Origin of the sequence: Chromobacterium sp. CV08 (assembly GCF_051129845.1) — a bacterium.
Lineage (GTDB): Bacteria > Pseudomonadota > Gammaproteobacteria > Burkholderiales > Chromobacteriaceae > Chromobacterium.
On the sequence record NZ_CP150453.1, the window covers coordinates 57672 to 505216 of the forward strand.

A 447545-nucleotide genomic window follows, 5' to 3' on the forward strand; every position below is an offset into this window, starting at 1 on the left:
TGCAGCCGCACCGAGCCGGGCCGCCGGCTGCCGTGGCGCCAGGCGTTGGCCAGCAGATTGCCGAGCACCTGGGCCAGGTGGCCGCGGTCGAACAGCAGCTTGCAGCCGTCCGGCAACTCGCAGCGGATGGCGCCGGCCGCCTCCGGTTGCGCCATCGTGAAATGCTCCAGCAACTGGGCCAGGAACGGCGCCAGCTCGATGGACTCTCGCTTGACGCGGTCGCGCCGGCCCAGCGTCAGCACGTCCTCGACCAGGCCGTTGATGCGGCGGCTGTTGTCCCGCATGATGCGCAGCAGCCGCTGCCGCGCCGGATCGGCCTCGTCCTCGGCAAGCAGATCGCCGGCGTGGCTGATCGCGGCCAGCGGATTGCGGATCTCGTGGGCGATGTTGGCCGTCAGCCGGCCCAGCGCCGCCAGCTTGATACGTTTGGCCTCCTCGGCCATGTCGGCCATGTCGCGCATGAACAGCACCACGCCGCGCAACTCGCCGTCCGGCACCGGCACCGGCACCAGCCGTCCCACCAGCTGGCGGCCGCGCACGCTGTGCTCGACGAAGGTGGACAGCGCCGGATAGCCGTTTTCGCGCCAGCGCTGCACCAGCGGCAGCAACTCCGGCAGCAGCTGGCCGCGCTGCAGGCGGCTGAAGTAACGCTCGGCCTGCAGATTGAACTGGCGCAGGTGACCGCCCTCGTCCAGCACGACGACCGCGTCGCGCTGGCTTTGCAGGATCAGCTCGTTCAGATGGTTGAGGTTGGCGATTTCGCCGCCGCGGCGCGCGGCCAGCGCCTCGGACGCGCGCGCCATCCGTCCAAGCTGCCAGGTGGCGATGGCGGTCATGAAACAGGCCATCGCCAGCAGCGCGCTGTAGAACAGATCGGACGAGCGGGCGGCGCCCATCTGGTATTCGACGCCGGCGTAGCCGAACAGCGTCAACGTGGCGATGGCGGCGTAGAACAGCGCGTAGCGGCCCGAGGACAGCAGGCCCGCGGTGGCGAGATAGGGCAGCAGCAGCAGGCCGAAGCCGCCGTGCAGACCATCGTTCATCGCCATCAGCAGCACCATCATCGCGATGTCGGCGGCGATGGCCAGCGTCAGTTGCAGCGTGTGCCCGAGGCGGCCGTCGCGCAGCAGGAACCAGCCGGCCACCAGCGCCAGATAGGCGGCGGACCACAGATAGAAGCGCGGTCCGCCGGCGATCAGCGATTGGCCGTCGCTGCCGGACAGCAGCGACATCAGGAACAGGACCAGCAGCAAGAGGGCGCGGAAGCCGTTGACGAACAACAGCGCGGCGCGGGGCGAAAGGGCTTGCGGCTGGCCTGTCGGTCTCATCACATCGGCAACTCGCTGATGGCGCCGACCAGCCATTTCTTCGGCATCAGCTTGCCCTTCTTGCCGCGCTTGCCGACGAACTCCTCCAGCGGCAGCTTCTCGTCGGCCGTCTTGCCGCGCACCGAGGTGGTGGACAGCAGCGCCCGGGCACCGGCCACCAGACCGATGGCGGTCATGCTCGCGCCGTCGTCCAGCGCCATCAGCATCAGGCCGCGGCCCTTGGCCAGCTCGCGCAGTTCGTTCGCCGGGAAGGCCAGCAGACGGCCGCTGTCGCTGGCGGCCACCAGTTGCAGGCCGTCCAGGCCGGCGCCCTGCGGCGCCGGCACCGGCGCCAGCACCGTCTCGCCGGCGTCCAGCGTGATGAAGGCCTTGCCGGCCTTGACCCGGCCGGCCATGTCGCCGATCTTGGCGATGAAGCCGTAGCCGCCGCTGCCGGCGACGACGAAGCGGTCCTCGTCGCGGCCTGAGATCAGCTGGGCCGGCTTGGCGCCGTCCTGCAGATCGACCAGGCTGGCCACCGGCACGCCGTCGCCGCGGCCGGTCGGCACCGTCGCCGGATCGATGGTGTAGGCGCGTCCGTTGTGGTCGAGCACGATGGCCGACCACACGGTGCGCGTCTCCACCGTCGCCGCCAGCGCGTCGCCGTCCTTGAAGCTCAGCGTCTCCAGCTCGACATTGTGGCCGACGCGGGCGCGGATCCAGCCCTTCTGCGACAGGATCAGCGTCACCGGCTCGTCGGCGGTGGTCTGGGTCAGCACCGCGCGCTCGGCGGCCTTGATCTCGGTGCGGCGCTTGTCGCCGTACTTGGCGGCGTCGGCCTGGATCTCGTCGCGGATAAGCCTGGTCAACGCGTCCGGCGTGTCCAGGATGTGGCGCAGGCCCTCGCGCTCCTCGCGCAGATCGGAAAGCTCCTTCTCCAGCTTGAAGCCTTCCAGCCGCGCCAGCTGGCGCAGGCGGATTTCCAGGATGTCCTCGGCCTGGATCTCGGTCAGGCCGAAGGCCTTGATCAGGTCCGGCTTCGGCTCGTCCGACTCGCGGATCACGCGTATCACTTCATCGATGTGGATGAAGGCTATCATCCGGCCTTCGAGGATGTGGATGCGCTTGTCGACCTGGGCCAGGCGGTGCGCCAGCCGGCGGGTGACGGTGGTGCGGCGGAAGTCTATCCACTCGGCGAGGATGGGCTTCAGACCCTTCTGCCCCGGCCGGCCGTCCAGGCCTATCATCACCAGGTTCAGCGAGGCGTTGCCTTCCAGGCTGGTCTGCGCCAGCAGCGTGTTCATGAACTCGTCCGGATCCTGGCGGCTGGACTTGGGCTCGAACACCAGCCGCACCGGACTTTCGCTGTCGGACTCGTCGCGGACGCGGTCCAGCAGGTCCAGCATCAGCTTCTTCAGGTTCTGCTGGTCCTGCGACAGCTGCTTCTTGCCGGCCTTCAGCTTCGGATTGGTGGCCTCCTCGATCTCGGCCAGCACCTTCTGCGCCGACGAACCGGGCGGCAGCTCGGTGACGATGGCGCGCCACTGTCCGCGGGCCAGCTTCTCCACTTCCCATTTGGCGCGCACGCGCACGCTGCCCCTGCCGGTCTCGTAGGCGGCGCGGATGTCGGCGGCCGGCGTGATGATCTGGCCGCCGCCGGGGAAGTCCGGGCCGGGGATGTATCGCATCAGGCCGTCGGTATCGAGCGAGGGGTCGTCCAGCAGCGCCACGCAGGCCGCGGCGACCTCGGTCAGATTGTGCGGCGGGATCTCGGTGGCCAGGCCGACGGCGATGCCGGAAGCGCCGTTCAGCAAGACCATGGGCAGCCGCGCCGGCAGCAGCGACGGCTCCTCGAAGGCGCCGTCGTAATTGGGCACGAAGTCCACCGTGCCCATGTCGATCTCGGACAGCAGCAATTCGGCGATGGGCGTCAGCCGCGCCTCGGTGTAGCGCATCGCCGCCGCGCCGTCGCCGTCGCGCGAGCCGAAATTGCCCTGGCCGTCTATCAGCGGGTAGCGCAGCGTGAAGTCCTGCGCCATCCGCACCAGCGCCTCGTAGGCCGAGCTGTCGCCGTGCGGGTGGTATTTGCCGAGGATTTCGCCGACCACGCGCGCCGACTTCACCGGCTTGGCGCCGTGGACCAGGCCCATGTCGCGCATCGCGTACAGGATGCGGCGCTGAACCGGCTTCTGGCCGTCGGCCACTTCCGGCAGCGCGCGGCCCTTGACCACGCTCATCGCGTATTCCAGGTAGGCCCGTTCGGCGTAGAGGTCGAGCGGAATCCAGTCGCCGGCGGCGGCTTCAGGCGCGGCCGGCGGCGGTGGCGTCAGGTCGCCGGCAGGGCCCGGCGGGGCGAAGAGATCGGGATCGTTCATGTTTTGCTTGCTGTCTTGATCTGGATTGGGGCGCGCGGCAGCAGCCGATGGTATAGCATCTCAGACGACCGCGACCGGAATGGAGGAATTCTACTATGGCAAACAGGATAGCGTGGCACTGCCACGGTTTCGACGGCTTCGCGCCGCATGCGCTGTATCAGGTATTGCAACTGCGCGACCGCGTTTTCGTCGTCGAGCAGCAGTCGATCTACGGCGATGTCGACGGCGTGGACACCCATTGCCTGCATCTGTCCGGCCGCGACGACGCCGGCCGGCTGCTGGCCTACGCGCGGCTGATCGCGCCCGGCGAGAAATATCCGGACGCCGCCGCCGTCGGCCGGGTGGTGGTGGCGCCCGAGGCGCGCGGCCAGGGCCTGGGCAAGGCGCTGATGGCGCAGGCGGTGGCGCAGTGCCGGGCCCATTTCCCGGACGCGGCCATCATGCTGTCGGCCCAGGTCGACGCCAGCACGCTGTATGCGTCCTTCGGCTTCGAGCCGGTGTCGGAGCCGTACGACGACGGCGGGATATTGCATGTGGACATGAGGCGGAAATGAACGGGAAAATAAAAAGCCGCCCAGATGGGCGGCTTTGTCTCACAAGTCTAGGCTAACTCACTTGAAGGTATAACGTGCGCTGACAAAATACGAACGACCATACAAATCCTGTGTGCTACCAACAAAGTCGTTCAACGAAACCGAGAACGGCACGGACTTGCCGAATACATTATTGACACCGGCATTCACCACAAGGTTCTTAAGCGGGCGGGCAGTAATGGCAAGGTCCCACATCGTATATGATGGAATACGCGGCGACGCATCCTGGTCCGAACTATCCAACACATCGCGTGTGCCAGCATAGCTACGAGTCGTCAACATCACATCGTAACGATCATAGCTGTAAGTCGTGGAGAACACATTGCGCCATTTAGGCTGATAAACATTGTCCAACTGATTGAGTGCAGCGCCATTTTGAGTGTACGACTTGCGAAAGCTCATAATGTTGTTCAAATCATCACGGAAACGCAGCTTGCCGTATCCACCCAAAGATAGTTCGTATTGCAACCCCACATCATAGCCAGTGGTGATCGTGCTGCCGAGATTGACATAAGGCACATCAATCAGATTGACAGCGCCATCGCCGGGCTGCAGCCCAGGATATTTGGCCAAATCTCCCGGCAGCGCCGGATCACGATAAACCTTGCCCGGACCTCCGCTGCCTTCATTGGCCATGATAAAGCTGGTCGGAATCGTATCGATGGTGTCCCTCGAACGAACCGAATAGAAGTCCACACTAGCAGAGAGTTCTTTAGTCGGTTGCAGCACAAAGCCAAACGATAGATTCGTCGCTTTCTCAGGCTTCAAGTTTGAACCGCCAGTAATATTCACGCGTGCGGATGTCACCTTACAGTAGCTGCCACCCATAATACGGCAGCGCTTCACATCGATCAGACTATTATCGTAGGCTTGAGTGGATGCATATTCTTCCGGCAGGGTCGGCGCTTTGAACGAGGTCGTGGCGCTGCCGCGCAACAACAGCTGATCCCATGGCTTGTAAGAGAACGCCACCTTGGGATTTACCGTATTGCCGAAATCACTGTAATGGTCGCCACGCAGTGCCAGCTGGACTTCCAGATTCTTACGCAGCGGCAAGCTGAATTCGCCGTATAGCGAATATACATTTCGGCTACCCTTAGCCATGGTAGCACCGGTATTTATGATGTTGTTCGCAACGGTCTGGGGATCGGGCTGATCATTGATCGATTCATGCGAATACTGCGCCCCCCAAGCGAAGCCAGCCTTGCCGCCAGGCAAATCGAACATCTCCCCGTTGCCCATCTTGAAATCCAGGCCCTGCAGCTTGGAAGTGGCCTTGCGATGGGTTGTTGTCAGCAAAGGCAACACATTCGACAACGGATTGTTCATAACGAATGGATCATAGCCCGTGCCCAGTGCTCGATTGCCATTTTGCAACGCATTGACGGTAGCGTCCTTCAACAACTGATTGGTACGATCCGTCTTCACACTGCTTTCGCTGGCGCTAAGCGCACTCTCCACATCCCAGCCGCGCCACATGCCACGCCAACCGAACACGCCCCTGTAGCTGTCACCAGTGGTCGTATCCTGAACCCGACCATTTTCATACACCGCGCGGTACACCTGGACAGGATTGACACCGCCACCGATGACATTCACCGCAGGGTCAGATGACTTGCCAGGATACATGCCAGCGCTAGGGTTCAAACGTCCCGTCGCACTATCGAAGGATGGATAATCCTGATGATAGATAGTCTCATTATGGTTAAGTCCCAACTCGACAAACAGCTCGGAGTCAGCGGAAAGCTTTTTCGTCAGAACTGTCGAAATACCGAACCGCGACGTGCGTGGCTCAATCTCCTGATACTGAGCCGGGTCGTACAAGCAACGAGTCAGTCCCGAAACATTCAGGCCAATGCGACCAGGAGGACACCCAGGAATAGCCTGGGAATCAGCAGCCTTGATATCGCGCACCGACCCAGGGTACAAGGTCGACAGGTAACCGAGTGTACCGCCAAAACGGCGATAATCAGCCGTCTGGGTCAGATCATGATCTCGCTTGAAGCTCGCCTCACGATGGAACAAATCGGCAGTAACCAATAGGTTGTAACCATCCTTGTCCAGATCGCCGATACCTGTTGTGACATTGCCCGATACCGACTGCCCATCACCACCTTGATTGCCAGCATTACGAACACTGACGTCGGTACCCTGGTAATTCTTCCGGGTGATGAAGTTCACCACACCGGCAACGGCATCCGAACCATAGATCGCGGACGCGCCGTCCCGCAGAATTTCAACTCGCTCGATAGCTTGCAGTGGCAAACTGTTCAGATCGACGAAAGTGCTTGAGGCACCATTGGCAAAACCGTAATTCGCGATGCGACGGCCATTCAACAGGACCAGCGTATATTTCTCGCCCATGCCTCGCAAAGAAGCTGAAGCCGCGCCCTTTGCGAAAGAAGTTTGGCTGGAGCCGGTCATCACGCCAGTAATCGACGGGACTTTCTCCAACAGCTCGACAACCGTATTGGCCCCGCTCTTTTCAATATCGGCCCGCTTGATGGTCTCAACCGCTGTGGGGCCTTCCTTGTTGATTCGCTTGATGTTGGAACCGGTGATGGTCACCCGTTCCAGCTGATTGTCATTTCCATCGGCGGCGTGCGCGCAGCCGCTCCCCAGCAGGCCGATGGCGGCGATCGCCTGGGCCAGGACAGTGATTCTCATCTTGTTTCCCTTCGTTCATCACGATGCTCGCGCTGCATGGGCGCAAGTCTGCTCCGGCGTCGTCATCTTTCTGAAACGCGCGCCAGGGTAATGAAGTTGGCATTAAACGATGCCCGAGGCAACTATATTGCCGGCGCTGTCCGGAGAAGGGTTTGCCGAACCGTTGAAGACAATTTGTTAACGTTTTGATTAAGATTATGTTTTTTTGTTAACCCGCGCGGCGACGATATTTTGTTCGTGTATCAACGACACAACAGCCGCGCGGCTGCGAGGCCGACCGGCCGGGCTCCGCCAAGGCGGACCCGATGCCCGGCGGGACGCCGCCGATGACTTAGGCTAGAATGTCCTGTTTTCGTCTGCGGCGTTTCCGCCCATGCATCTGCTTGCCTTCGGACTCAACCACCACACGGCTCCGCTGTCGATACGGGAAAAGCTGGCCTTTCCGGCCGAAACCCTGCCGCGCGCGCTGGACAGCCTGGTGGCGTCGCAGGCCGCGCGGGAAGCGGCCATCGTTTCCACCTGCAACCGCACCGAGATCTATTGCAGCAGCCCGGACCCGCGCGCCGCGCTGGACTGGCTGTGCCAGTTCCACGGCCTGAGCCAGGCGGAGATCGAGCCCTATCTGTACCGGCTGGAGGCGGCCAATGCCGCGCGCCACGCGTTCCGGGTGGCCTCGGGGCTGGATTCGATGGTGCTGGGCGAGACGCAGATACTGGGCCAGTTGAAGGACGCGGTGCGCAGCGCCGAACACGCCGGCACCCTGGGCACGCTGCTGAACGGCCTGTTCCAGCGCACCTTCGCCGTCGCCAAGGAGGTGCGTTCCAGCACCGCGGTCGGCGCCAGCTCGGTGTCGATGTCGGCGGCGGCGGTCAAGCTGGCCGAGCAGATCTTCCCGTCCATCGCCGAGCTGAACGTGCTCTTCGTCGGCGCCGGCGAGATGATAGAACTGGTGGCGACGCACTTCGCGGCGCGCAACCCGTCCTGTATCACCGTCGCCAACCGCACGCTGGAGCGCGGCCAGCGGCTGGCCGAGCAGTTCGGCGGCAACGCGGTGACGCTGGCCGAGCTGCCGGAGTCGCTGTCGCGCTACGACGTGGTGGTCACCTCCACCGCCAGCCAGCTGCCCATCATAGGCAAGGGCATGGTGGAGCGGGCGATCAAGGCGCGCCGCCACCGGCCGATGTTCATGCTGGACCTCGCCGTGCCGCGCGACGTCGAGCTGGAGGTCGGCAAGCTGGACGACGTGTTCCTGTACAGCGTCGACGACATCGCCGGCATCGTCGAGGTCGGCAAGGAGGCGCGGCAGAACGCCGCCGCCGAGGCCGAGATCATCATCCAGGCGCGCGTCGCCGAGTTCAGCGACTGGCTGAAGAAGCGCGAGACGGTGCCGCTGATCCGCGCCTTGCGCGACGAGGCCGACCGCGCCCGCCGCCACGCGCTGGAAGGCGCGCTGAAACAACTGGCGCGCGGCGACGCGCCGGAAAAAGTGCTGGAGGCGCTGTCCGTCCAGCTGACCAATAAACTGATGCACCCGCCGACCCAGGCCCTGTCCTCGGGCAGCGGCGCGGAGCATGACGCGCAGGTGCAGGCCATCGCGCGGCTTTACCGTTTACATCCGGAGTCGTAATGAAAGCGTCTATCGCAGCCAGGTTGTCGCAGCTGGCTGACCGTCTGGAAGAGGTGACCCACCTGCTGGCCAGCGAAACGGCCACCCAGGACATGGAGGCCTTCAGAAAACTCACCCGCGAGCACGCCGAGCTGACGCCGGTGGTGGAGACCTTCGCCGCCTATCGACGCTGCGAAGGCGACATCGCGGCCGCCGAGGAGATGCTGGCCGATCCGGAAATGAAGGAATTCGCCCAGGCCGAGATCGCCGACGGCAAGGACAGGCTGATCGCGCTGGACCTGGAGCTGCAGAAGCTGCTGCTGCCGAAGGACCCGAACGACGACAAGAACATCTTCCTGGAAATCCGCGCCGGCACCGGCGGCGACGAGGCGGCGCTGTTCGCGGCCGACCTGCTGCGGATGTACACCCGCTACGCCGAACGCAATCGCTGGCAGGTGGAGATCGTCTCCGCCAGCGAGTCCGACCTCGGCGGCTACAAGGAAGTGATCGTCCGCCTGGTCGGCCAGGGGGCGTACTCGCGCTTGAAATTCGAGTCCGGCGGCCACCGCGTGCAGCGTGTGCCTGCCACCGAGACCCAGGGCCGCATCCACACCAGCGCCTGCACGGTGGCGGTGATGGCCGAGGCCGACGAGATCGCCGAAGTGGTGCTGAACCCGGCCGATCTGCGCATCGACACGTTCAGGGCCAGCGGCGCCGGCGGCCAGCACATCAACAAGACCGACTCGGCGGTGCGCATCACCCACCTGCCGACGGGGATTGTGGCGGAGTGCCAGGACGGCCGCTCGCAGCACGCCAACAAGGCCAGCGCGATGCAGGTGCTGGCTGCGCGGATCTACGACATCCAGCTGCGCGAGAAGAACCAGAAGGAGGCGGCCGAGCGCAAGAGCCTGATCGGTTCCGGCGACCGCTCCGAGCGCATCCGCACCTACAACTACCCGCAGGGCCGGATCACCGACCACCGCATCAATCTGACGCTGTACAAGCTGGATTACGTGATGGACGGCGACCTGGTCGAGCTGACCGACGCGCTGATCGCCGAGCAGCAGGCGGAACTGCTGGCGGCGCTCGGCGACTGAGCCGATTGCCGCGCGCCATCGTCGGCGTTAGAATCGTCGCCAGAAAAACCCGGACCGCCGACGCGGTCCGTGTCCTCCCGGCCCGCCCGGCCGGGCAGGCGTTTTTCTCCGAAACTTGGGGCCGCGCTCGCGTGGCCTTTTCTTTTGCCCGGCTACAGCGTGGCCAGATAGGCCAGCAAGGCCTTGACGTCGTCGGCGCTCATCGTTTTCAGGATTTCCTGCATCTCCATCGCCGAATCCGGCTGCGGCGCGTCCGAGACCCGCATGCGCCGGGCCAGGTAGGCCGCATGCTGGCCGGCCAGTCCGGGCGCGGCGGAGCCGCCCTCGCCGCGGTCGCCATGACAGGAGAAGCAGGGCGGCGTACCCGCCGCCAGATTGCCCTCGGCGTACAACTTGCGCCCGGCGGCCAGCAAAGCCGGATCGCCGCCCGCCGCCGGCTTTTGCCGCGCGGGCCGCTGCGCGGCGAAATACGCGGCCAGCGCCTTGACTTCATCGTCTTTGGCCAATGCGGCCAAGGCCGCCGCGTGGGCGCCGCCGTCGGCGCGCTGCCCCAGGCGGAAGGCCTGCAGTTGCTGGACGATGTAGCCGGCCTGCTGCCCGGCCAGCTTCGGCGCCGGCCCGGGTCCGTTGCCGTCCGCGCCGTGGCAGCTGGCGCACCACTGCCGCGCCTGTTGCGCCGGTTCGGCCCGCGCCGGCGCGCCCGCCAGCATCCCCGATCCCAACAGCGCGATGCCTATCCAGAACTTCATGGCCGCCTCCATTCGAATGACATGAAGAGGAATATAGATCGCCGCGCCCCGTGTTGCCCATGCCTTTGCGGCGGCATTCACCTCGCGCTGACGCGATAGACCCACATCCCGGCCAGCATCGCCGCCAGGAACAGCAAGCCGGATGGCAAGCCGCTGCCCGCCAGCACCAGCGCCGGTCCCGGACAAACGCCGGCCAGCCCCCAGCCGGCGCCGAAGACCAGGCTGCCCAGCAAGAGGCGGCGGTCCACGCTACGCGCGGCCGGCAACTGCATCGCCTCGCCCAGCAGCGCGCGCTCACGCCGTCTCGCCACGGCGAAGGCCGGCAGCGCCACGGCGATGGCGCCCGCCATCACCAGCGCCAGCGACGGATCCCAACGGCCGGCCAGGTCCAGGAAACCCAGCACCTTGGCCGGATTGGCCATGCCGGCCGCGATCAGGCCGATGCCGAAGATCAGTCCAGCCAGAAAAGCGCTGACAAGCTTCATCTTGTCCTCCTATCCGACCCAGTGCCGCGCCAGCAGGACGACGGCGAAACCGGCGGCCATGAAGCTCAGCGTCGCCGCCAGCGAACGCGGCGACAACCGCGCCAGCCCGCACACGCCATGGCCGCTGGTGCAGCCCGAGCTCAGGCGGCTGCCGTAGCCGACCAAGAGCCCGGCGGCGATCAGCAGCCCCCAGCCGCCGTCCAGCCGGATATCGGGCGGCGCGGCGAACAGCCGGTACAACCAAGGCGACAACACCAGACCGGCGACGAAGGCCAGCCGCCAGCCCTTGTCGCCGCCCGGCGCGAGCAGATGGCCGACGATGCCGCTGATGCCGGCCACGCGGCCGTTGAACAGGACCAGCCAGGCGGCGGCCAGGCCGATCAGCGCGCCGCCGGCCAGCGCGCTCCACGGCGTGAAATGGCTCCAATCGATGATCATCAGGCGTCCTCCCCGGGACAGAAGCGTTGGTACAAGGTGGCCAGCACCGCCAGCGCGTTGGCGTCCGCCACCGAGTAATAGATGCGCTTGCCGTCACGGCGGGTGGCCACCAGGCCCTCGCCGCGCAGTACGCCCAGTTGCTGCGACAGCGTCGGCTGACGGATGCCCACCTCGTCCTCCAGTTCCCCTACCGACCGTTCCCCCTGGCTCAGCCGGCACAGCAGCAGCAGGCGATCTTCATTGGCCAGCGCGCGCAGCAGGCCGCAGGCCTGGCCGGCGGCGGCGCGCATCTGGGCGAAATCGGGGGCGGTTGGATTCATGGCGGACTCTCTTGCGGAACGGCTTGACTTCAATATATCAATTGATATTATATAAATCAATAAACTATTTGGCGGATCGCCGCCCCACCTCGAGATAGGAAGTCCGAGCATGAGCAACGAAGTCAACTACCCGGAACTGACCCACGCCATCTCCAAGCACTTGGCCACGCTGCGCGCCGACGTGCCGGATGTGATGCAGGGCTTCAACGACATGGCCCGCGCCGCCACCCGCGACGGCGCGCTGGACAAGAAGACCAAGGAACTGATCGCGCTGGCGCTGGGCGTGGCCGCGCGCTGCGACGGTTGCCTGGGCTTCCACGCGCAGGCCCTGGTCAAGCTGGGCGCCAGCAAGACGGAAGTGGAGGAAGCGCTGGCGATGGCCGTCTACATGGGCGGCGGCCCGTCGCTGATGTATTCCGCCCACGCTTTGGCCGCCTTCGAGCAGTTCGGCGCCAAGACCGCCTAGTCTCGCATCGTCCGCTGTGGGACAATTCTTCATGGCCGGGCGCAAGTCCGGCTATGCTTTTTGAACCACCGCCCGGATTTCACCCACCATGTCTGCCAGTTCCCTGCGCGTGCTGTCGCTCATCCCGCCGATGACGCAGCTGAACACGCCCTATCCGTCCACCGCCTATCTGACCGGCTTCCTGCGCTCGCGCGGCGTAGCGGCCTTCCAGGAGGATCTGGCGCTGGCGCTGGTGCTGCGGCTGTTCTCCAAAGCCGGCCTGGCCACGCTGCGCGAACACGTGCAAGGCATCCCGATGCGCCAGCGCTCCGACTGCATGATGCAGTTCGACATCTCCTACGATCGCTACGCCGCGACGGTGGACGCGGTGATCGGCTTTCTGCAGGGCCGCGACGCCACGCTGTCCTACCGCATCGCCGGCCGCAACTACCTGCCGGAGGGTCCGCGCTTCGCCTCGCTGGACGTCTACGTCGACCCGGACGATCCGGACGGCGGCGACCCGCTGGCCTGGGCCTTCGGCGCGCTGGGCACCCAGGACCGCGCCCGCCACCTGGCCACGCTGTATCTGAACGACATCGCCGACGTGCTGCGCGAGGCGGTGGACCCGCGCTTCGAATTCGTCCGCTACGCCGAATCGCTGGCCTTGTCTCAGCCGAGCTTCGAACCGCTGGCGCGCGCGCTGGCGGCGGCGCCGAACTGGGTCGACGACACGCTGGACGCGCTGACGCGCGAGGCGATGGAGAAGCATCGGCCGCAGCTGGTGCTGATCTCGGTACCGTTCCCCGGCGCCGTGTACGCGGCCTTCCGCATCGCCCAGACCATCAAGCGCCACTGGCCCGAGGTCAGGACCTGTCTCGGCGGCGGCTACGCCAACACCGAGCTGCGCGAGCTGGCCGAGCCGCGGGTGTTCGACTACTTCGACTACGTGACGCTGGACGACGGCGAGCGGCCGCTGCTGGCGCTGATGGAGCATATCGAGGGCAAACGCGGCGTGAGCCGGCTGGTGCGCACCTTCCTGCGCCAGGACGGCGCGGTGCGCTATGTGAACATGCAGGAGGCCGACGTGCCGTTCTCCGAGGTCGGCACGCCGACCTGGGACGGCCTGCCGATAGACCGCTACCTGTCGCTGCTGGACATGCTGAACCCGATGCACCGGCTGTGGAGCGACGGCCGCTGGAACAAGCTGACCATCGCCCACGGCTGCTATTGGAAGAAATGCAGCTTCTGCGACGTGACGCTGGACTACATCTCGCGCTACGAGACGGCGTCGGCCGAGTTGCTGGTCGACCGCATCGAGGCCATCATCGCCGAGACCGGCCAGACCGGTTTCCACTTCGTCGACGAGGCCGCGCCGCCGAAGATGCTGAAGGCGCTGGCCGAGGAGCTGCTGCGACGCAAGGTGTCGATCTCCTGGTGGGGCAATATCCGCTTCGAGAAGTCGTTCACGCCGGAGCTGGCCCAGCTCCTGGCCGAATCGGGCTGCATCGCCATCTCCGGCGGCCTGGAGGTCGCGTCGGACCGGCTCTTGAAGCTGATGAAGAAGGGCGTGTCGGTGGAACAGGTTGCGCGCGTCACCCACGGCTTCGCCGAGGCCGGCATCCTGGTGCACGCCTATCTGATGTACGGCTTCCCGACGCAGACGGTGCAGGACACGGTGGACGCGCTGGAATACGTGCGACAGCTGTTCGACAACGGCTGCATCCAGTCCGGCTTCTTCCACCGCTTCGCCTGCACCGTGCACTCGCCGGTCGGCCAGAACCCGGAGGAGTACGGCGTCAAGCTGGTGCCGTTGCCGAAAGGCGATTTCGCCAAGAACGACGTCGGCTTCATCGACCCCACCGGCACCGACCACGAGCTGATGGGCAAGGCGCTGAACAAGGCCTTGTACAACTTCATGCACGGCATAGGCCTGGACGGCGACGTGCGCGGCTGGTTCGACGCCCGCGTGCCGAGGCCCAAGGTGCCGCATCACTTCATCGAGCGCGCGCTGTACCCGTAGCCGCCGCTCCCCAAGCGCCGCCGGCCGTGCCAGAATGGCGGATTGAGATTCCGCCGCGAGCAATGCCATGGCCCTGAAATACCACGTGATCCCGGTCACCCCGTTCGCCCAGAACTGCAGCGTGCTGTGGTGCGACGCCAGCGGCAAGGCCGCCGTCGTCGACGCCGGCGGCGACATCGAACGCATTGAGGCCTGGGTCGCCGGCCAGGGCCTGACGGTGGAGAAGCTGCTGCTGACCCACGGCCACATCGACCACGCCGGCGGCGCCGCGAAGCTGGCCGACAAACTGGGCGTGGAAATAGAAGGCCCCGAGCGCAGCGAGAGCTTCTGGCTGGACCAGTTGCCCACCCAGGGCCAGATGTTCGGCTTCCCGCGCAGCGAGCCGCTGACGCCGCAGCGCTGGCTGGAGGAGGGCGACGCCGTCACCGTCGGCGACGAGACGCTGGGCGTGATCCACTGTCCCGGCCATACGCCGGGCCACGTGGTCTTCCACAGTCCGGCGGCCAAGCTGCTGGTGGCCGGCGACGTGCTGTTCCAGGGCTCGATAGGCCGCACCGACTTCCCGATGGGCAACCATCAGCAGCTGATAGACGCGATCCAGCAGAAACTGTTCATCCTGCCCGACGACACCGTGGTCATCCCCGGCCACGGCCCGTTGACCACCATAGGCGCGGAAAAGCGCGGCAATCCCTACGTCGCTGATCCGCGCTACCGCTGATGCCGCCCGAATTCGCCCGCCGCGTGCTGGCGCTGCTGGCCGAAGTGCCGCCGGGCCGCGTCACCACCTACGGCACGCTGGCCGAGCTGGCGGGCTATCCGCGCCACTCCCGCCATGTCGGCCGCTTGCTCGGCAATCTGCCCGACGGCGTGAGCGCGCCGTGGTACCGGGTGCTCGGCGCCGGCGGCCGGCTGTCGCGTCCGGGCAGCCACCACGCCGACTGGCAGCGGCTGCAGCTGGAGGAGGAGGGCGTGGAATTCAATGCCAGCGGCAAGGTGGACCTGAGGATTTTCGGCTGGCCCGATCAGATGGTTTGACCTGAAACAAACCGGAAATCGGCGCGTACTCAGATACTTATCTTCACGTAGAGAAATTTCCATGTGGCATTTGAGCAACAAAATGTAATTTATTCGTCATTTCGCTACAAGAAAGCAAATAATCTTTGCAAAAAAGCGACAGAAGCATGACAAATTGTTTGCACAAGGCCATTTCTACGTCTAATCTGCGCGCGCTCGCCGACGCCTTGTCGGACGGTTACTACATGAAAATAGTCTGGTGAAACAATGAAAACTCGCAAGTCGCTGCTGGCCCTTTCCCTGTTGGCCGCTTCCGCACTGGCTCACGCCGGCGGTGAATACTCTTTCGCAAACGTTAGCGCCAACTGGCTGGACTGGTCGGACCGCACCACCGAACAAAGCGGCAAGCGCGATTTCGGCTACCTGGAAGCCGAAGGCGGCCTGGGCGCCAAGTGGGGCGAAGTGTACGGCTTCTTCGATCTGGAAAATCCGGGCAAGGGCAACAACGGCACCGGCACCAAGGATCGCCGCTACACCACCAAGGTGATCGGCCGCTACAACCTGGCCGAAGTCGGCGGCGTGCCGGTACAACTGTACGCCCACATCTACGACACCCGCGGCAACGAGTTCTTCACCCAGAACCGCGTACTGGGTCTGGGCACCGACCTGAGCTTCGGCGCGCTGAACATCAAGCCGTTCTTCGGCGTGCATAACGAACTGGATTCGTTTGGTGTGGGCTCCGGCTACAACGGTTTCATGACCGGCTACGTGCTGCTGTATCCGTTCCAGGCTTTCGGCCAGAACCTGATGATCTCGCAATGGCACGAGACCGAATTCAACCGCCAGGACAAGTTCACCGGCGCGTACAAGAGCGGCGACCGCCCGCGCGTAGGCCAGAACGGCGCCGTCGCGCTGTGGTGGACCCCGACCAAGGCGATCACCACCGGTATCCAGTATCGCTACGCCGACCAGAAACTGGGCAGCACTGCGTACCAGAACGCCGTGATCTACTCGATCAAGTACAACATCAAGTAATTGATGGATTGTTCGCCCGCTTGCCGGGCGAATCGGCGGTCTCGACCGCCCTTGCACACCCCCGCCTCCGCGGGGGTTTTGTTTTTCCGGCCTCAGCCGCCGCGGCTCTCCACCCGGTCGCGTCCGCCGGCCTTCGCGCGGTACAGCATCTCGTCGGCCTGCTGCACCAGGCTGATGGCGTCGCCGGCGGTCGCCAGCGAGCTGATGCCGACGCTGAAGGTCTGGCGGAAGGCGCGGCTCTCGGCGCGCTGCTCGATCTGGCCGAAGTCCCGCCGCAGACTGTCCATCATCTGCCGCGCCTTGTCCTGCGGCGTGCCCGAGAGCACGATGGCGAACTCCTCGCCGCCGTAGCGGCCGACCAGGTCGGTGCGGCGCAGCCTCTCCTTCAGGAAACGGGCCAGATTGAGCAGCACCTGATCGCCGGCCTGATGGCCGTAGGTGTCGTTGATGGCCTTGAAATAATCGAGGTCCAGCATCGCCAGCGACAGCGGCTTGGCCTCGCGCTGCGCGCGCAGCACGGCGTTTTCCAGCTGGCCGTGCAGATGGGAATGGTTGAGCAGGCCGGTCAGGCTGTCGTTGGCGATATAGGAGCGCAGCTTGCGATAGCGGCGCGCGCGGTTGATCACCGTCACCACCAGCTCCTCCGGCGCCACCGGCTTGGTCAGGAAGCCGTCTATGCCCAGCGTCAGCGCATCCAGCTGCACCGCCTGCCGCTTCTCCACCGACAGGAAGACGATGGGGATGCCGTCCAGCAGCCGTTGCTGGCGTATCACCTTGGCCAGCTCGATCCCATTGCACTGCGGCATGTACATGTCCATCAGGATCAGGTCCGGACTCAGCCGCTCGATCAGCTCCGGCACCCGCTCCGGACGGGTCTCGCTGCAGGCCTCGACGCCGTGCTCCGACAGCACCCGGGTGTACAGCCCGGCCAGCGAGGCCATGTCCTCGACGATCAGCACCCTGAGCGGATCGCGCCGCTCGCCGATGTCGCCGAAGCTCAGCAGGTCGACCAGCCGATTGACCTGCAACGGCCAGTCGAGAAAGCCGCTGGCCCCGAGACGCACCGCCTCCAGCCTGGCCGGGAAGTCGCGCCGCGGCGAAGTCAGCACCAGCGGGCAGCTGCTGCTGATCGCCGGGGCCAGCTGCACGACGGGATCGCCGTCGGCGAACTCGGTGAAGGCCACCACGGCAGCCGGCGTCGCCGTCTGCAGCGCGCGGGCCAGCTTGGCCGCCTGCGACAGCATCGTCGCCTCGAAGCCGAAACAGGCCAGCTGCCGCTGCAGGGAACCGGTGTCCAGGTCCGGCGGCAGCCACATATACAATCTGGCGTTGCCGTCGGCCGAGACCGGCAACGCGTCCAGGCCGGCGGCGCCGGTCTGTTTCTCCATCAGGCCCAGCTGGCTGACGATGCCGAGATGGTGGCGCAGCAGGCCGTAGCGCTGCTGCTCCGACGGCGGCGCCTGCGGCTGTTGCAGCCATTGCTGCAACAGTCCCGCCAGCGTCCTGGCCTCGGCGGCGATGTCGCCGAGACCGGCGTCCAGCACCGACGTCTCCAGGCGCAGCACCAGCGACAGCAGGTGGGCGGCCAGCGGCTGTTCCCAGCGCGACACCAGCATATAGCCGATGCGGTCGATTTCCCGCGCCAGATGGACGCGCTGGCCCGGCTGGATGGGCACGGTCTGTTTCATCGCGTGGCGTTTCCGTTTCGCGGCCGCGCTCCCCGCCGGACGCTGCAAGTTTATGGCGCCGACGGCCGGGGCTAACTGCTATAATCCGCCCTTAAATTCAACGGCCTGGCATGTTTTGATGAACGTTTTTTACGAAGAGAGCGGTAGTTTCAAGGTCGGCAGCATCGTCTCGCGCAGCGACGCCAGCCTGCAGGTGGATACCCAGCACGGCAAGCGCGCCAAGCTCAAGAGCGCCAACGTCCTTCTGGAGTTTAGCTCCCCGCTGGCCGATTTTCTGCCGGCGGTGGAGCGTCTGTCGGCGGACATCGATCTCGACTTCCTGTGGGAGTGCTGTCCGGAAGACGAGTTCGCCTACCAGGAGCTGGCGGCCGACTACTTCGGCCACGAGCCGTCCGCCGCCGAGGCCGCCGCGTTGATCAACCGGCTGCACGGCGCGCCGATGTACTTCTACAAAAAGGGCAAGGGCCGCTACAAGAAGGCGCCGCAAGAGGCCTTGCAGGCCGCGCTGGCCGGCGTCGAGCGCAAGAAGCGCGAGCAGGAGCAGATAGACGGCTGGGTCGGCGAGCTGAAGGCCGGCACACTGCCGGAGGCGATCCGCAGCCAGCTGATGCCGCTGTTGTGGCGGCCGGACAAGAACACGCTGGAATACAAGGCTTTCGACCAGGCCTCGCGCGAGCTGAACCTGCCGCCGCTGCGGCTGGCGGCCAAGGTCGGCGGCATCCCGTCGGTGCCGGACTACCTGATGGCCGGCTTCCTGATGGAGTACTTCCCCAAGGGCGCCGGCTTCGGCAAGTACGCGCCGCCGGCCGAGATGCCGGAGCTGCCGGTGGCCGCGGCGCGCGCCTTCTCGATCGACGACGCCAACACCACCGAAATCGACGACGCGCTGTCGGTCGAGGACCTGCCCAACGGCAACAAGCGCGTCGGCATCCACATCGCCGCGCCGACGCTGGGCGTGCCGGCCGGTTCCGACATCGAGAAGATGGTGCTGTCGCGTCTGTCCACCGCCTACTTCCCCGGCGACAAGATCACCATGCTGCCGGACGACGTGGTGCAGGCGTTCACGCTGCAGCAGGGCCGCGACTGCCCGGCCTTCTCGCTGTACGTCGAGGTGACGCCGGCGTTCGAGCCGGTGGCCTTCGAAAACCGCATCGAGCGGGTGCACATCGCCGCCAACCTGCGCCACGCCGAGCTGGAGCAGGTGTTCAACGAGGAAACGCTGGCCAACGATCCGGGCGTGGACTACCCGTTCAAACGCGAGCTGGTGTGGCTGTGGCAATTCGCCGAGGCGCTGGAGAAGCGCCGCGGCAAGCACGACCCGAGCCGTCCGGTGCAGCACGACTACAATATCGACGTCGTCGACGGCGTGGTGTCCATCACCATACGCAAGCGCGGCGCGCCGATGGACAAGCTGGTGTCCGAGCTGATGATACTGGCCAACAGCGAATGGGGCCGGATGCTGGCCGAGGCCGACATCCCGGCGATGTACCGCGCGCAAAGCATGGGCAAGGTGCGGATGACCACCCGCCCCGAGCCGCACATCGGCCTCGGCGTCGCCCAGTACGCCTGGAGCACCTCGCCGCTGCGCCGCGCCAGCGACTTCATCAACCAGCGCCAGCTGGAGGCGATGATACGCGGCGAGAAGCCGCCGTTCGCCCAGGGCGACGCGATGCTGTTCGCCATCCTGCGCGACTTCGACGCCACCTACGGCGCCTATCTGTCCTTCCAGGACAAGATGGAGCACTACTGGTGCCTCAGCTATCTGCTGCAGCAGAACATCACCGAGCCGACCGCCACCGTGATCAAGGAGGATCTGGTGCGCATCGACGGCCTGCCGCTGAGGCTGCGCATCCCCGGCCTGCCGGAACTGGCGCGCGGCGACCGCGTGCAGCTGTCTGTGGTCAAGGTGGATCTGCTGACGCAGGAGATCGAGCTGCGCTACACCGGCCGGCTCGACCATGTCGACGCAGAGGCCGACGACGGCGAGAACTGAGCGTCGCCGCCGTCCAGGCAAGCCGCCGCGCCTCCGGGCCCGGCGGCTTTTTCACGCCCGCTCCCGGCGATGCGCGCTCGCCGGACATCACAGTCTTGGCCGGGTGTCCGATTGAAATCGCGATGACATTGGATTAACGTCGCGGGTGCCATGCCGCATGCCATTCACCGATTCCGACGATAACAAGATTGATCCGCGACGCCGCCGCGCCGCGCGCACAGGAGGAAACATGCAGGATTTCGCCCGTCACCCGGACACGCCCGAACGCCTCGACGAGCTGCCAACCGCCTCGCTTGGCCAGATGCTGGCCCAGACCGTCGCCCGCTATCCCGACCATATCGCCTGCCACAGCATGGGCCGCGACCTCGGCTACCGCGAGCTGGACCGGCAAAGCGCCAGGCTGGCCGACTATCTGACCCGCGGCCTGGGCCTGCAGCCCGGCGAGCGGGTGGCGCTGATGATGCCGAACCTGCTGCAGTATCCGGTGGCGCTGTACGCGGTGCTGCGCGCCGGCCTGGTCCTGGTCAACGTCAACCCGCTGTACACCGCGCGCGAGCTGCGCCACCAGCTGGCGGACTCCCAGGCCCGCGCCATCGTCGTGCTGGCCAACTTCGCCCACGTGGTGGAGGCGGCCGCCGCCGGCACCGATCTGCGGCATGTGATCGTCACCGAGGTCGGCGACCTGCTGCCGGCGCCGAAGCGCTGGCTGGTCAACGCCGCGGTGCGCTACCTGAAGAAGGGGGTGCCGCCTTACCGCCTGCCCGGCGCGGTCTCCTTCCGCCGCGCGCTGGCCGGCGGCGACGAGCGCCGCTGGCGCGACGCCGACACGCCGCCGGACGCGCTGGCCATTCTGCAGTACACCGGCGGCACCACCGGCCTGGCCAAGGGCGCGATGCTCAGCCATCGCAATCTGCTGGCCAATGTCGAGCAGGCGCGGCTGGTGCTGGGCGAGGCGCTGCCGGAGGGCAAGGCGGTGGTGGCGACGCCGCTGCCGCTGTATCACGTGTTCGCGCTGACCATCAACTGCCTGCTGGTGACGCGCCTCGGCGGCTGCAGCCTGCTGATCGCCAATCCGCGCGATCTGGACGGCCTGGTGGCCGAGCTGGCGCGCCATCCGGTCAACGCCTTCACCGGCGTCAACACGCTGTTCAACGCGCTGACGCATCACCCCGGCTTCGCCAAGCTGGATTTCGGCCGCTGGCGGGTGGCGATAGGCGGCGGCGCCGCGGTGCAGGCCTCGGTGGCCGAGGCCTGGCAGCGCGTCACCGGCCTGCCGCTGCTCGAGGGCTACGGCATGACCGAGGCCTCGCCGCTGGTGACGGTCAACTCGCTGGCCCTCGGCCGCTACACCGGCACCGTCGGCCTGCCGGTGCCCGGCACCGAGGTCGAGCTGCGCGACGACGCCGGCCGGCGAGTGGCCGACGGCGAGCCCGGCGAGGTCTGCGTGCGCGGCCCCCAGATCATGGCCGGCTATTGGCAGCGGCCCGAGGAAAGCGCCCAGGTCTTCCACGCCGACGGTTTCTTCGCCACCGGCGACATCGGCGTGCGCACCGAGGACGGCATGCTCAAGCTGGTGGACCGCAAGAAGGACATGGTGCTGGTGTCCGGCTTCAACGTCTATCCGAACGAGGTGGAAGAGGTCGTCGCGCAGCATCCCGGCGTGCGCGAGGCCGCCTGCGTCGGCGTGCCGGACGAGCGCACCGGCGAGGCGGTGAAGATCGTGGTGGTGCGCAAGGACCCCGCGCTGACGGCCGACGCGCTGCAGCGCCACTGCCGCGACCGCCTGGCGGCCTACAAGGTGCCCCGCCACGTCGAGTTCCGCGACGAGCTGCCCAAGTCCAACGTCGGCAAGATCCTGCGCCGCGAGCTGCGCAGCGGCGAGCCTGCCTAGGCCTAGAACATATCGTCGGTCAGCGTGCTGGCGCGCTGCAGCTCGTCCACCGCATCCTTCACCGTGTCGCGGCTCAGGCGCAGCCGCTCCAGCACCCGGGCCGGCAGACTGGCCAGCATCTCGTCGGCCGTCATGCCGTTGCCGAAGCCGGCGACGACGAAGGTGGCCAGCCCGATCAGCAGCGCGTAGGACGAGGCGTCCTCGTTCAGCAGATCGTGCTGGTTCAGGATGGCCTCCTGGATGTCGTCGGGGAAGTTCCAGCGCCGCGCCAGCTCGGCGCCGAGCTCGGTCAGGTCCATGCCCAGCAGCATGCGCTCGGTGCTGATGCGCTCGGCGCCGCCGGCGACGATGCGGTCTATCTGCTGGGCCTGTTCCGGCACCGCGACATAGAGCACCAGCTCGCCGATATTGGCCAAGAGGCCGCAGGTATAGCCCAGCTGCGCGTCCAGCCCGGACAGCTTGGCCAGCAGCTTGGACGTGTTGGCCATCTCGAAGCAGCGCTGCCAGAACGCCTTCATGTCGAAACCGCTGATGCCCAGCGTCGCGCCGGTGACGCCGGAGGCGATCACCAGCACCCTCAGATTGTCGAAGCCCAGCAGCACCACCGCGTCGTCCAGCGAGCCGACCTTGCGGCTGCCGCCGAAGCGCGCGCTGTTGGCCAGCCTCAGCACCCGCGCCGTCAACACCTGGTCGTGCCCCACCTTGTCGGTGATTTCATCGATGTTCACGTCCGAGCGGTGGAAGCTCGCCACCAGTTCCTGCACCACCTTGGGCACCATCGGCAATTTGCCGGACGCCTTGTCGAAGATTTCCGCCACTTGCATCTGCCTGTCCCCCCATGGACGGTTGCGCAGGTTTGAGCTTAGGCAATGACGGCGGGAATGCGAAGTGGGAAAACAGCCGGGTCCGGCCGGCCCGCTCTGCGCTTTCTTTTTGCGCGGCGCCGCCGCAGCAACTATTTTTCAGGCATGCGCACCGCGCCGGGCCGACCGGGCCGGCGTTCCGCCGTTTCCGGGAGAAACCCCATGTTGTCGCAACTATCCGTCAAGCAGAAGCTGTTGGCCGGCTACGGCCTGTTGATCCTGATCCTCGCCGCCATCGTCGTCACCGCGGTGCTGAAGCTGAACACCATCCAGGCCAAGGAACAGGAGATCACCGAGAACCGCTATCCGAAGGCCGAGCTATGCAACAAGATCGTGCTGCTCACCTTCGACGTGGCGCGCAAGGTGCGCGACGCCATCATGGCCCACAGTCCGCAGGAGATCGAAGCCACGATAGGCAAGATCGAGACGCTGCGCGCGCAGAACACCAGCTATCTGCAGCAGCTGGACAAGGGCCTGGTCTCGCCCAAGGGCCGCGCGATCTTCGAACAGGCGATGCAGGCGCGCGACGTGCTGTCCGCCCAGTACGCGCCGTTGTACGCGCTGGTCCGCGCCGACAAGGACGCCGAGTCGCAGGCCTTCCTGAAACAGCGTTTCGTGCCGGCCAACGAGGCCTTCATGCTGAAGCTGCAGGAGCTGGCCGCCTATCAGAACGAGCGGGTGCAGCAGGCGGTCGGCGACAGCAAGGCCGCCTACAGCCAGGCTGTCGCCATCATGCTGATCGCCGCCGCCGCCGCGCTGGCCCTGTCGGTGGCGGTGGCGCTGTTCATCGCCAACCTGGTGACCACGCCGCTGAAAAAATCGGTGGAGTTGGTGCGCAATATCCAGCAGGGCGACCTGTCCGGTATCGACGAGCCGCTGCCTGTCTCGCGCGACGAGGCAGTCGAGATCGCCCGCAACATCCAGCACATGCGCCAGGGCCTGCGCGAGGTGGTGTCCAGCATCCAGGACAACGCCAACCAGGTATCGGACTCCGCCCACGAGCTGGCCAGCATGGCACAGCAGGTGGCCACCGGCGCGCAGCGGCAGTCCGAAGCCACCGCCGAGGCCGCCGCCACCATCGAAGAGCTGACGGTCAGCATCAACCACGTCGCCGACAATTCCGATCAGGCTTCGCGCCAGGCGCACGACGCCGGCGAGCTGGCCGGGCGCGGCGGCCACGCGGTGCAGGCCTCGGTCGGCAAGATCCAGTCGGTCAGCAGCGCGGTGGCCGCCACGTCGGAGGAGATGCGCAGCCTGACCGGCGAGGTGCAACGGATCGGCAATATCGTCACGGTGATCCGCGACGTGGCCGACCAGACCAATCTCTTGGCCTTGAACGCGGCGATCGAGGCGGCGCGCGCCGGCGAGATGGGCCGCGGCTTCGCCGTCGTCGCCGACGAGGTCAGGAAGCTGGCCGAGCGCACCACCAGCTCGGCGCAGGAAATCACCCAGATGATAGGCGCGATCCAGCAGGGCGTCGAAAAGGTGGTCGGCAGCATGGAGCAGAGCCTGGCCAGCGTCGACGCCGTTTCCGGCAGCGCGCGCGAGGCCAGCAACTCGATGGAGGAGATCGAAGGCAGCACCCGCTCCATCGTCGGCACCATAGGCAATATCACCAGCGCGCTGGGCGAGCAGCGCACCGCCAGCCTCAGCCTGGCGCAGAGCATGGAGCAGGTGTCGCAGATGGCGGAATCCAACAGCGCCACGGTGGAGGAGCTGGCCACCACGTCCAGCCAGTTGAACGCGCTGTCGCACAATCTGCAGGGCGTCACCGCGCGCTTCAGGCTGTAGCGTCCGGCCGCCCTGGCCCGGCGGCCATGGCGGCCTGCCATCGCGTCATGGCACGATGGCGGTTTCACCGACAGGAAACCGCCATGATGAAAACCCCGCTTCTTCTCGCCGGCGCGCTGCTGGCCGCGCTGGCCCTGCCGTCCGCCGCGAAAACCGTCCGTTTCTCCGGCTACGACTGGGAGGTCAGGAACCAGGGCAGCAGCGGTCCCGGCCCCAATGTCTGGGACGAGAACAATGTCTGGCTGGACGCCCAGGGCCGGCTGCATCTGAAGATCGCCCGCCGCGGCGGCCAGTGGACGTCGGCCGAACTCTATCTGCCGCAGCGCCTGGGCTTCGGCCGCTACCAGTTCAAGCTGGTCGGCCGCCCGGACCGCTTCGACCCGAATGTGGTGCTGGGCCTGTTCAACTATCCGACGCCGGACGTCGGCCCGGACGGCAGCAACGAGATCGACATCGAGTTCTCGCGCTGGGGCAGCGTGTCCAATCCGATGGGCAACTACACCGTCTACCCGGCCCGGCCCGGCCCGGCGCCGACCTCGTACAGCTTCGACTTCGCGCTGAACGGCGACTACAGCACCCACCGCTTCGACTGGGACGCGACGGCGGTCGAATACCAGTCGCTGCACGGCTTCCAGGACGGCGACCGCTACCCGATCGCCCATTGGCGCTTCGCGCCGACCGACGCGGCTCAGCGCGTGCCGCAACAGCCGCTGCCGGTCCATCTGAACCTGTGGCTGTTCCAGGGCAGGCCGCCCGTCGACGGCAAGGAGGTGGAAGTGGTGATACAGGAATTCAAGTTCGTCCCCGCCGCGCGCTGACGGCGCGGGCGGGGTCCGGGATCAATAGGCGAAGCGCTCGCGCAGATCCATCAGGTTCAGCTCGTCCAGTATGGCCAGCTGGCGCTCGCGGGCGCTGTTCTTGCCCTTGCCGGTCTTCTTGGCGATGATCAGTTCGTTCTTCATCGAGTGCTCCCAGCCGACCAGCTCGGTGACGGTCAGCTGGTAGCCGCGCGCCTCCAGTTGCAGGCAGCGCAGCACATTGGTCAGCTGGCTGCCGAACTCGCGGGTGTGTATCGGGTGGCGCCACAGCTCGGACAACGGCGTCTTGCCGAAGGTCTCGTTCTTCTTCTGCCGCAGCACCGAGGCCACCTCGGCCTGGCAGCACGGCACCAGCACGATGTACTGGGCGTCCTTGGCCAGCGCGAAGCGGATCGCGTCGTCGGTCGCGGTGTTGCAGGCGTGCAGCGCGGTGATGACGTCCACCTGGGCCGGCAGCTCGGTCGAGGTGATCGACTGCTCCACCGTCAGGTTCAGGAAGCCCATGCGTTCGAAGCCGAGACGGTCGGCCAGGTCGCGCGACTTGTCCACCAGCTCCTGCCGCGTCTCCACGCCGTAGACGTGGCCGGCTGCCTTGTCCTTCAGGAACAGGTCGTACAGGATGAAACCGAGGTAGGACTTGCCGGCGCCGTGGTCGGCCAGCGTCATCGCGCCCTTCTTCTCCAGCACGTCGGCCATCAACGGTTCGATGAACTGATACAGGTGGTAGACCTGCTTCAGCTTGCGGCGGGTATCCTGGTTGATCTTGCCGTCGCGGGTCAGGATGTGCAGCTCTTTGAGCAGTTCCAGCGATTGCTGCGGTTTGATTTCGGGAATCAGGCTCATGGCGGCCTCCTGCAATTTCAATGCCGCGATTGTAGCAGAGCGGTCCTCCCGCGCCCGAGCCGCAGCCTGCCCGCAATCTTCATGATCTTGAAACCTCGGGCCAGCTACCCGGCGGCAGGCTTGAAGGGACCGGGGCACATCGCATACGTGGCGTTCCCCGCCCCTCACGAGCCCAATGCCAAACCTATTCGTAAGATCGTAAGCAGGCTATCAGGGCTTCTTCACCACTTCCTGCTCGACCACCATGTCCAGTATCCAGCGGATGGACGAGGCGTCGGCCGGCGGATTGTCGACCTTCACTTCCTTGATCCGCAGCCGGTAGGCGACGCCGGGCTCGGGCTGGAAGCCCTCGATCTCGCCGTAGTGCAGTTCCCAGGGCTTGGCCTTGTCCGCGCGCACCTGCAGGCATTGCATCGGCGCGACGCCGACGCAGGCCTTGCGATCCGGCGCGACATAGATCAGCTTGAGCTCGCCCTGCGGCTGGCGCTCGAAGTTCAGCGCGTCCTTGCCGTCGGCGAGCCGCAGCCGGTCGCCGTCCAGGCTGACGTCCATGCCGGCCTCCAGCTGACGGATCAGGCGCGCGTCGCGCTGCATCGCTTCCGGCGGACACATCATCAGCGTCGACGCCAGCCGTTCGGCGCGCAGCTTGCCGTCCTCTATCGCGACCGGCCCGAACATGCCGTTGCAGCCGGCCTTGGCGAACAAGCGGCCCTGGTCCACGCGCAGCAGGATGGCCTGCTCGCCTGCGCCGGCCTGCTTCCATTCGCCTTGCAGCTCGGCCAAGGTCGGCGCCGGAGCGGGACGGAGCGGGGCGGAAGGGGCGGCGCAAGCAGCCAGCAGGGGGGCGCCGAGCGCCAGCAGGGTCAAACGGAAGGACATTGCGGATTCCTGAATAAATAAGCTATGACGCGGCGGCGGCGCACAGGTTCCTTCAATCGGCAGATGGCAAAACGCCCGCCGATGGCGGGCGTCTCCGGGCGAGCGACCGGCCTCAGTGCGCCGCGCTCTTCAACAGATCCTCCACCACCTTCTTGGCATCGCCGAACACCATCATGGTTTTATCCATGTAAAACAACTCATTGTCCAGCCCGGCATAGCCGGCGCTCATCGAGCGCTTGACCACCACCACATTGCGCGCCTTGTGCGCCTCCAGTATCGGCATGCCGTAGATCGGGCTCTGCTTGTCCTTCTGCGCCGCCGGATTGACCACGTCGTTGGCGCCTATCACCAGCACCACGTCGGTGGTGGAGAAGTCGGCGTTGATCTCCTCCATCTCCAGCACCTGCTCGTACGGCACCTCGGCCTCGGCCAGCAGCACGTTCATATGGCCCGGCATCCGCCCGGCCACCGGGTGGATCGCGTAACGGACCTTGACGCCCTGCTCGTGCAGCAGTTCGGCGAACTCCTGCAGCGCATGCTGGGCGCGCGACACCGCCAGGCCGTAGCCGGGCACGATCACCACCTGGTCGGCGTTGCCCATCAGGAAGGCGGCGTCCTCGGCGCTGCCGCTCTTGTAGGACTTCGCCGGCCCGGCGTCCGCCCCGCCGCCGGTCGCCGCCTCGGCGCCGAAGCCGCCGAGCAGCACGCTGACGATGGAACGGTTCATCGCCTTGCACATGATGTAGGACAGGATGGCCCCGGACGAACCGACGCAGGCGCCGGCGATGATCAGCACCGGATTGTCCAGCGTGAAGCCGATGCCGGCCGCCGCCCAGCCGGAGTAGCTGTTCAGCATCGACACCACCACCGGCATGTCGGCGCCGCCTATCGGGATGATCAGCGTCACCCCCAGCACCAGCGCCACCGCGACCATCGCCAGGAAGGCGGCCTGGCTGTCCGTCAGGAAATAGGCGGCGCCGAAGCCGGCCATCGCCAGCGCCAGCAGCAGATTCAGCGGATGCTGGCCGGCGAAGTGGATCGCCTTGGCGCCGAAGCGGCCGGACAGCTTGCCGTAGGCGATCACCGAGGCGGTGAAGGTGATGGCGCCGATGAAGGCGCCGATGAACAGCTCTACCTTCTGCGCCGGCGTGTGCTCGACGCCCGCGTGGAAGATGGCGGCCACCGCGATCAGCACCGCAGACAGACCCACCAGCGAGTGCATCGCCGCCACCAGTTCGGGCATGCCGGTCATTTCCACCGTGCGCGCCTTCCAGGCGCCGACGACGGCGCCGGCCGCGACGGCGCCGGCGATCAGCGCCAGCACCGGCTTGTCGACGACGATCAGCGTGGTCAGCACCGCGACCGTCATGCCGACGATGCCGTACAGATTGCCGCGCCGCGCCGAGGCCGGGCTGGACAGGCCCTTCAGTGCCAGGATGAACAGCACCGCGGCGAGCAGGTAAAGAACAGCCGAAACGTTCTGCATCGTCATCCCCTGTTTTTCTTCTTGAACATGTCCAGCATCCGCTGGGTGACCAGGAAACCGCCGAAGATATTGATGCTGGCGAGGAAGACGGCGATGGCGCCCAGCACCGAGGTGACGGTGATCTGTTGGCCTCCGACGTCCACCACCTGCAACATCGCGCCGACGACGATGATGCCGGAGATGGCGTTGGTGACCGCCATCAGCGGCGTATGCAGCGCCGGCGTGACGTTCCACACCACGTGGTAGCCGACGAAGACCGCCAGCACGAAGATGGTCAGGCTGGTGATGAAGGGATCAGCCATGATGCGGCTCCTTGTCGTGGTTGGCGGCGGCGGGGCTGGCGGCGGCGCCGAAGCGCTGCTGGCCCTCGTGGGTGACCAGCGTGGCGGCCAGCAGCTCGTCGGCCAGATCCAGCGTCAGGCCCTCCGGCCCCAGCAGCAGGCCGAGGAAGGTGAAAAGATTGCGCGCGTACAGGCTGGACGCGTCGGCCGCCAGCATGGCCGGCAGATTGAGCAGGCCCACCAGGTGCACGCCGTTGTCGGACAGCCAGGCCTCGCCGGCGCGGGTCAGCTCGCAGTTGCCGCCGGCTTCGGCCGCCAGGTCGACGATGACCGAGCCTGGCCGCATCGCCGCCACCGCGGCGGCGTCCAGCAGCCGCGGCGCCGGTTTGCCGGGAATCAAGGCGGTGGTGATCACGATGTCGGCGGCGGCGGCGCGGCGGGCCAGCAGCTCGTTCTGCCTCGCCAGGAACTCGGCCGTCATCTCGCGGGCGTAGACGCCGGCGCTGGCCGCCTTCTCCTCGTCCGTCATCGGCACCTCGACGAACTTGGCGCCCAGCGACTCCACCTGCTCGCGGGTGGCCGGACGCACGTCGTAGGCCTCGACCACCGCGCCCAGCCGCTTGGCGGTGGCGATGGCCTGCAGGCCGGCGACGCCGACGCCCAGCACCAGGACCCGGGCCGCCTTCACCGTGCCGGCGGCCGTCATCAGCATAGGCATGAAGCGCGGATAGAACTGGCCGGCCAGCAGCACCGCCTTGTAGCCGGCGATATTGTTCTGGCTGGACAGCGCATCCATGCTCTGCGCGCGGGTGGTGCGCGGCAGCAGCTCCAGCGCGAAGGCCGACACGCCCTGCGCCGCCAACAGCGGCAGCAACGGATTGTGATGCGGCGACAGCATGCCGATCAATACGGCGCCCGGTCGCAGCGCCTCGATGTCGGCGGCCTCCGGCGTCCGCACGCACAAGACCACGTCGGCGCCGGCCAGCAAGGCCTGGCGGGACTCGACGATGGTCGCGCCGGCGGCGGCGTAGGCCGCGTCGGGAATGGCGGCGGCCAGGCCGGCGCCGCGCTCGACGCCGACGGCGTGACCGGCGCCGACCAGCTTGCCCACGGTGTCGGGCGTGGCCGCCACGCGGCGTTCGCCGGCCAGCCGTTCGGCTGGTATGACTATCTGCATCGCTGCGATCTCCTGCAAATGAAGGGGGAAATCGGGGTCCGTAACGTTCGCGCCAAGCCTTCGAACGGTCGTTTGAAAACTATTAAAAGCATGTGGCCATCCATTATGCAAGGCATATATTGACTACCGTATATCGTCGGACAGGCCGGCCTCAACTGGGACTTGGTACACACCGGCAGCCCGACATTGCAGCAGAAATTAATGCCAAAAGCATGACGATGATCCCCCCCGCCGATAGGAATCGAATGTTATCGGCCGCGCCCGGCTGCGTGTAAAGCCGGGACCGGGCCGGCGTCGCCGCGGCTTGCGCCAGGTCAACGGCGGCATGGCGGATGCCGCGCCGGCCGCCGCTTGCTATGATCGCAGCATCGTCCCCGCAGGTACCGCCATGCCCCGCACCTCCCCGACGCCGCTGCCGGACTTCCGCAATCTCGGCGTGATGCTGCGCATCCTGCTGCTGCCGCTGGCGCTGCTGTTCGCCGCCGGCACCCAGGCGCTGGCCGGCCCCGAACCGCTGTGGCGCTGGCTGCAATCGGCGCTGGCGCTGTTGCCCGGCAGCCTGCTGACGCTGGCGCTGCTGGCGCTGGCCGGCCCGTGGCTGGCGCGGCGGCGGCGCGGCGACGTCTGGGTCGTGCTGATCGCCGGCGCCAGCTTCGCGCTGTGCCAGTGGCGGCTGCTGGCCGAACCGATCTGGCCGGCGCCGCTGCTGGCGATGCCGGCTGCGGCGGCGCTGCTGCATTACCTGTCGTTGCGCCAGCGCGCGCTGTCCCCGGCGATGGCCGAGGCCAGGCTGGCGGCGCTGCAGGCGCGGATACGGCCGCATTTCCTGTTCAACAGCCTGAACGCCGCCATCGCGCTGATCCGCTCGCGCCCGGGACAGGCCGAGGATGTGCTGGTCAATCTGGCCGAGCTGTTCCGCGCCCAGATGACGGCGCCCGACCGCGCCTCGACGCTGGCGCGGGAAATCGAGCTGGCCAGGATGTATCTGGCGATCGAAGCCGAGCGCCTGGGCCCGCGGCTGCGGACAGTCTGGCGGATAGAAGCGCCGCTGGACGCGGCGCTGCCCCCGCTGGTGCTGCAGCCGCTGGTGGAAAACGCGGTCTACCACGGCGCCGAGCAGCTGGCCGGCGAGGTCGAGATCGTCGTCTCCGCCCGGCTGCAGAACGGCCAGCTGGAGCTGACGCTGGACAATCCGGCCCCGGAGACGCCGGCGCCCAGCGCCGGCAACCGGATGGCCTTGTCCAATCTGCGCGAGCGGCTGGCGCTGTTCTTCGACGCCGAGGCCTCGCTGTCCAGCGAGCTGCGCGACGGCCGCTACCGCACCCGCATCCGCCTGCCGTACCGTCGCACCGATAGACCGGCAGACGACAGGCTAAACTAGGGTGGTTTGCATTCGAATAAAAGGCGGAGGCGGGGAGACATGGAGAAAAACCGGCTGGAGGCGTTCAGCGACGGCGTGATCGCCATCATCATCACCATCATGGTGCTGGAGCTGAAAGTGCCGCACGGCACCGACTGGCAGTCGCTGGCGCCGTTGCTGCCGATCTTTCTCAGCTACCTGCTCAGCTTCATCTACGTCGGCATCTACTGGAACAACCACCACCACTTCTACCACGCCACCCGCCGCGTCGACGGCCGGGTACTATGGTCCAATCTGCACCTGCTGTTCTGGATGTCGCTGATTCCCTTCGTCACCGGCTGGATGGGCGAGAACCACTACGCGCCGCTGCCGGTCGCGATGTACGGCGCGGTGCTGCTGATGTGCGCGATCGCCTGGTGGATCATGCAGCAGTCGCTGCTGTGCCTGCCCGGCAACCGCACGCGGCTGTCCGAGGCGCTGGGCGGCGACATCAAGGGCAAGATCTCGCCGCTGTGCTATCTGCTGGCGATCTGCCTCGCCTGGTACCAGACCTGGCTGTCCGGCTTGCTGTATCTGGCGGTGGCGCTGATGTGGCTGGCGCCGGACCGCCGCATCGAGAAGATGCTGTACCAGGACGAGGACCAACGCTGAGCCAGCATGGCGACATGGCCCCGAATCGATTAAAATCAACGGATCAGCAACCATGGAGGGTACGATGTACCAGTCCGAATTCACCCAATTCATCAACGGCTTCCTGGACAAGAACCCGGAAGTGGACAGCGAGCGCCGCGAACTGCGCCTGACGCTGTGGGACCGCAAACTGGACCTGGACGAGCAGCGCCGCTGGAAGGAATCCAGCGTGCCGCAAAAGGCCTACGTCTACCAGCCGGAATAAGGCTCCGCCGGTCCGCACCCGACGCCCCTCGCGGGCGTTTCGTCATTTTGGAAGCCCGAGTATGACCCGCCACACCGTCGCGCTCAGCAGCGCCCTCTCCGACTACCTGTTCGACATCGCCGTCGCCGAGCACCCGGCGCAGCGCGAATTGCGCGAATTCACCGCCGGCCACCGGCTGGCCAAGATGCAGATCTCGCCGGACCAGGGCCAGTTCATGGGCTGGCTGGCGCGGCTGATCAGCGCGCGCCGCTATCTGGAAATCGGCGTGTTCACCGGCTACAGCGCGCTGACCGTGGCGCTGGCGATGCCGGACGACGGCGAGGTGGTCGCCTGCGACGTCAGCGAGGCCTTCACCGCCATCGCCCGCGAATACTGGGCCAAGGCCGGCGTCGCCGACCGCATAGACTTGAGGCTGCAGCCGGCGCTGAACACCTTGCGCGAACTGCTGGACGAGGGCCGGGCCGGCGGCTTCGACCTGGCCTTCATCGACGCCGACAAACCCGGCTACCGCGACTACTACGAAGCCTGCCTCGAGCTGGTGCGGCCCGGCGGCGTCATCGCCATCGACAATATCTTCCTGTCCGGCCGCGTGGTCGAACCGAAGCCGGAGGACCCACCCGGCGTGCACCTGGTGCACGCGTTCAACGCCAGCCTGAAGACCGACGCGCGCGTCCACATGTGCGTGCTGCCGATAGGCGACGGCCTGACGCTGTGCACGCGCCGCTAGTCGGCGCGCACGAACTTTCGCGATGCTCGGACGGTCTGTAACGTTTTGGCCACAGCGCCGCGCCCCGCGCCGGTGCTATGATGGCCGTTTGTCGACCGAGCCTACCCCGTCACCGTCATGCTGAACCGCCGCCCCCGCCGCCAGATCAACCAGATGAACGTCGTGCCCTATATCGACGTGATGCTGGTGCTGCTGGTGATCTTCATGGTCACCGCCCCGATGTTCACGCCCGGCGTGATCGACGTGCCCAGCGTCTCCGAGGCGCCGGCCATCGACGTCCGTCCGCTGGAGGTGACCGTGGACGCCGCCGGCAAGATCGAGCTGGTCGACGGCGAGCAGAAGAGCCGCGTCGACTCGTTGGACGACCTCGCCAGCCAGCTGCAGGCGGCGATCGGCGCCGGCCAGCGTCCGGTGGCCATCTCCGCCGACGCCAATCTCAAATACGCCGACGTGGTGAAGATCGCCGACCGGCTGCACCAGGCCGGGATCAAGCGCGTCGCGCTGACCGTCAAGCAAATCAGCAAGCAATGAGTTCGCAACCGTCCTCTTCGCCGCGCCCCTGGACCTTCATCGCATCGGCGCTGTTCCACGCCGCCGTGATCGGCCTGTTGCTGTGGGGCGGCCTGCAGACCACGCCGCCGCCGAGTCCGGCGCCGCTGGCGCTGGAGCTGTGGACCACCGCGCCGCCTCCTCCTCCGGCGGTGACCGCGCCGGTCGCGCCGGCGCCGGCGCCCGAACCGGCCCCGGAGCCGAAACCGGTGGTCGAGACGCCGCCGGCCGACGTCAATCTGGGCAAGAAGGACGCGCCCAAGCCCAGGCAGGAGAAACCGGAACCCAAGCCGGCGGCCGAGCCGGAGCCGAAAAAGCCCAGGCACGAGCCCAAGCCGGCCGAGGCGGAGAAAAAACCGCACGAAAAGGCCAAGCCGGCGGCCAAGGCGCCGGAAAAGAAAGAAGCCAAGACCCAGACGCCGCCGCCGGCCAAACCCGGCCACAAGACGGCCAAGGCCTATAACAACGAAGCCGACGACCTGCTGTCCAGCCTGGACAGCACGCGCAGCAGCGGCAAGCCGAACGCGCGAAGCGACCAGGCGGGCAGCAAGCACGGCGTCGCCGGCGGGGCCGTCAACGGTTCGGGCGTCAACGCCGGCTGGATAGACCTGGTCAAGGCCAAGGTGACGCCGCTGGTGCAGGTGCCGCCGGGCATCGCCGGCAATCCGGCCGCGGTGCTTCGGGTGACCTTGTTGCCGACGCTGGAGGTGAAAACGGTGCAATTGGTGAAAAGCAGCGGCGTGCCGGCCTATGATGATGCCGTGCAGCGCGCGGTGTGGGAGGCCAAGACCTTCCCCAGGCTGCCGGCCGGCGCCAATTTCAACGACGGCTACCGCTCGTTTACCCTGACGTTCCGCCCGCATTGAGCGGACCGTGATCCAAACCGAGGAAACCATGCCGAGCTTGCGAGCCCTGTTACGCGGGATGGCGATGATGGCGCTGCTGATTGCCAGCGTCGCCCGCGCCGAACTGAACATCGAAATCATAGGCGGCGGCGCCAGCCGCCACGCCATCTCCGTGCTGCCGTTCAAGGACGAAGGCCCGACGCAGGGCAATCTGACGCCGGTGATACGCAACGACCTGGCCTTGTCCGGCGCCTTCCGCCTGGTGGACCCGTCCGCCGTCGCCAATGTGCCGTTCGAGCCGGCCGACATCCGTTATCCGCTGTGGCAGGCCGCGGGCGCCCAGTCCGTCGCCATCGGCAAGGTGGAAAGCGCCGGCGGCGGCCAGATCAAGATCAGCTTCCGGCTGATGGACGTGTCGCAGCGCAGGCAGCTGACCGGCGGCGAGTTCACCGTGACGCCGGACCGCAGCCGCCAGGTCGCGCACGCGATCGCCGACATGATCTACGAGGCCATCACCGGCCAGAAGGGCTTCTTCAACACCCGTCTAGCCTATGTGCTGAAGTCCGGCCGCAACAGCTACGCGCTGCAGATTTCCGACGTCGACGGTCAGCGCAGCCAGACCATATTGCGTTCGACCGAGCCCATCATCTCGCCGAGCTGGAGCCCGGACGGCCGCTACATCGCCTATGTGTCCTTCGCCAGCCAGAAGCCGGTGGTGTGGGTGCAGGACCTGGCCACCGGCCAGCGCCGCGCGGTGGCCAACTTCAAGGGCAGCAACTCGGCCCCGGCCTGGAGCCCCGACGGCAGCAAACTCGCCGTGGTGCTGACCACCAGCGGCAATTCGCAGATCTACGTCATCAACGCCGCCGGCGGTTCGGCGCGGAGGCTGATGTACAACGGCGCCATCGACACCGAGCCGACCTTCAGCCCGGACGGCTCCATGGTGTACTTCGTGTCCGACCGCAGCGGCGCGCCGCAGATCTACCGGGTGCCGGTCGGCGGCGGCGACGCGCAGCGCGTGACCTGGGAGGGAAATTACAATGTTTCGCCCAAATTGGCGCCCGACGGCAAGACCCTGGTCTATATTCGCCGTTCCGCCGGCAATTTCCGTGTGATGTCGCAGGATCTGGCAACTAATGACACCCGTCTATTGTCTGATGGTAGTTACAGCGAACGCCCCAGCTTCGCGCCGAACGGCCGCATGGTGTTGTACTCCAGCGACGCCGGCGGCAAGAGCGTGTTGTACGCCGCCACAGCCGACGGCAGCAGCAAGGTGAAGCTGGCCGTGCTCAACGGCGATGTTCAGGACCCGGCATGGGGTCCGTTTAATAATCCTTGATCGGGAGCCAACAATGAACTTGAAGCAAATCGCACTCGGTGGCGCCATCGCCACCCTGCTCGCCGCCTGCGCCAGCACCAAGCCGGCCGAAACCCCGGCCGCGCCGGTCACCCCGGCCCCGCAAAGCCAGGCGCCGGTCACCGCGCCGAGCACCGAGGGCAATGTGGCGATGGATCCGCTGAACGATCCGAACAGCCCGCTGGCCAAGCGCAGCGTCTACTTCGCCTTCGACTCCTCCGCCGTCGACGGCGAAGGCAAGACCGTCGTCGCCAACCACGCCGATTACCTGAAGGGCCACGACAAGAAGGTGATCATCCAGGGCAACACCGACGCCCGCGGCAGCCGCGAATACAACCTGGCGCTGGGCCAGCGCCGCGCCGAAAGCGTCAAGCACGCGATGGAAGTGCTGGGCGTCAAGGACAGCCAGCTCGAAGCGGTCAGCTTCGGCAAGGAAAAGCCGAAGGCCACCGGCAACACCGACGCCGACTACGCCGAAAACCGCCGCGCCGACATCGTCTACCAGGGCCAGTAAGCGCCTGAGGCGGGCGGCCGCCGCGCCGCCCGCCATGCCTTTTCGCAGCCGGACATCGGCCCGAGGCTGCCGTCCGGCGGCCAAAGCGCTATGATGTCCGGCTGTCGCCACTCACCGGAAACACCATGAAACGGATCGCCATCAGTAGCGCCCTCCTGCTGATCCTGACCGGCTGCGCCAGCTCCAGCGACCTGGAGGAAACCCGCCGCCAGCTGGCCCAGGTGAATCAGCAGGCCACCACCCGCATCGCCGCGGTGGAAACCAAGCTGTCCAACGACAAGCTGCTGGAGATGGTCAACCAGGTCGATACGCTGAAGGCCGAAGTCGCCAAGCTGCGCGGCGACGTCGAAGTGCTGAACTACAATCTGCAGACCACGCAGAAACGCCAGAACGACCTGTACAACGACCTGGACGGCCGCCTCGCCCATCTGGAGGGCGGACCGGGCAAGCAGGACGCCTCGCAACCGGCCGCCGCCCAGCAGGCCGCCGCCGGCGACAGCCAGGCCGCGCCCGACTACGACAAGGCGCTGAATCTGTTGCGCGCGCGCGACTTCCCGCATGCGATCAATGCGCTGGCGCTGTTCATCCAGCAGAACCCGCAGGCGCCGCAGGCCGCCGAGGCCAGCTACTGGCTGGGCGTCGCCCATACCGCGCTGCGCCAGTACGACGCCGCGATCGACATCCACCGCCGCTTCGTCGAGCAGTACCCGAACAATCATTTCGCGCCGGACGCCTTGCGCAATATCGGCAACTGCCAGCGCGACCTCGGCCAGCAGGACCAGGCGAAGAACACCTTCCGCCGCCTGATCAAGCTGTACCCGAAGACCGACGCGGCGCAGAAGGCCAAGCAGGCGCTGGCCAGGATGTGAGCGGCGCCGCCGCGCGGACGAAAAAAACGCTCCCGGAGGAGCGTTTTTTCTTGGCCGGCGCCGGGCTCAGCCGCGGGACAGCTGGCTGGCCTCGCGGGCGAGCCGGGTGATGCGGTCCCAGTCGCGGGCGGCGATCGCGTCGTCCGGCGTCAGCCAGCTGCCGCCGACGGCCAGCACGTTCGGCAACGCCAGGTATTCCGGCGCCTTCTTGATGTCTATGCCGCCGGTCGGGCAGAAGCGCAGGTCGGGGAAGGGGCTGGCCAGCGACTTCAACAGCTTGACGCCGCCGACCGCCTCGGCCGGGAACAGCTTCAGCGTGTTGAAGCCCTCGTCCTGAGCCCACATCGCCTCCGACGGCGTCGCGATGCCGGGGATCAGCGTCAGGCTGGACGCGCGCGCGGCCGAGGCCAGCTCGCCGGAGAAGCCCGGGCTGATGCCGAACTGGGCGCCGGCGTCGACCGCCGCCTCCAGCTGGGCGCGGTTGCGCAGCGTGCCGGCGCCGACGATGGCCTCCGGCACCTCGTCGCGCATCCGGCGCATCGCCGCCAGCGCGGCCTTGGTGCGCAGCGTCACTTCCAGCACCTTGACGCCGCCGGCGACCAGCGCGCGGGCCAGGTCCACCGCCACCGCGGCGTCGTTGACGATGATCACCGGAACCACCGGGCCCTGGCGCAATACAGTCAAAGCATCCATTTCCATCTCCTGTTGGCGGACGGCGCTTGCCGCGCCGCCTTGCTGAATCCCCAAAGCGCTCAGTTCCAGGCCGGGTGGCGGAAGCTCATCGCGCCGGCCTCGGCCTCGTCCGCGCCGTGGCGGAACACCGCGAACAGCTCGCGGCCCATGCCGTATTCGTTGTGCGACAGATCGGCCTGCACTTGCTCGCGCGCCGCCCATTCGGCGGCGTCGACCAGCGCCTTCAGCTCGCCGGTCTCGGCGTCGACGCGTATCAGATCGCCGTCACGGATCTTGCCGATGGCGCCGCCGGACAGCGCTTCCGGCGACACGTGGATCGCCGCCGGCACCTTGCCGGACGCGCCGGACATGCGGCCGTCGGTGACCAGGGCCACCTTGAAGCCGCGTTCCTGCAGGATGGTCAGCGCCGGGGTCAGCTTGTGCAGCTCCGGCATGCCGTTGGCGCGCGGGCCCTGGAAGCGGATCACCGCGACGAAGTCCTTTTCCAGCTCGCCGCGCTTGAACGCCGCCAGCATGTCGTTCTGGTCGTGGAACACCACGGCCGGCGCTTCCACCACGCGGTGCTCCGGCTTCACCGCCGACACCTTGATCACCGCGCGGCCGATGTTGCCGGCCATCAGTTTCAGGCCGCCATCGGCCGAGAACGGATTGGACGCCGGACGCAGCACGCTGTCGTCGCCGCTGACGGCCGGCGCGTCGCGCCATTTCAGCTCGCCGCCGTCCAGCCACGGCTCTCGGGTGTAATGCGACAGGCCGCGGCCCACCACGGTGCCGACATCGTCGTGCAAGAGGCCGGCCGACAGCAGTTCGCGGATCACGAAGCCCATGCCGCCGGCGGCGTGGAAGTGGTTGACGTCGGCCTTGCCGTTCGGATAGGCGCGCACCAGCAGCGGGATCACGGCGGACAGCTGGTCGAAATCGTCCCAGTTGACGTCTATGCCGGCCGCGCGGGCGATGGCGACGATGTGCATCGTGTGGTTGGTCGAGCCGCCGGTGGCCAGCAGGCCGACGATGGCGTTTACGATGGATTTCTCGTCAATCATCTCGCCGACCGGCGTGAACTCGGCGCCCTGGGCGGCGATCTTCGCGCCCTGGACCGCCGCGGCGCGGGTCAGCGCCTCGCGCAGCGGGGTGTTCGGATTGACGAAGGCGGCGCCCGGCAGGTGCAGGCCCATGATCTCCATCAGCATCTGATTGGAGTTGGCGGTGCCGTAGAAGGTACAGGTGCCGGGACCGTGGTAGGACTGGCATTCCGATTCCAGCAGCGCGTCGCGGCCGACCTTGCCCTCTGCGTACAGCTGACGCACCTTGGCCTTGTCGTCGTTGGCGATGCCGGTGGTCATCGGGCCGGCCGGCACGAATACCGCCGGCAGGTGGCCGAAGCTCAGCGCGCCTATCATCAGGCCCGGCACGATCTTGTCGCACACGCCCAGATACAGCGCGGCGTCGAACATCTGGTGGCTCAGCGCGACGGCGGTGCTCATCGCGATCACGTCGCGGGAGAACAGCGACAGCTCCATGCCCGGCTGGCCCTGGGTCACGCCGTCGCACATCGCCGGCACGCCGCCGGCGAACTGGGCGGTGGCGCCGGCGGACAGCGCCGCCTCCTTCAGCCAGGCCGGGAAGGCCGCCAGCGGCTGGTGCGCCGACAGCATGTCGTTGTAAGAGGACACGATGGCCAGATTCGGCCGGTGCTCCTGCTTCAGATGGATCTTCACCGTGTCCGGCATCGCCGCGAAGGCGTGGGCCAGATTGGTGCACGACAACTGGGCCCGTTCCACCCGGCCCTGCTGGGCGGCGGCGCGCACGCGCGCCAGGTAGGCGTCGCGCCGCGCGCGGCTGCGCGCGACGATGCGGTCGGTAACGGCGGACAGGGTGGGATGCAAGGCCATGATGACGTTCCGTGTTGAATTGATGTCGATAGTAGTTTTACTACACTCAAAATGCAAGGCGCGCTACGCGCCCCCGCTGACGCCCCGCGGCGGCCATCGCCCCTCGTTTCCTCGTTTTCTGGAGGAAAACCGGTAATTTTGCGTCAGAACAAAAGGTGTTGCAAAAGCGGCCACGATCTTGTTACCAGCATAGACAGTACAGCCTTGAGTGGTAATATAACTACATCTAATACCTTCAAGATGGAAGATCAGGATGGAGACCCGTTCTACCGCTACCCCGGCCTTCGACATGGTGCTGTTCGGCGGCGCCGGCGATCTGGTGATGCGCAAGCTGCTGCCCTCGCTGTACCAGGCGCACGCGGCAGGCCTGCTCAACGAGCAGGGCCGCATCCTGGCGCTGGGCCGCAAGGACCTGAGCCGCGACGACTACCTGGCCTTCGTCGAGAAGAATTCCCGCATCCACATCAAGTCGCACTTCGACGCCGCCGCCTGGGACAGCTTCTGCGCCCGCATCGACTATCTGCGCGTCGACGCCTCCCAGGCCGCCGACTACCCGGCGCTGGCGGAAAAGATCGGCGCCGACGGCGACAAGGTGGTGGTCTGTTATCTGGCCACCGCGCCCAATCTGTTCGCCGGCATCTGCGACAATCTGGCCGCGGTCGGACTGAACCGCGCCAATGTTCGGGTGGTGCTGGAGAAGCCGCTGGGCACCGACCTGGCCTCGTCCAACGAGATCAACGACGACGTCGCCCGCTTCTTCAAGGAAGAGCAGTTGTACCGGATCGACCACTACCTGGGCAAGGAGTCGGTGCAGAACCTGATGGCCATCCGCTTCGCCAACGCGCTGTTCGAGCCGCTGTGGCGCCGCGAATGGATACACGATGTGCAGATCACCATTTCCGAAGAGCTGGGCGTCGGCAGCCGCGGCGACTTCTACGACGGCACCGGCGCGCTCAGGGACATGGTGCAGAACCACCTGCTGCAGCTGCTCTGCATCGTCGCGATGGAACCGCCGGCCAATATGGAGGCCGACGCGGTCCGCGACGAGAAGCTGAAGGTGCTGAAGGCGCTGCGCCCGTTCACCGAGCAGGACGTCGCCGCCAAGACCGTGCGCGGCCAGTACAAGGCCGGCGCCATCGGCGGCCAGCCGGTCGTCGGCTACCAGCAGGAGAACGGCATCCCGGCGGGCAGCCCGACCGAGACCTTCGTCGCGATCAAGGCCGAGATCGACAACTGGCGCTGGGCCGGCGTGCCCTTCTTCCTGCGCACCGGCAAGCGGATGCAGGAGAGGCTGGCCGAGATCGTCATCAACTTCCGCGACGTGCCGCACCAGTTGTTCTCCGGCCCGCTGGGCGGCAGCCACCACGCCAACCGGCTGGTGATCCGCCTGCAGCCGGAGGAAAGCATCCGCCTGTACTTCCTGGCCAAGGAACCGGGCGACACGATGCGCCTGCAGCCGACCTACCTCGACCTCGACTTCTACAAGGCCTTCAAGGTGCGCCGCGCCGACGCCTACGAGCGCCTGCTCCTGGACGTGATCCGCGGCAAGCTGGCGCTGTTCATGCGTCGCGACGAGCTGATCGAGGCCTGGCGCTGGGTCGAGCCCATCATGGACACCTGGGCCGCCAGCGGCAACATCCCGCCCAAGCAATACACCGCCGGCAGCTGGGGCCCGGCCGCGTCCAGCGCGCTGCTGTCGCGCGACGGCATCAGCTGGCACGAGGAGTGCTGAACGCCTGATTGGCGCGTCGCCCAGCGGTGCGTCGCCCCTTCGGGGTGACGCACCCTACCAGATACAATGACCGGATATCGGCGCGCCGCGCCCAACACGACCGAGGTAAGCGAATGAACTGGTTGGAATTTCCCGACGCGACGCAACAAACCGACGCCTTGGCCAATAGCGTGGCGTCGCGGCTGGCGGCCGCGATCGAAAGCCGCGGCAGGGCGGTGCTGGCAGTGTCCGGCGGCAAATCGCCGATCCCGCTGTTCAAACTATTGTCCGAGATGGCGATAGACTGGGCGCGCGTCACCGTCACCCTGGTCGACGAGCGCTTCGTGCCGCCCGGGCACGCCGACAGCAACGCCGGCCTGGTGCGCGAACATCTGCTGAAGAACCGCGCCGCGCCGGCGCGCTTTGTGCCGCTGGTGCGCGCCGGCGCCGACATCGACGCCGAGGTGACGGCCGCCAACCGCGAATTCGCCGCGCCCGACGTCGCCATCCTCGGCATGGGCGAGGACGGCCACACCGCCTCGCTGTTTCCCGGCGCGCCGGAACTGGCCGCCGGCCTCGATCCGGCCAATCCGACGCCGATCCTGGCGGTGACGCCGCAGACCGCGCCGCACCGCCGCGTGACGCTGAGCTACGCCGCGCTGCTGCAGGCCGGCAGCCTGATCCTGGCCATCCAGGGCGCCGGCAAACGCGCGGTGCTGGAAGCGGCCTCGTCCGGCCCCGACGACGCGCGGCCGATCAGCCACCTGCTGGCCCAGGACAAGGTGCCGCTCGATGTCTACTGGTCTGCCTGAAGCCTGGCCGCGTCTGCTGGCCGATGTCGGCGCCAGCAACGCCCGCTTCGCGCTGGAAACGGCGCCCGGCGTCATCGAGGACATCGTGGCGCTGCCGACCGCCGGCTATCCGACGCTGGAGGACGCGCTGCGCGCCTACCTGGACCAGGTCGGCGCGCGCCGCATCGCCCACGCCGCGATAGGCATCGCCAACCCGCTGAACGGCGACGCGGTGACGATGACCAATTGCCACTGGTCGTTCTCGATCGAGACCCTGCGCCGCACGCTGGGCCTGTCCACGCTGCTGCTGCTGAACGACTTCGCCGCGCTGGCGCTGGCCCTGCCTCGGCTGCCGCGCCATGAGCTCGTCCGGATCGGCGGCGGCGAGCCGCGCCCGGACGCGCCGCTGGCGCTGATCGGCCCCGGTTCCGGACTGGGCGTCGCCACGCTGCTGCCCGAGGCCGGCGGCTGGCGCGCCCTGCCCGGCGAGGGCGGCCACGCCTCGTTCGCGCCGCAGAACGAACGCGAGGCCGGCATCCTGCGCCACGCCGCCGCCCGCTTCGGCCACGTCTCCTGCGAACGGCTGCTGTCCGGCCCCGGCCTGGCGCTGATCCACGAGGCCCTCTGCGCGCTGGACGGGGCGGCGGAATCCGCTCTCTCCCCGGCCGAGGTCAGCGCGCGCGGCCTGCCCGGACGCGACGCGCGCTGTCGCGAGGCGCTGGAAATCTTCTGCGCCGCGCTCGGTTCCGCGGCCGCGAATCTGGCCTTGACCGTCGGCGCCCGTGGCGGGGTATACATAGGTGGTGGTATTGTGCCGCGTCTAAGCGGTTTTTTTGAACAATCCCCATTCCGCCGCCGCTTCGAGGACAAGGGACGGATGTCGGCCTATCTGGCCGCCATCCCGGTTTATCTGATCACCAGCGCCCACCCGGCCCTGCCGGGCGTGGCCGCCCATCTGGCGGCCCATCTGGCGGCCGGCAGCGACGATGCCCCGGTGGACGCCTCCACCAGCCCTCCGCGCGGCGGCACAGCAGGAGACATGCATGCTTGATCGCATCCGTGGCCAACTGGAGACGCTGTCTTCGGCCGAGCGCAAGGTGGCCGAGCTGGTGCTGGAACAGCCGTATACCGTGATCCAGGCCGCGGTCGCCGACATCGCCAGGAACGCCGGCGTCAGCCAGCCCACCGTGATCCGCTTCTGCCGCACCGTCGGCTGCTCCGGCCTGCCCGATTTCAAGCTGAAGCTGGCCGGCAGCCTGGTGACCGGCGTGCCCTACGTCCACTCCAGCGTGCGCCCGGAAGACCCGACCTCGGAAATCGTCGCCAAGGTGTTCGACAACACCGTGTCGGCGCTGTTGAAGTGCCGCAACGACGTCAATCCGCAGGCGATAGAGGCCGCGGTGCGGCTGCTGACCGACGCCAACCGCATCGAGTTCTACGGCCTCGGCAACTCCGGCATCATCGCCGCCGACGCCCAGCACAAGTTCTTCCGCTTCGGCATTCCCACCGTCGCCTACTCCGACACCCACATCCAGATGATGGCGGCGTCGGTGCTGGGTCCGGACGACGTGCTGGTGGCGATCTCCAGCTCCGGCCGCACGCTCGAATTGCTGGAAGCGGTCGACGTGGCGCTGGCCGCCGGCGCCAAGGTGATCGCGCTGACCACCAGCGGCTCGCCGCTGGCGCGGCGCGCCACCGTCGCGCTGATCGCCGACACGCTGGAAGACAATGAAACCTACAGCCCGATGATCTCGCGCATCGTGCACCTGGTGCAGATCGACATCCTGGCGGTCAGCGTGGCGCTGCGCCGCGGGCCGGGCCTGATCCGCCAGCTGGAAAAAACCAAGCACAGCCTGAAGAATCGCAGACTGGACAACAAGCAAGCAGAATAGGACGAGACATCATGAGTGAACTGACCGAACTGCCGGCCTGGCAGTCCCTGTGGGACCATTTCGCCGAGGCCAAGCACCTGCACATGCGCGAGCTGTTCGCCGCCGATCCGGAACGGGCCGAACGCTATTCGCTGGAAGTGGGCGGCCTGTTCCTCGACTATTCCAAGAACCGCATCACCGACGCCACCTTGCTGGGCCTGATGCAGCTGGCGCGCGAAGCCGGCCTGCCGTCGCGCATCAAGGCGATGTTCAAGGGCGAGAAGATCAACCGCACCGAGGACCGCGCCGTGCTGCACGTGGCGCTCAGGAACCGCACCAACTCGCCGATACGCGTCGACGGCGAAGACGTGATGCCCAAGGTCAACTCGGTGCTGGAGCGGATGGGCCGCTTCTCGCACGCGGTGCGTTCCGGCGAATGGCTGGGCTACACCAACCAGCCGATCACCGACATCGTCAACATCGGCATCGGCGGCTCCGACCTCGGCCCCCTGATGGTCTGTTCCGCGCTGAAACCGTTCGGCCATCCGCGGCTGAACATGCACTTCGTCTCCAATGTCGACGGCGCCCAGTTGAAGGAAACGCTGAAGAAGGTGCACCCTGAGACCACGCTGTTCGTCGTCGAGTCCAAGACCTTCACGACGCAGGAGACGCTGACCAACGCGCTGACCGCGCGCGAATGGTTCCTGGCGCGCGCCCGCGACGAGAAGGCGGTGGCCAAGCACTTCGTCGCCGTCTCCACCAATCAGAAGGCGGTGGCCGACTTCGGCATCGACCCGGCGAACATGTTCGAGTTCTGGAACTGGGTCGGCGGCCGCTACAGCCTGTGGTCGGCGATCGGCCTGCCCATCATGCTCTACCTGGGCGAGGAGAACTTCACCGAGCTGCTCAACGGCGCCCACATCATGGACCAGCACTTCATGAACGCGCCGTTCGAGCAGAACATGCCGGTGCTGCTGGCGATGATAGGCATCTGGTACATCAACTACTACGGCGGCGGCAGCCACGTGATCGCGCCGTACGACCAGTATCTGCACCGGCTGCCGGCCTTCATCCAGCAGCTGGACATGGAGTCCAACGGCAAGCAGGTGACGCTGTCCGGCCAGCCGGTCGACTTCGAGACCGCGCCCATCATCTGGGGCGAGACCGGCATCAACGGCCAGCACGCCTTCTTCCAGCTCTTGCACCAGGGCACCCACATCTCGCCTATCGACCTGATCGCCTCGCTGGAGAACCGCTCCAGCCTGCCGGGCCACCACGAGATCCTGCTGGCCAACGTGTTCGCCCAGGCCGAGGCCTTCATGCGCGGCAAGACCGCCGACGAGGTGCGCGCCGAGCTGACCGAGCAGGGCCTGAACGGCGAGCAGATGGAAGCGCTGGTGCCGCACAAGGTCTTCGGCGGCAACCGGCCGACCAACACGCTGCTGATGAGCCGGCTGGACCCGCGCAACCTCGGCTCGCTGATCGCGCTGTACGAGCACAAGATCTTCGTCCAGGGCGTGATCTGGCACATCAACAGCTTCGACCAGTGGGGCGTGGAGCTGGGCAAGCAGCTGGCCAAGACCATACACGCCGAGCTGACCGGCAAGCTCTCCCGCGCCGAGCACGACAGCTCGACCCGCCGTCTGATCCAGCTCTATCGCAAGGTCAACGGCTGAACGCTCTCTCGCATCGACACGCCCCCGCCGTCCCGCGGGGGCTTTTTATTTGTCGGACAGTCGGGATAACCCTGATTGTCGGACAGAAGACATCCTGCTGAAATGGCGCCTGCAAGTCTGACAATAATAATGGACTGAAGAAGATCGATCGGGATGTGTAAGTTCTGCAGCACCGTGCTGGCCGGCTTTCTGCTGGCCGCCAGCCTGGCCGGCCATGCCGCCGGCCGGGTTTTCCGCATAGACGGCGACGCCGCCGCCCCCCTGACCCTCAGCGGCACCGTCGTGGGACCGATTGCCGCCGGCAGCAAGGCCGAGGGCACCTTTTCCCAAATCTATCACCTGAAACTTCGCCGGCCGATATGGTTGGACGATGGTGCCGTCTGCGGCGCGCGGCGGATTTCCAGCCTGGCCTTGAGCCAGGACGACATGGCCAGACTAAAAGGCCGAGCCGTCACCATTCAGGCCCGCGTGTTCTGTCAGGAAACGCGCATGGTCGACTATCGCCTGGCTGACATCAAGATGCTCTAGCCAACACCATCAATAGCAGCTGTTGCCGCGGTACTGGTAGTTGAAGACCCGACCGCCCTGCAAAGCGAATGTGGTCTCACACAGATAGCTGCTGCTATACACGCCGTTAGCAGAGTCGGTACGCACTTCGGATGAGGCTCGGGTATAGGTCAGATACTTGGTCTTGCCATTAATGTAGCTTTTGTCCGGCACGCCCCAGTCCTTGGAATTGAGCAGCTCATCCTCGGTCCGCCCCAGCCACAGATTGTCCATTTTGAATACATACATCCACTGATAGCCCCAGTCTTCCCGAGTGTAGAGGTAGCTGTCGATGCTGCGAGGTTCCTGGCGCGGCGCCGAACAGTTAGGATTGGCTGCGGACAGCTTGGGATAGGTGGCAACCTGGAAATCGCTGTCGATCACCCCCGACCGCGAGCGCCATAGAGTGACGCATTGCCCCACTTTGTAATTGGGATTGGCCGATACCACCGGAGTGCGAACACCGCGGTTGTCGATAAGCCAGTACATTGTCAGCGGGCCAAAATCCATCTTACGCGCGGTGCGGAACGGGCGCTTTGACTCCACCTTGGCGGCATACGGCCTCGAATCCGGCATATTGGGCCACACCTGGATGCGCGGCGCCGCGCAACCGACCAGCATCGCAGCGATTACAGACGCCACACACACGCTCTTCAACACTGTCATTGAAATTCGCCAAAAGGGCGAATTTTATCATTCGGACATTCGTCCACAATAATGACCGTCCGATATTAAACCCGAAATCGCCCGGCCAGCGTCCGGGCCGCCGCGCCGACATCGTCGGCGTCGAACACCCCTCCGACCACCGCGACGGCATCGGCGCCGGCCGCGATCACCTGTCCCGCGTTGTCCGCCGTGATGCCGCCGATCGCCACCGCGTTCGCGCCCAGCGCCGCCGCCTCGGCGAACAGCGACAACGGCGCGGCCACGGCGTCCGGCTTGGTCCGCGACGGAAACACCGCGCCGAAGGCGACGTAGCTGGCGCCGGCCGCCAGCGCCGCGCGCGCCAGCGCGATGCTGTCGTAGCAGGACGCGCCGACGATGGCGTCCGCGCCCAGACGGCCGCGCGCGGCGGCAATGCCGCCGTCGTCGCGCCCCAGGTGCACGCCGTCGGCGCCGATCCGCGCCGCCAGCCCGACATCGTCGTTGACGATGAACAGCGCGCCGGACAGCCGGCACAAGCGGCGCAGCTCGACCGCCTGGCGCAGCCGGCGTTCGGCATCCCCGCTCTTGTCGCGATATTGCAAGGCGCGCGCGCCGCCTTCCAGCGCCGCCGCAGCCAGCGAGAACAGCCGCGCGTCGTCGACGCCGTCCGGCGTCACCGCGTACAGGCCTTCAAGCCTGGGCGGCATCGCCGTCCTCCTCGTCGTCGCCGCGCGCCCAGAACATCCGGTCCGGCAGGAACTGCCCCATGCCGGGACGGAAGCCGTTGATCAGCGTCTGATAGGTGTATTCCTGCGCCTCCCGCACCGCCTCCGGCAGCAACAGGCCGGTGGCCAGCATGCCGGCGATCGCCGAGGCCAGCGTGCAGCCGGAGCCGTGGTAGCTGCCGGGCAGCCGCTCCCAGTGGTCGGCCCGCACCACGCCGTCCTGGCCGTAAAGGCTGTTGACCACTTCCTTGGTGTTCTCGTGGGTGCCGGTGATCAGCAGATACGGGGAACCCAGCGCCAGGATGCGCTCGGCGCACTGGTCCAGCGTCAGTTCCTCGTCCTCGTCGGCGTCGTTGCTGGCCAGCCGTCGCGCCTCCAGGCTGTTCGGCGTCAGTATCGACACCTGCGGGATCAGCATGTCGCGCATCGCCGCGATCAGATCGTCGTCGGCCAGCTCGTGGCCGCCGCCGCTGGCCAGCACCGGATCGAGCACCACCGGGATGTCCGGATAATCGGCGATCAGTTGCGCGACCACGGCGACGTTCTCCACGCTGCCGAGCATGCCGATCTTGAACGCCGCCACCGGCATGTCCTCCATCAGGAAGCGCGCCTGGTCGTTGACCCAGTCCGCGTCCAGCACCATCAGGTCGTTGACGCCGACGGTATCCTGCACCGTGATCGCGGTGATCACCGACAGCGGATGGCAGCCCAGGCTGGCCAGCGTCAGGATATCGGCCTGGATGCCGGCGCCGCCCGAGGGGTCGGAACCGGCCAGGGTCAGTACCACGGGAGGGGATTCGGGAGTGGTCAAGGGCGAACCTCTTTTGTTTTATTGCGGTGGCACGATTTAGAATACCCATTTTATCCGATCACGAGGGCGAAGCGATGCGTACTTGGATGTGTCTGATCTGCGGTTTCATCTACGACGAGGAAGCCGGCCGTCCCGAGGATGGCATCCCGCCCGGCACCCGCTGGGAAGACCTGCCGCCCAACTGGACCTGCCCGGACTGCGACGCGCGCAAGGACGATTTCCAGATGGTGGAGATTTGAACGCCCCGGCCAAGGCCTGTAGACGCTGGCTGGGCGGCGCGCTGCTGGCCGCCGGCCTGGTCGCCTGCGCCCAGGTCGCCACCACCTCCGGCGGCGCGGTCGGCGTCAGCCGCGGCCAGCGCATGCTGCTGTCCAGCCAGGAAGTGGAGCAGATGTCGGCCAAGTCGTACGCGGGCCAGCTGCAGCAGGCGCGCGCCGCCGGCCGGCTGAACACCAGCGCGGCGCAGACGGCGCGGGTGCGCCGCATCTCGCAGCGGCTGATCGCGCAGACCCCGGCCTTCCGGCCCGACGCCCGCGACTGGCGCTGGGAGGTGAACGTGCTGTCCACCGACGACATGAACGCCTACGCGATGGCCGGCGGCAAGATCATGGTCTACACCGGCCTGATGAACCGGCTCAAGCTGACCGACGCCGAACTGGCGGCGGTGATAGGCCACGAGATTTCGCACGCGCTGCGCGAACATACCCGCGAGAACCTGAGCCAGGAATACGCGCAGCAACTGGGCCTGTCGCTGGTCGGCGCGCTCGCCGGCCTCAGCGCCGACCAGGTGAAGCTGGCCGGCATGGTGACCGACGTCACGCTGAGCAAGCCGCACAGCCGCGCGATGGAGTCCGAGGCCGATGTGATGGGGCTGGAGTTGATGGCGAGGGCCGGCTACGACCCGAACGCCGCGGTCAACGTCTGGCAGAAGATGCAGGCGGCCGGCGACGGCGGCGGCATGGAGTTCCTGTCCACCCACCCGTCCGGCCCGACCCGCATCCGCGACCTGCAGGCCCATATCCCGCAAGTGTGGCCGCTGTACCAAGCGGCGCCGAAGAAGGGCTGAGCGATGGATCCGGCCCTGTTTGACGCGCTGCTGGACCATGCCCGCTCGTTGCCGGGCGCCGAGTTCGACGTCAAATGGGGCGGAACGCAGGTGCTCTCCATCGGCGGCAAGATGTTCCTCGCGCGCGGGCCGCATGGCCTGAGCTACAAGGTGCCGGACGACGACTTCCTGGCGCTATCCGGCCTGCCCGGCGTGCGGCCGGCCCCGTACCTGGCGCGGGCACGCTGGATACAGGTGCAGTCGACGGCGGCGCTGAGCGCCGACGACATCCGCCGCGGCATCGAGCGCTCGCGCGAGCTGGTGTTGCAAAAACTGCCTCAAGCGCAACGGCGGGCCTGGTCCTGAGCCGGCCCCGATGCGCATCATGGAAAACCGATGACCTACCTCTATCTGAAAGCCTTCCACATTTTCTTCGTGGTGTCCTGGTTCGCCGGTCTGTTCTACCTGCCGCGGCTGTTCGTCAACCTGGCGATGGCGGCCGAGACGGCTGAGTACGATCGCCTGCTGCTGATGTCCAACAAGCTGCTGCGCTTCATGACGCCGCTGGCCGTGCTGACGCTGGCCACCGGCCTCGGACTGTGGCTGGGCATCGGCATCGGCGGCGGCTGGCTGCACGCCAAGCTGACGCTGGTGGCGCTGCTGTTCGGCTACCACGGCTACTGCGCCCGGCTGTACGCCGACTTCGCCGCCCGCCGCAACCGCAAGTCCCACCGCTGGTTCCGCGTGTTCAACGAGCTGCCGGTGCTGGTGCTGCTGGCGGTGCTGATCCTGGTGGTGGTCAAGCCGTTCTGAAGCATCCCAACCCTGAATTCGCCTGAGGACTTGTCGATGGCAATGGAAATCGAACGCCGCTTCGTGGTGAGCGGCGACGGCTGGCGCGGCCTGGCGCCAGCGGTGCAGTACCGGCAAGGCTATCTGTCGGTCGAGAAGGAGCGCACCGTGCGGGTGCGGGTGGTCGGCGAGCAGGCCTGGCTGACGCTGAAGAGCCATATCAGCAATGTCAGCCGCCACGAATTCGAGTACGCCATTCCGCTGGCCGACGCCCAGACCATCATGGACGCGATGTGCCCGATGGTGGTGGACAAGCTGCGCCACCGCATCGAGTATCAGGGCTTTGTCTGGGAAGTGGACGAGTTTTTCGGCGACAACGCCGGACTGGTGCTGGCCGAGATCGAACTGCCGGCGGAAGACACGCAGTTCGCCAAGCCGCAATGGATAGGCGCCGAGGTGACGGAGGACGGGCGCTACACCAACGCCTATCTGTCGAAGAAGCCATACCGCAGCTGGTAGGCGAGGACGCATGCGCTTCCGCAACCCGCGTCGCGGGCTGCGGAACCGGATGCCGGATTACTCCGTCGGCAGATAGCCTGCGGTGTGGCCGGGGCCGGAGATCAGACCGCCGGACACTTCTTCCACTTCGCTCTGCTCCAGGCGAACCATGGCGGCGATTTCCACGCTGTTTTGCAGCTGGGTTTCGAAATCGGCGGCCGGCAGGGTTTCGTTCTTTTTCATATTGCTTCCTTTCGAGGTTGGTTAGATGGAACGGCGGCTCGCGGCCGCTCTTCTTGTGATCATGCGGCCGGCGCGACGCCGGGCGGCAAGCGCGCCTCGGCGATCTCCTGCGGCGCCAGCAGATCCTTGGTGATGATGCGGGCGCAGCGTCTACAGGCATCTGCGCCGTGCTGGGCCCACCACACGCATTCGGGGCGGATGGCGCAGTAGGCCAGCTCCTCGCTGATGGTCTCCACCTTGTCGACGATGCGGTTCACCAATGTGCATTCGGCGCTGTCATTGTCGTGGTGGGCGCACTTGCTGCCGGCGCAGCGCCCGGCGGTGCGCAGCACTTCGCCCGGCGCGATGCCGTTCAGCTTGTCCAGGTCCACCCGTTCCACCGGCAACGCCTGCTTCAGATAGATGATGCGGCGCGAGCTGACGCTGCCGCCCAGCATGCCGAACACCACTTCGCCGTTTGCCCCGAACTCCGCGCTGGGGCAGAGGCCCTTGTCGTTCTTCATACGCTTGGTCCACTTGAATGATGATGGAAGCCACTGCGCGCGCCGGACCGTGATAGGCAAAGCGGCAACATCGCCGCAACTACCGCCTGGGCGCACCCACCTATGGATGTTCAGTGAAAATACCTAGTAAAAGCGCTTTTTTCGCCGAAGTTACGTTATGCATTTGTAATTTATAGTACATGACAATCGAATTGTGGAATGGCTTTGCCAGGCCTGTCTCGACAAAAACAATATGCTGTCGATCAAACTGTCATACGCTCGACGCTTATGCCGGCAAGTCAGAAAAAATGACAATTAAATATCGCCGGAGCCGGCATTCCGGCAATCGCTCGCGCCGGCAGCCCGCTGCTGTGGATAAGATCGGCAATGATCGATGGCTGTGGATAAGCCCCTCCGCCCGGCGGCGAACGCCGGCGACGCACCCAGCCGGCGGCGGCGCCATCATGTAAAATATGGCCGGCCCAGTGGACCCGACTCCCCACCGCGCCTCACCCATATTTCGCGGCGCAGGCCGCCAGACAAGGAAAAACGCATGTCTCGCAATCTGGAACTGTTCGAACGTGGCAAACAAGTGATCCCCGGCGGCGTCAACTCGCCGGTGCGCGCCTTCGGCCAGGTAGGCGGCACGCCGCGCTTCGTCGCCCGCGCCGAAGGCGCCCATTTCTGGGACGCCGACGGCAAACAGTATCTGGACTACGTCGGTTCCTGGGGGCCGGCCATCGTCGGCCACGCCCACCCGGACGTGGTGAAGGCGGTGCAGGACGCCGCCGTCGGCGGCCTGTCCTTCGGCGCGCCGACCGAGGGCGAGGTGGTGATCGCCGAGGAAATCTGCAAACTGCTGCCGTCGGTCGAACGGGTCAGGCTGGTCTCTTCCGGCACCGAGGCGACGATGACCGCGATCCGACTGGCGCGCGGCTTCACCGGCCGCGATCTGATCGTCAAGTTCGAAGGCTGCTACCACGGCCATTCCGACAGCCTGCTGGTCAAGGCCGGCTCCGGCCTGCTGACCTTCGGCAATCCTTCGTCCGGCGGCGTGCCGGCCGATTTCACCAAGCACACGCTGGTGCTGCGCTACAACGATGTCGAGCAGCTTGCCGCGACCTTCGCCGAGATAGGCGACAAGATCGCCTGCGTGATCCTGGAGCCGATCGCCGGCAATATGAACCTGATCCAGCCGTCGGCCGAATTCGTCAAGACGCTGCGCGGCCTGACCGAAAAACACGGCGCGGTGCTGATCTACGACGAGGTGATGACCGGCTTCCGCGTGGCCAAGGAATGCGCGCAGGGCCTGCACGGCGTCAAACCGGACCTGACCACGCTGGGCAAGGTGGTCGGCGGGGGCATGCCGCTGGCGGCCTTCGGCGGCCGCGCCGACATCATGGGCCGGATCGCCCCGCTGGGCACCGTCTACCAGGCCGGCACGCTGTCCGGCAACCCCTTGTCCGTCGCCGCCGGCCTCGCCACGCTGAAGCTGATCCAGCAGGCCGGCTTCTACGAGACGCTGGGACGCCGCACCGCACGGCTGGCCCAGGGCCTGGCCGAACAGGCGAAGCAAGCCGGCATCGCGCTGTCCACCGACAGCGTCGGCGGCATGTTCGGCTTCTACTTCAGCGCCCAGGCGCCGAAATCCTACGCCGAGGCCACCGGCTGCGACATCGAGCGCTTCAAGCGCTTCTTCCACGCGATGCTGGACGAAGGCATCTACTTCGCGCCGTCGGCCTACGAGGCGGGCTTCGTCTCCGCCGCGCACAGCGACGAGATGATTGAGCGGACCATAGAGGCCGCCGGCCGCGCCTTCGCCCGCATCTGACCGTTCGCGCCGCCAACGACCAAGGGAGCCCAGGCTCCCTTTTTTCATTGGCTTTGACGCCCAAGTTGGTAAAATTGCCGCCGCAGTCAAAACAAGCATTCAGGCCGGAACGGCCAGCAGGACATTGTTGTAGTCAGGGGGGATGTGGATGGAACGGAAGACCAGGCTGCGCCTGGCCGCCGGTCTCGGCGCGCTGGCGATCGCGGCCGTGGCCGCCGGCTTGCTGTGGCACGACAGCCGCCAAATCAGGGTGGAGAGACTGGCGCTGGACGAGGCGCCCGGCAGCAAGCTGGCGGCCGGCATCATGAATCGCGCCTATGGCCGCCTGCAGCATGACGAAGCCCGGAACTGCTGGCACTACCTGCGCGAAAACGGCAGCGACTACTGCCTGAGCCCGCTGTCGCTGGACCGGGTGGACGCCGGAGACGAACACCGGCTCTACCTGTTCGCCAGCGGCAGCAAGGACGGCGCCGGCGAACGCGACCTGGCTGGCCTGATCGGCGCCTTCGTCGTCGATGCCGACTCCAGGGCGGTGATCGCCGCGAACAAGGCGCTGGACTTCGTCAACGACCGGGCCGCCGGGCCGCGGCAGGCGCAACTGCTGCAACTGTCCGGCGACGGCTATATGGGCTGGTATGCAGCCGGCCGCGCCGCCGCCGCCGGCGCCGATTTCCCGCACTTCTACGCGCCCAGGGACGACAAGGTGATCGAGATCGGCGGCGACGTGTTCGGCCGCGACGCCGCCATCCCCGTCGGCGTGAAGTTCGAATACCAGATCGACGACAGCCGCAAGCAGGCCAGGGTCTATCCGCTGACGCTGACGGTCAGGGACGGCCGGGACAGACAGCTGGCCAGCCTGGACTTCAAGTTCGATCGCCAGCGGTGGCGGTATGTCTGCGCCGACGACGACTGCCGCATGCGCGGCGGCGTTCCGCTGCGCGCCAGCGGCGAGGCGCAGGCCCTGGCGCCGGCCGACGCCAGCGAGGCGCTGTTCGGCCAGGGAAGCAAGTTGTCGGAGACCGACCTCAACGATGTGCTGAACCAACTGGGCGTGCGCTACGTGGCCAAGGACGGCGCGGCCGGCTTCATCGACCAGAACGGTTGCGACGAGCCGTACCAGCTGGACGGCAGCTTCGAGCGGGACGGCGCCCAGGAACAGCTGTGGGTGCGCGGCGGCAATACCTGCACCTCGGGCATCGTCGGCAGCTCGGCCTGGGTCTTCGTCCGCGACGCCGGCGGCCGGCTGCGCGCCAATCTGGGCCTGCCGGCCGCCGACATCCGCCGCGACGTCGGCGTCTCGGCCGGCGTGCACGATCTGCGCGTCGGCTCGGCCGGCTTCTGCGACGGCATCTGGCGCTGGAACGGCAAGGCCTTCGTCCATCTGAAAAACATCGCCACCCGGCCCGGCGGCTGCGGCGGTCCCGTCGGCGCCTAGCGCCTGTCCAAGCCTGTAACGGCAGCCCGGGCTGCCGTTTTTCATCGCGCTTTGCAGCGCGCGCCGAATCCGGCAACATCGGCCCCGACTCCCAATTTCCCGCCAGCCGATGACCGAAGCCCAACCTTCCTCCCGCCTGATCTGGCGCTTGCGCCTGGCCGAATCCGGCGTCCAGCTGCAACCGCTGCTGCAAAGCGCCGGCCCCGACGGCTGGAGCCGCGGCCGCGCCTGCTCGCTGGCCGCCCTGTTGCAGGAGCAGGCCGACGCGGTGCGTCCGCACGACCTGCCGGTGCTGAAACCGCTGCTGGCGCTGTGGCAGGCGCATGACGGCGACGCCGGCCTGATCGACGCCGCCCCGCTGCTGCCGGCCTTGATAGACCATCCGCTGCTGTTCGACGCCGACGCGCCGGCGCGGCGCATCCGTGTCGAGTCCGGGCAGGCGGCGCTGCAGATGGAGCGGGTCGGCGCGGAGCTTAGGCTGAAGCTGCTGCCGGACGGCCTGGCCGACTGCGGCGGCATGCTGTGGCAAAGGCCGCAGCCGGAACGGCTGCTGGTCTACCAGCTGGGCGACGAGTTGAAGGCGCTGGCCGACCTGGTCGGCCACGGTCTGACCGTGCCGTGGCAGGCGCGGCAGCGGGTGCTGGACGCGATACGCGACGTCGCGCCCGGCCTGCCGCTGCTGGACGCCAGCCCCGCTTTCGATCCGGCGCTGCCGAGCGAGGCCGCCGACCCTGCCTTGTACGCCCTGTTGACCCGGCAAGCGGAAGGCCTGCGGCTGCAGCTGAAGGTCAAGCCGCATCCGGCCGCCGCCTGGAGCGCGCCGGGCCGCGGCGCGGCCGGACTGGTGCTGGACATTGACGGCGAGTACCGCCAATTCGTCCGCGACCTGGCCGATGAGGCCGCCCGGCTGCGCGCGCTGCGCGAGGCCTGCCCGGCGATAGGGCGCGGCCAGCGCGACGGCGACGGCTGGCTGTTCGCCGACCAGCACGCGGCGCTGTCGCTGCTGTCGCAACTGCAGGCGGCCGGCGACGAGCGTGTCGCCTGTCTGTGGCCGCACGGCGACAAGATCCGCCTGGCCGCCGCCGACGGCATGCCGCAGCTGAAACTGAAAGTGAAGCGGCGCGGCGGCTGGCTGCAGGCCGACGGCGAGCTGGAGCTGGACGACGGCCGCATCCTGACCTTGCGCCATCTGCTGGCGGCGCTGGCCAACCAGAAGGGCAAGTATCTGCAGCTGTCCGACGGCGACTGGCTGGCCTTGTCCGGCAGCCTGGGTCAGCGGCTCGGCGAACTGGCGCGGATGGTCGACCACGCCGGGCCGGACGGACTGGCGATCAGCCCGCTGGCCGGCCCCAGATTGCAGGCATGGGGCGAGGAGGCCGGACAATTCGACGGCGACGACGGCTGGAAACGGCAAGCGGCGCGCTGGCGCGAGGCGTCGGCGTTCGAGCCGCGGGTGCCGCCGACACTGAACGCCACGCTGCGGCCTTACCAGCTGCAGGGCTTCGCCTGGATGGCCAGGCTGGCGCACTGGGGCGCCGGCGCCTGCCTGGCCGACGACATGGGCCTGGGCAAGACGGTGCAGACGCTGTCGCTGCTGCTGACCCGCGCCCATCTGGGCCCGCAACTGGCGGTGGCGCCGACCTCGGTGGCGCTGAACTGGCTGGCGGAGGCCGCCCGCTTCGCGCCCAGCTTGCGTCTGCGCGCCTACCATCAACAGCGGCGGCTGGACGATGTCGGGCCGGGCGATCTGGTGATCGTCAGCTACGGCCTGTTGCAGCGCGAGGCCGAGGCCTTCTGCGATGTGCATTGGGCGTCGGTGGTGCTGGACGAGGCGCAGGCGATCAAGAACCCGCAGAGCCAGCGCGCCCAGGTGGCGCAGAGCCTGCGCGCCGATTTCCGCCTGGCCGCCAGCGGCACGCCGGTCGAGAACCACCTGGGCGAGTTGTGGAGCCTGTTCCGCTTCATCGCGCCGGGTCTTCTGGGCAATCTGGCCCAGTTCGAGCAGCGCTACGCCCAGCCTATCGCCGACGGCGACGAGACCGCCCGCGCGCAGTTGAAGGCGTTGATCCAGCCGTATCTGCTCCGGCGGACCAAGCGCGAAGTGCTGACCGAACTGCCGCCGAAGACCGAGACCACGCGGCTGATCGAGCTGTCCGAGCAGGAACGCCACGTCTACGAGGCGATGCGGCAGGAGGCCCTGTCCCGCGTGGCCGAGGCCGCCCCGGCCGCCGGCGGCCAGACCATGCAGGCGCTGGCCGAGCTGACCCGGCTGCGCCGATTCTGCTGCCACCCCAGGCTCACCCAGCCGGACAGCGCGCTGCCGGCCAGCAAGCTGACGGCCTTCGCCGAAATCTGCGAGGAATTGCTGGACAACGGCCACAAGGCGCTGGTGTTCAGCCAGTTCGTCGACCACTTGGCCTTGGTGGCCGAACACCTTCGCGCGCGCGGCGTCCGCTTCCATTATCTGGACGGCTCCACGCCGACCAGGCAGCGCAAGGCCAGCATGGACGCCTTCCAGGCCGGCGACGGCGATCTGTTCCTGATCAGCCTGAAGGCCGGCGGCACCGGACTCAACCTGACCGCAGCCGACTACGTGATCCATCTCGATCCGTGGTGGAATCCGGCGGTGGAGGACCAGGCGTCCGACCGCGCCTACCGGATGGGCCAGCAGCGGCCGGTGACGGTGTACCGGCTGGTGGCGGCCGGCACGATAGAGGAAAAGATCGTCGAGCTGCACCGCGACAAGCGGGCGCTGGCCGACAGCCTGCTCGCCGGCGGCGACGCCAGCGCCGGGCTGGACGGCGCGGCGCTGCTGGCGCTGCTGCGGGGCGATGCCCGGTAAACTGGCGCCCGAGCCGCTACTGCGCCCGACACGGCACCGCCAGCACGCCGGCCGGGTGTCGGTGCACGCGCTGTTGCGGCTGCTGCAGGCAGACGATGGCAAAAATACCGCCCGGACGTCGACTTCCGGGGAAAAGCCCGAAACGGATCAAAAGGTTGTGAAATAGAAAATCAAATATCAAATTATCTTCAAATAAAAGCTTTTATATTTTTGTCATTTCCCTCCCGTATCATCCGCCGCGCCGCATCGCGCGGCGACAACAAAAAAATATTCATCCGGGAGAACACATGAAGAAAGCACTATCGCTGCTGCTGGGCGCCAGCCTGGCCGCCGCCAGCGCGCAGGCGCTGGCCTGGGGCCAGGAAGGCCACCGCATCACCGGCTACATCGCCCAGCAGCTGCTGAGCGCCAAGGCCAAGGCCGAAGTGGCCAAACTGATCCCCAACGCCGATTTCGGCCAGCTGGCGCTGTACATGGACCAGCACAAGCAGGATCTGAAGCAGACGCTGCCGGGTTCCGACCAATGGCACTACAACGACGAGCCGGTCTGCAGCGGCGTGAGCGAGGACGAGTGCCCGGACGGCAACTGCGCGTCCAATCAGATCGACCATTACCGCCAGGTACTGGCCGACCGCGCAGCCAGCAAGGCCGATCGCGCGCAGGCGCTGACCTTCCTGATCCACATGGTCGGCGACATCCACCAGCCTCTGCACGCGGCCGACAATCTGGACCGCGGCGGCAACGACTTCAAGGTGCAGCTGCCGGGCAGCAAGAAGGTCAGCAATCTGCACTCGGTGTGGGACACCGCGCTGGTCCAGCAACAGCTGAACGGCGCCAACGAAAAGACCTGGGCCGCCAGCGACCTGCAGCAATACCAGCGCAATGTCGCCGGCTGGCAGAGCGGCAGCGTGATGGACTGGGTGCACGAATCCAACCAGTACGCCCGCGCCGACGTCTACGGCCCGCTGGCCGGTTTCAGCTGCGGCGCGTCGCCGTCCACGCCGGTCTACCTGGACAGCACCTATCTGCGCGCCGGCGGCCTGCTGGTCGACCAGCAACTGGCCAAGGCCGGCGCCCGCATCGCCGCCGTCGTCAACCAGGCGCTGAACTGAGCGCCCGCTGACGCGGAGCGGCCCCGCCACACGGCGGGGCCTCGCTTGAGCTGCCGCATAGGCGGCGCGGCCGCGATGGACTAAGATGCACGGCTGAGGAGGAATCATGACGCTGAATCTCGCCGACATCCGTCTGGAATACGCCAAGAAAGAACTGTCGCCGGAAGACTGCCTGCCCGACGCCGTCGCGCAGTTCGAGACCTGGCTGAACGAGGCCATATCGGCCCAGGTCAACGAGCCGACGGCGATGAATCTGGCCGCGATCGGCCCGGACGGCCGCCCGTCCGCCCGCATCGTGCTGCTGAAGGGCGTGGAGGACGGCCGACTGCTGTTCTACACCAATTACCAGAGCCGCAAGGGCCAGGCGCTGGACCACAGCCCCTACGTCGCGCTGACCTTCTTCTGGCCGGAGCTGGAACGGCAGGTGCGCATCGAGGGGCGGGCAGAACGGGTCGCGCCGGAAGTGTCCGACGCCTATTTCGCCAGTCGTCCGTACACCAGCCGCCTCGGCGCCTGGGCCAGCGAGCAAAGCAGCGAGATCGCCTCGAAGGCGGTGCTGGTGACGCGCGCGGCGATGTACGGCGCCCGCCATCCGATCAACGTCCCGCGGCCGCCGCACTGGGGCGGCTACGCCATCGTGCCCGACCGCGTCGAATTCTGGCAGGGCCGTCCCAGCCGGCTGCACGACCGCGTACTGTACACGCTGGCCGCCGACGGCGGCTGGAAGCTGTCCCGCCTCGCCCCCTGAGGCACCTCTCCCTCCCGGGCCGCGTTTCCGCGGCCCGCCCGGCCAAATCTGCCAGTGTCATATTTTTACAAATACTGCCTGTGAATAAAAACGAAATACGAATTATCCGTTAATTTGTATTTTGATTTCATTCAGTACCCAAGCACAGAACTCCACGCCAGACAAGCGATTCGATGCTGCAAGGCTTTGAAAGGTCGTCCGCAACTGCCTCAAAGTACAGATGAATATCGGCAGGAAAAATCCAATACCTAATTTATGCACTTGGGATTAACCGGGTAAGGACAAGCGATGTCCGATCTCGCCGCGCGCCTGGCAGGGCCGCGACGCGGTCGCCCGCCATCCCGAGGCTAGCCGCAGACGCAGCCCGAACCGACTCACCGGGCGGCGGACGACGATGCCAGACGGTGCGCACGGCCACAACAGAACCGGCCGGCGAGCCACACCGCCTCCGCGACGGCGCCCGCCCTCGCTCCCGACCATGCCGGGAACGCGACAGCCCCAATCGGACGGCGCCGACGGCTCCGGTACCGCCAGCCATCAGCCGGCGGTGTACGCGGGACGCACCCCGTTCCGCCTTGTCTACATTTGGAGTTCCGTGATGAGAAACCAACAAGCGATGTTGCGTGGTCTGGTATTGTCCGCCCTGGCTGTGATGAGCTCGGCGGCGCTGGCTGCCGAGCGTATCGATCTGGAACGTCTGGGCAAGGCCCAGGCCAACAGCGCCGCGGCGGCAGCCTTCACCGGCGTCGGTCAAGCCGACCTGAAACCGCTGCGCAGCACCCAATTCTCCACCGGCAAGGTGGTCACCCGCTACCAGCAGTACTACCAGGGCGTGCCGGTATGGGGCGAGGCCGTGGTCGAGGAGAAGCAGCCGGGCGCGCTGAAGGCCGCCGCCAAGCTGTCCGGCCACTACATCGCCAACATCCAGTCCGACCTCGCCTCGGCCAAGCCGACGCTGAGCAGCGCCCAGGTGCTGAGCCAGGCCAAGTCGCTGAAGGCAAACGGCAACGCCACCTACAACGACAAGGCCGAGCTGGTGGTGCAGCTGAACGCCCAAAACGTCGCCCAGCTGGTCTACCTGGTGTCCTTCGTCGTCGACAACGGCAAGGAGCCGAGCCGTCCGAGCTTCATCATCGACGCCAACAGCGGCCAGGTGCTGAAGCAATGGGAAGGCCTGAGCCATGCCGAAGCCGGCGGCCCCGGCGGCAACACCAAGACCGGCCAGTACACCTATGGCAAGGACTACGGCCCGCTGATCGTCACCAGCGACTGCAAGATGGACAGCGGCAACGTCGCCACCATCAACCTGAACGGCGGCACCAGCGGCACCACCCCGTACAAGTTCGCTTGCCCGACCAATACCTACAAGCAGATCAACGGCGCCTATTCGCCGCTGAACGACGCCCATTACTTCGGCAATGTGGTGTTCAATCTGTACAAGGACTGGTTCAACCTGAAGCCGATCAACCAGAAGCTGCTGATGAAGGTGCACTACAGCCGCAACTACGAGAACGCGTTCTGGGACGGCACCGCGATGACCTTCGGCGACGGCGGCAGCACCTTCTACCCGCTGGTGTCGCTGGACGTGTCGGCGCATGAAGTCAGCCACGGCTTCACCGAGCAGAACTCCGGCCTGGTCTACAGCGGCCAGTCCGGCGGCATCAACGAAGCCTTCTCCGACATGGCCGGCGAAGCGGCGGAATACTACATGAAGGGCAAGAACGACTTCCTGGTCGGCGCCGAAATCTTCAAGAAGACCGGCGCGTTGCGCTACTTCGCCGACCCGACCAAGGACGGCCAGTCGATCGGCAACGCCAAGGACTACTACAACGGCCTGGACGTGCACTACTCCAGCGGCGTGTACAACAAGGCCTTCTACCTGATCGCCACCAGCCCGAACTGGAACACCCGCAAGGCCTTCGAGGTCTTCGTCGACGCCAACCGCCTGTACTGGACCGCCAACGCCACCTATAACAGCGCCGCTTGCGGCGTGGTCAAGGCGGCCGACGCCCGCGGCTACAACAGCGCCGACGTCACCAAGGCCTTCACCGCCGTCGGCGTGACTTGCAAGTAAGCCGACGCCGCCGTGAACGCGGTCCCGCCCGGGGCCGCGTCCAATAGCCGTACCGGCGCCGCCAGGCGCCGGTCTTCGCTCGGGAGTCCCCCATGTTGAAACTGCGTCAAACCGCGCTGCTGGTCCTGCTGGGCCTGGCCGGCGCCGCCCAGGCCCAGCCGGTCTGGATTTCGGTAGGCGATCAGGGCTACCAGTTGTTGCGCAAGATAGACACTGGCGCCAAGAGCCAGGAAAACCGCAAGCTGGCGGCCGACGGCCGCCTGGCGAAAGGCGACGCCGCCGGCGAAACCGTGCACCTGGTCCAGGTGGACGAGGCGCTGCTGCCCAAGCTGTCCGACGCCATACACGAGAACCTGCGCCACTGCGGCGGCTTCATCGTCCACCGCGACCTGCAGGAAGCCCGCGCCGCGCTGAACGGACCGGCCGCGCCGCTGGCCAAGTCCGTCGCGCCCAGCTACGCGATAGACAATCAGGCCGTCGTCAACAAGCTCTTGCCGCAACTGCAGGACAGCAATGTGCTGGGCACCATACAGTCGCTGTCCAACTACCAAAACCGCTTCTACACCACCAGCCACGGCGTCAACGCGTCCAACTGGATCGCCGCCCAGTGGAAGCAGCTGGCCGGCGGCCGGACCGACGTCACCGTCGAACAGTTCGCCCATGCCGGCTGGCCGCAGAAATCGGTGATCCTGACCATCAAGGGCAGCGACAACGCGGCCGAAACGGTGGTGCTGGGCGGCCATCTGGACTCCACCGTGGGCAGCGGCACCGGCGAAAGCACCCGCGCGCCGGGCGCCGACGACGACGCCTCCGGCGTCGCCAGCCTGACCGAGGTCGCGCGCGTGCTGCTGGCCGGCAACTACCAGCCGTGCCGCACGATCAAGTTCATCGCCTACGCGGCCGAGGAGGTGGGCCTGCGCGGCTCGGCCGACATCGCCAAGCGGCACAAGCAGCAGCAGGCCAATGTCGTCGGCGCGCTGCAGCTGGACATGACCAACTACCAGGGCGACGCGCAGGACATCTTCCTGTTCACCGACTACACCAACGCCGCGCAGAACGCCTTTCTCGCCAATCTGGCCAAGACCTATCTGCCCAATCTGAAAGTCGGCTACAGCCAATGCGGCTACGCTTGCTCCGACCACGCCTCGTGGACGGCCCAGGGCTATGCCGCGTCGTTCCCGTTCGAGTCCAGCTTCAACAACTCCAACCCCTATATCCACAGCCGCAACGACACCTTGGCCAGCTCCGGCAACCAGGCCAGGCACGCGCTGAAGTTCTCGCAGCTGGCGCTGGCCTACGCGGTGGAACTGGGCAGCGACGGCCCGGCCAGGCTGCGCTGAGACGCCAGGCGATTTGCTCCGTCGCGGCGCTTGCCGCCACGCGGCCCGATTCGACCGGGCCGCGTTTTTTATTTTCCGGCTCGCGCGACTGGCTGTTGCATTTCCACCCATGCCACAGACAAGCCTGGGCAGAATGGCGATTTTTCATACTTTTTTATTTTTGTTTGAATCGATATTCGCATCCCAATGCCGCGCCGCTTAAGCGATTCGCCCAAGCAGAATTGATTTAAAAATTTACAACTGTCTAAACGTACAGTTAAATGCCGGTAAACAAAGCCAATAGCATTGTCCATGTCGGGATTGAATGCACAGGAACAATCAAATCGGTCCGGATCTCGCCGCGCGCCTGGCAGGGCCGCCGCGCGATCGTCGTCATCCCGAAGCTGGCCGCAGACGTTGTCCGGATCGCGCCCGGACCGCTGACGGCGGCGCCTGGCGATGCCCGCGGCCATGACCGCGCACCGCACATGCGTCGACGCCCGGCATGGGACGAGGACGGCGGAACCGTCCGACAACGCCGCGGCTCCCCTGCCGCCGGCCATCAGCCGGCGACATAACGCGGGACATATCCCGTCCCGCCCTGTCTTGGAGTCCGTGATGAAAAAACAGCAATGGATGCCGCACAGCCTGATCCTGTTCGCGCTGATGGCGGACGGTACGGTGGCGATGGCCGCCGAGCGCATCGATCTGGAACGACCGGGCAAGGTCCAGCCCCACACCGTGGCCGATACCGCGTCGGCCTTCACCGGCATCGGCCAGACCGACCTGAAGCCGCTGCGCAGCGCCCGATTCTCCAACGGCATGGTGGTCACCCGCTACCAGCAGTACTACCAGGGCGTGCCGGTATGGGGCGAGGCCGTGGTCGAGGAGAAACCGTCCGGCGCGCTGAAGGCCGCCGCCAAGCTGTCCGGCCACTACATCGCCAACATCCAGTCCGACCTCGCCTCGACCAGACCGGCGCTGAGCGGCGTCCAGGCGCTGAGCCAGGCCAAGTCGCTGAAGGCAAACGGCAACGCGACCCGCAACGACAAGGCGGAACTGGTGGTGCGGCTGAACGCCCAAAACGTCGCCCAGCTGGTCTACCTGGTGTCCTTCGTCGTCGACAACGACAAGGAGCCGAGCCGTCCCCACTTCATCATCGACGCCAACAGCGGCCAGGTGCTGAAGCAATGGGAGGGACTGAGCCACGCCGAAGCCGGCGGCCCCGGCGGCAACGCCAAGACCGGCCGATACACCTACGGCAAGGACTACGGCCCGCTGATCGTCACCAGCGACTGCAAGATGGACAGCGGCAACGTCGCCACCGTCAACCTGAACGGCGGCTACTCCGGCAGCACGCCGTTCCAGTTCGCCTGCCCGACCAATACCTACAAGCAGATCAACGGCGCCTACTCGCCGCTGAACGACGCCCATTTCTTCGGCAATGTGGTGTTCAACATGTACCGGGACTGGTTCGGCCTGCGTCCGATCAGCCAGAAGCTGCTGATGAAGGTGCACTACGGCGTCAATTACGAGGACGCGTTCTGGGACGGCGAGGCGATGCACTTCGGCGACGGCGCCAGCAAGTTCTACCCGCTGGTGTCGCTGGACGTATCGGCGCACGAGATCAGCCACGGCTTCACCGAACAGAACTCCAACCTGATCTACAGCGGCCAGTCCGGCGGCATCAACGAAGCCTTCTCCGACATGGCCGGCGAAGCGGCGGAATACTATATGAAGGGCAAGAACGATTTCCTGGTCGGCGCCGATATCTTCAAACAAAGCGGCGCCGCGCTACGCTATATGGCCAATCCGCCCCAGGATGGCCGCTCGATAGCCCATGCCAGGAATTACTACAGCGGCCTGAACGTGCACTACTCCAGCGGCGTGTACAACAAGGCCTTCCACCTGATCGCCACCAGCCCGAACTGGAACACCCGCAAGGCCTTCGAGGTCTTCGTCGACGCCAACCGCCTGTACTGGACCGCCAACGCCACCTTCAACAGCGCCGCCTGTGGCGTGATCCGGTCGGCCGACGTCCGCGGCTACAACAGCGCCGACGTCGTCAAGGCCTTCACCGCCGTCGGCGTCAGCTGCCGCTAGCAGAAGCCCGGCCGGCGCCGCCAGGCGCCGGTCTTCGCTCGGGAGTCCCCCATGTTGAAACCACGTCAAACCGCGCTGCTGGTCCTGCTGGGCCTGGCCGGCGCCGCCCAGGCCCAGCCGGTCTGGATCTCGATAGGCGAACCGGCTTACCGGCTGCTGCTCAAGCTGGACAGCAAGGTCGAGAGCCGGCAAAGCCGCCGGACGGCCACCGGAGAAACCGTGCGCCTGGTCAGGGTGGACGAGGCCTTGCTGCCCAGATTGTCCGACGCCATACACGACAATCTGCGCCACTGCGGCGGCTTCATCGTCCACGGCAATCTACAACAGGCCCGCGCCGCGCTGAGCGGACCGGCGTCGCCGCGCCCGGCTACGCGATAAGCCAGCAGGCCATCGTCGGCAAGCTGCTGCCTCAGTTGCAGGACAAGAACATCGTCGGCACGATCCGGACCCTGTCCGACTACCAGAACCGCTTCTACACCACCCGCCACGGCGTCGACGCGTCCAACTGGATCGCCGCGCAGTGGACGCAGCTGGCCGGCGGCCGCGACGACGTCGCCGTCGAGCAGTTCGCCCACGCCGGCTGGCCGCAGAAATCGGTGATCCTGACCATCAAGGGCAGCGACGAGGCGGCGGAGACGGTGGTGCTGGGCGCCCACCTCGATTCCTCCATCGGCAGCGACACCGGCGAGAGCGGCCGCGCGCCGGGCGCCGACGACGACGCCTCCGGCGTCGCCAGCCTGACCGAGGTCGCGCGCGTGCTGCTGGCCGAAAACTACCGGCCGCGCCGCACGATACAGTTCATCGCCTACTCGGCGCACGAGGTGGGGCTGCGCGGCTCGACCGACATCGCCAGGCGCTACAGGCAGCAGCGGGCCAAGGTGGTCGGCGTGCTGCAGCTGGACATGACCAATTATCCGGGCGACGCGCAGGATATCTTCCTGATCGCCGACGACACCAGCCGGGCGCAGAACGCCTTCCTGGCCCATCTGGCCAGGACCTATCTGCCCTCGCTGAAAGTCGGCTACAGCCAGTGCGGCTACGCCTGTTCCGACCACGCCTCGTGGACGGCCCAGGGCTATGCCGCGTCGTTCCCGTTCGAATCCCGCTTCGACAATCGCAACCCGCACATCCACACCGGCCACGACACGCTGGCCAACGCCGACGAGCAGGCCAGGCATGCGCTGAAGTTCTCGCAGCTGGCGCTGGCCTACGCGGTGGAGCTGGGCAGCGGCGGCCTGCGGCGCTGAACGGGCGGCGGCGCCCGACGATTTGCTCCGTCGCGGTCCTTGCCGCCACGCGGCGCCGGCCGGGCCGGCGCCGCGCCTTTTATCGCTCAACCGGTGTTGCGCAAACCGGCGGCGGTGCCGTTGATCGTCAGATGGATGGCGTACAAGGCTTCCTCGTCGTCCGGCTCGGCGCGCAGCCGCGCCAGCAGGTCGGCCTGCAGCAGGCCCAGCGCGTCGAGGAAGGGCAGCCGCGTCTCCAGGCTGCGGCGCAGCGTCGGATTGCCCTCCAGCAGCGTCGCCTGGCCGGTGATGGCGAAGAAGGCGTCATGGGTCTTCTGCCATTCGGCCTCGACGATGCCGAACAGGCGCGTCGCCAGCTCGCGGTCGGCCACCAGGCCGGAGAAGCGGCGGGCGATGCCCAGATCGGCCTTGGCCAGCACCTGCTCCATATTGGACAGCATCACCTGGAAGAACGGCGAATGGCGGTACAGGTTCTGCAGGCGCGCCAGGCCGGCGTCGCCGTGCTTCTGCACATAGGCGGCCACCGCCGAGCCGACGCCGAACCAGCCGGGCAGCATCAGCCGCGATTGCGACCAGGAGAACACCCACGGAATCGCCCGCAGGTCGGTGATCGCCGACAGGCTCTTGCGCGAGGCCGGCCGGCTGCCGATGTTGAGCTGGGCGATCGCCGTCACCGGCGTCGCCTCCAGGAAGTACTGCATGAAGCCCGGCGTCTCGACCAGCGCGCGGTAGGCGGCGAAGGCGCTGGCCGACAACTCGTTGAACAAGCCGGCGTCGACCTCGCCGCCGGGCGCCTTGCCCAGGCTGGCCTCCAGCGTCGCCGCCACCAGCGCCTCCAGATTGCGGCCGGCGATCGCCGGATCGGAATACTTGGCGGTGATCACCTCGCCCTGCTCGGTGATGCGGATGCGGCCGGCGACGCTGCCGGCCGGCTGGGCGACGACGGCCTCGTACGACGGGCCGCCGCCGCGGCCGACCGAGCCGCCGCGGCCGTGGAACAGCTGCAGGCGCACGCCGGCGTCGGCGAAGGCCCGGACCAGCCGGGTCTCGGCCTGGTACAGCTGCCACTGGCTGGTCAGGTAGCCGCCGTCCTTATTGCTGTCGGAATAGCCCAGCATCACTTCCTGCACCCGCTCGCGGCTGTCCAGCAGCTGCTTGTACCACGGCAGCGCGAACAGCGCGCGCATCACCCGCTCGCTGTCCTCCAGGTCGGCGATGGTCTCGAACAGCGGCACCAGGTTGACGCTGGCGCGCGGCACGCCGTCCTCCAGTCGGATCAGCCCGGCCTCCTTGCACAGCAGCGCCAGCGCCAGCACGTCGCTGACGTCGGCGCAGTTGGAGATGATGCACTGGCCTATGGCCTCGGCGCCGAACTCGCGCTGTATCGCCGCCGCCTCGCGGAAGATCGCCAGCTCCTTCTCCGTCTGTTCGCCGTAGCGCAGGTACGGCGAGAACAGCAGCCGCGGCGTCGCCAGCTCCCGGATCAGCACCCGCACCCGCGCCGCCTCGTCCAGCGCGCGGTATTCCTCCAGCCCGGCGGCGCTGAACAGCTCGGCCACGACGGCCTCGTGCACCGCCGCATGCTGGCGCAGGTCCAGCGGCATCAGGAAGAAGCCGAACACGTCGACGCTGCGGATCAGCCGCGCCAGCCGGCCGTCGGCCAGCGGCGCGCTGCCATGGGCGCGCAGCGACGCCGACAGCGCGGCCAAGTCGCGGATCAGCTCGCGGTGGTCGCGGTAGGGCGGGCGCTCGTCCCAGCGGCAGGCCAGCTCGATGCCGCGCAGACGGGCGCTGGCGCGCAGGCGGCCCTGCATCGTCGCCAGCGCGCGCCGGTACGGCTCCTCGGCCCGGCTGACGGCGCCGTCCGGAGAATCGGCCGCCAGCGCCTGCACCTCGGCGCCGACCTCGACCAGCCGCGACGACAGCGACAACTCGCGGTACAGGCCGTGCAGCTCGCGCAGATAGTGTTCGAAAGCCTGCTGCGCCTGGCGCGTCACCGCGTGGCGCAGCAGGCCGGCATCGACGTTCGGATTGCCGTCGCGGTCGCCGCCTATCCAGCTGCCGACGCGGATGAAGGACGGCAACAGCGGCGCCTCGCCCCACAGCTGGCCGACCTCGCGCTCCAGCCGCTGGTACAGCGCCGGCAGCGCCTCGAAGAAGGCCAGCGGATGGTAGGCGACGCCGTTGGTGATCTCGTCGCGCACCGTCATCTTGAAATGGCGGATCTCCGAAGTCTGCCACAGCGCCAGCATCACCCGCTTCAGCTCGGCCTCCAGCTGCTCCTTGTCGTCCGGCGTCAGATCCGGCGCGTTCAGGCGCGACAGGAAGCCCCGCACCGCGCGCTGGGCCTCCAGCACGCTCTGGCGCTGCACCTCGGTCGGGTGCGCGGTCAGCACGGCGCCGACCTGGGCATGGCTGAGCAGCTGGTGCAGCGCATGGAAGCTGACGCCGTCCTGGTGCAGCCTGGCCAGCGCCCGGCCGACGCTGCCCTGCTGCGGCGCCGAGCCGGCCAACTGGTGGGCGCGGCGGCGGCGGTTGTGATGCAGGTCCTCTGCGATATTGAACAGCTGAGCGTACAGGCCGCAGGCGCGCAGCAGCGAGGCGGCCGCCCGGGGCGCCAGCTGCGGCAGCGGCTGGCTGCGCTCGTCGCCGCGACGCCCGGCGATGGCCTGCACCGCGCCGGCCAGCAGCGGCCCCTCCTGCTCGCTGACCACTTCGGCCAGCAGCCTGTCCAGCCGGGCGAGGTCGGCGCGTAGCGGTTCGTCCTTGTCGTGTTCGCTCATATTCTTATCGTCCCTTGTCTGACCAGTCGGAAACCAAACATTCATCATAAGCAGCTTGCGCGCTGTAGTGGCCAGACTACGGCAATTTCCCGGCCTTCGCCTTGATCTTGCTGCGTCGCAGCAACAAGCAGGCCAAGCCCATGACGGCAGCGTGGTAGAATCGGCGGCATTTCCCCCCAACACGGGACCCGGTTTCATGGACAAGATCGTCATCGCCAGCCGCGAAAGCCAGCTGGCCATGTGGCAGGCCGAGCACATCCAGGCTCGGCTGCAAGCGCTGTACCCGAACCTGACGGTGGACATCCTCGGCATGACCACCCAGGGCGACCAGATTCTGGACAAGACCCTGTCCAAGATCGGCGGCAAGGGCCTGTTCGTCAAGGAACTGGAACAGGCGCTGCTGGACGGCCGCGCCGACCTGGCGGTGCACTCGCTGAAGGACGTGCCGATGACGCTGCCGGACGGCTTCGCGCTGGCGGCGGTGTGCGAACGCGAAGACCCGCGCGACGCCTTCGTCTCCAATCGCCACCGGAGCCTCGCCGAGCTGCCGGCCGGCAGCGTCGTCGGCACCTCCAGCCTGCGCCGCGAGGCGCAGTTGCGCGCCCGTTTCCCGCAACTGGCGATCAAGCCGCTGCGCGGCAATGTGCAGACCCGGCTGAAAAAGCTGGACGACGGCGAATTCGACGCCATCATCCTGGCCGCCGCCGGCCTGAAGCGCCTGGGCCTGGCCGAGCGCATCCGCGGCGAGCTGGCGCCGTCGGAGAGCCTGCCTGCCGCCGGCCAGGGCGCGCTCGGCATCGAAATCCGCGCCGATCGCGCCGACCTGGCCGCGCTGCTGGCGCCGTTGAACGATCCGGCCACCCGCGCCTGTACCGCCGCCGAACGCGCGCTGGCCCGCGAGCTGGGCGGCAGCTGCCAGGTGCCGTTGGGCGCCTTCGCCACGCTGGCCGACGGCACGCTGACGTTGGGCGGCCTGGTCGCCCGCCCGGACGGTTCGACGGTGCTGACCGCCAGCGCCAGCGGCCCGGCCGACTACGCCGAGGCGCTGGGCCGCGCGGTGGCCAAGCAGCTGATCGACGCCGGCGCCCGTCCGTTGATAGACGCGGTGCTGGCCGAGCCGCGCTGAGACCATATAAAAGGAGACGGCAATGGGACCGTGTGTCGCGCTGATTCGCGGCATCAACGTCGGCAAGGCCAAGCGCGTCGCGATGGCCGAGCTGCGACGGATGGCGGCCGAGCTCGGCGCCGAATCGGTCGCCACGCTGCTGAACAGCGGCAATCTGGTCTGCCGCCACCGCTCGGCGCCCCAGCTTGCCGCGGGCCTGGAGGCCGCCATCGCCCGCGACTGCGGCTTTTCCGCCCGGACGCTGGCGCTGAGCGGCGCCGAGTTCGACGCAATCGCCGCCGCCAACCCCTACGCCGGCCTGGCCGACGACCCGGCCCGGCTGCTGGTGGTGTTTCCGCTGGAAGCGGCGGCGCTGGCCGGCTGCGCGGCCGTCGAATACGACCATGCCGGACCGGAACGGCTGCACGCCGGCGCCGGCGCGGCCTATCTGTGGTGCGCGGCCGGCCTGAGCGACAGCCCGCTGGCCGCCGACTTCACCCGGCGGCCGGGCGAGCGTTTCACCGTCCGCAACTGGGCCACCGTGCTGAAACTGCAACAGGCGCTGCCGCGATGAAACGCGTGCTGGCCGCCCGCCCGCTGGCGCAATGCGCCGACTTGCTCGACCGCCTGCGCGCCGAGGGCTGGCAGGCCGGACACCTGCCGCTGATGGAGATCGTTCCGCGGCCCGGCGCGCTCGACGCGCTGCCCGCTCAGGCCGCCGCGGCCGACGCGCTGTTCTGGGTCAGCCCCAGCGCGATAGACGTCGGCTGGCCGGCCCTGGCCGGCGCGGACCTCGCCGGCAAACGGCTGGCCTGCGTCGGCGCGGCCAGCGCCGGCAGGCTGGCGCGCCTGGCCGGCCGGCCAGTGCTGCATCCGACCTCGGGCAGCGACAGCGAGGCGCTGCTGGCCCTGCCGGAACTGGCCGACGTCTCGGGCCAGCGCTGGCTGATCGTGCGCGGGCAGGGCGGCCGCGCGCTGCTGGCGGACACGCTGGCGGCGCGGGGCGCCCAGGTCGACGTCGCCGAGGTCTACCGCCGCGTCGACGGCGCGCCGGACTGGGCCGCCTTCGACGCGGCGCCGCCCGATGCCGTCATCGTTTCCTCAGGCGAAATGGTAGAGCAATTGTTCCGACTGGCTGGCCCGAGCCGGACGGGGGCGCTACAATGCCTGCTGTACTGCGTGCCGCATCCGCGCATCGCCGAGCGCCTGGCCGCGTTCGGCGCGGCACGCGTCGTGACAACCCGGGCCGACGACGCCTCACTTGTCGCCGGCCTCAAAGAATGGTTCCGTCGTCACCCATGAGCGAATCCCAGATCCACGAAGCCATCCCGGCCGCCCGGCCCCGCAAGCGCCCGACTCTCGCCTTCCTGCTGGCGGCCGCCGCCCTTGGCGTCGCCGGCTGGCAGTTCTACAGCACCCAGCAACAGCTGGAGTCGATGCGCCAGGAGCTGGCGCGCCGGCTGTCCGAAGGCAGCGGCGCCAGCAAGGAGCAGCGCGCCATCGCCGAACAGGCGCTGTTGGCGGCGCGCGCTACCGACGGCAAGCTGGCCCTGGTCGAGGCCCGCGTCAATGAAGCGGCCGGCCAGTACGCCACGCTGAACGGCATGTACCAGGAACTGACCAAGAACCGCAGCGACTGGCTGCTGTCGGAAATCGAGCACACGCTGGCCATCGCCAGCCAGCAGCTGCAGCTGGCCGGCAATGTCGGCGCCGCGGTGTCGGCGCTGGAAATGGTCGACGCGCGGCTGTCCAAGTTCGACCGGCCCCAGCTGATAGGCGTCAAGAAGGCGGTCGCCTCCGACCTGGAAAAGCTGAAGGCGCTGCCCTATCTGGACACCGTCGGCCTGACCGTCAAGATCGACAGGCTGATGCTGGGCGTCGACACGCTGCCGCTGGCGGTGGACTCGCACCGGCTGGGCAGCGCCCGGTCCGCCGCGCCGGCGGCCGCGCCCGCCAACGCGCCGTGGTGGGAGCGCCTGAGCTACGAAATCAGCCAGAGCCTGGGCGAGTTGATCCATATCCGCCGGATGGACAAGCCGGAAGCGCTGCTGCTGTCGCCGGAACAGGCCTTCTTCCTGCGCGAGAACCTGAAGATGCGCCTGCTGGACGCGCGCCTGGCGCTGTTGCAGCGCGACGGCAAGACCTACGCCGCCGACGTCGCCGCCGCGCGCAGCTACGTGCAGCGCTACTTCGACCGCGACGCGGCCGCCTCCACCCAGTGGCTGGCGACGCTGGCCGAGCTGGAAGGCGCGCCATTGGACATCAGCCTGCCGGACATGGCCGCCAGCCTGAAGGCGGTGCGCGATGCCCAGGGCAATAGCGGGGAGTAAGCGGTGAAATTCGCATTGTGGATTACCGGCCTGTTCGCGCTGGCCGTACTGGTGGGGCTGGCCTCCACCCTGAACACCGGCTACGCCATCCTGTTCCTGCCGCCGTACCGGATGGAGGTGTCGTTCAACCTGATGATCGTGCTGGTGGTGGCGCTGATCGTCGCCACCCACGTCGCCTTGAGGCTGATCGCGCTGGCCACCGATCTGCCGCGCCAGGTGCAGCGCTTCCAGCGCCAGAAGAAGCTGAAGGCGGCCCGCCACGCGCTGCGCGAAGCCGGCATCGCCTTCTTCGAGGGCCGCTACCAGCGCGCCGAGCGCGAAGCGGCCAAGGCCTTGAACGACGAGTACGCGCCGGAAAACCGCGCGCTGGCGTTGTTGATCGCCGCCCGCGCGGCCGGTTCGGCCGGCGCCGACGACAAGCGCGACATCTATCTGAACCAGCTCGATTCGCTGCCGGAGCGGCTGCAGCTGGCGCGCCACATGCTGGACGCCGAGCTGAAGCTGGAGAGCAAGGACGCGTTGGGCGCGCTGGCCGCGATCGAGCGCGCGCGCGCGCTGTCGCCGAACCTGACCAATGCGCTGCGGCTGGAATTGAAGGTCAGGCTGCTGCAGAAGCAGCCCGAGGCGATACTGGCGCTGACCGAGAAGCTGCTGAAGGCCGACGCGCTGGAGCCGGAGCAGGCTCGCCGCTACCGGCTGGCCGCCTATCAGCAGCAGCTGACCGGCCTGCTAGGCGAGCGCGAGGTGCGCGACTGGCTGCGCCGCATTCCCGAGATCGAGCGCGCCAATCCGCAGCTGCTGCAACAGGTGGTCTCCCATCTGATCCGCCTGCAGCAGTACGACTACGCCGCGACGCTGCTGGCCGGCGCGCTGGCGGAAGACGAGACCGAGCTGCCGGAACTGGCGCGCGAGCTGGGCCAGCTGGCCGGCCATCTGAGCGTGGAAAAACGCCTGGAGCTGCTGAAGAACGCCGAGAACTGGCTGAAGCAACGGCCGCGCGACCACTGGCTGTTGCTGGCGCTGGGCCGGCTGGCGCAGACGCAGCAGCTGTGGGGCAAGGCGCAGAGCTATCTGGAGGCCAGCGTATCGATACAGCCTACGCTGTGCGCCCACGCGGAGCTGGCGCGCCTGTTCGAGGCCACCGGCAAGGACGAGCAATCGCAGCTGCACTACCGCAAGAGCCTGGAATTGGCGCTGAACCAGGGCTGCTGAGCCGCCGCCCGCCATCCGCGATGCCGCCCGCCTGCCAGGCCGGCGGCATTGTTTTTGCCGCCCGGGCAAAAAAAATCGGACTCCGCTCGGAGCCCGTTCATGCCAACGTGGACTGGCAACAACAAATCGATACGAGAGTGCAAGGCGGCATCCTGTCTGACAATAATGATGCCGGACAACGAAAGCTGTGCCAGAATCAACCATTATGCATGGCAAAACCGCGTCCCATGCATGATGGCTGTCGTCGCCATGTCGCCGGCACGCGGCGACATCCTCAGCAGCATACGTGGTGGCGCCGATTTGCACAAAGCAGTTAATCTCATCAAAACCATGAAGAAAAGGCATGTAACAGCATGAAGCTGCCTCCGCTGAATGCCCTGCGCGTATTCGTCGTTGCCGCCGAACACCTGTCGTTCACCCGCGCCGCCGCCGCGCTCAGCCTGACCCAAGGCGCAATCAGCCGCCACGTCCAGACCCTGGAAGAATATTACGGCGCCACCCTGTTCACCCGCCAGGCCCGCGGCCTGGCGCTGACCGCCGAAGGCGAAGCCCTGCTGAAGCCGGCTCGCGAGGCATTCCAATTGCTCAATGAGGCCAGCGAGGCGCTCAGGCTGCGCCAGAGCGACCTGAGGGTGAGGATGCCGCCGACGCCGGCGATGCGCTGGGTACTGCCGAACCTGGCCGACTTCCAGGCGCGCCATCCCGAATACACGCTGCACCTGCTGACGCAGCTGATACACAACAAACCGTTCAACCGCGCCGAGTACGACCTGGCCGTCGTCGGCCTGTCCAGCCCGGAGGCCGCGCCCGATCTCAGGCTGGAATGCATCTGCCGCGAAAAGCTGATCCCGGTGTGTTCGCCCAGCCTGCTGGCCGGCAAGCATCCGCTGCACACGCCGCAGGACCTGCAACACCACACGCTGCTGCATCCGTGGCGCGATCAGAACACCTGGAAGCGCTGGCTGAAGCTGGCCGGCGTCGCCGGCGTCAATCCGGAGAGCGGCGTCACCTTCGACGCGCTGGAATACGCGCTGCACGCGGCGGTGGCCGGCATGGGCGTGACGCTGGCGCAGGCGTCGATGGTGACGCAGGACCTAGACAGCGGCCGGCTGGTGATCCCGTTCGACACCGTGCTGGAAACCGAGTGGGCCTACTACCTGGTCTATCCGCACGAGCTGGCCGAACTGCCGAAGGTTCGCGCCTTCCGCGACTGGCTGGTGCACACCGTCGCGCACAGCGAGGAAGCCAGCTGGCTGGCCCGCCAGGGCTATTGAGCGGCGGGCGGCCGCCCAGGCGGCCGCGCCGGCGCAACATCTGTTAACCGCAAGCGCTTGGACAGCCGTCGGGGCTGCCGGCAAAATAGTTGACATAGCAATTATTGACTTTGCAATCATGAACGCTCCCTCTTCGTCCGCCGGCCTCGCCGCCGAGCTGGATTTCCGCCAGCGGCTGCTGGCCATGCTGGGCCTGTGCTGCGTGCTGATCATGGTGGCGCTGGACCAGACCGTCGTCGGCACCGCGATGCCGACGGTGGTGGCCGACCTGCGCGGCTTCGCGCTGTACGCCTGGGTCGGGACCGCCTATCTGCTGACCTCGGTGATCACCGTCCCCATCTTCGGCAAGCTCGGCGACGACCACGGGCGCAAACCGTTCGTGCTGACCGCCATCGTGCTGTTCACCGCCGCCTCCGCCTTGTGCGGCCTGGCGCAGGACATGATGCAGCTGGTGCTGGCGCGCGCGCTGCAGGGCGTCGGCGGCGGCATGCTGGTGGCCACCACTTTCGCCAGCGTGCCCGATCTGTTCCCGCACACCCGCGAGCGGCTGCGCTGGCAGGTGATGCTGTCGGCCTCCTTCGGCCTCGCCAACGCCGTCGGTCCGTCGCTGGGCGGCTTCCTGACCGAATATCTCGGCTGGCGCTGGGTGTTCTACGTCAACCTGCCGGTCGGCGCCGTCAGCCTGTGGTTCGTCTGGCGCTATCTGCCGGTGATACGCCACGCCGAACGGCCGTCGTCGCGGCTGGACTGGCAGGGCGCGATGCTGATCGCGCTCTTCCTCGGCTCGCTGCAACTGGTGGTGGAATGGCTGCCGCAAGACAAGCCGGCGCCGCTGCTGGCCGCCCTGGCCGGGCTGTCGCTGGCCGCCTTGCTGGGGCTGGTCTGGTGGGAAAAGCGCAGCCCCAATCCGCTGCTGCCGCCCAGCATGCTGGGCCACCGCGGCCTGGCGCCGCTGTTCGGCCTGTCGCTGCTGATGGGCTTCGGCATGTTCGCCGTGATGTACTACGCGCCGCTGATGTTCCAGGCCGGCTTCGGCCTGTCGCCGAACCAGGCCGGCATCCTGGTGACGCCGCTGGTGGTGTGCATCACCATAGGCAGCATGCTGAACGGCCGCATCGTGCAGCGGCTGCGCCATCCGACGCGGCTGCTGGCGCTGGGCCTGCTGATGTTCGCGCTGACCGCGGCGCTGCTGAGCCGCGCGACGCCGTCCACCGCCCACGGGCTGATCATCGCCGACATGGTGATGGGCGGCCTGGGCCTGGGCCTGTTGATGCCCAATCTGACCATCTTCGTGCAACAGCTGGCGCCGCGGCGGCAGCTGGGCGTCTCCACCGCGATGCTGCAATCGACGCGGATGGTGGGCGGCATGCTGGGCACCGCGGTGATGGGCGCCGTCGTCAGCCACCACTTCCAGCGCGGCGTGGCCGCGCTGCTGGCCGGCGACGCGCGCGGCCCGGACTGGCTGCGCTGGCTGGCCGATCCGCAGACGCTGCTGAACGCCGCCTCGCTGGCCCGGTTCCGCGCGGCGGCGGCATCGGCCCACCCCGACGCGCTGCTGGCCGCCACCCGGCTGAGACTGGTCGACGCCATACACTTCAGCCAGTGGCTGGTCGCGGCCGTGCTGCTGCTCGGCCTGTGGCTGGTGAGCAAGGTGCCGGCGATCCAGCTGGCCGCCCCCGCCGTCCCTCCGGAGCCGCGGCATGACTGAACGCAATCTGCTGCAACAGCTCGGCCGCAGCACCCGCGCGATGTACGGCGCCTTCGAAAGCCGGGTCGGCCACCCGCTGCCGCGCTGGCGCATCCTGACGGCGCTGGAGGCATTGCAACCGGCCAGCCAGAAACAGCTGGCCTGCCATCTGCAGATGGATCCGGGTGCGCTGACCCGACAGCTGAAGCAGTTGGAGGCGGAACGGCTGGTGCGGCGCGATACCGACCCGGCCGACAACCGGCAGACGCTGGTGACGCTGGATCAGAGCGGAACCGCCTTGCTGCGCGAGGCGGCGCCGCAACGGCAGGCCTTCTTCCGGCAGGCGCTGGCGGACATAGACGCGCAAGAGCTGGAAACCGCGATGCAGGTCCTGCGCCAGTTGGAACTGCGCTTCCGCGACATGGCGGCCGGTCAGGATTAGCCGGCCGCCGCCGCCGCGTCGGAGCCGCCGTCGGCGATCACCATCCGGTTGCGGCCCTGCTGCTTGGCGCGGTACAGCTCGCGGTCGGCGGCCTCGATCAGCTGGCGGCTGTCGTACGCCTCGCGCGGCAGGATGGCGGCGCCGCCTATGCTGATGGTGACGAAGGCTGCCAGCGGCGAACCGGCATGCGGCAGTTGCAGCCCGCGCACCGCCGCCAGCACCGCTTCGCCGACGACGGCGACCCCGTCCTCGCCGGTATCCGGCAACAGGCAGACGATTTCCTCGCCGCCATAGCGCGCCACCAGGTCCTGCGGCCGGCGCACGCTGCCGCGTATCGCCTGCGCCACCTCGCGCAGGCAGTAGTCGCCGCTGACGTGGCCGTAATGGTCGTTGTAAAGCTTGAAGTGGTCGATGTCTATCATCAGCATGCCCAGCGACGAACCCAGGCGCCGCGCGCGGCGCCATTCGCCGTCCAGGCTCTCCTCGAAGCTGCGCCGGTTGGCGATGCCGGTGACCGGATCGACCCGGGACAACGCCAGCACCTCGGCGTGCGACTGTTCCAGCGCCAGCGTGCGGATGCGCACCTGCTGTTCCAGCTGCTCCCGCTGCAGCCTCAGCTCCAGCTTGACCTGCCGCTGCTCGCTCATCAGCGCGCCGACGCACAGCGACACCACGGTCAGGATGCCCGCGTAGGTCTGCAGGACGACCAGCGTGCTGTAGGCGGAATAGCCCAGATAGGGGCCGCCGCCGTGGCGCGTGCCCCACAGCGCCAGCCACACGATCAGCAGCAGCGCCAGCACCACCTCGCGCGGCGTGAAGCGGAACGCCGCCCAGGACACCAGCGGCAATATCAGCATGTCCAACGGATAGGTGGTGTCGAGCGTCGGATGCCACCAGGCGAAGATGCTGGCGGTCAGCAGCGCCACCATGCCGAAATAGCCCAGCATCTCGTACCAGACCTCCCGCTCCTGGCGCGGCCAGCCGTAGCGATGAAAGGCCAGGCAAGCGCTGCCGAACAGCAGCGTGCCGCTGGCGCTGCACAGCCACCACAGGCAGAGCCGCGGCACCAGCTGCTTTTGCGGCAGCAGCTGAGCCAGATACAGCGCGCCGACGGCGATCAGGCTGCCCAGCAGCGTCGCCGCCGCCACGATCACGCAGAATCCCAGGCAGTCGCTGAAACCGTCCAGCGGATTGCGGCGACCGATATGGCGCCGCACAAGCGAGACGCCGACCAGCGTCTGCGCCAGCACCGCCAGCGCCGCGCCGACGGCCGGCAACATCCAGCGCATGCCGCCCAGCTCGAGCTGCCAGCGCCAGCCCTCGGCCAGCAACGCCCCCAGCAGCACGCCCGGCCATACCCGCCATCCCAGCAGCAGCAGCGCCGCCAGCGCCAGGCCCGGCTGCGGCCACATCACGCTGTCCATGCCCAGCTCCAGCACCAGCAGCCGCTCGCCTCCCCACGCCGCCAGGCAATAGGCCGCCGCCACCAGCAGATTGGCGAGCCAGTCGGGCGGTGCAGGAAAACTGGGTAGGATGCCGCGCATGAAATCCTCTCTACGGGACAGGCCGCGGCCGGGAAAGTCTGCCGCGTGATAGTGTCATCGTAGCTGGCGAATGCCGCCATCGCTGCCCGGCGCTCGGCGCGCGGACGAAAAAAATGGCCGGAGCAAGGCCCCGGCCGGTCCGTCATCCGTTTGGGATGGCCTTACATTTTCACGCCCAGCTCGCGCAGGCGTTCGTCCAGATAGGCGCCGGCGCTGTAGCGGTCGGACAGCGTCACTTCCGGACGCGGATGCAGGAACAGCGGCAGCGAGATGCGGCTCTTCTTCGCGCCGTCGCCGCTGGGGTTGACCACGCGGTGCTGGGTGGACGGATAGTAGCCGGCGGACGCCTCCTGCAGCATGTCGCCGATATTGACCACCAGCGTGCCGAAATCGCAGGGCACGTCCAGCCATTCGCCGTCCTTGCCCTGCACCTGCAGGCCCGGCTCGTTGGCGGCCGGCAGGATGGTCAGCAGATTGATGTCGCCATGGGCGGCGGCGCGCAAGGAGCCGGCCGGCTCCTCGCCGGTCAGCGGCGGGTAGCGCAGCACGCGCAGCAGCGTCTGCTGGCTGCCTTCTATCATGTGCGACAGCGGCTCGCGGTAATTGGCGGCGATGGCGGCCGGCGTGTATTGCTGCACCCAGGACAGGAGTTCGCGCGCCAGCTGGTTGGCGATGCCGTAGTAGCGCTCGGCGTCGGCCTTCAGCCGCGGCGGCACGCGGCCCCACGGGTAGACGTGGAAGTATTCCTTGATGTCCTTCAGCGCGGCGCCCTTGGCGGTCTCCGACACTTCCGGTGAAAACCAGCCGTCCTGCTTCTCCACCGAGAAGGCGTAGTCGAATTTCTCGTCGCTGTTGAAGAAGCCCAGCCAGTCGGCGTAGATCTTTTCGACCAGGTCTTGCGGAATCGGGTGGTTGGTCAGCACGCCGAAGCCGGTTTCGTGCAGAGAACGGGTGAACTGTTCCGCGGCGTCCGGGGCGCGGTAATCGACAACTCTGACGTTCATGGGGTGGTTTTCCTGATGAACCCGGCGCCGCCATGCAATATCGGGGCGGTCGCCGGCCGCGCGCATTGTAGCGGCTAAGCTACACGCCGCCAAGCCGTTGGCATCGGCACTGTTGGAAAACCGCCCAGCGCGCGGCGGCGCGGCTTTCCATCGCCGGGGCACGCCAGCGCGGACAGCGGCGAGGCTGGCGCGTCGGCGCCGTCGGTCGCTGCCCGCTGTATTTAAACTACAGTCAAACCCGCTGGTCCATGTCCAGCGCCGGCGTGCCGGGACAGGCCTGGGCGACGATGCGCGCCGGCACGCCGGCCACGGTGGCGTGCGGCGGCACATCCTCCAGCACCACGCTGCCGGCGCCGACCTTGGCGCAATCGCCGACGCGGATATTGCCCAGCACCGAGCTGCCGGCGCCCAGCATCACGCCGTCGCCTATCTTCGGATGGCGGTCGCCGCGTTCCTTGCCCGAGCCGCCCAGCGTCACGCCGTGCAGGATGGACACATTGTTGCCGATGACGGCCGTCTCGCCGACCACCAGGCCGGTGCCGTGGTCCAGCATCACGCCCTGGCCGATGCGCGCCGCCGGATGGATGTCGGCGCCGGTGACCTCGGAAATGCGGTTCTGCAGGAACAACGCCAACGTCGTGCGGCCCTGCCGCCACAGCCAGTGGGTGATGCGCTGGCTCTGTATCGCGTGGAAGCCCTTGAAATACAGCAGCGGCGTCGAATAGCGGTCGCAGGCCGGATCGCGCTCGTAGCTGGCGCGGATGTCGGCGCGCATCGCCGCGCTGAGGCCGGGATCGGCCTGGAAGCCTTCGCGGAACAGCTCGAACATCGCGCGCGGGTCCATCACCGGACTGGCCAGCTTGCTCGACAGATGAAAGGCCAACACGTCTTCCAGTGTGGCATGGCGCAACACCGTCATGTGCAGGAAGCTGGCCAGCAAGGGCTCATCGTCGACCGCCGCCAGCGTCTCGTCGCGGATGGCCGACCACAGCGGATCAACCAGGGGGGAATTCATCGGATACTCCGGAAATGACTTCTAGTCGGAATATTGTAGCCTGCCACAAGCCGCCTCGTCAGACAAAGGCCGCCGTCAGAACCGGGCCGCCGCCGCGACTAAACTGAAAGCAGGAAGGAGGAAGCGATGAGACTGTCGGCGACGTTATTGCTGCTGTGCGCCCTCGCCGCGCATGCCGCCGCGCCCGAAGTGCCGGGCTGGCGCGAATACCGGTCCGGCCATCTGGCGGCCGCCCGCATCGCCTTCTGGCAGGCCGCCGAGAACGGCGACCGGGTGGCGGCCTTCAATCTGGCGATGATGGACTGGAACGGCGAGGCCGGGCCGGTCGACAAGCGGCAGGGGCTGTATTGGCTCAGGCGCGCGGCCGAGCTGCGGCTGGCGCAGGCGCAACACGCGCTGGGCCTGCTGGCCGAACGCGGCGACGGCGTGCCCAAATCGCTCGTCGAGGCGACGCGCTGGTTCACGCTGGCCGCCCGCCAGGGCTATCTGCCGGCCCAGCTCGATCTGGGCACCCAGTATTTCCTGGGCCGCGGCGCGCCGCAGGACGACAGGCTGGCCGCCTACTGGTACGAGGAGGCGGCCAAGCAGGGCGACGCCGGCGCCCAATACCTGATCGCCAGCATGTACGAACACGGCCAGGGCGTACGGCAGGACATTCCGGCGGCGATACGCTGGTACGCCAAAGCCGCGGTCCAGGGCGATCCCGGCGCCCGGGCCAAGGCGCTGGACCTGGCCAAGCGCCAGGGCAGGCGCGCTCAAAACGCGTCCAGCGGCAGCTTCAGATAGCGCACGCCGTTGTCCTCGACCGGCGGCAGCGCGCCGGCGCGGATATTGACCTGCACCGCCGGCAGCAGCAGCTGCGGCATCGACAGCGTCTTGTCGCGCGCCGCGCGCATCGCGACGAAGTCCGCCTCGTCGACGCCGTCGCGCGCGTGCAGATTGGCGCGACGCTGCTCGGCCACCGTCGCGCACCACGCCGGCCCGCGGCCCGGCGGCGGATAGTCGTGGCACAGCAGCAGCCGGGTGGCGTCCGGCAAGGACAGCAGCCGGCGGATGGAACGATACAGCTCCCGGGCGTCGCCGCCGGGAAAGTCGCAGCGGGCGGTGCCGACGTCGGGCATGAACAAGGTGTCGCCGACGAAGACCGCGTCGCCGACGCGATAGCCGACATCGGCCGGCGTATGGCCGGGCAGCGCCAGCACCGTCGCCTCCAGCTCGCCGATGGGGAAGGTCTCGCCGTCGTCGAACAGCCGGTCGAACTGCGAGCCGTCGCTGCGGAACGCCGGCTCCAGATTGAACACGCGGCCGAAGATGGCCTGCACCTCGGTGATGCGGCGGCCTATCGCCAGCGTGCCCCCGGCCCGCCGTTTCAGGTAGGCCGCCGCCGACAGATGGTCGGCATGGGCGTGGGTCTCCAGTATCCATTGCAGCGTCAGCCGCCGCTCGGCCAGGAAGGCCAGCAGCCGGTCGGCCGATCCATGGCCGACGCGGCCGGAACGGGGGTCGAAGTCCAGCACCGGATCGACCACCGCCGCATGGCCGCCGGGGCGGTCGTGGACGATGTGGCTGATGGTGCCGGTGGCGGCGTCGTAGAAGCTTGCTATCTGCGCGGGCATCTCGTCCTCAGAACCGGCGGGCTAGGGTAATCATATTGAAACCTATAATGTTTCTCGCCATCCCGCCAGCATGTCCGCAGTCCGTATCAGTCGGCGAACGCGAAGGGCTCGCCGCTGCCGGCGCGTATCGCCTCGGCCAGCGTGGCGAAGAACTCGGCGCCGTCGCGGCTGGCGATCCAGCCGCCGTCGCGGCGCGAAAAATGGTAGCCGCCGCTCCTGGCCGCGATCCACATCTCCTGATTCGCCGCATGGCGGTTGACGATCACCTTGTCGCCGCCGTCGAACTCGATCTCCAGCACATTGCCCTGACGCAGGGTGTCGGCGTCCAGGCCCTGCGCGTCTATCGCCGCCTCGATCCGGTCGAAGATGGCGTCGCTCAACTGCAGAAATTCGCTTTCGGTCATGATGTCTGTCCTGATTGCGCCGGGCGCGGGCAACACGGCCCGGCGGGGTTTTGCTAGTATGCTGATTTTGCCATATCGGATTGCGTCAGTATGCGTACCCTGCTCGTCTGCGCCAGCCTGTTCCTCTTTCTCGCCGCCTGCGGCTACAAGGGCCCGCTGGTGCTGCCCAAGGCTCCGGCCGGCCATCACGCCGCCAAACCGGCCGCCTCGGCGCCGCAAGCCGCGGTCCCGGCCTCGGCCGCGCGCTGAACGCCGCCGCATAAGGATATTGCCAAGCGATCGCTTGTCTGACCGGGCATTGGCCTAGAATGGCCGTCGTCAACTCGGGAGTTGGAACTGCCATGCACTACGCGCGCCACCTGGAACACCATACCATCGTCAACCCGTTTCCCGGCATCGCCAAGCTGGAAGCGGCGCTGGGGCACAAGGTGGTCTGCCGCCTGGGCGCCAACGAAAGCATGGCCAAGCCCGACTCTCCGTTGCTGGCCGAATGGGGCGAGCTGCTGACCGAGCTGGCGCGGCTGTACCCGGACCCGTACGCGCTGGCCTTGCGCGAGCTGGCCGCCGAGCGCCACGGCGTCGAAGCGAGCCAGGTGCTGTTCGACAGCGGCGCCGACAGCCTGATCCTGCTGGCGCTGCGGCTGCGCTGCAATGCCGGCGACGCGGTGGTCTGCAGCGCCGGCACCTATCCTGCCTTCCGCTACTTCGCCGAAGGCGTCGGCGCCCGCATCCTCGAAGTGCCGTACCAGCAGCACGGCGTCGGGCTGCGCCCCGACCTCGCCCGGCTGTGCGAAGTGGTGCACGCCGAGCGCGCCGTCGCGCTGTACCTGGCCAATCCGGACAATCCGACCGGCCATTACTGGTCCGCCGCCGACATCCTGGCCCTGCGCCAGCAGCTGCCGTCGCAGACGCTGCTGATCCTGGACGAGGCCTATGTCGATTTCTGCGTCGACCCGCAGGACGCGCCGCCGGCCGGCGCGATGGCCAACACGCTGCGGCTGCGCACGCTGTCCAAGGCCTACGGCCTGGCCGGCCTGCGCGTCGGCTTCGCGCTGGCGCCGGCCGACATCATCGCCAAGGCGGACCAGATCCGTCCGCAGTACGCGCTGTCCGGCCTGGCCCAGCACGCGGCGCGGCGGGTGCTGGAAGACCCGGACTACAGCGCCCAGCTGGTACAGGCCACGCTGCAGCTGCGCGACAAGCTGGACGCGGCGCTGCGCGCCCGCGACCTGACAGTGCTGCCGTCGCACACCAACTTCGTCGCCGTGGTCTATCCGAACGCCACCGCCGCCGAGGCGATCCAGCGCTGCCTGCTGGCCGACGGCATCGCGGTGCACCGCCCGCCGCACCCGGCCTTGCGCCATCTGCTGCGCGTCACCGCCCAGCCGCCGGCGCTGTCGAGCAAGGTGCTGGACGCGCTGGCCGGCCACCGCTGAGCCGGCCGCCGGCGGTGAATAGTTGCGTTGACCGCCGGAAACGCCAGTGACATAAGCGGTACGGAAATTTTTCCGTATCGCATGTCACCGACGATGAAATCCTCCCTCGCACTGGCGGCGCTGCTGCTGCCGCTGGGCGCCGCCGCCGCGCCCATCACCAATTTCGACTCGCCCCCGGTCGTCGACCTGGCCGGCCAACTGCGCGCGCAAGCGCACGGCGCCCGCGCCGTCGCCATTCAGCAATTGGACGCCGCCGGCGCCGACGGCATTCTGCGCGCCGCGGCCGGCGCCCGCCAGCGACTCAATCCGATGGAGTCGCCGCAGAACGACGCCAAGACGCTGGCCGCCCACGCCGGACTCGGCCAACGCAAGGGCCCGCTGCTGACCGTAGTCGCCGGCAACGGCAAGCAGCTGCAATTCAAGAACTGGCGCACCAGCCAGGGCGATGGCGACAGCTCCACCTTCGTCTACCAGGGCCCGCTGGCCGGCGGCGCGCTGCAGCGCGTCGACCTGCTGTTCGGCCACGACGCGCCAGGCAGCCTGCTGGTCGACAATCGCGACGGCAAGGTCTACTTCACCTACAGCACCGAGAACATCGTCGCGCCGGCCCCGGACGGCAAGACGCTGCTGCAGGTGCAGACCGAATCCGACTGGCGCCTGCAGCTGCTGCCGCTGCCGCAAGACGGTCAGGGCGGCCTGTTCTGCAGCCTGAGACGCGACAGCGGCGCCAGCACCGTCTTCAAGTCGTGGCAGGGCGACGCCGTCGGACTGGAGCTGGAACAGGGCGGCCAGCGCGTCGCGCTGCGCATCGGCCGCGACGGCGGCGCTTGGCGGGTGGCCGCCAGCCAGCCGGCGACGCTGGCCCGGCTCGGCCTGCGCTGCAGCCTGACGCGCTGACGCGCCCGGCGCCCGCCCGCGCGGGCGCCGACCGTGATGAACCCGAACAAGAAAACCACACAGATGAAAAACTCCCATGCCGTGCGCGCGCTGGCCGCGCTCTGCCTGCTGGCCGCCGGGCCGTTGTCGCAGGCCAAGCCGCTCGCCGTCCGCGAAGACGGCGAGACCGCCGTCACGCTCAGCGGCACCGTCATCGGCCCGATCTCGTCCGGCAGCAAGGCCGACGGCACCTTGTTCAAGGCCTATCACCTGAAGCTGGCCAAGCCGCTGACGCTGGACGACGGCGCCGACTGCGGCGAACAGGACAAGCGCAGCCTGGCGCTGAACCAGGAAGACATGGGCCGCTACAAGGGCCGGACCGTCACGGTCAGGGCCAAGGTGTTCTGCCAGACCAACCGCACCGGCACCTACCATCTGAGCGACATCGCGGTGCAATGAGCCCGAACCGTCGGCCGCACCTGTCCCTTTCCCCGGTCGACAAGCGCCGCGGCGCCGCCTAGCATCGCCCCATTTTCCTTGGGTTCGCGATCATGGACGACGATGCGCTGCGCCGACGCGCGGTACTGAAGGGCGGCCTCGCCGCCGCCGCGCTGCTGGCGCTGCCTGGCCGGGGCCGAGCCGCCTGGATGGACCAGGGTTTCGACAACGGCTGGCGCGAACTGGTCCCGTACCCGCAGAAGATGCCGCTGTTGCGCATCACCACCCGGCCGGTCCATCTAGAAACGCCGTTCTCCCAGTTCGACCGCGGCCTGATCACGCCGAACGAGGCGGTATTCGTCCGCTACCATCTGGCCGACCACCCGCTGGACATCGACCCCGCCACCCACACGTTGACGATAGCCGGCAAGGTGAGCCGGCCGCTGACGCTGACGCTGGCGGACCTGAAAAAGCGCTTCGAGACGGTCAGGCAGACGGTGGTGATGCAGTGCGCCGGCAACGGCCGCGGCCTGTCGCAGCCCAGGGTGCAGGGCGCGCAGCTCGGCAACGGCTCGATGGCCTGCGTCGAGATGGCCGGCGCTAGGTTGGCCGATGTGCTGGCCGCCGCCGGCGTGATGGACGGCGCGCGCCAGATCGCCTGCCGCGGCACCGACCGGCCGGCGCTGGAGGAGACGCCGTCCTTCGTCCGCTCGCTCGACATCGCCGACGCGCTGCGGCCTGAGCCCATGATAGCGTGGGAGATGAACGGCCGGCCGCTGCCGGTGCTGAACGGCTACCCGATCCGGCTGGTCGTGCCGGGCTTCTACGCCGCCTACTGGATGAAGCACCTGTCCCGCATCGACGTGCTCGACCATGTGTTCGACGGCTGGTTCGCCAGCCAGGCCTATATCGTGCCGGACACGCCGGACAACGGCGTACCGCCCGGAAGCAAGCCGGACAGGACGGTGCGGCTGACCCGGATGAAGGTGCGCAGCTTCATCACCGCCCCGGCCGCCGGCGACGCCGTGCCGGCGGGCCGGTTGTCGCTGCGCGGCATCGCCTTCGACGGCGGCAGCGGCATCCGCCGGGTCGACGTCTCCGCCGACGGCGGCGCGAGCTGGCTGCCTGCCCGGCTGGGCGCCGACGCCGGCCGCTTCGCGTTCCGGCCGTGGACGCTGACGCTGGACGACGTGAAGCCGGGACCGCTGACGCTGATGGCGCGCGCCACCGCCAACGACGGCCAGGTCCAGCCCATGGTCCAGCCGTGGAATCCTGGCGGCTACGCCCGCGACGTGATCGAGCGGCTGGACATCGTCGTCGCCGGGGCAGGACGATGAGGGCCGCGCTGTTGTTGGCGCTGCTGCTGGCCGGGCCCGCCGGCGCGGCAAGCATCTCGCTGCCGAACGAGACGGCGATGCTGCCGGACAGCGGCCATCCCGGCTATCTGCCGGCGCTGCAGCGCTGTCTGATCTGTCACTCCGCCGACTACATCGCGCTGCAGCCGGATTTCGACGAGGCGCGCTGGCGCGCCGTCGTCGACAAGATGCGGCTGGCGTTCAAGGCGCCCATCCCGGCGGAGGAGGCGGCGTCCATCGCCGCCTACCTGGCCGACGCCCAGCGCCGCCGGCTGCTGCGGCCGCATCCGGCCCAACCCTGAGGAAGCGTTTGGCCTCGCCGCGTCCAGGCCTTATCATCGGGCGCTTGTCCACCCGCGACGGAGACGCCATGTCCACGCTTTCCTCCCTGACGCTGGCCGCCTACGGCCTGCTGGCGCTGGGCCTGATCGCCGCCAGCCTGCGCCAGGAGGCTCCCGGCTGGATCGCGCTGACGACCAGCGCGATGGTGGCGCTGGCGGCCGGCGTGCTGCAGCCGCTGGGCGTGTTGGCCGCGGTCGCCGTCGCCGGCCTGACGCTGGCGCTGCGCCGCCATCCGCGGCCGGAGCTGTACCTGGTGTGGATAGCCGCGCTGCTGGCGCTGGCCGTGCACGCGCTGCCCGGCTTCGACAACCCGCTGCTGTGGCAAGGCCGCGCCAGCCCGGACAGCGCGCCGTATCGGCTGTTCTGGAGCTACGACAAGGGCCTGGCCGGCCTGCTGCTGTTGCTGAACCTCTGCCGGGCGCCGCTGCCCGAGCGCCAACTGGGCTGGCCGGCCGCGGCGGTCGGCGCGCTGGCGCTGTTGTTCGTGTTCGGCATCGCCTCCGCCGTCGGCATCATAGGCTTCGCGCCGAAATGGCCGGACTGGCTGCTGCCGTGGCTGCTGGCCAACTGCTTCCTGGTGTCGCTGGTGGAGGAGGCCTTCTTCCGCGCCGGCGTCCAGCGCTGGCTGGAGTTGCGCACCGAGCCGTTCGCCGCGCTGATGGCGGCGTCGCTGCTGTTCGGCGTGGCGCACCTGGCAGGCGGCTGGGCCTGGGTGGGCCTGGCCACGCTGGCCGGCATAGGCTACGGCCTGATCTACGCCGCGCGGCGCCGGCTGTGGCTGGCGGTGCTGGCCCACCTGGGCTTCAACACGCTGCAGCTATTGCTGTTCACCTATCCGAAACTGGCGTGAAACGGCGGCCGGCCGGCAAGTTCGACCGCTAACTGTCTTGATATGAAAATAAAAAACCATTCCGGGTAGCCGTCCGCCTCGGGTAAAATCGCGGTCTTCGTTCACCATACGCGAGCAGCACCGCCATGATTGAAGTCGGCATCGTGATGGGTAGCAACAGCGACTGGGAAGTGATGCAGCACGCCGCGCGCGTGCTGAAAAGCTTCGGCGTCGCCTGCGAAACCCGCGTCGTCTCCGCCCACCGCACCCCGGACCTGCTGTTCCAGTACGCCGAAGAAGCCGCGCCGCGCGGCCTCTCGGCCATCATCGCCGGCGCCGGCGGCGCCGCCCACCTGCCGGGCATGCTGGCCGCCAAGACCCATGTGCCGGTGCTGGGCGTGCCGGTGCCGTCCAAATATCTGCGCGGCGAGGACTCGCTGCTGTCCATCGTCCAGATGCCCAAGGGCATACCGGTGGCCACCTTCGCCATCGGCGAGGCCGGCGCCGCCAATGCCGCGCTGTTCGCGGTGGCGATGCTGGCGACGACCCGCCCGGAACTGGCCGAAAAGCTGACGGCCTTCCGCAAGCAGCAGGAAGAAACCGTGCTGGCGATGACGCTGCCGGAGGTCGAATAATGGCCGCCATCCTGCCGCCGGCGATGCTGGGCATACTCGGCGGCGGCCAGCTGGGCCGCATGTTCGCCGTCGCCGCCAAGACCATGGGCTATCGCGTCACCGTGCTGGACCCGGACGAGAACGCGCCGGCCGCCGCCTACGCCGACCGCCATCTTCGCGCGCCGTACAACGATCCGGCCGCGCTGCGCGAGCTGGCCGACAGCTGCGCCGCCGTCACCACCGAATTCGAGAACGTCAACGCCGACGCGATGCGCGAGCTGGCGCGCCGCACCCGCGTGTCGCCGTCCGGCGACTGCGTCGCCGTCGCCCAGGACCGCATCGCGGAGAAGGCCTGGATCAACAAGGCCGGCCTGCCGACCGCGCCCTACCTGGCGATCGAAAGCGTCGAGGACATCCAGGTCGATCTCGCCCCGTATCTGCCCGGCATCCTGAAGACCGCCCGCCTCGGCTACGACGGCAAGGGCCAGGTCAGGGTGCAGACCGCGGCCGAGGCGCGCGCCGCCTACGCCAATCTGGGCGGCCAGGCCTGCGTGCTGGAGAAGATGCTGGACCTGCAGCTGGAGGTGTCGGCCATCGTCACCCGCGTCAGCCCGACGCAGAGCGCGGTCTTCCCGGTGGCGGAAAACCTCCACAAGGACGGCATACTCGACGAATCCGTCGTGCCGGCCCGCATCGCCCCGGCGCTGGCCAGGCAGGCGCAGGAGATGGCGAAACAGCTGGCCGAGGCGCTCGACTACGTCGGCGTGCTGGCGGTGGAATTCTTCGTGCTGAAGGACGACAGCCTGGTCGTCAACGAGATCGCCCCGCGGCCGCACAACTCCGGCCACTACACGCTGACGGCCTGCCTGACCGACCAGTTCCAGCAGCAGGTGCGCGCGATGTGCGGCCTGCTGCCGGGCCGCACCGACCTGCTCAGCCCGGTGGTGATGGTCAACCTGCTCGGCGACGTGTGGAAGGAGGACGGCCGCGAACCGAACTGGGACGTGCTGATGGAAGCCCCGAACGCCCAGCTGCACCTGTATGGCAAGAAAACCGCGCGGCCGGGCCGCAAGATGGGCCACTTCAACGTGATGGCCGCCAGCGCCGACGAGGCGCTGGAGCAGGCCAGGGCGCTGAAGGACACCTTGTAGCATGCCGAGCGGGTCCATTTCGCCGCCCCCGCCCGGCCGGTAGGCTGTACGTGGCGCCGCTTGTCCGGCGCGCGACCGCTACCGAACGACACAAGGTTTCCACGATGAACACGATTTTCGCATTCCCGCCCCTGTTCCGCCCGGCCCGCCTGGCCGCGCTGCTGTGCGCACTGACGCTGGCGCCGCAACTGCCGGCCCAGGCCGCCGAAGCCCCGGCTTCCCAGGCGCTGGCGCCGCAGGCGGCCGCCGCGCCGCTGGCCGAACAGGCCTACCAGCTGATGATGTCCGGCCAGCAAGCCAAGGCCAACGAGCTGTATCTGCAAGCCGCCGCGATGGGCAACCGCCGCGCGCTGTCGACCTTGGCGGAAAGCTACGGCCGCAACCGCAACGGCTTTCTGAAATCGCCGTCGGTGAAGAAGGACTACCCGCGCCTGCTGGGCCTGCTGGAGCGCGCCGCGCGCTATCCGGAACCGGAAGGCAGCGGCTACTGGCTGCAGCGCGACTACGCGGTGCTGCTGGCCACCGCGCCGGCGCCGTACCGCGACGCCAAACGCGGCGGCCAGTTGCTGGAGCAGCTGATGCGCCAGCATCCGTCGATTGAGGAATGCTACCTGCTCGGCCAGATGCACGAGGAGGGCCGGGGCTTCGCCGCCGATGGCCAGCAGGCCGTCTACTGGTACCAGAAGGCATTGAGCGCCGACGCCTCCTACGCGCCGCCGCAGATCCAGCGCGCGCTGTCGCGGCTGTACCGCACCGGCGCCGCCAATCTGCCGCCGGACCCCAAGAAGGCGCGCGAGTGGGCCGACAAGGCCAAGCGCAATCCCGGCTATCAGTCCTGAGACCGAGCATGGCCCCGAGCGCCGAGCCGACCGAACTGCGCGCCCTGCTGAGCGCCGCCGCCGATCCGGCGCGCGCGCCGGCGATGCGCGACTATATGCGCGGGCAGTTCGACTTCCTCGGCGTCGCCGCGCCGGTCCGGCGCAAAGCCGCCGCCGCCTGGATCCAGTCGCATGACGCGGCCGGTCCAGACGGCTGGCTGGCGCAGGCCGAGGCGCTGTGGCGGCAGCCCGAACGCGAATTCCACTACGTGGCGGTGGACCTGCTGGCCCGCCACGCCGCCGGGCTGCCGGCCTCCGCCTTGCCGCGGCTCTTGGCGCTGGCGACGGAAAAGTCCTGGTGGGACACCGTCGACGGCCTCGCCGCCTGGGTCATCGGCGCTCAGGTCCGCGCCCGGCGCGAGCTGCAGGCCGACATGGACCGGCTGGCTGGCGACGGCGACTTCTGGCTGCGCCGCGTCGCCATCCTGCACCAGCTGTACTGGAAGCGGGAAACCGACGTGGCTCGGCTGTTCCGCTACTGTGCGGCCAACGCCGCCGATACCGAATTCTTCATCCGCAAGGCGATAGGCTGGGCCTTGCGCGAATACGCTTACACCGACGCCGAGGCCGTGCGCGGCTTCGTCGCCTCCGCCGCGCTGTCGCCGCTGTCGCGGCGCGAGGCGCTGAAACGAATCCAATAGCAACCCCTGCCCGCGAAGGACGCATGATGACCGGACTGAACACCACCCACCTGAAGAGCCTGCGCAAGATCTACTCCGGCAAGGTTCGCGACCTGTACGAGATCGACGACAAGCGCATGCTGATGATCGCCACCGACAGGCTGTCCGCCTTCGACGTGATCCTGGACGATCCGATTCCGGCCAAGGGCCAGATCCTGACCGCGATCTCCAATTTCTGGTTCGACAAGCTGAAGGACGTGGTGCCCAACCATCTGACCGGCGACAAGCCGGAAGACGTGGTGTCGGCGGAAGACCTGCCGCAGGTGGAAGGCCGCGCGGTGGTGGCCAAGCGCCTGAAGGCCGTGCCGATCGAGGCCGTGGTGCGCGGCTACCTGGCCGGCTCCGGCTGGAAGGAATACCGGCAGTCCGGCTCGGTCTGCGGCATTGCACTGCCGGCCGGCCTGCGGGAGGCGGACAAGCTGCCCGAGCCGATCTTCACGCCGTCCACCAAGGCGGCGGTCGGCGACCACGACGAGAACATCGACTTCGCGCAATGCGAGGCCATCGTCGGCAAGGAACTGGCGGCCAAGGTGCGCGACACCGCCATCCTGCTGTACCGGGCGGCGGCCGAGTACGCCGCGACGCGCGGCATCATCATCTGCGACACCAAGTTCGAGTTCGGCCTGGACGAGGACGGAACGCTGACGCTGATGGACGAGGCGCTGACGCCGGACTCCAGCCGCTTCTGGCCGGCCGACAGCTACCGGCCGGGCAGCAATCCGCCGTCGTTCGACAAGCAGTTCGTCCGCGACTGGCTGGAGGCTTCCGGCTGGAACAAGCAGGCCCCGGCGCCGACGGTGCCGCTGGACGTGCGCGAGAAGACCGCGGCCAAGTACCGCGAGGCGCTGCAGCGGCTGGCCGGCTGAGCCTGCCGACCCGAAGACCGGCATCCGGCGCCGCCGGCCACGGCGGCGCCCTTGAGCGCGGGGCCGCATTGCGACTACTATCTACTGCCTTGTCATAACAGCCGCAATGCCATGCCCGCCGCCCAAGCCATACTCGACACCCCCCGCCTCCGGCTCTGGCCGGCCGATCCCGCCTGGGCGCCGGCCGTGCTCGATTACCATCTGCGCAACCGCGCCCACCTCGAGCCGTGGAACCCCACCGCCAGCCAGCAGTTCTACACCGCCGCGCACTGGGCGATGCAACTGCGCCAGGCCGTCCGCAGCTGGGAAGACGGCGTCAGCGCGCGTTTCCTGCTGGCGACGCAGGCGGAGCCGGACCGCGTCATCGGCACCGTCAGTTTCAGCAACATCGTCCGCGGCGTGTTCCAGGCCTGCCATCTCGGCTACGGCATAGACCGGGCCTGCGAGGGCCAGGGCCTGATGCGCGAGGCGCTGCAGACGGCCATCGCCTTCGCCTTCGACGAGCTGCGCCTGCACCGCATCCAGGCCAACTACCAGCCGCACAACGTCCGCAGCGCCGCGCTGCTGAAGCGGCTGGGCTTCTCCATCGAAGGCCAGGCCAAGAACTACCTGTTTCTCGACGGCGCCTGGCGCGACCATGTGCTGAGCTCGCTGATCAACCCCGATTTCGACAGCCGCGCCCTGCTGGGCTGAATTCCTGGAGAACGCGCATGCGCAGCCTGACCCTAGCCGCCGCCGACGGCGCCGCCATCCCGCTGTGCCAGTGGCTGCCGGACGGGCAGCCCCGCGCCGCGGTGCTGATATCGCACGGCATGAGCGAATACGCCGCCCGCTACGACCGTTTCGCCCGGACGCTCGCCGCCGCCGGCTACGCGGTGTATGCCCACGACCACCGCGGCCACGGCGACGCGCCGGCGCCGCGCGGCTTCTTCGCCGCCGACGACGGCTGGCGCAAGGTGGTCGACGACGTCGAGACGGTGCGCCGCCACGCCGCCGAACGGCATCCGGGCCTGCCCGTCGTATTGTTCGGCCACAGCATGGGCAGCTTCATCGCCCGCGCCCATTTCCTGCGCTACGGCGGCCGGCTGTCCGGACTGGTGCTGTCGTCCACCGGCTACCGCCAGCGGCCGCTGGCGCGGCTGCTCGGCGCGCTGGCGCGCTGGCTGGGCCGCGGCGACGGCCGGGACCGGCCCAGCCGGCTGATGGCGGCCCTGGTGTTCGGCAGCTTCAACCTGGGCTTCCCGCCGTGGCGCACCAGGATGGAATGGCTGAGCCGCGATCCGGCCGAGGTGGACGCCTATCTGGCCGATCCGCGCTGCGGCTTCGATCCGACGCCGGGACTGTGGGCCGACCTGTTCGCCGGCATCGTCGAAATGGAGGACGCCGAGGCCGCCGGCGCCGGCGTCAACCGCCGCTGTCCCATCCTGCTGTTCGCCGGCAGCCGCGATCCGGTCAGCCTGGGCCGGCTGGCGCTGGGCCAACTGGAAATCCGCTACCGCGACGCCGGCGTGCTGGACCTGCAGAGCAAGGTCTATCCGGGCGGCCGCCACGAGATGCTGAACGAAAGCAACCGCGCCGAAGTGGAAGGCGACATCCTGGCCTGGCTGGCCAGGATCGTCCCCGCCTGATCCCCATTCCGAAGGAGTCGACATGATAGAAGTGCACCACCTTAACCAATCGCGCTCGCGCCGCATCACCTGGCTGCTGGAGGAACTGGGCCTGGACTACCGCGTGATCGCCTACCAGCGCGATCCCCAGACACGGCTCGCTCCGCCCGAGTTGAAAGCCATCCACCCTCTGGGCAAGGCGCCGGTCCTGCGCGACGGCGACACCGTGCTGATCGAGTCCGGCGCCATCGTCGACTACCTGATCCGTACCTACGGCAACGGCCGCTTCGCGCCGGCGCCGGACAGCGCCGACTACAACCGCTACGTCCAGCTGCTGCACTACGCCGAAGGCTCGGCGATGCTGCCCATCCTGCTGCAGCTCTACGTCGGCAGGCTGGGCGAGGCCGGCGCGCCGCTGCACCCGCGGATAGACGGCGAGCTGGCCAATCACCTGGGTTATCTGGACGGCGAGCTGGAAGGCCGCGACTACTTCGTCGGCGACGATCTGAGCGGAGCCGACGTGCAGCTGTCCTTCGTCGCCCAGATCGCGGTCGCCGGCGACGGCCGCGCCCGCTACCCCAATCTGGCGCGCTTCGTCGACCGGCTGCAGGCCCGCCCGGCCTACCGCCGCGCCGCCGACAAGCACGGCGAATGAAAAACCCCGCCGGGCGGCGGGGTCGCGTCGCCAGGCGCGGCGCTCAGGCGGGAATCTCCTCCGCCTTGCCGTCCAGCGCCATCAGATAGGTCTCCACCGCCAGTTGCGGGTGTCTGGCCAGGACCTCCCGGCGCAAGGCCCGCAGCGCCCTGGCGTGAACCTCGGTCTCCTTCGCCGGCGTCCTGGCGAAATCCTCGCCGAAGGCCACCTTGTACGCGCCGCAGTCGCGGTGGTCCAGCAGCACCACCCGGCGGATATGGTGCAGGTCTATCGCGACGCCCAGGTGCTGCCAGAAGGTGGCGTTCCAGTCGGGAAACTTGTCGGTGATCGAGATCAGCGAGGCGCCGGCCAGCACGATGTGGTCGTACTTGCCGCGCAGCTCCAGGCGCTCGTCCATGAATTCGCCGACGGCGTGGACCAGGCGGTAATCCATGCACGACAGCAGCAGGGCGTCGGTGCCGCCGGCTGCCCAACTGGTCCGCGGCAGGAAACTGCCCAGCAACGCGGCGCCGCCGCCCAGCGCGGCCAGACGCAGAAAGCTTCGGCGGCCGAGCCGGCGCGCTTGCGGCATCGCCTGGCAGTCGGATGGGGCGTGGTGCGTCTCACACATTCTTATTCTCCTTTATCAACGGCGGCGCATGCCGCCTGCGGCGATTATAGAAGCGATTCGCCCCGTCATGACAATCGCGTTCCCGGCGCGCGCGTTGACAACTTACTTACCAGTAAGTATCTTGGCCGTCAGGGTTGACATCGCCAGACGAATCAAAGGCTTGGGGCCTAGCCCGCCCGGGCCGCCATATAACAGACACGAGGAAGAAACATGAGCGCTTACCCGCACCTGCTGGCCCCGCTGGACCTGGGTTTCACCACGCTGAAAAACCGGGTGCTGATGGGTTCGATGCACACCGGCCTGGAAGAATCCCCGGGCGGCTTCGAAAAGATGGCCGCGTTCTACGCCGAACGCGCGCGGGGCGGGGTGGCGCTGATCGTGACCGGCGGCGTCGGCCCGAACGCCGAGGGCTGTGTCGCCGAGGGCGCCGCCCAGCTGTCCGACGCGCATGAAGTGCCCAAGCACAAGCTGGTCACCGACGCGGTGCACCGCGAAGGCGGCAAGATCGCCTTGCAAATCCTGCACTCCGGCCGCTACAGCTTCCAGGAAAAGTGCGTGTCGGCCTCGCCCTTGCTCGCGCCGATCAACTTCTACACCCCGCGCGAACTGTCCGACGCCGACGTCCGGCAAACCATCGCCGACTTCGCCAACTGCGCCCGGCTGGCGCAACAGGCCGGCTACGACGGCGTCGAGGTGATGGGGTCGGAAGGCTATCTGATCAACCAGTTCATCGCCCGCGCCACCAACAAGCGCACCGACGACTGGGGCGGCAGCTTCGAGAACCGCATCCGCTTCGCCATCGAGACCGTCAAGGCGGTGCGCGCGGCGGTAGGCGACGCCTTCATCATCATCTACCGGCTGTCCATGCTGGACCTGGTTCAGGACGGCAGCAGCTGGGACGAGGTGGTCCATCTGGCGCGCGAGATCGAGAAGGCCGGCGCCACCATCATCAACACCGGCATCGGCTGGCACGAGGCGCGGGTGCCGACCATCGCCACCATGGTGCCGCGCGGCGGCTTCGCCTGGGTCACCAAGAAGCTGATGGGCCAGGTCAAGATCCCGCTGATCACCACCAACCGCATCAACACGCCGGAAGTGGCCGAGGAGATCCTGGCCGGCGGCTGCGCCGACATGGTGTCGATGGCGCGCCCCTTCCTGGCCGATCCGGACTTCGTCAACAAGGCGGCGGAAAACCGCGCCGACGAGATCAACACCTGCATAGGCTGCAACCAGGCCTGTCTGGACCACATCTTCCAGGGCAAGCTGACGTCCTGTCTGGTCAACCCGCGCGCCTGCCGCGAGACCGAGCTCAATTACGAGAAAGCCGCCGCGCCGAAGAAGCTGGCCGTCGTCGGCGCCGGTCCGGCCGGCCTGGCCTTCGCCACCGTCGCCGCCGAGCGCGGCCACAGCGTGACGCTGTTCGACGCCGCCGCCGAGATCGGCGGCCAGTTCAACGTCGCCAAGCAGATTCCGGGCAAGGAGGAATTCTACGAGACGCTGCGCTACTTCAAGCGCCGCATCGAGACCACCGGCGTCGATCTGAAACTGGGCGTCCGCGTCTCCGCCGACGATCTGTCCGGCTTCGACGAGGTGGTGCTGGCCACCGGCATCGCGCCGCGCACTCCGGCCATCCCCGGCATCGACCATCCTAAGGTGCTGAACTACCTCGACGTGCTGAAGCACAAGAAGCCGGTCGGCAAGACGGTGGCCATCATCGGCGCCGGCGGCATAGGCTTCGACACCGCCGAATACCTGTGCCACGAAGGCCGCTCCACCTCGCTGGACGCCGACGCCTTCATGCGCGAGTGGGGCGTGGACATGAGCGGCGACAGCGCCGGCGGCCTGGCGCCGCAGGGTCCGCAGCCGCATGCCAGCCCGCGCGAGGTCTACCTGTTGCAGCGCAAGACCAGCAAGGTCGGCGAGGGCCTGGGCAAGACCACCGGCTGGATACACCGCGAGAGCCTGAAGATGAAGCGGGTGAAGATGCTGTCCGGCGTCAGCTACGAGCGGATCGACGACGCCGGCCTGCACATCACCGTCAAGGGCGAGGCGCAGCTGCTGCCGGTCGACAATGTGGTGATCTGCGCCGGCCAGGACCCGCTGCGCGAGCTGCAGGCGCCGCTGGCGGCCGCCGGCAAGCCGGTCCATCTGATAGGCGGCGCCGACGTCGCCGCCGAACTGGACGCCAAGCGCGCGATCGACCAGGGCTCGCGGCTGGCCGCCGCGATCTGAGCGGCGCCGACGCCATCGGACAGCCCCCGCAACGCGGGGGCTTTTTCATGTCCGTCGCATTCCCGTCGGCCAGTCCGGCAATCTATTAACAGATGTTGCCATGGCGGAAGGCTTAACACTCGCTACACATTACTCAATCAGCATGGCGCGCGGCCGTCTTCGCGGACCGTTCATACGATACCTACAAAGGAGAAATGCCATGTCCATCCTGCCTTCCTGGCGCCGGGCCTGTCTGGGCCTGACACTGGCCGCAACCGCGCTTTGCGGCCATGCCGCCCCGTCGCCGCTGCTGGACGCCAGCCATCCGGTCAACTGGTGGTTCGCCTTCAAGTTCAACGCCGCGTCCTTCCCCGGCTGCGGCGGCGCCGCCGCCGTCAACAGCTGCCAGTTCGGCGGCAATCCGCAGACCTACACCAGCGGCGGCAGCTACAGCCAGCAATACCTCTATGCCAGCAGCAGCCAGCCCAGCCTCGGCCAGGGCGACGGCTGCATCGGCGACACCCGGGCCGACCCGGTCGGCGCCACCTTCGATCAGATCTACAACGGCTCGCTGAACTACGTGGTGTGGAACGACCAGTTCTACGGCGACCCGGCCATCCCCGGCTGTTCCGGCGACGCCTGCAACGCGCCCTGGGGCCACTCCAAGGGCGTGCTGGCCTGGGACGCGCAGGGCAACGGCGTGGTGATGCAGGTCAGCACGCCGTCGTGGCCGGCCTCCGGCAACGCGCAGTACCCGCGCACCAGCGACGGCAACACGCTGGGCTGCGTCGCAGACAACGACGTCGAGGTCAGCCAGCACTTCTTCTCGCTGCAGCTGAGCCACGCCGACGTGCTGGCCGTGCTCCAGGCGCTGGCCAACGCCAGCGTGGCCACCGATCCGGGCAATCCGCAGATCGTCCGGAACGGCGGTCCGGCCGACATCCAGAACGCGGTCAACCAACTGGGACAGAAGTCCGGCAGCACGACGCCGCAGGTCAGCAAGCTGTCCAGCGGCGTCACGCTGATCTCCAAGCCGTCGGCGCTGCAGGTGGCGCCGTGGCAGCTGGTTTCGGCCGAACTCGGCGGCATCGCGCTGCGCGCCGCTACCTGGTGGGAATCCGGCAAGAGCTACGCGATCCCGACCACCACCAAGGCCGGCGCGCCGGCCTGCTGGGACAGCAGCCTGCCGACGCCGGGGCCGGTGGCCATCGCCACCTCGGGCAGCTGGCAGGGCCAGACCTTCTCGCTGAAGGGCGGCCTGGGCAAGAACTACAACCACGCCAAGATAGGCGTCAGCACCAGCGGCGGCACCGCCTACGCGATATTCGGCGACATGAACCAGGAGGGCGCGCTGTCCGGCAACTGCGCCAGCGCCCAGAACGGCCGCGGCGGCCTGTTCTTCGCGCTGCCGAACGCCGCGCTGGCCCAGTCCGTCGCCAAGCTGATAGGCGGCTCCACCGCCGCCGCCGCGCGCTAGGCGCGGCTTCGGTCGGAAAAACCGCCGGCCCGCCGCCCAGGCGGGCTTTCCGCTTTGCGGCAAGCACAATTGTCATTGCCATTTGGCCTGTGATTTGCCATTTTCATCATGAATGCCCGTGCGGAGCGGCCATCCGGCCGCGCCGCCGGCATGCCTTCAAGGAGGAGCGTCGATGAAACGCAAGTCATGGTTCTGCCTGCTCGCCCTGCTGGCGGCGACGGCCGGGGCGGCCGAGCCGCTGCCCGCCTTCCACGGCGATCCCAAGCAGTCGTCGGTGTCCGGCCTGTCGTCCGGGGCCTTCATGGCGGTGCAATACCAGATCGCCTACTCGGCGTCGGTGGTCGGCGTCGGCGTCGTGGCCGGCGGGCCGTACTACTGCGCGCTGGGTTCGCTGAGCGGCACCACGGCCTGCATGAGCGGGCCGCCGCCGCAAGCCGGCCAGCTGCTGGCCGGCGCCGCCCAGTTCGCCGCCGCCGGCCGGATAGACCCGCTGACCCATCTGGCCACGCGCCGCGTCTACCTGTTCAGCGGCAGCCAGGACAACACGGTGAAGACCCAGGTGGTCGACGCCGCCGCCGAGTTCTTCCGGCTGGCCGGCGTGCCGGCGAGCCAGATCGCCTACGAACGCAGGCTGCCGGCCGGCCACGCCCAGATCACGCCGGCCTACGGCAACGCCTGCGGCGCGACGGCGTCGCCGTACCTCAACCACTGCGAGTGGGAGGGCCGGGGTTACGACCAGGCCGGCCTGATCCTCAAACAGATCTACGGCGCGCTGCTGCCGAAGGCGCAGGCGCCGACCGGCCGCCTCGTCCGCTTCAGCCAGAAACCCTACGCCGCCGCCGGCAGCAGCCTGGCCGACGAGGGCTTCGTCTACGTGCCGCGCGCCTGCGCCGACGGCGAGGCCTGCCGCGTCCACATCGCGCTGCACGGCTGTCAGCAATACGCCGGCAAGGTCGGCGACGCCTTCTACGTCCACGCCGGCTACAACGACTGGGCCGACAGCAACCATATCCTGGTGCTCTACCCGCAGACCACGGTCAGCGCCGCCAATCCTCAGGGCTGCTGGGACTGGTTCGGCTATACCGGTCCGGCCTACGCCTGGCGCGACGGGCCGCAGATGCGGGCGCTGAAGGCGATGGCCGACCGGCTGGTGTCGGCGTACTGACGCCGCAAACGACAATGCCCCGCAAGGCGGGGCATTCGTTTCGCTGCGAACCGGGCCGGCCTATTCGGCCTGGCGGCCGCGCCGCGCCCTGACCGCGTCGGCCAGCTGCGTCAGCAGCTTCTCGGTGTCGTCCCAGCCCAGGCAGCCGTCGGTGATGCTCTGGCCGTACTTCAGCTCGCAGCCGGGCTTCTGGTCCTGGCGGCCCTCGACCAGATGGCTCTCCACCATCACGCCGAAGATGTTGCGGTCGCCGCCGGCGATCTGGCCGGCGACGTCGGCGCTGACCTCCATCTGGCGGCGGTAGTCCTTGCGGCTGTTGGCGTGGCTGAAGTCCACCATCAGCTTCTGCGGCAGGCCGACCGCGGCCAGCTCGGCGGCGGCGGCGCGCACGTGCTCGGCCGAGTAGTTCGGCTCCTTGCCGCCGCGCAGGATCACGTGACAGTCCGGGTTGCCGCCGGTGGAGACGATGGCGGAATGGCCGGTCTTGGTCACCGACAGGAAATGGTGGGACACGCTGGACGAGCGTATCGCGTCGACGGCGATCTTCAGATTGCCGTCGGTGCCGTTCTTGAAGCCCACCGGGCAGGACAGGCCGGAGGCCAGTTCGCGGTGCACCTGGCTCTCGGTGGTGCGGGCGCCGATCGCGCCCCAGCTGATCAGGTCGGCGAAATACTGCGGCGTGATCATGTCGAGGAATTCGGTCGCGGCCGGCATGCCCAGATTGTTCAGCGTCAGCAGCAGGCGGCGCGCGATGCGCAGGCCGGCGTTGATGTCGTAGGACTCGTTCAGGTGCGGATCGTTGATCAGGCCCTTCCAGCCGACGGTGGTGCGCGGCTTCTCGAAGTAGACCCGCATCACCACTTCCAGTTCGCCTGCCAGCGCCTGGCGCAGCGGCGCCAGTTTCTGCGCGTACTCGACGGCGGCCTCGGTGTCGTGGATCGAACAGGGGCCGATCACCACCAGCAGCCTGTCGTCCTCGCCGCGCAGCAGCGCCGCGATGTCGCGCCGGGTGTTGTAGATCAGCTCGGAAGCGGATTCGCTGATCGGCAGTTCATACAAGTGGGCGATCGGGGGAAGCAGTTCCTTGATCTCGCGGATTCTGACGTCGTCTGTCTGGCGTTGCATGCTGTGGTCCCTTGGCTATGTCGTTTTCTGCATAGCAGCAAGATAACCGGATTTGTCGACAGGCGACAAGCATGCAAAAAGCGCCACGGCCTCGCGGCGGTGGCGCTCGATCCCGGAAGCGGGGCGCTTAGTCGGCGTACTGGCGCTTCATGCGCTCGCGGCGTTCCTGCGCCTCGACCGACAGCGTGGCGGTCGGCCGCGCCATCAGCCGCTTCAGGCCGATGGGCTCGCCGGTGTCTTCGCAGAAACCGTAGGAGCCGTCTTCGATCTGACGGATCGAGGCCTGGATCTTCTGCAGCAGCTTGCGCTCGCGGTCGCGGGTGCGCAGCTCCAGCGCGTATTCTTCTTCCAGCGTGGCCCGGTCGGCCGGGTCAGGCGTGGCTTCCTGCTCCTGCAGATGGTTGGCAGTGGCGTTGGCGTTCACCAGCAACTCCTGCTGCATCTGCAACAACCGGTCCTTGAAGAACTCAAGGTGGTCGGCGTTCATGTAATCATCGCCTTCCCAGTTGAGGATATCCTGTTCGGTCAGCTTGGCCATGTTTGGTGCTTCCAGCATAGAGTTGGCAACAGGCGGAGAAGATTACCGGCGGGCCAATGTTTGCGCAACTGTCTTGAGCTTGAATCCAAATAATCACCCACTGCCGCTAACATTTGATATAGCCCGGTTTTTCCTCGATAACAAGTCCGCCAGAATTCGATGAAAGGCAATCAATTCGCCGGTTTCGACCGGCGCCCGCCCGACAAGTTCAAAGGCGGCCGAAGCCGCCTTTTGCAAGCAGGCAAATCCGTTGCGGACTTGCCTCAATTAAAACCCGAGCCGGCTTATTTCTGGCTCAGCACCCACTTCACCAGCGCGCGCAGATCGGCGTCCGGGATATTCGGATGCGGCGTCATCGGAATCGGTCCCCACACGCCGGAGCCGCCGTTTTTCACCTTGGCCATCAACATCGCCTCGGCGCCCTTCTGGCCGGCGTATTTCTTCGCCACGTCCTTGTATGCCGGACCGACGATCTTTTTGTCCACCGCATGACAGGCGGTACAGCTGTATTTCTGCGCCAGCTGCAAATTGGCCAGGGCCGGAGCGGTGGCGGCGCCCATCAGCAGGGCGGCGAACAGAATCTTTTTCATCATGGTTCTTCCTATCGTTTCACAAAACCGCCAGGCCGGACGGTCCGGCGGTCAAGGTATGACAGATAACCCGTTTTACTGGGCGACGACATTGAGTTGCATCAAAAAGCCCGTCTCCAGCATACGCACCGGCAGCATCATAATCACCTGGATGATGATCAGCAGCACCAGCGGCGACAGATCCACCCCGCCGACCGCCACGCGGCGGAACGGCCGCAGGAACGGCCGGGTCAGGCTGTCCAGCACCGGCGTCAGCGGATTGTACGGATTGACCCAGCTGAGCACCGCCTGCACGATGACCGCGCCCATCAGCAGCGTCAGCGACTGCTTGAACACCTCCAGCAGCGACAGCAGCGCCAGCGCCACCCACACCTGCGGGAAGGCGAACACCTCCGGCACCGAGCCCAGCAACAGCATCAGGACATTGGCCAGCAGGCAGGTCAGCCAGGCCAGCAGCATGGTCGCGGTATCGTAGTTGCGCACCGACGGCACCAGCTTGCGCGCCGGCAGCACCAGGAAATTGGTGGCGGCCATCACGAACTGGCATACCGGATGCTTGAACGGCGCGCGCACCACCTGCAGGTAGAAGCGCAGCAGCAAGACCAGCACGAACAGGCCGGACAAGGTCTTGATCAGGAATTGCAGGGTGTCGACAAGCATGATCTTCGCTTACTCCTGGCTGAGTTGTTGGCCCATCTCGATCGAGCGCTCGCGACAATCCATCGCGCCGGCGACGATGGCCGCCTTGACGCCGTCGGCCTCGAAGCGCGCGATCGCGCGCTCGGTGGTGCCGCCCTTGGACATCACGTTCTGCCGCAGCGTCGCCACCGGCAGCGGGCTTTGCCGCGCCAGCTCGACGGCGCCGTCGAAAGTCGCCAGCACCAGCTCGCGGGCCTGCGCCTCGTCGAAGCCGGCCTGCGCCGCGGCCTCGATCATGCTCTCGATGAAATAGAAAACATAGGCCGGGCCGCTGCCGGACACGCAGGTGATGTCGTCGATTCCAGCCTCGTCGCGCAGCCACACGGTCAGGCCGGTCGCGCGCATGATGGCCTCGGCCGCCTCGCGGTCGGCCGCCGGCACCGCCGCGTCGGCGTACAGCCCGGACACGCCCTTGCCGACCAGCGCCGGGGTGTTCGGCATCACCCGCACGATGCGCTCGCTGCCGAGCCAGCGCCTGAGCGCGTCCAGCCGGATGCCGGCGGCGATGGACACCACCAGCGCGCCGTTCAGCCGCGGCGCCAGCGCCAGGCACAATTCCCGCAGCTGCTGCGGCTTGACCGCCAGCACCACCGCGTCGGCGGCGGAAAAGCGCTCGGGCAACGCCTGGCCGCCGCTGCAGCCGAAACTGGCCGCCAGCTGGTCCAGCTTGTCCTGCTGATGCTCGACCACGTGGATGCGGTGGCCGCCCTGGGCGGCCAGGCCGCCGATGATGGCGCCGGCCATATTGCCGCCGCCGATGAAAGTGATCTGCATGGTTCCCCCTGGATGCAGCGGCTCCCGGCAAGGCCGGAAGCGGAATCGTTATTGCCGGTAATCGCGCTGGCCGAAGATGGCCGAACCCACCCGCACGACGGTGGCGCCTTCGGCCACCGCCAGTTCCAGATCGGCCGACATGCCCATCGACAGCGTGTCCAGCGGCAGGCCCTCGGCCTGCAGCGACTGCTGCAGCCGGCGCAGGCCGGCGAACTGCGCCGCCAGCCGAGCCGCGTCCTCGGTCGGTTCCGGCACGCACATCAGCCCGCGCAGCCTGAGACGCGGCAGCGCCGCCACCGCGCGCGCCAGCGCCGCGGCCTCGTCCGGCGCGCAGCCGCTCTTACTGTCCTCGCCGGACACATTGACCTGCACGCAGACGTTCAGCGGCGGCAGCTCGTCCGGGCGCTGCGCCGACAGCCGCTCGGCGATCTTCAGCCGGTCTATCGAATGCGCCCAGTGCGCGCGCTCGGCGACGATACGGGTCTTGTTCGACTGCAGCGGGCCGATGAAGTGCCATTCTAGCGCCAGGTCGGCCAGCGCTTCGCTTTTCTGCTGCAGCTCCTGCACATAGTTTTCGCCGAAGGCGCTGAGGCCGCAGCGGTGGGCGGCGCGCACGTCGTCGGCGGGGAAGGTCTTGCTGACCGCCAGCAGCGCGACCGCTTCGGACGGACGGCCGGCGGCGGCGCAGGCGGCCGCCAGACGCGCGCGGACCTGTTCGAGGCGCGCGGAAAGAGAGTCTGTCATCGGTATCCGTTCGTGGCCCGGACGCGCCGGGATGGGCTTATTGCCGGAGATTGTAGGGAAAGCCGCCGCCGATCACAATCGAACGGCGGACGGCCTCCCCGGCCGCGACGCCCCGGCCGAAATGCGGGCCGGCGGCAACAAAGCCGTGTTGCCGCCAGACACATGCGGTATGATATCCGGGCATCACTGACAACACGTGCATGCCGTAAGACTGACAAAGCCACCGCGGATATCGATCCTAGCAGCCATGATTGCCAAGCTTTCCGGTTTTTTCCTGCTCGCCAGCCTGGGGTCCGCCCTGGCCCAGGCCCAGGCCGACCCCGTCCTGCTGACGGTATCCGGCGAGATTTCCCGCTACACCGATCCGGCGCGCAAGCTCTACCAGTTCCGGGAATCGGAACTGCAGGCGCTGCCCCAGCGCACCACCGTCACCGCCACCACCTGGACGCTGCGCTCCGCCTTCAGCGGGCCGTTGATGCGCGACATCCTGGAAAAGGTCGGCGCCCGCGGCGCGCGGGTGAAATTCCGGGCGCTGAACGACTACGCCTACACGCTGGACGCCGCCGAGCTGCGGCAGTATCCGGTGATACTGGCTCATTCGCAGAACGGCAAGAAGATGGACATCGCCAACCGCGGACCGCTGTGGCTGATGTACCCGCTGGAAGACATGCCGCCCAATCTGCGCGGTCCGCTGCTGGACGCCAAACTGGTGTGGCAGGTCGATCGCATCGAGATCCAGTAGCCCGACCGCCCCGAGAAACGCCGTGAGCCGAACACTCCGTACCCTGCTGAAGGACGTCTCGCCGACGCTGCTGATCCTGTTCTTCGTCGGCGCCTCCGGCATCTATTTCGCCATCGAACGCTACGTCGCCGCCCGTTCGCTGTCCGGCCACAGCGAGGACCTGTACTGGACGGTGGCGCAGCTGCAGGTGGAGCTGGAGCGCTCGCGCGCCGAGCTGGTGCGGCTGAAGGCCGGCGAGATCGGCGCCGACCAGGCCGAAACCCGGCTGCAGATCGCCCAGAGCCGGGCGCAGGATTTCACCGAGCCGTCCTCCATCCACGACACGCTGGACGGCATCGCCGGTTTCGACAATCTGACCGGCATGCTGCGGCGCTTCTTCCAGGACCGGAGGCTGAGCCGGCCGGAGCCGGCCTCGGCGCAGCAGCTGATAGACAATATCGACAATATACGCCCGGTGCTGGCCGAGTTCGCCGTGCAGTCGCGGGTGTCGGAAGTGGCGTCGCGCGAGGCGCGCAACAAGGACCTGGAACACAATCAGCGACTGGTGTCGCTGTGGTTCGCGCTCTGGGTCGGCATCTGCATCATCATCCTGGTGCTGCTGTACCGCTACCGCGGCGCGCGGCGCGACATCGCCTCGCACCAGGCGCTGCTGGAAAAGGAACGCGCCGCCCACCAGGCGACGGTGTCGGCCGAGCTGGACCGCACCACCTTCCTCGCCACCATCAGCCACGAGATCCGCTCGCCGCTGCAGACCATGCAGGTGTGCGTGGAGCTGATCGAGCCCAGGATAGAGCCGTCCAGCAAGGCCTACACCGCGCTGGTGCGGCTCAAGTCCAGCATGTCTCACCTGATGACCCAGGTGCGCGACATCATGGACATCTCGGCGATACACAATATGCAGTTCCGCCTGAATCCGGAGGACGTGGACCTGGCCGAGATCCTGCAGGAGGCGATAGACGCCTACCGGGTGCAGCTGGACAGCAAGAACCTGAAGCTGAACGTGTCGCTGCCGCGGCAGGCCGGCCGCGTGCGGCTGGACGGCGGCCGGCTGCGCCAGATCGTCGGCAATCTGGTGTCCAACGCCATACGCTACACCGACCACGGCGAGGTGTCGGTGACGGCGCGCATCGAGCACCGCAACGGCTTCCAGCTGCTGGAGATCCGGGTGGAGGACACCGGCATAGGCGTGCCGGCCGACCTGCAGTCGCGCATCTTCCAGCCTTTCTTCCAGGGCCGGCAGCGCCGCGCCGGCAGCAGCGGCCTGGGCCTCGCCATCGTCCGCGAGCTGGTCAGCCTGCAGGGCGGCGAGGTGGAGCTGAAAAGCGAGGAGGGACGCGGCTCCGAATTCACCGTGCGGCTGCCGATCAGCCTGCAGCAAGGCGCCGCCACCGACCCGCGCGCCATCCTGCTGATAGACGACGACCCGAATATCCGCGAGCCGTTCGCCGACTGCCTGGAGCTGGACGGCTACGCGGTGGCCACGGCCAGCTCGGCCGCCGAAGCCTGCAGGCTGATCGCCGAGCGCGCGTTCAGCACCATCCTGCTGGACATGCAGCTGGGCGCCGACAGCGGCTACAGCGTCGCCGAGTTCGCCCGCGCCAGCGGCAACCGCCACGCCGCCATCATCGCGATGACCGCCTATCCGGACGAATACAGCGACCCGCGCGCCAGCTGGTTCGCCGAGAAGCTGGAAAAACCGTTCGACCTGAACCGGCTGCGCAGCATACTGCGGCAGCGGCGCTAGCCGCGCCGGCGCTTGCTCGCGATTTTGTTGCGTCCGGCGTCGGCAGCGCCGAGAATGCCCTTAACCGCATCAAGGGCCGCCGTCCGGCGGCGGGGACAGCCAACCGCGGCAGCGGCCGCGACATCGAAACGGGTCAACACATGGAAATTTCCGAGCTGCTGGCATTCACCGTCAAGAACAAGGCCTCCGACCTGCACCTGTCCGCCGGCCTGCCGCCGATGATACGGGTCAACGGCGACATCCGCCGCATCAATCTGCCGCCGATGGACCACCACGACGTGCACGACATGGTGTACGACATCATGAACGACTACCAGCGCAAGGTGTTCGAGGACACCTTCGAGTGCGACTTCTCGTTCGAACTGCCCGGCATCGCCCGTTTCCGCGTCAACGCCTTCGTGCAGAACCGCGGCATGGCCTCGGTGTTCCGGGTGATTCCGAGCAAGGTGCTGTCGCTGGAGCAGCTGTCGGCGCCGCGCATCTTCCAGGAGATCGCCAGCTACCCGCGCGGCCTGGTGCTGGTGACCGGCCCGACCGGTTCCGGCAAGTCGACCACGCTGGCGGCGATGATAGACTATGTCAACGAAAACGACTTCTCGCACATTCTTACCGTGGAGGACCCGATCGAGTTCGTCCACGAGAGCAAGAAGAGCCTGATCAACCAGCGCGAGCTCGGCCTGCAGACCCACAGCTTCTCCAACGCGCTGAAAAGCGCGCTGCGCGAGGACCCGGACGTGATCCTGGTCGGCGAATTGCGCGACCTGGAGACGATACGGCTGGCGCTGACCGCCGCCGAAACCGGCCACCTGGTGTTCGGCACGCTGCACACCAGCAGCGCCGCCAAGACCATAGACCGGATCGTCGACGTGTTTCCGGCCGGCGAGAAGGAAATGGTGCGCTCGATGCTGTCGGAGTCGGTGCGGGCGGTGATCGCCCAGACGCTGCTGAAGACCAAGGACGGGCAGGGCCGGGTGGCGGCGCACGAGATCATGATGGGCACGCCGGCGATACGCAATCTGATACGCGAAAACAAGATCGCCCAGATCAACTCGATGATACAGACCGGGCAGCAATACGGCATGCAGACGCTGGACCAGTGCCTGGCGGACCTGGTTCGCCGCAATATCGTGTCGCCGGGCGAGGCGCGGGCCAAGGCCAGCAACAAGGACGCGTTCTAGCGGTCCGGCACCCGCCGACGCCGGGCTTCGCGTCCCCGTTCCCAGCCGGACTTTTGGCAGAAAGCCGCGGCCATAATCGCCTGCTGCCGGCAACGATAGCAGGCTAGACTGTAAGCAGCCCACGCAGGATACGCCGCCATGGAAAAAGACCAGGCATCCAAGTTCATCCACGATCTGCTCAAGCACGCGATCGGGAAGAACGCGTCCGACATCTTCATCTCCCCGGAATTCCCGCCGGCGATGAAGATAGACGGCAAGATCACCCCGGTGGCGCCGCAGCCGCTGTCGGCCCAGCAGAGCAAGGAGTTGGTGCGGGCGATCATGAACGACCGCCAGACCGAGGAGTTCGAGACCCGCAAGGAAGCCAATTTCGCGATCAATCCGCCCGGCATCGGCCGCTTCCGGGTCAGCGCCTTCGTGCAGCAGGGCGCCGTCGGCATGGTGCTGCGCAAGATCAACACCGACATCCCCAACTTCGACCAGCTGAACCTGCCCGAGGTGCTGAAGGACATCGCACTGATCAAGCGCGGGCTGGTGATCTTCGTCGGCGGCACCGGCTCGGGCAAATCCACCTCGCTGGCCGCGCTGGTGGACTGGCGCAACAGCAACAACCAGGATCACATCATCACCGTCGAGGATCCGATCGAGTACGTGCACACGCACAAGAAGTCCATCGTCACCCAGCGCGAGATCGGCGTCGACACCGAGAGCTGGGAGATCGCGCTGAAGAACACGCTGCGCCAGGCGCCGGACGTGATACTGATGGGCGAGATCCGCGACCGCGAAACGATGGGCTACGGCCTGCAGTTCGCCGAGACCGGCCACCTGTGCCTGGCGACCTTGCACGCCAACAACGCCAATCAGGCGCTGGACCGCATCCTCAACTTCTTTCCCGAGGAACGCCACCAGCAGGTGCTGATGGACCTGTCGCTGAACATGCGCTCCATCATCTCGCAGCGGCTGGTGCCGCACAAATCCGGCCGCGGCCGGGTGGCGGCGGTGGAAATCCTGTTGAACAGCCCGCTGGTATCGGACATGATCTTCAAAGGCGAGATCGCCGGGCTGAAGGAAGTGATGGCCCGCTCGCGCGAAGCCGGCATGCAGACCTTCGACCAGTCGCTGTTCGAGCTGTTCGAGGCCGACCTGATCACCTACGAGGACGCACTGCGCAACGCCGACTCCATCAACGACCTGCGCCTGAGAATCAAGCTGTACAGCGAAAGCGGCCGCAACCGCGACCCGCTGGAAGGCATCGACCACCTGGATATCGTCTGAACCGGCGCCACGCCACCCGAGAATCATGCATTTTGACGCCAATACCTCTGTACTGATCATCGAAGACTCCCACACCGTGCGCCAGGGCTTGCGCACCATGTTGTCGATGGCCGGCATCACCCGCTCCGATGCGGTCAGCAACGCCAGCGAGGCGCGCAACCGCCTGCGCGGCAAGAATTACGACGTCGTGCTCTGCGACTACAACCTCGGCGAGGGCATGGACGGCCAGGAATTGCTGGAGGCGATGCGCAAGGGCGGCAACCTGCCGCTGTCGACGATCTGGATCATGATCACCGGCGAGCGCCACTACGAACGCGTGGTGGCCGCCGCAGAAATGGCCCCGGACGACTACATCCTCAAACCGTTCGCCTCGCAGCTGCTGCTGGACCGGATGAATCTGGCCGGCCAGCGCAAGACCTTCCTGGCGCCGGCGCACAAGCTGCTGGCCCAGGGCAAGGTGGAGCAGGCGATACAGGTGTTGCAGCAGCTGGCGCGCGAGACGCAGAACGCGCAGTACCGGCTGGACGCCAAGCGCCTGACCGCCGAGCTGCTGGTCAACGAGGGCCGCCAGGGCGAGGCGCTGACCATCTACCAGGAACTGCTGACGCAGCGGGTGATCCCCTGGGCCAAGATGGGCGTCGCCCGCATCGTCGCCGAACAGGGCGAGACCCACGAATCCAACGCGCTGCTGCGCGAGATCATCGCCGACGCGCCGCGCTACACCGACGCCTACGACCTCTTGGCGCAGAACCTGATAGACGACGGCCAGTACCAGACCGCCGCCGCCGTGCTGGAAAAGGCGGTGGCGATCTCGCCGCGCAACTTCAACCGGCTGAAGAGCTGCGGCACCGCGCTGCTGCGCTGCGGCGACCCGGCCAAGGCCGCCGACTACCTGCAGCGCGCGGTCGAGATAGGCCGCAACAACAACTTCTTCGGCCCCGACGTGCTGGTGGACCTGCTGCAGGCCTACAGCGAAAGCGACCAGACCCAGCAGCTGGACCGGCTGCAGGCCGAGATCGCCAGCCGCATGGACGAGCTGCCGGGCGGCCAGCTGACGATGGCGGTGTGCCGCGCGCTGACCGCGCTGGCGCAGAAGCGTCCCGCCGACGCGCAGGCCCAGCTGCAATCGGTGGCCGAGGAGTTGCGCGCCCGCGAAACCGACTTCGTCAACGCCCAGCGCTTCCTCGCCGCCGCGGTGCGGCTGCCGCCGGAGCAAAGCAGCGATCTGCCGCAGCAGTGGGCGCACAGCATCGCGCTGCGCTTCGCCGACGGCCGGCACGAGCTGGGCACGCTGCTGGAGGTCGCCCACAAGCACCAGGCCTGCCACGATGCCATCGAAACCGCCTACGACACGCTGCAGACCGACAGCAACAAGGCGGTGGAGCTGGCCAGCGCCGGCAAGCTGGAGGAGGCCGCCGCCATGCTCTACCTGCTGTCGCAGAAGACGCTGAACGAGCGCATCAGCATGAATGCCTGCGCGCTGCTGCTGCGCACCTGCGAAAGCCGCCACAAGGCCGGCCAGGACTTCGCCGTCGAAGACAAGCAGGTGCTGCAACTGCTGCACTGGCTGCCGGAGGACAACGAGCGGGTGCGCGGCTTCGTCCGCCGTCATCAGGCGCTGGACCCGGAATGCGAATGAGCGGGCGCGGCGGCCGCTCTTGACCGACACCGCTGCTTGCGAGGCTGCAGATGGCATTCGACGCGAACACCACGGTATTGATCATCGAGGACTCGCAAAGCATGGCGCAGGGCATACGCGCCATCCTGGCGCAGGCCGGCGTCACCCAGTCGGAAACCGCCAGCCACGCCGGCGAGGCGCAGAACCGGCTGCGCGCCCGCCGCTACGACGCGGTGCTGTGCGACTACAACCTGGGCCAGGGCATGAACGGCCAGGAGCTGCTGGAGACGATGCGCAGAAGCGGCGCGCTGCCGCTGGCCACGCTGTGGGTGATGATCACCGGCGAGCGCAACTACACCCAGGTGGTCACCGCCGCCGAGACCGTGCCCGACGACTACATCCTGAAGCCGTTCACCTCGCAGCTGCTGCTGGACCGGCTGGAGGCGGCGGCGCGGCGCAAGGCCTGGCTGGCCCCGGCGCACAAGCTGCTGGACAAGGGCAAGGTCGAACCGGCGATCCAGACGCTGCGCGAACTGGCGCAGCAGGCCGACAACCGCCTGTACCGTCTGGACGCGCTGCGGCTGTGCGGCGAGCTGCTGGCGCGCGAGGGCCAGCTCGAGCCGGCGCTGCAGCTGTACCGCGCGGTGCTGGCCCAGGACGAGCAGCCGTGGGCCAAGATGGGCGTCGCCCGCGTGCTGGCCCTGCAGGGCGACGGCGCCGCGTCCAACACGCTGCTGGACGAGGTGATCGCCGTCGCGCCGCGCTACACCGAGGCCTACGACCTGCTGGCGCAGAACATGATAGACGACGGCCAGTACCAGGAAGCCGCCGCCGTGCTGGAGAAGGCGGTGGCGATCTCGCCGCGCAACGTCACCCGGCTGCATCACTACGGCACCGCGCTACTGCGCAGCGGCGAGGCCGCGCGCGCGGTGGAGCCGCTGCAGAAGGCGGTGGAGATCGGCCGCAACAACAGCGTCTTCGGCCCGGAAGCGATGGTGGACCTGCTGCAGGCCCGCAGCGAAAGCGGCCAGACCCAGCAGCTGGACCGGCTGCAGAACGAGATCGCCGCGCAGATGGGCCGGCTGCCCGGCGGACCGCTGACGATGGCGGTGTGCCGCGCGCTGGCCGCGCTGGCGCAGCAGCGGCCGCAACAGGCGCTGGCGCAGCTGACGGAAGGCGCCGAATGGCTGCGGGCGCCGGAAACCGATTTCGGCAGCGCGCTGCGCTTCTTGGCGGCGGCGGCGCGGCTGCCGGCAGCAGACGGCGCGGCGCAGGCGCCGCAATGGGCGCGCACGATCACGCTGCGCTTCGCCGACGGCCGCCACGAGGTCGGCAGCCTGCAGGAGGCCGCGCATCCGCACGCCGCCTGCACCGAGGCGATCAGCCAGGCCTACGCCGAGCTGGAAGACCGGAGCCGGGCCGCGCTGGAGCTGGCCAACCAGGGCCAGCTGGAGGAGGCCGCCGCCATGCTGCTGCGCGAGGCGATGTCCAGCCTGAACTGCCGGCTCGGCATGTACGGCTGCGCGATGCTGCTGCGCATCGCCGAGAACCGCCAGCAGGCTGGCCAGGACTGCGCCGAGCAGCTGCAGGGTCTGCGCCAGCTGCTGCACTGGCTGCCGCACGACAACGAGCGCATACAGGGCTTCGTCAAGCGCCGCCAGGCGCTGCTGCGCCACAAGGACTGAGCGCGATGCGCGCCTTCCTGGCCTGCCTGCCGCCGCCGGCGTGCCTGGCGGCGCTGCGGACCCTGCAACGCGACTTGCGGCGGCAAAACGGCGGTCGTCCGCTGCCGGCGCGGCAACTGCACCTGACCCTGGCGTTCCTGGGCGAGCTGACGCCGCTGCAGCTGCAGGACGCCGCCGATTGCGCCGAACGGGCGGCGGCCGGCCTGCCGCCCGCCATCGAGCTGGACGGCTGCGGCAGTTGGCGCGACGTAGGCTGGTGCGGATCGCGCCATCCGCCGCAGCCGCTATGCCAGTGGGTGGCGCAGTTGAAGGCGGCGCTGCGCGCCGCCGGCATCGACGTGGAGGCGCGGCCGTACCGGCCCCATGTGACGCTGCTGCGCCGCCTGGACCGGCCCTTGCCGCCCCAGGCCCTGCCGACGCTGACGATGCCGCTGGAGGAGGTGGTGCTGCTGGCGTCCGAACTGCGTCCGGACGGCGCCCGCCATCACCGGCTGGACGGCTGGCGGCGCCCCCGCTGAGCCGGACGCCTTACTTGGACTCCCCGCCGGCGCGCGGCATCGCCGCGGCCAGGCGGTCGGCCAGCCGCGCCAGCGGCAGCGACTGCAGCCACACCCGGCCCGGACCGGTCAGCCTGGCGAAGAACAGCCCCTCGCCGCCGAACAGCGCGCTTTTCAGCTTGCCGACGTACTCGATGTCGAAATCGACGCCGGGCTGGTAGGCCGCCACGCAGCCGGCGTCGACCCGCAGCGTCTCGCCCGGCCGCAGCTGCATCTCGCTCAGCGCGCCGCCGGCGTGCAGGAAGACATAGCCGTCGCCCTCCAGCTTCTGCATGACGAAGCCCTCGCCGCCGAACAGGCCCGCGCCGATGCGCTTCTGCCAGGCCAGGCCCAGGCTGACGCCCTTGGCGCCGGCGAGGAAGCTGTCCTTCTGCGCATAGATCACGCCGCCCAGCTCCAGCAGGTGCAAGGGCACGATCTTGCCCGGCGTCGCCGCGGCGAAGGCCACCTTGCGCCGGCCGTCGGCCTGGTTGGCGAACACGGTGGTGAACAGCGAGGCGCCGGTCAGCAGCCGTTTGCCGGCGCCCAGCAGCGAGCCGAACACGCCGCCGCGGTCGGAACCGTCGCCGAACACCGTGTCCATCTCGATGCCGTCCTGCATGTAGTACAGCGCGCCGGCCTCGCCGACCGCCGCCTCGCCCGGTCCCAGCTCCACCTCGACATACTGCATGTCGTCGCCGAAGACCTGGTAGTCGATCACATCCATCGTCATCGCGCCTCCCCCGCGCCGTCCCAGCGCGCGGCGGCGGCCTCGTCGCTGGCCTTGGCGTCGACCCAGTGCCGGCCGCCGTCGGCCAGGATCTCGCATTTCCAGAACGGCGCCTGCCGCTTCAGATAATCCATCAGGAAAGACGCGGCCTCGAAGGCGTCGAGGCGGTGGCCGCTGGCCGTCACCACCAGCACGATGGCCTCGCCCAGCGCCAGGCGGCCGACGCGGTGTATCAGCGTCACCCCCTTCAGCGACCAGCGCCGGCGCGCCTCGCAGACGATGTCGGCCAGCGCCCGCTCGGTCATGCCCGGATAATGCTCCAGCTCCAGCGCCACCACGTCCCGGCGGTCGCCGTAGTCGCGCACCAGGCCGGTGAAGCTGACCACGGCGCCGCAGGCCGGATTGGCCGACCAGCGCCTGACCTCGGCGCCGACGTCGAAATCCTCGGTCTGCACCCGGATATGGTTGACCGTCATCTCAGCCTCCGGTCACCGGCGGAAACACCGCCACTTCGTCGCCGTCGGCCAGCGGCGTGTCGGCCCGCGCCATCTGCTGGTTGACCGCCACCCGGAACACCCGGTCCGCCGCCAGCTCCCGCGCCCAGGACGGGCCGCGCTGGCGCAGCAGGGCCAGCAGCTCGTCCACCGTGGCCGCCTCGCAGTCCAGCCGTTCGCTCTCGACGCCCAGCGCCTCGCGCAGCCGGGCGAAATACAGCAGATTCAGTGTCATCTCTTTCCTTCCCGGTCCGCGCGCCGGTCGTTGCCTGATGCGCCCAGTGTAAGCAATCGACCGCCGCCGGCCAATGCTGCTTATGGCTTAGGCGCGCGGTCGCGCCGCGGGTCGAACCACATCGTCGCGTCGCCGAGCGGCGTATCCGGCGGCAACAGCGGATTGGACAAGACGATCAGCCGGCGCTCGCTCATCCGGGCTTGGCGCAGCACGTCGCGGTGGTATTGCCAGAAGATCGCGTCGAAGCTGCCGTCGGCGCGCATCCGCTGCAGGCCCAGCTGCAGCCGCGCCGCCAGCCGCGGGTTGTCGCGCCTGCAGAAGAAATAATAGGGCCACGGGTAATAGATCAGCAGATGCTGCTCGACTTCCAGATTGGGATAGCGGTCGCGGTACTGTCGGTATTCGCCGAACACCTCCAGCACGCTGCGCGGCAGCAGATCGAAACGGTGCTGGCTGAGCATGCCGAACAGGCTTTCGTAGCGGCCGGTGCTGACGCGGAGGGCCGCGGCGCGGTAGACCTGGACATCGCCCCAGTCCTTGCCCTGGCCGACCTGGAAGCGGCCGAGCTCGGCCAGCGTCCGCACCCGGTCGAATTCCGGCTGGCGCCTGCCGTCTATCAGCGCGATGCGATAGCCCAGCAGGCCCTTGCGCAGGTCGATGCGCACCGGCAGCAACTGGCGCTCGCGCAGCAGCGAGGTGGAGCTCCAGGCGACGTCGATGTCGCCGCCGCGGCGCAACTCCTCCAGCGAGCGCTCCTCCGCCATCGGCCAGCGGCTGGCTTCCAGCCGGAACGGTCCGTAGCGGTCGACGGTCTTGTCCAGCGCCGCGCGCAGCAGCGCCACCAGATCGTCATAGCGGTGGTCGCTGGCGGCCTCGGTGGCCGGATACATCACCCGCATCGCATCGTCGGCCCGGCTTGGGCCGCACAGGCATGCCAGCAGTATCCACCTCCACATCGTCCGCCCCCCGCCCCGACGCACTCCATCCAGCATAGGCGCGCGCGACCGCCGCGGCGAAAAAAAAACCCGCCTAGACGGCGGGTCGGGCATTCAGCGATGCCATGGTAGCCGACCCGCACACTCGCGGCCGGTGTCCAGTCGGCATACTATTCCCTTTCCTGAAATGACAAATGAATTATTGCAGCAAAAGCAGCAGCTAGCAAGCCGGTTTACATCCGGCTTACAAACCGCCGCCGCGCTCAGCGCACGATCTGCGCCAATTCGCCCTTCAGGTAGCGGTTGGCCATGGTGTCCAGATTGACGGCCTTGATCTTGCTGGCCTGGCCGGCGGCGCCGAAGGCCTCGTAACGCGCGATACAGATGTCGCGCATCGCTTCTATGGTCTTGGCCAGGTATTTGCGCGGGTCGAACTCGGCCGGGTTCTTGGCCAGGAACTGGCGGATCGCGCCGGTCGACGCCAGACGCAGGTCGGTGTCGATGTTCACCTTGCGCACGCCGTGCTTGATGCCCTCGACGATCTCCTCGACCGGCACGCCGTAGGTCTCGCCGATGTCGCCGCCGAATTCGTTGATGATCTTCAGCCAGTCCTGCGGCACGCTGGAGGAACCGTGCATCACCAGGTGGGTGTTGGGGATGCGGGCGTGGATTTCCTTGATGCGGTCGATGCGCAGCACGTCGCCGGTCGGCTTCTTGCTGAACTTGTACGCGCCGTGGCTGGTGCCGATGGCGATGGCCAGCGCGTCGACGCCGGTGTCCTTGACGAAGCGGGCGGCCTCCTCCGGATCGGTCAAGAGCTGGCTGTGGTCCAGCACGCCCTCGGCGCCGACGCCGTCTTCCTCGCCGGCCATGCCGGTTTCCAGGCTGCCCAGGCAGCCGATCTCGCCCTCGACCGACACGCCGCAGGCGTGGGCGAAGTTGACCACGGTGCGGGTGACGCCGACGTTGTAGTCGTAGTCGGCCGGGGTCTTGCCGTCGGACTTCAGCGAACCGTCCATCATCACCGAGGAGAAGCCCAGCTGGATCGAGCGCTGGCACACGTCCGGGCTGGTGCCGTGATCCTGGTGCATCACCACCGGGATGTGCGGGAATTCCTCGACCGCGGCCAGGATCATGTGGCGCAGGAAGGGCGCGCCGGCGTATTTGCGGGCGCCGGCCGAAGCCTGCACGATCACCGGCGCGTCGACCTTGTCGGCGGCCTCCATGATGGCGCGCATCTGCTCCAGATTGTTGACGTTGAAGGCCGGCAGGCCGTAACTGTATTCAGCCGCGTGGTCCAGCAGCTGGCGCATCGAAACGAGTGCCATGAATCTCTCCCTCATGGGCTCCGCCGGGGCGGGGCCTGTTACGAAAAACGGGCGGCCGGCATCGCGGCCGCCTTGATGGTTTACTGCCGGGTCAGACCGGTCAGCAGCAGGCCGGCACCGACGAAGGCGCCGCCGCTGAAGCGGTTGACCAGGCGCAGCCGGCTGGCGCTGTTCAGCCAGCGCGCGAGCCGGGCGCCGCCGCTGGCGTAGCTCAGCTGCCAGCACGACTCGATCAGGTAGAACGTGGCCGCCAGGATGGCCAGCTGCGGCCCCTGCGGCTGGTGCGCGTTCATGAACTGCGGGAACAGCGCGGTAAAGAAGATGAAGGCCTTCGGATTGCTCATCGCCACCAGGAAGCCGCGGCGGAACAGCGCCCACGGACCGTGCCGGCCGTCATCGTCGTCGGCGAGCTCGGCCACCGGCCGCGGCAGGCTGCGCCAGGTCTTGACGCCGAGATAGACCAGGTACAGCGCGCCGGCGTACTTGACGGCGGAGAACAACAGCTCGGACGTGGCCAGCAGCGCGCCCAGGCCGGCCACCGAACCCAGCATGATCAGGCCCAGCGCCGTCATCAGCCCGAAGCAGGTCATCAGCGTGCGGCGCACGCCGTAATGGATGCCGTGCGTCATCGCCAGCAGCATGTTGGGGCCGGGCGTGGCGGAGACGAAGAACACGGTGGTGACGAACAACAACCAGGTTTGCAGCGGCATCACATTCTCCTGACGGGGGAATAGCCGCCAGTATAACGGAGAGGCCGGCCCAAGCGGCCGTCCGCCGATCCGCCGTTGGTCAAAATATCCATCTTCACAAGCGCATGGCGGCCGGGCCGCCATGCGTCCGCTCCGTTCAGCCGGCGCGCTCGGCCAGGATGGCCACCGCCGGCAATTCCCGGCCTTCCAGGAATTCCAGGAAGGCGCCGCCGCCGGTCGAGATGTAGCTGATGTCGTCGGTGATGCCGTATTTGGCGATCGCCGCCAGCGTGTCGCCGCCGCCGGCGATCGAGAAGGCCTTGGACCGGGCGATGGCCTGGGCCAGCGTCTTGGTGCCGTTGCCGAACTGCTCGAATTCGAACACGCCGACCGGGCCGTTCCACACCACGGTGCCGGCCTCGGCGATGATGGCGGCCAGCTGCCGGGCCGAATCCGGGCCGATGTCGAGGATCATGTCGTCGGCGGCGACGTCGGCCACCGGCTTGGTGACGGCGGCGGCCGTCTCGGCGAATTCCTTCGCGCACACCACGTCGGACGGCAGCGGCACGTCGCCGCCGCGAGCGCGGATCTTGGCGATCACGCGACGGGCGTCTTCCACCAGATCGGCTTCGGCCAGCGATTTGCCGATGGCCTTGCCCTCGGCCAGCAGGAAGGTGTTGGCGATGCCGCCGCCGACGATCAGCCGGTCCACCTTGTCGGCCAGCGCCTCCAGTATCGTCAGCTTGGTCGACACCTTGGAGCCGGCGACGATGGCCACCAGCGGGCGGGCAGGCGCCTGCAGCGCCTTGGAGAGGGCGTCCAGCTCGGCCGACAGCAACAGGCCGGCGCAGGCCGCCGGCGCGAACTTGGCCACCGCGTGGGTCGAGGCCTCGGCGCGGTGCGCGGTGCCGAAGGCGTCGTGGACGAAGACGTCGCACAGCGCGGCGTAGGCGCGGCCCAGCTCGTCGCTGTTCTTCTTCTCGCCCTTGTTCAGGCGCACGTTCTCCAGCATCGCCACCTCGCCCGGCGCCAATTCGACGCCGTCGGCGAAATCGGCGACCAGGCGCACCGGCTTGCCCAACAGCTCGGACAGGCGGGCCACCACCGGCGCCAGGCTGTCCTCCGGCTTGGGCTCGCCCTCGGTCGGACGGCCCAGGTGGGTCATCAGCAGCACGGCGGCACCGGCTTTCAGACAGTGTTCGATCGTGGGCAGGCTGGCGCGGATGCGGGTGTCGTCGCCGATGACGCCGTTTTTCAGCGGCACGTTCATGTCGACGCGGATCAGCACGCGCTTGCCGGAAAGATTCTGCTCGGAGAGTTTATTGAATTTCATCGCTTCACTCGCTCGGTTTGGGATGCGGGACGTCCGGCCCGCCGCGCGGAACGATGGCGGGGCGGCAACGGTCATGTTGGAGAATTTCCGGCGACGACGGCGCATCCGCCGCGTCGACCGACAGCATCCAGTGTATGCCGAAACATCCGCGCAACTTTAACACCAATCAAATTGCCTGCATGTCTGGTGTAATAAAACAACAGGGCGGACGGCCTGCCAAGCGGCCGCCCGCCCGCTGTCTCAGCAGCTGAACATCGCGCGCGCGGTGCGCAGCATCTGGCAGCTGAAACCCCATTCATTGTCGTACCAGGCCAGCACCTTCACCATATTGCCGCCGGTGACCTTGGTCAGCGTGGAATCGAAGGTGGAAGCCTCCTCGGTGTGGTTGAAGTCGCCGGACACCAAGGGCAGCGTGTTGAAGCCCAGTATGCCCTTCATGCTGCCGTTGGCGGCGCCCTGCAGGATCTCGTTGACCTCGTCGCGGCAGGTGTCGCGCGCGGCGGTGAAGGTCAGGTCGACCAGCGACACATTGATCGTCGGCACGCGCACCGCGAAGCCGTCCAGACGGCCCTTCAGCTCCGGCAGCACCAGGCCGACGGCCTTGGCGGCGCCGGTCTTGGTCGGGATCATATTGTCGGTGGCGGAGCGGGCGCGGCGCAGGTCCTTGTGCTTGACGTCGGTCAGCACCTGGTCGTTGGTGAACGCGTGGATGGTGGTCATCAGGCCCTTCTTGATGCCGATCGCGTCGTTCAGCGCCTTCGCCACCGGCGCCAGGCAGTTGGTGGTGCAGCTGGCGTTGGAGACCACGGTCATCTCCGGGGTCAGCACGTCGTGGTTGACGCCGTAGACCACGGTGGCGTCGACGTCGTCGCCGCCCGGCGCCGAGATCAGCACCTTCTTGGCGCCGGCGGCCAGGTGGGCCTGGCACTTTTCCTTGGTGGTGAAGGCGCCGGTGCATTCCAGCACCAGGTCGACATCCAGCTCGCGCCACGGCAGCTCGGCCGGATTGCGGGTGCTGAAGAAGGGAATGCGGTCGCCGTTGAGCACCAGATGGCCGTCTTCCTGCGCCACGGTGCCGGGGAAACGCCCGTGCACGGTATCGAACTGGGTCAGGTGGGCGTTGATGCCGAGGTCGCCGGAGGCATTGACCGCCACCACCGTGAAATCGTCGTGCAACTTGTTTTCATAGATGGCGCGCAAAACCTGGCGGCCAATGCGACCGTAACCGTTGATGGCGAGGCGGATGGTCATGCTACAGGGTCTCCCGGTGAAACTTTTGTAGTGCGGCGACTACATGGTGTGGCGAAAAAAAGGCCATCGCGCTGCGGCGATGGCCGGACTGCTAAATCAGCGAAGCACGGCTCGGGTCTTGGCGACCACGCTTTCGACGGTGAAGCCGAACTCCTTGAACAGCTGGGCGGCCGGAGCCGATTCGCCGAAATGGTCGATGCCGACCACTTCGCCCTCCAGGCCGACATACTTGCGCCAGAAGTCCGGATGGCCGGCCTCGATGGCGACGCGCGGCAGGCCCGGCGTCAACACGCTCTGCTGCCAGGCCTTGTCCTGGGCGTCGAACACATTGGTGCAAGGCATCGACACCACGCGGACCGGCACGCCCTCGGCTGCCAGCGCTTCCTGCGCCTTCAGCGCCAGCTCCACCTCGGAGCCGGTGGCGATCAGCACCGCGCGGGCGCCGGCGGCGTCGCGCAGCACGTAGCCGCCTTTGCGGATCGCGGCGGTCTGCGCCTCGTCGCGGGCGACGAAGGGCAGGTTCTGCCGGCTCAGCACCAGGCTGGACGGCGTGGTCTTCTGCTCGATCGCGTGCGCCCAGGCCACCGCGGTCTCGGTGGTGTCGCACGGACGCCAGGTGTGGTGGTTGGGGATGTAGCGCAGCGTGGCGGTCTGCTCCACCGGCTGGTGGGTCGGGCCGTCCTCGCCGAGGCCGATCGAATCGTGGGTGAACACGAAGATCGGGTTGATCTTCATCAGCGAGGCCATGCGCAGCGCGTTGCGGGCGTATTCGCTGAACATCAGGAAGGTGCCGCCGTACGGGCGCAGGCCGCCGTGCAGCGTCATGCCGTTGATGATGGCCGACATGCCGAACTCGCGGACGCCGTAGCTGATGTAGTTGCCGCCGCCTTCACCGTCCAGCCACTTGGAGCCGGACCAGTTGGTCAGGTTGGAGCCGGTCAGGTCGGCCGAGCCGCCGACGAACTCGGGCAGCGACGGGGAGAATGCTTCCAGCGCGATCTGGCTGGCCTTGCGGGTGGCCACGGTCTGGGCGGCGTCGGCGATCTTGGCGATCGCGGCGGCCTGGGTCTCGGCCCAGCCGGCCGGCAGCTCGCCCGCCATCCGGCGCTCGAACTCGGCGGCCAGCTGCGGGTGGGCGGCGCGGTAGGCGTCGAAACGTTTCTGCCACTCGATCTCGGCGACGGCGCCCTTGTCGCGGGCGCTCCACTCGGCGTAGATCTCGGACGGGATCTCGAACGGCGCGTGCGGCCACTTCAGCCCTTCGCGCGCGGCGGCGATCTCGGCGGCGCCCAGCGGGGCGCCGTGGCAGTCGTGGCTGCCCTGCTTGGTGGGCGCGCCGAAACCGATGGTGGTCTTGCAGCAGATCAGCGTCGGCTTGTCGGCGCTCTTCTTCGCGGTGGCGATCGCGGTGGCGATCTCGGCCGGGTCGTGGCCGTTGACGTTGCGGATCACCTGCCAGCCGTAGGCCTCGAAGCGGGCCGGCGTGTCGTCGCTGAACCAGCCTTCGACGTGGCCGTCGATCGAGATGCCGTTGTCGTCCCAGAAGGCGACCAGTTTGTTCAGGCCCCAGGTGCCGGCCAGCGAGCAGGCCTCGTGGCTGATGCCTTCCATCAGGCAACCGTCGCCGAGGAAGGCGTAGGTGTAATGGTTGACGATATCATGGCCGTCGCGGTTGAATTGCGTGGCCAGCATCTTCTCGGCCAGCGCCATGCCGACGGCGTTGGTGATGCCCTGGCCCAGCGGGCCGGTGGTGGTTTCCACGCCCGGCGCGTAACCGTATTCCGGGTGGCCCGGCGTCTTGGAGTGCAGCTGACGGAAATTCTTGAGGTCGTCGATCGAGAGGTCGTAGCCGGACAGATGCAGCAGGCTGTAGATCAGCATCGAGCCGTGGCCATTGGAAAGGACGAAGCGGTCGCGATCGGCCCAGTCCGGATTGGCCGGATTGTGCTTCAGGTGATCGCGCCACAGGACTTCGGCGATGTCAGCCATACCCATCGGCGCGCCGGGGTGGCCGGATTTGGCCTTCTCCACGGCGTCCATCGACAGGAAACGGATGGCGTTGGCAAGCTCGGTGCGGGTAACCATTCGGTAAAACCTCAAGACTATTTGGGAACCGGAACGACGGTTCAACTCCTGCGCTCTGATGCCACCGGCGACAGGACCCTACCGTCGCGAAACCGCAGGATTATCGCCGATTTCGCCCATTGCCGGCAACCGGCCATACCGGCCGCAAAATGCGTAAAATCAGGTAGAACCATGCTTGAATGGAATGGTCAGTGCCTATTTCCCATCGATAACGGCGGCTAAACCGCCAGTTCGGAGAAGCCCATGCAGTCACCCGACACCTTCCATCCCCCCCGCAAAGTCGCCGCCGCCCGCGGCTGGCGCTGGTGCGTGGAAGCGTTCCACATCGTGCGCGAGCAACCGCTGACCTGGGTGCTGCTGACCCTGGTCTATCTGCTGATAGGCTTCGCCGTCAGCCTGGTGCCGGTGCTGGGCCGCTTCGCCGGCGCGCTGATCGGGCCGCTGTTCGGCGCCGGCTACGTGCTGGCCGCGCGCAAGTCCCAGCTGGGCGGGGAGCTGGAACTGGCCGACCTGTTCGAAGGCTTCCGCCGCGCGCCCGGCCCGCTGATCCTGGTCGGCGTCATCTACTTCGCGCTGGCGCTGGCCTCGGTGCTGGTGGTCACCGTCGGCGGCGTCGCCGTCGGCGCCACCGGCGGACTGCTGGGCCAGCAGGCGGCCGACGCCGGCCAGCACGCGGCGACGGCCACCGGCGCCGTCGGCGTGCTGCTGCTGGTGATGGCGGTGGTGATGTTCGTCGTCAGCCTGTGCTACTGGTTCGCGCCGGCGCTGGTGGTGCTGAACGGCGCCGCGCCGTGGCGGGCGATACGCGGCAGCCTGGCCGCCGGCCTGGCCAACTGGCGGCCGCTGCTGGTCGCCGCGCTGGCGCTGGGCCTGCTGCTGATCCCGGCGCTGCTGCCGCTGGGCCTGGGCCTGCTGCTGTGGATTCCGGTGGCCTTCGTCACCGCCTACACCAGCTGGCGCGACGTGTTCGGCCAGGAAGAGGCCCCGGCGGCGGTCGAAGCGCCGGCCCAGCTGTAAGAAAACGTCTCAACGCTCGACGATGGCCAGCGCGAAACCGTCGTAGCCCTTGCTGCCTACGGTCTGGATCGCGGTGGCCGACAGCCGCCGGTCGGCGCCCAAGAGCTCGATGAAGCGGCGGGTGCCGACGATGGCCGGGTCCGGGTTGGCCGGGTTCGCCACCTCGCCCTGGCGCGCGACATTGTCGCCGACGATGACGGTGCCGGGCCGCGACAGCTTCAGCGCCAGCTCCAGATACACCGGATTGTTCGGCTTGTCGGCGTCGATGAAGATCAGGTCGAACGGCGCCTCGCCGGCGTCTATCAATCGTTGCAGCGAGTCCGCCGCCGCGCCCTGAATGATGTCCACCTTGTCGGCCAGGCCGGCGCGCGCCAGATTGGCGGCCGCCACCTCGACATGCCTGGGCTCGTATTCCAGCGTCAGCAGCCGGCCGCCGGCCGGCAAGGCCCGCGCCAGCCAGATCGCGCTGTAGCCGCCCAGCGTGCCGATCTCCAGAATCCGACTGGCGCCATGGATGCGCGCCAGCAGATTCAGGAACTTGCCCTGGTTCGGCGCCACATTGATCGCCGGCAGCCCGGCGGCGGCGCTGGCGGCCAGCGCCGCGTCCAGCGCCTTGTCCGGCCCGACCAGCTGCCGGCAGAAATAATCGTCCACTTCGCTCCAACGTGCGTCCTGCATACCTGCTCCCCTTACTCAGGAAAAAGCCGCGCGCGGCGGCGTATCGTCCATCCTCAGGCCACGCCGTCGCCGCCATGGGCCAGATAGGCCGGACGGCGGCGCAGCCGCTCGAAATACGCTTCCGTCTTCGGCAGGACCGGCTTGTCGAACGGCGTCAGCAGCCAGCGCTGCACCGACACGCCCAGCGCGACGTCGGCCAGCGTGAACGCGTCGCCCAGCACCCAGCCATCGCCCAGCTGCGACTCCAGCAGCGCCATCTGCTTCTTCCAGGCCGCCACGCTGTCGGCGATGCGCGCCGGATCGCGGTGCTCCGGGCTGTTGCGGCTCAGCGCGTGAAAGGCGTAGGACCAGGCGGGATTCAGATCGGCGGCCTGCCAGTCCATCCAGCGCTCGACGGCGGCGCGCGCGGCCGGATCGGCCGGCAGCAGGTCGTGGCGGCCATGCTTCGCGGCCAGGTAGCGGCAGATGGTGTTGGACTCGGACAGCACGACGTCGCCGTCGACCAGCGCCGGAATCATCGCGAACGGATTCAGCGCCAGGAATTCCGGATCGGAAACCGGACGCACGCCGCGCCCCCAATCCTCGCGCTGATAGTCGAGGCCGATTTCATGGCAGGTCCACAAGACCTTGCGGACGTTGATCGAGCTGCTGCGGCCCAGGATGCGAAGCATGGTGCGGTCCTTGTCGGAAACGGGATGCCGACCAGTGTAATCCGGAACATGCGGCAAGCATATGGCGCGCGAGGAAAGCGCGCCGGAACGAAGCGGAGAAACCGGCCGGGCGCTATTCCAGCCCGGAGCGCAGCAGCCGGGCGTGCAGCACCATATTCTCCAGCGTCAGCCGCGCGGTGGCGGCCAGATAGACCAGCATGCGCTTGGCCTGGTCCGGCTCCTCGGCGCGGAACACCAGCTCCCGCTCCAGCAGCGAATCGACGATCAGCTCGCGCAGATTCTGTTCGTCGAACGGCAGGTCGGCATAGTCGATAGGGTCCTCCGACTCCACATCCTCCATCAGGCACAGCAGGTTTTCACGGCTAAGCGCATCCATGGCCTTCCCTCCGGTTCCCGAACATCGACGACACGTTGACACGTAGGGTGCGTCACCCGAAGGGCGACGCACTGCTGGGCTTGTCAGTTTGAGTGTAGTGGATGGGAGTTTGTGTCCGCTTCGCGGACGATGATTTTCATGGCGGGGCTGCCCGCCGGGCAGGCTGGGGGGCTGCGCGGCCAGCCTTAACCTCTAATTCACTTAGGGGTACACCGGTTCGACTCTACACAGTAGAGCGTCCCTACCAGTCCCCACTGACAGTATTCAAGTTCCTAGAGCTTTATGCCGAAGTAGAATCGGTACCTTGATGAGGTAGCAGCGGGTACGATGGTAACTTAGCGGTAGCAAGACGGTGAACTCTCCAAGACTCTTGTAGTTGTACAGCCACATGGTCACAGGATAGTCAGAACAACGTTCTCATAAAGCTAGAGCTTCTAGCATTCTTGGGCTATGCTCCGGGCAGAAGCGGGCTTCTACCACTTAGCAATGGAATTGCTTCTTTTCTAAATATTAGGTGACTGTGCTCGACTGCATAAATGGTTGGTTGTTTTTTACATCAATAATGAATTGCCAATGAAATTGATATAATCAAATAGCATGTCAATTCTTTCCAACCTCTCCGTATTATCGCTGAATAGATAAATAATGCTTTAACTCTACATGAAAGCATTATGCGCTATAAGAAGCAATCGAACAAAGCATTTAACTTGTCTGCCAAATCATTTACGGCCCTATTCTTTCTATAACTACGTGATAAGGCATAAACATGAAACTCAACAATATACTATCTGAAGAATTACCAGACATTGATGACTCTATCAAAGAGTGTGTTAATTTTGGGAAATGGCTACTATTTAAATCAGAAGAGTTAACAGAAGCCGACCCAGAAGCTGCTTACTTCTTAAAGGTTGGTTCAAAAATATTTGAGCTTAATGCAAGAGGTAGTGTGTTAAAAACACTCGAAAATCAAGATTCGTCTATTTCTATAGATGAGCTTTTTTACTTCTCTGACATAGATAGGCCAACCTCTTTAAGTAATACAAATCTAATTTTTCACTAAATTGAAACTAATCACCACATGAGCCTAATCGCCAGCAAAACGAAATGGGTGCTTTTTCTGTCAAGCTCTAGCCAAGCAGAAGAGAGACATATTTTTGATCTGGCTTTTGGCGTGCATTGCTTAGAGCTTGCAGGCATTCTACCAGTTGATATACACATCTATATTGATGGAAGCAATAGAAATCAAATATCTCAATGCCTGTCTATAGGCACCAATAATAATTACACTATTAAAACAACTTCAGACTTTTTTTCAGATAACAAGCACAATCAATACGAGAATTTGGTTCTATTTATTACTGGCCATGGCGGACTTAATGGGATTGAGGCCTCCTCTCCCATTACCCCTTACATGCTATTGAGCTGCATTAAGAGCACTCCAAATCTTAATCGGGCTATTTTATATCTAGGCCAATGCTATGCCGGGACATTTAACTATATTAATGCAGGAAAAAAAACAATCCTATCACACCATAGCTTCCCCTCATCTCAACCAATCAATGATCCTGAAATAATTGTAGTTGGTGCGACAAGCTTACACGAGAGTTTAAGCTCATCTACAAATGAGAAGCTTTCCAAAGGAGATCTATGTTGGCTTGCAAATGTTTTTCTGTTACATGTATTTAAATGGATATCGGCACCAGTCGATGTAGATGGCGATGGAAAAAAAACAGTTATTGATTCCTACAAATATGCAGGGGCCTTATCTAACAGTAAAAATAAAATGCTGAAGGTGACATTTTTAGGAAAAGCTATTATGTTACATAACCTTCTGTTCGCAGCAAATGCTACATATCAAGCCAATCCCACCCCTCAGAATCAGTTAAATCGAGATGCACTCCTCCAACAATATAATGATGCGATAGATCTTATCTATGTTCATCAAGAGTGTTGGATCCTCAATGCCATTCCCGCACAGTCAATAGTTTTTTAAAAATCAAGCATAAGCTTTGCTTATCAATTACTATTTCCCCAACAAATGGGTAAAACAAGCTCAAATAGGCCTAGAAATAATCTAAAAGGCCAAGATGTACATCACTTGCCCCCATCCCCCTTCAGCGCGCGCCGGTCAAAAATCGCCCGGCCAGGTTTTAAGCCGGCGCATGTTTGAGCGGCGCGACGTTAGCGCGACGCGAGTTCGCCGGCGCCTGGCCGGGCGGTTTTTGATCGGGGTTTCGCGCGGTGTGGGGGCGGCCTGGGGGTGCCGGGGGGCTGGCCGCGCAGCCCCCTGGCCCGCCCGCCGGGCGGAACCCAACGTTGTACAGGACCGACTTATCTAGGAAGCCCCTGGCTATCAGCCCTCTTTCGTTGTTCCCACCTTCTGCCGCTGTTAGAATTTCCAACGGTGCTGAACACACCGACACACTAGCGGTTGCCTCGCCCGACAGACGAGGTCCTTGCGTCCATGGCTTTCACAGTCGCGCCCTGCTCTTGGTGCGTCTGCCGCTTATGGCCGGGTAGCGCGTCTGTCGAAAAATAGCCCGCAAGGGCTAAGGCAGCGGGCCGTCTAGTGTCGGTGTTCAAGTACCTGGCCGCCCCTCTGAACAGGGGGTTTCCGCATGGATAAAACACTAGGAGCCTCATCATGGATGCTCGTTTTGTTGTATTCGCCTTTTCTCTCCGCTTCGCCCCCCACCACCTCCCATCCACGCCATGCCTGCCGATCCGGCACGGCAGCGACCGCCGCTGGGAGCCCCGACCATGAACCACCACATCGACCTCGACGTTAACGCCCCGCTGCGCCTCGACTACGCCAAAGACCTCCCGCTGCGCGTGGTCCGCCGTCAGGAAGGCTTCTGGTTCGTCGCCGCCGAAATCGCCGCCGCGCTGCAACAGGACGCGGACGCGTTGCTGAAAACGCTGGAAGCCCCGGCCGGCCGCCTGTTGCTCTTGGCCGGAGAGAAGGAGCCGGTGCTGTGCCTGTCCGAAGGCGAGCTGAACGAGGCGACTAGGAGGGTGAGGAAACCGGGTGCGCGGCGGTTGCGGCGCTGGTGGCAGGAGGACACGCGTCCGGCATTGCTGCATGAAGGCAGCCCGGCCACCACGGCGGAGAGCCTGCACCTGGCGTTGGCGCTGGCGGCCGAAGCCGCCCAACAGGTTGGGCGGGCGGTGATGGAGGCGGTGCTGCGCGGACCGGGGCCGTGGCAGCATTCGCGCTGGGTGGTGGCGCTGGACTACGAGCGCCGCAACAAGCAGCGCTGGCCGCACGGCAAGCTGATCGGCCTGAACAGCTCCGTCGCCACGCTGGAGGGCCTGGCCGAACTGATCGCCAAGCCGGGGCGGATGCCGGTCAACAACGCCGACCTGGTCAAGCTGGCCGCCGCCTGCCACCTGCGGCTGGCCGAGCGGATGGGACGGATCGCCGGCTGAGCGTCGGGGAGCGCCCCACGAATCGGCCGCGCTCCCTTTCCCATCCGCGTGCATCCATCCCTACAATGCAAAGAGGTCCACGCACCGCCGCCAGGCACAGGAGACACCATGAAATCGATAGCCGCCATCGTCATCGCATTGACGAGCATGACCGCCTACGCGGACAACGCCGGCGTCAATTGCAGCCTGTACAGCAACTCCCGGGACCAGTTCTCCGTCTCGCACTGGGAAGACACGCTGCGCAACCAGGGCACGCAGCAGATATCGGATTTCTATCGCGAGAAGCAGGGCGTGCTGAGCGCTTGCCCGCTGGACAGCTTCTCTCGCCGAAATGTCGAGAACGCCATGCAGGCCGCCCGGAATCTGCTGGATCAGGCCAACAACGCCAAGCAAAAGAAATGACGCGCGCGGGCCGCCCGGACACGCGCTGTGGATAAGAATGGATTTTTCGGACGACTGTGGATAAGCCCGCCCGAGCGACGGCCGCCGCCGGATTCCGCGCCCGCCGCCTGATCGCGGCCCCATCTGTGGACCGCCCGACCGGCGGGCTCATTGTTCCCCCCTCGCCCCGGCGCTAAACTTGCAGGTTTCGCCCTCCGAAAACCGCGATCGCCACCATGCGCAAAGCCGAACGCCTGTTCCAGCTGGTCAACCTGATCCGCGCCCGCCAGCCCATCACTGCGGCGGAGCTGGCCGGCCGGCTGGATGTGTCGGTGCGCAGCATCTACCGCTATATCGACGACCTGTCGGTCAACGGCATCCCGATCTACGGCGAGGCCGGGGTCGGCTATCGGCTGGACGAGAATTTCGAATTGCCGCCGCTGACGCTGACCTCGGCCGAGCTGGAGGCGCTGACGCTGGCCACCGACATGCTGTCGCGCGCGGTCGGCAACGATTTGAGCCGGGCGGCGCAGAGCCTGCTGGCCAAGATCTACGCCAGCCTGCCCGACGCGCGCGCCCGCGGCGGCGACGGCGCGGTGCTGGCCTTCACCACGCCGTTCGACGACGCGCACAAGGCGCGCTGGGACAAGCTGCACCAGGCCATCACCGAGCGCGCCGCGCTGGAGATCGACTATTTCAGCCTGGAGCGGCGCCGCACCCGGCGCGCGGTGTTTCCGCTGGGCCTGTTGTACTGGGGCGGCAAGTGGACGCTGGTGGCCTGGTGCTGCCTGCGCGGCGATTACCGCAGCTTCCGCGTCGACCTGATCCAGTCGCTGCAGCGGGCCGAATCGCCGCCGCCGCCGGCCCACGCCAGCCTGACCGATTATCTGCGCCGCCAGCAGCAGGCGTGGCAGCCGGAAGAGGCCACTGACAATACGCTGTCAGCAGAGGAAAAATAAACTGTTCCGATGCCAGGACGGCAGCGGACGAGCTTCCCGCCGTTCACAGGCCGATACGCCATCAACAAAGGACAAGTTTATGAAGCGCGCCCCCTTCGCCGCCTGCCTGGCGGTACACGATATCGGCGAGACCCTGGACTTCTTCGAGTCGCTCGGCTACCGGGTCGGCCGCGACGGCGTCTCGCAGCACGGGGCCGTGCATCCGGTCAGCGAGCGCGACACCGTGCTGTTCATGGTGCAGTCGGTGACCCAGGCCAATGCCTTCATGCCGCGGATGCCGGCCAGCGTCAGCCCGGCCAGCGCGATGTTCTATCTGTACGTCGACGACATCTTCGCCAAGCTCGATCAGGTCGGCGACAAGATAGACATCATCGCCAAGTACGAGGACGACCGCTGCCGGGTCTGCTATTTCCCCGATCCCAACGGCTATGTGTTCGCCTTCGTCGAGATGGCGGACGACGCGCGCTGAGCCGGACGGCGGCCCGCGGCCGCGCGATCGGGCGACCAAGAAAAACCCCGCGCCTGGGCGCGGGGTTTTCCGTTCGGCGGCCGGCGGCTCAGACCGCCATCACCGCTTCGACTTCCTCCACCGTCTTCGGGATCGGCTCGCCCAGCACGCGGCTGCCGTCGTCGGTGACCAGCACATTGTCCTCGATGCGGATGCCGCCGAAATCGGCGTATTCGCGGAACTTGGCGTAGTCGATGTACTGGCTGTGGCGGCCCTCCTTCTCCCAGGCCTCGATCAGCGCCGGGATGAAGTAGATGCCCGGCTCCACCGTCACCACCATGCCGGCCTTCAGCGGCTTGCCCAGCCGCAGGTAGCCGAGGCCGAACAGCGGGCTGCGCTCGGCGCCGTCGCCGTAGCCGACCAGGTCCTCGCCCAGCGCTTCCATATCGTGCACGTCCATGCCGATCTGGTGGCCCAGGCCGTGCGGGAAGGCGATGGCGTAGGCGCCGGATTCGACGATCTCGTCGGCGTCGCCGCGGAAGAAGCCCAGCCCGGCCATACGCTCCACCATCACGGCGGCGGACAGCTTGTGGATGTCCTGGTATTTGACGCCCGGCTTGACGGCGGCGATCGCGGCTTCCTGCATCTCCAGCACGATCTCGTACAGTTCGCGCTGGCGGGTGGAGAACTTGCCGCCGACCGGGAAGGTGCGGGTGATGTCGCTGGCGTAGCCGCCGCCGCTGGCACAGCCGGTGTCGTTCAGCACCAGGTCGCCCTGCTGCAGCACGTGGCCGTGGCCGTGGTTGTGCAGCACTTCGCCGCGCTTGGAGAAGATGGACGGATAGGCCAGCTGCCAGTCGTGGCGGCGCATGATGCCTTCCATGATGCCGACCACCTGGTATTCCAGCACGCCCGGCTTGGCGTTCTGCATCGCGGCGATGTGCATCGCGTGGGTGACGCCGAGCGCGGCTTCCATTTCGGCGATTTCCTCGTCGCCCTTGATCTCGCGCAGCGCCACGACGGCGCGGGTCAGTGCCGGCGAAAAGCCGTCCTTGACCTTGGCCGGGTGCGTGTCCAGCAGCCGGCCCATCTCGATCAGCGTCTCGCCGCGGTACGGCGCCAGATAGTGGACCGGACGGCCGGCGGCGCGGGCCTCGGCCACCGCCTGCGCCAGTTCGGCGTACGGGCGGCTGCGTTCGACGGCGGCGCCGGCGGCGCGCTCGGCCAGGCTGGGCAGCGGGCCGGTCCAGACGATGTCGGCCACGTCCGGATCATTGCCGAACAGCGTCGCGACGCCGCTGTCGGCGTCGATGACGCCGGCAAGGCCGGGCTCGTTCAGACCGAAGAAGTAGCGGAAGCTGGAGTCCTGCACGAAGGGCAGGGTGTTGTCGTGGTAGTTCATCGGCGAGTCGACGTTGCCGACGAACAGCAAGAGGCCGGACAGGCCGGCCTGCTTCAGGCCGGCGCGGCGCAGGGCGTAGACGGAAGGGGCGAACATGCTTTTCTCCTTGGCCGCATGACGGCTTGGGAACGCTCATGCGGAATATTGTATGCAGCCGCCTAACTTATCACGCGCCGGCCACGGCGGCCAGCCGCCGCCTCAGCGCGCGGCCGTTTCGCCGGCCCTTTCCCGCGTGGCGTTGACCGGGCTCAGCAGCCGGCACAGCAGGCCGCCGGCCAGCATCGCCCACAGCGGCGCGCCGAGGCCGGCGATGCTGATGCCGGAGGCGGCCACGACGAAGGTCAGCAGCGCCGCCTCGCGGTGTTCGGCGTCGGCCAGCGCGGCGCCCAGCGACGAGGCCAGCGTGCCGAACAGCGCCAGCCCGGCGGCGGCCACCACCAGCGCCTGCGGCAGCAGCAGCACCAGCGCCGCCAGCGCGCCGCCCATCAGGCCCAGGCCGATGTAGAGCAGGCCGCAGAACAGGCCGGCGACGTAGCGGCGGCCGCGGTCCGGATGCGCTTCCGGCCCGGTGCAGATGGCGGCGATGATCGCGGCCAGCGTGACGCCGTGGCCGCCGAACGGCGCCGTCAGCAGCGAGGCGACGCCCAGCGCCGTCACCGGCGAGCGCGCCGGCAAGTCGTAGCCGGACGCGCGCAGCACCGCCATGCCGGGCAGGAACTGGCTGGTCAGCGCCAGCAGCGCCAGCGGCAGCGCCAGGTTGACGAAGGCGGTCCACGACCAGGCCGGCATCGTCAGCACCGGGCCTGCGAGGCCGGACAGCGCGCCGGCGGCCGGGGCGTGGATACGCCCCTGGACGGCGCACAGCGCCACGCCCAGCGCCAGCGCCGCCAGCAGCGACCAGCGCGGGAAGAAGCGCCGGCCGGCGAAGAACAGCGCCGCCATCGGCAATACCAGCGCCAGCTCGCGCCCGGCCTCGGCCACCGTCTCGCCGACGAAGCGGAACAGGATGCCGCCCAGCAGCGCGGCCGCCAGCGCCGGCGGAAACAGCGCCATCAGCCGGTCGAACAGGCCGCTCGCGCCGACCAGGGCGACGATGGCCGCCGCGGCGACGAAGGCGCCCACCGCCTCCGGATACGGCGTGCCGGGCAGGGCGGTCAACAGCAGCGCCGCGCCCGGCGTGCTCCAGGCGGCGATCACCGGGGCCTTCCAGCGCCAGCTCAGCCAGGCGCCGGCCACGCCGGAGCCTATCGACACCGCCCACACCCAGGAGCCGAGCTGGGCGGCGCCGAGGCCGGCCGACTGCGCGGCGTGGACGATGATCAGGAAGGGGCCGGAATAGCCGACCAGCAGCGCCAGCACGGCGGCCAGCAGGGAGGAGGGCGCGGCGTCGCGCCGCAGGGTTTGCCACATGGAAGCTCTCGCCAATCGGTATCGATGGCGCGAGCATGCCATGGCGGCGACCGTCGCCTCTGCTACACCTGCGGCAAACAGTTTGTGCCCGCCGCAATCTGTTTGATATAACAGTTTGATGGAAGCGATCTACCAGGACATCGCCTGCCGCCTGCAGGCCCGCATCGACGCCGGCGAGTTTCCGCCGGGCAGCCGGCTGCCGTCGGTGCGGCAGCTGGCCGCGCAGCATCAGGTCAACAATCTGACCGCGCTGGCCGCCTACCGTTGGCTGGAAGCGCGGCAGCGGGTGGTGGCGCGGCCGCGCGCCGGCTTCTTCGCCGCGCCGCCGGCCGGGACCGACAGCCCGGTCGCCCGCGTGCTGCCGTCGCCGGCGGCGCTGGTGGACGTGGACAACCGGATGTCGCGGCTGGTGGAATTGTCGGCGTCCGACGTGGCGGTGCAGCTGCACATGGCCGAGGCCCACCACAGCCTGTACCCGTCGGCTGAGCTGGCGCGCCGCCTGCAGCAGGCGCTGCTGCAGCGGCCGGAGCTGATCGGCGCCCACCTGCCGGCCGCCCAGAGCGACCGGCTGTACGGACTGATGCGGCGGCTGGCCGCCGGCTGGCAGCTGGAGCTGCCGACCGACCGGATCCTGTTCTGCAACGGCATCACCGAGGGCATAGGCCTGGCGTTGCGCCATCTGACCCGGCCCGGCGACACGGTGGCGGTGGAGACGCCGGTCTATTTCGGCCTGCTGCAGACGCTGGCGGCGCTGGGACTGAAGGCGCTGGAGATTCCGTGCACGCCGGACGCCGGCCTGTCGCTGGAGGCGCTGGAGTTCGCGCTGCGCCACGGCCCGCCGGTGCGCTGCCTGGTCACGGTGCCGCATTTCCAGAACCCCACCGGCGCCCTGATGCCGGACGACAACAAGAAGCGGCTGCTGGCGCTGTCGCGCCGCCACGGCCTGACCATCATCGAGGACGACGTCTTCGGCGAGCTGTATTTCGGCACGCGGCGGCCGACGCCGCTGAAGGCCTGGGACCGCGACGGCGACGTGATCTACTGCGCCTCGTTCACCAAGAGCCTGGCGCCGTCGTTCCGGCTGGGCTGGCTGTCCGGCGGCCGCCACCACGCGGCGCTGGAGCGGCTGCGCGCCAGCAACAGCCTGGTCAGCCCGACGCTGTTGCTGGGCGTGCTGTCCGACCTGTTGGCCAGCGGCGATTACGTCCGCTTCGGCAATCAGCTGCGCGCGCGGCTGGCCGGCCAGATGGAAACGGTGGCCGACGCGGTGCTGGCGGCCTTCCCGGCCGGCACCCGGCTGCGGCGGCCCCGCGGCGGCCTGCTGCTGTGGGTGGAGGGGCCGGAGGCGCTGGACAGCGCGCGGCTGCTGCAGGCGGCGCTGGCGGAGTCGATCAGCTTCGCGCCCGGCATGCTGTTCTCGGCCGAACCCCGCTTCGGCCACTGCCTGCGCTTGAATTTCGGCCAACCGTGGGACGCGGCGCAGCAGGCCGCCATCGTCCGGCTGGGACAGCTGGCCGCCGAACAACTGGAGACGCGACGATGAATCCGCAACCGACGATACGGCCGGCCCGGCCGGACGATCTGCCCGCGCTGGCCGGCATAGAGCGCCGCGCCGCCGCGCTGTTCGCGCCGGAGGACCTGCCGCCGGCGCTGCGCGGCGAGACCGTGCCGGCGCCGACGCTGAGGCAGGCGCAGGCCGACGGCCTGCTGTGGGTGGCCGAGGACGGCGGCCGGCTGGCCGGCTTCGCGCTGGCCGAATGGCTGGACGGCCGGCTGCACCTGGCCGAGATGGACGTGGACCCGGACCACGGCCGCCGCGGCATCGGCGCCGCGCTGCTGGCGCACATGGTGGAACAGGCCGCGCGGCTGGGCTGCGACGCCGTCACGCTGACCACCTTCGACCATCTGCCGTGGAACGCGCCGTTCTACCGCCGCCACGGTTTCGCCGACATCGCGCCGGCGCCGGCTTCGCCGCTGGCGGCGCGGCTCTGCGCCGAGGCCGAGGCCGGCCTGTCCCGGCGCGTCGCGCTGCGGCGCGATCTGGTCTGAACCGGAGACGCGATATGGAACGGGTGGAATGCGTGGTGATAGGCGCCGGCGTCGTCGGCCTGGCGGTCGCGCGGGCGCTGGCCGCGGCCGGCCGCGAAGTGCTGGTCGTCGAGGCGGAGCAGGCCATAGGCCAGCACGCGTCCAGCCGCAACAGCGAGGTGATACACGCCGGCCTGTACTACCCGAGCGGCAGCCTGAAGGCGCGGCTGTGCGTGGCCGGACGTGACGCGCTGTACCGCTATTGCGCCGAGCGGGCGATTCCGCACCGGCGGCTGGGCAAGCTGATCGTCGCCGGCCATGACGGCCAGCTGGCCGGGCTCGCCGCGCTGGAGGCGCAGGCGCGCGCCAACGGCGTCGCCGACATCCGCCGGCTGACGGCCGACGAGGCGCGCGCGCTGGAGCCGGCTCTCGATTGCGCCGCGGCGCTGCTGTCGCCGTCCACCGGCATCGTCGACAGCCACGCGCTGATGCTGTCCTTGCTCGCCGACGCCGAGGCCGCCGGCGCGCAGCTGGCGCTGGCGTCGCCGGTGGAGGGCGGCGCAATCGCCGCCGACGGCATCGTGTTGCGCGCCGCCGGCATCGAATTCTTGGCCGACAAGGTGGTCAACGCCGCCGGCCTGTTCGCCCCGGACGTCGCCCGCACCGTCGCCGGCCTGCCCGCCGCCTGCATCCCGACCGCCCGCTACGCGCGCGGCGTCTATTTCTCGCTGCAGGGCCGCTCGCCGTTCTCGCGGCTGATCTACCCGCTGCCGGAGGCGGGCGGCCTGGGCAGCCACCTGACGCTGGACCTGGGCGGCCAGGCCCGCTTCGGCCCGGACGTCGAATGGGTGGACGGCGTCGACTACCGCGTCGACCCGGCGCGCGCGGCCGCCTTCTACCGCGCCGTGCGCGCCTGGTGGCCGCAGCTGCCGGACGGCGCGCTGTCGCCCGGCTACGCCGGCATACGCGCCAAGATCGCCGGCCCCGGCGAGCCGGACGCCGACTTCGTCATCCAGGGCCCGGCCGAACACGGCGCGCCCGGCCTGGTCAATCTGTTCGGCATAGAATCGCCGGGCCTGAGCAGCTGCCTGGCCATCGCCGACACGGTTCGCGCGCTGCTGGACTAGCGGCAAATCGCTTACAATCGTCCGCAACAAGCGGAGAAACAACAACAATGCTGATCCTGAATCAACGTCAACAAGCGCTGCTGGACATGGTCAAGCGCGAGAGCTACGTCAGCGTGGAGAAGCTGGCCGAGCACTTCGACGTCACCCGCCAGACGATACGCCGCGACATCGCGCTGTTGGCCGAGCACCAGCAGCTGCAGCGCTACCACGGCGGCGCCAGCGTGCTGTCCAGCGTAGAGAACGTCGCCTACCAGGCGCGGCAGGTGCTGTGCATAGAGGAGAAACGCCGCATCGCCCGCTGCCTGGCGCGCCACATCCCGGACAACGCCTCGCTGTTCATCAACCTCGGCACCACCACCGAGGAAGTGGCCAAGGCGCTGCACCGCCACCGCGGCCTCAGGGTGATCACCAACAATCTGCACGTGGCCGAGCAGATGTGCGACTACCCGGACTGCGAGGTCATCGTGCTGGGCGGCACGCTGAGAAAGCGCGACCGCGGCCTGACCGGCGAGGCCACCGTGCAGCTGATCCGCCAGTTCCGCGTCGACTACGGCATCATCGGCGTCTCCAGCATCGAGACCGACGGCACGCTGCGCGACTACGACTACCGCGAGGTGCGCACCACCGAGGCCATCATCCAGCAGTCGCGCCAGGTCTTCCTGGCCGCCGACCACAGCAAGTTCGACCGGCCGGCGCTGGTGGAGCTGGGCCGGCTCGCCCAGATCGCCGCGCTATTCACCGACAAGCCGGTGCCGCCGGCGATCGCCCGGCTGATGCAGGAAGCCGGCACCCAGCTGCACATCGCGGAATAGGCCGCGCCCGCCTGCCGGAATACTCTGCAAGCATTTGTTGGCGGGGCCGCTGTCGATACGTGTTTTTGCTATGCTGAAACATCGTCTCTTCGCCAAGGCAGGTGCGCCATGCAGCCCACTCTCGGCGCGCAGGCGGGCAGCATGCTGTTCCGCGACGCATCCGGCCGCTACTGCGCCGCCCTGGCCGGCTACCGCTTCCTCAGCGTATTCCAGCCCATCGTCTACCGCGGCGGCGCGCTGTTCGGCCACGAGGCGCTGCTGCGCGTCGTCGACGATGGCGGAGAATGGCTGGCGCCGGACCGCTTCCTGGCCTCGCTGCCGGCCGAGCTGGCGCTGGAGGCCGACCGGCTGGCGCGGCTGATCCATGTGCGCAACTTCGCCCAGAGCGGCGCCGAAGGCTGCTTGTGCCTGAACCTGATGCCGGCCACCGTGCAGCTGGACCACGGCGGCCGCACCCATCTGCCGCTGCTGCAGAATCTGCTGGCCAGCCTGGAGATAGATTCCGGCGCCACCATCTTCGAAGTGCCGGAATTCGAGATCGAGCAGCACGGCCAGCCGCTGCTGGACGGTCTGCGCCACGCCGCCGAGCTGGGCTTCGGCCTGGCCGTCGACGATTTCGGCGCGCTGGCCTCCCGCCACGGCAAGGTCGGCTCGCTGTGCCCGGACATCATCAAGATAGACCGCAGCCTGCTGCTGGACCATATGGCCGGCGAAACGCAGCCATTGCCGGCGCTGCTGGAATTCGGCTGGCAGATCGGCAGCCGCATGCTGGTGGAGGGCGTGGAAACCGCCGAACAGCTGGAGGCGATGCGCGCGCTCGGCGTCGAGCTGTACCAGGGCCATTACCTCGGCCGGCCCGGCGAATTGCCGGTGATCCGCCAGCTGTAGCCGCCGGCGTCCAGGCTCAGGCTGAGCAACGCCAGCAAGGCCAGCAGCGCGCCCAGCCACAGCGGCGCGCGCAGGCCCAGACCGGCGTCCAGGCCGGCGCCGCCGGCCCAGGAACCGAACATCAGCCCCAGATTCACCACCGCCATGTGCAGGCTGTTGACCATAGGCCCGCTGCCGCGGGCGCGCACCACCCTCGCCACCATCGCCGGATTCATCGGCAGGCCGGCCAGACCCAGCAGGGCCACGCCGGCCACGGTCAGCGCCTGCCATTGCGCGCCCAGCGCCAATGCCGACATCACCAGGACCAAGGTCAGCGTGCCGCCCAGCAGCACATGCCGGGCGTGGCGATCGGCCAGCCGTCCGGTCACCAGATTGCCCAGTACCGTCGCCGCGCCGTAGACGCCGAACAGCAGCGGCACCGTCGCGCCGGAGAAGCCGCCGATCTCGACGAAGATCGGCGCCAGATAGGTGAAGACGGCGAATACCGCGCCTATGATCAGGCCGCTGCTCAGATAGGCCGCCCACAACGGCGGCCTCGCCAGCGCGCGCAGCTCGTCGCCGGCGTCCTGCCGCGCCGGCTTGGCGCCGGGCGGCGCCAGCGCGGCGATGCCCAGCATCGCCAGTCCCACCAATGCCGCCACCAGCCAGAACGCCGGCCGCCAGCCCCATTGCCGGTCCAGCAGCGTCGCCAACGGCAGGCCGGCCACCGAAGCCAGCATCAGGCCGTTCAATACCAGGCCGGCGGCGCGGGCGATGCTCGCCGCCCCCACCAGCTCGCCGGCCAGCGCCAGCGCCACGCCGAAAAAGGCCGACTGCGCGACGCCGCAGACGATGCGCGACGCCAGCAGCTGCGGATAGCCGCCGGCCGTCGCGCCTATCAGCTGGCCGATCAGGAATACCGCCAGCAGGCCCAGCAGCGCCGGCTTGCGTCGCGCCGCGCGCAGCCGCAGCGTCAGTAGCGGGCCGCCGACCACCACGCTGGCGGCGAAGGCGGACACCAGCTTGCCGACCTCGGCCAGCGAGACGCCGAAGGCCGTCGCCAGCGACGGCATCATGCCGGCCACCATGAACTCCGAGGTGGCCATCGCGAAGATGGACAGGCTGAGCAGATGGATGACGGCCGGCAGCGGCCGGGACGCCGGGGCGCCCTCCGGGGAGGAAACAACGGACGGTGTCGTCATGACGGAACTCCTGGTGAGATCGGTCCTTCATGCTAAAAGCGCGCCCATGGCGGATAAACGGCTTGGCATGCCGCTCATAACGGAATATTTTTCCGCAATAAGGAGGAAATAATGGAAAAGATGGGCGGAATCGAGCTATTCGTCCAGGTGGCGCGCCAAGGCAGCCTGGTGGCGGCCGGCCGCCAGCTGGGCCTGTCGGCGTCGGCGTCGGCGGTGGGCAAGGGGCTGGCGCGGCTGGAACAGCGGCTGGGCGTGCGCCTGGTCCAACGCAGCACGCGGCGGCTGGCGCTGACCGCCGAGGGCAGCCAGTACCTGGTCCGCTGCCTGCGCATCCTGGACGAGGCGGAGGCGGCCGAGCGCGAGCTGCAACAGGGCATGGCCGCGCCCAGCGGCCGGCTGAAGGTGGGGCTGCCGCACGAAAGCGGTCTGCTGACGCCGCCGCTGGCCGATTTCATGCGCCGCTACCCGCAGGTGGCGCTGGATCTGGATTACAGCGACCGGCTGGTGGACGTGATAGGCGAGGGCTTCGACGTGGTGGTGCGCGGCGGCGAGCCGGCCGATTCCCGGCTGGCCGCGCGCAGGCTGGGCGGCTACCGGATGCGGCTGCTGGCCTCGCCCGGCTATCTGGCCGAACACGGCGAGCCGCGGACGGCGCGCGATCTGCTGCGGCACCGCTGCCTGCACTACCGGCTGCCCCACAGCGGCAAGCTGCTGCCGTGGCCGCTGCTGCCCGACGGCGACGGCGAGGTGTCGCCGCCGCTCAGCGCCAGCTGCAATACCGGCGAGGCGCTGATCGCGCTGGCGGTAGGCGGCATGGGCATCGCCTGCCTGCCGGACTTCACCGTCCGGCGCGAGCTGGCCGCCGGAACGCTGGTCCAGCTGGCGCGGCCGCAGGTGGAACGCAGCGGCAATCTCTACCTGCTATGGCCGGCGGCGCCGGCGATGCCGCCGCGGCTACGCGCCTTCATCGACCACATGAGCGCGCATGCCTTCGCCGAGTGAGCCGCAGTAAAAAACCGCCCGGAGGCGGTTTTTTCCTTGCGGCGAAGCGTCCGCTCAGGCCTCGGACAGCACCAGCCGCACGCTGTGTTCCTCCAGCAGCTTGCTGACCGGCTCCGGCGGCATCGCATCGGTGAACACGGTATGGAATTCGCTGATATGGCCCATGCGCACCAGCGCGTTGCGGCCGAACTTGCTGTGGTCGGCGGCCAGGTAGCGGTGGCGGGCATTGTTCATCATCGCCTGGGCGACCCGCACTTCGCGGTAGTCGAAATCCAGCAGCGAGCCGTCGGACTCGATGCCGGACACGCCGATGATGGCGTAGTCGACCTTGAACTGGTTGATGAAGTCCAGCGTCGCCACGCCGGTGATGCCGCCGTCCGACGCGCGCACGGTGCCGGAGGTGATCATCGCGGTGAAGTCCGGATTGGTGGACATGATGGACGCGACGTGGATGTTGTTGGTGATCACCCTGAGCCCCTTGTGCGTCGCCGTCAGCGCCTGCGCCACCGCCTCTATCGTCGTGCCTATGCTCATGAACAGCGAGGCGTGGTCGGGGATGCTGCGCGCGATCATGTCGGCGATATGGGCCTTTTCGCTCTGAAACTTTCCTTTGCGCGCAAAGTAGTCCTCGTTCTCCACGCTGTTGCCGAGCGCGGCGCCGCCGTGGTAGCGGCGCAGCAGATTGGCCTCGCACAGCTGGTTGATGTCGCGACGTATCGTCTGCGGCGTGACATCGAGCAACCTGGCCAGCTCCTCGATCGGCATGAAGCCGTTTTCGCGGACCAGTTGCAGAATCTTGTCGTGACGTGGAGAGCGGCTCATAACTATTCGGAATCGAAAATCACGTTACTTTAGTAACATATTTTTCGCCCGATTAGCAAATGCCGGCTGCAATTTTCGCCCCGTTCCCGACCGGCGGCGCGCGGCCGCCACAGCGACGGCCGGATGCCGTTCAATGCTCGATCACCACCTTGCCGAAATGCCGGCGCGCGGCGAAGTGCTCCCAGGCGGCGCGGGCGTCGTCGAAGGGGAAGACCCGGTCCAGCACCGGCCGCAGCCGTTGCCGGCCGATGGCGCGCAGCATCGCTTCCAGGCCCTCCCGGTGGCCGACGGCGATGCGGCGCAACGTGGCGCCGCTGAGGAAATAGCGCATGAAGTCCATCTCCGCCGCGCCGTCGGCCAGGAAACCTATCACCGCGATCTCGCCGCCCGGCGCCACCGCCGCCAGCGACTGCGCCAATGTGCCCTTGCCGCCGACCTCGACAATGCGGTCCACGCCGCGGCCGCCGTTCAGCTCGCGCACCCGTTCTCCCCATTCCGGCACGGCGAGATAGTCGACCACCGCGTCGGCGCCCAGCGCCCGCAGCCGCTCCGCCTTGGCGGCGGAGGACGTGGTGGCGATGACGCGCGCGCCCATCAGCTTGGCCAGTTGCAGGGCGAACAGCGACACGCCGCCGCTGCCCTGCACCAGCACCGTGTCGCCGGCCGTCACCGGCTGCGGCCCGGTCAGCGCCGTCCAGGCCGTCAGCGCCGCGCACGGCAGCGTCGCGGCCTCGGCCCAGTCCAGATGCTCCGGCACCGCCGCCAGCGCCTCCTCGCGCACCGTCTTGTATTCGCACAGCCAGCCGTCCTGATTGCTGCCGTACTGGCGCGCCGCCTCGGCCGGCGGAAAGGGGCCGCCGAACCACTGCGGGAAAAAGGCGTTGCATACCCTGTCGCCGATGCGGAAGCGGGCGCAGTCGTCGCCCAGCGCGACGATTTCGCCGGCGCCGTCGGACAGCGGGACCAGGCCGTCGCGCCAGCTCATCGGATACTGGCCGTTAAGCAAGGCCAGGTCGCGGTAGTTCAGCGAGCTGGCGCGCACCCTCACCAGCACCTCGCCGCGGCCGGGCGTCGGCACCGGCTCCTGATGGCTCGCCAGGTGGTCGAGGGAGCCGAAACGGGAAAAACGATAGCTTTGCATCGGGAACGTCCTTCGGATGAAAAATCACCCGGACATCTTGCCTCGCCGCATGAGGATGATGAATGATCGAACCTACCCATTCATTCACCATTCGTATCGGTTTGCGCATGGATCTGCTGGAAGACATCTTCACCGCGATGCGGGTGGAGAGCGCGCTGTACGCGCGGCTGGAGGCGCGCGCGCCGTGGGGCATAGATTTCGCCCATCAGGCGTCGGCACGCTTCGGCATCGTCGCCCACGGCGGCTGCCTGCTGGCCGGCGCCGGACTGGAGCGGCCGCTGCCGCTGACGGCCGGCGACCTGTTCATCGTCAGCGGCGGCCAGCGCTTTTGCCTGATGGACGCGCCGGGGACGGAGACGCCGCCGTGCGAAACGGTTTTCGCCGGCCGCCGCGACGGCGTGATCCGTTTCGGCGGCGACGGCGCGGAAACCGGCATCGTCTCCGGCCGCTTCGTGTTCGACGCCGCCGCCGGCGCGCCGTTGACGGCGCTGCTGCCGCCGGTGCTGCACCTGCGGCTGGACGCCGAGCGGGCGCGGCTGCTGCAGGCCGCGCTGGAAATGATCGCGCGCGAAAACGCCGCGCCGACGCTGGGCTCGCCGCTGGTGGTGCAGAAGCTGGTGGACGTGCTGTTGATCGAGGCCCTGCGCATCCACTGCCTGTCCGGCCGCGGCGACGGCTGGCTGGGCGCGCTGGCCGACCGCCGGCTGGCGCCGCTGCTGCACGCGATCCATGCCGATCTGGCGGCGCCGTGGACGCTGGAGACGATGGCGGCGCGCGCCGGCATGTCGCGCTCGGCCTTCGCCCGCCATTTTCGCGCGCGCGTCGGCGACACGCCGCTGAACCACCTGACCGGCTGGCGCATTCACCGCGCCCAGGGCCTGCTGCGGCACAGCCGGCTGACGCTGGGCGAAGTGGCCGCGCGCGTCGGCTACGACAGCGACGCCGCCTTCCAGCGCGCCTTCAAACGGCTTTGCGGCATGCCGCCGGGCGAATACAGACGGCTTAAAACCTAGCGCTGCCGCGGCGGCCAGGTGTCGCCGGCGATCAGCCGGCGCGCGAACTCGTCCAGCGGCATCGGCCTGGCGATGTGGAAGCCCTGCAGCCAGCCGACGCCGAGCTGGCTCAGATAGGCCAGCTGCTCGGCGGTCTCGACACCCTCGGCCACCGTTTCCAGCCCCAGCTTGGCCGCCAGCTCCGCCACGCTGTCGACGATGTGGGCGGACAGGCCGTCGCTGCCTATGCCGGCGACGAAGCTCTGGTCTATCTTCAGGCCGTCCACCGCCAGTTGCTGCAGATAGACCAGGCTGGAATGGCCGGTGCCGAAGTCGTCGAGCGCGATCTTCACGCCCAGCAGGTGCAGCCGGTGGAACAGTTCTTCCACCTCCGGCGTGACCTCGACCAGCTCGCGCTCGGTCAATTCCAGCGTCAGCACCGCCCCGCTGCCTTGCAGCGACTGCTGCAGCTCGCGACAATCATCGTAGAAGCGCGGGTCCTGCAGATGGGCGCGGCTGATGTTGAAGCCGAGGTGGAAGTCCGGCGGCAGCGGCAGCCTGCGCAGACGGTCGGCCACCTGCCGCATCATCTGCCAGGTCATCGGCACGATCATGTCGGACTCCTCGGCCTGCGGGATGAACAGCTCGGGCCGGATCAGGCCGTCGCGCGGATGGCGCCAGCGCATCAGCACCTCGGCGCCCTGCCAGCCCGGCACGCCAGGCTTGACCACTGGCTGCAGGAACCCCTCGAACTCGTCGTTCCCCAGCGCGCGCCTGAGCTCGGCCAGCGGCGAGGCCGGCCGGCCCAGCAGCCAGTACAAGGTCGCGCCGGCGGCCAGGCCCAGCAACAGCAGCACGACGGTCAGCAGGCCGTGGCGCTGCCACAGCAGACGCGGCCACGCCGGGACCTCGTAGCTGGTCAGCAAGGTGTACGGATAGCGCTGCGAGCGGCCGATCTCCACGGTACGCCACGGCTGCGGCGCCGGACCGCGTCCGACCCGGCGCGGCCCCAGCCATGCGGGGCCGACCTGCAGGAAGACCGGGGTGCTGTCGCTGGCGTCCTGCAGCGCCAGCTGCAGATAGCGGCCGTCCACGGTGGCGACGGCGTCGCCGCGCGGCCCGCGCAGCCGGTAGTACAGCAGCGGCACGTCGGGCGTGATCTGATTGCCGGACAGCAGTTGCAGGCGGCCCTCGACGAAGCCGCCGGAATCGAGCGGCAGCGAGATGCTGCCGCTGAGCGAGGTGCAATAGAAGGCGTCGCCGCGCGCCAGCGCGGTGCTGCGGACGAAGGGCACCATCGCCACCTGCCGGCGCAGGCTGTACACCGCCTGGCCGCAGGGCTGGCCGGCATGGGGCAGGATGGCGCGGCTGGCCTGGTCGGCCTGATCCAGGATCTCGTCGACCTGGGCCACACCCTGCTGGATCTGTTGCCGGGCCAACCGGCGCAAATCCTGGCCCTCCTGCCACAGCAGCGTCGGCGCCACCGTCAGCAGCGGCAGCAGGGCGACCAGCAGCGCCGGCAGCAGATGGCTGAGCCGGTGTTGGCGGCGCGGATGCAAGGGACTCATCGGGTCTCCGCGGCAAGCGTCCGCGGCATGCGGGACCGCCCGGCCACAACGGGTTGTCGACATGAAGGCAAAAGCCCTCCTCGCGGAGGGCCGTCTCCAGGCGCGGCGGGCTCAGCCGAGCCGGGCGCGGTGCCGGGCGATCTGCGCCGCCACCTGCCGCGGCGCGGTGCCGCCGACGTGGTCGCGCTGCGCGAGGCTGCCTTCCGGCGTCAGTACGGTATAGACGTCGTCGGCGATCAGCGCACTGAAGCCCTGCAGCACCGCCAGCGGCAGTTCGGCCAGGTCCACGCCCTGTCCCTCGGCATGGCGCACCGCCAGCGCGACCACTTCATGGCTGTCGCGGAACGGCAGGCCCTTCTTGACCAGGTAGTCGGCCAGGTCGGTGGCGGTGGCGAAGCCCTGCAGCACGGCGGCGCGCATCGCCTCCGGCTTCACCGTCACGCCGCGCATCATGTCGGCGTAGATGCGCAGCGTGGCCTGCAGCGTGTCGACGGTGTCGAACAGCGGCTCCTTGTCTTCCTGATTGTCCTTGTTGTAGGCCAGCGGCTGCGCCTTCATCAGCGTCAGCAGCGCGATCAGGTGGCCGACGACGCGGCCGGACTTGCCGCGCACCAGCTCGGGCACGTCCGGGTTCTTCTTCTGCGGCATGATGGACGAGCCGGTGCAGAAGCGGTCGGCGATGTCGATGAAGCCGACGCGCGGGCTCATCCACAGGATCAGCTCCTCGGACAGCCGCGACAGGTGGATCATCACCAGCGACGCCGCCGCGGTGAATTCGATGGCGAAATCGCGGTCGGACACCGCGTCCAGCGAGTTGTGGCAGACGTCGTCGAAGCCGAGCAGCTCGGCGGTGTAATGGCGGTCTATCGGGTAGGTGGTGCCGGCCAGCGCCGCCGCGCCCAGCGGCAGCCGATTGACGCGCTTGCGGCAGTCCAGCATCCGCTCGGCGTCGCGCGCCAGCATCTCGACATAGGCCAGCAGATGGTGGCCGAAGGTGACCGGCTGCGCCACCTGCAGATGGGTGAAGCCGGGCATCACGGTGGTCGCGTGCCGCTCCGCCAGATCCAGCAGGCTCTTCTGCAGCTCGGCCAGCAGGTGGACGGTGGCGTCGATCTCGCCGCGCAGCCACAGCCGGATGTCGGTGGCCACCTGATCGTTGCGCGAACGGCCGGTGTGCAGCCGCTTGCCGGCGTCGCCGACGCGGTCGGTCAGCCGCCGCTCGATATTCATGTGCACGTCTTCCAGGTCGACGCTCCACGCCAGCGCGCCCGCGCGGATCTCGTCGCGGATCCCGGCCATGCCCTGGCGGATCGCCGCCAGGTCGGCGTCGGACAGCACGCCTGCCCGGTTCAGCATCGCCGCGTGGGCGAGCGAACCGTCGATATCGGCCTCGGCCAATCGGTAGTCGAAACCGATGGAGGCGGTGTAGTGCTTGACGAGTTCGGAAACCGGCTCGGAAAAGCGGCCGGACCAGGCATGTTGGTCTTGCATGGCGTTGCGTCCCACTGGTAATCGTGCAAAAGCCCTACTATGCCAGCCGACACCGCGCGCGGCCAGCGCGGATTTTGCAACTAGCGCTCATCGGCGCCGTTTTTGCCGCCGGCCAACAGCCGGGCGACGCTGCCGTCGGCCAGCATCGCGCGCAGCGTCCGCGCGATCCGCGCCCGCTCCGGATACCGCGGCGACGTGCGCGCCAGCACCAGCCGGTTGGGACGGGCGTCGTCCAGCGTCAAGGGCACCCGCCGGACGCTGGCGGCGAACTCCGGGCTGGCCGCCAACAGGCCGCTCTGCTGCTCGTTGCCTATCAGCACGTCGACGCGGCCGGCCACCAGCTTGCGGAAGCTGGACTCCATCGTCGGCGCCGTGTCGCGGCGGATGCGGGAGTCGGCGTCGAAGCGCGGATGGTAGCGCACGCCCTGCACCACCCCCACCGTCAGCGGCAGCAGATCGGCGTAGCGGACGACGCCGCGCCCGTCGTCTCGGCGCTGATACAGGGCCAGACGGTTGCCGCTGGCGAACGGCGGCTCCAGATAATCCAGATAGCGGGCGCGCTCGGCGCTGTACTGCACCCCTATCATCAGGTCGGCCTTGCCAGCCTGCATCGCCGCCAGGCAGCGCGACAGCGGGCACGGGAAGAAACGCAGCGGCATTCCCAGCCGGCGCGCCAGCTCGCGCACGATCTCGGTATAGGGACCGGCCGGCCGGCCCTGCGCGTCCACACGCTTCCAAGGCTCGAACACATTGTAGGCGAAGACCAGCTCGTGGGCGGCCGCCGGCGCGGACGTCAGCGTCAGGCAGCACAGCAGCAGGGCGATCAGTCTTTTCACGGCGTTTGCTTGGAAATGTTTTCACCCATGCTATCCGCGAATCGCGCGCGCCGGGGACTCGGCGTGCCGATAAGCCCATCGTTGTTGCAAAAACATCTCGCCGGCGGCGCGCCGGACGCGAAAAAGCCCGCGCCGGGGCGCGGGCTCGATGCGCGGCGGTCGCCGCTCAGTGCTGCAGGATCTTGGACAGGAACTGGCGCGCGCGCTCGCTGCGGGCGTCCATGTCTCCGAAGAAGTCGTCCTTGGCGCAGTCCTCGACGATATGGCCCTGGTCCATGAAGATCACGCGGTCGGCGACGCGGCGGGCGAAGCCCATTTCGTGCGTCACGCACATCATCGTCATGCCCTCGTGCGCCAGCTCGGTCATCACGTCCAGCACCTCGTTGATCATCTCCGGGTCCAGCGCGCTGGTCGGCTCGTCGAACAGCATCGCGATCGGATCCATCGCCAGCGCGCGGGCGATGGCCACCCGCTGCTGCTGGCCGCCGGACAGCTGGCCGGGATGCTTGTCGGCGTGCGCCCTGAGGCCGACGCGGTCCAGAAGCTTCAGGCCCTTGGCCATCGCCTCGTCGCGGCCGCGGCCCAGCACCTTGACCTGGGCGATCGCCAGGTTCTCGGTGATGGTCAGGTGCGGGAACAGCTCGAAGTGCTGGAACACCATGCCGACGCGCGAACGCAGCTTGGGCAGGTCGGTCTTCGGGTCGCCGACCGAGATGCCGTCGACGACGATCTCGCCCTGCTGGAACGGCTCCAGCGCGTTGACGCACTTGATCAGCGTGGATTTGCCGGAGCCGGACGGCCCGCACACCACGACGACCTCGCCCTTGGCGACCCGGGTGGTGCAGTCGGTCAGCACCTGGAAGTCGCCATACCATTTGCTGACCTTGTTCAGCGCAATCATTGCAGTCATACAGCCAACCTTTGTTGCAGGCGCTTCACCAGCCGCGAAGCGCCAAAACTGATCACGAAGTAGACCGTGCCGGCGAATATCAGGAATTCGTGCGGCAGGCCGACGATGTCGCCCTTGGAGCGGGCGGTGTTGAGAAAGTCCATCAGGCCGACAGCGTATACCAGAGACGTGTCCTGGAACAGGATGATGGACTGCTGCAACAGCAGCGGCAGCATCTTGCGCAGCGCCTGCGGCAGCACCACCAGGCCCATCACCTGGTGATAGCGCATGCCCAGCGCGTAGGCGGCGCCGGCCTGGCCTTTCGGTATCGCCTGGATGCCGGCGCGGACGATCTCGGCGAAATAGGCGGCCTCGAACATCACGAAGGCGGTCAGACAGGAGGTGAAGGCCCCGACCGGCTCGAAATTGCCGGTGATCCAGTTCAGCAGCAGCGGCACCGCCAGGTAGAACCAGGAGATCACCAGCAGCAGCGGAATCGAGCGGAAATAGTAGACGTAGAGCGTGGCCAGCGCCGACAGCGGCTTGAAGTCGGACAGCCGCGCCAGCGCCAGCAGAATGCCGAGCAACACGCCGCCGGCGACGCCGCCGGCCAGCATCTTCAGCGTCAGCAGCATGCCCGCGCCCAGACCCGGCAGGGCCGGGACGATCTGGCTGAAATCCATTATTTGCCTCCCATCATGCCGGGCACCCTGAGCTTCTTCTCCAGCGCGTTCATCATCAGCATCAGGCTCATATTGAGCACGAAGTAGATGACGGTGGCCAGCGTGAAGGCTTCGAAGATGTTGGCGGAAAACTCGGCGGTCTGCTTGGTCTGCGCCAAAAGCTCGGCCAGGCCGATCAGCGACGCCACCGACGAGTTCTTGATGATGTTCAGGAACTCGCTGGTCAGCGGCGGGATGATGATGCGCATCGCCTGCGGCAACAGCACGTGGCGGTAGGTCTGGCCCAGCGAGAAGCCGACGGCCATCGCCGCGTTGCGCTGGCCGCGCGGCAGCGCCTCGATGCCGGTCCTGACCTGCTCGGCCACCCGGGCGGCGGTGAACAGGCCGAGGCAGACGACGACCGACAGGAATTGCGAGGTCGTCGGCGACAGGTCCTGTTTGAACCAGACCTGCGCGCCCTCCGGCAACAGGTCCGGCACCAGGAAGTACCAGACGAACAGCTGCACCAGCAGCGGCACGTTGCGGAACAGTTCGACGTAGACGGTGGCGAGGCCGGCCACCCAGCGATTGGGCAGCGTGCGCAGCACGCCGACCGCGGTGCCCAGCGCCAGCGCGATGATCCAGCCGCTCAAGGCCACCGCCACCGTCCAGCCCAAGCCGCTGACGAACCAGTTCAGATAGATCTCGCTGCCGACACCGGTAGGCTTGAAGAAGATTCCCCAGTCCCAGTGGTAATTCATGAAGCCACTCCCAGCCGCGCGGTCGCGAAGGCGCGCGGCGATCGATGCCCCCGCCGGCCGCCGGCCGGGCAGGGTCGAGCAGCCGCCCGCCTGATGCGGACGGCTTCGGTTTGACGGTTCAGGCCGCCGTCAGGCGGCCCTGCCGGATCACTCGGCGGGCTTGTCGGTCGGCTTGGCCAGCAGCGACTTCAGCTCGTCGGACATCGGGAAGTTCAGGTTCAGGCCCTTCGGCGGAACCGGGCTGGTGAACCACTTGGCGTAGATCTTGTTCACTTCGCCGGACTTGAAGGTCTTCTCCAGCGCGGTATCCACCACCTTCTTGAACGCCGGGTCGTCCTTGCGCAGCATGCAGCCGTAGATCTCGTACGATTGCGCCTTGCCGGTGACCACCCAGTTGGACGGGTTCTTGGCCTTGGCCATCTCGCCGTACAGCAGCGCGTCGTCCATCATGAAGGCGGCGGCGCGGCCGGACTCCAGCATCAGGAACGATTCGCCGTGGTCCTTGGCCGAGATGATGTTCATGCCCATGTTCTTGCTGGCGTTCATCGCCTTGATCAGCCGTTCGGACGTGGTGCCGGCGGTGGTGACCACGTTCTTGCCCTTCAGGTCCGGGAAATCCTTGACGCCGGAGGTCTTGGCGGTCAGCAGGCGGGTGCCGATCTCGAAGATGCCGACCGAGAACGCCACCTGGCGGCCGCGCTCGGCGTTGTTGGTGGTGGAGCCGCACTCCAGGTCCACGGTGCCGTTCTGCACCAGCGGGATGCGGGTCTGCGAGGTCACCAGATTGTATTTGACCTGCAGATTCGGCAGCTTCAGCTCCTTCTTCACCTCTTCCACCACCTTGCCGGCGAGGTCCATCGAATAGCCGATAGGCTTCTGGTTGTTGTCGTAGTACGAGAACGGGATCGAGGAATCGCGGTTGCCCAGCACGATCACGCCGGAATCCTTGATCTTCTTCAGCGTGCCGCTCAGTTCGGCGGCGCCGGCCGGCAGCGCGGCGACCGCGGCCAGCGTACATCCAGCGAGGACGGAAGTGCGAATGCGCATGAGTGTTTCTCCTTATGACTCTCTTTGCGGGGTGAAACGGCGCCGCTTCGAGGGCTGGCGCCTTGATCTTCTTTGTAGTGTTTGTCTGTCCGACAGTATGCGGATATTTTTTATTCGTGTCAGGACTTAATGCCCTTGTCAGACAGATGATTGGCCAGCCGTACATAGTCCTCGACCGGCAGGTTCTCCGGCCTCAGGCCCGGATCGATGCCCAGCGCCTCCAGATCGGCCGCGTCGGCCAGACCCTTCAGATTGTTGCGCAGCGTCTTGCGCCGTTGCGAGAACGCCTGGACCACCAGCTTCTCCAGCATCGCCTCGTCGCGGGCGACGCCGCAGCGGCCCGGCGCCGGGATCATACGCACCACGGCGGAATCGACCTTCGGCGGCGGCCAGAACGCCTCAGGCGGCACGAACAGGATGTTTTCCATGTAGAAGCGGTATTGCAGCATCACCGACAGCCGGCCGTAATCGGCGTTGGACGGCTCGGCCACCATGCGCTCTATCACTTCCTTCTGCAGCATGAAGTGCATGTCCAGCACGCGGTTGCCGTAGCTGGCCAGGTGGAACAGCAGCGGCGTCGAGATGTTGTACGGCAGGTTGCCGACTATCTTCAGCGGCTTGTCGCTGACCGAGCCGAAGTCGAAGGCCAGCGCGTCGCCGGCGTGTATGGTCAGCTTGTCGGCCGGATGCTCGGCGCGCAGTCGTTCGATGATGTCGCGGTCGATCTCGACCACGTGCAGGTGCGGCAGCCGCGACAGCAGCGGCTTGGTGATCGCCCCCAGGCCGGGTCCGATCTCGATGACGATGTCGTCCGGCTGCGGATTGACCGCGTGGACGATGCCGGCGATGACGCTGGCGTCCTGCAGGAAATTCTGCCCGAAACGCTTGCGGGGGATGTGCTTGCTCATGAATCTGCCAAATCTTGGGACAGCCGCGATTGTACTCGCGCCGCGGCAAATGTCCCAAGCGATTCAGGCAGTTGTCCTGTATCAGGCTTCGGCAGGTGCCGGCACGTCCTGCTGACGCAACGCCAGCAGGCAGGCCAGCGGCAGCAGCAGCGCCGCGCCGCCCAGCGCCCATTCCCCCGGCAGCGGCAGCGCGGCCAGCGCCGCCGACAACACCGCGGCGAACAGCATCTGGGCGCAGCCCAGCAAGGCGGCGGCGCGACCGGCGGCGTGGGCGAACGGCGCCATCGCCAGGCTGCTGGCCGGCCCCAATGTGAAGGCGAAGCCTACGCTGAGCACCGCCACCGGTCCCATGTAATGCCAGGCGCCGCTTTTGCCTGACAGCGCCAGCAACAGCGCGCCGGACAGCGCCATCAGGCCCAGGCCCCAGTGCAGCAGCGTCTGCTGCGAGAAGCGGCCGATCAAGCGCAGGCCGACGAAGCTGACGGCCATGATCAGCAGCGCGTTGGCGCCGAACAAAAGGCCGAAGGCGGCCGGGCTGACGCCGCCGTCGGCGATCAGCACCTTGGGCGCCAGCGTGACGTAGCCGAGTATCATGCCCAGCGCGGTGCAGCAGCAGGCGCCGTAGCGCAGCAGCTCAGGGTGGCGCAGCAGCTCGGCGCTGCCGGCGCGCTCGGCGCGCGGCGGGACGGCGGGCCGCGTCTCCGGCATCTTCCACACCAGCGCGGCGAAGGCCGCCAGCGCCAGCGCCGCCAGCAACAGGAAGCAGGACGGCCAGCCGTACTGCCGGACCAGCACGCTGCCCAGCGTCGGGGCCATCGCCGGCACGATGCTGAGCGTGCCGTTCAGCAGGCTGTAGCGGCGCGCGGCGGCATTGCCGGAAAAGCAGTCGCGGATGATGGTGAATGCGCATACCGAGCTGGCGCTGGCGCCCAGCCCCTGCAAGACGCGGGCGAGCAGGAAGCCGCCCAGCGTATCGCAATGGCCGGCCAGCATAGAAGCCGCGGCGTAGACCAGCAGGCCGCCCAGCGCCACCGGCCGGCGGCCGACGCGGTCGGCCAGCGGGCCGAACAGCAGCTGGCCCAGGCCCAGGCTGAATACGAAGGCGCCTATGCTGGCCGAGGCGTCGGCGTGGAACTGGCTTTGCAGCATCGGCAGGGCCGGCAGATACAGATCGATGCCCAGGGGATTGAACAGGATCAGCAAAATGGCGGCGGCGGTGGCCGGATTGGCATGACGGGCGACGGGACTGGCTGGCGGCATAGGAGGCGGCGGAAACGGCGACAAAGACAAACATCTTATCAAAACCGTCGCCCGCAGTTCAATTTGCATAAAAATGGATTTCAAAATGCCTTTTGACATAAGCGGAGGCGCGCAGCCTTGACAGGCGACTACAGTCGTTCACCAATTGCCAGCCGCCGCAAGGCTTTGAATCCCCATCGCTTTTCTCCCTCCGGGCCGTCCCCGGACACCGCGGCCATGGTTGGCGCCGGGCCGCTCTGGTAACCTAGGCGTCAGCCCAAGAACAAACGAGCAGCCTGATATGAGCACCAATGACAACAGAATCTACCTCGCGTCCGGCAGTCCGCGCCGGCGCGAGATCCTGGAACAGCTGGGCCTGCATCTGGAACGCATTCACGCCGAGATCGACGAAACGGTCAGGCCGGGCGAAGACGCCGTCGCCTACACCGAACGGCTGGCGCGCGAAAAGGCCGAGGCCGGCTGGCGCGTCGTCTCCTCCTGCGGCCTGCCGGAGCGGCCGCTGCTGGCCGCCGACACCACGGTGACGCAGGACGGCGAGATCTTCGGCAAGCCCGAGAACGCCGACGACGCCCGCCGCATGCTGCGCGCCTTCTCCGGCCGTCGCCACCAGGCGATCACCAGCGTGGCGCTGCGCCAGGGCGAGCGGCTGCTGCTCAAGACCTCGGTCACCGACGTTTGTTTCAAGACGCTGTCCGATGACGAGATCGAACGCTACATTGCCAGCGGCGAGCCGTTCGACAAGGCCGGCGCCTACGGCATACAGGGCCGCGCCGGTGTCTTCGTCGAGCGCATCGAGGGCAGCTACACCGGCGTGATGGGCCTGCCGGTACACGAAACCGCGCTGCTGCTGGCCGAATTCGGCTTCGAGCTGCCATAAGCCGGGGAGCGAACATGCTGCATCAATCGATCGCGCTGCCGCGCGACCTGCCGCGGCCGCAGGAACAGATATTGGTCAACATCACGCCGCAGGAAACCCGCGTCGCGGTGCTGGAAGAGGGCATCGTCCAGGAATTGCACGTCGAGCGCGCCGCCAGCCGCGGCATCGTCGGCAACATCTACCTGGGCCAGGTCAAACGGGTGCTGCCCGGCATGCAGAGCGCCTTCATCGAGATCGGCCTGGAGCGCGCCGCCTTCCTGCACATCGCCGACGTGCTGGAACAGCGCCAGCACCCGACCGAGCCGCAGCGGATAGAGAAGATGCTGTTCGAGGGCCAGACCGTCCTCGTCCAGGTGATCAAGGACCCGATAGGCACCAAGGGCGCGCGGCTGTCGACGCAGATCTCGCTGGCCGGCCGCTTCCTGGTCCATCTGCCGCAGGAAGAGCACATCGGCGTGTCGCAGAAGATAGAAAGCGACACCGAACGACACAGCCTGAAGGCGCGGCTGGAAAAGCTGCTGCCGGCCGGCAGCCCGAAGGGCTACATCATCCGCACCAGCGCGGAAACCGCGCGCGACGACGAGCTGGCCGCCGACATCGACTATCTCAGCAAGCTGTGGTCCGACATCCAGCAGAAGTCGAAGACGCTGCCGGCGCAGAGCCTGCTGTACGAGGACCTGCCGCTGGCGGTGCGGGTGCTGCGCGACATGGTCAGCGGCTACACCGACAAGGTGCTGGTGGACTCCAACGAGAACTACGGCCGGATGGTCGAATTCGCCGAGCAGTACGTGCAGATCGCCGTCGACAAGATAGAACGCTATGCCGGCGAGCGGCCGCTGTTCGAGCTGCACGGCATCGAGACCGAGATAGACAAGGCGCTGGCGCGCCGCGTCAACCTGAAGTTCGGCGGCTACCTGATCATCGACCAGACCGAGGCGATGACGACGATAGACGTCAACACCGGCGGCTTCGTCGGCAACCGCAACTTCGACGAGACCATCTTCAAGACCAATCTGGAGGCGACCCAGGTGATCGCCCGCCAGCTGCGGCTGCGCAATCTGGGCGGCATCGTCATCGTCGACTTCATCGACATGGACAGCGACGAACATCAGGCGGCGGTGCTGGCCGAGCTGGCCAAGGCGATGGCGCGCGACCGCACCCGGGTGACGCTGAACGGCTTCACCAGCCTGGGCCTGGTCGAGATCACCCGCAAGCGCACCCGCGAAAGCCTGGCCCACGTGCTGTGCGAGCCGTGCCCGACTTGCCAGGGCCGCGGCGAGATCAAGACGGCGCAGACGGTGTGCTACGAGGTCCAGCGCGAGATCGTCCGCGAGGCGCGGCAGTACGACGCCAAGGGCTACCGCATCCTGGCCGCGCAGTCGGTGATAGACATGTTCCTCGACGAGGAGTCGCAGAGCCTGGCGATGCTGGTGGACTTCATCGGCAAGCCGGTGTCGCTGTCGGTGGAGGCCAGCTACACGCAGGAGCAGTTCGACGTGGTGCTGCTGTAAGCAGCATCCGTTCCCTGCGACCACCTTCCCGCGCGGGAAAATCAAGCAGCCGGCGGCAGTTATCCACAGCCGGCGCCAACCGGCGCGTCTTGTCCACAGGACGCGCCGGTCAATTGGATGGACCTTCCCCGCAAGTCAGAATGGCATGCATATCCATCGCGTCTCCCGCCCCATGCATGATCAACAGGACACAACGCTCGCCGCTGCTCGGCCTCCTGGCCGCCGGCCGCCCACGCCCAGCAACTGCAAACCCGATATGGCATGGTGTCGAACTGGATCGCGGTCTGATAATTATCCACAGCGCGAAGCTTTTTCTGAATTCCTCCCCAGGCTAAATGATCGCAATCTGAAATGAATTTCAGATACAAGCCGCAATTGCCAGCAGATCCAACCCTTTTCAGATGCTCCACATTGCGCAACTGGCATATTACTTGTTGCCAGCAAGTCAATATCGTCAGGCAGTAAACTGCATCTGAATAAGAAATCGATTTATTCAATCCAGACAGTACACCAAGTAATTTCGGTGCTTGATTGGCATCGAATGATGGCAGCTGATTCCAAAATAAGCCCAGGCAGAATATGGCGTCGTGACGCAATAATATTCTATCAAAAATTGCACCGTACTTAACACATGGAATTTAAATTATCACCCCAAGAATCTAATTCTATGTATTTTGTACATCATGATTTGTCGACGTGCAAAAAATATCCATAGCTGCTACTAATTTACTCAAATCACGTCTTCCGCACCATAAATTCTAATAAGGGGAATAAAAATGCCGAATAAAAAAAATGCACTAATGGCTGTATTAGCCTGCTCTTTATTTATGCTGAACGGATGCGAAAATGAAGGCGGGACGGGCAATCATCTAGGAACACCTACGTCCCCAGCAGCTGGCACTTATACGCCGGGCGGCAATATCGCGACTGTCGCCGGCATCGACTCCGAAAATCGCGGTTATCGCGATGATGTCAAGCAGCTGATCGAGGATATCAAGCCTTCAACGCCAGGCGTGAAAATCGGAGCGGAAACCATTGCGCGCAGCTATCAAAAAACGGTTACCGCATCCGTACCGCAAGATACCAGTACAGCCGACATGCAGATCCTGCAAGAGGCTCAAGCCGGAGCTTGCGCTGCCAAATATGCGGGAGCAGGACATCTCGATGAGATGAGCAAGATAACTGGTGAAATTTACGCGCGGACTTATAATACCGACGAGAGAATGACCGCCCGATTAGCTGTTATCAATGCACCGAATACTGTAGCGTTTTTAAGTACCGATAGCGATAGATGCCAAGCGATGAAAGCGGGACAATGAAATTACTTGCTTTGGTCAGCAAGACTAAGTTTATCCGATTTGGTACGAGCGGCTGAAAATGGGATCCCAATAGGCGGCTTGAATTGATGGTACCAGACCTGCTCTACCATTCCACAGGTTTATTATATCAATGGTGTTGGCTCTCCCGGCCCACCGCACAAATACAAGCCGCGGCAGCATTGCAGCAGCGCATGGAAATTTATGGCCATCGCCACTTCAACGATGTGCTATCGATCCATAATCCGTCCGAAGGAAAAATCCTGGATGTGTTTCACAAACTTTCTCTTCAGAAAGTTGGAGAAAAATCCAGCCGAGAAGCTCGTGCCCACCGTAGGACATGTCGGTCAGACTTGTCCTACGGCACCAGATATCAATCCAGCTGGCGCAAAGCCAGCTGAAAATCCAAATTATTCAAAGCAAACATCCATTGCCATTCGGGCCTGGCCGCCAATCATCGCGTCAGCCTAGGCGTCGTAACCCAGATTCGGCGCCAGATCGCGTTCGGCCTGTTCGATGCTGACGCCGCGGCGTTCGGCGTAGCTCGTCACCTGGTCCTTCTCGACCTTGCCGACGCCGAAGTAGCGCGAAGCCGGATGGCTGAAGTAGAAGCCGGACACCGCGGCCGTCGGCAGCATTGCGTAGCCCTCGGTCAGCGTCATGCCTATCGCCGGCGCGTCCAAGAGCTTGAACAGATCGGTCTTCACCGTGTGGTCCGGGCAGGCCGGATAGCCGGGCGCCGGGCGTATGCCGCGGTAGCACTCGTCTATCAGCGCCTCGTTGTCCAGGTGCTCGTCGGCGGCATAGCCCCAGAACTCGCGCCGCACCCGCGCGTGCATCAGCTCGGCGAAGGCTTCGGCCAGCCGGTCGGCCAGCGCCTTCAGCAGGATGGCCGAGTAGTCATCGTTGGCGTCCTCGAAGCGCTTCACGTGCGGCTCTATGCCGATGCCGGCGGTGACGGCGAAGGCGCCGATATAGTCGTCGATCCCGCTGTCCTTCGGCGCGACGTAGTCGGCCAGCGCCCAGTTGGCCTTGCCATCCGTTTTCGGCAGCTGCTGACGCAAGCCGACCCAGGTCATCAGGCTGGCGCCGTTGTCCGCATCGCGGATTTCGATGTCGTCGTCGTCGACGCTATTGGCCGGGAACAGGCCGATCACCGCGTTGGCGGACAGCCAGTTCTCGTCGACGATCCGCTTCAGCATCGCCTGCGCGTCGTCGAACAGCGCGCGCGCCGATTCGCCGACGATCTCGTCGTCGAGTATCCGCGGGAAGCGGCCGGCCAGCTCCCAGCTCTGGAAGAACGGCGTCCAGTCGATGTAGGCGGCGATCTCGGCCAGCGGATAGTTCTCGAAACGGCGCACGCCCAGCCATCGCGGCTTCGGCGGCGCATAGCCGGCCCAGTCTATCTTTTCCTTGTTGACGCGCGCCGCCTCCAGGCTGACGACCTTGCGATTGGCCTTGTTGGCGTGTCCTTCGCGCGCGCGCTGCTGTTCGGCCAGGTTTTCGGCGACGAAGGCGTCCTTCAGCGTATCGGACAGCAGGTTGGAGCAGACGCCGACGGCGCGGCTGGCGTCGGGCACATACACCACCGGCTGCCGGTAATGCGGCGCGATCTTCACCGCCGTGTGCACCTTGGACGTCGTCGCGCCGCCTATCAGCAGCGGCACCGAGTGGTCCAGCCGCTGCATCTCCTTGGCGACGTGGCTCATCTCCTCCAGGCTGGGCGTGATCAGGCCGGACAGGCCGATGATGTCGGCCTTGTGCTCGACGGCGGCGTCCAGGATCTTCTGGCACGGCACCATCACGCCCAGGTCGATGACCTGGTAGTTGTTGCAGCGCAGCACCACGCCGACGATGTTCTTGCCGATGTCGTGCACGTCGCCCTTGACGGTGGCCATGATGATCACGCCCTTGGCCGGCGCATCGGCCAGGCCCAGCCGGATCTTCTCTTCCTCGATGAACGGCTCCAGATGGGCGACGGCGGCCTTCATCACCCGCGCCGATTTCACCACCTGCGGCAGGAACATCTTGCCGGCGCCGAACAGATCGCCGACGACGTTCATGCCGTCCATCAGCGGGCCTTCGATCACATGTATCGGCCGCGCCGACTTCAACCTCACCTCCTCGGTGTCCTCGACGATGAAGGTGGTGATGCCCTTGACCAGCGCGTGCTCCAGCCGCTTTTCCACCGGCCAGTCGCGCCAGGCCAGGTCCTCGCCCTTCTTCTCGCCGGCGGCCTCGCCCTTGAACTTCTCGGCCAGCTCGATCAGGCGCTCGGTCGCGTCGCCGCCGTCCCGGGGCCGGCGCATCAGCACCACGTCCTCGATGCGCTCGCGCAATTCCGCGTCGACCTCGTCGTACACTTCCAAGGCGCCTGCGTTGACGATGCCCATCGTCATGCCGCGCTGGATCGCGTGGTAGAGGAAGACCGCATGTATCGCCTCGCGCACCTTGTTGTTGCCGCGGAAGCTGAACGAGACGTTGGACACGCCGCCGGATATCTTGGCGTGCGGCAGGTGCTGGCGGATCCAGCCGGTGGCCTCGATGAAGTCCAGGCCGTAGCGGGCGTGCTCGTCTATGCCGGTGGCGACGGCGAAGATGTTGGGGTCGAAGATGATGTCCTCGGCCGGGAAGCCCACCTCGTCGACCAGGATGCGGTAGCTCTTTTCGCAGATCTCGACCTTGCGCGCGTAGTTGTCGGCCTGGCCCTGCTCGTCGAAGGCCATCACGATCACCGCGGCGCCGTAGCGGCGCAGCAGCCGCGCCTGTTCGATAAACTTGTCCCGGCCTTCCTTCAGCGAGATCGAGTTGACGATGCCCTTGCCCTGTATGCATTTCAGGCCGGCCTCGATCACGTCCCACTTCGAGCTGTCGATCATGATGGGCACGCGGGCGATGTCCGGCTCCGACGCGATCAGGTTCAGGAAGCGCACCATCGCGGCGTGGGCGTCCAGCATGCCCTCGTCCATATTGATGTCTATGACCTGGGCGCCGTTTTCCACCTGCTGGCGCGCGACGTCCAGCGCCGTCGCGTAGTCGCCGTTCAGGATCAGCTTGGCGAAGGCGCGGGAGCCGGTGACGTTGGTGCGCTCGCCGACGTTGACGAACAGGTCGCCGTCGCCGATGTTGAACGGCTCCAGGCCGGACAGCCGGCATTTCTTCTCGATGTCGGGCAGCGCGCGCGGCGCGACGCCGTCGACGGCGCGGGCGATGGCGGCGATGTGCTCCGGCGTGGTGCCGCAACAGCCGCCGACGATGTTGATCAGGCCCGATTCAGCCCATTCGCGGACATAGCCGCCCATCGCCTCCGGCTCCAGATCGTAGCCGCCGAAGGCGTTGGGCAGGCCGGCGTTGGCGTGCACCGACACATAGGTCGCCGACACCCGCGACATTTCCTCGACGTAAGGCCTGAGCAGGTCCGGGCCCAGCGCGCAGTTCAGGCCGAAACTGGCGGCGTCGGCGTGGGACAGCGAGTTGTAGAAGGCTTCCGTCGTCTGGCCGGTCAGCGTGCGGCCGGACTGGTCGGTGATGGTGCCGGAAATCATGATGGGCAGCCGCGGCGCGTCCGGGCGCTCGTCGAAGTAGCGGTGGATGGCGAACACCGCCGCCTTGGCGTTCAAGGTGTCGAATATCGTCTCGACCAGCAGCAGGTCGGCGCCGCCGGCCACCAGGCCGTCTATCGCCTCGGTATAGCTTTCCACCAGTTCGTCGAAGCTGACGTTGCGGTAGCCGGGGTCGTTGACATCTGGACTGATGGAACAGGTGCGGTTGGTCGGGCCAAGCACGCCGGCGCAGAATCGGGGCTTGGCCGGGTTCTTCGCGGTCTCGGCGACGCACAGCTCCTTGACCAGCCGCGCCGCCTCGCGGTTGATCTCGAACACCAGCGACTCCATCCGGTAGTCCGCCATCGCGATCGACGTGGCGTTGAAGGTGTTGGTTTCGACGATGTCGGCGCCGGCGTCCAGATAGGCCTGGTGGATGCCGGCGATCACGTCGGGCCGGGTCAGCACCAGCAAGTCGTTGTTGCCTTTGACGTCGCACGGCCAGTCGGCGAAGCGTTGGCCGCGGTAATCGGCCTCGTCCAACTGGTGGCGCTGGATCATCGTGCCCATCCCCCCGTCCAGGATCAGGATGCGTTGCGATAACTGCTGATAAACGGGATGAGAGAATGGCTTTGTCATGTCGCGCGCGCTTACTTTTGTCTAAAACGGTATCAACAACAAGGGCTATAGTGCCCAGTCATCTTAACACCGGCATCCTGGCTATCCGATGCCCGGCCATAGAATAAAGAGAGAGAGTCGATATGGCCCTTTTGCATAAAAAGTGCATAGGCTTTTTATTGCTGGCGGCGGCGGCCGCGTCGCAAGCCGCCCCGTTGCGCATCGGCGTCGCCGACACCGACGCCCCGCCGATCGCCGTGCTGTCCGAGGACGGCAATACCCTGAACGGCGGCCTGGCCCGCGACCTGGGCCTGCTGCTGGCCGACGAGATGGGCATGAAGCCGCAGTTCATGCTGCTGGCGCGGCGCCGGGTCGAGCCCAGCATAGAAACCGGCAAGGTCGACATCATCTGCAACGCCAATCCGGACTGGTTCGCCAATTCCGCCCGCCTCAGCTGGAGCCATGAAATCTACCCGCTGACCGAACGCGTGCTGTCGCTGAAGGGCCTGCCGCCGATACGCCAGCCGGACGACCTGGCCGGCAAGCATATCGGCACGCTGCACGGCTACCATTACCCGTCGCTGGAATACCTGTGGTCCAGCAACCGCAGCGAGCGGCAGACCGAGGCCCGTTTCGACCTGATGTTCAAATCGCTGGAGAAGCGGCTCAGCGACGTCGCCATCATCACCGAGCTGACCTATGTCTGGTGGGCGCGCGGCCACGCGCAGGAAGCGTCCGGCTTCAAGGTGCATCCGCTGGTGGTGTCGTCGCAGCCGACGATGTGCGCGCTGTCGCCGCAGTCGCCGGTCAAGCTCGACCAGCTGAACCACGCGATAGACCGCCTGCACAAGAACGGCCGGCTGAAGACGATGATGTCGCGCTACCAGCTGCAGGAGTGACGCCGCCGAAGCCGGGCGGGACGCATGCTAAAATGGCGTTTTTGCAGCGGAAAAGCGTCCCGTCATGAGCGATCTGTTAGCCGGTCTGAATCCCGAACAACTGCGCGCGGTCACCTGGCCGGCCAAGAGCGCGCTGGTGCTGGCCGGCGCCGGCAGCGGCAAGACCAGGGTGCTGACCACCCGTATCGCCTGGCTCTTGTCCACCGGCCAGACCTCGCCAGCCGGCGTGCTGGCGGTGACCTTCACCAACAAGGCCGCGCGCGAGATGCAGACCCGGCTGTCGGCCCAGGTGCCAGTCAATGTCCGCACGATGTGGATAGGCACCTTCCACGGCCTGTGCAACCGCTTCCTGCGCATACACTACCGCGACGCCGGCCTGCCGCAGACCTTCCAGATCCTCGACTCGGCCGATCAGCAGGCGGCGATCAAGCGCTTGCTGAAAAGCCTGGAGCTGTCGGACGAGAAATACCCGCCGCGCGCGGTGCAGAGCTTCATCAACGGCAACAAGGAAGCCGGCGTGCGCGCCGAGGCGCTGCCGCCGGCGCTGAATCCGTACGAGGCCAAGCTGGTTGAGCTGTACGCCGCCTACGACGCCCAATGCCGCCGCGAAGGCGTCGTCGACTTCGCCGAGCTGCTGCTCAGAAGCTATGAACTGCTGTCGCGCAACGAGGCGCTGCGCGCCCATTACAGCAGCCGCTTCGCCCACATCCTGGTCGACGAGTTCCAGGACACCAACCGGCTGCAGTACGCGTGGCTGAAACTGCTGGCCGGCGAACACGGCGCGCTGTTCGCCGTCGGCGACGACGACCAGAGCATCTACGCCTTCCGCGGCGCCGAGGTCGGCAATATGCGCGCGCTGCTGTCCGACTTCCAGGTGGCCGAACCGGTGCGGCTGGAACAGAACTACCGCTCGATGGGCCATATCCTGAACGCCGCCAACGCGCTGATCGAGAAGAACGACGGCCGCCTCGGCAAGAACCTGTGGACCGACGCCGGCGACGGCGAAAAAATCCGCTTCTTCCAGGCCGGCAGCGACGGCGAGGAGGCCGAGTTCATCGTCGACGAGGCCAAGAGCCTGCACCGCGAGGGCCTGGCGCTGTCCGACATCGCCGTGCTCTACCGCTCCAATGCCCAGTCGCGGCTGCTGGAGCACGTGCTGGTCAACGCCCAGATTCCGTACCGCATCTACGGCGGCCTGCGCTTCTTCGAACGGCAGGAGATCAAGCACGCGCTGGCCTATCTGAGGCTGGTCGCCAATCCGGACGACGACAACGCGCTGCTCAGGGTGATCAATGTGCCGGCGCGCGGCATAGGCGCGCGCAGCGTCGAGGGCCTGCAGGCCACCGGCCGCGAGCAGGGCATCTCGCTGTGGCAGGCGGCCTGCGGCGCCGGCAACGGCCGCACCGCCGCCAAGATAGGCGAATTCGTGCTGCTGATCGAGCGGCTGCGCGAACAGAGCCGCGACTTCAGCCTGGCCGAAACCATCAGCCTGGTCATAGACCGCAGCGGCCTGCGCGACATGTACGAACAGGACAAGAAGGACGGCGAGGAGAGGCTGGCCAACCTCGACGAACTGGTCAACGCCGCCGCCAGCTTCATGCCGGACCAGCCGGAGCAGGCGCTGACCGAATTCCTGTCCGCCGCCAGCCTGGAGGCCGGCGAGCATCAGGCCGACGCCGGCAGCGACGCGCTGCAGCTGATGACGGTGCACGCCGCCAAGGGTCTGGAGTTCGACGCCGTCTTCGTCAGCGGCCTGGAAGAGGGGCTGTTCCCGCACGAGAACAGCGTGATGGACGGCAAGGGCCTGCAGGAGGAGCGCCGGCTGATGTATGTGGCGATCACCCGCGCCCGCAAGCGGCTCTACCTGTCCAGCGCGCAAAGCCGGATGCTGCACGGTCAGAGCCGCTACCCGATACCGTCGCGCTTCATCGACGAGATTCCGGCGGAACTGATCCATTCGCTGTCTGCTACAGTGAAAACACCCGCCGCGCCGCCGCCTCGCCAGTCGGCCGCGATACCGCGCCGCCAGACCGACAACGATTACGGCCTGCGCATCGGCCAGTCGGTCAGCCACGCCAAGTTCGGCGTCGGCGTGGTGATCAACGCCGAAGGCGGCGGCGCGGACGTGCGGCTGCAGATCAATTTCGCCGAACACGGCGTGAAGTGGCTGGATCTGCGCTACGCCAAGCTGACGCCGGCCTGAACCGCTCCGGGAGCGGGGACGGCGCCTCCATCCGACTGACACAGGACCATGCCGCGAGCAGAGCGACATTCGATGAGCGAATCCCCGACCCCACCGTCCGCAGCGCCCGAGCCGGTGCACCATGTGCGCTCGGCCCCGCCGCGCAGCGGCTACGAAGATCCGTACGCCAAGCGGCTGTTCCTGATCATAGACAGCCTGCCGCAGATGCAGCGCGCGCTGGCGATGACGCTGTCGTCGTTCGGCGCCAACACCGTCGAGTTCGCCAGCAAGCCCAGCGACGCGCTGGCCAAGATGGCCAAGTACGATTTCGACGTGGTGCTGTGCGACTACGACCTCGGCAACGGCTACGACGGCCTCTACCTGTTCGAGGAAGTCCGCGAGCGCAATCTGCTGAAGCAGTCCTGCGTCTTCATGATCGTCACCGGCGAGCGGCGCTCGCAGCGGGTGATCTCGGCCGCCGAGCTGGTGCCGGACGACTATCTGCTGAAACCGTTCACCGGCGAGGTGCTGCGGGCGCGGCTGGAGCGGGCGATGCGCAAGCGCGACGCGCTGCGGCTGGTCGACGAAAGCGTGCTGCGCCACGAATATCTGACCGCCATCGACACCTGCAGCCGCAAGATCGCCGAAGACAACGAGTTCGCCATCGACTTCATGCGGCTGAAAGGCTCGCTGTCGCTGAAGATCAACGATTACGACACCGCGCGCGAAGCCTATATGCAGGTGCTGCGGCTCAAGCCCGCCACCTGGGCCAAGATGGGCCTGGCCAAGTCGCTGGCCGGCCTGAAATCGCCGGACGAGGCGCGGATGCTGTTCGAGGCGGTGCTGGCCGACAACAACCAGGTGATGGAAGCCTACGACTGGCTGGCCCGGCTCTACCGCGGCAGCCACGAGCTGGACCGAGCCCAGACCACGCTGCAGACCGCCACCGAAATGTCGCCGGTGGTGTTCCGCCGCCAGCAGCAGCTGGCCGAGGTGGCGGTGCTGAACGGCGATCTGGCCACCGCCGAGACCGCCTGCCAGCAGACGCTGGACATCGCCAAATACACCTGGCACCGCAGTCCCACCCATTACGCCGCGCTGCTGCGGGTGCAGCTGGCGCGCGGCGACAGCGGCAACGCCGGCCGAACGCTGGCCAATCTGCGCCACGACTACCGCTACAACGAGGAGGGCGAATGGCTGGCCGGCGTGATGGACAGCCTGTTGCAGGCCAAGAACGGCAACGGCGACAAGGCCCGCGAACTGCTGGAAGCCGCCGGCGAGCGCTTCAAGCAGCTCGCGCCCAAACTGAACCAGGAGTCCCAGATGGAGTACGCCCGCGCCTGCTACCAGCAGGGGCGCGACCAGCAGGGCAACGCGGTGATGGAATACCTGGTGCGCAACCATCACGACGACGAGGACATGCTGGCCCGCTTCGGCGACATGTTCGAGGAGATAGGCCTCGGCGATGCCGGCCGCCAGCTGATCTCCCGGAACGTCAAATCGGTGCTGGAGCTGAACAACCAGGCGGTGCGCGAGGCGCAGTCCGGCGCCTTCGACGCCGCGATCGAGCGCTTCATCAAGGCGCTGGACGAAATGCCGCACAATGTTCAGATCATGCTGAACCTGATCAATGCGGTATTGGCCTACGTCAGCCAGCATGGCTGGCACGAGAGCCATATGCGACGCGCCTACGAGCTGCTGGCCAAAGTGCGGGAAATCGCCCCGGCCAACAACAAGTTCCAGAAAATCCTGCAATCATGGCGCGCGCTGGTCGACAAGATGGACAAGCGACAATGGACGCTGTAAGCGAACTGCGGGTGGTGGTGGTGGACGACGAGATGCTGGCGCGCGAACGGCTGCGCCAGCTGCTGGCCGACAACGGCGTCGGCCAGGTGCAATGCCTGGAAGACGGCCAGGCCGCGCTGGACTGGCTGGCCCGCCATCCGGCCGACGTGGTGGTGCTGGACATCTCGATGCCCGGCCTCGACGGCATCGAGGTGGCGCGGCTGCTGCGGCGGCAGCCGCTATCGCCCCAGCTGATCTTCAGCACCGCGCACGACCATTTCGCGGTGGAGGCCTTCGAATTGGACGCCGCCGACTACCTGCTGAAGCCGGTGCGGCGCGAGCGGCTGGCCGAGGCCTTGAGGCGGGCGCTGGCGCGTTGCGGCAGCCAGGGCTCGATGCCGGGTTTCACCGTGCGCCAGCGCGGCCGGCTGTTGAACGTGCCGCTCAGCGAGGCGCGCTATCTGAAGGCCGAACTCAAATACGTCACGCTGGTCAGCCGCGACGGCGAATATCTGCTGGACGACGCGCTGGTGGCGCTGGAACAGCGGCTGGGCGACGCGGTGCTGCGCATACACCGCAATTGCCTGGTGATGCGGCACGCGGTGCAGGAGCTGCGCCGCAGCGGCAACGGCGGCGACGAACAATGGGTGGTCAGGCTGCGCGACATCGCCGAACCGCTGCCGATAAGCCGTCGTCAAATCCACGCAATCAAGGCCGCATTAGCCGCCGCGCCTGCGTTACGTACTATTACTTAATTCGGTCTTTCGCCGATTTATTGCTAAAAAATAGGCACCCGTTCTTATAGAATCAGTCATTGCCGAATATATGTCGATGGTTTTAACATGCAAGCAAGACTGGTTTATGCTGGATGCATAGCGCTATGGCTGATACTGAGCGCGCTGGCGGCGCTGTCCATCGCCAGCCGCTCGCTGCTGGGCGCGGAACAGCAATTCAACAACCAGTTGCAGCAATTGACCGAACAGCTGAAACAGCGGCTGCTGACCAATGAAACCATACTCGACAGCTACGCCACTTTCGGCGCGCTCGACCATCGCAACGAAACCCGCCAGAAACACCCGTTCGTCACGCAGTTGCTGCGCCGCTACCCGCAAATCGTCGCGCTGGCCCACATCGAGCGGGTGCCGCCGGCCCGGCTGGCCGGCTTCAACCGCCAGCTGCAGCGCGAATACGGCGCCGACCACAGGGTGCGGCCGTTCGGCGCGGCCCGCCCCGACGCCGCGCCGCCGCGGCAGGCCGAATACTTCCCGCTGATATTCGCCGAGCCCCAATCGCAGGCCAATCTGCAACTGGTCGGCATGGACGCCTGGCAGCAAGCGCAGCTGCGCGAGGCGCTGCAGGACAGCCTGAACAGCGGCCGCACCACGCTGTCGCGCCAGTTGCGGCTGCCGCAGGGCGAACCCGGCTACGCGCTGCTGCGCAGCATAGACAGCCATGCCGCCGACAAGCCGCCGGACCTGCAACCGCGGCACTTCGCGCTGCTGTTCATCCGGGCCGATTCGCTGTTGCCGGTCGAGCCGGCGCTGCCGGCCGGCATGGAAGTCTCCATCCGCCATCGCGACGACGCGTCGCCAACGGCGGGCGGCCAGCCGCTGCGACTGGACGGCGCCCAGGCCGGCGCGCTGGAGCGGCTGCTGTTCCCGCGGCTGGAAACCAGCCAGCTGCTGGGCGGCGGCAGCCAGCCGTTGCGCTTCACGCTGAGCTGGCAGCAGGGCTGGGCGCAGATAGGCATGCTGGAATGGGCGGTATGGCTGCTGCTGACGGTATTGCTGGGGATAGGCATGGGCCTGGCCGGCTACGGCTTCGTGCGCAGCAGCAACAACCGGCGCCAGCGCGAAAACCAGCTGTTCCACCTGGCCAACCACGACAGGCTGACCGGACTGGCCAACCGCAATCTGTTCTACGACCGGCTACAGCACGCGATCAGCCGCGTCGACCGCAGCGGCAAGCGGCTCGGCCTGCTGTTCCTCGACCTCGACCGCTTCAAGCCGGTCAACGACACTTACGGCCACGTCGTCGGCGACCGGGTGCTGCAACTGATCGCCGCCCGCATCCAGGACGTGATACGCGACGAGGACACGGTCGCCCGCATCGGCGGGGACGAGTTCGTGATCCTGATGGAAGACATCGAATCCAACCGCGAGGCCGACAAGGTCGTGGCGCGGCTGAAACAGGCGATCCAGATGCCGTACCAGGTCGACAGCCATCGCATCCTGGTCGGCGTCAGCATCGGCACCGCCTACTATCCGGAAGACGGACTGCTGATAGACGAGCTGCTGGCGGTGGCCGACCGCAAGATGTACGGCAACAAGCAATCCCCCAGCCGCCACTCCGAAACCGTGGACTGAGGCGTCCCGCACCGGTCCCGGCCATCAGGCCGACGCGCGCACCGGCCCGCGGCTCAGATCCGCCAGCGACTGGCAGACCTGCAGCCAGTCGGCCAGGCTGCGCACCCCCTGCAGGATGATGCGCGCCAGCGCGTCGTTGCATACCGCCGGGCCGAACTGCATCAGCATCTCGTGCAGCGCGAAGCGCAAGGTGTGGCTGCCCTGCATCAACGCGTCCACCTCCTCGTGCACATCGCCGCAGGCGCGCATGCCGCCCCTCTCGTCCCATTGCACCTGATGGCTCGGACAGAAGCCGGAACGGATCAGCGCGGTGTCGCTGTCGATGTCGCGGGCGAACAGCAGCGCGCTGTGCTGCAGATAACCGCAGGCGACGATCAGGCTCTCCAGCGAATGCGGCGCGGCGCTCGGGCCGGCGGCGGGAATCTTGGTCATCTAAAAGTCTCTCCTCTTGTTTTGTGTTCATTTGAGCATTGCCCGGCCCGTCATGACAATGGCGGAAAGGCGCGGACCAACGCTTTTACCCGATATTTACCAGCGAAACGCCGCGGAAACTGACAAGGAGCGCGTCCAGTCGTACCATCCGGAGACACTCATTCCCGGCGTCCCAGCATGCACATCGTCTATCTTCACGGCTTCAACTCCGGCCCGCAGTCGCTGAAAGCCGGCGAAACCGCCGCCTGGCTGCGGCAGCACGCGCCGGACATCGGCCTGTCCTGCCCGCGGCTGTCGCCGCATCCGGCCGAGGCGATCGCCCAGGCCTCGGCGCTGCTGGACGCGCTGGCGGCCGACACGCTGCTGATAGGCAGCTCGCTCGGCGGCTTCTACGCCACCCATCTGGCCCAGCGCTACGCGCTGCCGGCGGCCCTGATCAATCCTGCGGTGCGGCCGGACCGCGACTTGGCGCGCTTCGCCGGCGAGCAGACCAATCCGTACACCGGCGAGGTCTATACGCTGGGGGAGGCCGACTTGCGGGCCTTGCAGGCGCAACGGGTGGAAAAACCGGACTCCGGACGCTACTGGCTGCTGCTGGGCAGCCGGGACGAGACGCTGGACTGGCGCGAGGCCGCGGTGCATTACCGCCACAGCCGCCAAACTGTACTCAATGGCGACGACCACAGATTGAACAACTGGCCCAAGGTATTGCCCGAGGTGGTGGCCTGGGGACGCCGACAACTGTCCAGCCGGGCTTGACGGCTCGTCGAGCGCGCCGGGCTTGCCGCCGGCATGGCGCCGGCGCAGACTGGGCCGTTCCCTTCGCGAGGCATGCGCCATGAACCAGATCATCGTCTTTTCCGAAACCGGCGGTCCCGAGGTGCTCAGGCTGGAGCGCGCCGACATCGGCCAGCCCGGCCCCGGCCAGGCGCGGGTGCGCCACAGCGCCATCGGCGTCAACTTCATCGACACCTATCAGCGCAGCGGCCTGTATCCGCTGCCGCTGCCCAGCGGCCTCGGCAGCGAGGCGGCCGGCGTGGTCGAGGCGGTCGGCGCCGGCGTGGCCGGGCTGAAGCCGGGCGACCGCGTCGCCTACGCCGGCGGCCCGCTCGGCGCCTATGCCGGCGAGCGGCTGATAGGCGCAGAGCACCTGGTCAAACTGCCAGACGGCATCGCAGACGAGACCGCCGCCTGCGCGATGCTGCAGGGCATGACCGTCGAGTATCTGGTGCAGCGCACGTTTCCGGTGCAGGCCGGCCAGACGGTGCTGTGGCACGCCGCCGCCGGCGGCGTCGGCCAGATCGCGCTGCAATGGCTGGCGGCGATGGGCGTCGAGGTGATCGCCACCGTCGGCTCGGAAACCAAGGCCGAGATCGCGCGCCGGCTCGGCGCCGCCCACGTGATCCTGTACCGCGACGAGGACGTCGCCGGGCGGGTACGCGAGATCACCGGCGGCAAGGGCGTGCCGGTGGTGTTCGATTCGGTGGGCAAGGACACGTTCACGGCCTCGCTGGACAGCCTGGCCCCGCGCGGCATGCTGGTATCGTTCGGCAACGCCTCGGGCCCGGTGCCGGCGCTGGCGCCGCTGGAGCTGACCCGCCGCGGCTCGCTGTTCCTGACCCGCCCCAAGCTCGGCGACTACATCGCCAGCCGCGCCGAGCTGGACGCGTCGGCGGCGGCGCTGTTCGACCGGCTGCGGGACGGCAGGATAAAACTGGCGCCGTCGCACCGCTATCCGCTGGCCGAGGCGGCCCAGGCCCACCGCGACCTGGAAGCGCGCCGGACGACCGGCTCGGTGATCCTGCTGCCTTGAGGTGCGTCGCCCTGTCGGGTGACGCATCCTACGGTGCCTGCTGCCAAGGGGTCGCCATCATGCCATCGGACGGGCATCGGCATCGGTCATATGGTCCGTTGGGCTTATTCCGCCAGCGGCAACGGCCACTGGCAGCCGCCGGCCGCGCGGCGGCGGGGCCTGTCGCAAGCGGCGTCGTCGGCCGGGCAGGGCGCCTGGGCGCGCGCGCAGTCGACGGGGGGCAGGCGCTCGTCCAGGCATTGCCGCCGGGCGGCGCCCAGCATGCCTTCGCACGAGGCCTGCGCCGCCAGCAGCGCTTCACAGCGCCGGGCGTCGCGCTGGCGCTGGCAACTCAATGGAGGGGTGTAGTAGGCGAGGCAGGCCCGGCGACGCGGCTCGGCCAGATCCTGGCAACTGAGCAGTCCCTGGCGGTGGATCTGGCAACGCTGCGGCGCGACGGCGCGGCCGCAATCGTCGTCGGCCTGGGCCGACGCCACGCCGGCCAGGCAGGCCAGCCACAGGCCGACTCCGACCCGCACGCAACGCCCCCACCTGCTTATCCGCTGATGCTTCATCGCTGCGCCCTTTCCCGGGGACGGCGGCCCAAGGCCGCTGACAAGAACGCCGCGCGGCGGCGGGAGTCGGGCGCGCCGGCGCAGACCGTGCAGGCAGAAAGGCGGCGAACTTATTCGGACGGGTTCTGCTCCTGTTCCTGCCGGCGCTTATCCTGCCAAAAATTCGGCTTGCTGGGTACTGTCCGCGCGTGGCCGTCGGGCGACGGCGGCAACAAGCGGGACTGGTGCTTGACCGGGTCGAAACCCAGATCGCCGTTGCGCTCGGCCTCGCGGATGCGCAGATTGCGAAGCCGACGGTGTTCGGCACACCCCGGATCGGCCTGGCATGCCTGAGGCTGCGGACCGGCATGGGGCCAGCTGCGGCCGCCTCCGGACGCCCGCGCCATCACCGCCTGTTGCGCCAACAGGCTGCCGCACGCCAGAATGATCAGGTATCGCTTCATATCGACATTTTATCCTGTCCGAGACAAACCGGGCCATCACCGCCGGGAACGATGTGGCCAACCGCCGGAAAAGCCCGCGCAGACAAGCACGGTTGCGGATCGCCGCCAAGGTGACCCACCGATTTCGGCAGGCAATGATAAAAGAATTAAAATTCAGGGAAGCCACTGAAATACTTCACTTTTTCCGGATCGAAGACAGGCCTTTCCCCGACATCTGCTTCAGCTTAAGCGCAAGCATTTGCTCAGACGTCAGCGCCGGCAGCACAATTGTTAACGACTGTATCGCGACGCATAGGCTTAACATCTGTAAAAACAAGGTCGGCCAGCGCGCGCGCACCGGCGCTAAGCTGGCAACCGGAACACTGAGGAAACCCACATGGAACACAACAAAATCCTGGTCGTGGACGACGATGCCAAGCTGCGCGAACTGCTGACCCGTTACCTGAGCCAGCAAGGTTACAGCGTGGAAACCCTGCCCGATCCGAAAGACCTCGATCGCAAGCTGGCGCGCAACCGCCCGGACCTGATCGTGCTGGACGTGATGATGCCGGGCGAGGACGGCCTGGCCGTGGTGCGCCGGCTGCGCGCGCAGGGCGAGACGCTGCCGGTGATCATGCTGACCGCCCGCGGCGAGGACATCGACCGCATCCTCGGCCTGGAAATGGGCGCCGACGACTATCTGCCCAAGCCGTTCAACCCGCGCGAACTGACCGCACGCATCCAGTCGGTGCTGCGCCGCCACCATACGACGCCGGCGCTGGCCGCCCAGCATAATGCCGACGACGTGGTCGAATTCGGCGAATTCGCGCTGAACCTCGGCCAGCGCGAGCTGCGCCGCGGCGGTCTGCCCATCGCGCTGACCAGCGCCGAATTCGCCGTGTTGTCGGTGCTGGTCAGCCATCCACGCCGCCCGCTGACCCGCGAGCAGCTGATGGAGCTGGCGCTGGGCAAGAGCAACGGCGAATCGCTGGACCGCAGCATAGACGTCCACATCTCTCGGCTGCGCAAGGCGCTGGAAAACGGCGACAGCCAGCTGCGCTACATCCAAACCGTGTGGGGCTACGGCTACGTCTTCGTGCCGGACGGCTCGCCGAGGGAGTAAGCCTTGCTGCGCAAGTTGTTCGGCTCGCTGTTCTTCCGGCTGGCGCTGCTGGTGGTGACCGTGGTGATCACCACCCAGCTGTTCTCGTTCTGGATGGCCTCCAACGAGCGGCACAAGCTGCTGGAGCGCCAGCTGTACATCCAGGTGCTGGACACGCTGTCCTACCTGGAAGACTCGATGACCGGCATGAGCAACGAGGAACGGCAGGCCTTCCTGGACAATTACAACCGTCCGGGCCTGCCCAGCCTGCTGCCGTTCAACGCCGACCAGGGCCAGACCTTCGCCGACAATCTGCCCAAGATAGGCAGCATGCTGGCGCAGCGGCTGTCGCACGACCTGAACGAGCCCATCCAGGCGCACTACGCGCGGCGCGAGGACCACAGCGAGCTGTGGGTGCACGTCCATGTGCTGGATCAGCCGTACTGGCTGGTGATTCCGTTCGGCCGCTACCGCGACCGCTGGATCAACCCGCTGCTGCAGGCGTCCCTGCTGGCGGCGCTGTTCGCGACGCTGCTGGCCTCCCTGGTCGCCTGGCGCATCACCCGGCCGATCAGCCGCGTGGTGCAGGCCAGCCGCGAGCTGGCAGGCGGCTCGATGCCGCAGGCGATTCCGGAAACCGGTCCGCGCGAGGTGCAGCTGCTGGCGCACAATTTCAACAGCATGGCGCAGGCGCTGGACAATGCCGCGCGCGAGCGCCGGCTGATGCTGGCCGGCCTGTCGCACGATCTGCGCACGCCGCTGACCCGCCTGAAGCTGACGCTGGAAATGCAGGAGGCCAGCACCGACCAGCACGACATGCTGTCCGACATCGACGAGCTGTCGCGCATCGTGCGTCAATTCATCGATTTCGCCCGCGCCGAGGAGACCAACCGCCTGGAACCGGTGGCGCTGGCCGATCTGGCCGGCAGCGTCGTGGCCCGCTTCCGCCGCGAGGACATGGACGTGCGGCTGGACATCCGCAGCGAAGTGGAATTGCAGGCCGACGCGCTGGCGCTGGAGCGCCTGCTGAGCAATCTGCTGGAAAACGCCCGCCGTTACGGCAGGCCGCCGGTGATCGTCCGGGTGGAGCGGCTGGAGAACGAGATCGCGCTCAGCGTCATCGACCACGGCGCCGGCATTCCGGCGGCGCTGCGCGAATCGGCGCTGGCGCCGTTCGAGCGCCTGGCCGAGCACCGCGGCACAGACGGCGGCAGCGGCCTCGGCCTCGCCATCGTCGCCCGCATCGTCAAGCAGCACGACGGCAAGCTGGAGCTGGCCGACGAGGACGGCGGCTTCAAGGTGGCGATCCGCCTGCCGCTGGACGGCGCGCTCAGCGAAAGCGCAGCATCATCCACAAGCCAGCCAGGCTGAGCCCCAGCCCGGCCAGCCTGCCGGGCGACAGGTTCTCGCGAAACAGCCAATAGCCTATCGGCAACAGCAAAGCGGTGCTCAGCACATTGGAGCTGAGCGCCGCGTAGCCCAGGTTCCAGCCGGCGCGGTAAGCCAGCAGGAAACCCATCTCTATGCCCAATATCCCCAAGGCCAAGCCCAGGTTGCTCCAATTCAGCGCCGACATGCCGCGCTGGCCCGCCGGCAGCCACCACATCCCGGCCAGACACAGCGACATCGCCAGGCCGTAACTGACCGCCAGCGAAAAGAACGGGTTCAAATCCTGCGGCATCTGCTTGATGGACAAGTGGTAAACGACGGAGCCCGCCACGGCCAGCAATAGTGCGGCGATAAACATATTCCTCTCCCGGCAACAATCGACATCGATAGTCCGATGCTAAACATCGGCGGCCGTTATAGGTAGACTGTAAAAATCGATGATCGTTATAGGAAAAACGTATGAGCGCCGACATCGACATCGGGCTGCTGCGCGCGCTGGCGGCGGTGGCCCGCCACGGCAGCATCAACCGCGCCGCCGCCGAGCTGGGCCGCCCGCAGCCGGCCATGAGCCTGCAACTGCGCAAGTTGGAGCGCCACTGCGGCCAGACCTTGCTGCAACGCTCCACCCGCGGCGTGACGCTGACCCCGGCCGGCCTGGCGCTGCTGCCTTACGCCGAGCGCATCGTCAGCCTGGCCGAACAGATGGTGCCGGCCGCGCCGGCCGCCTCCGTCCGGCCTTGCCGGGTAGGCCTGATCGAGGACGTGGTCAGCCACCACCTGCCCCGGGTGTTGGCCGATTTCGCCGCCACCCATCCCGGGTTGAAGCTGGAAGCCAGGGTGGCGCCGGGACGCGAACTCAGCGCCGCCTACCGCCGGGAAGAACTGGACCTGCTGATCGCCAATCCGCGCCTGTGCGGACTCGACCAGACGCCGGCCTGGGCTATGGAATGCGCGCTGCCGTGGCTGGCGGCCGACGGCGTCTGCCCCGGGGAGGACGAATTGCCGCTGGTGCTGTTCGCCGCACCGTGCAGCTGGCGCGACGCGATGCTGCAGGCGCTGCAATTGGCCGGCCGCCGCCATCGGGTCGTGTTCGAAAGCTCCAGCCTGCTGGCGGTGCAAGCCGCGCTGGAGGCGGGCCTCGGCGTCGGCGCGCTGCTGCCGGACGTCGCCAACGACACGCTGCGGCCATTGCCACCGGACAGCCTGCCCGCCTTGCCGCCGGTGCCGCTGGCGCTGTACCGGCGTCCCGACCGCGCCGGCGATCCGGATCTGGAAACGCTGAGCCGCTTGTTCTTCCGCGAACTGAGCCGGCTGTCCGCCTAAAGCCGCGCGTTCAGCGCCAACACCCCGGCCAGCAAAGCGGGCAAGGCGAAGGCCCGCCGCAGCCCGCTCACGCCATCGCCTCCTCGCGGCTCAACCGCGCGCTTTCCCAGCCTATCAGGTCCAGCTTGCGCTCCTCGCCCCAGCGATAGCCGCCCAGCGCGCCCTCGGCGCGTATCACCCGGTGGCAGGGAATCAGCCAGGCCACCGGATTGGCGCCGACGGCGTTGCCCACCGCGCGTGCGGCACCGGGCCTCCCCATTTTCTCCGCCAGTTGCCCGTAGCTGAGCAGACCGCCGTAGGGCACGGCCAGCAGGGCCCGCCACACCTGGATCTGGAAGTTGCTGCCCTGCACCCTGAGCGCCAGCGGCGGGCCGTCCGTCTCGGCCAGCGGATCGAACAGGCGGCCGCACAACTCGCGCCCCTGGCCGGCGACGTGGCGCAGCGCGGCTCGCGGCCATCGCGCCCGCAGCCAGGCCTCGGCCTCGCCTTCGTCCGCCAGGAATTGCAGCGCGCACACCCCGCGCGCGGTACTCGCCAGCAGCACCGGGCCGAAACGGCTGGCTTCGACGCTCCACACGATGTCCAAGCCGGCGCCTCCCTGCCGGTATTCGCCCGGCGTCATCGCCTCCAGCGTGACGAACAGATCGTGCAGCCGGCTGCCGCCGGACAGGCCCAGCTCGTGCGACAAGGACAGCACCGGCGCGCCGGCCGCCAGCCGCGCCTTGGCCGCCTCGCAGGTCAGTTGCTGGATGAAGCGCTTCGGACTGACGCCGGCCCAGCGGATGAACAGCCGCTGCAGCCGCGATTCCGACAGATAGAGCGCGGCGGCCAGATCGGCCAGTTGCGGCTGGTCGCCGGCATGGGCGACCAGATAGCGTATCGCGTCGCGGACCCGGGCGTAGTCGCGGCCGCCCTCCGCGTCGTCGAACAGGATGGCGTCCATCTCATGCGCTCCGGTTCAGCCGCAGCGCGTAGCAGCCGTGCGCGGGAAAACGCAGCATCGCGAACGCGATTTCCGGCCGCGCCTCCCAGCGCGCCAGCGTCGCCTCCGCCTCCCGCGTCGGCAGCAGCGCGGCTTCCAGCATCGTCTGCCCGTCGTCGTAGGCGCGCAGCGCCACCCCGTCGCCGAGATAGCCGTCCCCTCCGGCGCGACGCAGCAGCGACGACAGTCCGGGCAAGGGTTCCGGCTGCGGCCCGGCCGCCAGGAAGACAGGGCCGTATTCGCGGTATGGCCCGGCTTGGCGGAACGGGCTGTAGCTCGCCAGGATCAGCGCCTCGCCCGGACGGGCGCGGCGCAACGCGTCGCGGAACGGCTCGCCGCCGGCGGCCGTCAGCCGTCGCACCGGCTGGCCGAGCGCGTCGACGCCTTCCCGCCGCGCGCGCTCGACGAAAACCGGGTCCAGGGTTTCCAGTTGCCAGGCCATGCCGCTCTCCTTCGTATTATTGCGATGTCCGAAGTCTATGGCGGCGGCGGCCCGGCGGCGACCCGATTCTTGCCATCCGGCGGCTCAGCCGGTGTACAGCAGCGAGTACTGGATTTCCGACAGCGCCTGCGGCACGCGGATGAAGGACAGCGGCATTCCCAGCAACCGGGCCATATGGGTGGTGGAAAACAGCCCGCACAGCTCGTGGTGGCCGCTGACCGGATTCAGCTCGACCACCAGCGCATGCTGGCGGCCCAGCTGTTTCATCGTCGCGATCAGCTGGCCGACATTGGCCGCCGTCACGTCCTGCAGCCGCAGCGCGTCCAGGCGGTCCCGCGGCGTCATCACGTCGGCGACCACAATATCGGCGTGATGCTTGCCGTGTTCCCGCATGCACTGGATGGGCCGCTCGCCGAGCAGGTCGACGGCGGTGACGATGCCGAGCAGGCCGCCGCCATCGTCATGGACGAACAGCAGGCGGATGCCGTGGCTGATCATTTTCTGGTGGGCTTCGCGCAGATCGGCGTCGGCGCGGATGCCGACCGGATTGACCACTCTCAGATCGGTCATCACGCTCAGCGCCGCGCTGTGCAGGTCGATCGGAGGGTGCGGACGCTGCTCCAGTTGCACCAGGTCGGTCGTGCGTGGCAGAGTCAGGGTGGGCAAGGAATGAAAATCGTTAGCCATGGCGGCTCCTCGCAGGGCAGACTCGAAAGACAGAACGGGCCGGCCCGCCCATTGCGGTCAGCCCTGTCTTCACGTTAGCGGAAAAGCCGCCGGACTTCAGCATCCGGGCAGGGAACTTTACGTTTCAAAATTCCCTCATTAGTGTATTTTTCCTAATTCCTGCGAAAATCTATGAAGCATAACGAAAATGGCCGGCGCGATGCCGGACGATACGGCCGACGCGCGCTGGCCTGCCTGCTGCCCGCCGTGCTGCTGACCGCCCACGCCCGCGCCGACGGCTGGCCCTACCCGGGCTGGCAGGACGACGGCGTCTCCCGCGTCAAGGCGCTGGCGCTGCTGCAGACGGCCAACGCGACCCTGCTGAGCCAGCCCAGCGCCACCCGCACCCTGCAGCAATGGTGCGCCGAGCACCGGCTGGCCGCCGAGCCGCGCATCCGCGCCTTGCGCGACACCGATACCCGCAAACCGGCCGACGCCGAGATCCGCCGCCAACTGCAGGTCGGCCCCGACGAGCCGATAGGCTACCGCCGGGTGAAGCTGGCCTGCGGAGAGCGGGTGCTGTCCGAAGCCGACAACTGGTACGTGCCGTCGCGGCTGACGCCGGAGATGAACCGCCTGCTCGACACCACCGACACGCCGTTCGGCACCGCGGTGCGCGCGCTGAACTTCAGCCGCCGCACCGAAAGCGCGCGTCTGCTGTGGTCGCCGCTGCAGCCGGCTTGGGAGATGCGGCCGCTGGCCGAGTTCGCCGGCAAGCCGCTGGAGATTCCGGAACAGGTGCTGCAGCACCGCGCGGTGCTGTACAAGGACGGCAACACGCCGTTCAGCCTGGTGGTGGAGACCTACAGCCGCGAGCTGTTCGCCTTCCCGCTGAACCAGCGGGAGTCCGGCCGATGAGCGCCCGCCGCGTCGTCGCCGTCTGCGCGGCGGCGATGCTGGCCAGCGCCGCCGCCCATGCCGATCGGCTGGACGACGTTCTGAAGCGCGGCGAACTGAGGGTAGGCAGCAGCGGCGACTACCTGCCGTTCAGCGGCAGGGACGACACCGGCCGATACCGCGGCCTGGACATCGACATGGCCGAGGACCTGGCGCGCGCGCTGGGCGTCAGGCTTAAGCTCGTCGACACCAGCTGGCCGACGCTGATGCGCGATCTCGCCGACGACAAGTTCGACATCGCGATGAGCGGCATCTCGATCAGCCTGGAGCGGCAGAAGCGGGCGCTGTATTCGATCGCCTATCTCGACGACGGCAAGACCGCCATCGCCCGTTGCGACCAGGCGGCGCGCTTTCAGACGCTGGAACAGCTGAATCGCCGGGAAACCCGTCTGGTGGTCAATCCCGGCGGCACCAACGAGCGCTTCGCCCGCACGCATCTGCCAAACGCCGGTTTGACGGTTTTCCCCGACAATACGGCGATTTTCCGGCAGATCATCGCCGGAAAGGCCGACGCGATGGTGACCGACGCGGTCGAGACCCGCTATCAGCAGAAACTGCATCCGGAGCTGTGCGCGCTGCACCCGGACAAACCGTTCGACTTTTCGCAGAAGGCCTATCTGCTGCCGAACGACTGGCGTTGGAAGGCCTGGGTCGACCAGTGGCTGAACCAGCGGCTGCGCGACGGCGCTTTCGCGCGGCTGTCGGCCAAGTGGCTAGGCAGCTGAGCGTCTGTTCAAAACGAAAAACCGCCTGATCAGGCGGTTTTTTTATTCGGCGGCGCGCGGACGACGCCTAATCCGGCACAACCGTCTTCAGCAAGGCCAGCATGCGCTCGCTGGCGCCGCGGTGCGCCGCGCTGAAACGCGCCGCCCCCTGGCGCATCGCCTCCGCCTCGGCCGGATCGGCCAGCAGCGCCAGCGCCGCCGCCACCAGTTCGCCGGCGTCGGCGACCTGGCGGCCGGCCCCGGCGGCCAGCGAATCGGCGGCGGCCTGCTGGAAATTGAATACCGACGGGCCGAACAGCGCCGGCACGCCCATCAGCGCCGGCTCGATCAGGTTATGGCAGCCAAAGGGCAGCAGGCTGCCGCCGATGAAGGCGACGTCGCTGGCGCCGAGATAGGCGAACATCTCGCCCATGCTGTCGCCCAGCCACACCCCGGTGGCCGCGGCCACCCCGGCTCCGTCGCTGCGCCGCTGTACGGCGAAACCGCGCCCGACGGCCAGTTCCGCCACCGGATCCAACCGTTCCGGATGGCGCGGCACCAGCAGCAGCAAGGCGTCGCCGACGGCGTCGCCGGCCGCTCGCCAGGCATCGAGGATCAAGACCTCCTCGCCTTCCCGGGTGCTGGCGCACAGCAGAACCGGACGCGCGCCGATGCGGCGGCGGAAATCTGCCGCCAGATGACGTTGCGCTTCCGGAATCTCGATATCATATTTGCTGCTGCCGCAAACAATAATGTTCTCGGCACCCAAAAGTCGCAAACGTTCAGCATCTTGCATGGTTTGCGCGGCAACAGCAGTCAACTCCCTCACCGCCGGTGCAATCAATCCACGTACCCGCCTATAGCCGTTCAGCGATTTTTCGGACAATCTGGCATTGACCAGCAACAACGGCACCTGTTGTTCGGCGGCGGCGTGTATCAGATTCGGCCAGATCTCGGTCTCCATCAGCACGCCGCAGCGAGGCCGATAGGCGCGCAGGAAATCGGCGACGGCGCGCGGATAATCGTACGGCAGGTAGCGCACTTCGGCGTCCGGATACAAGGCCTCGGCGGTGGCCCGGCCGGTCGGCGTCATCTGCGTCAGCAACAGCGGCGCGTCAGGCCACTGGCGGCGGATCGCGGCGACCAGCGGCTGAGCGGCGCGGGTCTCGCCGACCGAGACCGCGTGTATCCAGATCGCACCGACCGACCGGGGCGCCAGCGCCCGGCCGAAACGCTCGTCCCAATGTTCCAGATAGGCCGGCGCCTTGCGGGCGCGCTTCCTGAGATAGCGGCGGATCAGCGGCGTCAGCGCCCGCCACAACAGGCCGTACAAGCCGCGCTGCCAGCTCATGTCCAGTCCCGTCTCGCCTGCAGCGCCCGCATCACCTCCTCCGTCGTCGGACATTGGCCGACATTGCCCAGATTGGTCGCCCACGGCGTTTCCACCACGCCGGTCTGTTGCGGATCGGTATCGGTGTAGATCGCCACCAGCGGCACTTGCAGGGCATTGGCGAGATGGGCGAGGCCGGTATCGACGCCGACGACCGCGCTGGCGTGGCCGAGCAGGCCGGCCGCCTCGGACAGGCTCATCTTCGGCGCGACCACCGCTGCCGGCAGTTGCGCCGCCAGCCGCTCGGCGCGCGCCTTCTCCTTGTCGCTGCCCCATGGCAGCACCGTCACCAGATCATGCCTGGCCGACAGCTCGCCGCCCAATTCTATCCAGCGCGCTTCCGGCCATTCCTTGGACGCGCGACTGGTCGCGTGCAGCAATACCGCGTAGCGGCCGCTCAGCATCCAGGCCGGCCGCTCGCCGGCCGCGACGCCGAAACTGGGCGCGCCCTCCGGGGCATAACCGAAGCTCAGGCCGAACAGCAGTCGATTTCGGTCTATCGCCGACAGACTGCGCGAAACCGTGTGCTTCTTGTCATAGAACAGGCTGGCCAGCGACTCGCGCGCGCTCTTCCAATCCAGGCCGGCCAGCGGCGCGCGCGCCCAGCGAGCCGGGATCGCGCTCTTGATCAGGCCCTGGCTGTCCAGCACCAGATCGAAATGGGTGTCGCGCAGTTTCCGCTTCAATTCCCGCAGTTCGCGCCAGGCTGCCGGCCGCAGCAGGCCTTTGCGCCAGCTGCGCCAACGCAGCGTCAGCACCTCGGCCACCTGCGGATGCAGCCGGGCGATGTCGGCGAAGCTTTCTTCGGCCAGCCAGGTCAGCCGGATATTGGGGTAGTGCGTCTTCAGCTCGGTGATGGCGGGCCAGGTGTGGATAAGGTCGCCCATCGACGAGGTGCGCACGATCAGCACATTCATCATGGCGCGCATTGTACCCGAGCGGGGCTGTGGTTAACCAAGTAAAATCCCGGCTGATCGGATGTGGATAAGTGCTTGTGAATAAGTTTGTCCGTTTTTATCCACAATCTACCAGACTGCTGCGACCTGTAATAATCCAATGGCTATCAACAGGACAAGCCTATGAAGAAAAGCGTTTTTTTTCATTTGTCCACAAAAAAAGCCGCCTTCATTATTTTCATCATTTTATAGTTGCGTTAATGAAAATCCGCTGATGAAAAACGTTTTCGCGACAAAAAACGTCATGCACAGGTCTGCAGGAAAAAGCGTCGGTCTCCATGTGGAAAACTCGAGATGACGAACGACGTCCAAAGTTATCCACAACTGGCCAACGCGAGCCCAGTCATGCTGACAACAAGTTAGCATCAAATGTAAGTTATTGAAAACAAACTGGTAAATAGAGTTATCCACAGCATTGTGCGGCCTTCTACCAGTTTCTTCATTTTATAAATGGGAAAACATAGAAAAGATGCGAGTCGCAATCAGCGCGGTGCTCATCACCAAAAACGCAGGCAAACAGCTGAAACAATGTCTACAGAGCGTGGACTTTGCAGACGAGATCGTCGTTGTGGATTCCGGCAGTAGCGATGACACTTTGACGATAGCGGCAGCCTATCAAGCCAAAGTTATCCACCAGAACTGGCTGGGATTCGGTCCCCAGAAGCAGTTCGCAGTCAGCCAAGCCAGCCACGACTGGGTGCTATGCCTGGACGCGGATGAATACTTGTCTGAAGAATTATCTTTTTCAATCAAGGAGATGCTGAAAAATCCACAGGCTGCTGCCTACCGTTTTCCGCGCTGCAACCGTTTCATGGGTCGTTTCCTGAAACACGGGGAGGGCTATCCGGACTGGTCGCTGAGGCTGTTCGACCGCCGGCGCGCGCGCTGGTCAGACGACGTGGTGCACGAGTACGTGATCTGCGACGAGGCTGTGGAAAAACTGGCCGGCGATCTGATGCACGAATCCGGCGAGGACATCGCGCTGTATCTGGGCAAGCAGAACCGTTACACCACGCTGCAGGCGGAACAGCTCTATGCGCGAGGCAAGAGGGCGGGGATAGGCAAGCTGCTGCTCAGTCCGCTGCTGCGTTTTTTCAAGTTCTACTTCATCCGCCGCGGCTTCCTCGATGGCCTGCCGGGACTGGTGCATATCTCGATCGGCTGCTTCAACAGCCACATCAAGTACGCGAAGCTGATCGAGCTCCATCGCTTAAAGGAATGACGTTTGGTTTTGATTGGCGAATTCCCTTAGCATGGGGTTTTGCTTCGGAGTCGAATAAATGGACGCCATCCTCATCCGTGTCATGGCAGAGACCGACATCAGCGCGGTGGCGCGGCTATGCGGTGATCTCGACTATCCGACGACGCCCGAACAGCTGGCGCGGCGCTACGCTGCCGTACGCGGTTGCCCGGACAACGAGATCTGGGTGGCGGAGCGGGATGGCGCGGTGGTCGGCTGGATCCACGGTCACGGCGGACATCTGCTGGAGGCGGACGGCTATGTCGAAATCGGCGGCATCGTCGTCGATCCGGCCTGCCGCAAGCTGGGCATAGGCCGTATGCTGCTGGAGGCCTGCGAACAGTGGGCGCGGACCCGAGGCTATCCGCGCATACGGCTGCGTTCCGGCATCCATCGCGTCGACGCGCACGCCTTCTATCGCCATATCGGCTATCGCCAGCAAAACACCGGCATCACTTTCTCGCTCGATCTGCCGCGGCGCGATTGAGCGCGGCCGACTTATCCAAACGCCCAGGACCAGACACATGCCGATCCGTTTTCCCGCTCCGCTGAAGCCCGGAGACGCCATCGCCGTCACCGCCTTTTCCTCCGGCGTCCACAGGCAGCTGCACGACAGGCTGGACGGCGCGCTGGAGACGTTGCGCGCGCGCGGCTACCGCGTGGTGGAGGGCGAATGCCTGCGCGACGAGAAGCACGAGGCCAGTGCGCCCGCCTCGGCGCGGCTGGCCGAGTTGAAGCGATTCCTGTTCGATCCCGGCATCCGCGCCGTCCTGCCGCCCTGGGGCGGCGAGCGGGCGATAGAGCTGCTGCCGGGGCTGGATTTCGATGCCCTGGCCGCATTGCCGCCGAAGTGGATCGCCGGTTTCTCCGACGTGTCCACCTTGATGGCGCCGCTGACGCTGCGCGCCGGCTGGGCGACGCTGCACGGTCCCAATCTGATGGATCTGCCGCTGCGGGACCGCGCTTTCGGCAGCGAGGCGCTGCTGGCCGCTCTGGAGACCGGCATGCCGCCGGCGCAGGATGCGCATGGCCATTACTGGAGCTGGCAGGAGCCGGGTCGGCGCTTCGCCAATCGGGTGAGAATGCTGGGCGGCGGGACGGGGCGGATGGAGGGCCGCTTGATGGGCGGCTGCCTGGACGTGCTGGCTTCGCTGCAGGGCACGCCGTATTTCGATCTGGCCGCGTTCAAGGCCGAGCCGGCCATCCTGTACCTGGAAAACTGCGAGCTCGCGCCCTGCGGCGTTCTGAGGGCCTTGGCGGGGCTCCGGCTGTCGGGGGCCTTCGACGGCCTCGCCGGGCTGGTCCTGGGCCGCAGCAACGGCCCGGACGCCGGCGATATCGACGCCTTGAGCCACGAAGGGGCGCTGCGCGCCGCGCTGGACGGCCTGCCGTGCCCGGTGGTGATCGATGCCGACATCGGACACGTGCCACCGCAATGGAGCCTGTTTAACGGCGCCTGGGCGGCTTTGGAGGTGTTCGGGGAGGGGCGGGCCAGGCTGGAGCAGCGCGCGGCGCGCTGAGGGCGTTTACAGCGCCATCCTGTAGAACACCACCCGCTCGGTCTCCTCGAAGCCCAGCGCCAGGTGGGCACGCTGCGAGACGAGATTGTCGAGGCCGGTGTCGGAGGCGAGTTCGGCGCAGCCGCGGCCTCGCGCCCAGGTCCTGGCCGCGTCCAGCAGCAGGGCGCCGGCGCCGGCGCGCCTGTGTTCCGCCGCCACGTACAGGCCTTCGACGAAGGCGACCGGCGATGTGGCGGTGCCGTTGACGTAGTCGCCGCGCAGCGACAGCTCGACCAGGCCGATGGCGACGGTTTGAGCGTCGACGGTCAGGAAGGCGGCGTAACGGCCCGGATCGGCCAGCTGGGCGGCGATTTCCCGCTGGTGTCGCTGCCGCGGACAGTGCGGCCACAGCGCGGCGCGCAGAGCCAGCCAGCCGTCGGGATCGGCGGCGGCGGGGACGACGCTCATATCGATTCGAACTCCGGTTGCGGCAGGTGACGGCGCAGCACCAGGATCTTGTCGACCCGGGTCTTGTCCATGTCCACCACCTCGAAACTGAAGCCGTTCCAGTCGAAACGGTCGGTGACGCAGGGAATGCGGCCGAACTGGAACATCATCATGCCGCCCAGCGTGTGGATATTGCCGCCGGCCTCGCCCGGCAATGGCGCGTCCAGTTCGAAGAACTCGCGGAAGCGCTCCAGCGACAGCATGCCGTCCACCAGCCAGCTGCCGTCCTCGCGCTGTACGATCTCGTCGTCTTCGCCGTCGATCGCCGGCATATCGCCGACGATGGCCTCCATCACATTGTTGATCGACACCAGGCCTTCCAACTCGCCGTATTCGTCGACGACCAGCGCGCTGTGGCTGCGCGCCTGCTTGAACTGCTCCAGCAACTGCATCAGCGAGCTGGTGGCCGGCACATACAGCGCCGGCGCCAGGTCGGCGGCGAAGTCCAGCGGCTCGCCGCGCAGCAGCCGGTCCAGCAGCAGTTTGGCGTTGAGCACGCCGATCACCTGGTCGGTGTCGCCGCGGCAGACCGGAAAGTGGCTGAACGGGTGGCGCAGCAGCAGCTCTCGGTTGTAGTCCGGGTTGTCTTCCAGATCCAGCAGCACCACGTCCTTGCGCGGCGTCATCACCGAGGCGACCTTGCGGTTGTCCAGCCGGAAGATGTTCGCCACCAGCGCCTGCTCGGCGCGGTCGAACACGCCCTCGTCGGCGCCTTGCTCCATCAGCACGCGGATCTCGTCCTCGGTGATCGATGGCTCGTCGCTCTTCTTCGCGCCGAGCAAGAGCAGCAGGCCGTCGGTGACGCGGCTGAACACCTGCACCAGCGGGCCGCTGGCGCGCGACAGCAGCAACATAGGCGGCGCCAGCGTCATCGCCACCCGCTCCGGGTTCAGCAGCGCCAGCCGTTTCGGCACCAGCTCGCCGAAGACCAGCGACAACATGGTGATCAGCACCACCATCAGCGCCACCGACAGCGGTTTGCTGTACGGCGCCAGCGGCGGCACGTCCAGCAGCACGTTCCTGAGGTGCTCGGACAGGGCCGCCTCGCCGTAGACGCCGGACAGGATGCTGATCGAGGTGATGCCGATCTGGATGGTGGACAGGAAGCGGGTGGGCTCGGCGGACAGCTTCAATGCGGCGCGAGCGCCTTTATGGCCTTCGTCGGCCTTGTGCCGCAGCCTGACCTTGCGCGCGGAGACCACGGCGATCTCGGCCATGGCGAACACGGCGTTCAACAGGATCAGGCCCAGCAGCAGCAGGATTTCCACGATCGGAGCGGGGGAGTGGCGGAGCTACTAGCTTAGGGCAAGCCGGCCGCCGCGCATAGCGTCAGAACAGGCAGCTCTGCGCGGCCGGCGCCGCCTCCCAGCGCACTGGCTGGCGGCCGCGGGCCAGCAGCCAGGCGTTGACCTGCGAGAAGTGGCGGCAGCCGTGGAAGCCGCGGCTGGCGGACAGCGGCGACGGATGGGCGGCGGTCAGCACCAGGTGGCGGCCCTGGTCTATGCGCTCGGCCTTGGTTTGCGCCCAATTGCCCCAAAGCAGGAACACGCAGCCGGGATTGTCGGCGTTGACGGCGTCGATCAGCGCGTCGCTGACCGTCTGCCAGCCGAGCTTGCCATGGCTGCCGGCTTGATCCCGCTCGACGGTGAACACGCTGTTCAGCAGCAGAACGCCCTGCCGCGCCCAGTGGGTGAGGTCGCCGCTGGATGGGATGCCGAGGCCGAGGTCGGCCGCCAGCTCCTTGTAGATGTTCCGCAGCGACGGCGGCACGCGCACGCCGTCCGGCACCGAAAACGACAAGCCCATCGCCTCGCCGTCGCCGTGGTACGGGTCCTGTCCGAGTATCACGACCTTGACGTCGGCGGGCGCGGCGAAGCTGAGCGCGTTGAATACCTGCGGCGGCGGCGGAAACAACGTCTTGCCGTTCTGTTGCTGTAGGCTGAGCTGGCGGTCTATCTCGGTCAGGCGGGAGGCGACGGCGGCCTGGTCCAGCACCGCCTCCCAGTCGGGATGGACGCGGGCGAGTGCGGGGGCGAGGTAGGTCAGAGTAGGCATATCGGGTTCTTTGCGGCGGATCGCCAGGCGGTTGACCTGGCTTGGAAAGATGGCTGCGCGATTCGTTCCAAAACAAAACACCGCCCGGAGGCGGTGTTGCAGGAGGCGCCCCCCCGGAGGGAAGACGCGCCAAGACATCAATACCGGGCGACGCTGGGATCGACCTGGACGGACCAGGCGTCGATGCCGCCCTGCAGATTCAGCACCTGCTCGAAGCCGGCGTTCTGCAGGAACAGCGCCACCTGGGCGCTGCGCATGCCGTGATGGCAGATCGCGACGATGACGGTATCGTCCGGCAGCTCGCCGTTCCGGATCGGGATCAAATTCATCGGAATGTGGACGCTGCCCTCGATGTGCGCCAGCTGGACTTCCCAGCTCTCGCGTACATCGAGCAGCAGCGGGCGCGCGGCCTGCGTGTCGGCCAGCAGCGCCGCCAGTTCCGGTGCGGTGATTTCGCGCAGCATGATCAGAAGCTGAAACGGACCGGCTCGACAGCCTGGTAGTTGCGCAGGCGGCCGATACAGGTTTCGAACAGCGCGGTTTCGCGGAAGGTGGCATCCGACAGGCGTTCGATCAGCATGCAGCTCATCACCGGCAGGTCGCCGACGACGAGGATCAGGCGGCCGCCGACGGCCAGCTGGTCCTTCAGCTGCTGAGGCACCACCGGCAGCGAGCCGGCGACGACGATCACGTCGTACGGCGCTTGCGCCGGCAGGCCCAGCACGCCGTCGCCTTCGACCAGGGTGACGTTGTCTATGCCGGCCTTCTTCAGGCTGGCGGCGGCGCGTTCCTTCTGCGCCGGATCGATTTCGACGCTGACAACCTGCTTGCCGAGCTTGGCCAGCAGCGCGGTCAGGTAGCCGTTGCCGGTGCCGATCTCCAGGATCTTGTCGGTCGGCTTGATCGCGGCGTCCTGCGCCAGTCGGGCTTCCATCTTCGGCTGCAGCATCTTGCCGCCGTTCGGCAGCGGCAGTTCGGTATCGACGAAGGCCAGCTGGCGCTGGTTGTCGGCGACGAAGTCCTCGCGTTTCACGTGAAACAGCAGATCCAGCACGGCGGCATCCAGGACGTCCCACGGGCGAATCTGTTGTTCGACCATGTTGAAACGGGTTTTTTCAAAATCCATCAACTTAAACTCCGGAGGGCTGGGAGTCCGCTCCGTCCGCGCGGGACATCGGCGGCGGCAAGGACTCGAGTCATGACGATACAGGCTGCTGACAAAGTGAATGGGGGCGATTTTACAGGATCCGGCAAAGCCGGGCCTCTCCACATAAGTGCCGGAGTCCGCAGCCTGACCATTGAATCCCAATCGCTCCGCTGAGCGAATTGAAAATTCGCACGCATGCCACCCTCCTGCCCTGCAAGGGCGCCTCGTCATCAGTACGAGATGCTTTGTCAGCAATCCAGATTGCTTGCGATTATCCCATATTTGCCTTACCTTCACACAGCATCGCTAGGGGTCCTGCGCCTGGCGTTCGACGCCGATGACTACCGAAGTGTAGGTCATGGGCTCGGATGGCAAGGCGCGGGTGAGAAATACCCTTGGAACCTGACCCGGATAATACCGGCGTAGGGAAGCGTCACCTGCCCTCTATGGCCGCGCCATATCCCGCAGCCGGTTCGTCCGGATCGCTCCTTGCGCCGTTTCATCGCTTTTGGAGAACCGCCCGATGAACGCGCCCGTCAACAAGCAGATGGTGGTCGACGCCGCCGCCATTCAGCCGCTGCCCAATTCCCGCAAGATCCATGTCGAGGGCAGCCGCCCGGACCTGCTCGTGCCGATGCGGGAGATCGTACAGGCCGACACGCCGACGCAGTTCGGCGGCGAGAAGAACCCGCCCATCTTCGTCTACGACACCAGCGGTCCGTACAGCGACCCGGCCGTCCGCATCGATATCCAGAGCGGCCTCGCGCCGCTGCGCGCCGCCTGGATAGCCGAACGCGGCGACTGCGAGCAGCTGGACGGCCTCAGCAGCGAATACGGCCGCGCCCGCGAAGCCGATCCCAAGCTCGCCGAGCTGCGCTTCAATCTGCAGCGCAAGCCGCGGCGCGCCAGGGACGGCCGCAACGTCACCCAGCTGCATTACGCGCGCCGCGGCATCGTCACGCCGGAGATGGAGTTCGTCGCGATCCGGGAGAATCTGAACCGCCGCGCCTATGTGGCCTCGCTGGAGGCCACCGGCAACCGGCGGCTGCTGGATCTGATGACGCGCCAGCACCAGGGCCAGGGCTTCGGCGCCCGGCTGCCGGACGAGATCACGCCGGAATTCGTCCGCGACGAGATCGCCGCCGGCCGGGCCATCCTCCCGGCCAACATCAATCACCCGGAATCCGAGCCTATGATCATAGGCCGCAATTTCCTGGTGAAGATCAACGGCAATATCGGCAATAGCGCGGTCACCTCGTCGATTTCCGAGGAAGTCGACAAGATGACCTGGGGCATACGCTGGGGCGCCGACACCATCATGGACCTGTCCACCGGCAAGAACATTCACGAGACGCGCGAGTGGATACTGCGCAACTCGCCGGTGCCTATCGGCACCGTGCCCATCTACCAGGCGCTGGAAAAGGTGAACGGCAAGGCCGAGGACCTGACGTGGGAGATCTTCCGCGACACGCTGATCGAGCAGGCCGAACAGGGCGTCGACTACTTCACCATCCACGCCGGCGTGCGGCTGGCCTATGTGCCGATGACGGCGGGACGGATGACCGGCATCGTGTCGCGCGGCGGCTCCATCATGGCCAAGTGGTGTCTGGCCCACCACCGCGAGAATTTCCTCTACACCCATTTCGAGGACATCTGCGAAATCATGAAGGCCTACGACGTGGCCTTCAGCCTCGGCGACGGCCTGCGGCCGGGCAGCGCCTGGGACGCCAACGACGAGGCCCAGCTGTCCGAACTGAAGACGCTGGGCGAATTGACCGAGATCGCCTGGAAGCACGACGTCCAGGTGATGATAGAAGGCCCGGGCCACGTGCCGATGCAGCTGATCAAGGAGAATATGGACAAGGAACTGGAATGGTGCCGGGAGGCGCCGTTCTACACGCTGGGGCCGCTGACCACCGACATCGCGCCCGGCTACGACCACATCACTTCGGCGATAGGCGCCGCGCAGATAGGCTGGTACGGCACCGCGATGCTGTGCTACGTGACGCAGAAGGAGCACCTGGGGCTGCCGAACAAGAACGACGTCAAGGAAGGCATCATCACCTACAAGCTGGCGGCGCACGCGGCCGACCTGGCCAAGGGCCACCCGGGCGCCCAGATCCGCGACAACGCGCTGTCCAAGGCCCGTTTCGAATTCCGCTGGGAAGACCAGTTCAATCTGGGGCTCGATCCGGACAAGGCGCGCGAGTTCCACGACGAGACGCTGCCGAAGGACAGCGCCAAGGTGGCGCACTTCTGCTCGATGTGCGGTCCGCACTTCTGTTCGATGAAGATCACCCAGGATGTGCGCGAATACGCGGCCAGCCAGGGCATCAGCGCGCAGGACGCGCTGCAGCGCGGCATGACGGAAAAATCGGTGGAATTCATCAAGGGCGGCAGCAAGTTGTACGATAAAGTGTAGAACATGAGCGTTTTTTGCTGTTTGTCATGATTTTGTTGGCATAGCATGGCGTCGGCCCGGCATTTTGCCGGGCCGCCTTCATTCAGGATCGCCAAGAACAAAATCATGCTGAAATCCCTTTTTGCCGCAATCGGCGTCGGCGGCGCCACAGTCGACACCCGCTTGTACAATCCCCGCCTGCGCCCAGGAGAAGCGTTGCGCGGCGAAGTGACGGTCAACGGCGGCGCGACGGCGCAGGACCTCGTCAAGATAGAGTTGCAATTGCTGGCCGAGATCGACGGCGCCGGCCGGGAGGCGGTGACGTTGGCCAGCCTGCCGGTCAGCGGACCGTGCCGGATTCCGGCCGGCTGCGAATGGCGGCTGCCGTTCCGGCTGGCCCTGCCGCCGGCGATGCCGGTCAATCATCTGCCGGGTCTGGCCGGCCGGCCGCCGTCGTGGCTGCATACCGATCTGGGCCTGGATCAGCCGCGGGACGCCGGCGCCGGCGGCTGGCTGCAGATCCTGCCGACGCCGCAGATGGAGGCCCTGTTGGACGCCTTCTCCCGGCTGGGCTGGGAGCTGTACGCCGCCGATGTCGAGGGCCCGGTGCGCCGCCAGGTTTTCGAGCTGCGTCCGCGCGACGCAGGCTGGAACTGGCGCGCGATCGCGCTGGACTTCGCCGTCGAGCGGGACGGCGAGACGCCGGTGGAGATCGCGATAGACGCCGGCGACCGCGAACACCGGCAGGCGCTGTTGTTGGACGCCGATTGGCGGCGGGTCGACTGGTTGGCCGAACTGAGAGCGCGGCTGGGGCTCTGAATCGCCCGGAATACCGGCAGCATCGGCGCGGCTCCGGGTCTAACATGAAGGGTTTCCAGTCATGGGGCACTGAAATGGATACCAGCAATCACCTATTGCCCGGCTTGTTCCGCCAGCTAGGCCTGCCCGACGAACCGGCCGCCATCCGCGCCTTCATCTCCAGCCATCCGCTGCCGCCGCGCACGCCGCTGGCCGACGCGCCGTACTGGACGCCGGCCCAGGCCGCCTTCCTGCGTCAGGCGCTGGATTGCGACGCAGAGTGGAGCGAGGCGGTGGACGAGTTGGCGGTCCTGCTGCAGCAGCCCGGACATTGAGCCTTTTCTGCAAACGGGGACTGGCCGGATGGGCGTGATCGGCACGTAGAAACCGCATGCGACATTGCATAGCCGGCGGGGGCTATATAGTTTTAATCTAGAGGTCATGACACGGGGGCCGGTATGAAGCAGACTGACCAAACCCTGCTGGAGCAGCTGCGCATCACCGATTTCGAAATCGAGCAACGCAAGACGCTGTTCGATCTGAGGCCGCGCGACGAATTCCTGCTGCGCGCCGCCGGGGTGTTGATCGAGGCGCAGTTGGACGACCTGGTGGCGCGCTTCTACGAGTTGCAGACCAGTACGCCCGAAATCGCGCTGCTGATAGGCGACGCCGATACCTTGCAACGGCTGCGCAACGCCCAGCGCCGCTACGCGATCGACCTGTTCAGCGGCGTCTACGACCTGGAATACGTCAACAACCGTCTGCGCATCGGCCTGGTGCACAAGCGCATCGGCGTCGAGCCCAAGCTGTACCTGGCGGCGGTGCAGTCGCTGAAGACGCTGCTGGTCGATCTGCTGAGCACGCAGATCCCCGATCCGGAAGTCCGAGCCCACACCTTGCTGGCGATGGACAAGCTGATGATGTTCGACGTGGCGCTGGTGTTCGAGACCTATATCCGCAGCCTGGTGGCCGAGATCGAGACCTCGCGCAACAAATCGGAACAGTACGCGCAGGCGCTGGAGGAAAAGGTGGCGGTGCGCACCCGCCAGCTGGAGGAGATGTCGCGCACCGATCCGCTGACCGGCTTGCTGAACCGCCGCTACCTGGACGAGACGCTGACGCGGGTGCTGCGCAGCGCGCAGCGCCGCCACGAGAAGGTGACGCTGGTGTATCTGGACATCGACGATTTCAAGACCATCAACGACGGCCAGGGCCACCAGCGCGGCGACGAGATACTGCGCGGGCTCGGCGAGACCATCACCCGGATCACCCGGATGGAGGACGGCTGCTTCCGCTACGGCGGCGACGAATTCTGCATCGTGTTGCCCAATTGCAACCGTGTCCAGGCCGAGGAGACCTTCGTGCAGCGGCTGCGGCTGGAATTGCAGACCATCCTGCCCGGCATAGGCGTCAGTGCCGGCTGCGTCGAGACCGGGCCGGACGATTTCGCGACGCCGGAAACGCTGGTGGGCATGGCCGACCAGCGGATGTACGCGATGAAGCAGATCCACCGCCACGAGAACGGCCATCATGCCGCCGACGATGGGTCCGCGGAATCGGACAAGGAGGACGTCGCGGCGCGCTAGCCGAGGCAGACCCGGTTGCGGCCGGCCTGCTTGGCCTGGTACAGCGCCTGGTCGGCCTTCTGCTGGGCGCTGGCGAAATCCTGCTGCCGGCATTGCCATTCGTAGACGCCGGCGGAGAAGCTGCAGCGCAGCTCGGGATGCTCCGGCAGCAGCGGCAGTTCGTGAAAGCGCAGCCGCAGCCGTTCCGCCACCTGGTAGCCGGTGTCGGCGCCGGTGTCCGGCATCACCAGGCAGAATTCCTCCCCTCCGTAGCGTATCAATAGGTCATTGTCGCGCACGCCGTCGTTCAGCACGCCGGCCAGCGCCCGGATCACCTCGTCGCCGGCCGGATGGCCGTAGCGGTCGTTGATGGCCTTGAAATGGTCGATGTCCAGCATCACGATGGCGACGTTCTCTATCGACGCCTCCAGCGTGCGCAGCCAGTACTGCAGCGCGCGGCGGTTGCCTGTGGAGGTCAGCGGGTCGATGTTGGCGGCGTCCTCCAGCCGGCTGTTCTGCCGCTGCAGCACGATGTTGAGGAAGCCGACGGCGCCGCATACCTGGGCGGCGGTGGCGAAGGTCAGCGCCAGATGGTGGACGCTGTCCTGATCGTGCGGCAGCGGCGCGAGGCCGTTCAGGTGGCGCAGCAGGTCGGCGCCGTCGCGCCAGAGGAAGAGCAGCGCGCCGATCAGGAACAGCAGCGCGGTGGGACTGAAGCGATGGCGGCATACGGTCCGCTCGGCGCGCTGGTAAAGCCAGGCGGCCGTCAGATACAGCAGCGGGATTTCCGAGCCGTCCAATATCATCTTCAGCGTGGCCCACGGCACCCACTGGTTCATGCCGGCATAGGCGCCGAAGGCCAGCCACAGCCAGTTCGGCAGCCTTATGCCTATCAGCCGCGCGATGATGGTCAGCTGCAGCGCGATGCCGGCCGCGCTCATGAAGGGGCCGACGGTCAGCGTCAACGGCGTATTCCCCAACGCCCGGCCTTCGACCAGCATGCCGGCGGCCAGCAGCAGCGAAGCCTGCAGCCAGCGACGGCGAGGCCGCACCAGATCCGCGCGCACGCTGTGCTGCCAGGTGATGACGCCGATGCTGGCAACGGCCAGCGAGACCATGATGAGCAGGAAATCTGACATGTGCGCCTTGTGCGGGGAGGGGCGGTTTTCGCTTCATCCTAGCAAAAATCGTCCGCAGGCTGCGCTTCCCGCCCGCCGAGGCGTCGAACCCTGTTCCAGATTGCCGGCGAAAAATCCCGGACCGGCGCTCAGAACCGGGCCACCACCTTGCGGCGTATGCTGTAGTCGGGGCGCAGGCTGGCCTCGGTATCGAGGAAGTAGCGGTTGCTGTCCAGCAGGAAGTGGGAGTCGTTGCCGGCATCCGGATCGGCCCACAGCTGAAACAGCCGGAACACCTGTTCCGGATGGTCGCAGCCGGCCAGGCTTTCGCGGAACGGCCGTTCCGCGAACATCCGCGCCGCCGCCGCCAGCAATTGCAGATGGGATTCGCGCGCGTCGTGCGGCAGCAGCAGCAACAGCAGGCTGTGCACCGGCCCGCCGTCCGGCGCGTCGAACGGCAGGGGGCGCGCCAGCCTCAGGAACAGCGCATGGGGCTCGGCGAGACCGGGGATGCGGGCGTGCGGCAGCGCCAGGCCGTGGCCCAGCGCGGTGCTGCCGGCGTGCTCGCGCGTCAACAGCGCGGTCTGCAGCGTCTGGGCGTTCAGCGCGTGGCGCTGGCCGAGCTGGCGGGCGGCATAGTCGAACAGCTGGCTTTTGCACGATATGTCCACGTCCAGCAGGATGTCGCTGCTGCGGCAAACGTCGGGCAGGGTTTGCATGGTGATGGTCTCCACAGGGAAATGACAAGACCATGCTAGGCCGCCCCGGCTAAATTGAAGCTAAAGAAACGGCGCGCCGGCGTAAAAATGACGTTAACGCTTTTCGTCCTGCGGCTTGATCGCGCTCTTCAGCGCCGAGGCCTGTTCCTTCAGCTTGTCCACCTGCTGTTTCACTTCCGGATTGTTCAGCGTGGCCGAGCCTATCTGCTTGGCGGCGCCCAGCGCGTCGCTGGCCTGCTGCTGCAGCTGGCCCAGCGGCGCACTGGCGTTCTCCACGCCCTTGTGGACGTTGCCGATGGCGGCCGAGGCCGCCTGTTGCAGCTGGGTGGTCTGTTGCTGGTCGCAGCCCGCGATGGCGAAGGCCGCGCACAAGGGGATCAGGATGGTACGCATGGATGGGTTCCGTTGCTGGGATATGACGCTTAGAGTGCGCCACCCCCCGGGCGAGTTCCGGAAAGGGGGGCGCGGCAGGCCGAAATGACACCTGTCGGACTTCGGCTATAGTGTATCGATCAGACGAAAAGGGAGGCTCGCAATGAGCATCGTGCGCGGGCGGCCCGGTCTGGCCCTGGCTGGAGGGCTGCTGTGTCTCGCGCTGGCGGACGCCGCGCCCGTCCAGACCTTGAGGCTGGTGAATCTGTCGCCGCTGGACACGCCCAATATGCTGGCGATGCGTCGAACGCTGGACGCGGTTTTCGCCGAGGCCGGACTCGGCTACACGATACAGTACCTGCCGCCGGAGCGCGCGCTGGCCGCCTTCATGGCCGGGGAGTTCGACGGCGATCCCAACCGCGGTCCGCTGTTCCGGCAATTCTTTCCCGACGCGATCCGGGTGGAGCCGCACCTGCGCACCTCGTGGTATTTCGCCGTCAGCGGCTCGCCCGGTGTCCGGCCCCGTTCCTGGGCCGATCTGCAGCGCTACCACATCGCCTTCCTGCGCGGCCTGCACGGCATCGATCTGATGACGCGCCATGTGCCCAGGCGGGAGATGCCGTCCAGCCAGGACGCCTGCATCCGTATGGCGCTGATCCGCCGCGTCGATCTTTGCATCGTCTCCAGCCCAAGCGCCGATCATTGGCCGGGGCAGGAAACATACGGCGCCGACGCCCATGCCGTGGTTTTCGAGCACCTGAACATCTATCTGTGGATGGGACCGAAACAGCGCGCCGTCGCCGACAAGCTGGGCAGGACCATGCGCGCAATGGCCGACCGCGGCGAGCTGCAAAGGCTGATGGGGCCGTACCGCGCCGATTGATCCGGAACGCGGGCCTGGCCATGATGACATTTGGTAAAACCGGCGGGCGGGAGTAATTTGGAGGTTTCCCGCTTGTACCATGGAGGCTTGCCGTGATTACCGTCAGCGTCGTCTATCCGCAGCATGCCGGTGCCCGTTTCGATTTCGACTACTACATGCAAAAACACATGCCGCTGGTGCAGCAGTTGCTGCGCGGCGCGCTGAAGGGCGTGCAGGTGGAGCGCGGCCTGTCCGGCGCCGAGCCGGGCAGCGCGCCCGGCTATGCGGCGCAGGCCCAGCTGGTGTTCGAATCGGCGGAGGCCTTCCAGCGCGCCTTCGGTCCGGTGGCGGCGCGCATCATGGACGACATTCCCAATTACACCGACATCCGGCCGGTCATCCAACTGAACGAGTTGCTGCTGCAGGAGGCGCGCCAGGCCGGCGTCAGCGGCTGGTACGCCGGGGCGCAGTAGCTCAGCCCTCCGGGCCCGAGGCGAGGCGCGCAGCGAGGTCGCCGGGCGCGGCGGTGACCGCCAGCCTGGGCGTGCCGTGCCAGGCAGCCAGCCGGCCCAAGGCGCCGGACAGGTCGTCTGCCAGCCGCTGGCTGATCCGCACGCCGGCTTCCAGGTGCAGCGACTTCACCTCGAACACCCCGCCGGCGCGGTGGGCCTTGGCGTCCAGCCGGCCGATCAGGCGGCCGCGATTCAGTATCGGCAGCGTGAAATAGCCGTAGCGGCGTTTGGGCGCCGGCGTGTAGCACTCGATCTTGTAGTCGAAGTCGAACAGTTCCAGCGCCCGCTTGCGGTCCCACACCAGCGGATCGAACGGCGACAGGATGGCGGTGTTGCCGCTGTTGAGCCTGTCTGCCTGAGCCAGTTCCAGCTCGGCGGCGAGGCTCATGTGGACGAAGGCGTCGTGGCTCCAGCCCTCCACCCGCACCGGGATCAGCTCGCCGGCGTCGGCCAGCCGGTGCAGCATCTCGCCGTAAGGCGCGCGCTTCAGCCGGTAGTAGTCGGCCACCCAGCCGGTCTTGACCAGGCCGAGCGCGCGGCAGCTGTTGCGGACCTGGCGCAGCCTCACCTCGTCCGGCGACGGCAGGTCGCGGGCGTCGTCCCAGCCGGGCAGCACCCGCTCGGCCAGATCGTAGACGCGCTGGAAGCCGCGCCTCTCCTTGACCATCAGCCGCCCCAGCGTGAACAGCGCCTCCAGGTGGCGCTTCTCCGGCTTCCAGTCCCACCAGCCGTTGCCCTTGCCGTCCCGGCGTTCGAAATCGGCCGAGCGCGCCGGGCCGTTGGCGCGGATGTGCTCGACGATGGCCTCGATGTCGGCGCGGTGCTGCTCGTACCAGCGCCGCGAAAACTTCCAGCCCATGCCCTCGGCGTCCAGCATGCGGTGGCGCAGCAGCGGGTAATCCTCGACCGGCACGAAGCAGGCTTCGTGCGCCCAGTATTCGAACAGCGCGCCGTCGGCCAGCAACTGGTCCAGCCAGGCCGGATCGTAGGCGCCGAGCCGGCTGTACAGCACCAGGTAGGGGCTGCGCGCCACCACGCTGATGGTGTCGATCTGCAGCAGCGCCATCCGGCGGATCGCCGCCAGCGCGTCGGCCTTGCTCGCCTTGCGGCGCGGGGCGGTCAACAGGCCCTGGGCGGCCAGTTGCAGGTGGCGGGCTTGCCGTAGCGACAGATGTGGCGTCATGTGTTGCGCGTCGAATGGTGGGAACGACGACTATATCAGGGTGGGGCGGCGCGGTCAGTTGTAATGCTTTTGGCATGACAGCGCGGCGGCTTTGTGGCAGTGTGGATCCCCAGACATCCGGGAGCGCGCATGATCAGCCATATCGACCACATCGTACTGACTGTCCGCGATATCGAGGCGGCGGTGGATTTCTACCGGCGCGCATTGAAGCTGGAGGCGGTGACTTTCGGCAACGGCCGCCGCGCGCTGCGTTTCGGCAATCAGAAGATCAATCTGCAGCGGCTGGGCCAGGAGACGCGCAACCACGCCGCCATCGGCAGCGGCGACCTGTGCCTGATCAGCCGCCTGCCGCTGACCGAGGTGGTCGAGCATCTGAAGCGCGAGGGCATCGCCATCGTGGAAGGGCCGGTGACGCGCAACGGCGCGATGGGGGCCATCACCTCGGTGTATTTCAACGACCCCGACGGCAATCTGGTCGAGGTCGCCACCTATAGTTTCTGACAGGCGGGCAGGTCGCCTGCTGGCTGGGCGGCGTTGCAGGAAAGGACTTTGAACAGGATCTGGGCCGCGCGGCCTCAATGCCCGGCGTTGAAAAAGCCGTGGACCAGGGCGGCGTAGCTGCCGTCCTGGCGCATGGCCTCCAGCGCCTGGTTGAAGCGTTTCAGCACGGCGCGGTTGCCGGGCTGCTTGCGCAGGGCGAGGAAGGTGGGGTTGGCGACCAGCGGTTCGGGGGCGATGGCCAGGCCCGGATAGTCGCCGCTGGCCAGTATCGCGTCCATCGCTTCACGCACGCCGAGCGCGGCGTCCAGATAGCCGCGTTCCAGCCGCTGCAGGTTCTGCCGGTCCGACTCCCCGTCGTAGGCGCTGAAGCGGCCGGCGGCGCGGGCGCGGTCGAAATCGTCGCCGTAGCTCCAGCCGGCCATCACGCCGACGCGCTTGCGATCCAGGTCGGCCAGCGCGTGGAACGGCAGCGGCCGCTGCCGCGGATAGATCACGACGATGCGTTCCAGGAACAGCGGCTGGCTGAAGTCGTACAGCTTTTCCCGGTCGCTGTTCTTGTAGATGCCGCCGACGGCCGCCTGGCCCTGGTTCAGCAGGTACAGCGCGCGGCGCCACGCCAGCGGCTGCAGCGAGACGCGCAGGCCGGCGCGTTCGCAGACGCGGCGGATCAGCAGCGGGTACAGGCCCGCCGCGCCGGCGTGGCCGGCGTACATGAACGGAGGATTGCCGGCGTCCACCGCCACCGTCAGCGCGTCGTCGGCGGCGCGGACCGGCGCGGCGAAGCAGACCAGCAGGACCATCGATAGCAAGCTGCCAAGCAGGAGACGTGCCCTCATGTTCGGTATCCGCAGGGTGTGTTTTTCAGAATAGTATCAATCGCTTGGACTAAGCGAGCGACAGGCCGACCGGGCAGGGAGGACAGGAGAGACGGGGGGCGGAAAAAAGCGCGGCGACATCCAGGGGATGCCGCCGCGCGCCGGCGATAGGACTCAGGGATAGACGATGCGCAGCAGATTGGTGGTGCCGGGGGTGCCGAAGGGCACGCCGGCGATGATCACCATCGGCTTGCCCTGTTCGGCCAGGCCGAGCTTGGTCGCGCAGAAGGTGGTCTTCACCACCATGTCCTCCAGGTTTTCCGCGTCCGGACCGTGGTAGGCCACCACGCCCCACACCAGCGACAGCCGGCGCGCGGTGGCGAGGTTGGGCGAGATGCCGAGTATCGGCGTGGACGGCCGCTCGCGCGCCAGGTACAGACAGCTGGCGCCGCTGGTGGTGAAGGCCACCGACACCGAGACCGGCAGTAGCGTCGCCACCTTGCGTACGCAGGCGGCGATGGCGTCGGTGCGGCCGGGTTCGTCGGCGGCGCTGTAATCCAGCGCCATCACCTTGCGGTAGTCCGGCGCGCTTTCGACGCGGCGGATGATGCGATCCATGATCTGCACCGCCTCCAACGGGTACTGGCCGGCGGCCGTCTCGGCCGACAGCATCACGGCGTCGGCGCCTTCGTAGACCGCGGTGGCGACGTCGTTGGCCTCGGCGCGGGTCGGCGTCGGCGCGGTGATCATCGATTCCAGCATCTGGGTGGCGACGATGACCGGTCGGCCCAGGTGGCGGCACTGGTGCACGATGCGGCGCTGGGCCACCGGCACGTCCTCGGGCGGCAGTTCCACGCCCAGGTCGCCGCGCGCCACCATCACCGCGTCGGACAAGGTGGCGATCGCTTCCAGATCGTCGACGGCCGACGGCTTCTCTATCTTGGAGACGATGCCGACGCGGCGCCCGACGATGCCGCGCAGCACCTCGACGTCGGCCGCGGTCTGCACGAAGGACATCGCCAGCCAGTCGGCGCCTTCGGCCAGCGCGAAATCGATGTCCTTGCGGTCCTTGTCGGTGATCGCGGACAGCGGCAGCACGGTGTGCGGCAGATTGAAGCCCTTGTTGCTGGACAGTTCGCCGCCGACGGCGACGCGGGTGACGATGCGACGCGCCTCCACTTGTTCCACGTGGAACGCCAGCTTGCCGTCGTTGACCAGGATGCGATGGCCCGGCTCGAGCGCGGCGAAGGCCTCGGGGTGGGGCAGCGTGGCCCGGCGCGCGTCGCCTTCGACTTCGTCCAGCACGAATTCATAGCGGTCGCCGGTTTTCACCGGGACCGGTTGCGGAAACTTGCCGATGCGCAGCTTGGGACCCTGCAGATCCACCACCACGCCCAGCGGCCGGTCCAGCGCCTGTTCGGCGTCGCGTATCGCCTGCAGGCGTGCGCGGTGATCGTCGTGGCTGCCATGGCTCATATTGAGCCGGAAGATGTTGACCCCGGAGCGGGCCAATTCCAGGATTTGTTGCGGGGTGCTGGAAGACGGCCCCAGCGTGGCGAGGATTTTGGTGTTGCGAAGCATTGATATTCCTTTGACTCTTGGCGGCCAGGTAATCAGGAGCGCGGCTCGGGAGCGCGCGGCCTTGCGCGGTCGACTCGTCGACGATGATGCCACCGCGACGCGCCGGCTTTCTTGCGCTGGGTCCAATATTGGCGTCCGGCACCCGTTCATGCTGCCATAAGCGCCGTGTAGCGGCAGCATTACGTTTGTCGGGCCGTTTGGTTGCAAAGCAACGTCCGGGCGATCGGATGCGATTGCTTGATTGATAGTCTTTGTTCGCTTGTTTTCCTATTTTTTCTTTTTCAATGATCCGGCTGTAATTCCCCTAAGTCATTGTTGCGACGCGCAATTGAGGTTTGCGGCCGGCGGAGCTCGACAAAGCCTTGCCGCGCATGACCGCGCCGCGCTCTTGCCCGCGGGTTTCTTCGGCGTCGGCGCGGTGCGGCGATCGTGTGGTGTAAAAATGTAGCGTTCTGCTACAGCATGCAATGTACTGATTAGAAACGTTTTGTTTTCGCCTGCTCGACGTTTTTCTCTTGGTTGCACTGCGGAAATCGGATTTTTTTTCCGGCGGAAGATTGACAAGGCTTGGTTCGGCAATAGAATTGTTCGCAAATAAAACGAACGTCATAAGCAAAAAAAGCAACAAACAACGCAACGTTGACCCCCCGGGGCGTTAACTAAGCCGCCTTACCGGCAATCAGGAGAAAGAAGTCATGAGCGATCAGTACGTACTGGCCCTGGACCAGGGCACCACCAGTTCCCGCGCCATCCTGTTCAATCGCAGCGGCGACATCGTGTCGTTGGCGCAGAAGGAATTCCGCCAGATCTATCCGCAACCGGGCTGGGTCGAGCACGATCCGCAGGAAATCTGGGGCGGGCAGGTCGGCGTGGCCGCGGAAGCGGTGGCCAAGGCCGGCATAGACGGTCGCAGCATCGCCGCCATCGGCATCACCAACCAGCGTGAAACCACCATCGTCTGGGACCGCGAAACCGGCCAGCCGGTGTACAACGCCATCGTCTGGCAGGACCGCCGCACCGCCGAGTTCTGCGACGAGCTGAAGGGCCGCGGCCTCGGCGAACTGATCCGCTCCAAGACCGGCCTTCTGGTCGACGCCTACTTCTCCGGCAGCAAGATCAAGTGGATCCTGGACAATGTGCCGGGCGCCCGCGACCGCGCCCGCGACGGCAAGCTGGCCTTCGGCACCGTCGACAGCTGGCTGATCTGGAACTTCACCCACGGCAAGGTGCATGTGACCGACGTGTCCAATGCCTCGCGCACCATGCTGTACAACATCCACACGCTGGAATGGGACGCCGAGCTCTTGGACGTCATGGGCATCCCGGCCTCGATGCTGCCGGAGGTGAAGAGCTCCAGCGAAGTGTACGGCCATACCCACGCCGCCCACCTCGGCGTGGAAATCCCGATCGCCGGCGTCGCCGGCGACCAGCAGGCGGCGCTGTTCGGCCAGCAATGCACGACGCCGGGCATGGTGAAGAACACCTACGGCACCGGCTGCTTCATGATGCTGAACACCGGCGAGACGCCGATCGAATCGAAGAACAATCTGCTGACCACCATCGCCTGGAAGGTCGACGGCAAGGTGCAGTACGCGCTGGAAGGCTCGATCTTCATCGGCGGCGCGGTGGTCAAATGGCTGCGCGACGGTCTGGGCATCATCCGGCATTCGGCCGACGTCGGCCCGCTGGCCCAGGAAGTGAAGGACAGCGACGGCGTCTATCTGGTGCCGGCTTTCGCCGGCCTGGGCGCGCCGCACTGGAACGCCAGCGCCCGCGGCACCATCGTCGGCGCCACGCTGGGCACCAAGGCCGCCCACATCGCCCGCGCCGCGCTGGACAGCATCGCCTACCAGACCCGCGACGTGCTGAAGGCGATGGAAGCCGACGCCAAGATGAGCATCGCCGAGCTGCGCGTCGACGGCGGCGCCACCGTCAACGAATTGCTGATGCAGTTCCAGTCCGACATCCTGGCCGTCGACGTGGTGCGTCCGAAGATCACCGAAACCACCGCGCTGGGCGCCGCCTATCTGGCCGGTCTGGCCGTCGGCTACTGGAAGAGCGTGGACGACATCCAGGGCCAGTGGCAGCTGGACCGCCGCTTCCAGCCGACGATGCCGGCCGGCGAAGTCGCCGCCAGCGTCAAGGGCTGGCAGCGCGCGGTGAACGCCGCCAAGGTGTGGGCCGACGACCAGGCCTGACGGGACGCGGCCGGATGAGCCCGACGCCGTGCGGAAACGGCGGCGTCCCGTCCCTGCCGGCCACTTCGGAGTGACGATTGCGTGAGCCGCCGCATCAGACGGCGGACGCATCCTTTACGTTGGAAAGAGACAATCATGAATCCTTTGATGGGTGAATTCATCGGCACCGCCTTGCTGGTGTTGCTGGGCAACGGCGTGGTGGCCAATGTGCTGCTGAAGAACACCAAGGGCCACGACAGCGGGCTGATCGTCGTGGCCTTCGGCTGGGCGATGGCGGTGTTCGTCGGCGTGTTCAGCGTGGCGGCGATCAGCGGCGCCCACCTGAACCCGGCGGTGTCGGTGGCGCTGGCCGTGGCCGGCAAGTTCCCGTGGGACAAGGTGCCGGGCTACGTCGCCGCGCAGATGCTGGGCGGCATGGCCGGCGCCGGCCTGATGTGGCTGATCTACCGCAAGCACTACGAGACCACCGACTGCGCCGACACCAAGCTGGCCACCTTCTGCACCGGTCCGGCGATCCGCAGCCTGCCGGGCAATCTGGTGTCCGAGATCGTCGCCACCTTCGTCCTGGTGTTCGCCATCCTGTCCATGGTGGCGCCCAAGATGTCGCTGGGCGCGATAGACGCGCTGCCGGTCGCGCTGCTGGTGCTCGGCATCGGCGTGTCTCTGGGCGGGACCACCGGCTACGCGATGAGCCCGGCGCGCGATCTGGCGCCGCGCATCATGCACGCCATCCTGCCGATTCCGGGCAAGCGCGACAGCGACTGGGGCTATGCCTGGGTGCCGGTGCTCGGCTCGCTGATCGGCGGCACGCTGGCGGCCCTGGCCTATACGCTGTAATCGGTTTTCGCGGCGCGCTTTCGGGCGCGCCGTTTTCCTTTTTCATTCGTTTTTCCTCTTCAGCGCCCGCCTGTGGCCATCCGGCTGATCTTATTGCCTTGCAAGGCGATGACTTGTCATTCCCTTCCCTCTCGACTTGACTGACTTGTTCTTTTTACCGGATGAGTGTCGTAAAAACGAAAAAATAACGAAAGAAAAATGTGTTATTCATGTTCGCTGTTAGCTATTGTGGATAGAATGGGCGACATGGATCAAAGCAAGGATCGGGCAATGGACGTATATGACTTGATGGTGATCGGCGGCGGTATCAACGGCGCCGGCATCGCGCGCGATGCCGCCGGACGCGGCCTGTCGGTAATGCTGTGCGAAAAGGACGATCTGGCTTCGCACACCTCGTCGGCCAGCACCAAGCTGATCCACGGCGGCCTGCGCTATCTGGAACATTACGAGTTCGGCCTGGTGCGCAAGGCGCTGCAGGAGCGCGAGGTGCTGCTGAAGGCGGCGCCGCACATCATCTGGCCGCTGCGTTTCGTGATGCCGCACGCGCGCGACCAGCGGCCGGAGTGGATGATACGCGCCGGCCTGTTCCTGTACGACCATCTGGCCCGACGCGAAGTGCTGCCGGGGTCGGAAACGGTCAGCTTCGCCAAACATCCGTCGGGCGGTCCGTTGCAGCAGTCGTTCAAGCGCGGCTTCGTCTATTCGGACGGCTGGGTGCAGGACGCGCGCCTGGTGGTGCTGAACGCGATGGACGCGGCAGAGAACGGAGCCAGAATCCATACCCGCACCGCCTGCGTCGCGGCGCGCCGCAACGACGGCCACTGGCTGTGCACGCTGGAGCGCGAGGACGGTAGCCGCTTCGAGGTGCGCGCGCGCGCGCTGGTCAACGCCGCCGGCCCGTGGGTGCAGAGCCTGATCGAGGACAAGCTGGCGATGCCGTCCGGCAAGTCGATCCGCCTGGTCAAGGGCAGCCACATCGTCGTGAAGAAGCTGTTCGACCATCCGTTCGCCTACATCTTCCAGAATCCGGACCAGCGCATCATCTTCGCGATCCCGTACGAGAAGGAATTCACGCTGATCGGCACCACCGACGTCGAATACCGCGGCGATCCGGGCGAAGTGGCGATAGACGGCGACGAGATCGCCTATCTGTGCCGGATGAGCAACCGCTATTTCCGCGCCCAGATCGGTCCGGACGACGTGCTGTCGACGTATTCCGGCGTGCGTCCGTTGCTGGACGACGCCTCAGACAACGCCTCCAGCGTCACCCGCGACTATTCGCTGGAGATGGATCTGGCCGGCGCGCCGCTGTTGTCGGTGTTCGGCGGCAAGATCACCACCTTCCGCAAGCTGGCGGAGGAGGCGGTGGACAAGATCGCGCCGCTGCTCGGCAACCGCAAGCCGAGCTGGACCGCCGGGGCGCCGCTGCCCGGCGGCGACATGCCCGGCGCCGATTTCGGCCGCTTCCTGCAGAGTCTGCGCATGCGCCACCCGTGGCTGCCGGCCGAGCTGGCCGAGCGCTGGGCGCGCGCCTACGGCACCCGCGTCGGCAAGCTGATCGGCGGCGCGGACAGCCTGGCCGGCCTGGGCAGGGAAGTGCTGCCGGGCTTGTACGAGGCCGAGCTCGCCTACCTGGCCGACGTCGAATGGGCGACGCGCAGCGACGACATCCTGTGGCGCCGTTCCAAGCTCAAGCTGCACCTGCCGGCCGATGCCGCCGAGGTGGTGGACGCCTGGCTGGCCGCGCGGGCGTCGGCCCGCAGCGAGGCGCTGAGCGCCTGATCCGCTGATGGCGATGAAGCCCGGCTTTGGCCGGGCTTTTTTCTTGCCTCAGCCGATGTCGGCGAGTTCGGCCAGCGCCGTCGGCCTGGGCCGGGCCGACGGATCCGGCCGCAATTCGGTCAGCATGAACGGTGGCGCGTGGCCCTCGGCCTGCAGGAAGGCGACGACGAAATCGTCGAAGCGCTCCCTGTCCCGGAAGCTGGCCATGCCGTAATTCGGCTCGAAGAAGCTGTATATGCCGCCGCGGCTGGACATCGCCATCGTATGCTCGCCGGTGCGGAATACCAGCGCGCCGTCTTCGTCGGCGGGCAGGCGCGCGCACAGCTGGCGTTCGGCGGGCGTGGCGCCGGGATGGAGGATGTCGACGCGGGCCTTGACGCCGTTGCGTCCGGCCCAGTCGTCGACCGCCAGCAGGTAGTTGAGCATGTCCTGCTTGGCGCTGCCGCTGTCGATGAAGCGGTTGAACTGGAAGTCCTGCATCTTCTTCAGCTGATTGAGCAGCGGGATGCGTGCCTGGCTGAGCGGCGACGGGACCGCGCCGTCGCGCGCGCCGCGCACCAGGCTGGCGCTGGCGGCCACCTGGCCTATCCATTGCAGCGTGCGCGCGCCGTCGCCGGTCTTCAGCTGTTCCTCGGCCCAGGCATAGGACAGGCCGTTGCATACGCCCTGCTTCATATCGCGCAATCCCAGCTTGGCCAAATCGGCGCGGCACGGCGTCAGCACCGCCTGTTTCTGATCGAAGGCCAGTTTCCGGTCGGCGCCGCCGTGGGCGTTCAGCGTCTTCTCGAACGGATTGGCCGCCAACATGCGCATGCGGTTCCACAGACTGCCGCCGCCGACGACGACCGGACGGAAGCGCGGCGCCTCGGCGGGAATATTGCCGAGGCCGTTCAGACGGTCGACCAGCGGGGACGAGGGCGCCGCTGCCGGGCCTCGGCCCGCCGAGATGGCTGCCCGCGCGACGAGCAGGGAGGAAAGACCGCGCATCGAGGACTCCTTCGTGGGGGGATGGCCCAGTGTCGGCGCTAGGGCGCGGCCGGTCTTGCAGATTTCGCCGCGGCGGATGGCGCTGTCAACCGCCCTTGCCGTGAACGACGGCATCGCGGCGGGCCGCTTTCCGCGTCCTGCATCTGCCGCAGAAAGATCGTAAACAGGTTCTAATGCCCCATTAGATATTGTCGTTTCACAGCCGGCGGCACTTTGGCTAGCATGGTCCCGATAGCGATCAACGGAGTCGATATGCGCGTGATTTTGAGCCCGGCCTTGCTGGAGGCGATGCCGGAAATGGAAGTGAGCGGGCTGCTGGCCCTGGACCTCGATGCCGCCGCGCTGCCGGCGCGGCCGCCGGCGTTGCCGGAGACGGCGCAGGATCCGGATGCGCTGCTGCAGGACTGGAAGCGGCTTTACAAGGCGTTGCCCGGCGACAAAAAGGCGCGCTGCTCGCTGGAATACCTGGTCAAGGCGGCGCAGAAGGACAAGCTGCGCAGCATCCTGCCGCTGGTGGACCTGTACAACCAGGCTTCGCTGATCAGTCTGGCGCCGTTCGGCGGCGAGGACGTGGACAGGCTGGGCGCCGGGCTGCTGCTGGACCTGGCGCGCGGCGACGAGGTCTTCCTGCCATTGGGGGGCGGGGAGCCGCAAACGCCGCTGCCGGGCGAGGCCGTGTGGCTGAACGGCGCGCGCGAGGTTGTGTGCCGCTGCCTGAACTGGCTGGAATCGGACCGCTTCAAGTTGACGGAGGGCAGCCGCAACGCGGTTTTCGTCAGCGAGCGGCCGGGCGCCGGCTTCCCGTCCGGCGAGCCCGGCATCGACTGGCTGGCGGAGCGGCTGCGGCCGCATGCCGGCCGGCTGGTCCGTTTCCGGCTGTGCGCCATGGAGCCGGTCTTCGACGCTACAGCCTGAACTGGCCGACCATGGTCTGCATCTGTTCGGCCAGGCCGCTGAGGCTGGCGACCATGCCGCGCAGGTCGTTGGTGGCCTGGGAGTTGTCGGCGACCATCTGCGCCACCGTCTCAATGCGGTGGGCGATGCTGTTGCAGGCGGCCTTCTGCTCGGCGATGGCGTCGCGGATTTCGCCGACACCGTTGCTGGCTTCGTGCACGCTGTCGCTGGCGGCGCTCAGATTGGCCAGCACCGATTCTATGGTGTCGCGGCTTTGCTGGGTGGAGACGATGCCGTTCTGCACCGAGCTGCCCACCGCCTGCGCGTCCTGGCTCAGCCGGGTGGTGACGTCCTTGATCTCGCTGGCGGCCTTGGCCGAGTTTTCCGCCAGCTTGCGCACCTCGTCGGCCACGACGGCGAAGCCGCGACCGGCCTCGCCGGCGCGCGCCGCCTCTATCGCCGCGTTCAGCGCCAACAGATTGGTCTGCTCGGCGATCTCCTTGATCTGGCCTGTCAGCTGATTGATGGCCTGAGTGCTGTTCTGGAACGCCTGCGACGCGTTGTCGACCTTGCCCATCACCGCGTCCATCACCTGGGCCTGCTGTTGCAGCTTGGCCATTTCGTCGAGGCCGGCGCGGGTCTGCTCGGCGCTGGCGGCCGAATCGTCGCTGATCGCGGCGGTCTGGTTGGCGATGGTGTCTATGCTGGTGGCCATCTGCTCCACCGAGGCGGCGTTGCTGGCGATCGAGTCGTTCTGCGTCTCGGCGCTCTGGGCCAGCAGATGGGCGGCCCGGCTCAGCTCCTGGCTGGTGTGGCTGACTTCGGAGGCGGCGGCGCTCAGTTTGCCGATCAGCGCGCCCAGATTGGCGCGCACCGCCTCGCCGCAGGCGGCGATCTGGCCGATCTCGTCCATCTTGTCGTGATGCAGCGGGTGGGTGAAGTCGCCCTGGCGCAGGCGGTCCAGCTCTTCGACCAGCCGGCGGGTGCGCAGGATCAGCGTGTGCTTGATGTAGTACAGGAAGAAGGTCATCCCCAGCAGCGCGCCGAGTGCCATCGCGACGCCGGCGCGCCACAGCGCGCTGTCGGCGCCCTGTTCCGCGGCGGCGGCGGTGGCGGCGGCGCGCTTGTCCAGCAGCTCGCTGACCTGGGTCAGCAATTCGGTCGGCGGCCTGTCCATGCCGGCCACCTGCTTGTCGCCGGCCTTGAAATCGGCGCCGGCCTGCCGGTAGGCGTCCAGTCCCTTGCGGTAATCGTCGCCCATCTTCTGGTGGGCGGCGACGAACTGCCGCAACAGCCGTTGCGCGTCGGGATCGCCGACCGAGGCCGCCAGCCGGTTGCCCTCGTCGCGAACCTGCTGCTCGCGTTGCTGGAAATTGCCCCAGTATTTGGCCTGCTTGGCCGGATCCTGGCCGCGCAGCAGCGTGTCCTTCCATTCCTGTACCTGCTTTTTGAAGTCCACCTGCATCGTCAGCACCTGACGCACGCTCTGCTGGTCGGCGCCGACCTGGTCGCGGAAGGCGCGGATGCCGCCCCACAGCTGGACCAGCGAGAACACGGCGGTGGCCAGCAGAATGGCGATCACCAGACCGACCAGGGCGGCCAGCTGTCTGGCCAGCGAGGAATGGCGGCTCATGCGAACTCCCGACAAGACGATTCTGTTCTAGTTGTAGGGTAGTTCGAGATGTCTTACGAATATTTACCTATTTATTTCAATCACTTCCCACCAATCGGACAGTGGGATGCGGACTGGGGGGCAGGCTGTGGATAAGTTCGCACAAAGCGGATCGCTGTGGATAAGTAGGTCCCTGCCGCCGGCCGCCGGCAAGCGGGCAATGATCGTCGCGCGGATTTTCATCGATTCCTTGGCGGCGGCATCGGTCGATGGGTTGGCTGATGACCGTGGCTGGGCCTGAGCGGCCGGCGCTTGTGGATAAATATGAAGTCTGTGCTTTCCTGTGGATAAATCCGGCGGGTTGCCGGCGTCACGCGCTCAGTTCGGCCGCCGGCCGCAACGCCGGCTCCGGCCGTTCCAGCGCCAGGCCGTCGCCGTCGAACAGATGGCAGTGGAGCGGATCCGGCGCGATGAAACGGCGTTCGCCGGGCCGGGGCTCGGCCTCGTGGCCGGGCAGCTTCATCGCGATCGTCTCGCCTTCGCCCGCGTGCCGCAGGTAGACGATCTGCTGGTCGCCCAGATGCTCGACCAGCTGCACCGTCGCCGCGAGGCCGGCCTCGGCGAAGCGCAGGTGTTCGGCTCGCACGCCCAGCGTCAGCTCGTCGGAGCCCGCCCCGATGAATGGCAGCGCCAGCCGGAATCCGCCCGGCAGCTCCAGCTCCAGGCCGCCGGCGTGACGGCCCAGCGCGCGCGCCGGCATGAAGTTCATCCGCGGCGCGCCGAGGAAGCCGGCGACGAAGCGGTTGGCCGGGCGCTGGTACAGCTCGAGCGGCGCGCCCACCTGTTCGACGCGGCCGGCGTTGAACACCGCGATGCGGTTGCCCATGGTCATCGCCTCCACCTGGTCGTGGGTGACGTAGATCATCGTGCTGCCCAGCTCCTGGTGCAGCCGCGCCAGCTCTATCCGCATCTGCACCCTGAGCGAGGCGTCCAGATTGGACAACGGTTCGTCGAACAGGAAGACGCCGGGCCGGCGGACGATGGCGCGGCCTATCGCGACGCGCTGGCGCTGGCCGCCGGACAGCGCCTTGGGCTTGCGGTCCAGCAGGTGCTCGATCTGCAGCGTCTGCGCGGCGCGGCGCACCGCGGCGTCGATCTCGGCCCGGCGATGGCCGGCCAGCTTCAGGCTGAAGGCCATATTGTCGCGCACCGTCATGTGCGGATACAGCGCGTAGCTCTGGAACACCATCGCCAGGCCGCGCTTGGCCGGCTCGATGTCGTTGGCCAGCTTGTCGTCTATCCACAGCTCGCCGGAACTGATGTCCTCCAGCCCGGCTATCATCCGCAACAAGGTCGACTTGCCGCAGCCGGACGGGCCGACGAAGACCATGAATTCGCCGTCGGCCATCTCCAGGCTGACGTCGTCGATCGCGACGTGGCCGTTGTCATACACCTTGCCGATGTGCTTCAGCGCGAGTCGGGACATCTGATTGCTCCTCGGTGGGGGGATCGATTCCGCCGCGGCCGGTCCATGACGGTCCGGCGGGTCCTGGCCGAATCATGCCATATGCAATTCTGCGGCGCTGCCGGCGAAGACGGCAGCCGCCGCAAACGCCGGCGGCCGCGCGTCAGAAGGTCTTGCTGTAGGAGGCGATCACCTTGACGTCGTTGCGGTCCTTCTTGCCGTAGAAGTCGCCGGAGCGATACCAGGCCGGATACACGCCTATGCTGGCGCCCTTCAGCAGGCCGTTCTGCACCGCGTAGCTGGCGCTCAGGTCCAGCTCGCGCGCCTTGCTGTCCGGCGCGCCGGGGTTCTTCAGCCCGGTGGCGTAATTGCCGCTGATGCCGACGCTGAGGCCGGGCAGGCCCTGCTTGGCGAAATCGTAGCTCGCGCCCAGCTTCGCCACCCGGCTGCCGTCCCAGACGAAGTCGTCGTCCTGGCCCCAGGTCTGGATGAAGTTGCGGTTGTCGCTGTTGCCGTACGGCGTCAGGCGGAAATTGACTTCGCCGCCGTCCGGATTGCGGCTCTTGCCCAGCGCGGCCATCAGGGTCAGGCCGCCGCTGGCGTAGCTCAGACTGGCGCTGGCATGCCAGGCCAGTTGCGAGTTGGGCAGGCCCAGCGGCGCCAGATCCTTGCCCTGGAAGTAGTAGGCGACGCCGGTCAGCGTGTCGCCGCCGGCCAGCTTCCAGCTGTAGGAGCCGGCGATCTGAGCGGTGCGGCGATAGTCCTTGCCCTCGCCGAAGCCGATGTCGACGAAGGCCCCGTCCGGCGCGTAGCGCAAGCCTATGCTGTTGACGTAGGCTATTTTTTTGGCCTGGCTGCCCTTGCTGCGGCCCTGCTCCCAGGAATTGGTCATGTCGCGGAAGCGGTAGTCCCATTCGTTGCGGAACTGGTCGGCCCAGCCGTAGCCGAGCTCGAAGTCGCCCAGCTTGTATTTGCCTTCGAAGCCGCGGTAGGCGTGCGACTGCAGGCCGCCGGAGGTGCCGAGCGCGCCGATCGCTATCGGGGTGTAGCCGGCGCGGGCGGAGAAGCCCTGTCCGTCCGGGTGCTGGCGGAATTTCAGCGCCGCCTGGCTCAGCACCGCGTCGCTCTTGTCCTTGCCGCCGCCGCCCTCCGCCGGATCGCTCATGTCGTTGTAGTCGTGGTACAGCACTTCGGAGAAGCCCATGCCCTTGTTCAGCCGCAGCGAGGCGTGCGCGGCGGCGTCGAAGCCCAGCGTGTTCCAGGCGTAGCCGGACTTGAAGTTCAGGCCCAGGTTCAGCGCGTTGACGCGGATGTCGCCGCCATTGCTGTCATTGGGCTGTTTTTCCTGCCGGTCGCGTCCGTAGTACAGCGCGCTGAAGGTGGTTTCCGATTTGGTCAGCAGGTCGTAGACGTCGCTGGCCGGAATCGCGTTCTGGGTGCCTTTCAACGGGGGGCCGTCGCTGGACGGCGGGACGGAAGGTTCCTCTTCCGCCAGGGCGGGGCCGGACAGCGCTGCCAGCGCCGCCAACAGCCAAAGATGTCGCTTGTGCATTTTTGTGCTCCAGGTCCGATTGGGGAATCCGTCTGCGGGAATCCTGGAGGCACCTTATCTGGCCTTATATTGGTCTTCAAATGGTATTGGATTATCTCAGTGAAAATCGATTGTCATGGCGTTGCAATGCTGCCATGCGGTACGATTTTTACCGCGATTTATCACTTTACTGGCCTGTTTTTTGCCTGGATATTGAAGATTCAATCGATTTAACGGCTTAGATGCCGCATTTTTGCGCGAAAAAGACCAGCTTGTGATTGGGTCTGAAAATCAATCCAATAGAATACCAATCTGGTTTTCGAAACAGAGCATATCGGGCTTGTTGCGGCGCAATATACTCGACGGATGCGAACAAAAAAATGTCCGCGCGCGTGGCGGGCGGACGGCAACGAGGAAGCTAGGGCAGGGCGATACGATCAAAACGGTCAGGCGAGGAACACCGGGGCGGCGAGGCGGTGCGCGGACGCGGTCCCGATATTTCGGGGTAGCAGCCGGCATAGGGCCAGGCAATGCGCATCGGGCGGCCTAGGTAGTCGCACTTAGCGCCGCCGACGCGGGCCGGCGACGCGATTTTGTCGTTTCCTAGCGTGCCGCTACCTATAAGCCCATGATTCCGCTATACTTCTGCGCCCGCCTGCCGGCGTGAACCAACCCTTTGCGAATTCCGGAACCGCCATGAGCCTGTTGCCGCACCAAGTCGAACTGCTGTCACCCGCCAAAACCGCCGAAATCGGCCGCGAAGCCATCCTGCATGGCGCCGACGCGGTGTATATCGGCGGGCCGTCGTTCGGCGCGCGCCACAACGCCTGCAACAGCGTCGAGGACATCGCCGCGCTGTGCGATTTCGCCCACCGCTATCACGCGCGCATCTTCACCACGCTGAACACCATCTTGCACGACGCCGAGCTGGAAGGCGCGCGCAAGCTGATCTGGCAGCTCTACGACGCCGGCGTCGACGCGCTGATCATCCAGGATATGGGCATCCTGCAGATGGACCTGCCGCCTATCCAGCTGCACGCGTCCACCCAGTGCGACATCCGCGACGCCGACAAGGCGCGCTTCCTGTCCGACGCCGGCTTTTCGCAAATCGTGCTGGCGCGCGAGCTGACGATTCCGCAGATCAGGAAGATCGCCGACCGCGTCGCCGATTCCGCGACGATCGAATACTTCATCCACGGCGCGCTGTGCGTGGCCTTCTCCGGCCAGTGCTACATCAGCCACGCCGACACCGGCCGCAGCGCCAACCGCGGCGACTGCTCGCAGGCCTGTAGGCTGCCGTACACGCTGACCGACGAGAAGGGCGGCGTGGTGGCTTTCGACAAGCACCTGCTGTCGATGAAGGACAACAACCAGAGCGCCAACCTGGAAGCGCTGCTGGACGCCGGCGTGCGCTCGCTGAAGATAGAGGGGCGCTACAAGGACGTCAGCTACGTCAAGAACATCACGGCCCACTACCGGATGCTGCTGGACGAGATCTTCGAGCGCCGGCCGGAGCTGGCGCCGGCCGCCAGCGGCAGCAGCGAAATCCACTTCACGCCGGACCCGGACAAGACCTTCCACCGCGGCGCGACCGACTACTTCGCCACCGGCCGCAAGCAGGACATCGGCGCCTTCGATTCGCCGAAGTTCGTCGGCGTCGGCCTCGGCACCGTGCACAAGGTCGGCGACGGCTGGCTGGAGATCGCCACCAGCGAGCAGATGGCTAACGGCGACGGCATCAACTTCATGAGGAAGCGCGAGGTGGTCGGCATGCAGCTGAACACCGTCAAGCAGGTGGGCAAGGCCGAGGGCGGGCTCTTGGTGTGGCGCTGCGAGCCCAACGATCCGGCGGCGCTGCAAGGCCTGAAGCCCGGCGTCGACATCAGCCGCAACCGCGACCACGCCTGGGAACTGGCGCTGCTGAAGAAATCGGCCGAGCGCCGCGTCGGCGTCTGGGCCTCGCTGTCCGAAACCACCGACGGGCTGGAGCTCAGCTATACCGACGCCGACGGCTGCACCGCCAGCGCCCGCGCCGAGCTTCAGCTTGAGCCGGCCAAGGACGCCGCCCGCGCCGAGCAGAGCCTGCGCGACGCCGCCGCCAAGCTCGGCAACACCATGTTCGAGGCGCACGACGTGTCCTTGAATCTGAGCCAGCCGTGGTTCGTGCCGGCCTCCGTCATCAACGGTCTGCGCCGCGAAGCGGCGGAGAAGCTGGAAGCCGCCCGCGCCGCCGCCTGGATCCGCCCGGCGCGCAAGGCCGCCGTCGAGCCGCCGGTCGCCTTCCCGCAGAAGGAGCTCAGCTATCTGGCCAACGTCTACAACGCGCTGGCCTGGGACTTCTACAAGCGGCACGGCGTCGAAGTGATAGCGCCGGCCTACGAGGCGCATCAGGAGGAGGGCGAGGTCAGCCTGATGATCACCAAGCACTGCCTGCGCTTCTCCTACAATCTGTGTCCGAAGCAGGCCAAGGGCGTCAAGGGCGTGATGGGCCAGGTGCGCGCCGATCCGATGATCCTGAAGTCGGGCGACGAGACCTATACGCTGAAGTTCGAATGCCGGCCCTGCGAGATGCACGTGATGGGCAAGATGAAGAAGCACGTGCTGAAATCGCCGCCGCCGTCCGAGATTCCGGCTTCCGCGCCGATCACCTTCTTCAAGCAGCGGCCGTAAAACGCCCCTCCAGCCTCACCCCGAAGGGGCGACGCACCTAAACGGCGAAAAGGTCAGCGACAGGGCGTTGTGCCGGCGGCGATCGATCTGCGATCATGAACGCCTGAGCGCAAGCGGAGCCCCAGGTATGCGAACGTATCGATTCACGGTCTATGGCCAGATCATCGCGGTGGAACGGCATGGCTCCGGCTGGCGGGCCTTCCTGCCCGGCAACGACGGCAAGCGCCGGCCCGCCGATTTCGTCGTCCCGGACTGGGTGGCCGAAGACGGCCTGGCCCAGTATCTGGAAGACCTGCTTCACGAGAACGCGACGCCGCGCAACGGCGATGTGAAGCGGCTGGACTGAGAGCCTGTTCACGATCTTGTTCCGGCATCGGCCGCTTTCCGCCGCACACCGGTCTGTCCGGCCTAATTCCTCCCCGTCATCACGCCGCCGTCCATATCCAGCACGGCGCCGGTGATCCGGCCGGCCTTGTCCGACAACAGAAATTCAATCGCGCCGGCCACGTCGTCGGCGCTTTCGAATGACATTTCCATTTTTTCGGCGCGGTGGCATCCTTGCTCATCGGGCCGGCCTCGTCCGGCCGCATCCCATGCGCTCGGGGAGGCGGAATGGAGATCGTCGGCGGACGCGAGGCGGGGGCAGACGGCGATCAGCCGCTGCCGGCGCCGGCCTATCACGATGAGGAGGCAACGATGATCTATCCGATGTTCGCGCTGGTACTGCTGACCTTTTTCGTCGGCATCCGCCTCGGTTCCTGCCGTTTCGCCAACGCCCGCTCCGGCCGGGTCGACGGCCGCTATTACCGGCTGATGCGGGGCGATACGCCGCCGGACGGAGAATTGAAGCTGGCGCGCAATTTCTCCAATCTGTTCGAGGCCCCGGTGCTGTTCTACGTGTTCGGCGCCATCGTCATCGCCAAGAACCTGACCGCGCCGCTTCCGCTGGCGCTGGCCTGGAGCTATGTCGCGCTGCGCGCGGTCCACACCGCCATCCATCTGGGCCGCAATCACCCGGTCCACCGTTTCCTGGCCTTTCTGGCGTCCTGCATCGTGCTGTTGGCGATGTGGGGCTGGCTGGCGCTGGTCCTGTGAGCGCGCGCTGATCGCTTATTCCAGATCAATGCCGGGGAGCGGAGACGGCCGCACAATGAAAGCATGCCAGCCGCCACCGCCAGGAAATTTCCCCTCCATCCCCGTCATCCCGAGCGCATCTGCTGGGGCTGCGACAAGTATTGCCCGGCCTCGGACATGGCCTGCGGCAACGGTAGCAGCCGCACCCAGCATCCGATGGAGGTTTTCGGCGAAGACTGGTTCGAGCCGGATCCAGGCCTCGGCGATGCTGGCCGTGACGGGTAGGCGCCGGCAATGAAAAACGGGACGCATGGCGTCCCGTTTTTCATACTGAGCGGCTAGCGCGACACGAAGCAGGGCGCGCTGGCCCAGGCCGCGGGGGCAGCGAGGCGTCAGCCGATCAGCAGCGGCCCTTCTTCGCCTGTCCCGGCGGGCAGTGATAGCCGCGATGATGGTGGCGATGCTTGCGATAGCTGCGTTCCTTCGTCGGTTCGGCCTTGCGGCCGTAGTCGTGGCCGATGGCCGCGCCGGCGCCGCCGCCCACCGCGCCGCCGATGATGGCGCCGTTGCGGCCGCCTACGGCCTCGCCGACCGCCGCCCCGGCGGCACCGCCCAGCGCGCCGCCGACTATGGTGGACGTATCCGCCTGAGCGGTCGCGGCCAATCCGGATAAAATCATCGAAATGATGACAAATATGAGCTTCATGCGTTCATCTCCGATCAAAACAGATGGGGCAGCATACTATAACCATGCGGCAGCCGACTGTATCGGATTGTTAGACAAGGCCATGCCTGCGCTACCGCGGCCGTTCCGCCGGCCGCTCGCCTCGCGTTGACGCGGCGCCGCGCGCTGTCGAGAATGGGGTTTTCGACCTTCCGATGAGGGCTGCGATGGCCGATCTGGCCTGTCCCGGCGCCGCCTGGCCCGACTACGACGGCGGAAGCCTGCTCAATCTGATGCGGACGCTGAGCGGCGAGCTCGGCGGCCCCGATCTGGGCCACGCGCCGCTGCGCGGCGACGCGCTGGACGGCATAGGCCGCCACCGCCACGTCTGCCTGCTGCTGATAGACGGCCTGGGCGCCGCCCAATTGCGGCGGCTCGGGCCGGACAGCCGCCTGCTGGCCGAGCAGCGGGCCGAGATCGGCAGCGTGTTTCCGCCGACCACCGCCGCCGCCGTTACCACGGTGCTGACCGGCCGCGCGCCGGCCGAGCACGGGCTGATAGGCTGGCACCAGTTGCACGGCGACGAGATCATCGCGCCGCTGCCGCTATATGTGCGCGATCCGGCGGGCAGCGCCAGCGCGCCGCAGGCGCTGGCCGATTCGCTGTTCCGCGCGCCGCCGCTGTTCGAGCGTTTCGCCCGCCCGGCGGCGCTGCTGCTGCCGGATTTCATCGCCGATTCCCCTTGCAGCCGTTTCCATGCCGGCGATGCCGAGCGCGTCGCCTATCGCGGGCTGGACGACGGTTTTCGCCGCTTGGAGGCGAGGCTGCGGTCGACGACGCCGGGTTTCCACTACCTCTACCTGCCGCAGCTGGACACGCTGATGCACGAGCGCGGGCCGGATTCGGCGCAGGCGCGGCGGCTGCTGGCCGCTATCGATGCCGCCTTCGCCGCGCTGCTGGAGGCGGCGGCGGCCTGCGACGCCGCGGTGGTGGCCATCGCCGATCACGGTTTCGTCGCCGCGCCGGCGACGCAATGGCTGGACGTCGACGCCGACGCCGAACTGTACGGGCTGTTGGCGCGGCCGTTGTCGGGCGAGACCCGTCTGGCCTACTGCCATGTCCGGCCCGGCCTCGCCGGGCGCTTTCTCGAGCTGGCGCGCGAGCGCCTCGGCCACGCCTGTTGGGCCGTGCCCGGCGCCGAGCTGCTGGCAGCCGGGGTCTTCGGTCCCGGGACCGCGCATCCGGAACTGGCGCGCCGTTGCGGCGACGTCGCGCTGATCGCCAGGCCGGGCTGGAATCTGCGCGACACCTTGCCGGGCGAGAAGACCTTGCGGCTGTCCGGCGTGCACGCCGGCGTCCATCCGGACGAGCAGGCGATTCCGTTGATCGTATTCCGACCGGTGCCAATGGCATAATACGGACATCTGTCCGAAACGGGAGCGACGCCATGAACCATGCCGTATATCCATCCTCCGCGCCGGCCGGCAGCCGCATCGCCGCGCGGCTGGCCGGCGCCGATTTCGCCGACGCCTGGTCGGTCAGGGCCGCCGAGCCGCAGTTGTCGGCGCTGGGCCAGTTCCTGCGCGTGGCCGCCGCGACGCCGCGCTGGGTGGAAAACTGCATGCGCTTGCGCAATCGCGTCGTGCGCCTGTTCGGCCTGAAGGACCTGGGCGGCCTGTCCGACGTGGCGACGCGGCCGCCGGAGGCGTTCCTGCCCGGCGACCGGGTCGGCATCTTCACGCTGCTGGAGAACGGCGAGGACGAGGTCCTGCTCGGCGACAGCGACAAGCATCTGGACGTGGTGCTGTCGGTGCACCGCGCGCGACAGGCCGATGGCGGCGCGGTGTTGACGCTGACCACGGTGGTCCATGTGCACAATCTGCTGGGCCGCCTGTACATGCTGCCGGTGACGCCTATGCACAGGCTGATCGCGCCGGCGACGTTGCGGGCGGCCGGACCTTGAGGCTTGCGGCGCGCCTTTTCCGCTTGAAGCTTGGGGAGGCTAGCAAATGACGACAGGCGAATTTGACGCCGGCGCGTCGGACAAGGCGGAGATAGACCGTCTGATCGCGGCGTTTTTCGCGCTGTTCGACAACCGCGGAGGCGTCCGGCCCGATCTGGACCGCATTTTCGCGATGTTCACCGCCGACGGCCGGATCACCAGGGTGGAGGGCGCCGAGGCGCGGCAATGGTCGTTGGAGGCGTTCATCGCGCCGCGCCGCGACCTGCTCTGCGGCGGCGGACTGGACGATTTCTGCGAGCAGGAAAGCGGCGAGCAGACCTGGATAGAAGGCAGGCTGGCCAGCCGGATCAGCCGCTACCGCAAGGCCGGCCGCCTGCATGGCCAGCCCTATGCCGGCGGCGGCACCAAGCTGTTCCAGCTGGTGCGCGGCGCCGACGGCTGGCGCATCGCCGCGATGTGCTGGGAGGACGAGGCCGACTAGAGCCTGCCGGTACCATGGCGTTTCCGTTTTTTTTTTCGCAAAGGACCCCGCATGTTTCCGCTGATCGTCACCCTGGAAGTTTCCGCCGCCGAAGATATCGCGCAGGTGGCCGCCGCGCTGGCGCGGATGCGGCCGCTGTGCCTGGCCGAACCGGGTTGCCTGCTGTGGGAGGCCTACCATTCGGAGGCCGATCCGCGCCAGTTCGTGCTGGTCGAGCATTGGGAAAGCCGCGCGCACTGGGAGGCGCACGGCAAGCTGGACGCGATCCAGACCATCTATCTGCCGGAGGTGATGCCGCGCGCGAAGCGGGCCGGCCATCCGTCCATCCGGCTTGGCGTTTGAAACCGCAAGGAGGGACGCCGATGCTGGACAAGACATTTGCCGAGACGCTGGCGCGGGAGTGGATAGCGGCCTGGAACAGTCATGATCTGGCGCGCATCCTGGCGCATTACCGCGACGATTTCGAAATGCGTTCGCCGTATATCGCCGAAATGACCGGAGAGCGGTCCGGCCGGCTGCTGGGCAAGCCGGCGGTGGCCGCCTACTGGGCCGAGGCGTTGCGGCGGCTGCCCGAGCTGCATTTCGAGCACCTGGCGACGCTGACCGGGGTGGATTCGCTGACGATACACTACCGTGGCGCGCGCGGGCTGGCGGCCGAAGTGCTGTGGGTCGACGAGGCCGGCAAGATCCGGCGGGCGGCGGCGCATTACCAATGACAGGACCATTGCCCGACCGGATATTGATCGTCGGCGGCAGCGGCGCGGGCAAGAGTACGCTGGCGGTCCGGCTGGCCAAGGCATCCGGCGCGCCGCGGGTGGAGCTTGACGCGCTGTTCTGGGGGCCGGGCTGGACGCCGCGAGACGCTTTTTCAGCCGAGGTGGCGGCGCTGGCGGCGCAGCCGCGCTGGGTGGCGGAAGGCGGCTATCTGTCGGCGCTGGAGTGCTTGCTGCCGCGCGCCGAACTGGTGATCTGGCTGGACTACCCCCGTTTGCTGCTGGCCTGGCGCATCGTGCGGCGCAGCCTGCGCCGGGCCTGGCGGAGGGAGGCGCTGGCGCATGGCAACCGCGAGACCCTGCGCGGCGCGCTGTTTTCGCGCGATTCCTTGCTGCTGTGGATGTGGCGGGGCCATGCCCGTCGCGTCCTGGCGCTGTCGACGCTGAGGAGCGCGCATCCTGGCGCGGTCTGGCTGGCGCCGCGAAGTCCGTCCGAAGCCAGGCGGCGGTTGGCCGGCATCTTGCCGTCCTGAGCCATCGACCGTAGAATGCGCGCTTTCCCGTAAGGGGAAAGCTTTTCGTATTCAATGTGTTAAGGATGAGCCATGGCCGACGTCAACCGCTTGGAAACCTGGATCAAGTACAAGAACGGCCTGTGCGGCGACTGCATGGCGTCCTGTTGCACGATGCCGGTGGAAGTGAAGCTGCCGGATCTGGTCCGCATCGGCGTCGTCGACGAGTTCGAGCTGGAAGAGCCGATCAAGAACATCGCCAAGCGGCTGGAGAAGCAGCGCGTGATCCAGCACTTCAATTTCAAGAACAGCCTGTTCACGCTGGCGCAGCGCGCCAACGGCGATTGTCTGTACCTGGATGCCGGGACCCGGCTGTGCACCATTTACGACAAGCGGCCCAATACCTGCCGCAACCATCCGAAGATAGGCCCGAAGCCGGGCTTCTGCGCCTATACCCGAGATAGCCGGCGCAGGCAGCAATAGTTCCGGCCGGGCATGGTTCCACGTGGAACGGCGGTCTGGCGGCTGCGGCCCGCAGCCACGGTAACGCGGGTGGAGCGGAGTCGGGCGCCCAGCCGCGCGGCCGGGCGCGATGGCGTTTACGGTTGGGCGGGCGTCGGGGCCTGCTGGGCGGCCGGCGCGTCTATCATCCGCATATCGTGCAGCGACAGCGGCACGCTGGGCTGCACGACGGCCGTATCGAACGGGCGGCAATTGGCATCCTGGGCGCTGGCGATGCCGGTGGCCAGGAACAGGCCGGCCAATAGGGAGGTATACAGTCTGGACATGGCGGGATCCTTTTTGCTTGTTGACGGATGTGCTGTCCCCTGAGTTTCAGACCCGGTGAAGCGAAAGAAACGCCGGTGGGCACTTCCAGTATCGCCAACGATTCGACTGCTGTTAGTACGGAAGATTCTCTTTTTCCTTCAATATGTTAATTGGTTTGTCCCGGCCTGGATAAATTGACCGGAGCATGCCTGCGCGGGCGAAAAGCGTCGCGCCGGCGCATCGCCTACATCGGCGGAGGCGGGTAGCCGGCGCGCGGCGGCGGATAGGACGGCGCCAGGCGCTGGCCCGGCAGCTGATTGCCCTTGGCGTACATGCACTGCTGGTAGGCGATGTCGTAGCGGGCCTGCGCGTCGTAGCCGGCGTAGGCGCCGCTGGAGCCGCCGACGGCGGTGCCGGCCAGCAGACCCATGCCGGCGCCGACGCCGGCGCCCTGGTGGTTGCCGCCTATCAGCGTGCCGGCCGCCGCGCCGACCACGGTGCCCAGCGCCATATTGGCGGCGAGACTGCTGCCGGCCGCCTGATTGCCGTCGACGCTGTTGCCGGCGGCGTAGGCGCGGCATTGCTGCTCTTCCTGGGCGAATACTTCGAACGGCTTGCCCGGCGCCGGCATCACCGCCACGGTGGGGCCGGTCGGCAGCGTGGCGCAGGCCGCCAGCAACGGCGGCAGCAACAGCGCGCAATAGCGTGTCTTCATCGCGATTCCTTTCCCGTCATTGCGGCGGCCGCGCCGGCACGGTCTTCCAGCCGCCCGGACATTCGCTGACATACGGGTAGTACTGCTTGGCCGCCCTGCAGTAGTACCAGACCTGGGCCGGCTCCTGCGGCGCGACGGCCGCCGGCGGCGCGGCCGGGACCATCGGCACGGCGGGCGCGACCGGCACCGGCGCGACGGCTATGGCCGGCGGCGCGTACAGGCTGGGATAGGGATAGACGGGAGCGGTATAGAAGTACCAGGCGCCGCCGACGACCCACCACCAGCCCATCCGGCCCTGGTAATAGCCGTGGTGCCAATAGCCGCCGCGCCAGACGTCGACGCTGATGCGCGGCGGCCCGCCGTGGTGGTGGTACGCTTCGGCCGGGGCGACGGCGGCCACGGCCAGCGTGGCGGCCAGCCATGCGCCGCTCAAGCGGATGCAGCCTTTCATGATGAGCCTCTTTCTGCTGGATTCATCGTTGTCGCCGACCGGCTGACGCCGGGCCGGCCGCGTCGGCCGCCTGCGCCTCAGCCATTGGCCGGCGCGGGCGCCTCGGGTTTGCCATGCGGACGGTGCAGGTGGTCCATGATCTTCTGCTGCTCCGGCGTCAACTGGGCGTAGAAGGTTTTCAGCGCGTTCAGATGCTTCTGCATCGCGTCCTGCCGGCGCTGCATCATCCGCTCCATCTTCTCCGGCGCGGTGGCGTTATCGTCCATCGGCGGCCTGGCCATTTTCTCCGGCTTCATCGACGCGGCGAAAGTCTGCCAGGCAGCCTCCTGCTGCGGCTGGATCTTCAGCTTGTCGTGCAGCATCTGCAGGTGCTTGGCGCGCATTTCCTCGCGCTTGGCCGGATCGGCGTGCCAGCCCTTGTGCTGCGGGGCGGGGGCCGGCGCGTCGTCGGCGTAGGCGGCCGAGCCGGCGAGCAACAGGCCGGAGACGAGCAGGGATTGGATCAGCTTGGTCATGGTCTTGTTCCTTCCGCTATCGGTGTGGGGTGAATGCAGTATTGGCGGCAATTGTCAGGCTAGTTTTTCGCGAAAAATCGCTTGTGTTTAAGACTGTTAACCGGCAATACCCTGTTGACACTTGCCCGGCCGGCGGTACGCCGCGCCGCCGTGGACTACAGTGAAGACGGATGACAACCGGGAGAGCGGCATGGCCGAAGGAGAAAAAACGGGCTGGTGGTGGTGGGGGCAGCACTGGGCGGATTACTGGACCGACGCGGCCCAGCGCGGCCTGCTGTTTTGCGACGTGCTGCGCGAGCGCGGCGACACGTATCGGGAGCACGCGGCCTCCGGCCATCCGCCGGTGCTGGTGTTCGATTACGACATCATCGTCGACGGACGGGAGCTGGAACAGCCGGTCAACTACGCGCTGGCGGCGATCCGGCCGCCGGCCAGCTGCCCGCCGACCGATCCGGGCCTGCGGCCCTTCGTGGTGATAGACCCGCGCGCCGGCCACGGTCCCGGCATAGGCGGCTTCAAGATGGACAGCGAGATCGGCATCGCGATGCGCCAGGGCCATCCCTGCTATTTCGTGATGTTCTTCCCGGTGCCGGTGGAGGGCCAGACCATAGAATGCGTCTGGCGCGCGGAAAAGGCCTTCCTGAAAAAGGTCAACGAGCTGCATCCCAGCAGTGCCGGCAAGCCGTTCGCCATCGGCAACTGCCAGGGGGGCTGGGCGCTGGCGATGGTGGCGGCGTCGGCGCCGGAGCTGGTCGGGCCGATACTGCTGGCCGGGTCGCCGCTGTCCTATTGGGCGGGCGTCGCCGGCAAGAACCCGATGCGCTACCAGGGCGGCATGCTGGGCGGCACCTGGATGGCCTCGCTGGCCGGCGACCTCGGCAACGGCCAGTTCGACGGCGCGCAGCTGGTCGGCAATTTCGAGCAGCTGGACCCGGCCAACACCTATTGGAAGAAGGGCTATCACCTGTACGCCAATATCGACCGCGAGCGCGATCGCTTCCTCGAGTTCGAGCGCTGGTGGGGCGGCCATTTCCTGCTGAACAAGCAGGAAATGGAGTGGATCAGCCAGAACCTCTTCGTCGGCAACCGGCTCAGCCGCGGCGAGGTCTACCTGGAGGACGGCGCGGTGCGCATAGACCTCAGGCAGATCCGCTCGCCCATCATCGTGTTCGCGTCCTGGGGCGACAACATCACGCCGCCGCAGCAGGCGTTGTACTGGATCGCCGATCTCTACCGCGACGTCGAGGACATCCGCAGCAATGAGCAGACCATCGTCTACTGCCTGCACGAGCAGATCGGCCACCTGGGCATCTTCGTTTCCGCCGGCGTCGCCAACAAGGAACATAGCGAGCTGGCCAGCGCGCTGGACCTGATAGACGTGCTGCCGCCGGGCCTGTACGAGGCGGTGATCACCGACACCCATCCGGAGACGCCGGGCCTGCAATACCTGCAGGGCCGCTACGTGATCCGCTTCGAACCGCGCGAGGTCTCCGACATCCTGGCGCTGGGCGACGGCCGCGACGGCGAGCGCGCCTTCCAGGTGGTGAAGCGGGTGGCCGAAATCAATCAGCAGTTGTACGACTGCTTCGTCTCGCCGTGGCTGCAGGCCGGCAGCACGCCGTGGACGGCGCATATGCTGCGGGAAATGCATCCGTCGCGCTTCGAGCGGAACTGGTTCTCCAGCGGCAACCCATTGCTGACCGGCCTCGCGGAATGGGCCGAGAAAACGCGCGCGGCGCGCAAGCCGGTGGCGGCCGACAATCCGTTCTGGCAGTGGCAGCAGACAGTGTCTGACTGGACCGGCAGCTGGCTGGACGGCTGGCGCGACCAGCGCGACGCGCTGAAGGAGATGACCTTCCGCGCCGTCTACGACGCGCCGCTGACCGCCGCGCTGGTGGGCCTGCATCCGCGGCGGCCTTACACGGTGCGCGCCCACGGCGGCGGCTGGGAACGGCAGGAGATGCTGAGGCTCAAGCGGCTGGAGCTGGAGCAGTACTATTCAGAGGGCGGCCCCGTCGACGGTTTCCTGCGCTTGCTGATCTATGTCGCCATCGGCAACGGCGTCGTCGACGTGCGGCCGTTCAACGCGATACGCCGCGTGATGCAGGACACCGGATTCGGCGAGGAGCTGACGCTGGAGGCATTCAAGCAGGCGGTGCGGCGCCAGACCTGGCTGGTGCGCAACGACGAGAAGCGCGCCTTGGCGACGATCCAGGACCTGCTGCCCGACGAGGGGCAGCGGGCGATGGCGCTGGAACTGGTGATGCTGCTGCTGGGCGCGGCCGGGCCGATCAGCGTCGAGAAGCAGCAGCGGCTGGGGCGGGTGGCGCTGGCGATGGGCATAGCCGATGGCGGCAAGCAGGAGGAGGACGCCGCGCCGCCGGCGCCGAAGAAGCCCAGGCCGCGGCGCAAGGCGGCCCAGTAGCCTTGCCGGCCGGCGGCCTCCCGGGGCCGCCGGCCGCGAGCGGGCGATGCTGGCGAAGACCTGGAACTGGCCTTACACTCGCCGCTTTGCCGCAAACGGAGAGCGAGCGCAATGAGCACGCAGCCCAACAACCCCACCCACGGCGTCACGCTGGAGAAGATGCTGAACGAGCTGCTGGCGCATTACGGCTGGGACGGCCTGGCCAGCCGCGTCGACATCCGCTGCTTCAGCCATGAGCCCAGCATCAAGTCCAGCCTGGTGTTCCTGCGCCGCACGCCGTGGGCGCGCGCCCAGGTGGAGGCGCTGTTCGTCGAGATGCGCGCCCGGCCGGCCGACGGCCGCCCAAGGCTGTTCGGCAAAAAGGGCGGCTGACATCCGATTGCAGGCCGGCCGCGTTATGCTGCTCAGGGGCGGCGGATGATCCGCGCGCCGACGCGAGGAGAGAAAGCATGGAAGTCGAGATCAGCGTGGAGGCGGAAAAGAAGCGCCTGAACAGTTGGGTGGCGCTGACGGTGGTGCTGTTGTCGGTGCTGATGGGGCTGGGCAAGCTGAAGGACGACAATATCGTCCAGGCGCGCCAGCTGCTGAAGGCGGACGCGGCCGACGGCTGGTCGGAATACCAGTCCAAGAAGATCAAGCAGCACCTGAGCGAGGCCGGTCTGCGCCAGGCGCGGATGCTGGCGCTGGCCAATCCGGCCGCGGCGGCGTCGCTGGCGCCGCAGCAGCGCGAGCTGCAGCAGGACGTGGCGCGCTACCAGCGGGAGGGCGAGCTGCTGCGCGCGAAGGCCGAAGGCAAGGAGAGGGGGTTGGAGGCGCTGAACGCGCGGCACGACCTGTTCGACGTCAGCGACGCCGCCTTGTCGATCGCGGTGGCCTGCGCGGCGGTCGCGGCCTTGTCGGCCAATCTGCTGCCGCTGTTCACCGCCTGGGCCTTCGGCGCGGCGGGCGCGCTGTTCTGGCTGGCCGGCTTCGCCGGCTGGGGCCTGCGCGCGGACTGGCTGGTCGGCTTGCTGGGCTGAACCGGGCGATCGTGGCCGGCGGGGGCTTGCAATCGGCATGTTTTTGGCTCAGGCTGGGCGCGATCGCATTTTGTCCCGCCCTCACCACAGGAGCATCGAGATGAAACTGTACTACTCCTCCGGCGCCTGCTCGCTGGCTTCGCATATCGCGTTGTTCGCCAGCGGCCTGCCGTTCAGCGTCGAAAAAGTCGACCTGCGCGCGACGCCGCACACCACCGCCGCCGGCGCCGATTTTTCGGCCATCAATCCGAAGGGCTATGTGCCGGCGCTGCAACTGGACAACGGCGAGTTGCTGACCGAAGGCGCGGCCATCCTGCAGTACATCGCCGATCAGGTGCCGGACAAGCGGCTGGCGCCGGCCAACGGCACGCTGGAGCGCTACCGGCTGCAGGAATGGCTGAACTTCATCGCCACCGAGGTGCACAAGAATTTCTCGCCGCTGTTCTTCGGCAAGACCGAGGAAGTGAAGGACGACGCCTGGGCGCGGTTGCAGCCGCGCTTCGCGCTGTTGCAGCGCCAGCTGGACAAGGCGCCGTACCTGTTGGGCGGCGAGTTCGGCGTGGCCGATGCCTATCTGTTCACCTGCCTGTCCTGGGCGCAGTATGTGCAGCGTTCGCTGGCCGATTATCCGGCGCTGCTGGACTTCCTGAAGCGCGTGGCCGCGCTGCCGGCGGCGCAGCAGGCGCTGAAGGCCGAGGGACTGTCCCAGTAGCCGCAAGGCGTTCCGACCGACGATGCCCGGCGCCGCCGGGCATTTTTCATCGCGCGCGCCGCGCGGCCGGCAGGGGGTGGCAGGCGCCAAGACGCTGATGTTTCACGTGAAACCGGAAGAACGACATGAAAGACGACACATTGATAGACGCGCGCGGCCTGGGCGCCGCGCTGCAGCGTTTCGCCGACGAGCGCGACTGGAACCGCCATCACACGCCGCGCAATCTGATGCTGGCGCTGGTCGGCGAAGTCGGCGAGCTGGCCGAGATCTTCCAGTGGCTGGACGACGACGCGGCGGCCCGCTTGCGCGACGATCCGGCGCGTTTCGCCCACCTGCGCGAGGAGATCGCCGACGTGCTGTTCTACCTGACGCGGCTGGCGATGGTGACGGGAGTGGACCTCGACGAGGCGGCGCGCGACAAGCTGGCCAAGAACGCGATCAAGTATCCGGCGCCCTGACCCTTACGCTATAGTGCCTTTACAGCCGGAGACGGTGGCAAGAGAGCGGCAATGACGTGACACCCCAGCAACAACTGCAGCAATGGATAGACGGCGCCCAGCGCATCGCGGTGCTGAGCGGCGCCGGCATGAGCACCGAGTCCGGCATTCCCGACTTCCGTTCCGCCGACGGCTTGTGGGCGCAGGACATGACGCTGGCCGATGTGGTGTCGATAGACTATTTCCGCCGCGCGCCGTCGGCGTTCTGGCAGGCCTTCCGCGACATCTTCCGCATCAAGCTGATCGGCGGCTACGAGCCCAACGACGGCCACCGCTTCCTCGCCGCGCTGGAGGCGGCCGGCAAGGAAGTCACCATCCTGACCCAGAACATAGACGGCCTGCACGGCCGCGCCGGCAACCGCCGGGTGCTGGAGCTGCACGGCACGTTGATGAGCGCCAGCTGCCCCGACTGCCGGATGCCGCATCCGCTGGACTATGTGCAGCAACACGAGGTGCCGGCCTGCCGCCGCTGCCGCGCGGTGCTGAAACCGGACGTGGTGCTGTACGGCGAGGCGGTGCCGTTGATAGACGTGGCTTTCCAGGCGGCGCTGAACGCCGAGCTGCTGTTGGTGATGGGCTCGTCTCTGGAAGTGTCGCCGGTCAATCTGATTCCGGTGGAGGCGGCGCGCGCCGGCATACCGTGCGTGCTGATCAATTACACGCCGACCCGATTCGACACGCTGTTCGACCTCTGCATCCACGCCGGAATCGGCGACACCTGCCGCCGGCTGTCCTGCTGATCCGGCTGGCGCGGCGCCGAGCCGACGCCTATCTTGAGAAAACCGCCGCCGGCGGCTTTCAAGGGGAATAGGCAATGGACCGCATCAACTGGAATCACTGGCTGGACCTGGCTGTCGCCTTCGGCGGCAACATCGTCGCCGCCATCCTGCTGTGGCTGATCGGACGCTGGCTGATCGGCCTGTCCACCCGGATGCTGGACGAGCAGCTGAGCGCGCGCCAACTGGACCCGACGCTGCGCCGCTACGCGCATTCTTTTTTGTCGGTGACGCTGACCGTGGTGCTGGTCATCGGCATTCTCGGCTTCTTCGGTGTGCAGACCACCACCTTCGCCGCGGTGATCGCCGCAGCGGGCGTCGCCATCGGCATGGCCTGGAGCGGATTGCTGGCCAACTTCGCCGCCGGCATCTTCCTGGTGGTGCTGCGGCCGTTCAAGGTCGGCGATGTGGTCCTGGTGGCCGGCGTCACCGGCCAGGTGCGCGAGATCGGCCTGTTCGCCACCACGCTGGACACGCCGGACGGCGTGCAGACCCTGGTCGGCAATAACAAGATCTTCTCCGACACCATACAGAACTACAGCGCCAACAGGGTGCGCCGCGTCGACCTGAAGGCGCAGCTGGCCAGCAGCGCCGACCACGCCCAGGCGATCAGCTTGCTGCGGGATGCGATCAGCCGCATTCCCAACGTGCTCGCCGCGCCGGCGCCGGACGTGGGCCTGCTGGAGTTCACCACGCTCGGTCCGGTGCTGGCCGTGCGGCCCTATTGCGCGCCCGAGCACTACTGGCAGGTGTATTTCGACGCCAACCGCGCGATCCGCGAGACGCTGGGCGCGGCCGGTTTTCCGGCGCCGGAACAGGCAATGGTAGTGCGTCAGGCCTGAACGTCCCCGTGAGCCATTTTTACAAGCCCGGCGGCGGCGCTTGCCTTTAAATGCCCCGGCATGCCGCGCATTCGGCGCGGCGCCGACGGGGAAACGGGATGAGAATAGACGTGTTGAATGCCGGACTGCGCCAGTTCGCGGCCGGTGTCGGCGAACAGGCCGCCAGGGCGGGTCGGGGATTGGCCGGCATGTTGCGGCGGGTGGCCAATGCGGTGGCGACGCCGCATCGACCGGCGGCGGCGCCGAACGGGCGGGGCGAGCTGGCGGCGCGCCTGCGCGGCGGCCGCGGCGCGGACTTGCCCAAGGCGTCCGGGCTGCAGCGGGGCGGCGCCATGCGCACGCCGGTCTGTCCCGGCGACATCAAGGCGGCGATGCGGACCAAGCTGGCCAGCCTGAAGGCCGATATGAGCGATCCGGTCTATCGCCGCCAGGCATTGGAATCGACGTATGCGGTGATCTACAGCGAGGCCAAGCAGGCCTTCTTCCGCGCGAACGGCGGCAAGATGCCGGACGGCTACCTGCGGGCGCTGGGCGAGGAGGCGCGCGCGATCGGCCTGCCGGGCGCGGAAAAGCACGGCGCCTTCATCCCGGCAGGCGACGGCGCGAGTCCCTTCGTCAACTATCTGCTGAGCCCGGTCCAGAAGCAATTCAGCTCGCGGGTGAGCAATGAGTCGCAAAAGCAGCTGTTCCGCGATTATGCCCGGCAGCTGGCGATGGAACTGGTGGCGCCGCACGCCGAAGCGCGCGGATGGATGCCGCCGGCCGACTTCGCCGCGAGGCTGGAAGCGGTCGGCCGGCCGTGGCTTGACCGTCCCTAGTCCAGCCGGCCCAGCCTGTAGGTCTGGCCGGTCTGGGCGCCTTCTATGCTCAGGCTGTAGGCGCGCGCGACCTGGCGCGCCTCCACCAGCGGCACGCCGCGGAACAGCGGGCCGTATTCGGCTTCCGATTCCGCCAGCAGCAGGGGGCTGACCAGATTGATGCGCTGCCGGCGCGGCAGTTCGACGGCGGCGGCGTTGACGAAGCCCTCGAGCGCGGCGTTGGCCATATAGACATTGCTCAACAGCGGCACGATGGCCTGCGGCTGCCAGGCGCCGCCGATCAGCGTGAACGAGCCGCCGTCGGCCACCTTGTCCAGGCCGCGCAGCACCACGTTGACCTGGCCCATCAGCTTGGCGTCCAGGCCGACGCGGTAGCGTTCGGCGCTCATCTCGGCCAGCGGCCCGACATGGCCGTTGCGGCCGCCGGTGGCCACCGCCACCGCGTCGAGCCTGGGCAGCCGGCCGTACATCGCCGCAATGCTCTGTTCGTCCTCGATGTCCACGCGCACATCGCCGTGATGGCGGCCGGCGACGATCAATTCGTGGCGGCCGGACAGCGCGTCGACGACGGCGCGGCCGATATTGCCGCTGCCGCCTATCAGCAGGATCTTCATATCGTTCTCCTCAATTGCGTGTCGGAGTCGCCAGCTTAGGTGTGTCCACGGCTTGGAAAAACCGGGCAAACGTGGAAATATTGGAATTGATATGGAAACAATCGAGCCATCATCGGAATTGGCGCTGGTCTTTCTCCACGTGGTGGAGGCCGGCAGCATCACCGCCGCCGCCGCGCGTCTGGCCACGTCGAAGTCGCAGGTCAGCAAGCAGCTGAGCCGGCTGGAAGCCCAGCTGGGCGTGCAGCTGCTGTACCGCAGCACACGGCGGCTGACGCCGACCGAGGCCGGACGCGCCTATCTGGACTATTGCCGCAGGCTGCGCGCCCTGCTGCGCGAATCGGCGGCGGCATTGCGCGGCCTGAACGAGGAGGCGGCGGGAACGGTGAGGCTGACGGTGCCGCAGATGTTCGCCAGCGTTTTCGGCGCCGAGCTATTGTTGGCTTTTCATCAACAGTATCCGGCGATAACGGTGGAGCTGGATATCAGCCTGGCCGAGCGCGACCTGGAAGAGGGCGGCTTCGATGTCGCCGTCCGTTCCGCGCCGGCGCTGCCGCCGCAATTGGTGGCGCGTTGCCTGTTCTTCACCCGGGACTGGGTGGTGGCGTCGCCGGCGCTGCTGGACGGGCACGGCGCGCCGCGGGAGCCGGCCGCGCTGGCGCGGCTGCCCTGCGTGGTGCACGACAGCTACCATCGCGGCGCGCGCTGGCTGTTCGAGCGCGCCGGGCGGGTGGAGGAGGTGGAGGTGTCGCACTGGCTGCAGGCCAGCGACTACAGCCTGAACCGGCAACTGGCCGAGGCCGGCGCCGGTTTCGCCCGGCTGCCGGATTTCGCCGCCGCCGCCGCGGTGCGCGACGGCCGGCTGCGGCGGGTGCTGGCCGACTGGAACACGCCCAGCCACCCGGTCTACCTGCTCTATCCGAAGAAGGCGCCGCAGCCGGCGAAGGCGAGGGCGCTGATCGACTTCATCGCCGGCTGGTTCGATGGCGCTGCGCCGGAACGGCTCGCCGGCGCCGGCTAGCGGCTACATCGACGCCGGGAAGGCGCCTTCGTCCTCGCAGTTTTCCACCTGGATGTCGTCGGGTCCGGCGTTGGGGACATAGACCTGGTTGACCGGGGACGGCGGCAGCGACGGATCGGGCGCGCAGTTGGCGCTCTGGCCGGGACCGACCGCCACTTGCACGCCGGCCTTCAGCTGGCAGCGCACCACGCTGTCCAGCTGGCTCCAGGCCGGGCAGATGGCGTTGGCGGCCTGATATTGCGCCACCGTGCCCTGCGGCTTGCTGAACGACCACCATCGGCCCAGGCGGGAGTTGGGCTTGGCGCTGTCCCACACCCGGTAGACGACGACGCCGGCTGCGACGGCATCTTGCTGGTAGACGGCTCCTTCGCACAGGCCGCCGTTGCCGGGCGCGCCGATCGCCTTGGACAGCAGCTCCGGATTCTGCGCCGCCTTCATGCCGTCAGGCGGCGGCAGCACGCTGCCGACGCAGCCGGTGGCGGTGGTTCCGATCTTGGCGGGCGGGGGGGCGGCGCAGCCTATCAGGATCAGGCTGAGCGAGGCGGCGGCGGCGAGGCGCAGCGGTGAGGGCATGGCGGGTCTCCTGTGATCTGAATCCGATTGCATACTGGAACATAGACGATTTGGACGTCATCGCCAGCGATGGACGGAAAAAAGGCGCCGACCTAAGCCGGCGCCCAAAGCTGCGGAAAAAACGACTGCGCTCAGGCGACCGCCGCGCTGGCGGCCGGGCGGGCCGGCTGGGCCTGGCCGGACAGCTCGGCCTGGCGCGCGCGCGCCTGCTGGTAGTTTCTGAGCTTGATGTGGCCGTAGCCGCGCACGCCTTCCCAGGTCTTGATCCACTCGACCGCCTGCGGAAGCTTGTCGGCGCTGAGTCCGGCCAGCAGCGCCGGCAGGCCCTGCTCGAACTCGGCGATCAGCCGGCGCTCCAGCTTGCGGTCTTCCTGCCAGGCGAACGGATCCAGCGCGCTGCCGCGCAGGAAGCGCAGCTTGGCCAGCAGCTTCATCGCCGGCATCAGCCACGGGCCGATGGCGATCTTGCGCGGCTGGCCGCGGGTCAGCCAGGCCACGCCGATATGGAAGCGCAGCTTGTAGTCGCCGTCGAACTGGGCGGCCAGCTCGCGCTGGAACTCGCCGTCGCTGTACAGCCTCGCCACCTCGTACTCGTCCTTGTAGGCCAACAGGTGGTGGTAGGCGCGGGCGGCGGCCAGCGTCAGCGCGGTGCTGCCCGGCTGCGCGGCCTCCTCGGCCTGGCGCACCCGCTGCACCAGCGCCTTGTAGCGCTCGGCCAGCTTGTCGTTCTGGTAGCCGGCCAGCAGCGTGGCGCGGTGGTGGACCAGCGCGTCCGGCGTTTCACGTGGAACGAAGGCGACGACGGCGGTCGGACTGACCAGCGCCTCGACGCGGGCCGGATCGTGGGCGGCGTGGCGGCCCCAGAGGAAGGCGTCCTGGTTGAACTTGACGGCGGCGCCGTTCAGCCGCACCGCCTCCATGATCGCCTCCAGCGACACCGGGATCAGGCCCTTCTGCCAGGCGTAGCCGAGCATGAACATATTGCTGGCGATGGCGTCGCCCATCAGCGCGGTGGCCAGCTTGTTGGCGTTGACCTCGCTGAAGCGGCCGGCGCCGACCGATTCGATGATGGCGTCCTTCATCGCCTTGGCCGGGAAGCGCACGTCCGGGTTCTTCAGGAAGGCGCTGGTCGGCGATTCGTAGTTGTTGACGATGGCGTGGCTGAAGCCTTCGCGCATCTTGGCCAGAGCCTCTTCGGCGGCGGTGACCACCAGGTCGCAGCCCAGCACCAGATTGGCGTCGCCAGCGGCGATGCGCACCGCGTGCAGCTTGTCCTGCGAGTCGGCGATGCGCACGTGCGACCACACCGAGCCGCCCTTCTGCGCGAGGCCGGCCATGTCGAGCACGGTGACGCCCTTGTTGTCCAGATAGGCGGCCATGCCGAGCACCTGGCCTATCGTGACGACGCCGGTGCCGCCGACGCCGGTGACCATGATGCCGAACGGCTCGGCCACCGACGGTATCTTCGGCTCCGGCAGCGCCGGCATCTTGGCGAGGTCGGCGCTGGCGCCGGCCGGCTTCCTCAACTTGCCGCCCTCGACGGTGACGAAGCTGGGGCAGAAGCCCTCGACACAGGAATAGTCCTTGTTGCAGCTGGACTGGTCTATCTTGCGCTTGCGGCCCAGCGGCGTCTCCACCGGCAGCACCGACAGGCAGCCGGACTTCTGGCTGCAGTCGCCGCAGCCTTCGCAGACCCGCTCGTTGATGAAGGCACGCTTGGCCGGGTCGGGGAATTCGCCGCGCTTGCGACGGCGGCGCTTCTCGGCGGCGCAGGTCTGATCGTGTATCAGTATCGTGACGCCTTCGGTTTCGCGCAGCTCGCGCTGCACCCGGTCCAGCTCGCGGCGGTGGAACACGTCGATGCCGGGCGCCAGGCCCTGGGCGTTCTGGTATTTGTCCGGGTCGTCGCTGGTGATGACGATGCGCTTGACGCCCTCGGCCGCCAGCTGGCGCGTCATCATCGGCACGTCCAGATAGCCGTCGACGTGCTGGCCGCCGGTCATCGCCACCGCGTCGTTGTACAGGATCTTGTAGGTGATGTTCACTTTGCCGGCCACCGCGGCGCGTATCGCCAGGATGCCGGAGTGGAAGTAGGTGCCGTCGCCCAGATTGGTGAAGATGTGCTTGGTGCTCGTGAACGGCGCCTGGCCCAGCCAGGTGATGCCCTCGCCGCCCATCTGGGTGAAGGTCTTGGTGGTTTCCGGGCTGATCCAGTGCGCCATGTAGTGGCAGCCGATGCCGGCCACCGCGCGGCTGCCTTCCGGCAGCTTGGTCGAGGTGTTGTGCGGGCAGCCGGAGCAATAGTGCGGCACGCGGGCGATCGCTTCGCGCGGCTGCACCAGCTGCGCTTCCTTGTCGTCGTAGAACTTCAGCCTGTCGTGTATCACCGGGCTGTCGTAGATCAGCGCCAGCCGGCTGGCCAGCGCGCGCGCGATCATCGCCGGGGTCAGCTCGCCGGCGGCCGGCAGCAGCCAGTCGCCGTGCGGCAGCGCCCATTCGCCCTTCTCGGCGAATTTGCCGACCACGCGCGGACGCACGTCGTCGCGCCAGTTGTACAGCTGTTCCTTCAACTGGTATTCGATGATCTGGCGCTTCTCCTCGACGACCAGGATTTCCTCCAGGCCCTGGGCGAACTGCCGCACGCCTTCCGGCTCCAGCGGCCATACCATGCCGATCTTGAAGATGCGCAGGCCGATCTCGGCCGCCTGCGCCTCGCTGATGCCCAGATCGTCCAGCGCCTGCATCACGTCGAGATAGCTCTTGCCGCAGGTGATGATGCCGAGGCGCGCCTTCGGCGAGTCCAGCGTGATGCGGTTAAGCTTGTTTTCGCGCGCGTAGGCCAGCGCCGCGTACAGCCTGTGGTGCAGCACGCGCTTTTCCTGGGCCAGCGGCGTGTCCGGCCAGCGGATGTTCAGGCCGCCGTCCGGAATCGGGAAGTCCTTGGGAATCTTGAATTCGAAGCGTTCCGGCGAGATGTCGACGATGGCCGAGCTCTCTATGGTGTCGGTGATCGCCTTGATCGATACCCAGCAGCCGGAATAGCGGCTCATCGCCCAGCCGTGCAGACCGAAATCGAGCACTTCCTGCACGCCGGACGGGCTCAGCACCGGAATCATGCTGGCGGCCAGGATGTGGTCGGATTGGTGCGGGAAGGTCGACGACTTGGCGGCGTGGTCGTCGCCGCAGACCAGCAGCACGCCGCCGCGGGCGCTGGTGCCGGCCACGTTGCCGTGCTTGAGCACGTCGCCGGAGCGGTCCACGCCCGGGCCCTTGCCGTACCACATCGCGTAGACGCCGTCGTATTTGGCGCCTTCGAAGATATTGACCTGCTGGGTGCCCCAGACGGCGGTGGCGGCCAGATCCTCGTTGAGGCCCGGGTGGAACACCACATTGTGGGCATCCAGATGCGATTTGGCCTTCATCATGGTCTGGTCGACATTGCCCAGCGGAGAACCGCGGTAGCCGGTGACATAGCCGGCGGTGTTGAAGCCGGCGGCGCGATCCAGTTGTTGCTGCAGCATCGGCAGACGCACCAGCGCCTGGATGCCTGTCATCAGAACCTGGCCGGTGGGGGCGGTGTATTTTTCTTCCAGGTCTGCGTGGCGGATTGACATGGTTTCTCCTCCTGTCGTGCTCGCTTGTGGCGATCAGCCCGCGGCCGCCTTGTGGGCGGCGGGTTCCGGGCGCTTGCTGCGCTGGCGAGCGCCGGGGGCACTTTATTTTTATATCTTGCGCCCGGTGTATGCGCGGCTGTCGCAGCTTTGGAGCGGCCGACGCATCCCGGCGCCGGCTTGCGCCGATTCGCCGCGCCTCAGTCGTGAAACCGGATGGGTCAGCCGCTCTTAGAGTGTTCACCCTAATGCCGCCGACTATAGTTTACGTTTACGTCAACGTCAAAGGGATCGCGCGGCGGAGCCGGGCGGGTGCGGTTTATGTGCCAGTGCAGCAAAAAGCCTTTATTTGTTAAATATTTGTAAACATACTGTATAAGTGCGGCGTATTATTGCCGCGCGGCAAAGCAGGTAAGCTGCAAACTGGAATATTCCCGTCTTAGAGAACCCCATGTCCGCTTCCCCTTCCTCCGGCGATCACCGCGGCGTGCTGTACACCCTGGGCGCCTTCATCTGCTGGGGCCTGTTTCCGCTGTACTGGAAGCCACTGCATACGGTGCCGGCTTTGCAAATTCTGTGCCACCGCATCGTATGGTCGGCCTTGTTCGTCGCGCTGGTGCTGAGCGTGCTGCGGCAATGGGGCGATATCGGCGCCGCGCTGCGCCGGCCGCGCCAGCTGGGCGTCTTCGCGCTGTCGTCGACGGTGTTGTCGCTGAACTGGCTGATCTATATCTGGGCCGTCAACGCCGGCCACGTGGTCGAGGGCAGCCTCGGCTATTTCATCAATCCGCTGGTCAATGTGCTGCTGGGAAGGCTGGTACTGTCCGAGCGCTTGAGCCGCCCGCAGACGCTGGCGGTGGGCTTGGCGACGCTGGGCGTGGCCTGGCTGACTTTCAGCGCCGGCTCGCTGCCGTGGATCGCCTTGTCGCTGGCGGCCACCTTCGGCCTGTACGGCCTGTTGCGCAAGATGGCGCCGCTGCCGTCGCTGCCCGGCCTGGCGTTGGAGACTTTCCTGATGTCGCCGCTGGCGCTGGCCTATCTGTTGTGGGCGGAGTGGGACGGGCAGGGCGCCTTCGGCCATGTCGACGCGTTGCGAAACGGCCTGCTGATCGGCGCCGGCGTCGTGACGGCGGTGCCGCTGTTGATGTTCGCCGCCGGCGCGCGCCGCTTGAAGCTGGCCACCGTCGGCTTGATCCAATACATCGGCCCCAGCATCCAGCTGGTGTTGGGCGTGATATTGTACGGCGAGCCTTTCGGCGCCGACCGGGCGCTGGGCTTCGCGCTGATCTGGAGCGCGCTGGCCTTGTATTCGGCGGTGGGCGCGCGCGAGCTGTGGCGCGGCAGGCGCCGGCAGCCGGCTTGAGGTGCCGGATCGATGAAAAACGGCCATCCCGCGGGATGGCCGTTTTCATGCGCGATGCGCCGTTTCAGTGCACGGGCTCGCTCAGCTTGAGCATCAGCTGGAGGCGGTCCTCGACGCCGAACTTCTGGAAGATGGCGGTGAGATGGGCTTTGACTGTGCGTTCGGTTATGTCCAGCTCGCGGGCGATCTCCTTATTGGAGCGCCCTTGCTTGAGGATGGCGATCACCTCGGCTTCGCGGCTGGACACCCGTTCGCGCCAGCCGGCCTGCTCGGGCGGCGGCACCCGCGTGCCGAAGCGCTGGCACAGCTGCAGCAGCAGGCTGCGGCCCAGCCAGGTGCCGCCGGCGGCGACGCTGGCGGCGATCTGGCGCAGTTCGTCGGCCCCGGCATAGGCGTGGGCGTAGCCGGCCGCGCCCAGCTGCAGCCAGCGCATGCCTTCGGCGTCGTTGGGCGACGAACTGAGCGCCACCACCCGGTAGCAGCGGCAAAGCAGCGACCAATCCGCGTCGCGCGCTGCGGCGTCCAGGTTCGCCAGGTCCAGCCACAACGCGGCGTCCTGCTCTTGCGGCGGCTGCGGCAGGCGCTCGCAGCGTTTCGCCTCGCCCAGCGCGTCCTGCCAGTAGCCGGCCAGCACCGAGCTGGCGGTGAACAGCAAATGGGACATGTCAGCGCTCCCGCAACGCTTCCGCCTTGGCGCGCAGCACCGGCTTCAGCAGATAGGACAGGATGCTCTTCTTGCCGGTCATGATGTCCACCTGGGCGACCATGCCGGGAAAGATGGGCAGCTTTTCCTTGCCCAGCCGCGACCCCTGGGTCTTCACCTTGACGATGTAGAAGGCGTTGCCTTTCTCGTCGGTGATGGTGTCGGCGCCGATCTCGGCCAGGCTGCCCTCCATGCCGCCGTAGATGGTGAAGTCGTAGGCGGTGAAGCGCACCACCGCGCGCTGGCCGGGGTGCAGGAAGGCGATGTCGCGCGGGGTGATGCGGGTTTCCAGCAGCAGCGAGTCGTCCATCGGCACGATCTCGATGATGTCCTTGCCGGGCTGCACCACGCCGCCGATGGTGTTGATGAACAGCCGCTTGATTTCGCCGCGCACCGGGGAGCGAATTTCGGACAGCTTGACCTTGTCGGCCAGCGCCACGCTGCCGGCGGACAGGCTGCTGGCCTTGGCCATGGTGTCCGACAGCTCGGCGCTGGCGGTATTGCGCATCGTCAGCTCGACCTCCTGGATCTTGCGCTGCGCCTCGCCTATGGCCGCTTGGATCTTGGGCATCTGGGCGGCGGCCTGGTCACGCTCGCCGCGGAAGCGGGCGACGTCGCGCTCCAGGCGCAGCAGGTCGACGTCGGACACCGCGCCGGACTCCTTCAGCGGGCGGGTGACGTTCAATTCCCTCACTGTCAGGTCATAGCTGGTGATCGCCTGGTCGCGGCGGGCGCGGACTTCGTTCAGCTCCTGGCTGCGCTGGGCCAGCTGTTGGCGCGCGATGCCTATGCTGGCGTTCAGCTCCATCTGCTTGGAGTTGTACAGGTCCATTTCCTGCTTGGCGATTTCCGGCGCCAACGCCAGCACCTTGGGCGGCAGCTCGAACGGCGTGCCGCCCGCCAGCGCCTTCAGCCGCGCGATCTTGGCCTGCAAGGCCAGGTACTGCGCCTGGTTTTCCTCCAGCGAGGAGACGAAGCGGGTGTTGTCCACCTTCAGCAGCAACTGTCCCTTCTGCACCACCTGGCCTTCCTTGACCAGGATCTGCGACACCACGCCGCCGTCCAGGCTTTGCAGGTGCTGGTTCTGGCTGGACGGTATCACCTTGCCCTCGCCGCGCGACACTTCGTCCACCTTGGCGAAGGCCGCCCACAGGAAGGCGATGAGAAAGAAGCCCAGCATGCTCCAGACGAAGATGCGCGGGCGGCCGGGATTCTGCTGCAGGATCGCCCAGTCGGCGTCGGCGGCGAAGTCGTTGCGGTCGGCCAGATCGCGGGCGGAGGCCCAGTCCATCAGCTTGTCCCAGTAGGGGCCGGAGCGCTCCTGACCGCGCCCCACCCAGCTGTTCACGCGTTGTTTCCAGTTCATTTCCATCTCAGGCGCCCGCCTTTCCGATCTTGCCCTGTTGCAGCGCTTCGATCACCTGTTGCTTGGGACCGTCGGCGACGATGGCGCCGTGGTCGACCACGATCAACCGGTCCACCAGCTCCAGCAGCGCGTTGTTGTGGGTGATCAGCAGCATGGTCTTGCCGGACGACGCCCGCGCCAGCGTCTGGCGGATCTGGCTCTCGCTGCTGTAGTCCATATTGCCTGTCGGCTCGTCCAGCAGCAGTATCGGCGGGGCGTTCAGCAGCGCGCGTGCGATGGCCACCGCCTTGCGCTGGCCGCCGGACAGCGACTCGCCGCGCTCGCTGATCTGCATGTCGAAGCCTTGCGGGTGGCGGTTGACGAACTCGGTCAGTCCGGCCTGCTCGGCGGCGGCGGCGATGCTGGCGTCGAAGGCGTGCGGCGAGCCCATGGAGATGTTCTGCCGCATCGTGCCGTAGAACAGCATCGGGTCCTGCGGCACATGGCCGATCTGGCGGCGCAGCTCGGCCGGGTCGATCTGCTTGATGTCTATGCCGTCGATGCGGATCGCGCCCCCGGTCGGCTGGTACAGGCCCAGTATCATCTTCTGGATGGTGCTCTTGCCGGAGCCGACGCGGCCGATGATGGCGACGCGCTCGCCGGCCTTGATGGTGAACGATGCCTCGCGCAGCGCCACCATCGGATTGTTCGGATAGCTGAACGACACATCGTGGAACTCGATGTCGCCGCGAAAGCTGGTGCGGTGGAAGAAGGCGGCGTCCTTCTCACGCTCCACCGGCATCTTCATGAAGCCGTCCAGCGAGATCAGCGAGGTCTTGGCGTTGTGGTACTGGGTCAGCAGGCCCACCACCTGGCTTAGCGGCGCCATCGCGCGGCTGGACAGCATCACGGCGGCGATCACGCCGCCCATCGAGACATTGCCGGCCATGATCTCGTACACGCCCAGCACCAGCATGGAGATGGACAGCAACTGCTGGATGAAGCCGGCGAAGTTCATCGTGGAGGCGGCCAGGATCTTCAGTCGCGAGCCGACCTGGGCCAGGAACAACGTGGCCTGCTCCCATTTGGCCTGCAGCACGCCCTCGGCTGCCAGCACTTTGACCGTCTCCAGGCCAGACAGGCTTTCCACCAGGTAGGCGTTGCGCTGGGAGGCGGCGCGCAGCGTGGTTTCCACCAGCGTCTGCATTTTTTCCTGCACCAGCAGCGCGAACAGCAGCATGAAGAAGATGGCGAGCACCATAGGCACCGCCATCAGCGGTGAAATCCACAGGATGGCCACCAGAAAGATCAGCACGAAGGGCATGTCGATCAGCCCGGTGATCGAGGCCGAGGCGATGAAGTCGCGCACCGTCTCGAACGCGCGCAGATTGGCGGCGAAGGCGCCGACCGATGCCGGCCGCGCCTCCATCCGTATCCCCAGTACCCGTTCCATGATCAAGGCCGACAGCGCGACGTCGATGCGTTTGCCGGCCAAGTCTATCAGGTAGCCGCGGGTCAGTTTGAGCAGGAAATCGAACACCAGCACCAGCGCGGCGCCTATCGCCAGCACCCACAGCGTTTCCAGCGCCATGTTCGGCACTACGCGGTCGTACACCGCCATCGACACGATGGGTATCACCAGCGCGAACACATTGATCAGGAAGGCGGCGAGCAAGGCGTCGCGGTACAGGGAGCGGCTGCCGTAGACGGTGCGCCAGAACCAGTGGCGCGAGCGGATCTCGGCCAGCTCCGGCGCGCGCTTTTCGTACTGGAAGCGTGGCTTCACCAGGATGGCGATTCCCTCGAAGCTGTGTTGCAGATCTTCCAGCGGAATCTCGACGACGGCGTCGGGCAGTTCGGACATGCTGAGGAAGGCGACGCCGTCGCGGATCTCGCGCAGGATGCCGGCGGTGTTGTTTTCCAATAGCAGCACGGCCGGCAGCAGCTGCTGGCGCAGGCAGGACAGCGGCTGTCGCACCACGCGGGTGGACAGGCCGATGCGGCGCGCGGAGCGCGCGAACATCGACGGCGACAGCCGGTTGTCGACCAGCGGGATGCCGGCCACCAGCGATTCGCGGGTGGCGGTGATGCCATAGCCGCGGGCCAGCGAGAACAGGCAGTCGAGCAGAGGATCGAGAAGGGTCGCCTGCGCGTTCAGCGGCGGCGTGGTCCCTGGACTGGATATTTCGGAAGCCATGCTTCCACTCCCATGTATATGGCCGGCAATCTGCCGGTATCTGCGATTGGAAACGGTCGGAGCGGCAAGCCGCCGGACCGCGCCGCCATGGCGTTGGAGCCGCCGCGTCCGGTCATTCCGAGGCTGGCGGGCCCTTGTCGCTGCGTGGCGGCCGGAATGGCCAAAAGACCCGCTTTGCGGGTCTTGCCGGCGCCGGATCGCCAAGTTTCAATGCTTCGCGGCCTTGCCGGCTTTTTTAACCGGGGCGGGGACATCGGCCATCGTGCTGGAGATGTAAGGGTGGACGGGGATGCCTGCGGTGCTGAACGGGCTGGGCGGCGTGTAGGCGGTGCTGCAGGTTTCCTGCTGTTCGGCGTCGTCCGAATCGAACGACTGTTGTTCGACAGGTTTCAGCTGCAGGCTCGGCAACAGCAGGCCGGATGCCGCCAGAACGCGGGCCTGGGCAAGCTTGCCGTCGTATTCGGCGTTGGCCAGCGAGCGTTTGGAGTCATACAGCTCGTTCTCGCTGTCCAGCACATCGAGCAAGGTGCGCTGGCCGATGTCGAACTGTTTCAGATAGGCGTCGCGCGCCTTTTCGGTGGACAGCGCATGTTGGCGCAGGTAGCCCATCTGTTCGCTCAGTTTGTGCACGTCGTTGTTGGCGATGCGCACCGTCTGCTGCAGGTCGCGGCAGGCCTTGTCGCGTAGATCCAGCGCTGAGTTGTAGCGCTCGGCCGATATGCCGAGGCGAGCCTTGTCGGCGCCGCCGCGAAACAGATTGATGTTGAAGACCAGCTGCACCATTTGCTTGTCGTGGCGGCCGTAGATGGCGTCGAGATTGTCGGTCTTCTCGGCATGGGCGCGCAGGTCCAGCGTCGGCGAGAAGGCGCCTTTCTTGACCTTCAGATCGCTTTGGGCTGCGCGCAGATTGGCGACGGAGGACAGATAGGCCGGGCTGCTGCGCACGGCGGTCGGCATCAGGTCCTGATCGCGCGGAAGCTTGTCCTGGAAGGAGGGGGCCGGGGCCATGTCGGTCTGCGGCTCTTCGCCGATCAGGCGGGCGTAGCGGGCGGACACGTCGTGAAGATTGGACGCCTCGTTGATCATATTGGTCTCGGACAGCGCGAGGCGGCCGGCGGCTTGTTCCAGGTCGACGCGGCGACCGACGCCGGCCTTCACTTTCTGTTCGATCTGGTCGTAGATGCCCTTGTGGACGCCATAGCTCTCTTTGGCGAAATCCAGCAACTGGCGATAGCGCAACACGTCCAGATAGGCGCGGGTGGCTTCCAGGCCCTGCTGCTCGGAGGCGTCCACGAAGTCGTAGTACTTGCCGCGTTTGCTGAACTCCAGCTGGCGGACCGTGTTCACGGTCTGGAAGCCTTGGAACAGGTTCTGGCTGAGGTCTGCCGACCAGCCTTTCCGGGTGAAGTCTTCGGTTATCTGCGGCCCGTAGTTGATCAGCGGTTCCTTGTCGTTTTCGCGGGCGTAGGTGTAGGAAACGTCCACGGTGGGCAGGTAGCCGGCGCGGCCGACGCCGGTTTCCTCTGCCGCGGAGCGGAACTCATGGAAACGGAAACGGACTTCCGGGTTGTTGGCGATGGTTTTTTCTACGACTTCACGCAAGTTCGTGGCTTGCGCCAATGAGGCCGACAGGCTGAGCAAGGCCGCCATTGTCAGGTATACCGGTCTGTTTTGTAAGCGTTTCATGGTCACGGGTCTCCGGGTGCAAGGGGTTATATTTGTAAGCTATACGTTACTCAGGTTAAACCATGAATTGAAGATGTCAAATGAGTATTTTTGCGGAGGCGAGTATACTTTTCCAATCTGCTACAGTGGCCATCATCAGCAGGCATGGAATGAACATGAAGCTTGTCTTGCCCGTTTTCAGGCAGCGTCTACGGCATTGGCTGCTGCCTGCCATGCTGCTGCTGGCAGGTCTGTGCGTGGCGGCCGCCAGCTTGCCGACGGAGCGCGCCGCCGCCCGCTACGGGCCGCGCGCGGTGGCGTTGTACCGCGAATGGAACCAACTGTTGAACGGCCTGCAGAGCGTTGAGGAGCGGCAAAAGCTCTCGGAGGTTAACCAGTTTTTCAACCGGCGCATCCTGTACCGCGAGGACATAGACAACTGGGGGGTTCAGGATTACTGGGCGACGCCGCTGGAGATGTTCGGCAAGGGGGCGGGCGACTGCGAAGATTTCAGCATCGGGAAGTACATCTCCTTGCTGGTGTTGGGCGTGTCGCCGGACAAGCTGCGCCTTGTCTACGTCAAGGCGAGGATAGGCGGGCCGGGCAGCACGATCAGCCAGGCGCACATGGTGTTGGCCTACTACCCGTCCCCGAGCGCGGAACCGCTGATTCTGGACAGCCTGGTGACGTCGATCGACCCCGCCTCGCAGCGGCCGGACCTGACTCCGGTATTCAGCTTCAATGCCCAGGGACTGTGGGTGGGCACCCGCAGCAGCGACGTGTCCAAGCTGACCCGCTGGCGGCAGGTGATGGACAAGATGAAAAACGAAGGCTTCACTTTCTGATCCGACGAGATGGGCGGCGCGATGAAAAACCTTTCCCTGATCCAGCGGCTCTGGTTGTTGCTGGTGCTGCTGGTGGTCTTGTCTCTGAGCGGGGCCTTGCTGGCCGATTTATACAATGCCCGCCGTTATTTGGAACAGCAGCTGAGTGGCCAGAACGCCAATACCGCCAATTCGCTGGCCTTGATGATCACCCAGCACCAGGCCGATAAGGCGATGGCGGAAACGCTGATCAATGCCACTTTCGACCAGGGGTATTTTCACCACATCCGCTGGCGCGGCGCGGACGGCAAGGTGCTGGTGGACCGTGTGAACCAGGCAGCGTTTCCCGCCGCGCCGGAGTGGTTCCGGGCCTTGCTGCCGCTGTCTCCGCAGCCGGGGAACGCGCTGGTGACCGCCGGCTGGCTGCAGGCCGGCGAGATCCGGGTGGAGGCCGCGCTGGGCTATGCTTACGAATCGTTGTGGCAGAGCGCCTTGCAGACCATGATGTGGCTGCTGGGCGCCGGTTTGCTGGCCGGCCTGCTGGGTTCCATCGACATCTTCAAGCTGCGGCGAGATCTGCAGCGCGTGGTGAGCCAGGCGAGCGCGATCAGCGAGCGCCGCTTTCAGAGTATGACCGAGCCCAAGGTGCCGGAGCTGGCGCGGGTGGTGCTGGCCATGAACCACATGGTCGAGAGGTTGCAGTCCTATCTGGGAGAGCAGTCGGACGAGGTGGAGCAGCTGCGGCGCGAGCGCCATACCGATCCGGTGACCGGTCTGCCCAACCGCGAAGCGCTGGAGCAGGCAGTGTCCAGCACGCTGGCCGAGGAGGAGGATGTCCGCGGCTGCCTGCTGCTGCTGAGGCTGGCCGGACTGGCGGAACTGAACCAGCGGCTGGGCGGCGAGGGCGCGGACGCATTGCTGATCCGCCTGGCGGCGGACCTCGAAGACCTGGCCTCACGGCGCAAGGGCTGGATGGCGGCCCGCTTGCGCGGCGCCGATTTCGCCGTGTTCTGCCCGGAGCTGGACATGGACGGCGGCCGGCAACTGGCGGCGACGCTGTGCGAGCAACTGGCCTTGTACCGGCAGATGGGCTTGAGCGACCGGGACGGCATCGGCCATATCGGCGTGTGCGGCGTCGTTCCGCGCGACACGCCGGGCGGCCTGCTGGCGCGTGCCAGCCAGGCGCTGGCCCAGGCCGAGGCGGCCGGCGACAACGAATGGCGGCTGGACGACGGCGCCGGACCGGACATCGGCAGCGAGCGCGACTGGCGGCAGCTGATCGAGCGCAGCTGCCTCGAGCGCAGCCTGCGCTTGCGCTGGTTCCCGGTGCTGGACGCGCAGCGCGCGACGCTATGGCAGGAGGGCATGCTGTACCGTCCGGCCACCGCGGACGAGCCGGCGATCAACGCCTTGCGGCTGGTGTCCCACAGCCTGCGCTTGGGCTTGAGCCATCTGGCCGACCTGGAGGCGCTGCGGCTGGCGTTGGCGGACGCGCCGGGCGCGGCGCTGGCGGTGAATATGTCGCCGGCCTCGTTGGCGGCCAGGGGTTTCCAGTGGCAGGTGATGGCGATGCTGGGCGGCAGCCGGACGACGGTGTCGTTCGAGTTCGACGAAGCGGGGCTGGACGAGCACTGGGACGCCTTCCTGGCCTTCGGCGAGGCGGTGAAGGGCGCCGGCCACCGGCTGGCGGTGGAAATCCGCGGCCATCGGCTGGAGCTGGTGGCGCGGCTGAACCAGGCCGGCATCGACTACCTGGTGCTGGACGGCGCGCTGACGCGCGGCATCCACCAGGACGAAGGCAGGCAGGTGCTGGTGAAGGGCGTCCAGCGGATGACGTCGTTGATGGGCGCCAAGCTGGTGGCCAAGGGCGTGGCCAGCGAGGAGGACGCCAGGCAATTGCTTGAACTGCGTGTCGATGGCCTGACCGGGCCCGCCATCCGCTGAGCCGAGGGCCGATGCCCGGAGGCGGGAAGGGCGGGCCTATATCGGGCGCTGCCTCGGAAAAATCGTATGTCGGCTTTCAGGCGAGCGCGAGGCTGGGCAGCTTGCCTATCCATGCCGCCAGCCGCCTCTCCTGTCCGGCGCGTTGACTGGCGAAGACATCCTGGCCCACATGGAGGGTGCCTTCCGGCTGCGGGCCCGGCCAGGGTCGGGCGGCATGGGACGCGAAGCAGCGGTCGTGCACCATGCAGCTGGGGCGGATATAAGCCCAGACCCTGTCCCGCAAGAACCATTGATCGACGTTGGGCGTTTCCATATGCCCCGAGCGGTAGTCGGCCAGCAGCGTGTCCAGCGGCGGCAGCGCGCCGGCGACGCCGCCCCACATGCCGGCCAGGATCAGGTCGGTATGCGTCCACCAGTCCCGCATCACATGGAACCAGCAATCGGATGCCAGCCATTCGTCGACTGCCAGCTTCTCGCGCGGACCGATGACGGAGTCGGCGTCCCGCACCAGGAAGCGGCCCACTTGCGGGTCGTTGGCCGCCTGGAAGCGCCAGGTCAGTCGTTGGCGCAGGCTTTGCCCCGGCGCTTGCAGCGCCAGCTCGCAGCCCAGTGCGGCCAGTTCGCGCCGGACCTCTTCCGGCACCGTCTCATCCAGATAAAAGCGCGCCCGCCAGCCGGGGTAGACATGGGGCGTCGCCAGCGCGTTGTCGATGGCGCCGCGCAGGTAGCGAGGGTTGCTGCCCCACAATGAAAAGGCGATGACCTGGCTTTTCCCCGCGGCGAAGGCCGCCGGATCGGCACCGGGCAGCCGCCAGCCGGCGGGCGCCGCGCCATGTCGGCTGTCCGACAGCGCCAGCGAGCGGGAACCGGCTTCCGCCGCTTCCTGCTGGCGGCCCAGCCTGTGTAGGCAGGTGCAGAGCGTGGCGTGCACCAGGGCGTCGTCGGGGTCGTGCGCGAGGTAGGCTTGCAGCGTCGGAATGGCCTGATCGTATTGTTGGCTTCGGGCCAGGGAAACGCCCAGATTGAGCAGGACTTCCCGGTGGTCGGGATAGTCGGGGCGCACCTGGGCCAGCGCCTGGGCGGCGGCGTGGTATTGGCCGGCGAGGAACAGGTAGTAGGCCAGTTGCAGTACCAGGTCCACCGGCTTCTTGCGGCCGTGGCGGTTCACGGCCGCCAGCGTCAGGGCGACGGCCTCCTGCGGATTGCCGGCTAGCCAGTTGGCGTGGGCGCCGGCGTCCCAAGTTGCGGGTGCTGCTGTCATGGCTTTGTCCCTGGTCGGCGATGGTCAAAAGCCCCCCGCGGAGGGCGGGGGGCGTGGCGCGGCGATTGAGCCAGACCTTACTCCGTATGTTGCTGGCCGTGGTTCAGCAGGTTTTTCAGCACCTGCGCGTCGCTGAGCGCGATGGCATGCGTCAGGTCGGCGCTGGCCAATGCTTGAGCCGCCGGCGCGCCAGGGCTGGAGTGGCGGGTGTCCGCCGCCGCGTCCGCGCCTTCCTTGTGCGCGTTCAGATAGCTGTCCAGGCTGGCCGCGCGGTGGCCGCCTTCCGGCAGCAAGTCCTTCAGGTCCAACGCGCTCTTATCGCCCCGCTGGCTGTGATCGGCCACCTCGTTTCTAGCCGGCTCCGGCTTGGCGGCGGCGTTTGGCTCGCCCAGCGTCCACTTGAAGGTGTCGATGCCGGTGCCGCCGCGAGTCCCGGCCTCGGCGGCCGCCGGGTGGTGGCTGTCCGGCGCGGCGTGGCTGGCGCGGCTATCGGCGATGTGCGGCGTATCGTGGGCGATGGGCGAGCTTGGTTTGTCGCCGGCAGGTTCGACGGCGGCCTTCTGCGCGCCATAGACGATGTTGGGCTCATGGCTGGCCGCGCCGTGCGGATGGCTCTCCGCGGCGGCGACTTCTCCGGCGCCCGCCTTGGCGTGCCCGGCGGTGGCGGCGGCATTGTTGGTTTCACGTGAAACCGCGTCGGCATGATGGGAAGTCGCCGTCTTGTCCGGCGTGGCGGCATCGAGTTTGGCACTGAGGAGTTCGGAGCGAGTGGGTTGGCTTTCGGCTACGACGTCCTGGCTGGCATAACTGTTTGTTGCGAGTTGGGTCACGCCTTTAATGGTAATTGTCAGTGATTCGGAGGCAGTACCGTCTTTCGACATAACAGTATATTCGTAGATTATGTTTTTTTGGCCAGTGTAATTATGGGCATTGTCATTCAATGTGAAGGTCCAATCGCCGGTATTTTTGTTGAAGTCGAAAGTGCCATATGTTTCAACTTGATGGATGTCCGAGGCAAAAACCGCTTCACCTTTATCAACATCAGTGATCGTAAGTGTATTGCCGATTGAGTTGGCTTTTGTATTTGTGGCTTGGGCTGTGACCCCGGTGATTTCGGCGGCATCATTAACACCGTGGATGGTGACGGTAATGTCGTGGGTGGAGCCATCTATGCCGTAAACGGTGAAGGTATCGTAACGGGTTGCTCCCTGGCCTAGTTCCTGGACCCCTGGCAGGTTATTGACGACGCTGTAGTTCCAGTTGCCGCTGGCGTCGATGGTGAGCGAGCCAAGATTGCCGGCCTGGCTGACGACATGGGTGGGGTCGAAGGCGGGATGATCGTGTTGGTCGACATCGGTGATGGTCAGCGTGCCGGAGCACACTTGATTGATGGGGGGGGTGGTATCTGTAGGGTTGAGTTTCTGGTCCTCGGTGACATCGCCCGTGTCTTTGCCGCCAATGACGGAGAGGTCGTTGGTGCCGACGACGGTGACGGTAACGGTGGAGGTGGTGCCATCGATGCTCTTGACGACGAAGGTCTCGAGATGGGACTCGCCTTCGCTGAGCGCCTGGACGATGGGGTCGCTGTTGTTGAGGTTGTAATGCCAGTTGCCGTTGGCGTCGATGCTGAAGGTGCCATAGGTGCCGGCGGTGTTGGTCTGGGTTTGGAAGAAGGACTGTCCGGCATCGGGGTCGGTGATGTGAAGCGTGCCCTGGGCGGTGACGGTGGTGTCTTCCTTGACGGTGCCGGCGCCGGTGTCGATCACCGCGACGTCGTTGGTGCCGACGACGGTGACGGTAACGGTGGAGGTGGTGCCGTCGATGCTCTTGACGACGAAGGTCTCGATATGGGACTCGCCTTCGTTGAGGGCCTGGACGATGGGGTCGCTGTTGTTGAGGTTGTAATGCCAGTTGCCGTTGGCGTCGATGCTGAACTTGCCGTAGGTGCCGGCGATGTCGGTCTGGGTCTGGAAGAAGGCCTGTCCGGCATCGGGGTCGGTGATGTGAAGCGTGCCCTGGGCGGTGACGGTGGTGTCTTCCTTGACGGTGCCGGCTCCGGTGTCGATCACCGCGACGTCATTGGTGCCGACGACGGTGACGGTGACGGTGGAGGTGGTGCCGTCGACGCTCTTGACGACGAAGGTCTCGATATGGGACTCGCCCTCACCCAGCGCCTGGACGATGGGGTCGCTGTTGTTGAGGTTGTAATGCCAGTTGCCGTTGGCGTCGATGCTGAAGGTGCCATAGGTGCCGGTGGTGTCGGTCTGGGTCTGGAAGTGGGCCTGTCCGGCATCGGGGTCGGTGATGTGGAGCGTGCCCTGGGCGGTGAGGGTAGTGTCTTCCTTGACGGTGCCGGCTCCGGTGTCGATCACCGCGACGTCATTGGTGCCGACGACGGTGACGGTGACGGTGGAGGTGGTGCCGTCGACGCTCTTGACGATGAAGGTTTCGATATGGGACTCGCCCTCACCCAGCGCCTGGACGATGGGGGCGCTGTTGTTGAGGTTGTAATGCCAGTTGCCGTTGGCGTCGATGCTGAAGGTGCCATAGGTGCCGGCGGTGTCGGTCTGGGTCTGGAAGAAGGCCTGTCCGGTGTCGACGTCGGTGATGTCGAGCTTGCCCTGGGTGGTGAGGACGGTGTCTTCCTTCACCTCTCCGTGCCCATCGTTTTGTGTGTGGGGGGTGATCACCGCGGCGTCGTTGGTGCCGAGGATGGTCACTGTGACGGTGGAGGTGGTGCCGTCCGCGCTCTTGACGATGAAGGATTCGATGCGGGACTCGCCCTGGTTGAGCGCCTGGACGGCGGGGTCGCTGTTGTTGAGGTTGTACTTCCAGTTGCCGCTGGCGTCGATGCTGAACGTGCCGTAGGTGCCGGCGGTGTTGGTCTGGGCCTGGAAGTACGATTGTCCTTGATCGACATCCTTGACTATCAGTGTGTCGCCGATCTGCAGGATTTTGTCCTCGATCACGGTGCCGCGGTCGGTGCCGCCGATCACGGCGGCATCGTTGGTGCCCAGCACATGGATGGTGACCACGGAGGTGGCGGAGCCGTCCTTGGACGTGACGGTGAATTGCAGCGGGACGGTGTCGCCCTCGCCCAGCGCCTGCACCTTGGCGCTGCCGTTGTTGATGGTGAAGGTCCAGGTGCCGTCGGCATTGGCTTGGAAGGTGCCGTAGTCGGTGACTTGTTGCGAGGGCTGCAGTTGGGCCTGGCCCTGATCGATGTCGACGACGGTCAGCTTGCCGCTGGCCACCGTTTGGGCCGGGGTGTCTTCCTTGACGGTCCCGTTGCCGACGTCGCCGGCGCCATGGCCGATATCGGCCGGGTCGTTGACGCCGTTGATGACGACGATGACGTTGTGGGCGGTGCCGTCCTGCGAGTAGACGGTGAATGTCTCGGTGCGGGTGTCGCCCTGTCCCAGGTATTGGACTTTGGCGTTGTCGACGCTGTAGTGCCAGCTGCCGTCGGCGTTGATGGTGAGGGTGCCGAGATTGCCGGCCTGGCTGTCCACGCGCGCGGTATTGAACACCGCCTGGCCTTGGTCGGGATCGACGATATTGAGCTTGTCGCGGTAGTCCAGCGTGTTGCTTGTCGAGACGTTTTGGTCCTCGGTGACGTTGCCGTTGCCGCCGGTGATGATGGCCGGATCATCCTTGCCCTGGATGGTGACGGTGACGGTATGGGTGGTGCCGTCCAGCGACTGGATGGTGAAGGTGCGGTCGAAGCGGTCGGCATTGGTGAGCGCCTGGGCCTTGGCGTTGTCCAGGGTGAAGGTCCATTGGCCGGTGGCGCTGTCGAAATGGAAGGTGCCGTAGTCCACCTTGATGTCGGCCTGCGGCTGGAAGCCGGCCTCGCCCGGATCCGGGTCCTTGACGACCAGCGTGCCGCTGACCTGGGTGATATCGTCTTCGACCACGACGCCGTGATCGGTGCCGCCTATCGCGGCGGGATCGCCAACCGGAGTGACGCCGACATTGACGGTGACGGTGGCGGTGCCGCCGCGGCCGTCGTTGACGGTGACGGTGAATTTGTCGCTGCCGTTGTAGTCCTGCCCCGGCGTGTAGGTCCAGCTGCCATTGGGATTGACGACGACCACGCCGTGGGCGGGGTCGGAGCCTTTGACGAAGGTGAGCGGATCGCCGTCGGGGTCGCTGGCGGTCAGCGTGCCGCTGACCGGGGTGTCTTCCTTGGTGGTGACGTTCAGATCGCTGCCCAGCGGCGCGCCGTTGGCGGCGGTGAAGAACGGCGGAGAGTCCGGTGTTTCATTGGCGGCGGCTTGAGCGGTCGGGACTCCCGCAGTCGCCGTCGGAGCGGCTTCCAATTGCAGGCCAGTCAGGCTTTCCGAGATGCGGCCGATGCGGATGAAGGAGTGACCGCTGTTTTCTCCACCAGGGTCGTTCAGACCGGCCGCGGCGGGGTCGAGATTGTCGAAGGGATTGGCGTTGGGGCCTGGGTTGGGATTGTCCAGCGCGGCGAGAATCTGTTGGGCTTCCGGCGTCAGCGGGGCGATGGAGGCTTCGGTGACGTCGGCGTGCTGCGCGCGCAGCACATCTTCGGTCAGCGTCACCCGGCGGGTGCCGTCAACATGCAGCATCTGGCCGTCGGTCCGGCTGATGTCGATGGCGGCGCCGTTTTCCAGTTGAAGCTGCTCGCCGGGAAGCAGGATATCGCCCACTCTCAACAGGCGTGCTTTGCCGTCGATACCGATTGCCTTGACGCTGCCTTGCAGCGTGAGGATGTGTCCTTCAGTGCTGGTGGCCATGGTGAGGCTCCTGAGTGGCAGTTTGCCGACCCCCGCAGAATAGTGAGGCATGGTCCACAGAGACATTGTACCGAAGCGCTATGAAATCGATGCTTTTTGAATTTTGTCTGACAATGTTCTTTGCGGCTAACGGTTGCATAGATCATTCGCATGGATACAGGACTGGCACTTTGTACAGGTTTGGCTATAAACCGCATAACAGGGGGAGTGAGGCGCCAAAATCGCGGGAGGAGGCAGGCGCTGGATAATGTCTGACAGACTGGGCCATCCCGCGGCGCCGCTGTCATCGTCGCGGGGAATTCGTCATGGAACTCTATCTGCTCTGCCTGGTTTTCTTTCTGACCGACATCGGCGCCCGGCTGGCGCTGCGCACCCGCTCCTGGCGCGCGGTGGAACTGACCCTGGTAGCCGGCTTGTTGCTGGCTTGGCTGTTGTATCCCCATTTGAGCGAGTGGGCGGTGCCGTGGATGCCGCTGAGCGGCGGCATGCTGTTGTACGCGGTGATGGTCGGTCTGCAGTTGGGGCTGATGGATGCCGCGCTGCGCACGGGATTCGGCCGCTGGCGCGCGGCGCACGCGCCGGTCAGGCAGATGCGCCGCCGGTGGTGAGCCCGCGGTCCTTGCCGCCCTATGCTTGACGAATGGCTATCGGCGGGAGCAGACTTCGCGCTCCCGCCGCCCGGCACGCTGAAACGCGATGCGCAATGCGCGCGGGAATGTATCGGAGCCGCCGCGCCGCCCGGCGCGATCGTCTCCTCGCTCTTTCATCGTTCTTTACAGGTACCGCCATCATGGCATCGATCTTTATCCTGTCGCGCCACCTGCTGCGCGACATGCTCGGCGACGAGCATCTTCATCATTCATCAATGCTTTCCTCCGCCATGCCGCCGCACGCGTGCCCGGCTGCCGGCTCGGCCGCCGACCGGCGCCGTCTCCTCGAAGACGGACTGGCGCGGCTGCGGCTGGAAAAGGCGGGCGCATGCTGAGCGCGGCCTTGCGAAGTGAGCGCTTGCGGCTGCGGGATTTCCTGCCGACCGACCATGACGCCTATCTGGCGGCGCGCCGCGGCGCCGCCTTCGGCCGCCATGCCCGGCCCGAGCAGCGGAGCGACGATTTCAGCGCCGGCCTGCTCGCGCGCTTTATCGAACAGCAGCGGCAGACGCCGCGCCGGGACTGGCAGCTGGCCGTTGTCCGAGCCGACGACGGCGCGCTGATCGGCTCGGTCGGCCTGCGTGGCGCGGCCGGCGGCGAAGCCGAGTTCGGCATCGAGCTGGACGAGACGGTGTGGCGCCACGGCTACGCGGCCGAGGCGGCGGGGCTGATGCTGGCCTTCGGCCGCGAGAGGCTAAGTTGCCGCCGTTTCCACGCCCGCTGCGCGCCCGGCAATGTGGCGATGCTGGCGCTGGCGATGCGGCTGGGCTTCGAGATGCAGCCGCTGCGCGACGGCGGACGCCTGGATCTGCTGCTGGCCGCCTGAGCGTGGCAGCCTTTCTGTTTACTCATGGATCGAGTGCGGCTGTCGAGTCGATAAGCACTGAAAAATCTTGACCTTTCTAGTACGATGGAATGAGACTTGCTCATCCGTACTGGCGAGGATACGCCGGTCGAAACCATGCCGCCGGCAGAGCGGCGACACCCCGGGAGAAATGGGAATGACTGCATTGGCAGCGCTGCGCGCCGAGTTCGACGCGCTCAACCACGATTATCTGGCGATACACAAAGCCAAGGAAGATCTGTTCTGGGACACCTATATGGCGGTGTCCGACGACGACGCCGGCTTTGCCCGCGCCGAGGCCGCGTTCAAGGACTTCATCTCCAGCCCGACGCGGCTGGCGCGGGTGAAGGCCGCGCAGGAAGCGCTGCAGGCGCTGCCGGCCGACGCCGAGCGCGACGCGCTGCTGCACGGTTTCAACGGCTGGCGCGCGCTGTTCGACAGCAACATCATCGAGAGCGACGAGGCGCGTCGGCTGATGACCGAGCTGGTGGAGCTGGAGTCCGAGCTGTTCTCCAAGCGTCGCGGCTACAAGATGCTGCACATCAACGACGACGGCCGGCGGGAAGAGGCGACGCTGAGCATGTTGGCCACCAATATGGGCACCAACCGCGACGAGGCGGCGCGTCAGAGTTCGCACGACGCACTGATGGGCCTGGAGCGCTGGGTGCTGGACAACGGCTTCCTCGCCATCGTGCATAAGCGCAACGAGTTCGCCCGCAGCCTGGGCTACGCCGACTACTTCGAGTACAAGGTGAAGAAAAACGAGCAGATGACGCCGGATCAGCTGTTCGAGATTCTGGACGATTTCGAGGCGCGCACGCGCGACGCCAACCAGCGCGCGCTGGACCAGCTGCGGGCGAAGCACGGCGACGACGCGTTGAAGGCCCACAATCTGCGCTTCCACATGAGCGGCGACGTCACCCGCCAGATCGATCCCTATCTGCCGTTCGCCAAGGCGGTGGAGCGCTGGGTGCTGAGCTTCCGCCGGCTGGGCATACAGTATCGCGGCGCGACGATGCAGCTGGACCTGGTCGAGCGGCAGGGCAAGTACCAGAACGGCTTCTGCCATGGTCCTATCCCGTCCTTCTTCGATGGCGACGCCTGGGTGGCCGGCCAGATCAACTTCACCGCCGACGCCAAGCCGGACCAGGTGGGCAGCGGCGCGCGCGCAATCAACACGCTGTTCCACGAAGGCGGCCACGCCGCCCATTTCGCCAACGTCACACAGAATTCGCCGTGTTTCTCGCAGGAGTTCGCGCCGACGTCGATGGCCTACGCCGAAACCCAGAGCATGTTCTGCGACAGCCTGCTGGACGACGCCGACTGGCTGAAGCGCTACGCGCGCAACGGCAAGGGCGAGACGATTCCGGACGCGCTGATCCGCGCCCGCATCGAGGCGACGCAGCCGTTTGCCGCCTACGCCGAGCGCTCGATCGCCGTCGTCGCCTATTTCGAGCGCGCGCTGTACGCGTTGCCGGAGGACGAGCTGAGCGCCGAGCGCGTGTTGCAGCTGGCCCGCGACAGCGAGCGGCGCATCCTGGGCATCGCGGTCAGCCCGCGTCCGCTGCTGGCGATCCCGCACCTGCTGAACCAGGAATCGGCCGCCGCCTACCACGGCTATCTGCTGGCCAATATGGCGGTCTACCAGACCCGCGCCCATTTCCTGAAGGAATACGGCTATCTGACCGACAACCCGGCCATCGGCCCGAAGCTGGCCGAGCACTATTGGGGCCCGGGCAACAGCATCAACCACAACGCGACGCTGCTGAGCCTGACCGGCGAGCCGTTCAACGCCCGCTATCTGGCCGACAGCTGCAACCAGAGCGCCGACGAGGCCTGGGCCGAGGCGCAGCGGCTGATCGCCGACGCCGCCGCCCGCGACTACCCGGAACGGTATCCGGACGCGCTGGACGCGCATATCCGCCTGGTGCACGGCGCGGAGCTGATCGCCGACAACGGCGACGGCGACGCGGCGATGTTCGATCGCTTCGAGAGCTGGGTGGCCGCGCACTATCCGGCCAGCGTGCACTGAGCGCCGCGCGGAAATGAGAAACGGCCGGGACATCCCGGCCGTTTTCGCGTCCGCCGTCCGGCGGCTACATCGCCAGCCCGGCGGCCGACTTGCGCGTCAGCCGCTGCGCCTCTTCCGGCGCGCCGGCCAGCGCCTGCAAGGCCTGGACGGCGCCCTGGCGCAAGGCGTCGGCCAGGTTCAGCGTCAGGCTGGCCTGCGGTTGCGCCGGATCGGCCGGCAGCAGGCTGATCCGGCTCTGCCGGTCGTGCAACATCGCGAAACCGGCCTGGCGCAGGCCCTGGCGCCAGCCGGCTTCGGCCAGCGTCGCGCCGAGGGCCTCGCGCTGCGAGGCGGGCAGCGGCAGCTTCTCGCGCTGGCACATCTGCTCCACCGCCGCGCGCGCGCCGTCCAGCAGCGACTGCTTGGCCGGGCTGAGCGCGGCGGTGGCCGGCGCAGCCGTCTGCGGGAAGGCGACGCGGCTGACCGTGCCCTCGAAGTAGTCGCGTATCGTCATCGTGCCCCGCGGGCCGTCGGGACCGCGGCTTTGCGCCAGTTCCACCAGCTTGCCGGAGAAGTCGTTGAAGCGGGTGGTGGTGACGCCGTCGGCGATGCGGACCTCCGCCTGGCGCGCCACCTGCTCGGTGCGGCGCGCCACCCGGTCCTGCTCGTAGCTGCCGTAGGTGCTCCAGATGGTCTGGCCGTACTGGTTGACGCCCTCGTCGTGCACCAGCGCCGGCTGGCGGGCGTCGAAGCGCCGCTGCGGCGGGACGTCGGCCACCGGTACGCCGGCCTTCTGCAGGAAGGCGGTGCCGGCCTGCAGCGTCAGGCCGGCCAGGCCGTTGTCGTAGCCGCCGCCGACGTCGCAGTGGTTGCCGGGGAAGTTGAAGTTGAGCGCGCCGGCCTGGCCGGAGAAGTCGGCCGCCTTGAACAGGGTGCGGTATTCGTTTTCGGCGCGCAGGATCAGCAGGTTGCGGCTGTTCGGCGGGAAGGCCATATTGCCGGACATGCCGGTCATCACCGGATCGTACAGCGCCGCGGCGGACAGGCCGAGCTGACCCGGCGGCACCAGCATGCGGCCGCTGGCCGGGTCGCTGAGGCCGCGCTCGAACAATAGCTGGGCGAATACCGAGGCGGCGTCGTTGCCGCGGCTGAACGCGGCGGCGGCCACGGCGACGCTGCCGCCGGGATGGTCGTGCAGCCAGGCGACGGCCTTGTGCTGGAAGTCGTCGTAGGCCAGCTTGGCGGTCCGGACCGCCTCGGCGGTGACCACCGGCGGCAGGAAGGAGGAGCCGGGCAGCGTCGGCCCGGTGCCGGGGCCGGGAAAATAGGCGGCGGCGAGCGCCGGATTGCCGGCCGCCGCGGTCACGGCCTGCTGGTACAGCTGGGCGGCGTTGGTGCTCTGCATGCCGCGCGACAGGTGGTCCTTGTCGTTGGCGGTGCCGTCGAAGGCGGCGAAATACACGAATTGGCCCGCGGTCACGGCGGGTTGCGCCGCGCGGGCGATGGTCTCGGCGCGGGCGCGCGCCTGCCGCGTCTCGTCCGCGCTCAGCTGTCCGACGATTCTGGTCATCGCGATCCCCTAGGACTCAGCGCCGCGTCAGCGGATAGATGGCGTAGCGCTGAAAGCCGGCCTCGCCGTCGGTCTGCAGCGTGCTGAACAGATAGAGCGGGGCGGTGCCGGCCGGCAGTCCGCTCAGCGCGCACGCCAGCATATAGCCGGCTTGCGGCGAGTTCAGGTCCCAGCAGCGGGCGATCGCCGGTTGGGCGGCCAGCACCGTCCCGAGCTTGTCCTGCGCCTCGGCCAGATCGGGCGCGGCCGGGCGTTCGGCGCGGTGTTCGCGTGCGTAGCGCAGCGCGGCGGCGGCTTCGCCGACGTCGGCGAGCGGCCGGACCTGATCCAGCGGCTGCCGCTGAGGCTGGCTGGGGGCGCCGGGAGCGTCGAACGTCGTGATCAGCGCGCAGTGGGCGTCGTCGCGGCAGGACAGCCGTAGCTGCAGGCTGTTGCCGGCTTGGCCTATGCTGGCCTGGTAGTCGCCGGCGAGGCCGGTTGCGCCGGCCTGGGCCGCGCCGGCGAGGAACAACAGGGGAAACAGGAGTCTGCGCATGGTTTTTCCTTGTGGGGAGGCCGTCGCGACGCGGACGGCGGGCACGGGAAAAGCATACGCGGGCGCCGGTGGCGGCCACAAATGACCGGGGCCGTCCCGGCGGGGCGGCTTATTGCTGGCGGTAGATCAAGCGGCCTTCGAGCAGCAGCTCGCTGGGCGTCAGCGTCAGATTGTGGCCGGGGGCGGCGCGGTCGAAGACGAAGCGCTGGCCCTGGTATTCGATCCAGGCGCAGATCGGTTCGCCCTGGAAGCGGCCCAGGATTTCGTCGGAACGGACCACGTCGGCGTCGGCCGGCAGCATCAGTCCCTGAGGCGTTTCCGTCTGCTCCACGTCCCAGTTGTCGTTGCCCGCCGGCTGCGGATCGTGGCGGGTGGCGGAACGCAGCCACAGCCGGAATATCCACAGCGGCAGCAGCACCCGGTGCACGCGCTTGTCGTCGGTGATGACGCAGGCCACCGGAAAGCGCTGGCCGCATTGCGGGCAGCAGGCTTCGGCCGACAGGAAGATCTTGCCCTGCATCAGGCTGGCGAGACCGTCCATGTGCTCGGCGCCCACCATCGTGCGGCACTGCGGGCAGTGCTTGCCGAATCGGCGCACGCTGTTGCCGTTGGCAAAGGTGAGCGGAAGGAAGCGGGAAATCTTGTCGGGTCGTGCCATTGCTGCGATATCCGGTAGCCAGGAGGGGCCGCCGGCTTGTCGATGCCCGGCGGCGAGAGTCAGATTATAACCGCTAGCCGCGACGAGAGAAACGCAGCCGGCATGCCAGCGTGTGGACGGCGCCGGGCGCCAGCAGGCGCGCGTCGTCGCCGGCGTTGGCGGTTTCCACGCAGACGAAGCGCCGCCAGTCCCCGTCTGGCAGATCGGCCAGCCGCGCCGCCTTGACCGGAGCCGGATTCCAGATGACGGTGCTGGCGGAGCCTTCCGGCCGGACGACGATGTCGCGTGTCCAGCCGGCGTCGCGCAGCGTCGCCGCGCGGTCGGCGTACACGATCAGGTCCACTTCGCCGTCGAAGCGGAACGGCCCGTCCGGCAGTGCTGTCGGGGCGTCGGCCACCTTGTCGCGCGCCGGGGCGCCTCCCAGGCCCAGCAGCTCGACGCTGTCGAGGTCGGACACCGCGAAATAGCTGTGCAGCGCGGCGCCGACGGTCTGCGCGGCGTCGCCGCGGTTGACGGTGTCCAGCGCGATGTCGACGCCGTCCGGGCCGATGCGGAAGCGCAGCGAGGCGGCCAGGCCCTCATGGAGCGGACCGTCCAGTTCCACGTGGAACACCGCGCCGTCGCGGCCGGCCTCGCGCAGCGTCCAGAGCCGCTGGCGGGCGACGCCATGCGCCGGCTGGCCGGGATCTGACGGATGCGGGCCGAACCACGGCCAGCACACCGGCACGCCGCCGCGTATCGCCTTACCCGGCTGATACGCGCTTTGCGGCGACAGATAGAACAGCGGCGGCTCGCCGTCGCGGCGGTAGTCGATCAGCTGGCCGCCCAGCAGGGCGATGCGGGCGGAGAAGCCGTCGCCGGCCAGCAGAATCTCTTCGACGCCGGGCGCCAGTTCGGAAAGGCTCATGCCTTGCGGATCGGACATCGTGCGCTCCATCGGGACAGGAAAAAGCCCGATGATAGCGCGAGCCCGGCGCGCCGTGGGTCGGCGCTCAGTCCATCAGGCCCAGCCGCCGCCACAGCGAGCGCAGCGTCCACAACGGGCCGACCAGCAGGAACTGCAGGTCCTCGGTAAACGACGGCTTCCTGCCTTCGCGCGCGTGGCCGACGAATTGGCCGACCCAGGCCAGCGCGAACACCAGCAGCGAGGCGATGCCCAGCGGCAGGCCCTGGCTCTGGGCGATGGTCAGCAAGAGCAGCGCCAGGCCGCCCAGCATCGCCATCACCAACGCCGCCGGCCGTGACAGCCGCCAATACCAGGCCACCGCGGCCAGTGCCGCCAGCCAGGCCCAGGGCAGCGGGCCGGGCAGCGTGACCAGCATGCCCAGCAGAGACAGCGCGATCAGCGGGACGCACAGCTTGTGCATCGCGATATTGAACGGGTGGCGGTGGCTTTCGTCGTAGGCCGCCAGCCATTGCGGCAGGGTCATCATGGTTTCGCCTCCCTTTATCTGCGCTGGATCAGTCAGCGCGACGGCCGCTCGCGTTACAATCGGCCATTCCCTCGTCAATGGAGCCACGGTGTCAGACGCCCCGCAACCCCGCTACCAGCGCATCAAGGACTACATTCTGTCCGGCATCCGCGACCGTCATTTCCTGCCCGGCTGCAAGATTCCGCCGGAACTGGAGCTGGCGCGCCAGTTCGGCGTGTCGAGGATGACGGTCAACAAGGCGGTGCGCGATCTGGCCGAGGCCGGCATCCTGCTGCGCTTCGCCGGCGACGGCACCTATGTGGCGGAGCGCAAGGCGGAGTCGCCGCTGCTGGACATCAACAATATCGCCGCCGAAATCGAGGCCCGCGGCCACCGCCACACCGCCCAGGTCATCGTGCTGGAGTCGGTGCCGGCCAGCGAGGAGGTGGCGCTGCGGCTCAGCATGCGCGCCGGCGGCCCGGTCTACCACTCGCTGATCGTCCATTGCGAGGACGAGGTGCCGATCCAGCTGGAGGACCGCTACGTCAACCCGGCCTTCGCGCCCGACTACCTGCGGCAGGACTTCTCCGAGCGCACGCCCAACGACTACCTGATGCAGAGCTGCCCGCTCACCGATATCGAGCATAGCGTGGAAGCGGTGCTGCCGGGGGCGGTCGAGCAGACGCTCTTGGGCATCGCCGCCGCCGAGCCCTGCCTGCTGGTGCTGCGACGCACCTGGTCGCACAAGAAGCTGGTCAGCTTCGCCCGGCTGACGCATCCGGGCCTGCGCTACAAGCTGCGTTCGCAGACGCGGGTCAAGAAGTAATCTGTATATACAATTAAGCGAACTTTCCGCTGTCGAGACGGCCGCCTTCCGGGCGGCCGTTTTTATTGCCCTGCAGCATCAATAGCTTGAATCCCCCGCCATTCCCGGCTATTTCGCCGCCTGCTTGACAAGCTCAGACCATGGGCGTAATTGTATATACAAATATCCGCACAGGACTGTCATGAACGCCGCCTCTTCGCACCGCCCCAGCCTGTGGCTGAACGCCAGGCTAGCCACCATGGATCCGACTCATCCGGCGCCGTACGGCGCGCTGGAAGGCCATGCGCTCTTGTTGCGCGACGGCCACATCGAGGCGGTGCTGCCGCAGGACGGCGTCGACGTCGCCGCTTTCGACGGCGAGGTGTTCGACCTGCAGGGCCGCTGGATCACGCCGGGCTTCATCGACTGCCACACCCACCTGGTGTATGGCGGTAGCCGCGCCGCCGAGTGGGAAAAGCGGCTCTCCGGCGTGCCCTACCAGCAGATCGCCGCCGAGGGCGGCGGCATCGTCTCCACCGTCCGTGCCACGCGCTGGCTGGACGAGGAGGAACTGGCGCTGGCCAGCCTGCCCCGGCTGAAGGCCTTGATGGCCGACGGCGTGACCACGGTGGAGATCAAGTCCGGCTACGGCCTGACCCAGGCCGACGAGCTGAAGCAGTTGGCCGCCGCGCGGCGGCTGGAGGCGTCGCTGCCGGTGGAAGTGGCGACGACGCTGCTGGCCGCGCATGCGCTGCCGCCGGAATACGCCGGCGACGCCGACGGCTACATCGACCTGGTCGTCGAATCCATCGTGCCGGTGGCGGCGCGGGCGGGACTTGCCGAGGCGGTGGACGCCTTCTGCGAATCGGTGGGCTTCACGCCGGCGCAGACCCGCCGCGTGTTCGAGGCCGCCCGCGCGCACGGCCTGAAAGTGAAGGGCCATGTCGAGCAGCTGTCCAACCTCCACGGCGCGGCGCTGGTGGCCGAGTTCGGCGGCCTGTCGGCCGACCACATCGAATACCTGGACGACGCCGGCGTCGAGGCCCTGCGGCGCGCCGGCACCGTCGCGGTGCTGCTGCCCGGCGCCTTCTATTTCCTGCGCGAGACGCAGAAACCGCCGGTGGACAAGCTGCGCGCCGCCGGCGTGGCGATGGCGGTATCCACCGATCTGAATCCCGGCACCAGCCCGTTCGCGTCGATCCGCCTGGCGATGAACCAGGCCTGCGTGCTGTTCGGCCTGACGCCGGAAGAGGCGCTGGCCGGCGTCACCCGCCACGCGGCGCGGGCGCTGGGCCGCGGCGACACCCATGGCCGCCTGGCCGCCGGCTGCGTCGCCGACCTCTTGGTCTGGGACATAGACCACCCGGCCGAGCTGGCCTACAGCGTCGGCGTGCCGCTGTTGAAGCAGCGCGTGTTCCGCGGCGCGGCGCAATCTATCGACTGATTACCGTCCGGACCGCCGGACGCCAGCGCGCTTCCGGCCGGATCGGCGACAAAGGAAGCATATGGTGGACATGAAGATCTGGACCGGCCGCATCGACGCGGCCGAAGGCGAGGCGGCCAGGCGCTGGCACCAGGCGGTGCAGGCCCTGCCCGAGGCCGGCGCGCCCGGCATCGCCATCATCGGTTTCGCCTGCGACGAGGGCGTGCGCCGCAACCAGGGCCGCGTCGGCGCGGCCGGCGGCCCGCAGGCGCTGCGCAAGGCGCTGGCCAACCTGGCCTGGCACCCGACCTTGCCCTTGTACGACGCCGGCGACGTGGCCTGCGCCGACGGCGACCTGGACGCCGCGCAGCGGCGCCTCGGCGAGCGCGTGGCGCAGGTCATCGCCGCCGGCCATCTGCCGCTGGTGCTGGGCGGCGGCCACGAAACCGCCTACGGCCACTGGCTGGGCCTGTCGGCCGCGCATCCGGACAAGCGCATAGGCGTGATCAATTTCGACGCCCATTTCGACCTGCGCGAGGCTCCCGAGGCCACCAGCGGCACGCCGTTCGCGCAGATCGCCGCCGACTGCGCCCGCCACGGCCGCGTGTTCCGCTACCTGTGCCTGGGCGTGGCCGAAACCGCCAACACCCAGGCGCTGTTCGACACCGCCCGGCGCTTGGGCGCCGAATGGCGGCTGGACACCGACATGAACGGCTGGCAGCTGGCCGATATCCGCGGCCAGCTGGCCGACTTCCTCGACAGCGTCGACGCCGTCTATCTGACCATAGACCTGGATGTATTGCCGGCGGCGCAGATGCCGGCGGTGTCGGCCCCGGCCGGCTACGGCGTCGACATCGCCGTGGTGGAGGCCTTGGTGTCCCGCATCGCCAAGAGCGGCAAGCTCGCCGGCGCCGACCTGGTGGAATTCAATCCCGCATTCGATATCGACAGCCACGGCGCCAAGGCGGCGGCGCGGCTGGCCTGGAGCCTGAGCCGCCACCTGCGCCGCTGACGATCGCGCGATTCAAGGAAAACAGAGGAGAGAACCATGACCGACCCGCGTTTTGACGCTTCCCGCCACATCCGCGCGCCGCGCGGCAACCAGCTGACATGTAAAAGCTGGCTGACCGAAGCCGCCTACCGGATGATCCAGAACAATCTGGACGCCGAAGTGGCCGAGCATCCGCAAAGCCTGGTGGTGTACGGCGGCATCGGCCGCGCCGCCCGCAACTGGGAGTGCTACGACAAGATCCTGGAAACCCTGCAGCGGCTGGAGGACGACGAAACGCTGCTGGTGCAGTCCGGCAAGCCGGTCGGCGTGTTCAAGACCCACGAGAACGCGCCGCGGGTGCTGATCGCCAACTCCAATCTGGTGCCGCACTGGGCCAATTGGGAACACTTCAACGAGCTCGATAAGAAGGGCCTGATGATGTACGGCCAGATGACGGCCGGCTCCTGGATCTACATCGGCTCGCAAGGCATCGTCCAGGGGACGTACGAAACCTTCTTCGCCGTCGCCAACCAGCATTTCGGCGGCAAGCCGCAAGGCCGTTGGATCCTGACCGGCGGCCTGGGCGGCATGGGCGGCGCCCAGCCGCTGGCCGCCACCATGGCAGGTTTTTCCATGATCGCCGTCGAATGCGACGAAACCCGTATCGATTTCCGTCTGAAAACCCGTTACGTCGACCGCAAGGCCACCACGCTGGACGAGGCCTTGGCCATCGTCGAGGATGCCAAGCAGTCGGGCAAGGCGGTGTCGGTGGGCCTGCTCGGCAACGCCGCCGACGTGTTCGCCGAACTGGTGGCGCGCGGCATCACCCCGGACGTGGTCACCGACCAGACCTCGGCCCACGACCCGGTGCACGGCTATCTGCCGCAGGGCTGGACCGTGGCCCAGTGGCGCGACAAGCAGAAGACCGCCGCCGCCGAGATCACCGCCGCCGCCAAAAAGTCGATGGCCGTGCAGGTGCGCGCCATGCTGACCCTGCAGGAACGCGGCGCGGCCACGCTGGACTACGGCAACAACATCCGCCAGATGGCGCTGGAAGAGGGCGTAGAGAACGCCTTCGACTTCCCCGGCTTCGTCCCGGCCTATGTGCGCCCGCTGTTCTGCGAAGGCATCGGCCCCTTCCGCTGGGTGGCGCTGTCCGGCGATCCGGAAGACATCTACAAGACCGATCAGAAGGTGAAGGAGCTGATCCCGGACGATCCGCACCTGCACAACTGGCTGGACATGGCCAAGGAGCGCATCGCCTTCCAGGGCCTGCCGGCGCGCATCTGCTGGGTGGGCCTGAAAGACCGCGCCCGCCTGGGCCAGGCGTTCAACGAAATGGTGAAGAACGGCGAACTGAAGGCGCCCATCGTCATCGGCCGCGACCATCTGGACTCCGGCTCCGTCGCCTCGCCTAACCGCGAGACGGAATCGATGAAGGATGGTTCCGACGCGGTGTCCGACTGGCCGCTGCTCAACGCCTTGCTCAACACCGCCGGCGGCGCCACCTGGGTCTCGCTGCACCATGGTGGCGGCGTCGGCATGGGCTTCAGCCAGCATTCCGGCGTGGTCATCGTCTGCGACGGGACGGATGCCGCGTCCGAACGCCTGGGCCGCGTGCTGCGTAACGATCCGGGTACCGGCGTGATGCGCCACGCCGACGCCGGTTACGACATCGCGGTGAACTGCGCCAAAGAGCAGGGCCTGGACCTGCCGATGCTGAAATAAGCGCGATGAGGCGGGGAGCCGACAGGTTCTTCCGCCTGTACGTATTGCCGCAATAACGAGATACGCAAGCAACAGAACAAAGAAGCAAGAGAGATTAGAAGCCATGAGCATCCTCAACATCGTACCGGGCCGGCTGACGCTGGCCGAACTGCGCCGCGTTTCACGTGAAACCGGCCTGCAATTGAAGATCGATCCGTCCGCCTACGCGGAGATCGACGCCTCCGCCGCCACCGTCGCGCGCGTGTTGTCCGAAGGCCGTACCGTCTACGGCATCAACACCGGCTTCGGCCTGCTGGCCAGCACCAAGATCGCGCCGGAGGAGTTGGAGTTGCTGCAGCGTTCCATCGTGCTGTCGCACGCCGCCGGCATCGGCGCGCCGATGGACGACAGCACCGTGCGCCTGGTGATGGCGCTGAAGATCAACTCGCTGGCGCGCGGCTTCTCCGGCATCCGCCGCGAAGTGATAGACGCGCTGGTCACGCTGTTCAACCGCCAGATCTATCCGGTGATCCCGCAGAAAGGCTCGGTCGGCGCGTCCGGCGATCTGGCGCCGCTGTCGCATATGAGCGCGGTGTTGATAGGCGAGGGCGAGGCTTTCGTCGACGGCGTGCGCGTGCCGGGCGCAGTGGCGATGCGTTCCGCCGGCCTGGAACCGATCACGCTGGCGCCTAAGGAAGGCCTGGCCCTGCTGAACGGCACCCAGGCATCCACCGCCTTCGCGCTGGAGGGCCTGTTCGCCGCCGAGGACCTGTACGTGTCGGCCACCGTGGCCGGCAGCCTGTCGGTGGAGGCCGCGCTGGGCAGCCGCACCCCGTTCGACGCGCGCATCCACGAAGTGCGCGGCCACCAGGGCCAGATCGACGCCGCCCGGATGTACCGCGACTTGCTGGCGCATAGCCAGATCGAGCAGTCGCATGAAAACTGCGGCAAGGTGCAGGACCCGTACAGCCTGCGCTGCCAGCCGCAGGTGATGGGCGCCTGCCTGACCCAGATCCGCCAGGCGGCAGAGGTGCTGCGCGTCGAGGCCAACGCGGTGTCCGACAACCCGCTGGTCTTCGCCGGCGACAACGACATCCTGTCCGGCGGCAACTTCCACGCCGAGCCGGTGGCCTTCGCCGCCGACAATCTGGCGCTGGCCATCGCCGAAATCGGCTCCTTGTCCGAACGCCGGATGGCGTTGCTGATAGACAGCAATCTGTCCAAGTTGCCGCCGTTCCTGGTCAACAACGGCGGCGTCAATTCCGGCTTCATGATCGCCCAGGTGACGTCGGCCGCGCTGGCCAGCGAGAACAAGTCGCTGGCCCACCCGGCCTCGGTGGACAGCCTGCCCACCAGCGCCAACCAGGAAGACCACGTGTCGATGGCCACTTTCGCCGGCCGCCGCCTGCGCGACATGGCCGGCAACACCGCCGGCATCCTGGCGGTGGAGCTCTTGGCCGCCTGCCAGGGCATAGACTTCCGCGCGCCGAACCGGTCCAGCGACAAGCTGGAAGCGGCCAAGGGCATGTTGCGGGAGCTGGTGCCGTTCTACGACAAGGACCGCTACTTCGCGCCGGACATCGAGAAGGCGGCCGTGCTGGTGGCCAGCGGCCGCTTCAACGGTTTGATAGGCGGCGGAGCGCTGCCGTCGGTGTGAGGCCGGGACCGAGGCGTAGGGTGCGTCACCCCGCAGGGGCGACGCACCGCCAAGCGGTGAAAGCGAGGGCAGGCCGGATGGCTTGCCCTTTTCCTTTGGAGCTTGTGAAGGGAGGGTCGGTCTGGTGGTCATGTGTCCGCTGCGCCGATGAATGATTTTCATGCCGGGCCGCGGCGATTCGCCATACCCGTTCCTTCATCTCGATGTCATCGGCGGGGCTTATCCTTCCGACTGGATGCAAGAACCTGTTCATCGTCTTTGTGTAAGCGTCTCGGGGCAGGTTTTCCGCGCCTTGCATCCGGCAGAAAAGGCCGATGCCACAAAAGACCTTGAACAGGCTCTAAGGCCAGGTCGGCTGAACCCCGCCGGCATGGCGGGGTCTGAGCGTTTGGTGCCTCTGGCCCTGTTCATTTTTCGACAATAGGAGCCCGACATGACCGACCTGTCCACGCTCAGCTTCACGGTTGTGCCCAACCGCGACCTCTCCGCGCATCAGCGCGACGGTATCCTGAGCCTGTGTTCACAGGCCTACGAGGAAGATTTCTCTCCTTATCTGGATGGGCTGGAAGACGCCACCCATCTGCTGGTGCACGACGCCGGCGAACTGGTCAGCCACGCCGCCTGGCTGCAGCGCGAATTGCGCGCCGAGGGCCTGCCGCCGCTGCGTTCCGCCTATGTGGAGGCGATGGCCACGCTGCCGGACCGGCAGGGCAAGGGCTATGGCAGCGCCGTGTTGTCGACGATCCCCGCCTTGATCGGCGACGATTACGACATCGCCGCGCTGTCGCCGTCCGAGGCCGATTTCTACGCCCGCCGCGGCTGGGAGCTGTGGCTGGGACCGCTGGCCTACCACGACAACGGCAGCCTGGTGGAAACGCCGGAAGAAGAGGTGATGATCTACCGCTTGTTCCACACGCCGTCGGCGCTGGACATCAGCGCGTCGCTGGAAACCGACTGGCGACCGGGCGAGGTCTGGTAATTTCCATTCCATTCCGCCTCTGACAGGAGCGGGAATACGCCGCCGCTCGGACGAGAAACCGGCCCTCGGGCCGGTTTTTTCGTCTCGCCGGCGCCATCGTCTTCGAGCCGGATGCTTGTCTAGCACGGCTATGCGGCCGGTATAGCGGTCTGCTATCGCCGTCATCCCGAAATCCTATTAGGTTTTTGCTCGACGCTGATCCAAAGTGAATGGGAACGGAATCGCGAAGGAGACGCCGATGTTGCAAGAGTTGCTGTCGCCGCTGCTGGCTTATGCCGGTGGCTATCGGCAAGGCCTGTCCAACCATTTGCCGATGGCGCTGCAGGCGCTGGCAGAGCTGGGAGCCGGCGAAGCCGAGTTGCGCCGCCACGCCGCTTCATGCAAGCACCTGGAGCCGCTGGACGACGACGGCCGGGACATCGCCGATACCAGTGGCTGGCTGGGCGACCCGGCCAGCGAGGCGGCCTGGCGGCGGCGTTTCGCCTGGGAGCGGGAAAGCGACAGATGGCAGCGCTGTTGGCCGCAACGGCTGCGGCTGGCGCTGGAGGCGCCGGCCTCGGCGTCGTTCCACGGCCTGATCCGCTTGTCCTACGCGGTGCGCGGCGGCGTGGCGGGCGAGATCGACGCCGCGCTGGCCTATGCGCTGTCGCACTGGCGTTTGCTGCCTATGCCTGGGCGCAGCATGGTGCCGCTGACCCTGACCGAGCTGTTGCGGGACTGGCAGGGCAGGCCGATTCCGCCGGAGGCGGGTGAGGCGCGCATCGTGGACGATATCGAGCAGGCGCTGGCGATGCCCGAGCTGCAGTGTCGCCTGCCGCCCGGCCTGCTGGCCGGCGCGCGCGAACAGCGCAGCCTGTGCCGCCTGCTGTTTCTGGCCGCGCGCGACTTCAAGTCGGTGCACCTGATCACCGCCTGGGAGGCCGGCTTGAGCCTGGCACGCGGCAACGGCCTGGGCGAGGTGCCCGATTGCGCGGCCCTGCAGATGCAGATGGCCCTGGTGGGGGTATACATCTACGACGGTTGCCCGGCGCTGCCGCAGCTGCGGCGCGGTCCGCTGCCGCCGCTGGAGGAGATCCGCCGGCTGGCGCGGGAACAGCCGGACGATCACAGCATCAAGCTGGCGCTCAGTTGCCTGAGGCTGGCCGAGATGGACGGCGACGCCGCCTGGATGGTGCTGGCCACCGAGGTGGCCGCGCACGGCTGGCCGGAACGGGCCATCGCCTGATGCGGAAAACGGCGGGCCGCCGCGACACGGCAGACCCGCCGTTCAGGCCGGCTGATTCCCGTTGACGGGAACGCGAAGGCTGGCGAGCGGGGCCGCCGTCCAGTACGGCACGGCCCCGCGCAGCGAAGCCGACAACGTTGTCGGCGCTGAATGGAACCGGAATTACTGCACTTTGGCGAAGGCGTCGGCTACATAGGGCGCGTTGGCGGTATTGAGGCCGGCCACGCACATGCGGCCGCTGCCGACCAGGTAGACGCCGAAGCGTTCGCGCAGCTGGTCCACCTGGGCGGCGCTAAAGCCGGTGTAGCTGAACATGCCGCGCTGGTTGACCAGATAGCCGAAATCGCGCTCGGGCAGCGCCTCCTTCAACACCTGCACCAGCACGCCGCGCATCGCTTGTATGCGTTCGCGCATCTCGTTCACTTCCGACACCCACAAGGCCTTCAGCTCCGCGTCGTTCAGCACGGTGGCGATCACCCTGGCGCCGTGCGTCGGCGGGCTGGAATAGTTGCGGCGTACGGTGGCCTTCAGCTGGCCCGACACCAGCGCGGCCTCGGCGGCGTCGCGGCATACCACGGACAGGCCTCCGCAACGCTCGCCGTACAGCGAGAAGATCTTGGAGAAGGAGTTGCTGACCAGGAAGGACAGGCCGGCGTCGGCCATCGCGCGGATCGCGTAGGCATCCTGTTCCAGACCGGCGCCGAAGCCCTGGTAGGCGATGTCGAGGAAGGGGATCAGCTGGCGCGCCTTGGCGACGGCCACCACCTGGTCCCATTGCGCGTCGCTCAGATCGGCGCCGGTGGGATTGTGGCAACACGGGTGCAGCAGCACGATGCTCTTGGCCGGCAGCGTTTCCAGCTTGGCCAGCATCGCGGCGAAATCGACGCCGCGGGTGGCCGGATCGAAATAGGGGTAGCGCTCCACCGAGAAGCCGGCGCCTTCGAAGATGGCGACGTGATTGTCCCAGGTCGGGTCGCTGACCCAGACGCCGGAGGCCGGGAAGTAGCGCTTCAGGAAATCGGCGCCCACTTTCAGCGCGCCGGAACCGCCCAGCGTCTGCAAGGTGGCGATGCGGCCGCTGGCCACCGCCGGATGATCGGCGCCGAACAGTAGCGCCTGCACCGCGTTGCGGTAGGCCGGCATGCCGTCCATCGGCAGATAGGTGCACGGCGGCTGGGCCTGGCCGGCCAGCAGCGCCTCGGCCTGTTCCACCGCCTTCAGCCGCGGGATGCGGCCGGCTTCGTCGTAATACAGGCCGATGCTGAGATTGACCTTGTCGGCGCGCGGGTCCTTGCCGAAGGCTTCGACCAGCGACAGGATGGGATCGCCGGCATAGGCGTCTACATGTTGGAACACGAGTCTTCTCCTCTTGGTTTGCGGACGCCCGCGCTTGTTCGGGGGGCGGGTCGCCGGGGTGCGGCGCGGCGCTCAGGCCAGGTCGTCGCGTTTCAAAGCCAGCCCCATCGCGAGCAGCCACGGCACGATCAGCCAGCCGCCCAGCACGTTCAGCAGCGCCACCTGTTTCAGCCGACGGCTTTTCACCAGCGCGGCGGTGACGGTGGGAACGAGATAGGCGCCGGCCATCGCCAGCGCGTCGCCCAGCCAGACGGCGGCCTCGACCAGCGGCGGCAGATTGCGCCAGCTGCCGTAGCACCATAGCAGGATGGCCAGCGCCAGCAGCGTGAACAGCAGATTTCTCAGCATCGGCAACAAATTCATGGCGGGCGGTACGATAGGGGAAACCCATATCGTGCGAGTTTTTACCGGCGCTGGCAACGGCAAGTTTGCGGCGGCGTGGAATGATAATGCCATAAATGTCTTTGTGGTCGGCATTTTGTGCCCTTCTGTATGCCGAACGCTTGTTCGGATGCCGCCGCTTGTTTACGCTGGGACTTTCTGTGGGAGACGGGAAGCGCCATGGCAGTGGAAATCGACGCCGATCCGAGGCGGCTGGACCGCGAGCGGATATACCGATATCTGTCCCGCGAGTCCTACTGGGGGCGCGGCGTGCCGCGCGAGGTGTTCGAGCGCTCGCTGGCGCATTCTCTATGCTTCGGCGCCTATGCCGACGACGGCCAGCAGATCGGTTTCGCCCGCGCGATAACGGACCAGGCGACCTTCGCCTATCTGGCCGACGTCTTCGTGCTGGACGGCTGGCGGGGGCAGGGCGTCGGCAAGCGGCTGGTGGAGGCGGCGCTGGCGCACCCGGCGCTGCGGGACCTGCGCAGGATGGTGCTGGCCACCGCCGACGCGCACGGTCTGTACGCACAGTACGGCTTCACCGCGCTGAACCGGCCGGAGAGGATGATGGAAAAGCTGGATCAGGACGTGTATCTGAGACTGGCCGGCGACGAGGCGAAGGCCGATGGCGACGCGTAAGCGCCGCGACGTCGGCAAGGGCAGGGAGCGGGTGGAAATCCACTTGATCGAACCATGATGCTGTACGAGCTCGCCGCGGTCGGCGCCGCCGGCTGCTGGGCGCTGGGCGGACTGTTGGGCGCCGCGCCCTCCCGTCATTTCGGTCCCTTCGCCTTCACCCGACTGCGGCTGACGCTGCTGACCGCGGTGCTTGGCGTTTACAGCCTGCTGTCCGGCGGCTGGCACACCGTCAGCGCCGCCAGCCTGTGGCCGGCGCTGCTGTCCGGTCTGGCCGGCATCTTCCTCGGCGATACGGTGATGTTCGCGTCGATGAACCGCCTGGGCCCGCGCCGCACCGGCCTGCTGTTCGCCACCCATTCGGTGTTTTCAGTGCTGTTGGGCGTGTTGCTGTTGTCCGAGCGCTTGAGCGCCGGCGCGATGCTGGGCAGCCTGCTGGTGTTCGGCGGCGTGCTGCTGGCGGTGGCCTTCGGCCGGCGCGAGGTGGACGCCCATGTCTGGGAGCGCAACGACAAGCTGGCCTCCGGCGTCGCGCTCGGCCTCGCGGCCGCGCTGTGCCAGGCGCTGGGCACCTTCTTCGCCAAGCCGGCGATGGCGGCCGGGCTGGAGCCGGTGACCGCGTCGGCGTTGCGCATGGGCGTCAGCTGCGGCGCCCACTACCTGCTGTGGCTCAGCGGCTGGAAACTGGCGAAAAGCCGCGGCCGGTACACGCCGCCGATGCTGGGCCGGACCGCGCTGAACGGCCTGGTGGCGCTGGGCCTGGGCATGACGCTGATCATGCTGGCTTTGCAGCATGCGAACGTCGCGACGGTGGGCATATTGTCGGCGCTGAGCCCGGTGCTGATTTTGCCGATGCTGTGGGTGGTCCTGCGCCGGCCACCGCCGCTCTTGGCCTGGCTGGGCGCCGCGGTGAGCTGCGCCGGCACCGCGCTGGTGGTGCTGCGTTGATTTCTATGTAGAAACCGCGCCGATTTGGCGCGGTTTCACGTGGAACGTCGCGGGCGTCAGTACTTGATGCAGGCGAGCAGGGCGATGTTGCGGGGGCGGACTCTCATTGCATCTACATGCTTCATGAATGTCGTGCCCTCCCCTTTAGGCTGTGTTCCGTATGCGCCATCAAGTACTCTGCCTTGCCAGTCCCAATCTGCTGCAGCTGTGCCCATTACGTCTGGAACGGCGCCATTCCATCCATTGTCAGTCCAGTAGTCTTTAATGACACGGGTAGCGTCTTGCCATGAACCCAGCTGCCGCAAATTATCAATACCACGCCCATTATCCCAGCCGCGAATAAATTCCCCGCAGAGGTTGGGTATACAGAAAGTTGTTTTGCCATCTCCGCCATAAATCTTGCCAATGGCGGTAAACAAGGCGGGATAGTCTTTACAGTTCTTTGTGGAACCATCGGCGATTAACCAGCCAGCCGGCGCATTAGGCATGGCAAAGTAAGCCACCATTCCCGCTGGTGCAGCAGCATTTACTTGCGTAGCAGTCGCGGCATCATTTATGCCATACCCAGCTAGCGTGGACGCTTTGTCTGCTTTGCCGGCTAGCAGATTGGCGATGGATGCGGCGAAGTTGGAATCGTTGCCTAACGCAGCCGCCAGTTCCTGCAAGGTATTCAGCGCGCCGGGCGCGCCGGCCACCAGGTTGTTGACGGCGGTCTGCAGATCGGTCTTGCTGGCGCCGTCGACGATGCCGTAGCCGGCCAGCGTGGTCGGCCTGCTGTTGCCGCCCCAGGCGATGTTCTGCACCGCCTGCTGTAATTGGTCCTTCCGAGAAGCATCCGGATTCTGGCCGCTGTTTTTCAACAGGGTCAGCACCTCCTGCTGGGTGGATTGCACGGCGGTCTGCATGCCGTTCAGCCACTCCGAGGTGACCACGGTGCCGAGTTCTCCGGTGTAGGGGTTGCCGTCGTGGAACAGGCCGTCCGGGCTGTTGATCGGTTTGAGTTGGTCTTGCATGTGAGGCGCCTCCCGCGTGAATGAGAAATCGGCCGCCGGGGCCGATGACAGATGTCGCTGATTTGGAATGACGGTGATTTTGCGGGAGCGTCCGTTTCGACGGCAGCGGACGGGTGTCAGTACTGACACGGCTGCCGGATGCGATGAAAAAACCGCGCCGGGCGCGGTTTGGGGGGGATGGCGGCCGGTCTAAGGTCAGGGCGTTTCCCAGTGGATGGCCGAGAGCCGCGACGACGCGTCCGGCGAGGCCGGATCGACGGCGTCGAGCCTGTCCGTCAGCGCCTGCTTGCGGCCGATGATCTTGCCTGCCTCCACCGCGTAGGCATCGGCCTTGGCGCGTACCCGGCCGGCCAGCTCCGCCACTGTCAGGCCGCGGGCCTGGGCGATGGCTGTCAGCAAAGGCGTGGACGCCGCCGGACTGGCCCCGATATCGCGGGCCTCGCGTTCCTGCTGCGGCCAGCTGTCCGCTTCGCGTTCCGGGTAGGCCAGGCGCAGCGCGGCCAGTTCCTGGTCGCAGCCGGAGCGGATGGCGGCGCGCCGGGCGGCGAGCAGTTGCGCCGGCGTCGCTTGCGGCGCGACATAGGCCTGCACGACGCCGTCGCGCACCATCATCTCGCCCTGGGCCTGGGCGGTCCATTCGGCATCCGAGCACGGATGCAGCAGGGCGGCGTCCGGTAGATTGCAGTTGCGGGCTTCGGTGTCTATCCATTGCAGCACGCGGCCGTCGACCGGGTTGAAGTAGGCGAATTTGCTCATTATTTTCTCCTTACCATTCGATGAAGATCACGCCGGGGGCGCCGTTTGCTCCGGCGATGCCGCCGTCGACGCTGCCGGCGAAGCCGCCGCCGCCGCCTGAGCCGAAGCCGGAGCCGTTGTGGGATACGCCGCCGGCCCAATACCACCAGCCTGTGCCGCCGCCGCCGCCGAACGGCGAATTGCCGCCCAGGCCGCCGGGATAGCACATATTGGTCGTCGGTCCGCTCCAACCTACGGTGCCCGGCGCCATGCCGGGGCCGCCATTGCCCGGGCCGGCGCCGTTTCCCCATGTCCCGTTGGTGTTGCCGGCGCCGCCGCCTGTGCCGCCAGGCAGATTCAAGCCGATTTCGGCTATGGCGGTGGCGCCGCCGTTGGTGCCGTTGATGCCGGCGGATCCTGTCGCGCCGTTGCCCGGGCCGCCCAGGCCGCCGCTGCCGCCGCCGCCGATGACGATGTTGAGGACTTGCCCCGGCTTGACCGCGTAGTCCTGGCGCATCACATGATTGCCGGCGCCGCCGCCGCCGCCAGCGGCCATGACGCTGGCGCTGCTCGCGCCGCTGCCGCCGCCGCCGCCGCCGCCGCCGCAGCCGGAGACGTAGATGCGGGTTACGCCGTCGGGCACGGTGAACTGCCCGTTGCCGGTGAAGCGGGCCAGCCGTTGGAAATAGCGGGCATCGCTTTGCGCCTTGGTCTGGGCGTCGCCGATGCCGTAGCCGGCCAGTGTGGCGGCCTTGTCGGCTTTCACGGTTGTCAGATTGCCGACGGCGGTCTGCAGCTCGGTCTTGCTGGCGCCGTCGACGATGCCGTAACCGGCCAGCGTGGTCGGTTTGCTGCGGCCTCCCCAGGCGATGTTCTGCACCGCCTGCAGCAGTTGGTCCTGGCGAGTGGGATCGGCTTTCTGGCCGCTGTTCTGGATGACCGACAGCATTTCCTGCTGGGTGGATTGCGTGGCGGATTGCAGGGTGTTCAGCCAGTCGGCCGAGACGATGGTGCCCAGTTCGCCGGTCGCGGGGTTGCCGTCGTGGAACCGCTGGTCCGGCGTGGGCACGGGCTTGATGGGATCTTGCATGAAGCGCTCCTGGGAAGGATGGGATGAGAGCAGCCGATAGACGATCGGCGTCGGGGAGGGGACGTGCGGGTGGGAAAATGCGCGGAATGCGCGCGTTTGGTGACGATTACGGCTGATAGGCGAAATAGACGAAGGTATGGGCCGGCTTCAGGTCGTTGAACAGCTCTTCCAGCCTGGGGTCGCCGAAAGTGGACAGGCGTTCGCCCGCCAGCGATTGACCGGCGCGGAACTGGTAGGGGCGGACCTTGCTGCCGAACACGGTCACCTGCCATACCCAGGGGATGTCGGCGCTCCACAGCTGCTGGCCGGCGCGGTTGACGCCGGCGCGGAACGGTTGCGGTTCGTCTATCCGGATCTTGTAGCCCATGCCGGCCGCCAGCCGGGTGAAGTAGGGAATGGACAGGCCGCCGGTTTCAGCCAGCTTGGCCAGCACCGCCTGCTGGCGTTGCTGGTAGGTGGCGTCGGATGGAGGCGTCAGGCCGCATACCCGCTCCCAATCCGGCAGCATGGCTTCGGCCTGCAAGGGGGTGATCGCGCCGGCCAGCTGGCGGGCCGAATTCTGCGCGCGGTCCAGCGCCGCGCCCTCGCTGGCCAGCTCGGCCTGCAGCCGCGGGCCGTCCGGGCTGTAGCTGACCGGCGGCAACAGCCGGGTCAGCAAGTCCTGATACGGTGCTTGCGGTGTCATTGCAGCGCCCTCACCGTCAGTTTGCCCAGCCGCAGCCATTCCACTTTGCTTTGATCGGATACCGGATCGATGTTGCCGGCCGGCGCGTTGAGCTGGCGGTCCTGCACGCCGGGCAGGTCGGAGATCAGTGCTTCGATCCGGCTCTTGACCAGCCGCTCGCCCGGCGCCAGGCCTGCGAAGTAGGCCTGCAGCGTCTGTTGCAGCATAGGCGTGAACGCGTCGGGATTCGCGCCGCCCAGATTCAGCGCGACGTCGATGTCGACCGGGCGCGGCGTCGGCGCCAGCACCAGGCAGCTCTTCGCGGTGACCGGGCGCAGGTCTTCGATATGAGCCTGCACATTGGCGAGGATTTCCTGCGACGGCAGGTCGCCGTTGGCGGTGATGACCACGTCGACGGTGCCCAGGCCGCGGCGCAGCGGGTAGACGTAGGCGGCGGAGACGCCTTTGACTTCCATCGCCCAGCGGCGGTAGTCGTGCTTGTTGCCGCCGGCCGGCGGGCGGCGGATCAGCTCCAGCAGCCGGTCCAGCAGGGCCGCGTCGTCTTCGACGTCGACGCCGTTGCGCATGCTGAGCAGCAGCGCCTTGGCGGCTACGCCGGGCGGCGCCTGCATCAGCTCCACCGACAGGTTGTCCGGCTGGTTGGCGGCGGTGCCGGCCTGGCCGGCGAAAATGGGCAGCTCGGCCTGGCCGTTGGCGTCCAGCCTGACCGAATAAGGGCTGCCGTCGGCGTTGCCGGCCGGGGTGGCGTACAGTTGCTCGCCCACCCGCAGCTGCAGGCTGCCGGTGACGGTGGCTCCGGCGTTGCCGCTGATCCTCAGCGTGCCGCTGGCGGCGGTGGCCGGCTTGCGCACGATGCCGCGCAGGCGGGCGTGCTGTTCCAGGTATTCGCTGTCGGCGGTGTCGGGGAAGATCTGGCGGGCGATCCAGCTCTGGTGCTGGTACAGGCCCTCCACCGCGCTGGCCACCGAGCTCGCGCGGACGAAGTAATCGCTGTCCGGCGCGATGTCGGCATCGGCGCGCAGGTTTTGCAGGTCTCGCAGCAGCGCGTCGCGGATGCTGGCGAAATCGGGGGTGGGCAGGGGCATCAGGCTATCCTCACTTGATGTTGGAAATGGCGGATGTGGCCGCCGGTCTCGGCGACTTCTATGGTCAGCAACAGCCGACCGGGGCCTTGCCGTTGCGACGACACCTGGACGCGGTTGGCGCGGCCGTCCTGCAGCAGCGGCTGCAGCGCCTGTTCGGCGTACTGGCAGGCCAAGAGGTCGATGCGCTTGCTGTCCTTGCTGCGGGACAGCTCGTGCAGGCGCGAGCCCAGCGTCGGGTCGGCCCACCAGCCGCCCAGCGGGGTCATCAGGCGCAGGTAGACGGCGTTGGCGACGGTGTCGGTGGAGGCGCCGGCGTAGTCGCCGGTGACGGGGTCCAGCAATGGGTCCATGGCGTTATTTTCCGGGTTTGGCGATTGGGGAATCAGGGGACGGGGGTCAGTGGCGCGATTTACTTCGGCGGGCTGGTGGGGCCGTTCGGCGCGTCGTGGGTGTGGGAGGCCAGGCTCTTGCCGCTGGCCTTGACGTCGCCGCTGGCGTTCATCGAGCCGGACAGCTTGATGTCGCCGTTGACGCTGGCGCCGCCGCCGCCCTGGATGGCCAGGCCGCCGTTGCCGCTGATCTGCCCCTGGGCGACGAATTGCGCGCTGGTGTTCAGCGAGGGCGTGGTGAAGCTGGCCTGCTCGCTGGCGTTGACCTGCCAGGTCTTGCAGTCGAGCTGGAAGGTGTCGCATTCCACGGCGATGATCCTGCCGCGTTTGAGCACGATCTTGCTGCCTTCGTCGCTGTACAGCGCCACTTCGCCGGGTTGCAGCGACTGCAGCCGGTAGCTGCCGTGCTCGGTGGCGATCACCACGCTGTGGCTGCTGCGGCCGCCCAGCGGCAGCACCATGGCCATGGTGCCCGGCGGCGGGTTGGAGGTATAGCCGTAATGCTGGAACAGCTCGGCGTCCTGCAAGCGCTCGCCGGCCAGCGCGTCGGCCTGGGCCAGCTGAACGCCGCCGCCGCTGTCGACGTGGGTCAGCGCCGCGCGAAAGCCCTGGCGCACATTGCTGAAGGCGCGGCGTATCCGTTGGTCTACTTCATGCCACATGTTTGTCTCCTCATTGCTTGCCGGCGCGCATCACCGGAATCCAGCACTTGTCTTCCTTCAGCGTCAGCCGGGTGACGCTGCCCTGGCCGCGGCCGCCTTCGAAGGTGCGCGCCATCAGGAAATAAGTGCCGTTGATGCCGTGCGGCTCGCTTTCCACTTCGATGCGCTGGCCCGGCGTCCACAGCGCGCCCTGGCTGTCGCGGTGGCCGGCGACGGTGGCGGTCAGCGTGTAGCCGGCCAGGCGGGCGTCGGCCAGCATCTTGTCGGCGCGGGCGGCCAGCTCGGCCGGGTTGGCGGCGTCCGGCTCCACCTGGATGCGAGGTTTGTGGTAGCGGACGTCGGAATCGAAGACCTGATGCCGCATCGCGTGGCGCCCTGGCGTCAGCGACTGGCCGTGGCCCTGGCCCAGCAGCGTCAGCTCGGAATAGCGCTGCGCGTGGGAACGGGTTTCGGCCAGGCTGATCACATTGTTGCCCTTGCCGTCGCGGCGCAGGATCAGCCGCGCGCCGGCCGGACGGCTGTAGTCCGGGCCGCCGACCACCAGCGTGCCGTCCGGATCGAACCAGGCGGTCAGGCCGTTGGCCTGGGCGGCGCGGGTCAGCACGTCCCAGGCGCTGTTGCCGGGATCGACGTTGATCTTCTCGATCTGGCCGCGGGCCTTGGCGTCGACGCGGATGTTGGCGATGCCCAGCGGCTTCACCACATTGTCCAGCACGTCCTGCAGCGTCATGCCCTTGCCGGTGAACAGCGGCGCGCTGCAATCGAGCAGCATGCCGGCCAGGTCGCGGCCGGACAGCGCCAGCTGGTGGTCGCCGGAGGCCACGCTGTGGCTGATGTCGTCGATGCGGCCCATCAGCACCGTTTCGCCGCCGACCTGCACCTTGACCATCGCGCCCGGTTCCACGTCGGGCGGGAAGACGCCGCCGGGCAGGCCCAGCGACACCTGCCAGGCGTCGGCGGCGACGACCAGGTCGGAGTCGACCGAGTAGTGGGTCCAGTCGCCGTGCCGGCGGCCGCCTATCTGCAGGCTGACGGCGTGATTAGCGGGCGTAGCCATAGACCAGGGTCCCCGGAGTCAGATGGTTCGGTTGGGACAGTTGCGGGTTCAGCCGCAACAGCTCGGCGGCGCGCTCGCTGTCGCCGTACCACAGGTGGGCCAGCTGACGCAGATTGCAGGCGGACTCCACCTTGCGTTTCAACAGCGGCGGACGGGCGGCGATCAGCGCGGCGGCGCCTTGTTGAACCTGCAGACCCAGTTCGCGCAGGCCGTCCACCACCTTGTAGGCGTCCTCGGACGGCATGCCGGCGCGCCATTGATCTATCGTGGTCTGCAGCGAGGCGCGCACGTCGCCGGCGATCTGCTCCAGTGCCGGCGGCGTCAGCGTCGGCTTGGCCGACTCGCTGGCGAAAACGCCGGCTGCGGCTGCGGCGAGCTTGGTGGACACGTTCAGCTGCAGCAGCGCGTCGATGCGGCGCTGGTCGTCGCTCCACACCGACAGCGTGGCGCTGGCCGATACCGGCGAGATGCCCTGGCGCACCGCGTCCGGCAGGCCCTCCAGCCGGCGGCGCAGCGCCTTCCAGTCGGCCAGCGTGGCGGAGGCGCGGTCGGCGGCGGTCTTCAGTGCCGGCAGCGGGCCGAGGTCCACCTGCAGATCGAAGCGCCAGTCGGCCGCCGCGTCCACCAGCTGCCTGGCCTGGGCGACGAAGGCCTGCGGATAGGCGAGCAGGTCCGTCACCTGGGCCACCGCCTGGTTGGCGATGGCGGCCAGCTGCTTGACTGTGGCGCTCAGCTGCTGGCGCAGCGCGGCGACGCGGGCCAGTGCGCCCTTGGCCGTGGCCACCAGGCCCTGGGCCTTGGCAAAGGCCTCGCCGGCCGTCTGGCGCAGCTTGTCCACCTGGGACGAGATGGCGTCCACCTGCGGCAGCGTCTTCTTGGCGGCGAAGAACGGGTTGCCCGGCGTGGCCTCCACCCAGTTGATCTCCACGGTGCAGGAGTCGGTGGCGTCGGCGTCGTGGCTGATCTGGTAATCCACCACCTGGGCCTGCGGCATGCTGCCGAACACCGGGTGGACCAACTCGCCGGGGCCGGCGGCGTCCAGCGCGGCGACGAATTCGCGCAGCCGGCGCTGGTAGTCCTGACCCCAGAACATCGCCGACAGCGACACCTTGCGCGCCTTGCGGCCCAGGTCCTCCACGTCGGCCCCGTCCTTGTACGGGTATTCGTGCATCGCCTGGTCGCGCTGCGCGCTGTCCACGCTCTTCAGGCAGTCGAAGCGCACGCCGCGGAAGCTGGCGTCCACCAGGGGGCCGGCGGATGCGCCGGCGAACACATTGAGGCTGAACATCAGCTCCTCCTTTGTTGTTGGCTGTTGGCGGCGTTGACGGCGGCGACGATGTTGCCGTTTCGCACGTCGACGGTGATTTGGATGGGTTTGGCCAGCGGGGCCAGCGCGGCATTCAACTGGCCGAGCAGAGCGGCAAGCTGGGCTAGTTGGGCATCCAGATTGCCGGGACCGGCTGGCTGGGCGGCCTTGGCTTGAGCGGGTTGCTTTTGGGGCGGCTTCGCCGCGGCTTGCTGTTTGGGCTGAGCGGGTTCTTTCTTTCCTGCAGCTTCGATCTTGGTCTGAGCTTGCTCAGCCTTTTCCTGCTTCACAGCTTCTACGTCGACGCCTTGCTTGGCTTTCGCCTGTTCCGCTGCTTTCTGTTTTACAGCCTCGGCGTCGATGTGTTGCTTGGCTTTCGCCTGTTCGGCCGCTTTCTGCTTCGCGGCGTCGGCGTGCTGCTTGGCTTTCGCCTGCTCGGCCGCTTTCTGTTTCGCTGCTTCCGCGTCGGCGCGTTGCTTGGGTTTTGCTTTTTCAGCCTCTATCTGTTTTGCAGCTTCCGTATCGACGTGCTGCTTGGCATTTTTTCCTTTACCCTCGGATGGAATGGGCTCTTTTTTATTCTGAGAGTTATCATTGTTATTGCTTTGGGTTTGGTCTGTCAGACCTAGCCCATTTATTTGCTGCCAAGCTTGCTCAGGAGACATGCCATTTTTAATATGGGCGGCATACGCCTCTTTCATCTTTGTCAAGGCTTCTTTAGTGCTGCTTGCAGAAATGGAAGCCTTGTTGTGGCCCACTTTCCCATATCTGCTGAGTCCAGTTTTAGGATCTGCAATACTTGCCCATTCTGCTGCTAGTGCTGTTTGAGCTTTAGCTGGTGAGGTTTCTTTTCCAGTGATGAAGTTTTTAACCTGAGGTCTTTTTTTTGCTATGAGATATTCGGAAAATATTTTTTCCTGCAGCTCAGGTGTTAACTTTTCATTCCCAGTTAGTTTCAAATCCTTAACAGCATCAGCCATTGTTGTTGGTATTATTTGATACTTCCCAATGGCAAATAATCTATTCTTATCACCAACAGGCAGGTTTTGCCGTTTTTGTACTTCCGATATACTCATTTTGGAGAAATCTATAGTCTTTCCAATAGAGTCGCCGGCATTGCCTTGGTTGTAAGACCCGTAATTTCCTTCCCCCTTTGCGATCAAATTACCCAATGAACCACCCATTTTTTGAGTGAGTTTTGTATTGGGTGTAGGTGTAGGTAAGGTAGGCTTTTCTTGTCTTTGGGCTTTATTTTCTTTTTGAGCTGATTTATTTTCTTGAGTTGGGGCGGTTAATTTTATTTTGCCAGACACAATGTCAGAGATATATTTCTTGTATGTTTCTTCATCTGTTTCGACATGAGAGTGAATAGGATATTTATGTTTTCCTGCTAAGTCGCCAGTTTTGTATTGCAACCCGAGCCCTTGTCCGTATTCGACACGGTCTCCATTTTTGAATTTTTGCGTTTCTGGCTTTATGTGTTGCAGTTTTGCTAGTAAGGTACGATCCTTTCCCGCGGGCTTGTCATATATGTCTATCGTTCCGTAGTTTTTAGAGTATGAGGCATATCCTGAGACAGGCGACGGCGTATATACGTCCCTGTTCCCTTTTTCATCACTTAAGATGAAGTCCTTTTTTATATTAACTCTATTTTTTTGCTGCGCGACTTCTTCTAGATTTCCATGTATTTCTGCATATTGGCGATTTTTCTCTTCTTTTTTATCTGGATGATGCTTTGGCATTGAGTCATAGCTGGTTACTGGTACGTTGCCTTTTTTTTTGCCTGCGTACTGCATGATTTTATACTTTGACATTTAAGTTTCCTAACCAAGTGCTCATCCAGTAAGATGACAATGCTTCCTTGTTCTGTGGATTGAATTCTTTAAAATTCAAACTCCATTTATTTAATGGATGCAGTGTTGAGGTAAGGAAGCCAAGCCATAAATGACTTGGCTTCCTTTTTTAATCTGGACTCTTCCAGATAATGAGGGACTTATTCCACAACCTTACGCAGCGACATCAGCTTGATATCGCGGCGCGCTTCGTTTTCCACGCCGTATTTCTCACCGACTTCCAGCGTGAAGCAGTCCAGGTAGCTGGTACGCTTGCCGCCCGGGGCCAGCGGGAATTCGGTCAGCTTGGCGCCCTCGATCGCTTCCCAGTCCAGGTCGCCGGTCAGCGGGATGGAGACGGTGACCGCCAGGTCGTATTCGGAGATGCCGCGGGCGAAGCCCTTGGCGCGGCCGGTGGCGTTCATCGTTTTCACCACCTTGCGGCCGGTGCGGCTGCTGACATTGAGGTCGATGACGTCGATTTCCTGGCCGTTCACTTCCAGGACGATGGAGCCTGCGTATTCTTTCAAAGCCATGAGACTTTCCTTTTTGATTCGGGATGAGGCGGCCGGGCGGCGGCCCAGCCGGCTGGGAGGTTGCGGATGGAGGAGGGGGCGAGGCGGCTGAGCGTTGCGGGATCAGCCGCCTCGCCGCGCCGGTTTACAGCAGCAGGTCGATGCGGCCGGCGAACACGTGCAGGCCGTTGACCACGTCCACCGGGATCTTGGCGTCCAGGCGGTTGGCGTCCTGCAGGTCGCGCTCGACGATCAGGCCGGCCTTGTTGGCTTCCACCTGTTCGATGATTTCCAGCTCTTCCAGCTTGTACAGCACGTCCAGCAGCTCGGAGCGGACCTTGGACGGGGTGCGGTCGGACAGCTTCTCCCGCGGGAAGCGCAGCGCGATGCGTTCGCGGCAGGACTTGCGGACGTAATCCAGCGTGCGGATGGTGGTGATGTCCAGCAGAGACACGTCGTCGACGCCCTGGGCGTCCTTGGTGTAGGTGCTGATCGCGCGGACGATCTGCACGCGGTTGCCGGCGGCCACTTCCAGCGGGGTCACGCCGTTGTACAGCGCGTTTTCCTGCTCGGTGCGGGTCGTGCGGGACGCCAGATCCACCACGTCCAGACCCGGCACTTCCAGCGTGTTCAGCGGACGGGCCGGATCTTCCTCGCTGGCGATCACGGCGGCGTAGGCGGCGGCGATGTCGCCGGACAGCTTGGCCGAGCCGCGGTACCAGGCGGCGGTGATGCGGCCGCTGTCCAGCTTGGCGGACAATGCCGAGGCGTCGGCCAGCGCGCCGGTGGTGGCGATCACGCCGATGGCGCCGCGTTGCTCCAACGGGCCGGACACGAAGTCCAGGTGGGTGCGCAGCGCGGTCAGCGCGGCGTCGCCGGTAAACGGGCTGGCGATGATTTGATGGCCGCCGCTGGCCACGGCAGCCAGTGCCGGGGCGATGTCCGGATCGCCGGCGCCGCCCTTCATCGGCGCGATCACGACGGCGAGGCCGGCGATCTGTTCCTGCGCCTTCAGCGCGATGCCGTTGCCGATGCCGCCTTTGTGGCGGGCGGTGACGGTCAGCACCTCCTTGGCGGCCGATGCGATCACCGGCAGGTCGGAGAGCTTGGCGAGCGCGGCCTGGGCGTTGGCGGAGATCTTGGCGGCGTCGTCGCCGGCGGCCACGGCCACGTCGACGCGCACCGCGCCGATGAACAGGCTCAGCACGCCGGCGGCGGCGGCCGGACCGCTGAAGGTGAAGGAACCGGCGGCGGCGGTACCGGCGGCGGCGTCATCGACGCCTATCACGGTCAGCTGCAGATAGGGATTGGCGTTGATGGCGGCGCGCGCCATCAGGTGGGCGTTGGAGCCGCGGCCGAAGGCCTGGGCGGCCTGTTCGTCGCTGAACACGTCCAGCGCGGTCAGCGCCGGTTGGGCGGCGGTGTCGGCCAGGCGCTGGCCGATCATCAGCACGCGCTGCGGGTTGCCCGGCAAGGTGCGCACAGCCAGTTTGGTGTTGAACTCGAAATATTTGCCCGGCTTGCGGATGGAGGCCGGAATCTGGTCGAAGCTGATGTTGGCGCTAGCCATAAGGAAAGACTCCTGGTGTGGCGGTTGAGGAGGGGACCGCGCCGGTTGGCGCGGCGAGGGGAAAGCGTTTTATTTGGCGGACGACGCCGGATTGGAGACGATGTCCTGCGCCTTGACGCCGGCGGAGCCGTTCAGGCTGTAATTGAGCTGGGTGCTTTGCCAGGTCTTGGCCGGGTCTTCCAGTCGGCCGCCGAAGGCGCGGAACAGCGTGTCCGGGTCGGCGTCGGTCTGCGGAGACGGCCAGTGGCCGTTGTCCAGCGCCTCGTCCAGCCAGTAGGTGCTGAAGTCGCAGGCGACCAGGCTCCACGGTTGGCCGTCGCGCGGGGCCTGGCCCAACGGGCGGACTTTTTCCGGCAGCAGCGGATTCACCGCCAGGCCGAAGTCCTGGGATGCCAGCAGGCGGCGCGTGGCGTAGACCAGTTGCCAGACGCCGGCGCCGGCATAGTTGGCGTCGACCTGCAGCCGGTCGCCGACGATGACGGTGAACAGCGCGTTGGCCTTGTAGCGCAGTCGTTGACTGGCCTGCGGCTGGCTGGACGTGATGCCGCCGGCGACGGTCCACAGCGCCGGCAGTCTGGCCAGCGCCTGCGGATTGATGGTGGGGCTGGACTGGCCGGGGGTGAGCCGGCTGGCGTAATCGCCGTGGGCCAGCTGCAGGCCGCACAGGGCGGTTTCGTCCAGGTCCGCCGCCACTTCGCGCACCATCCGGCCCATGCCTTGGCGCAGGCGGTCGGCAATGGCGGTTTGCACGGAAATCAGCATGGACATGGTCATTCCTTGGAACGATGTGAGGATGGGGAGATTGTGACGCCGGGCGGCGTGGCGGCTTAGCTGAGGGGTGTCAGTGCACCAGGCGCTTGAGCAATTCGCCGGCCAGCGTGACCAGCAGCGCCGACAGGGCGCCGGAGAGCGCGCCGCTCTTCGCGGCCTGGACTTCGACGTCGCGCAGACGGCCGTCCAGTTCTTCCAGCTTCTTGTCCTGTTTGGCGAGGTGGGCGACGATCATGTCAAGCTTGCCTTCTATGCGGCCCAAGGCCAGCAGGTTGTCGTGTTCCACGTGGAACCCTCACTTTTCGGCCAGTTGTTGGCAAAGCACGCAACGGGTACAGCTGGGAACGGCCAGGCGCCGGGCATCGGGAATCGGGTCGCCGCAGTCCTCGCAGTGGCTGAGGCCGCTCTGCTGCCATTGCTGGAAGTGGCGGGCCAGCGCCTGTTCGCGGAATTCGGTTTCCAGCTCGCTCGCTCGGTCGAAGAAGTCGGTCATGGTGTGGGTTCCTGTTCGGGATAGAGTTGTTTCAGGGCGACGAGACGCTGCTCCAGTTGCTGGCACCAGGCGCCGTAGTCGGCGGCGTGGGCGAGGAGATCGGGTGCCGGTAGCCCGGCATCGGCGCCGGCGGTTTCGGCGGCAGAGCCAGTAGATAGGGACTGGGAGCCGGGCAGCTGGTCGGGATAGCCGAGGAGCCGGCGGTAGAGGCGCAGGCTGTCAGGGCCAAGGCCAGTAAAGCGGTCGCCGTCGTGGCGTGTGGCATCGTCTATTCTCCGGGCTTGTTGGTTTTGCCATTGCTGCAGCGTTTGCTGCTGGGCCAGAACGCGGTTTTCCAGCTGATCGACGCGTTGCCGCCACGCTTGCCGGCTGGCCAGCGCATCGGCCTGCTGCCGCTGGATCTCGACGGCGCGCGCGGTTTGCAGCGCGCCGACGCGGGCCTGCAGCTCCGCCTGCCAGTAACGCTCGCTTTGCGCGCGGCCGGTGGCATAGCCGGCGGCGGCGGTGGCGATCGGCAGCAACAGGCAGGCGGCCAGCCGCAACGCGGGGACGCAGATCATGGCTGGCTCCGGTTGCGATAGGCGGCGATCATCCGCAGCGAGGCGGAATAACCGCCGACCACGCCCAGATAGATCAGCCAGATGTCGGGCGTCAGCGCGCCGCGCCAGCCGTCGCGGATGAACATCGCGGTGGCGGCGGCGCAGGCCACATTGGCCCATAGCCGGCTGTGGCTGAGACGGCGGCTGTGCGGATTGCGCAGCAGGTCGGCGGGGTGCATTTCAGGTCTCCATCGGAAGTTGGAAGTGGGGGAGCTCGTGCGGCTGCGATGCCGACCGGCCATGCCAGCGCAGGCCGAGGGCTTCGGCGATTTCGCCCATCGCGTGCCAGTGGGGGTGTTCCGGATCGGTGACCGGTTTGCCGGCCAAGAGCGGCATCGCGTCGAAAGCGCGGGCCGCCGGGCTGCCGTAGAGCATGGCGTTGTGGGCGGATTGGCCCGGACGGGCGTCGGTGGCGATGGCGCCTGGTTTGTCGCGGCCCAGCTGGTACAGCGCCTCCTGTTCTTCGGCAGAGCGCCAGGTGCAGAGGATCAGCGGGTCCAGGCCCTGGTCGCGGCAGCGGCGGAGAAAGGATTCGGCCAGCGGTTGCAGTTGCGGATGCAGATCGGAAATGGCGCGGCTGGCCATGCGGCGTTCTCCTGCGCTGGATGGAAAATCAGTGCACTTCGCCCGGCGCCGGCGGGGTTTTCAATACGCGCCAGATCATGCGGTCGCTCAGGCGGTAGCGCATCGCCAGCAGGCCCACCGCCTCGTTGGCGCCCAGGCCCTCGATCAGCAGCGCGTCGAAGTCGCGGATCAGCTGTTGATTGCGCGCCTGACGCAATGCCTGGCTGCAGCGCGGGATATAGAGGATGTCGCCGCCGAAGTGGTGGGTCAGCTGTTCGGCCGCTTCCTGGCCGATGACTTCGACCAGCGCGGCGAAGCGCAGCTGGCCGGCGCGGCTCTGGTTCTTGGAGAAGGGCAGCGTCGTGCCGCCCAGCGCCTGCACCAGTTGCAGCGTGCGCGGCATGCCGATCAGGTTGGCGACCAGTTGCATGGTGGAGGGCAGGGCGGGGAATTGCGCATTAGTGTTCATCACGGAGACTCCTGAGTTCCCAAATAGCCTTGACAGACATTAAGTTCTAAATGAGTTACAATTCGCCAAGGCGGTTAGCTAGCAGCACGGCGGAAGAATTTGGAACTTTTTATGTTTTCATTATGAATTTTAGTGCTAAATTGAGTAGTTCAACTAGATAGTAGAACTACTTATGCAGTTCGATTGCCATTCTATGCTTGTGTTTTGAACTTATCAAGCGAGCGGATGTCACTACCGATGTCAGTTGTAGTCGCCGACATGACGGCGAAATGGTACTTTCGGTGGCCGCTTCAGCCGTATTTGCTTACTGGGGGAGTTCCAAATGGATGATTCTTTGCAGCATTCCGACTTCCGGCATCGCCTGGAACTGCTGATCGGTTCCGAAAAGCCTTATGCCTGGGCCGCGCGCATCGGCATCAACAAGGGCTCGTTCACCAATATGTGGTACAAGGGCGGCGTGCCCAGGACCGCGACTGCGCGTAAGATCGCCGACAGCTGCGGTTGTCGGCTGGAATGGCTGCTGTACGGCGATGAGCCCGTATGGCTGGAGCCGGAGGAGATCCACGCCGATCCGCCGCCGGGGGCCGAGATGGACGCGTCGCTTGCCGCCCCGCTGCGGGTGGACGGCGACGACCATTTCGTACCGGCTGGCGTGCACGAGGAGTTCTGTTTCATTCCGCGTTACAACTTGAAGGCCTCGGCCGGCTTTGGAACCAGCGCGACTGCCGAGCAGCCGATGTTCTATATGGCGTTCCGTCGTTACTGGGTGAAGAACTATCTGAACGCGGCGCCGCGGGATCTGGCCGTGCTCAGCGTCAAGGGCGACAGCATGAGCGGGGTGTTGGAGGACAGGGACACCATCCTGGTCAATACCGCCGAGCGCAATCCGGGAGAGGGCCTGTTCGTGATCCGCATCGGCGACGACATTTTCGTCAAGCAGCTGCAGCGCCTGCCGGGCGGCGCGGTGCAGGTGAAAAGCGCCAATCCGCTGTATGAAACCTTTACCGTCGACCTGGTCCGGACCGCCGGCGAGTTCGAGGTGATCGGGCGGGTGGTGTGGTTCGGCCGGCAGATCGCTTGAACGGGAACGTTTGGGCCGCGGTGTATACTAAGCAGCCAGACTTTCAGATATTCAGACAGGACAAGAAGCTATGCAGACCCACATCCGGACCAGCCTGACCGAAGCCAAGACCGCGCTCGACGCATTGTTGGCGAATCCGCAGGGCCTGGCCGGCATCGAGGCGGCCGCCCAGACCATCATCGACGCGCTGGCGGCGGGCGGCAGGGTGTTCTCCTGCGGCAATGGCGGCTCGATGTGCGACGCGATGCATTTCGCCGAGGAGTTGACCGGCCGCTATCGCAACAACCGTCGCGGCATGGCGGCGATCGCGATCAGCGATCCCAGCCATATCAGCTGCGTCGGCAACGATTACGGCTACGACGAGATCTTCGCCCGCTACCTGGAAAGCCATGCCCGCGCCGGAGACGTGCTGCTGGGCCTGAGCACCAGCGGCAACAGCCGCAACATCATCCGCGCCGCGGAGACGGCGAGGGAGATGGGCGTCAAGGTGATCATCCTGACCGGCCGAGCCGGCACCAAGCTGGAGCCGCTGGCCGACGTCTACGTCAACACGCCGGGCGGCCACTACGCCGACCGCGTCCAGGAGCTGCACATCAAGGTGCTGCATATCCTGATCGAACTGACCGAGCGTCATTTCTTCCCGGAAAACTACTGAATCCGATGATGCGCCGCGCGGCGCGCGCCCGCGAAGCTGACCGGCTTCAGGGCGTCGCCGTCAGCCGGCGTTGAGAAAGGCGCCGATGCGGTGGTAGACCAGCGTGCACACCTCCGGCACCAGCGTCTCCATATTGAGGAAGGCGTGCATCTGGTCGTCCAGACGCAGATGCTCGACCGCCACGCCGGCCGATTGCAGCCGGCCGGCGTACAGCAGGCCTTCATCGCGCAGCAGGTCCAGGCCCGCGGTGATCACCAGCGTGGCAGGCAGCCGCGGGCTGAAGTCCCAGTACAGCGGCGACGCTTCGCGGCGGTCTTCCGCGTGCTGGAAATATTGGTCGAAGTACCAACTGGTGCGGGCCGCGGTCAGGAAATAGCCGCTGCCGTTTTCGGCCACCGACGGCTGCGTCAGCGTGTAGTCGACGCAGGGATAGATCAGCACCTGGCGCGCGATCGGCAAAGAGGCGTCGTGCTGCGCCTTGCCGCTGACGCTGGCGCACAAGGCGCCGCCGGCCGAATCGCCGGCCAGCGATAGCCGGGGCAGATAGGGCAGCCGCCGCTCGTCCAGCGTTTTCCAGATTCCCTTCGTTACGCAGAAGGCGTCGTTGAGCCCGGCAGGATAAGGGTTCTCCGGCGCCAGCCGGTATTCGACGGCCACCACGATATGGCCGCTGGCCGCCGCCAGCCGACGGTTGATGCCGTCGTAGACGCTGACGCCGCCGGCCATGTGGCCGCCGCCGTGCAGAAACACCAGGACCGGCAATGCCTCTTCGGGCTCGGGATGGTAGATGCGCACCGGCACGCTGTAGTCTCGGCCGGGCACCAGGTCATCGTTTACCCAGGCGATGTCCGGCCCCGGCGGCACCTGCTGGCGGGTCAGCTCGGCCAGCGCCTCGCGCGCGCCGATGACGGTGGCCTTGTAGCCGGCCTCTGCCTTCTGGCGGGCTGCGCGGTTGTATTCGTCCAGCCAGGGGCGCAGATTGGGGTGTAGCCTTTGCATGGTCTGCCTTTGCCGCTTGCCGCGCATCGCGATGATTTCAATCTATACCATTGACATTTTCCAGGCAATGCCTCAGCCGAACAGCAGCTCGAGCAGGCCCGGCTTGCCGCGGCTGCGCAGTTGGCCGCTGTCGCGCAGCAGCGATTCGATCAGCTTGTCGTCGGCGCGCGGCTGCCGCGCCAGCACCGGATCGCTGCGGCCGGTCGGACTGAGCGACAGCGCGTCCGGACCGCGGCTGAGCCGATAGCCGCCGGCGCAGCCCGGACAGAAGATGTCGGCGCCGTCCTCGGCGTCCCCGGGCACCGCGATGATGGGGCCGCAGCCGGGGCAGGATTGCATAGGCACGCCCGGCTGGCTGTGGCCCAGCACGTGGTCCAGCTTGCCGGCGCGGCCGAGCGCGATGAAGCGCAGTCCCAACTCGCGGTCGAACTGGCTGCCCAAGCGCTCCTCGATGATGGCCAGCGCCTGGCCGCTCGGCATGCCCTGGCGGTACGGGCGGGTGCTGGTCATCGCGTCGAAGGCGTCGGCGATGCCGACGACGCGCGCCGCCAGCGGGATGGCCTTGCCGGCCAGCCGCTGCGGATAGCCGTCGCCGTCCGGCGTTTCGTGGTGGCTTAACACGGCGTCTATCACCAGCTCGGCCAAGGGATGGTCGCGCAGCAGCTCGGCGCCGACGCGGGGGTGGGTCTTGATCACCGCGTACTCCTCGTCGCTGAGCTTGTCCGGCTTGTTCAGCACCGCGTCCGGTACGCCTATCTTGCCCAGGTCGTGCAGAAAGCCGCCCAAGGCGATCCGTTCCACTTCCGCTTTCGGCAGCTGCAAGTCTTCGGCCAGCAGTTGGCTGTAGCGCGACACGCGCCACAGGTGGCCGCCGGTATAGGCATCGCGGGCCTCCACCAGCATCGCCATCGTGTACAGGGTCTTCAGCAGGTCACGGTCGGCTTGCATGGCGTCCTCGCGGCAGTGGGTGGCTAACACTTCACTATGGCATACGCGTCGGGCTGTGCCGGCGATGCTGCGCTGGCGATGGTGAGACAGTCATTCGAGCGTTTAATCTAATTTTTACCGTAACGTCATGATTTGCCATATACAAAATTCATATTCTCTTCTTAATGTAAACGTACACGTCATCATTAGGCGTGGCGTCGTTCGATTACACACATCAAGGAGGAGAACGAATGAAGTCATGGTTGCTGTTGGGCCTCGCCCTGTCCTCGCTGGCCTATGCCGATGCCGGCCAACCCGATCCGCGCTACGGCCACATCCTTTCGCCGTCCGGTCCGCTCAGCCGCGAAGCGCTGCTGAAGCAGGGCCTGCCCAAGGCCAAGCCTGCTACGGCGGCCACGGCGCGGATGGCCGCCGCCGCTACGCCCGGCGGCGCCACCTATACCTATCTGCGCTGTTATTACCGCACCGGCGGCGCCAATACCCAGCCTAGCACCGACTATGTGTGGGCGCTGGACCCGTCCAGCGGCGACTACTACCGTCTGAACGGCCATTGGTGGTCCAGCGGCGTCTTCGAATGGAAGAACATGTTCTACAGCGACGTGTCGCAGGACACGCTGCGCGCGGCCTGCCAGAGCACGCTGACGGCCAAGGGCATCCAGCAGCAGCCGGCGATGGTGTTCGCCGCCGACAACGCGATGTCGTACAACTACACGGTGTGGAGCAACGACGCCGCCGGCCAGGGCCCGGCGATCAACAAGATCATCGCCTTCGGCGATAGCCTGTCCGACAACCAGAACGTCTACAACGCCTCGCAATGGACGCTACCGAACCGCAGCAGCTGGTATATCGGCCATTTCAGCAATGGCCCGGTCTGGGTCGAATACCTGGCGTCTCGGCTGAAGCTGCCGTTGTACAACTGGGCGATCGGCGGCGCCGGCGTGTCGACGCAGAAGCTGGTGATTCCAGGGGTGGTGCAGCAGGTGCAGTCGTGGCAGCAGTACATGCAGCAGGCGCCGAACTACAATCCGGCCACCACGCTGTTCACGATGTGGATAGGCGGCAACGATCTGGTCAACTACGGCAGCACGCCGGACAAGGTGATCGCCGGCCAGCAGCAGGCGCTGAACAATCTGCTCGGCGCCGGCGCCCGCAACATCCTGTTGCTGAAGCTGCCTGACGTGTCGCGCGCGCCGGTGTTCCAGATGAGGAACGACGGCGCGACGGTAGCGGCGCAGGTGCTGGACTACAACCGCAAGCTTGACGCGCTGGCGGCCTCGCTGCGCCAGCAGTACGGCGCCAACATCCAGGTGTTCGACAGCTATGCGCTGTTCGGCGACGTGCTGAACAATCCGGCCAAATACCAGGTCGGCAACACCACCCAGTCCTGCCTGAACATCAACACCGACTCGTCGTTGAACTATATGCGCAGCCAGTCGCCGCGTGGCAACTGCACCAACGCGGACAGCTTCGTGTTCTGGGACACGCTGCATCCGACCACCCACACCCACCTGCTGCTGGGTAATGCGGTGGCGGACTACCTCGGCTCGTCCGGCGCGATGCCGATGTTGAGGAGGGCGCGCTGACGCGGGAGCGGGACGGCGTTTGGCGTGCCGCCCGCCAGGGCTTACAATTCGGTTTTGATCCGGCCGCGGCGTTTCGCCGCGGCCCGGCCGAACCGTAATCGAAAGCCCCCATGTCCACCCTGACCGAACTCTTGCGCCGCGCCGACGCGGCGCGCGCCGCGCTGATCGAGCGCCTGGCCGCCGAAGACACCAACTGTTACCGCCTGTTCCACGGCAGCGTGGAGGGCGTGTCCGGCCTCGCCATCGACCGCTACGGCGAGCAGATCCTGGTGCAGACCTTCCACCAGCCGCTGGCCGATGCCGAACTGGAGGAAATCCGCGCGCATTACCGCCAGACGCTGCCGGAGCTGGCCCTGGTGTACAACGACCGCAGCGATGCCCATTCCCGCATCCGCAACGCCTTGCCGCTGGCCGAGCAGGCGGTGGCCGAGCAGGACGTGGCGATACGCGAAAACGGCGTGGCCTTCCATTACCAGGCGCGCCACAAGGGCCAGGATCCCTGGCTGTTCCTCGACCTGCGCGCCGCGCGCCGCCGCGTGATGCAGCTGGCCGAAGGCAAGAGCGTGCTGAATCTGTTCGCCTACACCTGCGGCGTCGGCGTGGCGGCGGCCAAGGGCGGCGCCAGCTTCGTGCTGAACGTGGACTTCGCCGAGTCCAGCCTCAGCGTCGGCCGAGCCAACGCCAAGCTGAACCTGCTGGCCACCCGGCCGCGCTGCCTGCACAGCGACGTGTTCGCCGCCGTGCGCCAGTTGTCCGGCATCGGCCAGCCGGACCGCGTTCGCGGCAAGAGAATGCCGCCGTTCCCGAAGCTGGAACCGCGCCAGTTCGACCTGGTGTTCTTGGACCCGCCGCGCTACTCCAAGAGTCCGTTCGGCGTCGTGGACCTGGTCAACGACTACCAGGCGCTGTTCAAGCCGGCGCTGCTCGCCACCGCGCCCGGCGGCATGCTGATTTGTTGCAATAATGTTGCAGAAGTGGACGGCGACGCCTGGCTGGAGAGCTTGAAGCGCAGTGCCGCGAAGGCGGGCCGCGAAGTGCGTTCGGCCGAGTGGATCGTGCCCGACGAGGACTTCCCCAGCAGCGATGGCAAACCCCCGCTGAAGACGGTCCTGCTTGGTGTTTGAGACGCATTCTCAATAAAAAAGCCGCGATTGCATCGCGGCTTTTTTCATGACCGGCGCCAGGGTGGAGGCGTTGGATCTGGTTTAAGTGTTTAAAATTAACAATTTATTTTAAATGTAAACGGCTGGTATTCTGTTTGACAGGAAGCCCCGGCCGGCGCGGAGCCTTAACCGCGACCGGATGGCGACGACGGGCATTCCACACATAACAAACAAGGTATCGGGTGAATACATGAAACAAACCATCGTTCTGTCCTTGCTGGCAGGCATGATGGCCTGCGTCCAGGCGCAGGCCCAGTCGGAGGCGCAGCCCAGCGACGAGCTGGACGGCGTGATTTCGGCCGGCAAACCGTTGTCCGAAAGCGAGACGCGCGCGGCCTCGGGCCAGGTCAAGCCGCAGCCGGGCAGCGCCACTTACACCTATCTGCGCTGTTACTACCGCAAGAGTCCGGCGGCCAACCAGCCCCAAACCACCTATGTCTGGGCCACCGACCCGTCCAGCGGCGACTACTACCGCGTCAATGGCTACTGGTGGTCGGGCAGCTTCGTCGCGTTGAAGAATATGTTCTACAGCGACACCAGCCAGGACGCGCTGCGCTCGGTCTGCCAGCAGACGCTGAGCAAGCAGGGCATCAACCGGCCGCTGGCGCTGTTCGCCGCCGCCAACAACGCGATGTCGTACAACCACACCATCTGGACGCTGGACGGCGCCGGCCAGGGCAATGGGATCAACCGCATGGTCGTGTTCGGCGACAGCCTGTCCGACACCCAGAACATGTACGGCGCCTCGCAATGGCGGCTGCCGATCGCCAGCAGCTGGTATATCGGCCGCTTCAGCAACGGCCGGGTCTGGGTCGAGCATCTGGCCGACCAGCTGAAGCTGCCGCTGTACAACTGGGCGATAGGCGGTTCGGCCGCCGACAGCCACCTGGTGGTGCCGGGCCTGCTGCAGCAGGTGGACTCGTGGTCCCAGTACATGCAGAAGGCGCCGGGCTACCGCGCGGAGAACACGCTGTTCACGATGCTGATCGGCGGCAACGACCTGCTCAACTACGGCCGGGCCGTCGACCAGGTGATCGCCGACCAGGGCAAGGCGCTGGACAAGATCATCGCCGCCGGCGGCCGCAACATCGTGGTGTTGACGCTGCCCGACCTGTCGCGCACGCCGTCCGGTTCCGCGGGCGGCAAGGCGCCGCAGCTGGCGCAACAGGTCAGGGACTACAACGCCAAACTGGCGACGCTGGTGTCCGGCATGCAGCAGAAGCATGGCGCCACGCTGAAGCTCAGGCTGTTCGACGCCTACGGCATGTTCAACGACCTGCTGGCCAATCCGGCCAAGTATCAGGTCGGCAACACCACGCAGCCGTGCCTGAACGTGGCGGCCAACGCCAGCCTGCCGTACGTCTTGCCGCAGACGCCGCGGCCGGAGTGTTCGAACGCCGACGCCTATGTGTTCTGGGACAACCTGCACCCGACCACGCACACCCATGTGCTGCTGGGCCAGATGGTGGCCGATTTCCTGCGCAAGCAGGATATGAACCTGTCGGCGCAGGCACGCCGCCGCTGAGCGGACGGCGCCGTGCGATGAGCCGCATGCCGGACCGGCATGCGGTTTTTTTTGTCGTCGCCGGTTCATCTGCATCGACGCGCTTGCCGATGGCGGGCGGCGGCCGCTAAGCTGGGATCAATGACGAAAACGCCACGGGGCGCGCTGGGCCCCGTCCGTATTGAGGAAGCGACACCATGAGCGAAATCGCGCCCCTGTCTCCCCAACCCTGTCCCAAGTGCGGCGCGCGCGCCGAACTGGTGAAGGCCGGCTCTCGCCGGATCTGGGTGCAGTGCAGCCGCTACCCGGACAAGGGCAATTGTCCGGCCATCGGCGCTCAGGCCGATAATAAGAAGGAGGCGATCCTGAACTGGAACCGCCTGCGTTGAGCCGTCGTATCCGGATGGCGGGCCGCCGGTTTCACGCGCCGCCGAAGCGCAGCGCCAGATAGGCGCCGGAGACGGCCAGCGTCGCCAGCGTGATCGGCACGCCGACGCGGGCATGGCGTTTCCAGTCGATGGCGATGCCGCGTCTGGCCGCGGCGTCGACGACGATGATGTTGGCGATGCTGCCCACGATCAGCAGATTGCCCGACAGCGTGCTGACCAGCGCGAGCATCAGACCGCCCATCTGGTGATGGGCGATCGGCAGCAGCAGCATCACCGCGGGGACGTTGGAGACGATGTTGGAAAGCAGGAAGGTGGCGGCGAACAAGGGGCCGGGCTGATCCAGCCGCACGCCGAGCGAGGCGAGGCCGGCGATGGCATCGGCCGTGATTCCGGTGCGTTGCAGCGCGTGGTTGACCACGAAGAGGCTCATGAACAGGACCAGCAATTCCCAGTCGACCAGTCCGAGCATCCTGCGGGAATGCAGGCGGCGGCTCATCAGCAGGATGCCCGCGCCGATGAGCGCCATATGTTCCCTGGGCCAGGGCGCAGCCAGAAAGGCCGCCAGCAGCGCGGCGGCGATGATGAGTCCCTTCGAGGTTTGCCAGCCGTCGAACGGCGCGTCCTCCGCGCGCGGTCCGGTTGCCGGCGCGTCGGATGAAGCGGCGGCGTCGTCCAGCCAGCGGCCTCCGGTCTGTCGGACGATCAACGCCCAGCACGCCAGCAGCCCGAGGCCGACCGGCAGGATGGCTTCCAGGAAATAGCCGCCGAAGGGCAGGCGCAGCGTCTGGCCTATCAGCATGTTCTGCGGATTGCCGATCAGCGTCGCGGCCGAGCCGATATTGGAGGCGCAGGCCAGCGCCAGCAGGAAGGGGACCGGATCGAGCCGGCGCCGCCTGCAGGCGTCGATCAATATCGGCGCGACCGCCAGGCAGACGATATCGTTGCTGAATACCGCCGACAGCGCCGCCGCGGCGACGGTCAACGCCGCCAGCAGGCCGGCCGGACTCAACGGCAAAGTCGTCAGTTTATCGGTGATCCAGTCGTAGAAGCCGCCCAGGCGCATCTGGGCCGAGACCACCATGAAGGCGAACAGCAATATCAGCGTCGGCAGGTGCATCGAGGCCACCGCCTCCTCGAGGCTCAGCGCGTTGACGCCGATCAGCGCGATCGCGCCGAGCAGCGCGACGCCGGTCCGGTCCAACTGCAGGAACGGCAGTCCGCCCAGAATCATGCCGAGATAGACGATGAGAAAGATGGCGAGGATGGTCGTGGTCATGTCGATAGCGCCAGCGTGCGCCGGCCTGCGGGGATGGGACAGGCCGGGGTCGGGAGTTCGTAAGGCTGCAGTCTAATGGAATCCGGTGGCGCGCGGCGTTTGCCGCGCGACTGTGAGACTATTGGTTGGCCCGCACCCAGCGGTGCCACTGCGCAAACAGTTCCGGCGTGATCGCGGCTACCACCGAGCGTTTCCAGATCACGTCGTTCCAGTAATCGTCGGTGTTCAGGCTGGCCAGACGGGCACCGGCCTCCTCGGCGATGACCGCGCCGGCGGCGTAGTCCCACAGCCGCTGGCCGCCGTGCAGATAGAGGTCGTAGCGGCCTGCGGCCAGGAAGCACCAGTCCAGCGTGCTGGAGCCCATATTGCGTTGGCTGCCGCACGGAGCGACGCTGCCGATGCGGGCGGCCAGCTTGCCCGAGCGCAGGTATTTGACCTCGACGCTGGCGATGGCGTCGCCTATGCAGTTGTTGACGGTTTTCAGCGGCAGCCGTTGGCCGTTCAGCCAGGCGCCCTGGCCGCGGCGGGCATAGAACATCTCGTCCGACACCGGGTTGTAGATCACGCCCAGCTCGCTTCTGCCGTTGGCCATCAGGCCGACCGAGATCGCGAAATAGGGCAGGCCGTTGACGAAGTTGGTGGTGCCGTCTATCGGATCCACCACCCACAGCCCGTCGCGGTTGGCGTTCCAGAGCGCGTCCTGCTCGTCGCGGTCCATCTCCTCGCCCAGCACCGGATGCGGCAGGATGTCCGGCAGGCTGCGTTGCAGCGCCTGCTGGCAGGCGAGATCGGCTTCGGTGAACAGGGTGCCGTCGTCCTTGCGGCTTTTGCCGACGCGCAGAAAGCGCGGCATCACCTCTTGGGCGGCCACGTCGCGTACCAGCTGCATCACCTGTTCGAGCACCTGCATCCTGTTTCTCCCTGTTTGCGCGGTTTCGGCGCGAAAGCGGTTTGCCGAATGGAGCAAACCTAGCAAAATACCGGTATCAACAGCGACTTTCAATATCCGATGCCAAGGTTTTATCTAGACGCCGAACTCGTGGTCGGCCAGCAACTGTCCCTGCCCGATGCTGTGGTGCGTCATATCCAAGTATTGCGGCTGAACGCCGGCGACGCCATCACCTTGTTCAATGGCCGCGGCGGCGAGTGGCAGGCGGCGCTCAGCGCGGTGATGAAGCGCGACGCCCACTGCGTGATCGAGCGCTTCGACGACGTTTCACGTGAAACGCCGCTGTGGCTGGGGCTGGCGCAGGGCATTTCCAGCGGCGACAAGATGGAGTTCACGCTGCAGAAGGGCGTGGAAATGGGCGTGGCGGTGTTCCAGCCGATCGCCGCCGGTCGCTCGGTGGTCAAGCTCAGCGGCGAGCGCGCCGACAAGCGGGTGGCGCGCTGGCAGGAGATCGTCATCGCCGCTTGCGAGCAGAGCGGCCGCAACACCGTGCCGCAGGTGCTGCCGATACTGACGCTGAACGATTGGCTGGCGCAGCGCCAGGAGGCCGATATCCGGCTGATTCTGTCGCCGCGCGGCGACAAGAGCCTGAGCGAACTGGCCGAACGGCCGGCGCGAAGCTGGCTGATGGCGGGGCCGGAGGGCGGTTTCTCGGCGCAGGAGGAGGACGCGGCGCTGGCCGCCGGCTGGACGCCGTTGAAGCTGGGCCCGCGCATCCTGCGCACCGAGACGGCGGCGCTGGCGGCGGTGGCGGCGATGCAGGCGGTGTGGGGCGATTACCGGTAGGGTGCGTTGTCGCTGCCTAGACGGCGACGCACCCTACAGAAAGCGCAGCGGGTCGATATGCCATTTTTCCGGCGACTCGTGCTTGACGATGCGGTCGCCGCCGCCGAAACCCATCTTGCGCGACAGATCGACGATTTCCGGTTGGATGTGGGTGTTGCTCTTGGTGCTGAAGAACACCTTCACCTTGGGCGAAACCAGATTGTTGTCGTTCTGCTCGATCACCACGCCGAGCCGGCCGCTTTCCAGCCGCACCAGCGTGCCGACCGGATAAATGCCTATCACCCGCATGAAGGCCTGAACCAGTTCCGGGTTGAAGTGGAATTTCGACCATTCGTAGATCTTGCGCAGCGCGTCGGTCGGCGACATGCCCTGGTGGTAGCAGCGTTCGGAGGTCAGGGCGTCGTAGACGTCGACGATGGCCGCCATCTGTCCCAACTGCGAAATCTCCTCGCCCTTCAGCCCGGCCGGATAGCCGCTGCCGTCGTGGCGTTCGTGGTGCTGGCCGGCCACCAGCACCGCCGTTTCCGAAATGCCCTTGGTGGCATGCAGAATCTTCTGGCTTTCGACGACGTGGCATTTCATCACCTGGAATTCCTGCTCGGTCAGTTTGCCGGGCTTGTTCAGGATCTCGTCGGGCACCCTCATCTTGCCGATGTCGTGCAGCATGCCGCCGATGCCGGCGTGATGTATCACTTCCTTGCTCATGTTCAGCCCGTTGCAGAAGCTGACCATCAGCGCGCCGACGCTGACCGAATGCTGGAAGGTGTAATTGTCCTTGTCCTTGATCCGGCACAGCGACAGCAAGGCGCCGCCGTTGCGCAGTATCGAGCCGGTCAGCTTTTCCACCTGCGGCTCCACCTGCTCCAGCACCACCTGCTTGCCCAGGCGCACGTCCTGCAGCATGCCGCGCACGATCTGGTTGGCCTCGTTGTGTATCAGCTGGGCGCGCCCGAACTCCTCGCCGGCCTCCACCTGGCGCTCCACGGTCCGGTTGCGGCTGGCGATCTCGATCAGCTCGCTCTCCAGCTGCTTGCGCACCTCGCCCTCGGTCGGCGCCGACGGCAAATCCAGTCCCTTGCGGGTGTCGATATAGACTTCGTGGATGCCGGCGTCGATGATTTTCTGAATCTCGCCTTCCTTGCTGACCAGGAAGCGGTTGACCAGAAAGGGGTGGGACATCCAGTCGCAATTCAGATCGTGGATGTACATGCCGATCTTCAGATCATTGACGTTGATGCACTTGATCATGGCCGGAGGTTCAGGCTGAGCTGCGGGTGAATGGGAAGCCGTTTTCTACAAGCATCATCCGGCGAGCCGCGATTTGCAAGGACCGATCGCATGCTGCGCGGACATTCGACCGGGGCGCGGCGGGCCGGAACCATGGGCCGGCCATCTTGTCGACTAGGGGGATATCAGGATATATTCCCGCAATTTTGTTCGGAACAGCGGTAATGAAACAGGCGGAACGACAGCGCAGCGGCATGGCCGGCACCGGTATCGGTGGCGCGGCGGCGTTTCCGTCGACTGCCGTTCCCGACGTTCCCGCATTCCCGAAAAAAAGCCCCTGCCGCCAGGGGCTTTTTTTTCGCCCGCAACCGCCAATACGAGGACAGCGACCATGGCCAATCCACTCTATCGGAAACACATCATCTCCATACCCGACTTCAGCCGCGAGGAACTGGAACTGGTGGTGGATACCGCCGCGCGCCTCAAGCAAAGCCCGCGGGGCGACCTGCTGAAGGACAAGCTGGTGGCCAGCTGTTTCTTCGAGCCGTCCACCCGCACCCGGCTGTCGTTCGAGACCGCGGTGCAGCGCCTGGGCGGCAACATCATCGGTTTCGCCGACGGCGGCAATACCAGCGCGAAGAAAGGCGAGACGCTGGCCGACTCGATCAAGATCATCAGCTCCTACACCGACGCGGTGGTGATGCGCCATCCGAAGGAGGGCGCGGCGCGGTTGGCCAGCGAATTCTCGGCGGTGCCGGTGATCAATGGCGGCGACGGCTCCAATCAGCATCCGACCCAGACGCTGCTCGACCTGTTCACCATCCGCGAGACCCAGGGACGGCTGGAGAATCTGACCGTCGCCTTCGCCGGCGACCTGAAGTACGGCCGCACCGTGCATTCGTTGGCGCAGGCGCTGTCGCTGTTCGGCGCGCGCTTCTACTTCGTCGCGCCGGAAGCGCTGGCGATGCCGGACTACATCTGCGAGGAGCTGGACGAGAAGGGCATCTCGTACACGGTGGCCGGCAGCCTGGAGGACGTGATTCCCGAAGTGGACGTCCTGTACATGACCCGGGTGCAGCGCGAGCGCTTCGACGAGGCCGAGTTCAAGAAGATCAGCGGCCAGTACGCGCTGCGCGCCGACATGCTGAAGCACGCCCGTCCCGGCATGAAAGTGCTGCATCCGCTGCCGCGCGTCGACGAGATCGCCGCCGACGTCGACGCCACGCCGCACGCCTACTATTTCGAGCAGGCGAAGAACGGCGTCTACGCGCGTCAGGCGCTGCTGTCGCTGGTACTGAACGAGACCGTGTAATCAGGCAAGAAAAGGATAGAGACCATGCAATATACCCGCACCGTGGAAGCGCTGAAGCAAGGCACCGTGATCGACCACATCCCGGCCGGCCAGGGCGTGAAGATCCTGCGCCTGTTCAAGCTGGCCGAAAGCGGCGAGCGCGTCACCGTCGGCCTGAACCTGGTCAGCCGTCACATGGGCAGCAAGGACCTGATCAAGGTGGAGAACGTGGCGCTGACCGAGGAGCAGGCCAATGAGCTGGCCCTGTTCGCGCCGAAAGCGACAGTCAATGTCATCGACAACTTCGAAGTGGTCAAAAAGCACAAATTGACCCTCCCGGACGCGGTCGAGGGCATTTTTTCCTGCCCTAATTCCAATTGCATTTCGCATAATGAGCCGGTGACAAGCTTTTTCTACGTGAAAACGCTGGCGCATGACACAAAAATGAAGTGCAAGTATTGCGAAAAGGTGTTCAGTAGGGATATTGTTGCAGAAGTGCGCTGAGTCGTACAAAGGGTGGGAATAGAGACATATCAAGAAAAACACTGCATTCGACAGTGGCAGTAACAAAACTGAGGAGCGCCGCAGGTGACTGCGGCGCTTTTCATTTGCTGCGAAGCGCCGAGCCATTCGCATTTTCTGAACCGCCTATCCGATGCCGCCGCCGACACGCCATTCCGCCCTGATCCATCTGCCGCTTGCCGCCTGCTGCGGCGTGCTGGGCGCCTTGCTGGTGCTGTGCTTTCAGACCACGCTGCATCAGGCGGAATCGCTGCTGGCCGGTCATGCCGGCGGCCTGGTGGAGATCGCCGGCCGCTTGGCGCCGTGGCAACGCGCGTTGATTCCGGCGCTGGGCGGCCTGCTGGCCGGCGTGGCGTTGGAACAGGGGCGCCGCTTGCTGCGCGGCGCCGCCGAGGGCGACTACCTGGAGGCGGTGCGCGTCGGAGACGGCCATCTGAGCCTGCGCCGCACGCTGGTCAACGGCTTGTCCTCGCTGATCACCGTCGCCAGCGGCGGCTCCATCGGCCGCGAAGGCGCGATGGTGGCGCTGTCGGCGCAAGGCGGCTCGCTGCTGACCCGCCTGCTGCCGATGACGCTGCCGCGCCGGCGGAGGCTGGTGGCCTGCGGCATCGCCGCCGGCTGGGCCGCCGCCTACCACGCGCCGTTGTCGGCGATCGCCTTCGTCTGCGAGGTGGTGTGGCGCCGGCCGGATTGGCGCGCGCTGCCGGCCCTGCTGTTGGCGGCCTTGACCGCCAGTCTCACCGTCGACCATCTGTTCGGCCTCGCCCCCTTGTACCGGCCGGCCGCGCTGATCGCGCCCGATCGCCTGGCGCTGGCCGGTTATTGTCTGCTGGCGCTGGTGCTGGGCGCTTGCTCGCCGCTGTTTCTCGGTTTGATGGAACTGGGGCGGCACGCATTCGGCCGGCTGCCGATGCGGCTGCCGTTCAGGATGGCGCTGGGGGGCGCGGTGGTCGGAGCGCTGGCCTGGTTCTGGCCGCAGATGTGGGGCAACGGCTACAGCACGGTGTCGTGGCTGTTGGTCAGCGAGCCGGCATGGCAGCTGGTGTTGACGCTGCTGGTGTGCAAGCTGGTGGCCACCGCCGCAACCAGCGGCTCCGGCGCCGTCGGCGGCATCTTTACCCCTATGCTGTTCGCCGGCGCCGCCGGCGGCGCGCTGGCCGGCCAGTTGCTGAACCTGATGCTGCCGGGCTGGCTGCCGGTCGGCGGCGCGGTGCTGGTCGGGATGGCGGCCTTTCTGGCGGCCACCGCGCGGGCGCCGTGGCTGGCGGTGCTGATGATGATGGAGCTGACCGGCGCCTGGCGCATGCTGCTGCCGGTGGCGCTGGCATCCTGGCTGGCGGCGCGCGTCGCCGCCAGGCTGGGCGCGCGCGCCTTGTACCGGGACGAGTAGGTGCTTGGAGCCTGCTGGAGGGCCTGCCCGTAGGGGCCATTTTCTGCCGGCGCATGGCTTTGTCAAACGCCCCTGGCAGTGAATGACACCGCGTCGGGCCGTTTTCCGCGCCCTGCATCCGGCAGAGGTGGCCGATGCCGCAAAAAGGCTCTTAGGCCGCCGGACCGGCGCCGGCGCCGTCTATGAAACGCTGCAGATAGATCAGGTCCAGCCAGCGGCCGAACTTGAAGCCGACCTGCGGCAGACGGCCGACCTGGACGAAGCCGAGCTTTTCGTGAAAGCGGATCGATCCCTCGTTGTCGGCGTCGACGGCGCCCAGCATCGTGTGCTTGCCCAGCGCCTGGGCGCGCGGAATCAGCGCCTGTACCAGCGCGGTGCCTATGCCCTTGCCGCGGGCATCGGCGGTCAGGTGCACGCTGTGCTCGACGGTGAAGCGGTAGCCGGGACGGACGCGGAAGTCGCCGAAGCTGGAGAAGCCCAGCACGCGGCCGTTCTCCTCAGCCAGCAGCACCGGATAGCCGGCGGCGTTGCGGTCCTGGAACCATAGCGCGAACTCGCCCGGCGTCAGCGGATCGTCGTTGTAGACGGCGGTGGTGGTGGCGATCACTTCATTGTAGATGTCGAGTATCGCGGCCAGGTCTTCCAGGGTGGCGTCACGAATCTGCATGTTTTGTCCTTGCTTGAGGTCGTTCGGGGCCTTGAATCAAGGCTTGAGCAATTAACGTACCAGTTTTCAGCCGGCAGGAGCGGTTTTCTTGCGCGGGCTGCGTTTCTTGCGCGGCGGCGCGACGGCCTCTTCGGGGGGCGCCTGCGGCGGCGTCTCGGCGGGCGCGGCGGCTTCCGCCACGGCCGGTTCGCCGTCATGGCGCAGCCGGATCTCGCTGTGCAGCTTGGAGCCGTTGCGGCTTTCCTGCACCGTCAGAAATTCCAGTTTCTTCACCATTTGCGACAGCCGGCCGTGGCCCCAGTTGCGCGGGTCGAACGACGGGTCGTTCTTGGCGAGGTAGGAGCCGACCGCGGACAGCTCGGCCCAGCCGCTGTCGCGCGCCACCGCCTCGATCGCCGAGGTGAACATGTCTTGCAGCGGGTGCTTTTCCTTGTGCGGCGCTGTCTTGACGCGCGAGCGGCTGCTGCGGGTCTTGGGCTTGTCGGCCGCCGCCGCTTCCGGCTTAGCCTTGGCCGGCGGCGCCGGTCGCAGGATTTCGGTGAATACGAATTTGTCGCAGGCGGCGATGAAGGGGCGAGGCGTCTTCGACTGCTCGCCCAGGCCGATGACGGTCAGGCCGCCCTCGCGCAGCCGGGTGGCCAGGCGGGTGAAGTCGCTGTCCGACGAGACCAGGCAGAAACCGTCGAAATTGCCGGTGTACAGCAGGTCCATCGCGTCGATGATCAGCGCGGAGTCGGTGGAATTCTTGCCCTTGGTGTAGGCGAACTGCTGTATCGGCGAAATGGCGTATTGGTGCAGCACCTCTTTCCAGCCTTTCAGCTGGGTGGTGGTCCAGTCGCCGTAGGCGCGCTTGACGATGGCGGTGCCGTATTTGGCCACTTCGGCCAGCAGTTCTGCGATCAGCGCCGATTGGGCGTTGTCGGCGTCGATCAGGACCGCCAGTTTGCGGTTTTCCATTGATGCTTTCGTGAATGGAGACAGCACATGCTAAGCCGGGCTTTCCGGCGCTGTCAAAACGGCGGCGTCGCCGGCGGGCGGGCGGTCTGCAGCGCCTGCTCGACGATGCGGTCGATCTGGCCGCTGCGCTTCATTTCGGCCAGCGCCTGGTTCAGCTGCCGGATGAAATCCTGCTTGTACGGGAAGCGGCCGCCGTCGCGGTTGGTGAAGCCGACATAACCCTGTTCTTCGGACACGACGGCCGTCTCGACCAGCGTGCCCGGGGAGTACAGGCCCGATCGCTGAAGGCGGGCCAGCTCGAGCTGGATCGCCAGCCTGTCGTTCAGATAGCAGTCCAGGTGGGCGCGGATCGTCTTCAGCAGATTGGTGCGGACGTCGGCCGCCTCTTCCAGCGCGATCCTGCCCTGGTTGACGCGCTGCCAGAACAGGTCGCCGCCGGGGCGGAAGCCGGCGTTGCTGCCGAAGCGCAGCCCGAGGTAGTCGTCCGGCCAGCGCGGCCGCGGCTGCTGCATCACGGCGGCGCGGCAATAGACCACGACCTGCTCGCTCAGCATAGGCGTCGAATACGGTTGCATATAGGGGCGCTCGCGCGGCCGGTAGTACGGCGGCGACAAGGCCAGCGCGCGGCCGCTTTCCAGCTCGACCAGCCCGCGTTTCCACGGTACCGGCCGCAACTCGATCCGGTAATCGCGCAATTGCGCCGAGGCGGCGCGCAGGATGTCGTTGTAGATGCCGATGGCCTGGCCCGACGCTTCGTAGGAATACGGCGGATAACCGTTGTCGGTCAGTATGGTCACGGTCAGCGGCGCGGCGCCGCAGCAGGCGGGCAGCAGGGCGAGCAGCAGGCGGTAGACGGCGGATCGGCGGCGCATCATGGCATCGGAAACGGAGGGCGTGCTTCCGTTATAGCCGTTGGCGCCGCCGGATGAGGCATGTCTTCGTCATCGCCCGGCGGTCGGGGCTTACTTCTTGGCGATGCTCTTGCCGTAGCTCTCGGCGGCGGCCTGCATCTTGGGCAGCAGCGTCTTCTCGGCGCTCTTCAGCGTTTCGCCGGCGATGGCGTTGCCGATCTGCGGTTGCTGCTTCAGCAGTTTCTGGCCTGCCGGGGTCTTGTAGAAGGCGTTGATCTGCTTGAGCTCGTCGGCGCTGAACTGGGCGTTGAGGTTCTTCACCACGGTCTGTTCGAACTGCTGCTTGACGGCGGCGGAGGCGAAGTAGTCGGTGGCCAGCTTGTGGATGCCGTCCATATAGCCCTTCAGACCGGCCTGGGCCTTCTTCTGCTGGGCCGGCGTCAGCTGGATCTTGTTCTTGCCCAGGTAGTCCTGCAGCAGGATGGGGCCGCTGGCGGTGGTGCGGTCGACCAGCGCCGGCAACATATTGTCGATGTTCAGGGTGGCGGCCAGTTCCTTGGCCCCGGCGTCCTGGGCGGCGTCGGCATGCGCCAGCAGCGGCAGCGACAGCATCGCGGCGAGCAGGCCGGCCTTGAGCGGGCGGGAAGCAAACATGGCAAATCCTTTGATCTGGTGAAAGATGTCGGTCCGGCAGTGTGACACCGCCGGCCGCCCAGGTCAAAGCGCCAGGCCCGTGTTTACAATCTTTGCTGCGGACGAGGCGGTTCAGCGGCTGCCGGATGGCGGGACCGGGCTTTGCCAGCCGCGGTAGTCGGCCAGATTGGCGCGCGTGACCAGCGTCACCGGCACCGTGACCAGCCGCTGGCCGCCCTCGCCGCGGCGCAGCCGCATGCCGAGCCGCACCGCCTCGCGGCCTATCTGGTAGGGTGACTGGCTGGCCGAGGCGACGACGCGGCCGGGCAGCTTCAGCGCCCGCTCGATGTCGGGCGAGCCGTCCACCGCGCCGATCAGCACCTGACGCAGTCCGGCCGCGTCCAGCGCCTTTTCGATGCCCAGCGCCTGTCGGTCGTTGATGGCGAACACCGCGTCGATGCGGGCGAAGCGCCGCAGGTCCTGCTGCATCGCGCGCTGGCCGCCGAGGCTGGAGCCTAGGCCGTTGGCGCCGTCGTTGATCGTCGTGACGCCGGAAAAGGCCGACAGCGCGGCGCGGCAGCCGGCGATGCGCTCGCTGACCGAGGTGATCGGCGGGCCGCCCTGGATCAGCACGCGGCCCTGGCCATGCAGCCGCTGCGCCAGATAGCGGCAGACGATTTCGCCGGCCTGGCGGTTGTCCGATTTCACCGTGCCGTCGACGTGGGGCGCATCGACATCGACGGCCACCACGGTGATGCCGGCGGCACGGGCGGCGCGGACCTGCGGCGCGATGGCGTGGCTGTCCACCGCCCCCAGCAGGATCAGGTCTACCTTCAGCGCGATCAACTCGCGCATCTGCCGTTGTTGCTGCGCCAGCGTGAAGTTGGCCGACAGCGAGGTGATGCGCACGGCGGGATTCAGGCTGTGGGCGGCTTGCACCGCGCCGCGCGCCAGCGCCTGGTAGAACGGGTTGTCCAGCGCGCCGACGGTGATGCCGATCCGGACCGGCTCGGCAGCTTGGCACAGGCCGGCCAACAGCGGCAGGCAGGAAAACGGGATGAGGGCGACGCGCATGGCGGGAGCGGGCGAGGGGGGCGACGCTTCCAGTCTAGACCATCGCGCTTCCAGGCTGCGATTCGTGGTGGCGCTGGGCGCGCCAGGCCAACTGGCGCAGCAGCGGCCAGCCTTCCTCCCATTGCTGGTGGCCGGAGTCGGTATTGATGTGGCCGGCGTGCTGCAGCCAGGTGATCGGGGCCTGCCAGTAGCCGGCCAGCCGCGCGGCGCGCGCGGTCTTGCAGAACGGATCGTTGCTGCTGGCGACGATCTTGGCCGGAAACGGCAGCGGCGTGCGCGGCACCGGCGCGAAGTCCAGCAGCGCCGCGGGCGCGAAGGCGCGCTCGACGTCGGCCGGCGCCACCAGCAGGGCGCCGGCGATGCGGGCCGGCTCGCGCTCGGCGTAATGGGCGACGGCGATGCAGCCCAGGCTGTGGGCGATCACCAGGGCCGGCTTGGCGCAGCGCGCCAGCGCCGCGTCCAGACCGTCCAGCCAGTCGTCCAGCAGCGGTCTCTCCCAGTCGGCGTTGTCGACGCGGCGGGCCCCCAGCCTGCGTTGCCAGTGGCTCTGCCAGTGGCGCGGGCCGGAATTGTGCCAGCCGGGCTGTATGATCAGGTCGAACGGTTGCAGCGTGGCGAACATGGCGGCTTCCCGCGGTAACGATGCCCTGACTGTAGCGCGCGCAGAATAGCGGTAAAAATAATATGGAATTGTTTTGTTATTCTTGCGGGGAATAAATGGCGGCGACGCTCAGTCCGGTTCCTGTTCGCGCCAGTTCAGCCACAGCCTGAGATCGAATTCCAGCTGGTGGTAGTCGGGCAGCATATGGAGGCATAACTGGTAGAAAGCTTTGTCGTGCTCCCGCTCGCGCAGATGCGCCAGCTCGTGCACCGCGATCATCTGCAAAAAGGGCTGCGGCAGTTCGCGGAACAGCGAGGCGATGCGGATTTCGCTCTTGCTTTTCAGCCGGGCGCCCTGGACCCGGGAAATGGTGGTGTTGGTGCCCAAAGTGCCTTTCAGCGGGTGCTGGCGGTTGTCGTACAGCACCTTGGCCGGCAGCGGCGCGTTTTTCAGATGGCGCTGCTTCAAGGCGGCGACGAACTGGTACAGCGCCTTGTCGGTCTGCACGTCGTGGCCGTCCGGGTATTTGTTGCGCAGCCAGTGGCCGAGTTCGCCGGCATCGGCCAGCGCCTGGGCCTGCTGGACCAGGGAGGGCGGATACTGCAGCAGATATTTGAGAGCGGGCATGGCGCCATTGTAGCGGCGCGGCGGAGAGGCGTGTTGCCGTCGCTCAAGCCTTGTCGGCGAGCAGGCGCGCCGGATCGGCCCAGCTGTAGCGCAGCGCGACGGCCCGGGTGCCTGCCGGGGTGTCCGCCACGCGGCGCTCCATCACGGTGCCGCCCAGCTTGTCGTAGACGGCGCAGGCGTCGGCGTTGCGTTCGTACACCCATAAATAGAGCGGCCGGCCGGGCGCGATGCGTTCGGCCTCGGCGGCAGCGGCGGCCATCAGCGCACGGCCTATGCCCCGCCCTTGCTGGCCGGGGAGCACGTGCAGATTATCGAGGTATACGCCCAGCTCCGGCGCCTCTTCCGGCAACAGGCAGACGAAGCCGACCGTCTCGCCGTCCCAGCAGGCCAGGCGGACCCAGGGCGGTGAAGGCCGGCGGAAACGGCCGCGCCACAGGGCCAGCCTTTCGTCAGCGGCGCGCTGGTCCAGATAGTCGTCCGGCAGGATGCCGCGGTAGCTCGCGCGCCAGCTGGCGGCGTGCAGGGCGGCGATGGAGGGCACGTCACCGGCATGGGCGGGTCGCAGTGCGAGCATGGGACGGTTCCTGGGCGGGTTTCACGTGGAACAGGATATCGCAGGACGGAAATTTAGGCTTTATTTATGCGGAATCGGGCGATTTTTGCCGGAATTTGAGCGCGGGCCGTCTAGCATGGGCGGGTGATTCCGCGCGTGGAGAAGCGATAAATGGCTGTACCCGTCAGAACCGCGCTGCGCCGCAGCTGTCGCGAGGCATCCGGCGTGGCGATCCTCAGCCGCCTGCCTGCCCGCAGAGACGGCGGACAGACGCTGCGCCAGCGCCGGTGGCTGGCAGGCATGCAGGCCGCGCGCCGCCGTCCGCCATCCCGTCCCAAGCTGCTGCAATGGCTGGGCGACTGGCTGGCGCGTCACTTCAGCCGCGCCGGCTCCAGCAAGATGGTCTGATCGCCGCAGCTCAGCCACAGCTGGCCGTCCTGAATGGTGGCGGTCAGCTGCATGCTGCGCTCCGCGAGCGCGGCCAGCGCCTGCAGCGCGTCAAAATCGATGCGGAAGACCTCCAGCTTGTCCAGGCGGGCGAGCTTGCTTTCGTTCTGGCCCCACCATACTTCGCTGGCGCGGCCGCCGTAGCTGTACAGCACCGCGCGCTCGGAGCGCGAGCAGGCTTTCTTCAGCCGCTTTTCGTCCGGCTCGCCCAGGTCCACCCATAGCTCGATCTCGTCGGCGTAATTCTTCTGCCACAGTTCCGGCTCATCGTCGGCGCATAGGCCGCGGGTGAAGGCCAGCGTTTCGCTGGCGTTGAGCGCGAAGGCGACGATGCGCAGCATCATCCGTTCCAGCGTTTCCGACGGATGCTGGGCCAGCGTCAGCGCGTGGGTGGCGTAATAGCCGCGGTCCATGTCGGACAAGGTCAGCGTGGCTTTGTAAATGGTGGCGTTCAGGGCCATGGCGGTCTTCGCTAATCGGGTTGCGCCCGGCGCGGGGCGCGGCGCGGGCGAGCCCGGATTCTAACCGCAGCCGCGGCTCAGGGCGAGGGCTGGCTGCTGCACTCCAGCGATTCGCCGCGCCAGTTGACGCTGGCGTCGCGGCCCTTGATCCAGAACTCGACGCCCTGGCCCTGATAGCGGGCGCCGCTGCCGCTGATGCCCTGGTGGATGATCACCAGCGTGTTGCCGCGCTCCAGCTTGGCGGTGGCGGGATGGGTGCGGTAGAAGGTGGCCAGTATGGTCGACGACGGCTGGCCGCGGCACAGATAGCGCAGCGGCGTCAGCGACGGTACCAGATTCCAGGCGGCCTGCAGCTGGGAGATGCGCAGGATGTAGGCGTCGCCGAGGCACATATGGGCGTCGTCGCCCTTCAGGCAATCCTTCAGGTTTTTGACCCAGCGCTTCTGCTCGGCGATCAGCTTGGCCTGGCCGCCGTTGCGCAGCTGCTCGGCCTGGCCCATCGCCTGGGCGTAGACCTTTTCCAGCCGGTTGTCGAGCCGGGTCAGGCTCTCGTCCTGGCAAACCATGCCTTCTATCGTGTTGGCCGGCTGATCGCAATTGAAGTCGGTGGCAACCGGCGGCGGCGGCGGCGCCGTCGTGTCTTCGACCTGAGACGGCCGGCCGGGTCCGCCGGCGCCGTGGCCATGGTCGGCCTTGGCGGCGATGGCCATGGCGGGGAGCAACAGCAGCAAGCCTATCAGCCTGCGCGCGGCTACGGACATATTCAATCCTTAAAAACGACTATCGTGTAAGCAGGCGGCCGGAGCCGCCCGGCCGGCATCGACGGGGGCGGCGAGTTCCCATCCCCGGCGATTGCCTGTAAACTGCGGCGCTTCGCGCGAGTGCCAGTCCCGCGCGCCGCTCTCATTCTCGAGTTCAACTTCTTTTCCCGTCAGCCTGGATTGGTCGCAGTTCTGCGATGGGCCGTCGCAGGAGCATATTATGTCCGATCTTACCTTCGCCGACCTAGGCTTGGCCGACCCCCTGCTGCGCGCGGTGGCCGATACCGGTTATACCACGCCGACCCCGATTCAGGCGCAGGCGATTCCGCAGGTGCTGCAAGGCGGCGATCTGCTGGCCGCGGCCCAGACCGGCACCGGCAAGACCGCCGGTTTCACGCTGCCGCTGCTGCAACTGTTGATGCGCGCGCCCAGCCGCCAGCCGGGCCGTCCGCGCGCGCTGGTGCTGACGCCGACCCGCGAACTGGCCGCCCAGGTGGAAGAGTCGGTACGTACTTATAGCAAATACCTGCCGTTGAAGTCGCTGGTGATGTTCGGCGGCGTCAACATCAATCCGCAGATCAAGGCGCTGCGCGCGCCGGTGGACATCCTGGTGGCGACGCCGGGCCGCCTGCTCGACCATGCGGGCCAGAAGACGGTGGACCTGTCCGGCGTCGAAATCCTGGTGCTGGACGAAGCCGACCGCATGCTGGACATGGGCTTCATCCACGACATCAAGAAGGTGCTGGCCAAGCTGCCGGCGAAGCGGCAGAACCTGCTGTTCTCGGCCACCTTCTCCGACGAGATCAAGGCGCTGGCGGACAAGCTGCTGGACAATCCCAAGCTGGTGGAAGTGGCGCGCCGCAACACCACCAACGAGCTGGTGAGCCAGAAGGTCCACCTGGTCGACCGCGACAGGAAGACCGATCTGCTGATCCACCTGATCCGCGAAAACAACTGGTTTCAGGTGCTGGTGTTCACCCGCACCAAGCACGGCGCCAACCGCCTGGCGGAGAAGCTGGACAAGATCGGCATCCCGGCCGCCGCCATTCACGGCAACAAGAGCCAGAACGCGCGAACCCGCGCTTTGGCTGACTTCAAGAGCGGCGAGTTGCAGGTGCTGGTCGCCACCGACATCGCCGCGCGCGGCCTGGACATCGACCAGCTGCCGCACGTGGTCAACTTCGAGTTGCCGAATGTGCCGGAAGACTATGTGCACCGCATCGGCCGCACCGGCCGCGCCGGCAGCCCGGGCGAAGCGCTGTCGCTGGTCTGCGTCGATGAATTCAGCTTCCTGCGCGACATCGAGAAGCTGATCAAGATGTCGATCGAACGCTTCACCGTGCCGGGCTTCGAGGCCGACCTCAACGTCAAGCCGGAACCGATCCCGATGGGCGGCGGCGCGCGCGGTCGAGGCCAGGGTCAGGGCCGCAGCCAGGGCCAGGGTCGCGGCCAGGGGCAGGGCCAGTCGCGCAATGCGCCGGCCAAGCCGCGCCATCAGACCGAAAGCAAGCCGGCCGGCCACGGCCATCGCGGCGGTCCGCGCCAGGGGCAGGGCCAGTCGTCCGGCCAGGGCCGCCAGGACGGCAACCGTTCCGCCAAGCCGGCCGCGCCGCGCGCCGCGCTGTTCAACCCGCCTAAGAGCCGTTGATGCGCCGCGGGGCCGGATGTGAATTGCACCGGCCCCGATCACATTGAAGGACGCCGTTTTGCCGGTTATGCTCAGCACAAGACGGTCTGCAGCGCACAGAACAAAAGACGGCTTGCTGACTTTGCGGGAATCGGGAAAACAATGCGATACCACGGCTATCTGCTGGGTATCCTGAGCTGGGTCGCGTTGTTCGCGTCTCCGGTTGAGGCTGCCCCGCGCCTCAAGATCACGCTGTCGAATCAGGAATGGCCGCCGTATATGGGCCAGGATCTGCCGTACGACGGCATTTTGTCGCGCCTGGTGAAGGAAGCCTTCGCCCGCGGCGGCGTCGACGTCACCTATCGCTATTATCCGAACAACCGCACGCTGCAATCGGCCCGCAACGGCCAGGTGGACGGCAGTTTCGGCTGGGCGCCGACGCCGGAGCGCAAGCGCGACCTGCTGTACACGCAGCCGGTGCTGTCGGCCCGCATGGTGTTTTTCCAGCGCAAGGACCACAGGCTGGAGTGGAGCCGCTGGGCCGATCTGAAAGGCGCCCGCGTCGGCGTCACCGTCGGAAATTTCTATTCCGACGAGTTCGACACCGAGGCCCACCGCGGCCTGATGGCGGTGGACAGCGCGCCGGACGACCTGATCAATCTGCGCAAGCTGCTGGCCGGCCGCATCGACCTGTTTCCCATCGACCAGGAGGTCGGCAAATACCTGATCGCCCATCATTTCAGCCCGGCGCTGGGCAGCCAGCTGGAGGCGCAGAGCCGCTCGTTCTGGTCGGCGCCGCTGCATGTGGTGATCTGGCGCAAGCACGCGCGCGGTCCGGAGCTGGTCGAGCGCTTCAACCGCGGCCTGAAGGCCTTGCAGGACAGCGGCGATTTCGAGCGGCTGCTGCAGGAGACGCGCGAGGCCTGCCTCGCGCCCCGCAGCGTTTCGCCTTAGCGCCTGTCCAAAGTCTTTTTGCGCTAGCCGGCCAGCGCCGACAGCGCCTCGTCCAGCATCCGTTGCGACAGCGCCGGATCGCTGACCGCCCGCGACAGCGTCAGCGCGCCGACCATCAGCGCCAGCGCCACCGTCGGTTTCAAGCCCTTGCCGTCGCGGCGCCGGGCCTCCTCCAGCAAGGCCAGCAGCGGCAGCAGGCCGTCGGAGAAGCGTTGCCGCACCGCCGGCCCCTGGCGCGCCAACTCGCCGGCCAGCGCCGCGGCCACGCAGCCGGAATCGGGAAAGTCGCGGTGGCCGGGGCTGAGGTAGTCGCTGGCCAGCGTGGCGACGCAGGCGCCGTTGTCGGCCAGCGGCAGCTGCGCCCGCCAATGCCGGCGCATCTGTTCCAGCGCCTCGCCGCAGGCCGCCGCGACCAGCGCCTCCTTGCTGGGGAAATGGGCGTAGAAGCCGCCGTGGGTCAGGCCAAGATCGGCCATCAGATTGGCGATGCCGACATTCGCCAGTCCTTCGGCGCGAAAGCGCAGCGCGGCCATAGACACGATGCGCCGACGGGTCTGGGCCTTGTGCGAATCCGGATAGCGCATGGCTTTCCTTTCGACGGTATCCGCTTTATATGATTACCGTAATCCTAACAATATCAAGTTGAATCAGCGACATGTATAACGCTCGAGCTCGTGATTTTGCGGTGCGGTCGTCGAGGGCCGGCGCCGGATCTCCGGTCAGGCGGCGGTGCGCCAACCGGCCGGCGATGGATTTGTCCGGCCGCTGCGGCTAATCTTGAATGCATAACAAATCGCCGGCCGCGTTCGCCGGTCCTCAAGCACGGGGCGAGAGATGCCGTCTAACACCGCTGCATGGAGCAGCATAGGGGGATTCATCGGCTTGCAGGCCGGCGCGGCCCTGGTCTGCGCCGGCTGCGCCGCGGTCTTGCCGCCAGACTGGCTGCGGCCGGGCCTGCCTTTGCTCGGACAGGCCGCGGCCCTGCTGGCCGGCTGGGCCTGGCTGGGCGGACGCCGGCGCGAGGCGGCCCGCCTGCGGCGCGCCAACCGGGAGCTGGCGGCGCGGATGAGCGAGCGCAGCGACCAGCTGGCGGAGAGCGAGGCCAGGCTCAGGCTGCTGGCAGACGCCGCGCCGTTTCCGCTGGCGATGAACCGCTTGGCCGGCGGCGAACTGATCTATGCCAACGCCCGCGCCGAGGAGCTGTTCGGCACCCGGCTGCGGCAGGAGCAGGCGTTGCGCGTGCAGGACTTCTACGTCGATCCCGCCGAGCGCGAACAGGTGGCGCAGTCGCTGCGCGCCGGCAAGCCGGTGCAGGACAGGGAGGTCAAGCTGAAAAACGCGCAGGGACGCGAGTTCTGGGCGCTGATTTCCTGTTCGGTGGTGAAGAGCGAGCAGGTTTGGTATGTGATCAACGGCATCAACGACATCAGCGAGCGCAAGCGACTGGAGCAGCGCCTGCACGACGCCAACGCCTCGCTGCGCCGCCATGTCGACGAGATCGAGCTGTTGCAGCAGGGGCTGCGCGAACAGGCGCTGCGCGATCCGCTGACCGGCCTGTTCAATCGCCGCCACCTGGACGAAATCCTGCCCAGGGTGCTGTCTCACATGCTGGCGCTGCATCGCGGCGTGGCGGTGCTGATGGTGGACGCCGACCATTTCAAGCGCATCAACGACAGTTACGGCCACCGCTGCGGCGATGCGGTGCTGACTGCGCTCGGCGCCTATCTGAGCGACCATTTCCGCAGCGGCGACATCGTCTGCCGCTACGGCGGCGAGGAGTTTTTCGTCTTGTTGCCCGGCGCCTCGCTGGAGGCGGCGCACGCCAAGGCCGAGGGACTGTGCCGGGCGGTGCGGGAGATGCCGATCGAAGCGCTGGGCCACTCGCTGTCGCTGACGCTGTCGATAGGGCTGGCGCTCAGTCCGCTGCACGGCGAGGACGCCGAAACCGTGGTGCGGGCCGCCGACGAGGCCCTGTACCGAGCGAAGAGCCAGGGGCGGGACCGTGTCTGCGTCGCCGATCCTGTGCCGTCCCTGCAGTCCTAGCAGGGGCTAAGAGCCTGTTCCAGGTCTTTTTGTGAGCATCGCAGCCCAGCCGGCAGGCCAGATGCAAGGCGGAGGGCGCAGGCCTTGGTGATTCCAAGGCCTAGCCTGACAACGCCGCAGATGGCCTGCCGGCCGGGCTGCCTTCCGGGGCCATTTTTCGCGCCCTGCATCCGGCAGAAAGCCGCCGATGCCGCAAAAAGACCTTGAGCAGGCTCTATGCCCGCTGCCGCAGGAACCAGGCCAGCGCCGCGAACAGCAGGGCGGCGATCAGCGTGTCCTCCACCCGCTCCAACGCGCCGCGGGCCAGTTGCTCCGGCGGCAGCAGCGACAGCACCAGCGCGGTCAGCAGGGCGACGAAGACGCGGAAGCTGTGCCGCATCGCGATCAACACCGCCGTCTGCAGCAGCGCCAGCACCAGCACGTGGGCCAGCGGCGGGGCGTCCAGCGCGCGTTGCGACCAGTACAGCACGCCGCCGAGCAGCGCGCCGCCCAGCGTGCCTATCGTCCGTTCTCGGGCCAGCCGCAACATCTGCTCCGGCGACGGGTCGGGAATGGCGACGGCGGCGATGGGCAGCCACCACGCGTGCGCGCCGCGCATCCAGCCGCTGGCCAGCCAGGCCAGCATGCCCCAGGGCAGCAAGTGCCAGGCGTAGCGGCGCGCGTCGGCGGCGGAGGCCGCCGGCAGCACGCGGAACCAGTCCTTCAGGCCCAGCCGGGCCAGCGCGCCTCCGTAGCCTGCGCCCAGCAACATCCAGGCAGCCTCCTGCCACGGCGGAATCGCCGCCGCCGGCGTCATGTTGCCCAGCAGCAGCGCGAACAGCCAGAACTGAACGCCTTTGTGCAGACCTCGGCGCGCGCTCAGCGCCTGCAGCGCCAGGGCGGCCGCCAGCAGGGCCAGCATCAAGGCCGGATGGCCGGCGCACAGCCGGCCGGCCAGGTAGAGTCCGGGGATGGCCAGCAGCGATAATGGCTGCAGCCGGCGCGCCAGCACCAGGCACAGCGCGCTGTAGTTGGCCGCCAGCGCGAACAGGAAGACGCCGGCGCCGTGCCCGGCCAGCGTCAGCGCCGCCGCCGGCGCGAACAGCAGCGCGCTGAACAGCGTCGCATGCAGGATGCGCCGCCGCTGATAGCGCACCCAGCCCAGGCTGTGCAGTGCGTATTTCTGGTACGGCATGCCATCCCCTTCGTCTATCGCCATCCTGCTGACTATGGCGTCGGCCGCCGCCGCAGGCAAGCCGTCGGCGCGCGTGCTACCATCCGGCCATGGAACTCTATCGACTGTTGCAACAACAAGGCTTCGGCGGCCGCAAGGAATGCCGCCAGCTGATCGAATACGGGCTGGTGGAAGTGGACGGCGAGGTGGTGGACGATTACCGCGCCCAGTTCGAGCTGACCGGCATCTCCAGCCTGGCGGTGGACGGCGAGCCGTGGCCGCTGGTGATCGGCCCGCTCTACCTCTTGCTGCACAAGCCGGCCAATTACGAGACTTCGCACAAGCCGCACTGCCATCCCAGCATCTATCGGCTGCTGCCGGACCAGTTCGCCAATCTGGATGTCAGCGCGGTGGGACGGCTGGATGTGGACACCACCGGTTTGATCCTGTTGTCCAACGACGGCCAGTTCATCCACGCGCTCAGCTCGCCGAAGAAACTGGTGCCCAAGGTCTACCGCGTCACCTTGAAGCACGAGGCGACGCCGGAGCTGATCGCCAAGCTGCAGAGCGGTGTCTACCTGAACGACGAGGCGCGCGAGTTCGCCGCCGACAGCGTTGAGCAGATCGACGCCCACACCATCGTGCTGACCATCACCGAGGGCAAGTACCACCAGGTGAAGCGCATGGTGGCGGCGGCCAGCAACCGCGTCGAGGCGCTGCACCGCGAAAGCCTGGGCGCGATCGTTCTCGGCGAGCTGCCGGTCGGCGAATGGCGGCACCTGAGCGCCGAGGAGAAGGCCGCCTTCGGCTTCTGATCCGGGCGGCTGGGGATGAGAAAACGGCGGGGATCCCGGATCCCCGCCGTTTTTCATTGTCCGGCGGTTTCCTCGGCAAGCGGCCGCGGCGCGTAGTCGCGCGGCGCCGCGACGTGCGCCCACATGCCCTCCGCGCCCGGCGCGACGTGCTCAGCCAACTGGTGGCCGTCCGGATAGTCGCCGCCGTTCTGGCGGCGGAACGGAATCGGCGCCTCGTCGAACAGTCCGGCCAGCCGCTGTCGCCAGATGTCCAGTTGCCGTTCTATTTCCTCGCGGCCGAGACGGTTGACGCCATATACCGCGTGGATGGGCAGCACGTCCATGCCGGGATAGAACAGGCAGCCGTGGGTGACCGGGAACAGCAGCTCCTTCAGCGGGCCGTTGATGCCGCGGGGCCCGAAGTCGCGCTCCGCGCCGCCCGTCGTCGTCGCCAGCAAGGCGCGTTTTCCCTTCAGCAGGCCGTCGCCGTAACGCAGCCGATTGCCTTCGCCGCGGTAGCCGTAGCCGAAGCCGTAGGCGAACACCCTTTCGAACCAGCCTTTCAGGATGGCCGGCATGCCGTACCACCACAGCGGGAACAGGAAGATCACCGCGTCTGCGGCCAGAAGCTTGCGTTGCTCCTCGGCCACGTCGGGCGGCTGCGTGGCGTTGGCGTAGGCGTGACCGGACTCGGCGATGAAGGACAGCCGCTCCGTATCGACGCGCTCGGGGAAGTCGTCGGCGTCCAGCACCGCCTTCCAGCGCATGCCGTACAGATCGGATTGCAGCACGGTGTGCCCCTGGCGGGTCAACGTGTCGACGGCGGCATCGGCCAGGCTGCGGGTCAGCGAGGTGGGTTCGGGCTGGGCGTAGACCAGCAGGACGGTACGGCTCATGGCGGCTCCGTGGGGCGGATTGGGGTGGCGCCAGTGTGGCCCGGCATGATAAATAAGTGAAATCGATAGATTTTTTACCAGGCATTCATCAAGTGGATACCAGACGCCTCGATCTGAACCTGCTGCAAACGCTGGAAGCGTTGCTGGAGGAGCGCAACGTCACCCGGGCCGCGGCGCGGCTGCACCTGAGCCAGCCGGCCGTCAGCGCCCAGCTGGCGAGGCTGCGCGATCTGTTCGGCGATCCGCTGCTGCTGCCCGCCCCGCGCGGCATGCGGCCGACCGCCAAGGCGGAACAGCTGCTGGCCCCGTTGCAGGCCTCGTTGAGGCAGGTGCGCGAAACCTTGATGACGCATCAGGATTTCGATCCGGCGGAGGCCGAAATGACCTTGCAGCTGGCGTGCACCGACTACACTCAGGCGGTGGCGGCGATCCCGCTGATCAAGCGCCTGCGCGAGGTGGCGCCGGGCATGAGGGTGGCGGTGCGCAATCTCGAGGCCGCCCGCCTGCGGCGCCAGATGGAGAGCGGCGAGGTGGACCTGGCCTTGATCAGTCCCGATAGCGCGCCCTCCGGCCTGCATGCCCACCCCTTGTTCGAGGACCGTTATGTGCTGATCAGCCGTCCGGGTCATCCCGCCTGGCGGCAAGGCGCCACGCTGGAGTCTTATCTGGCGCAGGAGCACGTGGTGGTATCGCTGGGCAGCGGCGATTTCAGCACGGCGGTGGACGTGGCGCTGGCCGAACAGGGCTGGTCGCGGCGGGTGGCCTTGTCGGTGGGGTCCTTCCTGCTGGTGCCGGAAATCGTCTCCCAGACCGATTTCGTCGCGCTGATGCCGGAGCGGCTGGTGTCGTTGCGGCGCGTCGCGCTGGACGTGCGGGCCTGCCCGTTCCCGGTGCGCGGTTTCGGCGTGGGGATGACGTGGCACCCGCGCAACCATGGCCATCCCGGACAGCGCTGGATACGACAGCTGCTTTCCGACTTGATGGCTGGGGCGGCCTGAGAGCCTGTTCAAAGTCTTTTTGCGAGCCGCGCAGGATGGCGGTTTTCTGCCGGCGCCCGGTTTGGTCGACTGTCTGTTGCGGTGGGCGACGCCGCGGCGGGCCGTTTTCCGCGCCCGGCATCCGACATCGGCTCCGCCGTCGTCATTTCGCCGTCTTGCCCAGCCGCCGGTACAGCGTCGAGCGGCTGATGCCCAGCGCCCGCGCCGCCGCGCTGGCATTCCCGCCGCAGCGGCGCAGCAGCTCGGCGACGGCCTGGTCCCCCACCGCGCGCCCCTGCGCCGCCATGTCCTCGCGCAAGGCGGCGGGCAGATGTCCGATGTCCAGCAAGGCGCCATCGTCGGACAGCGCCAGCAATGTCGACAGCAGATTGGACAATTCGCGCAGATTGCCCGGCCACCGGTAGCCGCGAAAGGCGCGGGCCAGCTCCGGCGACAGCGCGATGCCGCGCCGGGCGGCGCCCATGCCGTCTAGCATCGTCTGGGCGATCGCCGCCACGTCGCCGCGCTCGCGCAGCGGCGGCAGGACCAGCGGATAGTGGCATAGCCGGTAGTAGAGATCGGCGCGGAAGCTTCCGGCTGCGACGAGGCCGCGCAACTCGCGGTGGGTGGCGCAGACCAGGCGGATGTCCAGCCCTTTCGCCGCCCCGCCGCCCAGCGGCGTCACCTCCCTTTCCTGAATGACCCTGAGCAGCCGCGCCTGAAGGCCGAGCGGCATGTCGCCTATTTCGTCCAGGAACAGCACGCCGCCGTCGGCCTCGCGCAGCCTGCCTTTGCTGCCCTGGCGGCTGGCGCCGGTATAGGCGCCCGCTTGGTAGCCGAACAGCTCGGCCTCGATCAGCCCCTCCGGTATCGCCGCGCAGTTGACCGCGACGAAGGGGGCGGTGCGGCGGCTGCTGGCGGCGTGCAAGGCGCGCGCCAGCCTGTCCTTGCCGGTGCCGGTCTCGCCCAGCAGCAGCACCGGGATGTCGGCTTCCAGCAGTTTGAGCGCGGTGGGGAACAACGATCCGGGCAGTCCGTCCGGCATCGGCGGCCGGGGTTCCGGCATCGGCGGCCGGGGTTCCGGCATCGGCCTGCCGGCCGGCGCGGCCGCAGCCGGGCGTCCGGGCGGCGGCCGCAGCCGGGCCGACAGCCGCCGCGCGCCGATTTCCATCAGGCCGACGGACTGGCCGTGCCGGCGCAGCCAGTGTTCCAGGCTTTGGCCGAACAGCGCGGCGAACCGGCGCGCCTGCCAGCCGTCCGGCTCCAGCCCGCACAACGCGAGGCCGGCGCGGTTGGCGGCCAGCAGCCGGCCGTCGTCGTCGAAGGCCAGGCGGCAGGCCGCCGGACTGTCCAGCAGCCGCGGATCGTCGTGCAGATCGAAACGCCAGCCGCGGCAGGCGGCCTCTTCCAGCAGCCGCGTCTCGATCTGGCCGCGCGCGGCCAGCAGCGCCAGCCATTGCGCGTCGCCCAGCTTGCGGCCGGGGCCGCTGATGTCCAGCGCGCCGAGCAGCTGGCCCTGCGGACCGAGCAGCGGGCTGGCGGCGCACGACAGCGCGCGGTTCCGTTCCAGATAGTGTTCGGCGCCGCGCACCCGCGCGCAGTCGGCGGCGGCCAGCGCCGTGCCTATCGCATTGGTGCCGCGCGAGGTCTCGCTCCAGTCCATGCCCGGCGCCAGCGCCAGTCGTTCGGCCTTGTCGAGGGAGGGGATGTCGCCGCACTCGTCCAGAATCCATCCGCGCCGGTCGGCTACGACCAGCACCAGGCCGCTGGCCGACACCTGTTCGAACAGGCCGGCCAGCGCCGGCCGCGCCGCTTCCAGCCAGTCGGCGTTGGCCTCGCGCCTCTCCCGCAGCTCGCGGTCGGTCAAGCGTTCGCCGCCGAGCCCGCCGACGGGCAGGCCCAGGCTGCGGCAGCGTTGCCAGGAATGCAGGATGGACGGCGGCAGCGCCTGGCCCGGCAGCGGCTGGCCGGCGAAGAAGCGGCGGCGGAGCTCGTTCAGCGGCAGGCTGATGGTGGGACTCATGCACTTCTCCCGCTGGTTGTGCCGTCGTCGCGCGACAGCTGTGCCAGCCTGAAACGGTTTCGGGAACGGATGCGGCGATTATCTCCGCTTTTCCCGGGCTGACAAGTGATTGATCTGGATAGAACTTTGTTGCGGCGCGGAATGGGCGGCGCATTCTCCTCGGCCATCAAGGCTTGGCGTGATGTTGCCATGCAATATGAATAAATCTGGCACGCCGCTTGCGGTAGGACGATGGCCAGGGGGCCAACCCCGTCAATCAGAGGAGAGCGCAATGTCGAGCTTGAAGCCCGGATTTGAACTGAAGAGCCGCTATGCAAACTATATAGGCGGCCGTTGGACGCCGCCGGTGAACGGCCGTTATTTCGAAAACGTCACGCCGATCACCGGCAAGCCGCTGTGCGAGATTCCGCGCTCGGACGAACAGGACGTGGAACTGGCGCTGGACGCCGCCCATGCCGCCCGCTATGCCTGGGGCCACACCCCGGTGACCGAGCGCGCCATCGTCCTGAACAGGATAGCCGACCGGATGGAGGCCAATCTGGCGCTGCTGGCCGAGGTGGAGACCTGGGACAACGGCAAGCCCATCCGCGAGACCCGCGCCGCCGACATCCCGCTGGCCATCGACCACTTCCGCTATTTCGCCTCCTGCGTGCGCGCGCAGGAAGGCAGCCTGGGGGAGATAGACGCCAATACCGTGTCCTATCACTTCCACGAGCCGCTGGGCGTGGTCGGTCAGATCATCCCGTGGAACTTCCCCATCCTGATGGCGGCATGGAAACTGGCGCCGGCGCTGGCCGCCGGCAACTGCGTGGTGTTGAAGCCGGCCGAGCAGACGCCGCTGTCCATCCTGGTGCTGATGGAGCTGATCGGCGACCTGCTGCCGCCGGGCGTGCTCAATGTGGTCAACGGTTTCGGCGTCGAGGCCGGCAAGCCGCTGGCCAGTTCCAAGCGCATCGCCAAGATCGCCTTCACCGGCGAAACCGGAACCGGTCGACTGATCATGCAATACGCCAGCCAGAACCTGATCCCGGTCACGCTGGAGCTCGGCGGCAAATCGCCGAACATCTTCTTCGGCGACGTCGCCGCGAAAGACGATGCCTTCCTCGACAAGGCGATCGAGGGTTTCGTGATGTTCGCGCTGAACCAGGGCGAAGTGTGCACCTGCCCCAGTCGCGCGCTGATCCACGAATCCATCTACGACCGCTTCATGGAAAAGGCGCTGGTACGCGTCGCGGCGATCAAGCAGGGCAATCCGCTGGACCCGGCGACGATGATAGGCGCGCAGGCGTCGCAGGAGCAGATGGACAAGATCCAGAGCTATCTGGCGATCGGCCGCGACGAGGGCGCCAAGGTGCTGGCTGGCGGCGCGCGCGCGCAGCTGGACGGCGATCTGTCCGGCGGCTTCTACATCCAGCCCACCGTGTTCCACGGCCACAACAAGATGCGCATCTTCCAGGAGGAAATCTTCGGGCCGGTGGTGTCGGTGACCACGTTCAAGGATCGCGACGAGGCGCTGGCCATCGCCAACGACACCTTGTACGGCCTGGGCGCAGGCGTGTGGACCCGCGACATGAACACCGCCTTCTTCATGGGCCGCCATATCGAGGCCGGCCGGGTGTGGACCAACTGCTATCACGCCTACCCGGCGCACGCGGCCTTCGGCGGCTACAAGCAGTCCGGCATCGGCCGGGAGACGCACAAGATGATGCTGGAGCATTACCAGCAAACCAAGAACCTGCTGGTCAGCTACGCTGAAGACAAGCTGGGATTTTTCTGATCGATAGCCGGGCCGTCTTTGTGGCGGCCCGGCCGTGGGCAGCATCCGGTGGCGCTATGGTCAACCGTATTTAGCTATCTGGGTTTTGGCGGCAATTTATCGGCATGGTCTGATGAGTTGGTGGAATTGTTATTTTTATAATGAAATACGTTATTTATTTACGTAAATTTAACCCGTCACGCCCGGCGGGCGGCGATGGTATGCTGTTTGAGTTATAGACCGTATCCGGCGGAGGGGAGCATGCATTCAGACCAGGATATCCAGGGGCAGGGCGGCGAACACGGCGACTATCGCGACGCGGTCTACGAGCGGCCGGACAGGGCGTTGGACCTGGCCTGGCTGCGTCGCTACCTGCCGCTGCAGTACGCCGGGTGCCGGACGCTGGAACTTGGATGCGGCAGCGGCTACTGGACGCAGTATCTGGCTCCGCTGGCTTCGCGCTATCTGGCGCTGGATTCCTCGCCCGCCGCGCTGGAGCGGGCGAAGCTGCGGCCGGGAGTGGAAGGCGTGGCGTTCCGGACCGGCGGCGCCGAGGCCATGCCGGACGGCGAGCGTTTCGACGCGGTCTTCGCCGGCCTCTATTTCTCGCATATTCCCAAACAGCGGCGCGACGATCTTCTCGCCCGCCTGCACGGCGGCTTGTCCGGCGGTGCGCGGGTGATTTTCATCGACAACAGCGAGTTGCAGTGCCGCGAGTATCCGCTGGTGGCGTACGACGACGACGGCAACGGCTATCAGCAGAGGCCGGCCGGCGATGGCGGCCTGCGACGGGTGCTGAAGAATTTTCCGAACGAGACCGAGCTGCGGCTGTTGCTGGGCCGGCACGGCGTCGGCGAGATGGCCTTCCTGCGGCGCGAGCATTTCTGGCTGCTGGAATATCGGCTGCCGGACTGGCATTAGCGTCCGCTCTCGGCGCGGCGCTCGCATTCGGCGCGGCTGACAAAATTCCTGATGCGGCGTTGCGCCGATTTGTCGTACTCAAGTACTGCCTGCGTCGGCGCGCCTTGCCTCAGCCGTGGAACTGATTTTTGTTCGCCACGCTTAGCCGGTCGTCCGCGCCGCCGAACGCGGGCGGCGGGCGGAAAAAAACCGGGCGATTGCCCGGCCTGAGAAATGGGGGAGGGGCGTGGGCCCGGCTCAGGTTTCGACCAGTCGGTCCAGCCCCTGTTGCAGCCGCTGGCTGGCCTGTTCCGCCGCCTGCATCGCGGCGACGATGCCGGCCTCGTCCAGCTGGCCGCTGCTGCCGGCGGCGCGAACCGCCTCGTCGACCTGCCGCTGCAACTGGTCCAGCGGCGTGCGCAGCGAGTCCAGGCCACCGCCGAACAGCTTGGCGCCGTCGCCGTCCAGCCAGTCCGCCAGCGCCTGGACCGGCGGCTGGGCCTGGGCTTCCTCGATTGCGTGGTAGGCGCTTTGCTTGTAGATCATGTGCCCCACCTTCTGCAGCGAGGTCTGCGATTTCTGCTGCACGTCGCTGACCTGTTGCAATACGTGGTCCGACTGCTCGGCCAGGCTGGCGAAGCGCTGGCGGAACGATTCCACCGAGGCCTGAACGTCGCCGGCCACGCTGCCGGCGGCGCTGGCCTGGGTCTGCATGTCGCCGATGCGGGCGGACAGCGATTCCAGTACGCCCTGTACCTGATTGGCGGTGCTCTTGCTGCGCTCGGCCAGTTTCCGGACCTCGTCGGCCACCACCGCGAAGCCGCGGCCGGTTTCGCCGGCGCGCGCCGCCTCTATCGCCGCGTTCAGCGCCAGCAGGTTGGTCTGGTCGGCGATGGCCGAGATATCGGCCAGCGAGCCCTCAATGCCTTGCCACTCCTGGGCCAGCATCTGGCTGGCGGTGTCCATGCTGGTCACGCTGCCGGCGATGGTGTCGAGATGGCCCGACAGTTCGTTGGCGCTGTTCAGGCTGTCGCGCGCGCCGGCGGCGTTGTCGCGGGTGATGTGCGCGACGGCGTCCATCGCCTGGCTGATGGTGGACAGGTCGCGCTGGCTGCCGGCCAGGTCCTGGCGCAGATGCGGGTTGTTCAGCGCCGCCAGCTGCGACGACAGCCGGTTGCGCCGCACGAAGCCGTCGTTGTCGGCCATGACCTGGATGGCGGTGTCTACGCTGCCCAGCGAGCTGGACAGGATGCCGGGCAGGCCCTGGCTCATCGGGCGGCGGTTGAAGTTGTCCCGGCTGATTTCCTGGAAGCAGGTGTTGATTTCCTTGAAATAGGTTTCCACCAGATCAAGGAAGTCGTTCAGCTGCCAGGCCACCTGGCCGACCTCGCCCATTTCGCGGGTATTGGTGCTGCGATGGTGCAGCTCGCCGCTGCAGGCCAGCGCCAGTTGCTCGGTCAGCGTGTTCAGCAGCAGGAACATGCGGCTGCTCTTGCGCCACAGCCAGCCGGTCAGGCCCAGGCTGCCCAGCAGCAGCAGCGCGCTGACGACGGCCTGCGCGGCCGGCGGCATCAGATAGTCGTCGACGATGGACAGCAGCACCAGCAGGTTGAAGCCGGCCAGCACCCAGATCAGGTGCGAGCGCAGGAAGGGGGTGGGTTTGCGCGTAGCGGTCATCCTGAGACTCCTTTGGCTCTGAGTACGTCGCGGTTCAGTTCCAGGATGAAGTCCTGGTAGGCGCAGCCCTTTTCCGCCAGCAGCGCCAGCAGCCAGTCGCGCGAGGCGTCCGGCGCGGCGGCCTTGCCGTGGGCCGCCTCTATCTTGCGCATTTCGGCGTAGATGGGCTCGATGGCGGCGATGGCGGCGCGGCTGGGCGGCCGGCGCACCGAGTAATAGCCCTGCAGCTTGCCTTTCAGATCGTAGTCCGGTGTCACATTGGCCAGTACCCAGTAATAGTTGCCGTCGGCGGTGGCGTTCTTCACCAGCGCGAAGAATTCCTGGCCGGCCTGCAGCGTCTGCCACATCAGTCGGTAGGCGCCGCGCGGCATGTCGGGATGGCGGATCAGGTTGTGCGGTTTGCCCAGCAGCTGCTGCTCGGCGTAGCCGGCGATGCGCATGAACACGCGGTTGGCGTAGGTGATGTGGCCGGTCGGATCGGTCTTGGTCACAATCAACTCGTGGGGGGCCAGCTGCACTTCGCGGCCCGGGCCCCGTCCCATTGCGGTCTGTTCCATGATTGGCGTCTCTTTGACCCTGCTTCTGACAGTATTGCTCGAAAATCGGCATTGTCATGTTCCTGGCATGACAGGGCAAGGATTTATTTTGTTTTGCTTGAAACAGTCCTGGGTTTATTTAAATGGAATGATTGATGCCAGGTGCAAAAACAGGGACGGCCAGGCCATCCCTGTCGGCGGGAGGATGCGGCGCCCTACAGCTTGAGGATCTGCCGCACCTGGGTGGTGCAGCCGCGCGCCTGGCGGCTGAACTCGGCGAATTCCTGGCTGACGATGTCATCGTGGCTCAGCCAGCGCACCTTGCGGCTCAGCCGGTACTGGTAGCGGATGCCGCCGGCGTCGGCGCGCTGGCTGAGATCCAGGTCGAACCAGCGCGAACGCGCATGGCAGCTCAGCGGCGGCTGGATGGCCTTGGCGCCTTTCAGCGTGACGGCGCGTTCCTGGATTTCCGGATCGCCGAGGTAGACGTCGGCCTGGTTGTCGTTGCCGCGGTAACTGTCGAAATCGTTCCAGCGGCTTTCCAGCTGCGGATCGTACAGGTAGAGGCCGGAGATCTTCTCCACCGCGCGCGCGTCCTGGCTGGCTATGCGTACCGGGTAGCGCTCGGGCTGCAGGAAGCCGGTGGCGGCGCGCTCCACCTTGCAGTTCAGCGGCTGGCTGCCGACGCCGCGGCAGATGCTCTGGTCGGCGCTGCTGCTGCCCTGGTAGCGGTCCTGCATCGTCAGCTCGATCAGCGGCCAGCCGGACAGTTCGCTGTCGCTGACGATGTCGGCGCTGCCGTCGCGGCGCAGCGTTTCCACGCGGCGGACGCGGCTGCTCACCGTCGGCGTCTGCAGCGGGATGTTGTCGGTGCGGACCTGGCCGTCCGCGCCGATGCGGTAGGCGATGCGCTCCTGCAGGTCGGGCATGATGCGGCCGGCGGCGAAGAAGGGATTGGTCGGATCCAGCCACTCGGTTTTGCCGTCCACGGCGGCGCGCACGATCATGTGGTTGACGGTGCCGAGGCCGGGCAGCAGCGGCGCCGGCGCGAAGTTGCCGCGGAAGACCAGCACCGGCTCGGCGGCGATGCCGGCGCGGCGCAGCATCGCCGTCAGCAGCGTGGCCAGATCCTTGCAGTCGCCGTAGCCGTGCTGCTCGATCTCGGCCAGCGTGAACGGCACCAGGCCGCGCTCGGCCAGCCGCTGGTCGTTCAGATAGCGATAGCGGCTGTTGATGTGCTGCATGAAGGCCGCCACCTGTTCGGCGGCCGGCTTGCCCTGCTGCCGGGCCACTTCGGCGGCGGCGGCCGGCGGCAGCGGCGCCGCCAGAATCCGGTTGTAGCGTTCGGCATAGACGCCGAAATGCTGTTGCGGCGAATCGCTGGTGGCGATGCTCAGCCGCGGCCAGCGGCGGATCGCGGCATTGTGCCACTCATTGGTGAAGTTCAGGTAGCGGGTGTCCTTTTGCTCCACCGTTATGGCTTTGCCGTCGGCGGCGGCGCGGATCTGGAAGCCCTCCATCGCCTCGCTGCGCCAGAGCAGCGGCCGCGGCGAGCTCAGTTCGAAATGGTAGCTGTCGTAGCGTACCGGTTCCGGGTCGAAGTCCAGCCGGTACAGCAGTTCGCTGCTCAGCGGCGGCGCGGCGATGTGGTGGCGGACTTCGTAGCGGACCACGCTGCCGACCGCCAGCTCGGGAAAGGCGAGCCAGGTCTGTTTGTCGCGGCTGACGCCGGCATAGGGATTGGGCGCGGCGCGGGTTTCCACCTGGGACTTGTCCAGTCGGATCACGCGGCCGTCCTGTTGGCGCACCTCGCCGTCCAGCACTTCCAGGGTGTCGGTGTCCGGATAGGTGAAATCTATCCGGGACAGATAGTCCTTGCCGGCCGGCTTCAGAATGGTGAACTGGTTGCGGGTGGTGCAGTCCAGGCTGTTGTCGGCATTGTGCTGGCAGCGGATGCTGGATTTCAGCGCCAGCGGCGCTTCGGCAAGCGGTTGCCGGGAGGCGGAGGCGGCCTGGCCGGCGCAGGCGAGCGCGGCGGCCAGGGCCAGTCGGGAAACGGAGGGATACATCGTGTGGAGACCCTGATGCGGCGGCCGCGCCGGGGGAGGCGCGGTCGCCGGGTTGATCGGCGGCGAATGGCATCGATATTGCCATGGCGCGAGGCGGGGAGCCAGCTGAGTGGCCGGGGTCAGGGCGCGACGGTGACGAAGCCTATCTTGCCGACGCCGTTTTGCTGGGCGGCGGCCAGCGTCTTGGCCACCGTTTCGTAGCGCACCGCCTTGTCGGCGGACAGATGCAGTTCGACGTCCGGGTCGGCGGCGGCGGCGGCGGCGAAGCGCGCCGGCAGGTCGGCCTCGGCCACCGGCTGATCGTTCCAGAACAGCTTGCCGGCGGCGTCCACCGACAGCCGGATCTGTTCCGGCTTGGCCTGGTTTGCCGCGGCCTGGGCGCGCGGCAGATCCACCTGCACCGCATTGGTCAGCAACGGCGTCGTGATGATGAAGACCACCAGGAGCACCAGCATCACGTCGACCAGCGGCGTGGTGTTGGGCTCGGCCATCGGCGCCGACGGCCCCTGATTGAAGCTACCGAAGGCCATGGCCGTCTCCGGACTGGGTCAGCAGCTGGGCGTGCAGATCGTGGGCGAAGTAATCCAGCTCCTGCGACATCACCCGTTGCGCGCGTGTCAGGGCGTTGTAGGCCAGCACCGCCGGAATCGCGGCGGCGAGGCCGGCGGCGGTGGCCACCAGCGCTTCGCCTATCGGGCCGGCGACCGCGCCTATGCTCATCTGGCCGGCCTGGCCGATATTGACCAGCGCGTGGTAGATGCCCCATACGGTGCCGAACAGGCCGACGAAGGGCGCGGTGGAGCCTATCGAGGCCAGCACGGTCAGGCCGGCCTCCTGGCGCGCGTTCTCCTGCGCCAGCACCTTGCGGATGGCGCGGGTCAGGAACTCGTCTACGCCGCAGGCCTGGCCCAGCGCGCGGCCGGCCTGGCTCTGGTACTGTTTCAGCGCGGCGAGGCCGGCGCGGGCCAGATTGGCGAACTGGCCCTGGCTGCGTTGCAGGCTGGCCTCGGCCTGGCTCCAGTCGGCCGCGCCCCACAGCGCGGTTTCCGCTTCGCGGTTGGCGCGGCGCAGCAGCAATGTCTGCGCGCCGCGGACGATGATCAGATACCAGGTCAGCACCGACATCAGGATCAGGATGACGAACACCGTGATCAGCACGGCGTCCCCTTGTTGGAATACGGTCAGTACGTTCATGTATTGGCAGACTTGAGTGAGAATTCTATCGGTACGATGAAGGGGTAGGCGATCGCCTCGCCGCCGCGTTTGGCCGGAATGAAGCGCCAGCGTTTGACGGCGGCCAGCGCCGCGCGGTCCAGCCGCGGGAAGCCGCTGCTGTCCTGCACCGACACCTCCTGCGGCGCGCCCTGGGCGCTGACGAGAACCCGCAGCCGCACCGTGCCTTCCTCGCCGCCCTCGCGCGACATCGTCGGGTAGGCGGGCTTGGGGTTGTTCAGGTAGCCGCCGTGGACCTGGGGCTCGGTGACCGGCAGGTCGCGGTTGTCGGGTTTGCCGGCGCCGGCGTTTTTCGGCGCTTCGGCTGCGGGAGCCGGCGCGGCCGGGGCCGCCGCCACGCTGATCGCCTTGGCCGGGGCCGGCGCATCGGACGGGGTTTTCACCGGCAGCAGGTCCGGTTTGGACTGGACGACCGGCTTGCTCGGCATAGGCCGGGCCTGGGGTTTCACCTGCGGCTGCGGCTTGACCGGTTCGGGGGCCTTGGCGGTCTTGGGCGCGATGGCAGGCTTGTCGGCCGGCGCCAGTGAAATCATCTCCATCCGCAGCTTTTGGGGCGGAGTGATGGTCTGCTCGCGTGCGGACATGCCGTTCAGCAGCGCCAACGCAAGCGCGTGCGCGGCCAGCACGCCGCCAAGGGCGGAATATTGCAGGATGGGAGCCGGTTTCATCGCTCAAATGATAATACAAACAATTCTCATTTTCCAATGAGGCCGCATCCATCAGACCGGCTTGCAATCGCAGCGATCGCCTGCATATTGTCGCCAGGGCCGGCACACCGCCGGCCGCCATTGATTGGAACACCAATATGCAGCAGTTCGACGGAACCACCATCGTGTCCGTCCGACGCGGCGAGCGCGTGGCGCTGGGCGGCGACGGGCAAGTGACCCTGGGCAATATCGTGATCAAGGCCACCGCGCGCAAGATACGCAAGCTGCACGGCGGCAAGGTGCTGGCGGGCTTCGCCGGCGGCACCGCCGACGCCTTCACGCTGATCGAGCGCTTCGAGGCCAAGCTGCAGAAGCACCAGGGCAACCTGCTGGTGTCGGCAGTGGAGCTGGCCAAGGACTGGCGCACCGATCGCATGCTGCGCCGGCTGGAGGCGATGCTGATCGTCGCCGACAAGGATCACACGTTGATCATCACCGGCAACGGCGATGTGCTGGAGCCGGAGCAGGGCATCGCCGCCATCGGTTCCGGCGGCGCCTTCGCCCAGTCGGCGGCGCGCGCGCTGTTCGAGAACACCGACCTCGCGCCGGAAGTGGTGGTGAAGAAGTCGCTGGAGATCGCCGGCGACATCTGCATCTACACCAACCATAACCACCTGATCGAAACCCTGGGCCCGGACGACGAGGCCTGACACCGAATGCAAGACCCGGCCGTCGCGGCCGGGCGGAGATCGTCATGACGCAAATGACCCCGCAGGAAATCGTCCACGAACTGGACCAGCACATCATCGGCCAGCACCAGGCCAAGCGCGCCGTCGCCATCGCGCTGCGCAACCGCTGGCGTCGCCAGCAGGTGGCCGAGCCGCTGCGCAGCGAAATCACCCCCAAGAACATATTGATGATAGGCCCCACCGGCGTCGGCAAGACCGAGATCGCCCGCCGTCTGGCCAAGCTGTCCGGCGCCCCGTTCATCAAGGTGGAGGCCACCAAGTTCACCGAGGTCGGCTATGTCGGCCGCGACGTCGACACCATCATCCGCGACCTGGTCGACGTGGCGATCAAGGACACGCGCGAAGCGGCGATCAAGCGCAATCGCGTGCGCGCCGAGGACGCCGCCGAGGAGCGCATCCTCGACGCGCTGCTGCCGCCGCCGCGCAAACCGTCCGGTTTCTTCGGCGACGAGCCGGCGGCCGAAGAGAAACACGAAGACGGCGCCACCCGTCAGAAATTCCGCAAGATGCTGCGCGAGGGCAAGTTCGACGACAAGGAGATCGAGCTGGAAATCGCCGCCCCGGTCGCCCAGATGAACGTGATGGCGCCGCCGGGCATGGAAGACTTCGCCAGCCAGTTGCAGGGCATGTTCCAGGGGCTGGGCAGCGGCAAGAAGCAGGCCGCCAAGCTGAAGGTGGCCGACGCCTTCAAGCAGCTGATCGACGAAGAGGCCGCCAAACTGGTCAACGACGAGGAGCTGAAGGCCGAGGCCTTGAGGAATGTCGAGCAGAACGGCATCGTCTTCTTGGACGAGATCGACAAGGTCACCAGCCGCGGCGAAGGCCAGAGCGGCGCCGACGTGTCGCGCGCCGGCGTGCAGCGCGACCTGCTGCCGCTGGTGGAAGGTACCACCGTGTCCACCAAGTACGGCATGGTGAAGACCGACCACATCCTGTTCATCGCCTCCGGCGCCTTCCAGCTGTCCAAGCCGTCGGACCTGATTCCGGAGCTGCAGGGCCGGTTGCCTATCCGAGTCGAACTGTCGTCGTTGTCGGTCGATGACTTCAAGGCCATCCTGACCAGCACCAATGCCTGCCTGACCCGCCAATACCAGGCACTGCTGGCTACCGAGGGCGTGGAATTGGAATTCAAGGCGTCGGGCATCCAGCGTTTGGCCGAGATAGCCTGGCAAGTCAACGAGAAGACCGAAAACATCGGCGCGCGCCGGCTGTACACGGTGATGGAGAAGCTGCTGGAGCAGGTGGCCTTCGACGCCAAGTCCGGCCGCTGCGAGATCGACGGCGGCTATGTCGACAACCGGCTGGGCGAAGTGGCCGAGCGCGAGGATCTGGCGCGCTACGTGCTTTAACGTCCCTGAGTTACGTATATATAGTGTGTGAACGGCGGCCATCGAGGCCGCCGTTTCGCTTCATATCGACTGCCGCAGTTTGTCGCCGGCCGGCGAAACCGGCTCGAAGGCTTCCGGGTAGCGGTGCAGATACCAGTCCTTCACCTCGTCGTGGCTCAGACTGAGGAAATGGTTGACGCCCGGCAGCAGCAGCATCGGCGCCACCGTCAGCAGGTGAAACACGGCGAAGAACAGGTAGGCCGTGTCCAGCGACCAGTTATGCAGCAGCACGCCGGCCAGCGCCGGCCCCAGCATGCCGCCGAGCTTGGCCACCAGCACATTGATCGCCGATACCCGGGCGCGATACGCCTCCGGCACCGCCAGCGTGCGGTGGGTCTGGCCGATCAGCATCGTAATGGACAGCAGCACGCCTTCGACGGCGAACATCGTCAGCAACAGATAAGGCCGGTCCGTCAGCGCCACCACCATGAACACCGCCGCCAGGGCGATCAGCGCCAAGGCGCGGGCGCGCGGCCGGCTACAGTATTGCAGCAGCCTGTGGGTCAGCCACAGCGAACCGATCAGCAGACCGGCGCTGGCGGCGGCTTCACAGGCGCCGAGCCAGAAGGCGGGCAGGCCCAGCTGATGCAGCTTGATCGGCAGCAGCGTCGCCACCATCGGCATATAGGCGGTCATCGTGATCAGGCCCCAGAACGCCCAGCTGCGCTCCAGCGGAATGCGCCAACGGATGCGCAGGCCGACGCGGATCTGGTCGATGAAGCTTTCCGCCTGGATATGTTCGCGGCTGCGAGGCGGAATGCGGATGCGGGAAGCGCCGACCGAGGCGATGGCCAGCAGCACGGCATAGCTGCCCAGCGCCAGCCAGGCCGGCATGAATGCCATCAGGCCGCCGCCGATGACCGGGCCGATCAGATTGCCTATCGATTGCGAGCTTTTCTGCAACGACAGCGCGTCGGACAGGCGATTGGCCGGAACCAGTTCGGAAGCGATGCTCAACATCGATGGAATCACGATGGCCCAGGCAAGCATCGCCATCGATTCGCTGGCCACCACCCAGGCCAGTTGATAGAAATTGAACCAGGCCATCGTCGCCAGCGCCAGGCCGGACAACATCGCCAGAACGATGCCGAAGGCGATCACCCGGTTTTTCGGGAAGCGGTCGCCCAGCGGGGCGGTCAGCGGCAGCGCCACCAGCATTACCAGCGCGGTCAAGGTGCTGAACCAGGCCATGTCGCTGGCGCCGCCCATCGTCACCACCCACCAGCTGATGCTGACATAGCCGGCGCCCATTGCCAGGCCGCTCAGCACATCGCTCAGCATCAGCAGGCGGAAACCGGCAGGCAGGCCATGCATGCGTTGTTTCAGGGATGTGTTCATGGCGCGGTCCTGCATGGGGATGTAGGGCGTTTCATTCTAACCCGGAATGACATTGTCACAAAGATGTCTGTGCAAAAGTGCGGAGAATGCCTGTTTGCATGAAAACAGCGCTTATTTTGTCGATTTTCGAAAAGATCTCCGTCGGGAACTATGGCGCAAGCCTTCATTTACGTGGGTTCTGGGCGAGGTGCCATAAATTCTCAAAATTAAAATTCCTTTGTTTTCATTGATTTGTGTAAATCCGGATAAGAATTGCCTGGTTTTCTCAAAAAACCTGTTGACGGGGGTGGGGGCGGCCGGTATAGTTCGCCTCCTCAGCTGACGCAGCGAACGAAACGACGGAAACGAAACGGTTCCCGACGAAGACGACGCAGCGATCGGCACCGCTCTTTAACAGAACGAATAACCGATAGGTGTAAGTGCTTGGCGAGAGCCGACACTTGCACTGCAAGAGATAGGAAATACCAGTTATTTCTTTGAACTTGCGTGCCAGAAAATTGCTATGAGATTGAACTGAAGAGTTTGATCCTGGCTCAGATTGAACGCTGGCGGCATGCTTTACACATGCAAGTCGAACGGTAACAGGGTGCTTGCACCGCTGACGAGTGGCGAACGGGTGAGTAATGCATCGGAATGTACCGTGTAATGGGGGATAGCTCGGCGAAAGCCGGATTAATACCGCATACGCCCTGAGGGGGAAAGTGGGGGACCGTAAGGCCTCACGTTATACGAGCAGCCGATGTCTGATTAGCTAGTTGGGGAGGTAAAGGCTCACCAAGGCGACGATCAGTAGCGGGTCTGAGAGGATGATCCGCCACACTGGGACTGAGACACGGCCCAGACTCCTACGGGAGGCAGCAGTGGGGAATTTTGGACAATGGGCGCAAGCCTGATCCAGCCATGCCGCGTGTCTGAAGAAGGCCTTCGGGTTGTAAAGGACTTTTGTCAGGGAGGAAATCCCCAGGGTTAATACCCTTGGGGGATGACAGTACCTGAAGAATAAGCACCGGCTAACTACGTGCCAGCAGCCGCGGTAATACGTAGGGTGCGAGCGTTAATCGGAATTACTGGGCGTAAAGCGTGCGCAGGCGGTTGTGCAAGTCTGATGTGAAAGCCCCGGGCTCAACCTGGGAACGGCATTGGAGACTGCACGACTAGAGTGCGTCAGAGGGGGGTAGAATTCCACGTGTAGCAGTGAAATGCGTAGAGATGTGGAGGAATACCGATGGCGAAGGCAGCCCCCTGGGATGACACTGACGCTCATGCACGAAAGCGTGGGGAGCAAACAGGATTAGATACCCTGGTAGTCCACGCCCTAAACGATGTCAATTAGCTGTTGGGGGTTTGAATCCTTGGTAGCGTAGCTAACGCGTGAAATTGACCGCCTGGGGAGTACGGCCGCAAGGTTAAAACTCAAAGGAATTGACGGGGACCCGCACAAGCGGTGGATGATGTGGATTAATTCGATGCAACGCGAAAAACCTTACCTGCTCTTGACATGTACGGAACTTGCCAGAGATGGCTTGGTGCCCGAAAGGGAGCCGTAACACAGGTGCTGCATGGCTGTCGTCAGCTCGTGTCGTGAGATGTTGGGTTAAGTCCCGCAACGAGCGCAACCCTTGTCATTAGTTGCCATCATTTGGTTGGGCACTCTAATGAGACTGCCGGTGACAAACCGGAGGAAGGTGGGGATGACGTCAAGTCCTCATGGCCCTTATGAGCAGGGCTTCACACGTCATACAATGGTCGGTACAGAGGGTTGCCAAGCCGCGAGGTGGAGCTAATCTCAGAAAACCGATCGTAGTCCGGATCGCACTCTGCAACTCGAGTGCGTGAAGTCGGAATCGCTAGTAATCGCAGATCAGCATGCTGCGGTGAATACGTTCCCGGGTCTTGTACACACCGCCCGTCACACCATGGGAGTGAGTTTCACCAGAAGTGGGTAGGCTAACCGCAAGGAGGCCGCTTACCACGGTGGGATTCATGACTGGGGTGAAGTCGTAACAAGGTAGCCGTAGGGGAACCTGCGGCTGGATCACCTCCTTTCTAGAGAATGGCGATTGCCAAGTACTTACAGCCTATCGGTTATTTGATTTGAAGGGCATTGAGGTTGTGCAGAGCACGATCTCATAAGTCAACTGGGTTTGTAGCTCAGCTGGTTAGAGCACTGTGTTGATAACGCAGGGGTCGTAGGTTCGAGTCCTACCAGACCCACCAGTTACACTCTGGGTGTTCTGATGAGCACTACAGAAAGCCATTTTTGTGCCAGGCAAGGCGCGAGGGCGCGACGTGTACAGATGTACACGAGCGACGGAGCAACGCAGCATGGGACAAAAAGAGGGGGATTAGCTCAGTTGGGAGAGCACCTGCTTTGCAAGCAGGGGGTCGTCGGTTCGATCCCGTCATCCTCCACCATACGCCGCAAACAAAATCGAATTGAAAAGTTTGATTCTGTTTGCGTTGTTAGCGTGCAGCGAAAGCTGCTCAGCAATACGCCCGATCTTTAACAAACTGAAGAAGCCGAATATATAAGACGGCGAGACAAACAGCAGGAGTTAACTCTTCTGTTGAATGAATCGTCATCTTGGGTATTTGATTGTATCTAAGGCTGCGTCGCCATATCAAAAGGGGCGGTGCAGTCGTCGCACAAACACTCTCTGTTGTTTTGGTGATCTAGGTTACTGAAATGATAGGGTCAAGCGACTAAGTGCATCTGGTGGATGCCTTGGCGATCACAGGCGATGAAGGACGTGTAAGCCTGCGAAAAGCGCGGGGGAGCTGGCAATAGAGCTTTGATCCCGCGATGTCCGAATGGGGAAACCCCTCCGCAAGGAGATCCCTGACTGAATCCATAGGTCAGTGGAGGCGAACCGAGTGAACTGAAACATCTAAGTAACTCGAGGAATAGAAATCAACCGAGATTCCGTAAGTAGTGGCGAGCGAACGCGGAACAGCCTGTATGTGTTATGAGTTGCGTTAGTGGAATGGAATGGAAAGTCCAGCCGTAGTGGGTGATAGCCCCGTACACGAAAACGCATCGCAAGAACTAGGCATACGAGAAGTAGGGCGGGACACGCGAAATCCTGTCTGAAGATGGGGGGACCATCCTCCAAGGCTAAATACTCGTGATCGACCGATAGTGAACCAGTACCGTGAGGGAAAGGCGAAAAGAACCCCGGGAGGGGAGTGAAATAGAACCTGAAACCGGATGCATACAAACAGTGGGAGCGGACTTGTTCCGTGACTGCGTACCTTTTGTATAATGGGTCAGCGACTTACGTTCAGTAGCAAGCTTAACCGAATAGGGGAGGCGTAGGGAAACCGAGTCCGAATAGGGCGATTGAGTTGCTGGGCGTAGACCCGAAACCGAGTGATCTATCCATGGCCAGGATGAAGGTGCGGTAACACGCACTGGAGGTCCGAACCCACTAGTGTTGCAAAACTAGGGGATGAGCTGTGGATAGGGGTGAAAGGCTAAACAAACTCGGAGATAGCTGGTTCTCCCCGAAAACTATTTAGGTAGTGCCTCATGTATCACTTCCGGGGGTAAAGCACTGTTATGGCTAGGGGGTCATTGCGATTTACCAAACCATGGCAAACTCTGAATACCGGAAAGTGCGAGCATGGGAGACAGACGGTGGGTGCTAACGTCCATCGTCAAGAGGGAAACAACCCAGACCGCCAGCTAAGGTCCCAAATGATCAGTTAAGTGGTAAACGAAGTGGGAAGGCCTAGACAGCCAGGATGTTGGCTTAGAAGCAGCCATCATTTAAAGAAAGCGTAATAGCTCACTGGTCGAGTCGTCCTGCGCGGAAGATGTAACGGGGCTCAAACTGATAACCGAAGCTGCGGATGCACAGTTTACTGTGCGTGGTAGGGGAGCGTTCTGTAGGTCTGTGAAGGTGTCTCGTAAGGGATGCTGGAGATATCAGAAGTGCGAATGCTGACATGAGTAGCGATAAAGCGGGTGAAAAGCCCGCTCGCCGAAAGCCCAAGGTTTCCTACGCAACGTTCATCGGCGTAGGGTGAGTCGGCCCCTAAGGCGAGGCTGAAAAGCGTAGTCGATGGGAAACGGGTTAAAATTCCCGTACTTTTATGTAGTGCGATGTGGGGACGGAGAAGGTTAGGTCAGCAGACGGTTGGAAGTGTCTGTTCAAGCCGGTAGGCTGGAGAGGTAGGCAAATCCGCCTCTCCTTAAGGCCGAGACGTGATAACGAGGGTCTACGGACCCGAAGTGACTGATACCACGCTTCCAGGAAAAGCCACTAAGCTTCAGCTACATAAGAACCGTACCGCAAACCGACACAGGTGGGCAGGATGAGAATTCTAAGGCGCTTGAGAGAACTCAGGAGAAGGAACTCGGCAAATTGATACCGTAACTTCGGGAGAAGGTATGCCTGTTGAGGTGTAGGACTTCGCGTCTGAAGCTTCGACAGGTCGCAGAGAATCGGTGGCTGCGACTGTTTAACAAAAACACAGCACTGTGCCAACACGAAAGTGGACGTATACGGTGTGACGCCTGCCCGGTGCCGGAAGGTTAAGTGATGGGGTGCAAGCTCTTGATCGAAGCCCCGGTAAACGGCGGCCGTAACTATAACGGTCCTAAGGTAGCGAAATTCCTTGTCGGGTAAGTTCCGACCCGCACGAATGGCGTAACGATGGCCACACTGTCTCCTCCTGAGACTCAGCGAAGTTGAAGTGTTTGTGAAGATGCAATCTCCCCGCTGCTAGACGGAAAGACCCCGTGAACCTTTACTGTAGCTTTGCATTGGACTTTGAACAGACTTGTGTAGGATAGGTGGGAGGCTTTGAAGCTGAGACGCTAGTTTCAGTGGAGCCGACCTTGAAATACCACCCTGGTGTGTTTGAGGTTCTAACCTTGGTCCGTGATCCGGATTGGGGACAGTGCATGGTAGGCAGTTTGACTGGGGCGGTCTCCTCCCAAAGTGTAACGGAGGAGTTCGAAGGTTACCTAGGTACGGTCGGAAATCGTGCTGATAGTGCAATGGCAAAAGGTAGCTTAACTGCGAGACCGACAAGTCGAGCAGGTGCGAAAGCAGGACATAGTGATCCGGTGGTTCTGAATGGAAGGGCCATCGCTCAACGGATAAAAGGTACTCCGGGGATAACAGGCTGATACCGCCCAAGAGTTCACATCGACGGCGGTGTTTGGCACCTCGATGTCGGCTCATCACATCCTGGGGCTGTAGCCGGTCCCAAGGGTATGGCTGTTCGCCATTTAAAGTGGTACGTGAGCTGGGTTCAAAACGTCGTGAGACAGTTTGGTCCCTATCTGCAGTGGGCGTTGGAAGTTTGACGGGGGCTGCTCCTAGTACGAGAGGACCGGAGTGGACGAACCTCTGGTGTACCGGTTGTCACGCCAGTGGCATCGCCGGGTAGCTAAGTTCGGAAGAGATAACCGCTGAAAGCATCTAAGCGGGAAACTTGCCTGAAGATGAGACTTCCCTGGAGGCTTGACCTCCCTGAAGAGTCGTTCGAGACCAGGACGTTGATAGGTCGGGTGTGGAAGCGCTGTGAGGCGTGAAGCTAACCGATACTAATTGCTCGTGAGGCTTGATCCTATCATTTGAGTGGCTTGGGATAGCGTGCGAATCTGAGATTCGTTCAGCAGCCGAGACGCGAGATAGAGTGTGTGTGCGACACGATCAGATACCGAATATTCGAGAATCAGGGCGATGCTTTGATTCAGGCTTCTTGAGTTTGTACCAGTTTATGTCTGGTGGCCATAGCGAGGTGGTCCCACGCCTTCCCATCCCGAACAGGACCGTGAAACGCCTTAGCGCCGATGATAGTGTGGCATTCGCCATGTGAAAGTAGGACACCGCCAGACGCCCGATAACGAAGCCCAGCTCAGACGAGCTGGGCTTTGTGCATTGGTGGGCCGCGCCGCGCCCCAAACACAAGCCCCGCCGGGTATCCGGCGGGGCTTTGTCGTTTCCGGACGTCCTTGAGGCTTACAGGCCGACCCACTTGCCTTGCTTCAACCGGTAAAGCGAGACGGTGGCGTTCTGGATGTCGCCCTTGGCGTCGAACTTCACCGGACCGGTGACGCCCTGGTAGTCGGTCTTGGCGATTTCCGGCAGATACTTGGCCGGTTCGGCCGAGCCGGCGCGCTTCATCGCGGCGATCAGCACCTTGGCGGCATCGTAGGTATACGGCGCATAGGCCTGGATGTCGGACTGGAACTGCTGTTTGTACTTCTGGCTGAACTCGGCGTAGCCGGGCAGCTTCTCTTTCGGCGCGCCGGCGCTGGATGCGTAGCTGCCTTCGGAGCTGTCTCCGCCCAGCTTGGCGAATTCCGGCGTGTTGACGCCGTCGGCGCCCATGAAGGCGGCCTTGATGCCGAGCTTGGCCATCTGCTTGACCATAGGGCCGGCCTGGGCGTCCATGCCGCCGTAGAACAGCAGATCGGGCTTTTCCCCCTTGACCGAGGTGAGCACCGCCATGAAGTCGGTGGCGGTGTTGGTGGTGAACTCGCGTTTGACCACCTTGGCGCCGGCCTGCTCGGCCGATTTGGCGAAATCGTCGGCCAGACCCTGGCCGTAGGTGGTGCGGTCGTCGATGACCGCCACGCGCTTGGCGCCCAGCTTCTCCACCGCGTACTTGGCCAGCGCCTGGCCCTGCTGCACGTCGTTGGCGATCAGCCGGTAGGTGTTGCGGTAGCCCTGCTGGGTGAAGGACGGGCTGGTGACCGAGCCGGAAATCATCGGGATGCCGGCGTCGGCGTAGATGCGGGAGGCGGGGATGGCGGCGCCGGAGGTCAGATGGCCGACGATGCCGGCCACCTTGGCATCCACCATGCGCTGGGCGACCTGGGTGGCGACCTTGGGGTCGGCCTGGTCGTCTTCCGATACCACCTCGAAGGTGACCGGCTTGCCGTCCAGCACCAGTTTTTCGGCGTTGGCTTCCTGCACCGCCAGCTTGACGCCGTTGTCGGCGTCGCGCCCCCAGTGGGCGAAGGGGCCGGTCAGCGGATTGGCGGTGCCGATCTTGACCACTGTCGAGCCTGTGGCGGCCTGCTCCTGTTGCGTCGCCTGGCTGGCGGGCTTGTTACAGGCGGCGACGCCCGCCACCAAGGTGCACAGCAGCAGACTGTGTCGGGTTTTCATGATGAATCTCTCCTGATGCTCTTTGTTTATTTTGATATTGCGCCGGTGTGACGGCGTGAGCTTACTGTGTCGGCCGATCATGCTTTTGTCAATCGGCGCGGCGGCAGGATCTGCCGCGGGAGAGCGTTGCCGGATGGTTAAACGACCTTGCGCGCGTTCTTGATGATCTTGTACACCCACTGCACCGAAATGCCGTGCTTCTGCGCCAGCGAAGCATGGTTGGCGCCATTGAATTCCGCCAGGATCTGGCGGTCGCGTTCGGCCGATTTGCTGCTTCTGTCCAGCGGGAAATAGACGTTCTGCCCACCCCAATGCTGGGCCATGCGGCGGGTGATCTCGTGGGCGATCTTTTCCGCCTGCCGGCTTTCGGTATTGGCCAGCTGCTGCAACGCCGCCGTGATGTGGTCGGCCAGGTCGGCCAGCAATTCCGGTCCCTTGCTGCGAAGTTGAGCCTGCATGCGCGCTCCCGCGTCGATGTTGTTCCGATGAATGGCATTGTTCCATTTCCCTTCCGCGCGGGCCGGATGACCGCTGTCAGCGCGATGTCAGTACCGCATTTAGTAATAGCGGCTACAAGAATCCCCATCGTCCAATCCTGCATTCTCCGCCTCGTCCGGCAAGCGCTTTCGCTGGCCGGCGGTCCGGGCGCGGTTTCCGCGTGTCTCTTTTCTCCCCCTTGCTTGGAGTTTCGTCGTGGCAAGCACTTCCCAGATTGTCGGCGCGCTATTGGCGCGTCTGCGCGGCGCGGTGCCGCAACTGACCGTCGAGTATTACGCCGGCGCCGAAGACGATTATCCGCTGGCGCATCCGCGGGGCGCGGCGCTGCTCTGTCTGCGCGGCAGCCAGTTCGGTCCATTGCGGGACGGCTATGGCCAGGTGCGCACGCTGCAACTGGCGATCACGGTGCTGTTGAATCAGCGCGACGCCGGCCTGGGGGATTGCGACGCGCTGGATGCGATACGGCAGGCCTGCCTGGGCTTCGCCGTTCCGGATTGCCAGCCGGCATGGCTGCTGTCGGAAACCTTCCTGGGTTACCGCGACGGCGTGGCGCGCTACGCGATCGCCTTGGCCACCGACACCCTGCAGGTGACGGCGGCCGACCCGGAACCTTTGATCGTGCTTAACGCAGTCTCATACGAGGAGCAACCATGAAGTATCTGTATTCCGGTCCGATCAGCGGCGTCACCCTGGGCGACGGCCAGGAAATCATGCTGTTTCCCGGCAAGGAAGTGGAGATGCCGGAAGAACACAGCTACACCCGCACCCTGGTGGCGCTGGGCTATCTGAATGCGCAGCCCGTCGCCGAGGCAGTCCCTTCCCATACCGCTGAACAAGGAGAGTAAGCATGGCGGCAAACTATCTGCATGGCGTTGAAACGATCGAAGTCGAGCGCGGCCCGCGTCCGGTGCGCACCGTCAAGTCGGCGGTGATCGGCCTGATCGGCACCGCGCCGGCCGGCGCGGTCAACGCGACGACGCTGACCCTGTCGGAAAAGGACGCGGCGGCCTTCGGCCCGCAGTTGCCCGGCTTCACCATTCCGCAGGCGCTGACCGCGATCTACGATCACGGCGCCGGCACCGTGGTGGTGATCAACGTGCTGGATCCGGCCGTGCACAAGAGCTCGGTGGCGGCCGAAACCGCGGCACTGGATCCGCTCACCGACTTCGTCCGCCTGAAGAACCCGGCGGTGGCCAATGTGGTGGTCAAGAGCGCGGACGGCAATACGGCTTACGTCGCCGGCCAGGACTACGCGCTGGATGCCGTCTACGGCAAGATCACCCGTCTGAAGACCGGCGCCATCGCCATCGGCGCCGGCCTGAAGGTCAGCTACGACTACGCCGATCCGTCCAAGGTGACCGCCGCCGACATCATCGGCGCCGTCAACGCAGCGGGCAACCGCACCGGCATCAAGGCGTTGCAGGACACCTATAACAAGTTCGGCTTCTTCTCCAAGCTGTTGATCGCTCCGGGCTTCTGCACCCAGAACACCGTGGCCGCGGAAATGGCGGCCATGGCCGACAAGCTGGATGCCATCGCCTATGTCGACGCGCCGATCGGCACCGCTTTCGCCGATGTTCTGGCCGGCCGTGGCCCGGCAGGCACGATCAATTTCAACACCTCCAGCGACCGCGTCCGCCTGTGCTATCCGAACGTGATGGTGGCCGACGGCAACGGCGGCCTGCGCTACGAGCCGCTGTCGTCCCGCGCCGCCGGTCTGCGCGCCAAGGTGGACAACGACAAGGGCTTCTGGTGGTCCAGCTCCAACCAGGAGCTGGCCGGCGTGGTCGGCGTCGAGCGCCAGCTGACCGCGATGATCGACGACCCGAACTGCGAAGTGAACCAGCTGAACGCCAGCGGCATCACCACCGTGTTCAACAGCTACGGTTCCGGCTTCCGGCTGTGGGGCAACCGCACCGCGGCTTGGCCGACCGTCAGCCACATGCGCAACTTCGAGAACGTGCGCCGCACCGGAGACGTGATCAACGAGTCCATCCGCTACTTCAGCCAGCAGTTCATCGACATGCCGCTGAACCAGGCCACCATCGACGCGCTGGTGGAATCGGTGAACGGCTACGGCCGCAAGCTGATCGGCGACGGCGCGCTGCTGGGCTTCAAGGCCTGGTTCGACCCGGCGCGCAATCCGCAGACCGAGCTGTCCGCCGGCCATCTGCTGATCAGCTACAAGTACACGGTGGCCCCGCCGCTGGAACGCCTGACCTTTGAAACCGAGATCACCTCGGAATACCTGCTCAGCCTGAAAGGAGGCAATTAATCATGGCCGGCAAGATTGAAATCAACCGCATCACCAACGCCAACATCTACATCAACGGCAACTCGCTGCTGGGCCGCGCCGAGGAGATCAAGCTGCCCGACGTGTCCGCCATCATGCAGGAGCACAAGGCGCTGGGCATGGTAGGCAAGATCGAGCTGCCGGCCGGTTTCGAGAAGCTGGAAGGCGAGATCAAGTGGAACTCGTTGTACAAGGACGTGGCCAAGATCATCGCCAACCCGTTCCAGGCGGTGCAGCTGCAGGCCCGTTCCAGCATCGAGACCTACGGTTCGCAAGGCCGTCTGCAGCAGGTCAGCCTGGTCACCTTCCTGACCGTGATGTTCAAGAAGAACCCGCTGGGCACCTTCAAGCAGCATGAGAACGCCGACTTCAGCTCCGCCTTCACCGCCACCTATGTCAAGCAGGTGGTGGACGGCGAGGACATCCTGGAGCTGGACTACATGGCCAACATCTTCCGCGTAGGCGGCAGCGACATGCTGGAGCTGTATCGCCAGAACATCGGCGGCTGATCCCGGCGCATCCGCGGGCTTGGCCCGCGGGAGCCGGGCGCGGCCGGCGGGAAGGGCGCCTCCCGACCTCGCCGGCCGTTTTTAAAGCGAATCGCTAAAGCGCTTTCGCATACCCCCGATGCCCGCAGCCGGAAAATGACGGCATCACAACCCGCTTCAAGGAGCCATCATGCAGATCAAGCTGCAATACCCGTTCACCAATGCCGCCGGTCAGCGCATCGAAGTGCTGGAAGTGTCGCGTCTGAAGCGCGCCGACCTGAAGGCCGCCAGTCACCACAGCCAGGACGACGCCGACCAGGAGGACTTCCTGTTCGCCCGCATGACCGGCCTGACGCTGGAAGACATCGATCAGCTGGACATCGCCGACAGCCGCGCGCTGGCCGACAGCTTTCGCGAAATGGTCGGCGGATCCGACGACGCTTAAGTCGTTCGACGAAGTCCTGTTGACGGCGCTGGGCCTGCCGCCGTCGGAGATCGACGCGCTGGCGATGGACGATTACTGGTTCTGGTGCGAGGTCGCCGAACGCGAGATCCAGCGCCGCGGCGAGCGTCAGCAGCAATTGCTGGACGCCATCTAGGGCGGCCGCCCGGCCGCCTCCAGCCCGAATCTTTTCCTGATCGGCCGCCTCCCGCCCGCCGGGACGGGGCCGATCGCCCTTTTCATCCCCCAAACACAGGCAATCACCATGGTAAGCGAGTTTTTCATCGGCCTTAAGGTGGGCGCGACGCTGTCCGGGGTGTTCGACAACGCCTTCCGCTCGGCCCGCGCGGCAATGGACGATTTGCGCAAGTGCAGCCTGCGCCTGTCCGACGCGCAGAAGGACCTGGCCGGCAACGTCGAACGCACCCGCCGGGCCTATGCCGGCCTGGACCTGGCGCGACTGGACAGCCAGCACCGCCGGTTGGAGTCCACGCTGGGACGGCTGACCCGCCAGCATGAGGCGTGGCAGGCCAGCCTGCGCCGCGGCCAGGCGTTGAAAGCCACCCTGAACCTGCAACAGACCCGCCGGATCGAGATACTGACCTCGGTTCGGCTCAGCGCCGTCATCCGCCTGGTGGAGGAAAAGGTGGATAGGCAGCGGCGCGAACACGACAAGGCCAGGCGGGACAGGCCGTCCGCCGACAGGAAGCGGCCGCCCAGGCGCGGCGGCAAGGGCGGCGAGCGCAACAGCGGTAAGCGCGACACTGCCACCTCGGCCAAGCGGGGCGCTGCCGTCGCGAAAGCGAAGAAGAAGCCGGCCAAAGCGGCCAGCAAGTCCAAACCCGGCAAGGCGCTCGCCGCGGCGAAGAAGAAGACCGCGAAGCCGGCGGCGAAGTCCAGGCCGGGCAAGGCGGTTGCCGCGACGAAGAAGAAGGCCGCGAAGCCGGCGGCGAAGTCCAGGCCGGGCAAGGCAGTCGCCGCGACGAAGAAGAAGGCCGCGAAGCCGGCGGCGAAGTCCAGGCCGGGCAAGGCGGTTGCCGCGGCGAAGAAGAAGGCCGCGAAGCCGGCGGCGAAGTCCAGGCCGGGCAAGGCGGTTGCCGCGGCGAAGAAGAAGGCCGCGAAGCCGGCGGCGAAGTCCAGGCCGGGCAAGGCGGTCGCCGCGGCGAAGAAGAAGGCCGCGAAGCCGGCGGCGAAGTCCAGGCCGGGCAAGACGGTCGCCGCGGCGAAGAAGAAGGCCGCGAAGCCGGCGGCCAAGTCCAGGCCCGGCAAGGCCGTCGCCGGAGCCAAGCGGAAGCCGGCCAAGCCCGGCGCCTGGCTGGACAAGGCGATCAAGGCCACCGACAGGCTCAAGCGCGGCAGCGAGCTCGGCGGGAAATTGAGCGGCGGCGCGGCCAAGGCCCTGCGCACCGATATCGGCCGCAAGCTGTACGAGAAGGCGCGCGCCAAGCTGAACCCGATGCTGGGCGACCGTCTGCCGGACGCCGACCGGGCGCTGGAGCTGTTGGACAAGGGTAAGGAGTACAGCGAGACGGCGTCGAAATACCTGGGCAAGACCGGCGCCGCGCTGAAGGGCTACCGGAACGCCAAGGGCGGCGTCGTGAAGAAATTGCTGGCGGCGGGCGCGGGTTTCCTGAAGGACGACGGCGACGAGAAAGACGGCAAGTCGTCCGGCGACGCGAAAGGGAAGAAGGCCGCCGCGAAGAAGACCGCCGCCGCGCGATCGTCGGCCAAGCCCGGCGCGGCGCTGAAACAGGCGCGCGCGGTCCGTTCCGTCGGCAAGACCCTGGGCGGCGCGCGCGGTCTGTTGAAGGGCGCCTTGCACAAGGCGGGCGCCGCCGGCGACGTACTCAGCCTGGGCATGGATCTGGCGGCGATCCGGCAATCGAAGCTGGGCGCGCAGGCCAAGTCGGCTGCCTATGGCAAGGCGCTGGGCGGAGCCGCCGGTTCGGTGGCCGGCGGCGCGGCCGGCGCGGCGCTGGGCAGCCTGCTGGGACCGGTCGGCACCCTGATCGGCCAGCAGGCCGGCAGCTGGTTGGGACAGAAGGGCGGGGAGTGGCTGGGCGAGAAGGCCGGCGCCTGGTGGGGACGCCGCGCCGCGCCGCCTAAGCCGGTATCCGCGCCCAAGCCGGTCGCGACCGCCAAGTCGGCGACGAAGCCGACGCCGAAACCGGTTTCCTTGGCGAAAGCCGCAGCCGTCGGCTCCGGCGAGCAGGCCAGGCAGACGGAACAGCTGCAGCGCATCCGGCAGGCGGCCGGCAAGACCGCGGCCAAGGCCGCCGGTCCGGCCACCGTGTTCAACATCACCTTCTCGCCGCAGATCACCGTCAACGGCGCCCCGTCCTCCGGCGTCAAGCAGCAGGTCCAGCAGGCGATGCAGCTGTCCTTCGCCGAGTTCGAGCGAATGATGAAGCGCTACGAGGCCGACCGGCAGCGGCGCAGCTACGCGGCGCGGGCTTGAGGAGACGCATCGATGAAGAAAGGAGCAAACGATGTACGCGGTACTGGGTGATATCGAGTTCGACCTGATCAGCTATTTCGACGGCCTGGAGCAGCGCGGCGGCAGCGATTACGCCGAGCACGCGCGGATAGGCGGCAAGCCGGTGCTGCAGTTCGTCGGCGATCGGCTGGATGAAGTCCGCATCGATCTGGTGCTGCATGCCGCCTATTGCCAGCCGGATGCCGAGCTGCAGCGGCTGCATGCCGCCCGCCAGACGCACCAGGCGCTGGCGCTGGTGCTGGGCAATGGCGATCACAAGGGGCATTTCGTGATCACCGAATTGACCAGCACCGGCCGCCAGAGCGACCGCAACGGCAGTCTGCTGGCGGTGGAGGCGCAGCTGTCGTTGCGCGAATTCCGCGGCCAGGCGGCGCCGTCGCCGAAGCCCGGCCTGTTGGGAAGCGTCAGCGGCCTGCCGCAGGCCAAGCTGCAGCAAGCGCTGGCCGGCGCCGGCTTCAAGCCGGATCTGTCCGGCCTCGGCAAGGCGCTGTCGCAGGCCAAGACCATGGCGGTCAAGGCGCGCCAGGTGGTCAACGATGTGCGCGAGCTGAAGGACTTGGCGCGGCGCGATCCGCTGTCGGCGCTGGGCCGGGTGCCCGGCGTGCTGGGCGACGTGCAGGCGGCGGTGCCCGGCATCGCCCAGGGCGTGGAGCGACTGAACCAGTTCATCCAGCCGTATTCGCGGCTGGCTGAGAGCATTAAGCCCTTGATCCCGCAGTTTCAGGCCATGGGCCGCCAGCTTGGCGCGCTGGCCGAGACGATGCAGGGCTGCACGCTGGACAACGTCGCCGACAAGCTGGGCAAGGCGGAGGCGACGGTCCGCGACATCGACAAAAACTGGCCGGCCCGCGATATCGAAATGGCGAAGTTGGCCGCCAAAGCGGTGCTGCGCCGCATTCTGGAGTGAACCATGTTTCTCAAGCATATCTGCCAGGAGGGCGAGCGCTGGGACCAGATCGCCTGGCGCTATTACGGCGACGTCGGCCAGATGGTGATGCTGATCGCCACCAATCCGCAGGCGCCGATCAGCGAGACGCTGCCGGCCGGCACCCAGCTGGCCATCCCGCTGTTGGAGGCGCGCGACGAGGTCGCGCTGGACGAGCTGCCGCCGTGGAGGCGCTCATGAGCGACAGCCGCATCCAGGACGTGGCGGCGCCGGCCTTCGAGCTCAGCTACAACGGCAAGTCCATCACCGCCGACATCGCCCAGTACGCGCTCAACATCAGCTACACCGACCACCTGTCCGGCGAGTCGGACGAGCTGGAGGTGGAGCTGGAAGACGGCGACGGCCGCTGGCTGAACGGCTGGTATCCGGACAAGGGCGCGACGCTGGACTTCAAGCTGGGCTACCGCGGCGCCGCGCTGGTGGCGCTGGGCAGCTTCGACGTGGACGAGGTCGATTACAGCGCGCCGCCGTCGGTGGTCCACATCCGCGCGCTGGCCACCGGCGTCCAGCATCCGCTGCGCACGCCGGAGGGCCGCGCCTACGACAAGCTGACGCTGCAGGCGCTGGCGCAACGGATCGCCAAGCGCCATGGCATGAAGCTGGAGGGCAAGATCGATGACGTCGCGATCGATCGCCTGACCCAGTACCACGAAACCGACCTGCAATTCCTGCAGCGGGTGTCCGGCCACTACGGCTACGTCTGCAAGGTGATGGACAACAACCGCAAGCTGGTGTTCTGGAAGCGCGCCGAGCTGGTGGCGTCGGCCAGCGTGCGGCAGTTCACGCCGGCCGATCTGATCGCCTGGCGCGCGCGCGACCAGTTGTCCCGGGTGCCCAGCGCGGTGGAGGTCAGCTACCACGATCCGCACAAGCGCAAGCTGCAGACGGCGCGGGCGGGGGCCGATGCGCGCGCGCCCGGCGGCAAGGCAAGCAGCGCCGACGTGGTCAAGCTCACCCGCAAGTCGGGCGGGCGCGAGCAGGCGGAGTTGCAGGCCAAGGCCGAGATGGAGCGTCGCCAGCTGGCGCGCACCGAGATGAGCGTCACCGTGGACGGCTCGCCGCAGCTGGCCGCCGGCCGCAATGTCGAGCTGTCCGGCTTCGGCAAGCTGTCCGGCCGCTATCTGATCGAGCAGGCCCGCCATCGGCTGTCGCGGCAGGAGGGCTATATCTGCGAGCTGGAATTGAAGCGCGCGGCGCCGGCCGCGGCCAAGGAGAAGAAATGAACGACGTTTCCCTGCCCGACGCGCTGGCCACGCTGAAATTCGGCAGCGTGGCCGAACAGGACGCCGCCACCCAGCGGGTGCGGGTGCGGCTGCCGGAGCTGGGCCAGCTGCTGACCGCCTGGTTGCCGGTGCTCAGCCGCAAGAGCCTGAAGGACAAGGACTACTGGTTGCCGGACATCGGCGAGCAGGTGGCGGTGCTGATGGACGCCCGCGGCGAGGACGGCGTGGTGCTGGGCGCCATCTACTCCGAGGCCGACGCGGTGCCGGTGGCGAGCCAAGACAAGTGGCAGCGCCGCTTCGCCGACGGCGCGGTACTGGAGTACGACCGGCAGCAGAACCAGCTGACCGTCAACGGCGGGGTCAAGCACGTGGTGGTGGACACCCAGGCCGACGTGCTGATCAAGGCAGCCGCCAGCATCACGATAGACGGCGGCCAGACCGTCACCGTCAAGGCCGGCAGCAAGGTCAGCATCGACGCGCCGGCCACCGAGATCAGCGGCACCTTGACGGTGCAGGGCGCGATCACAGGCAAGGGCGGCCTGGCGGTGTCCGGCGGCGGCGGCGCCACGGTGAGCGGCAATGTCAGCGTCAGCGGCGACGTCACCGCCAGCGGCAAGAGCCTGGTCGGCCATAACCACATGGGCGCGCACGGCCCGACCAGCCCGCCGCTCTGAGCCGCGGTGCCATCTTATTCGCAGTTTGATTGGAGACCACGATGAACAACAATTTCTTCACCCTGCTCACCGCCGTCGGCAAGGCCAAGCTGGCTGCGGCCGCCAGCGGCGGCGCGCCGCTGAAGCTCAGCCAGATGGCGGTGGGCGAGGGCGACAACGGCGCCTACTACACGCCCAGCGAGAGCCAGACCGCGCTGAAAAGCGAGGCCTGGCGAGCCGGGCTCAACCACCTGTCCACCGACCCGGCCAATCCCAACTGGATCATCGCCGAGCTGGTGATCCCGGACCAGGTCGGCGGCTTCACGATACGCGAGGTCGGTGTATTCGACGCCGACGGCGCGCTGTTCGCCGTGGGCAAGTTTCCGGAAAGCTACAAGCCGGTGCTTGCCGACGGCGCCAACAAGCAGCTCTACGTGCGGATGATCCTGGAGGTGTCCAACGCCGCGGCGGTGACGCTGATGGTGGACCCGAGCGTGGTGCTGGCCACCCGCGGCAGCGTCGACGCGCGCATCGCCGAAGAACTGGCCAAGCTGGACGGCAAGCCGTCGGTCAAAGCCGCCACCACCGGCCCCATCGCGCTGGCTAGCCTGCAGACGGTGGACGGCGTGGTGCTGCAGCTGGGCGACCGGGTGCTGGTCAAGAACCAGGCCGCCGGCGCCGACAACGGCATCTATGTGGCCGGCACCGGCAGCTGGGCGCGCGCCGCCGACGCCAACATCAGCCTGGAAGTGACGCCGGGCCTGTTCGTCGCGGTGGAGCAGGGCGTGGCCAACGGCGGGTCGCTGTGGCAGCTGACCACGCCGTCGCCCATCGCGCTGGGCACGACCGCGCTGGCCTTCACGCAGATCGCTGGCAACACCGGCGTGACGGCCGGCACCTACCGCAGCGTCACCGTCAACGCCAGGGGGCAGGTGGTGGGCGGCAGCAATCCGGCAACGGTGGACGATCTCGGTCTGGGCGCCGACCTGGCGTTGCCGTTGTCGTCGCTGTCGCTGCCGGTGGTGTCGACGGCGGACAGCAACCGCGTGGCGGTGGTTGCGGCAGCGGTGGCCGGGCAGGGGGGCACGGTATCGGTGCCGGCCGGTGTGACGCTGAGTTTGGCTCAGGAGGTCGCGGCGGGGCAGAGCGGCCGGGTGCGGACCTTCGTCACCGCGGCCTGGACCAGCCCGGTATTGCAGGCCGGCGCCGAATATTATCTGCGCGGCCAAGTCATAGGCGGCGCGTTGTCGCTGTACGTGCAGCGCGGCACCTTGAGCGACGTGCGGCCGGATTCGTTGAAGGGCAGTCCGTCGCAGGCCGGCGGCGGCGGTTTCTTTTCGACGGCGCTGGACATCTGTCTGGCCCGCATCGTCACCGGCGCGGCCGGCAGCGCACCGGCGGTGCAGCGCGTGATCAACCGCGGTCAGGACGCCTGGTCGGCGACGATGAACGGCAATGGCGTGGTCTATCTGCCGCTGGACCCCTTTGTCAAAACCGGCCGCATCTCCACCGGCATCGTCACGCCGCATGCGACGGCCATCTCTTTCGTCGGACACGGCTCCGGCGGCTGGGCCGGCAGCGGCTACTGGTACGCGGCGCCGAACCGGAGCGCGAATACCTACTTTACCGGCGTGTCGCTGGGCTGGGCCCCGGGGAACGCCGTCATTATTACCTCCAGCAACGTGGTCGGCGATACCACGGCGTCGGTCTGCACCGGCATGTTCGACCACGCCGCCGGCAAGTCGATGTGGCAGGTGCTGCAACTGGAACATCAGCTGGGCGATGTCGACGGCGTCAACGGCGACGAGCACCTGATGGGGATGGGACACAAGAACATGCTGCAGGCCGATTACGACGCCGGCCTGGCCGTCAGCTTCTCCAATTGCGTCAATGCCGTGCTGACCTGGGAGGTGATCCGATGAGAATCGTAGCCGATTTGTTGTCCTACGATGGCGAGCTGCGCCCGTTGCGGCCCTCCGCATCGCATGCCTGGAATGGCGAGGCCTGGGTTGTCGACGACGCTCTGGCGAAACAGGAAGGGGAGAGGCTGGGAGCGGAGATGTGCGATCGAATCGACGCCGCCGCCGACGCCGACGCTGCCGGCCAACTTTACGTCGGCAGCGAGCTGCGCGCGCTGGAATACCGGCAGGCGGCCGCCGAGGCCCAGTCCTACAAGGACGGCGGCTGCAAGGGCGACGCGCCGCCTATGGTGAAGGCCTGGGCCGACGCCAAGGGCCTGTCCGGCAAGGACGCCGCCGACGGCATCCTGGTCAAGGCCGCCGTCTGCGATCAGGCCTTGTACGCGATCCGCGCGCTGCGTCTGGCGGGCAAGGAGGCGGTGCGCAAGGCGGCCGACGCCGACGCCGCCCGCGCGGCGGCCGACGAGGCGCTGGCCAGGCTGCGGCAGCTGGTCGAATCGCCGGACGCGCTGGCCGCGCCGGCAGGCGGCGCGGCCAATGCCGGCGGCTTCTGGCGTTCCTCGCTCAAGCTGTTCTCCCGGGGCGCCTGATCCCCCGGCCGGCGGCCGCGCGCCGCCGGCGTCCCTTTCTTCGACGCCCGGTCGTTCCGGCCGGCGCGCCCTCCCCAAGGCTATCCGATGACCGACATCACACCAAACGTGCTGGCCGGCGACAAGCGGCTGTCGCCGTTGGCCGAGCTGAGCCGGCGGCTGCAACGCATCGATCTGGCGCCCTTCCTGGTCTACCTGGTCGACCAGATCGGGGCCGATCTGCTGCCGCTGCTGGCCGAACAGCTGCATGTGGCCGGCGACGAGGGCTGGCAGCTGGCCGCCGGCGAGGCGCAGCGACGCGATCTGATCAAGCAGGCGATAGAACTGCACCGCTACAAGGGCACGCGCTGGGCGCTGCAGCGGGTGCTGGCCACGCTGGGCCTGGACGGCCGGATCAGCGAGTGGTTCGAGTACCAGGGCCGGCCCTTCCATTTCAAGGTCGATCTCGATCTGTCCGACCGGGGTCTGGATGAAGCGACGTATCGGGCCTTGCGGCAGATGCTGGATCAGTACCGCAACGCCCGATCCAGGCTGGAGAGCCTGGATCTGCGGGTGGAACTGCGCGAGCGGTTGCCCGTCGTCGCCGCCGTTTCCGCCGGCGGCGAGGTGGCCGCCGTCTATCCGCAGGCGCGGCGCGAGCTGCGCCAGCAGGGGCCGCTGCGGCTGGGCGCGGCCTGCGACGGCACTGAAACCGTCGCCATCCTGCCGTGGCAGCGCGGCCGGCTGGACGGCGGGGCGTCGCTGCGCTGGGGCATGGGCCTGCCATGCCGGGAGGCCGTCACGCTGTATCCGCGGCAGCCTCAACTGATTTCCTAAATCCCTTCCAAAGCCGCGCCCGCGGCGTTTCGAGATCATGACGACATGCTAAATCTATCCGACATCTCATCGCTGCACTGGCAGCCTGCGCTGCAGCCGCGCGACGGCAAGCCCGGCGCCAATACCGTCGACATCGTGGAAAACCTGGACGACATCCACCAGGCGCTGCGGATCATCCTGGGCACGCCTAAGGGCAGCGATCCGCTGAGGCCCGAATTCGGCAGCGATCTGCTCCGTTACCTGGACTACCCGGTGGACCGCGCCCGGCCGCACGTGGTGCGGGAAGCGGTGGCGGCGATCAGCCACCCGCTGTACGGCGAGCCGCGCATCCAGCTGCTGAGGGTGTTGTTCAGCGTCGACGCCGACGGCGGCGCGCACCTGTGCGCGCAATGGAAGCTGGCCGACGGCGTGATCCGTGAAACCGAACTGAGGCTGTAAGCCAATAGACAAGGACACGCTGATGAGCCCGAATCTCCCCGATCTGCCCGTGGTCGACCCGGCCGCCGCCGCCAGCGCCATGGCCGACGCCTATCTGAAACTGGGCGGCCAGCAGCAGTACCCGAAGCAGATGGAGCAGCTGCTGACGGAAATGCTGGCCAACCGCCAGCCCGGACTCGCCGCCGCCGACCTGCCCAAATTCATCGACGACGATCCCAAGACCGTCGCCGCCCAGATGGCCGCCACCTACCAGGACATGGCCGGCAAGCAGCTGTATCCGGGCCAGGTGGAGCAATTGCTGATCGATCTGTTCGCCTACCGCGAGAGCCTGGCCCGCGCGGCCTTCAACGACGCCGGCCGGCAGAACCTGGTGGCCTTCGCCCGCGCGCCGATGCTGGACTACCTGGGTGAGCTGGTGGGCGTGACGCGTCAGCCGGCCCAGGCGGCGACGGCCCGGGTGACGCTGACCTTCCCGGCCTATGCCGACGGCGGCGCGAAGCAGGTGCCCCTGCCCGCCGGCGCTCGCATCGCCGGCAACGCCGCGGTGCAGTTCCAGACCACCTCCGCGCTGACGGTGACGTTGGAGGACAAGCCGCAGGCGCTGGTCTGCGAAGTGGCGGCCACCGTGCCGGGCGAGGCCGGCAACCTGCTGCAGGCCGGCGATCTCAAGCTGTTGCTGGACGATCCCGGCGTCAAGGTCGAGGTGAGCGAAGCGGAGAAACCCCGGGGCGGCGCGGAGGCCGAGGACGACGAGCATCTGCGTCAACGGATCCGGCTGGCGCCGGAGGCCTACTCCTGGGGCTCGGTCAACCGCTACCGGCTGGCGGCGATGACGGCGGCCACCGACGCGGTCGACGTCAGGGTGATTTCGCCGCGCCCGGACGGCACGGTGCAGGTGGTGGTGCTGGGACGCGACGGCGCGCCGTCGACTGAGACCGTGCGGCGTGTCCAGACGGCGCTGGCGGACGACAGGGCCAGGATGATCAACGACAGGATAGAAGTGCTCCCGGCCGAGGTCGTCGATTACGCGATCCGCCTGGAGATCGACGTGCTGAGCACCCGCATCCCGGACCTGGTTTGCCGGGTGGCGAAAGAGCGCTGCCAGGGCTTTGCGGCCAACCTCGCCCGCCGTCTGGGCGGCGATATCGTTCCGTCGCAGATCAAGACGGCCTTGCACGACATCGACGGCTTGTACGACGTGCGCGTGTTGGAGCCGGCCGACAAGCGGGTGCTGTCCTCGTCGCAGTGGCCGCGTTGCGCGGCGGTCGAGGTGACGCTGGGGAAGGTGGTGAGCGATGCCTGAGCTGCTGGTTCCGCCGCTGGCGGGCGATGCGCGCGGCCGGGCCTTCGACGCGCTGTCGGCGCGCAGCGCCGCTTTCGATCTGTCGCCGGCGCTGATCTACCTGATAGACCAGGCGCCGGCCGAGATCCTGCCGCTGCTCGCCGAGCAGTTCAACGTGGTCGGCCCGCTGTGGGCCTATCTGCCCGACGAGGCGGCCAAACGGCGGGCGATCAAGGAGTCGGTGGCCTGGCACAGGGCCAAGGGTTCTCCATGGGCGGTCGAGACGGCGCTGTCCTGGGCCGGTTATGCGGCCAAGGTGGAGGATGGGAGCGCGCCAGCCACCCGCTGGGCCGAATTCCAGCTGGAACTCGACGCGCCGGCGGCCGGCGACGCCTTGCAGACGGTGCTGGAACTGGTTCGTTTCGCCGCGCCGGCCCGCTCGCATTTGGCGCGGCTTTACGGCGGCTACGACCGCCGCCTGCTGCGCGCCTCCAGCGGCAGCCGCTGGTCGGACGCCTTCCTGTCCGACGACTCCGGCGTGTGGAGCGACGGCGCGCAGCTGAGCTTCGGTCGCCGGCGCCTGCTGTCGGCGGCCCGTCCGGAGACCGTCTCCGGCGTGGGACGGCTGCGTCTGCATACGTCGCGCACGCTGTATCCGGACGTGCTGCGCTACGGCACCGTCCATTTCGGCGACGCGCCGGTTCTCAACCACCCGGTGATGCGCAGTCGCCTGATAGGCCTCGGCAATCCCGAGGGGGTGCGCGATCCGGTCATCCTGGCCGGCAACCCGCCATCCCCAGGCTGGAGCGGCCGCTGGGACGACAGGACCTGGGGATGCTGGCTGCCGATGACGCCGCACCGGCGCATCGCCCGCGCCGCGCTGGTGCTGTCCGGCGACACGCGGCTGGGCGAGCCGAACACCCGCTTCGGCGGCTGGGCCGAAACCGCGTCCGGACGCTTCATCTGGTCCGATTCCGCCTACCGATTGTCCGATGTCGATCCCGGCCGCGCGCGTCTCGTCATCGAGTCCGTCGAGGTGGCCGTGCACGGCCAGGCCACCGTCCGGCCGGACGACACGGACCGGATGGGCTCGCGCATCGTCCGCTACTCGCTGCATGGCGGGAAGACCGACTGGCGCGGCTCGATCCGGATGGACGGCGGCCTGCGCTGGTCGGACAGGCGGCTGTCCGAGCCTACCGGTTGGCGCCTGGCGTACCGGCTGAACACCGGCGACACCGCCGGCCTCGGCCCGCGTGCCGACCACTACGGCTGGCGCGACCGCTGGGACGACCGGCGCTGGCGCGGGGACCTCTCACTCACCCATCAAACCCTAACCACATGAGGAAAACCCCCTTATGGCAACCCTGACCCATAGCGGTCGCGCCGCGCTGGCCACCGCGCTGGCTTCCCAGACCCTGCATTTCGCCTGGGGCATCGGCCAGGCGGCCTGGGACGACAAGCCCGTCCCCGAACCGATAGACGCCACGGCGCTGGTGTCGGAAGTAGGCCGCCGCCTGATCTCCGAGGTGCGCTTCGTCACCGAGGACCCGGCCGGCGAGATCGTCGTCCCCACCGGCCATTACCGCGTGTCCACCGAGCCCACGCGCCATCTGCTGCTGCGCATCGCCTTCGAGTTCGGCGACGCGCCGGCTTCGGTGATACGCGAAGTCGCCGTCTTCGCCGGCACCAAGACCCAGCCCGATCTGCCGGCCGGCCAGCGCTACTTCACGCCGGACCAGATCGCCTCGCCCGGCATCCTGGTCGCGCTGGAGCGCATCACTCCCATCCATCGTTCGCCGGCCACCCGCGAAACCTTCGAACACGTCATCTCCCTGTAAGGATTGCCGCCATGTCCAACATGCCAGACGGTTACTACAACCGTTTCGATCCGGCCAAGCATTTCGACGCCCACCTGTTCCGGGCGAGCTATGCGGTGCAATCAGCCGAGTTCAATGAAGTCCAGTCCAATCTGTCCGCCCGCATCCAGGGCGTGGCCGACGCGATATTCCGCGACGGCAACGTGGTCCGCGACGCCCGCGTCGTCGTCCACGCCGACAGCGGCCAGGCGGTCTGCGAGGCCGGAGCCGTCTATCTGAAGGGCGCGGTGCGCGGCGTGGCGCCGAAGCAGCTGACGGTGCCGGTGGTCGGCGTGGTCGCCATCGGCCTGTATCTGCAGGAGTCGGTGGTGACCGAGCTGGAAGATCCCAGTCTGCGCGATCCGGCCGTCGGCGCGCGCAATTACCAGGAGGCCGGCGCCGCGCGGCTGAAGGTGGAGGCGGTGTGGGGCTTCGCCGGAGACGGCCAGATGGGCGAGTTCTTCCCGGTCTACCAGGTGGAAAACGGCGTACTGCGCGCGAAGGAACCGCCGCCGCAGCTGGACGGCGTCACCCAGGCGCTGGCGCGCTACGACCGTGACAGCGCCGGCGGCTCCTACGTGGTGTCCGGCCTGACCGTCGCCGCCGCCGCCGACCTGCCCGGCGGCGAACAGGTCTACACCGTCAGCGAGGGCCGCGCCCGCGTCAACGGCTACGGCGTGGAGCTGAACACCTCGAGGCGCCTGGTCTATCCGGCCGCCGCCGATCTGCGGCAGATCGACAGCGAGCCGCATACCAGCGCCACCGCCGGCGCCCAGCGCATCAATGTCGACCGCGCGCCCATCGCCGTGATCAGCCAGGTGCGCATCACCAAGGAAGTCACCGCCACGCTGACCCACGGCGGCTATACCGGCGCCCAGGATCCGCTGCCGGACACCTCGGTGATCTCGGTGCTGGAAGTGAAGCAGGGCGGCACCGTCTACGCCGCCGGCGCCGATTACAAGCTCAGCGCCGGCAAGCTGGACTGGAGCCTGCCGGGCAACGAGCCGGCGCCGGGCAGCACCTACACGGTCCGCTACCAGTTCATCGCCGCGGCGCAGCCCACTCAATCCGACGCCTCCGGCTTCACCGTTGAGGGCGCGGTGGCCGGCACGCTGGTACTGGTCAGCTACAGCCAGAAGCTGCCGCGCATCGACCGCCTGGCCATAGGCGCCGACGGCGAGCTGGTCTGGGTCAAGGGCGTCGCCGCCGATTGGAATCCGCAGCCGCCGGTGGTGCCGGCGTCCTTGCTGCCGCTGGCCTCCATCGTCCAGAGCTGGACCCGCGACCGCGCCGTCAGCAACGACGGCGTCCGCGTGGTGCCGATGTCGGACCTGGCCGGGCTGCAAGGCCGGCTGGACCGGATGGCCGAGCTGATCGCCCAGCAGCGTCTGACCGCCGACGCCCAGTTGCGCGAGGCCGGCGCGAAGAAGGGCCTGTTCGTCGATCCCTTCCTGTCCGACGGCATGCGCGACGCCGGCATCGCCCAGGGCGCCGCCATCGTCGGCGGCGAGCTGACCCTGCCCATCGCCGCCAGCGCGGCCGGCATGCCCGGCGACGTCGCCGACCGGACCAGCCTGGCCTTCAGCCTGGTGCCGGTGCTGGAGCAGCCGATGCGCACCGGCAGCATGAAAATCAACCCCTATCTGGCCTTCGACCCGTTGCCGGCCGCGGTGACGCTGACGCCGGCGCTGGACCGCTGGACCGATTTGCAGACCAGCTGGGCCAGCCCGCTGACCGAGCGTCTGACCGTGGGCAGCGGCAACCGCTCCAGCGTCAGCCAGACCACCTCCGACGTGTTGCTGTCGACCAGCCGCAAGCCCATCGAAACGCTGCGGTCCATCGAAGTGCGCTTCAGCCTGTCCGGTTTCGACCCCAACGAAGCCCTGTCCAGCCTCAAGTTCGACGGCATCAGCGTCGCGCCCGTCGCCCAGTAAGGAGAAACCATGCCCATCAATGCCAATAGCGCCGGCCTGCTCGCCGGCAAGTTCACCATCCCGCCCGGCGTGCCGGCCGGCGTCAAGCGCGTCGAGTTCGTCGGCGCCGGCGGCAGCCGCGGCGAGGCCGTCTTCGTCGGCCAGGGCGAATTGCAGACCGAGCTGCGCCGCCAGATCACCCGCATCACCGAAACCCGCTGGCAGGTCGATCCGCTGGCGCAGACCTTCACGCTGAACGCCGACACCCAGCTGGGCGGCATCGAGCTGTGGTTCACCGCCAAGGGCGCCAGCCCGGTGGCGGTGCAGATCCGCGAGACCACCACCGGCGTGCCGTCCCGCTCGGTGCTGGCCGAGGCCCACCTGCAGCCGGCCGACATCGTCCTCACCGGCCCCACCCGCATCCAGTTCGCCGCCCCGGTGAATCTGCAGGGCAGCGTCGAGTACGCGCTGGTGGTGCTGTGCGACGACGCCGACGCCGCGCTGGCCATCGCCGAACTGGGCAAGTGGGACAACAGCGCCAGCCGTTGGGTGACCAGCCAGCCCTACCAGGTCGGCGTGCTGCTGTCGTCCAGCAACGCCAGCAGCTGGACCGCGCACCAGGACCGCGACATGGCCTTCCGTCTGCTGGCCGCCAGCTACGCGGTGACCGCCAGGACCGTCGATCTGGGCAAGGTCGACGTGAGGAACGCCACCGACCTGATGCTGCTGTCCCTGTCCGACAGCCCGTCCGCCGCCGCCCGTGTCGAGTACAGCCTGGGCCTGCCCGACGGCAGCGCGGTCCAGGTCGCCGACGGCCAGCCGGTGCGCCTGCCGGCCCCGCTGAGCGGGCAGATCGGCGTCACGGCCCGGCTGCTCGGCACCGAGAGCGCGTCCCCGGTGCTCTTCCCCGGTACCCAGCTGGTCAGCGGCCAGATCTCGCAGAGCGCCGACTACGTCAGCCGCGCGATTCCCGCCGGCAACAACGCCCGCGTCCGGGTGGTGTTCGACGCGCTGCTTCCGGCCGGCGCCAGCGTGACGGCGTCCGCCTCCGGCATCGACGACGGCGACGTCTTCCAGCCGGTGGCCTACCTGAGCAGCAAGCCGCTGGGCGACGGCTGGATGGAAATGACGCACGAGCTGGCGTCGATCAGCGAGGCGATGGTGCGGGTCAAGTTGAGCCTGTCCGGCAACAGCGCCGCCCGGCCGCGCGTGCGCAATCTGCGCGTCATCGTGCTGTAAGGGAGGAGCGATGGACAACCAGACTCCCCATCTGAGCCTGCCCTTGCCGAATCCCGGCAACAGTCTGGCCGAGGACGTGCTGCGGATACGCGACGCCTTCACCACGCTGGATCAGAAGATGGCCAGCCTGGACGCGCTGTTGTCCAGCGACGACCTGAACCTGGACACCGTCCAGGAACTGGTGGCCGCCGTCAAGCGCGCCCGCGGCGATATCGACGCCGCGGCCGGCCAGTTCACCGAACAGAAGCGCATCGTCGACGCCCAGCTGCAAATCCTGACCGCGCTGGCCAGTGCCGGCCTGTAAAACCCGGAGGAACCATGTCAAAAGATTTACCGGAATACCGCGCGCAATACCTGGCGCGCATCAAGAGCCAGTTGCTCGGGACCGATCTTAGCAGCGCCGGCGCCACCGATCTGGTGATGCAGTCTGCGCTGCTCAGGGCGCACAGCCTGGTCAGCGGGCTGGATCTGCAGGACATAGACTATCTGCGCGACATCAACGGCGCCGCTCTGGAAAGCTATCTGCAGCAGGCGGGGAACCGCGCGCGCTTCGAGCAGCAGCTGGCTTCCACCAGCGTGATGCCGTCCATCGTCTCCAGCGCCGCCATCATGGCCGCCATCGCCGACAGTCCGACGGCGATGGCCTCGGTCGCCGGCAGCGCGCCGGCGATGACCGCCATCGTCGGCAATGCGCCGATCACCAATCTGCTGGTCGGCAACGCCACCGCGATGAAGGCGGTGGCCGCCAGCGCGGTGGCGATGATCGCCGTGATCGCGTCTCCGGCGGCGATGGCGGTCGTGATGGTATCGTCGACCGCGATGGCGGCGATGGCGGCGTCGTCGACCGGGATGGCCGCCTTGCTGACGAACGCGTCGGCGTGGACGAGCGTGGTGTCGTCGCCGATTGCGATGGTAGCGGTGGCGGCGTCGACGACGGCGGTGACCGCTCTACTGGCGAATGCGGCCGCATGGGCGGCAGTCGTGTCGTCGCCGACCGCGATGACGGTGGTGGCGGCGTCAGCGACAGCGATGGCTGCGGTGGCGGCATCTTCTGCGGGGATGGCCGCGGTGTTGGCATCTTCGGCAGGGATGGCTGTGGTGACGGCATCGTCGACCGCTATGGCCGCAGTGCTGGCAGCGCCAGCCGCAATGGCTGCAATGGTTGCATCGTCGACGGCGATGGCTGTGGTGGCGGCATCGTCGGCTGCGGTGGCTGCTGTGTTGGCATCGCCGGCAGCATTGGCTGCCGTGACATCTTCATCAGTTGCGATGACGGCGGTGGCGGCTTCGTCGACAGCGATGGCCGCAGTATTGGCAGCGCCGGCAGCGTTGGCTGCTGTGGCGGCGTCTTCGGTTGCAATGACTGCGGTGGCGGCGATGCCTGTGGCGACGGCCGCAGTGTTGTCATCGCCGGCAGCGCTGACGGCCGTGGTGGCGTCTTCGGTTGCGATGACGGCTATGGCGTCGTCGGCAGCGGTGAATGCGATCACGGCATCGCCGGTCGCAATGGGCGCGGTAGCGGCATCGGCGGCGGCAATGACGATCATGTTGAACTCCGCTGCCGCTCGCGCGGCCATCTGGGCCAGCGCCACCGCCTTGGCGGCGATCCAGAATGCGCCTTCGGCGGTGTTCGATGCGCTGCAGTCCCATCCGCAGGTCAGCATGATGAACAACAATCCGTCCAATCTCACGGCCGCCTTTATCAGCGGCAAGAGCATGACGCTGCGGGTGAAAAATAACAGCGGCAATGATACGAACTACATGCGCACCTTGGCCGGCGGTTCCGGTACTGGCGACGATTCCTTTACCACCACCAACTCCTGGACACCCCGAGTGCGGGCCTACAACAACCTGTGTCATTACACCTGGAGCAGCAACTTCCCATTCCAGGCCTATGTGGTGAACATGAACTAAGGAATGGGCGACATGCAAAAAGCAATCATCGATCTCAATCTGAACGTCATCGTTGGCATCGCCAATGCAGGCGCCAATGCGGAAAAAAACCAGCTGTTGCTGGATCTGCCGGACGATTTCCAGCTTGCCGATATCGCCGAGTGGACTTATGACGGCCATGGCCTGGTCCGCGATCCCAGCGCCCTCCTCAAGCAGGCCAAAGCCGCCCGCAAGGCCCGCATCAAGCAGGAGGCCGCCCGGCTGATCGAGGCCGGCGACTGGCGGCTGAACCGCGCCCGCGAGCGCGAGGCCGCCGGCTGGGGCACGCTGGCCGAGGTGGATGCGGCGCTGGCCGAGCGCGAGGCGATACGCCGTTCGTCCGACGCCGCCGAGCAGGCCGTCGACGCGCTGACCGACGCGGCCAGCGTGCAGGCCTACACCTGGGCGGTGGACGTCTCGGTCGCGATTCCGCGCCGGATGACGCACAAGCAGTTCATGGCGCGTTTCAGCGACGCGGAGATACAAGGCATGCTCAATGCCTTCGGCGACAATCCGGCGCTGCGTCCGTGGTGGGAGCGCTTCAGCCTGGCGCGCGACATCAGCCTCGATGACGCGGTCACCCAGAACGGCGTCCAGGCGCTGGAGGCGGCCGGCCTGATAGGCAAGGGCAGGGCAGCCGAGGTACTGGCCGGCGGTCCGGCCCACGGCTGACAAGCGCTTGCGCCGTCCGGCGCGTCTCCCTGGCCGGGAGGCGCGCCGTTTTCTCGCGACCGGGCGTCCGCGCCGCCTCGTCACTCCTAAACCGGTTTAAAAGCCTCGCCGACGGCGCCCTGGCACCATTAGGCCATGACACAGCCAGGCGGCGTCCGATCGTTGCACGTGCAGCCGCGCATTCGGCTGCCGCGGGTGTCGTTCAGCGTGGAGGCCGACGGCGCGATCCGCGAAACCAGCCGAGGCTGTGAGCCCGACAGACAAGGACAAGCGCAATGAATCAGACGACGACCGACCTTCCGAAGTTTATCGACGACGATCCGCAGCGGATCACCAACGAGCTGATCACCGCCTATCAGAACATGGCCGGCAAGACCCTGTATCCGGGCCAGGTGGAACGCTTGCTGATCGACCTGATCGCCTACCGCGAGAGCGTGACCCGCGCGGCCTTCAACGATGCCGGCCGGCAGAACCTGGTGGCCTTCGCCCGCGCGCCGATGTTGGACTATCTCGGCGAGTTGGTCGGCGTCGTCCGGCTTCCGGCGCAGCCGGCGCGCAGCAAGGTCAGCTTCACCTTCCGGGCCGGCTCGTCGCAGCAGGTGATCATCAAGCCGCAGACGCTGGTGGCCGGCCGAGGCGATATCCAGTTCCAGACCACCGAGCAGGCGGTAGTGAACATCGTGCCGGACAAGGACGTGACGGTGGCGCTGGCCGTGGTGGCGGTGGAGCCGGGTGTCGACGGCAACGGCCAGGAGCCGGGCGCCATCAGCCATCTGGTCGACGATCTGGGCGTGACGGTGACGGTGGCCAATACCGAAGCCAGCGCCGGCGGCGCCGACGCCGAGGACGACGAGCGGCTGCGCCAGCGCATCCGCCTGGCGCCGGAATCGTTCAGCGTGGCCGGCAGCGCCGCCGCCTATCGCCATCATGCCTTGCGCGCGCATCAGAGCATCGTCGACGTCGCGGTGGTCAGCGCCAACAACCCGGAGGCCGGCGGCAGGCCGGAGGACGTGCCCAAGCCGGGCGAGGTGTGGCTGTACCCGCTGGTCGGCGACGGCTTGCCCGGCGCCGACCTGCTGAAAACGGTGGAGAACACTTGCAGCGCCGACCGGGTCAGGCCATTGACCGACAAGGTGACGGCGAAATCGCCGGTGGAATTCCCCTACCAGGTCCTGGCCAGCCTGCAGCTCTATGCCGGCTCGGACGCCAAACAGGTGCAGCAGCGCGCGCAGGATGCGCTGCAAGCCTATCTGCAGACGCAGCAGGCCAAGCTGGGCAACGACATCGTGCCGTCGCAGCTGGTGGCGGTGCTGTCGGTGCCGGGCGTCTATCAGGTGAATCTGCAGCAGCCGGCCGCGGTGCAGAAAGTGCCGTCCTACGGCTGGGCGCACTGCGTCAATGGCGTCACCGGCGTCGGCATAGACCAGGGTAGCCTCGGCAACGGCTAGAACGGCGGCGAGTCCGCTATCGCCTCCGTCGGGCGCCGCGTCATGCCCGGCGGATCGTTTCCCCGATTTTCTGCTGTTTTTCTTCCATTCCTTATCCTGCGCCGTGGCCGAATCGGCCGTTCCTCTGTGCCTGTCCCGGTTTCAAAGCGAGGCCTGGCTTCCCCGAGCCGTTCCGGCGCGCGCGTCCTGATTTTCCTTCTTATCCGCTAGCCGGAGCCTCGGATGCCGCCGTCGGCCCGCGATCCATCCGGTTCCCATCCACGTTCGTGCACAAAGGAGATCACCATGTATCTGCAAGCCGGCCTTCGTCCGCGCCGATCGGCGGCGTCGGGCGGACAGTCCCGGTCGGGAAGGAGTCGCGATGACTGACGCCGTCCCGTCCATTCTGGCGCGCGACAAGCGCTTCGGGCCGTTGGCCGGACTCACCGAGCGGCTGTCGGATCTCGACCTGTCGGTCTTTCTGGTCTATCTGGTCGATACCGCGCGGCCGGAACTGTTGCCGCTGCTGGCCGAGCAATTCCACATCGACGGCGAGGAAGGCTGGACGCTGGCCGAATCCGACGACGCCCGCCGCGCGCTGCTGCACAGCGCCAACGAGTTGCACCGCTACAAGGGTACGCCGTGGGCGATACGCGAGGTGATCCGCCGCCTGGGCCTGGGCGAAGTGACATTGATCGAAGGCCTGGCCGGCCAGCGCCGCAACGGCGCCACCGGCCGCAATGGCTACTACGTGCACGGCGATCCGCAGGCCTGGTGCCGGTACCGGGTCCTGCTGGGCCGGCCGATCACCAACGACCAGGCCGCCCAGCTGCGCCGCATGCTGGCGCTGTACGCGCCGGCTCGCTGCCAGCTGGCCGGTCTGGAATACCAGGCGGTGGCCAACCGCCACAACGGCGTGATCCGCCGCGACAAGCAATTCAACCGAGGGAGCGCCTGATGGCCAATCTGCAAGAAAAGCCCGTCTGGGAGACGGGGATCTATCAACTGGAAACCTCCGACCCGGTGCTGGCCGGGCCGGACGGCGTGGACAATCTGCAAGGCAAGCAACTGGCCAATCGCACCGCCTATCTGAAGCAGCAGCTGGATAGTCTGTTGGCTGGTGCGTCAGTTGCGGCGTATGCCGCACAACTGCGAGTACCGCGTAATGTCGCGATGAGCGGTGATGGTAGTTGGAATGTGAGTTTCGATGGCAGCGGCAACGTCAGTGCGGCGATGACGTTGAGCAACAGTGGTGTGACGGCAGGTAATTATGGTCAGGTGGCAGTGGACGCCAAGGGCCGTGTAACTGCGGCCCGCAGCATCGTTCAGGATGACCTGCCTTCGTTGGACTGGAGCAAAGTCACAACCGGCAAACCAACCACCCTGGCTGGCTATGGTATTGCCGATGGTGCTAGCAGGGGTGATTTGCAGAATGCGCTCAATGCTTTGGTGGCAGGCGCGCCAAATAGTCTGAATACGCTTCAGGGGCTCGCTGCGGCCATGAACAACGATCCAAAATATTACTCGACGGTGGATAGCAAATTGGCCGGTAAGGCGGATAAGGCGACGACATTTGCTGGCTATGGGATTACGGATGCAGTAGGTAAAGCCGACATCATAGCGGCTGCTCCACCAGGATTGGTTGGCTATTTTATTTCTGCATCTGTGCCAGCAGGGTGGTTGAAAGCTAATGGCGCGGCAGTTTCACGTACGGCCTACGCCGCGCTGTTTTCGATCATTGGTATTCAATTTGGCGCTGGCGATGGAAGTACGACATTTAATTTACCTGATTTGCGCGGCGAGTTTTTGAGAGGATGGGATGATGGAAGAGGCGTTGATAATGGACGTGCCTTAGGATCCGCTCAAGGGAGCCAAAATCTTTCGCATAACCATGGTGGTGGCACTGGTTCCGCTGGGGCGCATAATCATTCGGCGTGGACTGATGCTCAAGGCCAGCATCAACATACCTCTGCTTTTAGATATGGCTACAATCCAGGCTCGGTGGCTGGTTCGAATGGTGCGGAGGCTACGAATGCTGGAGGGGGTAATTTCCCATTGACAGGTGAGGCGGGGAGTCATGCACATAATGTTGGAATCGGTACATCTGCGGATCATTGGCACTCAATAAGTGCGGATGGAGGAGGGGAAGCGCGTCCGCGAAATATCGCACTAATTGCTTGTATCAAGTACTAAGTGAGGAATAAATGGAAAAGGCCTATAAATATCATCCTCTGACTGGGGAATTCTTGAACGAATTCTCTCCCGATTTTTCGCCGCTTGAACCAAATGTTCCTTTGTTGCCGCAATTCAGCACATTGATGGTACCTCCGCTAGGGAAAATGCAAGAAGTGGTCATTTTTTCCAACGATCAATGGTTGCTCAAACCAGATTGGCGCGCCGTGCCGCTGTGGAGCAAGCGAACCGCGCAAGTGGTGACGCCTCGGATCGGAGACACGCCGGACAGCCTGGAGGCGACCTTGCTGCAGCCGCCGGCCTATGCCGTATGGAAGGATGAGGTCTGGAGCGTCGACCGGGATGCGGAACGGGCCGCGCAACTGGAGGCGGCCCAGCGCCTGCAACAGCAGAAGCTGTCCGTCGCCTACCAGGTGCGTCGTCCGCTTGAGGATGCAGTGGAACTGGGCATCGCCAGCGCGGGGGAACAAAACAGCCTGGCCGAGTGGAAACATTATTGCGTGGCGCTGGCACGCGTGCCGCAACTGCCGGCGTGGCCGCTCTTGAGCGAGGCGGACTGGCCCAAGGCGCCGGCTTGATCGGGATGGTTTCCTAAACGGCTTTAAAAGTCCGGGCGATGGCGGATTGGCAAGATGAGATCTTGCCCGGACACACTTCATTGCAAGATGAAGGTCCCGGCCGCGCCTTGGCGCGGTCGGGGCGCATGCGGGCAGAGGAAAGTTCGGGCCGGCGGCAATCGTCGGCTTCTCAGCTTCCCATGGTCCGCCGCTCCCGCCTGGGACGGCGCAACGCAACCGTCATTCAAGCGAGGAAACGATGGCCAATCTGCAGGAAAAGCCGTTCTGGGAACCCGGCATCTACCAATTGGAAACCAGCGACCCGGTGCTGGCCGGGCCGGACGGCATCGACAATCTGCAAGGCAAGCAGCTGGCCAACCGCACCGTCCATCTGAAGGAGAGGGTGGACAAGCTGGAAAGCGGCGAGCAACCCTCCGGCAATGCGGCCAAACTGAGCGCCGCGCGCAAGATCGAGGCGACCGGCGACGGCAGCTGGAATGTCGTCTTCGATGGCAGCCGCGATGTCAGCGGCCAGCTGACGCTGCGCGACAGCGGCGTTGCACCGGGCAGCTACGGTGTGGTGACCGTAGACGGAAAAGGCCGGGTCATAGCAGGCCGGCAAATGACCGGCGACGACGTGCCGGCACATGACTGGAGCAGGATTGCCAGCGGCAAGCCAACCACGCTGGCCGGCTACGGCATTGTCGATGGCGCCAGCAAAGGCGATCTGCAAAGCGCGGTGAATGGCCTGGTTTCGGGCGCCCCGGCGAATTTGAATACGCTGCAGGAGCTGGCGGCGGCGCTGAACAACGATGCCAAGTACTCGGCGACGGTCGACGGCAAGCTGGCCGCCAAGGCCGACAAGGCGGTCACGCTGGCCGGCTACGGGATCGTCGACGGCATCACCGTGGACCGCATGCCCAGGAAGAATCTGGTGCGCGACAGCGGCCGATTCATCCCGGTGGAGGCGGTTTACGATAACCCGACGGCGGCGATCTTCAGCTGCCAGTCGGCGATGGCTCCGCTGACCGCTCCCGATTATCAGCAGTCCGTGACGATCACGAATGCCGGGAAGTTCATTCATGACAACACGTCCAATGGCGGCGGGAAGGGTGAGCTGGCGATCGCAGTCAAGGACTTGCTTGCCGCACTGCCGACACGCAGGAATTTCCGCTACGGCAGCGAGTTTTACATCGCCGAGTTCAGTTGCGGAAACCTGAACTACAGCCCGGACATCGTGGACGGTATCCGGCGTTGTGCCGCGGCGGCGTATGGCGTCGTGGCCGAAGGCAATATCACTTTTATGGCGTGGCTGCGTTGCACGAGGGGTTCGATCCGGCTGGATGTCACCAGCTACAAGAACGGCAAGCCGGCGAGCAATCCCATCATCGTGCCCGCCGACGGCTGGGTGCATTGCGCCGGCATCACCAACTGGGATGGGGGGTATTCGATCTCGCACATCCGCGCGGAGGACAATTCGGTTTTCCAGGTGGCGATGACGGTGGCGCTGTCGGGCAACCATCTGGGCTATGTCCATCAGGCGCCGATCTCCTTTTGATGCCGGCATAAAAAAGACCTGCCCCGTTTGGGGCAGGTCTTCTCACGGAAGCAAGGCGCTTACCGTTTTCCCGCTTCCCACCCGCCGCCCAGCGCCTTGTAGACGCTGATGGTGGCGTTCAGCTGGTCCAGCCGGGCGCCGACCAGGTTCAGCTCGGCCTGGAAGCTGTTGCGCTGCGCGTCCAGCACGTCCAGGTAGCTGGCGTAGCCGTTGTCGTAGCGTAGGCCCGCCAGTTTCAGCGAGCGGTTCAGCGCGGTCAGCTGGGTGGTCTGCGCCTGCAGGATGTCGCGCGCTGCGCTATTGGCGGCGAGCGCGTCCAGCGCGTCCTTGAACGCCGACTGCACCGTCTTCTGGTACTGCGCCAGCGCCTGCTTCTGGCCGGCGCTGGCGGCATCGACGCCGTAGCCGGTGGCGCCGAAGTTGAAGATCGGCGCCGCCAGATTGCCGGCGAAGCTCCAGGTGCGGGTCGGGCCGGTGAACAGGCTGTCCAGCGACAGGCTCTGCGAACCCAGCGCGCCGGTCAGGTTGATGCTGGGAAAGTAGGCCGCCTTGGCCACGCCGATGCGGGCATTGGCGGCGATCAGCTGCTGCTCGCTGGAGGCGACGTCGGGGCGGCGCTCCAGCAGGCTGGACGGCAGGTCGGCCGGTACGCTTGGCGGGCTGGCCAGGCTGTTGATGTCCTTGCCTCGGCTGACGCCGCCGTCGGCCAGCTGCTTCGGGCTATGGCCCAGGAGCACGCCGAGCGCGGTTTCGGTCTGCTCCAGCGAGCGGGCGATCTGCGGGACGGAGGCGCGGGCCGATGCGGCCTCGGCCTCGGCCTGACGCTGGTCCAGCTCGGAGATCAGGCCGCCCTGGAAGCGCTTGGTCTGCAGCTTCAGCGACTCGTCGCGGCTTTGCAGCGTGCGCTTGGCGATGTCCAGCTGGGCGTCCAGCGCCCGCATCTGGAAATAGGTCTGCGCGACCTGGGCCGCCAGCGCCAGCTGGGCGGCGTCGCGGTCGTAGCGGCTGGCCGCGTAGCCGGCGCGCGCCGCCTCGTTGCTGCGGCGCAGCTTGCCCCACAGGTCGATTTCCCACGCCGCCGTCAGATTGGCCGCGCGCACGTTGCTGACCAGCGGCGTGCCGGGGCTGGTCAGCGGCTGCGAGCTGCGGCCGCTCTGATAGCCGGCGTTGGCGCCGAGCGACGGCAGCAGCGCCGCGCGGGCGATGCCGGCCTGGGCGGCCGCCTGGTCCACGCGGGCGGCCGCCGCCTGCAGGTCGAAGTTGTTCTTGACGGCTTCCTCGATCAGCCGGTTCAGCACCGGGTCGTCGAAGCGCTGCCACCAGTCGGCGTCCACCGCCGGCGCCTGTGCGCCGGCCTGGGCCTCGGGCAGCTCGACCTTGGGCCGGCTGTAGTCCGGCCCCACCGCGCAGGCCGACACGGCGAGCGCGACGGCGACGGGTATCAGGGCGCGCTTAAGCATCTGCGTTTCCTCCGGCCCCGGCGTTCTGCTGGGGCTTGTTCTGTTTGCCGATCTTCATGATCACGATGAAGAACAGCGGGATGAAGAAGGTGGCGATGAAGGTGGCGGCCAGCATGCCGCCGATCACGCCGGTGCCGATCGAGTGGCGGCTGGCGGAGCCGGCGCCGGTGGAGATGGCCAGCGGCACGCAACCCAGCACGAAGGCCAGCGAGGTCATCACGATAGGGCGGAAGCGCAGGCGGGCGGCTTGCAGCGCGGCTTCCACCGCCTCCATGCCTTCCTCCATCTGCTGCACCGCGAACTCGACGATCAGGATCGCGTTCTTCGCCGACAGGCCGATCAGCGTCACCAGCGCCACCTGGAAGTAGACGTCGTTGGCGAGGCCGCGCAGCCAGTTGGCCATCAGCGCGCCGAACACCGCGAACGGCACCGCCATCAGCACCGAGATCGGCAGGCTCCAGCGTTCGTACTGCGCCGCCAGGATCAGGAAGACCATGATCATCGCGAAGCCGAACACCAGGGCGGACGAACCGCTGGTCGACTTCTCCTGGAAGGCCGAACCGGTCCAGGCCAGCGAATAGCCTTCGGGCAGCGTTTCCTTGGCCACTTCCTCCAGCGCCGCCAGCGCCTGACCCGAGCTGTAGCCCGGCGCCGGGCCGCCGACGATCTTGGCCGCCGGGAACACATTGAAGCGTTCCAGCGTTTCCGGGCCGGTGGTCTGCTGTATGGTCACCAGCGCGGTCAGCGGGATCATCTGGCCGGCCTGCGAGCGCACGTAGACGTTGCGCAGGTCGTCCACCTTGGTGCGGAACGGCGCCTCCGACTGCAGCTGCACGCGGAAGGTGCGGCCGAACTTGTTGAAGTCGTTGACGTAGAGCGCGCCGAAGGTGCTCTGCATGGTGTCGAACACGCTGTTCACCGGCACGCCCAGCGCCTTGGCCTTGTCGCGGTCCAGCTTGACGAAGACCTGCGGCACGCTGGCGGAGAAGGTGGTCTGCACCCCCTTCAGCTCCGGATGCTTGGCGGCGGCGGCCACCAGCTTCTTGGCGATGTCGCCGAGCTCGGCCGGACTGCGGCCGGCGCGGTCCTGCACATAGGCCTCGAAGCCGCCGGTATTGGACATGCCGGAGATCGGCGGCGGGTTGAACGCCAGGATGATGCCATCGCTGACGCCCATCATGCCCTTGCCGAAGATGTCCTTCACCACCGCCATCGACGACAGTTCCGGCGACTTGCGCTCATCCCACGGCTTCAGCGTGATGAAGGACACGCCGGCGTTGGTCTTGTTGCCGCCGGTGAGGATGTCGAAGCCGGCGAAGCTCATCCTATCCTTGACCGCCGGATTGCCGGCCATCATCGCGTCCAGCTTGTCCATCGTCGCGCCGGTGCGTTGCAGCGAGGCGCCGTCCGGCAGGAAGGCCGCGGCCAGCACATAGCCCTGGTCCTCGTCCGGCGCCAGGCTGGACGGGATGATGCGGAACAGGCCGGCCGACAGCGCCAGCAGCAGGCCGAACATCACCGCCGACAGCAGGCCGCGCTTGATGATGAAGGACACGCCGCCGGTGTAGCGGGCGGTCAGGCGGTCGAACCAGCCGTTGAACCACTCGAAGAAGCGGTTCTGGTGCTGGTGTTCCGACTTCAGGATCAGCGCGCACAGCGCTGGGGTCAGCGTCAGCGCCACGATGCCGGAGATCACCACCGACACCGCGATCGTCATCGCGAACTGCTTGTACATCTGGCCGGCGATGCCGCCGAGGAAGGCCACCGGGATGAAGACCGAGCACAGCACCAGCACGATGGCCACCAGCGCGCCGGACACTTCCTTCATCGCCTTCAGGCTGGCCTCGGTCGGCGACAGTCCTTCCTGCGTCATCAGCCGTTCGACGTTCTCCAATACCACGATGGCGTCGTCGACGACGATGCCGATCGCCAGCACCAGGCCGAACAGCGTCAGCGTGTTGATGGTGAAGCCGAAGGCGTACATGCCGGCGAAGGCGCCGACGATGGACACCGGCACCGCCAGGCACGGGATCAGCGTCGCGCGCCAGTTCTGCAGGAACAGGAAGACCACCAGGAAGACCAGCACCATCGCCTCGGCCAGCGTCTTGTACACCTCCTCGATCGACACTTCGACGAACTTGGTGGTGTCGTACGGGATGCCGAAGGACATGCCGGTCGGGAAACTCTTCGACAGCCGCAGCATCTCGGTTTCGACAGCCTGCGCGGTGGCCAGCTGGTTGGCGCCCGGCGCCAGGAAGATGCCGATCGGGATGGTGGCCTTGCCGTTGTGCTTGCCGTGGAAGTCGTAGGACAGCGCGCCCAGCTCGACGCGGGCGACGTCCTTCAGTTTCACCGCCGAGCCGTCCGGATTGGCGCGGATGATGATGTTCTCGAACTCCTCGGGCTCGGACAGGCGGCCCTGGGTGGTCACGGTGTAGGTGAAGTCCAGCTTCTGCGGCGTCGGTTCGGCGCCGAGCTTGCCGGCGGCGAACTGCGAGTTCTGCTCGCGGATGGCGGCGGCCACGTCGCTGGGCGTCAGCTTCAGCTGGGCCAGCTTGTCCGGCTTCAGCCAGATCCGCATCGAGTAGTCCTGGCCGGCGAAGTTGATCACGTCGCCGACGCCGGGCACCCGTTTCAGCTCGTCGACGACGTTCAACAGCGCGTAGTTGCTGATGAACAGCGTGTCGCGGCTGTTGTCCGGCGAGAACAGCGAGATCACCTGCAGGATGGTGGCGGACTTCTTGCGCACGTTGACGCCCTGGCGCCGCACCTCTTCCGGCAGCTGCGACAGCACCGACTGCACGCGGTTGTTGACGTTGATGGTCGCCTGGTCCGGATTGGTGCCGATCTTGAACGATACGCTCATCGACAGCGTGCCGTTGCTGGCGCTGTTCGACTGCACGTACAGCATGTCGTCGACGCCGTTGATCGCCTGCTCCAGCGGCGCGGCCACGGTATTGGCGATCACCTCGGCGGAGGCGCCCGGATAGCTGGCGGTGACGTTCACCACCGGCGGCACGATTTCAGGGTACTGCTCGATCGGCAGCGCCTTGATGGCGGCCAGGCCCGCCAGCATGATCACGATGGAGATCACGCTGGCGAAGATCGGTCGCCGTATGAAAAAAGCGGAAAACATGTATCAGGTTCCCCCTGGGTTTACTGCTTGGCCGCGGCGGCAGGCGCGCTGGCGCCGGCCTGGAACGGGTGCGGCTTGACGGCGGCGCCCGGACGCAGCTTGATGATGTTGTCGACGACGACCTGGTCGCCGGCCTTCAGACCCTGCTCGACCAGCACGTCCATGCCGACCTCCTGCGAGGTGACGATCGGACGCGGCGCCACCTTGCCGTCGGCGCCGACGACCCAGACCATCTTGCCCTGCTGGCTGGTCAGCACCGCGCGTTGCGGCACGGTGATGGCCGCGGTGCGCACCGCGCCGTTCAGCTGCACGCGGACGAACTGGCCCGGCAGGATGCCGCCCTGCGGGTTGGCGAAGGTGGCGCGCGAGCGGATGGTGCCGGTGGTGGTGTCGACCAGGCTGTCGGTGAAGTTCAGGTGGCCGGTCTTGCCGTAGAGGCTGTTGTCGGCCAGCTTCAGCTGCACCTCGAAACCGCCGCCGTTGGCCAGCTTCAGCTTGCCCTCGCGCTGCATCTTGCGCAGATTCAGCATGTCGCCGTCGGACATGCTGAAGTTGACGTAGATCGGGTCCAGCTGCGAGATCTTGGTCAGCAGGCTGGCGTCGGCGCTGGTGGCCACCAGGCTGCCTTCGGAGCGGGCTTCCTGGCTGGTGATGCCGGAGATCGGCGCGGTGACGCGGGTGTAGCCCAGATTGATGCGGGCCTGCTCCACCTGAGCCTGGGCCGCGGCGACCTGGGCCTTGGCCGAGTTGTAGGCGGCGACGGCGTCGTCGCGGTCCTTCTGGCTGACGGCGTTTTCCTTGAACAGCGGCATGATGCGCTCGAAGTCCTGCTTGGTGCGCGCCTGTTGCGCCTGTTGCACCTGCAGATTGGCCTGGGCCTGGTCCAGCGCCGCCTTGAACGGCTCGGGGTCGATCTGGAACAGCAGGTCGCCGGCCTTCACCGGCTTGCCCTCGGTGTAGGAGCGCTTCTGCAGGATGCCGCCGACGCGCGCGCGCACTTCGACTTCGCGGGAGCCGGCCGCCTGGCCGACGAATTCATACGACACCGGCACATTGGCCGGCTCGACCTTGATCACGGCCACCGGCACAGGCGGCATCGCGCCGCCGGCCTGGGCGTCGGGCTTCTGGCCGCAGGCCGCCAGGCTGGCGGCCACTACGCCCAGCAGCAAACCGCGCGCGGCGCGCGGCATCGTTGCAGTTGCTTGCATGGTATCGAGTCCTCGAAAGCAGAATCCGGAAGGAAGGGTTTATTTTTGCTCAGCAGGGGTATGGTTCTGGATTGTCATATCCCCAATCTTCGGCATTTTACATACATGCGCGTCTGTATGTAAAATGAAGAAATGTCCGGCAATGTAAAAGCTCCGCAATATCGCCGGGCGATAGGCGTTAAAATTCATTAATTAGTACTAGTTCTAGCAAAGTATCCAGATATGGCACGGAAGACACGCGAAGAGGCGGAGCAGACGCGGCAGCAACTGCTGGACGCCGCCGAGCGGCTGTTCAGCGAGCATGGAGTGTCGCGCACCACACTGGCGGACATCGCCGCCGACGCCGGCCTGACCCGCGGCGCGGTGTACTGGCATTTCCAGAACAAGCTGGACCTGTACCGCGCGATGCTGGACCGGGTGTCGGCGCCGTTCGACGACATCCGCGAGCAGCTGCTGCTGGGCGCCGCCGCCGATCCGGCCCGCGCGCTGTGGGACCATAGCCACCGGCTGCTGGGGGTGATCGAGCACAATCCGCAGGTGAGGCGCATCCTGCTCATCCTGTTCATGCGCAGCGAATACGTCGGCGAGTTGGCGCCGATACACGAGGAGTGCGTCGCGCACATGCACGAGGCGCGGGGCCTGCTGAGCCAGGTGGTGCGGCAGGCCAAGGACGGCGGCCAGACCTACGACTGCGTCGATCCGGACGAGGTGGCGGTGGCGCTGCAGTCGCTGCACGACGGCCTGATGAACCGCCTGCTGGTGGAGACGCCCTGTCCGGACGCCACCGATGCCGCCAGCCGGCTGTTGCAATATTTGTACCGCGGCATTTTCCTGCCGCCGGTGATGGAACAACTTACCACTTGCGGCTGAGCCGGCGCTATAATTGCGCTTTTTTCTCAAGCCACTAGCGCGCGATCCATCCGGACGGCGTCGCCCTGGTGGCCACATGGTCTTCATGTCCCACGCAATCGAAATCGAGGCCGTCAGCAAGCGCTACGGCCAGCTGCAGGCGCTGGATAAGGTGAGCTTCTCCGTGGCGCCGGGCGAGTTCTTCGCGCTGCTCGGCCCCAACGGCGCCGGCAAGACCACGCTGATCTCGGCGCTGGCCGGCCTGGCCCGTCCCGACAGCGGCAGCATCCGGGTGATGGGCCGCGACGTGGTGCGCGATTTTCGCGACGCTAGGCGCGCGCTCGGCGTGGTGCCGCAGGAGCTGGTGTTCGATCCCTTCCTGTCGGTGCGCGAGACGCTGCGCTTCCAGTCCGGCTACTTCGGCCTGTCCCGCAACGAGGCCTGGATAGACGAGCTGCTGTTCAAGCTGGGCCTGGCCGACAAGGCCGACAGCAATATGCGCGCGCTGTCCGGCGGCATGAAGCGGCGGGTGATGGTGGCGCAGGCACTGGTGCACCGGCCGCCGGTCGTGGTGCTGGACGAGCCCACCGCCGGCGTCGACGTCGAGCTGCGCCAGAGCCTGTGGACCTTCGTCCAGGAACTGAACCGCGCCGGCACCACCATCGTGCTGACCACCCATTACCTGGAAGAGGCGGAGGCGCTGTGCAGCCGCATCGCGATGCTGAAAAAGGGCAGGCTGCTGGCGCTGGAGAACAAGGACAAGCTGTTGGCGCACAGCGCGCGCCGCGAAGTGGCGGTCACGCTGTCTGGCCCGCTGCCGGACAGCCTCGCGCCGCGCAAGCTGCGCGACGACGACGGCCGCGTGGTGCTGGAGCTGGCCGAGCTGTCCGAACTGGAGGGCGTGCTGGCGACGCTGCGCGAGGCCGGCGTCGAGGTGCGCGAACTGAATGTGGTGGAGGCCGATCTGGAAAGCGTCTTCGTCAAGATGATGAATGGAGGCGCCGCGTGATAGGTTTCCTGACCCTGTTCAAGAAGGAACTGGTGCGCTTCTGGAAAGTGGCGTTCCAGACGGTGGCGGCGCCGGTGCTGACCGCGCTGATGTACCAGCTGATCTTCGCCCACGTGCTGTCCCGGCATGTCGAGGCCTATCCCGGCGTCGGCTACACCGCCTTCCTGATTCCGGGCCTGGCGATGATGTCGATGGCGCAGAACGCCTTCGCCAACAGCTCCAGCAGCCTGATCCAGTCCAAGATCACCGGCAATATCGTGTTCCTGCTGCTGCCGCCGTTGACCGCAGTCGAATTCTTCCTCGCCTACCTGCTGGCTTCGGTCGTGCGCGGCCTGGCGGTCGGCACCGGCGTGCTGCTGGTCACCGGCTGGTTCGGCCTGCCGCTGCCGGCCCAGCCGTTGTGGGCGCTGGCCTTCGCCGTGCTCGGCTGCGGCGTGCTGGGCGCGCTGGGCGTGATCGCCGGCATCTGGGCGGAGAAGTTCGACCAGCTGGCCGCCTTCCAGAACTTCCTGATCATGCCGCTGACCTTCCTGTCCGGCGTGTTCTATTCCATCCACAGCCTGCCGCCGTTCTGGTACGCCGTTTCGCACGTCAATCCGGTGTTCTACATGATCGACGGCTTCCGCTACGGCTTCTTCGGCCAGGCCGACGTCAATCCCTGGCTGTCGGCCGGCGTCGTGGCCGGCAGCTTCGCGCTGCTGTGCGCGCTGGCGCTGGGGCTGATCCGCTCCGGCTACAAGCTGCGCCACTAACCTTATTCGTTATTCGCACCGGACAATCAAGATGACTCCAGAGCAAGTCAAACAATATATCGAGGCCGGCCTCGACTGTACCCATCTGCATGTGGAAGGCGATGGCCACCACTTCTACGCCACCGTGGTGTCGGCCGCCTTCGAGGGCAAGCGCCTGATCGACCGCCACCGCATGGTCAAGGAAGTGATCGCCAGCCGTCTGGCCAGCAACGAAATCCACGCGCTCTCCATCGTCAAGGCGGCCACGCCGGACGAGTGGGCCAAACAGCAAGCCTGAAAGCAAGACCATGGATAAACTGAAAATCGTAGGCAACGGCCCGCTGAACGGCGAGATCCGCGTTTCCGGCGCCAAGAACGCCGCGCTGCCGATACTGTGCGCAGGCCTGTTGACCGCCGACACCATGCGTTTCACCAATGTGCCGATGCTGCGCGACATCGCCACCACCCAGAAGCTGCTGCAGGGCATGGGCGTGCGCGTGATGACCGATAATGTGCACGAGGTGGAGATCACCGCCTCGCAGCTGGACAGCCTGGTGGCGCCGTACGACCTGGTGAAGACCATGCGTGCGTCCATCCTGGTGCTGGGCCCGACGCTGGCGCGCTTCGGCGAGGCCTCCGTGTCGCTGCCCGGCGGCTGCGCGATCGGCAGCCGTCCGGTCGACCAGCACATCAAGGGCCTGGTGGCGATGGGCGCCGAGGTGTCGATCGAGCACGGCTACGTCAAGGCGCGCGCCAAGCGCCTGCGCGGCGCCCGCGTCGTGATGGACATGGTGACCGTCGGCGGCACCGAGAACCTGCTGATGGCCGCGACCTTGGCCGAGGGCACCACCATCCTGGAAAACGCCGCGCGCGAGCCTGAGGTGACCGATCTGGCCAACTGCCTGGTGGCGATGGGCGCCAAGATTTCCGGCATCGGCACCGACCGGCTGGTGATCGAGGGCGTGGAAAAACTGCACGGCGCCGAATACTCGGTGATGCCGGACCGCATCGAGGCGGGCACCTTCCTGGTGGCCGGCGCGATGACGCGCGGCCACATCGTGTTGCGGAACGCCGCGCCCAAGAGCATGGAGGCGGTGCTGGACAAGCTGGCCGAGACCGGCGCGCTGATCGAGTGCGGCGACGACTGGATCTCGCTGGACATGAAGCAGCGCCCGAAGGCCGTCAATTTCCGCACGCTGCCTTACCCGGCCTTCCCGACCGATATGCAGGCGCAGCTGATGACGCTGAACTGCGTGGCCGAGGGCGCCGGCGTGGTGACCGAGACCATCTTCGAGAACCGTTTCATGCACGTGCCGGAACTGAACCGCATGGGCGCCAATATCGAGGTCGAAGGCAATACCGCCATCATCAAGGGCGTGGACAAGCTGTCCGGCGCCACCGTGATGGCCACCGACCTGCGCGCTTCCGCCAGCCTGGTGATCGCCGGCCTGGTGGCCGAGGGCGAAACCATCGTCGACCGCATCTATCACCTGGACCGCGGCTACGAGCACATCGAGAAGAAACTGGGCGCCGTCGGCGCGCTGATCGAACGCATCAGCTGATCCGGCCTCCCGTCCCGTCAGACGCCGCGCCCTGCCAGGGTGCGGCGTTTTTCATCGATGGGCTGGATTTGCCACTGTCATTTTTCATGTTGCGGCAGGCGAGAAGGGCGGACAATATCGCATCGTCCCATCCACCTGGAGAACGCGCATGCTGCCGGACACGCCTTATCGAATCCTGTCCATCGACGGCGGCGGCCTCAGAGGCATCGTCGCGCTGGTCGTGCTGGACCGGCTCGACCGGGCCGCGCCGGGCTGGCGCGACGGCATCAATATGTATGCCGGCACGTCGACCGGCGCCCTGATCGCGATGGGTCTGGCCCGGGGCCTGACACCCGGACAGCTGTTAGGGCGGTACCGCGAGGACGGGCCCAGCTTGTTCTCCCGCAGCCTGGCCTGGCGGCTGAAGACGCTGAACGGCCTGATCGGCCCGCGCTACGACGGCAAGGAGCGGGAGCGGGTCTGCCGGCAGGTCCTGGGGGAGACGAGCACGCTGGCCTCGTTGCTGCGCGACGGCGGCCGCCGCGGCCATGTGCTGGTGCCGGCCTTCAATCTGGACGGCGATCCGCGGTTGCCGGACGGGCAGCGGCGCTGGAAGCCCAAGGTCTACCACAATCTGCCGACCCGAGACGGCAGCGACGACGGCGTGGAGACGGCCTGGCGGGTGGCGATGCGCAGCACGGCCGCGCCGACCTATTTCCCCTCCTTCGACGGCTTCGTCGACGGCGGCGTGTTCGCCAACAATCCGGCGATGTGCGCACTGGCGCAGACACGCGACGCGAGGCTCAGGACGCCGATTCCGCTGGAGTCGGTGGCGATGCTGTCGCTGGGCACCGGCGTCAACGCCATCCGCCTGGCCGGCGACGCCGACTGGGGTGATCTGCAATGGGGCCGGGACATCGTCGATCTGCTGATGGACGGCGTCAACGACGTGGCGGATTTCCAGGCGCGGCAGCTGCTGGGGGCGCGGCGCTATCTGCGGGTGTCCGCTTTGCTGGATCAGCCTGTTCCGCTGGACGACGTCCGTCAGATGGCGCGGCTGGAGGAGATCGCCGGGCGGATCGACCTGAGCGAGGCGACAGGCTTCGTCGACGGTTGGCGATTCGCCTCGACGGCGTTGCCGGTCGGCGCGGCGGTCGGCCTCGTCTGATCCTCACTGGCCCGGACGGGCGGCGGCGTAGGCCGGCGAGGCGCGCACGGCGGCGACGGCCTGCCAGATCTTCCGGGCCAGCGCCGGCTCGCGTTGATAGAAGGCGTGGGAGAAGATCAGATAGTACGGCTTGACGGCCAGCGGCGGCTCCAGCTTGTCCAGCCTGCCCTGCAGCGCCGGTTCGGCGGCGATGGCGTCGTCGGCGGCCTGGCTTTGCAGCGCCGCGCCGTCGACGCGGCCCAGCAAGACCTTGTGCAGAATGACCGAGGCGTTGCGCGAGCTGCTGTCCACTTTCAGGCCCTGCCGTTGCAATTGCGCGACCACCGAAAACCCGGTCTGGGCGGCGACGCCCTTGCCGGCGCCGATGACGCGACGGCCGTCCCAGCCGAGGCCGCCGTCCTTGACGCGGTACAGGCTGTAGCTGTCGGTCAGCATGCGCAGCGAGACGTCGGCCTGGCCGTTCTTCATCGGAAACACGCCCAGGGCCGTCCGCTCCGGCGCGTAGCTGATCTTGTACAGGCCGTCCAGACGCCCCGCCGTGACCTCCGACATGCAGCGCACCCAGGGCAGGGCCTGGCTCCGGATCGTGATGCCGAGGCGGCGCGCGACCATGTCCATCATGATCTGGCTGAGGCCCCGTCCGTTCTCCAGCAACCATGGATAGGACGGCGCGTCCTCATGGCAGAGGCGCAGCGCCGGCGGCTGGGCGGCGGCCTGGCACAGCCACAGGCCGGCGCATAGTCCGGAAAGGGCTCGGATCATCGATGGCGGGGCCTGACGATGTAATGCTGCCAGTATAGAAGAGATGGGGGCGCCCGAGAGGGGCTTCCGGCTTCGCGCGGCCCGGGGCGATCATCGATGAACGGCATCCGCTATGGTGTGACCGGTATCTGTCCATCGATCCGCAGGGCCCGGTATTCGGGCGAGGAGCGGACGGTGGCGACGGTCTGCCAGATTAGACGAACGGTGTCCGGATGTTGTTGGAAGAAGCGGTGCGAGAAAATCAGGTAGTAAGGGGTGATTTGCAGCGGCGGCTCCAGTTTTTCCAGCCCGGCGCGCAAGGCGGGGTCGCTGGAGAGGGCGTGATCCGCCTCCCCCGTTTGCAGCGCCGCGCCATCGGTCCGGCCCAGCAGCAGCTTGTAAAGGATGGCGGTGGCGCTGCGGGAGCTGTTGTCCACGTGCAGTCCCATTTGCTGCAGCTGGTCGACGACGGCGAATCCGGCCTGGGCCGCGATGCCTTTATCCGCGTGGCTGATGATGCGGCCGTCCCAGCGCAGATTGCTGCCCTTGAGGCGGTACAGGCTGTAGCTGTCGGTCATCATCCGCAGCGCTGGATCCGGCTGGCCGTCCTGCATCGGAAAGGCGCCCAGCTGCAGCCGTTCCGGTGTGAAGCGTATCTTGTACAGGCCATCTATACGGCCGTCCTGGACTTCGTGCATGCAGCGCAGCCATGGCATCGGCTTGGTATCGATGACGATGCCTAGCTTGCGACCTACCATCCGCATCATGCTTTGGTTCAGGCCATTGCCGTCGTTCAGCAGCCAGGGATAGGACTCGGTGTCCTCGTGGCAGAGTGTCAGCGTGAGCGGCTGGGCCGCCGCCGGCAACGCCAGCAGGCAGCCCAGCAGGCAGGACGCGCAGTTCGGTAGCATCGGTGTCTCCTGTGGAGAGGGCTGGCTTGAGTATAGGAAGCCAGCCGGTCGTGCCCACCGTCTGGCGCTCAGGCCTTCTTGACGAACTCCGACTTCAGGCCCATCGCGCCTATGCCGTCTATCTTGCAATCGATGTCGTGGTCGCCGTCGACCAGGCGGATATTCTTCACCTTGGTGCCGACCTTGACCACCAGCGACGAGCCCTTGACCTTCAGATCCTTGATCACGGTGACGCTGTCCCCGTCCTGCAGCACGTTGCCGACGGCGTCGCGCACCACGCGCTGTTCCTCCGCCGGCGCGGCGGCATCGCCCGACCATTCGTGCGCGCACTCCGGGCAGACCAGCATCGCGCCGTCCTGATAAGTGTATTCGGATCCGCATTGCGGGCAGGCGGGCAATTGGCTCATGGTATTTCCTGACGAATTGAAAATGAAAACGACCGCCGGACTGCGTTTGGCGCCCAGGCGGCGGCCGTATTGTAACCCTACTCGCGCCAGGGCCGCTGGTCGGCGCATTGCTTGAGCGGAATCCGGGGGCGCGGTAAAAAAAACGGCGCGTCTCCCGGGGGAGGCGCGCCTGTCGGTTTGCGCAGTCGCTTTATTGTGCGGCCGAAGCGCCGGTCTTCATGCCGGCAGGCTCGGAAGCCGCGGCCTTGCGCTCGGCCGCCGGGGCGGAGCTGTCGCCGCCCGGGCTGCCCATCAGCTCGTCCAGGTTCAGGTTGTCGGCCGGCTGGGTCGGGTCCGGCTGGCCCAGCTGCTTGGCGCGGTACTGCATATAGATGTCGCGGGTGTAGCTGTAGCGGTCCACCGCTGCGGTCTCTAGCAGATTGTCGGCGCCGGTGCCCAGCAGCTTGGCGCGGGTGCTGACGCCGTACAGGCCGTAGAAGACGATGGCGCCGTTGCGGTCGTGATGATAGATGGCCTTTTCCGGTCCCGGCACCGCCAGCGAGACGGCGAGGCCGCTGCCGTCGCGGACGGTGGACGGACCGAAGAAGGGCACCACGAAGTAGTTGCTGTTCTTCCAGCCCCAGGAGGCCAGCGTGTCGCCCAGCGTGGTCTTGTTGTTCTTCAGACCGGCCTGGTCGGCGATGTCGATCAGGCCGAACAGGCCGAAGCTGGTGTTGATCGCCACCCGCATGAAGTCGTTGGCGGCCTTTTCCGGCTCGGCGCGCATCAGGTTGAACGCGAAGCTGTAGACGTCCTTCAGATTGTCGAAGAAGTTGCCGACGCCGGTGCGGACCGGGGACGGCACCACCGTCTGGTAGCCTTCGGCCAGCGGCTTCAGCACCCATTGGTCGGCCTTGTCGTTGACCTTGAACATCGCGCGGTTGTACGGCTCGTACGGGTCGTAGGCGGTGGTCGGGTTGCTGGCGCAACCGGCCAGCAGCAGCACGGCCATCGCGGCCAGGAGTTTGGATCGCATATTATTCTCCGGACAGCAGCGGTCCCAGGTCGTACAGGCCGGCCAGCGAGGCGAGGTCCGCCGGCATGCCGGCCAGCGTCAGCCTGTGGCCGGCGGCTCGGGCGGCGCGGTGCGCGGCCAGCAGCAGCGCCAGCGCGGCCGAGTCGGCGGACTCCACGCCCGACAGGTCCAGCCGCAGCGGCCCTTGCGCGGCGAGCTGGGCCAGCGGGCGCGCCAGCGCCGCGCTGCTGTCCATGTCGATGCGGCCCAGCAGGCTGGCCGCGCCGGGGGCGGTGGTTTTCAGCATCAGCCCTTGCCCTTGGCTGCGGCCGGAGCCGGGGCGGCGTTCTTGTCCTGCAGCAGCTTGATCAGGCCATCGACGCCGTTCTTGCGGATTTCCTCGTTGAAGCTGTTGCGGTACACGGTCACCAGGCTGGCGCCCTCTACGCTGACATTGTAGATCTTCCAGCCCTTGTCGCCCTTGTACAGCACATAGTCGACGGCGACCGGATTGGTGTTGCCGGGCAGCGTCACGCCGGATTTGACGGTGGCGTCGCGGCCGTTGGCGCCGGTCACCGGGTTGGGCTGGACGTTAACCTGGGCGGTCTTGAAGCGGATCATCGTCGACGAGTAGGTGCGCACCAGCAGCGTCTGGAATTGCTGGGTCAGCTCCTGACGCTGTTCCGGCGTCGCCTGGCGCCAGCCCAGGCCGACCGCCAGCGCGGTCATGCGGGGGAAGTCGAACAGCGGCACCGCGACGGCCTCGGCCTGCTGGCGCACCTGCTTGGTGTTCTTGCCGTTGTCCTGTTTCAGGATGTCCAGCACCTGGCGGGAGCCGTCCTTGATGATGTCGACCGGATTGTCGGCGGCGGCCAGCGCCTGGGTGGAGGACAGGCCCAGCATCAGGCAGAACAGGGTGAGCAGTTTCTTCATTTTCTAGATTCCAATTCACAAGTCGGGCGGCTGCTTGCCGCATGGAGGGTTGGCCCCGTTTGCGACGCTTATTTGCTTGCGTCTTTGCCGGTGAAACCGGTCATGAATTTGCCGATCAGCTGTTCCAGTACCATCGCGGACGAGGTGATGGTGATGGTGCCGCCGGCCGCCAGATTGGTCTCCGAACCGCCCTGCTGCAGGCCGATGTACTGCTCGCCCAGCAGGCCGGAGGTCAGGATGGACGCGCTGACGTCGTCGCTGAGCTGGTATTGCTTGTCGATATTCATCGCGACGCGGGCGCGGTAGGTTTTCGGATCGAGGCGGATGTCGGCGACGCGGCCGACCACCACGCCGGCTTCCTTGACCGGCGCCTTCGCCTTCAGGCCGCCGACATTGTCGAAGTCGGCGTAGACGACATAGGTCTGCGACGCGCTCTGCGGCGTCAGATTGGCCACTTTCAGCGACAGGAAGGCGACGGCGGCGATGCCCAGGGCGACAAAGATGCCGACCCACAAATCAATGGTAGAGCGTTTCATTCGGTTTTTTCCTAGAACATGAAGGCGGTCAGCACGAAGTCCAGCGCCAGTATCGCCAGCGCCGAGGTGACCACGGTGCGGGTGGTGGCGGCCGACACGCCGGCGGCGGTCGGCGTGGCGTCGTAGCCTTCGAACACGGCGATCAGCGTGACGGCGACGCCGAACACCAGGCTCTTGACGATGCCGTTGATCACGTCGTAGTGCAGATCGACATTGCCCTGCATCTGCGACCAGAACGTGCCGGCGTCCAGGCCTATCATCACGACGCCGACCAGGTAGCCGCCGAACACGCCGACGACGTTGAACAGCGCGGCCAGTATCGGCATCGAGATCACGCCGGCCCAGAAGCGCGGCGCGATGACGCGGGCGATCGGGTCGACGGCCATCACGCTCATCGCGTCCAGCTGCTCGGTGGTCTTCATCAGGCCGATCTCGGCGGTCATCGCGCTGCCGGCGCGGCTGGCGAACAACAGCGCCGCCAGCACCGGACCGAGCTCGCGCAGCAGCGCCAGCGCCACCATCGCGCCCAGCGCGTCGGCGGAGCCGAACTTGACCAGCGTGGTGTAGCCCTGCAGGCCCAGCACCATGCCGACGAACAGGCCGGAGACGACGATGATGATCAGCGACATCACGCCGGCGAAGTACATCTCGCGTATCGTCAGCTGCAGCCTGAGCAGGCTCTGGCCGCTGTTGGCCAGGATGGCCAGCAGGAAGCGGCTGGCGAAGCCCAGCCGCCAGACCGCGTTGATGGTGGCGTGGCCGAGGCGGCGCAACGGCGAGGTGATCAGGTCAAGCATGCGCGCCTCCTTGCAGGCCGAGGTCGTCGGCCAGCGTGGTCGCCGCCGGATAACTGTAATGGACCGGGCCGTCCGCCTCGCCGTTGACGAACTGGCGCACCCACGGCGAATCCGATTGGCGCACCTCGTCCGGCGAGCCCTGGGCGATCACCTGGCCGCCGGCGACGAAGAGCACGTGGTCGACGATCTCCAGCGATTTGTGCACGTCGTGGGTCACCATCACCGCGGTGGTGCCGAGCGCGTCGTTCAGCTTCTTGATCAGCAGCGCGATCACGCCGAGCGAGATCGGGTCCAGGCCGGTGAACGGCTCGTCGTACAACATCAGCTGCGGATCGAGCGCGATCGCGCGCGCCAGCGCGACGCGGCGCGCCATGCCGCCGGACAGTTCGGCCGGCATCAGCTGCTGGGTGCCGCGCAGGCCGACCGCCTCGAGCTTCATCGCGACCAGGTCGCGCACCATGTCTTCCGGCAGCTTGGTGTGTTCGCGCAAGGGGAAGGCGACGTTGTCGGCGACGTTGAGGTCGGTGAACAGCGCGCCGAACTGGAACAGCATGCCCATGCGGCGGCGGTGCTGGTACAGCTCGGTCTTGCTCATCCGGCCGAGATCCTTGCCGTCTATCAGCACTTCGCCGGACTGCGGGCGGATCTGGCCGGAGATCAGCCTGAGCAGCGTGGTCTTGCCGCTGCCGCTGCCGCCCATGACGGCGACCAGCTTGCCTCGCGGCACGCCGAGGGTAAGATTTTTCAGGATGGGCCGATCGCCGTAGGCGAAACTGACGTTCCTGAATTCGATGAAATTGTCTGAGGACACGAACATTCCAAACGGCTTGCAGGGGGAGTCCGTTGTCGGACTCCGGTGAGACGGCGAAATTCAACCGAGTTCACCGTCGCGGCGGAGCGGGGCCGTGGCTGCGGTGAGGAGGCGCCGCCATCATTCGGGAAGGTGGCGCGTTCTTGTCTCGGATAGCTGGATTTTATAGCGTCGGGGATATTACGCCAAATCTCGCTATGTTACGGCGTGCAAAATGAGCCATTATTTATGCCTTCGGCATTAAATAATGGTAGGAGTGTTGCCATAATGGCACACCGGCCGCGACGAAACCCGTCGCCGCGGCCGGCGGGGAGGCGGCGTCGGTCCGACGCCCGCTGTCTCCGGCGCTTACACGCCGCGCAGCAGCTCGTTGATGCTGGTCTTGCTGCGGGTCTGCGCGTCCACCTTCTTGACGATGACGGCGCAGTACAGGCTGTGGCTGCCGTCCTTCGACGGCAGGTTGCCGGACACCACCACCGAGCCCGGCGGCACGCGGCCGTACATCACTTCGCCGGTCTCGCGGTCGTAGATCTTGGTCGACTGGCCGATGTAGACGCCCATCGAGATCACCGAGCCCTCGCCGACGATCACGCCCTCGACGATTTCCGAGCGCGCGCCGATGAAGCAGTTGTCCTCGATGATGGTTGGGTTGGCCTGCAGCGGCTCCAGCACGCCGCCGATGCCGACGCCGCCGGACAGGTGGACGTTCTTGCCGATCTGCGCGCAGGAGCCGACGGTGGCCCAGGTGTCGACCATCGCCCCCTCGTCGACATAGGCGCCGATATTGACGTAGGACGGCATCAACACGGTGTTCTTGGCGATGAAGCTGCCCTTGCGCGCGACCGCGCCCGGCACCACGCGGAAGCCGGCTTCCTGGAAGCGGGCCTGGTTCCAGTCGGCGAACTTGGTGTCCACCTTGTCGAAGTAGCGGTTGACGCCGTCGTCCTGCACCGCGTTGTCGCGGATGCGGAAGGACAGCAGCACGGCTTTCTTCACCCACTGGTTGACCACCCAGTCGCCGCCCTGCTTCTCGGCGACGCGCAGGCGGCCGGCGTCCAGCTCGGCGATCACCTGTTCGATGGCGGCCTTCAGTTCCGGCGATACGGTGGCGGGGGTGATTTCGGCGCGGTTCTCGAACGCCTGTTCGATCAGGCTCTGGATCGGATGCATCTGGTTCAGTCCTTTGGCAATGTGAATCGAAGTCGTCATCTAAAATTCTGTCCGGTATCGGTTGGAGCGGGAATTCAGGCCGGAAGCGCCGGCTGGCGGCTGCGGCAGAATTCTACAATTCTTTCGGCGGCGTCCACGCATTCGGCCGCCTCGGCCACCAGCGCGATGCGGATGTAGCCTCGGCCGGGATTGGCGCCGCCGGCGTCGCGTGCGAGGAAGCTGCCCGGCAGCACCGTCACGTGCTGCGCGGCGAACAGTTCGCGGGCGAAGGCCACGTCGTCGTCGCCCGGCACCCTGGCCCACAGATAGAAGCCGGCATCCGGCATCGCGACGTCCAGCACCGGCGAGAGCAGCGGCAGCACCGCGGCGAATTTGGCGGCGTAGGCGGCCCGGTTGGCCTCGACGTGGGCCTCGTCGTCCCAGGCGGCCCGGCTGGCCGCCTGCACCGTCAGGCTCATCGCGCTGCCGTGGTAGGTGCGGTACAGCAGAAAGTCCTTCAGCACCGCCGCGTCGCCGGCGACGAAGCCGGAGCGCATGCCGGGCACATTGGAGCGCTTGGACAGGCTGGTCAGCATCACCAGCCGGTCCAGGCCCCGGCCGAGCGCGCGGGCGGCGGACAGGCCGCCCAGCGGCGGGGCGTCGAAATAGATCTCGGAATAGCATTCGTCGCTGGCGATGACGAAGCCGTGGCGGTCCGACAAGGCGAACAGCCTGGCCCAGTCGGCGAGACCCATCACCGCGCCGGTCGGATTGCCGGGGCTGCAGACGATGACCAGCTGCGCGCGGCGCCAGATCGCGTCGGGCACCGCGTCCCAGTCTGGCTGGAAGCCGCGGCCGGCTTCGCAGTTGACGTAGTGGGGCTCGGCGCCGGCCAGCAGTGCCGCGCCCTCGTAAATCTGGTAAAAGGGATTCGGAGACACCACCACCGGTTTGACCTCGCCGCTCGCATCTATCAGGCACTGGGTCAGCGAGAACAGCGCCTCGCGGCTGCCGTTGACCGGCAGCACCTCGCGATCCGGGTCCAGCGACACGCCGTAGCGGCGCCCGGCCCAGTCGGCGCAGGCGCGGCGCAGCGCCGGCGTGCCCTGTGTCGCCGGATAGCCGGACAGGCCGTCGAGATTGGCGCACAGCGCGTCCTTCACCCGCTGCGGCGCCGGATGCTTGGGCTCGCCCATCGCCAGGCTGACGTGGGACAGCGCGGCCGGCGGCGCGGCGTCGGCCAGCAGCGCGGCCAGGCGCTGGAACGGATACGGGTGCAAGTGGGCCAGGCGCGGATTCAAGGCGGGCGTCTCCATTGATCAATCACAATCGACCATCTTAAAACAGCCATGGCACCTGTAAAACAAAAAATCGTCGCCACCTCGGGCATCCTGACCACCGCGCTGGTGTGGGGACTGATGTGGTACCCGTTCCGCAGCCTGAACAGTCAGGGCGTCAGCGTGGCGATGGCCTCGCTGGCCACCTATCTGGTCACCATCGCTGTGGGACTGGCGGTGTTCTTCAATCTGTACCGCCGGCAGTTCCGCTTCGAGCCGGTGCTGTTGCTGCTGACGCTGGTGTTCGGCTGGTGCAATTACAGCTACACGCTGGCGGTGGCCGAGGGACAGGTGATGCGGGTGCTGCTGCTGTTCTATCTGTCGCCGCTGTGGACGGTGCTGCTGTCGCGCTTGCTGCTGCACGAGCGGCTGACCCGGAGCGGTTGGCTGGTGGTGGGGCTGTCGCTGCTGGGCTGCGTCGTCTTCATCTACCGGCCCGGCCTGTTCAACGGCGGTCTGCCGCTGACCCACCGTTACGAGTGGCTGGCGCTGTCCGGCGGCATGGCCTTCGCCTTCGGCAATGTGATCAGTCGCCGGGCGCACGCGATTCCGGTGCCGGTGAAGTCGGCGTCGATCTGGTTCGGCGTCGCGCTGATCGGCGCGTTCAGCCTGTTCCAGAGCGGCGAATTGCACAAGATGCTGAGCATCCCGGCCGACAGCTGGCTGGTGCTGGCCATACTCGGCGTGGTGCTGTTGTGCACCAGCGTGGTGTCGCAGCACGGCCTGTCGATACTGCCGGCGACGCAGGCGATGACGCTGATGCTGATGGAGCTGGTGTTCGCCGCGATTTCCGCCTATCTGCTGGCCGGCGAGGCGATGACGGCGCAGGAGTGCCTGGGCGGCGCCCTGATCGCCGGCGCCAGCCTGCTGTCCGGCCAGATGACGCAGCCGGCGCCGCCGAAGCCGCAACCGATACCGTAGAGACTCAGGAAGCAAGATGCAGATCAGACCGATGCAGCCGCGCGATTTCGCGGCATTCTGGCCGGTGTTCCGCGCGGTGGTGTCCGCCCGCGAGACCTATGCCTTCGATCCGGACATGGACGAGGAGGCGGCGCGCAGGCTGTGGTGCGAGGCGCCGCTGGAGACCTGGCTGGCCGAGGAGGATGGCGAGCTGCTGGGCAGCTATTTCCTCAAGGCCAACGCCGCCGGACCCGGCGGCCACGTCGGCAATTGCGGCTATATGGTGGCCGAGGCGGCGCGCGGCCGCGGCGTGGCCCGCGCGCTGTGCGAGCACTCGCAGCAACGCGCAAGGGAACGCGGCTTCCTGGCGCTGCAGTTCAACAGCGTGGTGGCCACCAATGAGGCGGCGGTGGCGCTGTGGCAGAAGCTGGGTTTCGACGTCGTCGGCCGCTTGCCGCGCGCCTACCGCCACGCGGTCCACGGGCTGGTCGACTGCCTGGTGATGTACAAATGGCTGGGCGAGGCGGACAGGCCGGCGATGCCCGAGCCGGTCAAGCTGATAGGCCGCAAGAACATCGAGGCGACGGTGTCGCGGCGGCGCAAGCGGGATTGATGGCAGCAAGCCGCCCCGCGGCGGGAGCCGGCGGGGCGGGAACGGGCGGCTTACAGATTGTCCAGGTACTGCTGCAGCGCCCGGATATTGTTGTCGTAGGCGGCCGGGGTGCCCAGTTCGACGCCGCCGCTGCGCACATAGTAGGCGAACGCCACGCCGCGGGTGTCGAAGAAGGGCAGGAAGTCGTCCGGCTGCAGCGTCGTGCCGTTCAGGCCGATTGCCCAATTATTGGCCTTGTAATGGTTCAACTGCGTGATCGCGCCGTGGACGGCGATGCCTTCGGCGCTGCGGATCAGGCCGATATAGTGGTTCAGCGTGTCGATGTTGATCTGGTAGGCCGACGGCTCGCCGACGCTGACGCCCTGGGCGCGGACATAGTAGGCGAACGGCAGCTGGCGCTCGGTGAAGAAGGCCAGGAAGCTGTCCGGCGCCAGGTTGTCGCCGTTCAGGCCGATCGCCCAGTTTTTCGACTGGTATTCCTTCAGTTGTTTGATGACGCCGTTGGCGGCCTCGATTGCCTGCTTGGCGGGAACGTTGACTGCGGTGCTGTGTGCCATGTCGTTTACTCCTGCGTTGGGGTTGGTCAACAGCAGAAGGCGGGGCGGTGGAATGGCGTGCTCATCGCGGGTCTCCATGGCCGGGTCGGCGCCGCAGGGGCGGCGGAAAGTGGGACCAGCCTACCGCTGGCGGCCGCGTCTTGGTACTGTGATGTCGGACAGCCGATTTATGACGGGAAATGTCCTATAAATGCAGGTATATCGATGCATTTGTCTGCAAGATTTCGTATTTGCAAAGCTGTTTTCCCGATAAGGCGGAAGTGAAGGCGTCCGCCGCGGGCATGCGGCGGCGTTCGTCAGGCGGCAGGAGACGGCGGAGGGCCGCCGGCGGCGCGGGATGCGCCTGCCGGCATTGCCGAGAGCGGGAGCGCGCTCAGTAGTGCGGCGGGATGTCGTCGCGCAGCGAGCCGCCGGGGGCGTCGTCGGGCTGCGCGCTCCTGAACTGCTGGTACAGCAGGCGGATCTGTTGCTGCAGCAGGTCGATTTCCCGCTGCTGGCGCGCGACGGTGTCGTTCAGCGCGTCCAGCAGCTCGTCCTGGAAGGCGAGGCGCACTTCCAGCGCCTCGACGCGGTTTTCGGTGTCGGTATTCATGCCGGCCATTCTACAGCACCATCGCCGCGATCCAGCCGGCCGTCATCAGCGGCAGGTTGAAATGCAGGAAGGTCGGGATCACCGTGTCGCGCAGGTGGTCGTGCTGGCCGTCCAGATTCAGGCCGGAGGTCGGACCCATCGTCGAGTCGGACGCCGGCGATCCGGCGTCGCCCAGGGCGCCGGCGGTGCCGATGATGGACACGGTGGCCAGCGGTGAAAAGCCCAGGTGGGCGCACAGCGGCACGTAGATGGCGGTCAGTATCGGCACGGTGGAGAAGGACGAGCCTATGCCTAGCGTCACCGTCATGCCGATCACCAGCATCGCCAGCGCCGCCAGCGGCTTCTGGCCGTCGAACATCGCCGCGCCGGCCTTGACCAGCGGGGCGATCTCGCCGGTGGCGCGCAACACCTCGGCGAAGCCTTGGGCGGTGATCATCGTGAAGCCCACCATCGCCATCATCTTCATGCCCTCGTTGAACACGCCGTCGGCGTCCTTCCACTTGACCACGCCGGCGGCGAGGAAGAGCAGGAAGCCGGACAGCGCGCCCATGATCATCGAGTCGGTGTACAGCTGCACCGAGAACGCGGCGACGATGGCGGCGAAGGCGGTGGCCAGCGATTTGCGGCTGACGCGGGCGCGGGTGCGTTCGGCGTTTTCGATCTTGCCCAGCGAATAGCGGCGTGGCCTGCGATAGCTGACGAATACCGCAGACAGCAGGCCGACCACCATGCCCAGCGCCGGAATCGCCATCGCGCGCATCACGTTGATGCCCGAGATGTCCATGCCGGCCTTGGCGGCGTTGCCGAGCAGGATCTGCTTCAGGTAGATGTCGCCGAAGCCGACCGGGAACACCATGTACGGCGTCACCAGGCCGAAGGTGATCACGCAGGCCACCAGCCGGCGGTCCAGCTGCAGCCGCGCCATCACGTAGAGCAGCGGCGGGATCAGCATAGGGATGAAGGCGATGTGTATCGGCACCAGATTCTGGCTGGCGACGCTGACGCAGCCGAGCAGCACGATCAGCGTCCATTTCAGTTTGCGGTGGGCGCTGGCGTGCTCCAGCTTCTGCACCGCCAGGTCGGCCATCGCGTGCGGCAGGCCGGACTTGGCGATGGCGACGGCGAAGGCGCCCAGCAAGGCGTAGGACAGCGCCACGGAGGCGCCGCCGGTGATGCCCTGGTTGAAGGCGGCGAGGGTGGCGGGCAGCGACAGCCCGCCGGCGAGGCCGCCGACCAGGGCGCCGATCAGCAGGCTGATGACGACGTGGGTGCGCAGCAGGGTCAGGGTGAGCATCGTGCCCACGGCTAGTACAACGGCATTCATTTGTATAGACAAATCAGTGGCTTATGCGCGCTCGCGCGGGCCGGGCAGGGTAGCCGTTTTTGCCGGCCCTGTCGAGGGTGGGCCGCGGTGCCGGCGCTTTTATATCTAAAAGATATGGCAATAAAATTTCATATTCCTATGGGAAATTAAGAACAGCCTTTACAGTCAAGTCATCACCTGAATCCGCGCGACACGGCAAGGAGGCAAGATGGAAGCGCTGCTGGTAGGGGCCGACAGCCTGGGCAATATTCCGGAAGTCCTGCGGCAGTACGACATCCGCATCGCCCGCCACATTTGCGGCCGCAATGTCGCGCATCAGCGCCGGGTGCCGCTGCCCGGGCGGCCGGACCTGCTGATCCTGCTGACCGATTTTCTCGGCCATAACGTGATGCGGCATTACCGCGACCGCGCCGCCGCGCTGGGCATACCGGTGCTGGCCTGCCGCCGTTCCGCCACCGCCGTCGAGCAACGGCTGCTTCACCACGGCTGGAGGCCGCTGTCATGATCTTTTCCGGCAACGAAAACTGGCTGGCCTGGCTGCTGGGCCGCACCGCGCTGCAGGCGCCGCCCAAGGTGGAATGGCGCCGCGCCGCGCCGCCGGCGGCCTTTCACAAACGCTGAAACCGGATGGCGGCGCTGGTTCCCCGGCCGCCTATCTGAGAAACTCCCTGCCATTGTCGGCGTCCAAACGGCTTGTCCGCCGCGGTGGACGCTTTATTGTTTCGAAACAGGGAACCGCGTGATGTCAGTCTTTTCCGTTGAATTCAAGGTGCGCGACTACGAGTGCGACATGCAGGGCATCGTCAACAACGGCGTGTATTTCAATTATCTGGAACATGCCCGGCACGAGTTCCTGCTGGCGAAAGGCGTAGACTTCGCCGCGCTGGCGCGGGACCAGATCCATCTGGTGGTGGTGCGTTCCGAGATGGACTACAAGGCCTCGCTGACCAGCGGCGACCAGTTCGTCGTCACCGTCGCCTTCGAGCAGGTGTCGCGTGCGCGCTTCGGTTTCCGCCAGATGGTGATACGCCAGTCCGACGGCAGGGTGGCGCTGGAGGGCTTGGTGATAGGCACTGCCCTCAACGAGCGGGGCCGGCCGTCCATTCCGGCGGGCTTCGTCGAAAAGCTGACCGCCTAGGCCTACTCCGCCAGCGTCTCCGGCCGTATGCCCCACTGCTCGCGCAGAAAGGCCTGTCCGGCCGGCGTGACGCGCAGTGCGCGGCTGTCCGGCCGCCGCTCCACCCAGTTCCGTTGCAGGAATTCCCTGCATAGCGCCGCGCCGAGCGCGCCGGCCAGATGCGGCCGTCGCTCGCTCCAGTCCAGGCAGGCCCGCGCCAATGGCCGCTTGCCGCCGGCCGGCGCTTCCACTCCCAGCGTCGCGGCGAACCAGCCGCGTCCCGCCGCCGTCACCGCGAACTGCCTGTCGTCATCCAGCAATAGCAATCCGTTTTCCAGCATCGCGTCGGCGATGGCGATGCCGAGCCGGCCCGCCAGGTGGTCGTAGCAGGTGCGCGCCAGCCTCAGGGCCGGCGCCACCCGGCTGGCTGCGCGCGGTCGGGCCAGATCATGGCCGTGGGCCGCCGCGCTCAGCGCTTCCAGCGCCTGGGCGATGGCGGCGTCGGCCAGCAGGTAATAGCGGTGGCGGCCATGCTGCTCGACCTTGACCGCGCCGCCTTGCAGCAGCTTGGCCAGATGGTTGCTGGCGGCCTGGGCGCTGAGGCCGGCGTGCTGAGCCAGCTCGCTGGCCGGGTAGCTGCGGCCATCCAGCATCAATAGCAGCATCAGCGCGCGTCCGGGGTCGGCCAGCAGGCTGGCCAGGCGGCTGATGTCGGGGAGATTGGCGGCGATCATGGTTCACTCCAGCGTGAAACATCTTGGCGGATGGCTGGCTACGATACGGCTATCCGAACGACATGCCAAGGAGTTTCGCCATGCGGGACCTGCTGGATTATCTACACACTTATTTCCTCAGCGAGTCGCAGCTGCTGTTCCGCTGCGGCCTGGCGCCCGAGCGGCTGGCGCTGCTTCAGCGGGAAGGCCGCGCGCCCTTGCCTTCCTATCGATTGCGCTGCGCCGGCGTCGTCGCGTCCTATTTCGGCGAGCACGGACTGGATGGCGAGCTGGCCTGGTATCCGCAGGCGATGGCCGAGTGGTTGATCGCGGCCGACCATGCCGACGCCACCGCGCTGCGGGCCCGCTTCGAACGGCATTATCGGACCGAGCTGGCGCGTCTGGCGGAGCAGGGCTTGGCGAAGGCCGAGCCGACCGGCGACCTGGACGAGGAATGGGCGCATTTCCTGGCCGGCACCTACGGCGTCTGCACCCGACACGGCTGGGTCGAGCAGATCGCCGCCAAGGGCGCGATGGTCGCCCTGATCGACCGGCTGACCGAACGGCAGACCAGGCGGATGCTGCCGGCGTCGGAGCTGGTCTTGCTGCGCCGCGCGGTGGCGCTGCTGGACGAGACGAGCGCCCGCTTCGCCCCGCACGAGCGCGCGGCCAGCTCCCGCGCGCGCTGCGTCGACGGCGTGCGGCGGCAGTACCTGGGAGACGGAGCGTGAGCGCCTGGCCGGAGCACGCGCTGGCCGCCGCCGGCCATCCTGATCCTTATCCTTATTACCGCGCCTTGGCGCGGGAGGGCTGGCGGCGCGACGAGGCGCTGGGTTTATGGATGGCCGCCTCGCGCCGGGCGGTGGCGGCGGTGCTGGGCAGCTCCGTCTGCCGGGTGCGGCCGGCATCGGCGCCGGTGCCGGCCGCCATCGCGGCATCGCCGTTGGGCGAGGTTTTCGGCCGCTGGCTGCGGATGAACGACGGCGAGGCGCATGCCGGTCTGCGCGCGGCGGTGGCGGCGAGCCTGGCGGCCTTGTCTCTGGGCGAGGCGACGGACGCCGCCCGGCGGTTGGCGCGCACCTTTTTGGCGACGGATGCCGTCGACGGCCGCCGCCTGGATGATCTGGTCGATTTCTTGCCGGTCGCCACGTTGGCTGCGCTGCTGGGCTGGCCGGAGGCCGCGCTGGCGGATGCGGCGGAAGGGATCGCGCGGGTGTGCCGGGCCTTGTCGGCCGACGCCGACGATGCGGCGCGGGAACGAGGCGCGGAGGCCTGCCTGGCATTGACGGCCGAGCTGACCGGCTTGCCGGCGACGGGCTGGCTCAGGCGCTGGCGCGCCGAGTTCGCCGGTCTCGACGACGCCGTCTTGTGCGCCAATCTGCTCGGCGTCCTGTTCCAGAGCCGCGACGCCGGCGCCGGGCTGTTGTCGGCCGGCATCGCCTGGCGCTGCCTGGGCGAATGGGATCACGGCTATCCCGCCGAGTGGCGCGCGCGCCTGCTGCAAGATCCGGTGCTGCACCACACCCGGCGCTTCGTCGAAGAGGATGTGGTTCTGGCCGGCCAGCCGCTGCGGGCCGGCGACCAGGTGCTGGTGTTGCTGGCCGCCGCCGCGCATGACCCGGCGGCTGAAGCATGCATGGACTTCGGCCGCGGCCGGCATGGCTGTCCGGGCGAGGCGCTGGCCTTGGCCACCGCACACGGTGCGCTGGACGCGTTGGAGGCATGCCGTCCGGATTGGCGGGCCTTGGGCGGCGGCATCGTTTTTCAGGGGCCGCCGAATGTCAGAATGCGCCGTTTCGGCGCCGGAGAAAGCAAATGATCGCAGTGATTTTCGAAGTGACGCTGGCCGATGACGGACGAGACGGCTATCTGCAATGGGCGGCGCGCCTGGCGGAGGAACTGCCCAAGATCGACGGTTTCGTGTCGATCGAGCGTTTCCAGAGCCTGGGTCGGCCGGACAAGCTGTTGTCGCTGTCGTTCTGGCGGGACGAGGCGGCGGTGGCGGCCTGGCGCAATCTGGAATCGCACCGGATGGCGCAGGCCGCCGGCCGGGGGAGGCTGTTCGCCGACTACCGGCTGCGGGTGGTCGAGGTGAGGCGCGATTACGGCATGGCCGACAGGGCGCAGGCGCCGGACGACAGCCGCGCCGCGCACTCAGGCTGACAGCGCCTTGATCACGTAGAGGTCGAAGCGGGTGGACTTGCCGTCCAGCACCGCCGACGGCTTCACGCCGGCGATGGCCGCGCCCAGACGCGGCCGCTTCACCACCACCCGCACCCTGGCGGCGGCGATCGCGGCGGCCAGCAGCTCGGCGCTGTCCATGTCGTCGCCTATCACGTGCTGAAAGGCCTGCATGTCCTTTTTGGCGGCGGCGGACTTCTTGTCGGTGTCGGGGAACATCGGATCGACGAAGACCACGTCGGGCCGTTGCGCCTCGTCGAGGCCGGCCAGCCAGTCGCGCGAGTTGGCGTGCACCAGCGTCATCCGCTCGGCGATGTCGCGGGTAGCCTCGTCGCGGAGAGCGCGCTCCAGCGCGTCGGCCAGCAGTGCGGCCGCCACCGGCGAGCGTTCCACCATCGTCACCCGGCAGCCCAGCGTGGCCAGCACGAAACTGTCGCGGCCCAGGCCGGCGGTGGCGTCGACCACATGCGGCAATGCCTTCGCGCCCTTCAGCCCCACCGCCTTGGCCACCGGCTGGCCGCGGCCGCCGCCCTGTTCGCGGCGGTGGCGCGCCGCGCCCTCGACGAATTCGGCGTAAACCGCGCCGTGCTTGCCGGTGGTCAGCAGCTCCAGCCGCTCGCCGTTCAGCTGCAGCCAGTAGCCGTTCGTCGGCTGCTGCCGGATCAGCGGCAGGGCGAAGCGTTCGCTCAGGCGGCGGGCGGTATCGAGGCGGGCGGGTTCGGCGCAGTAAAGCGGAGTGGCGGTCATAGGCGGTCCTTGCAAGCTGTTGCGCACGATACGGGATGCGCCGCCGCACCGCAAGCCGGCGGAGTCGACGGGGATGATTACGTAGTTTTATCTAAAAATCATTTACCTATGTGACATGTTCTTATGCCGCTGATTAGTCTATCCATCTAATAGGATCGTCTTCGTGGTGTCGCTGTCGGCAGCGGCCGGAGGCTGGCGGGAGAGCAGCATGAAGTGGTGGAAATCGACGGACCGGGAAACGGCCGGGAAGGCCGCGCGTCCGGCCGGACGTTTGTTGTTGCAGGCGCTGGAGCCCAGAATGATGTTCGACGGCGCGGTGGCCGCCGCCGTTCATGCGGAACAGCATGTCGGCGTGATGCATGATGTCGCGGCGGCCGTCGCGCAGCAGCGGCATGGCGAGGCCAGTCCGGCCGGCGCCAACACCGGCAATGCGGCCGGCGCCGCCCACCTCCCGCCGGCCATGGTCGGCGACGCGCTGCGGGCGCTCGCGCCGCGCATCGGCGCGAGCGCCGCCCCGCAGGTGGTGTTCGTCGAGTCCGACGTCGCCAACTACCGGAGCCTGATCGCCCAGCTGCCGTCCGATTACCAGGTGGTGGTCCTGGACAGCGGCAAGGACGGTCTGAGCCAGATCGCCGAGTGGGCGCAGACCCATAGCGGCTACGGCGCCATCCACATCGTCTCCCACGGCCAGGAAAACGATCTGCAGCTCGGCACCGCCGAGTTGAGCACCGCCAATGTCGGCAGCCGTCAGGCCGAGCTGGCCGCCATCGGCAGGGCGCTTCGGCCCGGCGGAGACATCCTGCTCTACGGCTGCGACGTCGCCGAGGGCAGCGACGGCGCGGCGCTGGTCAACGCGATCGCGCGCGAAAGCGGCCGGGTGACGGCCGGTTCCACCGATCCCACCGGCGCCGCCGGCCTGGGCGGGGACTGGACGCTGGAATACAGTACCGGCCTGCTGCACGCGGCGGCGCTGGATCTGCCCGGCTACAACGGCCTGCTGACCCGGCCGACCTCCGGCACCACCGCCTTCGACACGCTGGACGGTTCCACCACGGTGATCCCGACAGGGCAAACCTCGCTGACGGTGAGCAACTTCCTCGGCTGGAATTTCACGATGCAGATGAATTCCGCCAGCGATGGCCAGAACGAGATGATCATCGTCGAGAAGGACGGCTCCAGCTCGGTGGAAACGGTGGACGCGCTCAGCGACGGCAGCAAGCAGATCACGTATTTCTCGGTCAAGCCCAACGACGGCAGCCTGTTCACGCTCAATTCCATCAGCGTGGTACTGGATGGCTACAATTCCAGCTTTTCCGGCGGCACGCTGGTGCTGCAGGGCTATTTGAACGGTTCCCTGGTCAGCGGCGCCACGCTGAGCCAGAACGTGTCCGACATCGACAACAACGGCTCGGTGGTGACCTTCAATGTGTCCAGCAACAGCGCTTTCCAGGGCATAGACTCGTTCCGCGTCGTGCCCTCCACCGGCAACAACGTCACCGGCCTGATCGGCATCGGCGCGATCAACGCCACCAACTTCCACTTTCCGGGGCCGACGCTGACCGCCAGCGGCGGCAGCAGCGCCTACAGTTCCGGCACCGGCAGCGCGGTGGCGGTGGACAGCGGCGTCACGCTCAGCGACACCGCCGCCTCGACGCAGACCAGCGCCACGGTGTCGATCACCGGCAACTTCCACAGCGGCGAGGACGTGCTGGCGTTCACCAACAACGGCAGCACGATGGGCAATATCAGCGCCAGCTACAACAGCGGCACCGGGGTGCTGACGCTGACGTCCAGCGGCTCCACCGCCACCAACGCGCAATGGCAGGCCGCGCTGGAGGCGGTGACCTATCAGGACAGCTCGCTGACGCCCAATACCAGCAGCCGCACCATCAGCTTCGCCATCACCGACGCCAGCAGCAATACCAGCTCGACGGTGACCAAGACCGTCACCGTGGCCGCCGACGCGGCGCCGGTGATAGGCAATCTGAACGGCGACAGCAATACCTATTACGCCGGCAACGGCGCCGTGCATCTGGACACCGGCACCGCGGCCACCGTCACCGACAGCGACACCACCAGCCTCAACGGCGGCAATGTGACGGTGCACATCTCGGCCAACGGCCAGAGCGCCGAGGACGCGCTGGGCATCGATACCAGCGGCACGATCACGCTGTCCAGCGGCACCAGCGTCGGCAGCACGGTATCGGTGGGCGGCGTCGCCATCGGCACCATCACCAGCAGCGGCGACGGCGTCAGCGGGCACGATCTGATCGTCACCTTGAACAGCAACGCCACCGCCAGCCGGGTGACCACCTTGGTGGACGCGCTGACCTATAACGACACCGCCTCCGGCATACCCAATACCTCCACCCGCACGATACAGGTGACGGTCAACGACGGCCGCGGCGGCACCAGCAGCGCCGCCAGCGTGACGATGGCGGTCAGCGCCGCGCCGCTGCTGTCCGCCAGCAGCGGCAGCGCCGCCTTCACCGCCGGCGACAACGCCACCTCCACGCCGGTGGCGGTGGACGGCGGCATCACCGTCACCGACAACGCCAGCCCGACGCTGGCCAGCGGCACCGTGTCCATCACCGGCAACTTCCACAGCGGCGAGGACGTGCTGGCCTTCAGCAACACCAATTCCACCACCTACGGCAATATCGTCGCCAGCTACAACAGCGGCACCGGGGTGCTGACGCTGACGTCCAGCGGCGGCACCGCCACGCTGGCGCAGTGGCAGGCCGCCTTGCGCGCGGTCACCTACACCGACAGCGCGGTGACGCCGAACAGCTCCACCCGCACGATCAGCTTCCAGGTGGCCGACGGCAACAGCAACGCCAGCAGCGCGGCGACGCGGACGGTGACGGTGGCCGACACCGACCAGACGCCGATCGCCACCGCCAGCAGCGGCAGCACCGCCTTCACCGCCGGCAACAACACCACGTCGACGCCGGTGGTGGTGGACGGCGGCATCACCGTGTCCGACCTCGACAACACCACGCTGGCGAGCGCGGCGGTATCCATCACCGGCAATTTCCAGAGCGGCGAGGATGCGCTGAGTTTCACCAACACCAGCTCCGCCACCTACGGCAACATCACCGCCAGCTACAACAGCGGCACCGGCGTGCTGACGCTGAGCTCCAGCGGCGCGACGGCGACCATCGCGCAGTGGCAGGCGGCGCTGAGGGCGGTCAAGTACACCGACAGCGCGGTGACGCCGAACACCGCCACCCGCACCATCAGCTTCGTCGTCAACGACGGCAGCAAGAACAGCGCGGCGGCGACCAAGACCGTGACGGTGGCCGACACCGACCAGACCCCCATCGTCACCGCCAGCAGCGGCAGCGCGGCCTTCACCGCCGGCAACAACGTCACCTCGACGCCGGTGACGGTGGACGGCGGCTTCACCGTGTCCGACCTCGACAACAGCACGCTGGCGAGCGCGACGGTGTCCATCACCGGCAACTTCCATAGCGGCGAGGACGTGCTGGCCTTCAGCAACACCAGCGCGTCCACCTACGGCAACATCACCGCCAGCTACAACAGCGGCACCGGGGTGCTGACGCTGACGTCCAGCGGCGCGACGGCCACCGTCGCCCAGTGGCAGGCGGCGCTGCGCGCCATCACCTACACCGACACGGCGATCACGCCCAACAACGCGACCCGCACCATCAGCTTCACCGTCAACGACGGCCAGCAGAACAGCGCGGCGGCGACGCGTACGGTGACGGTGGCCGACACCGACCAGACGCCGATCGCCACGGTGTCCGGCGCCAGCGGCAGCTACACCATCAGCGGCACGCCGACGCCGGTGGCGGTGGACAGCGGCATCACCGTGTCCGACCGCGACAACACCACGCTGGCGTCGGCGACGGTATCGATCACCGGCAACTTCCACAGCAGCGAGGACGTGCTGGCCTTCACCAACACCAGCTCGTCCACCTTCGGCAACATCGTCGCCAGCTACAACAGCGGCACCGGCGTGCTGACGCTGACGTCCAGCGGCGCGACGGCGACGGTGGCGCAATGGCAGGCGGCGCTGCAGGCGGTGACGTACAACGACACCGCCGGCTCGCCCAGCACCGCCACCCGCACCATCAGCTTCACGGTCAACGACGGCACCGTCAGCAGCGCGACCGTCACCCGCAACATCGCCATCCAGCTGCCGACGCCGGCGGTCAGCGGACTGACGGCGGGTACCGATACCGGCAGCAGCAGTTCGGACGGCATCACCGGCGATAACACTCCGACCGTGCAGGGCACCGCCGTCGCCAGCAGCACCGTCACCATCTATGTGGACGGCGTCAGCGTCGGCACCACCACGGCGAATGGCAGCGGCGCCTGGAGCTACAACTTCGTCTCCAGCCTGGCGGATGGCAGTCACGCGATCACCGCGATGGCGAGCAGCGGCGGCGTCAACAGCGGTCTGTCGTCCGCTTACGCCGTCGTCATCGACACCTCGGCGCCGGCGGCGCCGGCCGGCGTCGCGCTGACCTCGGCCACCGACACCGGCAGCAGCAGTTCGGACGGCAAGACCAGCGACAACACGCCGACGGTGCAGGGCACGGCCGAGGCGAACAGCACGGTGACGGTGTATGTCGACGGGACGGCGGTGGGCACGACCACCGCCGACGGCAGCGGCGCCTGGACCTACAATATTTCCAGCAGCTTGGCCGACGGCAGCCACAGCATCCGCGCGACGGCGACCGACGCCGCCGGCAATGTCGGCAGCCAGTCGACGGTATACAACATCACCGTCGACACCGCGGCGCCGGCGGCGCCGACCGGCCTGGTGCTGAGCGCGGCCAGCGACACCGGGTCCAGCCACAGCGACGGCGTCACCGACAACAACCAGCCGACGGTGCAGGGCACGGCCGAGGCGGGCAGCACGGTGACGGTCTACGTCGACGGCACGGCGGTGGGCACGACCACCGCCGACGGCAGCGGGGCGTGGAGCTACAACCTGACGAGTCCGCTGGCCGACGGCAACCACAGCATACGGGCGACGGCGACCGACGCCGCCGGCAATGTCGGCGGCCAGTCGGCCGCTTACAACATCACCGTCGACACCGCGGCGCCGGCGGCGCCGACCGGCCTGGCGCTGAGCGCGGCCAGCGACACCGGGTCCAGCCACAGCGACGGCATCACCGACAACAACCAGCCGACGGTGCAGGGCACGGCCGAGGCGAACAGCACGGTGACGGTCTATATCGACGGCACGGCGGTGGGCACGACCACCGCCGACGGCAGCGGCGCCTGGAGCTACAACCTGGCGAGTCCGCTGGCCGACGGCAACCACAGCATACGGGCGACGGCGACCGACGCCGCCGGCAATGTCGGCGGCCAGTCGATCGGCTACAACATCACCGTCGACACCGCGGCGCCGGCGGCGCCGACCGGCCTGGCGCTGAGCGCGGCGACCGACACCGGCGTCAGCCACAGCGACGGCGTCACCGACAACAACAGGCCGACGGTCACCGGCAGCGCCGCGGCCGGCAGCACGGTGACGGTGTATGTCGACGGGACGGCGGTGGGCACGACCACTGCCGACGGCAGCGGCGTCTGGAGCTACAGCCTGGCCAGTCCGCTGGCCGACGGCAACCACAGCATCCGGGCGACGGCGACCGACATCGCCGGCAATGTCGGCGGCCAGTCGACCGGCTACAACATCACCGTCGACACCACGGCGCCGCAAGCCAGCATCAGCGCGACCGGTCCGTTGAATACGACCGCCAGCACCTTGTCCTACCAGATCACGTTCAGCAAGCCGGTGGCCTCGTTCACCGCGGCCAGCCTGGACCTGGTCGCCACCGGCAGCGCCCACGGCACGATAGCCGGCGTGACCGCGGTCAACGCCACCAGCTACGTGGTCCAGCTGACCGGCGTCGGGGGCGACGGCTCGCTGTCGCTGACGATCAAGGGCGGCGCGGTCAGCGATCGGGCCGGCAATCCGCTGGCCGGCCAGACGACCGCGCCGTCGTACCAGGTCGGCGGCCAGCAGATGACGACCAATAATGTCGTGACGCCGGCCGCGCCCGCCGCGCCGGCGTCGGTGGCCAGCGCGATCCAGCTGCCGGCCATCACGCCCAATATCGTGCTGGCCGCGGTCAGCGGCACGCCGACGGTGAGCATGGGCAGCGAGCGCGCGGACAATGCGGCGCAGAACGTGCTGTCCGATGCCGAGCATGCCGGCAGCGGGATCTCCGCGACTTCTCCGGGCGTCAACGGCGCGGACAACGTCAACGGCAGCGCGCCTTCCTTCGTCAGCAGCACCGCCAGCAATCCGACCGTCGCCTTGCAGGTGAACCCGGATCTGGGTGTGCGTCCGCTGGCGGTCGGACAGTCGTTCACCGTCGCACTGCCGCCGGCCACCATCATCAGCCGCGAGTCATCGGCCAATCTGAGCATCGTCGCGCGCCAGAGCAACGGCCAGCCGCTGCCGGCCTGGCTGAAGTTCGATCCGACGACCGGTCGTTTCACCGGGCAGGCGCCGGCGGGATGGAACAAGCCGGTTTCGATAGACATCCGGGTGCAGGACAAGAGCGGCCACCATGGAAACAGCCATATCCAGCTGAATTTCGGCAAACGGCAGCCGACGACGACGCAAGCCCGCAAGGCAGCGCCGCCGGCCGCCGGCAAGCTGGCGCTCAACCGACAGTTCGAGCACCACGGCCAGGGCGGCTTTCTGCAGCGACTGGCCGCGCTGCTGGGGGAGGATAAGCAGGCTTAGCTTCGCGGCGGGCCGCGGCAAACAGGCATCAACGGGAATGGCCCAGACCAACCGATAACGCTCAAGGGGGCAGCAAGATGCAATCCGATTTTCAGTCAGGACCGCGCGCAGGCCGGTTCCGGTTGATTCCGCTCGCGCTTGCGCTGGCCTTGACCGGGTGCGCGGTGGCGCCGCAGCCGCTGAGCCTGGAGGAGCGCCAGAAGACATTGGCCGCCGACCGGCAGGCGATGTTCGGCAGTCAGGAGGCGGTGGCCGCGCCGGTGACGCTGCAGGAGGCGATGGCGCGGGCGCTGAAGTACAACCTCGATTACCGGGTGAAGTTGATGGAGGAGGCGATGGCGCAGCGTCAGCTGGACCTGTCCAGCCTGGACATGCTGCCCAGGCTGGCGCTGGCCGCCGGCTACACCGCCCGCAGCAAGGACAACGCGTCCTCGTCGCAGAACGTCGCCACCGGCGAGCAATCGCTGGTGCCGTCGATCTCCACCGAGAAGCGCGACCGCACCGCCGACCTGAACCTGAGCTGGAACGTGCTGGACTTCGGCGTCAGCTATTTCTCGGCCAAGCAGCAGGCCGACCGGGTGCTGATCCTGGAGCAACGCAAGCGCAAGGTGGCGCAGCAGTTGATGCAGCAGGTGCGCGAGGCCTGGTGGCAGGCGGCCGGCGCGCAGCAATTGCAGGGCCGCGTCGACGCCTTGTTGAAGGACGCGCAATCGGCGCTGGAGGACGCCCGCCAGGTCGAGAAGCAGAAATTGCGCTCGCCGCTGGACGCGCTGAACTACCGGCGCCAGTTGCTGGACGTGATCCGCCAGATGACGGCGGTGCGCAACGCGCTGTCGCAAGCCAAGCCGCGGCTGGCCGCCATCATGAACGTGTCGCCTGGCCAGGATTTCCAGGTGGCGACGCCATCCGACATGTCGGTGCCGACCCTGGGCATAGACGTCGAGCGCATGGAAGAGATGGCCTTGCTGAACCGGCCGGAAGTGGTCGAGGCGCAGTACAGCAGCCGCATCAGCGCGCTGGAAACCCGCAAGGCGATGGCCAAGCTGTTGCCGGGGCTGGAATTCAGCGTCGGCCAGCATTACGACAGCAACAAATTCCTGGTCAACAATTCCTGGAGCGACGCGGGACTGCGCATCAGTTGGAATCTGCTCAATCTGTTCAGCGCCGGACCGATCACCCGCGCCGCGGACGCCCAGAAGCAGGTCAGCGACTCGCAGCGGCTGGCGCTGAACATGGCGGTGCTGACCCAGGTGCACGTCGCCTACCTGGATTTCCAGGGCAAGGCCAGACAGTATGAACTCGAGCATGAGCTGAGCGGCGTAGACCAGGCCATCTACCAACAGACCCGCAATGCGGTCGACAGCGGCGCGTCGGCACGGCTGCAGGGCATACTCGCCGACGCCAACGCGGTGTTCTCCTCGCTGCGGCTGTACCAGTCGTACGGCGATCTGCAGAACGCCTACGGCCTGATGGGCGCTAGCCTGGGCCTGGATCCGCTGCCGTCGACCACCGGCGGCTACGACCTGGCGTCGTTGAGCCGGGCCTTCCAGGGCGCCGAAAGTCGCTGGCAGGGCACGGTGTCGGGCGGGGGCAAGCCGTGAGGGCCGTCTGGCTGGTCCTGGGCGCGTGCCTGCCGCTGTCAGCCCAGGCCGCGCCGCCGGCGGGGTCGTCGGTCAACGCCGCCGACGGCCGCATCCGCGTGCAGCTGGTCGCGCGCCACGCGGTGACCTTGTCCAGCGAGATTCCGGCCAAGATCTCGGCGATGCCGGTGGTCGAGGGCGGCGGCTTCCGCCGCGGCCAGCTGCTGGTGGCCTTCGACTGCAGCAGCTACCGCGCGCAGCTGCGCAAGGCCCAGGCCTCGCTTGAGGCGGCCAGCCAGCTGCTGAAGGTCAACAATCAGCTGGCCAAGTACAACTCGGTCGGCACGCTGGAGCTGACCCAGGCCCAGGGCAAGGCCAAGGAGGCGGCGGCCGACGCCAGCTACGCGCAGACGCTGGTGTCCAAATGCGACATCGTCGCGCCGTTCGACGGCCGCGTCGCCAAGCGCAGCGCCGCGGTCCACCAGTATGTGAGCCCGGGCAATCCGATTCTCGACATCGTCGATTCCGACTCGCTGGAACTGCGCATGCTGGTGCCGTCCAAATGGTTGGCGACGCTGAAACCGGGTAGCCGCTTCACGGTGGCGGTCGACGAGCTGGGCGCCAGCTTTCCGGCGAAGGTGGAACGGCTGGGCGCGCAGATCGATCCGGTCAGCCAGTCCATCCTGGCGATAGGCGCGATAGACGGCAAGGCCGACAAGCTCCTGCCCGGCATGAGCGGCTGGGCCAGCTTCAAATAGGCCATGGGACACGCCGACCGCAGCCGGGAGCTCGCCACGCTGCTGCAATTGTTGCGGCATGCCCGCGAGGCCGACGGCGCCGCCCGCCTGGGCTTCGTCATGGTCAACGACAGCCAGCAGCTGCTGCCCTATCGCCAGGCGGCTTTCTGGCGCGAAGGCCTGCATCGCCACGTCGCCGCGCTGTCCGGCCTGGCCGATCCCGATCCCACCGCGCCGTATCTGCAATGGCTGTCGGCGCTGTTCCGCCATCTGGCGACGGCGGCCGCCGGCGCCGCCAGCCTGCCATGCGCCGCCGACGATCTGCCGGAGCCGCTGGCCGGCGAGTGGGGGCAATGGCTGCCCGAGCACGGCCTGTGGCTGAGGCTGGGCGAGCACGGCGCGCTGCTGCTGGCGCGCGATCTGCCGTGGAGCGAATACGAAGTCCGCCTGGCCGAGGAAATGGCGCACGGCTACGGCCACGCGCTGCGCCAGTACGCGCCGCGGCGCGACGTCAGGGCGTTGGCGCGCGACTGGCTGCGCGCCGGCACGCGCCGGCGGCGCCTGTTGTTGGCGCTGTTGCTGCTGGCCTGCTTCCCGGTCCGGCTCAGCGTGCTGGCGCGCGCCGAGGTGGTGCCCGGCGACCCGATGCTGCTGCGGGCGCCGGTGGCCGGCGTGATAGACAAGGTGTCGGTGCTGCCGAACCAGCCGGTCAAGCGCGGCGCGTCGCTGTTCGATCTGGACGCCACCGTGCTGTCCAGCCAGTTCGCGCTGGCCAGGGAGGAGGCGCTGGCTGCCGAGGAAAGCTTCCGCGCCAGCGCCCAGCTGGCGGTCACCGACGACAAGGGCAAGCTGGCGCTGGCCGGCGACAAGGCCAGGCTGGAGGAGAAGGACATCAGCGCCGATTTCGCCGGCCGCGAGCTGAAGCGCCTGCATGTGACCGCGCCGGCCGACGGCGTGGTGGTGTTCTCCGACCGCAACGACTGGCAGGGCAAGGCGGTGGCGCAGGGCGAGCGGGTGATGACGCTGGCCGACCCGGCCCGGGTCGAACTGGCGGCCTGGCTGCCGGCGGCCGAGGCGATAGACCTGCGGCCCGGCGGCCAGGTGACGCTGTATCCGAACGCCTCGCCGTTCCGCTCCTACGACGCCACCTTGCTGCGGGTGGCCTACAAGGCCGAGGTCGGCGAGGGCAATCTGCTGGCCTACCGGCTGCAGGCGCGTTTCGACGCCGGCCAGCGGCTGCCGCTGCTGGGGCAGATGGGGACGGCGCGGGTGTACGGCGACTGGGTGCCGCTATCGTATTACGCGCTGCGGCGGCCGCTGACCGCGGCGCGGCAATGGCTGGGCTGGTAAGCGCGATGGACGAGCGCGCGCTGCCGCCGCTGCGCCAGGAGCTGACGCTGCACGCCGGACCGGTGCAGGCCGACGGTTCGCCGAGCTGGATGCTGCACGATCCGGCCGCCAACCGCTTCTACCAGCTGGGCTGGGCGAGCTTCGAGCTGCTGTCGCGCTGGCGGCTCGGCGACGCCGAGGCGCTGCTGGCGGCGGTCAACGCCGAAACCACCTTGCGGCTGGGCCGCGACGATCTGGCCCAGCTGCTGCAATTTTTACGGCAGCACCAGCTGCTGCTGGCCGTCGACAGCGAATGGTTGTGGCGTATCCGCGAGGCCGGCCGGCCCAGCCGCGCGATGTGGCTGCTGAAGAACTACCTGTTCTTCCGCATTCCGCTGCTCCGGCCCGAGGCCTGGCTGAACCGTCTGCTGCCCTGGTGCGGCTGGCTGTTTCGGCCGGTCTTCTGGTGGGCGATGGCCGGCGTGGCGCTGTGCGGCCTGGCGCTGGCGTCGCGCCGCTGGGACGAATTCACCCACACCTTCTCCGGCTACGGCGGCTGGAGCGCGGCGCTGGGCATCGCCGCCTCGCTGAGCCTGGCCAAGATGCTGCACGAGATGGGCCATGCCTTGACCGCCCGCCACTTCGGCTGCCGGGTGCCGGCGATGGGCGTGGCCTTCCTGGTGATGGTGCCGGTGCTGTACACCGATACCAGCGACGCCTGGAAGCTGGCGTCGCGGCGGCAGCGGCTGCTGATAGGCGCCGCCGGCATGCTGGCCGAGCTGACGCTGGCGGCCTGGGCCACGCTGGCCTGGTGCTTCCTGCCGGACGGCCCGCTGCGCGCCGGCGCCTTCCTGCTGGCCACCACCACCTGGCTGGCGACGCTGGCGATCAATTCCAGTCCCTTCATGCGCTTCGACGGCTATTTCCTGCTGGCCGACTGGCTGGGCGTGCCCAATCTGCATGCCCGCGCGTTCGCGCTGGCGCGTTGGCGACTGCGCCGCTGGCTGCTGGGTCTGGACGACGCGGCGCCGGAACCGTTCCCGCCGCCGCGCCGGCGCGGGCTGATCCTATTCGCCTGGGCCACCTGGCTGTACCGGCTGGTGCTGTTCACCTCGATCGCGTTGCTGGTCTACCACCTGTTCTTCAAGGCGCTGGGCCTGCTGCTGTTGATGGTGGAGCTCGGCTGGTTCGTCGTCCGGCCCATCGCCGCCGAACTGGCGGTCTGGTGGCGCCGCCGCGCCGATCTGCGCTGGCGGGCGGAAACCCGCCGCAGCGCGGCGCTGCTGGCCTTGCTGGCGTTGTTTCTGGCCCTGCCGTGGCAGACGCAGGTGTCCAGCCCGGCGGTGATGGGCGCGGCGCAGTCGCAGGGTCTGTACGCGCCGGAGCCTGCCGAGGTGGCGCAGGTGTCGGTGCGCGACGGCCAGCGCGTGGCCGCCGGACAGGTGCTGGCGCGGCTGGCATCGCCGGAGCTGGACCGGCAGCTGGCCGAGGCGCGCGTCATCGAGCGCAGCCTGGCCTGGCAGGTGGCGCAGCAGCCGTTCAACGGCGAGCTGCAACGGCAGGGTCCGGCCTTGTGGCAGCAATGGCAGGCCGCGCGGCAGCAAGTGGAGGGGCTGTCGCGCCAGCTGGGCCGGCTGAGCCTGGTGGCGCCGTTCGCCGGCCGGGCGGCCGACGTCAGCGACGCGCTCAGGCCCGGCACCACGGTGACGCAGGGCGAGCGCCTGCTGCAGGTGGTGGGACCGGCCGGCATCCGCGGCGAAGCCTATGTCGACGAGGACGGCCTCGCCGGACTCAACCGCGGCGGCGGCGCGGTCTTCGTGCCGGACAGCGGCGAAACCTGGGCGATATCGTGCCGGCTGGGGCCGATAGACAGGCTGAACCAGGCGACGCTGGAGCAGCCGCTGCTGGCCTCCATCTACGGCGGGCCGATTCCCGTCGAACAGCGCGATCGCGGACTGGTGCCGCTGGGCGCGGTTTTCCGGGTCCGGCTCGACCAATGCGAGCCGCGGGCGGCGCCGTTGCGGGAGATGCCGGGGAGGGCGCGTTTGAGCGGAGAGCGCCACAGCCTGCTGCAACTCGGCTGGCGGCGGCTGGCGGCGGTGCTGGAGCGCGAAGCCGGCTTGTGAGCAGCATTCCATTTTCGATACCGAAAGGAAGGCCAGATGTCCGCAGAACTGAATTTCGCCTCGCTATTGCACGGCTTGTCGCTGCGTCCGGCCCGCCCGGCCGACGCGCCCTGCATCGAGCGGATCTACCGCAGCGCGCGGCCCGATCTGCAGTTGATAGACGGCGACGCCGAGCGGATAGATTCGGTGCAACGCCAGCAGCAGAGGGTGCTGGAACTGGGCACCGGGCAGAATTTCCCCAATGCGATGCATTTCATCGTCGAACGGGCCGGCGCCGCCGTCGGCGCGGTCATGGTCGACTTCGGCCACAACGAGGTGCGCATCATCTTCCTGGCGATGCTGCCCGAAGCCCGCGGCCGCGGTTACGGCAAGGCGGTGCTGCAAGGCCTGCAGCAGGCGGCGCAGCAGGTCGGCGCGCCGCTGGCCGCGGTGGTGTGGCACGACAATGCCGAGGCGCGGCGGCTGTACCGCGAGCTGGGCTTCGTGCCGGAAGAGGCGGGCGCGGTGGCGGACAAGCTGGTCTGGTATCCGTCGGCGCGCCACATCATGGTCGGCGCCGGCTGAGGCCGCCGTCCGGCGGCCTCAATTGAACGGCAGCTGGAAATAGCAGTAGCGCCTGTCCCGCCCCATCGCGCCGGTGCGGCTGATCCAGACGTTCTCCAGCGTGCGCGCCGGCAGATCGTCGGTGGCCGGCAAGCGCAGCGTACCGACGCCGTCGACCATGTCGGTGGAGGCGGTGGCCACCAGTTCCACGACGAACGGCGTGCGCTCGCATCCCTCCCGGCCGGGCACCTGGGACCGAGGCTTCTGCAGTATCGATTGCACCTGCAGCTCCACCTCAGGCCACGGCGCGGCGCAAAAACGGCAGCAGTGGCCGAGCAGCGGCGCGAAATCCTCGCTGCGCAAGGTATCCAGCATGGCGCGTCTCCCTGGAATGGCAAAGCCGGCGGAAACGGTGCGTTCCGCCGGCGATGACGTTTATTGGCGGGTCGGGTACAAGCCCTGCACGGCGATACAGAAGTTCAGCGCCAGGAAGGGGTTGAGCACGCTGACCGGCGTGGTGCCGCCGGCGACGTCGGTATTGCCGCTCAGGCCCAGGCCTTTGACGGTGACCGGGCTTTCCAGCTGCGCGTTCCATATCGTGGCGAGGCCGGTGCCGCCGCCCGAGGCGCCCAGATAGGGATTGCCGGTGCTCGGCGCGCTGGCCGGCGGATTCGGATTGGCCACGGTGGAGGCCTGGAAACTGACGCTGACGGCCGACGTGCCGTGGGCGTGCAGCGGCATGTTCGAGGTCAGCAGGGAGACGGTCTGCTGGCCGCCGAAGTTGCCTATCGCGTACGACGGCAGATTGTAGGTCGGTTGGGCCGGGCCTATGCTGATCGGCATCCGTCCGCACAGATTGGGCAACTGGAAGTTGGTGCTGCCGTTGCCGCCGTAATGGTTGCCCATCACGGCGAACAGCGCCTGATTCTGGCTGACTTGCAGCGTCTGGCCCTGGCATTGTGCCCAGTCTATCGGCGGATAGTCGAAGGCGAAGGGGATGATGGTGCCGAGATAAACGTCCACGTTTGCTCCTTCCGTCAGTGAGTCCGCCGGCTGGTGCCGGCAGCGAAGAAACGCCCTTTACTGACATCAATTCAGCTTATATGGCTTTGCGTTCAATCCGCATCGCCGTTTGGGCTGGCTGGTAGTTCCACTTAGCCGGCGCGTGTTCAGCGGAACACGCGCCGGGGGAGAGGCGGATGGCGCTGCTGATCGCCTGGGTGGCAGGCATCATCTGTTGCGGCTTCGCGTCCGAGCTGCCGGACCCGCGCGGGTATGCGCCACTGCTGGCCGGCCTGGCGGTCATGGCCTGGCGCATCCGCCGTCCGCGCTGGCGCGCCGCCGCGCATGCGGCGCTGGCCCTGGCGCTGGGTTTCGGCTACGCGGCGTGGCGCGCCGAGCTGCGGCTGGCGCAGGCCTTGCCGGCCGCCTGGCAGCAGAGGCCGGTCGAATTCGTCGCCACCGTGCGCGGTTTGCCGGCGCCGGGCGAGTTCGGCGTGCGGTTGGCGCTGGAGGTGGAAAAGGTGCTGACGCCGGGCGCGGCGTTGCCTGAGCGGGTCCAGCTCAGCGATTACCGGCGGCAGGACTGGCCGCCTGGCAGCCGTTGGCGGCTGACGGCGCGTTTCAAGCCGCGGCGCGGCAGCGCCAACGCCTTCGGCTTCGACGCCGAGCAATGGCTGTGGTCCGAAGGCTTGCTGGCCGGCGGCTCGGCCGGCAAGGCGCGCCAGCGGCTGGAAGACCGCCGCGACCTGATGGCCCGGGTCGACGGCTGGCGCGAGCGCCAGGCGGCGCGCATCGAGGGCGCGCTGGGCGCCGGCCGCGAATCGGCGCTGGTGGCGGCGCTGACCATAGGCGCGCAGCAGCGGGTGGCGCGCGCCGACTGGCAGTTGTTCTCGGCCACCGGGCTGACCCATATCGTGTCGATTTCCGGTCTGCACATCACGATGCTGGCCGGCATCGTGGCCTGGGGCTGCGCCCGCCTGTTGCGGCGCTGGCCGCTGCTGCGTTCGCCCACGGTGGCGACGGCGGCGCTGGCCTTGCTGGCGGCCGGCGCCTACGCCCTGCTGGCCGGCTTCACCGTGCCGACCCAGCGCACGCTGTTCATGCTGGCTGTCGGCAGCGCCTGCCTGCTGTGGCGGCGGCAGCTGTCGGCGTTCCAGGCCTGGTGGCTGGCGCTGGCGCTGGTCTTGCTGATCGACCCGTTCTCGGTGCTGGCGCCGGGCCTGTGGCTGTCCTTCGGCCTGGTGGCGGCGCTGATGCTGACGACGCTGGCGCGACGGCGGCCACCCTCGTCATGGCGTGCCGCCCTGGCCGGGCAGTGGGCGGCCGGCGCGGCCAGCCTGGTGCCGCTGGCGGCGCTGTTCGGCGGCTTTCCGCTGTTGTCGCCGCTGGCCAACGCGCTGGCCATCCCCTTCGTCTCCATGCTGCTGACGCCGTGCGCGCTGCTGGCGGTGGCGCTGCCCTGGGACTTTCTGCTGCCGCTGGCCGGCTGGCTCGCGCGGCTGTTCTATCTGGGCGTCGAATGGCTGGCTCGGGGGCCGGCCTGGCATGTGGCCGGCGCGCCGTGGCCGCTGCTGGCACTGGCCGCGGCCGGTTCGCTGTGGCTGATCGCGCCGCGCGGCGTGCCGGGACGGGCGCTGGGCGCCCTGCTGTTGCTGCCGGTCCTGGCCTACCGGCCGCCGGGGCCGGAGCCGGGCGCCTTCCAGGCGACGGTGCTGGATGTCGGGCAGGGTCTGTCGTTGTTGGTGCGCACCGCCGATCACGCTTTGCTGTTCGATACCGGGGCCGGCGACGCCGGCCGGGTCGTGTTGCCGCTGTTGCGCGGGCTGGGTATCGGGCGGCTGGACGTCTTGGTGCTGTCCCATCACGACAGCGACCACGATGGCGCGGCGGCCGGCGTGCTGAGCGCGCTGCCGGTGGGGCGGCTGCTGGCCGGACAGCCGGAAACGCTGCCGGCATGGCGGGCGAGGCCGTGCCGGCAGGGCGACGGTTGGCATTGGGACGGTGTCCGTTTCGATATCGTCGGCCCAGATCCGGAGCCGGCCGGCGGTGGAGACAATGCCCGCAGCTGCGTGCTCAGGGTGGCGGGCGCCCATCAGGCGCTGCTGGTCGGCGGCGACGCGCCGCAACGGCAGGAGGACAGTCTGGCGGAACGATACGGTGAGCGGCTGCGCAGCAGCGTGCTGATCGTCGGCCATCACGGCAGCCGCACGTCCAGCGGCGAGACCTGGCTGACGGCGGTCCGGCCGCGCGTGGCGGTGGTCAGCGCCGGCTTCCTGAACCGCTACCGCCATCCGCACCGGGAGACGCTGGAGCGGTTGAGGCGGGAGGGGGCTATCGTGCTACGCACCGATCTGGACGGCGCGCTGACGCTGGATTTCGGCCGCGAGCTGGACTGGCGCTGCTGGCGGCGTCAGCAGCCGCGCTATTGGCGCGCGCGCGGGCCGTGCGGCGACCTCAGCGTTGACTGACGCGCGCGATCACGCGGGTGCCGCCGTTTTCGTAGTGCAGGCTGTCGAAGGACAGCTTGCGCGCGATCAGGATGCCGCGGCCGTGGGTGTTCATCAGCGAGGCCGGTTCGGCGTTCTGATAGTACTCCCAGTCGAAGCCGGCCCCCATGTCCTCGACGACGAACTGCAGCTGGTCGCCGTCCAGCTTGAATTCCACCGTGACCATCCGTTCGCTGTATTCGGACGCCTGCAGCCGGCGCTCCAGCTCCTTTTCCCAGTCGCCGCCGGCGATCAGCTGGCTTTTCTGTTCATAGCTGATGTCGAGGTTGCCGTGCTCGATCGCGTTGACCAGCAGCTCGAACAGGCCGGTGGCCACCCGCTCCGGCTGGCCGCTGGTCTTGGCCAGCAGCGCGGTGATCGACTGGGCCTCGCGGTGGGTGCGGCAGCGGAAGCGGGCGCCGTGCAGGTGGCGCAGCGCGTCCACGTGCAGATTGGCCAGCTCGCGGAAATGCACGTAGCGGTCCCAGTGGCCGACGGCGGCGCCGACGATGGCCAGCAGCATGTCGCGGGAAAACGGCTTGGTCAGGTAGTAGAAGGCGCCGGCCGCCAGCCCCTCCTGCACGCTGGAAGCGGCGCCCATCGCCGTCTGCATGATCACCGGCAGGAATTCCAGCCGCGGTTCCGCCTTGATCTTCTTCAGCACGTCGAAACCGCTCATGCCGGGCATCATCTTGTCCAGCAGGATGGTGGAGAACTGCTCCCCCTCGCGCTGCAGGATGTCCCAGGCGACTTCGCCGTTTTCCGCCAGGCGGATTTCGTATCCCGCGTCATCCAGCAACTCCGACATCAGTTCCAGATTGAACGGCTCGTCGTCAACGAGCAAGAGTTTGTGAGGCATCGGGGCTTCCCTCCTCCGGGTTTCGCTGAAAGTGGCGCGGGATGCAGAAAGTGAAGATCGCGCCGCCGTCCGGGCGGTTGTCGGCGCTGATGCGGCCGCCGTGGGCGTGAACGATCTCGCGACTGATCGCGAGCCCCAGTCCGGTGCCGCCGGCGCCGGTCTTGGTTGTGCTGCTCTGGATGAACTTGTCGAAGATGGTTTCCAGCTCCTTGTCCGGGATGCCGGGACCGGCATCCTCGACGCTGACCCATACCCATTCCTGACCATCCTCTTCTGACAGTCTAGCCTGTACTTCGATACTGGAGCCGGCCGGGCTGAACTTGACGGCGTTGGACAGCAGATTGCGTATCACCTGGCCGATGCGGAAGGGGTCGATGTCGGCCGTCAGCAATTCCGGCGAGCACTCGACGCGGATGCGGATCTGGTTGCGCGAGGCCATCGGCGTCATCTCGTCGCAGGCTTCGCGCAGGCACTGGGTCAGATTGCCGCGGCTGATCGTGTACTCCATCCGCCCGACTTCCATCTTGGCCATGTCCAGCAGGTCGTTCAGCAGCGTCAGCAGCCGGCTGCCGCTGGTGTTGATGCGGGCGAAGTATTGTTCCAGCTTGGTTTCGCCTATGCCCTGCGCGCGCAGCTGTCCCATCTCGGTGAAGCCGAGGATGGCGTGCAGCGGCGTGCGCAGCTCATGCGACATATTGGCCAGGAATTCGGTCTTGGCGCGGCTGGTCTCCTCGGCCAGTATCTTGGCGTGGCGCAGCGTTTCCTCCACCGTGCGCTGCGCCGAAATGTCCTGATAGACCCAGATGGTGCCGAGCTTGGGCACCGACGGATTGACGGCGCGGCCGTGCAGCCGGCACCAGAACAGCTGGCCCTTGCCGGTGCGCAGCTTCAACTCGCTTTGCACCACCTTGCCGTCGTTCAACAGGCTGTACAGCACCTTGCCGGTGCGCTCCCATTGCTCCGGGTTTTCGAAATACGGCAGCGTCGGCGTGCCGACCAGGTCCTGGCCCTGCTGCTGGAACAATTCGAGAAAGGCGTGGTTCACCTGGCGCAGATGGCGGTCGACGATATAGGCCATCGCCAGCGGACTGGCGTCCAGCAGCGCCGCCAGCTGCCGGCTCTGCACTTCCACTTGTTCGGCCAGACTGTTCTTCAGCCGTATCAGCGCCTCCTCCTGCTCCTTGCGCAACGAGATGTCCCGGCAGACGGCGACGTAGAACCAGTCGTCCGGCATCACCACCCGGCTCAGCGACAGCTCCACCGGCAGTTGCTGCTGGTCGCTGCGCGACAGCGCCGCCTCGAACGGCCGGCCTTCGTGCTGGCGAGCCATCTGTTCGAACGAACGATCGGGCGCCGATTGGTACAGCGCCGGGAACAGCACGCCCACCGGCAGGTTCTCCAGCGACCGCGCGCTTTGCTCGACCAGCCGGGCCGCCGCCGGATTGGCCTGCAGGATGTGGCCGCTGCGGTCTATCAGGATGATGGCGTCGGAACTGGCTTGCAGAATGGCGCGCTGGCGCGCCTCGCTCTGCGCCAGCGCCTGTTCCGATTGCACCCGGTCGCTGATCTGCTCGTGCAGGGAACGGTTGTTCTGCTCCAGCAGCACCTGTTGCTGCTGCAACTGCTCTCCCAGCCGGCGGTTGTGCCGCATCTGGCGTTGTCCCATCGCCAACAGCAGCAGCAGCGTGACGACGGTGGCCGACAGGACGGCCCAGGCGGCGCTGTCCAGCCGCGGCTGTATCGGCTCCAGCGAGTAGGCGCCCAGCAGCAATTCGTTGCCGCCGACGGTGGCGTGGCGGGAGAAGATCGGCGGCTCGGTCGGCGTCGGGCGGCCCGGCACCGAATCCAGCAGCGGGATGTCGGGCTGGCTCTTGCTCCAGATCAGCAGCCTGACGTGGTGCAGCGGGTTGTCGGCGAGCAGGTCGTTGCCCATAGGCTGCGTCAGCTTGTCCTGGCGCAGGTTCAGCAACAGCAGCGTATGGTCGTCGCCCAGCCGGGTGATCACGTCGAGCCGGCTGGAGCCGGGGCCCGCGGGCCGGCTCGGCAGCAGCATGGTCTGGTCGCTGCGGCGCGCCAGGTCCAGCAGCCATTTGGAGTCGCCCTGGTGGCTGAGGTCCAGCCCCTGCGGCAAGGCGTTGGCATCGTCGGGCAGATAGCTGGCCACCGGGTAGTATTGCAGCTGCACCGGGCAGGGGACCAGGTGCTGGTTCTTCAGCACGCGGATGCTGGTGGCGATGCGGCTTTCGAACGCGTCGCGCTGGTTCTGTTCGACCAAGGCCACGGTGCCGATGCCGGCGAACACGCTGTCGTCGCGGACCACGCGCCGCGCCAGTTCGGACAGGCCGCGGGCCTGAAGGCCGCCGGCCAGCTGCTGCGCCATGATGCGGGTGCGCTCCAGCGCATCCCCCAGTTGCAGAACCACCAGGTCGGTGCCGAGCGCCCCCCAGTGCTGCTGTTGCCGCAGGCGTTCGGCGCGGTCGTGCTCCAGCAGCAGCCAGTACTCGGTCAGCAGCAGGGCGAGGCACAGCACTCCGCCCAGCAACAGCGAGGTGAGGCGGTTCAACCTCGGCATTGGGTTCCTCGTCAGCGCTCGCTCAACTCTTGATACAAGGCCTCGAATTCACGCGACAGCTTGTGGCGCGGGTCCAGGTATATCATCGGCCGCGCGGCCTGGTGCGATTCTCGGATCTTGACCGATGCCGACAGCGGCGAGGAAAGCACCGGCAGCCCCTCCGCCTTCAACTCGTCCACCAGTTTCACCGGCAGGCTGGCGCGGGGCTGGTACTGGTTGACCACGATGCCCTCGATGAACAAGGAGGGATTGTGGTCGGAGCGGATTTCGTCGGCGCTCTCCTTCAGGTTATAGAGCGCGTGCCGGGAGAACGCATCGCAATCGAACGGAATCAGGCAGCGGTCGGCGGCGATCAGCGCCGAGCGGGTATAGAAGTTCAGCGCCGGCGGCGTGTCTATCCAGATTTCGTCGTAGTCGGGCGCCAGCTGGTCCAGCGCCTCCTTCAGCTTGAACATCTTGTAGCGCGACTCCAGCTTGCCCATCAGCTCGGCCAGTTCCGGATGCGAGGCCAGCAGCGACAGGCCGTCTATGCCGGTGTCGCGGACGAACTCCGCCGGTTCCTTGGCGAACAGCGAGATATTGAGCATCTGCTGGAACAGGTCGGCGACGCCGGTGCCGGCGTCCCGCGCCGCCTCGCCCAGCAGGTATTGGCTGGCGTTGCCCTGCGGATCGAGATCGATCAGCAGCACGCGGCGTCCGCGCCTCGCGGCCACGGCGGCCAGGTTGACGGCGATGGTGGACTTGCCCACACCGCCTTTCTGATTGAATACCACGCGTCGGATCGTCATCGCTGGCTCCTGTAGTTTGGCGGCGCGGTGCTGGGGCTTGGAATCCGTCTGCTAGAAGCCGGGCTGTCCTTTGCAGACCAGCAGCATCTGCTGGTAGCTGGCCGAATGCTGGACGACCGGCATCGATTTTATCTGGTTGTCATTATAGGTAAAGCCGGCGATCTGCCGTCCGTTTTCATCGAACAGCGTCATGTCCAGCAAGCGGAAAGTGTGCTGGGCGCAGTCGATCTGCCAGGTGTTCAGCGACACCTTGTGGCGCGGCGTGGTCAGGAAGTTTTCCTTCTTCAGATTGAAGATGGTCTTGCGATCGCGGAAGGTGGTCAGCGATCCCTGGCGCTTGATGGACAGCAGGTCCAGTTCGTTCAGGATGTTGCCGTTCGGCGAGACGCCCAGGTTCTGCCAGTCGGCACTGGCCGGAGCCGCTTGCGGCGCGACGGGGGCGACGGGCTGCGTCGGCGCGGCCGGGCGCGGCGTGGCGGCGCAGCCGGCCAGCAGCAGGGCCAGCAGGGAGAGGGGGTGAATGCGCATATCGATCTCCAGAATTTCCCGTCAGTGTCGCATAGCGGCGGCTTGGCGGAAACGGCAGGCGACGGTTTCCGGTCTTTATATCCGGCCGGGAACCGGCGTTTGCGCAGTTGCAGCATGATTTTGCGGAACCCGCGGAACTTTATCGCTTGAGGACCGGTCTCTCACAGTGCGAGAGCATTTTTCCTCTTCGTTTCACATTGTCTCCATCCAACTTGTGGCCGCCTTCCCAGGCGGCCTCTTTTTTTGTCCCCCGCGTGCAGCCGCCGTACAATGATGTCTTTTCCGCTCTCCCGGTTCCCGGCATGCAAGACGCTGTCTCCATTCTCAATCATATTTTCGGCTACCCGGAATTTCGCGGGCAGCAGCAGGAGATCGTCGAGCAGGTCGCCCACGGCGGCCACGCGTTGGTGCTGATGCCGACCGGCGGCGGCAAGAGCCTGTGTTACCAGATTCCGGCGCTGTTGCGCGACGGCGTCGCCATCGTGGTGTCGCCGCTGATCGCGCTGATGCAGGACCAGGTGGCCACGCTGCAGGAGCTGGGCGTGGCGGCGGCCTGCCTGAACTCCGCGACCTCGCAGGACGAGGCGCGCGACATCGCCCGCCAGGCGCGCGCAGGCACGCTGGATCTGCTCTATGTGGCGCCGGAGCGGCTGTTGACGCCGCGTTTCCAGGAATTCATCGCCGGTTTGAAGATCGCCTTGTTCGCGATCGACGAGGCGCACTGCGTCAGCCACTGGGGCCACGATTTCCGGCCGGAATACCAGCAGCTGGGCTTTCTGGCCGAAAACTTTCCACAGGTGCCGCGGATCGCGCTGACCGCCACCGCCGACGAGCAGACCCGGCTCGACATCATCCATTACCTGAAGCTGGCCGAGGCGCGGGTCTTCCTGTCCAGCTTCGACCGGCCCAATCTGTTCTACCAGGTGGTGGAGAAGCACAACGCCAAGAAGCAGCTGCTGGACTTCATACGCCAGGAGCACCAGGGCGCCACCGGCATCGTCTACTGCCTGTCGCGCAAGCGGGTCGAGGACACCGCCCAGTGGCTGCGCGACAACGGCATCGAGGCGCTGGCCTACCACGCCGGGTTGAGCCACGCCGAGCGCGAGGCCAACCAGCGGCTGTTCCTGCGCGAGGACGGCATCGTGATGGTGGCCACCGTCGCCTTCGGCATGGGCATAGACAAACCTGATGTGCGCTTCGTCGCCCACATCGACATGCCCAAGAGCCCGGAGAACTTCTACCAGGAGTCCGGCCGCGCGGGCCGCGACGGACTGCCGTCGGCCAGCTGGCTGTGCTACGGCCTCAACGACGTGGTGCAGCTGCGGCAGATGATAGAAGGCGGCGAGATGGCCGAACTGCAGAAACAGGTGGAGCTGTCCAAGCTGGACGCGATGCTGGCCTTCTGCGAAACCGCCGGCTGCCGCCGCCAGCACATCCTGGCGCACTTCGGCGAGGCGAGCAAACCATGCGGCCATTGCGACAACTGCCTGCACCCGCCCATCACCTACGACGCCACCGAGCCGGTGCGCAAACTGCTGTCCTGCATCTATAGAGTGGGGCAGCGCTTCCCGACCGGCCACGTCATCGATGTGCTGCTCGGCCGGCAGAACCCCAGCATCGGCCATCATCGGCACGACCAGCTCAGTACCTACGGCATAGGCAAGGACATGAACCAGCGCTGGTGGCGCTCCATCGTCCGCCAGCTGGTGGCGCGCCAGCTGGTTCAGGTGGACATCGCGCGTGGCCAGTCGCTGGTGCTGACCGATGCCTGCCGGCCGCTGTTGAAGGGCGAACAGAGCATTTATCTGCGTCCGCTGGCCGACGAGAAGAAATCGCGAGGCAGCGGCGGCGCCGACCGTTGGCTGCGCACCGAGCGCGAGGAGCGGCTGTGGCAGGCATTGCGCCGCTGGCGCCGTCAGGTGGCGGACGAGCACAATGTGCCGGCCTACGCGGTGTTTTCCGACCGCACGCTGCGCGACCTGGTCGAGAAGCGCCCGGACAGCCTGACCGGCCTGCAGCGCATCTACGGTCTCGGCGAATTGAAGCTGGCCCGCTATGGCGAGGCTTTGCTGCGCTGTCTCGGAGAGGTCCAGGACTGAGCGCCTCGGCGTCTTCGCCATGATCGACCAAATTCTTATACAATAGGTCGCATATTTATAAGTTTTGGAGAAGTGCATGGCTGTGAACCTGAATCCGCCGCAGGCCGGTCTGCTGCCGCCGGTCGCCGGTGTCGACTTGCTGGTCGCCGAGGCCGGCATCAAGACCCCGGGCCGCAAGGACCTTCTGGTATTGAAGCTCGACAAGGGCAATACCGTGGCCGGCGTATTCACCCGCAATCGCTTCTGCGCGGCGCCGGTGCAATTGTGCCGCGAGCATCTGGCCGCCGGCGTGCAGATCCGCGCCCTGGTGGTCAACACCGGCAACGCCAACGCCGGTACCGGCGTAGACGGCCGGGAAAGGGCGTTGCGGGTCTGCAAGGCGGTTGCCGGGAGCGATCAGCTGGAAGTCGAGCAGGTGCTGCCGTTCTCCACCGGCGTGATCCTGGAGCCGCTGCCGGTCGACAAGATCGTCGGCGCGCTGCCGGCGCTGCGGCCGGCCGACTGGGCCGAGGCCGCCGAGGCCATCATGACCACCGACACGCTGGCCAAGGCCGCCAGCCGCACGGTATCGATAGACGGCAAGCCGGTCACCATCACCGGTATCGCCAAGGGATCGGGCATGATCCATCCCAATATGGCCACGATGCTCGGCTTCGTCGCCACCGACGCCGCCGTGACCCGGCCGCTGCTGGAGCAACTGGTCAAGGATGTGGCCGACCAGTCGTTCAATAGCATCACCGTCGACGGCGACACCTCGACCAACGACAGCTTCATCCTGATCTCCACCGGCAAGAGCGAGGCCGGCCTGATCGACTCCGCCGAGCAGGCGGCTTATCCGATCCTGAGGCAGGCGCTGCTGGACGTCGCGATCGAACTGGCGCAGGCCATCGTCCGCGACGGCGAGGGCGCCACCAAGTTCATCACCGTCGAGGTGAACGGCGGGCGCTCGACGGCCGAGTGCAAGGACGTCGCCTACGCGATCGCCCGCTCGCCGCTGGTGAAGACCGCCTTCTTCGCCTCCGATCCGAATCTGGGTCGGCTGCTCGCCGCCATAGGTTATGCCGGCGTCGCCGATCTGGACGTCGACCGCCTGTCCCTCTATCTGGACGACGTGCTGGTGGCCCGCGACGGCGGCCGCGATCCGGACTATCGCGAGGAGATGGGGCAGCAGGTGATGAACCGCAGCGAGATCACCGTCAGGGTGGAGCTGGGGCGCGGCGCCGCCAGCGCGCGGGTCTGGACCTGCGACTTCTCCTATGAATATGTGCGCATCAACGCCGACTACCGCAGCTGAGTCCATCCGACGCGGCAGATAAGTTGGAAAAAGCGCCTCGTAGCGAAAAAGCCCCGATATTTCGGGGCTTTTTGCGTTTTTTAGGTAGGGGGATGTAAGGAAAGAAGCCGGTTTGGACTGGTGGGCGATGCAATGAGGCCGAAATTGTTTTTCATGAATATGTTGAAAATCAATGTGTTGCCGAATGTTTTGCAAAAACCTCCAGTTTTTCTCAAAAAACCTGTTGACGGGGGTGGGTGCGGCCGGTATAGTTCGCCTCCTCAGCTGACGCAGCGAACGAAACGACGGAAACGAAACGGTTCCCGACGAAGACGGCGCGGCGCTCGGCACCGCTCTTTAACAGAACGAATAACCGATAGGTGTAAGTGCTTGGCGAAAGCCGACACTTGCACTGCAAGAGATAGGAAATACCAGTTATTTCTTTGAACTTGCGTGCCAGAAAATTGCTATGAGATTGAACTGAAGAGTTTGATCCTGGCTCAGATTGAACGCTGGCGGCATGCTTTACACATGCAAGTCGAACGGTAACAGGGTGCTTGCACCGCTGACGAGTGGCGAACGGGTGAGTAATGCATCGGAATGTACCGTGTAATGGGGGATAGCTCGGCGAAAGCCGGATTAATACCGCATACGCCCTGAGGGGGAAAGTGGGGGACCGTAAGGCCTCACGTTATACGAGCAGCCGATGTCTGATTAGCTAGTTGGGGAGGTAAAGGCTCACCAAGGCGACGATCAGTAGCGGGTCTGAGAGGATGATCCGCCACACTGGGACTGAGACACGGCCCAGACTCCTACGGGAGGCAGCAGTGGGGAATTTTGGACAATGGGCGCAAGCCTGATCCAGCCATGCCGCGTGTCTGAAGAAGGCCTTCGGGTTGTAAAGGACTTTTGTCAGGGAGGAAATCCCCAGGGTTAATACCCTTGGGGGATGACAGTACCTGAAGAATAAGCACCGGCTAACTACGTGCCAGCAGCCGCGGTAATACGTAGGGTGCGAGCGTTAATCGGAATTACTGGGCGTAAAGCGTGCGCAGGCGGTTGTGCAAGTCTGATGTGAAAGCCCCGGGCTCAACCTGGGAACGGCATTGGAGACTGCACGACTAGAGTGCGTCAGAGGGGGGTAGAATTCCACGTGTAGCAGTGAAATGCGTAGAGATGTGGAGGAATACCGATGGCGAAGGCAGCCCCCTGGGATGACACTGACGCTCATGCACGAAAGCGTGGGGAGCAAACAGGATTAGATACCCTGGTAGTCCACGCCCTAAACGATGTCAATTAGCTGTTGGGGGTTTGAATCCTTGGTAGCGTAGCTAACGCGTGAAATTGACCGCCTGGGGAGTACGGCCGCAAGGTTAAAACTCAAAGGAATTGACGGGGACCCGCACAAGCGGTGGATGATGTGGATTAATTCGATGCAACGCGAAAAACCTTACCTGCTCTTGACATGTACGGAACTTGCCAGAGATGGCTTGGTGCCCGAAAGGGAGCCGTAACACAGGTGCTGCATGGCTGTCGTCAGCTCGTGTCGTGAGATGTTGGGTTAAGTCCCGCAACGAGCGCAACCCTTGTCATTAGTTGCCATCATTTGGTTGGGCACTCTAATGAGACTGCCGGTGACAAACCGGAGGAAGGTGGGGATGACGTCAAGTCCTCATGGCCCTTATGAGCAGGGCTTCACACGTCATACAATGGTCGGTACAGAGGGTTGCCAAGCCGCGAGGTGGAGCTAATCTCAGAAAACCGATCGTAGTCCGGATCGCACTCTGCAACTCGAGTGCGTGAAGTCGGAATCGCTAGTAATCGCAGATCAGCATGCTGCGGTGAATACGTTCCCGGGTCTTGTACACACCGCCCGTCACACCATGGGAGTGAGTTTCACCAGAAGTGGGTAGGCTAACCGCAAGGAGGCCGCTTACCACGGTGGGATTCATGACTGGGGTGAAGTCGTAACAAGGTAGCCGTAGGGGAACCTGCGGCTGGATCACCTCCTTTCTAGAGAATGGCGATTGCCAAGTACTTACAGCCTATCGGTTATTCAAGTTAAGGGCATTTTGATGAAAACCGGCGCGACTCTGCGTTGGAAAGCTCCTCGTGTACTGGATGTACACGTCGTCGCCTTCCGCCTTGATTCGCTTGGTTTTGATCAAAATGAAGTTGTGGATGCCACGACTTCATAAGTCAACTGGGTTTGTAGCTCAGCTGGTTAGAGCACTGTGTTGATAACGCAGGGGTCGTAGGTTCGAGTCCTACCAGACCCACCAGTTACACTCTGGGTGTTCTGATGAGCACTACAGAAAGCCATTTTTGTGCCAGGCAAGGCGCGAGGGCGCGACGTGTACAGATGTACACGAGCGACGGAGCAACGCAGCATGGGACAAAAAGAGGGGGATTAGCTCAGTTGGGAGAGCACCTGCTTTGCAAGCAGGGGGTCGTCGGTTCGATCCCGTCATCCTCCACCATACGCCGCAAACAAAATCGAATTGAGAAGTTTGATTCTGTTTGCGTTGTTAGCGTGCAGCGAAAGCTGCTCAGCAATACGCCCGATCTTTAACAAACTGAAGAAGCCGAATATATAAGACGGCGAGATGAAAACGTAGAGTTAACTCTTTACGCAGACAAATCGTCATCTTGGGTATTTGATTGTATCTAAGGCTGCGTCGCCATATCAAAAGGGGCGGTGCAGTCGTCGCACAAACACTCTCTGTCGTTTTGGTGATCTAGGTTACTGAAATGATAGGGTCAAGCGACTAAGTGCATCTGGTGGATGCCTTGGCGATCACAGGCGATGAAGGACGTGTAAGCCTGCGAAAAGCGCGGGGGAGCTGGCAATAGAGCTTTGATCCCGCGATGTCCGAATGGGGAAACCCCTCCGCAAGGAGATCCCTGACTGAATCCATAGGTCAGTGGAGGCGAACCGAGTGAACTGAAACATCTAAGTAACTCGAGGAATAGAAATCAACCGAGATTCCGTAAGTAGTGGCGAGCGAACGCGGAACAGCCTGTATGTGTTATGAGTTGCGTTAGTGGAATGGAATGGAAAGTCCAGCCGTAGTGGGTGATAGCCCCGTACACGAAAACGCATCGCAAGAACTAGGCATACGAGAAGTAGGGCGGGACACGCGAAATCCTGTCTGAAGATGGGGGGACCATCCTCCAAGGCTAAATACTCGTGATCGACCGATAGTGAACCAGTACCGTGAGGGAAAGGCGAAAAGAACCCCGGGAGGGGAGTGAAATAGAACCTGAAACCGGATGCATACAAACAGTGGGAGCGGACTTGTTCCGTGACTGCGTACCTTTTGTATAATGGGTCAGCGACTTACGTTCAGTAGCGAGCTTAACCGAATAGGGGAGGCGTAGGGAAACCGAGTCCGAATAGGGCGATTGAGTTGCTGGGCGTAGACCCGAAACCGAGTGATCTATCCATGGCCAGGATGAAGGTGCGGTAACACGCACTGGAGGTCCGAACCCACTAGTGTTGCAAAACTAGGGGATGAGCTGTGGATAGGGGTGAAAGGCTAAACAAACTCGGAGATAGCTGGTTCTCCCCGAAAACTATTTAGGTAGTGCCTCATGTATCACTTCCGGGGGTAAAGCACTGTTATGGCTAGGGGGTCATTGCGATTTACCAAACCATGGCAAACTCTGAATACCGGAAAGTGCGAGCATGGGAGACAGACGGTGGGTGCTAACGTCCATCGTCAAGAGGGAAACAACCCAGACCGCCAGCTAAGGTCCCAAATGATCAGTTAAGTGGTAAACGAAGTGGGAAGGCCTAGACAGCCAGGATGTTGGCTTAGAAGCAGCCATCATTTAAAGAAAGCGTAATAGCTCACTGGTCGAGTCGTCCTGCGCGGAAGATGTAACGGGGCTCAAACTGATAACCGAAGCTGCGGATGCACAGTTTACTGTGCGTGGTAGGGGAGCGTTCTGTAGGTCTGTGAAGGTGTCTCGTAAGGGATGCTGGAGATATCAGAAGTGCGAATGCTGACATGAGTAGCGATAAAGCGGGTGAAAAGCCCGCTCGCCGAAAGCCCAAGGTTTCCTACGCAACGTTCATCGGCGTAGGGTGAGTCGGCCCCTAAGGCGAGGCTGAAAAGCGTAGTCGATGGGAAACGGGTTAAAATTCCCGTACTTTTATGTAGTGCGATGTGGGGACGGAGAAGGTTAGGTCAGCAGACGGTTGGAAGTGTCTGTTCAAGCCGGTAGGCTGGAGAGGTAGGCAAATCCGCCTCTCCTTAAGGCCGAGACGTGATAACGAGGGTCTACGGACCTGAAGTGACTGATACCACGCTTCCAGGAAAAGCCACTAAGCTTCAGCTACATAAGAACCGTACCGCAAACCGACACAGGTGGGCAGGATGAGAATTCTAAGGCGCTTGAGAGAACTCAGGAGAAGGAACTCGGCAAATTGATACCGTAACTTCGGGAGAAGGTATGCCTGTTGAGGTGTAGTGATTTACTCACGAAGCTTTGACAGGTCGCAGAGAATCGGTGGCTGCGACTGTTTAACAAAAACACAGCACTGTGCCAACACGAAAGTGGACGTATACGGTGTGACGCCTGCCCGGTGCCGGAAGGTTAAGTGATGGGGTGCAAGCTCTTGATCGAAGCCCCGGTAAACGGCGGCCGTAACTATAACGGTCCTAAGGTAGCGAAATTCCTTGTCGGGTAAGTTCCGACCCGCACGAATGGCGTAACGATGGCCACACTGTCTCCTCCTGAGACTCAGCGAAGTTGAAGTGTTTGTGAAGATGCAATCTCCCCGCTGCTAGACGGAAAGACCCCGTGAACCTTTACTGTAGCTTTGCATTGGACTTTGAACAGACTTGTGTAGGATAGGTGGGAGGCTTTGAAGCTGAGACGCTAGTTTCAGTGGAGCCGACCTTGAAATACCACCCTGGTGTGTTTGAGGTTCTAACCTTGGTCCGTGATCCGGATTGGGGACAGTGCATGGTAGGCAGTTTGACTGGGGCGGTCTCCTCCCAAAGTGTAACGGAGGAGTTCGAAGGTTACCTAGGTACGGTCGGAAATCGTGCTGATAGTGCAATGGCAAAAGGTAGCTTAACTGCGAGACCGACAAGTCGAGCAGGTGCGAAAGCAGGACATAGTGATCCGGTGGTTCTGAATGGAAGGGCCATCGCTCAACGGATAAAAGGTACTCCGGGGATAACAGGCTGATACCGCCCAAGAGTTCACATCGACGGCGGTGTTTGGCACCTCGATGTCGGCTCATCACATCCTGGGGCTGTAGCCGGTCCCAAGGGTATGGCTGTTCGCCATTTAAAGTGGTACGTGAGCTGGGTTCAAAACGTCGTGAGACAGTTTGGTCCCTATCTGCAGTGGGCGTTGGAAGTTTGACGGGGGCTGCTCCTAGTACGAGAGGACCGGAGTGGACGAACCTCTGGTGTACCGGTTGTCACGCCAGTGGCATCGCCGGGTAGCTAAGTTCGGAAGAGATAACCGCTGAAAGCATCTAAGCGGGAAACTTGCCTGAAGATGAGACTTCCCTGGAGGCTTGACCTCCCTGAAGAGTCGTTCGAGACCAGGACGTTGATAGGTCGGGTGTGGAAGCGCTGTGAGGCGTGAAGCTAACCGATACTAATTGCTCGTGAGGCTTGATCCTATCATTTGAGTGGCTTGGGATAGCGTGCGAATCTGTGATTCGTTCAGCAGCCAAGGCGCGAGATGGAGTGTGTGTGCGACACAATCAGATACCGAATATTCGAGAATCAGGGCGATGCTTTGATTCAGGCTTCTTGAGTTTGTACCAGTTTATGTCTGGTGGCCATAGCGAGGTGGTCCCACGCCTTCCCATCCCGAACAGGACCGTGAAACGCCTTAGCGCCGATGATAGTGTGGCATTCGCCATGTGAAAGTAGGACACCGCCAGACGCCCGATAACGAAGCCCAGCTCAGACGAGCTGGGCTTTGTGCATTGGTGGGCCGCGCCGCGCCCCCAAACACAAGCCCCGCCGGGTATCCGGCGGGGCTTTTTGCGTCGCTCCGGCCGTCTGTCGTCGCTTACGCTACTTCCGTCGGCTGTTCCATCGTGGGGGACCGACCATCTCCTATGCTGACCGTAATGGCTGACAGCCATTCTCATAACATTTGGGAGGCCGGGAAAATGGACGGGAAGCGCGGGGCGCGCGGCTTTACCATGCTGGAGATCCTGATCTCGCTGCTGGTGCTGGCGATGGGCGTGCTGGCCGCGATCGCGGTGATGCTGAACGCCGAACGCGCCAGCGGTTCCAGCTATATGCGCCAGATGGCGAACCAGTACGCCTACGACATGGTGGACCGGATGCGGGCCAATCCGGCCCAGGTCAGCGCCGGTTCCTACGACGTGGCCTCCGGCGTCAGCCCGTCGACATTCCAGAGTAATTGCATGTCCAGCGCCTGTACCGCGTCGGCGATGGCCGGCTACGACAAATATCAGTGGCTGAGCGATCTGCAGAACAATCTGCCTGGCGGCACCGGCAGCATCTATTCGCCGACCGGCGGGGCCAGCACCGAGCGCGTGGTTCAAGTGTGGTGGAGCGACGGCAACGCGGCCAGCGGCGGTACGGTGCAGACCCAAATCGTGAGGACCATCATGTGAAGTCGCGCGAGCAGACCGGTTTTTCCTTGGTGGAGCTGATGGTGGCCATCACCATCGGCTTGCTGCTGCTGACTTCGTTGGTCAGCGTGATGGTGGCGGGGCGCAAGGACTATTCGACCAACTCCGGTCAGGGACAGCTGCAGAACGCCGGCGCCACGGTCTCCAGCCTGATCGGACAGACGGCCCGCGGTTCCGGTTTCTTCGGCTGCTCCGGCTCCACGAGTTCCAACGCCCTGGTCAGCGCCACCGGCCTGCTGGCCAATTTCAGTTCGCCGGTGACCGGCTACGACGCGGTGCTGGCCTCGTCGACGCTGACGCTTTCGACGCTGAACGGCAGCAACGACAGCACCTTGACCGACTGGGTTCCGACGCTGGATTCCAGTCTGCAGGGCAAGGTGGCCAAGGGTAGCGATGTGTTGGTCTTCAGCGGGCAGACCAATGGCACGGTGCCGCTGTGGGTCAATGTCTACGCGTCGGCCGGCGCCACCGCGCTGAAGACGCAGTCGGCGTCCGGCGTGGCGGCGAACAATCTGTTGACGGTATCGAACTGCGGCCATTCGTCGATCATGAAGGTCAGCAGCGTAAGCACCGCCAGCGGCGGCAACGTGATCAATCTTTCCCAGGCGCTGGACAGCGATTATCCGGTCGGCTCGGTGGCGTCGCCGTTGTCGCAGACCGCCTATTTCGTCGGCCAGGCCTCGGGTACGCAAAGCGCGCTGTACCAGGCGGTCTACGACGGCACGACCGCCAGCTGGCAGACGACGCCCATCGTGCCCGGCGTCGACGCCTTGCAGGTGTGGTACGGCATAGGCAGTACGCCGGGCGTCACCACCCAGTATCTGACGGCCAACCAGGTGAGCAACTGGACTCAGGTCAACAGCCTGCGTCTGGGGGTGCTGCTGGAAGGGCCGAAAGGCTCGGCGCCGACCACGCCGAGCGGACGCAGCGGCTGCGTCAACCAGACGACGTGGACCGTGCTGGGCGCCACCGTCAATGTGCCGTGCGACGCCCGCTTGCGGCATGTCTATACGATGACCGTCTCATTGAGGAATGCCGGCTTATGAAACCGAAGCTCTCGTCCAGGTCGCGCCGCGCGCCGCAACGCGGCATCGTGTTGATCGTCGCGCTGATCTTCATGCTGGTCGTGATGATACTGGGCCTTGCCGGCAGCACGCAGTCGCTGACCCAGCTGCATCTGGCCAGCAATAATGTGCAGTACCAGAACAATCTCCTACTGGCGGAGGGCACGCTGCGGCAGGCGTATTCGGCGATGCTGCAGGGCACGTTCGCCAACCAGACCTATACCACGTCCGGCAGCAACGGCTACTACCAGTTCAATGCCAGCAGCCTGCCGATCTGGCAGCAGAATCTGAACACTTCGTCGTTCTGGACCGATACCACCAAATCGATTCCCGGCTACACCGGCACGCCGCCCAGCTCCAGCATCACCAGCAGCTATGTGGTGGAGAGCATGCCGGCCGCCTGCCGCGCCGGCGCCAGCTGCGGCAATCGCGGCATCTACGGCCAGGTGGCCGGCGGCAACAATTATCGCGTGACGGCCCGGGTCGTGACTTCCACCGGTGCCAACCCGGTGGTGGTGCAGGCGATTTTCACGCAGTGAGGCGGATATGGTGAAGCAGACAAGCTTGATGCGCATCGTCGGTGGCATTGCGCTGCTGGCCGGCCTGGCATTGGCGGCCTTCTGGGTGCGCGGCGCCGGCTCCACCGCCACGCTGGCGATTTCGCAGGTGCCGCTGACCATCACCACGCCGGCGCGGCCGCAGGTGGTGATCGCGGTGACCAATTCCCAGTCCATGGACGGCAGCACCATCACCTATTGCAACGGCACCGGCAACAGCAATGCCAATTGCAGCAATGGCTTCTCCACCACCTACACCGGTCGCGGCGGCGCCTTGATGACCGGCTCCGGCGCGGTATCGGGACTGACCGGATCTTCGTCGCCGATCAACTACCCGGTGCCGTCCAGCTTCACGCCGCCGATCAGCGGCGGCGCGGCCGGCAGCTCGCAGCCGTACACGTCCACCGTGTCCCTTGGCAGGCTGGGCGACAACAGTCCGTCCCGTCTGAACGTCGCCAAGGCGGGGATTCTGTCCATTCTGAACACCTATCTGGCGACCACCGATTTCGCCTTGCTGTCCTATCAGATCAGCAATACCACGCTGAATACCACCTGGGTCTACTACATGTCGCCGTCGCTCGGCTTCGGTTTCACCGCCGCGCCGTTCGCCAACAGCTACGTCGACAGCGTGATCAACCCCTGCTACAACTATCTGTCGCTGGGCACCTTGTTTTCGACGATCAAGACCAACTGCGCGGCGATGGCGCTGGGCATGGGGATCAGCGGCATCACGATGAGCCAGGCGCCGTACATGACGGTGGCGGCCACCAGTGACGACGCCAGCATCAACGACGTGCTGTACAGCACCTCCAGCCAGTCGCCGATATTCCTGACCTACGGCATCGTCAGCCCGTCGAACCCGTACACCTACTATACGCTGAACAATTACAAGAACGGCTCGGTCAGCGTGTCGTACAGCGCGGTGGCGCCGGGCAGCTTGTTCGGCTACTGGGCGACCTCGCCGACCAATGCCGGCTATGTGCCGTACTCGCCGGGGGTGATGTATGTGCAGCGCGGCTGGGGCTACAGCGGATCACAATCGTACAGCGCGGCCAGGACCAATGTGGCGATGACCAGCCTCGGCTCGGCGCCGTCCAGCGCGACGATCACCACCGCTTACAATACCTTCTCGCCTTACCTGTTGCCGGAAACCAATTCCGCCAGCACGACGGAGATCAAGTCGGCGGCCGGACAGTCGCCGATCTATGCGCTGCTGAAGACGGCGCAGACCTCGTTCACCAGCAGTTCGTCCAGCAGCGGCTGCACGTCGCAGAAATACGTGGTGCTGGTCACCGACGGTCTGCCGACGCAGGACAAGAGTGGCAATCTGTGGCCGCCGGTCGGCTCCGCGGCCGCCGCCGGCTACGGCGTCACCGCCAGCTTCAACGCCGATGGCTCCTTGAAGACCAGCGGCACGAACAGCCAGGCCTTGCTGGATACGATCACGCAGATCCAGACGCTGTCCAGCAGCGGTATCAAGACCTATGTGATCGGCCTGGGCGCCGGGGTGGCGCCGGCGGAGAATCCGACCGCCGCCCAGGCGCTGACGGCGATGGCGGTGGCCGGCGGCACCGGCAGCTATTATCCGGCGGTGGACGCGGCCGCATTCAGCACCGCGCTCAGCGCCATCCTGGTGCAGATCCAGAAGGGCAGCTACGACCAGGCCTCGGTGGCGCTGAACAGCGCCACGCTCAGCACCGGCTCGCGGGCCTTCCTGGCCAGCTTCAATCCCAGCGACACGCCTTACAGCGACTGGACCGGCAATCTGTCGGCCTATTCGCTGGGCTCCAGCGGTTCGCTTAACGTCGGTACCAGCGCCTTGTGGCAGGCCCAGACCCAGGTGGACGCCTTCTCCAGCAACAGCGCCTGGCAGAACAGCAGGCTGATCGCCACCTGGGATGGCGTCAACAAGAAGGGCGTGCCGTTCGAATGGCCGGCCTCGGTGACGGCCAGCGGCATCAACAGCGTGCAGCAGGGCCAGTTGCAGCCGACCGACCTGAAGGGCAGCCTGCGGCTGAATTATCTGCGCGGCGACAAATCGCAGGAGGTGCAGAACGGCGGCGGGTTCCGCAACCGCAGCCATCTGCTCGGCGACATCATAGACAGCTCGCCGGTCTACGTCGCCAAGCCCAACGGACCGTATGTGGACAGCAGTTACCAGACCTTCATCAACAACAACGCCAGCCGCACGCCCATCCTGTACACCGGCGCCAACGACGGCATGCTGCACGCGTTCAACGCCAACAACGGCAACGAGCTGTTCGCCTTCGTGCCCAACGGCGTCTTCGCCAATCTGTATCAATTGACCGCGACGACCTACAACAACAACCACATGTATTTCGTCGACGGCACGCCGCAGGCCGGCGATGTGATGTTCAGCGACAATAGCTGGCACACCATCGTCACCGGCGGACTCGGCGGCGGCGGCCAGACCGTTTACGGACTGGACGTCACCACACCGTCCAGCCTGACCACCGAAAGCGCGGTGGCCAATTCCGTGCTGTGGGAATTCAGCGACAGCGGCATGGGCTACAGCTACGGCCGGCCGACCATCGCCCGCATCAACGCCTCGCCCGGCTTCGCGGTCTTCTTCGGCAACGGCTACGCCAGCAGCCTCAATCACGCGATCTTCTACGCGGTGAACCCGCAGACCGGCGCCACGCTGGCCAAGATCGACTTGTGCGGCGTGGTGGCCAGCGCCTGCAGCAGCAGCGCGCCGCAGGGCCTGTCCGGCGTGGTGGCGATCAATAGCAGCGGCAATGCCAGCGCGGCCGTCGACACCGTCTACGCCGGCGATCTGCAGGGCAATATGTGGGTGATCAACATCAGCAACGCCAATCCGGCCAACTGGTCGGCGCGGCTGCTGTTCTCTGCCACCGACAGCAGCGGCAACCGCCAGCCGATCACCTCGGCCCCGGCGGTGACGCTGAACCCGAACTTCCCGAAGCAGAAGGGGATGATGGTGTTCTTCGGCACAGGCCAGCTGCTGACGCAGTCCGATCTGACCAATACCAACACCCAGGCCTTTTACGGCGTTTACGACAATATGGTCGTCAGCGGCCTGACGCCGTCCAATCTGCTGGCGCAGACCGAGACCGCGGTGACGACGTCGCAGTCGGGCTTCTCGTCGACCACGGTCACTTCCACCACCTATAACTGGCAGAGTCCGAATCCGCCGCTCAGCTGCGTCGTCGGCAGCACCTGCCCGACGCTGTACGGCTGGTATTACACGCTGGGTTTCGCCGGCAGCGGCGCGCGGGTGCTGACCGATCCGCAGCTGTTCGCCGGCAATGTGGTGTACACGACATTCACGCCATCGTCGACGCCGTGCACATCGGGGGGGACGTCCTTCCTGATGTCGTCCAGCTACGTCTCGGGCGCGCCGCCGTCGCAGCCCTTCCTCGACGCCAACGGCGACGGCATCGTCAACAGCCGGGATGTGTACAACCAGTTGCCGGTGTCCGGCGTGCAGCTGGGCAGCTTTTTCGCGTCGACGCCGGCCTTCGTCACCTCCAACCAGGGCGGCTACAGCGCCAGCATCCTGGTCGGCGGCGGCAATAATTCGAGCAACGGCAATTGCGCCAACGGCCAGCTTAGCTGCACCAGCAGCAGTCCGTCGCAACAATTCTATTCCTGGAGCGGCTGGTGGCAGATACAGTAGGCGTCAAACAAGGAGGGAATCGACATGCGGGGCATGAGCCTGGTGGAGTTGATGATCACGCTGGCGATAGTCGCCATCCTGGCGTCGATCGCCTATCCGGTGTATTCCAACTATGTGCAGCGATCGCGCCGCAGCGACGCCTGGCAGGCGCTGACGGCGGCGCAGGCGCAGATGGAGCAGTGCTACGCGCAGTACTTCGCCTACAACAATTCGGCCTGCTCCGTGACGACGACCTCGCCCAACGGCTACTACCAGGTGCAGATAGGCTCGGCGACCACCGCCAGCGGCTATGTGCTGACCGCGACGCCGGTGACGACAGGCCTGCAGGCCAACGATACCACCTGCAGCAGCTTCAACGTCAGCAATAGCGGCGCCAAGACCTCCGCCAACGCGCAGGGCGCCGATACCAGCAATACCTGCTGGCCGCACTGAGGGCGATGCGAATGAGACGGCCGGCCGGGGGGTTTACGCTGATCGAGATGATGGTCACCATCGTGGTGCTGGCCCTCATGCTCACCGTCGGCCTGCCGGCCTGGCAGACCTTTGTCCAGAACGAGAGGCTGAACGCCGTCCGCGACAATATGATCAGCGCGCTGGGCCAGGCGCGCGGCACCGCGGTCAACGACGACAGCGTGGTCACCGTCTGTCCGTACAGCTCGGCATCCGGCGGCAGTTGCGGCAACAGCTGGAGCGCCGGCTGGATCATCATCGAGACGCAGGGATCGTCGTCGACGGTGCTGGCGCAGCAGCCGTTGTCGTACACCGGCGCGCCGACGATAGGCAGTCTGGCCACCGGCAGCGCCAGCGGCACGATAGCCAGCATCAGCTTCAATCCGCGGCCGCCGTATGTCGCCGCCGCGCAGACCGGAGATTTCCGCATCTGCGACAATCGCGGCGCCAATTATGCGCTGTCGTTCAATCTGCAGACCACCGGCTATGCCCAGGCGGCCGCCAGCACCGGCTATACCTTGGCCGGCGCGGCGCTCAGCTGTCCGTGAGCTGCCGGGCTTGGGCAGGCGCCGGTGACGGTGGTATGCTTCGCGACTCATCCCGTTTGATCGCGCCGCGCGGCCGCCATCGCTGCCGCGGTTCGCGCCGGTTTCTGCGCAAGGAAAAGCATGACCTATCCGTCGCCGTCGTTTGAAGACAAGATTTGCCCGCCCGAGCGGCTGGCCGAGCGCCTGGCGGCCCTGCCGCGGCCTCTGGTGTTCACCAATGGCTGTTTCGACATCCTGCACCGCGGCCACGTCACCTATCTGGCCCAGGCGCGCGCACTCGGCGCCAGCCTGGTGCTGGGCCTCAATACCGACGCGTCGGTCAAGCGCCAGGGCAAGGGCGACGACCGGCCGATCAATAATGAAATGAACCGCGCGGCTGTGCTGGCGGCGCTGGAGTGCGTCAGCCTGGTCACCTGGTTCGACGCCGACACGCCGGCCGAGCTGATCGCGCAGATCCAGCCCGATGTGCTGGTCAAGGGCGGGGACTGGACCGTGGACAAGATCGTCGGCAGCGCGGAAACGCTGGCGCGCGGCGGTCAGGTGCATTCGATTCCGTTCCTGTTCGACACTTCGACGACCAAGACGCTGCAGAAGATCCGCGCGGCCGAGAGCAAGGTGTGAGCGAGCACGCGTTCGCGGTGCTGCACCACCTGTCCGACGGCCGCTTCCATTCCGGAGAGGACATCGCCAGGGCATTGGGCTGTTCGCGCACGCTGGTGTGGCAGGCGGTGCACGCGATCGAGGCGGAGTTCGGGCTCGAGGTGTTCAGCGTGCGCGGCCAGGGCTACCGGCTGGCGCGCCCATACGGCTGGCTCGACGTCGCCGCGGTCCGCGCCGGCTTGTCTACCGAGGCGGCCGAGACTTTCACGCTGGCGGTGGCCGAACGCACCGACTCCACCAACAGCCAGCTGATGGCGCGCGCCGGCAACGGCGGCCTGCACGGCCTGGTGCTGGCCTGCGAGCAGCAGACCGCCGGCCGGGGCCGGCTGGGCCGTCGCTGGCAGGCTCGGCTGGGATCGGGCCTGACCTTCTCGCTGCTGTGGCGCTTCGAGCGCGGCGTGGCCGAGCTGGCCGGCCTGTCGCTGGCGGTCGGCGTGGCGCTGGCGCGCGCCTTGCGCGGCCTGGGTGCGCCGGTGGAGCTGAAGTGGCCGAACGATGTGCTGCTGGATCGGCGCAAATTGGCCGGCATCCTGATCGAGCTGTCCGGCGACGCGCTGGGTCCGGCGACGGTGGTGATAGGCATAGGCCTCAACGTCACCGATCCGGGCGACGTCGACCAGCCGGTGGCCACGCTGGAACAGGCCGGCGTCGCGCCGGACCGCAACCGGGTGCTGGCGGCGTTGTTGAACGAGCTGGAGCCGGCGCTGGCGGCGTTCGACCGCGACGGCTTCACGCCGCTGCGCGACGAATGGTGGCAGCTGGCCGCTCATCGCCGCTCGCCGGTGCGGCTCAGTTTCTCGCATGGAGAGCCGGTGGACGGCGTCGCCTGCGGCGTGGCCGATAACGGCGCGCTGCAGGTGGAGACGGCGGCCGGCATGCGTACCTTTCATGTCGGCGAAGTCAGCCTGAGAGCCTATTCATGATCTTTTTCCGGCATCGACCGTTTTCTGCTGGATGCAGGACGCGCGAATGAAATTGCTGATAGACGCCGGCAACAGCCGGGTCAAATGGGCGGTATACCAGGGCGCCGACTGCGTGTCGCGCGGCGCCGCCGAACATCACGAGCTGGCCGGTCTGGCCGAGGTCTGGCGCGAGTTGCCGCTCGAGGGCGCCTGGTTGTCGTCGGTGGCGAGGCGCGAAGTGGTCGACGCCCTGACCGCGGCCGCGCCGTGCCCCTTGCACCGGGTCTATGCCGAGAGCCGTTTCGGCGACGTGTGTAACCATTATCGCAACACCGCCGAGCAAGGCGCCGACCGCTGGCTGGCGGTGCTGGCCGCGCGCGAGATCTGCCGCGACGACGTCATCGTCGCCTGCGCCGGCACCGCGCTGACGGTGGAGACGCTGACCGCCGAAGGCGACTATCTGGGCGGTTTGATCCTGCCCGGCCACGGCCTGATGCTGCAAAGCCTGGCGCAGGGCACCGCCAATCTGGACCGGCAGGCCGGCGCCATCGCCGATTTCCCGCAGGGCACGCAGGACGCGCTGGCCAGCGGCGCGATGGCGGCGCTGACCGGGGCGATAGAAGGGCAGCGGCGGCGCCTGGCCGACCGTACCGGCCGGGCGCCGGCCACGGTGATCCTGACCGGCGGCGACGCCGCCCGCATCGCGCCTTGGCTCGCGGCGCCGTTGCAGATCGTGGATAATCTGGTCCTGATGGGTCTACTGAAGGTGGCGAACGCGTGATGAAGTGGTTTGTGGCGCTGGTGATCGTGCTGAATCTGGTGGTGGCGATGTACGGCTCGCTGAAGCAGCGACCGCCGCTGGACGTGCACGCCCAGGAAGTCAGTCCGGGGCAGGTGAAGCTGCTGCCGGCCAGCTGGACGCCTGACGCGTCGGCGCCGCAGGCGTCCGCGCCTAAGGCGCAGGCCAGCGCGCCCGCCGCCAAGCCGGCCGCTTCCGCGCCGGCGGCGAAGATCGTCGCCAGCGCCCCCAAGGCCCAGCTTCCGGCCAAGCCGGCGGCCAAGGCCGAGGCGTCGAAGCCGTCCGCCAAGGCCAAGCCGGCGCCGCAGGACAAGCCGGCAGCAGCCGAGCCGGCCAAGCTGGCCTGTTACCGCTGGGGCGGCTTGAACGACAGCCTGCTGGCGAGGGTCAAGGGCGGAGTGCCGGCGCTGAAGCTGAAGACGGCCCAGATTTCGGAGGACAGCAAGCAGGAGAGCAAGGGGTCCGGCCGCCTGTGGGTCTACTATCCGCCGTTGGCCACCCAGGCCGAGACCAAGACCTTGTCTGCCGAATTGAAGGACAAGGGCTTCGACAACTACATCGTCAGCAACGACGAGTTCAAGGGCAATCTGTCGCTGGGCCTGTTCGGCAAGGAGGACGCCGCCAAGACGCTGGTGGCGCGGCTGAAGGCGGCCGGCTACGACAAGGCGGTGGTCAAGTCCAAGGATCAGCCGGCCAAGACGACCACGCTGACCTTCAAGGACCTGGACGCGGCGCAGGCCGAGCATCTGAAGGCGCTGCAGAAGCGGCTGACGCCGGGCATCGCGCTGAAGGGTTGCTGAGCGCGGCGGCGAAGCTTGATCCGGCGGCTTGCCAAGCGGGCATGTCGCAGCGCAGTATCGACAACGGCGACGACAGGTCGCCGTTTTGCTTGCCAGGCTTCCGATGACCCGACACTCCCATATCACCCGGCTGCTGGACCGCGGCCGCTTCAACGACAGGGTATTGCGCCAGCTGGGCTGGGCGATGGCCTTCATCGCCGGCGCGATCAACGCCGGCGGCTTCCTGGCGGTGCACCGCTACACCTCGCACGTGTCCGGCGTGGTTTCCGGCATGGCCGATGCCTGGATCGCCGGCGAGATCGGACTGGCGCTGTCGCTGCTGGTGATGCTGTGCTGTTTCGTCGGCGGCGCGATGCACAGCACCTGGCTGATCCTGTGGGCGCGGCGGCAGCGGCTGCGCGGCGGCTACGGCGTGTCGATGATGGAGGAGGCGCTGCTGCTGCTGGTGTTCGGCCTGCTGGGGGCCGGCTTGTCCTTGCACAAGGGCCTGTTCACGCCGCCGACGGTGATGTTGCTGTGCTTCATCATGGGCATGCACAACACCATCGTCACCAAGCTGTCCGGCGGCCTGTTGCGCAGCACGCACATGACCGGCATCGCCACCGATCTCGGCATCGAGCTGGCCAAGATGAGCTACTACAACCGCGAGCGCCATTCCCGGGTGGCGGCGGTGCGCGCCAACGGCAAGAAATTCCGCGTCTACGCGCTGATCCTGCTGGCCTTCTTCGTCGGCGGCGTGGTGGGCGCGCTGGGCTTCAAGCACCTGGGCTTCGGCTTCACGCTGCCCTTGGCGCTGCTGCTGTTTCTGCTGGGCCTCAGGCCGGCCTGGTACGACGTCAGGCTGCGCTGGCGCTGGTGGCGAGGCCGCTGGTCTGCGAGGCGAGCGCGCAATGGGTAGCTTGTGCCTTGACGCCGCGATTTCCGCCATTGCGAGCGGCTACCCAATACCAGCCTGCAATTCGTCCATCTCGCCTGCTCAAAGACCTTGAACAGGCTCCAAGGAAAGACGCCGCTCCCTTGCATGGGCGCGGCGTCTTTCATTCGGCGATCGACGCGCTTCAGAAAATCCAGGCCGGCGCCCGCCACAACAACAGGCCCAGCATCGCGATCTCGCACAGCTCGACGCCGGCGCCGAGACAGTCGCCGGTCATGCCGCCGAGGCGGCGTTTCAAGAAAATCCACCAGGCCAGGCCGGCCAGCGGCGCCAACAGCAGCGCCGGAGCCAGCCAGGCGGACAGCGCCAGCAGCGCGGCCAGGTTCAGCGCGATGCCGGTCCGGTCGCGGCGCCAGGCGAAGCGCTCGCCGCTGCCCGGCGCGATCGCCGGCAGCGTCGCCGACCAGACGACCGCGAAGGCGCGAGCCCAGGCCGGCGCCAGCAGCAGGGCCCAGGCCGGACCGCCCTGGCGCGCGAGCAGCATCAGCAGCACCAGCTTGCAGGCGACGGCCAGGATCAGCGAGAGCACGCCGAAGCTGCCCAGGTGCGGGTCCTTCAGCACCTCGAAGAAGCGTTCTCGAGAGCGGTGGGACGCGCCCAGCGCGTCGGCCAGGTCGGCCAGGCCGTCCAGGTGCAGGCCTCCGGTGACGCCGACCCAGACCAGCAGCGCCAGCAGGGCCGCCAGCCACGGATCGACCAGGCCGCCCAGCCGCAGCGCCGCCAGCAGCAGCGCGCCGACGATGAGGCCGACGGCCGGAAACCAGCGCGCGCTGGCCGCCAGCCATTCGGGCTGGAAGTCGGCCAGCTGCGGGGTAGGCAGCCGGGTCAGGAACTGTACCGCCAATATCAGTCCGCGCATGAGGATTCCAGCCGCAGCAGATAGGGCGGATGGCCCTCCAGCATCGACAGCTGGACGAAGCCGCCGCGCTGCACCGTCATCAGCTTGGCCACCGCGAACTCGGTGCCGAACAGTTCCGCCATCAGCACCGTGATCACGCCGCCGTGCGTCACCAGCAGCCGGTGGCTGCCGCGCGCCTCGGTCATCCAGTCGGCCAGGCCAGCCAGCACCCGGGTGCGGAACTGTTCGAAGCTCTCGCCGCCGGGCGGGCTGAGCCGGCCCTCGGCCAGCTCGCCGCCCCAGCCGGGGTGGCTCTGCTCGAGTTCGGCCAGCGGCTGGCCGTCCCAGTGGCCGAAGTCCATTTCGGCGAAACGCGGGTCCACCTTCAGCGTCAGCGAGCCGGACAGCGCCTGCTTGACCGCGAACTCGCGGCAGCGTTGCAGCGGCGAGCTGGCGATGCTGGTGACCGGCGCCAGCGTGCTGATCCGCTGCCAGCTGCGGGCCAGCTGCTGGTGTCCCAGTTCGGTCAGCGGCAGGTCGGTCAGACCGATCAGCCGACCGTCGTGTTCGATGTCGCCGTGCCGCAGCAGCGTCAGGGTATAGGGGTTCATGCCGACTTGCCGCTGATGCCGGCTTCTTCGAAGGTCGCCATGCCGTTGTGCAACTGCACCGCCAGCCGCAGCAGCGGCACGCAGACGGCGGCGCCGGAGCCTTCGCCCAGCCGCATGCCCAGATCCAGCAGCGGCCGCAGCCGCAACGCCGCCAGCGCCAGGTCATGGCCGGTCTCGGCCGAGCGGTGGCTGGCCAGCAGCCAGTCGTGCAGCGACGGCTCGATGGCCTGGGCGCACAGCGCGGCGGCGCTGGCGATGAAGCCGTCCACCAGCGACGGCACGCCGAGGCGGGCGCCTTCCAGGTAGAAGCCGGCCATTGCGGCGATTTCCAGGCCGCCCAGCTCGGCCAGCGTGTCCTGGCCGCTGAGGTTTTCCCAGGCGACCCGCGCCAGCGCGGTCTTGACCGCGCGCAGCTTGTTGGCGAGGCCGGCGTCGTCGACGCCGGTGCCGCGGCCGACCGCCTGTTCCGGCGCCGCGCCGCTCAGGCGGCAGATCAGCGCCGCCGACGCAGTGGTGTTGCCTATGCCCATGTCGCCGGCAATCAACAGATTGGCCCCGGCCTCAACCGCGCGGCGCGCGGCGGCGCGGCCGGTTTCCAGCGCGGCCTCGGCCTCGTCGGGGCTCATCGCCGCCTGGCGGGCCAGATTCTGGCTGCCGGCGCGCACCTTGGCGTGGACGATGGGCAGCGCGGAGACGTCGCCGGCGACGCCGACGTCGACGACCTCCAGCCGCGCGTCCAGCGCGCGCGCCAGCACGCAGATGGCGGCGCCGCCGGCCGCGAAATTGCGCACCATCTCGGTGGTGACCGCCGACGGAAACGCCGACACGCCTTCGGCGGTGACGCCGTGGTCGCCGGCGAACACGGTGATGGCCGGGCGGAGCTCTTCCGGCTGGGCGCGGCCCTGCCAGGCGGCGAAGCGGCATGCCAGCTCCTCCAGCTGCCCCAGGCTGCCGGGCGGCTTGGTCAGGACGGCCTGGCGGGCGCGGGCGGCGTTGCGGGCGGAAAGATCCAGTGGCTTGCTGCTGTTCATGGTTTGGGCCTGCTGCGGGATGGGACGAGGGTCCGGAGATGAATGGAAACCGGCGCGCGGCGCCGGCTGGACTCTAAGCATATTACTGCTTGGCCGGTGCCGCCAAAAGTCCGGCGGGTTATAATCCGCAGATCAGCAGGTGTCCGAGTCGCGCTTCCCAGCGCGCCAGGATGAAACGGGAAGCCGGTGAGAAGCCGGCGCTGCCCCCGCAACGGTAAGGCCTGGCGCGCATGCGCCCAGGCGGCGCAACAGCCACTGTCCAACGATGGGAAGGCGCGCCGCCGGCAAGGCCGAGCCCGGAGACCGGCCTGCATGCCCCGGCCGGAAGCCGGTGGACCACTGGAGTATCGCGGGGAGGCGATCCGACAGACGATCCGGCGCCGCCGCGACCCGTTTATGCATATCCTCTTCGCACTTCGACGATGCCCGCCCGCGGGAGAAATCCAATCATTGGAGTGTGTTTCATGTTCAAGCCCCAAACCTGCGCGCTGGCCATCGCCGCAGCCTGCGCCGCCGCCCATGCCGACGACGCGCCGCGACTCGCCGGCGACCCGGTGATCGTGACGGCGAGCCGCGTGCCGCAAAAAGTCTCGTCGCTGCCGGCCAATGTCAGCGTGATCACCGCCGACGACATCGCCAACAGCACGGCGACGACGGTGCAGGACGTGCTGTCGGCCTATGCCGGCGTGCATGTGCTCAACAGCTCCGGCTCGGCCAGCAGCGCCATGGTCGATCTGCGTGGTTTCGGCATGAGCGGCAACAGCAACACCTTGATTCTGGTCGACGGGGTGCGTCAGAACACCAACGATCTGGCGGCGGTGAATCTCGGCTCGGTGGCGCTGTCCAGCGTAGAGCGCATCGAAGTCGTGCGCGGACTCGGCGGCGTCGCCTATGGCGGCGGGGCCACCGGCGGCGTGATCAACATCATCACCAAGTCCGGCGCGGCCAGCGGCGCCAGCGGCAGCGTCACATTGATCGGCGGCAGCTACGATTTGCGTCAGTTGGACGCCAATCTGCACGCGGCCAATCAGTTTGTCGCGCTGGATGGCTACATTCAGTCGATGAAGACCGGCAATTACCGGCAGAACAATGCCGAGCGCAACGACAACGCCGGTTTCACGCTGACCTTCAAGCATGACGGCGGCGACATCAAGCTGTTCGCCAAGACCGCCAATCAGGGGCTGCGCCTGCCAGGACCGATCATCATGGACCCGGTCAACGGCCTCAATCCTCTGGCGACCTACCCGGTCGGCACGTTGACGCCCAACAGCTACGCCTCCACCGATACCACCAGCGGCGGCGTCTCCGTGAGCCAGGAGCTGGGGGCGGGCACCTTGTACGCCGATTTGTCGCGCCGGCACAAGGATGCCGACTCCTGCACCCAGTTCGTCGGCAGCTCCGGCTGCTCGCTGGACCATCGCAGCCTGGATGAGAATACGGCCAGCGTGCGCTACGAACTGCCGATCGGCAAGCATAAGTTGAGTGTCGGCGGCGACTGGCTGGACGGTTCGATGAGCGTGCTGAACTCGTTGAACAACGAACAAACCTCGCAACGCCACGTCGCTTATTTCGTCGACGGCCAGTTCGCCTTGTGGCGGGGCGCCACGCTGTCGGCCGGCGGCCGCCAGCAATTGGTGGACGACAAAGTCAACGCCACCGTCGGCGGCGCCAATCTGTCGACGATAGATACCAGTCTGCATGCCTGGTCGCTGGGCCTGAAGCAGGCCTTCGGCGGCGGCTGGAGCGCCTATGTCCGGGCAGGTCAAAGTTTCCGTCTGGGCAATGCCGACGAAGTGACCTATACCAATGGATTGCCGCTGCAACCGCAGCAGTCGCATGACAAGGAAGTGGGCGTGGAGTGGGCGGGCGAGCGCGCGCACGCCAAGCTGGCCTTGTTCCGCAACGATATGAGCAACGAGATCGCCTACAATCCGTTCGCAGGCCTGTACGGCGCCAATGCCAACCTGCCGGCCACCCGTCATCAGGGCGTGGAGCTGGAAGGCGGGCTGAACGTGACGTCGACGGTGGCCCTGAACGGCAATTTGAGCTGGACCGAGGCGACTTATCGCGCCGGCGCCGGACTGGCTGGCAAGACCATTCCGATGGTGCCCAAGCTGATGGCCAACGCCGCCGCCAGCTGGCGCTATCGCGAGGACGGCAAACTGGCGTTGTCGGCGCAATACGTGTCGGAGCAGTACTTCGACAATGACCAGAGCAACAGCTTCGGCAGCAAGCTGCCCGCCTATACGGTGGTCGACGCCAAGCTGACCCAGGATTTCGGCAAGCACGTGACGGTGGCGCTGAGCGCCAACAATCTGTTTGACCGGCATTACGCGAGCTATGGCGGCACCTGGTACAGCAGCCCGACCGCCTATTCCCTGTATCCGGCGAACGGGCGTAATTACCAGGCCGCCGTGACCTACAAGTTCTGAGCGATATGGTCCATCTGATCACCGGCGGCGCCCGCAGCGGCAAGAGCCGCCATGCCGAGGAACTGGCCGGCCGCCATCGCGGCCCGGTGTGTTATCTGGCCACCGCCGAAGTGCGCGATGCCGAGTTCGCGCGCCGGGTCGAGCGTCACCGCGCGCAGCGTCCGCCGCACTGGGACGTGGCCGAGGCCGGGCGGAGCCTGGCGGCGGCCGTCTCCGAGCGCGACGCCGGCGGCGGCCTGCTGTTGATAGACTGCCTGGGCATGTGGCTGATGCGCTTCTTCGGCGAGGCCGGCTTCGACGAGGCCGGCTACGCCGCCGAGCGCGACGCGCTGCTGGCGGCGCTGGAGCGCGCGGCCGGCGAGGTGTTGCTGGTCAGCAACGAGGTCGGCTGGGGCGTGGTGGCGGCCGACGCCGAAACCCGCCGCTTCGTCGACGAGCTGGGCCGTCTCAATCAGCTGCTCGCGGCCCGCTGCGAGCGGGTGACGCTGGTGGCCTGCGGTCTGCCGCTGGCGCTGAAGGGGGCGGCATGAGGCGCCTGCCGGCGGTCTTGTGCCTGCTGCTGGCCGCGACGACGGCGCGCGCAGCCGTCAGCGTCGAGGACGGTAGCGGCCAGACGGTGGCGCTCGACAAGCCGGCCGCGCGCATCGTCAGCCTGGTGCCGCACGCGACCGAGCTGCTGTTCGCCGCCGGCGCCGGCGGCAAGGTGGTGGCCACCGTCGATTACAGCGACCATCCGGAGGCGGCGAAGCGGTTGCCGCGCGTCGGCGGTTTCACCGGCTTCAGCCTGGAGGCGGTGTTGCGGCAGAAACCCGACCTGGTGGTGGCCTGGCAGGACGGCGGCACGCCGCGCGAGCTGGAGCGGCTGAAGCGGCTGGGCGTGCCGGTCTTCGTCAGCCATCCGCTGCAGCCGGACGACGTCGCGAAGGAAATCGTCCTGCTCGGCAAGCTGGCCGGCACCGACGCCGAGGCGGCGCGGGCCGCCGCGGCCTATCGCCAGCGGCTGTCGGCGTTGCGGCGGCGCTACGGGGACAAGCCGGCGGTTCGGGTGTTCTTCCAGCTGAGCCAGGCTCCCATCTTCACCGTCAGCGCCAACAGCTATATCGATTCTCTGATCCGGTTGTGCGGCGGCGTCAATGTGTTCGCCGGCCTGTCGCAGCCGGCGCCGCAGGTGTCGATCGCCGCCGTGGCGGCGGCGCGGCCGCAGGCCATCGTCGCCGGCGACGATGCCACGCTGGCGATGTGGCGCCGCTGGCGCGAGCTGCCGGCGGTGGCCGGCGGCGCGCTGCTGGCGCTGCCGGGCGACGCCATCAGCATCCCCGGGCCGCGCTTGGCCGACGGCGCCGAGCAGCTGTGTACCCGGCTGGACACAGCGAGGCAGAGGCTGGGTTTGACGCCCAGGTAGCCGCCCGTTATCCTCGCCGCCATGGACAATGAACTGGAATACCTCGAATCCCGCGTCGCGGCGCTGATCGTCCGCATCCGGGAGCTGGAAACCCAGAACGGCCGCTTCGCCGAGGCGCTGTCCGAAGCGCTGAAGGAAAACGCCGAGCTGAATTTCCGCGTCAACGAAACCCGCAGCCGGGTGGCGGCCCTGGTCGCGCGCCTGCCGGCGCCGCCGGAGGATGAGCAATGAGCGACGTGGTTCAGGTCGACATCGAGCTGTTGGGCCGTCAATTCACCATAGGCACGCCGGCCGACGAGCAGGAGACGCTGCGCGAGGCGGTGCGGCTGCTGGAGGGCAAGGTCAACGCGATCCAGCAGAACGGCAAGGTGATGGATACCGACAAGATCGCCATCATGGCCGCGCTGAACATCGCCCACGATCTCTTGAAGACCAAAGTCGGAGAGGGCTTGGAGATGGCGGCGTTTCAGCGTAAAATACGAGGCATGAGCGAAGCCGCCGACGAGGCGCTCCGCCAGAGCCAACAGCCGCTGTTCTAACGGCGGCAGGCACAGCTTAGTTTACCCCCTGCGGTGTTCGCGAAGGCACACAATTCCTTTGTACCAATGCGTTCGCTTTTGGCTGCCAGCGTGAGATACGGGCGAGTCGCGTCCCTTGTGGATGCGCCCGAAGTGTCTGGCAGGCGGCCCCTCCTGGAAACAGGGTACAAGCGAATTTAGCCCGAACGGCACTCGCGGGGGTTCCCCTCCATCATGACCGCATCCTCCCCCGCAACCGACAAGACGGCGCTGAGACGCCAGCTTCGCCGCGCCCGCATCGCGCTGCCGCCCGCCTATCGCGCCGCGGCCGCCCGCGCCGTCGCGCGTCACGCCGCGCGGCTGTTGAAGCGCGGCAAGCGCGTCGGCGGCTATCTGGCGGCCGGCTCGGAACTGGATCTGTCCGATTTGCTGAACGCGGCGCTATGGCGCGGCGCGGCCGTATTCCTGCCGCAGATTCCGCGGCGCGGCCGCCGGCTGTGGTTCACCGGACTCGATGGCGGCGACCGCTGGTATCTGCATCCGCGCTACCGCATCCTGGAGTATGCCGGCGCCCGGCTGCGCGCCGAGCGTCTGGACGTATTGTTCGTGCCCTTGCTGGGCATCGATGGCGACGGCTTCCGGATGGGGCAGGGCGGCGGCTTCTATGACAGCACGCTGGCTTTCCGTCGCCGGCATGCGCTGAGCGGCAAGCCTTTGCTGGTCGGCGTCGGTTTCGACTGCCAGCTGGTGGACGCGGTGCCGCGCGAGGCTTGGGACGTGAGGCTGGACTGGCTGTTGACCGAGTCCGGCCTGAGGCGGCTGCCCCTGAGGAGTCCGGACGCATGATATTGCTGTTGCTGCTGCCGCTGCTGATCGCTTGTCTGCTGGGCCGTCTGGCCTGGTGGTGGTGGCTGCCCTATGCCTTGATGGCCGCGCCGACGCTGTTGGCCTACTGGCTGGACAAGCGCGCGGCGCTGCGCGGGGCCTGGCGCGTTCCGGAAGCCAGACTGCAGTTGCTGCATCTGGCCGGCGGCTGGCCAGCCGCCTGGCTGGCCCAGCGCGCCTTCCGCCACAAGACCCGCAAGCAGCCCTTCCTGGCCTTTTACTGGCTCAGCGCGCTGGCCAATCTGGCGCTGCCGATGGGCTGGCTGTGGATGGCCGGCCGTTAGCGCCCGTCTACCGCCAGCGGTCCGGATGCCAGGCGTCGGCCTCGGTGATTCCAAGGCCCGGTCCGACAACGCGGCAGAAAACCGCCGATGCCGCAAAAAGATTTTGAACAGGCTCTTAGCGCCAGCCGCGGCGCGGACCGTAGCCGTAGTAATACACCGGGGTCACCGGCACCACCACCGCCGGCCGCACCACCACCGGGCCCGGCGCGACGCCGGCATAGGGCGGGGCCACCACGCAGCCTGCCAGGCTGCCGACCGCGACGACGGCCAGAATCCATTGTTTCATTTTCGTGCTCCTGTGATACCGGACAGCTGCCTGTCCCGTTACCGCCAGCATACGAAGTAATCTTTCCGGTAAGATTGAGCAAGTCTTTCCCCACCCACTCAGCGATTAACAGATATTGCCCATGCGCTACTGGCTGATGAAGTCCGAACCGGACGAGACCTCGATAGACCATCTGGCCGCGGAACCGCGGCGGCTTTTCGAATGGACCGGCGTGCGGAACTACCAGGCGCGCAATTTCATGCGCGACGACATGCGCCCCGGCGACTTGCTGCTGTTCTGGCACTCGTCCTGCCCGGAGCCGGGCATCGCCGGCATCGCCGAAGTGGCTTCCGCCGCGCATCCGGACTCCAGCCAGTTCGATCCGGCCAGCCCCTACCACGATCCGAAATCCGATGCCGCCAATCCGCGCTGGCAGTGCGTCGACGTGCGCTTCGTCAGGAAGACGCGGCTGCTGCCGCCGGCCGAGCTGCGCGAGCATCCGCCGCTGGACGGCATGACGGTGCTGAAGCGCGGCAACCGCCTGTCGATCACGCCGGTGACGGACGAGGAGTGGGCGTATCTGATGGATTTGCTGGACGTGAGCCTGCCGCGCTGATGCTTGGCGCACGGATATTCCTGTGTAATATTTTGGCCTTGCCATTCCGGGACGCGCCATGTCTTCCATCGAACCGCGCAATCCGCGCATAGATTGCCTGCGCGGCATTGCCATCGGCTGCGTGCTGCTGCTGCACTCCATGCTGGCGTATGGCCTCAAGGGCAGCCTTTTGGGCAGCCTGTTGTCGCCGCTTCGTCGCTGTTGGCGTATCTGGCCGCCCGTTATGGGGCTGAGCCGTGCAGGCGGGCGATCCGCCGGCGTTGGCTCCGCCGCCGCGGCGAGGACGGCGCGCGTTTAAGTGCGGAGCGGGGGGATTCTTTGGCATGATGGGGACTGGCATCGGAAAAAGGAGCGGCCATGTTGTCGTATGAATTGCTGGCCGCGCTGCTGGCCTGCGGCGCCGTCGCCGGTTTCATGGCCGGCCTCCTGGGCGTCGGCGGCGGCCTGATCATCGTGCCGGTGCTGGGCTGGGCGCTGATGGCGGCGCATCTGGGCGGCGAGCATGTGCAGCATCTGGCGGTCGGCACCTCGCTGGCGGTGATGATGTTCACCAGCCTGTCCAGCGTGCGGGCCCACCACAGGAAGGGCGCGGTGAACTGGCGCATCGTCCGCGGGATGGCGCCGGCGATGGTGGCCGGCACGCTGCTAGGCAGCCTGATCGCCGGCTGGATTTCCGGCGCCGCGCTGCGCTGGTTCTTCGTCGTCTATGCCTACGCGGTGGCGGCGCAGATGCTGATCGGCCGCCAGCCGAAGGGCGGGCGGGGGATGCCGGGCTGGGCCGGCCAGGGCGCCGCCGGCGGCGCCATAGGCATGGTTTCCAGCTGGGTGGGCATAGGCGGGGGCTCGATGAGCGTGCCCTTCATGAGCTGGTGCAACGTCCCTGTGCATACGGCGATAGGCACCAGCGCGGCGTTGGGCTGGCCCATCGCGATCTCCGGCGCCATCGGATATCTGATCAGCGGCTGGGGCATCTCCGGTCTGCCGTGGGGCAGCGCCGGCTTCGTGCATCTGCCGTCCATGCTGGCGCTGATGCTGATGACGGTGCTGTTCGCGCCGTTGGGCGCGCGGGCCGCGCACAGGCTGCCGGTTCCCCGCCTGAAGAAGGCGTTCGCGCTGCTGATGGCGACGATGGCCAGCGAAATGCTGTACCGGCTGCTGTGAACGCCTTGTTTTTGTGCGGAAATCGGACATTCTGTCCACTTCCCGGCATGTCCTTTTCCCCGCTTTTGCCGATATAATCGAGCGATTCGTTTTCTGAAATAGCAAAGACCCCGGACATGCAAGAACACTACTCCCCGCGCGAGCTGGAAGGCGCCGCGCAGCAGAAATGGCAGAGAACCGCCGCCTTCAAGGCCGTGGAAGACGCTTCCCGCCCCAAGTACTACGCGCTGTCGATGTTCCCGTATCCGTCCGGCAAGCTGCACATGGGCCATGTGCGCAACTACACCATCACCGACGTGCTGGCCCGCTTCAAGCGCCTGCAGGGCTTCAATGTGCTGCAGCCTATGGGCTGGGACGCCTTCGGCCTGCCGGCCGAGAACGCGGCGATGAAGAACGGCGGCGCGCCGGCGGCGTGGACCTACGCCAACATCGAATATATGAAAACCCAGTTGGATAGTTTGGGCTTCGCCCTGGACTGGGAGCGCGAGCTGGCCACCTGCAAGCCGGACTACTACCGCTGGGAGCAGTGGCTGTTCACCCGCCTGTTCGAGAAGGGCGTGATCTACAAGAAGAACGGCGTGGTCAACTGGGACCCGGTGGACCAGACCGTGCTGGCCAACGAGCAGGTGGTCGACGGCCGCGGCTGGCGTTCGGGCGCGCTGGTGGAAAAGCGCGAAATCCCGATGTACTACTTCCGCATCACCGACTACGCCGATCAGCTCTTGGCGGACCTGGACAAGCTGGACGGCTGGCCGGAGCAGGTCAAGACCATGCAGCGCAACTGGATAGGCAAGAGCTACGGCTCTGACGTGGTCTTCCCGTACGACGAGGCGAGCATCGGCCACAACGGTGAGTTGAAGGTCTACACCACCCGTCCGGACACGCTGATGGGCGCGACCTATGTCGCCGTCGCCGCCGAGCATCCGCTGGCCACCCAGGCCGCGGCCGGCAACGCCGAACTGCAGGCCTTCATCGCCGAGTGCAAGTCCGGCTCCGTCGCCGAGGCCGACGTCGCCAAGATGGAGAAGAAGGGCATGCCGACCGGCCTGTCCGTGATCCATCCGCTGACCGGCGACAAGCTGCCGGTATGGGTGGCCAACTACGTGTTGTGGGGCTATGGCGAAGGCGCGGTGATGGCCGTGCCGGCGCACGACGAGCGCGATTTCGAATTCGCCAACAAGTACGCGCTGCCGATCAAGCAGGTGATCGCGCCGGTGTCCGGCGACGGCGAATACGACGCCGCCAACTGGCAGGAGTGGTACGGCGCCAAGGACGACACCGTGAAGACGGTCAATTCCGGCAAGTACGACGGCCTGGGCTACCAAGCCGCCTTCGACGCCATCATCGGCGACCTGCAGGCCAGGAACCTGGGCCGGAAGAAGACCCAGTACCGGCTGCGCGACTGGGGCATCAGCCGCCAGCGCTACTGGGGCTGCCCTATCCCCATCATCCACTGCCCGAGCTGCGGCGACGTGCCGGTGCCGGAAAAGGACCTGCCGGTGACGCTGCCGGAAAACGTGATTCCGGACGGCGCCGGCTCTCCGCTGGCCAAAATGCCTGAATTCTACGAGACGTCCTGCCCGAAGTGCGGCGGTGCGGCCAAGCGCGAAACCGACACGATGGACACCTTCGTCGAGTCCAGCTGGTACTACGCCCGCTACGCCAGCCCGAAGTGCGACACCGCGATGGTGGACAAGCAGGCGGCCGACTACTGGCTGCAGGTCGACCAATACGTCGGCGGCATCGAACACGCGATCCTGCACCTCTTGTACGCGCGCTTCTTCCACAAGCTGATGCGCGACGAAGGCCTGGTGTCGTCGGACGAGCCGTTCAAGAGCCTGCTGACCCAGGGCATGGTGGTGTGCGAGACCTTCTACCGCGACCTGCCCAACGGCA

General features: G+C 66.6%; 434 protein-coding genes, 4 tRNA genes, 6 rRNA genes, 1 other RNA gene and 2 riboswitches (2 of these 447 cut by a window edge). Of the genes, 259 read left to right on the top strand and 186 right to left on the bottom strand.

What is annotated here, in order from left to right; all coding sequences use genetic code 11:
- Both WNM05_RS00225 and parC read right to left on the bottom strand, forming a co-directional pair.
- A protein-coding gene (locus WNM05_RS00225; RefSeq protein WP_434635188.1) for a two-component system sensor histidine kinase NtrB crosses the window boundary here: on the bottom strand, positions 1–1328 show its 5' portion. 229 nt of this gene lie to the left of the window's left edge; the window shows 1328 of its 1557 coding nt (coding positions 1–1328); the start codon lies at positions 1326–1328; the stop codon falls past the left edge of the window.
- Positions 1328–3682 (bottom strand): DNA topoisomerase IV subunit A, encoded by a 2355-nt coding sequence (parC, locus tag WNM05_RS00230; protein WP_434631383.1) that lies wholly within the window; start codon positions 3680–3682, stop codon positions 1328–1330. Before parC ends, WNM05_RS00225 begins: the two co-directional genes overlap by 1 nt.
- Before the next feature lie 95 nt (positions 3683–3777).
- Here parC and WNM05_RS00235 point away from each other — a divergent pair, with 95 nt between their 5' ends.
- Entirely contained in the window at positions 3778–4236 is a 459-nt protein-coding gene (locus WNM05_RS00235; protein WP_434631386.1) for a GNAT family N-acetyltransferase, read from the top strand.
- 57 nt (positions 4237–4293) lie between these two features.
- Here the strand turns inward: WNM05_RS00235 and WNM05_RS00240 are convergent, their stop codons facing one another.
- Positions 4294–6942 (bottom strand): TonB-dependent receptor plug domain-containing protein, encoded by a 2649-nt coding sequence (locus WNM05_RS00240; protein WP_434631389.1) that lies wholly within the window; start codon positions 6940–6942, stop codon positions 4294–4296.
- Positions 6943–7315: 373 nt separating this feature from the next.
- Between WNM05_RS00240 and hemA the strand changes: the two genes are divergently transcribed.
- Together hemA and prfA are read left to right on the top strand one after the other, a co-directional pair.
- A complete protein-coding gene (hemA, locus tag WNM05_RS00245) occupies positions 7316–8569 on the top strand; it encodes a glutamyl-tRNA reductase (protein WP_434631392.1) in 1254 nt (417 codons plus the stop codon).
- Positions 8569–9645 carry a peptide chain release factor 1 gene (gene prfA, locus WNM05_RS00250; protein WP_434631395.1) on the top strand — a complete coding sequence of 359 codons (1077 nt, stop codon included), beginning with the start codon at positions 8569–8571 and terminating at the stop codon, positions 9643–9645. Before hemA ends, prfA begins: the two co-directional genes overlap by 1 nt.
- 152 nt (positions 9646–9797) lie before the next feature.
- Here the strand turns inward: prfA and WNM05_RS00255 are convergent, their stop codons facing one another.
- From WNM05_RS00255 to WNM05_RS00270, 4 genes are all read right to left on the bottom strand, one after another.
- Positions 9798–10394 carry a c-type cytochrome gene (locus WNM05_RS00255; RefSeq protein WP_434631398.1) on the bottom strand — a complete coding sequence of 199 codons (597 nt, stop codon included), beginning with the start codon at positions 10392–10394 and terminating at the stop codon, positions 9798–9800.
- A gap of 77 nt (positions 10395–10471) precedes the next feature.
- Positions 10472–10879 (bottom strand): DUF6691 family protein, encoded by a 408-nt coding sequence (locus WNM05_RS00260; RefSeq protein ID WP_434631401.1) that lies wholly within the window; start codon positions 10877–10879, stop codon positions 10472–10474.
- 9 nt (positions 10880–10888) lie between these two features.
- Entirely contained in the window at positions 10889–11317 is a 429-nt protein-coding gene (locus tag WNM05_RS00265; RefSeq protein WP_434631404.1) for a YeeE/YedE family protein, read from the bottom strand.
- Positions 11317–11637, bottom strand: coding sequence for an ArsR/SmtB family transcription factor (locus WNM05_RS00270; RefSeq protein ID WP_434631407.1), 321 nt, complete (start codon positions 11635–11637; stop codon positions 11317–11319). Before WNM05_RS00270 ends, WNM05_RS00265 begins: the two co-directional genes overlap by 1 nt.
- 109 nt (positions 11638–11746) lie before the next feature.
- Here WNM05_RS00270 and WNM05_RS00275 point away from each other — a divergent pair, with 109 nt between their 5' ends.
- The 5 genes from WNM05_RS00275 to WNM05_RS00295 all read left to right on the top strand — a co-directional run bounded on the left by WNM05_RS00275 (position 11747) and on the right by WNM05_RS00295 (position 16151).
- The gene (locus tag WNM05_RS00275) at positions 11747–12103 is read left to right on the top strand and encodes a carboxymuconolactone decarboxylase family protein (RefSeq protein ID WP_043613287.1); all 357 of its coding nucleotides are present in this window, start codon (positions 11747–11749) and stop codon (positions 12101–12103) included.
- An 88-nt stretch (positions 12104–12191) separates the two neighbouring features.
- Positions 12192–14102, top strand: coding sequence for a B12-binding domain-containing radical SAM protein (locus WNM05_RS00280; protein ID WP_434631410.1), 1911 nt, complete (start codon positions 12192–12194; stop codon positions 14100–14102).
- 67 nt (positions 14103–14169) lie between these two features.
- On the top strand, positions 14170–14820 hold the full coding sequence (locus tag WNM05_RS00285) for an MBL fold metallo-hydrolase (protein ID WP_434631413.1): 651 nt from the start codon (positions 14170–14172) through the stop codon (positions 14818–14820).
- Positions 14820–15137, top strand: coding sequence for an MGMT family protein (locus WNM05_RS00290; protein ID WP_434631415.1), 318 nt, complete (start codon positions 14820–14822; stop codon positions 15135–15137). The genes WNM05_RS00285 and WNM05_RS00290 overlap by 1 nt, the downstream gene beginning before the upstream one ends.
- 246 nt (positions 15138–15383) lie before the next feature.
- Positions 15384–16151, top strand: coding sequence for an outer membrane protein OmpK (locus tag WNM05_RS00295; protein ID WP_434631416.1), 768 nt, complete (start codon positions 15384–15386; stop codon positions 16149–16151).
- Positions 16152–16243: 92 nt separating this feature from the next.
- On the opposite strand, the gene WNM05_RS00300 is transcribed toward WNM05_RS00295, so the two are convergent.
- Complete coding sequence (locus tag WNM05_RS00300) at positions 16244–17839, bottom strand: diguanylate cyclase (RefSeq protein ID WP_434631418.1); 1596 nt, start codon at positions 17837–17839, stop codon at positions 16244–16246.
- Positions 17840–17957: 118 nt separating this feature from the next.
- Between WNM05_RS00300 and WNM05_RS00305 the strand changes: the two genes are divergently transcribed.
- Positions 17958–19832 (top strand): ribonuclease catalytic domain-containing protein, encoded by a 1875-nt coding sequence (locus WNM05_RS00305; RefSeq protein ID WP_434631421.1) that lies wholly within the window; start codon positions 17958–17960, stop codon positions 19830–19832.
- 229 nt (positions 19833–20061) lie between these two features.
- Complete coding sequence (locus WNM05_RS00310; RefSeq protein ID WP_434631424.1) at positions 20062–21723, top strand: AMP-binding protein; 1662 nt, start codon at positions 20062–20064, stop codon at positions 21721–21723.
- A gap of 2 nt (positions 21724–21725) precedes the next feature.
- Here the strand turns inward: WNM05_RS00310 and WNM05_RS00315 are convergent, their stop codons facing one another.
- Complete coding sequence (locus WNM05_RS00315; RefSeq protein WP_434631427.1) at positions 21726–22547, bottom strand: HDOD domain-containing protein; 822 nt, start codon at positions 22545–22547, stop codon at positions 21726–21728.
- Positions 22548–22748: 201 nt separating this feature from the next.
- Here WNM05_RS00315 and WNM05_RS00320 point away from each other — a divergent pair, with 201 nt between their 5' ends.
- Both WNM05_RS00320 and WNM05_RS00325 read left to right on the top strand, forming a co-directional pair.
- Entirely contained in the window at positions 22749–24377 is a 1629-nt protein-coding gene (locus WNM05_RS00320; protein ID WP_434631428.1) for a methyl-accepting chemotaxis protein, read from the top strand.
- A gap of 83 nt (positions 24378–24460) precedes the next feature.
- A complete protein-coding gene (locus WNM05_RS00325; RefSeq protein WP_434631430.1) occupies positions 24461–25195 on the top strand; it encodes a glycoside hydrolase family 16 protein in 735 nt (244 codons plus the stop codon).
- A 21-nt stretch (positions 25196–25216) separates the two neighbouring features.
- Here WNM05_RS00325 and WNM05_RS00330 read toward each other — a convergent pair whose 3' ends face one another.
- From WNM05_RS00330 to WNM05_RS00350, 5 genes are all read right to left on the bottom strand, one after another.
- Positions 25217–26038 (bottom strand): class I SAM-dependent methyltransferase, encoded by an 822-nt coding sequence (locus tag WNM05_RS00330; RefSeq protein WP_434631433.1) that lies wholly within the window; start codon positions 26036–26038, stop codon positions 25217–25219.
- Positions 26039–26248: 210 nt separating this feature from the next.
- Positions 26249–26917 carry a DUF4377 domain-containing protein gene (locus WNM05_RS00335; protein WP_434631436.1) on the bottom strand — a complete coding sequence of 223 codons (669 nt, stop codon included), beginning with the start codon at positions 26915–26917 and terminating at the stop codon, positions 26249–26251.
- A gap of 112 nt (positions 26918–27029) precedes the next feature.
- Positions 27030–28403: an NAD(P)(+) transhydrogenase (Re/Si-specific) subunit beta gene (locus WNM05_RS00340; RefSeq protein ID WP_434631438.1), complete on the bottom strand. Its 1374-nt coding sequence runs from the start codon at positions 28401–28403 to the stop codon at positions 27030–27032.
- A 2-nt stretch (positions 28404–28405) separates the two neighbouring features.
- On the bottom strand, positions 28406–28705 hold the full coding sequence (locus tag WNM05_RS00345; RefSeq protein WP_434631441.1) for a proton-translocating transhydrogenase family protein: 300 nt from the start codon (positions 28703–28705) through the stop codon (positions 28406–28408).
- On the bottom strand, positions 28698–29861 hold the full coding sequence (locus WNM05_RS00350) for a Re/Si-specific NAD(P)(+) transhydrogenase subunit alpha (protein WP_434631444.1): 1164 nt from the start codon (positions 29859–29861) through the stop codon (positions 28698–28700). Before WNM05_RS00350 ends, WNM05_RS00345 begins: the two co-directional genes overlap by 8 nt.
- Before the next feature lie 388 nt (positions 29862–30249).
- On the opposite strand from WNM05_RS00350, the gene WNM05_RS00355 reads away from it, so the two are divergent.
- The 9 genes from WNM05_RS00355 to ybgF all read left to right on the top strand — a co-directional run bounded on the left by WNM05_RS00355 (position 30250) and on the right by ybgF (position 36977).
- Positions 30250–31242 (top strand): sensor histidine kinase, encoded by a 993-nt coding sequence (locus WNM05_RS00355; protein ID WP_434631447.1) that lies wholly within the window; start codon positions 30250–30252, stop codon positions 31240–31242.
- Between the two features lie 39 nt (positions 31243–31281).
- A complete protein-coding gene (locus WNM05_RS00360) occupies positions 31282–31872 on the top strand; it encodes a TMEM175 family protein (RefSeq protein ID WP_434631450.1) in 591 nt (196 codons plus the stop codon).
- Between the two features lie 64 nt (positions 31873–31936).
- Positions 31937–32116 (top strand): DUF3460 family protein, encoded by a 180-nt coding sequence (locus WNM05_RS00365; protein ID WP_434631453.1) that lies wholly within the window; start codon positions 31937–31939, stop codon positions 32114–32116.
- A 61-nt stretch (positions 32117–32177) separates the two neighbouring features.
- Complete coding sequence (locus tag WNM05_RS00370) at positions 32178–32843, top strand: class I SAM-dependent methyltransferase (protein WP_434631456.1); 666 nt, start codon at positions 32178–32180, stop codon at positions 32841–32843.
- Between the two features lie 117 nt (positions 32844–32960).
- Positions 32961–33374, top strand: a complete 414-nt coding sequence (locus WNM05_RS00375; RefSeq protein WP_434631459.1) for a biopolymer transporter ExbD — start codon at positions 32961–32963, stop codon at positions 33372–33374.
- Entirely contained in the window at positions 33371–34258 is an 888-nt protein-coding gene (locus WNM05_RS00380; RefSeq protein ID WP_434631462.1) for a TonB family protein, read from the top strand. Before WNM05_RS00375 ends, WNM05_RS00380 begins: the two co-directional genes overlap by 4 nt.
- 67 nt (positions 34259–34325) lie before the next feature.
- Entirely contained in the window at positions 34326–35576 is a 1251-nt protein-coding gene (gene tolB, locus WNM05_RS00385; RefSeq protein ID WP_434631464.1) for a Tol-Pal system beta propeller repeat protein TolB, read from the top strand.
- A gap of 13 nt (positions 35577–35589) precedes the next feature.
- Positions 35590–36108, top strand: coding sequence for an OmpA family protein (locus WNM05_RS00390; protein WP_434631467.1), 519 nt, complete (start codon positions 35590–35592; stop codon positions 36106–36108).
- Between the two features lie 125 nt (positions 36109–36233).
- A complete protein-coding gene (gene ybgF / locus WNM05_RS00395) occupies positions 36234–36977 on the top strand; it encodes a tol-pal system protein YbgF (RefSeq protein WP_434631470.1) in 744 nt (247 codons plus the stop codon).
- A gap of 66 nt (positions 36978–37043) precedes the next feature.
- Here ybgF and WNM05_RS00400 read toward each other — a convergent pair whose 3' ends face one another.
- Both WNM05_RS00400 and edd read right to left on the bottom strand, forming a co-directional pair.
- Positions 37044–37670: a bifunctional 4-hydroxy-2-oxoglutarate aldolase/2-dehydro-3-deoxy-phosphogluconate aldolase gene (locus WNM05_RS00400; RefSeq protein ID WP_434631473.1), complete on the bottom strand. Its 627-nt coding sequence runs from the start codon at positions 37668–37670 to the stop codon at positions 37044–37046.
- 59 nt (positions 37671–37729) lie between these two features.
- On the bottom strand, positions 37730–39562 hold the full coding sequence (gene edd, locus WNM05_RS00405; protein ID WP_434631476.1) for a phosphogluconate dehydratase: 1833 nt from the start codon (positions 39560–39562) through the stop codon (positions 37730–37732).
- A gap of 253 nt (positions 39563–39815) precedes the next feature.
- Here edd and zwf point away from each other — a divergent pair, with 253 nt between their 5' ends.
- The 6 genes from zwf to WNM05_RS00435 all read left to right on the top strand — a co-directional run bounded on the left by zwf (position 39816) and on the right by WNM05_RS00435 (position 46139).
- A complete protein-coding gene (zwf, locus tag WNM05_RS00410) occupies positions 39816–41294 on the top strand; it encodes a glucose-6-phosphate dehydrogenase (protein ID WP_434631479.1) in 1479 nt (492 codons plus the stop codon).
- 113 nt (positions 41295–41407) lie between these two features.
- Complete coding sequence (gene pgl / locus WNM05_RS00415; RefSeq protein ID WP_434631482.1) at positions 41408–42085, top strand: 6-phosphogluconolactonase; 678 nt, start codon at positions 41408–41410, stop codon at positions 42083–42085.
- On the top strand, positions 42066–43115 hold the full coding sequence (locus WNM05_RS00420; RefSeq protein WP_434631485.1) for a glucokinase: 1050 nt from the start codon (positions 42066–42068) through the stop codon (positions 43113–43115). The genes pgl and WNM05_RS00420 overlap by 20 nt, the downstream gene beginning before the upstream one ends.
- Positions 43108–43956, top strand: coding sequence for a transcriptional regulator HexR (gene hexR / locus WNM05_RS00425; RefSeq protein ID WP_434631488.1), 849 nt, complete (start codon positions 43108–43110; stop codon positions 43954–43956). Before WNM05_RS00420 ends, hexR begins: the two co-directional genes overlap by 8 nt.
- Before the next feature lie 11 nt (positions 43957–43967).
- Positions 43968–45611 (top strand): glucose-6-phosphate isomerase, encoded by a 1644-nt coding sequence (gene pgi / locus WNM05_RS00430; protein ID WP_434631491.1) that lies wholly within the window; start codon positions 43968–43970, stop codon positions 45609–45611.
- 153 nt (positions 45612–45764) lie between these two features.
- Complete coding sequence (locus WNM05_RS00435; RefSeq protein WP_434631494.1) at positions 45765–46139, top strand: hypothetical protein; 375 nt, start codon at positions 45765–45767, stop codon at positions 46137–46139.
- 9 nt (positions 46140–46148) lie between these two features.
- On the opposite strand, the gene WNM05_RS00440 is transcribed toward WNM05_RS00435, so the two are convergent.
- The 3 genes from WNM05_RS00440 to thiD form a co-directional block, all read right to left on the bottom strand.
- Positions 46149–46823 carry a hypothetical protein gene (locus WNM05_RS00440; RefSeq protein ID WP_434631496.1) on the bottom strand — a complete coding sequence of 225 codons (675 nt, stop codon included), beginning with the start codon at positions 46821–46823 and terminating at the stop codon, positions 46149–46151.
- A gap of 65 nt (positions 46824–46888) precedes the next feature.
- Entirely contained in the window at positions 46889–47509 is a 621-nt protein-coding gene (thiE, locus tag WNM05_RS00445) for a thiamine phosphate synthase (RefSeq protein WP_434631499.1), read from the bottom strand.
- Positions 47493–48314 (bottom strand): bifunctional hydroxymethylpyrimidine kinase/phosphomethylpyrimidine kinase, encoded by an 822-nt coding sequence (thiD, locus tag WNM05_RS00450; protein WP_434631502.1) that lies wholly within the window; start codon positions 48312–48314, stop codon positions 47493–47495. Before thiD ends, thiE begins: the two co-directional genes overlap by 17 nt.
- 98 nt (positions 48315–48412) lie before the next feature.
- Here thiD and WNM05_RS00455 point away from each other — a divergent pair, with 98 nt between their 5' ends.
- Genes WNM05_RS00455 through WNM05_RS00475 form a run of 5 tightly spaced genes read left to right on the top strand, consistent with a single transcriptional unit; the run spans position 48413 to position 50694 of the window.
- Entirely contained in the window at positions 48413–48577 is a 165-nt protein-coding gene (locus WNM05_RS00455) for a rubredoxin (RefSeq protein ID WP_011133707.1), read from the top strand.
- Complete coding sequence (locus tag WNM05_RS00460; RefSeq protein ID WP_434631507.1) at positions 48574–49404, top strand: M48 family metallopeptidase; 831 nt, start codon at positions 48574–48576, stop codon at positions 49402–49404. Before WNM05_RS00455 ends, WNM05_RS00460 begins: the two co-directional genes overlap by 4 nt.
- 3 nt (positions 49405–49407) lie before the next feature.
- Positions 49408–49749 carry an MmcQ/YjbR family DNA-binding protein gene (locus tag WNM05_RS00465; RefSeq protein WP_434631509.1) on the top strand — a complete coding sequence of 114 codons (342 nt, stop codon included), beginning with the start codon at positions 49408–49410 and terminating at the stop codon, positions 49747–49749.
- A 30-nt stretch (positions 49750–49779) separates the two neighbouring features.
- A complete protein-coding gene (locus WNM05_RS00470) occupies positions 49780–50196 on the top strand; it encodes a CopD family protein (RefSeq protein WP_434631512.1) in 417 nt (138 codons plus the stop codon).
- 36 nt (positions 50197–50232) lie between these two features.
- A complete protein-coding gene (locus WNM05_RS00475; RefSeq protein ID WP_434631514.1) occupies positions 50233–50694 on the top strand; it encodes a CYTH domain-containing protein in 462 nt (153 codons plus the stop codon).
- A 57-nt stretch (positions 50695–50751) separates the two neighbouring features.
- Here WNM05_RS00475 and WNM05_RS00480 read toward each other — a convergent pair whose 3' ends face one another.
- Positions 50752–50916, bottom strand: a complete 165-nt coding sequence (locus WNM05_RS00480) for a hypothetical protein (protein ID WP_434631517.1) — start codon at positions 50914–50916, stop codon at positions 50752–50754.
- Positions 50917–50975: 59 nt separating this feature from the next.
- Positions 50976–51419, bottom strand: coding sequence for a hypothetical protein (locus WNM05_RS00485; protein WP_434631520.1), 444 nt, complete (start codon positions 51417–51419; stop codon positions 50976–50978).
- A 532-nt stretch (positions 51420–51951) separates the two neighbouring features.
- On the opposite strand from WNM05_RS00485, the gene hemL reads away from it, so the two are divergent.
- The 7 genes from hemL to WNM05_RS00520 all read left to right on the top strand — a co-directional run bounded on the left by hemL (position 51952) and on the right by WNM05_RS00520 (position 62780).
- Positions 51952–53229, top strand: coding sequence for a glutamate-1-semialdehyde 2,1-aminomutase (gene hemL, locus WNM05_RS00490; RefSeq protein ID WP_434631523.1), 1278 nt, complete (start codon positions 51952–51954; stop codon positions 53227–53229).
- A 148-nt stretch (positions 53230–53377) separates the two neighbouring features.
- Entirely contained in the window at positions 53378–54664 is a 1287-nt protein-coding gene (locus WNM05_RS00495) for a hypothetical protein (protein WP_434631526.1), read from the top strand.
- Between the two features lie 109 nt (positions 54665–54773).
- On the top strand, positions 54774–57506 hold the full coding sequence (locus tag WNM05_RS00500; RefSeq protein ID WP_434631529.1) for a DEAD/DEAH box helicase: 2733 nt from the start codon (positions 54774–54776) through the stop codon (positions 57504–57506).
- A gap of 287 nt (positions 57507–57793) precedes the next feature.
- A complete protein-coding gene (locus tag WNM05_RS00505; protein ID WP_434631532.1) occupies positions 57794–58618 on the top strand; it encodes a S1/P1 nuclease in 825 nt (274 codons plus the stop codon).
- 106 nt (positions 58619–58724) lie between these two features.
- Positions 58725–59366 (top strand): pyridoxamine 5'-phosphate oxidase, encoded by a 642-nt coding sequence (pdxH, locus tag WNM05_RS00510; RefSeq protein ID WP_434631535.1) that lies wholly within the window; start codon positions 58725–58727, stop codon positions 59364–59366.
- Between the two features lie 598 nt (positions 59367–59964).
- A complete protein-coding gene (locus WNM05_RS00515) occupies positions 59965–61440 on the top strand; it encodes a M4 family metallopeptidase (protein ID WP_434631538.1) in 1476 nt (491 codons plus the stop codon).
- Between the two features lie 92 nt (positions 61441–61532).
- Positions 61533–62780 carry a M28 family metallopeptidase gene (locus tag WNM05_RS00520; RefSeq protein ID WP_434631540.1) on the top strand — a complete coding sequence of 416 codons (1248 nt, stop codon included), beginning with the start codon at positions 61533–61535 and terminating at the stop codon, positions 62778–62780.
- Between the two features lie 68 nt (positions 62781–62848).
- On the opposite strand, the gene WNM05_RS00525 is transcribed toward WNM05_RS00520, so the two are convergent.
- Entirely contained in the window at positions 62849–63232 is a 384-nt protein-coding gene (locus tag WNM05_RS00525) for a hypothetical protein (protein WP_434631543.1), read from the bottom strand.
- Between the two features lie 145 nt (positions 63233–63377).
- Between WNM05_RS00525 and WNM05_RS00530 the strand changes: the two genes are divergently transcribed.
- The 3 genes from WNM05_RS00530 to WNM05_RS00540 are packed head-to-tail and all read left to right on the top strand — an operon-like array spanning position 63378 to position 66109.
- Complete coding sequence (locus tag WNM05_RS00530) at positions 63378–64862, top strand: M4 family metallopeptidase (protein ID WP_434631546.1); 1485 nt, start codon at positions 63378–63380, stop codon at positions 64860–64862.
- 51 nt (positions 64863–64913) lie between these two features.
- On the top strand, positions 64914–65240 hold the full coding sequence (locus WNM05_RS00535) for a hypothetical protein (RefSeq protein ID WP_434631549.1): 327 nt from the start codon (positions 64914–64916) through the stop codon (positions 65238–65240).
- A gap of 35 nt (positions 65241–65275) precedes the next feature.
- Positions 65276–66109 (top strand): M20/M25/M40 family metallo-hydrolase, encoded by an 834-nt coding sequence (locus tag WNM05_RS00540; RefSeq protein WP_434631552.1) that lies wholly within the window; start codon positions 65276–65278, stop codon positions 66107–66109.
- An 86-nt stretch (positions 66110–66195) separates the two neighbouring features.
- Here the strand turns inward: WNM05_RS00540 and ppc are convergent, their stop codons facing one another.
- Entirely contained in the window at positions 66196–68892 is a 2697-nt protein-coding gene (gene ppc, locus WNM05_RS00545; RefSeq protein WP_434631555.1) for a phosphoenolpyruvate carboxylase, read from the bottom strand.
- A gap of 196 nt (positions 68893–69088) precedes the next feature.
- Here ppc and hemC point away from each other — a divergent pair, with 196 nt between their 5' ends.
- From hemC to WNM05_RS00590, 9 genes are all read left to right on the top strand, one after another.
- Positions 69089–70018, top strand: a complete 930-nt coding sequence (gene hemC / locus WNM05_RS00550; protein ID WP_434631557.1) for a hydroxymethylbilane synthase — start codon at positions 69089–69091, stop codon at positions 70016–70018.
- A gap of 22 nt (positions 70019–70040) precedes the next feature.
- Positions 70041–70571 carry a DUF1697 domain-containing protein gene (locus WNM05_RS00555; RefSeq protein WP_434631560.1) on the top strand — a complete coding sequence of 177 codons (531 nt, stop codon included), beginning with the start codon at positions 70041–70043 and terminating at the stop codon, positions 70569–70571.
- Positions 70568–71299 (top strand): uroporphyrinogen-III synthase, encoded by a 732-nt coding sequence (locus WNM05_RS00560; RefSeq protein WP_434631562.1) that lies wholly within the window; start codon positions 70568–70570, stop codon positions 71297–71299. The genes WNM05_RS00555 and WNM05_RS00560 overlap by 4 nt, the downstream gene beginning before the upstream one ends.
- Positions 71296–72327 carry a uroporphyrinogen-III C-methyltransferase gene (locus WNM05_RS00565; protein ID WP_434631564.1) on the top strand — a complete coding sequence of 344 codons (1032 nt, stop codon included), beginning with the start codon at positions 71296–71298 and terminating at the stop codon, positions 72325–72327. Before WNM05_RS00560 ends, WNM05_RS00565 begins: the two co-directional genes overlap by 4 nt.
- Before the next feature lie 3 nt (positions 72328–72330).
- Positions 72331–73539: a heme biosynthesis HemY N-terminal domain-containing protein gene (locus WNM05_RS00570; protein WP_434631567.1), complete on the top strand. Its 1209-nt coding sequence runs from the start codon at positions 72331–72333 to the stop codon at positions 73537–73539.
- Between the two features lie 99 nt (positions 73540–73638).
- Entirely contained in the window at positions 73639–73896 is a 258-nt protein-coding gene (locus WNM05_RS00575) for a hypothetical protein (RefSeq protein ID WP_434631570.1), read from the top strand.
- The gene (gene gcvA, locus WNM05_RS00580; RefSeq protein ID WP_434631572.1) at positions 73893–74813 is read left to right on the top strand and encodes a transcriptional regulator GcvA; all 921 of its coding nucleotides are present in this window, start codon (positions 73893–73895) and stop codon (positions 74811–74813) included. The genes WNM05_RS00575 and gcvA overlap by 4 nt, the downstream gene beginning before the upstream one ends.
- Positions 74814–74931: 118 nt before the next feature.
- Positions 74932–76521, top strand: coding sequence for an MDR family MFS transporter (locus WNM05_RS00585; protein ID WP_434631575.1), 1590 nt, complete (start codon positions 74932–74934; stop codon positions 76519–76521).
- Positions 76514–76942, top strand: coding sequence for a MarR family winged helix-turn-helix transcriptional regulator (locus WNM05_RS00590; protein WP_434631578.1), 429 nt, complete (start codon positions 76514–76516; stop codon positions 76940–76942). The genes WNM05_RS00585 and WNM05_RS00590 overlap by 8 nt, the downstream gene beginning before the upstream one ends.
- On the opposite strand, the gene WNM05_RS00595 is transcribed toward WNM05_RS00590, so the two are convergent.
- From WNM05_RS00595 to cysE, 3 genes are all read right to left on the bottom strand, one after another.
- Complete coding sequence (locus tag WNM05_RS00595; RefSeq protein ID WP_434631581.1) at positions 76939–78486, bottom strand: sensor domain-containing diguanylate cyclase; 1548 nt, start codon at positions 78484–78486, stop codon at positions 76939–76941. The genes WNM05_RS00590 and WNM05_RS00595 overlap by 4 nt on opposite strands.
- A 161-nt stretch (positions 78487–78647) precedes the next feature.
- Positions 78648–79490: an isopenicillin N synthase family dioxygenase gene (locus tag WNM05_RS00600; protein ID WP_434631584.1), complete on the bottom strand. Its 843-nt coding sequence runs from the start codon at positions 79488–79490 to the stop codon at positions 78648–78650.
- A gap of 232 nt (positions 79491–79722) precedes the next feature.
- Positions 79723–80505, bottom strand: coding sequence for a serine O-acetyltransferase (gene cysE, locus WNM05_RS00605; protein WP_434631587.1), 783 nt, complete (start codon positions 80503–80505; stop codon positions 79723–79725).
- Between the two features lie 126 nt (positions 80506–80631).
- Between cysE and WNM05_RS00610 the strand changes: the two genes are divergently transcribed.
- Complete coding sequence (locus tag WNM05_RS00610) at positions 80632–81291, top strand: tetratricopeptide repeat protein (RefSeq protein WP_434631589.1); 660 nt, start codon at positions 80632–80634, stop codon at positions 81289–81291.
- Here WNM05_RS00610 and WNM05_RS00615 read toward each other — a convergent pair.
- Entirely contained in the window at positions 81261–82121 is an 861-nt protein-coding gene (locus tag WNM05_RS00615; RefSeq protein ID WP_434631591.1) for an MBL fold metallo-hydrolase, read from the bottom strand. The genes WNM05_RS00610 and WNM05_RS00615 overlap by 31 nt on opposite strands.
- 86 nt (positions 82122–82207) lie before the next feature.
- On the bottom strand, positions 82208–82528 hold the full coding sequence (cyaY, locus tag WNM05_RS00620; protein ID WP_434635190.1) for an iron donor protein CyaY: 321 nt from the start codon (positions 82526–82528) through the stop codon (positions 82208–82210).
- A gap of 87 nt (positions 82529–82615) precedes the next feature.
- On the opposite strand from cyaY, the gene lptM reads away from it, so the two are divergent.
- The 15 genes from lptM (at position 82616) to WNM05_RS00695 (ending at position 94252) form a co-directional block, all read left to right on the top strand.
- Complete coding sequence (lptM, locus tag WNM05_RS00625) at positions 82616–82774, top strand: LPS translocon maturation chaperone LptM (protein ID WP_434631593.1); 159 nt, start codon at positions 82616–82618, stop codon at positions 82772–82774.
- A gap of 92 nt (positions 82775–82866) precedes the next feature.
- Positions 82867–83961, top strand: a complete 1095-nt coding sequence (locus tag WNM05_RS00630; protein ID WP_434631595.1) for a pyridoxal phosphate-dependent aminotransferase — start codon at positions 82867–82869, stop codon at positions 83959–83961.
- Positions 83962–84054: 93 nt separating this feature from the next.
- Complete coding sequence (locus tag WNM05_RS00635; protein ID WP_434631597.1) at positions 84055–84858, top strand: hypothetical protein; 804 nt, start codon at positions 84055–84057, stop codon at positions 84856–84858.
- 63 nt (positions 84859–84921) lie between these two features.
- Positions 84922–85296, top strand: a complete 375-nt coding sequence (locus tag WNM05_RS00640; RefSeq protein WP_434631599.1) for a hypothetical protein — start codon at positions 84922–84924, stop codon at positions 85294–85296.
- A 92-nt stretch (positions 85297–85388) separates the two neighbouring features.
- The gene (locus WNM05_RS00645; protein WP_434631601.1) at positions 85389–86612 is read left to right on the top strand and encodes a molybdopterin-dependent oxidoreductase; all 1224 of its coding nucleotides are present in this window, start codon (positions 85389–85391) and stop codon (positions 86610–86612) included.
- Positions 86609–86932 carry a hypothetical protein gene (locus WNM05_RS00650; protein WP_434631603.1) on the top strand — a complete coding sequence of 108 codons (324 nt, stop codon included), beginning with the start codon at positions 86609–86611 and terminating at the stop codon, positions 86930–86932. The genes WNM05_RS00645 and WNM05_RS00650 overlap by 4 nt, the downstream gene beginning before the upstream one ends.
- Before the next feature lie 68 nt (positions 86933–87000).
- The gene (locus WNM05_RS00655; RefSeq protein ID WP_434631604.1) at positions 87001–87822 is read left to right on the top strand and encodes a lysostaphin resistance A-like protein; all 822 of its coding nucleotides are present in this window, start codon (positions 87001–87003) and stop codon (positions 87820–87822) included.
- A gap of 125 nt (positions 87823–87947) precedes the next feature.
- Complete coding sequence (gene purE / locus WNM05_RS00660) at positions 87948–88436, top strand: 5-(carboxyamino)imidazole ribonucleotide mutase (protein ID WP_434631606.1); 489 nt, start codon at positions 87948–87950, stop codon at positions 88434–88436.
- The gene (locus tag WNM05_RS00665; protein WP_434631608.1) at positions 88436–89566 is read left to right on the top strand and encodes a 5-(carboxyamino)imidazole ribonucleotide synthase; all 1131 of its coding nucleotides are present in this window, start codon (positions 88436–88438) and stop codon (positions 89564–89566) included. Before purE ends, WNM05_RS00665 begins: the two co-directional genes overlap by 1 nt.
- A 104-nt stretch (positions 89567–89670) precedes the next feature.
- Positions 89671–90405 carry a tetratricopeptide repeat protein gene (locus tag WNM05_RS00670; protein ID WP_434631610.1) on the top strand — a complete coding sequence of 245 codons (735 nt, stop codon included), beginning with the start codon at positions 89671–89673 and terminating at the stop codon, positions 90403–90405.
- 8 nt (positions 90406–90413) lie between these two features.
- Entirely contained in the window at positions 90414–91085 is a 672-nt protein-coding gene (locus WNM05_RS00675) for a DNA alkylation repair protein (RefSeq protein WP_434631612.1), read from the top strand.
- A 26-nt stretch (positions 91086–91111) separates the two neighbouring features.
- Positions 91112–91990 (top strand): phosphoribosylaminoimidazolesuccinocarboxamide synthase, encoded by an 879-nt coding sequence (locus tag WNM05_RS00680; RefSeq protein ID WP_434635191.1) that lies wholly within the window; start codon positions 91112–91114, stop codon positions 91988–91990.
- 111 nt (positions 91991–92101) lie between these two features.
- Complete coding sequence (locus WNM05_RS00685; protein WP_434631613.1) at positions 92102–92683, top strand: GNAT family N-acetyltransferase; 582 nt, start codon at positions 92102–92104, stop codon at positions 92681–92683.
- Between the two features lie 17 nt (positions 92684–92700).
- Positions 92701–93618, top strand: a complete 918-nt coding sequence (locus tag WNM05_RS00690) for a lysophospholipase (protein WP_434631614.1) — start codon at positions 92701–92703, stop codon at positions 93616–93618.
- A gap of 22 nt (positions 93619–93640) precedes the next feature.
- Entirely contained in the window at positions 93641–94252 is a 612-nt protein-coding gene (locus WNM05_RS00695; protein WP_434631615.1) for a glutathione S-transferase family protein, read from the top strand.
- A gap of 43 nt (positions 94253–94295) precedes the next feature.
- Here WNM05_RS00695 and WNM05_RS00700 read toward each other — a convergent pair whose 3' ends face one another.
- Positions 94296–94862, bottom strand: coding sequence for a carbonic anhydrase (locus tag WNM05_RS00700; protein ID WP_434631616.1), 567 nt, complete (start codon positions 94860–94862; stop codon positions 94296–94298).
- 210 nt (positions 94863–95072) lie between these two features.
- Between WNM05_RS00700 and WNM05_RS00705 the strand changes: the two genes are divergently transcribed.
- From WNM05_RS00705 to WNM05_RS00715, 3 genes are all read left to right on the top strand, one after another.
- Complete coding sequence (locus WNM05_RS00705) at positions 95073–97094, top strand: FAD-dependent oxidoreductase (protein WP_434631617.1); 2022 nt, start codon at positions 95073–95075, stop codon at positions 97092–97094.
- 199 nt (positions 97095–97293) lie between these two features.
- Positions 97294–98550 carry a deoxyribonuclease II family protein gene (locus WNM05_RS00710; RefSeq protein ID WP_434631618.1) on the top strand — a complete coding sequence of 419 codons (1257 nt, stop codon included), beginning with the start codon at positions 97294–97296 and terminating at the stop codon, positions 98548–98550.
- Positions 98551–98722: 172 nt separating this feature from the next.
- On the top strand, positions 98723–99715 hold the full coding sequence (locus tag WNM05_RS00715) for an extracellular catalytic domain type 2 short-chain-length polyhydroxyalkanoate depolymerase (RefSeq protein ID WP_434631619.1): 993 nt from the start codon (positions 98723–98725) through the stop codon (positions 99713–99715).
- A gap of 60 nt (positions 99716–99775) precedes the next feature.
- Here the strand turns inward: WNM05_RS00715 and aroG are convergent, their stop codons facing one another.
- From aroG to WNM05_RS00745, 6 genes are all read right to left on the bottom strand, one after another.
- Positions 99776–100840 (bottom strand): 3-deoxy-7-phosphoheptulonate synthase AroG, encoded by a 1065-nt coding sequence (aroG, locus tag WNM05_RS00720; protein ID WP_434631621.1) that lies wholly within the window; start codon positions 100838–100840, stop codon positions 99776–99778.
- Positions 100841–100967: 127 nt separating this feature from the next.
- The gene (gene dksA, locus WNM05_RS00725; protein WP_043627703.1) at positions 100968–101378 is read right to left on the bottom strand and encodes an RNA polymerase-binding protein DksA; all 411 of its coding nucleotides are present in this window, start codon (positions 101376–101378) and stop codon (positions 100968–100970) included.
- A 284-nt stretch (positions 101379–101662) separates the two neighbouring features.
- Positions 101663–101968, bottom strand: a complete 306-nt coding sequence (locus WNM05_RS00730) for a c-type cytochrome (protein ID WP_434635194.1) — start codon at positions 101966–101968, stop codon at positions 101663–101665.
- A 75-nt stretch (positions 101969–102043) separates the two neighbouring features.
- On the bottom strand, positions 102044–102628 hold the full coding sequence (locus tag WNM05_RS00735; RefSeq protein WP_434631623.1) for a YggT family protein: 585 nt from the start codon (positions 102626–102628) through the stop codon (positions 102044–102046).
- A gap of 9 nt (positions 102629–102637) precedes the next feature.
- Positions 102638–103441: a pyrroline-5-carboxylate reductase gene (proC, locus tag WNM05_RS00740; protein WP_434631624.1), complete on the bottom strand. Its 804-nt coding sequence runs from the start codon at positions 103439–103441 to the stop codon at positions 102638–102640.
- Between the two features lie 48 nt (positions 103442–103489).
- On the bottom strand, positions 103490–104185 hold the full coding sequence (locus WNM05_RS00745; protein WP_434631626.1) for a YggS family pyridoxal phosphate-dependent enzyme: 696 nt from the start codon (positions 104183–104185) through the stop codon (positions 103490–103492).
- Positions 104186–104432: 247 nt separating this feature from the next.
- On the opposite strand from WNM05_RS00745, the gene WNM05_RS00750 reads away from it, so the two are divergent.
- The 7 genes from WNM05_RS00750 (at position 104433) to thpR (ending at position 112945) form a co-directional block, all read left to right on the top strand.
- Positions 104433–104927, top strand: coding sequence for a molybdopterin-dependent oxidoreductase (locus WNM05_RS00750; RefSeq protein WP_434631628.1), 495 nt, complete (start codon positions 104433–104435; stop codon positions 104925–104927).
- 22 nt (positions 104928–104949) lie between these two features.
- Complete coding sequence (locus WNM05_RS00755; RefSeq protein ID WP_434631630.1) at positions 104950–106671, top strand: ATP-binding protein; 1722 nt, start codon at positions 104950–104952, stop codon at positions 106669–106671.
- 140 nt (positions 106672–106811) lie between these two features.
- Positions 106812–107849, top strand: coding sequence for a type IV pilus twitching motility protein PilT (locus WNM05_RS00760; protein WP_434631631.1), 1038 nt, complete (start codon positions 106812–106814; stop codon positions 107847–107849).
- 138 nt (positions 107850–107987) lie between these two features.
- The gene (locus tag WNM05_RS00765; protein WP_434631632.1) at positions 107988–109124 is read left to right on the top strand and encodes a PilT/PilU family type 4a pilus ATPase; all 1137 of its coding nucleotides are present in this window, start codon (positions 107988–107990) and stop codon (positions 109122–109124) included.
- Between the two features lie 25 nt (positions 109125–109149).
- Entirely contained in the window at positions 109150–110763 is a 1614-nt protein-coding gene (locus tag WNM05_RS00770; RefSeq protein ID WP_434631634.1) for a response regulator, read from the top strand.
- A 50-nt stretch (positions 110764–110813) separates the two neighbouring features.
- Positions 110814–112427: a response regulator gene (locus WNM05_RS00775; RefSeq protein WP_434631636.1), complete on the top strand. Its 1614-nt coding sequence runs from the start codon at positions 110814–110816 to the stop codon at positions 112425–112427.
- A 5-nt stretch (positions 112428–112432) separates the two neighbouring features.
- A complete protein-coding gene (gene thpR / locus WNM05_RS00780; RefSeq protein ID WP_434631638.1) occupies positions 112433–112945 on the top strand; it encodes an RNA 2',3'-cyclic phosphodiesterase in 513 nt (170 codons plus the stop codon).
- Positions 112946–112955: 10 nt separating this feature from the next.
- Here thpR and WNM05_RS00785 read toward each other — a convergent pair whose 3' ends face one another.
- From WNM05_RS00785 to tkt, 9 genes are all read right to left on the bottom strand, one after another.
- Entirely contained in the window at positions 112956–113696 is a 741-nt protein-coding gene (locus WNM05_RS00785; protein ID WP_434631640.1) for a TIGR00266 family protein, read from the bottom strand.
- Positions 113693–114169: a molybdopterin synthase catalytic subunit MoaE gene (moaE, locus tag WNM05_RS00790; protein ID WP_434631642.1), complete on the bottom strand. Its 477-nt coding sequence runs from the start codon at positions 114167–114169 to the stop codon at positions 113693–113695. The genes WNM05_RS00785 and moaE overlap by 4 nt, the downstream gene beginning before the upstream one ends.
- A 1-nt stretch (position 114170) precedes the next feature.
- The gene (moaD, locus tag WNM05_RS00795; RefSeq protein ID WP_434631644.1) at positions 114171–114422 is read right to left on the bottom strand and encodes a molybdopterin converting factor subunit 1; all 252 of its coding nucleotides are present in this window, start codon (positions 114420–114422) and stop codon (positions 114171–114173) included.
- An 80-nt stretch (positions 114423–114502) separates the two neighbouring features.
- A complete protein-coding gene (locus WNM05_RS00800) occupies positions 114503–115378 on the bottom strand; it encodes an amino acid ABC transporter substrate-binding protein (RefSeq protein WP_434631646.1) in 876 nt (291 codons plus the stop codon).
- Between the two features lie 242 nt (positions 115379–115620).
- On the bottom strand, positions 115621–116685 hold the full coding sequence (gene fba / locus WNM05_RS00805) for a class II fructose-bisphosphate aldolase (protein ID WP_434631647.1): 1065 nt from the start codon (positions 116683–116685) through the stop codon (positions 115621–115623).
- 80 nt (positions 116686–116765) lie between these two features.
- On the bottom strand, positions 116766–117395 hold the full coding sequence (locus WNM05_RS00810) for a LysE family translocator (RefSeq protein ID WP_434631648.1): 630 nt from the start codon (positions 117393–117395) through the stop codon (positions 116766–116768).
- A 136-nt stretch (positions 117396–117531) separates the two neighbouring features.
- Entirely contained in the window at positions 117532–118707 is a 1176-nt protein-coding gene (locus WNM05_RS00815) for a phosphoglycerate kinase (RefSeq protein ID WP_434631650.1), read from the bottom strand.
- Between the two features lie 240 nt (positions 118708–118947).
- Positions 118948–119958 (bottom strand): type I glyceraldehyde-3-phosphate dehydrogenase, encoded by a 1011-nt coding sequence (gene gap / locus WNM05_RS00820; protein ID WP_434631652.1) that lies wholly within the window; start codon positions 119956–119958, stop codon positions 118948–118950.
- 96 nt (positions 119959–120054) lie between these two features.
- Positions 120055–122043, bottom strand: coding sequence for a transketolase (tkt, locus tag WNM05_RS00825; RefSeq protein ID WP_434631654.1), 1989 nt, complete (start codon positions 122041–122043; stop codon positions 120055–120057).
- 243 nt (positions 122044–122286) lie between these two features.
- Between tkt and WNM05_RS00830 the strand changes: the two genes are divergently transcribed.
- Entirely contained in the window at positions 122287–123060 is a 774-nt protein-coding gene (locus tag WNM05_RS00830; protein WP_434631656.1) for a BPSS1780 family membrane protein, read from the top strand.
- Positions 123061–123069: 9 nt separating this feature from the next.
- Here the strand turns inward: WNM05_RS00830 and WNM05_RS00835 are convergent, their stop codons facing one another.
- The 3 genes from WNM05_RS00835 to WNM05_RS00845 all read right to left on the bottom strand — a co-directional run bounded on the left by WNM05_RS00835 (position 123070) and on the right by WNM05_RS00845 (position 124785).
- On the bottom strand, positions 123070–123738 hold the full coding sequence (locus WNM05_RS00835) for an O-methyltransferase (protein ID WP_434631658.1): 669 nt from the start codon (positions 123736–123738) through the stop codon (positions 123070–123072).
- Positions 123739–123791: 53 nt separating this feature from the next.
- Positions 123792–124409: a glutathione S-transferase family protein gene (locus tag WNM05_RS00840; RefSeq protein ID WP_434631659.1), complete on the bottom strand. Its 618-nt coding sequence runs from the start codon at positions 124407–124409 to the stop codon at positions 123792–123794.
- Between the two features lie 112 nt (positions 124410–124521).
- Positions 124522–124785 (bottom strand): hypothetical protein, encoded by a 264-nt coding sequence (locus WNM05_RS00845; RefSeq protein WP_434631661.1) that lies wholly within the window; start codon positions 124783–124785, stop codon positions 124522–124524.
- Positions 124786–125551: 766 nt separating this feature from the next.
- Between WNM05_RS00845 and WNM05_RS00850 the strand changes: the two genes are divergently transcribed.
- The 6 genes from WNM05_RS00850 to WNM05_RS00875 all read left to right on the top strand — a co-directional run bounded on the left by WNM05_RS00850 (position 125552) and on the right by WNM05_RS00875 (position 130023).
- The gene (locus WNM05_RS00850; protein ID WP_434631663.1) at positions 125552–125845 is read left to right on the top strand and encodes a hypothetical protein; all 294 of its coding nucleotides are present in this window, start codon (positions 125552–125554) and stop codon (positions 125843–125845) included.
- A gap of 18 nt (positions 125846–125863) precedes the next feature.
- Positions 125864–126778 carry a hypothetical protein gene (locus WNM05_RS00855; RefSeq protein ID WP_434631665.1) on the top strand — a complete coding sequence of 305 codons (915 nt, stop codon included), beginning with the start codon at positions 125864–125866 and terminating at the stop codon, positions 126776–126778.
- Positions 126779–127545: 767 nt separating this feature from the next.
- Positions 127546–128214: a hypothetical protein gene (locus WNM05_RS00860; RefSeq protein WP_434631667.1), complete on the top strand. Its 669-nt coding sequence runs from the start codon at positions 127546–127548 to the stop codon at positions 128212–128214.
- Between the two features lie 108 nt (positions 128215–128322).
- A complete protein-coding gene (locus tag WNM05_RS00865) occupies positions 128323–128616 on the top strand; it encodes a hypothetical protein (RefSeq protein ID WP_434631668.1) in 294 nt (97 codons plus the stop codon).
- Between the two features lie 215 nt (positions 128617–128831).
- Positions 128832–129554 (top strand): helix-turn-helix transcriptional regulator, encoded by a 723-nt coding sequence (locus tag WNM05_RS00870; protein WP_434631670.1) that lies wholly within the window; start codon positions 128832–128834, stop codon positions 129552–129554.
- 79 nt (positions 129555–129633) lie between these two features.
- Positions 129634–130023, top strand: a complete 390-nt coding sequence (locus tag WNM05_RS00875) for a VOC family protein (protein WP_434631672.1) — start codon at positions 129634–129636, stop codon at positions 130021–130023.
- A gap of 88 nt (positions 130024–130111) precedes the next feature.
- Here the strand turns inward: WNM05_RS00875 and WNM05_RS00880 are convergent, their stop codons facing one another.
- Positions 130112–131500, bottom strand: coding sequence for an aminopeptidase P family protein (locus tag WNM05_RS00880; protein WP_434631674.1), 1389 nt, complete (start codon positions 131498–131500; stop codon positions 130112–130114).
- A 102-nt stretch (positions 131501–131602) separates the two neighbouring features.
- A complete protein-coding gene (locus tag WNM05_RS00885; protein ID WP_434631676.1) occupies positions 131603–132814 on the bottom strand; it encodes a benzoate/H(+) symporter BenE family transporter in 1212 nt (403 codons plus the stop codon).
- Between the two features lie 118 nt (positions 132815–132932).
- Here WNM05_RS00885 and WNM05_RS00890 point away from each other — a divergent pair, with 118 nt between their 5' ends.
- The 5 genes from WNM05_RS00890 (at position 132933) to WNM05_RS00910 (ending at position 137669) form a co-directional block, all read left to right on the top strand.
- Positions 132933–134357, top strand: coding sequence for a PLP-dependent aminotransferase family protein (locus WNM05_RS00890; RefSeq protein WP_434631678.1), 1425 nt, complete (start codon positions 132933–132935; stop codon positions 134355–134357).
- Positions 134354–134863 (top strand): GNAT family N-acetyltransferase, encoded by a 510-nt coding sequence (locus WNM05_RS00895; protein ID WP_434631679.1) that lies wholly within the window; start codon positions 134354–134356, stop codon positions 134861–134863. The genes WNM05_RS00890 and WNM05_RS00895 overlap by 4 nt, the downstream gene beginning before the upstream one ends.
- Before the next feature lie 14 nt (positions 134864–134877).
- Entirely contained in the window at positions 134878–135969 is a 1092-nt protein-coding gene (locus WNM05_RS00900; RefSeq protein WP_434631681.1) for an NAD(P)/FAD-dependent oxidoreductase, read from the top strand.
- Between the two features lie 47 nt (positions 135970–136016).
- The gene (locus tag WNM05_RS00905) at positions 136017–136781 is read left to right on the top strand and encodes a DeoR/GlpR family DNA-binding transcription regulator (protein WP_434631683.1); all 765 of its coding nucleotides are present in this window, start codon (positions 136017–136019) and stop codon (positions 136779–136781) included.
- Positions 136782–136889: 108 nt separating this feature from the next.
- Positions 136890–137669 carry an EAL domain-containing protein gene (locus tag WNM05_RS00910; RefSeq protein WP_434631685.1) on the top strand — a complete coding sequence of 260 codons (780 nt, stop codon included), beginning with the start codon at positions 136890–136892 and terminating at the stop codon, positions 137667–137669.
- Here the strand turns inward: WNM05_RS00910 and WNM05_RS00915 are convergent.
- Positions 137624–138850 carry an MFS transporter gene (locus WNM05_RS00915; RefSeq protein ID WP_434631687.1) on the bottom strand — a complete coding sequence of 409 codons (1227 nt, stop codon included), beginning with the start codon at positions 138848–138850 and terminating at the stop codon, positions 137624–137626. The genes WNM05_RS00910 and WNM05_RS00915 overlap by 46 nt on opposite strands.
- Positions 138851–138961: 111 nt before the next feature.
- Between WNM05_RS00915 and WNM05_RS00920 the strand changes: the two genes are divergently transcribed.
- The gene (locus WNM05_RS00920) at positions 138962–139852 is read left to right on the top strand and encodes a LysR family transcriptional regulator (protein ID WP_434631689.1); all 891 of its coding nucleotides are present in this window, start codon (positions 138962–138964) and stop codon (positions 139850–139852) included.
- Between the two features lie 54 nt (positions 139853–139906).
- On the opposite strand, the gene WNM05_RS00925 is transcribed toward WNM05_RS00920, so the two are convergent.
- Complete coding sequence (locus WNM05_RS00925; RefSeq protein ID WP_043572813.1) at positions 139907–140674, bottom strand: DeoR/GlpR family DNA-binding transcription regulator; 768 nt, start codon at positions 140672–140674, stop codon at positions 139907–139909.
- 130 nt (positions 140675–140804) lie between these two features.
- Positions 140805–141815, bottom strand: a complete 1011-nt coding sequence (locus WNM05_RS00930; protein ID WP_434631691.1) for a zinc-dependent alcohol dehydrogenase family protein — start codon at positions 141813–141815, stop codon at positions 140805–140807.
- A 62-nt stretch (positions 141816–141877) separates the two neighbouring features.
- Between WNM05_RS00930 and WNM05_RS00935 the strand changes: the two genes are divergently transcribed.
- Complete coding sequence (locus WNM05_RS00935) at positions 141878–142828, top strand: cupin domain-containing protein (RefSeq protein ID WP_434631693.1); 951 nt, start codon at positions 141878–141880, stop codon at positions 142826–142828.
- Here the strand turns inward: WNM05_RS00935 and WNM05_RS00940 are convergent.
- The 9 genes from WNM05_RS00940 to WNM05_RS00980 form a co-directional block, all read right to left on the bottom strand.
- Positions 142825–144375, bottom strand: a complete 1551-nt coding sequence (locus tag WNM05_RS00940) for an EAL domain-containing protein (RefSeq protein WP_434631695.1) — start codon at positions 144373–144375, stop codon at positions 142825–142827. The two genes, WNM05_RS00935 and WNM05_RS00940, sit on opposite strands and share 4 nt — an antisense overlap.
- Positions 144376–144486: 111 nt before the next feature.
- The gene (gene argH, locus WNM05_RS00945) at positions 144487–145866 is read right to left on the bottom strand and encodes an argininosuccinate lyase (RefSeq protein WP_434631697.1); all 1380 of its coding nucleotides are present in this window, start codon (positions 145864–145866) and stop codon (positions 144487–144489) included.
- Positions 145867–145946: 80 nt separating this feature from the next.
- Positions 145947–146702, bottom strand: coding sequence for a substrate-binding periplasmic protein (locus WNM05_RS00950; protein WP_434631699.1), 756 nt, complete (start codon positions 146700–146702; stop codon positions 145947–145949).
- A 166-nt stretch (positions 146703–146868) separates the two neighbouring features.
- Positions 146869–147603 carry an amino acid ABC transporter ATP-binding protein gene (locus tag WNM05_RS00955; protein ID WP_434635195.1) on the bottom strand — a complete coding sequence of 245 codons (735 nt, stop codon included), beginning with the start codon at positions 147601–147603 and terminating at the stop codon, positions 146869–146871.
- Between the two features lie 5 nt (positions 147604–147608).
- Entirely contained in the window at positions 147609–148274 is a 666-nt protein-coding gene (locus tag WNM05_RS00960; protein ID WP_434631701.1) for an amino acid ABC transporter permease, read from the bottom strand.
- Positions 148274–149014, bottom strand: a complete 741-nt coding sequence (locus WNM05_RS00965) for an amino acid ABC transporter permease (protein WP_434631703.1) — start codon at positions 149012–149014, stop codon at positions 148274–148276. The genes WNM05_RS00960 and WNM05_RS00965 overlap by 1 nt, the downstream gene beginning before the upstream one ends.
- 147 nt (positions 149015–149161) lie before the next feature.
- The gene (locus WNM05_RS00970; protein ID WP_434631705.1) at positions 149162–150061 is read right to left on the bottom strand and encodes a glutamate/aspartate ABC transporter substrate-binding protein; all 900 of its coding nucleotides are present in this window, start codon (positions 150059–150061) and stop codon (positions 149162–149164) included.
- A 119-nt stretch (positions 150062–150180) separates the two neighbouring features.
- Complete coding sequence (gene rsmA / locus WNM05_RS00975) at positions 150181–150969, bottom strand: 16S rRNA (adenine(1518)-N(6)/adenine(1519)-N(6))-dimethyltransferase RsmA (RefSeq protein WP_434631707.1); 789 nt, start codon at positions 150967–150969, stop codon at positions 150181–150183.
- An 81-nt stretch (positions 150970–151050) separates the two neighbouring features.
- Positions 151051–152229, bottom strand: a complete 1179-nt coding sequence (locus WNM05_RS00980; protein WP_434631709.1) for a Bcr/CflA family efflux MFS transporter — start codon at positions 152227–152229, stop codon at positions 151051–151053.
- A 280-nt stretch (positions 152230–152509) separates the two neighbouring features.
- On the opposite strand from WNM05_RS00980, the gene WNM05_RS00985 reads away from it, so the two are divergent.
- Positions 152510–153106 carry a Maf family protein gene (locus tag WNM05_RS00985; RefSeq protein ID WP_434631710.1) on the top strand — a complete coding sequence of 199 codons (597 nt, stop codon included), beginning with the start codon at positions 152510–152512 and terminating at the stop codon, positions 153104–153106.
- Positions 153107–153120: 14 nt separating this feature from the next.
- Positions 153121–154617 (top strand): ribonuclease G, encoded by a 1497-nt coding sequence (gene rng, locus WNM05_RS00990; protein ID WP_434631712.1) that lies wholly within the window; start codon positions 153121–153123, stop codon positions 154615–154617.
- 59 nt (positions 154618–154676) lie between these two features.
- On the opposite strand, the gene WNM05_RS00995 is transcribed toward rng, so the two are convergent.
- The gene (locus tag WNM05_RS00995; RefSeq protein ID WP_434631714.1) at positions 154677–155213 is read right to left on the bottom strand and encodes a hypothetical protein; all 537 of its coding nucleotides are present in this window, start codon (positions 155211–155213) and stop codon (positions 154677–154679) included.
- A gap of 180 nt (positions 155214–155393) precedes the next feature.
- On the opposite strand from WNM05_RS00995, the gene WNM05_RS01000 reads away from it, so the two are divergent.
- Positions 155394–155936 carry a hypothetical protein gene (locus tag WNM05_RS01000; RefSeq protein ID WP_434631715.1) on the top strand — a complete coding sequence of 181 codons (543 nt, stop codon included), beginning with the start codon at positions 155394–155396 and terminating at the stop codon, positions 155934–155936.
- 464 nt (positions 155937–156400) lie between these two features.
- Here the strand turns inward: WNM05_RS01000 and metH are convergent, their stop codons facing one another.
- Positions 156401–160114, bottom strand: coding sequence for a methionine synthase (metH, locus tag WNM05_RS01005; protein ID WP_434631717.1), 3714 nt, complete (start codon positions 160112–160114; stop codon positions 156401–156403).
- 122 nt (positions 160115–160236) lie between these two features.
- Here metH and WNM05_RS01010 point away from each other — a divergent pair, with 122 nt between their 5' ends.
- The 5 genes from WNM05_RS01010 to WNM05_RS01030 all read left to right on the top strand — a co-directional run bounded on the left by WNM05_RS01010 (position 160237) and on the right by WNM05_RS01030 (position 167325).
- On the top strand, positions 160237–160992 hold the full coding sequence (locus WNM05_RS01010; protein ID WP_434631719.1) for a substrate-binding periplasmic protein: 756 nt from the start codon (positions 160237–160239) through the stop codon (positions 160990–160992).
- Between the two features lie 64 nt (positions 160993–161056).
- Complete coding sequence (locus WNM05_RS01015) at positions 161057–163195, top strand: UvrD-helicase domain-containing protein (protein WP_434631721.1); 2139 nt, start codon at positions 161057–161059, stop codon at positions 163193–163195.
- Between the two features lie 72 nt (positions 163196–163267).
- The gene (locus WNM05_RS01020; RefSeq protein WP_434631723.1) at positions 163268–164980 is read left to right on the top strand and encodes a response regulator; all 1713 of its coding nucleotides are present in this window, start codon (positions 163268–163270) and stop codon (positions 164978–164980) included.
- Complete coding sequence (locus WNM05_RS01025) at positions 164968–165714, top strand: LytR/AlgR family response regulator transcription factor (protein ID WP_434631725.1); 747 nt, start codon at positions 164968–164970, stop codon at positions 165712–165714. Before WNM05_RS01020 ends, WNM05_RS01025 begins: the two co-directional genes overlap by 13 nt.
- A gap of 87 nt (positions 165715–165801) precedes the next feature.
- Entirely contained in the window at positions 165802–167325 is a 1524-nt protein-coding gene (locus WNM05_RS01030; RefSeq protein ID WP_434631727.1) for a diguanylate cyclase domain-containing protein, read from the top strand.
- Between the two features lie 24 nt (positions 167326–167349).
- Here WNM05_RS01030 and WNM05_RS01035 read toward each other — a convergent pair whose 3' ends face one another.
- The gene (locus WNM05_RS01035) at positions 167350–167757 is read right to left on the bottom strand and encodes a hypothetical protein (RefSeq protein ID WP_434631729.1); all 408 of its coding nucleotides are present in this window, start codon (positions 167755–167757) and stop codon (positions 167350–167352) included.
- 177 nt (positions 167758–167934) lie between these two features.
- Between WNM05_RS01035 and WNM05_RS01040 the strand changes: the two genes are divergently transcribed.
- Together WNM05_RS01040 and WNM05_RS01045 are read left to right on the top strand one after the other, a co-directional pair.
- Positions 167935–168516: a YqiA/YcfP family alpha/beta fold hydrolase gene (locus tag WNM05_RS01040; RefSeq protein ID WP_434631731.1), complete on the top strand. Its 582-nt coding sequence runs from the start codon at positions 167935–167937 to the stop codon at positions 168514–168516.
- A gap of 79 nt (positions 168517–168595) precedes the next feature.
- Positions 168596–169570, top strand: coding sequence for a quinone oxidoreductase family protein (locus tag WNM05_RS01045; RefSeq protein ID WP_434631733.1), 975 nt, complete (start codon positions 168596–168598; stop codon positions 169568–169570).
- 104 nt (positions 169571–169674) lie between these two features.
- On the opposite strand, the gene WNM05_RS01050 is transcribed toward WNM05_RS01045, so the two are convergent.
- On the bottom strand, positions 169675–170088 hold the full coding sequence (locus WNM05_RS01050) for a hypothetical protein (protein ID WP_434631735.1): 414 nt from the start codon (positions 170086–170088) through the stop codon (positions 169675–169677).
- A 146-nt stretch (positions 170089–170234) separates the two neighbouring features.
- Positions 170235–170567 (bottom strand): hypothetical protein, encoded by a 333-nt coding sequence (locus tag WNM05_RS01055; RefSeq protein WP_434631737.1) that lies wholly within the window; start codon positions 170565–170567, stop codon positions 170235–170237.
- A 376-nt stretch (positions 170568–170943) separates the two neighbouring features.
- On the opposite strand from WNM05_RS01055, the gene ompR reads away from it, so the two are divergent.
- Both ompR and WNM05_RS01065 read left to right on the top strand, forming a co-directional pair.
- Positions 170944–171669: an osmolarity response regulator transcription factor OmpR gene (gene ompR / locus WNM05_RS01060; protein ID WP_434631739.1), complete on the top strand. Its 726-nt coding sequence runs from the start codon at positions 170944–170946 to the stop codon at positions 171667–171669.
- A gap of 3 nt (positions 171670–171672) precedes the next feature.
- Positions 171673–173019 carry an ATP-binding protein gene (locus WNM05_RS01065; RefSeq protein ID WP_434631741.1) on the top strand — a complete coding sequence of 449 codons (1347 nt, stop codon included), beginning with the start codon at positions 171673–171675 and terminating at the stop codon, positions 173017–173019.
- Here WNM05_RS01065 and WNM05_RS01070 read toward each other — a convergent pair.
- Positions 172979–173395: an EamA family transporter gene (locus WNM05_RS01070; protein WP_434631743.1), complete on the bottom strand. Its 417-nt coding sequence runs from the start codon at positions 173393–173395 to the stop codon at positions 172979–172981. The genes WNM05_RS01065 and WNM05_RS01070 overlap by 41 nt on opposite strands.
- 101 nt (positions 173396–173496) lie before the next feature.
- On the opposite strand from WNM05_RS01070, the gene WNM05_RS01075 reads away from it, so the two are divergent.
- Positions 173497–174360 carry a LysR family transcriptional regulator gene (locus tag WNM05_RS01075; protein WP_434631745.1) on the top strand — a complete coding sequence of 288 codons (864 nt, stop codon included), beginning with the start codon at positions 173497–173499 and terminating at the stop codon, positions 174358–174360.
- A gap of 67 nt (positions 174361–174427) precedes the next feature.
- Here WNM05_RS01075 and WNM05_RS01080 read toward each other — a convergent pair whose 3' ends face one another.
- The 3 genes from WNM05_RS01080 to WNM05_RS01090 form a co-directional block, all read right to left on the bottom strand.
- On the bottom strand, positions 174428–175303 hold the full coding sequence (locus WNM05_RS01080) for a methylated-DNA--[protein]-cysteine S-methyltransferase (protein ID WP_434631747.1): 876 nt from the start codon (positions 175301–175303) through the stop codon (positions 174428–174430).
- 1 nt (position 175304) lies between these two features.
- Positions 175305–175784 carry a DUF1203 domain-containing protein gene (locus WNM05_RS01085; protein WP_434631748.1) on the bottom strand — a complete coding sequence of 160 codons (480 nt, stop codon included), beginning with the start codon at positions 175782–175784 and terminating at the stop codon, positions 175305–175307.
- A gap of 84 nt (positions 175785–175868) precedes the next feature.
- Positions 175869–176471 carry a CBS domain-containing protein gene (locus tag WNM05_RS01090; RefSeq protein WP_434631750.1) on the bottom strand — a complete coding sequence of 201 codons (603 nt, stop codon included), beginning with the start codon at positions 176469–176471 and terminating at the stop codon, positions 175869–175871.
- 171 nt (positions 176472–176642) lie between these two features.
- Here WNM05_RS01090 and WNM05_RS01095 point away from each other — a divergent pair, with 171 nt between their 5' ends.
- Both WNM05_RS01095 and WNM05_RS01100 read left to right on the top strand, forming a co-directional pair.
- Positions 176643–177368, top strand: coding sequence for a hypothetical protein (locus WNM05_RS01095; protein ID WP_434631752.1), 726 nt, complete (start codon positions 176643–176645; stop codon positions 177366–177368).
- A complete protein-coding gene (locus WNM05_RS01100) occupies positions 177365–178132 on the top strand; it encodes a transporter substrate-binding domain-containing protein (RefSeq protein ID WP_434631753.1) in 768 nt (255 codons plus the stop codon). Before WNM05_RS01095 ends, WNM05_RS01100 begins: the two co-directional genes overlap by 4 nt.
- 67 nt (positions 178133–178199) lie before the next feature.
- On the opposite strand, the gene waaA is transcribed toward WNM05_RS01100, so the two are convergent.
- Both waaA and waaC read right to left on the bottom strand, forming a co-directional pair.
- Positions 178200–179462 (bottom strand): lipid IV(A) 3-deoxy-D-manno-octulosonic acid transferase, encoded by a 1263-nt coding sequence (gene waaA / locus WNM05_RS01105; protein ID WP_434631754.1) that lies wholly within the window; start codon positions 179460–179462, stop codon positions 178200–178202.
- Positions 179459–180418 (bottom strand): lipopolysaccharide heptosyltransferase I, encoded by a 960-nt coding sequence (gene waaC / locus WNM05_RS01110; RefSeq protein WP_434635196.1) that lies wholly within the window; start codon positions 180416–180418, stop codon positions 179459–179461. Before waaC ends, waaA begins: the two co-directional genes overlap by 4 nt.
- 508 nt (positions 180419–180926) lie before the next feature.
- On the opposite strand from waaC, the gene WNM05_RS01115 reads away from it, so the two are divergent.
- Genes WNM05_RS01115 through WNM05_RS01125 form a run of 3 tightly spaced genes read left to right on the top strand, consistent with a single transcriptional unit; the run spans position 180927 to position 183217 of the window.
- Positions 180927–181679 (top strand): glycosyltransferase family 2 protein, encoded by a 753-nt coding sequence (locus WNM05_RS01115; protein WP_434631756.1) that lies wholly within the window; start codon positions 180927–180929, stop codon positions 181677–181679.
- Between the two features lie 58 nt (positions 181680–181737).
- The gene (locus tag WNM05_RS01120; RefSeq protein WP_434631757.1) at positions 181738–182184 is read left to right on the top strand and encodes a GNAT family N-acetyltransferase; all 447 of its coding nucleotides are present in this window, start codon (positions 181738–181740) and stop codon (positions 182182–182184) included.
- Positions 182185–182221: 37 nt separating this feature from the next.
- A complete protein-coding gene (locus WNM05_RS01125; RefSeq protein WP_434631763.1) occupies positions 182222–183217 on the top strand; it encodes a S66 family peptidase in 996 nt (331 codons plus the stop codon).
- 6 nt (positions 183218–183223) lie between these two features.
- Here WNM05_RS01125 and aac(6') read toward each other — a convergent pair whose 3' ends face one another.
- The 5 genes from aac(6') to WNM05_RS01150 all read right to left on the bottom strand — a co-directional run bounded on the left by aac(6') (position 183224) and on the right by WNM05_RS01150 (position 186884).
- Complete coding sequence (aac(6'), locus tag WNM05_RS01130) at positions 183224–183664, bottom strand: aminoglycoside 6'-N-acetyltransferase (RefSeq protein ID WP_434631765.1); 441 nt, start codon at positions 183662–183664, stop codon at positions 183224–183226.
- Complete coding sequence (locus tag WNM05_RS01135) at positions 183661–184971, bottom strand: hemolysin family protein (protein WP_434631767.1); 1311 nt, start codon at positions 184969–184971, stop codon at positions 183661–183663. Before WNM05_RS01135 ends, aac(6') begins: the two co-directional genes overlap by 4 nt.
- Before the next feature lie 61 nt (positions 184972–185032).
- Complete coding sequence (locus WNM05_RS01140; protein WP_434631769.1) at positions 185033–185758, bottom strand: uracil-DNA glycosylase; 726 nt, start codon at positions 185756–185758, stop codon at positions 185033–185035.
- A 137-nt stretch (positions 185759–185895) separates the two neighbouring features.
- Complete coding sequence (locus WNM05_RS01145) at positions 185896–186222, bottom strand: rhodanese-like domain-containing protein (RefSeq protein WP_434631770.1); 327 nt, start codon at positions 186220–186222, stop codon at positions 185896–185898.
- Positions 186223–186224: 2 nt separating this feature from the next.
- A complete protein-coding gene (locus WNM05_RS01150; RefSeq protein ID WP_434631772.1) occupies positions 186225–186884 on the bottom strand; it encodes a protein-L-isoaspartate O-methyltransferase family protein in 660 nt (219 codons plus the stop codon).
- Positions 186885–187203: 319 nt separating this feature from the next.
- Positions 187204–187351: riboswitch (TPP riboswitch) on the top strand.
- Between the two features lie 101 nt (positions 187352–187452).
- Between WNM05_RS01150 and thiC the strand changes: the two genes are divergently transcribed.
- The 4 genes from thiC (at position 187453) to WNM05_RS01170 (ending at position 191690) form a co-directional block, all read left to right on the top strand.
- The gene (thiC, locus tag WNM05_RS01155) at positions 187453–189327 is read left to right on the top strand and encodes a phosphomethylpyrimidine synthase ThiC (protein ID WP_434635111.1); all 1875 of its coding nucleotides are present in this window, start codon (positions 187453–187455) and stop codon (positions 189325–189327) included.
- Positions 189328–189432: 105 nt separating this feature from the next.
- Entirely contained in the window at positions 189433–190125 is a 693-nt protein-coding gene (locus WNM05_RS01160) for a sporulation protein (RefSeq protein ID WP_434631774.1), read from the top strand.
- A 74-nt stretch (positions 190126–190199) separates the two neighbouring features.
- Positions 190200–190439, top strand: a complete 240-nt coding sequence (locus tag WNM05_RS01165; protein ID WP_434631776.1) for a DUF2789 domain-containing protein — start codon at positions 190200–190202, stop codon at positions 190437–190439.
- Positions 190440–190562: 123 nt separating this feature from the next.
- Positions 190563–191690: a GGDEF domain-containing protein gene (locus WNM05_RS01170; protein WP_434631778.1), complete on the top strand. Its 1128-nt coding sequence runs from the start codon at positions 190563–190565 to the stop codon at positions 191688–191690.
- Here the strand turns inward: WNM05_RS01170 and WNM05_RS01175 are convergent.
- The 3 genes from WNM05_RS01175 to WNM05_RS01185 all read right to left on the bottom strand — a co-directional run bounded on the left by WNM05_RS01175 (position 191687) and on the right by WNM05_RS01185 (position 193899).
- Entirely contained in the window at positions 191687–192808 is a 1122-nt protein-coding gene (locus tag WNM05_RS01175) for a GGDEF domain-containing protein (protein ID WP_434631780.1), read from the bottom strand. The two genes, WNM05_RS01170 and WNM05_RS01175, sit on opposite strands and share 4 nt — an antisense overlap.
- 128 nt (positions 192809–192936) lie before the next feature.
- Positions 192937–193506: a PTS sugar transporter subunit IIA gene (locus tag WNM05_RS01180; protein ID WP_434631782.1), complete on the bottom strand. Its 570-nt coding sequence runs from the start codon at positions 193504–193506 to the stop codon at positions 192937–192939.
- A 93-nt stretch (positions 193507–193599) separates the two neighbouring features.
- Positions 193600–193899: a hypothetical protein gene (locus tag WNM05_RS01185; protein WP_434631784.1), complete on the bottom strand. Its 300-nt coding sequence runs from the start codon at positions 193897–193899 to the stop codon at positions 193600–193602.
- Between the two features lie 142 nt (positions 193900–194041).
- Between WNM05_RS01185 and WNM05_RS01190 the strand changes: the two genes are divergently transcribed.
- Both WNM05_RS01190 and WNM05_RS01195 read left to right on the top strand, forming a co-directional pair.
- Positions 194042–194761, top strand: a complete 720-nt coding sequence (locus tag WNM05_RS01190) for a substrate-binding periplasmic protein (protein WP_434631785.1) — start codon at positions 194042–194044, stop codon at positions 194759–194761.
- A 92-nt stretch (positions 194762–194853) separates the two neighbouring features.
- The gene (locus WNM05_RS01195; RefSeq protein WP_434631787.1) at positions 194854–195213 is read left to right on the top strand and encodes an EthD family reductase; all 360 of its coding nucleotides are present in this window, start codon (positions 194854–194856) and stop codon (positions 195211–195213) included.
- A gap of 1 nt (position 195214) precedes the next feature.
- Here WNM05_RS01195 and WNM05_RS01200 read toward each other — a convergent pair whose 3' ends face one another.
- The gene (locus WNM05_RS01200; protein WP_434631789.1) at positions 195215–196435 is read right to left on the bottom strand and encodes a winged helix-turn-helix domain-containing protein; all 1221 of its coding nucleotides are present in this window, start codon (positions 196433–196435) and stop codon (positions 195215–195217) included.
- Positions 196436–196564: 129 nt separating this feature from the next.
- Here WNM05_RS01200 and WNM05_RS01205 point away from each other — a divergent pair, with 129 nt between their 5' ends.
- Positions 196565–196936: a VOC family protein gene (locus WNM05_RS01205; protein WP_434631790.1), complete on the top strand. Its 372-nt coding sequence runs from the start codon at positions 196565–196567 to the stop codon at positions 196934–196936.
- A gap of 74 nt (positions 196937–197010) precedes the next feature.
- Here WNM05_RS01205 and WNM05_RS01210 read toward each other — a convergent pair whose 3' ends face one another.
- Together WNM05_RS01210 and pyk are read right to left on the bottom strand one after the other, a co-directional pair.
- Positions 197011–197772, bottom strand: a complete 762-nt coding sequence (locus WNM05_RS01210) for a substrate-binding periplasmic protein (protein WP_434631791.1) — start codon at positions 197770–197772, stop codon at positions 197011–197013.
- Positions 197773–197925: 153 nt separating this feature from the next.
- The gene (pyk, locus tag WNM05_RS01215) at positions 197926–199332 is read right to left on the bottom strand and encodes a pyruvate kinase (RefSeq protein ID WP_434631792.1); all 1407 of its coding nucleotides are present in this window, start codon (positions 199330–199332) and stop codon (positions 197926–197928) included.
- A gap of 695 nt (positions 199333–200027) precedes the next feature.
- On the opposite strand from pyk, the gene glpK reads away from it, so the two are divergent.
- The 3 genes from glpK (at position 200028) to glpD (ending at position 204149) form a co-directional block, all read left to right on the top strand.
- The gene (gene glpK / locus WNM05_RS01220) at positions 200028–201530 is read left to right on the top strand and encodes a glycerol kinase GlpK (RefSeq protein WP_434631793.1); all 1503 of its coding nucleotides are present in this window, start codon (positions 200028–200030) and stop codon (positions 201528–201530) included.
- A gap of 135 nt (positions 201531–201665) precedes the next feature.
- Positions 201666–202367 (top strand): MIP/aquaporin family protein, encoded by a 702-nt coding sequence (locus WNM05_RS01225; protein WP_101710191.1) that lies wholly within the window; start codon positions 201666–201668, stop codon positions 202365–202367.
- A gap of 270 nt (positions 202368–202637) precedes the next feature.
- Positions 202638–204149 carry a glycerol-3-phosphate dehydrogenase gene (gene glpD, locus WNM05_RS01230; protein ID WP_434631795.1) on the top strand — a complete coding sequence of 504 codons (1512 nt, stop codon included), beginning with the start codon at positions 202638–202640 and terminating at the stop codon, positions 204147–204149.
- A 48-nt stretch (positions 204150–204197) separates the two neighbouring features.
- Here glpD and WNM05_RS01235 read toward each other — a convergent pair whose 3' ends face one another.
- Positions 204198–205136 (bottom strand): YopT-type cysteine protease domain-containing protein, encoded by a 939-nt coding sequence (locus WNM05_RS01235; protein ID WP_434631797.1) that lies wholly within the window; start codon positions 205134–205136, stop codon positions 204198–204200.
- A gap of 252 nt (positions 205137–205388) precedes the next feature.
- Here WNM05_RS01235 and WNM05_RS01240 point away from each other — a divergent pair, with 252 nt between their 5' ends.
- Positions 205389–206051 carry a B3/B4 domain-containing protein gene (locus WNM05_RS01240; protein ID WP_434631799.1) on the top strand — a complete coding sequence of 221 codons (663 nt, stop codon included), beginning with the start codon at positions 205389–205391 and terminating at the stop codon, positions 206049–206051.
- Here the strand turns inward: WNM05_RS01240 and WNM05_RS01245 are convergent.
- The 3 genes from WNM05_RS01245 to WNM05_RS01255 form a co-directional block, all read right to left on the bottom strand.
- Positions 206041–207663, bottom strand: coding sequence for a methyl-accepting chemotaxis protein (locus WNM05_RS01245; protein ID WP_434631801.1), 1623 nt, complete (start codon positions 207661–207663; stop codon positions 206041–206043). The two genes, WNM05_RS01240 and WNM05_RS01245, sit on opposite strands and share 11 nt — an antisense overlap.
- A 349-nt stretch (positions 207664–208012) precedes the next feature.
- Entirely contained in the window at positions 208013–209128 is a 1116-nt protein-coding gene (locus WNM05_RS01250) for an ABC transporter ATP-binding protein (protein ID WP_434631803.1), read from the bottom strand.
- A 142-nt stretch (positions 209129–209270) separates the two neighbouring features.
- Complete coding sequence (locus tag WNM05_RS01255) at positions 209271–210659, bottom strand: OprD family outer membrane porin (protein WP_434631804.1); 1389 nt, start codon at positions 210657–210659, stop codon at positions 209271–209273.
- A 675-nt stretch (positions 210660–211334) separates the two neighbouring features.
- Here WNM05_RS01255 and WNM05_RS01260 point away from each other — a divergent pair.
- Together WNM05_RS01260 and WNM05_RS01265 are read left to right on the top strand one after the other, a co-directional pair.
- On the top strand, positions 211335–213308 hold the full coding sequence (locus tag WNM05_RS01260) for a peptidase U32 family protein (protein ID WP_434631806.1): 1974 nt from the start codon (positions 211335–211337) through the stop codon (positions 213306–213308).
- A 127-nt stretch (positions 213309–213435) separates the two neighbouring features.
- The gene (locus tag WNM05_RS01265; RefSeq protein ID WP_434631808.1) at positions 213436–213654 is read left to right on the top strand and encodes a DUF7661 family protein; all 219 of its coding nucleotides are present in this window, start codon (positions 213436–213438) and stop codon (positions 213652–213654) included.
- A gap of 62 nt (positions 213655–213716) precedes the next feature.
- Here the strand turns inward: WNM05_RS01265 and WNM05_RS01270 are convergent, their stop codons facing one another.
- Positions 213717–213839, bottom strand: a complete 123-nt coding sequence (locus tag WNM05_RS01270) for a hypothetical protein (RefSeq protein ID WP_434631810.1) — start codon at positions 213837–213839, stop codon at positions 213717–213719.
- An 81-nt stretch (positions 213840–213920) separates the two neighbouring features.
- Here WNM05_RS01270 and WNM05_RS01275 point away from each other — a divergent pair, with 81 nt between their 5' ends.
- Together WNM05_RS01275 and WNM05_RS01280 are read left to right on the top strand one after the other, a co-directional pair.
- On the top strand, positions 213921–214403 hold the full coding sequence (locus tag WNM05_RS01275) for an MAPEG family protein (RefSeq protein ID WP_434631812.1): 483 nt from the start codon (positions 213921–213923) through the stop codon (positions 214401–214403).
- Positions 214404–214466: 63 nt separating this feature from the next.
- Positions 214467–214667 (top strand): DUF3079 domain-containing protein, encoded by a 201-nt coding sequence (locus WNM05_RS01280; RefSeq protein WP_434631814.1) that lies wholly within the window; start codon positions 214467–214469, stop codon positions 214665–214667.
- Positions 214668–214782: 115 nt separating this feature from the next.
- Here the strand turns inward: WNM05_RS01280 and WNM05_RS01285 are convergent, their stop codons facing one another.
- A complete protein-coding gene (locus tag WNM05_RS01285) occupies positions 214783–215088 on the bottom strand; it encodes a glycine zipper domain-containing protein (protein WP_434631816.1) in 306 nt (101 codons plus the stop codon).
- A 173-nt stretch (positions 215089–215261) separates the two neighbouring features.
- Here WNM05_RS01285 and WNM05_RS01290 point away from each other — a divergent pair, with 173 nt between their 5' ends.
- The 7 genes from WNM05_RS01290 to WNM05_RS01320 all read left to right on the top strand — a co-directional run bounded on the left by WNM05_RS01290 (position 215262) and on the right by WNM05_RS01320 (position 219198).
- Positions 215262–216461: an alkaline phosphatase family protein gene (locus WNM05_RS01290; RefSeq protein WP_434631818.1), complete on the top strand. Its 1200-nt coding sequence runs from the start codon at positions 215262–215264 to the stop codon at positions 216459–216461.
- A gap of 32 nt (positions 216462–216493) precedes the next feature.
- Positions 216494–217009, top strand: a complete 516-nt coding sequence (locus WNM05_RS01295; RefSeq protein ID WP_434631820.1) for a DUF2867 domain-containing protein — start codon at positions 216494–216496, stop codon at positions 217007–217009.
- Positions 217010–217055: 46 nt separating this feature from the next.
- Positions 217056–217490 (top strand): hypothetical protein, encoded by a 435-nt coding sequence (locus WNM05_RS01300; protein WP_434631822.1) that lies wholly within the window; start codon positions 217056–217058, stop codon positions 217488–217490.
- 51 nt (positions 217491–217541) lie between these two features.
- A complete protein-coding gene (locus WNM05_RS01305; RefSeq protein ID WP_434631824.1) occupies positions 217542–217832 on the top strand; it encodes a putative quinol monooxygenase in 291 nt (96 codons plus the stop codon).
- 20 nt (positions 217833–217852) lie between these two features.
- A complete protein-coding gene (locus WNM05_RS01310) occupies positions 217853–218206 on the top strand; it encodes a nuclear transport factor 2 family protein (RefSeq protein WP_434631826.1) in 354 nt (117 codons plus the stop codon).
- Positions 218203–218736 carry a hypothetical protein gene (locus WNM05_RS01315; RefSeq protein WP_434631828.1) on the top strand — a complete coding sequence of 178 codons (534 nt, stop codon included), beginning with the start codon at positions 218203–218205 and terminating at the stop codon, positions 218734–218736. Before WNM05_RS01310 ends, WNM05_RS01315 begins: the two co-directional genes overlap by 4 nt.
- A gap of 72 nt (positions 218737–218808) precedes the next feature.
- Positions 218809–219198, top strand: a complete 390-nt coding sequence (locus WNM05_RS01320; RefSeq protein WP_434631830.1) for a YkgJ family cysteine cluster protein — start codon at positions 218809–218811, stop codon at positions 219196–219198.
- A gap of 116 nt (positions 219199–219314) precedes the next feature.
- Here WNM05_RS01320 and WNM05_RS01325 read toward each other — a convergent pair whose 3' ends face one another.
- From WNM05_RS01325 to WNM05_RS01340, 4 genes are all read right to left on the bottom strand, one after another.
- Positions 219315–219503 (bottom strand): hypothetical protein, encoded by a 189-nt coding sequence (locus WNM05_RS01325; protein WP_434631832.1) that lies wholly within the window; start codon positions 219501–219503, stop codon positions 219315–219317.
- Positions 219504–219727: 224 nt separating this feature from the next.
- Positions 219728–220198 (bottom strand): glycine zipper family protein, encoded by a 471-nt coding sequence (locus tag WNM05_RS01330; protein WP_434631834.1) that lies wholly within the window; start codon positions 220196–220198, stop codon positions 219728–219730.
- 16 nt (positions 220199–220214) lie between these two features.
- Entirely contained in the window at positions 220215–220649 is a 435-nt protein-coding gene (locus tag WNM05_RS01335; RefSeq protein ID WP_434631836.1) for a hypothetical protein, read from the bottom strand.
- Positions 220650–220726: 77 nt separating this feature from the next.
- On the bottom strand, positions 220727–221164 hold the full coding sequence (locus WNM05_RS01340) for a Spy/CpxP family protein refolding chaperone (RefSeq protein ID WP_434631838.1): 438 nt from the start codon (positions 221162–221164) through the stop codon (positions 220727–220729).
- A gap of 190 nt (positions 221165–221354) precedes the next feature.
- Between WNM05_RS01340 and WNM05_RS01345 the strand changes: the two genes are divergently transcribed.
- The 8 genes from WNM05_RS01345 (at position 221355) to WNM05_RS01380 (ending at position 228253) form a co-directional block, all read left to right on the top strand.
- Entirely contained in the window at positions 221355–223589 is a 2235-nt protein-coding gene (locus WNM05_RS01345) for a DUF3141 domain-containing protein (RefSeq protein ID WP_434631840.1), read from the top strand.
- A 111-nt stretch (positions 223590–223700) separates the two neighbouring features.
- A complete protein-coding gene (locus tag WNM05_RS01350) occupies positions 223701–223961 on the top strand; it encodes a VF530 family DNA-binding protein (RefSeq protein ID WP_434631842.1) in 261 nt (86 codons plus the stop codon).
- A gap of 77 nt (positions 223962–224038) precedes the next feature.
- Positions 224039–224608, top strand: a complete 570-nt coding sequence (locus WNM05_RS01355) for a DUF4337 domain-containing protein (RefSeq protein ID WP_434631844.1) — start codon at positions 224039–224041, stop codon at positions 224606–224608.
- 100 nt (positions 224609–224708) lie between these two features.
- Positions 224709–225320 carry a glutathione transferase GstA gene (gene gstA / locus WNM05_RS01360; RefSeq protein ID WP_434631846.1) on the top strand — a complete coding sequence of 204 codons (612 nt, stop codon included), beginning with the start codon at positions 224709–224711 and terminating at the stop codon, positions 225318–225320.
- Between the two features lie 125 nt (positions 225321–225445).
- Positions 225446–225778 carry a nucleotide pyrophosphohydrolase gene (locus tag WNM05_RS01365; protein ID WP_434631848.1) on the top strand — a complete coding sequence of 111 codons (333 nt, stop codon included), beginning with the start codon at positions 225446–225448 and terminating at the stop codon, positions 225776–225778.
- 56 nt (positions 225779–225834) lie between these two features.
- Complete coding sequence (locus tag WNM05_RS01370) at positions 225835–226557, top strand: NAD-dependent protein deacylase (RefSeq protein ID WP_434631850.1); 723 nt, start codon at positions 225835–225837, stop codon at positions 226555–226557.
- Positions 226558–226631: 74 nt separating this feature from the next.
- Positions 226632–227435: a mechanosensitive ion channel family protein gene (locus WNM05_RS01375; protein ID WP_434631852.1), complete on the top strand. Its 804-nt coding sequence runs from the start codon at positions 226632–226634 to the stop codon at positions 227433–227435.
- 98 nt (positions 227436–227533) lie between these two features.
- Complete coding sequence (locus tag WNM05_RS01380) at positions 227534–228253, top strand: hypothetical protein (RefSeq protein WP_434631854.1); 720 nt, start codon at positions 227534–227536, stop codon at positions 228251–228253.
- Here WNM05_RS01380 and WNM05_RS01385 read toward each other — a convergent pair.
- Positions 228250–228867: a short chain dehydrogenase gene (locus tag WNM05_RS01385; protein ID WP_434631856.1), complete on the bottom strand. Its 618-nt coding sequence runs from the start codon at positions 228865–228867 to the stop codon at positions 228250–228252. The two genes, WNM05_RS01380 and WNM05_RS01385, sit on opposite strands and share 4 nt — an antisense overlap.
- A gap of 91 nt (positions 228868–228958) precedes the next feature.
- Here WNM05_RS01385 and WNM05_RS01390 point away from each other — a divergent pair, with 91 nt between their 5' ends.
- Complete coding sequence (locus WNM05_RS01390) at positions 228959–229885, top strand: LysR family transcriptional regulator (protein WP_434631858.1); 927 nt, start codon at positions 228959–228961, stop codon at positions 229883–229885.
- 3 nt (positions 229886–229888) lie between these two features.
- On the opposite strand, the gene WNM05_RS01395 is transcribed toward WNM05_RS01390, so the two are convergent.
- Positions 229889–230458 carry a hypothetical protein gene (locus tag WNM05_RS01395; RefSeq protein ID WP_434631860.1) on the bottom strand — a complete coding sequence of 190 codons (570 nt, stop codon included), beginning with the start codon at positions 230456–230458 and terminating at the stop codon, positions 229889–229891.
- Between the two features lie 131 nt (positions 230459–230589).
- Entirely contained in the window at positions 230590–234072 is a 3483-nt protein-coding gene (locus tag WNM05_RS01400; RefSeq protein ID WP_434631862.1) for an indolepyruvate ferredoxin oxidoreductase family protein, read from the bottom strand.
- A gap of 448 nt (positions 234073–234520) precedes the next feature.
- Between WNM05_RS01400 and rarD the strand changes: the two genes are divergently transcribed.
- On the top strand, positions 234521–235432 hold the full coding sequence (gene rarD, locus WNM05_RS01405; protein ID WP_434631864.1) for an EamA family transporter RarD: 912 nt from the start codon (positions 234521–234523) through the stop codon (positions 235430–235432).
- Positions 235433–235496: 64 nt separating this feature from the next.
- Here the strand turns inward: rarD and WNM05_RS01410 are convergent, their stop codons facing one another.
- The 4 genes from WNM05_RS01410 to WNM05_RS01425 form a co-directional block, all read right to left on the bottom strand.
- The gene (locus WNM05_RS01410) at positions 235497–236096 is read right to left on the bottom strand and encodes a response regulator transcription factor (protein ID WP_434631866.1); all 600 of its coding nucleotides are present in this window, start codon (positions 236094–236096) and stop codon (positions 235497–235499) included.
- Position 236097: 1 nt separating this feature from the next.
- The gene (locus WNM05_RS01415) at positions 236098–237507 is read right to left on the bottom strand and encodes an HlyD family type I secretion periplasmic adaptor subunit (protein WP_434631868.1); all 1410 of its coding nucleotides are present in this window, start codon (positions 237505–237507) and stop codon (positions 236098–236100) included.
- A gap of 1 nt (position 237508) precedes the next feature.
- Positions 237509–239677 (bottom strand): type I secretion system permease/ATPase, encoded by a 2169-nt coding sequence (locus tag WNM05_RS01420; protein WP_434631870.1) that lies wholly within the window; start codon positions 239675–239677, stop codon positions 237509–237511.
- A 207-nt stretch (positions 239678–239884) separates the two neighbouring features.
- Positions 239885–241363 carry a TolC family outer membrane protein gene (locus WNM05_RS01425; RefSeq protein ID WP_434631872.1) on the bottom strand — a complete coding sequence of 493 codons (1479 nt, stop codon included), beginning with the start codon at positions 241361–241363 and terminating at the stop codon, positions 239885–239887.
- Positions 241364–241518: 155 nt separating this feature from the next.
- Between WNM05_RS01425 and WNM05_RS01430 the strand changes: the two genes are divergently transcribed.
- Positions 241519–242187, top strand: coding sequence for a transglutaminase-like cysteine peptidase (locus tag WNM05_RS01430; protein ID WP_434631874.1), 669 nt, complete (start codon positions 241519–241521; stop codon positions 242185–242187).
- Positions 242188–242208: 21 nt separating this feature from the next.
- On the top strand, positions 242209–244110 hold the full coding sequence (locus WNM05_RS01435; protein WP_434631875.1) for a bifunctional diguanylate cyclase/phosphodiesterase: 1902 nt from the start codon (positions 242209–242211) through the stop codon (positions 244108–244110).
- Positions 244111–244186: 76 nt separating this feature from the next.
- Here WNM05_RS01435 and WNM05_RS01440 read toward each other — a convergent pair whose 3' ends face one another.
- Complete coding sequence (locus WNM05_RS01440) at positions 244187–245371, bottom strand: tetratricopeptide repeat protein (RefSeq protein WP_434631877.1); 1185 nt, start codon at positions 245369–245371, stop codon at positions 244187–244189.
- Between the two features lie 77 nt (positions 245372–245448).
- The gene (locus WNM05_RS01445; protein WP_434631879.1) at positions 245449–250200 is read right to left on the bottom strand and encodes a retention module-containing protein; all 4752 of its coding nucleotides are present in this window, start codon (positions 250198–250200) and stop codon (positions 245449–245451) included.
- A gap of 239 nt (positions 250201–250439) precedes the next feature.
- Between WNM05_RS01445 and WNM05_RS01450 the strand changes: the two genes are divergently transcribed.
- The 4 genes from WNM05_RS01450 (at position 250440) to WNM05_RS01465 (ending at position 253660) form a co-directional block, all read left to right on the top strand.
- Complete coding sequence (locus WNM05_RS01450) at positions 250440–250742, top strand: hypothetical protein (RefSeq protein ID WP_434631881.1); 303 nt, start codon at positions 250440–250442, stop codon at positions 250740–250742.
- Positions 250743–250924: 182 nt separating this feature from the next.
- Positions 250925–251119 (top strand): hypothetical protein, encoded by a 195-nt coding sequence (locus WNM05_RS01455; RefSeq protein ID WP_434631883.1) that lies wholly within the window; start codon positions 250925–250927, stop codon positions 251117–251119.
- On the top strand, positions 251113–251610 hold the full coding sequence (locus WNM05_RS01460; protein ID WP_434631885.1) for a GNAT family N-acetyltransferase: 498 nt from the start codon (positions 251113–251115) through the stop codon (positions 251608–251610). Before WNM05_RS01455 ends, WNM05_RS01460 begins: the two co-directional genes overlap by 7 nt.
- A 175-nt stretch (positions 251611–251785) precedes the next feature.
- Positions 251786–253660: a M3 family metallopeptidase gene (locus tag WNM05_RS01465; RefSeq protein WP_434631886.1), complete on the top strand. Its 1875-nt coding sequence runs from the start codon at positions 251786–251788 to the stop codon at positions 253658–253660.
- Positions 253661–253724: 64 nt separating this feature from the next.
- On the opposite strand, the gene WNM05_RS01470 is transcribed toward WNM05_RS01465, so the two are convergent.
- The 5 genes from WNM05_RS01470 to WNM05_RS01490 all read right to left on the bottom strand — a co-directional run bounded on the left by WNM05_RS01470 (position 253725) and on the right by WNM05_RS01490 (position 257835).
- On the bottom strand, positions 253725–255209 hold the full coding sequence (locus tag WNM05_RS01470; RefSeq protein WP_434631888.1) for a hypothetical protein: 1485 nt from the start codon (positions 255207–255209) through the stop codon (positions 253725–253727).
- 16 nt (positions 255210–255225) lie between these two features.
- Complete coding sequence (locus WNM05_RS01475) at positions 255226–255744, bottom strand: hypothetical protein (RefSeq protein WP_434631890.1); 519 nt, start codon at positions 255742–255744, stop codon at positions 255226–255228.
- 109 nt (positions 255745–255853) lie between these two features.
- The gene (locus WNM05_RS01480; RefSeq protein WP_434631892.1) at positions 255854–256402 is read right to left on the bottom strand and encodes a hypothetical protein; all 549 of its coding nucleotides are present in this window, start codon (positions 256400–256402) and stop codon (positions 255854–255856) included.
- Between the two features lie 73 nt (positions 256403–256475).
- Complete coding sequence (locus WNM05_RS01485) at positions 256476–257327, bottom strand: D-hexose-6-phosphate mutarotase (RefSeq protein WP_434631893.1); 852 nt, start codon at positions 257325–257327, stop codon at positions 256476–256478.
- Positions 257328–257394: 67 nt separating this feature from the next.
- Entirely contained in the window at positions 257395–257835 is a 441-nt protein-coding gene (locus WNM05_RS01490) for a DUF962 domain-containing protein (RefSeq protein WP_434631895.1), read from the bottom strand.
- 88 nt (positions 257836–257923) lie between these two features.
- Between WNM05_RS01490 and hutC the strand changes: the two genes are divergently transcribed.
- The 7 genes from hutC (at position 257924) to WNM05_RS01525 (ending at position 266601) form a co-directional block, all read left to right on the top strand.
- Positions 257924–258640 carry a histidine utilization repressor gene (gene hutC / locus WNM05_RS01495; protein ID WP_434631897.1) on the top strand — a complete coding sequence of 239 codons (717 nt, stop codon included), beginning with the start codon at positions 257924–257926 and terminating at the stop codon, positions 258638–258640.
- 181 nt (positions 258641–258821) lie between these two features.
- Positions 258822–260063, top strand: a complete 1242-nt coding sequence (hutI, locus tag WNM05_RS01500) for an imidazolonepropionase (protein WP_434631899.1) — start codon at positions 258822–258824, stop codon at positions 260061–260063.
- A 70-nt stretch (positions 260064–260133) separates the two neighbouring features.
- Entirely contained in the window at positions 260134–261054 is a 921-nt protein-coding gene (hutG, locus tag WNM05_RS01505) for a formimidoylglutamase (protein ID WP_434631901.1), read from the top strand.
- Between the two features lie 36 nt (positions 261055–261090).
- Positions 261091–262761, top strand: a complete 1671-nt coding sequence (hutU, locus tag WNM05_RS01510) for a urocanate hydratase (protein ID WP_434631903.1) — start codon at positions 261091–261093, stop codon at positions 262759–262761.
- 103 nt (positions 262762–262864) lie between these two features.
- The gene (hutH, locus tag WNM05_RS01515; protein WP_434631905.1) at positions 262865–264397 is read left to right on the top strand and encodes a histidine ammonia-lyase; all 1533 of its coding nucleotides are present in this window, start codon (positions 262865–262867) and stop codon (positions 264395–264397) included.
- 433 nt (positions 264398–264830) lie between these two features.
- On the top strand, positions 264831–265376 hold the full coding sequence (locus WNM05_RS01520; RefSeq protein ID WP_434631906.1) for a GNAT family N-acetyltransferase: 546 nt from the start codon (positions 264831–264833) through the stop codon (positions 265374–265376).
- A gap of 238 nt (positions 265377–265614) precedes the next feature.
- Positions 265615–266601: a hypothetical protein gene (locus tag WNM05_RS01525; RefSeq protein ID WP_434631908.1), complete on the top strand. Its 987-nt coding sequence runs from the start codon at positions 265615–265617 to the stop codon at positions 266599–266601.
- Positions 266602–266763: 162 nt separating this feature from the next.
- On the opposite strand, the gene WNM05_RS01530 is transcribed toward WNM05_RS01525, so the two are convergent.
- Both WNM05_RS01530 and WNM05_RS01535 read right to left on the bottom strand, forming a co-directional pair.
- Positions 266764–267957 (bottom strand): aromatic amino acid transaminase, encoded by a 1194-nt coding sequence (locus WNM05_RS01530; RefSeq protein ID WP_434631909.1) that lies wholly within the window; start codon positions 267955–267957, stop codon positions 266764–266766.
- Between the two features lie 72 nt (positions 267958–268029).
- Positions 268030–268305, bottom strand: coding sequence for a superinfection immunity protein (locus WNM05_RS01535; RefSeq protein WP_434631911.1), 276 nt, complete (start codon positions 268303–268305; stop codon positions 268030–268032).
- A 213-nt stretch (positions 268306–268518) separates the two neighbouring features.
- On the opposite strand from WNM05_RS01535, the gene WNM05_RS01540 reads away from it, so the two are divergent.
- Complete coding sequence (locus WNM05_RS01540) at positions 268519–268980, top strand: GNAT family N-acetyltransferase (RefSeq protein WP_434631912.1); 462 nt, start codon at positions 268519–268521, stop codon at positions 268978–268980.
- A gap of 54 nt (positions 268981–269034) precedes the next feature.
- Entirely contained in the window at positions 269035–269925 is an 891-nt protein-coding gene (locus tag WNM05_RS01545; RefSeq protein WP_434631914.1) for a DMT family transporter, read from the top strand.
- 56 nt (positions 269926–269981) lie between these two features.
- Here the strand turns inward: WNM05_RS01545 and WNM05_RS01550 are convergent, their stop codons facing one another.
- The 19 genes from WNM05_RS01550 to WNM05_RS01640 all read right to left on the bottom strand — a co-directional run bounded on the left by WNM05_RS01550 (position 269982) and on the right by WNM05_RS01640 (position 284760).
- Positions 269982–270938: a phage tail protein gene (locus WNM05_RS01550; RefSeq protein WP_434631916.1), complete on the bottom strand. Its 957-nt coding sequence runs from the start codon at positions 270936–270938 to the stop codon at positions 269982–269984.
- A gap of 195 nt (positions 270939–271133) precedes the next feature.
- The gene (locus WNM05_RS01555) at positions 271134–271694 is read right to left on the bottom strand and encodes a hypothetical protein (RefSeq protein WP_434631918.1); all 561 of its coding nucleotides are present in this window, start codon (positions 271692–271694) and stop codon (positions 271134–271136) included.
- A gap of 10 nt (positions 271695–271704) precedes the next feature.
- Entirely contained in the window at positions 271705–272763 is a 1059-nt protein-coding gene (locus WNM05_RS01560; RefSeq protein WP_434631920.1) for a hypothetical protein, read from the bottom strand.
- 106 nt (positions 272764–272869) lie between these two features.
- Positions 272870–273448, bottom strand: coding sequence for a YmfQ family protein (locus tag WNM05_RS01565; RefSeq protein ID WP_434631922.1), 579 nt, complete (start codon positions 273446–273448; stop codon positions 272870–272872).
- On the bottom strand, positions 273445–274533 hold the full coding sequence (locus tag WNM05_RS01570) for a baseplate J/gp47 family protein (RefSeq protein WP_434631924.1): 1089 nt from the start codon (positions 274531–274533) through the stop codon (positions 273445–273447). Before WNM05_RS01570 ends, WNM05_RS01565 begins: the two co-directional genes overlap by 4 nt.
- A complete protein-coding gene (locus tag WNM05_RS01575) occupies positions 274533–274883 on the bottom strand; it encodes a phage GP46 family protein (RefSeq protein ID WP_434631926.1) in 351 nt (116 codons plus the stop codon). Before WNM05_RS01575 ends, WNM05_RS01570 begins: the two co-directional genes overlap by 1 nt.
- 59 nt (positions 274884–274942) lie before the next feature.
- Positions 274943–275584, bottom strand: coding sequence for a phage baseplate assembly protein V (locus WNM05_RS01580; RefSeq protein ID WP_434631928.1), 642 nt, complete (start codon positions 275582–275584; stop codon positions 274943–274945).
- A gap of 10 nt (positions 275585–275594) precedes the next feature.
- Entirely contained in the window at positions 275595–276641 is a 1047-nt protein-coding gene (locus tag WNM05_RS01585; RefSeq protein ID WP_434631930.1) for a phage baseplate assembly protein, read from the bottom strand.
- On the bottom strand, positions 276625–277929 hold the full coding sequence (locus WNM05_RS01590; RefSeq protein WP_434631932.1) for a DNA circularization protein: 1305 nt from the start codon (positions 277927–277929) through the stop codon (positions 276625–276627). The genes WNM05_RS01585 and WNM05_RS01590 overlap by 17 nt, the downstream gene beginning before the upstream one ends.
- Positions 277929–279761 carry a hypothetical protein gene (locus tag WNM05_RS01595; protein WP_434631933.1) on the bottom strand — a complete coding sequence of 611 codons (1833 nt, stop codon included), beginning with the start codon at positions 279759–279761 and terminating at the stop codon, positions 277929–277931. Before WNM05_RS01595 ends, WNM05_RS01590 begins: the two co-directional genes overlap by 1 nt.
- 179 nt (positions 279762–279940) lie before the next feature.
- Entirely contained in the window at positions 279941–280315 is a 375-nt protein-coding gene (locus tag WNM05_RS01600; protein WP_434631935.1) for a phage tail protein, read from the bottom strand.
- Between the two features lie 124 nt (positions 280316–280439).
- On the bottom strand, positions 280440–281864 hold the full coding sequence (locus WNM05_RS01605) for a phage tail sheath subtilisin-like domain-containing protein (RefSeq protein WP_434631937.1): 1425 nt from the start codon (positions 281862–281864) through the stop codon (positions 280440–280442).
- A gap of 69 nt (positions 281865–281933) precedes the next feature.
- Positions 281934–282632 (bottom strand): DUF1834 family protein, encoded by a 699-nt coding sequence (locus WNM05_RS01610; RefSeq protein ID WP_434631939.1) that lies wholly within the window; start codon positions 282630–282632, stop codon positions 281934–281936.
- Between the two features lie 73 nt (positions 282633–282705).
- Entirely contained in the window at positions 282706–282921 is a 216-nt protein-coding gene (locus WNM05_RS01615; RefSeq protein ID WP_114060910.1) for a hypothetical protein, read from the bottom strand.
- Positions 282922–282930: 9 nt separating this feature from the next.
- Positions 282931–283128, bottom strand: coding sequence for a TraR/DksA family transcriptional regulator (locus WNM05_RS01620; protein ID WP_434631941.1), 198 nt, complete (start codon positions 283126–283128; stop codon positions 282931–282933).
- Positions 283125–283688: a hypothetical protein gene (locus tag WNM05_RS01625; protein WP_434631943.1), complete on the bottom strand. Its 564-nt coding sequence runs from the start codon at positions 283686–283688 to the stop codon at positions 283125–283127. Before WNM05_RS01625 ends, WNM05_RS01620 begins: the two co-directional genes overlap by 4 nt.
- Positions 283685–283906, bottom strand: coding sequence for a hypothetical protein (locus WNM05_RS01630; RefSeq protein ID WP_434631945.1), 222 nt, complete (start codon positions 283904–283906; stop codon positions 283685–283687). The genes WNM05_RS01625 and WNM05_RS01630 overlap by 4 nt, the downstream gene beginning before the upstream one ends.
- A 1-nt stretch (position 283907) precedes the next feature.
- Positions 283908–284312 (bottom strand): M15 family metallopeptidase, encoded by a 405-nt coding sequence (locus WNM05_RS01635; RefSeq protein WP_434631946.1) that lies wholly within the window; start codon positions 284310–284312, stop codon positions 283908–283910.
- 28 nt (positions 284313–284340) lie between these two features.
- On the bottom strand, positions 284341–284760 hold the full coding sequence (locus WNM05_RS01640) for a Mor transcription activator family protein (RefSeq protein ID WP_434631948.1): 420 nt from the start codon (positions 284758–284760) through the stop codon (positions 284341–284343).
- A gap of 322 nt (positions 284761–285082) precedes the next feature.
- On the opposite strand from WNM05_RS01640, the gene WNM05_RS01645 reads away from it, so the two are divergent.
- Positions 285083–285841, top strand: coding sequence for a S24 family peptidase (locus WNM05_RS01645; RefSeq protein ID WP_434631950.1), 759 nt, complete (start codon positions 285083–285085; stop codon positions 285839–285841).
- Between the two features lie 70 nt (positions 285842–285911).
- Positions 285912–286496, top strand: coding sequence for a D-sedoheptulose 7-phosphate isomerase (gene gmhA / locus WNM05_RS01650; RefSeq protein WP_434631952.1), 585 nt, complete (start codon positions 285912–285914; stop codon positions 286494–286496).
- Positions 286497–286556: 60 nt separating this feature from the next.
- Here gmhA and WNM05_RS01655 read toward each other — a convergent pair whose 3' ends face one another.
- Entirely contained in the window at positions 286557–287495 is a 939-nt protein-coding gene (locus WNM05_RS01655) for an alpha/beta hydrolase (RefSeq protein ID WP_434631954.1), read from the bottom strand.
- A gap of 72 nt (positions 287496–287567) precedes the next feature.
- Positions 287568–288443 carry an HD domain-containing phosphohydrolase gene (locus WNM05_RS01660; protein ID WP_434631955.1) on the bottom strand — a complete coding sequence of 292 codons (876 nt, stop codon included), beginning with the start codon at positions 288441–288443 and terminating at the stop codon, positions 287568–287570.
- Positions 288444–288673: 230 nt separating this feature from the next.
- On the opposite strand from WNM05_RS01660, the gene WNM05_RS01665 reads away from it, so the two are divergent.
- The 4 genes from WNM05_RS01665 (at position 288674) to WNM05_RS01680 (ending at position 293082) form a co-directional block, all read left to right on the top strand.
- Complete coding sequence (locus WNM05_RS01665) at positions 288674–290026, top strand: SGNH/GDSL hydrolase family protein (protein WP_434631957.1); 1353 nt, start codon at positions 288674–288676, stop codon at positions 290024–290026.
- 110 nt (positions 290027–290136) lie between these two features.
- Entirely contained in the window at positions 290137–291150 is a 1014-nt protein-coding gene (locus WNM05_RS01670) for a class I SAM-dependent rRNA methyltransferase (protein ID WP_434631959.1), read from the top strand.
- A 229-nt stretch (positions 291151–291379) separates the two neighbouring features.
- On the top strand, positions 291380–292714 hold the full coding sequence (locus WNM05_RS01675) for an SGNH/GDSL hydrolase family protein (RefSeq protein WP_434631961.1): 1335 nt from the start codon (positions 291380–291382) through the stop codon (positions 292712–292714).
- A 176-nt stretch (positions 292715–292890) separates the two neighbouring features.
- Positions 292891–293082: a Lar family restriction alleviation protein gene (locus WNM05_RS01680; protein ID WP_434631963.1), complete on the top strand. Its 192-nt coding sequence runs from the start codon at positions 292891–292893 to the stop codon at positions 293080–293082.
- 31 nt (positions 293083–293113) lie between these two features.
- Here the strand turns inward: WNM05_RS01680 and WNM05_RS01685 are convergent, their stop codons facing one another.
- Together WNM05_RS01685 and WNM05_RS01690 are read right to left on the bottom strand one after the other, a co-directional pair.
- Complete coding sequence (locus tag WNM05_RS01685) at positions 293114–294358, bottom strand: anion transporter (RefSeq protein WP_434631965.1); 1245 nt, start codon at positions 294356–294358, stop codon at positions 293114–293116.
- Positions 294359–294476: 118 nt separating this feature from the next.
- Entirely contained in the window at positions 294477–295262 is a 786-nt protein-coding gene (locus WNM05_RS01690) for an inositol monophosphatase family protein (RefSeq protein ID WP_434635112.1), read from the bottom strand.
- Positions 295263–295367: 105 nt separating this feature from the next.
- Here WNM05_RS01690 and WNM05_RS01695 point away from each other — a divergent pair, with 105 nt between their 5' ends.
- Positions 295368–296093: a 16S rRNA (uracil(1498)-N(3))-methyltransferase gene (locus WNM05_RS01695; RefSeq protein ID WP_434631967.1), complete on the top strand. Its 726-nt coding sequence runs from the start codon at positions 295368–295370 to the stop codon at positions 296091–296093.
- Between the two features lie 33 nt (positions 296094–296126).
- Here WNM05_RS01695 and WNM05_RS01700 read toward each other — a convergent pair whose 3' ends face one another.
- A complete protein-coding gene (locus tag WNM05_RS01700) occupies positions 296127–297341 on the bottom strand; it encodes an HD-GYP domain-containing protein (protein WP_434631969.1) in 1215 nt (404 codons plus the stop codon).
- Between the two features lie 370 nt (positions 297342–297711).
- On the opposite strand from WNM05_RS01700, the gene pyrB reads away from it, so the two are divergent.
- The 3 genes from pyrB to WNM05_RS01715 all read left to right on the top strand — a co-directional run bounded on the left by pyrB (position 297712) and on the right by WNM05_RS01715 (position 300523).
- Positions 297712–298632 carry an aspartate carbamoyltransferase gene (gene pyrB, locus WNM05_RS01705; protein ID WP_434631971.1) on the top strand — a complete coding sequence of 307 codons (921 nt, stop codon included), beginning with the start codon at positions 297712–297714 and terminating at the stop codon, positions 298630–298632.
- Between the two features lie 24 nt (positions 298633–298656).
- On the top strand, positions 298657–299115 hold the full coding sequence (pyrI, locus tag WNM05_RS01710) for an aspartate carbamoyltransferase regulatory subunit (RefSeq protein WP_434631972.1): 459 nt from the start codon (positions 298657–298659) through the stop codon (positions 299113–299115).
- Positions 299116–299266: 151 nt separating this feature from the next.
- On the top strand, positions 299267–300523 hold the full coding sequence (locus WNM05_RS01715; RefSeq protein ID WP_434631974.1) for a chloride channel protein: 1257 nt from the start codon (positions 299267–299269) through the stop codon (positions 300521–300523).
- Between the two features lie 151 nt (positions 300524–300674).
- Here WNM05_RS01715 and WNM05_RS01720 read toward each other — a convergent pair whose 3' ends face one another.
- From WNM05_RS01720 to WNM05_RS01755, 8 genes are all read right to left on the bottom strand, one after another.
- Positions 300675–301190: a GNAT family N-acetyltransferase gene (locus tag WNM05_RS01720; protein WP_434631976.1), complete on the bottom strand. Its 516-nt coding sequence runs from the start codon at positions 301188–301190 to the stop codon at positions 300675–300677.
- Positions 301191–301256: 66 nt separating this feature from the next.
- On the bottom strand, positions 301257–302147 hold the full coding sequence (locus tag WNM05_RS01725; RefSeq protein ID WP_434631978.1) for an NYN domain-containing protein: 891 nt from the start codon (positions 302145–302147) through the stop codon (positions 301257–301259).
- A gap of 53 nt (positions 302148–302200) precedes the next feature.
- The gene (locus WNM05_RS01730) at positions 302201–303019 is read right to left on the bottom strand and encodes a substrate-binding periplasmic protein (protein ID WP_434631980.1); all 819 of its coding nucleotides are present in this window, start codon (positions 303017–303019) and stop codon (positions 302201–302203) included.
- A gap of 90 nt (positions 303020–303109) precedes the next feature.
- Positions 303110–303652: a DUF2059 domain-containing protein gene (locus tag WNM05_RS01735; RefSeq protein WP_434631982.1), complete on the bottom strand. Its 543-nt coding sequence runs from the start codon at positions 303650–303652 to the stop codon at positions 303110–303112.
- A gap of 111 nt (positions 303653–303763) precedes the next feature.
- Positions 303764–304705: a substrate-binding domain-containing protein gene (locus WNM05_RS01740; RefSeq protein WP_434631984.1), complete on the bottom strand. Its 942-nt coding sequence runs from the start codon at positions 304703–304705 to the stop codon at positions 303764–303766.
- A gap of 34 nt (positions 304706–304739) precedes the next feature.
- Positions 304740–305327 (bottom strand): alpha/beta hydrolase, encoded by a 588-nt coding sequence (locus tag WNM05_RS01745; RefSeq protein WP_434631986.1) that lies wholly within the window; start codon positions 305325–305327, stop codon positions 304740–304742.
- Positions 305328–305435: 108 nt separating this feature from the next.
- Entirely contained in the window at positions 305436–305933 is a 498-nt protein-coding gene (locus tag WNM05_RS01750) for a YgjP-like metallopeptidase domain-containing protein (RefSeq protein WP_434631988.1), read from the bottom strand.
- A 43-nt stretch (positions 305934–305976) separates the two neighbouring features.
- Positions 305977–306507, bottom strand: a complete 531-nt coding sequence (locus tag WNM05_RS01755; RefSeq protein ID WP_434631990.1) for a GNAT family N-acetyltransferase — start codon at positions 306505–306507, stop codon at positions 305977–305979.
- Between the two features lie 150 nt (positions 306508–306657).
- On the opposite strand from WNM05_RS01755, the gene WNM05_RS01760 reads away from it, so the two are divergent.
- On the top strand, positions 306658–306894 hold the full coding sequence (locus WNM05_RS01760; RefSeq protein WP_434631992.1) for a hypothetical protein: 237 nt from the start codon (positions 306658–306660) through the stop codon (positions 306892–306894).
- Here WNM05_RS01760 and WNM05_RS01765 read toward each other — a convergent pair.
- Both WNM05_RS01765 and WNM05_RS01770 read right to left on the bottom strand, forming a co-directional pair.
- Positions 306858–307394 (bottom strand): YaeQ family protein, encoded by a 537-nt coding sequence (locus WNM05_RS01765; RefSeq protein WP_434631994.1) that lies wholly within the window; start codon positions 307392–307394, stop codon positions 306858–306860. The genes WNM05_RS01760 and WNM05_RS01765 overlap by 37 nt on opposite strands.
- A 77-nt stretch (positions 307395–307471) precedes the next feature.
- Positions 307472–308155, bottom strand: coding sequence for an MliC family protein (locus WNM05_RS01770; RefSeq protein ID WP_434631996.1), 684 nt, complete (start codon positions 308153–308155; stop codon positions 307472–307474).
- A 220-nt stretch (positions 308156–308375) separates the two neighbouring features.
- On the opposite strand from WNM05_RS01770, the gene WNM05_RS01775 reads away from it, so the two are divergent.
- A complete protein-coding gene (locus tag WNM05_RS01775; RefSeq protein WP_434631998.1) occupies positions 308376–309803 on the top strand; it encodes a DEAD/DEAH box helicase in 1428 nt (475 codons plus the stop codon).
- A gap of 141 nt (positions 309804–309944) precedes the next feature.
- On the top strand, positions 309945–310736 hold the full coding sequence (locus WNM05_RS01780; protein WP_434632000.1) for a substrate-binding periplasmic protein: 792 nt from the start codon (positions 309945–309947) through the stop codon (positions 310734–310736).
- A 23-nt stretch (positions 310737–310759) separates the two neighbouring features.
- On the opposite strand, the gene WNM05_RS01785 is transcribed toward WNM05_RS01780, so the two are convergent.
- Positions 310760–311320, bottom strand: a complete 561-nt coding sequence (locus WNM05_RS01785; RefSeq protein WP_434632001.1) for a TetR/AcrR family transcriptional regulator — start codon at positions 311318–311320, stop codon at positions 310760–310762.
- A 250-nt stretch (positions 311321–311570) separates the two neighbouring features.
- Between WNM05_RS01785 and WNM05_RS01790 the strand changes: the two genes are divergently transcribed.
- Positions 311571–312779: a diguanylate cyclase gene (locus WNM05_RS01790; RefSeq protein ID WP_434632003.1), complete on the top strand. Its 1209-nt coding sequence runs from the start codon at positions 311571–311573 to the stop codon at positions 312777–312779.
- Positions 312780–312993: 214 nt separating this feature from the next.
- Here WNM05_RS01790 and WNM05_RS01795 read toward each other — a convergent pair whose 3' ends face one another.
- Entirely contained in the window at positions 312994–313953 is a 960-nt protein-coding gene (locus WNM05_RS01795; RefSeq protein ID WP_434632005.1) for an FUSC family protein, read from the bottom strand.
- Positions 313954–314042: 89 nt separating this feature from the next.
- Here WNM05_RS01795 and WNM05_RS01800 point away from each other — a divergent pair, with 89 nt between their 5' ends.
- The gene (locus WNM05_RS01800; RefSeq protein WP_434632007.1) at positions 314043–314747 is read left to right on the top strand and encodes a pseudouridine synthase; all 705 of its coding nucleotides are present in this window, start codon (positions 314043–314045) and stop codon (positions 314745–314747) included.
- 53 nt (positions 314748–314800) lie between these two features.
- On the opposite strand, the gene WNM05_RS01805 is transcribed toward WNM05_RS01800, so the two are convergent.
- Entirely contained in the window at positions 314801–315622 is an 822-nt protein-coding gene (locus WNM05_RS01805; protein ID WP_434632009.1) for an NAD(P)H-dependent oxidoreductase, read from the bottom strand.
- Positions 315623–315714: 92 nt separating this feature from the next.
- On the opposite strand from WNM05_RS01805, the gene WNM05_RS01810 reads away from it, so the two are divergent.
- Entirely contained in the window at positions 315715–316620 is a 906-nt protein-coding gene (locus WNM05_RS01810) for a LysR family transcriptional regulator (RefSeq protein ID WP_434632011.1), read from the top strand.
- 142 nt (positions 316621–316762) lie between these two features.
- Here the strand turns inward: WNM05_RS01810 and WNM05_RS01815 are convergent, their stop codons facing one another.
- Positions 316763–318622: a sigma-54-dependent Fis family transcriptional regulator gene (locus tag WNM05_RS01815; RefSeq protein WP_434632013.1), complete on the bottom strand. Its 1860-nt coding sequence runs from the start codon at positions 318620–318622 to the stop codon at positions 316763–316765.
- Positions 318623–318893: 271 nt separating this feature from the next.
- Between WNM05_RS01815 and adh the strand changes: the two genes are divergently transcribed.
- Both adh and WNM05_RS01825 read left to right on the top strand, forming a co-directional pair.
- The gene (gene adh / locus WNM05_RS01820) at positions 318894–320399 is read left to right on the top strand and encodes an aldehyde dehydrogenase (RefSeq protein ID WP_434632014.1); all 1506 of its coding nucleotides are present in this window, start codon (positions 318894–318896) and stop codon (positions 320397–320399) included.
- Between the two features lie 240 nt (positions 320400–320639).
- Positions 320640–321299 carry a class I SAM-dependent methyltransferase gene (locus tag WNM05_RS01825; RefSeq protein WP_434632016.1) on the top strand — a complete coding sequence of 220 codons (660 nt, stop codon included), beginning with the start codon at positions 320640–320642 and terminating at the stop codon, positions 321297–321299.
- A gap of 237 nt (positions 321300–321536) precedes the next feature.
- Here the strand turns inward: WNM05_RS01825 and WNM05_RS01830 are convergent, their stop codons facing one another.
- The 6 genes from WNM05_RS01830 to WNM05_RS01855 form a co-directional block, all read right to left on the bottom strand.
- Positions 321537–322955: a methyl-accepting chemotaxis protein gene (locus WNM05_RS01830; RefSeq protein ID WP_434632018.1), complete on the bottom strand. Its 1419-nt coding sequence runs from the start codon at positions 322953–322955 to the stop codon at positions 321537–321539.
- Positions 322952–323512 (bottom strand): PAS domain-containing protein, encoded by a 561-nt coding sequence (locus WNM05_RS01835; RefSeq protein ID WP_434632020.1) that lies wholly within the window; start codon positions 323510–323512, stop codon positions 322952–322954. Before WNM05_RS01835 ends, WNM05_RS01830 begins: the two co-directional genes overlap by 4 nt.
- Positions 323513–323706: 194 nt before the next feature.
- Positions 323707–325560 carry a DUF3857 domain-containing transglutaminase family protein gene (locus tag WNM05_RS01840; RefSeq protein WP_434632022.1) on the bottom strand — a complete coding sequence of 618 codons (1854 nt, stop codon included), beginning with the start codon at positions 325558–325560 and terminating at the stop codon, positions 323707–323709.
- A 119-nt stretch (positions 325561–325679) separates the two neighbouring features.
- Positions 325680–326090 (bottom strand): ExbD/TolR family protein, encoded by a 411-nt coding sequence (locus WNM05_RS01845; RefSeq protein ID WP_434632024.1) that lies wholly within the window; start codon positions 326088–326090, stop codon positions 325680–325682.
- Complete coding sequence (locus tag WNM05_RS01850) at positions 326077–326754, bottom strand: MotA/TolQ/ExbB proton channel family protein (RefSeq protein ID WP_434632025.1); 678 nt, start codon at positions 326752–326754, stop codon at positions 326077–326079. Before WNM05_RS01850 ends, WNM05_RS01845 begins: the two co-directional genes overlap by 14 nt.
- A complete protein-coding gene (locus WNM05_RS01855; protein WP_434632027.1) occupies positions 326751–327461 on the bottom strand; it encodes an energy transducer TonB in 711 nt (236 codons plus the stop codon). Before WNM05_RS01855 ends, WNM05_RS01850 begins: the two co-directional genes overlap by 4 nt.
- Before the next feature lie 137 nt (positions 327462–327598).
- On the opposite strand from WNM05_RS01855, the gene hslV reads away from it, so the two are divergent.
- Positions 327599–328150 (top strand): ATP-dependent protease subunit HslV, encoded by a 552-nt coding sequence (hslV, locus tag WNM05_RS01860; protein ID WP_011133956.1) that lies wholly within the window; start codon positions 327599–327601, stop codon positions 328148–328150.
- 44 nt (positions 328151–328194) lie between these two features.
- Positions 328195–329538, top strand: a complete 1344-nt coding sequence (gene hslU / locus WNM05_RS01865) for an ATP-dependent protease ATPase subunit HslU (protein ID WP_434632029.1) — start codon at positions 328195–328197, stop codon at positions 329536–329538.
- Between the two features lie 60 nt (positions 329539–329598).
- Here the strand turns inward: hslU and WNM05_RS01870 are convergent, their stop codons facing one another.
- A complete protein-coding gene (locus WNM05_RS01870) occupies positions 329599–330915 on the bottom strand; it encodes an MFS transporter (protein WP_434632031.1) in 1317 nt (438 codons plus the stop codon).
- A gap of 510 nt (positions 330916–331425) precedes the next feature.
- Here WNM05_RS01870 and WNM05_RS01875 point away from each other — a divergent pair.
- The 5 genes from WNM05_RS01875 (at position 331426) to rrf (WNM05_RS01895) (ending at position 336766) form a co-directional block, all read left to right on the top strand.
- Positions 331426–332961: ribosomal RNA gene (locus WNM05_RS01875) — 16S ribosomal RNA — on the top strand.
- 94 nt (positions 332962–333055) lie between these two features.
- A tRNA-Ile gene (locus WNM05_RS01880) sits at positions 333056–333132 on the top strand.
- A 122-nt stretch (positions 333133–333254) separates the two neighbouring features.
- Positions 333255–333330: transfer RNA gene (locus tag WNM05_RS01885), tRNA-Ala, on the top strand.
- A 278-nt stretch (positions 333331–333608) separates the two neighbouring features.
- Positions 333609–336497 (top strand): 23S ribosomal RNA (locus WNM05_RS01890).
- 154 nt (positions 336498–336651) lie between these two features.
- A 5S ribosomal RNA gene (rrf, locus tag WNM05_RS01895) occupies positions 336652–336766 on the top strand.
- The 16S, 23S and 5S rRNA genes sit together here with 2 tRNA genes alongside, the layout of an rRNA operon.
- A 124-nt stretch (positions 336767–336890) precedes the next feature.
- Here the strand turns inward: rrf (WNM05_RS01895) and WNM05_RS01900 are convergent.
- Both WNM05_RS01900 and WNM05_RS01905 read right to left on the bottom strand, forming a co-directional pair.
- Entirely contained in the window at positions 336891–338045 is a 1155-nt protein-coding gene (locus WNM05_RS01900; protein ID WP_434632033.1) for a branched-chain amino acid ABC transporter substrate-binding protein, read from the bottom strand.
- A 137-nt stretch (positions 338046–338182) separates the two neighbouring features.
- On the bottom strand, positions 338183–338503 hold the full coding sequence (locus tag WNM05_RS01905) for a Mor transcription activator family protein (protein WP_434632035.1): 321 nt from the start codon (positions 338501–338503) through the stop codon (positions 338183–338185).
- A gap of 235 nt (positions 338504–338738) precedes the next feature.
- Here WNM05_RS01905 and WNM05_RS01910 point away from each other — a divergent pair, with 235 nt between their 5' ends.
- The 21 genes from WNM05_RS01910 (at position 338739) to WNM05_RS02010 (ending at position 357442) form a co-directional block, all read left to right on the top strand.
- Positions 338739–339197 (top strand): Gp37 family protein, encoded by a 459-nt coding sequence (locus tag WNM05_RS01910; protein WP_434632037.1) that lies wholly within the window; start codon positions 338739–338741, stop codon positions 339195–339197.
- The gene (locus WNM05_RS01915; protein ID WP_434632038.1) at positions 339194–339388 is read left to right on the top strand and encodes a hypothetical protein; all 195 of its coding nucleotides are present in this window, start codon (positions 339194–339196) and stop codon (positions 339386–339388) included. The genes WNM05_RS01910 and WNM05_RS01915 overlap by 4 nt, the downstream gene beginning before the upstream one ends.
- 2 nt (positions 339389–339390) lie before the next feature.
- Entirely contained in the window at positions 339391–340818 is a 1428-nt protein-coding gene (locus WNM05_RS01920) for a phage tail sheath subtilisin-like domain-containing protein (protein ID WP_434632040.1), read from the top strand.
- Between the two features lie 2 nt (positions 340819–340820).
- Complete coding sequence (locus WNM05_RS01925; protein ID WP_046159141.1) at positions 340821–341345, top strand: phage major tail tube protein; 525 nt, start codon at positions 340821–340823, stop codon at positions 341343–341345.
- 169 nt (positions 341346–341514) lie between these two features.
- A complete protein-coding gene (locus tag WNM05_RS01930) occupies positions 341515–341769 on the top strand; it encodes a phage tail assembly protein (protein ID WP_434632043.1) in 255 nt (84 codons plus the stop codon).
- A gap of 19 nt (positions 341770–341788) precedes the next feature.
- Positions 341789–341923 carry a hypothetical protein gene (locus WNM05_RS01935; protein ID WP_434632044.1) on the top strand — a complete coding sequence of 45 codons (135 nt, stop codon included), beginning with the start codon at positions 341789–341791 and terminating at the stop codon, positions 341921–341923.
- A 108-nt stretch (positions 341924–342031) separates the two neighbouring features.
- Positions 342032–344224 (top strand): hypothetical protein, encoded by a 2193-nt coding sequence (locus WNM05_RS01940; protein ID WP_434632045.1) that lies wholly within the window; start codon positions 342032–342034, stop codon positions 344222–344224.
- A 31-nt stretch (positions 344225–344255) separates the two neighbouring features.
- Entirely contained in the window at positions 344256–345170 is a 915-nt protein-coding gene (locus WNM05_RS01945; protein ID WP_434632047.1) for a phage tail protein, read from the top strand.
- A gap of 3 nt (positions 345171–345173) precedes the next feature.
- Complete coding sequence (locus WNM05_RS01950; protein ID WP_434632049.1) at positions 345174–345389, top strand: tail protein X; 216 nt, start codon at positions 345174–345176, stop codon at positions 345387–345389.
- Entirely contained in the window at positions 345386–346432 is a 1047-nt protein-coding gene (locus WNM05_RS01955; protein WP_434632051.1) for a phage late control D family protein, read from the top strand. Before WNM05_RS01950 ends, WNM05_RS01955 begins: the two co-directional genes overlap by 4 nt.
- Positions 346429–347106: a phage baseplate assembly protein V gene (locus WNM05_RS01960; RefSeq protein ID WP_434632053.1), complete on the top strand. Its 678-nt coding sequence runs from the start codon at positions 346429–346431 to the stop codon at positions 347104–347106. Before WNM05_RS01955 ends, WNM05_RS01960 begins: the two co-directional genes overlap by 4 nt.
- A gap of 41 nt (positions 347107–347147) precedes the next feature.
- Positions 347148–349007, top strand: coding sequence for a phage tail protein (locus tag WNM05_RS01965; RefSeq protein ID WP_434632055.1), 1860 nt, complete (start codon positions 347148–347150; stop codon positions 349005–349007).
- A complete protein-coding gene (locus WNM05_RS01970; RefSeq protein ID WP_434632057.1) occupies positions 349004–349594 on the top strand; it encodes a hypothetical protein in 591 nt (196 codons plus the stop codon). The genes WNM05_RS01965 and WNM05_RS01970 overlap by 4 nt, the downstream gene beginning before the upstream one ends.
- Before the next feature lie 87 nt (positions 349595–349681).
- Positions 349682–350410 (top strand): phage tail protein I, encoded by a 729-nt coding sequence (locus tag WNM05_RS01975; protein ID WP_434632059.1) that lies wholly within the window; start codon positions 349682–349684, stop codon positions 350408–350410.
- Positions 350411–350455: 45 nt separating this feature from the next.
- A complete protein-coding gene (locus WNM05_RS01980; RefSeq protein ID WP_434632061.1) occupies positions 350456–350848 on the top strand; it encodes a GPW/gp25 family protein in 393 nt (130 codons plus the stop codon).
- A gap of 22 nt (positions 350849–350870) precedes the next feature.
- The gene (locus WNM05_RS01985) at positions 350871–352151 is read left to right on the top strand and encodes a baseplate assembly protein (protein WP_434632063.1); all 1281 of its coding nucleotides are present in this window, start codon (positions 350871–350873) and stop codon (positions 352149–352151) included.
- Complete coding sequence (locus WNM05_RS01990; RefSeq protein WP_434632064.1) at positions 352144–353472, top strand: phage tail protein; 1329 nt, start codon at positions 352144–352146, stop codon at positions 353470–353472. Before WNM05_RS01985 ends, WNM05_RS01990 begins: the two co-directional genes overlap by 8 nt.
- 13 nt (positions 353473–353485) lie before the next feature.
- Complete coding sequence (locus WNM05_RS01995) at positions 353486–353968, top strand: hypothetical protein (protein WP_434632065.1); 483 nt, start codon at positions 353486–353488, stop codon at positions 353966–353968.
- Between the two features lie 11 nt (positions 353969–353979).
- Entirely contained in the window at positions 353980–355920 is a 1941-nt protein-coding gene (locus WNM05_RS02000) for a DUF4815 domain-containing protein (RefSeq protein ID WP_434632067.1), read from the top strand.
- Between the two features lie 9 nt (positions 355921–355929).
- Positions 355930–357138 carry a hypothetical protein gene (locus WNM05_RS02005; RefSeq protein ID WP_434632068.1) on the top strand — a complete coding sequence of 403 codons (1209 nt, stop codon included), beginning with the start codon at positions 355930–355932 and terminating at the stop codon, positions 357136–357138.
- A 10-nt stretch (positions 357139–357148) separates the two neighbouring features.
- Complete coding sequence (locus WNM05_RS02010) at positions 357149–357442, top strand: hypothetical protein (protein WP_434632069.1); 294 nt, start codon at positions 357149–357151, stop codon at positions 357440–357442.
- Between the two features lie 214 nt (positions 357443–357656).
- Here WNM05_RS02010 and WNM05_RS02015 read toward each other — a convergent pair whose 3' ends face one another.
- Positions 357657–358685, bottom strand: coding sequence for a hypothetical protein (locus WNM05_RS02015; protein WP_434632070.1), 1029 nt, complete (start codon positions 358683–358685; stop codon positions 357657–357659).
- On the opposite strand from WNM05_RS02015, the gene WNM05_RS02020 reads away from it, so the two are divergent.
- From WNM05_RS02020 to WNM05_RS02050, 7 genes are all read left to right on the top strand, one after another.
- The gene (locus WNM05_RS02020) at positions 358675–359052 is read left to right on the top strand and encodes a hypothetical protein (protein WP_434632071.1); all 378 of its coding nucleotides are present in this window, start codon (positions 358675–358677) and stop codon (positions 359050–359052) included. The genes WNM05_RS02015 and WNM05_RS02020 overlap by 11 nt on opposite strands.
- Before the next feature lie 12 nt (positions 359053–359064).
- Complete coding sequence (locus WNM05_RS02025) at positions 359065–359742, top strand: hypothetical protein (protein ID WP_434632072.1); 678 nt, start codon at positions 359065–359067, stop codon at positions 359740–359742.
- 275 nt (positions 359743–360017) lie between these two features.
- Positions 360018–361190 carry a baseplate assembly protein gene (locus WNM05_RS02030; protein WP_434632073.1) on the top strand — a complete coding sequence of 391 codons (1173 nt, stop codon included), beginning with the start codon at positions 360018–360020 and terminating at the stop codon, positions 361188–361190.
- A gap of 361 nt (positions 361191–361551) precedes the next feature.
- Positions 361552–362127, top strand: coding sequence for a phage tail protein (locus tag WNM05_RS02035; RefSeq protein ID WP_434632074.1), 576 nt, complete (start codon positions 361552–361554; stop codon positions 362125–362127).
- Positions 362127–363362, top strand: a complete 1236-nt coding sequence (locus tag WNM05_RS02040; protein WP_434632075.1) for a phage tail protein — start codon at positions 362127–362129, stop codon at positions 363360–363362. Before WNM05_RS02035 ends, WNM05_RS02040 begins: the two co-directional genes overlap by 1 nt.
- Before the next feature lie 11 nt (positions 363363–363373).
- A complete protein-coding gene (locus WNM05_RS02045; protein WP_434632077.1) occupies positions 363374–363940 on the top strand; it encodes a tail fiber assembly protein in 567 nt (188 codons plus the stop codon).
- 238 nt (positions 363941–364178) lie between these two features.
- Positions 364179–365477 carry a hypothetical protein gene (locus WNM05_RS02050; protein ID WP_434632078.1) on the top strand — a complete coding sequence of 433 codons (1299 nt, stop codon included), beginning with the start codon at positions 364179–364181 and terminating at the stop codon, positions 365475–365477.
- 59 nt (positions 365478–365536) lie between these two features.
- On the opposite strand, the gene WNM05_RS02055 is transcribed toward WNM05_RS02050, so the two are convergent.
- From WNM05_RS02055 to WNM05_RS02065, 3 genes are read right to left on the bottom strand one after another with little or no spacing between them, the layout of a single operon-like run.
- Positions 365537–366937: an efflux transporter outer membrane subunit gene (locus WNM05_RS02055; RefSeq protein WP_434632080.1), complete on the bottom strand. Its 1401-nt coding sequence runs from the start codon at positions 366935–366937 to the stop codon at positions 365537–365539.
- The gene (locus WNM05_RS02060) at positions 366930–370073 is read right to left on the bottom strand and encodes an efflux RND transporter permease subunit (RefSeq protein ID WP_434632082.1); all 3144 of its coding nucleotides are present in this window, start codon (positions 370071–370073) and stop codon (positions 366930–366932) included. The genes WNM05_RS02055 and WNM05_RS02060 overlap by 8 nt, the downstream gene beginning before the upstream one ends.
- 20 nt (positions 370074–370093) lie before the next feature.
- Entirely contained in the window at positions 370094–371281 is a 1188-nt protein-coding gene (locus WNM05_RS02065) for an efflux RND transporter periplasmic adaptor subunit (RefSeq protein ID WP_434632084.1), read from the bottom strand.
- A 222-nt stretch (positions 371282–371503) separates the two neighbouring features.
- On the opposite strand from WNM05_RS02065, the gene WNM05_RS02070 reads away from it, so the two are divergent.
- The 6 genes from WNM05_RS02070 to WNM05_RS02095 all read left to right on the top strand — a co-directional run bounded on the left by WNM05_RS02070 (position 371504) and on the right by WNM05_RS02095 (position 376579).
- Positions 371504–372151, top strand: a complete 648-nt coding sequence (locus tag WNM05_RS02070) for a TetR family transcriptional regulator (RefSeq protein WP_434632086.1) — start codon at positions 371504–371506, stop codon at positions 372149–372151.
- Between the two features lie 85 nt (positions 372152–372236).
- On the top strand, positions 372237–373139 hold the full coding sequence (locus tag WNM05_RS02075; protein WP_434632087.1) for an ABC transporter ATP-binding protein: 903 nt from the start codon (positions 372237–372239) through the stop codon (positions 373137–373139).
- Complete coding sequence (locus WNM05_RS02080) at positions 373136–373891, top strand: ABC transporter permease (protein WP_434632089.1); 756 nt, start codon at positions 373136–373138, stop codon at positions 373889–373891. Before WNM05_RS02075 ends, WNM05_RS02080 begins: the two co-directional genes overlap by 4 nt.
- A 31-nt stretch (positions 373892–373922) precedes the next feature.
- A complete protein-coding gene (locus WNM05_RS02085) occupies positions 373923–374168 on the top strand; it encodes a BolA family protein (protein WP_101710340.1) in 246 nt (81 codons plus the stop codon).
- A 10-nt stretch (positions 374169–374178) separates the two neighbouring features.
- Positions 374179–375432: a UDP-N-acetylglucosamine 1-carboxyvinyltransferase gene (gene murA / locus WNM05_RS02090; RefSeq protein WP_434632091.1), complete on the top strand. Its 1254-nt coding sequence runs from the start codon at positions 374179–374181 to the stop codon at positions 375430–375432.
- A gap of 148 nt (positions 375433–375580) precedes the next feature.
- Positions 375581–376579 carry a patatin-like phospholipase family protein gene (locus WNM05_RS02095; RefSeq protein WP_434632092.1) on the top strand — a complete coding sequence of 333 codons (999 nt, stop codon included), beginning with the start codon at positions 375581–375583 and terminating at the stop codon, positions 376577–376579.
- 3 nt (positions 376580–376582) lie between these two features.
- Here the strand turns inward: WNM05_RS02095 and WNM05_RS02100 are convergent, their stop codons facing one another.
- From WNM05_RS02100 to dapC, 11 genes are all read right to left on the bottom strand, one after another.
- The gene (locus tag WNM05_RS02100) at positions 376583–377341 is read right to left on the bottom strand and encodes a substrate-binding periplasmic protein (RefSeq protein WP_434632094.1); all 759 of its coding nucleotides are present in this window, start codon (positions 377339–377341) and stop codon (positions 376583–376585) included.
- A gap of 110 nt (positions 377342–377451) precedes the next feature.
- Complete coding sequence (locus WNM05_RS02105) at positions 377452–378231, bottom strand: substrate-binding periplasmic protein (protein WP_434632095.1); 780 nt, start codon at positions 378229–378231, stop codon at positions 377452–377454.
- 68 nt (positions 378232–378299) lie between these two features.
- Complete coding sequence (locus WNM05_RS02110; RefSeq protein WP_434632097.1) at positions 378300–378638, bottom strand: zinc ribbon domain-containing protein YjdM; 339 nt, start codon at positions 378636–378638, stop codon at positions 378300–378302.
- Between the two features lie 190 nt (positions 378639–378828).
- Entirely contained in the window at positions 378829–379653 is an 825-nt protein-coding gene (locus tag WNM05_RS02115; RefSeq protein WP_434632099.1) for an MlaA family lipoprotein, read from the bottom strand.
- A gap of 1 nt (position 379654) precedes the next feature.
- Positions 379655–379939 (bottom strand): STAS domain-containing protein, encoded by a 285-nt coding sequence (locus WNM05_RS02120; protein WP_434632101.1) that lies wholly within the window; start codon positions 379937–379939, stop codon positions 379655–379657.
- Positions 379939–380565 (bottom strand): MlaC/ttg2D family ABC transporter substrate-binding protein, encoded by a 627-nt coding sequence (locus WNM05_RS02125; RefSeq protein WP_434632103.1) that lies wholly within the window; start codon positions 380563–380565, stop codon positions 379939–379941. The genes WNM05_RS02120 and WNM05_RS02125 overlap by 1 nt, the downstream gene beginning before the upstream one ends.
- Before the next feature lie 68 nt (positions 380566–380633).
- Positions 380634–381101, bottom strand: coding sequence for an outer membrane lipid asymmetry maintenance protein MlaD (gene mlaD / locus WNM05_RS02130; protein ID WP_434632105.1), 468 nt, complete (start codon positions 381099–381101; stop codon positions 380634–380636).
- An 11-nt stretch (positions 381102–381112) separates the two neighbouring features.
- Complete coding sequence (gene mlaE / locus WNM05_RS02135; protein WP_101710349.1) at positions 381113–381898, bottom strand: lipid asymmetry maintenance ABC transporter permease subunit MlaE; 786 nt, start codon at positions 381896–381898, stop codon at positions 381113–381115.
- Positions 381891–382709, bottom strand: a complete 819-nt coding sequence (locus tag WNM05_RS02140) for an ABC transporter ATP-binding protein (protein WP_434632107.1) — start codon at positions 382707–382709, stop codon at positions 381891–381893. The genes mlaE and WNM05_RS02140 overlap by 8 nt, the downstream gene beginning before the upstream one ends.
- Positions 382710–383057: 348 nt before the next feature.
- Positions 383058–383879, bottom strand: a complete 822-nt coding sequence (gene dapD / locus WNM05_RS02145; protein ID WP_434635113.1) for a 2,3,4,5-tetrahydropyridine-2,6-dicarboxylate N-succinyltransferase — start codon at positions 383877–383879, stop codon at positions 383058–383060.
- A 74-nt stretch (positions 383880–383953) separates the two neighbouring features.
- Positions 383954–385159 (bottom strand): succinyldiaminopimelate transaminase, encoded by a 1206-nt coding sequence (gene dapC / locus WNM05_RS02150; RefSeq protein WP_434632109.1) that lies wholly within the window; start codon positions 385157–385159, stop codon positions 383954–383956.
- A gap of 48 nt (positions 385160–385207) precedes the next feature.
- On the opposite strand from dapC, the gene WNM05_RS02155 reads away from it, so the two are divergent.
- Together WNM05_RS02155 and WNM05_RS02160 are read left to right on the top strand one after the other, a co-directional pair.
- A complete protein-coding gene (locus WNM05_RS02155; protein ID WP_434632111.1) occupies positions 385208–386116 on the top strand; it encodes a DMT family transporter in 909 nt (302 codons plus the stop codon).
- Between the two features lie 16 nt (positions 386117–386132).
- Positions 386133–386708 carry a GNAT family N-acetyltransferase gene (locus tag WNM05_RS02160; RefSeq protein WP_434632112.1) on the top strand — a complete coding sequence of 192 codons (576 nt, stop codon included), beginning with the start codon at positions 386133–386135 and terminating at the stop codon, positions 386706–386708.
- Positions 386709–386758: 50 nt separating this feature from the next.
- Here the strand turns inward: WNM05_RS02160 and WNM05_RS02165 are convergent, their stop codons facing one another.
- The 3 genes from WNM05_RS02165 to WNM05_RS02175 all read right to left on the bottom strand — a co-directional run bounded on the left by WNM05_RS02165 (position 386759) and on the right by WNM05_RS02175 (position 389181).
- Complete coding sequence (locus WNM05_RS02165; RefSeq protein WP_152636913.1) at positions 386759–387265, bottom strand: hypothetical protein; 507 nt, start codon at positions 387263–387265, stop codon at positions 386759–386761.
- A gap of 373 nt (positions 387266–387638) precedes the next feature.
- Complete coding sequence (locus WNM05_RS02170) at positions 387639–387866, bottom strand: SlyX family protein (RefSeq protein ID WP_434632114.1); 228 nt, start codon at positions 387864–387866, stop codon at positions 387639–387641.
- 1 nt (position 387867) lies between these two features.
- On the bottom strand, positions 387868–389181 hold the full coding sequence (locus WNM05_RS02175) for a Na+/H+ antiporter family protein (RefSeq protein WP_434632116.1): 1314 nt from the start codon (positions 389179–389181) through the stop codon (positions 387868–387870).
- A gap of 208 nt (positions 389182–389389) precedes the next feature.
- On the opposite strand from WNM05_RS02175, the gene WNM05_RS02180 reads away from it, so the two are divergent.
- On the top strand, positions 389390–389686 hold the full coding sequence (locus WNM05_RS02180) for a DUF2325 domain-containing protein (protein ID WP_101710356.1): 297 nt from the start codon (positions 389390–389392) through the stop codon (positions 389684–389686).
- A gap of 237 nt (positions 389687–389923) precedes the next feature.
- Positions 389924–390319 carry an acyl-CoA thioesterase gene (locus WNM05_RS02185; protein ID WP_434632118.1) on the top strand — a complete coding sequence of 132 codons (396 nt, stop codon included), beginning with the start codon at positions 389924–389926 and terminating at the stop codon, positions 390317–390319.
- Between the two features lie 2 nt (positions 390320–390321).
- On the opposite strand, the gene WNM05_RS02190 is transcribed toward WNM05_RS02185, so the two are convergent.
- The gene (locus tag WNM05_RS02190) at positions 390322–391032 is read right to left on the bottom strand and encodes an ArsR/SmtB family transcription factor (protein WP_434632119.1); all 711 of its coding nucleotides are present in this window, start codon (positions 391030–391032) and stop codon (positions 390322–390324) included.
- An 80-nt stretch (positions 391033–391112) separates the two neighbouring features.
- Between WNM05_RS02190 and WNM05_RS02195 the strand changes: the two genes are divergently transcribed.
- Genes WNM05_RS02195 through WNM05_RS02205 form a run of 3 tightly spaced genes read left to right on the top strand, consistent with a single transcriptional unit; the run spans position 391113 to position 393174 of the window.
- Positions 391113–391742 carry a DUF6058 family natural product biosynthesis protein gene (locus tag WNM05_RS02195; protein ID WP_434632121.1) on the top strand — a complete coding sequence of 210 codons (630 nt, stop codon included), beginning with the start codon at positions 391113–391115 and terminating at the stop codon, positions 391740–391742.
- Positions 391739–392830: a hypothetical protein gene (locus tag WNM05_RS02200; protein ID WP_434632123.1), complete on the top strand. Its 1092-nt coding sequence runs from the start codon at positions 391739–391741 to the stop codon at positions 392828–392830. The genes WNM05_RS02195 and WNM05_RS02200 overlap by 4 nt, the downstream gene beginning before the upstream one ends.
- Positions 392827–393174, top strand: a complete 348-nt coding sequence (locus WNM05_RS02205; RefSeq protein WP_434632125.1) for an antibiotic biosynthesis monooxygenase family protein — start codon at positions 392827–392829, stop codon at positions 393172–393174. Before WNM05_RS02200 ends, WNM05_RS02205 begins: the two co-directional genes overlap by 4 nt.
- On the opposite strand, the gene WNM05_RS02210 is transcribed toward WNM05_RS02205, so the two are convergent.
- Positions 393166–393939, bottom strand: coding sequence for a class I SAM-dependent methyltransferase (locus tag WNM05_RS02210; RefSeq protein ID WP_434632127.1), 774 nt, complete (start codon positions 393937–393939; stop codon positions 393166–393168). The two genes, WNM05_RS02205 and WNM05_RS02210, sit on opposite strands and share 9 nt — an antisense overlap.
- Before the next feature lie 208 nt (positions 393940–394147).
- Between WNM05_RS02210 and WNM05_RS02215 the strand changes: the two genes are divergently transcribed.
- The 6 genes from WNM05_RS02215 (at position 394148) to WNM05_RS02240 (ending at position 407005) form a co-directional block, all read left to right on the top strand.
- Entirely contained in the window at positions 394148–400669 is a 6522-nt protein-coding gene (locus tag WNM05_RS02215; protein ID WP_434632129.1) for an Ig-like domain-containing protein, read from the top strand.
- Positions 400670–400791: 122 nt separating this feature from the next.
- On the top strand, positions 400792–402270 hold the full coding sequence (locus WNM05_RS02220; RefSeq protein ID WP_434632130.1) for a TolC family protein: 1479 nt from the start codon (positions 400792–400794) through the stop codon (positions 402268–402270).
- Entirely contained in the window at positions 402267–403007 is a 741-nt protein-coding gene (locus WNM05_RS02225) for an efflux RND transporter periplasmic adaptor subunit (RefSeq protein WP_434632132.1), read from the top strand. The genes WNM05_RS02220 and WNM05_RS02225 overlap by 4 nt, the downstream gene beginning before the upstream one ends.
- A 3-nt stretch (positions 403008–403010) precedes the next feature.
- Complete coding sequence (locus WNM05_RS02230) at positions 403011–404336, top strand: efflux RND transporter periplasmic adaptor subunit (RefSeq protein WP_434632134.1); 1326 nt, start codon at positions 403011–403013, stop codon at positions 404334–404336.
- A complete protein-coding gene (locus WNM05_RS02235; protein ID WP_434632136.1) occupies positions 404321–406441 on the top strand; it encodes an HlyD family efflux transporter periplasmic adaptor subunit in 2121 nt (706 codons plus the stop codon). The genes WNM05_RS02230 and WNM05_RS02235 overlap by 16 nt, the downstream gene beginning before the upstream one ends.
- Before the next feature lie 36 nt (positions 406442–406477).
- On the top strand, positions 406478–407005 hold the full coding sequence (locus tag WNM05_RS02240) for a GNAT family N-acetyltransferase (RefSeq protein WP_434632138.1): 528 nt from the start codon (positions 406478–406480) through the stop codon (positions 407003–407005).
- Between the two features lie 18 nt (positions 407006–407023).
- Here WNM05_RS02240 and WNM05_RS02245 read toward each other — a convergent pair whose 3' ends face one another.
- Together WNM05_RS02245 and WNM05_RS02250 are read right to left on the bottom strand one after the other, a co-directional pair.
- Complete coding sequence (locus WNM05_RS02245; RefSeq protein WP_434632140.1) at positions 407024–407359, bottom strand: hypothetical protein; 336 nt, start codon at positions 407357–407359, stop codon at positions 407024–407026.
- Between the two features lie 60 nt (positions 407360–407419).
- Positions 407420–408007, bottom strand: coding sequence for a phage tail protein (locus WNM05_RS02250; RefSeq protein WP_434632142.1), 588 nt, complete (start codon positions 408005–408007; stop codon positions 407420–407422).
- 176 nt (positions 408008–408183) lie between these two features.
- Between WNM05_RS02250 and WNM05_RS02255 the strand changes: the two genes are divergently transcribed.
- Positions 408184–410454 carry a DNA internalization-related competence protein ComEC/Rec2 gene (locus WNM05_RS02255; RefSeq protein ID WP_434632144.1) on the top strand — a complete coding sequence of 757 codons (2271 nt, stop codon included), beginning with the start codon at positions 408184–408186 and terminating at the stop codon, positions 410452–410454.
- Here WNM05_RS02255 and WNM05_RS02260 read toward each other — a convergent pair.
- The 4 genes from WNM05_RS02260 to WNM05_RS02275 are packed head-to-tail and all read right to left on the bottom strand — an operon-like array spanning position 410441 to position 415219.
- Complete coding sequence (locus WNM05_RS02260) at positions 410441–411331, bottom strand: response regulator (RefSeq protein ID WP_434632146.1); 891 nt, start codon at positions 411329–411331, stop codon at positions 410441–410443. The two genes, WNM05_RS02255 and WNM05_RS02260, sit on opposite strands and share 14 nt — an antisense overlap.
- Positions 411306–413903, bottom strand: coding sequence for an ATP-binding protein (locus WNM05_RS02265; protein WP_434632147.1), 2598 nt, complete (start codon positions 413901–413903; stop codon positions 411306–411308). Before WNM05_RS02265 ends, WNM05_RS02260 begins: the two co-directional genes overlap by 26 nt.
- Positions 413904–413914: 11 nt before the next feature.
- Positions 413915–414691, bottom strand: a complete 777-nt coding sequence (locus WNM05_RS02270; RefSeq protein ID WP_434632149.1) for a ParA family protein — start codon at positions 414689–414691, stop codon at positions 413915–413917.
- Between the two features lie 51 nt (positions 414692–414742).
- A complete protein-coding gene (locus tag WNM05_RS02275) occupies positions 414743–415219 on the bottom strand; it encodes a surface-adhesin E family protein (RefSeq protein ID WP_434632151.1) in 477 nt (158 codons plus the stop codon).
- Positions 415220–415521: 302 nt separating this feature from the next.
- On the opposite strand from WNM05_RS02275, the gene recQ reads away from it, so the two are divergent.
- The 18 genes from recQ to WNM05_RS02365 all read left to right on the top strand — a co-directional run bounded on the left by recQ (position 415522) and on the right by WNM05_RS02365 (position 435570).
- Positions 415522–417318, top strand: coding sequence for a DNA helicase RecQ (gene recQ, locus WNM05_RS02280; protein WP_434632153.1), 1797 nt, complete (start codon positions 415522–415524; stop codon positions 417316–417318).
- Positions 417319–417394: 76 nt separating this feature from the next.
- The gene (argJ, locus tag WNM05_RS02285; RefSeq protein WP_434632155.1) at positions 417395–418612 is read left to right on the top strand and encodes a bifunctional glutamate N-acetyltransferase/amino-acid acetyltransferase ArgJ; all 1218 of its coding nucleotides are present in this window, start codon (positions 417395–417397) and stop codon (positions 418610–418612) included.
- A gap of 456 nt (positions 418613–419068) precedes the next feature.
- A 16S ribosomal RNA gene (locus WNM05_RS02290) occupies positions 419069–420604 on the top strand.
- A 192-nt stretch (positions 420605–420796) separates the two neighbouring features.
- Positions 420797–420873, top strand: a tRNA-Ile gene (locus WNM05_RS02295).
- Positions 420874–420995: 122 nt separating this feature from the next.
- Positions 420996–421071 (top strand) — tRNA-Ala (locus tag WNM05_RS02300).
- Between the two features lie 278 nt (positions 421072–421349).
- Positions 421350–424238: ribosomal RNA gene (locus WNM05_RS02305) — 23S ribosomal RNA — on the top strand.
- Between the two features lie 154 nt (positions 424239–424392).
- A 5S ribosomal RNA gene (rrf, locus tag WNM05_RS02310) occupies positions 424393–424507 on the top strand.
- A gap of 232 nt (positions 424508–424739) precedes the next feature.
- On the top strand, positions 424740–425213 hold the full coding sequence (gene pilV, locus WNM05_RS02315; RefSeq protein ID WP_434632157.1) for a type IV pilus modification protein PilV: 474 nt from the start codon (positions 424740–424742) through the stop codon (positions 425211–425213).
- Complete coding sequence (locus WNM05_RS02320) at positions 425210–426277, top strand: PilW family protein (RefSeq protein WP_434632159.1); 1068 nt, start codon at positions 425210–425212, stop codon at positions 426275–426277. The genes pilV and WNM05_RS02320 overlap by 4 nt, the downstream gene beginning before the upstream one ends.
- Positions 426274–426834 carry a pilus assembly PilX family protein gene (locus WNM05_RS02325; RefSeq protein WP_434632161.1) on the top strand — a complete coding sequence of 187 codons (561 nt, stop codon included), beginning with the start codon at positions 426274–426276 and terminating at the stop codon, positions 426832–426834. The genes WNM05_RS02320 and WNM05_RS02325 overlap by 4 nt, the downstream gene beginning before the upstream one ends.
- A 28-nt stretch (positions 426835–426862) precedes the next feature.
- Positions 426863–430513 carry a pilus assembly protein gene (locus WNM05_RS02330; protein WP_434632163.1) on the top strand — a complete coding sequence of 1217 codons (3651 nt, stop codon included), beginning with the start codon at positions 426863–426865 and terminating at the stop codon, positions 430511–430513.
- A gap of 24 nt (positions 430514–430537) precedes the next feature.
- Entirely contained in the window at positions 430538–430945 is a 408-nt protein-coding gene (locus WNM05_RS02335; RefSeq protein WP_434632165.1) for a type IV pilin protein, read from the top strand.
- A gap of 11 nt (positions 430946–430956) precedes the next feature.
- Positions 430957–431511 carry a GspH/FimT family pseudopilin gene (locus tag WNM05_RS02340; RefSeq protein ID WP_434632167.1) on the top strand — a complete coding sequence of 185 codons (555 nt, stop codon included), beginning with the start codon at positions 430957–430959 and terminating at the stop codon, positions 431509–431511.
- A gap of 120 nt (positions 431512–431631) precedes the next feature.
- Positions 431632–432132: a D-glycero-beta-D-manno-heptose 1-phosphate adenylyltransferase gene (gene rfaE2, locus WNM05_RS02345; protein WP_434632169.1), complete on the top strand. Its 501-nt coding sequence runs from the start codon at positions 431632–431634 to the stop codon at positions 432130–432132.
- A complete protein-coding gene (locus WNM05_RS02350; protein WP_434632171.1) occupies positions 432129–433094 on the top strand; it encodes a biotin--[acetyl-CoA-carboxylase] ligase in 966 nt (321 codons plus the stop codon). The genes rfaE2 and WNM05_RS02350 overlap by 4 nt, the downstream gene beginning before the upstream one ends.
- A 46-nt stretch (positions 433095–433140) precedes the next feature.
- Entirely contained in the window at positions 433141–433854 is a 714-nt protein-coding gene (locus WNM05_RS02355; RefSeq protein WP_434632173.1) for a type III pantothenate kinase, read from the top strand.
- The gene (locus WNM05_RS02360) at positions 433854–434672 is read left to right on the top strand and encodes an SPOR domain-containing protein (RefSeq protein WP_434635114.1); all 819 of its coding nucleotides are present in this window, start codon (positions 433854–433856) and stop codon (positions 434670–434672) included. The genes WNM05_RS02355 and WNM05_RS02360 overlap by 1 nt, the downstream gene beginning before the upstream one ends.
- A gap of 103 nt (positions 434673–434775) precedes the next feature.
- On the top strand, positions 434776–435570 hold the full coding sequence (locus WNM05_RS02365; RefSeq protein WP_434632174.1) for a YoaK family protein: 795 nt from the start codon (positions 434776–434778) through the stop codon (positions 435568–435570).
- Positions 435571–435730: 160 nt separating this feature from the next.
- On the opposite strand, the gene cobS is transcribed toward WNM05_RS02365, so the two are convergent.
- The 3 genes from cobS to cobT are packed head-to-tail and all read right to left on the bottom strand — an operon-like array spanning position 435731 to position 438086.
- A complete protein-coding gene (gene cobS, locus WNM05_RS02370) occupies positions 435731–436465 on the bottom strand; it encodes an adenosylcobinamide-GDP ribazoletransferase (RefSeq protein WP_434632176.1) in 735 nt (244 codons plus the stop codon).
- On the bottom strand, positions 436453–437055 hold the full coding sequence (locus WNM05_RS02375) for a histidine phosphatase family protein (protein WP_434632178.1): 603 nt from the start codon (positions 437053–437055) through the stop codon (positions 436453–436455). The genes cobS and WNM05_RS02375 overlap by 13 nt, the downstream gene beginning before the upstream one ends.
- Positions 437052–438086 (bottom strand): nicotinate-nucleotide--dimethylbenzimidazole phosphoribosyltransferase, encoded by a 1035-nt coding sequence (gene cobT / locus WNM05_RS02380; RefSeq protein WP_434632180.1) that lies wholly within the window; start codon positions 438084–438086, stop codon positions 437052–437054. Before cobT ends, WNM05_RS02375 begins: the two co-directional genes overlap by 4 nt.
- 120 nt (positions 438087–438206) lie before the next feature.
- A riboswitch (cobalamin riboswitch) is annotated at positions 438207–438413 on the top strand.
- Positions 438414–438550: 137 nt separating this feature from the next.
- Here cobT and WNM05_RS02385 point away from each other — a divergent pair.
- From WNM05_RS02385 to WNM05_RS02420, 8 genes are all read left to right on the top strand, one after another.
- Positions 438551–440518, top strand: coding sequence for a TonB-dependent receptor (locus tag WNM05_RS02385; RefSeq protein ID WP_434632182.1), 1968 nt, complete (start codon positions 438551–438553; stop codon positions 440516–440518).
- A gap of 5 nt (positions 440519–440523) precedes the next feature.
- Positions 440524–441048 (top strand): bifunctional adenosylcobinamide kinase/adenosylcobinamide-phosphate guanylyltransferase, encoded by a 525-nt coding sequence (cobU, locus tag WNM05_RS02390; RefSeq protein ID WP_434632184.1) that lies wholly within the window; start codon positions 440524–440526, stop codon positions 441046–441048.
- On the top strand, positions 441045–441920 hold the full coding sequence (locus tag WNM05_RS02395) for a cobalamin-binding protein (protein ID WP_434632186.1): 876 nt from the start codon (positions 441045–441047) through the stop codon (positions 441918–441920). Before cobU ends, WNM05_RS02395 begins: the two co-directional genes overlap by 4 nt.
- A 21-nt stretch (positions 441921–441941) precedes the next feature.
- Positions 441942–442151, top strand: coding sequence for a hypothetical protein (locus tag WNM05_RS02400; protein ID WP_101710392.1), 210 nt, complete (start codon positions 441942–441944; stop codon positions 442149–442151).
- On the top strand, positions 442148–442459 hold the full coding sequence (locus tag WNM05_RS02405) for a cell division protein ZapA (RefSeq protein WP_434632188.1): 312 nt from the start codon (positions 442148–442150) through the stop codon (positions 442457–442459). The genes WNM05_RS02400 and WNM05_RS02405 overlap by 4 nt, the downstream gene beginning before the upstream one ends.
- A gap of 22 nt (positions 442460–442481) precedes the next feature.
- Positions 442482–442664, top strand: a non-coding RNA gene (gene ssrS / locus WNM05_RS02410) — 6S RNA.
- A gap of 8 nt (positions 442665–442672) precedes the next feature.
- The gene (locus tag WNM05_RS02415) at positions 442673–443284 is read left to right on the top strand and encodes a 5-formyltetrahydrofolate cyclo-ligase (protein WP_434632189.1); all 612 of its coding nucleotides are present in this window, start codon (positions 442673–442675) and stop codon (positions 443282–443284) included.
- The gene (locus WNM05_RS02420) at positions 443281–443607 is read left to right on the top strand and encodes a DUF1294 domain-containing protein (RefSeq protein WP_434632191.1); all 327 of its coding nucleotides are present in this window, start codon (positions 443281–443283) and stop codon (positions 443605–443607) included. Before WNM05_RS02415 ends, WNM05_RS02420 begins: the two co-directional genes overlap by 4 nt.
- 115 nt (positions 443608–443722) lie before the next feature.
- On the opposite strand, the gene WNM05_RS02425 is transcribed toward WNM05_RS02420, so the two are convergent.
- Positions 443723–443893 (bottom strand): hypothetical protein, encoded by a 171-nt coding sequence (locus tag WNM05_RS02425; RefSeq protein WP_434632193.1) that lies wholly within the window; start codon positions 443891–443893, stop codon positions 443723–443725.
- A gap of 121 nt (positions 443894–444014) precedes the next feature.
- Here WNM05_RS02425 and WNM05_RS02430 point away from each other — a divergent pair, with 121 nt between their 5' ends.
- The 4 genes from WNM05_RS02430 to leuS form a co-directional block, all read left to right on the top strand.
- A complete protein-coding gene (locus WNM05_RS02430; RefSeq protein WP_434632195.1) occupies positions 444015–444488 on the top strand; it encodes an EVE domain-containing protein in 474 nt (157 codons plus the stop codon).
- A gap of 58 nt (positions 444489–444546) precedes the next feature.
- On the top strand, positions 444547–444786 hold the full coding sequence (locus tag WNM05_RS02435; protein WP_434632197.1) for a hypothetical protein: 240 nt from the start codon (positions 444547–444549) through the stop codon (positions 444784–444786).
- A 59-nt stretch (positions 444787–444845) separates the two neighbouring features.
- Positions 444846–445649 carry a sulfite exporter TauE/SafE family protein gene (locus WNM05_RS02440; RefSeq protein WP_434632199.1) on the top strand — a complete coding sequence of 268 codons (804 nt, stop codon included), beginning with the start codon at positions 444846–444848 and terminating at the stop codon, positions 445647–445649.
- 116 nt (positions 445650–445765) lie between these two features.
- On the top strand, positions 445766–447545 hold the 5' portion of the coding sequence (gene leuS / locus WNM05_RS02445) for a leucine--tRNA ligase (protein ID WP_434632201.1). 839 nt of this gene lie beyond the right edge of the window; 1780 of the gene's 2619 nt are visible here — the first part of the coding sequence; it begins with the start codon at positions 445766–445768; its stop codon lies beyond the right edge, outside the window.

Excerpts from the sequence above, each read along its gene's own strand:
- parC (WP_434631383.1), bottom strand. The coding sequence starts at position 3,682 with ATGAACGATCCCGATCTCTTCGCCCCGCCGGGCCCTGCCGGCGACCTG.
- WNM05_RS00235 (WP_434631386.1), top strand. The coding sequence starts at position 3,778 with ATGGCAAACAGGATAGCGTGGCACTGCCACGGTTTCGACGGCTTCGCG.
- WNM05_RS00240 (WP_434631389.1), bottom strand. The coding sequence starts at position 6,942 with ATGAGAATCACTGTCCTGGCCCAGGCGATCGCCGCCATCGGCCTGCTG.
- hemA (WP_434631392.1), top strand. The coding sequence starts at position 7,316 with ATGCATCTGCTTGCCTTCGGACTCAACCACCACACGGCTCCGCTGTCG.
- prfA (WP_434631395.1), top strand. The coding sequence starts at position 8,569 with ATGAAAGCGTCTATCGCAGCCAGGTTGTCGCAGCTGGCTGACCGTCTG.
- WNM05_RS00255 (WP_434631398.1), bottom strand. The coding sequence starts at position 10,394 with ATGAAGTTCTGGATAGGCATCGCGCTGTTGGGATCGGGGATGCTGGCG.
- WNM05_RS00260 (WP_434631401.1), bottom strand. The coding sequence starts at position 10,879 with ATGAAGCTTGTCAGCGCTTTTCTGGCTGGACTGATCTTCGGCATCGGC.
- WNM05_RS00265 (WP_434631404.1), bottom strand. The coding sequence starts at position 11,317 with ATGATCATCGATTGGAGCCATTTCACGCCGTGGAGCGCGCTGGCCGGC.
- WNM05_RS00270 (WP_434631407.1), bottom strand. The coding sequence starts at position 11,637 with ATGAATCCAACCGCCCCCGATTTCGCCCAGATGCGCGCCGCCGCCGGC.
- WNM05_RS00275 (WP_043613287.1), top strand. The coding sequence starts at position 11,747 with ATGAGCAACGAAGTCAACTACCCGGAACTGACCCACGCCATCTCCAAG.
- WNM05_RS00280 (WP_434631410.1), top strand. The coding sequence starts at position 12,192 with ATGTCTGCCAGTTCCCTGCGCGTGCTGTCGCTCATCCCGCCGATGACG.
- WNM05_RS00285 (WP_434631413.1), top strand. The coding sequence starts at position 14,170 with ATGGCCCTGAAATACCACGTGATCCCGGTCACCCCGTTCGCCCAGAAC.
- WNM05_RS00290 (WP_434631415.1), top strand. The coding sequence starts at position 14,820 with ATGCCGCCCGAATTCGCCCGCCGCGTGCTGGCGCTGCTGGCCGAAGTG.
- WNM05_RS00295 (WP_434631416.1), top strand. The coding sequence starts at position 15,384 with ATGAAAACTCGCAAGTCGCTGCTGGCCCTTTCCCTGTTGGCCGCTTCC.
- WNM05_RS00300 (WP_434631418.1), bottom strand. The coding sequence starts at position 17,839 with ATGAAACAGACCGTGCCCATCCAGCCGGGCCAGCGCGTCCATCTGGCG.
- WNM05_RS00305 (WP_434631421.1), top strand. The coding sequence starts at position 17,958 with ATGAACGTTTTTTACGAAGAGAGCGGTAGTTTCAAGGTCGGCAGCATC.
- WNM05_RS00310 (WP_434631424.1), top strand. The coding sequence starts at position 20,062 with ATGCAGGATTTCGCCCGTCACCCGGACACGCCCGAACGCCTCGACGAG.
- WNM05_RS00315 (WP_434631427.1), bottom strand. The coding sequence starts at position 22,547 with ATGCAAGTGGCGGAAATCTTCGACAAGGCGTCCGGCAAATTGCCGATG.
- WNM05_RS00320 (WP_434631428.1), top strand. The coding sequence starts at position 22,749 with ATGTTGTCGCAACTATCCGTCAAGCAGAAGCTGTTGGCCGGCTACGGC.
- WNM05_RS00325 (WP_434631430.1), top strand. The coding sequence starts at position 24,461 with ATGATGAAAACCCCGCTTCTTCTCGCCGGCGCGCTGCTGGCCGCGCTG.
- WNM05_RS00330 (WP_434631433.1), bottom strand. The coding sequence starts at position 26,038 with ATGAGCCTGATTCCCGAAATCAAACCGCAGCAATCGCTGGAACTGCTC.
- WNM05_RS00335 (WP_434631436.1), bottom strand. The coding sequence starts at position 26,917 with ATGTCCTTCCGTTTGACCCTGCTGGCGCTCGGCGCCCCCCTGCTGGCT.
- WNM05_RS00340 (WP_434631438.1), bottom strand. The coding sequence starts at position 28,403 with ATGCAGAACGTTTCGGCTGTTCTTTACCTGCTCGCCGCGGTGCTGTTC.
- WNM05_RS00345 (WP_434631441.1), bottom strand. The coding sequence starts at position 28,705 with ATGGCTGATCCCTTCATCACCAGCCTGACCATCTTCGTGCTGGCGGTC.
- WNM05_RS00350 (WP_434631444.1), bottom strand. The coding sequence starts at position 29,861 with ATGCAGATAGTCATACCAGCCGAACGGCTGGCCGGCGAACGCCGCGTG.
- WNM05_RS00355 (WP_434631447.1), top strand. The coding sequence starts at position 30,250 with ATGCCCCGCACCTCCCCGACGCCGCTGCCGGACTTCCGCAATCTCGGC.
- WNM05_RS00360 (WP_434631450.1), top strand. The coding sequence starts at position 31,282 with ATGGAGAAAAACCGGCTGGAGGCGTTCAGCGACGGCGTGATCGCCATC.
- WNM05_RS00365 (WP_434631453.1), top strand. The coding sequence starts at position 31,937 with ATGTACCAGTCCGAATTCACCCAATTCATCAACGGCTTCCTGGACAAG.
- WNM05_RS00370 (WP_434631456.1), top strand. The coding sequence starts at position 32,178 with ATGACCCGCCACACCGTCGCGCTCAGCAGCGCCCTCTCCGACTACCTG.
- WNM05_RS00375 (WP_434631459.1), top strand. The coding sequence starts at position 32,961 with ATGCTGAACCGCCGCCCCCGCCGCCAGATCAACCAGATGAACGTCGTG.
- WNM05_RS00380 (WP_434631462.1), top strand. The coding sequence starts at position 33,371 with ATGAGTTCGCAACCGTCCTCTTCGCCGCGCCCCTGGACCTTCATCGCA.
- tolB (WP_434631464.1), top strand. The coding sequence starts at position 34,326 with ATGGCGCTGCTGATTGCCAGCGTCGCCCGCGCCGAACTGAACATCGAA.
- WNM05_RS00390 (WP_434631467.1), top strand. The coding sequence starts at position 35,590 with ATGAACTTGAAGCAAATCGCACTCGGTGGCGCCATCGCCACCCTGCTC.
- ybgF (WP_434631470.1), top strand. The coding sequence starts at position 36,234 with ATGAAACGGATCGCCATCAGTAGCGCCCTCCTGCTGATCCTGACCGGC.
- WNM05_RS00400 (WP_434631473.1), bottom strand. The coding sequence starts at position 37,670 with ATGGATGCTTTGACTGTATTGCGCCAGGGCCCGGTGGTTCCGGTGATC.
- edd (WP_434631476.1), bottom strand. The coding sequence starts at position 39,562 with ATGGCCTTGCATCCCACCCTGTCCGCCGTTACCGACCGCATCGTCGCG.
- zwf (WP_434631479.1), top strand. The coding sequence starts at position 39,816 with ATGGAGACCCGTTCTACCGCTACCCCGGCCTTCGACATGGTGCTGTTC.
- pgl (WP_434631482.1), top strand. The coding sequence starts at position 41,408 with ATGAACTGGTTGGAATTTCCCGACGCGACGCAACAAACCGACGCCTTG.
- WNM05_RS00420 (WP_434631485.1), top strand. The coding sequence starts at position 42,066 with ATGTCTACTGGTCTGCCTGAAGCCTGGCCGCGTCTGCTGGCCGATGTC.
- hexR (WP_434631488.1), top strand. The coding sequence starts at position 43,108 with ATGCTTGATCGCATCCGTGGCCAACTGGAGACGCTGTCTTCGGCCGAG.
- pgi (WP_434631491.1), top strand. The coding sequence starts at position 43,968 with ATGAGTGAACTGACCGAACTGCCGGCCTGGCAGTCCCTGTGGGACCAT.
- WNM05_RS00435 (WP_434631494.1), top strand. The coding sequence starts at position 45,765 with ATGTGTAAGTTCTGCAGCACCGTGCTGGCCGGCTTTCTGCTGGCCGCC.
- WNM05_RS00440 (WP_434631496.1), bottom strand. The coding sequence starts at position 46,823 with ATGACAGTGTTGAAGAGCGTGTGTGTGGCGTCTGTAATCGCTGCGATG.
- thiE (WP_434631499.1), bottom strand. The coding sequence starts at position 47,509 with ATGCCGCCCAGGCTTGAAGGCCTGTACGCGGTGACGCCGGACGGCGTC.
- WNM05_RS00455 (WP_011133707.1), top strand. The coding sequence starts at position 48,413 with ATGCGTACTTGGATGTGTCTGATCTGCGGTTTCATCTACGACGAGGAA.
- WNM05_RS00465 (WP_434631509.1), top strand. The coding sequence starts at position 49,408 with ATGGATCCGGCCCTGTTTGACGCGCTGCTGGACCATGCCCGCTCGTTG.
- WNM05_RS00470 (WP_434631512.1), top strand. The coding sequence starts at position 49,780 with ATGACCTACCTCTATCTGAAAGCCTTCCACATTTTCTTCGTGGTGTCC.
- WNM05_RS00475 (WP_434631514.1), top strand. The coding sequence starts at position 50,233 with ATGGCAATGGAAATCGAACGCCGCTTCGTGGTGAGCGGCGACGGCTGG.
- WNM05_RS00480 (WP_434631517.1), bottom strand. The coding sequence starts at position 50,916 with ATGAAAAAGAACGAAACCCTGCCGGCCGCCGATTTCGAAACCCAGCTG.
- WNM05_RS00485 (WP_434631520.1), bottom strand. The coding sequence starts at position 51,419 with ATGAAGAACGACAAGGGCCTCTGCCCCAGCGCGGAGTTCGGGGCAAAC.
- hemL (WP_434631523.1), top strand. The coding sequence starts at position 51,952 with ATGTCTCGCAATCTGGAACTGTTCGAACGTGGCAAACAAGTGATCCCC.
- WNM05_RS00495 (WP_434631526.1), top strand. The coding sequence starts at position 53,378 with ATGGAACGGAAGACCAGGCTGCGCCTGGCCGCCGGTCTCGGCGCGCTG.
- WNM05_RS00500 (WP_434631529.1), top strand. The coding sequence starts at position 54,774 with ATGACCGAAGCCCAACCTTCCTCCCGCCTGATCTGGCGCTTGCGCCTG.
- WNM05_RS00505 (WP_434631532.1), top strand. The coding sequence starts at position 57,794 with ATGAAGAAAGCACTATCGCTGCTGCTGGGCGCCAGCCTGGCCGCCGCC.
- pdxH (WP_434631535.1), top strand. The coding sequence starts at position 58,725 with ATGACGCTGAATCTCGCCGACATCCGTCTGGAATACGCCAAGAAAGAA.
- WNM05_RS00515 (WP_434631538.1), top strand. The coding sequence starts at position 59,965 with ATGAGAAACCAACAAGCGATGTTGCGTGGTCTGGTATTGTCCGCCCTG.
- WNM05_RS00520 (WP_434631540.1), top strand. The coding sequence starts at position 61,533 with ATGTTGAAACTGCGTCAAACCGCGCTGCTGGTCCTGCTGGGCCTGGCC.
- WNM05_RS00525 (WP_434631543.1), bottom strand. The coding sequence starts at position 63,232 with ATGGCCGCGGGCATCGCCAGGCGCCGCCGTCAGCGGTCCGGGCGCGAT.
- WNM05_RS00530 (WP_434631546.1), top strand. The coding sequence starts at position 63,378 with ATGAAAAAACAGCAATGGATGCCGCACAGCCTGATCCTGTTCGCGCTG.
- WNM05_RS00535 (WP_434631549.1), top strand. The coding sequence starts at position 64,914 with ATGTTGAAACCACGTCAAACCGCGCTGCTGGTCCTGCTGGGCCTGGCC.
- ppc (WP_434631555.1), bottom strand. The coding sequence starts at position 68,892 with ATGAGCGAACACGACAAGGACGAACCGCTACGCGCCGACCTCGCCCGG.
- hemC (WP_434631557.1), top strand. The coding sequence starts at position 69,089 with ATGGACAAGATCGTCATCGCCAGCCGCGAAAGCCAGCTGGCCATGTGG.
- WNM05_RS00555 (WP_434631560.1), top strand. The coding sequence starts at position 70,041 with ATGGGACCGTGTGTCGCGCTGATTCGCGGCATCAACGTCGGCAAGGCC.
- WNM05_RS00560 (WP_434631562.1), top strand. The coding sequence starts at position 70,568 with ATGAAACGCGTGCTGGCCGCCCGCCCGCTGGCGCAATGCGCCGACTTG.
- WNM05_RS00565 (WP_434631564.1), top strand. The coding sequence starts at position 71,296 with ATGAGCGAATCCCAGATCCACGAAGCCATCCCGGCCGCCCGGCCCCGC.
- WNM05_RS00575 (WP_434631570.1), top strand. The coding sequence starts at position 73,639 with ATGCCAACGTGGACTGGCAACAACAAATCGATACGAGAGTGCAAGGCG.
- gcvA (WP_434631572.1), top strand. The coding sequence starts at position 73,893 with ATGAAGCTGCCTCCGCTGAATGCCCTGCGCGTATTCGTCGTTGCCGCC.
- WNM05_RS00585 (WP_434631575.1), top strand. The coding sequence starts at position 74,932 with ATGAACGCTCCCTCTTCGTCCGCCGGCCTCGCCGCCGAGCTGGATTTC.
- WNM05_RS00590 (WP_434631578.1), top strand. The coding sequence starts at position 76,514 with ATGACTGAACGCAATCTGCTGCAACAGCTCGGCCGCAGCACCCGCGCG.
- WNM05_RS00595 (WP_434631581.1), bottom strand. The coding sequence starts at position 78,486 with ATGCGCGGCATCCTACCCAGTTTTCCTGCACCGCCCGACTGGCTCGCC.
- WNM05_RS00600 (WP_434631584.1), bottom strand. The coding sequence starts at position 79,490 with ATGAACGTCAGAGTTGTCGATTACCGCGCCCCGGACGCCGCGGAACAG.
- cysE (WP_434631587.1), bottom strand. The coding sequence starts at position 80,505 with ATGAATTCCCCCCTGGTTGATCCGCTGTGGTCGGCCATCCGCGACGAG.
- WNM05_RS00610 (WP_434631589.1), top strand. The coding sequence starts at position 80,632 with ATGAGACTGTCGGCGACGTTATTGCTGCTGTGCGCCCTCGCCGCGCAT.
- WNM05_RS00615 (WP_434631591.1), bottom strand. The coding sequence starts at position 82,121 with ATGCCCGCGCAGATAGCAAGCTTCTACGACGCCGCCACCGGCACCATC.
- lptM (WP_434631593.1), top strand. The coding sequence starts at position 82,616 with ATGCGTACCCTGCTCGTCTGCGCCAGCCTGTTCCTCTTTCTCGCCGCC.
- WNM05_RS00630 (WP_434631595.1), top strand. The coding sequence starts at position 82,867 with ATGCACTACGCGCGCCACCTGGAACACCATACCATCGTCAACCCGTTT.
- WNM05_RS00635 (WP_434631597.1), top strand. The coding sequence starts at position 84,055 with ATGAAATCCTCCCTCGCACTGGCGGCGCTGCTGCTGCCGCTGGGCGCC.
- WNM05_RS00640 (WP_434631599.1), top strand. The coding sequence starts at position 84,922 with ATGAAAAACTCCCATGCCGTGCGCGCGCTGGCCGCGCTCTGCCTGCTG.
- WNM05_RS00645 (WP_434631601.1), top strand. The coding sequence starts at position 85,389 with ATGGACGACGATGCGCTGCGCCGACGCGCGGTACTGAAGGGCGGCCTC.
- WNM05_RS00650 (WP_434631603.1), top strand. The coding sequence starts at position 86,609 with ATGAGGGCCGCGCTGTTGTTGGCGCTGCTGCTGGCCGGGCCCGCCGGC.
- WNM05_RS00655 (WP_434631604.1), top strand. The coding sequence starts at position 87,001 with ATGTCCACGCTTTCCTCCCTGACGCTGGCCGCCTACGGCCTGCTGGCG.
- purE (WP_434631606.1), top strand. The coding sequence starts at position 87,948 with ATGATTGAAGTCGGCATCGTGATGGGTAGCAACAGCGACTGGGAAGTG.
- WNM05_RS00665 (WP_434631608.1), top strand. The coding sequence starts at position 88,436 with ATGGCCGCCATCCTGCCGCCGGCGATGCTGGGCATACTCGGCGGCGGC.
- WNM05_RS00670 (WP_434631610.1), top strand. The coding sequence starts at position 89,671 with ATGAACACGATTTTCGCATTCCCGCCCCTGTTCCGCCCGGCCCGCCTG.
- WNM05_RS00675 (WP_434631612.1), top strand. The coding sequence starts at position 90,414 with ATGGCCCCGAGCGCCGAGCCGACCGAACTGCGCGCCCTGCTGAGCGCC.
- WNM05_RS00680 (WP_434635191.1), top strand. The coding sequence starts at position 91,112 with ATGACCGGACTGAACACCACCCACCTGAAGAGCCTGCGCAAGATCTAC.
- WNM05_RS00685 (WP_434631613.1), top strand. The coding sequence starts at position 92,102 with ATGCCCGCCGCCCAAGCCATACTCGACACCCCCCGCCTCCGGCTCTGG.
- WNM05_RS00690 (WP_434631614.1), top strand. The coding sequence starts at position 92,701 with ATGCGCAGCCTGACCCTAGCCGCCGCCGACGGCGCCGCCATCCCGCTG.
- WNM05_RS00695 (WP_434631615.1), top strand. The coding sequence starts at position 93,641 with ATGATAGAAGTGCACCACCTTAACCAATCGCGCTCGCGCCGCATCACC.
- WNM05_RS00700 (WP_434631616.1), bottom strand. The coding sequence starts at position 94,862 with ATGTGTGAGACGCACCACGCCCCATCCGACTGCCAGGCGATGCCGCAA.
- WNM05_RS00705 (WP_434631617.1), top strand. The coding sequence starts at position 95,073 with ATGAGCGCTTACCCGCACCTGCTGGCCCCGCTGGACCTGGGTTTCACC.
- WNM05_RS00710 (WP_434631618.1), top strand. The coding sequence starts at position 97,294 with ATGTCCATCCTGCCTTCCTGGCGCCGGGCCTGTCTGGGCCTGACACTG.
- WNM05_RS00715 (WP_434631619.1), top strand. The coding sequence starts at position 98,723 with ATGAAACGCAAGTCATGGTTCTGCCTGCTCGCCCTGCTGGCGGCGACG.
- aroG (WP_434631621.1), bottom strand. The coding sequence starts at position 100,840 with ATGCAACGCCAGACAGACGACGTCAGAATCCGCGAGATCAAGGAACTG.
- dksA (WP_043627703.1), bottom strand. The coding sequence starts at position 101,378 with ATGGCCAAGCTGACCGAACAGGATATCCTCAACTGGGAAGGCGATGAT.
- WNM05_RS00730 (WP_434635194.1), bottom strand. The coding sequence starts at position 101,968 with ATGAAAAAGATTCTGTTCGCCGCCCTGCTGATGGGCGCCGCCACCGCT.
- WNM05_RS00735 (WP_434631623.1), bottom strand. The coding sequence starts at position 102,628 with ATGCTTGTCGACACCCTGCAATTCCTGATCAAGACCTTGTCCGGCCTG.
- proC (WP_434631624.1), bottom strand. The coding sequence starts at position 103,441 with ATGCAGATCACTTTCATCGGCGGCGGCAATATGGCCGGCGCCATCATC.
- WNM05_RS00745 (WP_434631626.1), bottom strand. The coding sequence starts at position 104,185 with ATGACAGACTCTCTTTCCGCGCGCCTCGAACAGGTCCGCGCGCGTCTG.
- WNM05_RS00750 (WP_434631628.1), top strand. The coding sequence starts at position 104,433 with ATGATTGCCAAGCTTTCCGGTTTTTTCCTGCTCGCCAGCCTGGGGTCC.
- WNM05_RS00760 (WP_434631631.1), top strand. The coding sequence starts at position 106,812 with ATGGAAATTTCCGAGCTGCTGGCATTCACCGTCAAGAACAAGGCCTCC.
- WNM05_RS00765 (WP_434631632.1), top strand. The coding sequence starts at position 107,988 with ATGGAAAAAGACCAGGCATCCAAGTTCATCCACGATCTGCTCAAGCAC.
- WNM05_RS00770 (WP_434631634.1), top strand. The coding sequence starts at position 109,150 with ATGCATTTTGACGCCAATACCTCTGTACTGATCATCGAAGACTCCCAC.
- WNM05_RS00775 (WP_434631636.1), top strand. The coding sequence starts at position 110,814 with ATGGCATTCGACGCGAACACCACGGTATTGATCATCGAGGACTCGCAA.
- thpR (WP_434631638.1), top strand. The coding sequence starts at position 112,433 with ATGCGCGCCTTCCTGGCCTGCCTGCCGCCGCCGGCGTGCCTGGCGGCG.
- WNM05_RS00785 (WP_434631640.1), bottom strand. The coding sequence starts at position 113,696 with ATGACGATGGATGTGATCGACTACCAGGTCTTCGGCGACGACATGCAG.
- moaE (WP_434631642.1), bottom strand. The coding sequence starts at position 114,169 with ATGACGGTCAACCATATCCGGGTGCAGACCGAGGATTTCGACGTCGGC.
- moaD (WP_434631644.1), bottom strand. The coding sequence starts at position 114,422 with ATGACACTGAATCTGCTGTATTTCGCCCGGCTGCGCGAGGCGCTGGGC.
- WNM05_RS00800 (WP_434631646.1), bottom strand. The coding sequence starts at position 115,378 with ATGTGGAGGTGGATACTGCTGGCATGCCTGTGCGGCCCAAGCCGGGCC.
- fba (WP_434631647.1), bottom strand. The coding sequence starts at position 116,685 with ATGGCACTCGTTTCGATGCGCCAGCTGCTGGACCACGCGGCTGAATAC.
- WNM05_RS00810 (WP_434631648.1), bottom strand. The coding sequence starts at position 117,395 with ATGCCGCTGCAAACCTGGTTGTTGTTCGTCACCACCGTGTTCTTCGTC.
- WNM05_RS00815 (WP_434631650.1), bottom strand. The coding sequence starts at position 118,707 with ATGAAATTCAATAAACTCTCCGAGCAGAATCTTTCCGGCAAGCGCGTG.
- gap (WP_434631652.1), bottom strand. The coding sequence starts at position 119,958 with ATGACCATCCGCCTCGCCATCAACGGTTACGGTCGCATTGGCCGCCAG.
- tkt (WP_434631654.1), bottom strand. The coding sequence starts at position 122,043 with ATGGTTACCCGCACCGAGCTTGCCAACGCCATCCGTTTCCTGTCGATG.
- WNM05_RS00830 (WP_434631656.1), top strand. The coding sequence starts at position 122,287 with ATGCAGTCACCCGACACCTTCCATCCCCCCCGCAAAGTCGCCGCCGCC.
- WNM05_RS00835 (WP_434631658.1), bottom strand. The coding sequence starts at position 123,738 with ATGCAGGACGCACGTTGGAGCGAAGTGGACGATTATTTCTGCCGGCAG.
- WNM05_RS00840 (WP_434631659.1), bottom strand. The coding sequence starts at position 124,409 with ATGCTTCGCATCCTGGGCCGCAGCAGCTCGATCAACGTCCGCAAGGTC.
- WNM05_RS00845 (WP_434631661.1), bottom strand. The coding sequence starts at position 124,785 with ATGGATGCGCTTAGCCGTGAAAACCTGCTGTGCCTGATGGAGGATGTG.
- WNM05_RS00850 (WP_434631663.1), top strand. The coding sequence starts at position 125,552 with ATGAAACTCAACAATATACTATCTGAAGAATTACCAGACATTGATGAC.
- WNM05_RS00855 (WP_434631665.1), top strand. The coding sequence starts at position 125,864 with ATGAGCCTAATCGCCAGCAAAACGAAATGGGTGCTTTTTCTGTCAAGC.
- WNM05_RS00860 (WP_434631667.1), top strand. The coding sequence starts at position 127,546 with ATGAACCACCACATCGACCTCGACGTTAACGCCCCGCTGCGCCTCGAC.
- WNM05_RS00865 (WP_434631668.1), top strand. The coding sequence starts at position 128,323 with ATGAAATCGATAGCCGCCATCGTCATCGCATTGACGAGCATGACCGCC.
- WNM05_RS00870 (WP_434631670.1), top strand. The coding sequence starts at position 128,832 with ATGCGCAAAGCCGAACGCCTGTTCCAGCTGGTCAACCTGATCCGCGCC.
- WNM05_RS00875 (WP_434631672.1), top strand. The coding sequence starts at position 129,634 with ATGAAGCGCGCCCCCTTCGCCGCCTGCCTGGCGGTACACGATATCGGC.
- WNM05_RS00880 (WP_434631674.1), bottom strand. The coding sequence starts at position 131,500 with ATGTTCGCCCCTTCCGTCTACGCCCTGCGCCGCGCCGGCCTGAAGCAG.
- WNM05_RS00885 (WP_434631676.1), bottom strand. The coding sequence starts at position 132,814 with ATGTGGCAAACCCTGCGGCGCGACGCCGCGCCCTCCTCCCTGCTGGCC.
- WNM05_RS00890 (WP_434631678.1), top strand. The coding sequence starts at position 132,933 with ATGGAAGCGATCTACCAGGACATCGCCTGCCGCCTGCAGGCCCGCATC.
- WNM05_RS00895 (WP_434631679.1), top strand. The coding sequence starts at position 134,354 with ATGAATCCGCAACCGACGATACGGCCGGCCCGGCCGGACGATCTGCCC.
- WNM05_RS00900 (WP_434631681.1), top strand. The coding sequence starts at position 134,878 with ATGGAACGGGTGGAATGCGTGGTGATAGGCGCCGGCGTCGTCGGCCTG.
- WNM05_RS00905 (WP_434631683.1), top strand. The coding sequence starts at position 136,017 with ATGCTGATCCTGAATCAACGTCAACAAGCGCTGCTGGACATGGTCAAG.
- WNM05_RS00910 (WP_434631685.1), top strand. The coding sequence starts at position 136,890 with ATGCAGCCCACTCTCGGCGCGCAGGCGGGCAGCATGCTGTTCCGCGAC.
- WNM05_RS00915 (WP_434631687.1), bottom strand. The coding sequence starts at position 138,850 with ATGACGACACCGTCCGTTGTTTCCTCCCCGGAGGGCGCCCCGGCGTCC.
- WNM05_RS00920 (WP_434631689.1), top strand. The coding sequence starts at position 138,962 with ATGGAAAAGATGGGCGGAATCGAGCTATTCGTCCAGGTGGCGCGCCAA.
- WNM05_RS00925 (WP_043572813.1), bottom strand. The coding sequence starts at position 140,674 with ATGAGCCGCTCTCCACGTCACGACAAGATTCTGCAACTGGTCCGCGAA.
- WNM05_RS00930 (WP_434631691.1), bottom strand. The coding sequence starts at position 141,815 with ATGCAAAGCTATCGTTTTTCCCGTTTCGGCTCCCTCGACCACCTGGCG.
- WNM05_RS00935 (WP_434631693.1), top strand. The coding sequence starts at position 141,878 with ATGATCGAACCTACCCATTCATTCACCATTCGTATCGGTTTGCGCATG.
- WNM05_RS00940 (WP_434631695.1), bottom strand. The coding sequence starts at position 144,375 with ATGAGTCCCTTGCATCCGCGCCGCCAACACCGGCTCAGCCATCTGCTG.
- argH (WP_434631697.1), bottom strand. The coding sequence starts at position 145,866 with ATGCAAGACCAACATGCCTGGTCCGGCCGCTTTTCCGAGCCGGTTTCC.
- WNM05_RS00955 (WP_434635195.1), bottom strand. The coding sequence starts at position 147,603 with ATGATTGCGCTGAACAAGGTCAGCAAATGGTATGGCGACTTCCAGGTG.
- WNM05_RS00960 (WP_434631701.1), bottom strand. The coding sequence starts at position 148,274 with ATGGATTTCAGCCAGATCGTCCCGGCCCTGCCGGGTCTGGGCGCGGGC.
- WNM05_RS00965 (WP_434631703.1), bottom strand. The coding sequence starts at position 149,014 with ATGAATTACCACTGGGACTGGGGAATCTTCTTCAAGCCTACCGGTGTC.
- WNM05_RS00970 (WP_434631705.1), bottom strand. The coding sequence starts at position 150,061 with ATGCGCATTCGCACTTCCGTCCTCGCTGGATGTACGCTGGCCGCGGTC.
- rsmA (WP_434631707.1), bottom strand. The coding sequence starts at position 150,969 with ATGAGCAAGCACATCCCCCGCAAGCGTTTCGGGCAGAATTTCCTGCAG.
- WNM05_RS00980 (WP_434631709.1), bottom strand. The coding sequence starts at position 152,229 with ATGCCGCCAGCCAGTCCCGTCGCCCGTCATGCCAATCCGGCCACCGCC.
- WNM05_RS00985 (WP_434631710.1), top strand. The coding sequence starts at position 152,510 with ATGAGCACCAATGACAACAGAATCTACCTCGCGTCCGGCAGTCCGCGC.
- rng (WP_434631712.1), top strand. The coding sequence starts at position 153,121 with ATGCTGCATCAATCGATCGCGCTGCCGCGCGACCTGCCGCGGCCGCAG.
- WNM05_RS01000 (WP_434631715.1), top strand. The coding sequence starts at position 155,394 with ATGCCGAATAAAAAAAATGCACTAATGGCTGTATTAGCCTGCTCTTTA.
- metH (WP_434631717.1), bottom strand. The coding sequence starts at position 160,114 with ATGACAAAGCCATTCTCTCATCCCGTTTATCAGCAGTTATCGCAACGC.
- WNM05_RS01010 (WP_434631719.1), top strand. The coding sequence starts at position 160,237 with ATGGCCCTTTTGCATAAAAAGTGCATAGGCTTTTTATTGCTGGCGGCG.
- WNM05_RS01015 (WP_434631721.1), top strand. The coding sequence starts at position 161,057 with ATGAGCGATCTGTTAGCCGGTCTGAATCCCGAACAACTGCGCGCGGTC.
- WNM05_RS01020 (WP_434631723.1), top strand. The coding sequence starts at position 163,268 with ATGAGCGAATCCCCGACCCCACCGTCCGCAGCGCCCGAGCCGGTGCAC.
- WNM05_RS01025 (WP_434631725.1), top strand. The coding sequence starts at position 164,968 with ATGGACGCTGTAAGCGAACTGCGGGTGGTGGTGGTGGACGACGAGATG.
- WNM05_RS01030 (WP_434631727.1), top strand. The coding sequence starts at position 165,802 with ATGCAAGCAAGACTGGTTTATGCTGGATGCATAGCGCTATGGCTGATA.
- WNM05_RS01035 (WP_434631729.1), bottom strand. The coding sequence starts at position 167,757 with ATGACCAAGATTCCCGCCGCCGGCCCGAGCGCCGCGCCGCATTCGCTG.
- WNM05_RS01040 (WP_434631731.1), top strand. The coding sequence starts at position 167,935 with ATGCACATCGTCTATCTTCACGGCTTCAACTCCGGCCCGCAGTCGCTG.
- WNM05_RS01045 (WP_434631733.1), top strand. The coding sequence starts at position 168,596 with ATGAACCAGATCATCGTCTTTTCCGAAACCGGCGGTCCCGAGGTGCTC.
- WNM05_RS01055 (WP_434631737.1), bottom strand. The coding sequence starts at position 170,567 with ATGAAGCGATACCTGATCATTCTGGCGTGCGGCAGCCTGTTGGCGCAA.
- ompR (WP_434631739.1), top strand. The coding sequence starts at position 170,944 with ATGGAACACAACAAAATCCTGGTCGTGGACGACGATGCCAAGCTGCGC.
- WNM05_RS01070 (WP_434631743.1), bottom strand. The coding sequence starts at position 173,395 with ATGTTTATCGCCGCACTATTGCTGGCCGTGGCGGGCTCCGTCGTTTAC.
- WNM05_RS01075 (WP_434631745.1), top strand. The coding sequence starts at position 173,497 with ATGAGCGCCGACATCGACATCGGGCTGCTGCGCGCGCTGGCGGCGGTG.
- WNM05_RS01080 (WP_434631747.1), bottom strand. The coding sequence starts at position 175,303 with ATGGACGCCATCCTGTTCGACGACGCGGAGGGCGGCCGCGACTACGCC.
- WNM05_RS01085 (WP_434631748.1), bottom strand. The coding sequence starts at position 175,784 with ATGGCCTGGCAACTGGAAACCCTGGACCCGGTTTTCGTCGAGCGCGCG.
- WNM05_RS01090 (WP_434631750.1), bottom strand. The coding sequence starts at position 176,471 with ATGGCTAACGATTTTCATTCCTTGCCCACCCTGACTCTGCCACGCACG.
- WNM05_RS01095 (WP_434631752.1), top strand. The coding sequence starts at position 176,643 with ATGAAGCATAACGAAAATGGCCGGCGCGATGCCGGACGATACGGCCGA.
- WNM05_RS01100 (WP_434631753.1), top strand. The coding sequence starts at position 177,365 with ATGAGCGCCCGCCGCGTCGTCGCCGTCTGCGCGGCGGCGATGCTGGCC.
- waaA (WP_434631754.1), bottom strand. The coding sequence starts at position 179,462 with ATGAGCTGGCAGCGCGGCTTGTACGGCCTGTTGTGGCGGGCGCTGACG.
- waaC (WP_434635196.1), bottom strand. The coding sequence starts at position 180,418 with ATGAATGTGCTGATCGTGCGCACCTCGTCGATGGGCGACCTTATCCAC.
- WNM05_RS01115 (WP_434631756.1), top strand. The coding sequence starts at position 180,927 with ATGCGAGTCGCAATCAGCGCGGTGCTCATCACCAAAAACGCAGGCAAA.
- WNM05_RS01120 (WP_434631757.1), top strand. The coding sequence starts at position 181,738 with ATGGACGCCATCCTCATCCGTGTCATGGCAGAGACCGACATCAGCGCG.
- WNM05_RS01125 (WP_434631763.1), top strand. The coding sequence starts at position 182,222 with ATGCCGATCCGTTTTCCCGCTCCGCTGAAGCCCGGAGACGCCATCGCC.
- WNM05_RS01140 (WP_434631769.1), bottom strand. The coding sequence starts at position 185,758 with ATGCCTACTCTGACCTACCTCGCCCCCGCACTCGCCCGCGTCCATCCC.
- WNM05_RS01145 (WP_434631770.1), bottom strand. The coding sequence starts at position 186,222 with ATGCTGCGCGAAATCACCGCACCGGAACTGGCGGCGCTGCTGGCCGAC.
- WNM05_RS01150 (WP_434631772.1), bottom strand. The coding sequence starts at position 186,884 with ATGGATTTTGAAAAAACCCGTTTCAACATGGTCGAACAACAGATTCGC.
- thiC (WP_434635111.1), top strand. The coding sequence starts at position 187,453 with ATGGTGGTCGACGCCGCCGCCATTCAGCCGCTGCCCAATTCCCGCAAG.
- WNM05_RS01160 (WP_434631774.1), top strand. The coding sequence starts at position 189,433 with ATGCTGAAATCCCTTTTTGCCGCAATCGGCGTCGGCGGCGCCACAGTC.
- WNM05_RS01165 (WP_434631776.1), top strand. The coding sequence starts at position 190,200 with ATGGATACCAGCAATCACCTATTGCCCGGCTTGTTCCGCCAGCTAGGC.
- WNM05_RS01170 (WP_434631778.1), top strand. The coding sequence starts at position 190,563 with ATGAAGCAGACTGACCAAACCCTGCTGGAGCAGCTGCGCATCACCGAT.
- WNM05_RS01175 (WP_434631780.1), bottom strand. The coding sequence starts at position 192,808 with ATGTCAGATTTCCTGCTCATCATGGTCTCGCTGGCCGTTGCCAGCATC.
- WNM05_RS01180 (WP_434631782.1), bottom strand. The coding sequence starts at position 193,506 with ATGCAAACCCTGCCCGACGTTTGCCGCAGCAGCGACATCCTGCTGGAC.
- WNM05_RS01185 (WP_434631784.1), bottom strand. The coding sequence starts at position 193,899 with ATGCGTACCATCCTGATCCCCTTGTGCGCGGCCTTCGCCATCGCGGGC.
- WNM05_RS01190 (WP_434631785.1), top strand. The coding sequence starts at position 194,042 with ATGAGCATCGTGCGCGGGCGGCCCGGTCTGGCCCTGGCTGGAGGGCTG.
- WNM05_RS01200 (WP_434631789.1), bottom strand. The coding sequence starts at position 196,435 with ATGACGCCACATCTGTCGCTACGGCAAGCCCGCCACCTGCAACTGGCC.
- WNM05_RS01205 (WP_434631790.1), top strand. The coding sequence starts at position 196,565 with ATGATCAGCCATATCGACCACATCGTACTGACTGTCCGCGATATCGAG.
- WNM05_RS01210 (WP_434631791.1), bottom strand. The coding sequence starts at position 197,772 with ATGAGGGCACGTCTCCTGCTTGGCAGCTTGCTATCGATGGTCCTGCTG.
- pyk (WP_434631792.1), bottom strand. The coding sequence starts at position 199,332 with ATGCTTCGCAACACCAAAATCCTCGCCACGCTGGGGCCGTCTTCCAGC.
- glpK (WP_434631793.1), top strand. The coding sequence starts at position 200,028 with ATGAGCGATCAGTACGTACTGGCCCTGGACCAGGGCACCACCAGTTCC.
- WNM05_RS01225 (WP_101710191.1), top strand. The coding sequence starts at position 201,666 with ATGAATCCTTTGATGGGTGAATTCATCGGCACCGCCTTGCTGGTGTTG.
- glpD (WP_434631795.1), top strand. The coding sequence starts at position 202,638 with ATGGACGTATATGACTTGATGGTGATCGGCGGCGGTATCAACGGCGCC.
- WNM05_RS01235 (WP_434631797.1), bottom strand. The coding sequence starts at position 205,136 with ATGCGCGGTCTTTCCTCCCTGCTCGTCGCGCGGGCAGCCATCTCGGCG.
- WNM05_RS01240 (WP_434631799.1), top strand. The coding sequence starts at position 205,389 with ATGCGCGTGATTTTGAGCCCGGCCTTGCTGGAGGCGATGCCGGAAATG.
- WNM05_RS01245 (WP_434631801.1), bottom strand. The coding sequence starts at position 207,663 with ATGAGCCGCCATTCCTCGCTGGCCAGACAGCTGGCCGCCCTGGTCGGT.
- WNM05_RS01250 (WP_434631803.1), bottom strand. The coding sequence starts at position 209,128 with ATGTCCCGACTCGCGCTGAAGCACATCGGCAAGGTGTATGACAACGGC.
- WNM05_RS01255 (WP_434631804.1), bottom strand. The coding sequence starts at position 210,659 with ATGCACAAGCGACATCTTTGGCTGTTGGCGGCGCTGGCAGCGCTGTCC.
- WNM05_RS01260 (WP_434631806.1), top strand. The coding sequence starts at position 211,335 with ATGAGCCTGTTGCCGCACCAAGTCGAACTGCTGTCACCCGCCAAAACC.
- WNM05_RS01265 (WP_434631808.1), top strand. The coding sequence starts at position 213,436 with ATGCGAACGTATCGATTCACGGTCTATGGCCAGATCATCGCGGTGGAA.
- WNM05_RS01270 (WP_434631810.1), bottom strand. The coding sequence starts at position 213,839 with ATGTCATTCGAAAGCGCCGACGACGTGGCCGGCGCGATTGAATTTCTG.
- WNM05_RS01275 (WP_434631812.1), top strand. The coding sequence starts at position 213,921 with ATGGAGATCGTCGGCGGACGCGAGGCGGGGGCAGACGGCGATCAGCCG.
- WNM05_RS01280 (WP_434631814.1), top strand. The coding sequence starts at position 214,467 with ATGCCAGCCGCCACCGCCAGGAAATTTCCCCTCCATCCCCGTCATCCC.
- WNM05_RS01285 (WP_434631816.1), bottom strand. The coding sequence starts at position 215,088 with ATGAAGCTCATATTTGTCATCATTTCGATGATTTTATCCGGATTGGCC.
- WNM05_RS01290 (WP_434631818.1), top strand. The coding sequence starts at position 215,262 with ATGAGGGCTGCGATGGCCGATCTGGCCTGTCCCGGCGCCGCCTGGCCC.
- WNM05_RS01295 (WP_434631820.1), top strand. The coding sequence starts at position 216,494 with ATGAACCATGCCGTATATCCATCCTCCGCGCCGGCCGGCAGCCGCATC.
- WNM05_RS01300 (WP_434631822.1), top strand. The coding sequence starts at position 217,056 with ATGACGACAGGCGAATTTGACGCCGGCGCGTCGGACAAGGCGGAGATA.
- WNM05_RS01305 (WP_434631824.1), top strand. The coding sequence starts at position 217,542 with ATGTTTCCGCTGATCGTCACCCTGGAAGTTTCCGCCGCCGAAGATATC.
- WNM05_RS01310 (WP_434631826.1), top strand. The coding sequence starts at position 217,853 with ATGCTGGACAAGACATTTGCCGAGACGCTGGCGCGGGAGTGGATAGCG.
- WNM05_RS01315 (WP_434631828.1), top strand. The coding sequence starts at position 218,203 with ATGACAGGACCATTGCCCGACCGGATATTGATCGTCGGCGGCAGCGGC.
- WNM05_RS01320 (WP_434631830.1), top strand. The coding sequence starts at position 218,809 with ATGGCCGACGTCAACCGCTTGGAAACCTGGATCAAGTACAAGAACGGC.
- WNM05_RS01325 (WP_434631832.1), bottom strand. The coding sequence starts at position 219,503 with ATGTCCAGACTGTATACCTCCCTATTGGCCGGCCTGTTCCTGGCCACC.
- WNM05_RS01330 (WP_434631834.1), bottom strand. The coding sequence starts at position 220,198 with ATGAAGACACGCTATTGCGCGCTGTTGCTGCCGCCGTTGCTGGCGGCC.
- WNM05_RS01335 (WP_434631836.1), bottom strand. The coding sequence starts at position 220,649 with ATGAAAGGCTGCATCCGCTTGAGCGGCGCATGGCTGGCCGCCACGCTG.
- WNM05_RS01340 (WP_434631838.1), bottom strand. The coding sequence starts at position 221,164 with ATGACCAAGCTGATCCAATCCCTGCTCGTCTCCGGCCTGTTGCTCGCC.
- WNM05_RS01345 (WP_434631840.1), top strand. The coding sequence starts at position 221,355 with ATGGCCGAAGGAGAAAAAACGGGCTGGTGGTGGTGGGGGCAGCACTGG.
- WNM05_RS01350 (WP_434631842.1), top strand. The coding sequence starts at position 223,701 with ATGAGCACGCAGCCCAACAACCCCACCCACGGCGTCACGCTGGAGAAG.
- WNM05_RS01355 (WP_434631844.1), top strand. The coding sequence starts at position 224,039 with ATGGAAGTCGAGATCAGCGTGGAGGCGGAAAAGAAGCGCCTGAACAGT.
- gstA (WP_434631846.1), top strand. The coding sequence starts at position 224,709 with ATGAAACTGTACTACTCCTCCGGCGCCTGCTCGCTGGCTTCGCATATC.
- WNM05_RS01365 (WP_434631848.1), top strand. The coding sequence starts at position 225,446 with ATGAAAGACGACACATTGATAGACGCGCGCGGCCTGGGCGCCGCGCTG.
- WNM05_RS01375 (WP_434631852.1), top strand. The coding sequence starts at position 226,632 with ATGGACCGCATCAACTGGAATCACTGGCTGGACCTGGCTGTCGCCTTC.
- WNM05_RS01380 (WP_434631854.1), top strand. The coding sequence starts at position 227,534 with ATGAGAATAGACGTGTTGAATGCCGGACTGCGCCAGTTCGCGGCCGGT.
- WNM05_RS01385 (WP_434631856.1), bottom strand. The coding sequence starts at position 228,867 with ATGAAGATCCTGCTGATAGGCGGCAGCGGCAATATCGGCCGCGCCGTC.
- WNM05_RS01390 (WP_434631858.1), top strand. The coding sequence starts at position 228,959 with ATGGAAACAATCGAGCCATCATCGGAATTGGCGCTGGTCTTTCTCCAC.
- WNM05_RS01395 (WP_434631860.1), bottom strand. The coding sequence starts at position 230,458 with ATGCCCTCACCGCTGCGCCTCGCCGCCGCCGCCTCGCTCAGCCTGATC.
- WNM05_RS01400 (WP_434631862.1), bottom strand. The coding sequence starts at position 234,072 with ATGTCAATCCGCCACGCAGACCTGGAAGAAAAATACACCGCCCCCACC.
- rarD (WP_434631864.1), top strand. The coding sequence starts at position 234,521 with ATGTCCGCTTCCCCTTCCTCCGGCGATCACCGCGGCGTGCTGTACACC.
- WNM05_RS01410 (WP_434631866.1), bottom strand. The coding sequence starts at position 236,096 with ATGTCCCATTTGCTGTTCACCGCCAGCTCGGTGCTGGCCGGCTACTGG.
- WNM05_RS01415 (WP_434631868.1), bottom strand. The coding sequence starts at position 237,507 with ATGGAAATGAACTGGAAACAACGCGTGAACAGCTGGGTGGGGCGCGGT.
- WNM05_RS01420 (WP_434631870.1), bottom strand. The coding sequence starts at position 239,677 with ATGGCTTCCGAAATATCCAGTCCAGGGACCACGCCGCCGCTGAACGCG.
- WNM05_RS01425 (WP_434631872.1), bottom strand. The coding sequence starts at position 241,363 with ATGAAACGCTTACAAAACAGACCGGTATACCTGACAATGGCGGCCTTG.
- WNM05_RS01430 (WP_434631874.1), top strand. The coding sequence starts at position 241,519 with ATGAAGCTTGTCTTGCCCGTTTTCAGGCAGCGTCTACGGCATTGGCTG.
- WNM05_RS01435 (WP_434631875.1), top strand. The coding sequence starts at position 242,209 with ATGAAAAACCTTTCCCTGATCCAGCGGCTCTGGTTGTTGCTGGTGCTG.
- WNM05_RS01440 (WP_434631877.1), bottom strand. The coding sequence starts at position 245,371 with ATGACAGCAGCACCCGCAACTTGGGACGCCGGCGCCCACGCCAACTGG.
- WNM05_RS01445 (WP_434631879.1), bottom strand. The coding sequence starts at position 250,200 with ATGTCTCTGTGGACCATGCCTCACTATTCTGCGGGGGTCGGCAAACTG.
- WNM05_RS01450 (WP_434631881.1), top strand. The coding sequence starts at position 250,440 with ATGGAACTCTATCTGCTCTGCCTGGTTTTCTTTCTGACCGACATCGGC.
- WNM05_RS01455 (WP_434631883.1), top strand. The coding sequence starts at position 250,925 with ATGGCATCGATCTTTATCCTGTCGCGCCACCTGCTGCGCGACATGCTC.
- WNM05_RS01460 (WP_434631885.1), top strand. The coding sequence starts at position 251,113 with ATGCTGAGCGCGGCCTTGCGAAGTGAGCGCTTGCGGCTGCGGGATTTC.
- WNM05_RS01465 (WP_434631886.1), top strand. The coding sequence starts at position 251,786 with ATGACTGCATTGGCAGCGCTGCGCGCCGAGTTCGACGCGCTCAACCAC.
- WNM05_RS01470 (WP_434631888.1), bottom strand. The coding sequence starts at position 255,209 with ATGACCAGAATCGTCGGACAGCTGAGCGCGGACGAGACGCGGCAGGCG.
- WNM05_RS01475 (WP_434631890.1), bottom strand. The coding sequence starts at position 255,744 with ATGCGCAGACTCCTGTTTCCCCTGTTGTTCCTCGCCGGCGCGGCCCAG.
- WNM05_RS01480 (WP_434631892.1), bottom strand. The coding sequence starts at position 256,402 with ATGGCACGACCCGACAAGATTTCCCGCTTCCTTCCGCTCACCTTTGCC.
- WNM05_RS01485 (WP_434631893.1), bottom strand. The coding sequence starts at position 257,327 with ATGTCCGATCCGCAAGGCATGAGCCTTTCCGAACTGGCGCCCGGCGTC.
- WNM05_RS01490 (WP_434631895.1), bottom strand. The coding sequence starts at position 257,835 with ATGATGACCCTGCCGCAATGGCTGGCGGCCTACGACGAAAGCCACCGC.
- hutI (WP_434631899.1), top strand. The coding sequence starts at position 258,822 with ATGAACGCCGCCTCTTCGCACCGCCCCAGCCTGTGGCTGAACGCCAGG.
- hutG (WP_434631901.1), top strand. The coding sequence starts at position 260,134 with ATGAAGATCTGGACCGGCCGCATCGACGCGGCCGAAGGCGAGGCGGCC.
- hutU (WP_434631903.1), top strand. The coding sequence starts at position 261,091 with ATGACCGACCCGCGTTTTGACGCTTCCCGCCACATCCGCGCGCCGCGC.
- hutH (WP_434631905.1), top strand. The coding sequence starts at position 262,865 with ATGAGCATCCTCAACATCGTACCGGGCCGGCTGACGCTGGCCGAACTG.
- WNM05_RS01520 (WP_434631906.1), top strand. The coding sequence starts at position 264,831 with ATGACCGACCTGTCCACGCTCAGCTTCACGGTTGTGCCCAACCGCGAC.
- WNM05_RS01525 (WP_434631908.1), top strand. The coding sequence starts at position 265,615 with ATGTTGCAAGAGTTGCTGTCGCCGCTGCTGGCTTATGCCGGTGGCTAT.
- WNM05_RS01535 (WP_434631911.1), bottom strand. The coding sequence starts at position 268,305 with ATGCTGAGAAATCTGCTGTTCACGCTGCTGGCGCTGGCCATCCTGCTA.
- WNM05_RS01540 (WP_434631912.1), top strand. The coding sequence starts at position 268,519 with ATGGCAGTGGAAATCGACGCCGATCCGAGGCGGCTGGACCGCGAGCGG.
- WNM05_RS01545 (WP_434631914.1), top strand. The coding sequence starts at position 269,035 with ATGATGCTGTACGAGCTCGCCGCGGTCGGCGCCGCCGGCTGCTGGGCG.
- WNM05_RS01550 (WP_434631916.1), bottom strand. The coding sequence starts at position 270,938 with ATGCAAGACCAACTCAAACCGATCAACAGCCCGGACGGCCTGTTCCAC.
- WNM05_RS01555 (WP_434631918.1), bottom strand. The coding sequence starts at position 271,694 with ATGAGCAAATTCGCCTACTTCAACCCGGTCGACGGCCGCGTGCTGCAA.
- WNM05_RS01560 (WP_434631920.1), bottom strand. The coding sequence starts at position 272,763 with ATGCAAGATCCCATCAAGCCCGTGCCCACGCCGGACCAGCGGTTCCAC.
- WNM05_RS01565 (WP_434631922.1), bottom strand. The coding sequence starts at position 273,448 with ATGACACCGCAAGCACCGTATCAGGACTTGCTGACCCGGCTGTTGCCG.
- WNM05_RS01570 (WP_434631924.1), bottom strand. The coding sequence starts at position 274,533 with ATGCCCCTGCCCACCCCCGATTTCGCCAGCATCCGCGACGCGCTGCTG.
- WNM05_RS01575 (WP_434631926.1), bottom strand. The coding sequence starts at position 274,883 with ATGGACCCATTGCTGGACCCCGTCACCGGCGACTACGCCGGCGCCTCC.
- WNM05_RS01580 (WP_434631928.1), bottom strand. The coding sequence starts at position 275,584 with ATGTGGCATGAAGTAGACCAACGGATACGCCGCGCCTTCAGCAATGTG.
- WNM05_RS01585 (WP_434631930.1), bottom strand. The coding sequence starts at position 276,641 with ATGGCTACGCCCGCTAATCACGCCGTCAGCCTGCAGATAGGCGGCCGC.
- WNM05_RS01590 (WP_434631932.1), bottom strand. The coding sequence starts at position 277,929 with ATGTTCAGCCTCAATGTGTTCGCCGGCGCATCCGCCGGCCCCCTGGTG.
- WNM05_RS01595 (WP_434631933.1), bottom strand. The coding sequence starts at position 279,761 with ATGTCAAAGTATAAAATCATGCAGTACGCAGGCAAAAAAAAAGGCAAC.
- WNM05_RS01600 (WP_434631935.1), bottom strand. The coding sequence starts at position 280,315 with ATGGCTTTGAAAGAATACGCAGGCTCCATCGTCCTGGAAGTGAACGGC.
- WNM05_RS01605 (WP_434631937.1), bottom strand. The coding sequence starts at position 281,864 with ATGGCTAGCGCCAACATCAGCTTCGACCAGATTCCGGCCTCCATCCGC.
- WNM05_RS01610 (WP_434631939.1), bottom strand. The coding sequence starts at position 282,632 with ATGTCCATGCTGATTTCCGTGCAAACCGCCATTGCCGACCGCCTGCGC.
- WNM05_RS01620 (WP_434631941.1), bottom strand. The coding sequence starts at position 283,128 with ATGACCGACTTCTTCGACCGAGCGAGCGAGCTGGAAACCGAATTCCGC.
- WNM05_RS01625 (WP_434631943.1), bottom strand. The coding sequence starts at position 283,688 with ATGATCTGCGTCCCCGCGTTGCGGCTGGCCGCCTGCCTGTTGCTGCCG.
- WNM05_RS01630 (WP_434631945.1), bottom strand. The coding sequence starts at position 283,906 with ATGCACCCCGCCGACCTGCTGCGCAATCCGCACAGCCGCCGTCTCAGC.
- WNM05_RS01635 (WP_434631946.1), bottom strand. The coding sequence starts at position 284,312 with ATGGCCAGCCGCGCCATTTCCGATCTGCATCCGCAACTGCAACCGCTG.
- WNM05_RS01640 (WP_434631948.1), bottom strand. The coding sequence starts at position 284,760 with ATGAACACTAATGCGCAATTCCCCGCCCTGCCCTCCACCATGCAACTG.
- WNM05_RS01645 (WP_434631950.1), top strand. The coding sequence starts at position 285,083 with ATGGATGATTCTTTGCAGCATTCCGACTTCCGGCATCGCCTGGAACTG.
- gmhA (WP_434631952.1), top strand. The coding sequence starts at position 285,912 with ATGCAGACCCACATCCGGACCAGCCTGACCGAAGCCAAGACCGCGCTC.
- WNM05_RS01655 (WP_434631954.1), bottom strand. The coding sequence starts at position 287,495 with ATGCAAAGGCTACACCCCAATCTGCGCCCCTGGCTGGACGAATACAAC.
- WNM05_RS01660 (WP_434631955.1), bottom strand. The coding sequence starts at position 288,443 with ATGCAAGCCGACCGTGACCTGCTGAAGACCCTGTACACGATGGCGATG.
- WNM05_RS01665 (WP_434631957.1), top strand. The coding sequence starts at position 288,674 with ATGAAGTCATGGTTGCTGTTGGGCCTCGCCCTGTCCTCGCTGGCCTAT.
- WNM05_RS01670 (WP_434631959.1), top strand. The coding sequence starts at position 290,137 with ATGTCCACCCTGACCGAACTCTTGCGCCGCGCCGACGCGGCGCGCGCC.
- WNM05_RS01675 (WP_434631961.1), top strand. The coding sequence starts at position 291,380 with ATGAAACAAACCATCGTTCTGTCCTTGCTGGCAGGCATGATGGCCTGC.
- WNM05_RS01680 (WP_434631963.1), top strand. The coding sequence starts at position 292,891 with ATGAGCGAAATCGCGCCCCTGTCTCCCCAACCCTGTCCCAAGTGCGGC.
- WNM05_RS01685 (WP_434631965.1), bottom strand. The coding sequence starts at position 294,358 with ATGACCACGACCATCCTCGCCATCTTTCTCATCGTCTATCTCGGCATG.
- WNM05_RS01695 (WP_434631967.1), top strand. The coding sequence starts at position 295,368 with ATGCCAAGGTTTTATCTAGACGCCGAACTCGTGGTCGGCCAGCAACTG.
- WNM05_RS01700 (WP_434631969.1), bottom strand. The coding sequence starts at position 297,341 with ATGATCAAGTGCATCAACGTCAATGATCTGAAGATCGGCATGTACATC.
- pyrB (WP_434631971.1), top strand. The coding sequence starts at position 297,712 with ATGGCCAATCCACTCTATCGGAAACACATCATCTCCATACCCGACTTC.
- pyrI (WP_434631972.1), top strand. The coding sequence starts at position 298,657 with ATGCAATATACCCGCACCGTGGAAGCGCTGAAGCAAGGCACCGTGATC.
- WNM05_RS01715 (WP_434631974.1), top strand. The coding sequence starts at position 299,267 with ATGCCGCCGCCGACACGCCATTCCGCCCTGATCCATCTGCCGCTTGCC.
- WNM05_RS01720 (WP_434631976.1), bottom strand. The coding sequence starts at position 301,190 with ATGCAGATTCGTGACGCCACCCTGGAAGACCTGGCCGCGATACTCGAC.
- WNM05_RS01725 (WP_434631978.1), bottom strand. The coding sequence starts at position 302,147 with ATGGAAAACCGCAAACTGGCGGTCCTGATCGACGCCGACAACGCCCAA.
- WNM05_RS01730 (WP_434631980.1), bottom strand. The coding sequence starts at position 303,019 with ATGCGCCGCCGATCCGCCGTCTACCGCCTGCTGCTCGCCCTGCTGCCC.
- WNM05_RS01735 (WP_434631982.1), bottom strand. The coding sequence starts at position 303,652 with ATGTTTGCTTCCCGCCCGCTCAAGGCCGGCCTGCTCGCCGCGATGCTG.
- WNM05_RS01740 (WP_434631984.1), bottom strand. The coding sequence starts at position 304,705 with ATGCGCGTCGCCCTCATCCCGTTTTCCTGCCTGCCGCTGTTGGCCGGC.
- WNM05_RS01745 (WP_434631986.1), bottom strand. The coding sequence starts at position 305,327 with ATGTTCGCCACGCTGCAACCGTTCGACCTGATCATACAGCCCGGCTGG.
- WNM05_RS01750 (WP_434631988.1), bottom strand. The coding sequence starts at position 305,933 with ATGCCCGCTCTCAAATATCTGCTGCAGTATCCGCCCTCCCTGGTCCAG.
- WNM05_RS01755 (WP_434631990.1), bottom strand. The coding sequence starts at position 306,507 with ATGCTCGCACTGCGACCCGCCCATGCCGGTGACGTGCCCTCCATCGCC.
- WNM05_RS01760 (WP_434631992.1), top strand. The coding sequence starts at position 306,658 with ATGGCTGTACCCGTCAGAACCGCGCTGCGCCGCAGCTGTCGCGAGGCA.
- WNM05_RS01765 (WP_434631994.1), bottom strand. The coding sequence starts at position 307,394 with ATGGCCCTGAACGCCACCATTTACAAAGCCACGCTGACCTTGTCCGAC.
- WNM05_RS01770 (WP_434631996.1), bottom strand. The coding sequence starts at position 308,155 with ATGTCCGTAGCCGCGCGCAGGCTGATAGGCTTGCTGCTGTTGCTCCCC.
- WNM05_RS01775 (WP_434631998.1), top strand. The coding sequence starts at position 308,376 with ATGTCCGATCTTACCTTCGCCGACCTAGGCTTGGCCGACCCCCTGCTG.
- WNM05_RS01780 (WP_434632000.1), top strand. The coding sequence starts at position 309,945 with ATGCGATACCACGGCTATCTGCTGGGTATCCTGAGCTGGGTCGCGTTG.
- WNM05_RS01785 (WP_434632001.1), bottom strand. The coding sequence starts at position 311,320 with ATGCGCTATCCGGATTCGCACAAGGCCCAGACCCGTCGGCGCATCGTG.
- WNM05_RS01790 (WP_434632003.1), top strand. The coding sequence starts at position 311,571 with ATGCCGTCTAACACCGCTGCATGGAGCAGCATAGGGGGATTCATCGGC.
- WNM05_RS01795 (WP_434632005.1), bottom strand. The coding sequence starts at position 313,953 with ATGCCGTACCAGAAATACGCACTGCACAGCCTGGGCTGGGTGCGCTAT.
- WNM05_RS01800 (WP_434632007.1), top strand. The coding sequence starts at position 314,043 with ATGGAACTCTATCGACTGTTGCAACAACAAGGCTTCGGCGGCCGCAAG.
- WNM05_RS01805 (WP_434632009.1), bottom strand. The coding sequence starts at position 315,622 with ATGAGCCGTACCGTCCTGCTGGTCTACGCCCAGCCCGAACCCACCTCG.
- WNM05_RS01815 (WP_434632013.1), bottom strand. The coding sequence starts at position 318,622 with ATGAGTCCCACCATCAGCCTGCCGCTGAACGAGCTCCGCCGCCGCTTC.
- adh (WP_434632014.1), top strand. The coding sequence starts at position 318,894 with ATGTCGAGCTTGAAGCCCGGATTTGAACTGAAGAGCCGCTATGCAAAC.
- WNM05_RS01825 (WP_434632016.1), top strand. The coding sequence starts at position 320,640 with ATGCATTCAGACCAGGATATCCAGGGGCAGGGCGGCGAACACGGCGAC.
- WNM05_RS01830 (WP_434632018.1), bottom strand. The coding sequence starts at position 322,955 with ATGACCGCTACGCGCAAACCCACCCCCTTCCTGCGCTCGCACCTGATC.
- WNM05_RS01835 (WP_434632020.1), bottom strand. The coding sequence starts at position 323,512 with ATGGAACAGACCGCAATGGGACGGGGCCCGGGCCGCGAAGTGCAGCTG.
- WNM05_RS01840 (WP_434632022.1), bottom strand. The coding sequence starts at position 325,560 with ATGTATCCCTCCGTTTCCCGACTGGCCCTGGCCGCCGCGCTCGCCTGC.
- WNM05_RS01845 (WP_434632024.1), bottom strand. The coding sequence starts at position 326,090 with ATGGCCTTCGGTAGCTTCAATCAGGGGCCGTCGGCGCCGATGGCCGAG.
- WNM05_RS01850 (WP_434632025.1), bottom strand. The coding sequence starts at position 326,754 with ATGAACGTACTGACCGTATTCCAACAAGGGGACGCCGTGCTGATCACG.
- WNM05_RS01855 (WP_434632027.1), bottom strand. The coding sequence starts at position 327,461 with ATGAAACCGGCTCCCATCCTGCAATATTCCGCCCTTGGCGGCGTGCTG.
- hslV (WP_011133956.1), top strand. The coding sequence starts at position 327,599 with ATGCAGCAGTTCGACGGAACCACCATCGTGTCCGTCCGACGCGGCGAG.
- hslU (WP_434632029.1), top strand. The coding sequence starts at position 328,195 with ATGACGCAAATGACCCCGCAGGAAATCGTCCACGAACTGGACCAGCAC.
- WNM05_RS01870 (WP_434632031.1), bottom strand. The coding sequence starts at position 330,915 with ATGAACACATCCCTGAAACAACGCATGCATGGCCTGCCTGCCGGTTTC.
- WNM05_RS01900 (WP_434632033.1), bottom strand. The coding sequence starts at position 338,045 with ATGAAAACCCGACACAGTCTGCTGCTGTGCACCTTGGTGGCGGGCGTC.
- WNM05_RS01905 (WP_434632035.1), bottom strand. The coding sequence starts at position 338,503 with ATGCAGGCTCAACTTCGCAGCAAGGGACCGGAATTGCTGGCCGACCTG.
- WNM05_RS01915 (WP_434632038.1), top strand. The coding sequence starts at position 339,194 with ATGAAGTATCTGTATTCCGGTCCGATCAGCGGCGTCACCCTGGGCGAC.
- WNM05_RS01920 (WP_434632040.1), top strand. The coding sequence starts at position 339,391 with ATGGCGGCAAACTATCTGCATGGCGTTGAAACGATCGAAGTCGAGCGC.
- WNM05_RS01925 (WP_046159141.1), top strand. The coding sequence starts at position 340,821 with ATGGCCGGCAAGATTGAAATCAACCGCATCACCAACGCCAACATCTAC.
- WNM05_RS01930 (WP_434632043.1), top strand. The coding sequence starts at position 341,515 with ATGCAGATCAAGCTGCAATACCCGTTCACCAATGCCGCCGGTCAGCGC.
- WNM05_RS01940 (WP_434632045.1), top strand. The coding sequence starts at position 342,032 with ATGGTAAGCGAGTTTTTCATCGGCCTTAAGGTGGGCGCGACGCTGTCC.
- WNM05_RS01945 (WP_434632047.1), top strand. The coding sequence starts at position 344,256 with ATGTACGCGGTACTGGGTGATATCGAGTTCGACCTGATCAGCTATTTC.
- WNM05_RS01950 (WP_434632049.1), top strand. The coding sequence starts at position 345,174 with ATGTTTCTCAAGCATATCTGCCAGGAGGGCGAGCGCTGGGACCAGATC.
- WNM05_RS01955 (WP_434632051.1), top strand. The coding sequence starts at position 345,386 with ATGAGCGACAGCCGCATCCAGGACGTGGCGGCGCCGGCCTTCGAGCTC.
- WNM05_RS01960 (WP_434632053.1), top strand. The coding sequence starts at position 346,429 with ATGAACGACGTTTCCCTGCCCGACGCGCTGGCCACGCTGAAATTCGGC.
- WNM05_RS01965 (WP_434632055.1), top strand. The coding sequence starts at position 347,148 with ATGAACAACAATTTCTTCACCCTGCTCACCGCCGTCGGCAAGGCCAAG.
- WNM05_RS01970 (WP_434632057.1), top strand. The coding sequence starts at position 349,004 with ATGAGAATCGTAGCCGATTTGTTGTCCTACGATGGCGAGCTGCGCCCG.
- WNM05_RS01975 (WP_434632059.1), top strand. The coding sequence starts at position 349,682 with ATGACCGACATCACACCAAACGTGCTGGCCGGCGACAAGCGGCTGTCG.
- WNM05_RS01980 (WP_434632061.1), top strand. The coding sequence starts at position 350,456 with ATGCTAAATCTATCCGACATCTCATCGCTGCACTGGCAGCCTGCGCTG.
- WNM05_RS01985 (WP_434632063.1), top strand. The coding sequence starts at position 350,871 with ATGAGCCCGAATCTCCCCGATCTGCCCGTGGTCGACCCGGCCGCCGCC.
- WNM05_RS01990 (WP_434632064.1), top strand. The coding sequence starts at position 352,144 with ATGCCTGAGCTGCTGGTTCCGCCGCTGGCGGGCGATGCGCGCGGCCGG.
- WNM05_RS01995 (WP_434632065.1), top strand. The coding sequence starts at position 353,486 with ATGGCAACCCTGACCCATAGCGGTCGCGCCGCGCTGGCCACCGCGCTG.
- WNM05_RS02000 (WP_434632067.1), top strand. The coding sequence starts at position 353,980 with ATGTCCAACATGCCAGACGGTTACTACAACCGTTTCGATCCGGCCAAG.
- WNM05_RS02005 (WP_434632068.1), top strand. The coding sequence starts at position 355,930 with ATGCCCATCAATGCCAATAGCGCCGGCCTGCTCGCCGGCAAGTTCACC.
- WNM05_RS02010 (WP_434632069.1), top strand. The coding sequence starts at position 357,149 with ATGGACAACCAGACTCCCCATCTGAGCCTGCCCTTGCCGAATCCCGGC.
- WNM05_RS02020 (WP_434632071.1), top strand. The coding sequence starts at position 358,675 with ATGACGATCATGTTGAACTCCGCTGCCGCTCGCGCGGCCATCTGGGCC.
- WNM05_RS02015 (WP_434632070.1), bottom strand. The coding sequence starts at position 358,685 with ATGATCGTCATTGCCGCCGCCGATGCCGCTACCGCGCCCATTGCGACC.
- WNM05_RS02025 (WP_434632072.1), top strand. The coding sequence starts at position 359,065 with ATGCAAAAAGCAATCATCGATCTCAATCTGAACGTCATCGTTGGCATC.
- WNM05_RS02030 (WP_434632073.1), top strand. The coding sequence starts at position 360,018 with ATGAATCAGACGACGACCGACCTTCCGAAGTTTATCGACGACGATCCG.
- WNM05_RS02035 (WP_434632074.1), top strand. The coding sequence starts at position 361,552 with ATGACTGACGCCGTCCCGTCCATTCTGGCGCGCGACAAGCGCTTCGGG.
- WNM05_RS02040 (WP_434632075.1), top strand. The coding sequence starts at position 362,127 with ATGGCCAATCTGCAAGAAAAGCCCGTCTGGGAGACGGGGATCTATCAA.
- WNM05_RS02045 (WP_434632077.1), top strand. The coding sequence starts at position 363,374 with ATGGAAAAGGCCTATAAATATCATCCTCTGACTGGGGAATTCTTGAAC.
- WNM05_RS02050 (WP_434632078.1), top strand. The coding sequence starts at position 364,179 with ATGGCCAATCTGCAGGAAAAGCCGTTCTGGGAACCCGGCATCTACCAA.
- WNM05_RS02055 (WP_434632080.1), bottom strand. The coding sequence starts at position 366,937 with ATGCTTAAGCGCGCCCTGATACCCGTCGCCGTCGCGCTCGCCGTGTCG.
- WNM05_RS02060 (WP_434632082.1), bottom strand. The coding sequence starts at position 370,073 with ATGTTTTCCGCTTTTTTCATACGGCGACCGATCTTCGCCAGCGTGATC.
- WNM05_RS02065 (WP_434632084.1), bottom strand. The coding sequence starts at position 371,281 with ATGCAAGCAACTGCAACGATGCCGCGCGCCGCGCGCGGTTTGCTGCTG.
- WNM05_RS02070 (WP_434632086.1), top strand. The coding sequence starts at position 371,504 with ATGGCACGGAAGACACGCGAAGAGGCGGAGCAGACGCGGCAGCAACTG.
- WNM05_RS02075 (WP_434632087.1), top strand. The coding sequence starts at position 372,237 with ATGTCCCACGCAATCGAAATCGAGGCCGTCAGCAAGCGCTACGGCCAG.
- WNM05_RS02085 (WP_101710340.1), top strand. The coding sequence starts at position 373,923 with ATGACTCCAGAGCAAGTCAAACAATATATCGAGGCCGGCCTCGACTGT.
- murA (WP_434632091.1), top strand. The coding sequence starts at position 374,179 with ATGGATAAACTGAAAATCGTAGGCAACGGCCCGCTGAACGGCGAGATC.
- WNM05_RS02095 (WP_434632092.1), top strand. The coding sequence starts at position 375,581 with ATGCTGCCGGACACGCCTTATCGAATCCTGTCCATCGACGGCGGCGGC.
- WNM05_RS02100 (WP_434632094.1), bottom strand. The coding sequence starts at position 377,341 with ATGATCCGAGCCCTTTCCGGACTATGCGCCGGCCTGTGGCTGTGCCAG.
- WNM05_RS02105 (WP_434632095.1), bottom strand. The coding sequence starts at position 378,231 with ATGCTACCGAACTGCGCGTCCTGCCTGCTGGGCTGCCTGCTGGCGTTG.
- WNM05_RS02110 (WP_434632097.1), bottom strand. The coding sequence starts at position 378,638 with ATGAGCCAATTGCCCGCCTGCCCGCAATGCGGATCCGAATACACTTAT.
- WNM05_RS02115 (WP_434632099.1), bottom strand. The coding sequence starts at position 379,653 with ATGCGATCCAAACTCCTGGCCGCGATGGCCGTGCTGCTGCTGGCCGGT.
- WNM05_RS02120 (WP_434632101.1), bottom strand. The coding sequence starts at position 379,939 with ATGCTGAAAACCACCGCCCCCGGCGCGGCCAGCCTGCTGGGCCGCATC.
- WNM05_RS02125 (WP_434632103.1), bottom strand. The coding sequence starts at position 380,565 with ATGAAGAAACTGCTCACCCTGTTCTGCCTGATGCTGGGCCTGTCCTCC.
- mlaD (WP_434632105.1), bottom strand. The coding sequence starts at position 381,101 with ATGAAACGCTCTACCATTGATTTGTGGGTCGGCATCTTTGTCGCCCTG.
- mlaE (WP_101710349.1), bottom strand. The coding sequence starts at position 381,898 with ATGCTTGACCTGATCACCTCGCCGTTGCGCCGCCTCGGCCACGCCACC.
- dapD (WP_434635113.1), bottom strand. The coding sequence starts at position 383,879 with ATGCATCCGATCCAGAGCCTGATCGAACAGGCGTTCGAGAACCGCGCC.
- WNM05_RS02155 (WP_434632111.1), top strand. The coding sequence starts at position 385,208 with ATGGCACCTGTAAAACAAAAAATCGTCGCCACCTCGGGCATCCTGACC.
- WNM05_RS02160 (WP_434632112.1), top strand. The coding sequence starts at position 386,133 with ATGCAGATCAGACCGATGCAGCCGCGCGATTTCGCGGCATTCTGGCCG.
- WNM05_RS02165 (WP_152636913.1), bottom strand. The coding sequence starts at position 387,265 with ATGGCACACAGCACCGCAGTCAACGTTCCCGCCAAGCAGGCAATCGAG.
- WNM05_RS02170 (WP_434632114.1), bottom strand. The coding sequence starts at position 387,866 with ATGGCCGGCATGAATACCGACACCGAAAACCGCGTCGAGGCGCTGGAA.
- WNM05_RS02175 (WP_434632116.1), bottom strand. The coding sequence starts at position 389,181 with ATGAATGCCGTTGTACTAGCCGTGGGCACGATGCTCACCCTGACCCTG.
- WNM05_RS02180 (WP_101710356.1), top strand. The coding sequence starts at position 389,390 with ATGGAAGCGCTGCTGGTAGGGGCCGACAGCCTGGGCAATATTCCGGAA.
- WNM05_RS02185 (WP_434632118.1), top strand. The coding sequence starts at position 389,924 with ATGTCAGTCTTTTCCGTTGAATTCAAGGTGCGCGACTACGAGTGCGAC.
- WNM05_RS02190 (WP_434632119.1), bottom strand. The coding sequence starts at position 391,032 with ATGATCGCCGCCAATCTCCCCGACATCAGCCGCCTGGCCAGCCTGCTG.
- WNM05_RS02195 (WP_434632121.1), top strand. The coding sequence starts at position 391,113 with ATGCGGGACCTGCTGGATTATCTACACACTTATTTCCTCAGCGAGTCG.
- WNM05_RS02205 (WP_434632125.1), top strand. The coding sequence starts at position 392,827 with ATGATCGCAGTGATTTTCGAAGTGACGCTGGCCGATGACGGACGAGAC.
- WNM05_RS02210 (WP_434632127.1), bottom strand. The coding sequence starts at position 393,939 with ATGACCGCCACTCCGCTTTACTGCGCCGAACCCGCCCGCCTCGATACC.
- WNM05_RS02215 (WP_434632129.1), top strand. The coding sequence starts at position 394,148 with ATGAAGTGGTGGAAATCGACGGACCGGGAAACGGCCGGGAAGGCCGCG.
- WNM05_RS02230 (WP_434632134.1), top strand. The coding sequence starts at position 403,011 with ATGGGACACGCCGACCGCAGCCGGGAGCTCGCCACGCTGCTGCAATTG.
- WNM05_RS02235 (WP_434632136.1), top strand. The coding sequence starts at position 404,321 with ATGGCTGGGCTGGTAAGCGCGATGGACGAGCGCGCGCTGCCGCCGCTG.
- WNM05_RS02240 (WP_434632138.1), top strand. The coding sequence starts at position 406,478 with ATGTCCGCAGAACTGAATTTCGCCTCGCTATTGCACGGCTTGTCGCTG.
- WNM05_RS02245 (WP_434632140.1), bottom strand. The coding sequence starts at position 407,359 with ATGCTGGATACCTTGCGCAGCGAGGATTTCGCGCCGCTGCTCGGCCAC.
- WNM05_RS02255 (WP_434632144.1), top strand. The coding sequence starts at position 408,184 with ATGGCGCTGCTGATCGCCTGGGTGGCAGGCATCATCTGTTGCGGCTTC.
- WNM05_RS02260 (WP_434632146.1), bottom strand. The coding sequence starts at position 411,331 with ATGCCTCACAAACTCTTGCTCGTTGACGACGAGCCGTTCAATCTGGAA.
- WNM05_RS02265 (WP_434632147.1), bottom strand. The coding sequence starts at position 413,903 with ATGCCGAGGTTGAACCGCCTCACCTCGCTGTTGCTGGGCGGAGTGCTG.
- WNM05_RS02270 (WP_434632149.1), bottom strand. The coding sequence starts at position 414,691 with ATGACGATCCGACGCGTGGTATTCAATCAGAAAGGCGGTGTGGGCAAG.
- WNM05_RS02275 (WP_434632151.1), bottom strand. The coding sequence starts at position 415,219 with ATGCGCATTCACCCCCTCTCCCTGCTGGCCCTGCTGCTGGCCGGCTGC.
- recQ (WP_434632153.1), top strand. The coding sequence starts at position 415,522 with ATGCAAGACGCTGTCTCCATTCTCAATCATATTTTCGGCTACCCGGAA.
- argJ (WP_434632155.1), top strand. The coding sequence starts at position 417,395 with ATGGCTGTGAACCTGAATCCGCCGCAGGCCGGTCTGCTGCCGCCGGTC.
- pilV (WP_434632157.1), top strand. The coding sequence starts at position 424,740 with ATGGACGGGAAGCGCGGGGCGCGCGGCTTTACCATGCTGGAGATCCTG.
- WNM05_RS02325 (WP_434632161.1), top strand. The coding sequence starts at position 426,274 with ATGAAACCGAAGCTCTCGTCCAGGTCGCGCCGCGCGCCGCAACGCGGC.
- WNM05_RS02330 (WP_434632163.1), top strand. The coding sequence starts at position 426,863 with ATGCGCATCGTCGGTGGCATTGCGCTGCTGGCCGGCCTGGCATTGGCG.
- WNM05_RS02335 (WP_434632165.1), top strand. The coding sequence starts at position 430,538 with ATGCGGGGCATGAGCCTGGTGGAGTTGATGATCACGCTGGCGATAGTC.
- WNM05_RS02340 (WP_434632167.1), top strand. The coding sequence starts at position 430,957 with ATGAGACGGCCGGCCGGGGGGTTTACGCTGATCGAGATGATGGTCACC.
- rfaE2 (WP_434632169.1), top strand. The coding sequence starts at position 431,632 with ATGACCTATCCGTCGCCGTCGTTTGAAGACAAGATTTGCCCGCCCGAG.
- WNM05_RS02355 (WP_434632173.1), top strand. The coding sequence starts at position 433,141 with ATGAAATTGCTGATAGACGCCGGCAACAGCCGGGTCAAATGGGCGGTA.
- WNM05_RS02360 (WP_434635114.1), top strand. The coding sequence starts at position 433,854 with ATGAAGTGGTTTGTGGCGCTGGTGATCGTGCTGAATCTGGTGGTGGCG.
- WNM05_RS02365 (WP_434632174.1), top strand. The coding sequence starts at position 434,776 with ATGACCCGACACTCCCATATCACCCGGCTGCTGGACCGCGGCCGCTTC.
- cobS (WP_434632176.1), bottom strand. The coding sequence starts at position 436,465 with ATGCGCGGACTGATATTGGCGGTACAGTTCCTGACCCGGCTGCCTACC.
- WNM05_RS02375 (WP_434632178.1), bottom strand. The coding sequence starts at position 437,055 with ATGAACCCCTATACCCTGACGCTGCTGCGGCACGGCGACATCGAACAC.
- cobT (WP_434632180.1), bottom strand. The coding sequence starts at position 438,086 with ATGAACAGCAGCAAGCCACTGGATCTTTCCGCCCGCAACGCCGCCCGC.
- WNM05_RS02385 (WP_434632182.1), top strand. The coding sequence starts at position 438,551 with ATGTTCAAGCCCCAAACCTGCGCGCTGGCCATCGCCGCAGCCTGCGCC.
- cobU (WP_434632184.1), top strand. The coding sequence starts at position 440,524 with ATGGTCCATCTGATCACCGGCGGCGCCCGCAGCGGCAAGAGCCGCCAT.
- WNM05_RS02395 (WP_434632186.1), top strand. The coding sequence starts at position 441,045 with ATGAGGCGCCTGCCGGCGGTCTTGTGCCTGCTGCTGGCCGCGACGACG.
- WNM05_RS02400 (WP_101710392.1), top strand. The coding sequence starts at position 441,942 with ATGGACAATGAACTGGAATACCTCGAATCCCGCGTCGCGGCGCTGATC.
- WNM05_RS02405 (WP_434632188.1), top strand. The coding sequence starts at position 442,148 with ATGAGCGACGTGGTTCAGGTCGACATCGAGCTGTTGGGCCGTCAATTC.
- WNM05_RS02415 (WP_434632189.1), top strand. The coding sequence starts at position 442,673 with ATGACCGCATCCTCCCCCGCAACCGACAAGACGGCGCTGAGACGCCAG.
- WNM05_RS02420 (WP_434632191.1), top strand. The coding sequence starts at position 443,281 with ATGATATTGCTGTTGCTGCTGCCGCTGCTGATCGCTTGTCTGCTGGGC.
- WNM05_RS02425 (WP_434632193.1), bottom strand. The coding sequence starts at position 443,893 with ATGAAACAATGGATTCTGGCCGTCGTCGCGGTCGGCAGCCTGGCAGGC.
- WNM05_RS02430 (WP_434632195.1), top strand. The coding sequence starts at position 444,015 with ATGCGCTACTGGCTGATGAAGTCCGAACCGGACGAGACCTCGATAGAC.
- WNM05_RS02435 (WP_434632197.1), top strand. The coding sequence starts at position 444,547 with ATGTCTTCCATCGAACCGCGCAATCCGCGCATAGATTGCCTGCGCGGC.
- WNM05_RS02440 (WP_434632199.1), top strand. The coding sequence starts at position 444,846 with ATGTTGTCGTATGAATTGCTGGCCGCGCTGCTGGCCTGCGGCGCCGTC.